435 protein-coding genes, 2 tRNA genes, 5 pseudogenes and 4 riboswitches (1 of these 446 cut by a window edge) are annotated in these 455,422 nt (G+C 61.2%); of the genes and pseudogenes, 233 read left to right on the top strand and 209 right to left on the bottom strand.

What is annotated here, in order from left to right:
- Positions 1-233: response regulator (locus FHT79_RS31930; protein ID WP_210304750.1), on the top strand; the 233-nt coding region annotated here is incomplete at its 5' end.
- Positions 234-583: 350 nt separating this feature from the next.
- Here the strand turns inward: FHT79_RS31930 and FHT79_RS32080 are convergent.
- Positions 584-763, bottom strand: a complete 180-nt coding sequence (locus FHT79_RS32080) for a hypothetical protein (protein WP_246713967.1) — start codon at positions 761-763, stop codon at positions 584-586.
- A 430-nt stretch (positions 764-1,193) separates the two neighbouring features.
- Between FHT79_RS32080 and FHT79_RS09985 the strand changes: the two genes are divergently transcribed.
- The 4 genes from FHT79_RS09985 (at position 1,194) to FHT79_RS10000 (ending at position 3,016) form a co-directional block, all read left to right on the top strand.
- Positions 1,194-1,568: a helicase-related protein gene (locus tag FHT79_RS09985; RefSeq protein ID WP_183903329.1), complete on the top strand. Its 375-nt coding sequence runs from the start codon at positions 1,194-1,196 to the stop codon at positions 1,566-1,568.
- Positions 1,569-2,297: 729 nt separating this feature from the next.
- Positions 2,298-2,531, top strand: a complete 234-nt coding sequence (locus FHT79_RS09990) for a DUF2171 domain-containing protein (protein WP_097594267.1) — start codon at positions 2,298-2,300, stop codon at positions 2,529-2,531.
- A 53-nt stretch (positions 2,532-2,584) separates the two neighbouring features.
- A complete protein-coding gene (locus tag FHT79_RS09995; protein ID WP_097594268.1) occupies positions 2,585-2,794 on the top strand; it encodes a DUF2945 domain-containing protein in 210 nt (69 codons plus the stop codon).
- A 36-nt stretch (positions 2,795-2,830) separates the two neighbouring features.
- Positions 2,831-3,016 carry a DUF3008 family protein gene (locus tag FHT79_RS10000; RefSeq protein WP_028756545.1) on the top strand — a complete coding sequence of 62 codons (186 nt, stop codon included), beginning with the start codon at positions 2,831-2,833 and terminating at the stop codon, positions 3,014-3,016.
- A gap of 13 nt (positions 3,017-3,029) precedes the next feature.
- Here the strand turns inward: FHT79_RS10000 and FHT79_RS10005 are convergent, their stop codons facing one another.
- On the bottom strand, positions 3,030-3,749 hold the full coding sequence (locus FHT79_RS10005) for an MgtC/SapB family protein (protein WP_097594269.1): 720 nt from the start codon (positions 3,747-3,749) through the stop codon (positions 3,030-3,032).
- 245 nt (positions 3,750-3,994) lie between these two features.
- Between FHT79_RS10005 and greA the strand changes: the two genes are divergently transcribed.
- Both greA and FHT79_RS10015 read left to right on the top strand, forming a co-directional pair.
- Positions 3,995-4,477 carry a transcription elongation factor GreA gene (greA, locus tag FHT79_RS10010; RefSeq protein WP_097594270.1) on the top strand — a complete coding sequence of 161 codons (483 nt, stop codon included), beginning with the start codon at positions 3,995-3,997 and terminating at the stop codon, positions 4,475-4,477.
- A 93-nt stretch (positions 4,478-4,570) separates the two neighbouring features.
- Complete coding sequence (locus FHT79_RS10015; RefSeq protein ID WP_183903330.1) at positions 4,571-4,930, top strand: hypothetical protein; 360 nt, start codon at positions 4,571-4,573, stop codon at positions 4,928-4,930.
- A 39-nt stretch (positions 4,931-4,969) separates the two neighbouring features.
- Here FHT79_RS10015 and FHT79_RS10020 read toward each other — a convergent pair whose 3' ends face one another.
- Positions 4,970-5,863 carry a LysR family transcriptional regulator ArgP gene (locus tag FHT79_RS10020; RefSeq protein WP_183903331.1) on the bottom strand — a complete coding sequence of 298 codons (894 nt, stop codon included), beginning with the start codon at positions 5,861-5,863 and terminating at the stop codon, positions 4,970-4,972.
- A gap of 100 nt (positions 5,864-5,963) precedes the next feature.
- Between FHT79_RS10020 and FHT79_RS10025 the strand changes: the two genes are divergently transcribed.
- From FHT79_RS10025 to FHT79_RS10035, 3 genes are all read left to right on the top strand, one after another.
- Entirely contained in the window at positions 5,964-6,572 is a 609-nt protein-coding gene (locus tag FHT79_RS10025; RefSeq protein WP_183903332.1) for a LysE/ArgO family amino acid transporter, read from the top strand.
- 274 nt (positions 6,573-6,846) lie between these two features.
- Entirely contained in the window at positions 6,847-7,788 is a 942-nt protein-coding gene (locus FHT79_RS10030; protein WP_183903333.1) for a LysR family transcriptional regulator, read from the top strand.
- A gap of 99 nt (positions 7,789-7,887) precedes the next feature.
- Positions 7,888-8,043, top strand: coding sequence for a hypothetical protein (locus FHT79_RS10035; RefSeq protein WP_003560194.1), 156 nt, complete (start codon positions 7,888-7,890; stop codon positions 8,041-8,043).
- Positions 8,044-8,094: 51 nt separating this feature from the next.
- Here the strand turns inward: FHT79_RS10035 and FHT79_RS10040 are convergent, their stop codons facing one another.
- Positions 8,095-8,436, bottom strand: a complete 342-nt coding sequence (locus FHT79_RS10040) for a hypothetical protein (protein WP_063475079.1) — start codon at positions 8,434-8,436, stop codon at positions 8,095-8,097.
- Positions 8,437-8,467: 31 nt separating this feature from the next.
- Positions 8,468-9,469 carry a glycine betaine ABC transporter substrate-binding protein gene (locus FHT79_RS10045; protein ID WP_179869499.1) on the bottom strand — a complete coding sequence of 334 codons (1,002 nt, stop codon included), beginning with the start codon at positions 9,467-9,469 and terminating at the stop codon, positions 8,468-8,470.
- A 655-nt stretch (positions 9,470-10,124) separates the two neighbouring features.
- Between FHT79_RS10045 and FHT79_RS10050 the strand changes: the two genes are divergently transcribed.
- The 3 genes from FHT79_RS10050 (at position 10,125) to FHT79_RS10060 (ending at position 13,862) form a co-directional block, all read left to right on the top strand.
- A complete protein-coding gene (locus tag FHT79_RS10050) occupies positions 10,125-11,579 on the top strand; it encodes a cobyric acid synthase (protein ID WP_097594420.1) in 1,455 nt (484 codons plus the stop codon).
- Positions 11,580-11,701: 122 nt separating this feature from the next.
- A complete protein-coding gene (locus tag FHT79_RS10055; protein WP_047610293.1) occupies positions 11,702-12,472 on the top strand; it encodes an SDR family oxidoreductase in 771 nt (256 codons plus the stop codon).
- A gap of 133 nt (positions 12,473-12,605) precedes the next feature.
- On the top strand, positions 12,606-13,862 hold the full coding sequence (locus tag FHT79_RS10060) for an adenylate/guanylate cyclase domain-containing protein (RefSeq protein WP_047610291.1): 1,257 nt from the start codon (positions 12,606-12,608) through the stop codon (positions 13,860-13,862).
- Positions 13,863-13,890: 28 nt separating this feature from the next.
- Here the strand turns inward: FHT79_RS10060 and FHT79_RS10065 are convergent, their stop codons facing one another.
- Positions 13,891-15,681 (bottom strand): chloride channel protein, encoded by a 1,791-nt coding sequence (locus FHT79_RS10065; protein WP_028756557.1) that lies wholly within the window; start codon positions 15,679-15,681, stop codon positions 13,891-13,893.
- Between the two features lie 258 nt (positions 15,682-15,939).
- Positions 15,940-16,336: riboswitch (cobalamin riboswitch) on the top strand.
- A gap of 221 nt (positions 16,337-16,557) precedes the next feature.
- Between FHT79_RS10065 and cobU the strand changes: the two genes are divergently transcribed.
- Genes cobU through cobO form a run of 4 tightly spaced genes read left to right on the top strand, consistent with a single transcriptional unit; the run spans position 16,558 to position 22,621 of the window.
- Positions 16,558-17,067: a bifunctional adenosylcobinamide kinase/adenosylcobinamide-phosphate guanylyltransferase gene (gene cobU / locus FHT79_RS10070; RefSeq protein ID WP_097594275.1), complete on the top strand. Its 510-nt coding sequence runs from the start codon at positions 16,558-16,560 to the stop codon at positions 17,065-17,067.
- A 4-nt stretch (positions 17,068-17,071) separates the two neighbouring features.
- Positions 17,072-18,121, top strand: coding sequence for a cobalamin biosynthesis protein CobW (cobW, locus tag FHT79_RS10075; protein WP_097542355.1), 1,050 nt, complete (start codon positions 17,072-17,074; stop codon positions 18,119-18,121).
- A gap of 4 nt (positions 18,122-18,125) precedes the next feature.
- Positions 18,126-21,974, top strand: coding sequence for a cobaltochelatase subunit CobN (cobN, locus tag FHT79_RS10080; RefSeq protein WP_183903334.1), 3,849 nt, complete (start codon positions 18,126-18,128; stop codon positions 21,972-21,974).
- Complete coding sequence (gene cobO, locus FHT79_RS10085; protein WP_097594277.1) at positions 21,971-22,621, top strand: cob(I)yrinic acid a,c-diamide adenosyltransferase; 651 nt, start codon at positions 21,971-21,973, stop codon at positions 22,619-22,621. Before cobN ends, cobO begins: the two co-directional genes overlap by 4 nt.
- Before the next feature lie 5 nt (positions 22,622-22,626).
- On the opposite strand, the gene FHT79_RS10090 is transcribed toward cobO, so the two are convergent.
- The 3 genes from FHT79_RS10090 to FHT79_RS10100 all read right to left on the bottom strand — a co-directional run bounded on the left by FHT79_RS10090 (position 22,627) and on the right by FHT79_RS10100 (position 24,682).
- Entirely contained in the window at positions 22,627-23,421 is a 795-nt protein-coding gene (locus FHT79_RS10090) for a helix-turn-helix transcriptional regulator (protein ID WP_168333174.1), read from the bottom strand.
- Positions 23,421-23,786: a nuclear transport factor 2 family protein gene (locus tag FHT79_RS10095; protein WP_246713971.1), complete on the bottom strand. Its 366-nt coding sequence runs from the start codon at positions 23,784-23,786 to the stop codon at positions 23,421-23,423. Before FHT79_RS10095 ends, FHT79_RS10090 begins: the two co-directional genes overlap by 1 nt.
- 110 nt (positions 23,787-23,896) lie before the next feature.
- A complete protein-coding gene (locus FHT79_RS10100; protein ID WP_047611645.1) occupies positions 23,897-24,682 on the bottom strand; it encodes a TSUP family transporter in 786 nt (261 codons plus the stop codon).
- 101 nt (positions 24,683-24,783) lie between these two features.
- Here FHT79_RS10100 and FHT79_RS10105 point away from each other — a divergent pair, with 101 nt between their 5' ends.
- The 8 genes from FHT79_RS10105 to FHT79_RS10140 all read left to right on the top strand — a co-directional run bounded on the left by FHT79_RS10105 (position 24,784) and on the right by FHT79_RS10140 (position 31,418).
- A complete protein-coding gene (locus FHT79_RS10105) occupies positions 24,784-25,203 on the top strand; it encodes a cobalamin biosynthesis protein (RefSeq protein ID WP_097594279.1) in 420 nt (139 codons plus the stop codon).
- A gap of 71 nt (positions 25,204-25,274) precedes the next feature.
- The gene (locus tag FHT79_RS10110) at positions 25,275-26,228 is read left to right on the top strand and encodes a nucleoside hydrolase (protein ID WP_028756566.1); all 954 of its coding nucleotides are present in this window, start codon (positions 25,275-25,277) and stop codon (positions 26,226-26,228) included.
- A 190-nt stretch (positions 26,229-26,418) separates the two neighbouring features.
- Positions 26,419-27,258, top strand: coding sequence for a uroporphyrinogen-III C-methyltransferase (gene cobA, locus FHT79_RS10115; protein ID WP_028756567.1), 840 nt, complete (start codon positions 26,419-26,421; stop codon positions 27,256-27,258).
- Complete coding sequence (locus FHT79_RS10120) at positions 27,255-28,562, top strand: cobyrinate a,c-diamide synthase (protein WP_183903336.1); 1,308 nt, start codon at positions 27,255-27,257, stop codon at positions 28,560-28,562. The genes cobA and FHT79_RS10120 overlap by 4 nt, the downstream gene beginning before the upstream one ends.
- On the top strand, positions 28,559-29,581 hold the full coding sequence (cobD, locus tag FHT79_RS10125; RefSeq protein ID WP_183903337.1) for a threonine-phosphate decarboxylase CobD: 1,023 nt from the start codon (positions 28,559-28,561) through the stop codon (positions 29,579-29,581). Before FHT79_RS10120 ends, cobD begins: the two co-directional genes overlap by 4 nt.
- Positions 29,578-30,558 carry an adenosylcobinamide-phosphate synthase CbiB gene (gene cbiB, locus FHT79_RS10130; RefSeq protein WP_097594281.1) on the top strand — a complete coding sequence of 327 codons (981 nt, stop codon included), beginning with the start codon at positions 29,578-29,580 and terminating at the stop codon, positions 30,556-30,558. The genes cobD and cbiB overlap by 4 nt, the downstream gene beginning before the upstream one ends.
- An 81-nt stretch (positions 30,559-30,639) precedes the next feature.
- Positions 30,640-30,840 (top strand): hypothetical protein, encoded by a 201-nt coding sequence (locus FHT79_RS10135; protein WP_028756576.1) that lies wholly within the window; start codon positions 30,640-30,642, stop codon positions 30,838-30,840.
- A 149-nt stretch (positions 30,841-30,989) separates the two neighbouring features.
- Positions 30,990-31,418, top strand: a complete 429-nt coding sequence (locus FHT79_RS10140) for a L,D-transpeptidase (RefSeq protein ID WP_028756575.1) — start codon at positions 30,990-30,992, stop codon at positions 31,416-31,418.
- 40 nt (positions 31,419-31,458) lie between these two features.
- Here the strand turns inward: FHT79_RS10140 and FHT79_RS10145 are convergent, their stop codons facing one another.
- A complete protein-coding gene (locus FHT79_RS10145) occupies positions 31,459-32,181 on the bottom strand; it encodes a Crp/Fnr family transcriptional regulator (RefSeq protein ID WP_028756574.1) in 723 nt (240 codons plus the stop codon).
- A gap of 419 nt (positions 32,182-32,600) precedes the next feature.
- On the opposite strand from FHT79_RS10145, the gene FHT79_RS10150 reads away from it, so the two are divergent.
- From FHT79_RS10150 to FHT79_RS10180, 7 genes are all read left to right on the top strand, one after another.
- Positions 32,601-32,879: an acyl carrier protein gene (locus FHT79_RS10150; protein WP_003540486.1), complete on the top strand. Its 279-nt coding sequence runs from the start codon at positions 32,601-32,603 to the stop codon at positions 32,877-32,879.
- Between the two features lie 212 nt (positions 32,880-33,091).
- Positions 33,092-33,574, top strand: a complete 483-nt coding sequence (locus FHT79_RS10155) for a 3-hydroxyacyl-ACP dehydratase FabZ family protein (RefSeq protein WP_003564235.1) — start codon at positions 33,092-33,094, stop codon at positions 33,572-33,574.
- Positions 33,571-34,776, top strand: coding sequence for a beta-ketoacyl-ACP synthase (locus tag FHT79_RS10160; RefSeq protein ID WP_028756573.1), 1,206 nt, complete (start codon positions 33,571-33,573; stop codon positions 34,774-34,776). The genes FHT79_RS10155 and FHT79_RS10160 overlap by 4 nt, the downstream gene beginning before the upstream one ends.
- A gap of 11 nt (positions 34,777-34,787) precedes the next feature.
- Positions 34,788-36,074 (top strand): beta-ketoacyl-ACP synthase, encoded by a 1,287-nt coding sequence (locus FHT79_RS10165; RefSeq protein WP_063475073.1) that lies wholly within the window; start codon positions 34,788-34,790, stop codon positions 36,072-36,074.
- A gap of 55 nt (positions 36,075-36,129) precedes the next feature.
- On the top strand, positions 36,130-37,158 hold the full coding sequence (locus FHT79_RS10170; RefSeq protein ID WP_063475072.1) for a zinc-binding dehydrogenase: 1,029 nt from the start codon (positions 36,130-36,132) through the stop codon (positions 37,156-37,158).
- A 4-nt stretch (positions 37,159-37,162) separates the two neighbouring features.
- On the top strand, positions 37,163-38,098 hold the full coding sequence (locus FHT79_RS10175; protein WP_168333181.1) for a lipid A biosynthesis lauroyl acyltransferase: 936 nt from the start codon (positions 37,163-37,165) through the stop codon (positions 38,096-38,098).
- 245 nt (positions 38,099-38,343) lie between these two features.
- A complete protein-coding gene (locus FHT79_RS10180) occupies positions 38,344-39,060 on the top strand; it encodes a PAS domain-containing protein (protein ID WP_097594285.1) in 717 nt (238 codons plus the stop codon).
- Positions 39,061-39,104: 44 nt separating this feature from the next.
- Here FHT79_RS10180 and FHT79_RS10185 read toward each other — a convergent pair whose 3' ends face one another.
- From FHT79_RS10185 to FHT79_RS10195, 3 genes are all read right to left on the bottom strand, one after another.
- Complete coding sequence (locus FHT79_RS10185) at positions 39,105-39,464, bottom strand: VOC family protein (RefSeq protein WP_004669769.1); 360 nt, start codon at positions 39,462-39,464, stop codon at positions 39,105-39,107.
- Positions 39,465-39,863: a polyketide cyclase gene (locus tag FHT79_RS10190; RefSeq protein WP_097594287.1), complete on the bottom strand. Its 399-nt coding sequence runs from the start codon at positions 39,861-39,863 to the stop codon at positions 39,465-39,467.
- Positions 39,864-39,933: 70 nt separating this feature from the next.
- Positions 39,934-40,725 carry a helix-turn-helix domain-containing protein gene (locus FHT79_RS10195; protein ID WP_183903338.1) on the bottom strand — a complete coding sequence of 264 codons (792 nt, stop codon included), beginning with the start codon at positions 40,723-40,725 and terminating at the stop codon, positions 39,934-39,936.
- Positions 40,726-40,934: 209 nt separating this feature from the next.
- On the opposite strand from FHT79_RS10195, the gene gndA reads away from it, so the two are divergent.
- The 5 genes from gndA to FHT79_RS10220 all read left to right on the top strand — a co-directional run bounded on the left by gndA (position 40,935) and on the right by FHT79_RS10220 (position 45,089).
- Positions 40,935-42,386 carry an NADP-dependent phosphogluconate dehydrogenase gene (gene gndA, locus FHT79_RS10200; protein WP_183903339.1) on the top strand — a complete coding sequence of 484 codons (1,452 nt, stop codon included), beginning with the start codon at positions 40,935-40,937 and terminating at the stop codon, positions 42,384-42,386.
- Positions 42,387-42,539: 153 nt separating this feature from the next.
- Positions 42,540-43,298, top strand: a complete 759-nt coding sequence (locus FHT79_RS10205) for a carbon-nitrogen hydrolase family protein (RefSeq protein ID WP_168333183.1) — start codon at positions 42,540-42,542, stop codon at positions 43,296-43,298.
- A 12-nt stretch (positions 43,299-43,310) separates the two neighbouring features.
- Positions 43,311-43,805, top strand: a complete 495-nt coding sequence (locus FHT79_RS10210) for an N-acetyltransferase (protein WP_168333184.1) — start codon at positions 43,311-43,313, stop codon at positions 43,803-43,805.
- A 56-nt stretch (positions 43,806-43,861) separates the two neighbouring features.
- Positions 43,862-44,371, top strand: coding sequence for a GNAT family N-acetyltransferase (locus FHT79_RS10215; RefSeq protein ID WP_047610252.1), 510 nt, complete (start codon positions 43,862-43,864; stop codon positions 44,369-44,371).
- Between the two features lie 100 nt (positions 44,372-44,471).
- Positions 44,472-45,089: a class I SAM-dependent methyltransferase gene (locus FHT79_RS10220; RefSeq protein ID WP_168333185.1), complete on the top strand. Its 618-nt coding sequence runs from the start codon at positions 44,472-44,474 to the stop codon at positions 45,087-45,089.
- Between the two features lie 43 nt (positions 45,090-45,132).
- Here FHT79_RS10220 and FHT79_RS10225 read toward each other — a convergent pair whose 3' ends face one another.
- Genes FHT79_RS10225 through FHT79_RS10235 form a run of 3 tightly spaced genes read right to left on the bottom strand, consistent with a single transcriptional unit; the run spans position 45,133 to position 47,419 of the window.
- Positions 45,133-45,666: an AAA family ATPase gene (locus tag FHT79_RS10225; protein WP_168333186.1), complete on the bottom strand. Its 534-nt coding sequence runs from the start codon at positions 45,664-45,666 to the stop codon at positions 45,133-45,135.
- Between the two features lie 28 nt (positions 45,667-45,694).
- Positions 45,695-46,771: a D-alanine--D-alanine ligase family protein gene (locus FHT79_RS10230; protein WP_047610249.1), complete on the bottom strand. Its 1,077-nt coding sequence runs from the start codon at positions 46,769-46,771 to the stop codon at positions 45,695-45,697.
- Positions 46,772-46,804: 33 nt separating this feature from the next.
- On the bottom strand, positions 46,805-47,419 hold the full coding sequence (locus tag FHT79_RS10235) for a C39 family peptidase (RefSeq protein ID WP_183903542.1): 615 nt from the start codon (positions 47,417-47,419) through the stop codon (positions 46,805-46,807).
- Positions 47,420-47,595: 176 nt separating this feature from the next.
- Here FHT79_RS10235 and FHT79_RS10240 point away from each other — a divergent pair, with 176 nt between their 5' ends.
- A complete protein-coding gene (locus FHT79_RS10240; RefSeq protein ID WP_183903340.1) occupies positions 47,596-48,486 on the top strand; it encodes a LysR family transcriptional regulator in 891 nt (296 codons plus the stop codon).
- Positions 48,487-48,584: 98 nt separating this feature from the next.
- On the opposite strand, the gene FHT79_RS10245 is transcribed toward FHT79_RS10240, so the two are convergent.
- Positions 48,585-49,628: a LacI family transcriptional regulator gene (locus FHT79_RS10245; RefSeq protein ID WP_097594293.1), complete on the bottom strand. Its 1,044-nt coding sequence runs from the start codon at positions 49,626-49,628 to the stop codon at positions 48,585-48,587.
- Between the two features lie 453 nt (positions 49,629-50,081).
- Here FHT79_RS10245 and FHT79_RS10250 point away from each other — a divergent pair, with 453 nt between their 5' ends.
- The 12 genes from FHT79_RS10250 (at position 50,082) to FHT79_RS10305 (ending at position 64,949) form a co-directional block, all read left to right on the top strand.
- Positions 50,082-51,317, top strand: coding sequence for an ABC transporter substrate-binding protein (locus FHT79_RS10250; RefSeq protein WP_047610243.1), 1,236 nt, complete (start codon positions 50,082-50,084; stop codon positions 51,315-51,317).
- A gap of 182 nt (positions 51,318-51,499) precedes the next feature.
- Complete coding sequence (locus tag FHT79_RS10255; RefSeq protein ID WP_047610242.1) at positions 51,500-52,405, top strand: sugar ABC transporter permease; 906 nt, start codon at positions 51,500-51,502, stop codon at positions 52,403-52,405.
- The gene (locus tag FHT79_RS10260) at positions 52,398-53,342 is read left to right on the top strand and encodes a carbohydrate ABC transporter permease (protein WP_047611637.1); all 945 of its coding nucleotides are present in this window, start codon (positions 52,398-52,400) and stop codon (positions 53,340-53,342) included. Before FHT79_RS10255 ends, FHT79_RS10260 begins: the two co-directional genes overlap by 8 nt.
- Positions 53,343-53,346: 4 nt before the next feature.
- A complete protein-coding gene (locus FHT79_RS10265) occupies positions 53,347-54,438 on the top strand; it encodes an ABC transporter ATP-binding protein (RefSeq protein WP_174824474.1) in 1,092 nt (363 codons plus the stop codon).
- A 125-nt stretch (positions 54,439-54,563) separates the two neighbouring features.
- Entirely contained in the window at positions 54,564-57,026 is a 2,463-nt protein-coding gene (locus FHT79_RS10270) for a glycoside hydrolase family 2 protein (protein WP_097594294.1), read from the top strand.
- 37 nt (positions 57,027-57,063) lie between these two features.
- Positions 57,064-57,825: a sugar phosphate isomerase/epimerase gene (locus tag FHT79_RS10275; protein WP_063475051.1), complete on the top strand. Its 762-nt coding sequence runs from the start codon at positions 57,064-57,066 to the stop codon at positions 57,823-57,825.
- An 8-nt stretch (positions 57,826-57,833) separates the two neighbouring features.
- Positions 57,834-58,967, top strand: a complete 1,134-nt coding sequence (locus FHT79_RS10280) for a Gfo/Idh/MocA family oxidoreductase (RefSeq protein ID WP_063475050.1) — start codon at positions 57,834-57,836, stop codon at positions 58,965-58,967.
- A 128-nt stretch (positions 58,968-59,095) separates the two neighbouring features.
- The gene (gene mgrA / locus FHT79_RS10285) at positions 59,096-60,127 is read left to right on the top strand and encodes an L-glyceraldehyde 3-phosphate reductase (protein ID WP_183903341.1); all 1,032 of its coding nucleotides are present in this window, start codon (positions 59,096-59,098) and stop codon (positions 60,125-60,127) included.
- A gap of 98 nt (positions 60,128-60,225) precedes the next feature.
- The gene (locus FHT79_RS10290; protein ID WP_183903342.1) at positions 60,226-61,839 is read left to right on the top strand and encodes a glycoside hydrolase family 43 protein; all 1,614 of its coding nucleotides are present in this window, start codon (positions 60,226-60,228) and stop codon (positions 61,837-61,839) included.
- 576 nt (positions 61,840-62,415) lie between these two features.
- Positions 62,416-63,342, top strand: a complete 927-nt coding sequence (locus FHT79_RS10295) for an ABC transporter ATP-binding protein (RefSeq protein WP_097594296.1) — start codon at positions 62,416-62,418, stop codon at positions 63,340-63,342.
- Positions 63,339-64,100, top strand: a complete 762-nt coding sequence (locus FHT79_RS10300) for an ABC transporter permease (protein ID WP_047610230.1) — start codon at positions 63,339-63,341, stop codon at positions 64,098-64,100. The genes FHT79_RS10295 and FHT79_RS10300 overlap by 4 nt, the downstream gene beginning before the upstream one ends.
- Before the next feature lie 111 nt (positions 64,101-64,211).
- A complete protein-coding gene (locus FHT79_RS10305; RefSeq protein ID WP_097594297.1) occupies positions 64,212-64,949 on the top strand; it encodes an SDR family oxidoreductase in 738 nt (245 codons plus the stop codon).
- Here the strand turns inward: FHT79_RS10305 and FHT79_RS10310 are convergent.
- Complete coding sequence (locus FHT79_RS10310; protein ID WP_097594298.1) at positions 64,912-65,835, bottom strand: LysR family transcriptional regulator; 924 nt, start codon at positions 65,833-65,835, stop codon at positions 64,912-64,914. The genes FHT79_RS10305 and FHT79_RS10310 overlap by 38 nt on opposite strands.
- A gap of 126 nt (positions 65,836-65,961) precedes the next feature.
- Positions 65,962-66,399, bottom strand: a complete 438-nt coding sequence (locus FHT79_RS10315; RefSeq protein ID WP_097594299.1) for an EamA family transporter — start codon at positions 66,397-66,399, stop codon at positions 65,962-65,964.
- A gap of 490 nt (positions 66,400-66,889) precedes the next feature.
- Between FHT79_RS10315 and FHT79_RS10320 the strand changes: the two genes are divergently transcribed.
- Positions 66,890-68,143, top strand: a complete 1,254-nt coding sequence (locus FHT79_RS10320) for an MFS transporter (protein ID WP_097594300.1) — start codon at positions 66,890-66,892, stop codon at positions 68,141-68,143.
- A gap of 11 nt (positions 68,144-68,154) precedes the next feature.
- On the opposite strand, the gene FHT79_RS10325 is transcribed toward FHT79_RS10320, so the two are convergent.
- Genes FHT79_RS10325 through FHT79_RS10335 form a run of 3 tightly spaced genes read right to left on the bottom strand, consistent with a single transcriptional unit; the run spans position 68,155 to position 69,872 of the window.
- Positions 68,155-68,856, bottom strand: coding sequence for a TIGR02281 family clan AA aspartic protease (locus tag FHT79_RS10325; RefSeq protein ID WP_047610219.1), 702 nt, complete (start codon positions 68,854-68,856; stop codon positions 68,155-68,157).
- On the bottom strand, positions 68,853-69,071 hold the full coding sequence (locus tag FHT79_RS10330; protein ID WP_047610217.1) for a DUF1289 domain-containing protein: 219 nt from the start codon (positions 69,069-69,071) through the stop codon (positions 68,853-68,855). The genes FHT79_RS10325 and FHT79_RS10330 overlap by 4 nt, the downstream gene beginning before the upstream one ends.
- An 18-nt stretch (positions 69,072-69,089) precedes the next feature.
- Positions 69,090-69,872: an adenosylcobinamide-GDP ribazoletransferase gene (locus FHT79_RS10335; protein WP_047610214.1), complete on the bottom strand. Its 783-nt coding sequence runs from the start codon at positions 69,870-69,872 to the stop codon at positions 69,090-69,092.
- Between the two features lie 155 nt (positions 69,873-70,027).
- Here FHT79_RS10335 and cobT point away from each other — a divergent pair, with 155 nt between their 5' ends.
- The gene (cobT, locus tag FHT79_RS10340) at positions 70,028-71,044 is read left to right on the top strand and encodes a nicotinate-nucleotide--dimethylbenzimidazole phosphoribosyltransferase (protein ID WP_047610212.1); all 1,017 of its coding nucleotides are present in this window, start codon (positions 70,028-70,030) and stop codon (positions 71,042-71,044) included.
- 159 nt (positions 71,045-71,203) lie between these two features.
- On the top strand, positions 71,204-71,587 hold the full coding sequence (locus FHT79_RS10345) for a diacylglycerol kinase (protein ID WP_097594301.1): 384 nt from the start codon (positions 71,204-71,206) through the stop codon (positions 71,585-71,587).
- A gap of 1 nt (position 71,588) precedes the next feature.
- Here the strand turns inward: FHT79_RS10345 and FHT79_RS10350 are convergent, their stop codons facing one another.
- Positions 71,589-73,124: a HAMP domain-containing sensor histidine kinase gene (locus tag FHT79_RS10350; protein ID WP_063475041.1), complete on the bottom strand. Its 1,536-nt coding sequence runs from the start codon at positions 73,122-73,124 to the stop codon at positions 71,589-71,591.
- Between the two features lie 106 nt (positions 73,125-73,230).
- Between FHT79_RS10350 and FHT79_RS10355 the strand changes: the two genes are divergently transcribed.
- From FHT79_RS10355 to FHT79_RS10375, 5 genes are all read left to right on the top strand, one after another.
- Positions 73,231-73,788 carry a thermonuclease family protein gene (locus tag FHT79_RS10355; RefSeq protein WP_097594302.1) on the top strand — a complete coding sequence of 186 codons (558 nt, stop codon included), beginning with the start codon at positions 73,231-73,233 and terminating at the stop codon, positions 73,786-73,788.
- Positions 73,789-73,792: 4 nt separating this feature from the next.
- The gene (locus FHT79_RS10360; RefSeq protein WP_047610204.1) at positions 73,793-74,425 is read left to right on the top strand and encodes a uracil-DNA glycosylase family protein; all 633 of its coding nucleotides are present in this window, start codon (positions 73,793-73,795) and stop codon (positions 74,423-74,425) included.
- Between the two features lie 69 nt (positions 74,426-74,494).
- Positions 74,495-74,983 (top strand): Lrp/AsnC family transcriptional regulator, encoded by a 489-nt coding sequence (locus FHT79_RS10365; protein ID WP_004678404.1) that lies wholly within the window; start codon positions 74,495-74,497, stop codon positions 74,981-74,983.
- Positions 74,984-75,713: 730 nt separating this feature from the next.
- On the top strand, positions 75,714-76,736 hold the full coding sequence (locus FHT79_RS10370) for a porin (RefSeq protein ID WP_047610200.1): 1,023 nt from the start codon (positions 75,714-75,716) through the stop codon (positions 76,734-76,736).
- A gap of 450 nt (positions 76,737-77,186) precedes the next feature.
- Entirely contained in the window at positions 77,187-78,083 is an 897-nt protein-coding gene (locus FHT79_RS10375; protein WP_047610198.1) for a LysR substrate-binding domain-containing protein, read from the top strand.
- A 35-nt stretch (positions 78,084-78,118) separates the two neighbouring features.
- Here FHT79_RS10375 and FHT79_RS10380 read toward each other — a convergent pair whose 3' ends face one another.
- Both FHT79_RS10380 and FHT79_RS10385 read right to left on the bottom strand, forming a co-directional pair.
- The gene (locus FHT79_RS10380) at positions 78,119-78,802 is read right to left on the bottom strand and encodes a DNA alkylation repair protein (RefSeq protein WP_097594303.1); all 684 of its coding nucleotides are present in this window, start codon (positions 78,800-78,802) and stop codon (positions 78,119-78,121) included.
- Positions 78,799-79,668: an NAD(P)-dependent oxidoreductase gene (locus FHT79_RS10385; protein WP_047610195.1), complete on the bottom strand. Its 870-nt coding sequence runs from the start codon at positions 79,666-79,668 to the stop codon at positions 78,799-78,801. Before FHT79_RS10385 ends, FHT79_RS10380 begins: the two co-directional genes overlap by 4 nt.
- A gap of 162 nt (positions 79,669-79,830) precedes the next feature.
- Between FHT79_RS10385 and FHT79_RS10390 the strand changes: the two genes are divergently transcribed.
- The 10 genes from FHT79_RS10390 (at position 79,831) to FHT79_RS10435 (ending at position 86,888) form a co-directional block, all read left to right on the top strand.
- Positions 79,831-80,208, top strand: coding sequence for a hypothetical protein (locus FHT79_RS10390; protein ID WP_047610193.1), 378 nt, complete (start codon positions 79,831-79,833; stop codon positions 80,206-80,208).
- Between the two features lie 188 nt (positions 80,209-80,396).
- Positions 80,397-81,362, top strand: coding sequence for an aliphatic sulfonate ABC transporter substrate-binding protein (locus tag FHT79_RS10395; RefSeq protein ID WP_097594304.1), 966 nt, complete (start codon positions 80,397-80,399; stop codon positions 81,360-81,362).
- Between the two features lie 362 nt (positions 81,363-81,724).
- Positions 81,725-82,900 carry an FMNH2-dependent alkanesulfonate monooxygenase gene (ssuD, locus tag FHT79_RS10400; protein WP_047610189.1) on the top strand — a complete coding sequence of 392 codons (1,176 nt, stop codon included), beginning with the start codon at positions 81,725-81,727 and terminating at the stop codon, positions 82,898-82,900.
- Positions 82,901-82,985: 85 nt separating this feature from the next.
- Positions 82,986-83,822, top strand: coding sequence for an ABC transporter permease subunit (locus FHT79_RS10405; protein WP_047610188.1), 837 nt, complete (start codon positions 82,986-82,988; stop codon positions 83,820-83,822).
- A 10-nt stretch (positions 83,823-83,832) separates the two neighbouring features.
- Positions 83,833-84,657: an ATP-binding cassette domain-containing protein gene (locus FHT79_RS10410; RefSeq protein ID WP_168333200.1), complete on the top strand. Its 825-nt coding sequence runs from the start codon at positions 83,833-83,835 to the stop codon at positions 84,655-84,657.
- Between the two features lie 247 nt (positions 84,658-84,904).
- Positions 84,905-85,228, top strand: a complete 324-nt coding sequence (locus FHT79_RS10415; protein WP_047610184.1) for a metalloregulator ArsR/SmtB family transcription factor — start codon at positions 84,905-84,907, stop codon at positions 85,226-85,228.
- Positions 85,225-85,635 carry an SRPBCC domain-containing protein gene (locus tag FHT79_RS10420; RefSeq protein WP_183903343.1) on the top strand — a complete coding sequence of 137 codons (411 nt, stop codon included), beginning with the start codon at positions 85,225-85,227 and terminating at the stop codon, positions 85,633-85,635. The genes FHT79_RS10415 and FHT79_RS10420 overlap by 4 nt, the downstream gene beginning before the upstream one ends.
- Positions 85,636-85,694: 59 nt before the next feature.
- On the top strand, positions 85,695-85,916 hold the full coding sequence (locus FHT79_RS10425; RefSeq protein WP_047610181.1) for a hypothetical protein: 222 nt from the start codon (positions 85,695-85,697) through the stop codon (positions 85,914-85,916).
- A gap of 11 nt (positions 85,917-85,927) precedes the next feature.
- On the top strand, positions 85,928-86,398 hold the full coding sequence (locus FHT79_RS10430; protein WP_168333202.1) for a DUF1801 domain-containing protein: 471 nt from the start codon (positions 85,928-85,930) through the stop codon (positions 86,396-86,398).
- 34 nt (positions 86,399-86,432) lie between these two features.
- Complete coding sequence (locus FHT79_RS10435; RefSeq protein ID WP_063475037.1) at positions 86,433-86,888, top strand: DUF1801 domain-containing protein; 456 nt, start codon at positions 86,433-86,435, stop codon at positions 86,886-86,888.
- Positions 86,889-86,909: 21 nt separating this feature from the next.
- Here the strand turns inward: FHT79_RS10435 and FHT79_RS10440 are convergent, their stop codons facing one another.
- The 4 genes from FHT79_RS10440 to FHT79_RS10455 all read right to left on the bottom strand — a co-directional run bounded on the left by FHT79_RS10440 (position 86,910) and on the right by FHT79_RS10455 (position 89,328).
- Complete coding sequence (locus FHT79_RS10440) at positions 86,910-87,386, bottom strand: SRPBCC family protein (protein WP_168333203.1); 477 nt, start codon at positions 87,384-87,386, stop codon at positions 86,910-86,912.
- A complete protein-coding gene (locus FHT79_RS10445; protein WP_168333204.1) occupies positions 87,383-87,724 on the bottom strand; it encodes a metalloregulator ArsR/SmtB family transcription factor in 342 nt (113 codons plus the stop codon). Before FHT79_RS10445 ends, FHT79_RS10440 begins: the two co-directional genes overlap by 4 nt.
- Positions 87,721-88,407, bottom strand: coding sequence for a glutathione S-transferase family protein (locus tag FHT79_RS10450; protein WP_183903344.1), 687 nt, complete (start codon positions 88,405-88,407; stop codon positions 87,721-87,723). Before FHT79_RS10450 ends, FHT79_RS10445 begins: the two co-directional genes overlap by 4 nt.
- A 102-nt stretch (positions 88,408-88,509) precedes the next feature.
- Complete coding sequence (locus FHT79_RS10455) at positions 88,510-89,328, bottom strand: methyltransferase domain-containing protein (RefSeq protein WP_047610172.1); 819 nt, start codon at positions 89,326-89,328, stop codon at positions 88,510-88,512.
- Positions 89,329-89,443: 115 nt separating this feature from the next.
- Between FHT79_RS10455 and FHT79_RS10460 the strand changes: the two genes are divergently transcribed.
- On the top strand, positions 89,444-90,166 hold the full coding sequence (locus tag FHT79_RS10460; protein ID WP_063475036.1) for a DUF2270 domain-containing protein: 723 nt from the start codon (positions 89,444-89,446) through the stop codon (positions 90,164-90,166).
- 60 nt (positions 90,167-90,226) lie between these two features.
- Here FHT79_RS10460 and FHT79_RS10465 read toward each other — a convergent pair whose 3' ends face one another.
- The 4 genes from FHT79_RS10465 to FHT79_RS10480 form a co-directional block, all read right to left on the bottom strand.
- Positions 90,227-90,493 carry an usg protein gene (locus tag FHT79_RS10465; RefSeq protein WP_018242327.1) on the bottom strand — a complete coding sequence of 89 codons (267 nt, stop codon included), beginning with the start codon at positions 90,491-90,493 and terminating at the stop codon, positions 90,227-90,229.
- Positions 90,494-90,713: 220 nt separating this feature from the next.
- Positions 90,714-91,544 carry an ABC transporter permease gene (locus tag FHT79_RS10470; RefSeq protein ID WP_063475034.1) on the bottom strand — a complete coding sequence of 277 codons (831 nt, stop codon included), beginning with the start codon at positions 91,542-91,544 and terminating at the stop codon, positions 90,714-90,716.
- Positions 91,541-92,347, bottom strand: a complete 807-nt coding sequence (locus tag FHT79_RS10475; protein ID WP_047610168.1) for an ABC transporter permease — start codon at positions 92,345-92,347, stop codon at positions 91,541-91,543. Before FHT79_RS10475 ends, FHT79_RS10470 begins: the two co-directional genes overlap by 4 nt.
- A gap of 113 nt (positions 92,348-92,460) precedes the next feature.
- Entirely contained in the window at positions 92,461-93,234 is a 774-nt protein-coding gene (locus FHT79_RS10480; RefSeq protein WP_047610166.1) for a transporter substrate-binding domain-containing protein, read from the bottom strand.
- Positions 93,235-93,565: 331 nt separating this feature from the next.
- Here FHT79_RS10480 and FHT79_RS10485 point away from each other — a divergent pair, with 331 nt between their 5' ends.
- A complete protein-coding gene (locus FHT79_RS10485) occupies positions 93,566-95,758 on the top strand; it encodes an OmpA family protein (RefSeq protein ID WP_183903345.1) in 2,193 nt (730 codons plus the stop codon).
- Positions 95,759-95,939: 181 nt separating this feature from the next.
- On the opposite strand, the gene ugpC is transcribed toward FHT79_RS10485, so the two are convergent.
- The 11 genes from ugpC to FHT79_RS10540 all read right to left on the bottom strand — a co-directional run bounded on the left by ugpC (position 95,940) and on the right by FHT79_RS10540 (position 109,365).
- Positions 95,940-97,028, bottom strand: a complete 1,089-nt coding sequence (gene ugpC / locus FHT79_RS10490) for a sn-glycerol-3-phosphate ABC transporter ATP-binding protein UgpC (RefSeq protein ID WP_028758821.1) — start codon at positions 97,026-97,028, stop codon at positions 95,940-95,942.
- Positions 97,029-97,145: 117 nt separating this feature from the next.
- Positions 97,146-98,600: an extracellular solute-binding protein gene (locus FHT79_RS10495; RefSeq protein WP_028758822.1), complete on the bottom strand. Its 1,455-nt coding sequence runs from the start codon at positions 98,598-98,600 to the stop codon at positions 97,146-97,148.
- 44 nt (positions 98,601-98,644) lie between these two features.
- Positions 98,645-99,673, bottom strand: coding sequence for a carbohydrate ABC transporter permease (locus FHT79_RS10500; RefSeq protein ID WP_018480741.1), 1,029 nt, complete (start codon positions 99,671-99,673; stop codon positions 98,645-98,647).
- Positions 99,670-100,545 (bottom strand): sugar ABC transporter permease, encoded by an 876-nt coding sequence (locus FHT79_RS10505; RefSeq protein ID WP_028758823.1) that lies wholly within the window; start codon positions 100,543-100,545, stop codon positions 99,670-99,672. Before FHT79_RS10505 ends, FHT79_RS10500 begins: the two co-directional genes overlap by 4 nt.
- A complete protein-coding gene (gene rbsK, locus FHT79_RS10510) occupies positions 100,542-101,474 on the bottom strand; it encodes a ribokinase (RefSeq protein ID WP_028758824.1) in 933 nt (310 codons plus the stop codon). Before rbsK ends, FHT79_RS10505 begins: the two co-directional genes overlap by 4 nt.
- 12 nt (positions 101,475-101,486) lie before the next feature.
- The gene (locus FHT79_RS10515) at positions 101,487-101,942 is read right to left on the bottom strand and encodes an RbsD/FucU family protein (protein WP_028758825.1); all 456 of its coding nucleotides are present in this window, start codon (positions 101,940-101,942) and stop codon (positions 101,487-101,489) included.
- Positions 101,943-102,097: 155 nt separating this feature from the next.
- Entirely contained in the window at positions 102,098-104,485 is a 2,388-nt protein-coding gene (locus tag FHT79_RS10520; protein WP_183903346.1) for an aldehyde dehydrogenase family protein, read from the bottom strand.
- Positions 104,486-104,490: 5 nt separating this feature from the next.
- A complete protein-coding gene (gene deoC, locus FHT79_RS10525; RefSeq protein WP_183903347.1) occupies positions 104,491-105,504 on the bottom strand; it encodes a deoxyribose-phosphate aldolase in 1,014 nt (337 codons plus the stop codon).
- Positions 105,505-105,683: 179 nt separating this feature from the next.
- A complete protein-coding gene (locus FHT79_RS10530; RefSeq protein ID WP_028758701.1) occupies positions 105,684-106,406 on the bottom strand; it encodes a DeoR family transcriptional regulator in 723 nt (240 codons plus the stop codon).
- Between the two features lie 369 nt (positions 106,407-106,775).
- Positions 106,776-107,534, bottom strand: a complete 759-nt coding sequence (locus FHT79_RS10535; RefSeq protein WP_028758700.1) for an alpha/beta hydrolase — start codon at positions 107,532-107,534, stop codon at positions 106,776-106,778.
- A gap of 55 nt (positions 107,535-107,589) precedes the next feature.
- Positions 107,590-109,365 (bottom strand): cytochrome c biogenesis protein DipZ, encoded by a 1,776-nt coding sequence (locus tag FHT79_RS10540; RefSeq protein WP_183903348.1) that lies wholly within the window; start codon positions 109,363-109,365, stop codon positions 107,590-107,592.
- 357 nt (positions 109,366-109,722) lie between these two features.
- On the opposite strand from FHT79_RS10540, the gene FHT79_RS10545 reads away from it, so the two are divergent.
- From FHT79_RS10545 to maiA, 6 genes are all read left to right on the top strand, one after another.
- Complete coding sequence (locus FHT79_RS10545) at positions 109,723-110,769, top strand: alpha/beta hydrolase (protein ID WP_028758698.1); 1,047 nt, start codon at positions 109,723-109,725, stop codon at positions 110,767-110,769.
- 123 nt (positions 110,770-110,892) lie between these two features.
- On the top strand, positions 110,893-111,633 hold the full coding sequence (locus tag FHT79_RS10550; RefSeq protein ID WP_028758697.1) for a response regulator: 741 nt from the start codon (positions 110,893-110,895) through the stop codon (positions 111,631-111,633).
- Entirely contained in the window at positions 111,630-112,952 is a 1,323-nt protein-coding gene (locus FHT79_RS10555; RefSeq protein ID WP_028758696.1) for a HAMP domain-containing sensor histidine kinase, read from the top strand. The genes FHT79_RS10550 and FHT79_RS10555 overlap by 4 nt, the downstream gene beginning before the upstream one ends.
- A gap of 191 nt (positions 112,953-113,143) precedes the next feature.
- Positions 113,144-113,560, top strand: coding sequence for an organic hydroperoxide resistance protein (locus tag FHT79_RS10560; protein ID WP_028758695.1), 417 nt, complete (start codon positions 113,144-113,146; stop codon positions 113,558-113,560).
- Between the two features lie 102 nt (positions 113,561-113,662).
- On the top strand, positions 113,663-113,824 hold the full coding sequence (locus FHT79_RS10565) for a hypothetical protein (RefSeq protein ID WP_164735947.1): 162 nt from the start codon (positions 113,663-113,665) through the stop codon (positions 113,822-113,824).
- Positions 113,825-113,843: 19 nt separating this feature from the next.
- The gene (gene maiA / locus FHT79_RS10570; protein WP_028758694.1) at positions 113,844-114,479 is read left to right on the top strand and encodes a maleylacetoacetate isomerase; all 636 of its coding nucleotides are present in this window, start codon (positions 113,844-113,846) and stop codon (positions 114,477-114,479) included.
- Positions 114,480-114,542: 63 nt separating this feature from the next.
- Here maiA and FHT79_RS10575 read toward each other — a convergent pair whose 3' ends face one another.
- Positions 114,543-115,532, bottom strand: coding sequence for an aldo/keto reductase (locus FHT79_RS10575; RefSeq protein ID WP_028758693.1), 990 nt, complete (start codon positions 115,530-115,532; stop codon positions 114,543-114,545).
- Positions 115,533-115,546: 14 nt separating this feature from the next.
- On the bottom strand, positions 115,547-115,942 hold the full coding sequence (locus FHT79_RS10580; RefSeq protein ID WP_028758692.1) for a cupin domain-containing protein: 396 nt from the start codon (positions 115,940-115,942) through the stop codon (positions 115,547-115,549).
- A 133-nt stretch (positions 115,943-116,075) separates the two neighbouring features.
- Here FHT79_RS10580 and FHT79_RS10585 point away from each other — a divergent pair, with 133 nt between their 5' ends.
- The 3 genes from FHT79_RS10585 (at position 116,076) to FHT79_RS10595 (ending at position 120,774) form a co-directional block, all read left to right on the top strand.
- A complete protein-coding gene (locus tag FHT79_RS10585) occupies positions 116,076-116,969 on the top strand; it encodes a LysR family transcriptional regulator (RefSeq protein ID WP_028758691.1) in 894 nt (297 codons plus the stop codon).
- A gap of 153 nt (positions 116,970-117,122) precedes the next feature.
- Positions 117,123-118,634 (top strand): ATPase domain-containing protein, encoded by a 1,512-nt coding sequence (locus tag FHT79_RS10590; protein WP_047610133.1) that lies wholly within the window; start codon positions 117,123-117,125, stop codon positions 118,632-118,634.
- Positions 118,609-120,774 carry a hybrid sensor histidine kinase/response regulator gene (locus tag FHT79_RS10595; protein WP_183903349.1) on the top strand — a complete coding sequence of 722 codons (2,166 nt, stop codon included), beginning with the start codon at positions 118,609-118,611 and terminating at the stop codon, positions 120,772-120,774. Before FHT79_RS10590 ends, FHT79_RS10595 begins: the two co-directional genes overlap by 26 nt.
- On the opposite strand, the gene mobB is transcribed toward FHT79_RS10595, so the two are convergent.
- The 3 genes from mobB to FHT79_RS10610 are packed head-to-tail and all read right to left on the bottom strand — an operon-like array spanning position 120,706 to position 122,803.
- A complete protein-coding gene (gene mobB / locus FHT79_RS10600) occupies positions 120,706-121,227 on the bottom strand; it encodes a molybdopterin-guanine dinucleotide biosynthesis protein B (RefSeq protein ID WP_097594325.1) in 522 nt (173 codons plus the stop codon). The two genes, FHT79_RS10595 and mobB, sit on opposite strands and share 69 nt — an antisense overlap.
- Complete coding sequence (gene mobA / locus FHT79_RS10605) at positions 121,224-121,853, bottom strand: molybdenum cofactor guanylyltransferase MobA (RefSeq protein ID WP_183903350.1); 630 nt, start codon at positions 121,851-121,853, stop codon at positions 121,224-121,226. Before mobA ends, mobB begins: the two co-directional genes overlap by 4 nt.
- A 41-nt stretch (positions 121,854-121,894) precedes the next feature.
- Positions 121,895-122,803, bottom strand: coding sequence for a DMT family transporter (locus FHT79_RS10610; RefSeq protein WP_063475016.1), 909 nt, complete (start codon positions 122,801-122,803; stop codon positions 121,895-121,897).
- A gap of 329 nt (positions 122,804-123,132) precedes the next feature.
- On the opposite strand from FHT79_RS10610, the gene FHT79_RS10615 reads away from it, so the two are divergent.
- Positions 123,133-123,900 carry an SDR family oxidoreductase gene (locus FHT79_RS10615; RefSeq protein ID WP_183903351.1) on the top strand — a complete coding sequence of 256 codons (768 nt, stop codon included), beginning with the start codon at positions 123,133-123,135 and terminating at the stop codon, positions 123,898-123,900.
- Positions 123,901-123,997: 97 nt separating this feature from the next.
- Here FHT79_RS10615 and FHT79_RS10620 read toward each other — a convergent pair whose 3' ends face one another.
- From FHT79_RS10620 to FHT79_RS10645, 6 genes are all read right to left on the bottom strand, one after another.
- Positions 123,998-124,780 carry a glucose 1-dehydrogenase gene (locus tag FHT79_RS10620; RefSeq protein ID WP_183903352.1) on the bottom strand — a complete coding sequence of 261 codons (783 nt, stop codon included), beginning with the start codon at positions 124,778-124,780 and terminating at the stop codon, positions 123,998-124,000.
- Positions 124,781-124,853: 73 nt separating this feature from the next.
- Positions 124,854-124,979, bottom strand: a complete 126-nt coding sequence (locus tag FHT79_RS32370) for a hypothetical protein (RefSeq protein ID WP_281414613.1) — start codon at positions 124,977-124,979, stop codon at positions 124,854-124,856.
- Between the two features lie 89 nt (positions 124,980-125,068).
- Entirely contained in the window at positions 125,069-125,857 is a 789-nt protein-coding gene (locus tag FHT79_RS10630) for an SDR family oxidoreductase (protein WP_047610123.1), read from the bottom strand.
- A gap of 78 nt (positions 125,858-125,935) precedes the next feature.
- On the bottom strand, positions 125,936-127,414 hold the full coding sequence (locus FHT79_RS10635; protein WP_183903353.1) for a sugar ABC transporter ATP-binding protein: 1,479 nt from the start codon (positions 127,412-127,414) through the stop codon (positions 125,936-125,938).
- 28 nt (positions 127,415-127,442) lie between these two features.
- On the bottom strand, positions 127,443-128,372 hold the full coding sequence (locus FHT79_RS10640; protein ID WP_003579719.1) for a sugar ABC transporter substrate-binding protein: 930 nt from the start codon (positions 128,370-128,372) through the stop codon (positions 127,443-127,445).
- A gap of 116 nt (positions 128,373-128,488) precedes the next feature.
- Positions 128,489-129,469: an ABC transporter permease gene (locus FHT79_RS10645; RefSeq protein ID WP_168333216.1), complete on the bottom strand. Its 981-nt coding sequence runs from the start codon at positions 129,467-129,469 to the stop codon at positions 128,489-128,491.
- A 205-nt stretch (positions 129,470-129,674) separates the two neighbouring features.
- Here FHT79_RS10645 and FHT79_RS10650 point away from each other — a divergent pair, with 205 nt between their 5' ends.
- From FHT79_RS10650 to FHT79_RS10665, 4 genes are all read left to right on the top strand, one after another.
- Positions 129,675-130,484, top strand: a complete 810-nt coding sequence (locus tag FHT79_RS10650) for a transketolase (RefSeq protein ID WP_047611614.1) — start codon at positions 129,675-129,677, stop codon at positions 130,482-130,484.
- Positions 130,484-131,440, top strand: a complete 957-nt coding sequence (locus FHT79_RS10655) for a transketolase family protein (RefSeq protein WP_047610117.1) — start codon at positions 130,484-130,486, stop codon at positions 131,438-131,440. Before FHT79_RS10650 ends, FHT79_RS10655 begins: the two co-directional genes overlap by 1 nt.
- Before the next feature lie 69 nt (positions 131,441-131,509).
- Complete coding sequence (locus tag FHT79_RS10660) at positions 131,510-132,976, top strand: FGGY-family carbohydrate kinase (protein ID WP_183903354.1); 1,467 nt, start codon at positions 131,510-131,512, stop codon at positions 132,974-132,976.
- A 21-nt stretch (positions 132,977-132,997) separates the two neighbouring features.
- On the top strand, positions 132,998-133,948 hold the full coding sequence (locus tag FHT79_RS10665) for a sugar-binding transcriptional regulator (RefSeq protein WP_047610113.1): 951 nt from the start codon (positions 132,998-133,000) through the stop codon (positions 133,946-133,948).
- Between the two features lie 266 nt (positions 133,949-134,214).
- Here the strand turns inward: FHT79_RS10665 and moaA are convergent, their stop codons facing one another.
- Positions 134,215-135,261, bottom strand: coding sequence for a GTP 3',8-cyclase MoaA (moaA, locus tag FHT79_RS10670; RefSeq protein WP_183903355.1), 1,047 nt, complete (start codon positions 135,259-135,261; stop codon positions 134,215-134,217).
- A 136-nt stretch (positions 135,262-135,397) separates the two neighbouring features.
- Here moaA and FHT79_RS10675 point away from each other — a divergent pair, with 136 nt between their 5' ends.
- Positions 135,398-135,772, top strand: coding sequence for a DUF971 domain-containing protein (locus FHT79_RS10675; RefSeq protein ID WP_047611612.1), 375 nt, complete (start codon positions 135,398-135,400; stop codon positions 135,770-135,772).
- A 53-nt stretch (positions 135,773-135,825) separates the two neighbouring features.
- Positions 135,826-137,016, top strand: a complete 1,191-nt coding sequence (locus FHT79_RS10680; protein WP_028759205.1) for a low temperature requirement protein A — start codon at positions 135,826-135,828, stop codon at positions 137,014-137,016.
- A 108-nt stretch (positions 137,017-137,124) separates the two neighbouring features.
- Here the strand turns inward: FHT79_RS10680 and FHT79_RS10685 are convergent, their stop codons facing one another.
- Positions 137,125-137,592 (bottom strand): MarR family transcriptional regulator, encoded by a 468-nt coding sequence (locus FHT79_RS10685; RefSeq protein ID WP_028759204.1) that lies wholly within the window; start codon positions 137,590-137,592, stop codon positions 137,125-137,127.
- A 47-nt stretch (positions 137,593-137,639) separates the two neighbouring features.
- Here FHT79_RS10685 and FHT79_RS10690 point away from each other — a divergent pair, with 47 nt between their 5' ends.
- Entirely contained in the window at positions 137,640-138,620 is a 981-nt protein-coding gene (locus FHT79_RS10690) for an alpha/beta fold hydrolase (protein ID WP_168333218.1), read from the top strand.
- Between the two features lie 37 nt (positions 138,621-138,657).
- Complete coding sequence (locus tag FHT79_RS10695; protein ID WP_028758848.1) at positions 138,658-139,269, top strand: pyridoxamine 5'-phosphate oxidase family protein; 612 nt, start codon at positions 138,658-138,660, stop codon at positions 139,267-139,269.
- A 49-nt stretch (positions 139,270-139,318) separates the two neighbouring features.
- On the opposite strand, the gene FHT79_RS10700 is transcribed toward FHT79_RS10695, so the two are convergent.
- Complete coding sequence (locus FHT79_RS10700) at positions 139,319-140,386, bottom strand: GGDEF domain-containing protein (RefSeq protein ID WP_028758849.1); 1,068 nt, start codon at positions 140,384-140,386, stop codon at positions 139,319-139,321.
- Between the two features lie 347 nt (positions 140,387-140,733).
- On the opposite strand from FHT79_RS10700, the gene FHT79_RS10705 reads away from it, so the two are divergent.
- Positions 140,734-140,940 carry a hypothetical protein gene (locus tag FHT79_RS10705; protein WP_028758850.1) on the top strand — a complete coding sequence of 69 codons (207 nt, stop codon included), beginning with the start codon at positions 140,734-140,736 and terminating at the stop codon, positions 140,938-140,940.
- A 26-nt stretch (positions 140,941-140,966) separates the two neighbouring features.
- On the opposite strand, the gene FHT79_RS10710 is transcribed toward FHT79_RS10705, so the two are convergent.
- A complete protein-coding gene (locus tag FHT79_RS10710; protein WP_097594338.1) occupies positions 140,967-142,574 on the bottom strand; it encodes a fumarate hydratase in 1,608 nt (535 codons plus the stop codon).
- A gap of 246 nt (positions 142,575-142,820) precedes the next feature.
- Here FHT79_RS10710 and FHT79_RS10715 point away from each other — a divergent pair, with 246 nt between their 5' ends.
- Entirely contained in the window at positions 142,821-143,648 is an 828-nt protein-coding gene (locus FHT79_RS10715) for a VCBS domain-containing protein (protein ID WP_028758852.1), read from the top strand.
- A 186-nt stretch (positions 143,649-143,834) separates the two neighbouring features.
- Here FHT79_RS10715 and fumC read toward each other — a convergent pair whose 3' ends face one another.
- Positions 143,835-145,226, bottom strand: coding sequence for a class II fumarate hydratase (gene fumC / locus FHT79_RS10720; protein WP_097594339.1), 1,392 nt, complete (start codon positions 145,224-145,226; stop codon positions 143,835-143,837).
- Positions 145,227-145,317: 91 nt separating this feature from the next.
- Here fumC and FHT79_RS10725 point away from each other — a divergent pair, with 91 nt between their 5' ends.
- Both FHT79_RS10725 and FHT79_RS10730 read left to right on the top strand, forming a co-directional pair.
- On the top strand, positions 145,318-145,554 hold the full coding sequence (locus FHT79_RS10725) for a hypothetical protein (protein WP_125853729.1): 237 nt from the start codon (positions 145,318-145,320) through the stop codon (positions 145,552-145,554).
- Between the two features lie 73 nt (positions 145,555-145,627).
- Entirely contained in the window at positions 145,628-147,538 is a 1,911-nt protein-coding gene (locus tag FHT79_RS10730) for a L,D-transpeptidase family protein (RefSeq protein ID WP_097594340.1), read from the top strand.
- 143 nt (positions 147,539-147,681) lie between these two features.
- Here the strand turns inward: FHT79_RS10730 and FHT79_RS10735 are convergent, their stop codons facing one another.
- Positions 147,682-148,398, bottom strand: a complete 717-nt coding sequence (locus FHT79_RS10735) for an HAD family hydrolase (protein ID WP_179874657.1) — start codon at positions 148,396-148,398, stop codon at positions 147,682-147,684.
- Positions 148,399-148,644: 246 nt separating this feature from the next.
- Here FHT79_RS10735 and rpiA point away from each other — a divergent pair, with 246 nt between their 5' ends.
- The 3 genes from rpiA to FHT79_RS10750 all read left to right on the top strand — a co-directional run bounded on the left by rpiA (position 148,645) and on the right by FHT79_RS10750 (position 150,302).
- Complete coding sequence (gene rpiA / locus FHT79_RS10740) at positions 148,645-149,343, top strand: ribose-5-phosphate isomerase RpiA (protein WP_028758547.1); 699 nt, start codon at positions 148,645-148,647, stop codon at positions 149,341-149,343.
- A gap of 15 nt (positions 149,344-149,358) precedes the next feature.
- Positions 149,359-149,922 carry a DUF2059 domain-containing protein gene (locus FHT79_RS10745; RefSeq protein WP_028758548.1) on the top strand — a complete coding sequence of 188 codons (564 nt, stop codon included), beginning with the start codon at positions 149,359-149,361 and terminating at the stop codon, positions 149,920-149,922.
- A gap of 95 nt (positions 149,923-150,017) precedes the next feature.
- Positions 150,018-150,302 (top strand): acylphosphatase, encoded by a 285-nt coding sequence (locus FHT79_RS10750; protein ID WP_028758549.1) that lies wholly within the window; start codon positions 150,018-150,020, stop codon positions 150,300-150,302.
- 34 nt (positions 150,303-150,336) lie between these two features.
- Here the strand turns inward: FHT79_RS10750 and FHT79_RS10755 are convergent, their stop codons facing one another.
- On the bottom strand, positions 150,337-150,555 hold the full coding sequence (locus tag FHT79_RS10755; RefSeq protein WP_028758550.1) for a hypothetical protein: 219 nt from the start codon (positions 150,553-150,555) through the stop codon (positions 150,337-150,339).
- A gap of 248 nt (positions 150,556-150,803) precedes the next feature.
- Between FHT79_RS10755 and gor the strand changes: the two genes are divergently transcribed.
- On the top strand, positions 150,804-152,192 hold the full coding sequence (gor, locus tag FHT79_RS10760; RefSeq protein WP_028758551.1) for a glutathione-disulfide reductase: 1,389 nt from the start codon (positions 150,804-150,806) through the stop codon (positions 152,190-152,192).
- A gap of 67 nt (positions 152,193-152,259) precedes the next feature.
- Here gor and FHT79_RS10765 read toward each other — a convergent pair whose 3' ends face one another.
- Positions 152,260-153,543, bottom strand: a complete 1,284-nt coding sequence (locus FHT79_RS10765; protein ID WP_028758552.1) for a pilus assembly protein TadG-related protein — start codon at positions 153,541-153,543, stop codon at positions 152,260-152,262.
- Positions 153,544-153,760: 217 nt separating this feature from the next.
- Between FHT79_RS10765 and FHT79_RS10770 the strand changes: the two genes are divergently transcribed.
- Positions 153,761-155,134, top strand: a complete 1,374-nt coding sequence (locus tag FHT79_RS10770) for a 3-deoxy-7-phosphoheptulonate synthase class II (protein ID WP_028758553.1) — start codon at positions 153,761-153,763, stop codon at positions 155,132-155,134.
- Between the two features lie 74 nt (positions 155,135-155,208).
- On the opposite strand, the gene FHT79_RS10775 is transcribed toward FHT79_RS10770, so the two are convergent.
- Entirely contained in the window at positions 155,209-157,047 is a 1,839-nt protein-coding gene (locus FHT79_RS10775) for an ABC transporter ATP-binding protein (RefSeq protein WP_028758554.1), read from the bottom strand.
- Between the two features lie 293 nt (positions 157,048-157,340).
- On the opposite strand from FHT79_RS10775, the gene FHT79_RS10780 reads away from it, so the two are divergent.
- Complete coding sequence (locus FHT79_RS10780; RefSeq protein WP_028758556.1) at positions 157,341-157,763, top strand: GFA family protein; 423 nt, start codon at positions 157,341-157,343, stop codon at positions 157,761-157,763.
- Positions 157,764-157,864: 101 nt separating this feature from the next.
- Entirely contained in the window at positions 157,865-158,512 is a 648-nt protein-coding gene (locus FHT79_RS10785) for a VOC family protein (RefSeq protein ID WP_028758557.1), read from the top strand.
- A gap of 22 nt (positions 158,513-158,534) precedes the next feature.
- On the opposite strand, the gene FHT79_RS10790 is transcribed toward FHT79_RS10785, so the two are convergent.
- Positions 158,535-159,065: a DUF1003 domain-containing protein gene (locus FHT79_RS10790; protein ID WP_028758558.1), complete on the bottom strand. Its 531-nt coding sequence runs from the start codon at positions 159,063-159,065 to the stop codon at positions 158,535-158,537.
- A 192-nt stretch (positions 159,066-159,257) separates the two neighbouring features.
- On the opposite strand from FHT79_RS10790, the gene FHT79_RS10795 reads away from it, so the two are divergent.
- A complete protein-coding gene (locus FHT79_RS10795) occupies positions 159,258-160,937 on the top strand; it encodes an NAD+ synthase (RefSeq protein ID WP_028758559.1) in 1,680 nt (559 codons plus the stop codon).
- Here FHT79_RS10795 and FHT79_RS32375 read toward each other — a convergent pair.
- Positions 160,924-161,055 carry a hypothetical protein gene (locus tag FHT79_RS32375; protein ID WP_281414614.1) on the bottom strand — a complete coding sequence of 44 codons (132 nt, stop codon included), beginning with the start codon at positions 161,053-161,055 and terminating at the stop codon, positions 160,924-160,926. The two genes, FHT79_RS10795 and FHT79_RS32375, sit on opposite strands and share 14 nt — an antisense overlap.
- Between FHT79_RS32375 and FHT79_RS10800 the strand changes: the two genes are divergently transcribed.
- Positions 161,054-161,881 (top strand): TolB family protein, encoded by an 828-nt coding sequence (locus tag FHT79_RS10800; protein ID WP_028758560.1) that lies wholly within the window; start codon positions 161,054-161,056, stop codon positions 161,879-161,881. The genes FHT79_RS32375 and FHT79_RS10800 overlap by 2 nt on opposite strands.
- On the opposite strand, the gene FHT79_RS10805 is transcribed toward FHT79_RS10800, so the two are convergent.
- From FHT79_RS10805 to FHT79_RS10820, 4 genes are all read right to left on the bottom strand, one after another.
- Complete coding sequence (locus FHT79_RS10805; RefSeq protein ID WP_028758561.1) at positions 161,878-162,942, bottom strand: 3-deoxy-7-phosphoheptulonate synthase; 1,065 nt, start codon at positions 162,940-162,942, stop codon at positions 161,878-161,880. The genes FHT79_RS10800 and FHT79_RS10805 overlap by 4 nt on opposite strands.
- Before the next feature lie 326 nt (positions 162,943-163,268).
- Entirely contained in the window at positions 163,269-163,850 is a 582-nt protein-coding gene (locus FHT79_RS10810) for a hypothetical protein (protein ID WP_028758678.1), read from the bottom strand.
- Positions 163,851-163,910: 60 nt separating this feature from the next.
- The gene (locus FHT79_RS10815; RefSeq protein WP_028758679.1) at positions 163,911-165,785 is read right to left on the bottom strand and encodes a methyl-accepting chemotaxis protein; all 1,875 of its coding nucleotides are present in this window, start codon (positions 165,783-165,785) and stop codon (positions 163,911-163,913) included.
- Between the two features lie 231 nt (positions 165,786-166,016).
- A complete protein-coding gene (locus FHT79_RS10820; RefSeq protein ID WP_097594342.1) occupies positions 166,017-167,420 on the bottom strand; it encodes an MFS transporter in 1,404 nt (467 codons plus the stop codon).
- Between the two features lie 196 nt (positions 167,421-167,616).
- A riboswitch (cobalamin riboswitch) is annotated at positions 167,617-167,805 on the top strand.
- Between the two features lie 40 nt (positions 167,806-167,845).
- Between FHT79_RS10820 and bluB the strand changes: the two genes are divergently transcribed.
- A complete protein-coding gene (gene bluB / locus FHT79_RS10825; RefSeq protein WP_028758681.1) occupies positions 167,846-168,535 on the top strand; it encodes a 5,6-dimethylbenzimidazole synthase in 690 nt (229 codons plus the stop codon).
- Between the two features lie 3 nt (positions 168,536-168,538).
- Here bluB and FHT79_RS10830 read toward each other — a convergent pair whose 3' ends face one another.
- Positions 168,539-169,630 carry a DUF2865 domain-containing protein gene (locus FHT79_RS10830; RefSeq protein ID WP_028758682.1) on the bottom strand — a complete coding sequence of 364 codons (1,092 nt, stop codon included), beginning with the start codon at positions 169,628-169,630 and terminating at the stop codon, positions 168,539-168,541.
- Positions 169,631-169,968: 338 nt separating this feature from the next.
- Between FHT79_RS10830 and FHT79_RS10835 the strand changes: the two genes are divergently transcribed.
- The gene (locus FHT79_RS10835) at positions 169,969-170,505 is read left to right on the top strand and encodes a ribonuclease H (RefSeq protein ID WP_028758683.1); all 537 of its coding nucleotides are present in this window, start codon (positions 169,969-169,971) and stop codon (positions 170,503-170,505) included.
- A gap of 66 nt (positions 170,506-170,571) precedes the next feature.
- On the opposite strand, the gene FHT79_RS10840 is transcribed toward FHT79_RS10835, so the two are convergent.
- On the bottom strand, positions 170,572-172,884 hold the full coding sequence (locus FHT79_RS10840) for an NADP-dependent malic enzyme (RefSeq protein ID WP_028758684.1): 2,313 nt from the start codon (positions 172,882-172,884) through the stop codon (positions 170,572-170,574).
- A gap of 221 nt (positions 172,885-173,105) precedes the next feature.
- Between FHT79_RS10840 and FHT79_RS10845 the strand changes: the two genes are divergently transcribed.
- Positions 173,106-174,545, top strand: coding sequence for an FAD-binding oxidoreductase (locus FHT79_RS10845; protein WP_028758685.1), 1,440 nt, complete (start codon positions 173,106-173,108; stop codon positions 174,543-174,545).
- Positions 174,546-174,664: 119 nt separating this feature from the next.
- Here FHT79_RS10845 and FHT79_RS10850 read toward each other — a convergent pair whose 3' ends face one another.
- A complete protein-coding gene (locus FHT79_RS10850) occupies positions 174,665-175,225 on the bottom strand; it encodes a TetR/AcrR family transcriptional regulator (RefSeq protein WP_028758686.1) in 561 nt (186 codons plus the stop codon).
- A gap of 232 nt (positions 175,226-175,457) precedes the next feature.
- Between FHT79_RS10850 and FHT79_RS10855 the strand changes: the two genes are divergently transcribed.
- Entirely contained in the window at positions 175,458-176,636 is a 1,179-nt protein-coding gene (locus FHT79_RS10855) for an efflux RND transporter periplasmic adaptor subunit (RefSeq protein WP_183903356.1), read from the top strand.
- Positions 176,637-176,641: 5 nt separating this feature from the next.
- On the top strand, positions 176,642-179,794 hold the full coding sequence (locus FHT79_RS10860) for an efflux RND transporter permease subunit (RefSeq protein ID WP_183903357.1): 3,153 nt from the start codon (positions 176,642-176,644) through the stop codon (positions 179,792-179,794).
- Positions 179,795-179,889: 95 nt separating this feature from the next.
- Here the strand turns inward: FHT79_RS10860 and FHT79_RS10865 are convergent, their stop codons facing one another.
- Positions 179,890-180,639, bottom strand: a complete 750-nt coding sequence (locus tag FHT79_RS10865; protein ID WP_097594344.1) for a phosphoglycerate mutase family protein — start codon at positions 180,637-180,639, stop codon at positions 179,890-179,892.
- Positions 180,640-180,902: 263 nt separating this feature from the next.
- Between FHT79_RS10865 and FHT79_RS10870 the strand changes: the two genes are divergently transcribed.
- Positions 180,903-181,715, top strand: a complete 813-nt coding sequence (locus FHT79_RS10870) for a UDP-2,3-diacylglucosamine diphosphatase (protein ID WP_097594346.1) — start codon at positions 180,903-180,905, stop codon at positions 181,713-181,715.
- Positions 181,716-181,894: 179 nt separating this feature from the next.
- Positions 181,895-183,115, top strand: a complete 1,221-nt coding sequence (locus FHT79_RS10875) for an MFS transporter (protein WP_097594347.1) — start codon at positions 181,895-181,897, stop codon at positions 183,113-183,115.
- Here FHT79_RS10875 and dgcA read toward each other — a convergent pair.
- Positions 183,067-184,050, bottom strand: coding sequence for an N-acetyl-D-Glu racemase DgcA (dgcA, locus tag FHT79_RS10880; protein ID WP_097594348.1), 984 nt, complete (start codon positions 184,048-184,050; stop codon positions 183,067-183,069). The two genes, FHT79_RS10875 and dgcA, sit on opposite strands and share 49 nt — an antisense overlap.
- Positions 184,051-184,152: 102 nt before the next feature.
- Here dgcA and FHT79_RS10885 point away from each other — a divergent pair, with 102 nt between their 5' ends.
- The 5 genes from FHT79_RS10885 (at position 184,153) to FHT79_RS10905 (ending at position 189,581) form a co-directional block, all read left to right on the top strand.
- Positions 184,153-185,322, top strand: coding sequence for an MlaE family lipid ABC transporter permease subunit (locus tag FHT79_RS10885; RefSeq protein WP_179874661.1), 1,170 nt, complete (start codon positions 184,153-184,155; stop codon positions 185,320-185,322).
- 1 nt (position 185,323) lies between these two features.
- On the top strand, positions 185,324-186,163 hold the full coding sequence (locus FHT79_RS10890; RefSeq protein WP_047610063.1) for an ABC transporter ATP-binding protein: 840 nt from the start codon (positions 185,324-185,326) through the stop codon (positions 186,161-186,163).
- Positions 186,164-186,172: 9 nt separating this feature from the next.
- Positions 186,173-187,543: an MlaD family protein gene (locus FHT79_RS10895; RefSeq protein ID WP_097594350.1), complete on the top strand. Its 1,371-nt coding sequence runs from the start codon at positions 186,173-186,175 to the stop codon at positions 187,541-187,543.
- 25 nt (positions 187,544-187,568) lie between these two features.
- Entirely contained in the window at positions 187,569-188,180 is a 612-nt protein-coding gene (locus FHT79_RS10900) for an ABC-type transport auxiliary lipoprotein family protein (RefSeq protein WP_097594351.1), read from the top strand.
- A gap of 147 nt (positions 188,181-188,327) precedes the next feature.
- Positions 188,328-189,581 (top strand): sensor domain-containing diguanylate cyclase, encoded by a 1,254-nt coding sequence (locus tag FHT79_RS10905; protein WP_097594431.1) that lies wholly within the window; start codon positions 188,328-188,330, stop codon positions 189,579-189,581.
- A gap of 24 nt (positions 189,582-189,605) precedes the next feature.
- On the opposite strand, the gene FHT79_RS10910 is transcribed toward FHT79_RS10905, so the two are convergent.
- Positions 189,606-190,481, bottom strand: coding sequence for a D-alanyl-D-alanine carboxypeptidase family protein (locus FHT79_RS10910; RefSeq protein WP_097594352.1), 876 nt, complete (start codon positions 190,479-190,481; stop codon positions 189,606-189,608).
- A 371-nt stretch (positions 190,482-190,852) separates the two neighbouring features.
- Between FHT79_RS10910 and FHT79_RS10915 the strand changes: the two genes are divergently transcribed.
- Positions 190,853-191,602, top strand: a complete 750-nt coding sequence (locus FHT79_RS10915) for an aminoacyl--tRNA ligase-related protein (RefSeq protein WP_097594353.1) — start codon at positions 190,853-190,855, stop codon at positions 191,600-191,602.
- Positions 191,603-191,674: 72 nt separating this feature from the next.
- On the opposite strand, the gene FHT79_RS10920 is transcribed toward FHT79_RS10915, so the two are convergent.
- A complete protein-coding gene (locus FHT79_RS10920) occupies positions 191,675-198,520 on the bottom strand; it encodes a hypothetical protein (RefSeq protein ID WP_183903358.1) in 6,846 nt (2,281 codons plus the stop codon).
- Between the two features lie 462 nt (positions 198,521-198,982).
- Between FHT79_RS10920 and FHT79_RS10925 the strand changes: the two genes are divergently transcribed.
- Complete coding sequence (locus tag FHT79_RS10925) at positions 198,983-199,366, top strand: Hpt domain-containing protein (RefSeq protein ID WP_080759826.1); 384 nt, start codon at positions 198,983-198,985, stop codon at positions 199,364-199,366.
- 264 nt (positions 199,367-199,630) lie between these two features.
- Entirely contained in the window at positions 199,631-199,951 is a 321-nt protein-coding gene (locus FHT79_RS10930; RefSeq protein ID WP_047610054.1) for a 2Fe-2S iron-sulfur cluster-binding protein, read from the top strand.
- A gap of 327 nt (positions 199,952-200,278) precedes the next feature.
- Here the strand turns inward: FHT79_RS10930 and FHT79_RS10935 are convergent, their stop codons facing one another.
- Positions 200,279-200,905 carry a DUF922 domain-containing protein gene (locus tag FHT79_RS10935; RefSeq protein WP_047610052.1) on the bottom strand — a complete coding sequence of 209 codons (627 nt, stop codon included), beginning with the start codon at positions 200,903-200,905 and terminating at the stop codon, positions 200,279-200,281.
- Between the two features lie 101 nt (positions 200,906-201,006).
- Between FHT79_RS10935 and folP the strand changes: the two genes are divergently transcribed.
- From folP to folK, 3 genes are read left to right on the top strand one after another with little or no spacing between them, the layout of a single operon-like run.
- Complete coding sequence (gene folP / locus FHT79_RS10940) at positions 201,007-201,876, top strand: dihydropteroate synthase (protein WP_063473357.1); 870 nt, start codon at positions 201,007-201,009, stop codon at positions 201,874-201,876.
- On the top strand, positions 201,873-202,238 hold the full coding sequence (folB, locus tag FHT79_RS10945) for a dihydroneopterin aldolase (protein ID WP_027667693.1): 366 nt from the start codon (positions 201,873-201,875) through the stop codon (positions 202,236-202,238). The genes folP and folB overlap by 4 nt, the downstream gene beginning before the upstream one ends.
- Positions 202,231-202,749 (top strand): 2-amino-4-hydroxy-6-hydroxymethyldihydropteridine diphosphokinase, encoded by a 519-nt coding sequence (gene folK / locus FHT79_RS10950; protein WP_097594355.1) that lies wholly within the window; start codon positions 202,231-202,233, stop codon positions 202,747-202,749. Before folB ends, folK begins: the two co-directional genes overlap by 8 nt.
- 66 nt (positions 202,750-202,815) lie before the next feature.
- Here folK and FHT79_RS10955 read toward each other — a convergent pair whose 3' ends face one another.
- From FHT79_RS10955 to FHT79_RS10970, 4 genes are all read right to left on the bottom strand, one after another.
- The gene (locus FHT79_RS10955) at positions 202,816-203,367 is read right to left on the bottom strand and encodes a hypothetical protein (protein ID WP_027667695.1); all 552 of its coding nucleotides are present in this window, start codon (positions 203,365-203,367) and stop codon (positions 202,816-202,818) included.
- A gap of 210 nt (positions 203,368-203,577) precedes the next feature.
- Positions 203,578-204,657, bottom strand: coding sequence for a TIGR01620 family protein (locus tag FHT79_RS10960; protein WP_097594356.1), 1,080 nt, complete (start codon positions 204,655-204,657; stop codon positions 203,578-203,580).
- Positions 204,654-206,129, bottom strand: coding sequence for a YcjX family protein (locus tag FHT79_RS10965; protein ID WP_183903359.1), 1,476 nt, complete (start codon positions 206,127-206,129; stop codon positions 204,654-204,656). Before FHT79_RS10965 ends, FHT79_RS10960 begins: the two co-directional genes overlap by 4 nt.
- 78 nt (positions 206,130-206,207) lie before the next feature.
- Complete coding sequence (locus FHT79_RS10970; protein ID WP_028758084.1) at positions 206,208-206,702, bottom strand: histidine phosphatase family protein; 495 nt, start codon at positions 206,700-206,702, stop codon at positions 206,208-206,210.
- A 277-nt stretch (positions 206,703-206,979) separates the two neighbouring features.
- On the opposite strand from FHT79_RS10970, the gene dksA reads away from it, so the two are divergent.
- Positions 206,980-207,399: an RNA polymerase-binding protein DksA gene (dksA, locus tag FHT79_RS10975; RefSeq protein ID WP_017964517.1), complete on the top strand. Its 420-nt coding sequence runs from the start codon at positions 206,980-206,982 to the stop codon at positions 207,397-207,399.
- A gap of 110 nt (positions 207,400-207,509) precedes the next feature.
- Here the strand turns inward: dksA and FHT79_RS10980 are convergent, their stop codons facing one another.
- Positions 207,510-208,145 (bottom strand): DUF1062 domain-containing protein, encoded by a 636-nt coding sequence (locus FHT79_RS10980; RefSeq protein WP_028758083.1) that lies wholly within the window; start codon positions 208,143-208,145, stop codon positions 207,510-207,512.
- Positions 208,146-208,533: 388 nt separating this feature from the next.
- A complete protein-coding gene (locus tag FHT79_RS10985) occupies positions 208,534-209,598 on the bottom strand; it encodes a flagellar biosynthetic protein FliO (protein ID WP_097594358.1) in 1,065 nt (354 codons plus the stop codon).
- A gap of 301 nt (positions 209,599-209,899) precedes the next feature.
- On the opposite strand from FHT79_RS10985, the gene FHT79_RS10990 reads away from it, so the two are divergent.
- Positions 209,900-212,503, top strand: coding sequence for a PAS domain-containing sensor histidine kinase (locus tag FHT79_RS10990; RefSeq protein WP_183903360.1), 2,604 nt, complete (start codon positions 209,900-209,902; stop codon positions 212,501-212,503).
- A gap of 132 nt (positions 212,504-212,635) precedes the next feature.
- Here FHT79_RS10990 and FHT79_RS10995 read toward each other — a convergent pair whose 3' ends face one another.
- Together FHT79_RS10995 and FHT79_RS11000 are read right to left on the bottom strand one after the other, a co-directional pair.
- Complete coding sequence (locus FHT79_RS10995; protein ID WP_047610035.1) at positions 212,636-213,568, bottom strand: pseudouridine-5'-phosphate glycosidase; 933 nt, start codon at positions 213,566-213,568, stop codon at positions 212,636-212,638.
- Between the two features lie 88 nt (positions 213,569-213,656).
- Positions 213,657-214,601: a carbohydrate kinase family protein gene (locus tag FHT79_RS11000; protein WP_028758079.1), complete on the bottom strand. Its 945-nt coding sequence runs from the start codon at positions 214,599-214,601 to the stop codon at positions 213,657-213,659.
- A 229-nt stretch (positions 214,602-214,830) separates the two neighbouring features.
- Here FHT79_RS11000 and recA point away from each other — a divergent pair, with 229 nt between their 5' ends.
- Both recA and alaS read left to right on the top strand, forming a co-directional pair.
- The gene (recA, locus tag FHT79_RS11005) at positions 214,831-215,925 is read left to right on the top strand and encodes a recombinase RecA (RefSeq protein WP_003540131.1); all 1,095 of its coding nucleotides are present in this window, start codon (positions 214,831-214,833) and stop codon (positions 215,923-215,925) included.
- A gap of 154 nt (positions 215,926-216,079) precedes the next feature.
- Positions 216,080-218,734, top strand: coding sequence for an alanine--tRNA ligase (alaS, locus tag FHT79_RS11010; protein ID WP_168333244.1), 2,655 nt, complete (start codon positions 216,080-216,082; stop codon positions 218,732-218,734).
- 88 nt (positions 218,735-218,822) lie between these two features.
- Here the strand turns inward: alaS and FHT79_RS11015 are convergent, their stop codons facing one another.
- Complete coding sequence (locus FHT79_RS11015) at positions 218,823-219,455, bottom strand: LysE family translocator (protein ID WP_168333245.1); 633 nt, start codon at positions 219,453-219,455, stop codon at positions 218,823-218,825.
- A 127-nt stretch (positions 219,456-219,582) separates the two neighbouring features.
- On the opposite strand from FHT79_RS11015, the gene FHT79_RS11020 reads away from it, so the two are divergent.
- The gene (locus FHT79_RS11020) at positions 219,583-220,434 is read left to right on the top strand and encodes an AraC family transcriptional regulator (RefSeq protein ID WP_097594432.1); all 852 of its coding nucleotides are present in this window, start codon (positions 219,583-219,585) and stop codon (positions 220,432-220,434) included.
- A 51-nt stretch (positions 220,435-220,485) separates the two neighbouring features.
- Here FHT79_RS11020 and FHT79_RS11025 read toward each other — a convergent pair whose 3' ends face one another.
- The 3 genes from FHT79_RS11025 to FHT79_RS11035 all read right to left on the bottom strand — a co-directional run bounded on the left by FHT79_RS11025 (position 220,486) and on the right by FHT79_RS11035 (position 222,928).
- Positions 220,486-221,112 (bottom strand): glutathione S-transferase family protein, encoded by a 627-nt coding sequence (locus FHT79_RS11025; protein ID WP_028756196.1) that lies wholly within the window; start codon positions 221,110-221,112, stop codon positions 220,486-220,488.
- Between the two features lie 88 nt (positions 221,113-221,200).
- Positions 221,201-221,647, bottom strand: coding sequence for a GNAT family N-acetyltransferase (locus FHT79_RS11030; protein WP_047611588.1), 447 nt, complete (start codon positions 221,645-221,647; stop codon positions 221,201-221,203).
- 69 nt (positions 221,648-221,716) lie between these two features.
- Positions 221,717-222,928: an NADP-dependent isocitrate dehydrogenase gene (locus tag FHT79_RS11035; RefSeq protein WP_028756198.1), complete on the bottom strand. Its 1,212-nt coding sequence runs from the start codon at positions 222,926-222,928 to the stop codon at positions 221,717-221,719.
- 187 nt (positions 222,929-223,115) lie between these two features.
- Here FHT79_RS11035 and FHT79_RS11040 point away from each other — a divergent pair, with 187 nt between their 5' ends.
- The 10 genes from FHT79_RS11040 to FHT79_RS11085 all read left to right on the top strand — a co-directional run bounded on the left by FHT79_RS11040 (position 223,116) and on the right by FHT79_RS11085 (position 233,656).
- The gene (locus FHT79_RS11040; protein ID WP_168332980.1) at positions 223,116-223,643 is read left to right on the top strand and encodes a hypothetical protein; all 528 of its coding nucleotides are present in this window, start codon (positions 223,116-223,118) and stop codon (positions 223,641-223,643) included.
- A 119-nt stretch (positions 223,644-223,762) separates the two neighbouring features.
- Entirely contained in the window at positions 223,763-225,802 is a 2,040-nt protein-coding gene (locus tag FHT79_RS11045) for an FUSC family protein (protein ID WP_168332981.1), read from the top strand.
- A gap of 4 nt (positions 225,803-225,806) precedes the next feature.
- Positions 225,807-226,637 (top strand): RNA methyltransferase, encoded by an 831-nt coding sequence (locus FHT79_RS11050; RefSeq protein WP_028756200.1) that lies wholly within the window; start codon positions 225,807-225,809, stop codon positions 226,635-226,637.
- The gene (murI, locus tag FHT79_RS11055) at positions 226,618-227,418 is read left to right on the top strand and encodes a glutamate racemase (protein ID WP_028756201.1); all 801 of its coding nucleotides are present in this window, start codon (positions 226,618-226,620) and stop codon (positions 227,416-227,418) included. Before FHT79_RS11050 ends, murI begins: the two co-directional genes overlap by 20 nt.
- 179 nt (positions 227,419-227,597) lie before the next feature.
- Positions 227,598-229,112: an ATP-binding protein gene (locus FHT79_RS11060; protein WP_183903361.1), complete on the top strand. Its 1,515-nt coding sequence runs from the start codon at positions 227,598-227,600 to the stop codon at positions 229,110-229,112.
- A 224-nt stretch (positions 229,113-229,336) separates the two neighbouring features.
- Complete coding sequence (rpsD, locus tag FHT79_RS11065; protein WP_004676212.1) at positions 229,337-229,954, top strand: 30S ribosomal protein S4; 618 nt, start codon at positions 229,337-229,339, stop codon at positions 229,952-229,954.
- Between the two features lie 102 nt (positions 229,955-230,056).
- On the top strand, positions 230,057-230,986 hold the full coding sequence (locus tag FHT79_RS11070) for a glutaminase (RefSeq protein WP_168332983.1): 930 nt from the start codon (positions 230,057-230,059) through the stop codon (positions 230,984-230,986).
- 60 nt (positions 230,987-231,046) lie between these two features.
- A complete protein-coding gene (ttcA, locus tag FHT79_RS11075; protein ID WP_168332984.1) occupies positions 231,047-231,916 on the top strand; it encodes a tRNA 2-thiocytidine(32) synthetase TtcA in 870 nt (289 codons plus the stop codon).
- A 46-nt stretch (positions 231,917-231,962) separates the two neighbouring features.
- A complete protein-coding gene (locus FHT79_RS11080; RefSeq protein WP_168332985.1) occupies positions 231,963-232,790 on the top strand; it encodes an inositol monophosphatase in 828 nt (275 codons plus the stop codon).
- 41 nt (positions 232,791-232,831) lie between these two features.
- Positions 232,832-233,656: an inositol monophosphatase family protein gene (locus FHT79_RS11085; RefSeq protein WP_183903362.1), complete on the top strand. Its 825-nt coding sequence runs from the start codon at positions 232,832-232,834 to the stop codon at positions 233,654-233,656.
- 22 nt (positions 233,657-233,678) lie between these two features.
- Here the strand turns inward: FHT79_RS11085 and FHT79_RS11090 are convergent, their stop codons facing one another.
- The 7 genes from FHT79_RS11090 to FHT79_RS11120 all read right to left on the bottom strand — a co-directional run bounded on the left by FHT79_RS11090 (position 233,679) and on the right by FHT79_RS11120 (position 239,418).
- The gene (locus FHT79_RS11090) at positions 233,679-234,152 is read right to left on the bottom strand and encodes a GNAT family N-acetyltransferase (protein WP_183903363.1); all 474 of its coding nucleotides are present in this window, start codon (positions 234,150-234,152) and stop codon (positions 233,679-233,681) included.
- Between the two features lie 74 nt (positions 234,153-234,226).
- Positions 234,227-235,066, bottom strand: a complete 840-nt coding sequence (locus FHT79_RS11095; protein ID WP_183903364.1) for an acyl-CoA thioester hydrolase/BAAT C-terminal domain-containing protein — start codon at positions 235,064-235,066, stop codon at positions 234,227-234,229.
- 101 nt (positions 235,067-235,167) lie between these two features.
- Positions 235,168-236,448, bottom strand: a complete 1,281-nt coding sequence (locus FHT79_RS11100) for a multidrug effflux MFS transporter (protein ID WP_168332988.1) — start codon at positions 236,446-236,448, stop codon at positions 235,168-235,170.
- A 35-nt stretch (positions 236,449-236,483) separates the two neighbouring features.
- Positions 236,484-237,689, bottom strand: a complete 1,206-nt coding sequence (locus FHT79_RS11105; protein ID WP_097594370.1) for a multidrug effflux MFS transporter — start codon at positions 237,687-237,689, stop codon at positions 236,484-236,486.
- 137 nt (positions 237,690-237,826) lie between these two features.
- Positions 237,827-238,162 carry a Grx4 family monothiol glutaredoxin gene (gene grxD / locus FHT79_RS11110; protein WP_097594371.1) on the bottom strand — a complete coding sequence of 112 codons (336 nt, stop codon included), beginning with the start codon at positions 238,160-238,162 and terminating at the stop codon, positions 237,827-237,829.
- A 144-nt stretch (positions 238,163-238,306) separates the two neighbouring features.
- Positions 238,307-239,128 carry a c-type cytochrome gene (locus tag FHT79_RS11115; protein ID WP_097594372.1) on the bottom strand — a complete coding sequence of 274 codons (822 nt, stop codon included), beginning with the start codon at positions 239,126-239,128 and terminating at the stop codon, positions 238,307-238,309.
- A gap of 59 nt (positions 239,129-239,187) precedes the next feature.
- Positions 239,188-239,418, bottom strand: coding sequence for a hypothetical protein (locus FHT79_RS11120; RefSeq protein ID WP_168332990.1), 231 nt, complete (start codon positions 239,416-239,418; stop codon positions 239,188-239,190).
- Positions 239,419-239,583: 165 nt separating this feature from the next.
- Between FHT79_RS11120 and FHT79_RS11125 the strand changes: the two genes are divergently transcribed.
- Positions 239,584-240,774: a hypothetical protein gene (locus tag FHT79_RS11125; protein WP_183903365.1), complete on the top strand. Its 1,191-nt coding sequence runs from the start codon at positions 239,584-239,586 to the stop codon at positions 240,772-240,774.
- A 35-nt stretch (positions 240,775-240,809) separates the two neighbouring features.
- Here the strand turns inward: FHT79_RS11125 and FHT79_RS11130 are convergent, their stop codons facing one another.
- The 4 genes from FHT79_RS11130 to FHT79_RS11145 all read right to left on the bottom strand — a co-directional run bounded on the left by FHT79_RS11130 (position 240,810) and on the right by FHT79_RS11145 (position 245,532).
- Positions 240,810-241,043, bottom strand: a complete 234-nt coding sequence (locus tag FHT79_RS11130) for a BolA family transcriptional regulator (RefSeq protein ID WP_003579540.1) — start codon at positions 241,041-241,043, stop codon at positions 240,810-240,812.
- Between the two features lie 19 nt (positions 241,044-241,062).
- Positions 241,063-243,294: a phosphoribosylformylglycinamidine synthase subunit PurL gene (gene purL / locus FHT79_RS11135; protein ID WP_028758061.1), complete on the bottom strand. Its 2,232-nt coding sequence runs from the start codon at positions 243,292-243,294 to the stop codon at positions 241,063-241,065.
- 121 nt (positions 243,295-243,415) lie between these two features.
- Positions 243,416-243,991 carry an acyloxyacyl hydrolase gene (locus tag FHT79_RS11140; RefSeq protein WP_028758060.1) on the bottom strand — a complete coding sequence of 192 codons (576 nt, stop codon included), beginning with the start codon at positions 243,989-243,991 and terminating at the stop codon, positions 243,416-243,418.
- Positions 243,992-244,113: 122 nt separating this feature from the next.
- A complete protein-coding gene (locus FHT79_RS11145; protein ID WP_028758059.1) occupies positions 244,114-245,532 on the bottom strand; it encodes a PLP-dependent aminotransferase family protein in 1,419 nt (472 codons plus the stop codon).
- An 81-nt stretch (positions 245,533-245,613) separates the two neighbouring features.
- Here FHT79_RS11145 and FHT79_RS11150 point away from each other — a divergent pair, with 81 nt between their 5' ends.
- Positions 245,614-245,871, top strand: a complete 258-nt coding sequence (locus FHT79_RS11150; protein ID WP_028758058.1) for a DUF1127 domain-containing protein — start codon at positions 245,614-245,616, stop codon at positions 245,869-245,871.
- Positions 245,872-245,916: 45 nt separating this feature from the next.
- On the opposite strand, the gene FHT79_RS11155 is transcribed toward FHT79_RS11150, so the two are convergent.
- The 7 genes from FHT79_RS11155 to FHT79_RS11185 form a co-directional block, all read right to left on the bottom strand.
- Positions 245,917-246,309: a hypothetical protein gene (locus FHT79_RS11155; protein WP_028758057.1), complete on the bottom strand. Its 393-nt coding sequence runs from the start codon at positions 246,307-246,309 to the stop codon at positions 245,917-245,919.
- Positions 246,310-246,393: 84 nt separating this feature from the next.
- Entirely contained in the window at positions 246,394-247,065 is a 672-nt protein-coding gene (purQ, locus tag FHT79_RS11160; RefSeq protein WP_028758346.1) for a phosphoribosylformylglycinamidine synthase subunit PurQ, read from the bottom strand.
- The gene (locus FHT79_RS11165) at positions 247,062-247,616 is read right to left on the bottom strand and encodes an RNA 2'-phosphotransferase (protein WP_028758347.1); all 555 of its coding nucleotides are present in this window, start codon (positions 247,614-247,616) and stop codon (positions 247,062-247,064) included. The genes purQ and FHT79_RS11165 overlap by 4 nt, the downstream gene beginning before the upstream one ends.
- 44 nt (positions 247,617-247,660) lie before the next feature.
- Entirely contained in the window at positions 247,661-247,903 is a 243-nt protein-coding gene (purS, locus tag FHT79_RS11170) for a phosphoribosylformylglycinamidine synthase subunit PurS (RefSeq protein WP_012757626.1), read from the bottom strand.
- Positions 247,904-247,918: 15 nt separating this feature from the next.
- Positions 247,919-248,683: a phosphoribosylaminoimidazolesuccinocarboxamide synthase gene (gene purC / locus FHT79_RS11175; protein WP_003568927.1), complete on the bottom strand. Its 765-nt coding sequence runs from the start codon at positions 248,681-248,683 to the stop codon at positions 247,919-247,921.
- 250 nt (positions 248,684-248,933) lie between these two features.
- Entirely contained in the window at positions 248,934-251,231 is a 2,298-nt protein-coding gene (locus tag FHT79_RS11180; protein ID WP_028758348.1) for an EAL domain-containing protein, read from the bottom strand.
- 92 nt (positions 251,232-251,323) lie between these two features.
- A complete protein-coding gene (locus tag FHT79_RS11185) occupies positions 251,324-251,881 on the bottom strand; it encodes an alpha/beta hydrolase (protein WP_028758349.1) in 558 nt (185 codons plus the stop codon).
- A gap of 175 nt (positions 251,882-252,056) precedes the next feature.
- Between FHT79_RS11185 and FHT79_RS11190 the strand changes: the two genes are divergently transcribed.
- Both FHT79_RS11190 and FHT79_RS11195 read left to right on the top strand, forming a co-directional pair.
- Positions 252,057-252,863 carry a DUF2189 domain-containing protein gene (locus FHT79_RS11190; RefSeq protein ID WP_028758350.1) on the top strand — a complete coding sequence of 269 codons (807 nt, stop codon included), beginning with the start codon at positions 252,057-252,059 and terminating at the stop codon, positions 252,861-252,863.
- 129 nt (positions 252,864-252,992) lie between these two features.
- On the top strand, positions 252,993-253,472 hold the full coding sequence (locus FHT79_RS11195) for a low affinity iron permease family protein (protein WP_168333061.1): 480 nt from the start codon (positions 252,993-252,995) through the stop codon (positions 253,470-253,472).
- 90 nt (positions 253,473-253,562) lie between these two features.
- On the opposite strand, the gene purB is transcribed toward FHT79_RS11195, so the two are convergent.
- The 5 genes from purB to FHT79_RS11220 form a co-directional block, all read right to left on the bottom strand.
- Complete coding sequence (gene purB, locus FHT79_RS11200) at positions 253,563-254,870, bottom strand: adenylosuccinate lyase (RefSeq protein WP_028758352.1); 1,308 nt, start codon at positions 254,868-254,870, stop codon at positions 253,563-253,565.
- Between the two features lie 69 nt (positions 254,871-254,939).
- Positions 254,940-255,425, bottom strand: a complete 486-nt coding sequence (locus tag FHT79_RS11205) for a hypothetical protein (RefSeq protein ID WP_088930350.1) — start codon at positions 255,423-255,425, stop codon at positions 254,940-254,942.
- 32 nt (positions 255,426-255,457) lie between these two features.
- A complete protein-coding gene (locus tag FHT79_RS11210; RefSeq protein WP_028758354.1) occupies positions 255,458-256,183 on the bottom strand; it encodes a DUF2259 domain-containing protein in 726 nt (241 codons plus the stop codon).
- Complete coding sequence (rpe, locus tag FHT79_RS11215; protein ID WP_028758355.1) at positions 256,180-256,857, bottom strand: ribulose-phosphate 3-epimerase; 678 nt, start codon at positions 256,855-256,857, stop codon at positions 256,180-256,182. Before rpe ends, FHT79_RS11210 begins: the two co-directional genes overlap by 4 nt.
- 66 nt (positions 256,858-256,923) lie before the next feature.
- Positions 256,924-258,006 (bottom strand): ABC transporter substrate-binding protein, encoded by a 1,083-nt coding sequence (locus FHT79_RS11220; RefSeq protein ID WP_028758356.1) that lies wholly within the window; start codon positions 258,004-258,006, stop codon positions 256,924-256,926.
- 180 nt (positions 258,007-258,186) lie between these two features.
- Between FHT79_RS11220 and FHT79_RS11225 the strand changes: the two genes are divergently transcribed.
- Both FHT79_RS11225 and FHT79_RS11230 read left to right on the top strand, forming a co-directional pair.
- A complete protein-coding gene (locus FHT79_RS11225) occupies positions 258,187-258,681 on the top strand; it encodes a flavin reductase (protein ID WP_028758357.1) in 495 nt (164 codons plus the stop codon).
- A 37-nt stretch (positions 258,682-258,718) separates the two neighbouring features.
- The gene (locus tag FHT79_RS11230) at positions 258,719-259,036 is read left to right on the top strand and encodes a TfoX/Sxy family protein (protein WP_028758358.1); all 318 of its coding nucleotides are present in this window, start codon (positions 258,719-258,721) and stop codon (positions 259,034-259,036) included.
- On the opposite strand, the gene FHT79_RS11235 is transcribed toward FHT79_RS11230, so the two are convergent.
- The 5 genes from FHT79_RS11235 to FHT79_RS11255 all read right to left on the bottom strand — a co-directional run bounded on the left by FHT79_RS11235 (position 259,037) and on the right by FHT79_RS11255 (position 263,866).
- The gene (locus FHT79_RS11235) at positions 259,037-259,459 is read right to left on the bottom strand and encodes an NUDIX domain-containing protein (protein ID WP_028758359.1); all 423 of its coding nucleotides are present in this window, start codon (positions 259,457-259,459) and stop codon (positions 259,037-259,039) included.
- A gap of 8 nt (positions 259,460-259,467) precedes the next feature.
- Positions 259,468-260,985 carry a DEAD/DEAH box helicase gene (locus FHT79_RS11240; RefSeq protein WP_028758360.1) on the bottom strand — a complete coding sequence of 506 codons (1,518 nt, stop codon included), beginning with the start codon at positions 260,983-260,985 and terminating at the stop codon, positions 259,468-259,470.
- 157 nt (positions 260,986-261,142) lie between these two features.
- Positions 261,143-262,462: a peptidoglycan DD-metalloendopeptidase family protein gene (locus tag FHT79_RS11245; protein WP_028758361.1), complete on the bottom strand. Its 1,320-nt coding sequence runs from the start codon at positions 262,460-262,462 to the stop codon at positions 261,143-261,145.
- Between the two features lie 106 nt (positions 262,463-262,568).
- Complete coding sequence (locus FHT79_RS11250; RefSeq protein ID WP_028758362.1) at positions 262,569-263,396, bottom strand: ferritin-like domain-containing protein; 828 nt, start codon at positions 263,394-263,396, stop codon at positions 262,569-262,571.
- Positions 263,393-263,866, bottom strand: a complete 474-nt coding sequence (locus FHT79_RS11255) for a peroxiredoxin (protein WP_028758363.1) — start codon at positions 263,864-263,866, stop codon at positions 263,393-263,395. Before FHT79_RS11255 ends, FHT79_RS11250 begins: the two co-directional genes overlap by 4 nt.
- Before the next feature lie 124 nt (positions 263,867-263,990).
- Between FHT79_RS11255 and FHT79_RS11260 the strand changes: the two genes are divergently transcribed.
- On the top strand, positions 263,991-267,389 hold the full coding sequence (locus FHT79_RS11260) for a DUF3971 domain-containing protein (protein WP_028758364.1): 3,399 nt from the start codon (positions 263,991-263,993) through the stop codon (positions 267,387-267,389).
- A 218-nt stretch (positions 267,390-267,607) separates the two neighbouring features.
- Positions 267,608-267,892: a hypothetical protein gene (locus tag FHT79_RS11265; RefSeq protein ID WP_028758365.1), complete on the top strand. Its 285-nt coding sequence runs from the start codon at positions 267,608-267,610 to the stop codon at positions 267,890-267,892.
- A 139-nt stretch (positions 267,893-268,031) separates the two neighbouring features.
- On the opposite strand, the gene tyrS is transcribed toward FHT79_RS11265, so the two are convergent.
- Positions 268,032-269,288 carry a tyrosine--tRNA ligase gene (gene tyrS / locus FHT79_RS11270; RefSeq protein ID WP_028758366.1) on the bottom strand — a complete coding sequence of 419 codons (1,257 nt, stop codon included), beginning with the start codon at positions 269,286-269,288 and terminating at the stop codon, positions 268,032-268,034.
- Between the two features lie 131 nt (positions 269,289-269,419).
- Between tyrS and FHT79_RS11275 the strand changes: the two genes are divergently transcribed.
- Together FHT79_RS11275 and FHT79_RS11280 are read left to right on the top strand one after the other, a co-directional pair.
- On the top strand, positions 269,420-270,538 hold the full coding sequence (locus tag FHT79_RS11275) for an anhydro-N-acetylmuramic acid kinase (protein ID WP_097594393.1): 1,119 nt from the start codon (positions 269,420-269,422) through the stop codon (positions 270,536-270,538).
- Positions 270,535-271,062 (top strand): GNAT family N-acetyltransferase, encoded by a 528-nt coding sequence (locus tag FHT79_RS11280; RefSeq protein ID WP_028759177.1) that lies wholly within the window; start codon positions 270,535-270,537, stop codon positions 271,060-271,062. Before FHT79_RS11275 ends, FHT79_RS11280 begins: the two co-directional genes overlap by 4 nt.
- 1 nt (position 271,063) lies before the next feature.
- Here FHT79_RS11280 and FHT79_RS11285 read toward each other — a convergent pair whose 3' ends face one another.
- Together FHT79_RS11285 and FHT79_RS11290 are read right to left on the bottom strand one after the other, a co-directional pair.
- Positions 271,064-272,242 (bottom strand): acyltransferase, encoded by a 1,179-nt coding sequence (locus FHT79_RS11285; RefSeq protein WP_168333003.1) that lies wholly within the window; start codon positions 272,240-272,242, stop codon positions 271,064-271,066.
- 144 nt (positions 272,243-272,386) lie between these two features.
- Complete coding sequence (locus tag FHT79_RS11290) at positions 272,387-273,064, bottom strand: alpha/beta hydrolase (RefSeq protein WP_003559715.1); 678 nt, start codon at positions 273,062-273,064, stop codon at positions 272,387-272,389.
- A 218-nt stretch (positions 273,065-273,282) separates the two neighbouring features.
- Here FHT79_RS11290 and FHT79_RS11295 point away from each other — a divergent pair, with 218 nt between their 5' ends.
- From FHT79_RS11295 to sufA, 7 genes are all read left to right on the top strand, one after another.
- Positions 273,283-274,449 carry a cysteine desulfurase family protein gene (locus FHT79_RS11295; RefSeq protein ID WP_097594395.1) on the top strand — a complete coding sequence of 389 codons (1,167 nt, stop codon included), beginning with the start codon at positions 273,283-273,285 and terminating at the stop codon, positions 274,447-274,449.
- Between the two features lie 168 nt (positions 274,450-274,617).
- Positions 274,618-276,087, top strand: a complete 1,470-nt coding sequence (gene sufB, locus FHT79_RS11300) for a Fe-S cluster assembly protein SufB (RefSeq protein ID WP_047609963.1) — start codon at positions 274,618-274,620, stop codon at positions 276,085-276,087.
- Positions 276,088-276,276: 189 nt separating this feature from the next.
- A complete protein-coding gene (gene sufC / locus FHT79_RS11305) occupies positions 276,277-277,032 on the top strand; it encodes a Fe-S cluster assembly ATPase SufC (RefSeq protein WP_018445225.1) in 756 nt (251 codons plus the stop codon).
- Between the two features lie 24 nt (positions 277,033-277,056).
- A complete protein-coding gene (gene sufD / locus FHT79_RS11310; protein WP_028757742.1) occupies positions 277,057-278,331 on the top strand; it encodes a Fe-S cluster assembly protein SufD in 1,275 nt (424 codons plus the stop codon).
- A 12-nt stretch (positions 278,332-278,343) separates the two neighbouring features.
- Complete coding sequence (locus FHT79_RS11315) at positions 278,344-279,585, top strand: cysteine desulfurase (protein WP_097594396.1); 1,242 nt, start codon at positions 278,344-278,346, stop codon at positions 279,583-279,585.
- Between the two features lie 12 nt (positions 279,586-279,597).
- Positions 279,598-279,978: an SUF system Fe-S cluster assembly protein gene (locus FHT79_RS11320; RefSeq protein WP_016554095.1), complete on the top strand. Its 381-nt coding sequence runs from the start codon at positions 279,598-279,600 to the stop codon at positions 279,976-279,978.
- 96 nt (positions 279,979-280,074) lie between these two features.
- A complete protein-coding gene (gene sufA / locus FHT79_RS11325) occupies positions 280,075-280,467 on the top strand; it encodes a Fe-S cluster assembly scaffold SufA (RefSeq protein ID WP_097594397.1) in 393 nt (130 codons plus the stop codon).
- Between the two features lie 56 nt (positions 280,468-280,523).
- Here sufA and FHT79_RS11330 read toward each other — a convergent pair whose 3' ends face one another.
- From FHT79_RS11330 to FHT79_RS11340, 3 genes are all read right to left on the bottom strand, one after another.
- Entirely contained in the window at positions 280,524-280,829 is a 306-nt protein-coding gene (locus FHT79_RS11330; RefSeq protein WP_028757740.1) for a flagellar basal body protein, read from the bottom strand.
- 167 nt (positions 280,830-280,996) lie between these two features.
- On the bottom strand, positions 280,997-282,043 hold the full coding sequence (locus FHT79_RS11335) for a GH25 family lysozyme (RefSeq protein WP_168333004.1): 1,047 nt from the start codon (positions 282,041-282,043) through the stop codon (positions 280,997-280,999).
- A gap of 176 nt (positions 282,044-282,219) precedes the next feature.
- Positions 282,220-282,843, bottom strand: coding sequence for a TetR/AcrR family transcriptional regulator (locus tag FHT79_RS11340; protein ID WP_097594399.1), 624 nt, complete (start codon positions 282,841-282,843; stop codon positions 282,220-282,222).
- Positions 282,844-282,938: 95 nt separating this feature from the next.
- On the opposite strand from FHT79_RS11340, the gene FHT79_RS11345 reads away from it, so the two are divergent.
- Positions 282,939-283,907 (top strand): SDR family NAD(P)-dependent oxidoreductase, encoded by a 969-nt coding sequence (locus tag FHT79_RS11345; protein ID WP_097594436.1) that lies wholly within the window; start codon positions 282,939-282,941, stop codon positions 283,905-283,907.
- A 143-nt stretch (positions 283,908-284,050) separates the two neighbouring features.
- Here the strand turns inward: FHT79_RS11345 and FHT79_RS11350 are convergent, their stop codons facing one another.
- The 4 genes from FHT79_RS11350 to gcvT all read right to left on the bottom strand — a co-directional run bounded on the left by FHT79_RS11350 (position 284,051) and on the right by gcvT (position 288,814).
- Positions 284,051-284,296, bottom strand: a complete 246-nt coding sequence (locus FHT79_RS11350; RefSeq protein ID WP_047609943.1) for a DUF982 domain-containing protein — start codon at positions 284,294-284,296, stop codon at positions 284,051-284,053.
- A 131-nt stretch (positions 284,297-284,427) separates the two neighbouring features.
- Entirely contained in the window at positions 284,428-287,292 is a 2,865-nt protein-coding gene (gcvP, locus tag FHT79_RS11355) for an aminomethyl-transferring glycine dehydrogenase (protein ID WP_063475244.1), read from the bottom strand.
- On the bottom strand, positions 287,292-287,654 hold the full coding sequence (gene gcvH, locus FHT79_RS11360; RefSeq protein ID WP_047609939.1) for a glycine cleavage system protein GcvH: 363 nt from the start codon (positions 287,652-287,654) through the stop codon (positions 287,292-287,294). The genes gcvP and gcvH overlap by 1 nt, the downstream gene beginning before the upstream one ends.
- 23 nt (positions 287,655-287,677) lie before the next feature.
- Positions 287,678-288,814 carry a glycine cleavage system aminomethyltransferase GcvT gene (gene gcvT, locus FHT79_RS11365; protein ID WP_097594400.1) on the bottom strand — a complete coding sequence of 379 codons (1,137 nt, stop codon included), beginning with the start codon at positions 288,812-288,814 and terminating at the stop codon, positions 287,678-287,680.
- A 76-nt stretch (positions 288,815-288,890) separates the two neighbouring features.
- Positions 288,891-288,972, bottom strand: a riboswitch (glycine riboswitch).
- Between the two features lie 3 nt (positions 288,973-288,975).
- Positions 288,976-289,064: riboswitch (glycine riboswitch) on the bottom strand.
- A 158-nt stretch (positions 289,065-289,222) separates the two neighbouring features.
- Here gcvT and FHT79_RS11370 point away from each other — a divergent pair.
- Together FHT79_RS11370 and FHT79_RS11375 are read left to right on the top strand one after the other, a co-directional pair.
- Positions 289,223-289,603, top strand: coding sequence for a hypothetical protein (locus FHT79_RS11370; RefSeq protein WP_097594401.1), 381 nt, complete (start codon positions 289,223-289,225; stop codon positions 289,601-289,603).
- Between the two features lie 72 nt (positions 289,604-289,675).
- Positions 289,676-290,701, top strand: a complete 1,026-nt coding sequence (locus FHT79_RS11375; protein ID WP_183903366.1) for a DUF1775 domain-containing protein — start codon at positions 289,676-289,678, stop codon at positions 290,699-290,701.
- 78 nt (positions 290,702-290,779) lie between these two features.
- On the opposite strand, the gene FHT79_RS11380 is transcribed toward FHT79_RS11375, so the two are convergent.
- Complete coding sequence (locus FHT79_RS11380; protein WP_063475248.1) at positions 290,780-291,046, bottom strand: hypothetical protein; 267 nt, start codon at positions 291,044-291,046, stop codon at positions 290,780-290,782.
- 121 nt (positions 291,047-291,167) lie between these two features.
- Here FHT79_RS11380 and crcB point away from each other — a divergent pair, with 121 nt between their 5' ends.
- From crcB to FHT79_RS11415, 7 genes are all read left to right on the top strand, one after another.
- The gene (gene crcB, locus FHT79_RS11385) at positions 291,168-291,545 is read left to right on the top strand and encodes a fluoride efflux transporter CrcB (RefSeq protein ID WP_168333007.1); all 378 of its coding nucleotides are present in this window, start codon (positions 291,168-291,170) and stop codon (positions 291,543-291,545) included.
- A 94-nt stretch (positions 291,546-291,639) separates the two neighbouring features.
- Positions 291,640-292,632: an RluA family pseudouridine synthase gene (locus FHT79_RS11390; protein WP_097594405.1), complete on the top strand. Its 993-nt coding sequence runs from the start codon at positions 291,640-291,642 to the stop codon at positions 292,630-292,632.
- Positions 292,629-293,282, top strand: a complete 654-nt coding sequence (locus FHT79_RS11395; protein WP_168333008.1) for an HAD-IA family hydrolase — start codon at positions 292,629-292,631, stop codon at positions 293,280-293,282. Before FHT79_RS11390 ends, FHT79_RS11395 begins: the two co-directional genes overlap by 4 nt.
- A gap of 9 nt (positions 293,283-293,291) precedes the next feature.
- Entirely contained in the window at positions 293,292-294,077 is a 786-nt protein-coding gene (locus tag FHT79_RS11400) for an ATP12 family chaperone protein (RefSeq protein ID WP_168333009.1), read from the top strand.
- A gap of 67 nt (positions 294,078-294,144) precedes the next feature.
- On the top strand, positions 294,145-294,603 hold the full coding sequence (locus FHT79_RS11405; protein ID WP_097594408.1) for a hypothetical protein: 459 nt from the start codon (positions 294,145-294,147) through the stop codon (positions 294,601-294,603).
- 47 nt (positions 294,604-294,650) lie between these two features.
- Complete coding sequence (locus FHT79_RS11410) at positions 294,651-296,183, top strand: acyl-CoA carboxylase subunit beta (protein ID WP_047609916.1); 1,533 nt, start codon at positions 294,651-294,653, stop codon at positions 296,181-296,183.
- 138 nt (positions 296,184-296,321) lie between these two features.
- Positions 296,322-296,714 (top strand): DoxX family protein, encoded by a 393-nt coding sequence (locus FHT79_RS11415; protein WP_047609914.1) that lies wholly within the window; start codon positions 296,322-296,324, stop codon positions 296,712-296,714.
- A 42-nt stretch (positions 296,715-296,756) separates the two neighbouring features.
- Here FHT79_RS11415 and sugE read toward each other — a convergent pair whose 3' ends face one another.
- From sugE to FHT79_RS11455, 8 genes are all read right to left on the bottom strand, one after another.
- Complete coding sequence (gene sugE, locus FHT79_RS11420; protein ID WP_047609912.1) at positions 296,757-297,071, bottom strand: quaternary ammonium compound efflux SMR transporter SugE; 315 nt, start codon at positions 297,069-297,071, stop codon at positions 296,757-296,759.
- A 178-nt stretch (positions 297,072-297,249) separates the two neighbouring features.
- Entirely contained in the window at positions 297,250-297,717 is a 468-nt protein-coding gene (locus tag FHT79_RS11425; RefSeq protein WP_047609910.1) for a YaiI/YqxD family protein, read from the bottom strand.
- 10 nt (positions 297,718-297,727) lie between these two features.
- A complete protein-coding gene (locus tag FHT79_RS11430) occupies positions 297,728-298,201 on the bottom strand; it encodes a GNAT family N-acetyltransferase (protein ID WP_097594409.1) in 474 nt (157 codons plus the stop codon).
- On the bottom strand, positions 298,201-299,328 hold the full coding sequence (locus FHT79_RS11435) for an S-(hydroxymethyl)glutathione dehydrogenase/class III alcohol dehydrogenase (protein ID WP_183903367.1): 1,128 nt from the start codon (positions 299,326-299,328) through the stop codon (positions 298,201-298,203). The genes FHT79_RS11430 and FHT79_RS11435 overlap by 1 nt, the downstream gene beginning before the upstream one ends.
- Before the next feature lie 114 nt (positions 299,329-299,442).
- A complete protein-coding gene (locus FHT79_RS11440) occupies positions 299,443-301,452 on the bottom strand; it encodes an acetyl/propionyl/methylcrotonyl-CoA carboxylase subunit alpha (protein ID WP_097594437.1) in 2,010 nt (669 codons plus the stop codon).
- A 75-nt stretch (positions 301,453-301,527) separates the two neighbouring features.
- Positions 301,528-302,232: a hypothetical protein gene (locus tag FHT79_RS11445; RefSeq protein ID WP_063473925.1), complete on the bottom strand. Its 705-nt coding sequence runs from the start codon at positions 302,230-302,232 to the stop codon at positions 301,528-301,530.
- Positions 302,233-302,329: 97 nt separating this feature from the next.
- Positions 302,330-303,280, bottom strand: a complete 951-nt coding sequence (locus tag FHT79_RS11450) for a DMT family transporter (protein WP_179874665.1) — start codon at positions 303,278-303,280, stop codon at positions 302,330-302,332.
- A 97-nt stretch (positions 303,281-303,377) separates the two neighbouring features.
- Positions 303,378-303,462: transfer RNA gene (locus FHT79_RS11455), tRNA-Leu, on the bottom strand.
- A gap of 182 nt (positions 303,463-303,644) precedes the next feature.
- Between FHT79_RS11455 and lipB the strand changes: the two genes are divergently transcribed.
- Together lipB and FHT79_RS11465 are read left to right on the top strand one after the other, a co-directional pair.
- Entirely contained in the window at positions 303,645-304,364 is a 720-nt protein-coding gene (gene lipB / locus FHT79_RS11460; RefSeq protein ID WP_047615320.1) for a lipoyl(octanoyl) transferase LipB, read from the top strand.
- A gap of 250 nt (positions 304,365-304,614) precedes the next feature.
- Positions 304,615-305,259: an isoprenylcysteine carboxylmethyltransferase family protein gene (locus FHT79_RS11465; protein ID WP_047615318.1), complete on the top strand. Its 645-nt coding sequence runs from the start codon at positions 304,615-304,617 to the stop codon at positions 305,257-305,259.
- A gap of 60 nt (positions 305,260-305,319) precedes the next feature.
- Here FHT79_RS11465 and FHT79_RS11470 read toward each other — a convergent pair whose 3' ends face one another.
- The 3 genes from FHT79_RS11470 to FHT79_RS11480 all read right to left on the bottom strand — a co-directional run bounded on the left by FHT79_RS11470 (position 305,320) and on the right by FHT79_RS11480 (position 307,081).
- On the bottom strand, positions 305,320-305,685 hold the full coding sequence (locus tag FHT79_RS11470; protein WP_047615317.1) for a hypothetical protein: 366 nt from the start codon (positions 305,683-305,685) through the stop codon (positions 305,320-305,322).
- Positions 305,686-305,995: 310 nt separating this feature from the next.
- On the bottom strand, positions 305,996-306,505 hold the full coding sequence (locus FHT79_RS11475; protein ID WP_097594439.1) for a BON domain-containing protein: 510 nt from the start codon (positions 306,503-306,505) through the stop codon (positions 305,996-305,998).
- Positions 306,506-306,586: 81 nt separating this feature from the next.
- Positions 306,587-307,081: a peptide deformylase gene (locus FHT79_RS11480; RefSeq protein ID WP_097594440.1), complete on the bottom strand. Its 495-nt coding sequence runs from the start codon at positions 307,079-307,081 to the stop codon at positions 306,587-306,589.
- Between the two features lie 254 nt (positions 307,082-307,335).
- On the opposite strand from FHT79_RS11480, the gene mgtE reads away from it, so the two are divergent.
- The gene (gene mgtE / locus FHT79_RS11485; protein WP_047615313.1) at positions 307,336-308,751 is read left to right on the top strand and encodes a magnesium transporter; all 1,416 of its coding nucleotides are present in this window, start codon (positions 307,336-307,338) and stop codon (positions 308,749-308,751) included.
- Positions 308,752-308,814: 63 nt separating this feature from the next.
- Entirely contained in the window at positions 308,815-309,207 is a 393-nt protein-coding gene (locus tag FHT79_RS11490) for a MerR family DNA-binding transcriptional regulator (RefSeq protein ID WP_018242133.1), read from the top strand.
- A 24-nt stretch (positions 309,208-309,231) separates the two neighbouring features.
- Here the strand turns inward: FHT79_RS11490 and FHT79_RS11495 are convergent, their stop codons facing one another.
- Together FHT79_RS11495 and FHT79_RS11500 are read right to left on the bottom strand one after the other, a co-directional pair.
- Positions 309,232-310,221 (bottom strand): DUF1624 domain-containing protein, encoded by a 990-nt coding sequence (locus FHT79_RS11495; RefSeq protein WP_097594441.1) that lies wholly within the window; start codon positions 310,219-310,221, stop codon positions 309,232-309,234.
- Positions 310,221-310,985 carry a DUF599 domain-containing protein gene (locus FHT79_RS11500; protein ID WP_063473974.1) on the bottom strand — a complete coding sequence of 255 codons (765 nt, stop codon included), beginning with the start codon at positions 310,983-310,985 and terminating at the stop codon, positions 310,221-310,223. The genes FHT79_RS11495 and FHT79_RS11500 overlap by 1 nt, the downstream gene beginning before the upstream one ends.
- Positions 310,986-311,291: 306 nt before the next feature.
- Here FHT79_RS11500 and FHT79_RS11505 point away from each other — a divergent pair, with 306 nt between their 5' ends.
- Positions 311,292-312,455, top strand: coding sequence for an acyltransferase (locus FHT79_RS11505; protein ID WP_097594442.1), 1,164 nt, complete (start codon positions 311,292-311,294; stop codon positions 312,453-312,455).
- A gap of 3 nt (positions 312,456-312,458) precedes the next feature.
- On the opposite strand, the gene FHT79_RS11510 is transcribed toward FHT79_RS11505, so the two are convergent.
- Positions 312,459-312,896 (bottom strand): VOC family protein, encoded by a 438-nt coding sequence (locus FHT79_RS11510; RefSeq protein WP_097594443.1) that lies wholly within the window; start codon positions 312,894-312,896, stop codon positions 312,459-312,461.
- A 299-nt stretch (positions 312,897-313,195) separates the two neighbouring features.
- Here FHT79_RS11510 and FHT79_RS11515 point away from each other — a divergent pair, with 299 nt between their 5' ends.
- Positions 313,196-314,599, top strand: coding sequence for an L-serine ammonia-lyase (locus tag FHT79_RS11515; RefSeq protein WP_097594444.1), 1,404 nt, complete (start codon positions 313,196-313,198; stop codon positions 314,597-314,599).
- 60 nt (positions 314,600-314,659) lie between these two features.
- Entirely contained in the window at positions 314,660-315,097 is a 438-nt protein-coding gene (locus FHT79_RS11520) for a DUF1489 family protein (RefSeq protein ID WP_048338719.1), read from the top strand.
- Positions 315,098-315,177: 80 nt separating this feature from the next.
- Here FHT79_RS11520 and FHT79_RS11525 read toward each other — a convergent pair whose 3' ends face one another.
- The 7 genes from FHT79_RS11525 to FHT79_RS11555 all read right to left on the bottom strand — a co-directional run bounded on the left by FHT79_RS11525 (position 315,178) and on the right by FHT79_RS11555 (position 322,007).
- A complete protein-coding gene (locus FHT79_RS11525) occupies positions 315,178-315,453 on the bottom strand; it encodes a hypothetical protein (RefSeq protein ID WP_047615302.1) in 276 nt (91 codons plus the stop codon).
- A gap of 113 nt (positions 315,454-315,566) precedes the next feature.
- A complete protein-coding gene (locus FHT79_RS11530) occupies positions 315,567-317,168 on the bottom strand; it encodes a D-alanyl-D-alanine carboxypeptidase (protein ID WP_097594672.1) in 1,602 nt (533 codons plus the stop codon).
- Positions 317,169-317,305: 137 nt separating this feature from the next.
- On the bottom strand, positions 317,306-318,091 hold the full coding sequence (locus FHT79_RS11535; RefSeq protein WP_097594445.1) for a hypothetical protein: 786 nt from the start codon (positions 318,089-318,091) through the stop codon (positions 317,306-317,308).
- A 203-nt stretch (positions 318,092-318,294) separates the two neighbouring features.
- On the bottom strand, positions 318,295-318,900 hold the full coding sequence (locus tag FHT79_RS11540; RefSeq protein ID WP_047615296.1) for a transglutaminase-like cysteine peptidase: 606 nt from the start codon (positions 318,898-318,900) through the stop codon (positions 318,295-318,297).
- Between the two features lie 375 nt (positions 318,901-319,275).
- A complete protein-coding gene (pip, locus tag FHT79_RS11545; RefSeq protein WP_097594446.1) occupies positions 319,276-320,250 on the bottom strand; it encodes a prolyl aminopeptidase in 975 nt (324 codons plus the stop codon).
- Positions 320,251-320,624: 374 nt separating this feature from the next.
- Positions 320,625-321,236, bottom strand: coding sequence for a PilZ domain-containing protein (locus FHT79_RS11550; RefSeq protein WP_047615292.1), 612 nt, complete (start codon positions 321,234-321,236; stop codon positions 320,625-320,627).
- 123 nt (positions 321,237-321,359) lie between these two features.
- Complete coding sequence (locus FHT79_RS11555) at positions 321,360-322,007, bottom strand: PAS domain-containing protein (protein ID WP_183903368.1); 648 nt, start codon at positions 322,005-322,007, stop codon at positions 321,360-321,362.
- 263 nt (positions 322,008-322,270) lie between these two features.
- On the opposite strand from FHT79_RS11555, the gene FHT79_RS11560 reads away from it, so the two are divergent.
- Together FHT79_RS11560 and FHT79_RS11565 are read left to right on the top strand one after the other, a co-directional pair.
- Positions 322,271-323,062: a rhomboid family intramembrane serine protease gene (locus FHT79_RS11560; RefSeq protein ID WP_097594447.1), complete on the top strand. Its 792-nt coding sequence runs from the start codon at positions 322,271-322,273 to the stop codon at positions 323,060-323,062.
- A gap of 91 nt (positions 323,063-323,153) precedes the next feature.
- Positions 323,154-323,588 (top strand): CBS domain-containing protein, encoded by a 435-nt coding sequence (locus FHT79_RS11565; protein ID WP_011652090.1) that lies wholly within the window; start codon positions 323,154-323,156, stop codon positions 323,586-323,588.
- A gap of 67 nt (positions 323,589-323,655) precedes the next feature.
- Here the strand turns inward: FHT79_RS11565 and FHT79_RS11570 are convergent, their stop codons facing one another.
- The 3 genes from FHT79_RS11570 to folE all read right to left on the bottom strand — a co-directional run bounded on the left by FHT79_RS11570 (position 323,656) and on the right by folE (position 325,828).
- Positions 323,656-324,618 carry a patatin-like phospholipase family protein gene (locus FHT79_RS11570; RefSeq protein WP_047615287.1) on the bottom strand — a complete coding sequence of 321 codons (963 nt, stop codon included), beginning with the start codon at positions 324,616-324,618 and terminating at the stop codon, positions 323,656-323,658.
- Between the two features lie 117 nt (positions 324,619-324,735).
- Positions 324,736-325,188, bottom strand: coding sequence for a phosphoribosyl-AMP cyclohydrolase (gene hisI / locus FHT79_RS11575; RefSeq protein ID WP_047615285.1), 453 nt, complete (start codon positions 325,186-325,188; stop codon positions 324,736-324,738).
- A 25-nt stretch (positions 325,189-325,213) separates the two neighbouring features.
- Positions 325,214-325,828: a GTP cyclohydrolase I FolE gene (gene folE / locus FHT79_RS11580; protein ID WP_097594448.1), complete on the bottom strand. Its 615-nt coding sequence runs from the start codon at positions 325,826-325,828 to the stop codon at positions 325,214-325,216.
- Positions 325,829-326,137: 309 nt separating this feature from the next.
- On the opposite strand from folE, the gene FHT79_RS11585 reads away from it, so the two are divergent.
- The 5 genes from FHT79_RS11585 (at position 326,138) to thrS (ending at position 330,071) form a co-directional block, all read left to right on the top strand.
- A complete protein-coding gene (locus tag FHT79_RS11585; RefSeq protein WP_097594449.1) occupies positions 326,138-326,584 on the top strand; it encodes an iron-sulfur cluster assembly scaffold protein in 447 nt (148 codons plus the stop codon).
- Between the two features lie 5 nt (positions 326,585-326,589).
- Positions 326,590-326,994, top strand: coding sequence for a membrane protein insertion efficiency factor YidD (gene yidD / locus FHT79_RS11590; RefSeq protein ID WP_097594450.1), 405 nt, complete (start codon positions 326,590-326,592; stop codon positions 326,992-326,994).
- A gap of 5 nt (positions 326,995-326,999) precedes the next feature.
- Positions 327,000-327,419: a DUF2267 domain-containing protein gene (locus tag FHT79_RS11595; RefSeq protein WP_097594673.1), complete on the top strand. Its 420-nt coding sequence runs from the start codon at positions 327,000-327,002 to the stop codon at positions 327,417-327,419.
- A complete protein-coding gene (locus tag FHT79_RS11600) occupies positions 327,416-327,943 on the top strand; it encodes a DUF1697 domain-containing protein (RefSeq protein ID WP_047615277.1) in 528 nt (175 codons plus the stop codon). The genes FHT79_RS11595 and FHT79_RS11600 overlap by 4 nt, the downstream gene beginning before the upstream one ends.
- Before the next feature lie 121 nt (positions 327,944-328,064).
- Positions 328,065-330,071 (top strand): threonine--tRNA ligase, encoded by a 2,007-nt coding sequence (gene thrS, locus FHT79_RS11605; protein WP_097594451.1) that lies wholly within the window; start codon positions 328,065-328,067, stop codon positions 330,069-330,071.
- Between the two features lie 142 nt (positions 330,072-330,213).
- Here the strand turns inward: thrS and FHT79_RS11610 are convergent, their stop codons facing one another.
- A complete protein-coding gene (locus tag FHT79_RS11610) occupies positions 330,214-331,311 on the bottom strand; it encodes a hypothetical protein (RefSeq protein ID WP_097594452.1) in 1,098 nt (365 codons plus the stop codon).
- Between the two features lie 113 nt (positions 331,312-331,424).
- On the opposite strand from FHT79_RS11610, the gene FHT79_RS11615 reads away from it, so the two are divergent.
- From FHT79_RS11615 to FHT79_RS11625, 3 genes are all read left to right on the top strand, one after another.
- Positions 331,425-332,009 carry a nitroreductase gene (locus tag FHT79_RS11615; RefSeq protein WP_047615274.1) on the top strand — a complete coding sequence of 195 codons (585 nt, stop codon included), beginning with the start codon at positions 331,425-331,427 and terminating at the stop codon, positions 332,007-332,009.
- Positions 332,009-332,626, top strand: a complete 618-nt coding sequence (locus FHT79_RS11620; RefSeq protein WP_097594453.1) for a flavin reductase family protein — start codon at positions 332,009-332,011, stop codon at positions 332,624-332,626. Before FHT79_RS11615 ends, FHT79_RS11620 begins: the two co-directional genes overlap by 1 nt.
- Positions 332,627-332,725: 99 nt before the next feature.
- Positions 332,726-333,868, top strand: coding sequence for a DUF2336 domain-containing protein (locus FHT79_RS11625; protein ID WP_047615270.1), 1,143 nt, complete (start codon positions 332,726-332,728; stop codon positions 333,866-333,868).
- Positions 333,869-333,966: 98 nt separating this feature from the next.
- Here FHT79_RS11625 and FHT79_RS11630 read toward each other — a convergent pair whose 3' ends face one another.
- Positions 333,967-334,377 (bottom strand): hypothetical protein, encoded by a 411-nt coding sequence (locus FHT79_RS11630; protein ID WP_047615269.1) that lies wholly within the window; start codon positions 334,375-334,377, stop codon positions 333,967-333,969.
- Between the two features lie 128 nt (positions 334,378-334,505).
- On the opposite strand from FHT79_RS11630, the gene FHT79_RS11635 reads away from it, so the two are divergent.
- The 3 genes and pseudogenes from FHT79_RS11635 (at position 334,506) to FHT79_RS11645 (ending at position 337,915) form a co-directional block, all read left to right on the top strand.
- The gene (locus FHT79_RS11635; protein ID WP_097594454.1) at positions 334,506-334,964 is read left to right on the top strand and encodes a GNAT family N-acetyltransferase; all 459 of its coding nucleotides are present in this window, start codon (positions 334,506-334,508) and stop codon (positions 334,962-334,964) included.
- 88 nt (positions 334,965-335,052) lie between these two features.
- Positions 335,053-335,169 (top strand): annotated as a pseudogene (locus tag FHT79_RS11640) (IS5/IS1182 family transposase); the annotation flags it as partial.
- Positions 335,170-335,665: 496 nt separating this feature from the next.
- Positions 335,666-337,915, top strand: coding sequence for a right-handed parallel beta-helix repeat-containing protein (locus tag FHT79_RS11645; RefSeq protein ID WP_097594455.1), 2,250 nt, complete (start codon positions 335,666-335,668; stop codon positions 337,913-337,915).
- 201 nt (positions 337,916-338,116) lie between these two features.
- Here FHT79_RS11645 and FHT79_RS32085 read toward each other — a convergent pair whose 3' ends face one another.
- The 4 genes and pseudogenes from FHT79_RS32085 to FHT79_RS11660 all read right to left on the bottom strand — a co-directional run bounded on the left by FHT79_RS32085 (position 338,117) and on the right by FHT79_RS11660 (position 341,545).
- Positions 338,117-338,209 carry an ATP-binding protein gene (locus FHT79_RS32085; protein WP_342588694.1) on the bottom strand — a complete coding sequence of 31 codons (93 nt, stop codon included), beginning with the start codon at positions 338,207-338,209 and terminating at the stop codon, positions 338,117-338,119.
- 54 nt (positions 338,210-338,263) lie between these two features.
- Positions 338,264-338,993: pseudogene (locus FHT79_RS11650) on the bottom strand (IS5 family transposase).
- Between the two features lie 78 nt (positions 338,994-339,071).
- On the bottom strand, positions 339,072-340,289 hold the full coding sequence (locus FHT79_RS11655) for an AI-2E family transporter (protein WP_097594456.1): 1,218 nt from the start codon (positions 340,287-340,289) through the stop codon (positions 339,072-339,074).
- Between the two features lie 119 nt (positions 340,290-340,408).
- On the bottom strand, positions 340,409-341,545 hold the full coding sequence (locus tag FHT79_RS11660) for an esterase-like activity of phytase family protein (RefSeq protein WP_097594457.1): 1,137 nt from the start codon (positions 341,543-341,545) through the stop codon (positions 340,409-340,411).
- A gap of 80 nt (positions 341,546-341,625) precedes the next feature.
- Between FHT79_RS11660 and FHT79_RS11665 the strand changes: the two genes are divergently transcribed.
- Both FHT79_RS11665 and FHT79_RS11670 read left to right on the top strand, forming a co-directional pair.
- Entirely contained in the window at positions 341,626-341,892 is a 267-nt protein-coding gene (locus FHT79_RS11665; protein ID WP_183903369.1) for a hypothetical protein, read from the top strand.
- A 216-nt stretch (positions 341,893-342,108) separates the two neighbouring features.
- Positions 342,109-343,275 (top strand): acyltransferase, encoded by a 1,167-nt coding sequence (locus FHT79_RS11670; RefSeq protein WP_097594458.1) that lies wholly within the window; start codon positions 342,109-342,111, stop codon positions 343,273-343,275.
- A 468-nt stretch (positions 343,276-343,743) separates the two neighbouring features.
- Here the strand turns inward: FHT79_RS11670 and FHT79_RS11675 are convergent, their stop codons facing one another.
- The 8 genes from FHT79_RS11675 to FHT79_RS11710 form a co-directional block, all read right to left on the bottom strand.
- Positions 343,744-345,363, bottom strand: coding sequence for a TniQ family protein (locus tag FHT79_RS11675; RefSeq protein ID WP_183903370.1), 1,620 nt, complete (start codon positions 345,361-345,363; stop codon positions 343,744-343,746).
- Positions 345,360-346,505 carry an AAA family ATPase gene (locus FHT79_RS11680; RefSeq protein ID WP_183903371.1) on the bottom strand — a complete coding sequence of 382 codons (1,146 nt, stop codon included), beginning with the start codon at positions 346,503-346,505 and terminating at the stop codon, positions 345,360-345,362. The genes FHT79_RS11675 and FHT79_RS11680 overlap by 4 nt, the downstream gene beginning before the upstream one ends.
- Positions 346,506-346,515: 10 nt before the next feature.
- Positions 346,516-348,963, bottom strand: a complete 2,448-nt coding sequence (locus FHT79_RS11685; RefSeq protein WP_183903372.1) for a Mu transposase C-terminal domain-containing protein — start codon at positions 348,961-348,963, stop codon at positions 346,516-346,518.
- The gene (locus FHT79_RS11690; RefSeq protein WP_183903373.1) at positions 348,855-349,712 is read right to left on the bottom strand and encodes a hypothetical protein; all 858 of its coding nucleotides are present in this window, start codon (positions 349,710-349,712) and stop codon (positions 348,855-348,857) included. The genes FHT79_RS11685 and FHT79_RS11690 overlap by 109 nt, the downstream gene beginning before the upstream one ends.
- 83 nt (positions 349,713-349,795) lie before the next feature.
- Entirely contained in the window at positions 349,796-350,077 is a 282-nt protein-coding gene (locus FHT79_RS11695; RefSeq protein ID WP_183903374.1) for a hypothetical protein, read from the bottom strand.
- A 26-nt stretch (positions 350,078-350,103) separates the two neighbouring features.
- A complete protein-coding gene (locus FHT79_RS11700) occupies positions 350,104-350,460 on the bottom strand; it encodes a hypothetical protein (protein WP_127431637.1) in 357 nt (118 codons plus the stop codon).
- A 145-nt stretch (positions 350,461-350,605) separates the two neighbouring features.
- Positions 350,606-350,920 (bottom strand): hypothetical protein, encoded by a 315-nt coding sequence (locus FHT79_RS11705; protein WP_183903375.1) that lies wholly within the window; start codon positions 350,918-350,920, stop codon positions 350,606-350,608.
- An 11-nt stretch (positions 350,921-350,931) separates the two neighbouring features.
- Positions 350,932-351,336, bottom strand: coding sequence for a hypothetical protein (locus FHT79_RS11710; RefSeq protein WP_183903376.1), 405 nt, complete (start codon positions 351,334-351,336; stop codon positions 350,932-350,934).
- Positions 351,337-351,892: 556 nt separating this feature from the next.
- Between FHT79_RS11710 and FHT79_RS11715 the strand changes: the two genes are divergently transcribed.
- Complete coding sequence (locus FHT79_RS11715; protein ID WP_183903377.1) at positions 351,893-352,609, top strand: hypothetical protein; 717 nt, start codon at positions 351,893-351,895, stop codon at positions 352,607-352,609.
- On the opposite strand, the gene FHT79_RS11720 is transcribed toward FHT79_RS11715, so the two are convergent.
- Entirely contained in the window at positions 352,590-354,851 is a 2,262-nt protein-coding gene (locus tag FHT79_RS11720) for a DNA cytosine methyltransferase (RefSeq protein WP_183903378.1), read from the bottom strand. The genes FHT79_RS11715 and FHT79_RS11720 overlap by 20 nt on opposite strands.
- Before the next feature lie 523 nt (positions 354,852-355,374).
- Here FHT79_RS11720 and FHT79_RS11725 point away from each other — a divergent pair.
- Positions 355,375-356,412, top strand: coding sequence for a hypothetical protein (locus tag FHT79_RS11725; RefSeq protein ID WP_183903379.1), 1,038 nt, complete (start codon positions 355,375-355,377; stop codon positions 356,410-356,412).
- 418 nt (positions 356,413-356,830) lie between these two features.
- Here the strand turns inward: FHT79_RS11725 and dcm are convergent, their stop codons facing one another.
- A complete protein-coding gene (dcm, locus tag FHT79_RS11730; RefSeq protein WP_183903380.1) occupies positions 356,831-358,741 on the bottom strand; it encodes a DNA (cytosine-5-)-methyltransferase in 1,911 nt (636 codons plus the stop codon).
- A gap of 365 nt (positions 358,742-359,106) precedes the next feature.
- Here dcm and FHT79_RS11735 point away from each other — a divergent pair, with 365 nt between their 5' ends.
- A complete protein-coding gene (locus FHT79_RS11735) occupies positions 359,107-359,307 on the top strand; it encodes a hypothetical protein (RefSeq protein ID WP_127431630.1) in 201 nt (66 codons plus the stop codon).
- Positions 359,308-359,317: 10 nt separating this feature from the next.
- Here the strand turns inward: FHT79_RS11735 and FHT79_RS11740 are convergent, their stop codons facing one another.
- Positions 359,318-359,932: a type II toxin-antitoxin system VapC family toxin gene (locus tag FHT79_RS11740; protein ID WP_183903381.1), complete on the bottom strand. Its 615-nt coding sequence runs from the start codon at positions 359,930-359,932 to the stop codon at positions 359,318-359,320.
- A gap of 99 nt (positions 359,933-360,031) precedes the next feature.
- Here FHT79_RS11740 and FHT79_RS11745 point away from each other — a divergent pair, with 99 nt between their 5' ends.
- From FHT79_RS11745 to FHT79_RS11760, 3 genes are all read left to right on the top strand, one after another.
- On the top strand, positions 360,032-360,235 hold the full coding sequence (locus FHT79_RS11745) for a hypothetical protein (RefSeq protein WP_183903382.1): 204 nt from the start codon (positions 360,032-360,034) through the stop codon (positions 360,233-360,235).
- Between the two features lie 343 nt (positions 360,236-360,578).
- The gene (locus tag FHT79_RS11755) at positions 360,579-361,196 is read left to right on the top strand and encodes a hypothetical protein (RefSeq protein WP_183903384.1); all 618 of its coding nucleotides are present in this window, start codon (positions 360,579-360,581) and stop codon (positions 361,194-361,196) included.
- 10 nt (positions 361,197-361,206) lie between these two features.
- The gene (locus FHT79_RS11760; RefSeq protein WP_183903385.1) at positions 361,207-363,069 is read left to right on the top strand and encodes an AAA family ATPase; all 1,863 of its coding nucleotides are present in this window, start codon (positions 361,207-361,209) and stop codon (positions 363,067-363,069) included.
- 406 nt (positions 363,070-363,475) lie between these two features.
- Here FHT79_RS11760 and FHT79_RS11765 read toward each other — a convergent pair whose 3' ends face one another.
- The 3 genes from FHT79_RS11765 to FHT79_RS11775 all read right to left on the bottom strand — a co-directional run bounded on the left by FHT79_RS11765 (position 363,476) and on the right by FHT79_RS11775 (position 368,487).
- Positions 363,476-364,102: a VTT domain-containing protein gene (locus FHT79_RS11765; protein ID WP_183903386.1), complete on the bottom strand. Its 627-nt coding sequence runs from the start codon at positions 364,100-364,102 to the stop codon at positions 363,476-363,478.
- A gap of 195 nt (positions 364,103-364,297) precedes the next feature.
- On the bottom strand, positions 364,298-367,453 hold the full coding sequence (locus FHT79_RS11770) for an efflux RND transporter permease subunit (protein WP_183903387.1): 3,156 nt from the start codon (positions 367,451-367,453) through the stop codon (positions 364,298-364,300).
- Entirely contained in the window at positions 367,453-368,487 is a 1,035-nt protein-coding gene (locus tag FHT79_RS11775) for an efflux RND transporter periplasmic adaptor subunit (protein WP_183903543.1), read from the bottom strand. Before FHT79_RS11775 ends, FHT79_RS11770 begins: the two co-directional genes overlap by 1 nt.
- Positions 368,488-368,774: 287 nt before the next feature.
- On the opposite strand from FHT79_RS11775, the gene FHT79_RS11780 reads away from it, so the two are divergent.
- Positions 368,775-369,398: an SDR family oxidoreductase gene (locus tag FHT79_RS11780; protein WP_183903388.1), complete on the top strand. Its 624-nt coding sequence runs from the start codon at positions 368,775-368,777 to the stop codon at positions 369,396-369,398.
- A 167-nt stretch (positions 369,399-369,565) separates the two neighbouring features.
- Here the strand turns inward: FHT79_RS11780 and FHT79_RS11785 are convergent, their stop codons facing one another.
- From FHT79_RS11785 to FHT79_RS11795, 3 genes and pseudogenes are all read right to left on the bottom strand, one after another.
- On the bottom strand, positions 369,566-370,204 hold the full coding sequence (locus FHT79_RS11785; RefSeq protein ID WP_183903389.1) for an FAD-dependent oxidoreductase: 639 nt from the start codon (positions 370,202-370,204) through the stop codon (positions 369,566-369,568).
- On the bottom strand, positions 370,201-371,133 hold the full coding sequence (locus FHT79_RS11790; protein WP_348649670.1) for an SDR family NAD(P)-dependent oxidoreductase: 933 nt from the start codon (positions 371,131-371,133) through the stop codon (positions 370,201-370,203). The genes FHT79_RS11785 and FHT79_RS11790 overlap by 4 nt, the downstream gene beginning before the upstream one ends.
- 118 nt (positions 371,134-371,251) lie before the next feature.
- Positions 371,252-372,174, bottom strand: a pseudogene (locus FHT79_RS11795) (efflux RND transporter periplasmic adaptor subunit); the annotation flags it as partial.
- Between the two features lie 159 nt (positions 372,175-372,333).
- Between FHT79_RS11795 and FHT79_RS11800 the strand changes: the two are divergent.
- The 7 genes from FHT79_RS11800 to FHT79_RS31940 all read left to right on the top strand — a co-directional run bounded on the left by FHT79_RS11800 (position 372,334) and on the right by FHT79_RS31940 (position 378,291).
- A complete protein-coding gene (locus FHT79_RS11800; protein ID WP_183903391.1) occupies positions 372,334-373,020 on the top strand; it encodes a response regulator in 687 nt (228 codons plus the stop codon).
- A gap of 2 nt (positions 373,021-373,022) precedes the next feature.
- Positions 373,023-374,297: an ATP-binding protein gene (locus FHT79_RS11805; RefSeq protein ID WP_183903392.1), complete on the top strand. Its 1,275-nt coding sequence runs from the start codon at positions 373,023-373,025 to the stop codon at positions 374,295-374,297.
- Between the two features lie 201 nt (positions 374,298-374,498).
- Positions 374,499-375,380, top strand: coding sequence for a DUF3313 domain-containing protein (locus tag FHT79_RS11810; RefSeq protein ID WP_183903393.1), 882 nt, complete (start codon positions 374,499-374,501; stop codon positions 375,378-375,380).
- 44 nt (positions 375,381-375,424) lie between these two features.
- The gene (locus FHT79_RS11815) at positions 375,425-375,793 is read left to right on the top strand and encodes a hypothetical protein (protein WP_183903394.1); all 369 of its coding nucleotides are present in this window, start codon (positions 375,425-375,427) and stop codon (positions 375,791-375,793) included.
- Between the two features lie 162 nt (positions 375,794-375,955).
- Entirely contained in the window at positions 375,956-376,969 is a 1,014-nt protein-coding gene (locus FHT79_RS11820; RefSeq protein WP_183903395.1) for an MBL fold metallo-hydrolase, read from the top strand.
- A gap of 117 nt (positions 376,970-377,086) precedes the next feature.
- The gene (locus FHT79_RS31935; RefSeq protein WP_210304756.1) at positions 377,087-377,797 is read left to right on the top strand and encodes a hypothetical protein; all 711 of its coding nucleotides are present in this window, start codon (positions 377,087-377,089) and stop codon (positions 377,795-377,797) included.
- Positions 377,788-378,291 carry a hypothetical protein gene (locus tag FHT79_RS31940; protein ID WP_210304757.1) on the top strand — a complete coding sequence of 168 codons (504 nt, stop codon included), beginning with the start codon at positions 377,788-377,790 and terminating at the stop codon, positions 378,289-378,291. Before FHT79_RS31935 ends, FHT79_RS31940 begins: the two co-directional genes overlap by 10 nt.
- 214 nt (positions 378,292-378,505) lie before the next feature.
- Here FHT79_RS31940 and FHT79_RS11830 read toward each other — a convergent pair whose 3' ends face one another.
- Complete coding sequence (locus FHT79_RS11830) at positions 378,506-379,435, bottom strand: NADP-dependent oxidoreductase (RefSeq protein ID WP_183903396.1); 930 nt, start codon at positions 379,433-379,435, stop codon at positions 378,506-378,508.
- A gap of 208 nt (positions 379,436-379,643) precedes the next feature.
- Between FHT79_RS11830 and FHT79_RS11835 the strand changes: the two genes are divergently transcribed.
- Entirely contained in the window at positions 379,644-380,219 is a 576-nt protein-coding gene (locus tag FHT79_RS11835; protein WP_183903397.1) for a PadR family transcriptional regulator, read from the top strand.
- Positions 380,220-380,357: 138 nt separating this feature from the next.
- Here FHT79_RS11835 and FHT79_RS11840 read toward each other — a convergent pair whose 3' ends face one another.
- A complete protein-coding gene (locus FHT79_RS11840) occupies positions 380,358-381,347 on the bottom strand; it encodes an aldo/keto reductase (protein WP_246713975.1) in 990 nt (329 codons plus the stop codon).
- A 256-nt stretch (positions 381,348-381,603) separates the two neighbouring features.
- On the opposite strand from FHT79_RS11840, the gene FHT79_RS11845 reads away from it, so the two are divergent.
- Entirely contained in the window at positions 381,604-382,065 is a 462-nt protein-coding gene (locus FHT79_RS11845) for a thermonuclease family protein (RefSeq protein ID WP_246714010.1), read from the top strand.
- 57 nt (positions 382,066-382,122) lie between these two features.
- Here the strand turns inward: FHT79_RS11845 and FHT79_RS11850 are convergent, their stop codons facing one another.
- Complete coding sequence (locus tag FHT79_RS11850) at positions 382,123-382,893, bottom strand: SOS response-associated peptidase (RefSeq protein ID WP_183903399.1); 771 nt, start codon at positions 382,891-382,893, stop codon at positions 382,123-382,125.
- 612 nt (positions 382,894-383,505) lie between these two features.
- On the opposite strand from FHT79_RS11850, the gene FHT79_RS32090 reads away from it, so the two are divergent.
- The 3 genes from FHT79_RS32090 to FHT79_RS11865 are packed head-to-tail and all read left to right on the top strand — an operon-like array spanning position 383,506 to position 388,953.
- Positions 383,506-384,258, top strand: coding sequence for an ImuA family protein (locus FHT79_RS32090; protein ID WP_246713976.1), 753 nt, complete (start codon positions 383,506-383,508; stop codon positions 384,256-384,258).
- A complete protein-coding gene (locus FHT79_RS11860) occupies positions 384,179-385,690 on the top strand; it encodes a DNA polymerase Y family protein (protein ID WP_183903401.1) in 1,512 nt (503 codons plus the stop codon). Before FHT79_RS32090 ends, FHT79_RS11860 begins: the two co-directional genes overlap by 80 nt.
- Positions 385,687-388,953, top strand: coding sequence for an error-prone DNA polymerase (locus tag FHT79_RS11865; RefSeq protein WP_183903402.1), 3,267 nt, complete (start codon positions 385,687-385,689; stop codon positions 388,951-388,953). The genes FHT79_RS11860 and FHT79_RS11865 overlap by 4 nt, the downstream gene beginning before the upstream one ends.
- Before the next feature lie 118 nt (positions 388,954-389,071).
- Here the strand turns inward: FHT79_RS11865 and FHT79_RS11870 are convergent, their stop codons facing one another.
- From FHT79_RS11870 to FHT79_RS11875, 3 genes are all read right to left on the bottom strand, one after another.
- Positions 389,072-389,617, bottom strand: a complete 546-nt coding sequence (locus tag FHT79_RS11870; RefSeq protein ID WP_246714017.1) for a hypothetical protein — start codon at positions 389,615-389,617, stop codon at positions 389,072-389,074.
- Positions 389,523-389,879 carry a class I SAM-dependent methyltransferase gene (locus tag FHT79_RS32095; protein ID WP_246713978.1) on the bottom strand — a complete coding sequence of 119 codons (357 nt, stop codon included), beginning with the start codon at positions 389,877-389,879 and terminating at the stop codon, positions 389,523-389,525. The genes FHT79_RS11870 and FHT79_RS32095 overlap by 95 nt, the downstream gene beginning before the upstream one ends.
- Before the next feature lie 192 nt (positions 389,880-390,071).
- Entirely contained in the window at positions 390,072-390,713 is a 642-nt protein-coding gene (locus FHT79_RS11875) for a hypothetical protein (protein ID WP_183903403.1), read from the bottom strand.
- A gap of 189 nt (positions 390,714-390,902) precedes the next feature.
- On the opposite strand from FHT79_RS11875, the gene FHT79_RS11880 reads away from it, so the two are divergent.
- The gene (locus FHT79_RS11880) at positions 390,903-391,085 is read left to right on the top strand and encodes a hypothetical protein (protein ID WP_183903404.1); all 183 of its coding nucleotides are present in this window, start codon (positions 390,903-390,905) and stop codon (positions 391,083-391,085) included.
- A gap of 68 nt (positions 391,086-391,153) precedes the next feature.
- On the opposite strand, the gene FHT79_RS11885 is transcribed toward FHT79_RS11880, so the two are convergent.
- From FHT79_RS11885 to FHT79_RS11895, 3 genes are read right to left on the bottom strand one after another with little or no spacing between them, the layout of a single operon-like run.
- Positions 391,154-391,417 (bottom strand): hypothetical protein, encoded by a 264-nt coding sequence (locus tag FHT79_RS11885; protein WP_183903405.1) that lies wholly within the window; start codon positions 391,415-391,417, stop codon positions 391,154-391,156.
- 4 nt (positions 391,418-391,421) lie between these two features.
- Positions 391,422-392,231 carry a Ku protein gene (locus FHT79_RS11890; protein WP_183903406.1) on the bottom strand — a complete coding sequence of 270 codons (810 nt, stop codon included), beginning with the start codon at positions 392,229-392,231 and terminating at the stop codon, positions 391,422-391,424.
- Between the two features lie 15 nt (positions 392,232-392,246).
- Positions 392,247-393,164 carry a Ku protein gene (locus FHT79_RS11895; RefSeq protein WP_183903545.1) on the bottom strand — a complete coding sequence of 306 codons (918 nt, stop codon included), beginning with the start codon at positions 393,162-393,164 and terminating at the stop codon, positions 392,247-392,249.
- 280 nt (positions 393,165-393,444) lie between these two features.
- Here FHT79_RS11895 and FHT79_RS11900 point away from each other — a divergent pair, with 280 nt between their 5' ends.
- A complete protein-coding gene (locus FHT79_RS11900; protein ID WP_183903407.1) occupies positions 393,445-393,621 on the top strand; it encodes a DUF3606 domain-containing protein in 177 nt (58 codons plus the stop codon).
- Positions 393,622-393,704: 83 nt separating this feature from the next.
- Here the strand turns inward: FHT79_RS11900 and FHT79_RS32100 are convergent, their stop codons facing one another.
- From FHT79_RS32100 to FHT79_RS11915, 3 genes are all read right to left on the bottom strand, one after another.
- Positions 393,705-394,544 (bottom strand): hypothetical protein, encoded by an 840-nt coding sequence (locus FHT79_RS32100; RefSeq protein ID WP_246713980.1) that lies wholly within the window; start codon positions 394,542-394,544, stop codon positions 393,705-393,707.
- Between the two features lie 41 nt (positions 394,545-394,585).
- Positions 394,586-395,584 (bottom strand): hypothetical protein, encoded by a 999-nt coding sequence (locus FHT79_RS11910; protein WP_183903408.1) that lies wholly within the window; start codon positions 395,582-395,584, stop codon positions 394,586-394,588.
- Positions 395,585-395,992: 408 nt separating this feature from the next.
- Entirely contained in the window at positions 395,993-396,616 is a 624-nt protein-coding gene (locus FHT79_RS11915) for a hypothetical protein (protein ID WP_183903409.1), read from the bottom strand.
- A gap of 318 nt (positions 396,617-396,934) precedes the next feature.
- Here FHT79_RS11915 and FHT79_RS11920 point away from each other — a divergent pair, with 318 nt between their 5' ends.
- The 10 genes and pseudogenes from FHT79_RS11920 to FHT79_RS32110 form a co-directional block, all read left to right on the top strand.
- Positions 396,935-397,135 (top strand): dehydrogenase, encoded by a 201-nt coding sequence (locus FHT79_RS11920; RefSeq protein ID WP_183903410.1) that lies wholly within the window; start codon positions 396,935-396,937, stop codon positions 397,133-397,135.
- Positions 397,132-397,464, top strand: coding sequence for a hypothetical protein (locus FHT79_RS11925; RefSeq protein WP_183903411.1), 333 nt, complete (start codon positions 397,132-397,134; stop codon positions 397,462-397,464). Before FHT79_RS11920 ends, FHT79_RS11925 begins: the two co-directional genes overlap by 4 nt.
- Positions 397,465-397,601: 137 nt before the next feature.
- Positions 397,602-398,888, top strand: coding sequence for a trypsin-like peptidase domain-containing protein (locus FHT79_RS11930; RefSeq protein ID WP_183903412.1), 1,287 nt, complete (start codon positions 397,602-397,604; stop codon positions 398,886-398,888).
- 529 nt (positions 398,889-399,417) lie between these two features.
- On the top strand, positions 399,418-400,206 hold the full coding sequence (locus FHT79_RS11935; protein WP_246713982.1) for a DUF429 domain-containing protein: 789 nt from the start codon (positions 399,418-399,420) through the stop codon (positions 400,204-400,206).
- A gap of 123 nt (positions 400,207-400,329) precedes the next feature.
- A complete protein-coding gene (locus tag FHT79_RS11940; protein WP_130805071.1) occupies positions 400,330-400,551 on the top strand; it encodes a hypothetical protein in 222 nt (73 codons plus the stop codon).
- 8 nt (positions 400,552-400,559) lie between these two features.
- The gene (locus tag FHT79_RS11945; protein ID WP_183903413.1) at positions 400,560-402,407 is read left to right on the top strand and encodes a hypothetical protein; all 1,848 of its coding nucleotides are present in this window, start codon (positions 400,560-400,562) and stop codon (positions 402,405-402,407) included.
- Between the two features lie 206 nt (positions 402,408-402,613).
- Positions 402,614-408,178 (top strand): DUF3320 domain-containing protein, encoded by a 5,565-nt coding sequence (locus tag FHT79_RS11950; RefSeq protein ID WP_183903414.1) that lies wholly within the window; start codon positions 402,614-402,616, stop codon positions 408,176-408,178.
- Positions 408,179-408,628: 450 nt separating this feature from the next.
- Positions 408,629-409,843, top strand: a complete 1,215-nt coding sequence (locus FHT79_RS32380; protein WP_183903415.1) for an AAA family ATPase — start codon at positions 408,629-408,631, stop codon at positions 409,841-409,843.
- 16 nt (positions 409,844-409,859) lie between these two features.
- Positions 409,860-410,921 carry an AAA family ATPase gene (locus FHT79_RS32385; protein WP_348649673.1) on the top strand — a complete coding sequence of 354 codons (1,062 nt, stop codon included), beginning with the start codon at positions 409,860-409,862 and terminating at the stop codon, positions 410,919-410,921.
- A gap of 337 nt (positions 410,922-411,258) precedes the next feature.
- Positions 411,259-411,411, top strand: a pseudogene (locus tag FHT79_RS32110) (LysR family transcriptional regulator); the annotation flags it as partial.
- Positions 411,412-411,455: 44 nt separating this feature from the next.
- Here FHT79_RS32110 and FHT79_RS11965 read toward each other — a convergent pair.
- The gene (locus tag FHT79_RS11965) at positions 411,456-412,736 is read right to left on the bottom strand and encodes a Shedu anti-phage system protein SduA domain-containing protein (protein WP_183903416.1); all 1,281 of its coding nucleotides are present in this window, start codon (positions 412,734-412,736) and stop codon (positions 411,456-411,458) included.
- Positions 412,737-413,570: 834 nt separating this feature from the next.
- Between FHT79_RS11965 and FHT79_RS11970 the strand changes: the two genes are divergently transcribed.
- Complete coding sequence (locus FHT79_RS11970) at positions 413,571-414,194, top strand: hypothetical protein (RefSeq protein ID WP_183903417.1); 624 nt, start codon at positions 413,571-413,573, stop codon at positions 414,192-414,194.
- Positions 414,191-416,128 carry a caspase family protein gene (locus FHT79_RS11975; protein WP_183903418.1) on the top strand — a complete coding sequence of 646 codons (1,938 nt, stop codon included), beginning with the start codon at positions 414,191-414,193 and terminating at the stop codon, positions 416,126-416,128. The genes FHT79_RS11970 and FHT79_RS11975 overlap by 4 nt, the downstream gene beginning before the upstream one ends.
- 456 nt (positions 416,129-416,584) lie before the next feature.
- Here the strand turns inward: FHT79_RS11975 and FHT79_RS11980 are convergent, their stop codons facing one another.
- The 4 genes from FHT79_RS11980 to parE all read right to left on the bottom strand — a co-directional run bounded on the left by FHT79_RS11980 (position 416,585) and on the right by parE (position 422,441).
- Positions 416,585-417,235: a hypothetical protein gene (locus tag FHT79_RS11980; RefSeq protein ID WP_183903419.1), complete on the bottom strand. Its 651-nt coding sequence runs from the start codon at positions 417,233-417,235 to the stop codon at positions 416,585-416,587.
- 8 nt (positions 417,236-417,243) lie between these two features.
- Entirely contained in the window at positions 417,244-417,687 is a 444-nt protein-coding gene (locus FHT79_RS32115) for a hypothetical protein (RefSeq protein ID WP_246713984.1), read from the bottom strand.
- The gene (locus FHT79_RS11985) at positions 417,684-420,182 is read right to left on the bottom strand and encodes a DEAD/DEAH box helicase (protein ID WP_246714012.1); all 2,499 of its coding nucleotides are present in this window, start codon (positions 420,180-420,182) and stop codon (positions 417,684-417,686) included. The genes FHT79_RS32115 and FHT79_RS11985 overlap by 4 nt, the downstream gene beginning before the upstream one ends.
- Before the next feature lie 141 nt (positions 420,183-420,323).
- Positions 420,324-422,441 (bottom strand): DNA topoisomerase IV subunit B, encoded by a 2,118-nt coding sequence (gene parE, locus FHT79_RS11990; RefSeq protein WP_183903420.1) that lies wholly within the window; start codon positions 422,439-422,441, stop codon positions 420,324-420,326.
- 208 nt (positions 422,442-422,649) lie between these two features.
- On the opposite strand from parE, the gene FHT79_RS11995 reads away from it, so the two are divergent.
- From FHT79_RS11995 to FHT79_RS12010, 4 genes are all read left to right on the top strand, one after another.
- Positions 422,650-423,546 carry a phospholipase gene (locus FHT79_RS11995; RefSeq protein WP_097594460.1) on the top strand — a complete coding sequence of 299 codons (897 nt, stop codon included), beginning with the start codon at positions 422,650-422,652 and terminating at the stop codon, positions 423,544-423,546.
- A gap of 126 nt (positions 423,547-423,672) precedes the next feature.
- Positions 423,673-424,443 (top strand): triose-phosphate isomerase, encoded by a 771-nt coding sequence (tpiA, locus tag FHT79_RS12000; protein ID WP_048338709.1) that lies wholly within the window; start codon positions 423,673-423,675, stop codon positions 424,441-424,443.
- A 139-nt stretch (positions 424,444-424,582) separates the two neighbouring features.
- Positions 424,583-425,086 carry a preprotein translocase subunit SecG gene (secG, locus tag FHT79_RS12005; RefSeq protein WP_097594461.1) on the top strand — a complete coding sequence of 168 codons (504 nt, stop codon included), beginning with the start codon at positions 424,583-424,585 and terminating at the stop codon, positions 425,084-425,086.
- A gap of 143 nt (positions 425,087-425,229) precedes the next feature.
- A complete protein-coding gene (locus FHT79_RS12010; RefSeq protein ID WP_047615254.1) occupies positions 425,230-426,858 on the top strand; it encodes a CTP synthase in 1,629 nt (542 codons plus the stop codon).
- A 70-nt stretch (positions 426,859-426,928) separates the two neighbouring features.
- On the opposite strand, the gene FHT79_RS12015 is transcribed toward FHT79_RS12010, so the two are convergent.
- Positions 426,929-428,017: a citrate synthase/methylcitrate synthase gene (locus tag FHT79_RS12015; protein WP_097594462.1), complete on the bottom strand. Its 1,089-nt coding sequence runs from the start codon at positions 428,015-428,017 to the stop codon at positions 426,929-426,931.
- An 84-nt stretch (positions 428,018-428,101) separates the two neighbouring features.
- Here FHT79_RS12015 and FHT79_RS12020 point away from each other — a divergent pair, with 84 nt between their 5' ends.
- The 6 genes from FHT79_RS12020 to FHT79_RS12045 all read left to right on the top strand — a co-directional run bounded on the left by FHT79_RS12020 (position 428,102) and on the right by FHT79_RS12045 (position 435,065).
- Positions 428,102-429,247 (top strand): citrate synthase, encoded by a 1,146-nt coding sequence (locus FHT79_RS12020; RefSeq protein ID WP_097594463.1) that lies wholly within the window; start codon positions 428,102-428,104, stop codon positions 429,245-429,247.
- A gap of 125 nt (positions 429,248-429,372) precedes the next feature.
- Positions 429,373-429,891 (top strand): FecR domain-containing protein, encoded by a 519-nt coding sequence (locus tag FHT79_RS12025; protein WP_097594464.1) that lies wholly within the window; start codon positions 429,373-429,375, stop codon positions 429,889-429,891.
- A gap of 5 nt (positions 429,892-429,896) precedes the next feature.
- Positions 429,897-431,753, top strand: a complete 1,857-nt coding sequence (locus FHT79_RS12030) for an adenylate/guanylate cyclase domain-containing protein (RefSeq protein WP_097594465.1) — start codon at positions 429,897-429,899, stop codon at positions 431,751-431,753.
- Between the two features lie 99 nt (positions 431,754-431,852).
- Positions 431,853-433,820: a DEAD/DEAH box helicase gene (locus FHT79_RS12035; protein ID WP_097594466.1), complete on the top strand. Its 1,968-nt coding sequence runs from the start codon at positions 431,853-431,855 to the stop codon at positions 433,818-433,820.
- Between the two features lie 122 nt (positions 433,821-433,942).
- Positions 433,943-434,377, top strand: coding sequence for a GNAT family N-acetyltransferase (locus FHT79_RS12040; RefSeq protein WP_097594467.1), 435 nt, complete (start codon positions 433,943-433,945; stop codon positions 434,375-434,377).
- Positions 434,378-434,405: 28 nt separating this feature from the next.
- The gene (locus tag FHT79_RS12045; RefSeq protein WP_183903421.1) at positions 434,406-435,065 is read left to right on the top strand and encodes a 50S ribosomal protein L11 methyltransferase; all 660 of its coding nucleotides are present in this window, start codon (positions 434,406-434,408) and stop codon (positions 435,063-435,065) included.
- A 15-nt stretch (positions 435,066-435,080) separates the two neighbouring features.
- On the opposite strand, the gene glp is transcribed toward FHT79_RS12045, so the two are convergent.
- The 5 genes from glp to FHT79_RS12070 are packed head-to-tail and all read right to left on the bottom strand — an operon-like array spanning position 435,081 to position 440,539.
- The gene (glp, locus tag FHT79_RS12050; protein ID WP_097594469.1) at positions 435,081-436,304 is read right to left on the bottom strand and encodes a gephyrin-like molybdotransferase Glp; all 1,224 of its coding nucleotides are present in this window, start codon (positions 436,302-436,304) and stop codon (positions 435,081-435,083) included.
- Positions 436,301-436,798, bottom strand: coding sequence for a cyclic pyranopterin monophosphate synthase MoaC (gene moaC, locus FHT79_RS12055; RefSeq protein WP_097594470.1), 498 nt, complete (start codon positions 436,796-436,798; stop codon positions 436,301-436,303). The genes glp and moaC overlap by 4 nt, the downstream gene beginning before the upstream one ends.
- Position 436,799: 1 nt before the next feature.
- Positions 436,800-437,612 (bottom strand): indole-3-glycerol phosphate synthase TrpC, encoded by an 813-nt coding sequence (gene trpC / locus FHT79_RS12060; protein WP_097594471.1) that lies wholly within the window; start codon positions 437,610-437,612, stop codon positions 436,800-436,802.
- A 9-nt stretch (positions 437,613-437,621) separates the two neighbouring features.
- Complete coding sequence (gene trpD, locus FHT79_RS12065; protein WP_097594472.1) at positions 437,622-438,638, bottom strand: anthranilate phosphoribosyltransferase; 1,017 nt, start codon at positions 438,636-438,638, stop codon at positions 437,622-437,624.
- A gap of 8 nt (positions 438,639-438,646) precedes the next feature.
- Complete coding sequence (locus FHT79_RS12070) at positions 438,647-440,539, bottom strand: peptidylprolyl isomerase (RefSeq protein ID WP_183903422.1); 1,893 nt, start codon at positions 440,537-440,539, stop codon at positions 438,647-438,649.
- Between the two features lie 219 nt (positions 440,540-440,758).
- Here FHT79_RS12070 and FHT79_RS12075 point away from each other — a divergent pair, with 219 nt between their 5' ends.
- Positions 440,759-441,040 carry a hypothetical protein gene (locus FHT79_RS12075; RefSeq protein ID WP_003539806.1) on the top strand — a complete coding sequence of 94 codons (282 nt, stop codon included), beginning with the start codon at positions 440,759-440,761 and terminating at the stop codon, positions 441,038-441,040.
- A gap of 90 nt (positions 441,041-441,130) precedes the next feature.
- Here FHT79_RS12075 and FHT79_RS12080 read toward each other — a convergent pair whose 3' ends face one another.
- Entirely contained in the window at positions 441,131-441,385 is a 255-nt protein-coding gene (locus FHT79_RS12080) for a GlsB/YeaQ/YmgE family stress response membrane protein (protein WP_047615234.1), read from the bottom strand.
- 713 nt (positions 441,386-442,098) lie between these two features.
- Between FHT79_RS12080 and FHT79_RS12085 the strand changes: the two genes are divergently transcribed.
- From FHT79_RS12085 to FHT79_RS12095, 3 genes are all read left to right on the top strand, one after another.
- A complete protein-coding gene (locus FHT79_RS12085) occupies positions 442,099-442,254 on the top strand; it encodes a hypothetical protein (protein WP_017964370.1) in 156 nt (51 codons plus the stop codon).
- 495 nt (positions 442,255-442,749) lie between these two features.
- A complete protein-coding gene (locus tag FHT79_RS12090; RefSeq protein WP_028759137.1) occupies positions 442,750-443,622 on the top strand; it encodes a transglutaminase family protein in 873 nt (290 codons plus the stop codon).
- Positions 443,623-443,794: 172 nt separating this feature from the next.
- Complete coding sequence (locus FHT79_RS12095; RefSeq protein WP_028759138.1) at positions 443,795-444,622, top strand: transglutaminase family protein; 828 nt, start codon at positions 443,795-443,797, stop codon at positions 444,620-444,622.
- Between the two features lie 18 nt (positions 444,623-444,640).
- Here FHT79_RS12095 and FHT79_RS12100 read toward each other — a convergent pair whose 3' ends face one another.
- Positions 444,641-444,865, bottom strand: coding sequence for an alkylphosphonate utilization protein (locus FHT79_RS12100; RefSeq protein WP_003559525.1), 225 nt, complete (start codon positions 444,863-444,865; stop codon positions 444,641-444,643).
- Positions 444,866-444,937: 72 nt separating this feature from the next.
- The gene (locus FHT79_RS12105) at positions 444,938-445,831 is read right to left on the bottom strand and encodes a LysR family transcriptional regulator (protein WP_097594474.1); all 894 of its coding nucleotides are present in this window, start codon (positions 445,829-445,831) and stop codon (positions 444,938-444,940) included.
- A gap of 138 nt (positions 445,832-445,969) precedes the next feature.
- On the opposite strand from FHT79_RS12105, the gene FHT79_RS12110 reads away from it, so the two are divergent.
- The gene (locus FHT79_RS12110) at positions 445,970-447,397 is read left to right on the top strand and encodes an MFS transporter (RefSeq protein ID WP_097594475.1); all 1,428 of its coding nucleotides are present in this window, start codon (positions 445,970-445,972) and stop codon (positions 447,395-447,397) included.
- A gap of 609 nt (positions 447,398-448,006) precedes the next feature.
- On the opposite strand, the gene FHT79_RS12115 is transcribed toward FHT79_RS12110, so the two are convergent.
- The 3 genes from FHT79_RS12115 to FHT79_RS12125 all read right to left on the bottom strand — a co-directional run bounded on the left by FHT79_RS12115 (position 448,007) and on the right by FHT79_RS12125 (position 449,933).
- Positions 448,007-448,195 carry a hypothetical protein gene (locus tag FHT79_RS12115; protein ID WP_028758518.1) on the bottom strand — a complete coding sequence of 63 codons (189 nt, stop codon included), beginning with the start codon at positions 448,193-448,195 and terminating at the stop codon, positions 448,007-448,009.
- A 274-nt stretch (positions 448,196-448,469) separates the two neighbouring features.
- Positions 448,470-448,559 (bottom strand) — tRNA-Ser (locus FHT79_RS12120).
- 198 nt (positions 448,560-448,757) lie between these two features.
- Positions 448,758-449,933, bottom strand: a complete 1,176-nt coding sequence (locus tag FHT79_RS12125; RefSeq protein ID WP_097594477.1) for a GGDEF domain-containing protein — start codon at positions 449,931-449,933, stop codon at positions 448,758-448,760.
- 215 nt (positions 449,934-450,148) lie between these two features.
- Between FHT79_RS12125 and FHT79_RS12130 the strand changes: the two genes are divergently transcribed.
- Positions 450,149-450,475 (top strand): GYD domain-containing protein, encoded by a 327-nt coding sequence (locus tag FHT79_RS12130; RefSeq protein ID WP_028758516.1) that lies wholly within the window; start codon positions 450,149-450,151, stop codon positions 450,473-450,475.
- 93 nt (positions 450,476-450,568) lie between these two features.
- On the opposite strand, the gene FHT79_RS12135 is transcribed toward FHT79_RS12130, so the two are convergent.
- On the bottom strand, positions 450,569-451,420 hold the full coding sequence (locus tag FHT79_RS12135; protein WP_028758515.1) for a glycine betaine ABC transporter substrate-binding protein: 852 nt from the start codon (positions 451,418-451,420) through the stop codon (positions 450,569-450,571).
- A 275-nt stretch (positions 451,421-451,695) separates the two neighbouring features.
- Positions 451,696-453,736: pseudogene (locus FHT79_RS12140) on the bottom strand (NADH:flavin oxidoreductase).
- Positions 453,737-454,005: 269 nt separating this feature from the next.
- Here FHT79_RS12140 and FHT79_RS12145 point away from each other — a divergent pair.
- Entirely contained in the window at positions 454,006-454,968 is a 963-nt protein-coding gene (locus tag FHT79_RS12145; RefSeq protein ID WP_028758514.1) for a LysR substrate-binding domain-containing protein, read from the top strand.
- 86 nt (positions 454,969-455,054) lie between these two features.
- Here FHT79_RS12145 and FHT79_RS12150 read toward each other — a convergent pair whose 3' ends face one another.
- Both FHT79_RS12150 and FHT79_RS12155 read right to left on the bottom strand, forming a co-directional pair.
- A complete protein-coding gene (locus FHT79_RS12150; protein ID WP_028758513.1) occupies positions 455,055-455,258 on the bottom strand; it encodes a hypothetical protein in 204 nt (67 codons plus the stop codon).
- Positions 455,259-455,367: 109 nt separating this feature from the next.
- Positions 455,368-455,422, bottom strand: the 3' portion of a protein-coding gene (locus FHT79_RS12155; protein ID WP_028758512.1) for a hypothetical protein. It continues 458 nt past the right edge of the window; the window shows 55 of its 513 coding nt (coding positions 459-513); its start codon lies off the right edge, out of view — the gene reads right to left on this strand; it ends in the stop codon at positions 455,368-455,370.

A 455,422-nucleotide genomic window follows, 5' to 3' on the forward strand; every position in this document is an offset into this window, starting at 1 on the left:
CCCCGCCGCTCACCGCGTTGGAGGGAAGGTCACATGGCTCAATTCTCAATGGAAATTATGCGCCTAACCGGCTCAGTTCTGCGTGGAAACCAACAATCACGGCTCTCGAAGAGGGTGCAGTGGAAGTAGACGCGGTGCAAGCGGGATGCATCGCCTATCTGCATAAGCCGTTTCCAGGTGCCTTGCTGATCAACGCCGTTAACAAGGCACTGGTGGCTTCCACGTTCGATTGAAATGGCAAATATGAGCCTTCCCTAAAGAACAATGGCGCCCCCAGCTTTCTTCGATCGAACCGTCGCTGGAAGAAGTTCGGCCGCGATATCCACAAATCGGAAAGGACGAGACCACGCACGCCGAATCGGCCGGCACGGGCGGCCCCGAAGATGTCCTATTGGCATGCGACCGACTCCGTCGAAGCGCCTACGCTGGCGGCACCCCTTGGGAGCTCTTGCACGCGGATATTACGGCCGCCTTGTGTAGGTTGAAGATCGCGAATGCATCGAGGACGATTTTACCGGTCGCCTCGCAGTTGCCGATCGATGCATGGCGTCCGGCATTGTCGCGAGTGCGGTTTCCGAAGGAGCTATGGCCGGCACAGCAGCGCATAGGCCAGGTTGGGCTGCTGCACGGATGCAGCGCAGTCATTCAGATGCCCACCAGCGCTGGAAAGACGCGAGCGACCGAGCTGATCATACGCAGCGCCTTTCTCGCGCAGCGCACGGACCTCGCCGTTGTCGTCGCCCCGTTCCGGTCCCTGTGCCATGATATCCCATCCGATTTGACCGTCGCGTTTTCCGGCCGAAACGTCTCGGTGAGCGAGGCGACGGATTCGTTTCAGAGCGATCTTGTCCTAGCCGAATTCATCGGAAAGAAGTCCGTCCTCGTCATAACGCCCGAGAGGCTTCTCTGTCTGTTGCGCAGATCTCCGGAGTTCGCTGAGCAGATTAAGCTAACGACCCCGACGACACGGAGTTCTGGGTCCCGAGGGTCATCGAGAGAACCAATCTGAATCTACGGCCACGCGAGCGGACCCCGAGGATCTTTCCCGAAAATACAGGAACGGACATCGGGCTCTACCTCGGGCTGTTCGTGGTGCCGAACGGCAGTGTCGCCGTGTTCTGCGGAAAGAAGGATACCGCCGCGATCTTTGCAAGAGACTGGTCGAGATCGTGGAGCGAGGTCTGGCGGTCCCATTGCCCGTCGAGGTTTCAGACCAGGCGGAGATCGGCAAGATCGCGCGTCTTTTCGAGCATCAGCTTGGCTCCGCGACGCCTGCCACAAGGGCCGCGGCGGTGGGCGTTCTAGCTCACCATGCAAATGTCCAGCATGGAATCGGACTGTCGATCGAGCACGCCATGAAGGAGGGCCTCGCGCGCTTCGTCGTTTGTACCTCGACCTTGGCGCAGGGCGTGAATTTTCCTATCAAGTACCTGATCATCACGGGCATATATCAGGGTCGCGACCGCATGCTCGTCCGCGACTTCCACAATCTCATGGGACGGGCGGGCCGGGCCGGAATGCGGTCATCGAGGGTCCGGAAATCCTCCGCAGAATACCGCTTTCCATAGTGGAGGCGGGCTACCGAACGCGGCTCCAAGTTGCTGGCTTCTCTACTGTTGCAAAGGCCGGCCTTCTGCTGCCACCGTTCACGCCTCAATCTATCGCCGCATTCCAAAAGGATTTCGAGCTCAGCAATCTGTGGACCGCGCGATATCTACCCGAGAAGCGAAAGCGAATGACGCCTGAAATGTTACGCTCTCTCACCGACGCCGGCATTGCGCCCTTCACTCTCACCAACAATGGGACTGCCGTCTGGCGCCGCGCTGAACTGGAAAGGCATTTCGGATCAGACCTCGTGCCATCCTCAGGTGAGGCGGCACGTGCCGGCCCAGGTGAATGACCGCCGCTCTCTAGAGCGGGGAAGGCACCGACGTATGGCCAGATGTGGGGGATACCTCTTTATTTCGTTCCTTACCTATTCAGCGACAGCTCGCAGACGCATGCCGTTTCTGACTTTGTGAGCCAGCGAGAGGAGCATGGACGTAGACCATGGAAGCTTCTTGTGACTCCTTTCCGAGCGGTCGGGCTGGGAGATCGTCCGTAGCCTAGCAAGGAAAGATTCTCTTTAGAGGCCGGTGACCAGTGAAAAATCAACGGGGTCGTCGATTCTCTTTAATGTGGGTTCGTCAACATCGGGCCCGACGAGCATAATTCGGTGCGCGACCGGATGCCTCGGAACCAAGTTTGCTCCACCTCGTTGCCAGTTCGTAGCTGACAATGATGCAAAGGAGGAAACGATGATTTCCGCAGATCAGATCCGTGAGCATATGGAAGTGCGGGCTGCCGACGGCACCCATGTCGGCACAGTTGATCACCTCGACGGCCCGACACGCATCAAGCTGACGAAGCTCGATTCGGAAGACGGCAAGCACCACCTGATCCCGATCGATTGGGTCGACCACATCGATGCACACGTCCATCTGTCGAAGAACGCCAGGGATGTCCGGATGCAATGGGCCACCATCAACTGAGAGCCCATCGGCTGCGGCTTGCGGGCCGCAGCCTCTTTGAAACAGGAGCCGCCATGCCGAAGCAATTGAAGAAGGGCGACGAGGTAAGCTGGAATACCAGCCAGGGAAAGACCGAGGGCAGGGTGGTCAAAAAGCAGAGCGGTCCGACGACGATCAAAGGCCACAGGGTGAAGGCATCGAAGGCCGAACCGCAATATATCGTCGAGAGCGACAAGTCGGGAAAACGCGCCGCACACAAGCCTGACGAACTCCGGAAGCTTTGAACCGGCGGTCGCTCGTTTGAGCAATAGGAGATCGATATGCCAGCCAAATCGAAGGCCCAGCAGAAGGCGGCAGGCGCCGCACTCTCGGCCAAGCGTGGCGAGACGCCGAAGAGCGAACTCAAAGGCGCCTCGAAACAGATGGTCGAATCCATGAGCGAAAAACAGCTGGAGGAGTTCGCCTCAACCAAGAGGAAGGGCAAGCCCGAGCACGTCTCCAAATGAGGGAATGCGAGGTTTAGTTCGTCGTCGACTGCATCGAGAAATCCGCGACGTCGTGCGCCTTTGACAGGGCATTCACGATCTCGCGGGCAGATGTGTCATGGTCTTTTGCCATCCATCTTAGTTCGAATGTCACGCCGGCGCGTCCATCGGTGGTCCGTGCAAAGGAAACGAACAGAGCACGGCATGCGAGAGGTTTCAGCGCTTCCGACAGTTCGGGGATATCGGCATCGGCGCTGCGGATGAGAAGCGTTGCCTTGCGTTCGCAGCGCAGCCACGTATCCAGACGCTTCAATGGCGACAGGACGATGAAGGCGAGCGCGGTCGCCACCATCCCGGTCAGGATCTGGCCGCCGCCGAAACAGAGGCCGACCACCGTCATGAACCACAAGGTCGCCGCCGTGGTGACGCCGGTCATCATATCGCCGCGCCTGAGGATCGCTCCGCCGCCGATAAAGCCCACGCCCGTCAGCACGCCGAGGGGAAAGCGCAGCACGTCCATCTGGGTGAAGGAGCCAGGCGTTTTTCCGTATACCGAGAGAAGAAGGTTTGCCTGGACCATCGCCAGGCAGGCGGCAAGCGCCACCAGGATCGTGGTCCTGAAGCCCGCCGCGTGACCGCCGCGCTCTCGGTCGAGGCCGATCAGGCCGCCGGCAACCACCGTCAGCGCGATACGCGTGCCGATATCCCACCAGTTCGGCGTCAGCGGCATCGCATCCGTCAGGAACGCAGGCATGTGTTGGTCCAGACTTTGTCGTGGCGCTCTGGCTGCTCGCGGGGCTTTTGCCCTTCCTCAGCCGTGCACCGGTCTAAACGCCATGCGGGGCAGGACGTTCCCAAGGCTCCCAAGCTAGTGGCGGCTGATGAGCCAAGATTGGCGGTTCGTCTGCAGTCGGTGTATGTAGGGTGCCGACAAACAGATGGGGCATTCGCCCCGCCAGCGATAAAGCGCGCGCACTGCGCCTAAAACGGAGTTCGAGATTGGCCGTCGCCTTCACCAAGGAAGAGAGTTTCGAAACCGCTTCGGAAACCCTGCTGCCCGACCGTCCGATTTCGCCGCACCCCAACCTTGTCACGGAGGCGGGGCTGAAGGCTTTGGAACTGCAATTCCAGCAGGCCCGCGAAGCTTATGATGCTGCGAGCACGATCGAAGACGTGAACGAGCGGCGGCGGCAGACGGCCAATCCCTTGCGTGATCTTCGCTACTTAGCGGCAAGACTTCGCACCGCCCAGATCATGCCTTACCCTACGTCAATCGACGCCGTCGCCTTCGGCACCACGGTGACTTTCCGCCGTGATGACGGGCGCGTGCAGACCTATCGGATCGTCGGGGAGGATGAAGCCGATCCCAAGGCCGGATCGATTTCCTACGTCTCGCCGGTGGCGCGGCTTTTGATGGGCAAGGCTGTCGGCGATGCGGCGGAGGCGGGCGGCCAGGAATTGGAGATCATCGCCATCGCATAAGAGCGCGATATTTATTTCGGTACTATTCGGTACTTTATTTATCGAACCTTTACCCTCCCTGGCTAGAACGGTGACATTCCATCATCGAAAGTCATGCTCATGGTCAGCGCAATTTCCAGTTCCGCATCCACAATTTTGAGTTCCGTCGCTTCAACCTCGTCTTCGAGTTCGTCGGATCAGCTTGCCACTCTCGAGGCCCAGCTTGCCGAAAAGAAGGCAGACCTGGAGCAGACGCAGGACGAGCAAGAGAAGGCCACCATCCAAAAATCCATCGATACGCTGGAAGCCAAGATCGCCGAGCTCGAAGCGAGCGAAAGCAGCCAATCTCAGTCGTCTGCCGCATCGAAGCCCGCCGATGAAGCTTCTGGAGAATTCTCCGGCGAAAGCGCGCGCATCGGCACGAAGAATTTTGACGAGACCAGCGAGTTCGGCAGCCGCACGGCTTACGTCTGACAAAGCGCACTCGGTCCTGCTGTATCTTTAAGTGATGCATCAAAGACGGCGCTTGGCCACCGTGACGACTTCACGCGTCAGATCCGCCAAGCGGTCGGCGGCGAGGCGGTTTATCTGCCAGTAGAGCGGGACATCGAGCGGCGTGTCGGGCACCAGTTCGACCAGCCGTCCGGATGCGAGATGCTCGTGGGTCAGTTGGGTCGGGTTCATTCCCCAGCACATGCCCGAAAGACTCGCCTCGACGAAGCTCTGCGGCGACGGCAGCCAGTGGGTGGGATAGTCGAGATCGCGTCCGAACGTTCGCCTGATCCAGCTGCTTTGGAGCCTGTCCTTCTGATTGAAGGTCAGCGCCGGAGCGTTGCGTATCGCCTCCGATGTCACGCCCTGCGGAAAGTGGCGCGCGACGAATTCGGGGGTTGCCGTGGCGTGGTAGCGCAGAAACCCAAGGGCAAAACGCCGGCATCCGCGAACCGGCTTTTCCAGGCTGGTGACGGCGGCGATCACCCGCCCGCGCTGCAGCCATTCGGCGGTATGATCCTGATCGTCAACGGCGATGTTCAGCAGATAGGAAGAGCTTTTGGCGAAATTCGACATGGCCTCGACGAACCATGTCCCGAGGCTGTCAGCATTTGTGGCGATTTGAAGCGTGACCCTTTGGCTGGGCTCGTCGGGATCGACGAGAGCCGGCAGCTGCCCGAAGAGTTCGGCTTCGAGCATGCCGACATTCTCCATATGGCGACAGAGCCATTCTCCCTTTTCCGTTGCCGTGCACGGTGTGCCTCTGACGATGAGGACGACGCCGAGACGCTCTTCCAGCTGCTTCACGCGCTGCGAAATGGCCGAAGGCGTCACGTTCAGGACGGCCGCCGCTCTTTCGAAGCTGCCTGTCTGGACAATGGTTGCGACGGCGCGCAGCGCGGGATAATCGAGCATGGATTAGTTTCACTTAATCGGAGTTAGTTGGATTAATTAGCCTAACTCTCGTAATCGCGGTAGCGCAACCCTACCGAATTAACGGGCGTTGGCCGAAGCGATGAATTTTTCGATCTATGTAACCGGCCTGATGATGGGTCTCAGCCTGATTGTCGCCATCGGCGCGCAGAACGCTTTCATCCTCCGCCAGGGCTTGCGCAACGAACATGTCTTCGCCGTCTGCCTCGCATGCGCTGTCTCCGATGCGGCGCTGATCGTGCTTGGGGTGACCAGCCTGCAGCAAATCGCCAGGTTCATGCCCTGGCTCGATCCCGTCATGCGCTATGGCGGAGCCGCATTTCTGTTTTGGTACGGGGCGAGAAGCCTCTATTCGGCCTTGCGGTCGTCCGCGGCTTTGACGACCGGGGAGGCCAAAACATCGAGTTTTGGGCAGACGCTTGCGACCTGCCTCGCGCTCACCTGGCTCAATCCGCATGTCTATCTCGATACGGTCGTGCTGCTCGGCACGATATCGACACGTTACCCGGGGCAGCAGACTTCGTTTGCTGCCGGCGCGGTGACGGGTTCCTTCCTGTTCTTCTTTTCGCTCGGATATGGCGCAACATGGTTGCGGCCGATCTTCTCGAAGCCCTCGTCCTGGCGGATGCTGGAAACGCTCGTCGCTTTCACGATGTGGGTGATCGCCTTCAAGCTGCTGGGCGGCATGTGACCGCCGTTCGATCGTCGATCATCCACTTCGGTGGCCGAGGCAAGGGTGCTCAATTCCATTTCGCGCTGGCAATCCGCCAGCAGATGCGACGGAAAACGCTTTAACTGCCGGATCGCATATTCATGGTTCGCATCCCTGCGCCTCTGCGACTTGAATGCGGAAAGGGCCTGTACGATATTCCAGGTGCTTGCTTGCGTCATGTCCGGCCTCCTTTGCTGGCATCATTGCTGCCGACACTGAAGATATCCGGTCGATTGACTTTCAATCAAACAAAATGATATGCGGTTATAAATCAGAAAAATTGAAAGATGTGACGATGAGCATTCCCTTTCGCCGTCCCATTCCGCTGCTTGACAACGATGTGCTGCGGACCTTCGTGGCCATCGCCGAGACAGGCAATTTTTCGACCGCCGCGGAAGCGGTCTTCCGCACGCCATCGGCAGTGTCGATGCAAATCAAGAAGCTCGAGGAACAGCTTGGTGCGACGCTATTTTTGCGCGACGCCCGCTCGGTATCGCTGACGCGCCACGGCGAGATGTTGCTGTCCTACGCCCGCAACATCCTGGCGCTGTCGAACGAGGCGGTGTCGCGCTTCATCATGCCGGAGCTCAGCGGCGTCGTGCGGCTCGGCGCGCCGGAAGATATCGGCGAACGGCTGCTGCCGAGCATCCTGAAGAGTTTCGCCGAGAGCTATCCCGGCATCATGGTCGACGTGACGATCGACATGAGCATCGGGCTGAAGAAGCGCATGGAGGAGCAACGGCTCGACCTGGCGTTGATCAACTGTGCGACGCGGCCGTTCCCGACCGGTGGCGAGGTGGTCTACCGCGAGAGGCTGGTCTGGGCCGGCGCCAGGTGTGGTTCGGCCCATCGCCGCGATCCCCTGCCGATCTCGATCTGGGAGGACGGTTGCATCTGGCGCCAGGAGGCACTGACCCAGCTCGAACGCAACAAGCGGCCCTATCGCGTCGCCTATCTCAGCGGCCACACGATGGCGCAGCGCGCCGCCGTGCTCTCCGATCTTGCCATCGCGCCGCTGCCGCTTTCCTATGTCAACGAGGACATGGCGCTTCTCGGCCCGAATGAAGGTCTGCCGGAACTGGGCGCCTTCGATATCCGCCTGCTGACCGCCTCACAGACGTCGGGGCCGATCGAGACGGTGGCCGACAGCATTCGCAGCGCCTTTGCCGAACGAGCAAAGGCAGTCGCCGCCTGAGGGCCTTTGAGCCAGTGAACCTTTTGGTTTGTCGTGCGTTATTGGCGCGGACGGCATTTTGTCGCCGTTCGGGGTTGATTTCAAACAAGGATATCCGAGATGACGACAACGGCCAAAATTGCCGCAGCTTTTATGGTTCTTCTTGCCCTTTCCTCCTGCGGCAACACGATCCGCGGCATAGGGAAAGATACGGCAAACACCGTGAACGCCACCCAGGATGCCGGCCGCTCGGTCGACCGCGCCGCGAAGAAGTAACGACCATTCAGATTGCTGCTGGGATCGCCAGATCAGGTGCTGACCGGGGAATCAAGTGTTGACCGGGGGATAAACCTTTTCCAGCCCGCCGGATCGGCTAAGGCCGGTCCGGAACGCCTGGTAGGCGGGATGCTGGCTGGAGCGGGCGGTTTCCGTCAGCCGGATCTGCAACCGGCCGGGCGCCTGAGTCCCGAGCCACATCCCAAGACTTTCGAGTTTCAAAGAGTTCAGGAAACGCGATCCGGCGGCAAGATCGAGATGGCGGCGCAGCCCGTCGAGCAGATTGTCGTCCTGGGCAGCGTTTTCCATGAGCAGCGCCAGGTATGACTTGTCGGCCTCCGACAGGGCGGCGAGCTTTTCCGCAACGGTATCGCGGTCGGGAAAGGGAATCATCGAATCGCCCGTGGTAATGGTGTTCTTACCGTTATAAACTTGCCTTGACCTTCTCGGCTACATCGGCCGGCACCCATTTCGTCCACAGACCCTCGTAATTGCGAAGGAAATAGATCGCGGCATCCTCGTTGCTTTCGCGGTTTTCGTCCTGCCAGGCAAGCACCTGATTGATCGTCTCATTGTCCCATTTGCGGGTCTTGAGATAGGTCGCGACAGGCCCCGCCCGGCTGGCGAAGGACCTGGTCATCAGCGTGAAGGCGCGTGAGACCGGGTAGGAATTGACTTCAGGTCTGGCGCAGCCGGCAACGGCGGTGCAGCGGTCCCATTCGTTTTTGTTGTGGCCGACACCGAAGCTCAGGCGCGTCATGTCGTATTTGCCGAGGATGGCAGTCGGCGCCCAGTAATAGCCTAGCCAGCCGACCTTGTTTTCGAAGGCATGCGCAATCGAGGCGTCGAGCCGCTCGGGGCTGCCGGTTTCGACGAGCTCGAAACCCTTCTTATCGGCGGCAAGCGCCTTAAACAGGTTGGCGGTGGATATCTGGCAACTCCAGTCGGCGGGGCAGTTGTAGACTGCGCCCTTCGACGGATCGTCCTCGGCGGGAAACAGTTCGGGATGTTTCAGCGCGTCCTCGACCGAGCGGATATCGGGGTGGGCGTCGGCGATGAATTTCGGGATCCACCAGCCCTCGACGGCACCGTCGGCCAGGATCTCGGCTCCCTGCACCAACCGGCCGCTGTTGACCGCCTGATCGAGCAGGGACCTCACCGAATTGATCCAGTATTCCGAGGCAATGTCGGGGGTGCTTTTTTCATTCATCGAGGCGAAGGTCGGCAGGGTGTCGCCGTCGACGATGGTGACGGAGCAGCCATATCCGTTTTCCAGGATGATCTTGTCGAAGCTTGCGGCAATGCCTGCCGAAGCCCATTTCATTTCGGCGATCGAAACGCTGCCGCATTCGGCGGCTTCGGCCGGCGCAACGGTGGAAAGAGCCGCGGCAAAGACGGCCGGAATCAGAAACGTCTTCATCGTCATTCCCCGAATTCTTCTCAGGCGGACGCGCAGCAGGCTCTGAAATCCACCGACAAATCTCTCCGGCACCCGAAGCGAAAATGTCTGCCGGGCGATGCCGTGCAGGCTTTTCCGGTTCATCGGCACCGTCCGTCCTTGCGGCTCCGGCAGCTCGTCGCAGGCCATGTTCAACAATGGCGTATTTGGATGAAGCCTACGCGTTCGCTCGGAGAAATCAACCGTCTTCTGCTCATGGTTGCGTGACTAAATGATTGAATTCGAAGAATTTATGACATCATCCCGAAAATGGCGCCCTCGGGCGAAATGCACGCTGTTCGCGATCGGCGGCGGATCTCCGGCAGAAATTTCGACGAGGATGTCAAAAAAGATCAAAATTAACATTTGCGTAAGCCTTCAATAACTCTCCGGTAAGAATGTGCCGTTATCAGTTGGGTCGTGGCGGCAATGACCGCCACTTCTCTGGTTCAGGTAGTGCGTACCGGAGAAAGCGAGCTTCGCCGTGTAAGGGTGAAGACGCCTGAGTTTTCGGCAAACCGCGCAGAGCCAAGGCCATGCGCGGTTTTCGCGTTTGCGGGCGGAGCTTGGCCCGGGCCAAATCTTGACCCGGGATTGCCGTCCATTGTAGGCCTCGCTGAACAGAAGACGGATGCGAGCCACCATGGCAAGAGCGATCATGCTGCAGGGAACCGGCTCGGATGTCGGCAAGACGGTGCTGGTCGCCGGCCTTTGCCGGCTGGCGGCCAATCGCGGTCTGGCCGTCCGGCCGTTCAAGCCGCAGAACATGTCGAACAATGCAGCGGTCGCCGATGACGGCGGCGAGATCGGCCGGGCGCAGTGGCTGCAGTCGCTGGCGGCGCGCACGCCATCCTCGGTGCACATGAACCCGGTGCTGCTCAAGCCGCAATCGGAAAACGGCAGCCAGATCATCGTGCAGGGCAGGGTGTTCGGACAGGCGAAGGGGCGCGATTACCAGCGACTGAAGCCGCAGCTGCTCGGCGCCGTGCTCGAGAGTTTCGAAAAAGTGGCTGCGGGCGCCGACCTCGTTATCGTCGAGGGTGCGGGGTCGCCGGCCGAGATCAATCTCAGGGCCGGCGATATCGCCAATATGGGCTTTGCGACGCGGGCCGGCGTGCCCGTCGTGCTCGTCGGCGATATCGACCGCGGCGGCGTTATCGCCTCGCTGGTCGGTACGCATGCGATCCTCGACGATGGCGACCGGGCGATGATTGCGGGCTATATCATCAACAAGTTCCGCGGCGACGTCTCACTGTTTGACGACGGCATCCGCGCCATCGAAGGCTTTACCGGCTGGCTGTGTTTCGGCGTGGTGCCGTGGCTGCCGGGTGCTTCGCGCCTGCCTGCCGAGGATTCTGTCGTGCTCGAACGTCTGGCGCGGGGGGAGGCTGGTGCGCTGAAGATCGCCGTGCCGGTGTTGCCGCGCATCGCCAATTTCGACGATCTCGACCCGCTGAGAACCGAGCCGGATGTCGAACTGGTCTTCGTGCGATCAGGCGAACGGCTGCCTGCCGATGCAGGCCTGGTCGTCCTTCCCGGCTCGAAATCGACCATATCGGATCTCGCCGACTTCAGGGCTCAAGGCTGGGACCGCGATCTCCAGGCGCATGTCAGGCGCGGCGGCCGGGTGATCGGCATTTGCGGCGGCTACCAGATGCTCGGCCGGACGGTGCACGATCCGCTTGGGCTCGAGGGCGGGACGGTCGAGACGTCGGGGCTTGGGCTTCTCGACGTCGAGACCGAGATGGCGCCGGAGAAAACTGTGCGCAACAGCCATGCCCGCTCGACCGAATACGACGCGCCGCTGGCCGGCTACCAGATCCATCTCGGCATCACCCGCGGCCCGGATTGTGATCGGCCTTCGGCGATTATCGACGGCACGCCCGACGGGGCGCTTTCGGCCGACGGCCGGATCATGGGCACCTATCTGCACGGCCTCTTCGGCAGCGACGCCTACCGCGCCCGGCTGCTTCAAAGCTTTGGGCTCTCGGGTGAGCGGAAGAATTATCGCGAGAGCGTCGACCAGGCGCTCGACGAGATCGCCGGGGATTTGGAACGTCACCTCGATGCGCGTTGGCTCGCCGGGCTGCTCGGTTAGGCCAGGATGTGTCCCGGGTGGGGCGGTCACACTGCCATCCGGTGTCGCCGTTCTGCTCTTGCCAAATTAGTTGACTGAGTCCATTAATTGTCGCGACGGACCCTTTGAGAACGACGAAAACCATGAGCATATTGGATAGATTTTCACTGGCAGGTCAGGTGGCGCTGGTGACCGGCGGCGGTCGTGGGCTGGGCTTCGAGATGGCGCGCGCCCTGGCCGATGCCGGCGCGCATGTCATCGTCAACGGACGCACGGCGGCGACGCTGGAAGGCGCGGTCAGGACCATCCGGGCTGCGGGTGGCACGGCGGAGGCCGCTGCATTCGACGTCGCCGACCGCGAGGCTCAGCGTGCTGTGATGGCCGATATCGACAAGACCCACGGCCGTCTCGATATTTTGATCAACAATGTCGGCGCCCGCGACCGACGGCCGCTGGCCGAATTCGACGATGATGCGATCTTGGAGTTGCTGCGCACCGATCTGGCGGCGGCGATGACGCTTTCGCGGGATGCTGCCGTGCTGATGAAACGGCGTAATCACGGCCGGCTGATCGCGGTGACCTCAATCAGCGGCCATGTCGTCATGCCCGGCGACTGCGTCTATCCGGCGGCCAAGCAGGGCCTGACCGGTCTGATGCGCGGCATGGCGGTCGAATTCGGCCCGCACGGCATCACCAGCAACGCGATTGCGCCCGGCTGGTTCGCCACCGAGACGAACGCGGCAATGGCTGCGAACGAGGAATTGATGCCCTTTGTGCGCCAGCGTATCCCGGTTCAGCGCTGGGGACGGCCGGACGAGATCGCCGGCGCGGCGCTTTTTCTGGCAAGCGCCGCCGCTTCCTTCGTCAACGGCCACGTACTGACGGTGGACGGCGGCATGACAGTCAGGATGTGAGATATCGGTAGGCGCTGCGGCACCATCTTTCACTTCTGCGGCACTCTCACAGCTCCTCGTCGGCAGGCGAATGACTGATTGTCGTTGCCGGAGACCACGGCTAGAAATATCTGCCTGACTCGACTATTGGTTGATGTGGCAACCCCGGTGGTCATCGCCGTCCATTTGCCCGATTTCCGACCATAATCTGCGTCGGTCATTTGGAGGTTCGGAAATTAACAATCATATTCAGTGGCTTATAGAACATGGAATCACAGCTGAGCATATTGGCGAGCTGATAGCCGGATTGTGCGATCGGCTGATCGCGGATGGCTTTCCGATCTGGCGGGGAAGCATCTCGATGCCGTCTATTCATCCCATGTATGGCGGCGTCTCGGCCAATTTCGTCCGTGGCGGTGCGACCACGATCGAGAATGCCGAATATGGCAGTGCGGCAGTGCTGAATTTCGAGAAGACGCCGATCTATTTTCTTTTGGGCCGCGGCGAAACATCAGGTCGATGGAACATCGCCAAGGGTGAGGGTGTCGATGACTACCCGCAGCTTGCAGAATTCGCGCATGCCGGCGGCACGGATCACCTGGTCAGCCTGCTGGAATTCCCGAAGGAGGCTGCGCTGCGTGGCGTCAGTCTGTCTCTCACAAGCGATAGGCCGGGCGGATTTTCTGATGATCAACTGGCGATCGTCGCGAAGCTCTTCCCAGCGCTGGGGCTGGCTTGTTATCGCATTGCGGCATCGAAAACCGCATCGGATATCCTTGCCGTCTATACAGGCGCCAAGACAAGTGCACGCATCCTTGCAGGCGATATTCAGAGGGGAAAGGGAGGGGCGATCAATGCTGCAATCCTGCTTGCGGACCTGAGAAACTTCACGGCGCTGACCGAGATCTATCAGCCGGGCGAAATCGCCGGGTTTCTGAATGAACATTTCGAGCTGATCGGCTGGCATGTCGAGGAAAATTCGGGCGAGATCCTCAAGTTCATGGGCGATAGCGTGCTGGCGATCTTTCCGACAGATGCTGAAGACCCGCAAAAGGCCTGCATGGCCGCACTGGCTTCCGCAAGGAATATTCTAGAAGCCAACAAGGTGCTGAATGGTCAGCGGAGGAATGATGGAGGTCCTGACATCGGCGTCGATGTCGTGCTGCATCTCGGCGAGGTCTTCTACGGAAATATCGGCGCACGCGGCAGGCTTGATTTCACGGTTATCGGCAGCGCCGTCAACGAGGCTTCGCGGCTTGAAAAACTCTGCGGCACGCTCGGACATCACCTTCTGATGTCGGAAAGCTTCGCCGTCACCTGTGCCGTCGCCAACGACTGTCTGGGATCTTTCGAATTGCGCGGGGTTTCGAAAGCGGTAAACGTGTTCAAGCTCGCCGACATGGTATCCTGAAACGACGATCCGGTCGGCGCGACGACGCTTAAATCTCGCCTGAGACCTCGCGGCGGCGGCGGTCGAGTTCCTCGCTGTAGCGGCGTAGCGTATAGCTTTCGCTGAGCTGGCCGATCACCTTGCGTTCGATCAGGTTGTTGACGACGGCGAGAGCTTCGCTTTCGCTCTTGTCGAAGATCGCCGCCGCCTGCCTGGCATTCATCTGCGGCTGCAGGAAATCGTTGCGGTAGTGGATGAAATCGGCAAGCGTCTTGCCCTCGTCCTGTGCGTCGGTCGGATTGGCGTAAATCTCCGGCACCAGCACGAGGCCCGCATATTTGTCGCTCTCCTCGACGAGGACGACGCGTTGGACCGAGCCGATCGGGAAGGCTTGCTTGAATTCTTCCAGGGAGATGCTCGCTTTTGCCGTCTTGACGTCGGCGCGCATCAGCTTGTCCACCGTCAGGTTGCGAATCCAGCCGACATCGTGGGCGCTGCGGATGCTTTCGCCGCGCAGGTGGAAACGCCATGTGGCGAAGGAATAGCCGAAGGTCGAGCGTACGACGAGGGACGAGGTGATGACGGCGGCGAGCACCAGCGCGGTGATCGGGAAATCGCCGGTGATTTCGAGCGCCAGGAACGTCATGGTCAGCGGTCCGCCGATAACGGCGACGGCAAGCGAGCTCATGCCGACCACGGCATAGATGACGGGGGTCAGCGTCGCATCGGCGAAATAGGGTCCGCAATAGGCAAAGAGCTTGCCGAGCAGGGCGCCCATGAACAACGAGGCGAAGAACAAGCCGCCCCTGAAGCCGGAGCCGATCGAGATCGCCGAGGCCAGGGATTTCAACAGGAAGAGACCGATCAGTGTCGGGATCGCCACCTCGCGGGAGAGGTTGAGATGCAGCGCGCCGTGGCCGGCCGAGAGCACCTGCGGCGAGATCATCGCCAAGAGCCCGACGATGACGCCACCGAGCGCCGGGCGGAAGGGTGGGGCGATCGAACTCTTGCGCGCCAGTTCCTCGACGAAGGAGACGCCCTGCATGATCAGGATACCGATGCCGGCGCAGAAGGCGCCGAGCAGCAGCGCCGGGATATAGTCGGCCGGCACGACCGAGCCGAAGCTGCCGATATCGATGGTGAAATCACCATCGGCAAGCAGCCTTGCGACAAGGGTGGAAATGAGAGCTGAGACGACGACGGGTGTCAGCGACACGATTGTATAGGTGCCGATGATCAGCTCGAAGGCATAGAAGGCGCCGGTCAGCGGCGCGTTGAAGGCTGCGGCGATGGCGCCCGCCGCGCCGCAGCCGACGAGGATGCGCAGGTCGGAGCGGCGAAGCTGCAGCTTCAGGCCGAATTTCGAGGCAAGGCCGGCGGCAAGCTGGGTATAGCCGGCCTCCAGTCCGACCGAGGCGCCGAACCCGTTGGAGATCAGGTTCTGGACGGCAACGATGATGCTGTCGGTCAAGGATAGACGGCCGCCATGCAGCGCATTGGCTTCGATCGGGTCGACCATCGGCTTCTTGCGCCGTTTCGCCAGCACCAGGAGCAACAGGCCGAGCAGGGCGCCGCCGATGACGGGCGCGGTGAGCAGCAGCATCTTGTTCTCGATCTCGGATGAGCTCAGCCGCTCGCTATCGGCGATGCCGAAGACCAGCTGATGCAGCTCGCTCGAGACGTAGCTCATACCGGTGACGGCGAGACCCGAGATGATGCCGACGACGGCGCCCGCCAGTGACAGGCCGACCTCGCTGCGGCGGGTCAGCGCCCGCAGGCGGCCCGGATCGAAGAAAACACGCAGCGCCCGGAAACGGCGCCGATCCAATTTCATAAGCATGGCTAGACAACTAGGCGGGGAGAGGCCCGGTCAAGGGCGGAGATGGTCGCGCAGTCCGCTTGCGACGCAATTGCGGCGAAAAGCCGGCGCCCGGGACAAATATTTATGACGTAAGCCTATGATAAATGACGATATTTTAGGTAGAGTAAGTCGTGTTGATAGGGTTGGGCCATCTGGTCGGAAGCTGACCGGCCGTCAAGGCCGGTTGACTTCACACCCCGGCTTGCCTAACCATCCCTCAACGGATGGTCGCCCGACCATCCTGACATAACGGATGGTTCCGGATCGGTGTTGCGCCCTTCCGGATGAAAAGGGAATGTGAAGGGGCGGACCCAAACCGGGCGCCTTCATCACAGCCGACCCCGCGACTGTAGAGCGGTCAGGGTCTTCCATCCGGCACCGAGCCTTTCCGGCCGGCGGCTTGCAATCATGCAAGCGGGCGGGATGGGCGATATGCCGGAAAAGCCACTGGAGATGCATGGTGATCAACCGGGGTCGGACGCCTCTAAATCTACGAATCGTCCACCTTTTCACCAATGCAGCCGGGAAGGCGAGGATGATCCGCCGGCACGATCAGGGCGACCGGTTTCCGGTCTGCCCCGATCGCGGCCGATAACCGCGAGCCAGGAGACCTGCCATTACGTGCCGGGCCAGAAGCCCACACCTGGGCACTACGCCCGTTGCCAGCACGGAGGTTGTCTTGGCTGAACGATTGAATTCAGCGCGGCCTGGTGCGGCGCTCGCGACGCCTCCAAGCAGCCCTGCAAGAGGAGTGCTTTCGGCCGCTTATGTCGAATACTCGGTCCCCCCAGCAGTCGAAAAAGGTGCACTCGGAACAAGCCACGGCTACGCACCCTCCCTGAGGAGCGTCTGAGCATGACCACCATCTTCATCCTCGGCGGCGCGCGCTCTGGCAAATCCCGCTTCGCCGAAGCTCTCGTCACCGCGACCGGCCTCGACCGCCACTACCTTGCCACCGGCCGGGCCTGGGACGAGGAGATGCAGGCGCGTATCACTCAGCACAAGGCCGACCGCGGTCCGTCCTGGACGACGCATGAGGAGCCGCTCGATCTCGTCGGCAAGCTTGGCGCCATCGACGGCGAAGGGCGCATCGTGCTGATCGACTGCCTGACGCTCTGGGTCACCAATCTGATGATGGAGGAGCGCGACATGCCGGCGGAATTTGCAGCGCTCGCCGATTTCCTGCCCGCCGCGAAGGCGCGGCTCGTTTTCGTTTCCAACGAGGTCGGCCTCGGCATCGTGCCTGACAATCGCATGGCGCGGGATTTCCGCGATCATGCCGGCCGGCTGCACCAATCGATCGCGGCGAAGGCCGCCGAAGTTTATTTCATCGCGGCAGGCCTGCCGCTGAAAATGAAGGGTTAAGTTCATGAACCAGCAGAAAATTCCCGCAACCGTCATCACCGGCTTCCTCGGCGCCGGTAAGACCACGATGATCCGCAACCTGCTCACCAATGCCGGCGGCAAGAAGATCGCGCTCATCATCAACGAATTCGGCGATCTCGGTGTCGACGGTGACGTGCTGAAGGGCTGCGGCGCGGAGAATTGCACCGAGGACGACATCATCGAACTCACCAATGGTTGCATCTGCTGCACTGTCGCCGACGATTTCATTCCGACGATGACGAAGCTGCTCGAGCGCGAACAGCGGCCCGACCACATCGTCATCGAAACCTCGGGCCTCGCCCTGCCGCAGCCGCTGGTCGCCGCTTTCAACTGGCCCGATATCCGCACGCAAGTGACCGTCGACGGCGTCATCACGGTGGTCGATAGCGCCGCCGTTGCCGCCGGCCGGTTCGCCGACGACCATGATGCCGTCGATGCGCGCCGCGCCGAGGATGAATCGCTCGATCACGAAAGCCCGATCGAGGAGCTGTTCGAGGATCAGCTCACCTGCGCCGATCTCATCGTGCTCAACAAGACCGACCTGATCGACGCGGCAGGTCTTATCAGGGTGCGCGACGAGGTTGCCTCCCGCACGGTGCGCAAGCCCGCGATCATCGAGGCGAAGAACGGCGAAGTCTCGGCCGGCATCCTGCTCGGCCTCGGTATCGGCACCGAGGACGATGTCGCCAATCGCAAGTCGCATCATGAGCTGGAGCATGAAGACGGCGCGCCGCACGACCACGACGAGTTCGACAGCTTCGTCGTCGATCTCGGACCCGTTGCCGATCCCGCCGGCTTCGTCGAGAAGCTGAAGACGATCATATCAACCCATGACGTGCTGCGCCTCAAGGGTTTCGTCGATATCGCTGGCAAGCCGATGCGCCTGCAGCTCCAGGCTGTCGGCAGCCGCATCGATCATTATTTCGACCGCGCCTGGGCTCCAGGCGAAAAACGCACGACGCGCCTCGTCGTCATCGGCCTGCACGAGATGGATCAGGACGCGGTGAGGACGGCAATCGAAGAGCTGGCATAAACCAATGCATCTGCTTCTGGCCCAGCAGGGAACGATCAGCGACGGCGAGGAGGCGATTGACCTCGGGCAGACGCCGGGCGAAATCCTGTTCCTGTCGGCTGCCGACAGCGAGCTTGCCGCGATCGCGGCCGCCCGTCGCGATCGCGGTGGGCAGCATTCGTTGCGGCTCGCCAGCCTGATGAGCCTCAAGCATCCGATGTCGGTCGATACCTATGTCGAGCGCACGGCGCGGCATGCCAAGCTGATTATCGTGCGGGCGCTCGGCGGCGCCAGCTATTTTCACTATGCGCTGGAAGCGCTGCATGCCGCAGCGTCCCGCGCCGGTGCATTGATCGCGGTGCTGCCGGGTGACGCGAAGCCGGATGCCGGGCTCGTCCCTTTCTCCAATGTTGATCTCGACGATCTCAATGCGCTGTGGGCCTATCTGATCGAGGGTGGCGATGCCAATGCGCGGGCCTTCCTCGACTATGCCGGGGCGATGCTGGCAGGCATGGAGAAGCCGGCGCCGGCGGTGCCACTGATGAAGGCCGGCATCTGGTGGCCGGGGCGAGGGTTGATCGGGGTTGAGGAGTGGCGGCGGGTTGTTGCGGAGGAGTCTTGGCGCGTGGCTGCCTCTTTGTCCGGCAGGACAGAGGGGGGTACCTCAAACTCGACGGAGAAGATGGGAATCGAACCCACACCTTCCCCCGTCGTCGCTATCAGCTTCTACCGCGCCCTCGTCCAAAGCGGCGAAACCGGGCCGATCGAGGCACTGGTCGAGGCGCTGGTCGCACTTGGCCTCCGGCCGTTGCCGGTCTTTGCCTATAGCCTCAAGGATCCCGTTTCGACAGGCATTCTCGGAAGCGTGTTTTCGGCACTGAAGCCCGATGTCGTCATCAACACGACTGGCTTTGCCGTCTCGGCACCGGGTGCGGATCGGCAGCCAACGGTGCTGGAGGCGAATGAGGCGATCGTACTGCAGGCTATCCTGTCGGCTTCTTCGAGGGAGGCGTGGGCGGCTTCCTCGCAAGGCCTGTCGGCGCGCGATCTCGGCATGAATGTGGCGCTCCCAGAGGTGGACGGCCGGGTGCTGGCGCGGGCTGTCTCCTTCAAGACGGCGGCGCGTTACGATGCGGCTGTCGAGACGAATATCGTCGCCAGCGAACCGGATGCCGGCCGGGTGCGCTATACGGCGGAGCTTGCCGCCAACTGGGCGCGGCTGCGGAGGGCTTGCGCCGGCGACCGGCGCATCGCGCTCGTTATGGCGAATTATCCGAATCGCGACGGTCGGCTCGGCAACGGCGTCGGCCTCGATACGCCGGCCGGCACCATCGAAGTGCTGAAGGCTATGCGGGCGGCGGGTTATCCGGTCGCCGACATTCCGGCCGACGGCGATGCGCTGATCCGCCATCTGATGGAAGGACCGACCAATTCCGGTCATGACGGTAAGATCATCCGAGAGACGCTTTCCCTGAGTCTCTACAACGGCTTCCTGGAATCTCTTCCCAATCAGATTCAGGATGAGGTGAGAGCCCGTTGGGGCGATCCCGAAGACGATCCGTATTTTCGCGGGGGCGCTTTCGCTCTGCCGTTTGCCCGGTTCGGCGGTGTGCTCGTCGGGATCCAGCCGGCGCGCGGCTACAATATCGATCCGAAGGAGAGCTATCATTCGCCGGATCTCGTGCCGCCGCACGGCTACCTCGCCTTCTACGCTTTCCTGCGCCGCGAATTCGCTGCCCATGCCGTCATCCACATGGGCAAACATGGCAATCTCGAATGGTTGCCGGGCAAGGCGCTGGCGCTGTCGGAAAGCTGCTATCCCGAGGCGATCCTCGGGCCGCTGCCGCATCTCTATCCCTTCATCGTCAACGATCCCGGCGAGGGCACGCAGGCCAAGCGCCGCAGCGCTGCCGTCATCATCGATCATCTGACGCCGCCTTTGACGCGGGCCGAGAGTTACGGGCCGCTGAAAGACCTGGAAGCGCTGGTCGACGAATATTATGAGGCCTCCGGCGGCGATCCCCGCCGCATCCGCCTGCTCAGCCGGCAGATTCTCGATCTCGTCGCCGATATCGGCCTCGACCGCGACGCCGGCATAACGAAGGGCGAAAGCGAGGGTGAGGCGCTGAAGAAGCTCGACGCCTATCTCTGCGACCTCAAGGAAATGCAGATCCGCGACGGGCTGCATGTGTTCGGCGTGTCGCCCGAGGGGCGGCTCTTGACCGATCTGACCGTGGCGCTGGCGCGGGTCCCGCGCGGGCTGGGTGAGGGCGGGGATGCGAGCCTGCAGCGGGCGATCGCGGCGGATGCTGGATTGAGCGGCGTCGTGCGGGGTGCCTCTATCTTCGACCCTCTCGATTGCGACATGGCCACTGCCTGGACCCGCCCGACGCCCGCAATCGTCGCCGATATTCTCGACGCCGCCTGGCGGACCAATGGAGACACCGTCGAGCGCATCGAACTGCTGGCCGCAAAATTCGTCTCCGGCGAGATGGACTGCCCGTCCCTCTGGTCTCAAACCAGATCGGTACTCTCCGAAATCGACACCCGCCTCAAGCCCTCCATCCTTGCCTGCGGCCCCGCCGAGATCGACGGGCTGCTTAAAGGGCTCGACGGCCGGTTCGTCGCGCCCGGGCCTTCCGGCGCGCCGACGCGCGGGCGGCCCGACGTGCTGCCGACCGGCCGCAATTTCTATTCGGTCGACAGTCGCGCCGTGCCGACGCCGGCGGCCTACGAGCTCGGTAAGAAGTCCGCAGAACTGCTGGTGCGCCGCTATGTGCAGGATCACGGCGAATGGCCTGTCTCCTTCGGGCTGACGGCCTGGGGCACGTCGAACATGCGCACCGGCGGTGACGACATCGCCCAGGCTTTGGCGCTGATCGGCGTCAGGCCGCTCTGGGACATGAGCTCGCGCCGTGTCACCGGCTATGAGATCATCCCGCCGGCGATGCTCGGACGGCCGCGTGTCGATGTGACGCTCCGCATCTCCGGCTTTTTCCGCGATGCCTTCCCCGAGCAGATCGCGCTGTTCGACAAGGCGATCCGCGCCGTCGGCGCGCTCGACGAGGACCAGGCGGACAATCCGATCGCAGCGCGCATGCGCGGCGAGGCGGCAAGGCTTGCCGCCGCCGGTCTGGACGAAGTCTCGGCAAAACGCCGGGCAGGCTACCGGGTCTTCGGTTCGAAGCCGGGTGCCTATGGCGCCGGCCTGCAGGCGCTGATCGATGAAAAGGGCTGGGAGCGGCGCGCCGATCTCGCCGAAGCCTATCTCGTCTGGGGCAGCTATGCCTATGGCGCCGGCGAGGAAGGCAAGGCCGAACGCGGCCTGTTCGAGGAGCGGCTGCGCTCGGTGCAGGCCGTCATTCAGAACCAGGACAATCGCGAGCACGACCTGCTCGACAGCGACGATTACTACCAGTTCGAGGGCGGCATGGCGGCGGCGGCCGAACAGCTCGCCGGCGCGCGTCCTTCGATCTATCATAACGACCATTCCAGGCCGGAAAAGCCGGTGATCCGTTCGCTCGAGGAGGAGATCGGCCGCGTCGTGCGCGGACGTGTCGTCAATCCGAAATGGATCGCAGGCGTCATGCGCCACGGCTATAAGGGGGCGGCCGAGATTGCCGCCACCGTCGATTATCTCTTCGCCTTTTCGGCGACGACGGGGGCGGTCGGCGCTCATCATTTCGAGGCGGTCTACCAGGCCTTCGTCGCCGATCCCGCCGTGCGCGATTTCATGATCGAGAAGAACCCGGCTGCATTCGACGAGATGAGGGGGCGGCTGCGCGAAGCCGTCGACCGCAGTCTTTGGACGCCGCGCAGCAATTCGGCCCAGTTCGACCTGGCCGCCAGACAACAGAATGAGGTGAACCAATGAGTGACGAAACCCCTGACAGCGAGATCGCAGAAGCCGGGACCGGCAAGGACGATGCACGCCACGCCGAGAAGATGGCGAAGAAGAAGGCGGCGCGCGACAAGATCATGGCGACCAAGACCGACGGCAAGGGCCTGATCATCGTCCATACCGGCAAGGGCAAGGGAAAATCGTCGGCCGCCTTTGGCATGATCTTCCGCCACATCGCCCACGGTAAGCCCTCGGCCGTCGTGCAGTTCATCAAGGGTGCGATGTGGACCGGCGAACGCGACCTGATCGAGAAGCATTTCTCCGATCTCTGCCAGTTCCACACGATGGGCGAGGGTTTTACCTGGGAAACGCAGGACCGCGCCCGCGATGTCGCGGCCGCCTCGGCCGCCTGGGAAAAGGCCAAGGAGCTGATCCGCGATGAAAGCAATTCCATGGTGCTGCTCGACGAGATCAACATCGCGCTGCGCTACGACTATCTCGACATCAACGAGGTCGTCGCCTTTCTGAAGACCGAGAAACCCGCGATGACGCATGTCGTGCTGACGGGGCGCAACGCCAAGGAGGAACTGATCGAGATCGCCGATCTGGTGACCGAGATGGAACTCGTCAAACATCCCTTCCGCTCCGGCATCAAGGGCCAGCCGGGCGTGGAGTTCTGAGACGGTCAGTTGAGCGCGAGGCTGCGCAGGATGGCCGCCGTTTCCTCATCCGCCGGAAAGAAAGATTCGACCGCGAGTTCCGACAAAGTGATGTCGACGGGCGTGCCGAAGACCGTCGTTGTCGAAATCAGGGAAAGCAAGCCGGCCTTGGTCGAAAGTTGAAGGGGAACGGCGATGCCGGCATAGTCGGTATGGACCTCGCCGGCAGTTTTAGGCGCTGGATAGGACAACAACTCCTTCAAAAGCTTGTCCAAGATTGGATCGCCCGAAGCCGAGAACTGTTGGCGCAGCCTGCTGATAAGGTGGGCGCGCCACTCGGAGAGGTTTTTGACATGGGGCGCCAATCCTTGTGGATGCAGACTGAGGCGCAGGACGTTGACAGGTGGCGAGAGCAAGGACTGATCGGCAACGCCTGAGAGCAACGGCGCGATGGCCGCATTGGCTGCGATGAGTGTCCAGTGGCGGTCGATGGCGATTGCTGGGAAGGGCTCGTGCCCTTTCAACACCATGTCGATGGCGCGACGGGCCGGTTCCAGTGCGGGATCATCCAACTTGCGTTCGGCAAAAACAGGAGCGAAACCCGCCGCGAGCAGCAGCGGGTTTCGATCGCGAAGCGGCACGTCGAGCCGTTCGGCAAGATGCAGCAGCATGTCGCGGCTTGGTGTCGAGCGCCCGCTCTCGATGAAGCTCAGATGCCGCTGCGAGATCTCCGCCTCCAGCGCGAGGTCGAGCTGGCTCATGCGGCGGCGCTGGCGCCATTCGCGCAGATGGTCTCCAAGGGAGCGGGCGGTCGGCGCCATCAGGCGGCTACCGGCAGCAAATCTATGAAACCGCGGACGGATTTCAGCTTGCCGCCATCGAGCTCGGCAAAATCCGTGCCCTTGATCAGCGCTTCGCCATTTTCCGGGCCGAGGCCCCAGGAGAAGCGCAGGTTGTCGCCGTAGCCATCGGCCGCGCCGATCAGTTCGAAGCGGAAGCCGGGGAAGCGGCTTTGCACCGCCTCGACCAGTGAATTGATCTGCTCATGGCCTTCGCCGCGCATCAGCGGATCGATATAGGTGGCGGCTTCGCTCCAGCTCTCGGCGATGAGAGCGCGGCGGCGAACAGCATCCGTCTCGTTCCAGACGGCGAGATAGCGCTCTGCGTTGTTGTTTGCGTCATTCATCAGGTCATCTCCTCTTGATCGCCCGTCAATTCCAGGCAGCCCGATCATGCGGGAAGGCGATGTACCGTATCAATTACGCCAGAGGTAATGAAGATGGTCGAGGGTGCGTGTCAGGCGCCGAGCCAGATGCGCAGCGGATTTGCCGGGTTGGCGAGCAGCTTCACCGCAAGGGCGATGCAGACGAAGACGAGCAGAGGCTTGATGAGCTTTGCGCCGATGCGCATGGCCAGCCGGGAACCCAGCTGCGCGCCGAGGAACTGGCAGATGCCCATCAACAGGCCGATCTTCCAGAGGATCGCGCCGAAGCTTGCGAAGACGATGAGCGCGCCGAAATTCGATCCGAGATTGAGAAGCTTGGTGTGGGCCGTCGCCTTCAGCACGCCGAAGCCGGCGAGTGTGACGAAGGCCAGCATGAAGAAGGAACCGGTGCCGGGGCCGAAGACGCCGTCATAGAGGCCGATGACCGGGACAAGCGTCAAGCCGAAGGCGAAGGGCGTGATGAGACGATGTTTGTCGAGGTCGTTAAGATTAGGCTTGACGGCAAAGAAGATCGCGATCGCCACCAGCAGCACCGGCATGATCGCCTCCAGCACCTCACCGGGCACGATCGTGGCGAGTGCGGCGCCGAGTGCGCCGCCCATGATGGCCATCAGCGCCATCGGCAATTGCTCACGCAGCTCCACATGGCCCTTGCGAGCATAAGCGATCGTGGCCGAGGCGGCGCCGAAGAGGGACTGCACCTTGTTGGTACCGAGGGTCTGGAGCGGCGGAATGCCGGCGATCAGCATGACGGGAACGGTGACGAGGCCGCCGCCGCCGGCAATGGAATCGACGAAACCGGCAAAAAAGGCAGCGATGCAGAGCAGCAGAAGCAGATGGAAGGCGATATCGGGCAAGGTGGTATTCCAGGCAGGGATTTCGGACGGCCTTGTTGCATTTGCCGCACCAAGCTGCAATGGCTGCGAGGACACGGGCAGGGCGCATTCGGCGGTTTTCCATGAGCGATATCTCTTTCGATAGGGCGAGGCGCCACGTGCTCGGCCTCGGTTGCGAGCGGGGGACGCTACCTGCCGAGATGCTGGCGCTTGCGATCGCAGCGCTCGACGCAGCCGGTATTGCTGCTGCGGAACTCGCAGCCATTGCCTCGATCGACAGCCGGAGACATGAGCCGGCAATCCTTGCCGTTGCCGCGCATTTTTCCGCGCCCGCCGTGTTTTTCGACGCGCCGCGGCTGGAAGAGGAGACGCCGCGGCTCAAGAATCCCTCCGCGAAGGTCTTTGCCCGCGTCGGCTGCCATGGGGTTGCCGAGGCAGCTGCGCTGGCGGCTGCGGGGCCGGATGCCGAGCTTGCCGTCGCCAAGATCAAATCTGCGCATGCGACGGCGGCAGTTGCCCGCAGCGGGTTGCAGAAAGCCTAGCCGACGTTATGGTGGCGCCAATTCGCGGCGCCGTCCGGCAGCTTCACGGGTTCACATCTAGAGGATATCTCATGCACAAGGTCATCTATGACACCGACCCTGGCGTCGACGACGCCATGGCGCTTCTTTTTCTGCACCGTCATGCCGAGATCGACCTTCTCGGCATTACCACGGTCTTCGGCAACGCTTCAGTCGAGACGACGACGCGCAATGCGCTCTTCCTCAAGCGCGAATGGAATATTGCGGCACCGGTTGCCAAGGGCGCCAGCGTCACCATCGATTCCTCGCGTGCGGAGCGGCCGTGGCCGGCCATGGTGCATGGCGACAACGGTCTCGGCGATATCGACGTGCCGGAAACGATCGACCTGCCGCTCGATGCGCGCCCGGCGCACCGCTTCATCATCGACACGGTGCGCGCCAACCCGGGTGAGGTCCGCCTCGTCGCCGTCGGCCGGATGACCAACCTGGCGCTGGCGCTGAAGGAAGACCCCGAGATTGCGACGCTGGTCAAGGACGTCGTTATCATGGGCGGCAATTTCTATGTGCCGGGCAATGTCTCGCCGGTCGCCGAGGCCAATATTCACGGTGATCCCGAGGCTGCCGACATCGTCATGACCGCGCCGTGGAAAGTGGCCGTCATCGGCCTCGACGTCACCGCGATCACCACGATGAGCCGCAGCTATCTCGGCGAGATGGCGGCTAGGGGTGATAAGGCTCTCAAGCAGCTCGACGCGCTCTCGCAGTCCTATATCGATTTTTATAAGCACGCGGTCGAAGACGGCATGATGGTGCATGACAGCTGCGCCGGCGTCTATGTCGTGGCACCGGAGCTGTTCTCGTCGATATCGGGTGCGGTGCGCGTCGTCTGTGGCGGCATCGCCGATGGCCAGACGATCGTCAAGCGGGACGGCCGGCATTTTCCGCCTAATGGAGACTGGGACGGACTGCCGAGCCAGATCGTCTGCACCGGCATCGAATCGGAGAAGGTCATCGACCTCATCCGCAACACGCTGCTTGCCGCCTGACGGTCGGGAAGGCCGGCTGCGCCGCGGCTGGCCTTCTTGATGATATTATAATCTATTCATATTGTTGAGCGGGTTTGTTGTGAAATCGAATCCGCCTCTTTGCGAAGTGAGTCATAGCAATCTCAGCAACTTCCAGTGAGGTGACGGGCGCGGCGTTGACCTTGCCCTTTGCGGGGCCTAGATCAACATGATGATCGATGCCGCATTCTCCCATCTTCCGGCTTTGGAGCCGGGCAGCGTCTGGCTCGTCGGCGCCGGTCCCGGCGATCCCGGGCTTTTGACGCTGCTTGCCGCCAAGGGGCTTTTCGAGGCCGACGTCATCGTGCACGACGCGCTGGTGAACGAGGAATGCCTGGCACTGGCGCGGCCGGAAACGCTGGTGGAATATGCCGGCAAACGCGGCGGCAAGCCTTCGGCGAAACAGCGCGACATTTCGCTGCGGCTGGTGGATCTGGCGCGCGCCGGCAAGCGCGTGCTGCGGCTGAAGGGCGGCGATCCCTTCGTCTTCGGCCGCGGCGGCGAGGAGGCATTGACGCTGGTCGAGCACAATATTCCCTTCCGCATCGTGCCCGGCGTCACCGCCGGCATCGGCGGGCTTGCCTATGCCGGCATTCCGGTGACACATCGCGATATCAACCATGCCGTGACCTTCCTCACCGGCCATGATTCCTCCGGTATCGTGCCTGACAGGATCGACTGGGAGGCGATCGGCCGGGGCTCGCCCGTCATCGTCATGTATATGGCGATGAAGCATATAGCCGAGATCAGCGCCAATCTCATCGCCGCCGGCCGGCTGCCGTCGGAACCCGTCGCCTTCGTCTGCAATGCCGCCACCGGCCGGCAGCAGGTGCTGGAAACGACGCTCGGAGAGGCGACCGAGGCTGTTGCCGCCTCCGGGCTGGAGCCGCCGGCGGTGGTCGTCGTCGGCGAGGTGGTGCGGCTCAGAGCCTCGCTCGATTGGCTCGGCGCGCTCGGCGGACGGCGCCTGCAACCCGATCCGTTCCGCCGGTCCGGCAAGGTGCAGGCATGAGCGGCCTCCTGATCGCAGCCCCTTCCTCCGGCGCCGGCAAGACGACGGTGACGCTCGGGCTGCTCAGAGCGCTTCGCCGCCGCGGCATCGCGGTCGCGCCCGGCAAGGCAGGTCCTGACTATATCGACCCCGCCTTCCATGCGGCGGCAAGCGGCACGCTCTGTCTGAATTTCGATTTCTGGGCGATGCGCCCTGAACTGATCTCGGCCAATGCGGCCCTGCATCGCTCCGGCGACCGCATCCTCGTCATCGAGGCAATGATGGGGCTTTTCGACGGAGCGGCCGACGGAAAGGGCACGGCGGCCGATCTTGCCGCCCAGCTCGGTCTTTCGGTGGTGCTCGTCGTCGATGCCTCGCGCATGTCGCAGTCGGTGGCGCCGCTGGTCGCCGGTTTTGCCGGTTTCCGCGCCGATGTCCGCGTTGCCGGCGTCATCCTCAACAAGGTCGGCAGCGAACGGCACGAGGCGATGCTGCGCCAGGCGCTCGAGGCTATCCGCATGCCCGTCATCGCCGTGATCGGCAGCGACAAGGCGCTTTCGCTGCCGGAGCGCCATCTCGGCCTCGTCCAGGCCGGCGAACATGCGAGCCTCGAAGATTTCATCGATCACGCGGCGGATGCGGTCTCCGAGGAATGCAATTTCGAATTCCTGCTGCGCATCGCCAGGCAGGGGCTCAACCGGCCGTCGGCCGCCAATATCGAGCGGCTGATGCCGCTGGGCGCCCGTATCGCGGTGGCGCGCGATGTCGCCTTTGCCTTTTCTTATGAGCACATGCTGCTCGGCTGGCGGCGCCGGGGTGCTGCGATCTCCTTCTTCTCGCCGCTTGCCGACGAGGCGCCGGCTGGCGATGCCGATGCGATTTATCTGCCGGGCGGTTATCCCGAGCTGCATGCCGGGCGGCTGGCCGCGGCGCCGAATTTTCGCGCCGGCATGCTCGATGCGGCGGCACGAGACATCAGGATCTACGGAGAGTGCGGCGGCTACATGGTGCTCGGCGACGGGCTGATCGACGCGGAAGGGCGCCGCCACGAAATGCTCGGCCTGCTGCCCGTCGTCACCAGCTATGCCAAGCGGCAACGCCATCTCGGCTATCGCCGTGTCATGCCGCTCGACGGCGCCTTCTTCGCGCGGACGATGACGGCGCATGAATTCCACTATTCCACCGTCGTCTCCGAGGGCGAGGGGAATCGGCTGTTTGCAACGCAGGATGCGCTCGGAACCGATCTGGGTGCTGCCGGCCTCCGGCGCGACCAGGTGGCGGGCTCCTACATGCATCTGATCGATCTGGCCGGAGCTGCCGCATGAGCGCACCGATCGCCCATGGCGGCGGCATCACCGCCGCTGCCGCGACCTTCGGCGGCAGGCCGGAAGACTGGCTCGATCTTTCCACCGGCATCAATCCATGCCCTGTCGCCTTGCCCGACATTCCGGCAAGGGCCTGGCATCGGCTGCCGGACCGGCATCTCGTCGATGAGGCAAGGCGCGCGGCGCGCGATCATTATGGCAGCGGCGAGATCCTGCCGCTGCCGGTGCCCGGCACGCAATCCGTGATCCAGTTGCTGCCGCGCCTCATCGCGGCGGGTAAGCCTGTTGGCGCCATGGACGACACGGTTGCCGTGGTATCGCCGACCTATGGGGAATATGCGCACGCCTTCGCTTCGGCCGGCTTTGCCGTCGACGCGGTCGATAATGTTGCCGCAATCGGGATCGAGCATCGGCTCGCGGTTGTGGTCAATCCGAACAATCCGGATGGGCTTATATGGTCGACGGAAACGCTGGTCGCACTGCACGACAGGATAAAAGCGGCAAATGGGCTGCTCGTCGTCGATGAGGCTTTCGGGGATATCGACCCGGCGCTGAGCCTGGCGGCTCGCGTGCAAGAACTTTCCAACCTCATCATCTTCCGCTCCTTCGGTAAGTTCTTCGGACTTGCGGGCCTGCGGCTCGGCTTTGCGATTGCGCGTAGCGATATTCTCGCGCGCTTCGAAGACTGGCTCGGCCCCTGGGCGGTTTCCGGCCCGGCGCTTTCGGTTGCAGCGTCGCTGCTGCGCTCGGATGTTACTTCGATCCGCAGCCGTATCGATGAACGTTGCGCCGGTCTGCATGCGGCGCTGATGGGAGCGGGATTACGGACGTCGGGGGGAACGGCGCTGTTTACCCTTGTCGCCGATGCGAGAGCCGGCGACATTTACACGCATCTCTGCCGCCATCATATTCTCGTCCGCAAGTTCGATTATGCGCCGGAGTGGCTGCGTTTCGGGCTGACGCCCGATGGGGCGGCGGACAGGCGGCTTATCGAAGCCCTTCAGAGATTTGAGCGATGACGATCGACGAAAACCTTCTCGTGCTGCTTCTGGCGCTGCTGCTCGACCGGATCCTCGGCGATCCGCAATGGCTGTGGTCGCGGGTGCCGCATCCCGTCGCCATCTTCGGCGCGGTGATTTCCTATGCCGACCAGCAGCTCAACCCATCAAGCCTGACAGGCTCGCAACGCCGGATGAACGGCGTCGCCGCCATCTTGGCGCTGCTTCTTCTGGCAGTGGCCGCAGGCTTGGTGTTCGACCGGTTCTTCGCGCTGTTCGGCCTTGCCGGCATCCTGCTGGAGACCGGGCTGGTGGCGATCTTCCTGGCGCAGAAGAGCCTTGCCGATCACGTCGCGGCCGTCGCTATTGCGCTGCGCGACGAAGGGCTTGCCGGTGGACGGGCCGCCGTTTCCCGCATCGTCGGGCGCGATCCCGAGACTTTGGACGAGCCGGCCGTCTGCCGCGCGGCGATCGAAAGCCTTGCCGAGAATTTCTCCGATGGCGTGGTGGCGCCGGCGCTCTGGTATGCCGTCTTCGGCCTGCCGGGACTGCTTGCCTACAAGATGCTGAACACGGCGGATTCGATGATCGGCCACAGGTCGGAAAAATACATCGATTTCGGCTGGGCGGCCGCCCGGCTCGACGATGTCGCCAACTGGCCGGCCGCCCGCCTCTCGATCCTGCTGATCGCCGCCGGCGCCTGGATCAGGCGCGGCACCAGTGCCAGCCGAGAAGCGGTTCGGGTGGCGATGCGCGACGGCGGCCTGCACCGCTCGCCGAATTCCGGCCGGCCGGAAGCGGCAATGGCAGGTGCGCTCAATGTCCAACTCGCCGGCCCTCGGGTCTATGGCGGCGTCATCGTGGCCGAGCCGATGATCAACAATCCCGGGCGCGATATGGCCACTGCGGCCGATGTCGAGGACGGCGTTTCGGTGTTCTATGCCAGCTGCATGGTGCTGACGGGTATCATCTTCGGGCTGTTCTTGTGTTTTCTCTAGGGTAGATCACGCCCGGTGGACATGGCCGCCGCAAAGGTTTATTCGAACCGCCTCATATCTTATCAGACCGGAAGCAGAGCGATGACAGTTCAGGTTGAGTTACCGTGCCCGAAGTGCAAGAGCACGAAGATGAAGTTCGAACGTCCCGAGATCCGGGAGACCGACATCATCACCTGTGCGGCCTGTGGGCATAATCTCGGCACAATGGCCTCGATCCGCGAGAAGATGAACAAGGCCTACCAACAGCTCAAGCAGCCTTCGGCGGCGCGCAAGCTCCAGTGAAGCAGAGGCCGGTGTCTTACTCCGGTAACTCCCGCCTTGGCTCGTTAGAGTTGTGATTACCATTCGGATTAAAGCAATATAATAAGTATTGCCGTAGTCTCTCTTCCGTGAGGGCGCAATGAAGTTGCGCGGGCCGAAGAGGGGTTATCATGAAGACGATTTTGGCGGCTGCGGCCGCAAGTTTATTGCTGCAGTTTTCTCCGGTTGCCGCTCAGGCCGCAACGCTGGTCGCCAATATCAGCATCGGCAAGCAGACGATGACCGTTACCGAGAACGGCTTCGTCAAATATCGCTGGAAGGTTTCGACCGCGCGCAACGGCTATGTCACGCCGACCGGTTCGTGGAGCGCCAAATGGCTGTCGCGCGATCACCGCTCCAGGAAATACGACAATGCGCCGATGCCCTTCGCCGTGTTTTTCAACGGCGGTTACGCCGTTCACGCCACCTTCGACCTGAAGCGGCTGGGCCGGCCGGCCTCGCATGGTTGCGTTCGCTTACATCCGGACAATGCTGCCCAGTTCTTCTCGCTGGCACGACAGGCCGGCCTTGCCAATACCCGTGTCATAATCACGCGCTGATCCCGGACCGGAAAGCCGAATGCGGCATTTGATCCCTTTTTTACGCGCTGGTCATGCTCTGCAGCTCATCCATATCGGGGACGACGATATGTCGAAAGTTCTCGATGTGAATGACGCCCCGCTTGCGCAGCTTGGTCATCTGGCGGCTGACGGTTTCGATCGTCATCCCGAGGAAATCGGCGATCTCGGCGCGCGATAGCGGCAGATCGAAGGCGGTGCTCGTGGCGGTCTGCGGTTCGGCATGTGTGGCGATAAGGTAAAGCAGGCTTGCGACTTTCTCGCCTGCGGTGCGCCGGCCGAGCGTCAGCATCCACTCGCGCGCGGCATCGAGCTCCTTCAGCGCCTGATCGTGCAAGCTGCGCTGCAGCTCTGGCGTCTCGGATATCATGCGGTCGAGCAGGTTACGGGGAAAGACGCAGATTTCGGCGTCGGTCGCAGCCTCAGCCGATAGCGTGCTTTCACGCACGAAAGGTCTGCCGACAAAATCGGGGGCGAATTGCAGCCCGACGATCTGCTGGCGCCCGTCCTGCATCACCTTGCAGAGCTTCACCACCCCGCGCATGATGTTCGAATAGAAAGAGCTTTCCGCCCCTTGGGCGATGATTTCGCAGCCGGCCTCGATCTTGCGGCGCAGAGAGTGGCGGTTGAGCTCTCTCAATTGACCACTCGACAGGGCGCCGCAGACGACGCCGTGCCGCGCCTGGCAGGAAGCGCAAGCGACAGGAGTGCTGGTCTCGAAAAGCTCACTGCGTGCAACATCCATGTCCTGATCCCTTTTGAAATCTTCGTATGGCCGGCAGGATTGGCGCGTCCGGCATGGCGCATGCCCGCGCATGCCCCCAGCGCGCCTTGAGGATTATCAATTTCGCCGGGATCGCTGTTTGATTTAGATCAAAGCATCCCCGCCCGCCGGTTTTGCCGGAAGTTGCGTTTGCCGCGATGCGAGGGCCGTTCGCGGGTTTGATTCGGACGGCTTTTTCGCCTTCCGGCTGGGCGGGCTTTCGGGTGCGGCATCGCCGCGCGCCTCGGCGCCCGTCCCGGGGACGGCAAAGACCGGCATTCCATTGCTGTTTAGGCAACACCCAACCGGCAAATTGCCGCAACGCCGGGACGAAAGCATTGGCTTTTGAAATGGATTTGCCTATGAGGAGGTTTAAATCGTCATTTCATGAGGTACAGCGCGTGACCGCTACATTCGATAAAGTTGCCGACATTATTGCAGAAACCAGCGAGATCGACCGCGCGACGATCACGCCGGAGAGCCATACGATCGACGACCTCGGTATCGACAGCCTCGATTTCCTCGACATCGTCTTTGCGATCGACAAGGAATTCGGCATCAAGATTCCGCTCGAAAAGTGGACGCAGGAAGTCAACGAAGGCAAGGTTTCCACCGAAGAATATTTCGTGCTGAAGAACCTCTGCGCCAAGATCGACGAGCTCAAAGCAGCCAAGGCCTGAGCGACATAAAAGTCTTTTTTGAACGCCCTGCCGCCGTGAATATGGCGGCCGGGCGGTTTCGTTCCTAACTAGTGCATGTCGCCCAAAAGCGTGCAGCGGTTTTGGGGCGACGACGTGCACAAAACAAAGACCTAAAGTGCGACCAGCTTCTATGCGACGCGCTTCAGGCGTCACCGGCGGGCGGATCTGGCCTGTCGGGCCGGAGGATCCGAATGCTGCTGGAATATTTCCAGATGATTGACCGCGTCGAAGCGGTGGACCTGAAGAAGGGCACGCTTAAGGCGCGATCCGTCGTGCCGGCCAAGAGCCCCGTTTTCGAAGGCCATTTTCCCGGAATGCCGCTGGTCCCCGGCGTGCTTCTGATCGAGACCATGGCGCAGGCCTCCGGCATGCTGGTGCTTGCCGTCACCGATTTTGCCGCCATGCCTTTCCTGATGACTGTCGACGGCGCCAAGATGCGCACCTTCGTCGAGCCGGAAGCGGTGCTCGACATCGAGGCGGTTCTGGAGCATGACGGTTCGGGTTTTGCGGTCACCAAGGCTAAAATCACCAGCGCCGGCAAGAAGGTCTGCGATGCGCAGCTGAAGCTTCGCACCATGCCGTTTTCCGAGGTGCCGCTCGGCGATATCGTGAAGAAACGTGCCGGCGAGATCGGGCTTCTCGAAGCGATCGCGGCGCAGGGAGTGATTGGATGAGCAAGGCTGCAAACGACGTCGTCATCACAGGCATCGGCATCGTCACCTGTCAGGGCGTCGGCAAGGATGCGCATATCGCGCTGCTTTCGGCCGGCACTACCCCGAAGGCGATCGTCGAGACCGAGAAGTTCAAGCCCTATCCGGTGCATCCGCTGCCCGAGATCGACTGGTCGCAGCAGATCGCCAAGCGCGGCGACCAGCGCCAGATGGAGAACTGGCAGCGCATCGGCGTTTTCGCTGCCGGCCTTGCGCTCGACGATGCCGGCTTCAAGGATGATATCGAGGCCTGCGGCGCCATGGACATGATCGTGGCGGCCGGCGGCGGCGAGCGTGACATCAATGTCGATACGCTGATCGTCGACGAAGCGCTGAAGCGCAACGACCGTGAGCTGCTGCTCAACGAAAAGCTGACGACGGAGCTCCGGCCGACGCTGTTCCTTGCCCAGCTTTCCAACCTGCTCGCCGGCAATATCTCGATCGTGCACAAGGTCACCGGCTCCTCGCGCACCTTCATGGGCGAGGAAGCGGCCGGCATATCAGCCGTCGAGACCGCCTTCTACCGCATCAAGTCAGGCGAATCCTCGCATGCGCTGGTTGGCGGCGCCTTCGCGGCCGAACGGCCCGATATGATCCTGCTCACCGAAGCGATCGGCGCGCATGCGCGCGGCGACTGGGTGCCGCTCTGGTCGCGGAGACCCAGCGACGGCGGCGGCATGATCACCGGTTCGGCCGGCGCCTTCCTGGTGCTCGAATCGCGCAAGCATGCCGAAGCCCGCGGTGCCCATATCTACGCCGTCATCGACGCGGTCGAGGGTGACCGCGGCAACCGCAATGCCGGCAATCTCGAGGTCCGGCTGGAGCGGCTCCTGGCACCGGCCGTCGGACTTGCCGCCGAGAGCACGGCGGTCTTTTCCGGCTCGACCGGTATGCACGATCTTGCCGCCCGTGAACGGGCGGTGCTCGAACATCATTTGCCCGACGTTGCGATCCGCGGCTTCGGCGGCGTCACCGGCCATACGATCGAGACGCAGTTCACGCTGGGGCTGGCGCTTGCAGCCCTTGCCGTCGATGGCAAGGCCAAGGTTCCGCCCTTCGATGCCGCTCATGAGGCGCCGATGCGGGCAGGCGCCACCGCCGCCGTCGTAACCACGGTCGGACATCAGCGCGGCGAAGGTGTTGCCGTTCTTTCCGCAGATGCGTGAGGAGTAAGGACATGACAGCTTCCGCTTACAGGGATCATCTCGGCCGTCCGATCGTGGCGGTGACCGGCATGGGCATCATCACCTCGCTCGGTCAGGGCCTCAGCGACAACTGGGCAGCGCTCTCGTCTGGCACGTCGGGTATCCACGAGATCAACCGTTTCCCGACCGAGGGCCTGTCGACTCGGATCGCCGGCACTGTCGATTTCATCGGCATCCCAGTGCCGAATGCTGTCGAGCGCTCCTATGCTTTTGCCCGCGAAACGACGATCGAGGCGCTTGCTAATGCCGGCCTTTCCGGCGATTTCAACGGCCCGCTGTTCCTCGCCGCCCCGCCGATCGAGCCGGAATGGAGCGCGCGTTTCGAGCTTGCCGACCGTTCACCGGCCTCCGACCATCCGGGCGATGCCTATGAGCGCTTCCTGACGGCGCTGCGCCAGCGCCCGGACCCGGCCTTTCACGAGGCGGCACTGTTCGGCGCGATTTCCGAACGCCTGGCAGACCGGTTCGGCACGCGCGGCCTTCCCGTGACGCTGTCGACCGCATGCGCTTCCGGCGTCACCGCCATCCAACTCGGCATCGAAGCGATCCGCCAGGGCCGCACGACGCGGGCGCTGACGGTTGCGACCGACGGATCGCTGAGCGCCGAAGCGCTGATCCGCTTCTCGCTGCTGTCTGCTCTTTCGACGCAGAACGATCCGCCGACCAAGGCCTCCAAGCCATTCAGCAAGGATCGCGACGGCTTCGTCATCGCCGAAGGTGCCGCGACGCTGGTGCTGGAATCGCTGGAAGCGGCGGTCGCCCGCGGCGCCAAGGTGCTCGGTATCATGAAGGGCGCCGGCGACAAGGCCGACAGCTTTCATCGCACCCGGTCGTCGCCGGATGGCGGCCCGGCAATCGCGACGATCCGCGCGGCGCTTGCCGATGCCGGCATCGACGAGAGCGACATCGGCTACATCAATGCCCACGGCACCTCGACGCCGGAGAACGACAAGATGGAATATGGGGCGATGTCGGCCGTCTTCGGCGAGCGGCTCGTCGGCATCCCGGTCTCGTCGAACAAGTCGATGATCGGCCATACGCTGACGGCAGCGGGTGCCGTCGAGGCGGTGTTCTCGTTGCAGACGATGCTGACCGGGACGCTGCCGCCGACGATCAACTACACCAACCCCGATCCGTCGATCGTTCTCGATGTCGTGCCGAACAAGAAGCGGGAAGCCCAGGTTTCAGCCGTGCTTTCCAACTCCTTCGGCTTCGGCGGGCAGAATGCCAGCCTTGTCATGGCGCTCGAACCGGCTTAAGCGGTTCCCGACAAATTTTTGAGAGAGATGACGCCTTCAGGCGAGGGATTTTGCCATGCGCGCTTTGCAACTGATCGACGACCGCAAGCTTGAGATCACCGATCTGCCGGAACCGGACGCACCTGGCGCCGGAGAGGTGACGTTGCGGGTCAAGGCGGTGGCGCTCAATCACATCGACGTCTGGGGCTGGCGCGGCATGGCCTTCGCCAAGCGCAAGATGCCGCTGGTCATCGGTGCGGAAGCTTCGGGCGTCGTGGAATCGATCGGGCCGGGCGTCGCCAACGTGCTGCCGGGCCAGCTCGTCTCGATCTACGGCGCGCGCACCTGCGGTCTCTGCCGCCCCTGCCGCGAGGGCCGCGACAATCTCTGCGAACATGTCTCGGGCGTGCACGGCTTCCATCTCGACGGCTTTGCGCAGGAGAAGGTCAACCTGCCGGCGCGCCTGCTGGTGCCGGCTCCTCCCGGTGTCGATGCGATCGGTGCAGCACTTGCGCCCGTCACCTTCGGCACGGTCGAGCACATGCTGTTCGACAATGCCAAGCTCGAGCCGGGCGAGACGATTCTCGTCCATGCCGGCGGTTCCGGCATCGGCACGGCGGCGATCCAGCTTGCCAAGAAGATCGGCTGCACCGTCATCACCACGGTCGGTTCCGACGACAAGATCGAGAAGGCCAAGGCGCTTGGCGCCGATCACGTCATCAACTACCGCACCGACCGCTTCGAGGGCGTGGTGCGCAAGCTCACCAAGAAGAAGGGTGTCGACGTCGTCTTCGAACATGTCGGCAAGGACACCTGGGCGGGCTCGATGCTCTGCATGAAGCGCGGCGGGCGGCTCGTCACCTGCGGCTCGACCTCGGGCGTTTCCACAGAGATGAACCTGATGATGCTGTTCCAGCAACAGCTGAAGCTTCTCGGCTCCTTCGGCTGCCGCATGGAGAACATGGCGGATGCGATGCAGAAGATGGGCCGCGGGCTCGTGCATCCCGTCATCGACACCGAAGTCAGCTTCAGCGATATCGACCGGGCGCTGGAGCGGATGGAATCGCGCCAGATCTTCGGCAAGATCATCCTGAAGATGGATTGACCGCGTGAAGCTCTTCATCACCCGGATCGTGCTGGCGCTCAGAAATTTCCAGCAATGGCTGGTGGCGCAGGTGATGTTCGGCTTCCTGAATTTCCTGAAGCTGTTTCCGGCCGATGGCGCGATCCGCTTCGCCGACAGGATGATGCGTCGCCTCGGCCGGCGCACCCGCCGCCACCGGCTGATGCTGACCAATCTGCGCAACGCCTTCCCCGAGAAGAGCGAGGCCGAGATCGAGGAGATCGCGCTCGACAGCTGGGGCAATATGGGCCGGCTGGCGGCCGAATACGTTTTCCTCGACCAACTGTTCGACTACGATCCCGAAAAGTTGGAGCCGGGCAGGGTAGAGGTGTCTGGCGTCCCGATCTTCCTCGACCTGCGCGACAATCCACGCCCCTTCATCGTCTTTACCGGCCATACCGCCAACTTTGAACTGCTGCCGGTGGCAGGGGCCGCCTTCGGGCTCACCGTGACCGTGCTTTTTCGGCCGCCGAACAATCCCTATGTCGCCAAGAAGGTGTTCGACTTCAGGAGTGCGCGCATGGGCAAGCTGGTGCCTTCGCATGCCGGTTCCTCCTTTGCGCTCGCCCGCCAGCTGGAAGCAGGCCAGGGGGTCGGCGTGCTCGTCGACCAGAAATTCCGTAAGGGGCTGAAAGGCACCTTCTTCGGGCGCGAGGTCAAGACCAATCCGCTGCTGCCGAAGCTGGTGCGCCAGTTCGACTGCGAGGTCTATCCGGCGCGCTGCATCCGGCTGCCGGGAAATCGCTACCGGCTGGAGATCGAACCGCGGCTGGACATGCCGCGCGACGCCAAGGGCAATCTCGACCTGCCGGCAGCCGCCCAGCTGCTCAACGACAAGGTGGAAAGCTGGGTACGGGAATACCCGGAACAGTGGCTCTGGTATCACGACCGCTGGCAGATCAAGCAGACGCTCGCGCCTTAAGACAGATTGATTTTAGGTGAGCCGGTCTAAAAAACGCTCACACTTTCGGCATCATGCTGCAAAAAGGTCCACCCTCAATTATCAGCGGTGAAAAGCGGCAGGTGCCCTCGGATTGAAACTGAGGGCACTTCATGTTACCCGTCACCACCAAGACGCGAATAAAGTCTACTGCAGGGCGCATTTGGGGAAGATGCAGCCTTAGCCGGTTTCGGACTCGTTCTTGGGACAATGGGAGTTGGAGCGTCTTGCTGGAGCTTTTTCGGGCCTTTTCCTTGCGTTGCGTTCAAATCGAGGAAGCCATCCGCTTGGGCGACGATCAGCGCGTCACGGCGCTCGACCGCCATGTCGAGCCGCTTGTTGAAGCGATTCTCGCCCACAAGGCGGTGAACCTGCTCGAAGTCTACATGCAACTGCAGTTTGTGACTCATCTGATCGGCCAGGACGCCGACGACAGCGCCAGTGTCACCGAGCACACGACGGTGCTTTCCTACCTGCTCGACCGTTATTTCGGGGCGCATGGGCCGGACTGGCGCACGCCTTCGCCGCGGGATGTGCGCATCGAACCGCCGGCGGCCTATGTGCCGGATACCGACAACGGCCAGTTCCTCAATGCCGCGATCTTGGAAAGCCTGCCGGACCGCGTGGCTGTGCTGACGAGGGATTATCGCTACCTCTATTCCAATCCGGCCAACAGCGCCCATCTCGATAGAAAGCCGATGGAACTCATTGGCCGCCACCTTTCCGAATTCATCGGTGAGGAACGGTTTGCCGAAGGCGCCAAGCACAAGCTCGATGCCTGCTTTGCCGGGGACCAGATCGACTATACCTATGAGCGCCCGGCCGGCAGTGTCGGATCGCGGCAGGTGCGCTGTCGCATGTCACCGCTGCGCGATGCGGGCGGCACGGTCATCGGTGCGCTGATCGTCATGGAAGATCACGATCGGCGGCGGCAGGCTGCCTAACCCGGCCGGCTGATTCAGGCGCGCCCTGGCCAATCAAGTTACCGTCAGGCAGTCGCCCAGACGGCGAGTTCGTAACCGTCGCGGTCGAGGAAGTGGAAGCGGCGGCCGCCGGGAAAATCGGTGATCGGGCGGCAGATCGTGCCGCCGGCCCTTTCCACTGAGGTCAGCACTTCTTCCAAGTCATTGGCATAGACGACAACAAGCGGGCCGCCCGGCCGCACGGGGCCGAAATCGGTGAAGCCGCCCTTCAGCCGGCCATCGTCGAACTCGCAGTAGTTCGGGCCGTAATCGGTGAAACGCCAGCCGAAGGCCGAGCCGTAAAAGGCTTTGGCGGCGGCGATGTCGGCGACGTTGAATTCGACATAATCGATGCGGCGGTCGTGGTTCTCTGACTTATCGGCCATCTATCTCTCCATCAGGGCTTTCAGCATGGCGAGATCCTTCTCGACATGGGCGGCATCGGCGGAAAACTGCGCGTCGGTCATGCCGGGCAGGCGCAGCACCGTGAACATGACCTCGCAGCCATCGCCGTTCGGCACGATGCGCAGGGCATTATAAACCCTGAGGCCGGATTCAATCGTCACCGTATGGTCGATCACGCCGAATTCATTGGCAGGTACGAAGCTCACCTTGACGGTGCCGAGAGGACCGTGGGCGATCCAGTCGGCGCCGTCGGGCTCGAAGCCGGTCGCAAGGCCGGAGGCCCAGAGCGGCATGTTCTCCGGCTTACCGGCAAAGTCGTAGACGTCGCGCCAGTCGCGCTCGATCGACTGGTGAATGATTTTCGCTGGCATTGTCGACATGGCTTGCAGGTCCTTGGCATTTGGTTTCGGCAGAATAACAAACCGGCCGGCAGCGTCTTGAACAAAACGGTCAGTCAGCTCTTTTGCGCATGCTGAGCTGGTCGACAATGACGGCGGGCGTCAGAGTCGAGAGCTCGCCGACCTCGCGCGTCATGTGGGGCTGGTCGGCAAAGCCCGCTTCGAGCGCCAGGCGGGCAAGCGGGATCGTGCCCGACCTGCGGCAGAGGTCGAGGAAACGCTGGAACCGGCGGATCCGTTTCAGCGTTTTTGCGCCGTAGCCGAAATGATGGTGGCAACGGCGGCGCAGCTGCCTTTCGCTCATGCCGAGCCGGTCGAGCAGGCCGGATACCGGGCGAGCACCGTCGGCGGTGGCGAAGATCACGCCGGCGTCCCGGGCGGGCTCCTCCTCACGGCGTGCGGCTTCTTCGAGCAGGCGGCTGAAGAGTGCCATAGCGGCCGAGGGATTGGGACAATCCCCAAGCCGCGCCTCGAATTCGGCCGTGTCCTCCCGGCCAATGTCACTCAGGGGTACCGAGCAGCCGACCAGGGCCGAGAGCGGTGTCCTCAGCCAGGGTGCCGCGGCGCCCGGTGCAAAACGTGCGCCGATGACGGTTGCGCCCGGCCGGATGATGGGAAAGGCTGCCGTCCTGTCGGGGCCGGCGACGATCAGCCGGCCGTCGATCCAGAGAAGGTCGCAATAGCCGTCCGGCACGATTGCCACCATTGCCGGCGGTCCGTCATGCAGCGCATGCGACCAGAGGCGGCTGAGATGACGCCGCAGCGCCGGCGGCGAGGCATGTTCGCGGTAGCGGCCGGCGCGGGCCGCCAGGAGAGCCGTATCTTTTCGTCTTCCCGATGCCAATGCGATATCTCCCGAGGCAATGATGATAACATGAGATAGGGCATTACGGGCAGGCCGCGCGAAAACTCGTCGCTTGCCGATCGGCCGGCCGCCGTCTGGGTTGTCGGACAAGTCAGCAGTGCAAGCTTCATTTCATTGGCTTTTGCGAACCGATTAGACCCTTGCGAGACTTGCCGTTTGGTTGAGACAGTGCCACAACACCGGTCCAAATGACACATCGGAGGTTTGTCGTGGAAAAGGCAGAAATCGGACTGATCGGCCTTGCGGTCATGGGCTCCAACCTGGCGCTCAACATCGCGGAGAAAGGCAATAAAATCGCGGTCTTCAACCGCACGCCGGAGAAAACCGACGAATTCTACGAGAGCGCCGGCGATCTGAAGAAGCAGATCATTCCCTGCAAGACCATCGAAGAATTCGTCGAGGCGATCCGGCCGCCGCGCCCGATCATCATCATGATCAAGGCGGGTGATGCCGTCGACCAGCAGATGGAAGCGCTGCGCCCGCATCTTTCCAAGGGCGACATCATGATCGATGCCGGCAACGCCAATTTCCGCGACACCGTCGCCCGCTTCGACCGCCTCAAGGATACCGATCTCACCTTCATCGGCATGGGTGTATCAGGCGGTGAAGAAGGTGCGCGTCACGGCCCGTCGATCATGGTCGGCGGCACCGAGGAATCCTGGAAGCGTGTCGAGAAGGTGCTGACCTCGATCGCCGCCCGCTACAATGACGAGCCCTGCGTCGCCTGGCTCGGCAATGACGGTGCGGGCCATTTCGTCAAGACCATCCATAACGGCATCGAATATGCCGACATGCAGATGATCGCCGAAATCTACGGCATCCTGCGCGACGGCCTCGGCAAGAGCGCCTCCGATATTTCCGGCATCTTCGGCGAATGGAACAAGGGCCGGCTGAACTCCTACCTGATCGAGATCTCCGAAAAGGTGCTTGCCGCCAACGACCCCGTCTCCGGCGGGCCGATGGTCGACATGATCCTCGACAAGGCCGGCCAGAAGGGCACCGGCAAGTGGTCGGCGATCGAGGCGCAGAACATGGGCATTCCGGCAACGGCGATCGAAGCCGCGGTCGCCGCCCGCAGTCTCTCCTCGATGAAATCGCAGCGCGAAGCCGCCGAAAAGATCTTCGGCACGCAGGCCGTATCCTTCCCGATCGCCTACGGCCCCGAGCTCAACAAGGATCTGGAACTGGCGCTGTTTGCCGCCAAGATCGGCGCCTATGCGCAGGGCTTCGCGGTGATGGCGGAAGCCTCGCGCGAGTTCAACTGGTCGCTGCCGATGCCGACGATCGCCCGTATTTGGCGCGCCGGCTGCATCATCCGCTCGCAGTTCCTCGACGAGATCACCTCGGCCTTCACCAAGGCGCCTGATGCCGCCAACCTCATCGTAACGCCCGCCTTCTCGGACATGGTCAAGGAATCGATCCCGGCGCTTCGCCGCGTCGTTGCGGCTGCGATTTCCGCCGGCCTGCCGGTGCCGGCGCTAACCTCGGCGCTCACCTATTTCGATGCTTACCGCCAGGGCAGGGGAACGGCGAACCTCATCCAGGCCCAGCGCGACTTCTTCGGCGCCCACGGCTTCGACCGCCTCGACGGCAAGGATTTCCACCACGGCCCCTGGGGCAGCGGTGCGTCGACCTTCTAAGGTCTGCCGAGAAGAGTTCGAGGAAAAGCCCGGCCGTCGCGCCGGGCTTTTTTGTGGTTGCCGCCCCGTGCTATCACCGGCAATCCGCTGTCTTGGCGCACCCGCACAAGCCTGACCGGGTAGGCCGCAAGACGTCCAAACGCGGAGATCAAGGTGAAGAGCATTCGGATAGCTGCCGCGCAGACGCCGGAATTTCGGGAGAATCTCGAGGCGGCACTGGATTATGCCTGCGGGGTCGCCGCTCGTGCCGAGGCTGAGGGTGTTGCCCTGCTGGTCTTTCCCGAAGGTTTTTTGCAGGGCTACCTGACCGATGAGGCATCGGCGCGGCGGGTTGCCCTCGATCTCGCGTCGCCCGAGTTTGCAGCGGTCCTGGATCGGCTGCCGAAGTCGGGACCGGTGCTAGTCACAGGGCTGATCGAGATCGATGACGAGCGATTGTTCAACACTGCCGTCGTCGTCGAGCGCGGCGTTCTCCTCGGCCGCTACCGGAAAACCCATTTGCTGCAGGGCGAACGGGCTTTCGAGGCTGGAAAGGACAGTCCACTCTTTGTGATCGGAGACCTGCGCTTCGGGATAAACATCTGCTGCGACACCAATTTTCCGGAAGCAGCCGGAACGATCGCCGCGTCCGGCGCATCCCTGATCCTATGCCTCTCCAACAACATGATGCCAAGGGACACGGCGGAAATATTCAAGGAGCGGCACAACGCGGTTCGCGGTGAAAGATGCCGTGAAACCGGCCTGTGGCTGATCTCGTCCGACGTGACGGGCGAGCGCGACGGGCGCATCGCCTGGGGGCCGACGGCGGTGCTGAACCCGGAAGGGCAGGTCGTAGCGCAGCTGCCGCTGGAGGAGCCCGGCTTGCTGGTCTTCGACTTTCCTTGCATAGAACCTTTGAGCTATCGCGATTGAGGATTGATAGAGATGCTTATCCGAGACGAAACGCCGGAGGATATCGACGCGATCCATGATCTGACCTGGACCGCATTCAAGCCGATGCCTTACAGCGATGGGACGGAAGCGGAGATTGTCCGAAGACTTCGCGAAAGCGGCGATCTAACGATATCGCTGGTCGCTGAAGAGGACGGTGATATCCTGGGGCATGTCGCATTTTCGCCGGTGACGATCGACGGCGCGCATGATGGCTGGTTCGGGTTGGGACCGATATCGGTCAAGCCGGAGAGACAGCGGCAGGGTATCGGCAAGGCGCTGATTACCAAGGGGCTCGAACTGCTGAACGCGATGGGTGCCAGCGGATGCGCGTTGATCGGCAATCCCGACATCTATGGCCGTGTCGGTTTCAGCAGCGATGGGCAACTGAAATATCTCGACCTCGATACGCGGCTCGTGCAGCGAATTGTTTTTCGCGGATCCCCGCCAGGCGGTACGTTGCAATTCGCCCCGGCATTTGAAGGCTAGAATAGTCCGTTCAACGGCCAAAACTCCAAAGCCAATCTGACAGAGAAGGCGACGACATGTCCGAAACGGGCGCGCTGACCATTCGAACCGAGCGTCTTAGGCTCCGCATGCCCGAGATCGACGATTTCGCCGCCTATGCGCAGCTGATGGCGTCGCCGCGATCGGTTGGAATGGGCGGGCCGTTCGGTCTGCGGGCGGCCTGGGGGATGTTCTGTCACGACGTCGCCCTGTGGCAGCTTTTCGGGCATGGAGCGCTGATGATCGAGCTTGGCGAAACCGGCGAATGCATCGGTCAGGTGGGGATCAATCACGGACCGCTCTTTCCCGAGAAGGAACTCGGCTGGTTCGTCTATGAGGAATATGAGGGCAAGGGCTATGCCACCGAAGCAGCCTCGGCGCTGCGCGACTGGGCCTTTGCGGCACTCAAGCTACTGTCGCTCGTCAGTTATATCGCTCCCGGCAATGCTGCTTCCGCTGCCGTTGCGGAGCGGCTGGGCGCGCGCCTCGATCTCACAGCACCCCGAGATGACCCTAAGGATCTGGTCTATCGTCACTTGGCGCCCTGAACGGAGAACATTGAGGCGCACTGCGACTGGTTGCCGACGTCTCAGTCCCTACATGTCGATCAGTTAGGATGTCGGGCTCCGCAAGAGATGGGGATATCGGATGACAAGCGCGAAACGGGAACACTGGGACGAGGTCTACCGCACGAAATCTGCCGACAGTGTCAGCTGGTATCAGTCGACGCCCGGGCCTTCCTTGCAGGCGCTTGACGAGCTGCAACTGCCGGTCACGGCCTCGCTGATCGATGTGGGCGGCGGCGCATCAAATCTTGTCGACCGTCTTATTGAGCGCGGCTGGTCTGATCTCACCATTCTCGACATCGCCGCCCCGGCGCTCGAGGTCGCCAAGGTGCGGCTGCAGGATAAAGCCGCCCGGATCGCCTGGGTGGTTGCCGACGTCACGGCATGGCAACCCGACCGCCATTACGATGTGTGGCATGACCGCGCCGTCTTTCACTTCCTGAGCGAGCCCGAGCAGCGGCTGGCCTATCGACGCGCGCTCGAAACCGGCACGGCGCCGGACAGTATCGTGATCATCGCGACCTTTGCGCCGGATGGGCCCGAACGATGCAGCGGCCTGCCGGTCCAGCGTTACGACGCGGAAGCGCTTGCGACCGAATTCTCGTCCGTGTTTGCGCTTCAGCGCGAGTGGCGCGAGGAGCACGCAACACCCGCTGGTGGCCGGCAGTCGTTCCAGTGGTGCGTCTTTCGCAGGCGCTGAGGGCTCTCCGAGATGGCGGCCGAGAGACACCCGACGACCTCTTCTATTGCTGCGAGAGGCAGTCAAGGATGAAATCCGCTCGGTGGGCGACCGCGATTTTCGGCAGTATGACGACCGCATAGCCGAGTGCTGGATAGATCGCGGCAAGCCGGTCACATTCGGCGACGGCCTCATGGAAGCCGTGGCGCCGCTCGGGGTCGGTCGTGTAAATTTCCGGCCATGGCGGCGTCAGAAAAACCGTCTCGTGATAGCGGTGTACGGCACTCAATTTTTCCAGGACCGGGTCTCCGGTCAGATGCTCAAGCGCTGCCGCCGCATCGATCAGCCCACGGTCGAAAAACGTCCAGCCGGTCTGCTCCCGCGCCGCCGTGTGGTCGGCGATCGCCATTGCGATGGCGCGGTGGGCGAAGGCCACCATGTCGACCCATGGCAGGGCCGCACCGCCGCCTTCTAGCTCCTGCTTCACGATCCGCCGGCCGGGCTCTTCGACGACGGCATGGCCGCGAGCGGCAAGTTCCGCAAGCAGCGTCGATTTTCCGCCGCCGGAACAGCCCGAAATCAGGACCGACCTGTTCAAGCTCAAGCTCCAGTATCAGATTGCTGTATCAGGCGGCCCGGCCGGCGCGCGCCAGTCCATGATCCACCAGCCGGTCGATGATCTCGGCGTAGCCGACGCCGCTTGCCGCCATCGCCTTGGAATACATGCTGATATCGGTGAAGCCGGGGATGGTGTTGATTTCATTGACGAGGAACCGCATGTCATCAATCAGGAAGAAGTCGACGCGGGCCATGCCGTCGCAGCCGACGGCCCGGAAGGCGCGGGCAGCCACGTCGCGCATGGCCGCCTCGACCTCTTGCGGCAGCTCGGCCGGGACTTTCAGCGCCGCGCCCTTCTCGTCGATATATTTGGCATCATAACTGTAAAAGCCGTGGCTTTCCGCCGGCACGATCTCTCCCGGCCGTGAGACGAAGAGTTCTCCTGCCGTATCCTCGAGCACGCTGAATTCGATCTCGCGGCCGCGCACGAATTCTTCGGCAAGCAGCGTACGATCATGACGGAAGCCTTCGGCAAGGGCGGGCGCGAATTCCTGGCTGGCATGGACCTTGGCGACGCCGACCGACGATCCTTGCCGCGCCGGCTTGATGAAGAGCGGCAGGCCGAGCTCGCCTTCGAGGGCTGCCAGCGACGGTGCAGCGCCCTCATGGATCGTCACCGCGCGCGCCACCGGCAGGCCCGCGGCCCTCAGCAGACGTTTGGCGATGTCCTTGTCGAGCGCCGCGGCGGAGCCGAGGATGCCGCAGCCGACAAGCGGAACGCGGGCCACCTCCGCTACGCCCTGGACTGAGCCGTCTTCGCCATGCGGGCCGTGCAGCACCGGAAACAGGATATCGATCCTTGCCAACTCATGCGGCGCGCCATGGGCCGGCATTGCCAGCATCCGGCCCCGTCCGCCCGGCACGAGGCAGATTTCCGTTCCTGACGAAGGTGTCGCCAGCGTGTCGCCCTCAAAACTGCTCAGCAGCCATTGTCCATCGCGGGTGATGAAGATCGGCACGGCGTCGTATTTCTCGGGCTTGAGCGCCCCCATGACATTGGTTGCCGACAGCACGGAAACCTCATGCTCGGCCGAGCGGCCGCCGAAGAGCACGGCAATGCGCAGCCTGTTTGGGGAAGGGGTCATCAAACCTCCGAAACGATCTGGTGTTGAAAAGGGTCAGGCACTGACCGAGATGCCACGATTGGCGAAGAAGTGGTCGAAGATGGGGAGCGGCAAGGTGACATCGGCCTGGCTTGCCGCGTCGTGGCCGGACGGGTTGTGGAATCGGATCGTCTCCTCGCTGGCTGCCGTCACCAGCACCAGATGCCCGCCCTTCGACGGTGGCTCGCGTTCCGGCCAGCGGATGCCCGAGTTCACCGATGCGATGAAAAAGCGCCGCTTCGACAGAAGCTCCGGAAGGGCCGATGTCTCGACGCCGGTCACCGTCTCCGCGCCAAGCCCGAAGTGTTCGGCGACGAATCGAACGAAGGGCGCGTAGATCAGCCCCTTGATCGAGGCATCGATCTCGTCGACGACATAACCGCCGTGGCGAGTGCAGGCGCGAGCAAGCTCGAGGGTCGGGTGGATCTCGCCGCGCGCGGCAAGAATCATCTTCAGGCAGGCCATGCCGCAGACATTGACTGCCCAGCGCGCATATTCCTCGATCGTCGCGGCCCCCGATTGATGCCAGAGCGGGTCGCCGAGCAGGGCCTGTGGTCCCTCGGCAAGCACCGGCAGCGTCATGCCGGGTGTTTCCCATTGGCTGAAATAGGGCACGCCACTCTGCTGCATCCGGTCGATATTCCCCGTGGTTCGTCTCATGGGATGGCTGGCAATCTTGGCTTTTTCGAGCCGATGCCCGCTTCCGAATCCGAGGGTAGGATGCGTTTTTCGTCAGGTCTACTTAATTAAAATAAGCATATAGGTTAGAAAATATGGCTGGTTGATACGATTGAAGGGAGCCGGATTTGGATTTTTTCCGATTGCGCACGCTTCGCGAGCTCTCACGCCGTGAGACGATGGCCGCGGTTGCCGATGCGCTCGGCATTTCGTCCTCGGCCGTTTCCCAGCAGATCGCCCAGTTGGAGGATGAAGTCGGCATTGCGCTGGTCGAGCGGCGTGGGCGAGGGGTGACGCTGACACCGGCCGGCCGGCGGCTGGTTGTGCATGCCGACCGGATATTCGCCGTTGTCGAGGAGGCCAAGACCGATATTGCCGAGCTGCAGAATATCGTCGCGGGCGATCTCAGGATCGCCGCTCAACCCTCGGCGGCGTCCTCCTTCATCCCGGCTGCGATGCGCCAACTGGCAAACGATCACCCGCATCTTGGCATGGTCATGACGACGATGGGACCTGCCGATGGGGTTGCAGCACTCAGATCCTGGCAGGCCGATATCGTCGTTGCCGACGACATATCCTTCGATCCCCATGCCTTGCAAGGCCCGTTCGATACGCTGTTCCTGTGCCGCGATCAGCTCTTCGTGCTGCTGCCCGCCGGCCACAGGCTGGAGAGCGAGCCCGTCATCGAACTCGGACAGTTGAGGGATGACCATTGGGCGCTCGACGTCGCTTCCAGCGCCTATTCCATGGCCATCCGCCAGGCCTGCCGCGATATCGGTTTCGAGCCTGTTATCAACGGCTTCAGCGACAGCTTCGAAGTGGTCTTCGCGCTTGTCGAGGCCGGCTGTTCGATTTCGGTGATGCCTGGACTGGCGCTTCGGGATTTCACCGAAGGCCTAACCGTCAAGCCGCTGACGCCAGCCGTCTACCGCAACATCTATGCGATCACGCGGCACGGCGAGGGGCGCAATCCGAAGATTGCAGCGGTGCTCGATGCGTTGGTGACGGCCGTCGCGTGACGCCGCGTCGCGGGGTGTCTTTCGAAGCGCCGGCCTTTGGCTTGCGCGTACAAGGATGCCGAGTGTCGGAGGATGCCGCGCTCCATCCGCTGCCCCACCTACCTCCCGCTCTCCGGCCAGGTCGGCTGACTGATGCTCTGCAGCAGCTCCGGTTCGACGCCGTCGATGCGGGCGATGACGGCTTTGGCCATTTCGCGGCCGGCTTGGCGCACGTCTTCCTGGGCAGTGATGATCTCGGGGCGGATCCAGTTGAGGATCGGCACCGATTGCTTGGAGACCATATCGAGGTCGCGGCCGAGCGCCTTGCCGGCGGCTTCGATGCCGGCATTGACGGCGATGGCTGCACTGCCGGCCGAACAGACGATGCCGTCCGGCGCATTGGCCGAGCGCATCATCACTTCGACGACGTCGCGGATGTCGGCGAGCGGGGCGTCGGTGTTGATGCGCAGCGGCACTTCCTCGGCGCCGTAATCGTGCAGGCCGGTCTGGAAGCCGATACGGATATGGGCGTAGTAGGTGAGCTTGCTCGGCGGCTGCAGCAGGGCGATGCGGCGCCGGCCGCGCTTGACGAGCTTTTCCACCGCCTGATGGGCGAAGGCCTCGTTGTCGAAATCGTGGAAAGGGTGCGCGAGACCCGCATCGGTGCGCCCATGCGTGGCAAAGGGCATGCCGCGTTCGCTTAGCAGCCTGACGCGCGGATCATCCGGTTCGATGCGCGAGATGATGACCCCGTCGGCCGAGCCGGTATCGAGGATATAACGCACCGGCAGCATCGGGTCCTTGCTGTGGGAATGCGGCGTGATGACGATATGATAGGGCGTGCCGGACAATACCTCGGAGATGCCGAAGACCATCTGGCTCGAGAAGCCCATGATCTCCTCGTCGATGCTGAGGACGAGGGCGATGACATTGGTCTTGCCGGTGCGTAGGCGCACACCCGCCCTGTTCGGCTGGTAACCCAGCTGGCGGGCGACCATGCGCACCCGCTCCTTGGTTTCCGCCCCAATGTCAGGCGCATCTTTCAGCGCGCGCGACACGGTGGTCACGCCAAGGCCGGTCATGAAGGCGATCGTCTTCAGCGTCGGGCGCTCACGCGCTGCGGGCGTCGATGCTGTTTGGCCGAAATTTCCCTTGTTTTCCATCCCTTAGGCCTGCCTCGCGCGAATTGGTGTCGCTTATAAAGGCTTTTTCCAGCGCCGTAAGCCCGCCGCCTGCCAAAATCGCACCTCCCCAAGGAATGCAATCTGTAACGATACAGTAGAAATGTCGAGTGCTTTTTCTTGTGTGCGCAGCAGCATTATAGCCACAGGTTGAATCGACGGTTTGTGGCTTGTTTTTCTGCAGTTGCGAAGGATGTAATGCGAGAGGTGAGAATGTGTGGTAAAATTTAGTGTTTTTTATCAATGGTATAAATCAACGACGCATATGCGAGAAAGCTTTGCTACAGATCGATCCATGGAATGCATCGGTTCGGTGGGAAACAGGCAGAAGTAGCAATTTGGATGTTCGCGGAAAAATTTGCAGGCGGGCAGTTGCGTGAGGAAATCGATTGATCTAAGTTTTTCCGGCAACGTTTCAGTGAGGGAGGAGAACTCATGAAAATCCGTATTATGGCAAGCCTGCTTGCCGCTTCGGTCGCGCTTCCGTACGGCGCCGCCAACGCCACCGATCTCGAAGTCACGCATTGGTGGACTTCGGGTGGTGAATCCGCTGCCGTCGCCGAACTGGCCAAGGCATTCGACGCCACCGGCAACCACTGGGTCGACGGCGCTATCGCCGGTTCCGGCGGCACGGCCCGTCCGATCATGATCAGCCGCATCACCGGCGGCGACCCGATGGGCGCCACCCAGTTCAACCATGGCCGCCAGGCCGAGGAACTCGTTCAGGCCGGTCTGATGCGCGATCTGACCGACGTGGCGACCGCCGAGCACTGGAAGGACATCGTTCGTCCGTCGAGCCTGCTCGATTCCTGCACCATCGACGGCAAGATCTACTGCGCTCCGGTCAACATCCACTCCTGGCAGTGGCTGTGGCTTTCGAATGCCGCCTTCAAGAAGGCCGGCGTCGAAGTTCCGAAGAACTGGGACGAGTTCGTTGCCGCCGCTCCGGCGCTCGAAAAGGCCGGCATCATTCCGCTCGCCGTCGGCGGTCAGCCGTGGCAGGCAACCGGCGCTTTCGACGTGCTGATGGTTGCGGTCGCGGGTAAGGATACCTTCAACAAGGTCTTCAAGGACAAGGATGCGGAAGTTGCCGCCGGTCCTGAAATCGCCAAGGTGTTCAAGGCAGCCGACGATGCACGGCGCATGGCCAAAGGCAGCAACGTCCAGGACTGGAACCAGGCGACCAACCTCGTCATCACCGGCAAGGCCGGGGGCCAGATCATGGGTGACTGGGCGCAGGGTGAATTCGCGCTTGCCGGTCAGAAGGCCGGTACCGACTATACCTGCCTGCCGGGCCTCGGCGTGAACGAGATCATCTCGACCGGTGGCGACGCCTTCTACTTCCCGCTGCTGAAGGATGAGGAAAAGTCCAAGGCTCAGGCTGTGCTTGCCAAGACCCTGCTCGATCCCAAGACCCAGGTTGCCTTCAACCTGAAGAAGGGCTCGCTGCCGGTTCGTGGCGACGTCGATCTCGCCGCCGCCAACGACTGCATGAAGAAGGGTCTCGACATTCTGGCCAAGGGCAACGTGATCCAAGGCACCGACCAGCTGCTTTCGGCAGACAGCCAGAAGCAGAAGGAAGATCTCTTCTCCGAATTCTTCGCCAACCCATCGATGACGCCGGAAGACGCTCAGAAGCGTTTCGCCGGGATCATCGCTTCTGCTGACTGATCAGCAGATTCGCTGCCTTGCGATCCGGCTCTTGGTGAGCCGGATCGTTCCGGGCGATCGGTGATGGTCCGGTCCGCAGCGAGGTTTCTCCGGTATCTTCAGCAGGTTTCGGAGGTGGGGACGACAGGTGGCGCTTTGCCGTTCTGTCACGGGTCGCAGTCGCGATTTGAGGAGAAGTGTTCATGACGGGTCAAGCGAAAGCAGGCCGGCCAAACAAGTTACTGCGCAATCTGAATGCAAAGATTGCGTCCATCCCGATGATCCTGACAGCGCTGGTGATCTTTGTCGGCGGCACGTTCTGGACGGTGTTTTATTCCTTCACCAATTCCAAGCTCCTTCCTCGGTTGAGCTTTGTCGGCATCGACCAGTACGAGCGCCTCTGGGCGGCACCCCGCTGGGTGACGGCGATCCAGAATCTGGCTGTCTATGGCATCCTCTCGCTGATCTTCAGCCTGGTCATCGGTTTCATGCTCGCCGCGCTGATGGACCAGAAGATCCGTTTCGAAAACACCTTCCGCACCATCTTCCTCTATCCCTTTGCGCTGTCCTTCATCGTGACGGGCCTCGTCTGGCAATGGGTTCTGAATCCCGATTTCGGCATTCAGGCGGTGGTGCGCTCGATCGGCTGGACGAGTTTCACCTTCAATCCGCTCTATACGCCTGAAATCGTCATCTACGGCATTCTGATCGCGGCGCTGTGGCAGGGAACGGGTCTCGTCATGTGCCTGATGCTTGCCGGCCTGCGTGGGATCGACGAGGACATCTGGAAAGCGGCGCGCGTGGACGGTATTCCGATGTGGAAGACCTATCTCTTCATCGTTATCCCGATGATGCGGCCGGTGTTCATCACGACGATCGTCATCATCGCCTCCGGCATCGTCAAGGTCTACGACCTTGTGGTCGCTCAGACGTCCGGCGGACCGGGTATTTCTTCGGAAGTGCCGGCGAAATATGTCTACGACTACATGTTCCAGGCGCAGAACCTGGGGCAGGGCTTTGCCGCCTCGACCATGATGCTCGTCACTGTCGCGATCATCATCGTTCCGTGGGCCTATCTGGAATTTGGTGGAGGGCGCAAGCGTGGCTAATATAGAAGCTCTCAACACCGTTGCTGCCGGCATCGACGCCGTTGCCCCGAAGCTTGGCGACGGCCCCAGCGGCCCGAGGCCGCGCCCGGCGCTGTCGGCGCGCAACATCATGCTCTACGGTACGCTGATCGTCGCAGCACTTTATTATCTGCTGCCGCTCTACGTGATGGTCGTGACGTCGCTGAAGGGCATGCCGGAAATCCGTCTCGGCAATATCTTCTCGCCGCCGATGGAGATCACCTTCGAGCCCTGGGTGAAGGCCTGGGCGCAGGCCTGCACCGGGCTCAATTGCGATGGCCTGTCGCGCGGCTTCTGGAATTCGGTGCGCATCACGGTGCCGTCGGTCATCATCTCGATCGCGATTGCCTCGGTGAATGGCTATGCGCTGGCCAACTGGCGCTTCCGGGGATCCGAGCTCTTCTTTTCGATCCTCATCATCGGGGCATTTATTCCCTATCAGGTGATGATCTATCCGATCGTCATTATCCTACGCGAAATCGGCATTTACGGCACGCTGAGCGGCCTCGTCATCGTGCATTCGATTTTCGGCATGCCGATTTTGACGCTGCTCTTCCGAAACTACTTCGTGTCGCTGCCGGAGGAACTGTTCAAGGCGGCGCGCGTCGACGGGGCCGGTTTCTGGCAAATCTTCCTGAAGATCATGCTGCCGATGTCGCTGCCGATCTTCGTCGTCGCGATGATCCTGCAGGTGACCGGCATCTGGAACGACTTCCTGTTCGGCGTGGTCTTCACCCGTCCGGATACCTATCCGATGACCGTGCAGCTGAACAACATCGTCAATTCCGTCCAGGGCGTGAAGGAATACAACGTCAACATGGCGGCAACGATCCTCACGGGTCTCGTGCCGCTCATCGTCTACTTCGTGTCGGGACGGCTTTTCGTCCGCGGCATCGCCGCCGGCGCAGTGAAGGGTTGATCTCATGAATATGAATGCAAGCGTCTCCATCAAGGATCTGTCCCTGAACTTCGGTGCGGTGAGCGTGCTGAAGGATCTCAACCTCGATATCAACGACGGCGAATTCCTCGTGCTGCTCGGCTCGTCCGGTTGCGGCAAGTCGACCTTGCTGAATTGCATCGCCGGCCTGCTCGACGCCTCGGAAGGGCAGATCTTCATCAAGGGCAAGAACGTTACCTGGGAAGAGCCGAAGGATCGCGGCATCGGCATGGTGTTCCAGTCCTATGCGCTCTATCCGCAGATGACCGTCGAGAAGAACCTTTCCTTCGGTCTTCGCGTCGCCAAGGTGCCACAAGCCGAGATCGACAAGCGCGTGGCGCGAGCCTCCGAAATCCTGCAGATCCAGCCGCTTTTGAAACGCAAGCCGGCCGAGCTTTCCGGCGGCCAGCGCCAGCGCGTGGCGATCGGCCGGGCGCTGGTGCGCGATGTCGACGTCTTCCTGTTTGACGAGCCGCTGTCCAACCTTGACGCCAAGCTCCGCTCGGAGCTGCGTGTCGAGATCAAGCGCCTGCACCAGTCGCTGAAGAACACGATGATCTACGTCACCCACGACCAGATCGAGGCGCTGACGCTTGCCGATCGCATCGCCATCATGAAGAGCGGCATCATCCAGCAGCTCGACGATCCGACGACGATCTACAACAGGCCGCGCAATCTCTTCGTTGCCGGCTTCATCGGCTCGCCTTCGATGAATTTCCTGCACGGCGAGCTGGTCAAGTCAGGCGACGGCATTGCCTTTTCTGCCAACGGCGTCATTTTCTCGCTCGCGGCTTACGACGCCAACGAGACGCTGCAGCCCGGCCGCAAGGTGGTGCTCGGCGTCCGTCCCGAACACATCAAGGTCAACGAGAATGCCGGCGGCGAAGAACATGACGCCACCGTCGATATCGAGGAGCCGATGGGCGCGGACAATCTGCTGTGGCTGAAACATGCCGGTCACACGATGTCGGTACGCGTCAACGGCGCGCGCCGCTTCAATGTCGGCGCCAAGGTGAAGCTCAGTTTCGACATGACGGTCGCCTCGGTCTTCGATGCGGAAACCGAGCTGCGTCTCTAGAGAACAATGCGGGCGGGGCCGAAATGGCGCCGCCCTATCTCCAATCGGCCGTCAGGCCAGCCAAATTCGGCCGCGGTCCGGCTTGTCCGGCGATCCCCAGGAGCGGTCCGATCGGGATACTACTAATGACATCCTTGCCGAAGAACGGTTTCAACATCGACCTTTCCGGTTCGTGGCAGCTTGCCTCCGTCGATGGCGAGATCCGCACTGCGATCATTCTGCCGGGCGACGTGCACACCGCGCTCCATCGCGCAAGCCTGATCCCCGATCCCTATTTCGGCCGCAACGAGGAAAAGGTGCAATGGGTCGCCGAGCGCGAATGGGCGGTCGAGCGCAGCTTCACGCTTCAGGAGGTCGAGGGCGACTGGTATCTCGATATCGATTATCTCGACACGGTCGCCAGCGTTCACGTCAACGGCTTCCTGGCGCTTGAGGCCGACAACAGTTTCCGCCGCTACCGGCCTGATGTTTCCAGCATGCTGAAAGCAGGCGACAACAGCATCCGCATCGTCTTTGCCTCCAGCGTCGCCGTCGCTGCTGCGCGGCAGAAGCAGCAGCCCTTCTACATTCCCTACAGCACCGGCAATTCGCCGATCCCCGACGGCAACATGCTGCGCAAGCCGCAATGCCATTTCGGCTGGGACTGGAACATCGCCATTGCGCCGCTCGGCCTTTACGGCACGATCGCGCTGAAAAAGCTCGAGACCGCGCGCATCGAGCATGTGGTCACCCGTCAGACCCACAACAATGACGGCTCGGTCGATCTCAAAGTGACGGCGACGTTGTTTTCCAAGGGGCCGAGCATTGCCCAGGTCTATTTCGAACTCGACGGCGAGCGCGTGCGCCTGGATGTCGGCGTCAACGGCGAGAGCCATGTCAACCACCTCTTCCATATCGACAATCCGCGCCTCTGGTGGCCTTCCGGCAGCGGCGAGCAGGCGCTCTACAGGCTGTCGGTCGAAACGTCGACGGATGAGGTGATAAAGCAGATCGGCCTTCGCACCGTCGAGCTGATCACCACGCCGGATGCATCAGGCAGTCGCTTCGCCTTCAAGGTCAACGGTCATGAGATCTTCTGCCGCGGCGCCAACTGGATCCCGGCCGACGCGCTGTTTTCGCTGTCTTCGCCTGAGAAGACCGAGGATCTGCTGCAATCGGCCAAAGCCGCCAACATGAACATGATCCGCGTCTGGGGCGGCGGCTTCTACGAGCAGGATCATTTCTATGATCTCTGCGACCGGCTGGGTCTCATGGTCTGGCAGGACTTCATGTTCGCCTGCAACCTCTATCCCTCGACCGAGGACTTCCTCGACAATGTGACGATCGAGGTCGATTACCAGGTGCGCCGGCTCTCCTCGCATCCGTCGGTCGTGCTCTGGTGCGGTGATAACGAGCTGGTGGGCGCACTCACCTGGTTCGAGGAATCCCGCAAGGATCGCGACCGCTATCTCGTCTCCTACGATCGCCTCAACCGCACCATCGAGCAAGCGGTGAAGAAGGCGCTGCCCGGCGCGCTCTGGTGGCCGTCGAGCCCGGCCTCCGGCTATCTCGATTTCGGCGATGCCTGGCATGCCGACGGATCCGGCGACATGCATTACTGGTCGGTCTGGCACGAGAACAAGTCGTTCGACAATTACCGTTCGGTGCGTCCGCGCTTCTGCTCGGAATTCGGCTTCCAGTCCTATACCTCGCTGCCCGTGATCAAGAGCTATGCCGAGGAGAAGGACATGAACGTCGCTTCTCCCGTGATGGAGCTGCACCAGAAGAATGCCGGCGGCAATGAGCGCATCGCCGGCACGATGTTCCGCTATTTCCGCTTTCCCAAGGATTTTCCGAACTTCGTCTATCTCTCCCAGATCCAGCAGGGACTCGCCATCAAGACGGCAGTGGAATACTGGCGGTCGCTCAAACCCCATTGCATGGGCACGATCTACTGGCAGCTCAATGACACCTGGCCGGTCGCCTCCTGGTCGAGCCTCGATTATGGCGGCCGCTGGAAGGCGATGCACTATCTCGTCAAGCGTTTCTTCCAGCCTGTCGCGGTCGCCGCCATTCCTTCCGACGACGGAAAGACGATCCGCTTCTCGCTGGTCAACGATACGCTTGCCGATGTCAGCATCGACCTTTCGATCTCGCTGCTGACGATGAAGGGCGAACGGCGGCACCTCAAGGACGTGCAGGCCATGTGCTCGCCGGATGCGGCGGTAACGGCCACGAGCATCGACGTCTCCGACATTCCCGACGGAACGCTGCTGGCCTGGCATTTCACCGCGTCGAACGGCACGGGCGGCGAGGGGCACTATGTCAACGGCACCTACAAGGCGCTGGAGCTGGAGCCCGCGGGGCTCACCGTCACCCACGAATATATCGAGGGGAATGGTTCGGTCGACATCAAGGTCACCGCTGGGGGACTTGCGCTCTTCGTGATGATCGAGACCGAGACGGACGGCAAATATTCCGACAACGCCTTCGACCTTGCGGCCGGCGAGAGCCGCCGCATCACCTTTACCCCGGCACGGCCGCTTGATCGCGGCGCGCTTCCGGCGTTCCGGCTCTACGACCTGCATTCCTGCCAGTCGGCGGATTGATCTTGCAAGAATGGGCACGAGGCCCAAGGAGAACATGATGACGAAACTCAGCTACCAGCTTTATAGCGCCCGCAACTTCCAGCCCTATTCTGTGATTTTCGAAAAGCTCGGCAAGGCGGGTTATGCCGAAGTCGAAGGCTTCGGCGGCATTTACGCCGATCTCGACGATGCCGGGCTGAACAGCCTTCGCGCCGACCTCGACAAGAATGGCCTGGTCATGGCGACCGGCCATTTCAGCCCAGACTTCCTGGAGAAGGACGTTCAGAAGTCGCTGAACATTGCCAAGATCCTCGGCATGGATTCGATCTATGCGCCGCATCTGGCAGCTGACCAGCGGCCGTCTGACGCCGCCGGCTGGGTCGCCTTCGGCAAGCGCCTGCAGGAAATGAGCAAACCCTACAAGGATGCCGGTTACGAATTCGGCTGGCACAATCATGACTTCGAATTCTTCAAGCTGCAGGACGGCTCGCGGCCGATCGAGCGCATCTTCGAAGGCGCACCCGATATTTCCTGGGAGGCCGATATCGCCTGGGTCATCCGCGGCGGCGCCGATCCTTTCGCCTGGGTCGAGAAGCTCGGACCGCGCATCACCGCCGTGCACGTCAAGGACATCGCGCCGGCGGGCGAAGCGACGGATGAGGACGGCTGGGCCGATGTCGGGCATGGCAAGGTCGAGTGGGCGAAGCTGATCACGGCGCTGCGTGCCACAAGGGCGAAACACTTCGTCGTAGAACATGACAACCCCAAGGATATCGACCGCAACATCAGCCGCTCGATTGCATCCTTTCAGACTTATTGAGGCACATCATGACCAGGGAACTTGGCGTCGGCATCATTGGATGCGGCAACATCTCCACCACCTACTTTTCACTGGCACCGCTCTTCAAGGGGCTGAAGGTGCTCGCCTGCGCCGATATCAACGTGCAGGCCGCCGAGGCGCGCGCCAAGGAATATGGCGTCAAGGCGCAGACGATCGACGCGCTTCTTGCCAATGACGAGATCGACGTCGTCGTCAACCTGACGATCCCGGATGCTCATTTCCGGGTGTCGAAGGCGATCCTCGAGGCTGGGAAACACGTCTATTCGGAAAAGCCGCTGGTGCTTTCGCTCGAAGAGGGCGAGGAGCTTCGCCGCATCGCCAAGGAGAAGAAGCTTGCCGTCGGCTGCGCGCCCGACACCTTCCTCGGCGGCGCCCACCAACTCGCCCGCAAGTTCATCGACGACGGCGGCATCGGCCGGGTGACTTCGGGCGCCTGCTACGTCATGAGCCCCGGCATGGAGATGTGGCATCCGAACCCGGATTTCTTCTTCCTGCCGGGCGGCGGCCCGATCCTTGATCTCGGCCCCTATTACATCGCCAATCTGATCAATCTGATCGGCCCGGTGAAACGCGTCGGCGGCATGACCTCGATGGCGTCGCCGACCCGCACGATCACCAGCGAGCCGCGCAACGGCGAGATCATCCCCGTCAAGACGCCGACGACGATCCAGGCGCTGCTCGAATTCGTCAACGGCGCCACGGTGACGCTGACCGCGAGCTGGGACGTGTGGTCTCACCGCCATGCCAATATGGAGCTCTACGGCACCGATGGCTCGCTCTACGTACCGGACCCGAACTTCTTCGGCGGCGTCGTCGAGGCCAGCGGCCGCGACAAGGACATCAAGCCGCTGGAGGCTTGGGAGCATCCGTTCGGCAAGATCAACCAGGAAAACCCGAACGGCGCGCGCGCCAACTACCGCACCGCCGGCCTTGCCGACATGGTGTCGGCGCTGATCGAAGGGCGCGATGCGCGCTGCTCGCTCGACCGCACGCTGCACGGCGTCGACGTCATGACCTCGATCCTGAAATCGGGCGAGGAGGGCCGTTTCATCGACCTGACGACAACCTGCACGCAGCCGGCCGCCCTCGGTATCGAAGAAGCGCAGGCGCTCTTGAAGTAGGTCTGCGAAGCTCTATCGTCGGCGCGGGCGATGAGCCCGCGCCTTTTTACTTCGGTCGTTTGTTACGCGCGATTCCTGGGAAAAAGGCTGCATGCTTTTCCAGGAATTGCTTTTAAAGGATTGGGATCATGAGCTGGCAACCAGCCGCAGACCGCTATTCGAAAATGAAATATAACCGCACGGGCCGTTCCGGCCTGAAGCTGCCGGCCGTCTCGCTCGGCCTCTGGCACAATTTCGGCGGCGACACGTCGCACGACCGCAAGATCGATATGTGCCGCACGGCCTTCGACCTCGGCATCACCCATTTCGACCTCGCCAACAATTACGGCCCGCCGCCCGGCAGCGCCGAGACCGCCTTCGGCGAGATCCTGCGCACCGAATTTGCCGGGCTTCGTGACGAGCTGATCATTTCGTCGAAGGCCGGCTATGACATGTGGCCCGGACCCTATGGCGAATGGGGCAGCCGAAAGTACCTGATCGCCTCCTGCGACCAGAGCCTGAAGCGCATGGGCCTCGACTATGTAGACATCTTCTATTCGCATCGCTTCGATCCGGAGACGCCGCTGGAAGAGACCTGCGGCGCGCTCGACCATATCGTCCGCTCCGGCCGGGCGCTCTATGTCGGCATTTCCTCCTATAATTCGCAGCGCTCGCGCGAAGCCGCAAAGATCCAGCAGGAGCTCGGCACGCCGTGCCTGATCCACCAGCCGAGCTATTCGATGCTCAATCGCTGGGTCGAAGACGACAAGCTGCTCGATACGCTGGATGAGGTCGGCATGGGTTCGATCGTCTTCTCGCCGCTTGCCCAGGGCATGCTGTCGACGAAATATCTCGGCGGCATTCCGGAAGACAGCCGCGCGGCGCAGAACCACTTCCTCAAGCGCGATTTCATCCGCCCTTCGATCATCGACAATATCCGCAAGCTCAACGGGATCGCCGAAAAGCGCGGCCAGACGCTGGCGCAGATGGCGATCGCCTGGGTGCTGCGCGGCGGCCGCGTGACCTCGGCGCTGATCGGCGCCAGCCGCTCCTCGCAGATCGTCGATTGCGTCAAGGCGCTCGACAATCTCGAATTCACCGTAGAGGAACTTGCCGAGATCGACGTCTACGCCCGCGAGGCCGACATCAACCTCTGGGCCAAGTCGGCCGAACGCGCATAAATCAAGCCGGGCCCGGGGAGGAAACTCTTCCGGGCTCTTTTCTGCTATGATCTGATGTACGTGCAGCAAATAGCACCGATGCTCGGAGGAGACCGTCCATGATCCGCAATCCCATCCTGCCGGGGTTCAACCCCGATCCGTCGATCTGCCGCGTCGGCGCGGATTATTACATCGCCACCTCGACCTTCGAATGGTATCCCGGCGTGCAGATCCACCATTCGCGCGACCTGGTGAACTGGACGCTGGTGCGCCGGCCGCTGGAACGCAGGTCGCAGCTCGACATGCGCGGCAATCCCGATAGCTGCGGCATCTGGGCGCCGTGTCTTTCCTATGCCGACGGGCAGTTCTGGCTTGTTTATACCGACGTCAAGCGCTTCGACGGCAGCTTCAAGGACGCGCCGAACTACATCGTCACCGCACCCTCGATCGAGGCCGAATGGTCCGACCCCGTCTATGTCAATTCCTCCGGCTTCGATCCCTCGCTGTTTCACGACGATGACGGCCGCAAGTGGTTCGTCAACATGCAGTGGAACCATCGCACCGAAAGCTACGGCGGCTCGCCGAAGTCACCGGCCTTCGACGGTATTCTGCTGCAGGAATGGGATCCGGCGACAAAGGCGTTGAAGGGGCCGATCAAGAACATCTTCGCCGGCAGCCCGCTCGGCCTCGTCGAAGGCCCGCATCTCTTCAAACGCAACGGCTGGTATTATCTGACGACCGCCGAGGGCGGCACCGGCTACGACCACGCCGTCACCATGGCGCGGTCCCGCGATATTGACGGACCCTATGAGATGCATCCGAACATGCATCTGATCACCTCCAAGGACCACCCGGGCGCGGTGCTGCAGCGGGCAGGGCACGGGCAGTATGTCGAGACGCCCGACGGCGAGGCCTACCACACCCATCTCTGCGGCCGGCCGTTGCCGCCGAAACGGCGATGCACACTGGGGCGAGAGACAAGCCTGCAGAAATGCGTCTGGCGCGACGATGACTGGCTTTATCTCGAAAATGGTACCAGCGTACCTGATGTCGATGTACCCGGTCTCTTCGGCGCGACGCCTGTGGAAAAGCCGATGCGCAGCGAATACAGCTTCGACGGCGGCACGCTGCCTGCCGATTTTCAGTGGCTGCGCACGCCCGAGCCCGAGCGCATCTTCAACCTGACGGATCGTCCCGGCCATTTGCGCCTGATTGCGCGCGAAAGCATCGGTTCCTGGTTCGAACAGTCGCTGATCGCCCGCCGGCAGGAACACCACAGTTTCCGCGCCGAGACCGTGATCGAGTTCTCGCCCGACACCTATCAGCAGGTGGCGGGGCTGACGCATTACTACAACCGGCACAAGTTCCACGCCGTTGCCGTGACGCTGCACGAAACACTCGGCCGCTGCGTGACGATCCTCTCCTGCAACGGCGACTACCCGAACGGACGGCTGAGTTTTCCCGCCGAAAGCGGCGTTTCGATTGCCGCCGAGGGCCGCGTCCAGCTCGCCATGGAAATCCGCGAGAACGACCTGCAGTTCTTCTGGCGGACCGAAGGCAAGGGCGCATGGCAGCCGATCGGCCCGGTCCTCGACGCCGGTGTGATTTCCGACGAGGGCGGACGCGGCGAACATGGCTCCTTCACCGGTGCATTCGCCGGCGTATTTGCCTTCGATACGTCAGGCCGGGCGAAGACTGCTGATTTCGACTGGTTTGTTTATGACGAGTTGTAAGGGCGAACGACGATAGGACCGAATGCGCCGATCGCCAGCGAGGGGCAACAACGGATAACCCACAAAAAGAAAGCCGGCGCAGGGCCGGCTTAAGACGAACACGGCTGGACAGGGGATACGGGCCGGTTCCAAGCGCTTCGTAACTGAACAATAACTTTCACTACATGCCGAGGCAGCCAAAAAGGGGCGCAACGAGAACGCCCGGAGACGGCTCCGCAAAGGGATGGGCGGCGGGGGCGGATGCCGGTGCTGGCCTCGGCTCTCTTATCGGGCATGAATATCACCGGATGATGACATCTGAGCCCGGCCGCTGCCTTTCTTTTCGCAAGGGGCGGTTCGTCGCGAAGCCCGATGCCGACTACCCCGCCCGCGCCAGCGGGCCGACTGCGCCAGCGGGCTTTCCGCGCCAGCGGATTGACAATGTCAGCGGGCGCCCTGTGTTAGTGGGCGCCTACGCTAGCGGGCCAACTATGTTAGCAGTGCGCGAATGCAGTGTTCAGCGCTTAAGGATGTTAAAGCGTTACAAAGGGACTATATAGCGGCCGAGTAACTTCCGAGAATCCTCAAGAGTTCCGCATGGCCCCCATCATTTCCGTTCAGAACCTCACCAAGACCTACGCCAATGGGTTCGAGGCCCTGAAGGGCATCAATCTCGACGTCGAAAAGGGTGAGATCCTGGCGCTGCTCGGGCCAAACGGCGCGGGCAAGACGACGCTGATCTCGATTATCTGCGGCATCGCCAATCCGAGCGGCGGCCGGGTGTTGGTCGCCGGCCACGACGTCGTGAAGGATTTTCGCGCCACCCGCGGAATGATCGGGCTGGTGCCGCAGGAACTGACCACCGATCAGTTCGAGACGGTGTTCAATACCGTCAGCTTTTCGCGCGGTCTGCACGGCAAGAAAGCCAATCCTGCTCATATCGAGAGAGTGCTGCGCGCACTCTCGCTCTGGGACAAGAAGGACAATATGCTGCGCCAGCTCTCCGGCGGCATGAAGCGGCGAGTGCTGATCGCCAAGGCTCTCTCGCATGAGCCGGATATTCTTTTCCTCGACGAGCCGACCGCCGGCGTCGACGTGACGCTGCGCAAGGACATGTGGCATGTCGTCGAAGAGCTTAGGGCCTCCGGCGTCACCATCATCCTGACCACGCATTATATCGAAGAGGCCGAGGAAATTGCCGACCGCGTCGGCGTCATCAACGGCGGCGAATTGCTGCTCGTCGAGGACAAGGCGGCGCTGATGGCCAAGCTCGGTCGTAAGCAACTCATCCTCGATCTCACCGAACCGCTCGACCGGCTGCCGGATTGTTTTGCCGGCAATGGATTGACGCTGGAGGCTGACGGCAGCCGGCTGACTTATGATTTCGACACTGACAACGAGCAGGAAAGTATCGCGGCACTGCTGACCCGACTCGGCGAGAACAATATCCATTTCAAGGATCTCTCGACGCGGCAAAGCTCGCTTGAGGACATCTTCGTGGCGCTGGTGGGAGCGGACAAATGAACGTCGAAGCCGTCAAATCGATCTATTTCTTCGAGATGGCGCGCACGCGCCGCACCCTGCTGCAGAGCGTCATCTCGCCCGTGATCTCGACATCTCTTTATTTCATCGTCTTCGGCGCCGCGGTCGGCTCGCGCATCCAGGAGGTGGAGGGCGTGTCCTACGGCGCCTTCATCACCCCCGGCCTGATCATGCTGACGTTGCTCGGCCAGTGCATCAGCAACGGCTCCTTCGGCATCTATTTCCCGAAATTCACCGGCACGATCTACGAGGTGCTTTCGGCGCCGGTGGCGATGACCGAGATTCTGCTCGGTTATGTCGGGGCGGCGGCGACCAAGGGAATGATTATCGGCTTCATTATCCTCCTGACCGCCAATCTTTTCGTCGACGTTAGGATCGAGCATCCCTTCATGATGATCCTGTTCTTCCTGCTGACGGCGATCACCTTCAGCCTGTTCGGCTTCATGATCGGCATCTGGGCCGGCAATTTCGAACAGCTGAACCTTATTCCCATGCTGGTCGTGCCGCCGCTCACCTTCCTCGGCGGCAGCTTCTATTCAGTCAGCATGCTGCCGCCTTTCTGGCAGGCGGTCAGCCACCTCAACCCGGTGCTCTATCTCGTCAGCGGTTTCCGCTGGAGCTTTTACGGGATCGCCGATGTCAATCCGGCGATCAGCCTGGCGATGATCACGGTCTTCCTGGGCATCTGCCTGGGAACGCTCGCCTGGATATTCAAGACGGGGTATCGGCTGCGCAACTGACCGTTTTCCTGAATAACATCATCGGATTTTCCGATGATGTTATCGATTTCTTCCGTTTTTCTTCCGCTTTGGCCTGGGGCATCTGCTGGTCAGCCAAGAAGGAGACGGCAGGTGACGGATATCAGGATCGAAGGCGCGAAGATCATTATTGTTGGCGGCAGTTCCGGCATGGGACTGGCGCTTGCTGCACGCCTACTTGAGGAGGGAGCGTCCGTGACGATCGCGGGACGTAGCGCCGACAGGCTTGCGGCGGCGCGGCGCGATCTCGGCGATCACCCTGGATTGGCGACGCTTGCCGTCGATATATCGCGGGAGGAAGAGGTCGCGGCGCTTTTCCGCAATAGCGATCCCGTTGACCATATCGTCAGCACCGCCGCTGACATCGAAGGCGCCTACCAGTTGCTGCCGTCGATCGAACTTACGGCGGCACAACGTGTGGTCGAGAGCAAGTTCTATGGGCCGTTACTGCTGGCGAAATACGGTGCGCCCCTCCTGCCTCCATCAGGATCGATTACTTATACATCGGGCGTTGCGGCCTATCGGCCGGCGGCGCGGGGATCGGTCGTCGCTGCCGTTAACGCTGCGCTCGAAGGCCTGGTCAGGGCGTTGGCGATCGAGCTGGCGCCGATCCGCGTCAACGCCGTGTCGCCGGGATGGGTGGACACGCCGATTTGGAGCTTGGTTGCTGGCGACGCCAAGCAGGCGACGCTTGAGGCCATGGCACAACGCCTGCCAGCCGGGCGTGTCGGCAGACCCGGGGATATTGCCGATGCGATCCGCTTCCTGATCGGCAACGGCTTCACCACAGGCACTATCCTGCACGTTGAAGGCGGACATCGGCTGGTTTGAGGGGCTGAAGGTTGTCGGACGCTGATGCCAGCAAGAGAGAAAGCGCCGGCGGCTGAATTCGCCGGCGGCGCCACACCATGATCAGCGAAGCGGCAGGTGGATTGCCCGGCCATGGCAGTTCGACGACGTCGTCGCGTGTTGCCGCATGGCCGAGCGCAAGGCGTGGCACAAGGCCGTAACCAGTGCCAGATGCAACGAGTCGGATGATCGTGGCGATGCTGTCGGCCTCAGTGACGATCGGTGGCGTGGCGATGCCGGCGTCGGCAAAGGCGGTCTCGAACAGGTGACGGTAGACGCAGCCGGTTTCGGTGGCGACGAAGGGCGCGTTCTTCAGTGCGGCGAGGCTTGCGGGTGGTCGGGCTTGCAAATCGCGGCCGGCAATCAGCACCAACTGTTCGCTGCAGATGCGGCGCGTCAAGAAGCGTTCGTCCTGATGCCCGCGATCGAAGGTGAAGGCGACATCGATCGAGCCCTGCTGCAACTGCGCAACCAATTCGCCGCTGCCGCCGACCTTGAGCTTGAGGCCGACGTCTGGGTTCTTCTTGCGAAAGAGTGACAGCCACGGCGCCAGCCTTTCGGCGGCGATGGTTTCGAGCGTACCCAAGGTGATGGACTGTCCAGCGCTGCCGGCTGCAGCACTGACGGCGGCCTTCGCCTCGTCGTTCAGCGCCAATATCTCTTCGGCATAGGCCTTGAGGACCGCGCCCGCCGGTGTCGGGACCACGCCCTGCCGCGAGCGGAGGAAGAGCTCTGCGCCCAATTCCTCTTCCAGCGCCTGTATCTGGTCGCTGAGGCTCGACTGAGCGAGATTGACCTCGGCGGCGGCGCGCGTCAGATTTTCGTGCCGGATCACCGCAAGGAATGTCTTCAATTGTCGCAGGTTCATGTTGGCTCCGTACGACGCGTGGAGGCGCCTTGACGCAGGATATCAACAAAGCAGAACGTGCTGCAATGCAGGTGCATTTGGCGACGAAGGCTTGTCTTTCCTGCTGCGTGTGGCCCCCGCTTCATCTCAGGCGCTGCTGACGAGCAGAGCGCCTGAGATGATCAGGAGGGTACCGGCGGCGAGCCTCATTATGTTGACCTCGGAGGCTTCACCGAGAATGACGGCGCCGATTGCCAGCGTCACCAGGACGTTGCAGCTCCAGATCGGAGCGAGTTTCGAAACCGGGACGCCATAAGCAAAAAGCGCAAAGCTGATGAGGCCGGTGCCGACGGCAAAGCAGGCGCCCGCGATGGCGGCAAAACCGAGACCCTCGGCGGTCCAGGGGGCAGGGCGCCAGATCAGCGCGGCGAGCAGACCGGCGAGCGCGCAGACAGCGCCGAAGGCGATCAGATAGATGGCGGAGCCGGTGGCTGATGTGGCGCTCTGTTTCTGGAAGATGGCAGTGATGCCCCAGAAGAAAGCCGGCAGAACGCCGCCGATGACGATCGGCCAAAGTGAATTCATCGCGAAGCTCCTGTCGCACCCATGGATTAAGGCCTCGCCCAAGGCGAAGGCCGGTCGAACATGCGGTGCCACCAGACTACAGCGCCGCGCGTCTTTCAGACGCGCAAAGGACGCTGTAGCACTTTGAATTGCTGCATAATTCCTGAAATCGATTCCGATTTCAGGAATTATGCAGGGGAAGTTTCTTTTGCTCTTTGTGGTCTTGTTGTTGCGCTTGAAGCTGACAGATCCGAACGCTGCCGTAAAGCCGCTCCGCCCGTCAAAAAGCGGCACATTGACGGAGTGCGAATGTCTCTCTAGCTGTAGCGGCCATGAAGATCGCAATGGTTCTTGTCGTGGTGATAGAGCGCATGGGCAGGATGGTGTAACCATCCGGCAAACAGCCCCATGCGCGGAAATCGAGCTCCTGACGGGGCTTTTTTTATGCCCTGAATTTGGGCTGCGCCTCGTCAGATTTCCCACGACATCTCGCTGACAAAACGGCAAGACCATGACTCGCGACAATGCTGTTCAGAACTCCAGCAGCCGCATGACCGACACGACGGTTGCGACATCGACCGCGGCGGCGCCCCGGCGCACGATCCTCCTCCTGCTCACGGCGCTCTCGGTATTGCCGGTGAACATATATCTGCCGGCGCTGCCGAACATCGCGGCCACGTTCCAAGCCGATTTCGCGCTCGTCAATCTGTCGGTTGCGGGCTATGCGATCGTCAACGCCCTGACGGAGATCGTCGCAGGCGCAATGTCGGATCGATATGGGCGCAGACCGGTCGCACTGGTCGCCGTCGCCATTTTCATCGTCGCCTCCGTCGGTTGCGCCTTTGCTCCAAATATCGGCATCTTCCTTCTGTTTCGCGCCATGCAAGCGTCCATCGCCGCATGTTTTTGTGTCGCCCTCGTCGTCATCAAGGAGACGGCGGGCGAAGGTCAGGCCGCCAACAGAATTGGTTACGCCGCCATGGGATGGGCAATTGCTCCCATGCTGGGTCCCACTTTCGGCGGAGCTTTGGACGAGTTGTTCGGATGGCGGTCGATTTTCGTCGCCCTTGCGCTGCTCGGGGCCGCCATCCTCGCGATCTCCATGCGCGAGCTCAAGGAGACCGCCGAACACAAATCGAGATCGAGAGGCAACCATCTCGCCTCCTATGGGCAGCTTCTGGGTTCGGCACGGTTCTGGGCCCATGCGCTGTGCATGGCCTGTTCGACGGGCACTCTCTATATTTTTCTTGGAGGAGCATCGTCGGCCGTTGGCGAGTCGCTCGGCGGATCAAGCGCAAAGCTCGGCTTCTACATGGGAATGGTCCCTGCGGGGTTCATTCTGGGCAGCTATCTCGCCGGCCGCTTCACCGGGAACTCGCCGGGCACAACCCTTGTCATTGCGCGCCTGGTGACGTGTATGGGTCTATTGTTTGGGCTTATCTTCTCGCTGTCGGGCGCCACCCACGTCCTTGCGTTCTTCGGACCCTGCATATTCATCGGCATCGGCAACGGATTGACCTTTCCCGCCGCCAATCTGGGTGTAATGTCCGTGCGCGCCAATCTCGCGGGCACCGCCGCGGGCCTTGCTGCCGCGATGTCGATTGGCGGCGGAGCACTCATCGCCTCGGTCGCCGGGCTGTTTCTCGGTGGGCCGGGCGCGGTTCACACGCTATTCGGCCTGTTGCTGATATCGGCTTCGCTCGCATTGTCGGCAGCGTTTTTTGCGGCACTCGTCGATCGGCGACGGGGTGGCAACGGATCGTGAGCGCCTCGGGTTCAATCGCGCATGCGCAGTTCATCGGTCTGCATCTGCAGGGAGCCCAGCGTTTCCAGGAAGCTCATGCCGAGCAGGCTCTGGTCGAGCCGGCCGTCCTCGGCGACGCTGGCTGCGACATTGTTGCGGACGATCGGGCCGATCGCCACCTGGTCGAGCGTGACGGGTGCTGCGCGGCCGCGGCCGTTGGCGGTCATGACGGTCATGGAATAGGTGAGGCCGGAGAGGTCGATGCCGATCCGCTCGGCATCTTCGCGCGACAGCGCCACCATGCTGGCGCCGGTGTCGACGAGCATCTGGATCGTCTGGCCGTTGACAGCGACATCGGCTTCGAAATGGCCGTTCAGCAGCTTGTGCAGGATGATCTCCTGGCCGCCCTCGCTTGTCGTGACGACGACGGCGTGGCCGGGAACGAGGCCGGCGAGCAGCCTGTTGCCGACGCCGAGCGCCTCCTGGCGATAGAGATAGACGGTCGCGAGCGCCAGGATGATGACCAGCCAGATCATCATCTGGCGCATCGTTTCGCCGACACTGCGCCGGCTGGCCCAGATGCCGGCCGACAGCATCAGCGCGATCGGCAACAGATAGACGACGCGGCCGAAGTCATCGCTCTGCAGGCCGAGGATATGGCCGCTGTCATTGTTGACGATCAACACGGCAAGGCCGATGCCGATCACGACGAGGAAGACGGTCAAACGGATCATAAAGGCCGCTCCGACCGACTGGCGAGGCTTGTTTCCATATGGTTTGGCACCGCGGCGATGCCTGCAAGCCTCGCCGGCAGCAGCGCCATGATCCGTCTTCGCTCGGCGTCGGAGTAGTTCATCCAGCTGCCGATCTCCTGAAGAGTCCGGCCGCAGCCGGCGCAAAATCCGGCGGAGGGCTCCATGGAGCAGACGTGAATGCAGGGTGTTTGCATGAGCGATATATCGGAGTTTCAAAGAGCGGTGGCAAGAGCGCAAAGGGTGGCGATCTCGCAAATTTGCTGGGTTGCGCCGAGCGTATCGCCGGTGTGGCCGGCAAGCTTGCGGCGGATGAAAACGGTGAAGGAAAGCCCTGCGATCCCGGTGGCGAGCAGGCTTGCGACCAGCGGCCTCAGGCCGAAGGCAGGCCAGATCAGAAGCGCTGCGACGAGGCCGGCTGCGGCGAGCGCAAACTGCATTGCCGCCTCGTCTGGCTGGCCGGTCGAGGCAGCCACGCCATCGGCCTTTGCCGGTGCCAGCCGCTGCCAGTGCCAGGTGATGGCGCCGCGGCTCAGTGCCGCGACGGCGAGAATGGCAAGGGCGGCAGCGAGCGGCGAGGAATGTCGGGCGATGGCGGCAAGCGCGGCTGCGCGGATCGCGAAAGACAGGATCAATGCTATCGCGCCATAGGTGCCGATCCGGCTGTCCTTCATGATGAGGAGGCTCTGCTCGCGGCTCTTGCCGCCGCCGATGCCATCGGCCGTATCGGCCAGGCCGTCCTCGTGCAGCGCACCGGTGACGAGAGCCTGGACGGAAAGCGCGATCAGAGCTGCCATCAGCGGGTCGGCCCTGAGCGCCAAAAGCAGGAGGAGGGCGAGCCCGGGGGCGAAGCCGATTACCAGGCCGGCGAAGGGAAAGGCGCGCACCAGCCGGCCGAGCCTGCCGTCATAGCCTTTGAACAGCGATTGCGGCATCGGAATGCGGCTGAGGAAGGCGACGGCGCGGGCGGTGTCGACCGCATGGTCCTTGATCTTCATTCTGCTTCGTTCTGCCGGAGGTTTCGGCTTATGGTCGCGGCGGCGCTTTTGGAGTTGTTCGCCTCGTCCGCCCGCTTTAAGAGAGTTGCCACCCGCAAGGAAGCTGATTTGCGTGGAAAAGACAAGAATACCGGATTCATAGGAAAACCGCACAGATGAGCGTTTCAGGCCTGCCGTTCGACGATTTCCGTACCCTGCTTCGTGACCTGCCGGGCCCGGATGCCCGCGCGCTGGTGGCGGCGCGCGAACGCGACGCGCAACTGACCAAGCCGCCGGGCGCGCTTGGACGGCTTGAGGAGATCGCCTTCTGGCTTGCCGCCTGGACGGGCCGCACACCTGCCGTCAACCGGCCGCTGGTGGCGATCTTTGCCGGCAATCACGGCGTCACCAGACAGGGCATCACGCCCTTTCCGCCCGCGGTGACGCAGCAGATGGTCGAGAATTTTGCCGCCGGGGGGGCTGCGATCAACCAGATCTGCGTCGCCTATGATCTCGGGCTGAAAGTCTTCGATCTGGCGCTCGATTATCCCACCGGAGACATCACCGAAGAGGCCGCACTTTCCGAGCGCGATTGCGCCGCGACCATGGCCTTCGGCATGGAGGCGATCGCCGGCGGCACGGACCTGCTCTGCATCGGCGAGATGGGGATCGGCAATACGACGATTGCGGCGGCGATTAATTATGCGCTTTACGGCGGTTCGGCACGCGACTGGGTGGGACCCGGCACCGGTTCGGAAGGCGAGATGCTGGAGCGCAAGATCGCGGCGGTGGAAAAGGCGGTGGCGTTGCATAGCGACCATCTCGATGATCCGCTGGAGATCATGCGCCGGCTCGGCGGCCGCGAGATCGCGGCGATGGCCGGCGCCATTCTTGCCGCCCGCATGGAGCGCATTCCCGTGCTGATCGACGGTTATGTCGCAACCGCGGCGGCAGCGATCCTGAAGGCCGCCAATCCGTCCGCACTCGATCATTGCCTGATCGGCCATGTCTCCGGCGAGCCAGGACATCTGCGCGCAATTGAGATGCTCGGCAAAACGCCGCTTCTGGCGCTTGGCATGCGGCTCGGCGAAGGCACCGGCGCGGCGCTCGCCGCCGGTATCGTCAAGGCGGCCGCCGCCTGCCATTCCGGCATGGCGACCTTCGCCCAGGCGGGTGTGACCAACAAGCATTGAGGCCGCGGCCGGTGCCGCCGATCCCGCGGTCGGTGCGGCCGATCCGCCCGCCTTTGCTTGCGCCGCCCAAGGGGATTCGGTATTTGCGTATTCGCTCATCGAAGGGGAGACGGCAAGCTTTCCCGGGTCTGTGACGCAACGGCAAGAGGAGAGGGTGTCTTGACGAAGCCTGCGGTGACGAAAGAGACCGGATTTCGGCATTTTTTCGCCGCGGCCAGCTACTCCTGGGCGGGCTTCCTGCGGGTGCTGAAAGAGGCGGCCTTCCGCCAGGAGCTTGGTTTCTTCGTCGTTTCGATCACAGCGCTGGCGCTCGTTGGTGCAAGTGTCGGCGAGATCGTCGTCGCGGTGCTTCTGTTTCTCGCACTCTTTTCGATGGAGGCGATGAATACCGCCGTCGAAGAGGTGATCGACCGGATTTCGCCGGAGATTTCCATCGTCGGCAAACATGCCAAGGATCTCGGCTCTTTCGCGGTAAGCTGCATGATCGCCGCCTGCTGCCTCTATCTCGGCTTCGTTCTCGGCAAGCGCCTATTCTTTAGCTGATTCAGGCAAAACTCTTGCGCTTGCGCGCGACGGCCTGGGCCTCCTCGACGGCTGGCAGGCTCTGAAGCACGCGTTTGGCGGGTAGGATGGCGATGACCTCGGTGCCCTCGCGCAGCTTCGATTTCAGCAGGAACTGTCCGTCATGCTTGGCAAGGATCGCCTGGACGATCGGCAGGCCGAGACCGGTACCCTGTTCGGCGCTCTTGATGGCAATCGAGCCCTGGCCGAAGGCCGACAGGACGACGGGGATCTCTTCTTCCGGAATGCCGGGGCCGTTGTCCTTGATCGAGATGTACTGACCGCCGCCGGCCGTCCAGCCGACCTTGACATGGATCTCGCCACCCTGCGGCGTGAATTTGACGGCATTGGAGAGAAGGTTGAGCACCACCTGGCGCATCGATTTTTCATCCGCCCAGATGGCCGGCAGCTGCCGCTCGAACTGGTCCGAAATGGCAATATTCTTCCCGCGGGCGCGCAACTGGACCATGCCGATGCAATCTTCGGTGATATCGAGAAGCGAGATCGCCTCCTCGCTCAGCTCGTATTTGCCGGCTTCGATGCGCGACAGGTCGAGAATCTCGTTGATCAGATCGAGCAGATGCTGGCCGGAGCGGTGGATATCGCCGGCATATTCCTTGTAGGTCGGATTGGCGAGCGGTCCCATGACTTCGGCCGACATCACCTCGGAGAATCCGAGGATGGCGTTGAGTGGGGTCCTCAGCTCGTGCGACATGGAGGCAAGGAAGCGGGACTTGGCGAGGTTCGCCTCTTCGGCGCGGCGGCGAGCCTCGTCCGACATCGATTTCGCCACCTCGAGCTCGGCGATCAGGTCGTCCTTTTCAGACTGGTAGGAGAGGATCCTGAGGTTCGACTTGAAGAGCCGGTCGCTGATATAGTTGAAGAAGACGAGAGTGGTGGTGAAGAGCCCCGTCAGGCTGATTTCGAGGAAGTCGCGCGACAGGCCGCTCTTGGCGGCGAGCGCCAGGACCGCCGGCGAGAAGGCGGCGAGCACGGCAGGCGTCAGCATGAAGTTCGACATCGCCGTGACGGAGAGCGCGATCAGCAGCGTGGCGCCCTTATAAAGAATGAAGCTCGACGGCTCGCAAGTGTCGCAGCCCTGCAGGGCGAAGACGGCCCAGCAGCAGCCGAGAAGGAACTGGCCGAGCAGCAGCATGCGGCGCCATTTGCGGGCGCTCTCGGGGGTGATTTCCTGCCGGCGCGCGCGCCGTGCGAGCAGGATATTGCCGGTGTGACAGGTGAGCGTCAGCAGTGCCCAGAAGAGCAATTGGGTGTTCTGGGTGAAATAGACGCCAAGCGCGGTGATGATGACAACAAACAGCGGCATGATCGTCGCGCCCTGCAGCATCGACGTCACATACATCTTGAGCACGTCACGGTCGAAGGAGGAATTGGACGCATGACCGGACTGAAGACGTTCGCGCGTTTGCCGCACGGCCTTGGAAACGGCCTTGTTGCGGTGGCTGCGCGACCTGTCGACGATGATCTTGTCGGTCGATGTGCTTACGCCGGTACTCATGTGCACGTTGAAACTTCATCCCAGGGTGGATAAGAGCTTAACCGGCAATTCTTAAGAAGATGTTTGCCATCTTTGCCAAGGATTTGTTTTTTAAGGAGGCAAAAGCGTGACACGGGGTCTGCGCCTGATTCGCGACGGCGTGACCGCTTTTGCCCTGCTGGTGCTCGTGGCGCTGATCGCCGCCAAGCTCAACGACGCAGCAAAGATCGAGCATATGGGTGCTTTCCACGCGGCCGACGGTGACAGTCTGACATTGGGAGCCGAACGTTTGCGCCTCGAAGGCATCGATGCGCCGGAACTCAATCAGAGCTGCCAGCGGGCAGGGAAGGCTTGGGCCTGCGGCCGGTCGGCGCGCGAGGCGCTGCAGGACATGATGCGGGCATCCGGAACGCTGTGCCAGGGCAGCCGGCGCGACCGCTACGACAGGCTGCTCGTCGTCTGCCGGAGCGAAGCGGACGGTGACATCAATGCCGCCATGGTGCGGCGGGGCATGGCCATCTCCTATGGCGGTTATGCTAAAGAAGAGGCCGAGGCGAAGGCTCGGAAGGCGGGCCTCTGGGCCGGGACCTTCGAGCGGCCGCGCGATGTGCGCGACCATGCGCGCCACAGTTCCGGTTTCGACGGCGTCCTGCGCTTCATCGGGCAGATTGCCGGATGGGAGTGAAGCCATGAACGATGAAGCCACGCTGGAGACGTTGCGGCGGGAGATCGCGTCCTGCCGAATCTGTCGTGACACGCCGGCGAAGGGGCCCGAATACCGGCTGCCGCACGAGCCGCGGCCGGTGGCGGTGATTTCGTCGAGCGCGCGCATCCTGATCGCCGGACAGGCGCCGGGACTTCGGGTGCATGAGAGCGGCCTGCCGTTCGACGATGCTTCCGGCGACCGGCTGCGGTCATGGCTCGGCGTTGACAGGGCAAGCTTCTACGACTGCGACCGATTCGCCATCGTTGGTATGGGCTTCTGTTTTCCTGGCTACGACGATAAGGGTGCCGATCTGCCGCCGCGGCGCGAATGCGCGCCGTTCTGGCGGCAAAGAGTGATCTCGGCCATGCCGCAGATCGAACTGGTGCTGGTCATCGGCCAATATGCGCAGGCCTGGCATATGACCGGTGAAAAGCGGGGCAATATGACCGAGACGGTGCGGGCGTGGCGTGACGGTCTTCTGTCCGGCCGATCGCCGACGGTGCTGCCGCTGCCCCATCCGAGCTGGCGTAACAGCGGGTGGCTGAAGCGCAATCCCTGGTTCGAGAAAGAATTGCTCCCGGTCTTGCAGGATCGGACGAAAAAGCTGCTTTCCTGAAACAAAATTCTTTTCGTCGCGCGGAATCGAGTTATACAAAGAAAATAATTCGAAAGGACTGTTGTGCGCATGGACCGCCTCGACCGAAAAATACTGCGTCTTCTGCAAGAAGATTCGACTCTTGCCGTTGCCGATCTCGCCAAGAAAGTGGGGCTCTCGACGACGCCATGCTGGCGGCGCATCCAGAAGATGGAAGAAGACGGCGTCATCAAGCGCCGAGTCGCCATCCTCGATCCGGAGAAGGTCAACACCAAGGTCACCGTCTTCGTGTCGATTCGCACTGCCACCCATTCGATCGAATGGTTGCGGCGCTTTTCCGAGGTGGTCGCCGAATTCCCCGAAGTGGTCGAATTCTACCGGATGAGCGGCGATGTCGACTATCTCCTGCGAGTCGTTGTGCCCGATATCGCCGCCTATGACGCCTTTTATAAGCGGATGATCGCCAAGATCGAGATTCGCGACGTCTCCTCGGCCTTCGCGATGGAGCAGATCAAGTATTCGACGCAACTGCCGCTCGACTACATGATTCTCGAGAATGCCAAGTCCAACGAGGATTGAGTCTCCCGGCGCGATCGCCGATCGCGTGGAAAGCGATAAGTTGCAACAAAGCGAGTCGTGCGGTCCGAGACCGCACGCGACATGCTTGATCGCACGCCGATTGCGGCCTGCTTGAGGCAGGCCCCGCCACATTTAAGTATACTCGCTCGGTAAGAGCTAAGAGTAAGACAATGTGGCTTCGGACTGCACAAAACCCCCAAAAATAGCAAAAAACGCCCAATTCGTGCTGGAATCCACAAAATATATATAGCCTGGTAAGGATTGCGGAGTTATTATCCATCTCATCAGTGGGCGTTATGTCATTATTTCGTCGCATTGGTATCGAATTCAGAACACCATGTTCTAAGCCGCTGCCTTGTATGTGTTCATTAGCCGGCGGTAGAGTTTATGCGCTTCACCAGTGTGTTCGACGGGGGTCGAACGGTGGAGAATTTGACAAATGGGGCGTAGCGTTTGCGGCTTGCGATGGAGGATTTCCGTCGCGGAGCCGTTTGGTGTGTTTTCTTCCTAGATAATTGAAATTGTTGTATAAAAATCACGTCCCCAGGGAAAGTTGCTCAACGGAACCCATCTGGCGTGTATCGAGAATTGCTTGATCAAGCCTTGTATGTGATGACGGTTTGGCGGTTCGATCGATCCGCACGCCGAGATGGCTGTTCAAACTGGGCCGGCTTCAAATCGACTACCCGATTGGAAGCCAGCCCCGATCGACAAAGGAATGGATTGGTAAATGAACATCAGAATGGTTTTGCTTGCATCAGCAGCAGCATTTGCTGCATCGACGCCGGTTCTTGCAGCTGACGCTATTGTTGCTGCTGAGCCGGAACCGGTTGAATATGTTCGCGTCTGCGACGCTTACGGCACCGGCTACTTCTACATCCCGGGCACCGAAACCTGCCTCAAGATCGAAGGCTACATCCGTTTCCAGGTCAACGTTGGCGAAGATGTCGGCGGCGATTCGGACTGGGATGCCGTCACCCGCGGTCAGGTTCAGTTCACGGCCAAGAGCGACACCGAGTATGGTCCGCTGACCGGCGTCATCGTCATGCAGTTCAATGCTGACAACGCCACCGATCAGGAAGCTATTCTCGACTCCGCTTACCTCGACGTCGCGGGCTTCCGCGCCGGTCTCTTCTACAGCTGGTGGGACGATGGTCTCTCCGGCGAAACCGACGACATCGGTTCGGTTGTAACGCTCCACAACTCCATCCGCTATCAGTATGAAAGCGGCACCTTCTACGCCGGCATCAGCGTCGACGAACTGGAAGATGGCGTTTACAAGGTTGGTGAAGAAGCCAACAACGTTGGCGTTGCTGTTGGTCTCGGCGGCACTGCCGGTGCGTTCAGCTACCAGATCACTGCCGGCTACGACGTCGACAATGAAGACGGTGCTGTCCGTGCAATGGGTACGGTTGACATCGGTCCCGGCACGCTCGGCCTCGCCGGCGTATACTCCACCGGCCCGAACTCCTACTACTCGACGGCTGAATGGGCTGTTGCTGCCGAATACGCAATCAAGGCAACCGACAAGCTCAAGATCACCCCGGCCGTTCAGTACTACGGCAACTACTTTGGCGGTTCCAAGGTTGTTCCGGATGACTTCGACGGTCTCGGCGATGCATGGAAGGTCGGTCTGACGGTTGATTACCAGATCGTCGACAACTTCTACGCCAAGGCTTCGGTTCAGTACCTCGATCCGGATGATGGCGACGACTCCACGACGGGCTACTTCCGTCTGCAGCGTTCGTTCTAATCCACTTGGTGGATGCTCCCGGTCTTCGGACCGGGAGCACTTAAATCAGTTTCTGATCCGAGTGACCTCCGATCAGCTACGGGGACGTGTCCGGTCTTCCCTGCCGGACCGTCCTTGCATTGTTTTTGGCGTGCAGTCTTCAACGCCGTCGATCACGATGGCCTTTCAGGTGAGCCGAACCGGCGCGTTGCGTATCGCAGGTCGGCATCCTGCCAGCCTTGTTTCCCGAGGCCCCCGTTTTTCCAATTTTTGAAATGAGCTGGTTCAGCCGATAGAAATACCGCACAGAACGGCTGTCGATTGCTGTCCTGCTCGGCGTTGGTTGGCTTTGCCGCAACATGTCGTGAAAAGAAAGTCCAATGCCGACAATGTGATCACAGCTTTTTTGGAGAGAGGGTACAACTTTTGCAGGGGCTGGCCTTCATTCCTACTCTCGGATAGCTTGTGCTTATGGATGATCTCAACGATTATTATTATTTCGCCGCTGTCGTCTCCAGCGGCGGTTTTGCTTCTGCAAGTCGCGATCTCAAGATACCGCGTTCGAAACTGAGCAGGCGGGTCAGCCGGCTTGAGGACGGTCTTGGCGCAAGGCTTATAGAACGCTCGACCCGTCACTTCCGGGTGACAGAGATCGGCCAAGCTTTCTACGAAAGATGCCAGACCATCCTGCAGGAGGCCGATCGCGCCAAATCGCTCGTCAGCGAGGCTCAGTCCGACCCGCAAGGTGTGGTGCGGATGGCCTGTCCGCTCGGTCTCGTCGACATTTCGGTCGGGGGGATCCTGCCCGAATTCCTGGAACGTTATCCAAAGATCAAGCTGCAGATCATCGGCTCCGACCGGCGCGCCGACCTCATCAACGAACGGATCGACCTTGAGGTGAGGGCGACCAACGAGCCGGAGACGCAGACGAGCCTGACGATGCGCAAGCTCGACCGTATCAGGCGTATCCTGGTGGCAAGTCCCGCGCTCGTCGAGCGTACCGGTAGCTTGAATGGTGTGGATGATCTCGCCGATCTGCCGACGTTGGCGATGACGTCATGGGTGTCGTTCCATACCTGGGAATTGATCGGTCCAAATGACGTCAAACGAGTGATTCGGCATCAGCCGCGGCTCACCTGCCGCAGCATGACAGCCATCCTCGACGCGGCCCGTGCCGGCCTCGGCTTCGGGCTTTTGCTCGAGAGTGCCTGCGAGGCCGATCTCCGGGCGGGCAAACTGGTGCGGGTGCTGCCGGAATGGCAGTCGGAGGAGAGCCAGTTCTACATCGTCTTCACGACCGCCAAGGGCATGCCGCCGGCAGTTCGCGTGCTAATCGATTTCCTGGTCGAGAAATCCAGGCAGCATTGACGAAGAGGCGCGGCACCTTGGAGCCGGCCTCTAACTTATCTCAGCCGCGCCAGCAGCTTTTCGCCGGCCAATTCCCGGACTGCATCCTTGCCGATCCAGCGGGCGGTTTTGTCTGAGCTCTCCGCCAGGGTCGTTGCGAGCGCCAGCGCCGGCGCATGGCAGGCGAGATTACGCTTGCCGATGCTGCGCAGCGCCCAATTCACCGCCTTGCGCACGAAGTTTCGTGGATCGTCGGAATGGACCTCGATCAGCGGCAACCAGGCAAGGATGGCCGCATCGGGCTCCTTCTTTCGATGGACGGCGGCACCTGATATCATGGCGAAGGCGGTGCGTCGGACGAATTCGCGCTCGTCGTCTGCGAAGTCCCGGACGAGGTCATCCAGCCGAGCCTCGACGAAGAGATCGGCGGCGCAATCGACGATTTCCCATGAGTCGAAATCATTGGCCCAATTTTGAGCCTCTTCCATCGTCAAGCGTTTCGGCTCGGCGGTGTAGAGGGCGAGCAGGCGGGCTTCGCGGATATCGCTTCGCCAGAGCTGCATCGCCCTGACGTGATCCTTCTTCGCCAGTCTGGCGACCGCCCTGATATCGGGATTGGAGATACCAAGGGCGCGGCCGGTGACGATACCAAAGCGCGCCATGGCGGCGACATTCTCCTCCGAGCGCAGCGTTTCGAGATGCGCGATCAATCCGGCCGCATCGGAGGAGGGGCCGATCATTTCTCGAGGCGGGCGAGCAGCGAGGATGTGTCCCAGCGATTGCCGCCCATCGCCTGAACGTCGCCATAAAACTGGTCGACGACGGCGGTGACAGGCAGCTTGGCGCCGTTGCGGCGAGCTTCAGTGAGAACGATGCCGAGATCCTTGCGCATCCAGTCGACCGCAAAGCCGAAATCATATTTGCCGGCGTTCATGGTCTTGTGGCGGTTTTCCATCTGCCAGGATCCGGCTGCGCCCTTGGAGATCACCTCGACGACCTTTTCGATATCGAGGCCGGCGCGCTTGCCGAAATGCAGCGCTTCGGCAAGCCCCTGGACGAGGCCGGCGATGCAAATCTGGTTGACCATCTTGGTCAGCTGGCCCGAGCCTGCCGGCCCCATCAGACCGACCATGCGGGCATAGGCGTCGATCACAGGCCTGGCGCGTTCGAAGACGGCTTCGTCGCCGCCGCACATGACGGTCAGGACGCCGTTTTCAGCGCCGGCCTGGCCGCCGGAGACGGGAGCATCGATGAAATCGACGCCTCGTTCCTTTGCCGCCGCATAAAGTTCGCGGGCGACCTCGGCGCTGGCGGTGGTATTGTCGATCAGCACCGAACCTGGCTTCATACCGTGCAAGGCGCCGTTCTCGCCCGATGTCACCGATCGGAGATCTTCGTCATTGCCGACGCAAACGAAGACGAAATCGGCCCCAGTGGCAGCTTCTGCCGGGGTAGGGGCGGATTTGCCGGAGAATTTCTCGGCCCAGGCGGCGGCTTTTTCGGCAGTGCGATTGTAGACGGTAACATCGTGGCCGCCCTTCGTCTTCAAATGGCCTGCCATGGGAAACCCCATGACGCCGAGACCGATGAACGCGACTTTAGCCATATGTCCTATCCTTTTCCTCAAGTGCAGGCTTGAGGATTAACCGAAACGGCGGGAGCAGAAAAGCCCGTGAAGATGGACTTGTTTCCGATTGGTGCATAGGAGGCTGGCCACCGTTCGGCCGAGCCCTAGATTGGGAAGAAGGCATTATGTTCCGAGGGTGACATGAGCGAAATTCCGACGATCAAGCCGCGGCGCAAAGGCCGCAGCGGAACGCAGGCGATGCTCATTCCATCGCAGCAGATGGTCGTAGAGCAGATTCGATCAGCGCCGGAAGGTGTGCTTACCGACATCGGCGTCCTCCGCCGCCGTCTCGCTGTCCAATACGGGGCGGATGCCTGTTGCCCGGTGACCGTGCAGCGGCATTTGCGTGCGATCGCCGAACTGTCCTTCGGTGCGCTGGAAAAGGACGAACCGGTTTCGACGCTCACGCCCTATTGGCGCATGGTCGATCCCGCAAGCCTGCTTGCCAAGCGCCTTGCCGGCGGCCCAACCTTCATCCGTGAGCGTCTGGCCGCCGAAGGCTGGGACGGGGTGGAATAGCAGCCGGCAAAGCGGACGCGCGAAAAAAATCCGCTTAACCGCGATATCCGGGCCGCAAAATTTCAGCAATGGCCGAATCTTGCAAATAAAATTGTCGATATAAATTATAGATTTCATCATCATGACACTCATCGCTGAAAGGTCGACCAGCCGAAAACAGGCTCGGCGCCATCAAAAAGGGGAAAGTCATGATTTCACGTCGACAAACTCTCGGGCTTTTCGCAGCAGCCGCGGCCACGGCAATCCTGCCAGCTGTCAGGCCGGCACGCGCTGCCGCCAGCGAGTTCCGTATCGGCTGGCAGAAGAACGGCGTGTTGGCGCTCGCCAAGCGTCGCAGCGCACTTGAGAAGCGGCTTGCCGATCGCGGCATTACCGTCAGCTGGTCGGAATTCACCTCCGGCCCGCCGCTGCTCGAAGCACTGGGCGCCGGCGCCCTCGATTTCGGCGCGACCGGCGATGTGCCGCCGCTCTTTGCCCAAGCGGCCGGCGGGCAGCTCTATTATGTCGGTCTCTACAAGGGTAGCCCGGCAGCCTCGGCCATCGTCGTGCGCAAGGATTCGCCGATCAAGACGCTTGAGGACCTCAAGGGTAAGAAGGTCGCCTTCAAGCGCGGCTCTAGCGCCCATAACGTAACCGTCAAGGTTTTGCGTAAGGCGGGCCTGAAGCCCGAAGATGTCGAGCAGCTCGACCTTTCGCCGCCGGATGCCGCCGCCGCCTTCAAGAATGGTAGCATCGATGCCTGGTCGATCTGGGATCCTTATCTGGCGATTGCCGAAGCCGATCCGGAGACGCGTATCCTGACGACCGCCGAAGGCATCGTCGACTCCTACAGTTTCTTCCTCGCCAACCGTGATTTCACCGACGCCAACGGGCAGGTGATCGTCGACGTGATCGACGAGCTTGCCAAGGTCGGCAAGTCGGCACAAAGCAATCTCGACGCGACGGTGAAGGAGCTTTCCGAGATCACCGGCGTGCCGGTTGAGGTGACGCGCGTGACATTGACGCGCAACGGCGCCGACCTCGGCAGCGTCTCGACCATCACCGATGCCGCTGCCGCCTATCAGCAGTCGCTCGCCGATGAGTTCTACGGGCTCGGCATCCTGCCGAAGAAGCTTACGACCGGTGATATCGTATGGCGTCCCAAGGCGAGCTGATTTTTCGCCGGGGGCCAAGTTTTTCGCGCGGCGACATGGAGTGGGCCTCCATGTCGCCGATCCGGAAAAATATTCTCCAAAACGGATTACAATAGCAAATTGATATTGTCGATCTAATTGGTGGTCTATGTCACTATTCTGGCGATCAGTGGGTGGGTGCCGGGAAGGTAGCCAGCCGATCGACAGGAATATTCAGATGCTCACGCACAGTCAGCCACCCGGCCTTCTCACGACCTGCGCCGCCACCGCGATCCTCCCAAGCATCCGTGCGGCGGCGCTGCGTAGGCAGACGGTTTGCGCTTGCCCGGGGGCCATCTCGACCGCGTGTTGATTTTCGAATTCGCAGCAAAGGACCGTCTTCCATGACCACCACCTCAAATCCCATCAATTTCCTCTGGTTCATCCCGACCTCAGGCGACGGCACCTATCTCGGCTCCTCCGAGCTCAACCGCGCGCCCGAGATCGGTTATCTCACGCAGATCGCCCAGGCCGTCGACCGGCTCGGCTATTCCGGCGTGCTGCTGCCGACTGGGGTTGCCTGCGAAGAATCCTTCGTGACGGCGGCAGCTCTTGCCGCCAAGACCGAGAAGCTGCAGTTCCTGGTGGCGATCCGCCCCGGCACGGCGTCTCCTGCCTACTATGCGCGTCTTGCGACGACGCTCGACCGCATCTCCAACGGCCGGCTGCTGCTCAACATCGTCGTCGGCGGCAGCCCGGCGGAGCTTGCCGGCGACGGCATCCATCTCGAGCATGACGAGCGCTATGCCCATGCCGAGGAGTTCTTCACCGTCTTCGAGGAATTGCTGGAAAAGGGAACGGCAAGCTTCGACGGCAAATACATCAAGGCGACCAATGCGCGCCTCGGCTTTCCTTCGGTGCAGAACCCGCGCCCGCCGCTTTATTTCGGCGGCTCGTCGGACGCCGGCATCGATTTCTCCGTCGGCCGTGTCGACAAATACCTGACCTGGGGCGAGCCGCCGGCGCAGGTAGCCGAAAAGGTCGCCAAGGTGCGCAAGGCCGCCGGCGAGCGCGGTCGCGAGGTGAGCTTCGGCATCCGCCTGCACTTCATCGTGCGCGAAACCGATGAGGAGGCATGGGAGGCGGCCGAACGGCTGATCCGCCATCTCGACGACGATACGATTCGCGAGGCGCAGGAGCGCTTCGTCCACGAGTCCGACTCGGTCGGCCAGAAACGCATGGCCGCCCTTCATGGCGGGCGCCGCGATAAACTCGAAGTCTCGCCGAACCTCTGGGCCGGCGTCGGCCTGGTGCGCGCTGGTGCAGGCACCGCGCTTGTGGGGTCACCGAAGACGGTGGCCGCGCGCCTTCGCGAATATCAGGAGATCGGAATCGATACGGTGATCGGTTCCGGCTATCCGCATCTCGAAGAGGCCTATCGCGTCGCCGAGCTGCTTTTCCCCGAACTCGGCATCACCCGCGAGCAGCAGCGCCTGGGCTTCAACAATGAGTTCGGGCGCAAGCAGGTTTTCGCCGGCGGCAGCCATGGCGGCAATCTGAAAGTCGTCTCCGGTTCCTGAGTTCGACGAAGACGCAGAGTGCGACACCGTCGCAAGCCGTCTACGGCTTGCGACGTCCTGTTCCCGAAAAGCGTGAGGACATTGCATGTCGACTTTCGATACTCCGTTCGTACGGTCTGTCGCTTCCGAAAAGGCCGCGAAGGCGGGTTTACGCCTGCCGTTGCCCGGCCTGGAGAAGCTGACGCCTTACCTGGTGCCGGTGGTGATCGTGGCCTTCTGGCAGCTTGCCTCCTCTGTCGGCTGGATCTCGTCGCGCATCATGCCGTCGCCGGCCGATGTCGGCCTCGCCTTCTGGTCGACGACGGTTTCCGGCCAGTTGCCGAACGACGTGCTGGTGAGCGCCGGCCGCGCCTTTGCCGGCCTTCTCGTCGGCGGCTCGATCGGTTTCCTGCTCGGCATTGCCAATGGCGTGTCGCGCATTTCCGAACAGCTGACCGATACAACACTGCAGATGCTGCGCACCATTCCGCACCTGGCGATGATCCCGCTCGTCATCCTGTGGTTCGGGATCGGCGAGGAATCGAAGCTCTTTTTGACCTCGCTCGGCGTGCTTTTCCCGGTTTATCTCAACACCTATCATGGAGTGCGCAATGTCGATCGCGACCTGATCGAGATGGGCAAGGTCTATGGCATGGGCAATTGGACGCTGTTCCGCAAGGTGATCTTTCCAGGCGCGCTGCCGTCGATCTTCGTCGGCTTGAGATATGCGCTGGGCATCATGTGGCTGACGCTGATCGTATCGGAATCGATCGCTGCATCGTCCGGCATCGGTCACATGGCCAACAATGCTCGCGAATTCATGATGACCGACGTCGTCGTGCTCGCCCTTGTCATCTATGCCGTGCTCGGCAAGCTTGCCGATGTCATCGCCCGGGCGCTGGAGAAGCGGACGCTCGCCTGGAACCCGGTCTATCAGAAATAGGAGAGACGCCATGACATCGATTGCGCATGAGCGTTTTCACGCTGCCGCCGACGAGCCGGCCTATGAATCTGCGGCGAAACGCATCGCCCCCGCGGGGGCGGCGGCGATCAGCCTGACGGGGCTTGAAAAGAGTTTTGGGACCAACCGCGTGTTGCGCAGCATCAACCTGCATATTCCGGCCGGCCAGTTCGTTGCCGTGATCGGCAAGAGCGGCTGCGGCAAGAGCACGCTGCTGCGCATCCTGATGGGCCTTGACGAGCCGAGCGCCGGCGAATTGCATTTCGAGGATGCCGAGGGCGCACAGGCGAGCCCGAATGCGCGCATCGTTTTCCAGGAGCCGCGGTTGCTGCCCTGGCTCAGCGTCGCCGACAATGTCGTGGTCGGGCTCGGTGACGGCATCGACCGACGGGCGGCGCTGAAGGCGACTGAGGCCGTGCTTGCCGAAGTCCAGCTTGGCGAGAAGACCGGCGAATGGCCGGCGCGGCTCTCCGGCGGTCAGCGGCAGCGTGTGGCGCTGGCACGGGCGCTGGTGAGCCGGCCGGGTGTGCTGGCGCTGGATGAGCCGCTCGGCGCGCTCGATGCGCTGACGCGGATCAGCATGCAGGAACTCATCAATCGCGTGTGGCGCGAACTCGGTTTCACCACTGTGCTCGTCACCCACGATGTCAGCGAAGCGGTGCATCTCGCCGATCGGGTCATCGTGCTCGACGAGGGGCGGATCGCGCTCGATCTTCCCATTCCCTATCCGCATCCGCGCCGGCATGGTAACCCCGACCTTGCCGAGCTCGAAGGCCGGCTGCTCGCCGCGATCCTGGGCACCGACGGCGGTCATTGATCCCAGCGCTGTTCGCAAAGCTGCATGATCTCGGCATAGGCGAGGCGTGTCGACGCGATCATGCATGACCGATGGCGAAATTGATAGGCGCATGGGTATGAGAAATCACTGTTCTCTGCCGAGGCATGCTGCTGCATGCGCGTAACTCACCAATAATGGCTCCCTCAAGTCGTCTTGCGCCAACTTGACTCACTCATACCTCTATGGCTATACGTATGACTCATAGCTATTGAGGTATGGATCGTAGATGTCGAACGCTCAGGACATGCTCTTCAGAACGCTCGCCGACCCGACCCGGAGGGCGCTTTTCGAGCGGCTGTGCCGTGAAGGAGAAAAGACGGTCGGAGCTCTGACGGCGCGGGCAGGGGTCTCGCAACCAGTCGTTTCAAAACATCTCGGAATCCTGAAGCAGGCCGGATTGGTGCGCGACCGCCACGAAGGTCGCCAGACGCATTATAGTGCCCAGCTCGGTGCGCTGGCGCCACTGGTCGACTGGACAAGTGAGATGGCGGGCTTCTGGCAAAGCCGTTTCGACGCGCTCGAAGATTTGCTGAAGAGGATGGATCAATGACCTATATATCGACCGAAACACGTTCCGTCGTGATCGAACGGGAGATGCATTTTCCCACGGACAAGATCTGGCGCGCGCTCACCCAGCCGCACCTGATCCAGGAGTGGCTGATGAAGAGTGACTTCAAACCGGTCGTCGACCACCGTTTCAACTTCAATGCCGATTGGGGCTCGGTCGACTGCCGGGTTCTGGAGGTCGAGCCGAACAAGACGCTCGCTTATAGCTGGGGCGCCTATGGCCTCGAAACCGTCGTCACCTGGACGCTCACGCCGACAGGCACGGGCACGCATCTGCGCATGGAACAGTCTGGTTTCCGGCCGGATCAGCGGCAGGCCTATGGAGGCGCCAGGAGCGGCTGGCCGCAGTTCTTCGAAAAGCTGGAGCAGGTTCTCGCGCGGACAGAGTGAGAGGCGCCCGCCCGGCAAGCAGCCCATCGTCAAGGCTCATTTCGAGGAGGAGGTCCCAATTGAACTGGAACAACTGGTTTCGGCAGATCCACCGATGGCTGTCCATTGCCTTTACGGTGGCGGTCATCGCCAATATCATCGCCATGGTGCGGGAGAAATCGTCCGTCTGGGTGGGCCTCTTGGCGCTGTTGCCGCTCACCTTGCTCCTGCTTACCGGTCTCTACTTGTTCGTGCTGCCATATGCCACCCGATGGCGCGGCGCGGGACGCAACGGCGGATAGGAGTGAAGGCGATGGCCGGCAAGACGTCCAAGACCGAAGCGAAGGTCACCAAGAAGGTAGCGGCCAAGCCGGCCACCGGGGAGCCAACGCTTCTCTCCGGCGGCAACCCTCAAATCGCCAAGGGTTACGGCGACGCTCCGGTGCAAGCCTATATCGCCGCCATGCCGGGCTGGAAAAGCGACGTCGGGCACCGCCTGGATGTGTTGATCACGCGCACGGTGCCCGGCGTATACAAGGCCGTCAAATGGAATTCGCCCCTTTACGGCATTGAAGGGCAGGGCTGGTTCCTCGGCGTTCATTGCTTCACGAAATACGTCAAGGTGGCTTTCTTCCGCGGCACGTCGCTGCATCCTCTGCCGCCCGGCCAATCCAAGCAGAAGGAAGTGCGCTACCTCGACATCCGCGAGAGCGACCAAATCGACGAAGCCCGGCTCGCCGCCTGGGTGGAGCAGGCCAGCCAATTGCCCGGCGAACGGATGTGAGCGGATGCCAGGCCGGCATCCAGCAACGACAACGATGAAGAAAGCGACAGCAGTCATGAAGAAGAGCGATTCCGGGGAAGGAAACGAGGGAGCCTCTCCCTCTCAGCTGATCGATGCGAGGATCGAGGAACTGCACGATTGGCGGGGCGAGATGCTTGCCCGCGTCCGCATGCTCATCCGGCAGGCCGAGCCCGCGGTGGTCGAGGAATGGAAGTGGAGAGGCGTTCCGGTGTGGGAGCGCGCCGGCATCATCTGCACCGGCGAGACCTATAAGAGCGTGGTGAAGCTGACCTTCGCCAAAGGCGCCTCGCTGGCGGATCCCTCAGGCCTCTTCAATTCCAGCCTTGACGGCAATGTCAGGCGCGCCATCGATTTTCATGAGGGCGACGAGATCGACGAGGAGGCGTTGAAGGCGCTCATTCGGAGTGCCGTCACACTCAACACTTCAACTCGCCCCGCCGGCTCGCGGAAGAAATCAAGCAACGCTTGACCCCTGGCAGATCGCCTGACGTCAATGAATCTGGCTTTCCTCGCGCTCGAGGAAGAGTTCCAGATTGTCGAGGCCGATTTCGGTGCCCTGGAGGCGGGCGCCGTTGTCGGCGTAGCCGTCGAGGAAGACCACCTGCTCTGTGAAGACCATTCTGGTGCCGCCGGGTTCGGCGTCGAAGGCGACGGTGGTCAACGAGGCGGAGATGCGGGTTTCACCGAGCTTCATTTCATAGGCATAGATGATGCGGGTATCGGGTACGATATCGATGTAATGGGCGTCATAGGCGTGCAGAAGGCCGTCGGTATCGGCGACGTGGTTTCTTTCCGTGCCGCCGGGGCGGAAATCGAGCCGGTAGTCGAGCGGCACCCAGTCACCATGGCAGGCAAACCATTGGCGCTTGGCCTCCGGCGCCGACCAGGCACGGAAGACGCGGGCAACCGGCGCTTTCAAATGGCGCTCGATGACGAGGGTGGCATGTTCGGCGGATCGTGTCGTCATTCGGGAAGGCCCTTTGTTTCATCGGCGAGAAATTGATCCAGCCTGTCGAAGGCGGTGGTCCAGCGGACCTTTCGCTGTTCCACCCAGCGTTCGACGGTGGCAAGCGCATCCTGCTGCAGGCGATAGGTTCGCACCCGGCCGGATTTTTCGGAGAGCACGAGGCCGCTCTCCTCCAGCACCTGCAGATGTTTCATCACCGTCGGCAAGGCAACCGCGAGCGGTGCGGCCAGTTCGGTAACGGAGGCCGGGCCGCGGCCGAGGCGATCGATCATGCCGCGGCGGCTGCGATCGGAAAGCGCATGGAACATACGGTCGAGATCCACCTGGCTTTCGATCATCCCGCCGTATCCTGGAAGCGGACCGGCAGCCTGTCTTTGTAGGGGTAGAACTTGAAGTAGGGGCGGGCCTCTTCCAGAACCCTTGCAAAGGACGGGCGCGCCAGCAGCCGATCATAATAGGCGCGAAGGTTCGGCTGTTCCTGAGTGAAGGGGATCAGCGTCTCGGCATAGAAGAGAGCAGGCGCTGCGGCGCAATCAGCCATGGTGAGGGCGTCGCCTGATATCCATTGCTTGTCGGCGAGTTGCTTTTCGATCATCGCATAGGCGGTGGCGAGCGTTGTCTTGGCGGCAGCTACCTCGATTTCGTCAGCCGCGCCCTCGGGCCGCCGGCGATTGCTGACGAGCGTCTGCATCGGCGCCTGGACATAATGGTCGAAGAAGCGGTCCCAGAGGCGGACCTGGAGCGCCCGGTCGATCTCTGGCGGCAGCAGGCGAACGGGGCCGGGATAATATTGCTCGAGATATTCGATGATGATCGATGTCTCGGGAATGGTGCTGTCGCGCGCCTCGTCCCGGAGCAGCGGCATCTTGCCTATCGGCCAGAAACGGAAAAGATCGGCGCGTGAGGTCTCATCGGAAAGGTCGACGATGCGATTTTCGAAGGGGGTGGCGTTTTCATAAAGCGCGATCAGCACTTTGTGGCAGAAGGAGGCGAGCGGATGCCCATAGAGCACGAGCGACATGCGGCAACCTTTCCTATCGTTGCGGTAAACTTTACCGATCGACTAACTATCAGGTTGCGACGTCTCAGGCAATAGATACTTCGCCAATCGTGCAAGTATCCGTCAGCCGATATAGCGAGCGATGACCAGATGGCCGGGTGTCGGCTGGCCGTCTTCCATACGCACGTTGATATCCGATATCTCGACGAGTTCGAAACCGGTGGCCGTCAGGCGTTCTCTTACATAGGCGTCGGCATGGGCGAAGCGCTGGTGCGGCCCGACCATGTAGGCGCGGCCGGCGAGGATTTCCTCGGGCAGGGTCTCCGAGGAGAAGATGAACAGGCCGCCCGGCGTCAGGTTCTCGGCGGCGCCGAAGAACAGCGGTTCGAGTGCGCCGAGATAGGGCAGCACGTCGGTGGCGGTGATGATGTCGAAGGCTTCCTCATCGTTGTCGTCGAGGAAATCCTCGACCTCGGCGACGAAGAGCGTCTCGTAAAGATCCTTCTCATGGGCGATCTCGACCATCTTCTCCGATAGATCGATGCCGGTCATGTCAGCGCAGAGATCGCGCAGTGCGCCGCCGGTGAGACCTGTGCCGCAGCCGAGATCGAGCAGTCGCTTGAACGGTCCGAGTTTCAGCGTCTGCAGTCGCTGGCGCACCAGCATCGGCACATGATAGCCGAGCTGCTCGACGAGCACGTCCTCGAAAACCTCGGCATGCTGGTCGAACAAGGTCTCGACATAGGCGTCGGGCGCCCTGACCGGCGTCTCGCCGCGGCCCATCGCGGCGATGCGCACGGCCGCACCGCCGTGATCGTCGGGATCGATTGCCAAGACTTCCTCATAGGCTGCAACGGCCGCGTCGACATCGCCGGCCTTTTCCAGCGCCAGCGCCCGGTTATAGGCCTCGCCAAGGGCTTCTTCGTCGATCTTCTTTGCCATAGCAGTCCATCGTCCTTTTGTTTCAAGCATGCGTCTAAGGCTGCTTTCGATGTTTTGCAATGGCGCGCTTGCGGGCGCAGAATGGCTGAAAAGAAGACGAAGGGAGGAACGAGCCATGAAAATGAAGGAAGACAGGACGTCATTGGTACGGGAAGGAGAGGGTGCACGGCCTTTGCTGCCAAGTACACCAGGCGAGGTTACGAACACGCTCATTCATTATTACCGCGGTGAACTCGGACGGATGACAAGTTGGCGCGACCGCATCGACCGAACCTCCAACTGGGCGATCACCGTGGTCGCAGCACTGCTTTCGGTGTCGCTGTCGACGCCGACTTCGCATCATGGAGTGCTGCTGTTCGGGATGATGCTGGTGACGCTGCTGCTGATGATCGAGGCGCGGCGTTACCGCTTCTTCGATATCTACCGTGCCCGCATTCGCCAGATCGAGCGCTGCTATTTCGCCGAGATTCTGGCGCCGGAGGCCGGGGCCGGCGGCGAATGGGCGATGGTGGTCGCCCGTAGCCTGCGCAAACCGCGCTTCCTGCTCAGCTATCAGGAGGCGATGCACCGCCGGCTCAAACGCAATTACGGCTGGATGTATTTCATCCTGTTGCTCGCCTGGTGCCTGAAGATCTCGACGCCGAAACTGCAGACGGAGGGCATGCCGGCGCTGCAGGCGCAGTCATGGGCCTATGTCATCGACAATGCCGTGCTCGGGCCGGTTCCCGGCCTTGCAGTCATTGCCATTGTCGTCGCCTTCTATCTCGGCATGCTCGCTTTCGCGCTTCGCCCGGATCGCGACGAAGGCGAATTCGGTCATGGCGAGGCGCATGTCTGACGCGGTCAGAACATGCCGCCCGAACCGCTCACACTTTTCGGCAGCCTGCTGCAGAGCCGATCAGTGCAGGATGAACTCGCCCTTCAGCGCCCGCCACTCGGTTGCCGAGATCAGCTTGCGGTGGATGTAGCGCACCGAATGCAGCGGCCCGTCGAGCTTCTCTTCCCAGAATTTCAGGAAGCCGCGCATTTCGGGAAAATCGGGGGCGAGATCGTAGTCCTGCCAGACATAGGTCTGCAGGATCGCCGGGTGGTCCGGCAGGTGGTAGAGGATCTGGGCGGTCGTAAGACCGTAGCCCTGCAATTGTTTTTCCATGTCCTTGTGCATCGCATTCCACTTCTTCTTGTTCCCACTCGCGCGCTTATTAGCGCTACGTGATATGGAAACATGCGAGTGGTTAATGAAATCTTTACAGATACTTCATAAAAGGACAATTTATTTTTTATATCAATGACTTGGCAGCATCATGCCGAGAGTGCTGCCAAGTCGGCTTTGTCTCATGCACGCGCTTATCCCAAAACTGCGACATGCGTTTCGGCGTCACGCATCAGCGCTTGAGATGCCGGGTCAGGCGGCGTTCGATCCAGGCCCAGAGATGGCGTAAGGCCTCGACGATGACGAGATAGAAGATCGCCGCCCAGAGATAGGTCTGGTAGTCGAAGGTGCGGGAGAAGGCGTAGCGAGTTTCGCCCATCAGGTCGAGGACGGTAATGATGGCGACGACCGCCGAGCCCTTGATCAGAAGGATGATCTCGTTGCCATAAGGGCGAAGCGCGACGATGAGAGCCTGTGGCAGGATGATTTTCCGGAAAGCGATGAACTTGTGGATTCCGAGTGCGGCGGCCGCCTCGTGCTGGCCATGCGACACGCTTTCGATCGCGCCGCGCAGAATTTCGGCCTGATAGGCCGCGGTATTGATGGTCATGGCAAACAGGCCGCAATACCAGGCATCGCGGAAGAACCACCAGATGCCGACGGCCTCAAGCTGCGGCCGGAATATGCCGAGGCCGTAATAGACCAGGAACAGTTGGGCAAGCAGCGGCGTGCCGCGGAAGAAATAGATGTAGCTGTAGGCCAGCGCATTCAGTACCCGGTTCTTCGACATGCGCGCCACGGCAAGCGGCAGCGACAGGATGGCGCCGCAGATGACGGAAATGAAAACGAGGCTCAGCGTTATCCAGAGACCATGGAGGTAGCGCGGACCGTAACGGGTGAATTTTTCCGGATCCCAGCCATTGACGACGGAAAAGACAAGAAGCGCTGCCAGCAGAGCCCAGACGGCGACGAAGATATAGCCGGCCATGCGCGCCGGCGTCATCGGTTTCATCACCTCGCGGGGCGCGGGCTGCGGTGGAATCAGCGTTTCGGCATAGCTCATCGACTGATCTCCGAACGCTTGGCCCAACGCTCGACATAGACGAGCAGGAAGGAGGAGAGGATGGCGAGCACCAGATAGAGGCAACAGGCCAGGCCATAGAAGAAGAAGGGTTCCTTGGTCACGCGCACGGCGACACTCGTCTGGCGGAGGATATCGGCAAGGCTGATGATCGAGACGTAGGAGGTGTCTTTCAGCAGCACCATCCAGAGGTTCGTCAGGCCCGGCAGCGCGATGCGCACGAGTTGCGGCAGGATGACCAGGCGCAGCGTGCGGCCGCGATGCAGGCCGAGCGAATCTCCCGCCTCATATTGTCCCTTGGGAATGGCGCGGAAGGCCGAGAGCAGCACCTCCGAACAGTAGGCGGAGAAGACGACCGAAAGCGCGATGACACCGGCGAGGAAGGCATTGATCTCGACGGGCGGCCCGTCATAGCCGACGAAGGTCAGCAGAGACTGGATGAGCATCTGCATGCCGTAATAGATGATGAAGAGCGTCAGAAGCTCCGGCAGGCCACGGAAGATCGTCGTGTAGATACCGGCCGCCAGCCGCAGCGACTTTTCCTCCGACTGCTGGCCGAGCGCTACCAGGAAGCCGATGACGAGGCCGATCGGCAGGGTGACGATCGCCACCGAAATCGTGACCTGCAGGCCAAGCGCGATCTCATCGCCCCAGCCGGTATCGCCACAGGCAAGAATCGTCGACTGACCCAACCAGGTAAAGATGCCAACGGGTCCGCATAGCGGATCGAAAATGTGCACAATCCAGCTCCAGAAGGAGCCGAGCGCGGAAAATAATCCGCCCATGCGTAAATTCCCCTCACGGCTTTTGCCGTTTTGATCTTGCCATCTTTGTCAAACAAAAATGGCGGAAGAGCAAGCCTTCCGCCATTACCTTCCTCGGCCAGATACCGAATTTCTTATTCGCCGTAAACGTCGAAGTCGAAGTACTTGTCCTGGATCTTCTTGTATTCACCGCTGGCGCGGATCGCGGCGATCGCCGTGTTCAGCTTTTCCTTGAGCGGATCGCCCTGACGGATGGCGATGCCTGCGCCGTTGCCGTTGATTTCCTTGTCGACCGGCAGCGTCGTCAGGATCTTGCAGCAGGCGCCGGCGTCGGACTTGACCCATTCGGAGAGAACGACGACGTCGTCGATGACGGCATCGACACGGCCACTGGCAACGTCCAGCTTGTATTCATCAGCCGTCGGGTAGAGCTTCAGCTCGGTGTCGGCGAGATGCTTCTCGGCATAGTTGGCGTGAGTCGTCGAGGTCTGCGCGCCGATCACCTTGCCCTTCAGGCCGGCGACATCCGCGATCGTCGAATCCTTCGGCACGGCGATTGCCGGCGGGGTGTTGTAGTACTTGTTGGAGAAGTCGACGAGCTTCAGACGCTCCGGTGTGATCGACATGGAGGAAACGATCATGTCGAACTTCTTGGCGTTGAGCGCCGGGATGATGCCATCCCAGTCGGTGCTGACGAAGGTACATTCCGCCTTCATCTCGGCGCAGAGCGCCTTGGCGATGTCGATGTCAAAACCCTGGATCGTGCCGCTGGCATCGACGAATTCGAAGGGCGGATAGGTCGAATCGGTGCCGATCACGTACTTCTCGCCATCGGCCATGGCCGAGCCGGCAAAAAGGGACATCGCCGCGATCGAGGCTGCCGCGAAAATACGGGTGGAGATATGCATGAGGATCCTCTCTGTTGGTAGCCGTCGCTCCTTTTTCTCTTGGGCTGACGGCCGCAGTTCAACGGTGCTGAGACCGCCTTGCGGCGATAATCAGACTTTTTTTCATGGAATTGCAACACAAATCCCATCGCAATTGGGCGGTGCAAATAGCGGGCGAGATGAACGTCGGCAGACTGCAACATTCACGCGAGGTTAATCCCGACCTCCCTAGAACCGGAACAAATCGGCGGCTCGGCGATTGCCATTCCGCCGTTTCGCCTCAATGCGAAGCTAGGGGCGGAACCAGGGCCTTGCGGCCTTCAAGAAGCTCAAACAGGATCGAGGAAACCCGATGGGCATGAAATCAAGATTGTTCGCGAGCGCGGCTTTTCCGCTGCTTTCTCTTTCGCTGGCGCTGCAGCCGGCATCGGCGATGGCGGCCGTACGCGACGTTGCGACGCAGGCCGCGGCCGTGCGGCAGGTCGAGCCGGGTAGCTTCGAGGTGGCGCAGGATGCGCCTTCCGAGGAGGAGTTGCTGAAGAAGAAAAAGCACAAGGAACAGGGGGAAGCCCCGGCCGAACAGGCGCCGGCCGCCGAGAAGCCGGCGCAGCAGGAAGCGCCCGCCGAAAAGCCGAAGGCCGAGCGGAAGGAAGCACCTGAACCCAAGGCAGAGCCGGAAGCGCCGAAGGCGGAGGCACCGAAGGAGGCGCCCGCGGAGCAGCCTGAAAGCAAGCCCGAGCGGAAAGCCAAACAGCAGGCCCAGCCCGAGGCAAAGCCGGAGGCCGCGCCGCAGCAGGAAGAGCAGCCGGTAACGCAGGAAAAGCCGAAGAAGCCGAAGAAGCAGGAGACGCAGCAGGCCGAGCCGGAGGCTCAGCCTCAGCCCGAACAGCAGCCGGCAACAAAGGAAGCTCAGCCGGAAACGGAACAGGCACAACCTGAAGTCAAGCCGGAAGGCGGCAAGCGGGAGAAGGGGCAGGATAAGGCCCAGGGCAAAGATAAAGGCAAGGGCAAGGCTGAGACTGCCGCTCCCGAGGCGGTGACACCGACCGAAGAACAGGCCAAGCCCGAAGCGAAGCCAGAGATGAAACCCGCAGCCGAGGCGCCTGCCAAGCAGAAGCCGACAAAGGGCGAGACTGCAACACCTGCAGAAAATGCCCCTGCGGCTAAGACGACCGAAGACAAGGCGGCAGCACCGGAAGCCGCGCCGGCCGAGAAGCCGAAGGACGGCACGGCGGCAAAGCCCGCCGGCGAGCAGCCCACCGGCGCCCCGCCGGCCGCGCCCGCGGCTGGCACTGCCCAGCCGCAGCCGGACGCCAACGGTGGCCAGCAGGTGGAGCAGGCTATTCCGGCACCGGAAAAGGTTTCGCCCGAGGAACTGGAGCGCCGCAAGAAGATCGCTGCAGATCCGGCCAAGAGCAATGAGACCGTCGTTCTGCCGGTCGAGAACGGCGCAGCCGTGCTCGACAGCGACAAGGATGCCGACCGCAGCAAGGGCCGCGAAGGCCGCCGCGACCGCGACCGGCAGCGCGCCGACAGCCAGGAAGTGAAGGTTCCGACCTCGGATGCCGATGCGCAGGCTGCCACCGGCGGCCAGGCGACGGCGCCGGTCAAGCTCGAGGCGGTGACTCGCGAGAAGGGCAGGAAGCTCGATGAGCGGCCGCAATTCGTCCGTCCCGACGGCGCGCGCTTCGACGACCGCGGCGACGACGACAGCCGGGTGATCATCCAGTACGACAACAGGACGATCGTGCGCGGCGACGACGACCGGCGCTTCCTGCGCGACGGCGAGCGGCCGAGCTACGAGGAGCTTTCAGGCGACCGCTACCGTGAGACGATCACGCGGCCGGAAGGCTACCGCATCGTGACGATCCGCAACCGCTACGGCGACATCATCCAGCGGTCGCGCGTCGACGCCCGTGGGCGCGAGGACGTGCTCTATTATTCGCAGGACCTCTATGACGATCCGGACCGCGACTATTTCGAGGATCCGGGCGCCGACCTGCCGCCGATGCGGCTGCGCGTACCGCTCAGCGACTACATCATCGACACGCGCAGCGACCCGAACCGGGACTATTACGAGTTCCTGAGCGAGCCGCCAGTCGAGCCTGTGGAACGCGTCTACTCGCTTGATGAGGTGAAGTATTCGGCCCGTATCCGCGACAAGGTGCGCCGCATCGACCTCGACACGATCACTTTCGCGACCGGTAGCGCCGAGATTCCGATGACCCAGGCGCGCACGTTGCGCAAGGTCGCCGACGCGATCAGCCAGGTGCTCCAGAAGGATCCGAGCGAGACCTTCCTGATCGAGGGGCATACCGATGCTGTTGGCTCAGACCAGAGCAACCTCCTCCTGTCCGACCAGCGGGCGGAATCGGTCGCCAACGTGCTCACCGACGTTTACGGCATCGCGCCGGAGAACCTCGCGACGCAGGGTTATGGTGAGCAGTATCTGAAGGTCAACACGTCGGGCCCCGAGCAGGAAAACCGCCGCGTCACCATTCGCCGCGTCACCCCGCTGGTCCGCCCAGTCGCGGCCAACAGGTAATGATGTTGCCCCTCTCCAGTTCCGGAGAGGGGCATTTCTCCTTTTGCGCGACGCGCTTTTGCGCGACGCGCTTTCGCGCCTATGCAGCGCTGCCAATGCCACGTATCTTTGAATTCATACCGAGCAGATCGCGATCTCCGCATGTCCTTTGATGGATCGCTGTATAGGGTCGCGGTGGTTCTTAGCCGACCGTGTCTCCGGTACTTTTAAGGAAGAAGTGCATTTTTTGGGGATCAATTGGAACGCTGATCCTGTCATCCGGGCCAACGCGCGAGGATGCGTCGATTTGGGCAGTAAAGGCTGCTGACCCGACCTTGCCGATCGCCAGTGTGTATGGACCGAGGGGCTCGATATCGGCGACATGGAGGCTCACAGTCGAAGCGTTTGGATCCCTGACGATCGTATGTTCCGGTCGGATTCCGAGAACCACGGACTGTCCCACTGCCGCCGAAAGGCGCTCGGCTCTTTGCGCAGGAATCGCAATGTCGACGTCACCCTCGGCTTGGAAGGCAATTCCACCGGAGGTTTGCACAAGTCGGCCCTCGATGAAATTCATGCTGGGCGAGCCGATGAAGGCAGCGACAAAGAGGTTCTTCGGGGATTCATATAGGGTGATCGGATCAGCGGCCTGCTCGATCCGCCCTTGATTCATAACCACGACCCGATCTGCCATCGTCATCGCCTCTACCTGATCGTGCGTAACGTAGACGATCGTGGTTTTAAGTCGGCGGTGTAAGAGCTTGATTTCTGTTCGCATTTCAATGCGCAATTTGGCGTCGAGGTTGGACAATGGTTCGTCGAACAGGAACACATCCGGCTGGCGGACAATCGCCCGGCCAATCGCCACACGTTGGCGTTGACCACCCGAAAGCGCGTTCGGCTTGCGTTTCAAATAGGCACCGAGATTGAGAATGCGCGCCGCATTTGCAACGGCGGCATCGATGTCCTGCTTCGGCGTTCCGCGCACCTTCATGCCGTAGCCGATGTTTTCGGCGACTGTCATATGCGGATAGAGCGCATAATTCTGAAACACCATCGAGCAATTGCGCAGACCCGGACGCAGCGCCGTAACATCGCGCTCGCCGATACGGATTTCCCCTGATGTCGTCTGTTCCAGCCCCGCGATCATCCGCAAGGTGGTTGTCTTCCCGCAGCCGGACGGCCCGACGAGAACCACGAATTCCTTGTCGGCAATTGCCAGATCGAGCGGAGGGATGACCTCAACGCTGCCAAAGGATTTGGTGACCTGATCCAAACGCACCTGGGACATGCTGTAACCTTTTCACGAGAATTCCATCGCCAGTTCTAAGCGGCGATCGTCTCCGTCTTCTTTCAACGATGCCTGATCCCATCCCGGCACTGCCGGGATGGGATGTTGCGGATGGGTTTATTTTGCAGGCAGGCCCATCGACGAACGATAGGCTGCCAGTTGCTTGTCGCGGCCAAACTCGTCCGTCAGCTTGTTCCATCCGGCAGCCACGGTATCCAGCGCCTGCTGCGGCGTCACTTCTCCTGCCAATGCCTTGGAAAGCTCGATCTCAAGAATTTCCGTATAGGAGAAATAGCCCGGCAGGCGCATGTCGAGCGCCGTGTTCTTGGCGGTTACCGCGTCCTTCTGGCTTCCAAGATATTCCTTTGCCTCACGCTCGGTGAATATCTTCGACCACAACGCCGTATTTGTCGTGTGCGATAGACGATAAGGATTGACGCCTGTGCCGCCGGTGATCGCCGCCTGACCGGAAACTGCCGGGCTCGTCAGGAACTGGATATAGTTCCAGGCCGCCTCCTGGTTCTTGGAAGACGACGGTACGGCTGCCTGCCAACCGCCGAAGGCCATGAAAGAGGTCTGGACGACGTGGTCGAACTTGTCCCACTTCTTGGTCTTGTAGTTCCAGATTTCGTCCGATCCCGGCAGTGATGCCGAGCCGACGCTACCGGCAACTTTCGACTGCTTCGGATCGGCGGCAATGACGCCGGTATCGCCCCAGCCGATCGACTCGGCGACCTGGCCTCCGGCAAAGGCCGCGTTCACTTCGCCGAACGAGAAGTTCAGCGCATTTGGCGGGGCCAGCTTCGACGCGCGAATATATTCCTCCAGACCGCGCACCCAGCCCGGATTGTTGACCTGCGCATCCATCGTGTCGGGATCGAAGAACATGCCGCCGGGATTGTCGGGATGGCTGGTGTATCCGGCGACGTGACTGAACAGGAACCAGAATTGCTGGCCACCACGGCGAAAGGCTTCCGCCGTGCCCCAGAGGCCCTTGTCCGGCTGCTGGAAGAACTCGGCGATGTCGAGATATTCCTTCCAGGTTTTCGGCGGCGCGAGATCATGACCATACTTTGCCTTGAAGGCGTTCTGGTTGTCGGCGTTCTCGAAAAGGTCGATGCGGTAGGTATAGGTATGCGCGTCACCATCCATGGTCTGTGACAGCACTTTGCCGTTCCAGACCATCAGTTGCTCGCGGTAAACCGGAGCGATGTCGTCCCAATCGGCACCCGATTGCATCGCCTTGGGCATTTCCGAGAGAAAATCGGTGAAGTCCGGCGCCCAGGCTGGTGCGAAGGCGACCACGTCGAACGTGTCTTCGCCCGAAGTCAGCGAGGTGACGATCTTGGGGTAGAGTTCCGACCACGGAAATTCCACCACATTCACCTTGCCGCAGGTCTTTTCCTCCCAGCCCTTGGCCGCGAGTTGCAGCGCAGAGGCGATATAAGGTCCCGTCTGCGTCGTGGCAGTCAGCGTGACACCGGTGTAGTCCGGTTCGCATGCGAGCGCGGATGTCGTGCCCGTTCCAGCAAGCAGTACCGCTGCCGTTGAACTCAGTAGTAATCTTCTCATGTTTTCCTCCCCGGAATTGAACAATGACTAGGGTTGTCGGACGGTCACTTTATTGCTCCCAAAAGCAGGCCGGACCGCATCAGCCTGCTCAAAATGCCCGCCATGACGACCATGGGTATGATCGCGACCAGGGCGGCTGCCGATATCGACCACCACTCGTCGCCGCGCTGGCTGTTTTGCCCTGCGACGAGAATGGGAAGGGTCTGCCATTTGGAACTGGTCAGGAAGAGCGCGAACAGGAACTCGTTCCAGACGAAGGCGAGGGTGATCATGAATGTCGCGATCAGGCCCGGCTTGGACATGGGCAGGACGATACCGAAGAAAATTCTCCACGAAGGCACATTGTCGACCATCGCCGCCTCTTCGACTTCAACCGGCAGTGCCGCAAAGAAATCGCGCATCAGCCAGATCACGATCGGCAGTGAGAAGGCGACATAGGCGAAGGTGAGGCCTGTATAGGTGTCGACCAGCTTGAACCCCAACTTGCCCATTTCCGTATACATCAGGAACAAGGCAAAGGCGGCGACGATCGGCGGAAACATGCGCTGGCTCACAAACCAGAAGACGATATCATCATTGCCGAGGAGTGGCCCCGGAAGCTTGATACGGCTGGAGCCGATGGCGAGCGCAAGCGCTGCAACAAAAGCAAAGATCAGCGATATAGCCTGCCCGTAGCCCAGCACATGGCGGCCGAGCAGATATCCGCCGAAGGCAACGACGACGAAAATCACGCCGGACAGCAGCTTGACCTCGAAGGTGAAGCGCACCAGCGCATAGGCTGCCATCGATCCGATGAAGGTGGCCAGCACCGATGCGGACAGCCCGACGATCGTCGAGGCGATGAAGGTGTTGTAGAACTGGCCGCGTGCGCCCGACAGAAGCTCGCTCCAGGCTGTCAGCGTCGGGTCGAAGTCGACAAATGGAATATAGGTCGGCCCGCCGACGACGCCGAGCGGCGACTTGAACGAGGTGATCGCGACCCAGTAAAGCGGAAAGAAGGTGAAGGCCAGCCAGAGCAGGCAGCCTGCAAGCGCCCACCAGCGGCCGGATCCCTTGAGGTCACGCACGCTCATTTGTGCTTCTCCAGATAGGGCTTCAGGATGGCGAGATAGACCAGCCCGATCACGGTGATGACGATCAGGAACAGGAAGGACAGGGCGGAAGTGTAGCCGAGGTTGAACTTCTTGAAGCCCTCCTGATACGCGAACAAGGTGAGCGTTTCCGTGGAAATGCCAGGCCCTCCGCCTGTCATGACGAACACCGTATCGATGATCTTGTAGCTTTCGATGAGGCGGATGAAGACCACAGCCACCGAAATCGGCAGCATCATCGGGAAGGTGATCCCCCAGAACTGCTGCCAGGGGCTGGCGTTTTCAAGCGCGGCGGCCTCGTAGACGTCCTCCGGCAGGGTTTGCAGCCCGGCAAGCAGCATCAGGATGACGAAGGGTGTCCACTGCCACACTTCGACGGAAATGATGGCTCCGATAGCCCATCTGGTCTGCGTCAGAAACGGCAGATTGGGAAAGCCGAAGGCGGTCATCAACTCGTTGAGCGGGCCCATCGTGGGATTGAGGATCTGGCGGGCGATGAGTGCAACGGCAACGGGCGCCACCAGCATCGGCACCAGGAAGCTCACCCGGAACAAACCTTCGCCGGGCACGCGACGGTTGAGCGCCAGCGCCACGGAAAAACCGATGACATATTGCAGCGTCACCGCGACAAAAGCGATGATCGTCGTCGTCCAGGCGACATTCCAGAAGCGCGGATTCTGAAGCAGTTCCATATAGTTGCCGAAGCCGACGAAATGCGCGGGGATCGGCGGCACCAGCCGCAGGCTCATGAAGCTGGTGGTCAGCGAATAGATCAGCGGAAAGATCGAGATCACCAGCACGATCAGCAGTGCCGGCCAGATGAAGACGTGCTTGATCGGATCGTTGCGGGTCATGCCGCGCCTCCTTGCCGGAGAAGCGCCTCGATTTCCTCGATCTTCGGCATTGCAGGCGCGGTACCCCGCCGCGTCACCGCGATACCGGCGGTCGCGCAGCCGAAACGCACGGCCTCGACCGGAGTAGCGCCCCGCGAGAGTGCCGCCGAGAAGCCACCGACAAATGCGTCGCCGGCGCCTGTGGTATCAATGACTGCTCCCGACGAGACGGCCGGAACATGAACCGATTGCCCCGCCGTATGATACAACACGCCGCGACCACCCAGCGTGATCAGCGCGGCTTTCACGCCCTTGGCAAGAAAGGCGTCGCCAGCCCGTCTGGCCTCGTCGAGCGTGTCGAGCGGAAAGCCGACGATAGCGGCTGCCTCGGTTTCGTTTGGCACGATATAGTCGCAGAGCGGATAGATCGTGTCCGGAAACGGCTCGGCCGGCGCTGGATTGAAAACTGTGGTCACGCCGGCCGCATGGGCGATTTCGAGGGCGCGCTGCGCCGCTTCGGCCGGTTGTTCGAGCTGGGTGACGAAAACCGCCGATTGCTCGATGGTTTCGCGTGCCGCCTCGACATCACCAACGCCGATGGTGCCCGCGGCACCTGGATAGACGATAATCGCATTGTCGCCGTTACCGTCATTGACGTAGATGAAGGCAGCGCCGGTCGGCATATCGTCCATCTGGACAACCTTCGGCGTCACGCCCGCTTCCGCATAGGTCTTCAGCGCCATATCGCCGAACGTGTCGCGGCCGATCTTCGAGATGAAGGAGACTGTTCCCCCGGCGCGGGCTGCGGCGACAGCCTGGTTGGATCCCTTGCCGCCCGGGCCCACTGCAAAACCGGTCCCGGTGATTGTCTCGCCAATGTTTGGCATGCGCTTGGCCAGATAGGCCGTATCGGCGACGAAAATCCCGAGGATCGAAACACCCACCTTCATTATCGTTTCCCTTCAAACGGCTTCCGGCGGAATCACGCCTTTGGTGAACAGGAAGCAGCCGTAGAAGCGGTTTTCGCCCGTGGTGATGACGCAATAAGCCTTTTTGGCTTCCTCATAGAAGGCGAAACGCTCGATGCCATACATCGGCGCCGGCTTGCCCTCGGCGCTGTCGATGACGGCCTGGACTTCCTGCTGCACTGGAGGGATCTCGTCCGGCGCGCCCATGATTTCCATTCGCCCGGCAGACGGCTGCAGCGGCGTATCCAGCGGCATCACCGAAAGAATAGCCTTGATGGCGCGGGCAGCGGACACATTGTCTATCCGCAACAGCTTGCCGAGCACCGTTTGCCGGGCAATCGAATCCGAAGGAAAATTGGTGTCGGAAACAACGACCGTGTCGCCATGCCCCATGGACCGGAGCGCGTGCAGCACATCCGCGTTCAGAGCCGGATCGATATTCTTCAGCATGGAAGTCCTCCCTTAATTGCACTATTTCGCGGCTCGTGCCGCGGAACAGACCCCACAATCGCAGCTCCGTTACAGCTCTGCGATTCCCTCAAATTCCGTTGTTCTCGCCTGCCGGTGCGGTTCTCCTCCCGCCCGGATGACCAGAGCTGGAGCCCTTATTCTCCGTAGGGGATCCAGATATTCTTCACATCCACAGCGCGGCGAAGGTATAGCGCGCCCTCGGCAGCGGCTCGGTCCATCCAGTCCGTCGCCTTGCCATTGTCTACGAAGGTCCGCTTGAGATTGCCCGAAGACAGCTTCTCCACCGTCGTCGACAATTCCGCGGAGCCGAAGGCCCACAACGCATCAACGTCATTGTGCGCGGCAAGGATCTTTGCCAGCTCCATCGCCGACCCGGTGACGATGTTGACGACACCGGCAGGCACATCCGATGTTTCCAGAACGGAATAGAAATCCGTCGCCGAAAGCGGGAAGGGCTCGCTCGGCACCGCGACGACACGATTGCCGGTGGCAATCAACGGCGCAACCAGACTGATAAAGCCGAGCAGCGGCGCTTCCGGCGGGCAAATGACGCCTACGACGCCGATGGCTTCCGGCATGGCCAGGGCAACGCCGCGAAGCGGCGGCTGGTGAATGCCGCCTTCATATTTGTCCGCCCAGGCTGCGTAGGTGAAGAGGCGCGAAATCGCGGCGTCGACCTCGGCATTTGCATTGGCTGCGGACGCTCCGGTCATCCCTGTTATCCGCGAGGCGAACTCATCGGCGCGACCATTGAGGTTTTCGGCGATGTAATAGAGGATCTGAGCGCGGTTATGCGTGGTGGCATTCGACCAGGCGGAGGCGGCCTGTGCGGCAACCACGGCATTGCGGATGTCCTTGCGGTTGCCCTCGCCGACCTCTCCGACCGCCTTGCCTTTGGGGGAGGCGATGACACGGGAATAATTGCCGTCCGGGCGCGCCTGCTTGCCGCCGATGAAGAGCTTTGCCGTCCGGTCGATGGTTGGCAGGGCAAAATCGCCGGCAACCGGCTTCACTTGCGAAAGTGCGGGCATTGCTGCGCGCGCCTTGCGACCGACCCAAGCCTTCGGCTTCAGATATTCGTAGCAACCTTCCCGTCCGCCTTCACGGCCGAACCCGGACTCGCGCTTGCCACCAAAACCGACGGCGGCGTCAAAAAGATTGGTGGCATTCACCCAGACCACGCCGGCTGCGAGCTTTGCCGCAACGTTCAGCGCCAAGCCGATCGTCTCGCTCCAGACACTGGCGGCGAGGCCGTAGCGGGTATGATTGGCAAGCTGGACGGCTTCTTCCGGTGTGCGGAAAGTCATGGAGACCGCAACCGGCCCGAAGATTTCCTCGGTCGCGACGATCGATGTCGGCTGCACGCCGCTGAGAAGCGTCGGCGGGTAGAAGCAGCCGCCTTTCGGCAGGTCGATCTTCGCCTGATGCAGCGTCGCGCCTTCTGAAACTCCCTTTTTCACCAGGGTTTCGATACGTGTCAATTGCACGGGTGCGATGATCGCACCCATATCGATGCACTTGTCCAAAGGCTGACCGACCCGCAATGTCTGCATGCGGCGCTTCAGCCGCTCATGGAAAAGATCGGCAATGCCTTCCTGGACCAGAAGCCGCGAACCCGCGCAGCAGACCTGCCCCTGGTTGAACCAGATCGCGTCGACCACGCCTTCCACGGCGCCGTCGATATCGGCGTCGTCAAAAACGACGAAAGGTGACTTGCCGCCGAGTTCCAGCGTCAATGATTTGCCGCTGCCTGCGGTACGCTCGCGAATAACGCGCCCGACTTCTGTCGATCCGGTAAAGGCAATTTTGTCGATATCCTCATGCCCGACGAGCAGCGCGCCGGTTTCGCCTTCTCCCGTCACGATATTGAGCACGCCCGCCGGAAGGCCCGCCGCAGATGCCAGTTCGGCAAAGAGAAGCGCCGTCAGCGACGTGAATTCGGCAGGTTTCAGGATAACGGTATTGCCGAGCGCCAAAGCTGGCGCCACTTTCCAGGCCAGCATCAGGAACGGGAAATTCCATGGGATGATCTGGCCGATGACGCCCACCGGCACATGGTCGGCGAATTCCGTGTCCTGGATTTGCGCCCATCCGGCGTGATGATAGAAATGACGGGCTGCCAGCGGCACGTCGAGATCGCGGGTTTCGCGGATCGGCTTGCCGTTGTCGATGGCCTCGACCACAGCAATCAGACGTGCATGGCGCTGGATCATCCGGGCAAGTGCATAGAGATGGCGCGCCCGCGCGTGGCCCGGCAATCGCGCCCATGACGCCTGCGCCTTGCGGGCCGCAGCAACCGCGTTGTCCACATCCGCCGCACCGCCGCTGGCGAGCTTCGCCAGGACCTTGCCGGTGGCTGGCTCGAACGTGTCGAAACTCTTGCCCGATACCGAGGGCACGAACGCGCCATTGATGAAGTGACCGAAACCGAAAGCGTGGCGCGCCAGCCAGTCGCGCGCTTCGATATCGGATTCAGGGGCAGGGCCGTAGGACATTTCGTCGAAATACTTGGCAACAGTCATCTGGATCATCCAATCGGGTGTCTGTTGAGGGCCGAATAGGCACCGGTGACATGATGCTCCAGCTGCCGTTCGATATCAGCAAGCAAGCTCGATGCACCGATGCGGAAGAGATCGGGCTCCAGCCATTCGCGCCCCAGTTCGTCCTTCATCAGGAACTGGTAGTTTAACACGTCCTTCGCCGCGGAAATGCCACCGGCCGGCTTGTAGCCGATCTTGATGCCGGTGCGCTCGTAATAGGCGCGGATCGCCCGCAGCATGGTCAATGTCACGGCCAGCGTCGCATTGACGCCTTCCTTGCCGGTCGAGGTCTTGATGAAATCGGCGCCCGCCATCATGCAGACCAGCGAGGCCCTGGCGACATTGCGCAGCGTCTTCAGGTCGCCGGTCGCCAGAATGGCCTTGACATGCGCATCACCGCAGGCGGCGCGGTATTCTTTCATTTCCTCGTAGAGTGCCGTCCAATTGCCGGTCAGCACATGCTCGCGGGTGATGACGATGTCGATTTCCTTGGCGCCATCGGCAACCGATGCCTCGATTTCCTTGACCTTGAGGTGGTGCGGGCTGAGGCCGGCGGGGAAACCGGTCGAAACCGCTGCGACCGGAATGCCGGAATCGCCGAGCGCCTCGACGGCTGTTGCAACAAAACGATGGTAGACGCAGATGGCGCCGGTCGTGATCGAACGGCCGCTCATGCCAAGCGAATCGAGAAGGTCGGCGCGCACCGGATTCATCGCCTTCGCGCACAACCGCTTGACGCGCTCGGGGGTATCGTCGCCGTTCAACGTCGTCAGATCGATGCAGGTAACCGCCTTCAGGAGCCAAGCCGCCTGTGCGTCTTTTTTGACGGTCCGGCGTCCGGGAAGCGAGGCTACGCGGCGCTCGGTGGCAGACAGGTTGACCCGAGCATCAAGAACCCACGACAGATCGAGTTCCATACCGGCATTGCGCGGCCGGTTATGGGTGCGCTCCGGCGATTGCGAGGGGGCGTTTGCCGCATTGTGAACAGCAACGGTTTCCAAATAGAATCCTCCCGGGCAGGGCGTGAAGATCCTGTTGCTATCAGTGCAGATGCGCGCAGCGGAAAGCGGTCTTCACAATCAACTCAAATGTTAGTTTTTTTTCATTGTTTGTGACAGTTGCATCACCTGGCTGTCGCGTCAAGTTAGATTTCGACAGGTGCAGAAAAAATGCGGATTTGTCAGTCGAAATCGCTCATGCCGTTTTCGGTAATGACCGCATCGAACGCCTTCATCTCGCTGAAAAAGGCTGGCTTCAGCTTGCCGATCTTGCTGCTGTCGGCGAGAAGAATATTCTTCCGTGCGCGGGACATCGCCTTTTTCTTGATCTCCGCTTCGTGGAAATGTGCGCATGTCGCGCCACGCCGGGCATCGATACCGGCTGCAGAAAGGAATGCCACGTTGATCACCAGCGAATCGAGCATTTCCAGCCCCGAGGCACCGGAAAAGCTTGCCGATGCGGGGTGATAGAGACCGCCGAGCATAACGAGGCGAACGTTGGGTTTTCGCGTCAGACGATCGGCGACGTTCAGCGCGTAACAGATCGCCGTTATATGAATCTTGTCTGGGAGAAGATCGACCAGATAGGGCAAGGTGGTGCCGCAATCGAAAAAAACGGTATCATCATCGTGAATGTAATCAATGGCTTGTGTGCAGATCTGCCGCTTTGCCGCGGCATGGCTGTCGGCTGCCCTGGAAATTTCATAGGCATCGTTCTCCGCTTCGACAGCCGGAACGATATGGCCGCCCAGGAACGCGAACTGGCCTGCATTGGCGCTGACATCACGCCGAACCGTCATTTCCGAGACGCCCAGGATCTCGGCAGCATTCTTGATGTGCAGAATGCGATGTTGTGAAAGGGCCTCGGATAAGACTGCGATGCGCCGGCCCCTGCGACTATCCATATCGCGTGTCTCCCTTATCGTTCACACTGGAATAGTGTTCTGACGAAAATTTAACAAGGACTGCCATTCCCGAGTCTCGTTCGGCCGTGGACCTGCGATTCGGCATTTGCGCCGAGACACAGTTTCTGCACCAGCCGGTTGCGCCCGACATGGCATATCGCTTCAATTTTATAGGGAACCTCCTCAAATTGAAATGAGAATTTGTGACTGATCTTCCATTTTTTGATGGAATAGTCACAAAACTGTATAAATGGCGCCGACTTGGCCGCGGGAGCGGGTCCCGGCCGGCAGGGCGCGCCTCCGGTCGGGCGGACGTCCGACCGGAGGCATCATCCTCGCGACTGCTTAGGAACATTTCCTGGCTGCGCGCTACTCGCCGGCTTGTCTTGCCGCCTTTTCGATCGCATCGGCGACCTTTTCCGCCTGGGAGGCGAAGACGGCGTGGCTGGCCTTGATTTCGGTCACTTCGCTGCCGGCGCGTTTTGCCATGTCACGCTCCAGATCGGGGTTGATGGAGCGATCCTCGGTGGCGACGATCGACCAGCTTTTTTTTGTTCGCCATGCCGGCTGGGTGATCTTGGCCGAGAAAGCCTGCTTCGAGGCGAAGACCTGCGACCTTGCCATGAAATCGGCTTCGGCTTGCGGAAGGTCTGCTGCGAAAGCCGCAGCGAAGGCGCCGGGATCGAGATAGAGATATTTGCCGTCCTTCGTTTCCTTGATATCCATGCTGCCGGCGGGCTTCGAGCTGGCGAGGCTGAGCAGGCTTTCGCCCTTGTCGGGCTGGAAGGCGGCGACATAGACGAGCCCGGCGACATTGGGATCATTGCCCGCTTCGGTGATAACCATGCCGCCATAGCTGTGGCCGACGAGCAGGCTTGGTCCTTGCTGCAAGTCGAGAACGCGCTTGGTCGCCGCGACATCGTCCTCGAGCGAGGTGATGGGCTGCTGGACGATGGTGACGTTGAAGCCGCGTTTTTCGAGAATGTCGGTCGCCCTACGCCATCCCGAGCCGTCGGCCAGCGCGCCGTGGACGATCACGATGTTTTTCACCTCGGCAGCCTCTGCCGCGAATGCGATGGCGGTGGTGGCAAATGCAAGCGCTGCGGTGAACATAAGACGTCTATTCATGACGATTACTCCTGTGGGTCAATGTTAAGGGTCGGGATATTGATGCGTCCCGGGTTCAGCCGAATGTGAAGGCGTAGGCTTGCACCCCGGGATCGAGGAAGCTGATTTCGAAATTGCGGGCGACGACCGGGCCGGACTGGCGGACAAGCTGGTAAAGCCTGGTCGCGGTCACTGTGCCGTTGCCGTCGGCATCGATGTCTGCACCGTGGTCAGGCCCCGGCGCCTTGCCGTCGATCTTCACCTGGAAGCGGATCGGCTTGCCACCGGCGCCAGGCCCGAGAACGAGATGCAGATCGCGGGCGCTGAAGCGATAAGTGATGCCGCCGCCCGGCTGATCAAGGGTCGCCTGATCCGGGCCGACGATCCAGGCTCCGGAGAGGCCCCATTCGTTGAGGCCCGGTTCGCCGATCGTATAATTTTGCGCCACGTCGGCCTGCAGCCCTTCCGCAGAGGCGAAGTTCGCCGCCTGTTCGTAGCCGAGATAGGTCTCGCCGGAGCGGATATTGCGGAGATCAGGGCTTGCTTCCACGCCCTTGGCATCCGGCGCGACCGGCGCGCTTGCCGTCGTCTGGCCGCCAGCCTCACGCAACAAGTCCTGAATGGCCTTTTCGGTCCTGTCGTAATTGCCTTCGCCGAAATGGTGGTAACGGATCTGGCCCTTGGCATCGATCAGATAGGCGGCAGGCCAGTAGCTGTTCTGGAAGGCGCGCCAGATTTTGTAATCATTGTCGATCGCAACGGGATAGCCGATCTTGAAATCGTCGATTGCGCTTTTGACGTTGTCGATCTTCTTCTCGAAGGCAAATTCCGGGGCGTGGACGCCGATCACCACGAGGCCCTGGTCCGCATATTTGTCCGCCCAGGCCCTGACATAGGGGATGGTTCGAATGCAGTTGATGCAGGAATAGGTCCAGAAGTCGACGAGAACCACTTTGCCCCGCAACTGCTCTGATGTCAGCGGCTTCGAGTTCAGCCATTCGACCGCGCCGTCGAGCGAAGGCGCGTCACCTTCGACGGGCAGATCGCTGCGGAAGGGCTTCTTCGTATCGGCGGCGGCGATCACCATGTCTTTGCTCGCCAGCTCGGAGGATGCGCCACTCAGCGGCTTTGCATGCAGCCTGTTGAGCACGGCCTGTTCCAGCGATGCGGTGCTGGCGTAGGAGAGCCGGGCGAGCAGGCTGGTATCGAGGCCGAGCGCGATGACGGCGACACCCGCCAGCACGGCAGCGCCGAGCCCTTGACGAATCCGGTCGCCGAGGCCGAGAGAGCGCTTCATGGCGGTGAATATCCTGCCGCCGACCAGCAGGGCGACGGCAAGGGACGTCGCAGCACCGGCGGCATAGGCGATCAGCAGGAAGGTCGTCTGCAGATTGGCGCCCTGCAAGGCCGCCCCCGTCAGAACGAGGCCGAGGATCGGTCCGGCGCAGGGGGCCCAGAGCAGACCGGTGGCGATGCCGAGAATGAGCGCGCTCTTTGCCGTCGGGGCGGCGCGTCCGCCGCCGCTGGCATTTAGCAGGTTGTTTCCAAGGTCGACGACCGGCCGGGCAAGCGTGCTTGCGAAGCGTGGTGAAAGCAGGCTCAGGCCAAAGAGCCCAAGCAGGACGATCGCGGCAAGGCGGCCATATTCATTGGCGCGAATGGCCCAGCTGCCGCCGACTGCGGCAAGCGTGGCAACCAGCGCGAATGTGGCGGCCATGCCCGCCAGCATGGGCAGCGTGCTCCTGACGAAGGGCTGTCCGGCACGGGCAAAGACGAAGGGGAGGATGGGGAGGATGCAGGGGCTGAGGATCGTCAGCACGCCTCCGAGATAGGCAATGATCAGAAGTGTCATCATCGTTTCCTTTGAAACCGATTGATCGGGCTCTGGACGGCGATGGGGCCCGAACCAGCAACGGCGGGGATATGGCCGGGCGGACGTATCCTCGATGTGTCCGGTTTCGCGGGGAAATGTACCGAATTATTGCGGTCGCGGCGGGCGATACAAAGCGATACAAACTGCCGCCCAGCGGTGGGCTGTGGCGAAAGCGCCGGGGCCGGCGCGAGGCTTTGCTCGGTCGGCGCGATTGTATCAGAATGTATCCCGGCGGCCGAAAGCTACATCCGCATGCAAAACCGACGGCTTGCGACATATGGGGGATACAAGCGCAACCTCATTTCAGCACCGTGATCCATTCGACAGGAGAGACCGATGTCAGAGCAAATCAATCATCACCGCCGCCGCTTCTTCGGCATGACGGCCGTCGCCCTTGCGGCGGTCGAGTTCGGCGTGGCCGGCAAGGCCGCCGCTCAATCAGCGTCCGCCGCATCCGTGCCTGACGTCAAGGTGGGAACCCACACGTCCTTCGAAGCGCTGAAGCAGGTGAAAGCCGGCGTGCTCGATATCGGTTATGCCGAGGCGGGGAAGGCGGACGGTCCTGTCGTGTTGCTGCTGCATGGCTGGCCCTATGACATCTATAGTTTCGTCGATGTCGCACCGCTGCTTGCCTCGGCAGGCTACAGGGTGATCGTGCCCTATCTGCGCGGTTACGGCACGACCCGCTTCCTGGACGACCAGACGCCGCGCAACGGCCAGCCGTCAGCGCTCGCCGCCGATATGATCGCGCTGCTCGATGCGCTCGATATCGAGAAGGCGGTCATTGCCGGCTATGACTGGGGCGGGCGGACCGCCAACATCATGGCGGCGCTCTGGCCGGAGCGTTGCAAGGCGATGGTCTCGGTGAGCGGCTACCTGATCGGCAGCCAGGAGGCCAACAAAAAGCCGCTGCCGCCGAAGGCCGAACTTGCCTGGTGGTATCAGTTCTATTTCGCCACCGAACGCGGCCGTCTGGGTTACGAGAGCAACACCCATGATTTCGCAAAGCTTATCTGGCAGACGGCTTCGCCGAAGTGGAACTTCGACGATGCGACATTCGGCAGATCGGCCGCCGCCTTCGACAACCCCGACCACGTCGCCATCGTCATTCACAATTATCGCTGGCGCCTGGGGCTTGTCGAAGGCGAAGCCAAGTACGATGCCTATGAACAGACGCTTGCGGGAGCGCCTGTCATTTCGGTGCCGACGATCACCATGGAGGGCGATGCAAACGGTGCACCGCATCCGGAGCCCTCCGCCTATGCCGGAAAGTTCTCTGGCAGATACGAGCATCGCACGATCGGCGGCGGCATCGGCCATAACCTGCCTCAGGAGGCGCCGCAGGCCTTCGCGCAGGCTGTCATAGACGTCGATCGCTTCTAAGCCGACGGTATCGTGCCGCAGGGCCTCGTTGCTCCGGCCGGCGGAATATGCGTAGGTCGCGTCAACCGCTTCGATATCGAGGCGGCGGGCGCGGCCGCCTTTACGGGTGAGGAACCGGGAAATATGGATCATGTCGATCACATCCTGATTGTCGATGACGATCGCGAAATCCGCGAGCTGGTCTCGGGCTATCTGCAGAAGAACGGTCTCAGGACGAGCGTTGCCGCCGACGGGCGCCAGATGCGCAGTTTTATCGAGGCCAATGCCGTCGACCTGATCGTGCTCGATGTTATGATGCCGGGCGACGATGGGCTGGTGCTGTGCCGCGAACTGCGTGCCGGTCGGCACAAGGCGATCCCGATCCTGATGCTGACGGCCCGCACCGATGAGATGGACCGGATCCTCGGCCTGGAGATGGGCGCCGACGATTATCTTGCCAAACCGTTTGCAGCGCGCGAGCTGCTCGCCCGCATCAAGGCGGTGCTGCGGCGGACGCGCATGCTGCCGCCCAATCTGCAGATCAGCGAGGCCGGACAGTTGCTGACCTTCGGCGACTGGCGGCTCGATACGGTCGCCCGGCATCTTCTCGACAAGGAGGGGACCGCGATTGCGCTTAGCGGCGCCGAATACCGTCTGCTTCGCGTCTTCATCGACCATCCGCAGCGGGTGCTCAATCGCGACCAGCTTCTGAGTCTGACACAGGGTCGCGACGCCGATCTCTTCGATCGCTCGATCGATCTCCTGGTCAGCCGGCTGCGTCAGCGGCTGGGCGACGACGCACGCGAGCCGACCTACATCAAGACGGTGCGCAGCGAAGGTTATGTGTTTTCAGTTCCGGTCGAAATCTCGGAGCTGCGCCAATGAAGTCGGTGGTCCCTTTGCGCTCGGGTTTGGCCTGGCCGAGCACGTTGCGCTCGCGGATATTTCTGATCCTGCTGATTGGCTTGGCTGTGGCCTACGGGCTGTCCTTCAGCGTTCTTTATATGGAGCGCTATATGTCGGCCAAGGCCGTGATGCTCGGCACGCTGGAAAACGACGTTGCAACGTCGATTGCCGTTCTCGACCGACTTCCGCCAGGCGAACGTGGCGATCTGCTGGACCGGCTGAGCCGCGGCAACTACCGCTTCGTGCTCGGACCCGGCCTTGCCGGCGTGCCTGACACGTCAAGCAAGGGCGCCGAGATATCAGGCAAGATCGAGGAGGCGATCGGGCACCGCTTTCCGATCCGTATCGAACGGATTCCTGGCGATGTGAACCGGTTGCAGGCGCATCTGACGCTCAGCGACGGAAGCCCGTTGACGATCGACGTCACGCCGAAGGGGGTCATGCCGATCGCCGCGTGGCTGCCCTATGTCTTCGTCATCCAGATGGCGCTGCTCATTCTTTGCACCTGGTTTGCGGTTCGTCAGGCGATCCGGCCGCTCGGCGCGCTTGCCGCCGCCGCCGATGCCCTCGATCCGAACAAGGATGGTCCGGCCTTGAGCGAGGCGGGCCCGAGCGAGGTCGCGCATGCGGCAAGGGCGTTCAACGCGATGCGGGAGAGGATTGCCCATTACCTCGAAGAGCGCGTCCAGATCCTGGCGGCAATCTCGCATGACCTGCAGACGCCGATCACCCGCATGCGGCTGCGCGCCGACATGGCGGAGGACTCGCCGGAGAAAGACAAGCTGGTGCATGATCTCGGCGAGATCCAGCGTCTCGTCCAGGACGGGATTGCCTATGCGCGCAGCGCGCATGGCGACGGCGAGAAGAACGCCCGCATCGATCTCGCCTCGTTCATCGACAGCATAGCCTATGACTATCAGGATACCGGAAAGGCCGTCACCGTCGTCGGGCTGGTTCACGGCGCCGCCTTCACCAAGCCGCATGCGCTTCGCCGAATCCTGTCGAACTTCATCGACAATGCGCTGAAGTTCGCCGGCGCTGCCGAGATCAGCGTCGAGCGCAGCGCCGAGAACGATATCGTCATCACAGTCATGGATCGCGGGCCGGGAATTCCGGACGATATGCTGGAAGCCGCCATGCAGCCTTTCTTCCGGTTGGAACAATCCCGCAACCGGGAGACCGGCGGCACCGGTCTCGGTCTTGCGATCGCCCAGCAGCTGACGGCCAAGATCGGCGGGTCGCTCCGGCTCTACAATCGCGCCGACGGCGGACTGGCGGCGGAAGTCACCATCCATTGACATCGGCAGCCGCCGCAAAATTTCGCGATGTTTGTATGTAAAGATGTCCTCGATATCGGATGCTACGTTTTGTGACATTTCGGGCGATTTTGGAAACATGGCGGATATATCCGTCGGTCAAAACACACTCCGTCAACCCGGCCGCGCAGTGCGGCCAGTCGCCTGAAGCGACGCAACACAAGGAGTGTTCCATGACAAAGATCGACAAGGTTCTCTATACCGGCAAGACCCATACGACGGGCGGGCGCGACGGCGCTTCGCACAGCGACGACGGCCAGCTGGATATCAAGCTTTCGCCTCCGGGCAGCAACCGGGCCGGCACCAATCCCGAACAGCTTTTCGCCGCCGGCTGGTCTGCCTGCTTCATCGGCGCGATCGGCTTTGCCGCGGCCAATCAAAAGGTCAGGCTCCCCGCCGATCTCGCCGTCGACACCGAGGTCGATTTGGGAACGGCCGATGGCGGCTATTTCCTGCAGGCCCGTCTCAAGGTCAGCCTGCCGGGGATCGAAGCGGATGTGGCAAGAGCGCTCATTGAAGAGGCGCACCAGACCTGCCCTTACTCGAAGGCCACGCGCGGCAATATCCATGTCGAATTGAGCGTTGCCTGACGAATGCATTGCCCGCCGAAGGCCATTGGCCGCGGCGGGCAAAGGACAGCAGCCGAAAGCAAACAGGACGAGGCCGACCGGGCCTCGTCGTTGGAGGATCTGATGAGATTGATGATCATCTGCATTCTGGGAGCGGCGGTCTTCGCCGCGCCCTGCATCTACGACGTAAGCTCGCAGGAGCCTTCGCCGCTTGCGGGCCTCGTGACGGCAGCATCCGCAGCGTCGTCTTCCGGGGCGCCGCGGCCGTTCCAACCCCTCTTTTAGGTCACCAGGGAGAAGACCCGTGAAGCTCTATCAGAATGAAATTTCCTCGGCGACGTCGAGAGTCCGTATCGCGCTCGCCCTCAAGGGATTGACGGCGGAAACACTGCCGGTGACCATCCTCGGCGAAAATGCCGAGAGCCGGCAGGCCGGATATCGCAGCGTCAATCCGCAAGGGCTGGTCCCGGCCTTGTTGACGGATAGCGGCGTCCTCATCACCCAGTCGCTGGCGATCGTCGAATATCTCGACGAGATTCAGCCCGAACCGGCGCTGCTGCCGGGAACGGCGGAGGACAGGGCGCTGGCGCGGTCGATCGCGCTTGCGATCGCCGCCGAGATCCATGCGCTGCTGCCGCCGCGGATCGGCCTGCATCTCGGCAAGACCTTCCAGGCGGAAGCCGATGCCGTTGCCGCCTGGAATCGTCATTGGGTCGGCGAGGGAATGGCCGCGATCGAGACGATGATCGCCGGCCGCAGGCAGGGGGCTTTCGCCGTTGGGGATCAGCCGTGTGTTGCCGATATCTTCCTTTTTCCGCAGGCGATCAGCGCCCGGCGTATGGGCTTCGATCTCGCCCAATGGCCAAATATCGCGGAGATTGTCGCTCGGCTGGAAGCGATACCGGCCTTCCAGGAGAACGCGCCGGCACCGAGACGATAATGCGATCGACGAAGAAGCGGCCGCAAATGACTGCGGTCGCTAATTTTCCATTGTTGGCGGCCCTCAGCGATTGACCCTTGCCTGCAGATGCGCGGGATAACGATCGCCTTCCACCTTGATGGTGGCGAGCGCGCTTTCGATGCTGCCAAGATCCTCGGCCGTCAGTTCGACCTCGGCGGCCTGAATGTTCTCCTCGAGACGATGCAGCTTGGTGGTGCCGGGGATCGGCACGATCCAGGGTTTTTGTGCCAGCAACCATGCCAGGGCGACCTGGGCGGCGGTTGCCTTCTTGTGGGCGGCGATGTCCGCGAGCAGATCGACGAGTGCCTGGTTGGCCTTGCGCGCTTCCTGGGAAAAGCGCGGCACGATGTTGCGGAAGTCCTTGCTGTCGAAGGTCGTCGTTTCGCTGATCGCGCCGGTGAGGAAGCCCTTGCCGAGCGGGCTGAAGGGCACGAAACCGATGCCGAGCTCTTCAAGCACCGGCAGGATTTCCTGCTCGGGTTCGCGCCACCACAGCGAATATTCACTCTGCAGTGCCGCCACCGGCTGGATCGCATGGGCGCGACGGATCGTCTGGGCGCCTGCTTCCGAGAGGCCGAAATGCCTGACCTTGCCCTCGGCGATCAGCGCCTTGACCGTGCCGGCCACATCTTCGATCGGGACATCGGGGTCGACACGATGCTGATAGAAGAGGTCGATGACATCGGTCTTCAAACGCTTCAGCGCCTGGTCAGCAACCGCGCGGATCTGTTCCGGCCGGCTGTTCATGCCGCTCTGGCCGCCATTGGCATCGAAGTTGAAACCGAATTTCGTGGCGATCACCACCTCGCTGCGGAAAGGCGCCAGGGCCTCTCCCAGAAGCTCTTCGTTCTTATAGGGGCCATAGGCCTCGGCCGTGTCGAAGAAGGTCACGCCGCGTTCGAACGCGCGGCGGATCAGCGCGATCGCCTCCGGAATTGCTGTCGCCGGGCCATAACCATAACTCAGCCCCATGCAGCCGAGACCGATGGCCGAGACTTGAAGCCCGCTCTTTCCGAGTTCACGTTTCTGCATTGCCGTTTCCTTTTCTAACCCTGGTACTGCGTGTCGGTGACATGCTCCATCCAGTCGACGACCTTGCCGTCGAGCTGTTCCTGGATGGCGATATGGGTCATCGCCGTGGTCGGCGATGCGCCGTGCCAATGACGTTCACCCGGGGCGAAGCTGACGACGTCGCCGGCGCGGATCTCCTCGATGGGGCCACCTTCGCGCTGCACACGACCGCAGCCCGATGTGACGATCAGCGTCTGGCCGAGCGGATGGGTGTGCCAAGCGGTGCGGGCGCCGGGCTCGAAGGTGACGCTGGCGCCAGCCGCGCGTGCGGGGCTGGTCACGGCAAACAGCGGGTCGACACGCACATTGCCGGTGAACCAGTCGGCCGGTCCCTTGGCCGAAGGCTGCGAACCGCTTCGCTTTATATCCATCCTTGTCTTCCTTTCGATGTCGGGCTTTCGATGTCGGGTGGACATGTCCACTCGCTTAACAAGGTATTTAGGGCGTGCGCCTGGTTGCGATTAGATGGTATAAACGGCAAGAACCCATGAGGATTTTTCATAAATGTCACGCCCTGCCGTCAACGATCTCATCGCTTTCCTCGCCGTTGCGCGTGCACAGAGCTTCACTAAGGCGGCGGGCAAGCTGGGTGTGTCGCAGTCGGCGCTCAGCCACACCATCCGCGGGCTCGAGGAGCGGCTTGGATTGCGATTGCTGACACGCACGACACGCAGCGTCTCGCCGACGGAGGCGGGTGAACGGCTGCTCGTCTCCATCGGACCACGGCTCGATGAGATCGAGAGCGAACTGGCTGCCTTGAGCGCGTTCCGGGAGAAGCCTGCGGGCACCATCCGCATCAATGCCGGAGAGCACGCGGCCGATGCCGTCCTTTGGCCCGCCCTGGAAAAGCTGCTGCCCGATTATCCCGATATCAATGTGGAGATCATCGTCGACTACGGCCTCACCGACATCGTCGCGGAGCGTTACGATGCCGGGGTGCGGCTCGGAGAGCAGGTGGCGAAGGACATGATCGCGGTGCGCATCGGCCCCGACATGCGCATGGCCGTGGTCGGCACTCCCGCCTATTTCACCACCAGGCCGAAGCCGCTGACGCCGCAGGATCTTACGGATCACAATTGCATCAATCTGCGTTTGCCGACCTATGGCGGCGTCTATGCATGGGAGTTCGAGAAGGACGGGCGCGAGCTCAGGGTTCGCGTCGAGGGCCAGTTGGTTTTCAACAATATAGCCCTGCGGCTGAGCGCCGTGCTGGCCGGTCTCGGGCTGGCCTACATGCCGGAGAACCTGGTCGAGGGGCATCTTGCCGATGGACGGCTGGTGCGGGTCCTCGAGGACTGGTGCCTGCCGTTTTCCGGCTACCATCTCTACTACCCAAGCCGTCGGCACACGTCACCGGCATTCGCCCTCGTCGTCGATGCGCTTCGCTATCGAGGATAGAGGCCCATCATTCGAGCTGCGCGAACCGGCAGATATCCGAGCCATGGAGACGTTCAATCGATCGGCTCTTGCCGGAAGCGAAGTCATGCCTGCAGCGATTTGACATTCCATCACTCGCCACTAATTCACACTTGATATTGAAGGAAACAGTGAATGAATACTGCGGCACCTGCCACGAAAGCCCGGACCGGTGTGTCCGGTTTGGACACAGTTCTGGCGGGAGGCCTTTCCACGGGCCACGTGTTTCTCCTGGAGGGAAATCCAGGAGCGGGCAAAACGACCATCGCGCTGCAGTTTCTGATCGAAGGTGCGCGGCTCGGCGAGCAGGGGCTCTACATCACCCTTTCAGAAACCGAGAGCGAACTCCGGGCCGGCGCCGCATCGCATGGCATGGTGATCGACGGCAATATCGAGGTCTTCGAGGTCGTTCCTCCGGAAAGCCTGTTGGATGCTGACCAGCAGCAGAGCCTGCTTTATTCATCGGACCTAGAACTTGGAGAGACGACAAAGGAAATCTTTGCCGCTTTCGAGAGGATCAAGCCACGTCGCGTGGTTCTCGACAGCCTGTCGGAGATAAGGCTGCTCGCGCAAAGCTCGCTGCGCTACCGCCGGCAGATCCTCGCGCTCAAACACTATTTTGCCCGACAGGGGGCGACAGTCCTTCTGCTCGACGATCTGACGTCCGACGTGCTCGACAAGACGGTGCACAGCGTCGTGCACGGTGTCATCCATCTTGAGGAACTGGCGCCGAACTACGGCTCCGAACGCCGACGTCTGAGGGTCATGAAATACCGCGGGCAGGCCTTCCGCGGCGGCTATCATGATTTCATCATCCAGACCGGTGGCGTGATCGTGTTCCCGCGTCTCGTCGCTGCCGAACACAGGTCGAGCTATGTCCGCGATCAGATTTCCTGTGATATTGCGGAGCTGGATCTTCTTCTCGGCGGCGGCCTCGAGCGGGGTTCCAGTACCCTGATCCTCGGTCCTGCCGGCACAGGCAAGAGCACCTTCTCGTTTCAATTCCTGATGGCGGCGGTGGCGCGCGGCGAGAAAGTGGCGGCCTTCATTTTCGACGAAGAGCTAGGCCTGCTCTTCACGCGGCTGAAAGCGCTCGGAATGGATCTCGAAGCCATGAGGGATGCGGGTCTTATCCACATCGAACAGCTCGATGCCGCCGAGCTGTCGCCGGGCGAATTTGCTGATCGCGTGCGCAAGTGCGTCGACAAGTCGGATGCGAAAACTGTCATCATCGACAGTATCAACGGTTATCAGGCTTCGATGCCGGATGAGAATTCGCTGATCCTTCATATGCATGAGCTGCTGCAGTATCTGAACAGGCAAGGCGCCAATACCTTCCTGACCGTTGCGCAGCACGGGCTGGTTGGCGACATGAAGGCTCCCGTCGACGTCACCTATCTCGCCGATACCGTCATTCTGCTGCGCTATTTCGAGGCTGCGGGTAAGGTGCGTCGGGCAGTCTCCGTGATCAAGAAGAGGACCGGCTTTCACGAGGATACCATCCGCGAGTACCGCATCGACGCTTCCGGCTTGAGATTCGGCGATCCTCTCATCGGGTTCCAGGGCGTGCTTCGCGGCGTTCCCGAATTTATCGCGCCCTTGGCGCCGCTCCTGTCGACCAATGGCGGGGATAGCGGCAATTCCTAATTCCAACAAACCGAAAGCATTGATCTACGCCCCCGCCGGTCGCGATGCCTGGGTGGCGAGATCGCTGGTCGATGAGGCCGGATTGACATCGATTGCCGCCGCCGACCTGTCTATGTTCGCGTCATCGCTCAGCGATGACATCGCGCTTGGTGTGCTGACGGAAGAGGCGGTTCGCTCGAGCGATCTCAAGCCGATCGCCGCCTGGGTCTCGGCCCAGCCGAGCTGGTCAGACCTGCCGTTCATCGTGCTCACCATACGTGGCGGCGGGCCTGAACGAAATCCGGCCGCTGCCAGGCTTTCCGAGGTTCTGGGCAATGTCACCTTCCTGGAAAGGCCGTTCCATGCGACCTCCTTCATCAGCGTTGCCCGGACCGCTTTGAAGGGGCGCCTGCGCCAATATGAAGCGCGCGCCCGGCTCGAGGCTCTCAGCGAAGGAGAACGACGGTTGCAGACGGCGCTCGCCGCCGGTCGTCTCGGGGCCTGGGAGCTGGAGCTGTCCTCGATGGCCTTGTTCGCCTCGGCGACCTGCAAAGCGGTCTTCGGTCGAGCGCCGGATGATGAGGTTACGCGTGACGATCTGATTGCGAGCATCCACCCCGACGACCGGGACATTGTGCTGGCACGCCTGCGCCGGACGATCGATACGGGACTCGACTATTCGATCGAGCACAGAACGATCTGGCCGGATGGATCACTGCATTGGACCGAGGTCCATGCGCAGCTCTACACCGACAGATATGGTTCCGCCAGAAAGCTCGTCGGGGTCTGCTCCGATACCACCGCCCGCAAGACCATCGAGGAAAATCTGCGACGGCTCAATGAAAACCTCGAGGAGCGCGTGAGGGAACGGACCAGGGAGGTTAACGCCGCCCACCAGACCCTGCTCGAGGAAGTCGCCCAGCGTGAAAGAGCCGAGGAGCAGCTTCGCCAATCGCAGAAGATGGAAGCGATCGGTCAGCTGACCGGCGGCGTCGCCCACGACTTCAACAACCTGCTGATGGTCGTTCTCGGAAATCTGGAGCTGCTCGGCAAGCACGCGGCCGGAGATGCCAAAGCGACGCGTCTGATCGACGGGGCGCTTCAGGGTGCGCGGCGCGGGGCGGCGCTGACGCAGCGGCTGCTGGCTTTTGCCAGGCAGCAGGATCTGCAGGTCAAGCCCGTCGATCTGACCGAGCTGGTCTCCGGCATGAACGACCTGTTGCGGCGCTCGGTCGGATCCTCGATCAGCATCGAAACCATGCTGCCGACGACCCTGCCGCCGGCGCTGGTCGATGCGAACCAGCTCGAATTGGCGCTGCTCAACCTTGCGGTCAACGCCCGTGATGCGATGCCGGATGGGGGGACGCTGTCTATTTCGCTGCGCCAGGAACAGGTTGGCGGCAATAACGGCGATCTCGGCGAGGGGACCTATCTGGTGTTGGCGGTGGCCGACAGCGGCACCGGCATGGACGCGGAGACGCTGAAGAAGGCGGTCGATCCGTTTTTCTCGACCAAGGAGATCGGAAAGGGCACGGGTCTCGGCTTGTCGATGATCCACGGGCTTGCGGTCCAACTCAACGGCGCACTTCTTCTGACAAGCGAGCTTGGGGTGGGGACAACAGCCGAATTGTGGCTCCCGGCCACCGAACGACGCCCAGAGCGGCCGGCCGAGGCGGAGCTGCCCGTCGCGCAAGCCGCATCCAGACTGAAGATCCTTCTGGTCGATGACGATGCCTTGATTGCGATGAGTTCGGTCGACATGCTTGAAGATCTCGGCCATGAGGTCATCGAAGCAAATTCAGGCTTGCAGGCGCTGGAGTTGATCAGGAGCGGTCAGCATTTCGACTTGATCATCACCGACTATTCGATGCCTGGTATGACCGGCGCACAGCTCGCTCAGGCCGCGCGGGACATTCATCCGGCGGTGCCGATCGTCCTGGCGACAGGTTACGCCGATCTTCCCGCCGGCACCGATATCGATCTTCCGAGATTGGGAAAGCCCTACAATCAGGCTCAACTTGCCAAGGAAATCGCCAAGGCGATGGCAGGCGAAACGGCTGCGACGCTCAGATCCGGCAGTGACGCAGCTGGCTTAGAGCCTCGCCTGTCCAAGGCCGACGATGTCAGCGATGAAATCGGCGATGGCGCCTGTGTCGTCTAGATCGAAGACCGGCAGGGTCGCATCCGTGACGGCGTGATCGGCGGCGATGGCGCAGATATGGGGATCGCTCGGCGCCAGCGGTTCACGATTGGCGGCCTCCAGGCGGCGGGCCTCGATCTTCGGGATCGGCTCGCGCTTGTAGCCTTCGATCAGCACGAGATCGCAGGGTGCGAGGCGGGCGAGGATTTCCTCGAACTCGGGTTCGGGGGCGCCGCGCAGTTCGTGCATGATTGCGTAGCGGGTGCCGGAGACGATGGTGACTTCATGGGCGCCGGCCTGGCGATGGCGATAACTGTCGGCTCCGACCTTGTCGATGTCGAAATCGTGATGGGCGTGCTTGATCGTCGAGATCCTGTAGCCGCGGCGGGTGAACTCCGTCACCAGCCGGACCGCGAGCCCCGTCTTGCCTGAATTCTTCCAGCCGGCGATGCCGAAGATTTTCGGTGCGGTCATGCGTGAAGGGCCTCCAGCCAGCGTTCCGCCTCGACGAGATCGTCAGGCGTATTGATGTTGAAGAAGGGATCGAGCAGGCTGGCGCGGGTCGGATGCAGCGGGAACGCCACTTCCGTAACGTCATGCCGCAACAGGAAGTCGCGCACGCGGCGCTTCTCGTAGGTGGCGATCCAGGCTTCGAGATCAGCGGCCAGCGTCACCGGCCAGAGGCCGAAGACGGGATGGCTGCGGCCCTCGGAGGCGGCAATGGCGATCTGCGACGGGCGTTCGATCGCTGCGGCCAGCCGGGCGACGAGATCGGCCGGGAAGAACGGGCAATCTACCGAGACGGTGACGACATGGCTGATCGAGGGAAGGCCGGCGGCATAGACCATGGCCGCATGGATGCCGGCCATCGGCCCGGCCTTGCCGGGAAAACGGTCGGAAACGACAGGCACATCCTCGGCGGCGGCATCGGCGTTGACGGCAACGAGCAAGGTCTGTTGCGAGAGGCGGGTCAGCGCATGGCGGAGCAGGCTCTCGGTCCCGAGCATCACGCCCGCCTTGTCGCGGCCCATGCGCTGCGAGCGGCCGCCGGCCAGCACGACGCCCGCTATGTCGGATCTGTCCAGCGAGAATTCAGCCATCATCCTTCCTCAGCCATCATTTGTCTCAGCCATCATTTGTCTCAGACTGGCGCGCGCGGGGCGGATTCCTGCGCGATCGGCGATACGCGGCGCTTGGCCTCACGATAGAACGTATAGAGGCCGGAGGCGATGACGATCGCAGCGCCGATAAGCGTCCAGCTATCAGGCACTTCGGCGAAGAAGAAGATGCCGAGCAGGGAGGAGAAGATCAGGCTGGTATAGCGGAACGGCGCCACGAAGGAGATTTCGCCGGTGCGCATGGCAAGGATGACCGACTGGTAGCCGACGAGCACCAGCACCGAGGCGAGCGCCAGATGCCCGAGCGCGGTGGCGCTGACCGGTTGCCAGCCGCCGAGCACCGGGATCAGCAGCGCGCCGAAGAAGGAGGCAGACATGGCGGTGATGACGGTTATCATCAGCGAGGGAATTTCCGGGCTGATGCTCCGGGTGGCGAGATCGCGGCCGGCCGTCGTCAGCACCGCAGCGACGCAGAGGACGGCGGCGGGGGTGAATCCATCGGGGCCGGGACGGATGATGATCATCACGCCAATGAGGCCGACGAGGATCGCCGACCAGCGCCGCCAGCCGACCGGCTCGCCGAAGAAGAGCGCCGCACCGAAGGTGACGACCAAAGGCAGCGACTGCAGGATCGCCGAGGCATTGGCGATCGGCATCATGCCGAGCGCGGTGATATAGGTCACGGCGGAGAGCGTCTCGCAGATGATCCTGAAGATGATCATCGGCTGCAGCATGATGCGCCAGGAGCGCAGCGCGCCCATTTTCCAGGCAATCAGATAGACGAGCAGGCTGGTGAAGAGGCCGCGCAGAAACATGATCTCGCCGGCGTTCATATAGGCGATCACCGATTTGGACAGAGCGTCGCTTGCAGAAAAGCCGGCCATCGCCATGGTCATATAGATGGCGCCCTCAGTATTGCGTGACCGCGGCATGAAGAGATTCCCGTTACCTGTGCGCCCCTTTTAGTCGCGAAGATGCATCAAGGGAATCGGATGAATGTCACACCAGGCATAAATCGATGATGCGGTGCACAATGGCGCTGACGTCAATGCAAGCGTGTGGACGGAAGTCCTGGCAAATCCCCGTTTTATAACGTGAATTCCGATATTTCCGATGCCGCAATCAAGGCGTCGATGGGGAATGCCATCGCGCCTGCCGGTTCACCCCATCGGCGTTTTTCTCTTCCTGCGCGGGAAACGGGTGGCTGTATCGCCTGATGTTTGAGCATCTCGGTTATCGCAACAATCCAGGAGAAACCGATATGACACTTCTCAACGACAAGATCGCCATCATCACCGGCGCAAGCTCCGGCATCGGCCGCGCGGCGGCGAAACTCTTTGCGCGGGAAGGCGCCAAGCTCGTGGTCACCGGCCGGCGACAGGACGCGCTTGATGCCGTCATCACCGAAATCGCGGCGAAGGGCGGACAGGCGGTCGCCATATCGGGCGATGTCAGGGACGAGGCGCTGCAGGCACGGCTCGTCGAGACGGCAGTCTCGCGTTTCGGCCGGCTCGACATCGCCTTCAACAATGCCGGCATCCTCGGCGAGATGGGACCGGTCGCCGGGCTATCGCTGGAGGGCTGGCGCGAGACGATCGAGACCAATCTGACGGCAGCCTTCCTCGGCGCCAAGCACCAGTCGGCGGCGATGGGAAAAAGCGGCGGATCGCTGATCTTCACCTCGACTTTCGTCGGCCACACCGTCGGCATGCCCGGCATGGCCGCTTATGCGGCGAGCAAGGCGGGACTGATCGGCTTCGTGCAGGTGCTCGCCGCCGAACTCGGCAGGCAGAAGATCCGCGTCAACGCCCTGCTGCCCGGCGGCACCGACACACCCGCCAGCATCACCAACGCACCGGACGCGACACCCGAGGTGCTCGCCTTCGTGGAGGGGCTGCATGCGCTGAAACGCATGGCGCAGCCCGAAGAGATCGCCAAAGCCGCGCTGTTCCTCGCCTCCGACATGTCGAGCTTCGTGACCGGCACGGCGATGCTAGCGGATGGCGGGGTGTCGATCAGCCGGACATAGGTGGGGCGAGGGGCGGGGATCGGCAGCGTATGAGGTCGAGCCACCCGCCCTCGAAGGACGGGGCTGGCCGCCATGGCACCATCGCCTCCGAGAGGGCTCAGGACATGATCAAACCACCGTCGACATTGATCGTCTGGCCGGTGATGTAGGCGGCGTCGTCGCTGGCGAGGAAGGTGACCAGGCCGGCGACGTCTTCTCCGGAGCCGGCCCGCTTCATCGGGATGCCCTCGACCCATTCCTTCATCAGCTCGCCGGGGGCGTAGTTGCCGAGCAGCTTACCCCAGGCCTGGTCGTTATAGGCCCACATATCGGTTTCGATGATGCCGGGACAGAAGGCGTTGACGGTGATCTTCTCGGTCGCGACTTCCTTGGCCAGGCTCTGGGTGATGCCGACGACGCCCATTTTCGAGGCTGCATAATGCGGGGTATAGATGAAGCCGTCGCGGGCCTGGCCGGAGGCGGTGTTGATGATGCGGCCGCCGCGCTTGTGCTTGCGCATTCTTGATATCGCCTCCTGGGCGCAGAGGAAGACGCCCTTGGTGTTGACCGCCATCACCTTGTCCCACTCGTTTTCGGTCAGATCCTCGACGCGGGCAATGGTGATGACGCCGGCATTTTGAATTGAAATGTCGACCGTATCGAAGGCGTGTTCGGCAGCGTCATAGAGAGCCTTCACGCTCGCCTTGTCCGTGACATCGCCCACGAAAGAGATCGCCTTGCCGCCTTCGGCTCTGATCTGCTCGGCGACCCCATGCACCGAATCTTCGTTTGCGGAGATGACGAGGTTGGCGCCTTCTTTCGCAAACCGCCTGGCGATCGCCGCTCCGATGCCGCGGCTACCCCCGGTAATGACGACAGTCTTTTGCTCAAAGCGTTTCATGCTCTTTCCTTCCCGGTATCCTGACATAAACAGCAAATCTAGGCGCGTTCTACCCTGCGATCATTATTGAAACTCAAGCGGCCGCCCGAGAGAATTTCGGCGAATTCAGGTGGTCTTGAGCGGCGATGGCGACGCCCAAGCCCTCCGCCCGTGCAATCGGCGTGAAGGGCGGGCAGACGACGATATTGCACGCCGTCATGCCCGTTGGTCCCCTCAGCGCCTCGATCTCAGCCAGGGAGGAAGCGAGACCGTTCATTTTCCAGCGGCGGCATTGCGCTTCTCATCGCATCACCAGCAGCAGAAACCGCCGTCGACGAGAAGATCGACGCCGGTCACGTAGCTGGCTGCATTCGACAGCAGGAACACCGCCGGACCCACCATCTCGTCGACCGTGGCCATACGCTGCATCGGCGTCTGCTCTTCAAAGAGCTTGGTCTGATGAACCATCTCGGGACGGGTATTCATGGGCGTTGCCGTGTATCCGGGGGAGATGGTGTTGACGCGGATGCCGCGGTCGACCCATTCCATCGCCATAGACTTCGACATATGGATCACGCCCGCCTTGGAGGCGTTATAATGCGCTTGGCTCAGCCCCCGGTTTACGATCACACCGGACATGGAAGCGATGTTGACGATGGAGCCGCGTCCATTCTTCAGCATGGCGCGGGCCTCCGCCTGGCAGGAAAGGAATACGCCTTTCAGGTTGATATCCATCAACGTCTGATACTGGTCCTCCTCCATCTCTTCCGCCGCGTTGGCGTTAGCAATGCCCGCAGCGTTGACTGCAAGCGTCAATGCTCCGAGATCCGCTTCGGTATGTGCGACTGCCTCTCCAAGGGACGATTTGCTCGTGACGTCAGCCGCGATCTGGATCGAACGGCGGCCGGCGGCGCGAATATATTCGGCCGTCCTGGCCAGTCCGTCGTCGGTTCGACGGTCGAGCAGCGCCACGTCGGCGCCGCATTGCGCAAGGCCGATGGCAATGCGCTGCCCAATGCCGCTCCCGGCTCCGGTAACGATGGCAACCTGGCCGCTGAGATCGAAAAGCTTCGGGGCGTTCAGAGTGATGTCGGACACCGCTCTTCCTTTCTCTGTCTGTTTTGTTTTCACGCAATTCCTGACGCAAAACCGCTGCACACTTTTGCTGGAATTGCTTTAGATGGTGGCTAGCTCCATGACCGAAACGTCATTCGCCTCGTCACGATTGAGAATGCCTGCCTGTTTGCCTTGAGCAAGCACGAGAATGCGATTGGACACTCCGAGAACCTCCTCGAGGTCCGAGCTTACGACGATGACCGCCACGCCCCGTTTGGCAAGATTGACGATGATGTCGTAGATGCCCGCTCGGGCGCCGACGTCGATGCCTCTCGTCGGTTCGTCGAGTACGACGACCTTCGGATCGCGCATCAGCCATTTCGCGATGACGACCTTCTGCTGGTTGCCGCCGGACAGGTCCGAGGCATATTGCTCAGCACGGCCTTTTACGCCGAACTTGGTGACTGCCTTCTCCGCAAACAAGCGCTTGACGTGCGGCGTAATCCAACGCCCGCCCAGCTTGTCGAGATTGGCGTAGATAATGTTCTCGCTGATCCGGTGCCCGACAACGAGACCTTGCTCCTTGCGGTCTTCCGGGACCATCACGATGCCCTTGGCGATCGCGTCCGCCGGATCGCGCAGCCTGAGTTCTTCGCCTTCCAGCTTGATCGAACCCGCACTGATTGGGTCCGCGCCTGAAATCGCGCGGACAAGTTCCGTGCGGCCGGCGCCGACCAATCCGGCGATCCCGAGAATTTCCCCGGCCCGCACTTCGAAGGTAACGTCACGGAACGAATTATCAGGCGAGCTCAGCCCGGACACCTGGAGTACCGGACGGTCTGTCGGAACCGGCAGGGTAGGGAACAAGCGGTCAAGCGGGCGTCCGACCATGCTCTCGACAATCGTTCGCACCGGGGTCGCGCTATCGGAGAATTCCTGCACTCGCTCGCCATCGCGAAGGACGACGATCCGGTCTGTTATTTTTTTGATCTCTTCCATGCGGTGGGAAATGTAGACAATGCCGACGCCCTCTGACCGAAGCTTTCTAACCTGTTCGAAGAGAGCCTCCGTCTCCGCGCCACCAAGGGCCGCGGTCGGTTCGTCCAGGATCAGGAGCTTTGCATTGAGAGCCAAGGCCTTGGCGATTTCGATGAGTTGTTGATTTGCAGTGGAAAGGCCGGCGACCTTCCGCGTTGCGGGTATGTGAAGGTTCAGGCGAGCGAGCTGCTCCTGGGCGCGGCGAACCATTTGGCCGCGGTCGACGACGCCGTTCTTCATCGGCCAGCGTCCGATGAAGACGTTTTCCGCGATCGACAGCTGCGGCAGCAGCTGCAGCTCCTGATGGATCAGGACAACGCCCTTGTCGATCGCTTCCCTCGGGGAGGCTGGGGCATAAGGCTGCCCCAGCCATGTCATTGATCCTTCGGACGGTGTGCGGGACCCGGCGATGATGCCGGATAGTGTCGACTTGCCCGCTCCGTTTTCACCGAGAAGTGCAACCACTTCACCGGGATAGACGTCCAAACTGACATTCTTCAGAACCTGCAGTGGCCCATACCACTTGGATATGCCCCTCAGGGAAAGAACTGGATCAGTCATGGCACACCTCCTCAAGACCTCGACTTCATTACGGATGGTTGGCAATGAAGCCGGCGACGTTTTCCTTGGTCGTCAGCGTGGCATCCAGGAGCTGGACCGGCGGCACCTTTTCTCCGGCGACAAGCTTGGCGGCGTTTTCAACCGCATCGCGGCCCATCTTCTGCGTCTGCTGGGTCGCAGTGACGTTGAAGACGCCCTTGCTGAGGGCTTCGAGAGCTGCGGTGTCGCCATCGAAGCCGCCAACCACGATCTTCTGGGACGGATTGGCGACCTTGATCGCCTGCGCGGCGCCAAGGGCGAGACCGTCGGCCTGGGCGAACACGATCGAAACGTCCGGATTGGCCTGCAGCATGTTCTGCATGATCTGGAAGCCTTCGTCCTGGCTCCAGATGTTCGAGAACTGCTCGGCGACAACCTTGACATCGGGGTATGCCTTGAGAGATTCAGCGCAGCCCTTCGAGCGATCGACTTCCGGCGTCGTGCCCTTCTGGCCGTGGATGATGACCATCTTGCCCTTGCCGCCGGCTTCCTTCAGGATGTAGTCGCAGACCGCCTTGGCAGACGCGACGGAATCCGTTGCAAGGAAGGTGTCGCCGGGTGCTCCCTCGGCGTTGCGGTCAACGTTCACGACCGGAATGCCAGCGCTTTTCGCGAGTTTGACCGGAACGGTCGCAGCGGCCGCACCTGCCGGAATGTAGATCAGCGCGTCGATTTTCTGGGTCAGGAGATCCTGGATCTGATTGACCTGCGTCGGCCCGTCGCCCTTTGCGTCGACGGTGATGACTTCGATGCCGCGCTTCTTGGCTTCGGCTTCGACCGATTGCTTGATCTGGTTGAAGAAGTTTGCCTGAAGGTTGGCAACGGCCAGGCCGAGCTTCTTCAGTTCCGCCGCGTGTACGGGGCCGAGCGTGAGGCCGAGCAGTGCAGCAGACGCGAGCATGGTGCGCGCAATTTTCATTGTATTTCCTCCGTTGTTTGATGGAACCCTCGGGTATGTCCTCCCCCTCGGGGTATTGATCCGCCCCAAACTCTTGGAACGGAATTCCGGGCCGCCGACGCGGCGGACCCCGTTCGTCAGGCGCGACGCCGACGAATGGTCTCCGCGCCGACCGCGAGTACGATGACGATGCCGATGATCACCTGCTGCAGGAACGGCGAAACGTTGAGAAGATTGAGCCCGTTGCGAAGGACGCCGATGATAAGAACACCGATAAGCGTTCCCCCGATACCGCCTGCGCCGCCCGAGAGCGAGGTCCCGCCGATGACGACCGCAGCGATGGTGTCCAACTCATAGCCCAGACCGCTGGACGGCTGGACGGAATCCAGCCTGGCCGCAAGTACGATGCCTGCGAGCCCCGCAAGGACTGAACTTACGACGTAGACGCCAATCGTCACGAGCGGGACGTTGATGCCCGCCAGCCGAGCGACTTCCGGATTTCCGCCCACCGCGTAGAGCATGCGGCCTTCGGACCGGAAGTGCAGGAAAAGCCAGGCCGCAAGAACAACCGCAAGCATGAGAAACACGGTGGCTGTCAACACGCCGAAATGGCGATCTATCGCCAGCATCATGAACCAGTCGGGGAAGCCCACGATCTGCTGGCCGTCCGTGATCATATTTGCGACGCCGCGAGCCGCCGACATCATCGCAAGAGTGGCAATAAACGCCGGAACCCTGAACTGCGTCACCAGAAGTCCGACGATCAGCCCCGAAATCCCCGAGGCGATCAGAGCAAAAACGATCCCGACCGGCAGCGGCAGGCCGGCGACATTCGCGGTCCAGCCCATGACCATCATCGCCAGAGCGAGTGCCGAGCCGACGGAGAGGTCGATGCCGCCGATCAGAATGACGAATGTCATTCCGACGGCCATGATTCCGAGAACAGTGATCTGATCGAGGATGTTGAGGCCGTTGCGAACCGAAAGAAACGTGTCGGTGCTGAAGCTCAGAAAGACGCAAAGCGCCAGCAGCCCCACGAGCGGCCCGGTGGCTCCCTTGAGCTTGCTCAACCAGGCGCCGGACGAAAGCCCGTTTTCATTGATATCGAGCGCCACCATTGTTCCTCCCTATGCCTAGGCTACCAGCTAGTTCATTCCAAGAATAAATATTCACTCATGCTGGAAAATTCATTAACAAGTTGCTTTCCTGCTGTCAACAGGGTTTATGGACTTCGGGCGGCCGGTGTGCCGCTTAAAGGGCTTGACTAATCGGCTTCTTGTGCAAGAATATTGATAAATGAATATTTATGCACATGAGGAATCCATGAATACGATAGAACTCGAGCGGGTCGCTCGCGAGATTCGATTGCGCGATCTCCAGGCGGTCTTTGAAGCGGGCGCCGGCCATATTGGCGGGGAAATGTCGGTCATCGACATTTTGACAGCCCTCTATTTTCGTGTGCTGAATGTTTGGCCCGATCAGCCGAAGCACCCCGACCGCGACAGGTTCGTTCTTTCGAAGGGGCATACTGCATGCGCTCTGTATGTGACGCTCGCAAAACGCGGCTTCATTCCGGAGGACGAGATATCCACCTTTCTGCAGCCGCATTCGAGGCTGAACGGACATCCAAATTGCAACAAGGTTCCGGGCGTCGAAACGAATACCGGGCCGCTCGGCCACGGTCTTCCTGTCGCAATAGGAATGGCGAAAGCTGCCAAGCTCTCGGGCGCGAAATATCACACCTACGTCGTCACCGGCGACGGTGAGATGCAGGAGGGCTCCAACTGGGAAGCGATCATGGCGGCCGCGCAGTTCAAGCTCGATAATTTGACGCTGGTCATCGACCACAACAGGTTCCAGCAGGGCGCCGCACTGGCGGAAACCAATGATCTCGCGCCGCTTCGACCGAAGCTTGAAGCTTTCGATTGGGAAGTCACCGAGATCGACGGCAACAATATGAGCGAAGTCGTTTCGGCCCTCGAACACCGGGGATCGAGACCGCATTGCATCGTGGCCCATACCAACAAGGGGCATGGAATCTCGTTCATGCAGGACCGGGTCGACTGGCACCACAAGGTGCCGAACAAGGAACAATACGAAATCGCATTGGCAGAATTGTCGGAGGCATTGTAATGAACGCGCCAATACACGCACCCAAGCTCTACGATTGCCGCGACGCATTCGCCTCTACGCTTGAGCGGCTGGCAGCCGAAAACGAAACGATCGTCGCCGTCTGCAACGACTCCGTCGGTTCCTCCAAGCTCGGCGGCTTCAAGGCGAAGTTTGGGGAGCGCCTCGTCAATGTCGGTATCGCCGAGCAGAACATGGTCGGAGTTGGAGCAGGCCTCGCCAACGGCGGACGCCTTCCGTTCGTCTGCGCCGCCGCTCCGTTTCTAACGGGACGGTCGCTGGAGCAAATCAAGGCCGATATTTCGTATTCGAACGCCAACGTCAAACTGGTCGGCATTTCTTCCGGGATGGCTTATGGCGAACTCGGCCCGACCCATCACTCGATCGAAGACTTCGCCTGGACGCGGGTTCTGCCTAATCTTCCGGTCATTGCGCCTTGTGACCGCATCGAAACAGCTGCTGCGGTGGAGTGGGCCGCGGCCTACAACGGCCCCTGTTTCCTGCGCCTGTCTCGCGTGGGTGTGCCGGATCTGCTCCCGGAGGGTCACAAGTTCGAACTTGGCAAGGCAAACCTCCTTCGCCAGGGTTCTGACGTCACCCTTATCGCAAACGGTACTTTGACTCATCGAATTCTGAAGGCTGCCGAGATCCTCGCAGAACGCGGCATCAACGCCAGGGTGCTCAACCTTGCAACGGTTCGTCCGATCGACGAGGACGCCATCATCGCTGCGGCGAAGGAAACCGGAGCGATCGTCACAGCCGAAGAGCATTCGATTTTTGGCGGTCTCGGGTCCGCGGTAGCAGAAGTGGTGGTCGACAATGCTCCGGTTCCGATGAAACGTCTCGGCGTTCCCGGCGTCTACGCTCCAACCGGTTCGGCGGAGTTTCTGCTCGACGAATTCGGGATGGCGCCGTCCGCGATCGCCGACGCCGCGCAGTCGCTGATCAGGCGCAAGTAACTGGGATCACGTGATCGGCCGGGACGCTTATTTGTCGTCCCGGCTGCCGTCTGATCCGAGGAGGATAGAATGCGGGCAATTCTGGCAATCGACCAGGGCACCACCAATTCGAAGGCAGTTGTCGTTTCCGAAAAGGGAGAAATTGTCGGCAGAGGTTCGGCTCCAGTCGGCATCGCCTATCCGAAGCCGGGCTGGGTCGAACAAGACCCACGCCGGCTCTACGCATCCGTCTGCGAGGCGATCGACGCCTGCCTGAAGGCCGCTCCCGACGTGGTTATCGAGGCCGTGGCAATTTCCAATCAGCGCGAGTCGGTCACGGCTTGGGACGCCGAAACGGGAGAGCCACTTGGACCGGTGGTGAGCTGGCAGTGCCGTCGAACGGCACAGGATTGCGAACGTCTCATTACCGAAGGCCACCTTGACCGCGTGCAGGTGCTGACAGGCCTGCCACTGGATCCGATGTTCCCGGGTTCGAAATTCCGATGGCTGCTCGACCGTATGCCGGCCGGGCGATCGGTGCGGCTGGGAACGATCGACAGTTGGCTGGTCCACTGCCTGACGGGTGGGCGCCGGCATGTCTGCGATGCTTCCAATGCCGCCAGGAGCCAGTTGTTCGATCTCCAGGAGCAGAGATGGAGCGAGGAACTGGGCGAGATTTTCGGCGTCGATATCGCATTCCTGCCCGAGGTGCTCGACAGTTCCGCCGAATTCGGCAGGACGCAAGGATTGCCAGGCGTGCCGGATGGAACGCCCATAATGGCCGCGATCGGAGACAGCCATGCTGCGCTGTTCGGTCATGGCGCATTCAAGCCGGGTGATGGCAAGGTAACCTTTGGAACCGGCTCTTCGGTGATGACGACGCTTGCGCGATTTATTCCCCCACGCAACGGCGTCACAACGACCGTCGCATGGCGTATCAAGGGAAAGCCGACTTTCGCTTTCGAAGGCAATATTCTCGTTTGCGCCGCCAGTCTTCCCTGGATGGCAGGCATTCTCGGCCTTTCGGACGTGGCGGCCCTTGTCGAACTTGCGGCAAGCGCCGAACCGGGCGGACCGGGCTTCGTGCCAGCATTCGTGGGATTGGGCGCGCCCTATTGGAACTCCGACGCCCGTGCCTTGTTCTCCCAGATCAATTTCAATACGACACGCGCGCAAATGGCGCGGTCGGTAACCGATTCGATCGCCTTCCAGGTGCACGACGTGATCGCAGCCATGCGAGCGCAAAGCGGCGGCGAGCTCGGGGCCCTCTATGTCGATGGCGGACCGAGCCAGAACCGGTTCCTGATGCAGTGTGTCTCGAACCTCATCGAACATCCCGTGATCCAATGTGAAGCACCCGAGGCGTCGGCTTTGGGAGCTGCATATCTCGCGGGTCTCTCACTTGGCTTGTGGAGCGATCTCCCTGTTATCGCAGAGCTGCCCCGCAGCTCACAGATCATTGACCCGGAACCCGTGGATCGAGCGGTGCTTCTGGATAGCTGGAATGATGCACTTGCCCGCTCGACGTCACGCATTACAACGGCTAATGATGAATAAAAATTCACTCCAGGATTAGCGATGACTCGCCTCAACGAACTCCGCCTCATCTCAAGGGTCGCCCAGATGTACCACTTGGAGGGACGGCGACAGGCGGAGATCGCACAGCACCTTCGCCTGTCGCAGGCGACGGTGTCGCGCATGCTCAAGCGCGCCGAGGCTGAAGATATTGTGCGAACCAGCGTGACACCCCCCGCTGGCACCTACAGTGAGCTCGAGGGCGCTCTTCGCGAGAAATATGATTTGCCGGAGGCGATTGTCGTCGAGTGCACGGAAGATCGGGACGGAGCCATCATGGCCCGTATCGGAGAGGCAGCGGCTCATCTCCTGGAGGTGACGCTTGCGCCAGGGGAGATCATCGGCGTTTCGAGTTGGAGCCAGACCATCTCCAAGATGGTCGAGAACATTCATCCCCTGAAGAGCGCTCAGGCGAAATACGTCGTCCAGACCCTTGGAGGCATGGGCGATCCTTCAGTGCAGACGCATGCGACGCAGCTTACCACGCGGCTTGCACGGCTGACTGGCGCTGAACCGAAACTGCTCCCTGTGCAGGGCGTTACGACGTCCAGAGAGGCAAAGCTCCTTATGCAGGCCGACCCGTTCGTCCGCGAGACGATGGATCTGTTCGGCAGCATAACGCTTGCGATCGTCGGAATCGGGGCAGTCGAACCGTCCGAACTTCTCGCACGGTCCGGCAACATCTTTTCGTCTCGCGAACTGTCCGATCTCGCGGAAGCGGGAGCCGTCGGCGACATCTCGCTTCGCTTCTTCGATAGAAACGGCAAGCCGGTCAAGACACCCCTTGATGATCGGGTCATAGGGCTTCCACTTGAGGATCTCGAACGGGTGGATCGGGTCATTGCTCTTGCCGGCGGGACCAAAAAGACGGACGCTATCGCCGGTGCGCTCCGCGTGGGCGTCATCGACATGCTTGTTACGGACAAGTTTACCGCGCAGCGATTGATCGACTGACAGGGCGGAGAGAAGCGCAGCGCCTGGTCGAGGTCGTGGATGGCGACCAGCATGATCATACCTTTGGTGCGGGCCAGACGGTGCCCGGATATCAACCCTTCCTCCCTCATTCCTGTGCTCGTCACAGGAATCCAGCCACGGCGCGTCGGCGCCGTGAATGACCCCCTACAGCAAGTGCGTTTTCCGCGCCCAAGGACTTGGGCGCACTGGATTCCTGTGACGAGCACAGGAATGAGGGCGGGTGGGGTGCGTACCACCCCTATTTTTCACCCACCGGTGACACTCATATGCCGGGCCACGGCCGGGCGGTTATGCGTGCGGTCGATGATGAAGTCGTGGCCTTTGGGTTTGCGGGTGATGGCCTCGTCGATGGCGGCGTGGAGGAGGGCGTCGTCTTCGGTGGCGCGGAGGGCCGCGCGCAGATCGGCGGCGTCGTTCTGGCCGAGGCACATATAGAGCGTACCGGTGCAGGTGAGGCGCACGCGGTTGCAGCTCTCGCAGAAATTATGGGTCATCGGCGTGATGAAGCCGAGGCGGCCGCCGGTTTCTTCGACCCGGACATAACGCGCCGGGCCGCCGGTCTGGTAGTCGATGTCGGCAAGGGTGAACTGGTCTTCGAGATCGGCGCGGAGTTTCGAAAGCGACAGATATTGATCGGTGCGGTCTTCTTCGATCTCGCCCATCGGCATGGTCTCGATGACGGTCAAATCCATGCCGCGGCCATGGGCGAAGCGCAGCAGCTCCGGCATCTCGGCATCGTTGAAATCCTTCAGCGCCACGGCGTTCAGCTTGATCTTCAACCCGGCCTTTTGAGCGGCGTCGATGCCTTCCATGACCTTGGCGAAATCGCCCCAGCGGGTGATCTTGCGGAACTTGTCGGGATCGAGCGTATCGAGCGAGACATTAATGCGGCGCACGCCGCAATCATAAAGCTCCTCGGCATGGCGGGAAAGCTGCGAACCGTTGGTCGTCAGCGTCAGCTCGTCCAGGCCGGAGCCGATCTTCTGGCCGAGCTGGCGCACCAGATACATGATGTTCTTGCGCACCAGGGGCTCGCCGCCGGTCAGCCTGATCTTGCTGACACCCTTGGCGATGAAGGCGGAACAGAGCCGGTCGAGCTCTTCCAGCGTCAGGAGATCCTTCTTCGGCAGGAAGGTCATATTCTCAGCCATGCAATAGGTGCAGCGGAAATCGCAGCGGTCGGTGACGGAGACGCGGAGATAGGTGACCGCCCGCCCGAAGGGGTCGATCATAGGGTGCGCACCTGCCACCAGCGGCGATGCATTGCCTATCGTTCCAACTCTAGTGTTCACCTGTATCTCCGTACTCCAGTCAATGTGGGCATATGCTATTGTCGCGTCAAGGGAAACAGGCCGCGTGCGCATGCCAATTTCAGCTTGCGCTGAAAAAGATCAGCGCCTACTCCTCGCATGAGAAGAGGACAAAATGATGAGCGATATCTGGCCAACGGAACTCCGCGTCTCGAAAGACCGGCAGCGGCTGGTGGTGACCTTCAACGACGGGCAGAGTTTCGACCTGTCGGCCGAGCTCCTGCGCGTGCTGTCGCCCTCGGCCGAGGTTCAGGGCCACGGGCCGGGGCAGAAGGTGACGGTATCAGGCAAACGCAATGTCGCGATCATCTCGATGATGCCGACCGGCAATTACGCAGTCCGCATCGGCTTCGACGACATGCACGATACCGGCATCTACACCTGGACCTATCTGCGCGAACTCGGCGAACGGGGCGCTGAGCTGTTTTCGGCCTACGAGGACGAGCTGAAGGAAAAGGGCATGAACCGCGACACGGCGGAAAAGCCGCGCTGACGGGCGCCGTTATCACTCTCAATCCACGCATAATTCCAGCCATCGGGGGCCATATGGCGAAGACGAACGGAAAGAACTGGCTGCGCGCCAAAGGGAGTGCTGCCGGCAGCAAGGTGACCTTCCTCGAACTGTTCTTCGACCTGGTCTTCGTCTTTTCGATCTCGCAGCTTTCGCATGCGCTCGCCGCCCACTACACGCCGCTCGGCGCCGCCGAGGCAGCGCTGATGACCTTCGCCGTCTGGTGGGTGTGGATCTTCACCGCCTGGGTGACGAACTGGCTCGATCCGGACAAGATGCCGGTGCGCGGCATGCTGGTGGCGCTGATGATGCTCGGTCTGCTGCTGTCTGCCTCGATTCCCGAGGCCTTCGGCGACAAGGGGCTGTTGTTTGCCGGCGCCTATGTGGCCATGCAGGTCGGGCGCTCGCTGTTCACGACCTATGCGATGACGCGCGTCGATCGCGCCAACACATTGAATTTCGTCCGCATCACCACCTGGCTGGTGGTTGCCGGGGTCTTCTGGATCGCCGGCGGGCTGCTCGAGCACGAGGCCCGGCTGATCGCCTGGGTGATCGCGCTTACGATCGAATATATCGGGCCGGCCGCGGGCTTTGCCGTGCCGGGGCTCGGCCGCTCGACGGCGCGGGATTGGGACGTTTCCGGTGCGCATATGGCCGAGCGCTGCGCGCTCTTCGTCATCATCTGCCTCGGCGAAGCGATTCTCGTTTCCGGACGCACCTTTTCGGAGCTGCCGTTTTCGGGGCTGACCAGCATTGTCTTCGTCACCGCCTTCATCGGCACGGTCGCCATGTGGTGGCTGTATTTCCGCTTCGGCCACGGCCGCGCCGCCCACCGCATCGAACATGAAGAGACGCCGGGCAGCTTGGCGCGGCAGGCCTTCACCTATGGGCATATTCCGATCCTTGCCGGCATCATCGTCCATGCGGTGGCCGTCGAGTTCATGTTCTCGCATCCGCATGAGACCGGCGATCTCGGCATCGCCGCGGCGGTGCTCGGCGGCTCCGGCCTGTTCCTGATCGGCAATCTCTGGTTCAAGGGCGCGACCAGCGGGCAGTTGCCGTTGTCGCATCTGGCCGGGCTGGTGCTTGTGATCCTGCTTGCCTTCGCAGCCCCCTTCATCGAGGTCTATTTGCTGGGCATTCTGGCGACGCTGGTGCTGATCATCGTTGCTGCCTGGGAGTACCGCTCGCTGGCCGGCACGACGGCAGCACCGACGCTGCATTGATCATCAAGCGCTCGCATCGAACTTGGTTCATGCGAGGCGCTTTAGGTCTTGGTTTTATGCATGTCGTCCTGCCAAAACCGCTGCACACTTCGGGCGACATGCATTCGTCTAATCGTCGTCGCGCAACTCTTTGAGCAGCATGGCGATGATGCGCTCCATCGAGGTGGCGGTCGCCATGCATTGCTCGATCGGCTCTTCCGAGAGCGTGCGCTCGATGAGATCGGTCTGGATCGCCATCGCTGCCTCAGTCAGCTTCCGGCCCTCCGGCGTCAAATGAAGGCGCAGCACGCGCTTGTCGCGCTCGTCGCCGCGTCGTTCGATCAGCCGGCGGTGTTCCATCTGCGGCAGCAGCATGCTCATGTTCGAGCGACCGACCAGCAGCTTGCGCGCCAGCTCCTGCTGCGAGATTCCTTCGAAACGATAGATGTTGACCAGGATATCGAGGTGCGGCGGCTTGATGTCGAGATCGGCAAGCGAGCGGGACAGCGTTTGCTGCATCAGCTGACAGGCACGCGCCACCGCGATCCAGCTGCGAAAACGCGGATGATCCCAGGGAAGGGATTGATTTTTGTTCATCGTTGTACTTTATTGTTCAGTGTTGAACAGTCTTTTGGAATCTCACTATGGCAAACTTTGCGCTTGACGTCACCCGCCTCGCGTTTTCGGCCCTTCAGGCAGTTTCGGCTGACCTGGCAGGCAGGGCGGCATTCCAGCTGTTCTGCCGGACGCCATCGCCAATCCCGAAGGGAGCCAAGGCGAAGATGGCGCATGCAGCGGGAGCGGCCCGGCTTGCCGGCGCCGAACACTTCACCCTCAAGCTTGCAGGCGGGCGAGGGGCGCATGCCTATCGGCTGAACGGCGGGGCGAGGGGCAAGCGCAAACGCTATCTGGTGACGCATGGCTGGGGATCGAGCGCCGCCTATATGGCAGAGCTCGTCTCGATGCTTGCGGCATCAGGCGCCGAGGTCGTGGCGCTCGATTTTCCCGGCCACGGCCGTTCGGGCGGACGGTTCCTGCATATGGGGCTGGCGGTCGAGACGATCGCGGCGGCGGAGGCGCGTTTCGGCGCCTTCGATGCCGCCATCGGTCATTCCTTCGGCGGTGCGGCGCTGATGGTGTCGGCGGCAGGCTTGCTGCCTGGCGTGGCGCCTCTAACCGGCGAGCGCCTAGCGCTGATCGGCGCGCCCAGCGAAATGGGCTGGTTGTTTACCGATTTCGGCGGGATGATCGGCCTTCGCCCGGCAGCGCAGGCGGCGCTGGGGAATGAGGTTTACCGTGTCACCGGACGGAGACTGGAGGATTTCGACGCCGGGGAGGCGGCCGGCGCGATCGGCCGGCCGGTGCTCGTCATCCATGCCGAGGATGACAAGGAGGTGTCGTCTCTCCATGCCAGGCGCTATGGCGCGGCCGGAAAGAGCGTCCGGCTTTACTGGGCGAACGGCTTCGGTCACCGGCGCATCATCGGCGCCGCGCCGGTTCTTGCGGCGATTGCGGCGTTTCTCGATGGCGATCGGGACGTGGGTGATGTGGCGGACGAAAGCATCAAAAAAGATGCAGAGATCATTCCGTTTTTTGAGCTTCCGGCAAGGCGTGCGGCATTGTAGCGTCCCGTCCTGATATCAAGCCGCGGCGGGACGCCTCATGAAAATCATCAGCAGCATCGAAGAGCTCAACACGATCTATGGCGCCGGGCTTTCGCCGGCCTCGGTCAGCAAGGTGACGAAGCAATTGACCCCGCTTTATCGGGAGATGATCGAGATCTCACCTTTCGCGGCGCTTGCGACTGTCGGCCCCGAGGGTCTCGACTGTTCGCCGCGCGGCGATCTCGGTGGCGTCGTGCGCGTCGTCGACGACGAGACGCTGCATCTGCCGGACTGGCGCGGCAACAACCGCGTCGATTCACTTTCCAACATCGTGCGCGATCCACGCCTGGCGCTGATGTTCCTGATTCCCGGCTCGAACACGACGATGCGCATCAACGGCCGCGGTGTCGTCTCCGACGATGAGACGCTGCTTTCGAGCTTCGAAATGGACGGCAAACACCCGCGCACCATCGTGGTGATTTCGATTGATGAGGTCTATTTCCAATGCGCGCGCGCCGTGATGCGGGCCGAGCTCTGGAATGGAGAGCACTTCGCCGATCCGGCGAAACTTCCGACGCCCGGGCAGATGCTGAAGGCGGCGGTCGGCGATTTCGATCAGGAAACCTACGACCGGGAATGGCCGAGGCGGGCGGCGAAGACGATGTGGTAAAACCGCCGTTACCTTATGGTGACAGCGTGCACACGGTGCGGAATTGCCGTCAGGTCTTATAGATCAGCCAGCTCTTGGTGAAATCCTTCTGCATGCCGTCCTGATAGAGGATGGTGCAGTTGCGGCCGGCATTCTTGGCGCCGTAAAGCGCGATGTCGGTCTTGCTGTAGAGTTCGCCGGCATCGTCGGCGCTTGAGGCCATGCAGATGCCGATCGAGACGGTGACCGGACCGTAATTCACCCGCGTGCGGGAATTCTTGAAGGGCGTCATCTCCAGGGTGCGGCGAATGCGCTCGGCGATTGCGATGACTTCCTCGGGCGTGTTGCCGTCGATGATGAGGGCGAATTCCTCGCCGCCGGTGCGGGCGACGAAGATGTCGCGGCGGACATTGCTGCGGATGACGGAGGCAACGGTGGCGAGCACCTTGTCACCGACCGGATGGCCGTAAGTGTCGTTGATCTTCTTGAAATTGTCGATGTCGCAAAGCAGCAGCGCAGTCACCGGCCGCATGCCCGGATTGTCGAAGACGGCGGCGAGGCGGTCGTCGAAGGCGCGGCGGTTGGAAAGGCGCGTCAGCGAGTCGGTGTTGGCGATGCGCTTGTATTCGTCGAGTTCCTTGCGGACCTGGTCCATTTCCTGCGAGCGCTGGACGACATCCTCAACGGTGCGTTCGCCATGCGCCATGGTGTCGCCGGTCGCCTGGCTCAGGAGATCGATGGCATTTTCGATCAGTTCGACGCTGGCATTGCTCTTGGACGTGATGCGCTTGTGGGTCTCGCCGAGCAGCCTGGTATAGCTTTCGAGCGAGTTCTGCTCCTGCCTGAGGATGCGCAACAGGCCGTCGAGTTCGCCAGCAAGACGCGTATGAGCGTCGTCGAAGATGCGGGCGGGACTGTGGGTAAAATGCTGCGCGCCGAGCGCATCGAGTTCGGCCTGGGTCACCTGGCTGCCGAGCGCTGCAAGTTCGCGGGTGAGCGCCGGGTTGGACCCGATATAGGCCTCATAGAAGAGTTCGTAATTGCGCGGTATCGGCGCAACGCCCATGGAGCGCATGGCATAGGTGATCTGACCCGCAACATCGGGAACCGGCACCTTGGGCGCGACAGCCGTATTCATCCGGCGAACTCCTCATATATTCAAAGGCAATATTCTGTTTGTTAGCTTAAATTTCTTGGGAAAAGATTAAAGCGATATATACCAAAGATTACATACGACAAATGCCCGATGGGTCAATACTTCGATCAGGCCTATGATTCTCCACGGAAAAACGTATCTTCGCCGGGACAATGCATACCCGCTGTGCGGGAGCGGTTTCTAAAAAACTTACAGTTCTTCTTTGCGTGGAATCGTATTCATCTTGTCGACAGTTGGTTTTGGCCGTTTCGTATTTTGGTCCCGGCATTTCGGGGTGACATTTTCTGGCAGTGGACGCGATCGCGACGCGCAGACCGGGACTTGAGATCATGGAATCGCGCCCTCATGTTTCTTTCGCAATTCTGACCTTCACCGCCGTCGCGGCTGGCGCCCTGCTGCTGGAGCACACCGGCTTCTTCGCCGGTGCTTTCCGCAGGGAAATACTGGCAAGGGTCGATGCCGGGGATGTGGTCAGTATCAGCGAGGCGGTGACGGCGCCGAACATCAGGGCATCGAATAAGACGTCGGCACGATAAAGCAGGCTGCAACGCAGCCCGCCCGGTCACCCCAAATTCAGTTCCTGGAAGAAATCGTTACCCTTGTCGTCGATGACGATGAAGGCGGGGAAGTCTTCGACTTCAATCTTCCAGACCGCTTCCATGCCGAGTTCGGGATATTCGAAGACTTCGACCTTGCGGATACAATCCTGGGCAAGACGGGCGGCGGGGCCGCCGATCGAGCCCAGGTAGAATCCGCCGTGTTTCTTGCAGGCCTCGCGCACGGCGCGCGACCGGTTGCCCTTGGCGAGCATCACCATCGAGCCGCCGAAAGACTGGAACTGGTCGACGTAACTATCCATCCGGCCGGCCGTCGTCGGGCCGAAGGAACCGGAGGCGTAGCCGGCGGGCGTCTTGGCCGGTCCGGCATAATAGACCGGGTGGTTCTTCAGGTAATCGGGCATGCCTTCGCCCTTTTCCAGCCGTTCGCGGATCTTGGCATGGGCGAGGTCGCGGGCAACGATGATGGTGCCGGTCAAGGACAGGCGCGTCTTGACGGGGTGCCGGGAGAGTTCGGCAAGGACCTCGGCCATCGGCCGGTTGAGATCGATGCGCACCGTCGATTCCGACAGTTTCGCCTCGTCGATCTCGGGCAGGTATTTCGACGGATCGCTTTCCAACTGCTCAATGAAGATGCCGTCGCGGGTGATGCGACCCTTGGCCTGGCGGTCGGCGGAACAGGAGACACCGAGCCCGATCGGCAGCGACGCGCCGTGGCGGGGCAGGCGGATGACACGCACGTCGTGACAGAAATACTTGCCGCCGAACTGGGCGCCGACGCCCATCTGCTGCGTCAGCTTATGGATTTCCTTCTCCATCTCGATGTCGCGGAAGGCATGGCCGCTCTCGGAACCTTCGGTCGGCAGCGCGTCGAGATAGCGGGTGGAGGCGAGCTTGACGGTTTTCAGGTTCATCTCGGCCGAGGTGCCGCCGATGACGATCGCCAGATGGTAGGGAGGACAGGCTGCCGTCCCTAACGTCAGGATCTTCTCCTTAAGGAAGTCGATCATCCGGTCATGCGTCAGCAGCGAGGGCGTGCCTTGGTAGAGAAAGGTCTTGTTGGCCGAGCCGCCGCCCTTGGCGACAAAGAGGAATTCATAGGCGTCGGTGCCTTCCTCATAAATGTCGATCTGGGCCGGGAGGTTATTCCTGGTATTCTTCTCCTCGAACATCTTGATGGGCGCGAGCTGCGAATATCGCAGGTTCTTCTTCTCGTAGGCATCCATGACGCCGCGGGCCAACGCTGCACTATCCCCGCCCTCGGTCCAGACCCTGCGGCCCTTCTTGCCCATGATGATCGCCGTGCCTGTATCCTGGCACATGGGCAGCACGCCGCCGGCGGCGATGTTGGCGTTCTTCAGGAGATCGTAGGCGACGAAACGATCATTATCGGTCGCCTCGGGATCGTCGAGAATCGCGGCGAGCTGCTTCAGGTGGCCGGGGCGCAGCAGGTGGTTGATATCGGCAAAGGCGGTTTCGGCCAGCAGGCGGATGCCTTCCGGCTCGACGGTCAGAATCTCCTGGCCCTTGAACGTATCGACCGAGACATGGTCGCCGCTGATCTTGCGGTAGGGGGTGGCATCCTTGCCGAGCGGGAAGAGATCGTCAGCCATCGAAGTGACCTTTCTGGTAGGGCGTCGCTAAATTGGAACCGGTCTAAATCCGCTGCAGGGCAAATGCAATCGGGATACGGTCGCAGTCCCGCCGGTCGAGGCCATGGTCGCATATGTTTTCGCTGCCGGCGCGTAACGAGGTGAAATAGCGAAAAAGGCACGAGCTTCCGTTAAAGACGACTCAAAGTTGCCTTCGGTTCGCAGCCAGTCCATATTCCCGGCCGCGTTAACTTGCTGGAGCTTCCGATGACGAATGCAAAGCCAACTGCTAACGACGACCTCCGCATTTTCTTCGAGCACGACTGGATCCGAGGGGACTTGCTCCCCAATGACAGCGATCCCGAGGGATCGACGCTTTATCTTCGCTTTTTCGACGGTGTGCGCGTCGACGCGAAACATGGGCTCGCACAGGAAACCATCATAAGAGGGGACTATGGAACCTTCACCGTGCGGCCGGACGGCCATTTCGAGTACGAGCTGGATTTTACGCTCGACGTGGTGAAGAACCTGCGGGCGCACGAACAACTGATCGAAGAAATCCGCTACAAGATCTCCGATGGCGCAGGCGGCACGGATGTCGGGGTTCTGACGCTCGCGATAGACGGCGTCAATGAAGAGGACAAATATCACGAAGTCCTGGATTTCGACGATATGGGCGTCACATCAAGGGCAGATAATTTCTTCCTCCCTGACTATCGGGGCTTTGCGCTCTCTGTGAACGGCAGTCATGAACTGACGCTTCTGAACGGTTATGTCTATGATACCATCCCGGGCGTCGACGCCATCACCGAGGATGGTTTCAGCGACACCGTTCTAGCCCCGGGTTCGGCGCCCGTCGTCTTGAAAATGCTCGATGGCGGTGAGTTCACCTTTCAGAGCGTTTCCATCGCCGAATTGTCGGCATCGCCCTTTCACCTGACGCTCACCGCGCTGAACGACGGCTTGATCGTCTATCAGCAGGAACTTGAGGTCACCGGCCCCAATCTCGAGGTCAATCTCGAAGACATCGAAGAAATCCGGTTCGACTTCATGGGCAATTCTGTCGTGATGGACAATTTTTCGCTGTTGGTTTGACGTTTCCCAGGTTTGCCGTGAGTTGCTCCCCCGGCAGGGCAGGCATGCGAATGCGGGGTTTTGTCCGCGTTGGCAGGAGATTTTCGGACGGCGCTCCACGCATCCTCACTCATTCTTGTGACATCGCTCGGGCAAAGCCCGAGGAAGGGAATGAGTGAGGGGAGCGGACAGGCCTTCTCAACCGTCCTACTTCGGCCCAATCATCGTTTCCGGCCGCACGATCGCGTCATACTCCTCCGATGTCACCAAGCCGCTCGCAAGTGCCTCTTCCTTCAGCGTCGTGCCGTTCTTGTGCGCCGTCTTGGCGATCTTGGCCGCCGCGTCGTAGCCGATCTTCGGGGCGAGTGCGGTCACCAGCATCAGCGAGCGTTCGAGGCCGGCCTTGATGTTGTCCTCGCGCGCCTCGATGCCGACGACACAATTGTCGGTGAAGGAGACGGCGGCGTCGGCGAGCAATTGCACCGACTGCAGGAAATTATAGGCCATCATCGGATTGTAGACGTTGAGCTCGAAATGGCCCTGGCTGTCGGCGAAGGTCAGCGCCGCGTTGTTGCCGAAGATATGAATGCAGACCTGGGTCAGCGCCTCGCACTGGGTCGGATTGACCTTGCCGGGCATGATCGAGGAACCGGGCTCGTTTTCCGGCAGTGCCAGCTCGCCAAGGCCGGCGCGCGGGCCGGAACCGAGCAGGCGGATGTCGTTGGCGATCTTGAAGAGAGCGGCAGCCGCCGCATTGATGGCGCCATGGGAAAAGACCATGCTGTCGTGCGAGGCGAGCGCCTCGAATTTGTTCGGCGCGGTGACGAAGGGCATGCCTGTGATGGCGGCGATCTCTTCGGCGACCTTTTCGGCAAAACCCACCGGCGCGTTGAGGCCGGTACCAACGGCAGTACCGCCCTGGGCCAGTTCGCAGAGGCCGGGCAGGGTCATTTCGATGCGCTTGATGGCGGAGCCGACCTGGGCGGCGTAACCCGAAAACTCCTGGCCGAGCGTCAGCGGCGTCGCGTCCTGGGTGTGGGTGCGTCCGATCTTGATGATGTGGCTGAATTCGGTGACCTTCATGTCGAGGGCGGCATGAAGGTGCTTGAGGGAGGGTAGCAGCTGGTGCGCAATCCGTTCGGCGCAGGCAATGTGCATCGCCGTCGGATAGGTGTCGTTCGACGACTGGCTCATATTGACGTGATCGTTCGGATGCACCGGCTTCTTGGAACCCATGACGCCGCCAAGCATTTCTATTGCGCGATTGGAGATCACTTCATTGGCATTCATATTGGACTGCGTGCCCGAACCGGTCTGCCAGACCACCAGCGGAAAATGCTCGTCGAGCTTGCCGTCGATCACTTCCTGGGCGGCATCGACAATGGCTTGGCCGAGGGCAGGATCGAGCTGGCCGAGCGACATGTTGGCGCGGGCGGCCGCCTGCTTGACGATGCCGAGTGCCCGCACGATCGACAGCGGCTGCTTTTCCCAGCCGATCTTGAAATTGCCGAGCGAACGCTCGGCCTGGGCGCCCCAATATCGGTCGGCGGCGACCTCGATCGGGCCAAAAGTATCGGTTTCGGTGCGGGTTGCGGTCATCGGCCTTGCCTTCCCTTTACATGCTGTTTTCGGGCATCTTCGAAAGATGAGGTCTTATAGGTTGGAAAGTCCGACAAGAAAACCGGATGCCGTGCGAAATATTGAAGATGACAGTCATGTTTGCGCGGGCTTTTCGGCGTGCCTTTTAGGCCACTTCGGAAATTTTATGCGTCCGGGCGTTTTTGCCCCACTGGTCTGTGGCCGAAAATTCGGTAAAAAATTAACTAATAATTTCATAATTTTGTGTGAACTGCTGCACGGCGCCGTGCAGGACCTCCGTCACACAAAATTGAGTCCGCCGGCGCTGGCGGCGCAGGCCGGTTTCTGATCAATGAGGCCCTACGCTGCTTGAGTTTCGCGGGATTTGATCTGAGAACAGCATGACCGGGACTGGAAGATATATGACGTTCGTTTTGAAAAGCGCGGCATCCGCATTGGCAATTTCCTGCGGCATGGCAGTGATGAGTGCCGCACCCGCGCATGCTTACACACTGATGGACATGCTGCGCGGCGACAGGCAGCGGAGCCAGAGCACCATCTTCATGGATCAGGCGCCCGGCCGACCGGTGCCGCGCGGCGCCGTCGGGGGCTCGCTCGGCGGGCTCGACCCGGAAGCGCCGCTGCCGAAGGTGAGCGGTCCGCGTTATTATACTTATAAAACCGAGACGCTGCAGTTCGTCGATACCGGCAAGTTCGCCGATCCCGTCGTCACCGGCGCGGTCGCCGATGTTTCGGCAAGCGGCGATGCCGGCGCCGAACCTGCGGTGCAGCGGCGTTTCCTGGCGCAGGCCAAGGTGCGCGCCAATGCCGACGTCGCAAAGGCGCTCGAAGCCTACTATGGCGACAGCCGCAATCCGCTCGTCTGGGTCGAAGGCAACCAGATCAACGACCGCGCGAAGGCGGCGATGACGGCACTTGCCGATGCGGCCTCCGTCGGTCTCGACCCTGCCGACTACGCCGTCCAGACGCCAGCGATCGACCCGGCCAATCCCGATCCCGCCTTCCGCGACCGGGCGCTGACGCAGTTCGAGCTAGAACTCTCCGCCAAGGTCCTTGCCTTCGTGCAGGACACGGAGCGCGGCCGCATCGATCCGAACAAGATCTCCGGCTATCACGACTTCCAGCGCAAGGTCGTCAACCTGACGCCGGTGCTGAAGCTTGCCCGCATGAGCCCCAATGTCGGTGCCTATATCGCCAACCGCTCTCCCGACAGTCCGCAGTTCCAGGCGTTGAAGACGGAGCTTGCAAAGCTTCGCGCCGCTGACGGCGGCAACGAGGAACAGATCGTCGTTTCGCTCGACAAGCTGCTGAGACCCGGCGACAGCTCGCCCGAGATCGCCAATATTGTCAAGGCGATCGGCAAGCACGGTTCCGAGACGCTGAGGACGGATCACGCGGCAACGCTTGCTGCTTACGCAGGCGGCATCGACTATTCGCCTGACATCGTTGCGCTGGTCGAGGATTTCCAGAAGGAGCGCGGCTTGAAGGCCGATGGCGTCATCGGCCAGGCGACGGTGCGCGCCATGACCGGCGGCGACACCAATGCCTCGAAGATCGACAAGCTGGTCGTCGCCATGGAGCAGGCGCGCTGGCTGCCGGAGGATCTCGGTTCCCGCTACGTCATGATCAACCAGCCGGCCTACATGGCCTACTACCACAATGACGGCAAGGAACAGCTGTCGATGCGCGTGGTGGTCGGCGGCAAGAACAACCAGACCTATTTCTTCGATGACGAGATCGAGACGGTGGAGTTCAACCCGTTCTGGGGCGTGCCGCAATCGATCATCATCAATGAGATGCTGCCGAAGCTGCGCTCGGATCCGAACTATCTCGACCAGCTCGGCTATGAGGTCGAGGTGAACGGCCATGCCGTCGCCTCATCCAGCGTCGACTGGTACGGCTCGACCGACAACGTCTCGGTGCGCCAGCCGCCGAGCAGCGACAATGCGCTCGGCGAACTGAAGATCCTGTTCCCGAACAGCCACGCGATCTACATGCACGACACGCCGTCGAAGAGCTTCTTCAAGCGCGATATGCGGGCTCTCAGCCACGGTTGCGTGCGCCTTGCCAATCCGCGTGCGATGGCGGCCGCCGTGCTCGGCACGACGGTTGACGACGTCGCCAAGCAGATCGCCAGTGGGCAGAACCATGCTGTGCGCGTGCCGCAGAGGATCCCGGTCTACGTCTCCTACTTCACCGCCTGGCCGAACAAGGACGGTGTGGTGGAATATTTCGACGACGTCTACGGCCGCGACGCCTATGTCGACAAGGCCTTCGACGCGACGACCAAGGCGCGTGGGGCGCAGATTTGACCTAGGTTTCTATCGGTATTTTGGCGGGCGGTCTTCGGGCCGCCCGTTTTGTTTTGGCGGTGAGCACGGAAACAAAGTCAAAGTAGAGAGGGCGTGCCGTGTTGCACTCCCCTCTGGAGGAATGGCGGAGGCGAGCGATCGCCTCAGACCGCAACCTTCGCCGCGAAATCGCGGATCAGCATCTCGACCAGTTCCGTCGTCAGCTCATCGAAATGGGTGATGATGTGGTCCGGTCCCAGCGTGTTCACCGGCACGTCGGAATAACCGAACGGCACGGCAATCGACGGAACGCCAGCGTTTCCGGCGACGGCGATGTCGTTGACGCTGTCGCCGATCATCACGGCGCGGGCGATGTCGCCGCCGGCCCGGTCGATGGTGCCGGTGAGGTGGCGGGCGTCGGGTTTGCGGTATTCGAAGGTGTCGCCGCCGGTGATGGCGTCGAAATATCGGGTGAGCTCAAGCTTGTCGAGGAGACCGAGCGCCAGGCTTTCCATCTTGTTGGTGCAGACGGCGAGTCGGTAACCCTGTGATTTGAGCCGGTCCATGGCGGCGACCAGGCCGGGATAGGGCTGAGTACGGCCGGGCATGTTGCCGGCATAATGGGCGACGAAGCGCTCGACCAGCGGCGGCAAAGCATCGCTTTCAAGCGGATGGCCGCGCAGCCGGCAGGCGCGCTCGATCATCACGCGCGCGCCATGACCGACGAGGTGGGTGAGATCGTCATAGCTGACGGGTTCGAGGTCGAGGGCTGCGATCGTATGGTTCAGACTCTCGACCAGATCCACATGGGTGTCGAGAAGTGTGCCGTCGAGATCGAAGACGACAAGCGCCGGGCGAGTGGGGGCAGGGGTCAAGGGCATGTCTCTTTGAGGGATGGATCGTCCTGAGATACAAAGGATCGTCCCGGGGAGCGACGGGGTCGCCCCGGGAACGACAGCTCGTTCCTGGGGTAGGCGATCGCGCGGCGGAAAGCAACGTCCTGCAATGGTCGGGAGGGCCGCAGGCATCTGTTTCGGCTTTTCATTTTCCGTGATGATTTTGACTTTCGTTTGCCAGGCGAGCCGTGTAAACAGCACATCCAACGCAATAATCGGAGCTGGCGGCGCATGGATGCCCGCGAAATGAAGATCAAGGCCGCCGAGGCCGCACTCGCTCATGTCGAAAGCGGGATGCGTCTCGGGATCGGCACCGGCAGCACGGCGGAGGAATTCGTTCGGTTGCTGGCAGAGAAGGTCGCTGGCGGCTTCAAAGTCGAAGGCGTTCCGACGTCGGAAAGGACCGCGCGGCTTTGCGTCGAACTCGGCGTACCGCTGAAGTCGCTTGACGAACTGCCGGCACTCGACCTGACGATCGATGGTGCCGACGAGGTCGATGCGGGGCTGAGACTGATCAAGGGCGGCGGCGGCGCGCTGCTGCGTGAAAAGATCGTCGCGGCCGCCTCCGAGCGAATGATCGTCATTGCCGACGAGAGCAAGCTGGTCGAGACGCTCGGCGCCTTCGCGCTGCCGATCGAGGTCAATCCGTTTGGGCTCGTCTCGACGCGGATCGCAATTGAGAAGGTCGCGGCCCGGCTTGGCCTTTCTGGTGAACTTAATCTGCGCCAGTCCGGTGACGGAGAGTTTACGACCGATGGCGGCCATCACATCATCGATGCATCTTTTGGCCGCATTCCTGATGCAGAGGCGCTTTCGAGCGAGCTGAATTCCATACCCGGCGTCGTTGAACACGGGCTCTTTATCAATATGGCGGCACTTGCGATCATTGCCGGTCCTGCGGGTGTGCGCACACTGCAGGCAAACAGATAACAGGAGCATATACTCATGATGAACATTGCAGGTCTTGGCCGTTTCGCCGCTGCGACCGTCGTTCTTTCCGGGCTTGCCTTCGGCTCTGCCGTCAAGGCGCAGGAGGTCTCCGAGGAGCAGCTGAAGGCGTCTCGCGCCGCGATCGACGCCATCGGCGCCACTGCCCAGTTCGACAACATCCTGCCTGGTCTCGCCGAGCGCCTGAAGGCCGGCCTGATCCAGGATTCGCCGAACTACCAGGACGTTATTTCCTCGACGGTCGACGCGCAGGCGCTGAAGCTGGCGCCGCGCCGTGGCGATCTGGAGAAGGAAGCAGCACTCACCTATGCCAAGACCTTTACCGTCGACGAGCTGAAGGCGATCGCCGATTTCTATAATTCCGACGTCGGCAAGAAGCTGCTGCGCGACGGCCCTGTCGCCTCGCGCGAGACGGCGAAGGCTGCCGACATCTGGGCGCAGGGCATTTCCCGCGATCTGGAAAAGCAGAGCAATGCCGAGCTTTCCAAGGTCATCAAGGCGCCGCCGCCGGCAACCGACAGCCCGGCCGCTCCGGCTCCCGCACCGGCAGCCCAGCAGTAAAGCCTGTCCCACCAAACTTGCGAAAGCCCGGCATCGTCCGGGCTTTTTTGCTATGATGCCGCAAATGCCGCCGGCGAGGTTTTAGGTGACTGCAGATGTCCGATCATGACAAGGCTGTCCGAGTGCGGATATCCGGCAAGGTCCAGGGTGTCGGTTTTCGCATGTGGACGCGCGATGAGGCGGTGCTCCTCGGTCTGACCGGCTGGGTACGCAATGAACAGGACGGGACCGTCGTCGCGTTGATCGCGGGACCGGATATCGCCATCGCGACAATGATCGAACGTCTCAGGCGGGGACCCGCGGGAGCGTCGGTTTCAGGCGTCGAAACGGAAGCAGCTAAACTCGAGACGACGCTGGCGGATTTCCGGATCACCCGCTGACAACGGCGATATCTGAAGAATACTCCCTGGCCGCTCAGCCCCAAGCATCCGAGTTCTTTGCCAGTTGCCACACACCCGTCTCATCCGGTTCCACGCGCTTGTTGCCGCGATAGAAGATCGGCAGCCCTGTTCTCTTGTCCATCGCGAACCGGCTTGGCGTAAATTTCTCATTCTCGTGGCCCTGGGTGGCGAGCCCGAGCGCTTCCTTGAATTTGCCGGCCTTGCACAGGTTGGCGAAGAGAGTCTGATCCATCTTTTGCTCCGGCATGCTTTCTATATCCCGTGGATTGCGTGCCAGCCCGAGGCGGCTGGGTCAACCGTAAACCGTGGCCGGGTCAACCGCAAACGGTGACGGGATCAACCGTAACGGTGACCGGATTGACCATTTGCCGCGAAGATTCGGCGATGGGAACGGGATGACGCAGGAGCGGGCTTTTGTTTTCGTGACGATCGCTCCTATATCAGGAACATCCTTCCTGCGATTCCCTCCCGGAGCTCCTCATGTCTTCCTACGACTACGACCTTTTCGTCATCGGCGGCGGTTCCGGAGGCGTGCGCGGCGCGCGTGTCGCTGCCTCGCTCGGCAAGAAAGTGGCGATCGCCGAGGAATACCGCTATGGCGGCACCTGCGTCATCCGCGGCTGCGTGCCGAAGAAGCTTTTCGTCTATGCCTCGCAGTTCCACGAGCATTTCGAGGATGCGGCGGGCTTCGGCTGGACGGTCGGCGAGAGCAGCTTCGACTGGAAGAAGCTGGTGGCGGCCAAGGATGTCGAAATCGCCCGGTTGGAAGGTCTCTACAAGAAGGGGCTCGCCGGCGCCAATGCCGAGATCCTGGAAACGCGCGCCGAACTCGTCGATGCCCATACGGTGCGGCTGCTGAAGACTGGACAGACGGTGACCGCAAAGACGATTGTGGTTGCCACCGGCGGACGGCCGAACCCGCATGCGGCCCTTCCCGGTCACGAGCTCTGCATCTCCTCCAACGAGGCCTTTCATCTCGAAGAACTGCCGAAATCGATCGTGATCGCTGGCGGCGGCTATATCGCCGTCGAATTCGCCAATATCTTCCATGGGCTTGGCGTCGAGACGACGCTGATCTATCGCGGTGCCGAGATCCTGTCACGCTTCGACGAGGATCTGAGACGCGGGCTGCACGAGGCAATGGTCGCCAAGGGCATCCGTATCCTCTGCCACGACATGCTGCAGAAGGTTTCGAAGGGTGAGGACGGCGGCCTCATTCTGGAGACACTGAACAGCGGCACGCTGCAGGCCGGCGTCGTGATGTTGGCGCTCGGGCGCGATCCGAATACGGAAGGCCTCGGTCTAGAGGCGGCCGGTGTCGCCGTCGACGAACGCGGCGCCGTTATCGTCGATGAATATTCCCGCACCAATGTCGAAAACATCTATGCGCTCGGTGATGTCACCAATCGGGTACAGCTGACGCCGGTGGCGATCCACGAAGCGATGTGCTTCATCGAAACCGAATACAAGAACAATCCGACCCGGCCGGACTACGAGCTGATCCCGACCGCCGTCTTCTCACAGCCGGAGATCGGCACCGTCGGTCTTTCGGAAGAGGAGGCGGGCAAACGTTATGGCGAACTCGAAGTCTATCGCGCCCAGTTCCGGCCGCTGAAGGCCACACTGTCCGGCCGGGCCGAGCGGATGATCATGAAGCTGATCGTCGATGCGGCGAGCCGCAAGGTCGTCGGCGCCCATATCCTCGGCCACGATGCCGGCGAAATGGCGCAGCTGCTCGGCATCACGCTGAAGGCTGGCTGCACCAAGGACGATTTCGACCGGACGATGGCTCTGCATCCGACGGCCGCCGAAGAGCTCGTCACCATGTATGCGCCGAGCTATCGGATCCGCGACGGCAAGCGGCTTTAGGCCGCGAGGGGCTTTAGCCCTGCATGTCGTCGACCCGGAGCCGCGGCTCACTTCCGGGCGGCATGGATTAGCTGGTGATGCGGGGAGCGCGGATGACCTTGAGGAAGAGCGCTTTCATCGCATCGGCGATACCTTGGGTCGGCGTCACCTCGAAATAGAGGCCGGGCGAGGCACATGCCTGCATCTTCGTCGGAATCTCGCTCTGGAAGGGACTGATCCATTTGTTGTACCAGTCGTTGGTCGGCAGCGGCAAATAGGTGGTGTAGAGCACGGCGATCTTGACGCCGCGATCCTTCAGCGGTTTGCAGAAGGAGGTGTCGATCGGTTCCTGACAGCGGCCGCCGGTGGTCTTCTTGGTGCATGTCGACGGCTTGTAGCTGTCGCCGACGCCATCGGAAACGAAGAAGAGGATCTTTTCAGGGCTGATATTCGACGTGCCGTCACCGGCCGGATCGATGATGGTATTCATCTGCGTCAGGGCGCTGTCGAAGCTGGTGAGCTGGTCCTGGTTGTAGTTCTGGTAGGGAATGGTCATCAGGTCGACGGCGTCGGTGTAATTCTTCACCTTCGTCAGATCGGAGGTTGGGCTGGAGATCGTCGTCAGCTTGGCGTCCTCAGCCTTGGTGCCGAATGTATAGACGCCCATGCGGAATTGGTCGCTGCTGACGCGTTCGGTCTTGGCCGTATCGGTCAGCGCCTGGGTTGCCTGGCGCACGACGTCGATGCGCATGGCGACGCCGAGGCTCTTGGCGATGGTGTAGTTGTTGGTGCTCTGGTCCATCTGATGGCAGGCGAAGGCGCAGCCTGTTTTAGCCTGCAGCTTGGAAACATCGGTCGCGGTGGCGCCGACGCCCATGGACGGCGTGTTGTCGAGCAGGATGTAGAAATCCATGAAAGCGGCGGTTTGATATTCCGCCGTCGCGGCGCCCGAGATGGTGATCGAGTCCCGACCGAGGATGCGCATGAAGGTGGTGGGCACGGTCGCGCTGAAGGAAACCTTCGAATTCAGCTTGTTGGCGGTCTTGGTGACGTCGATGCCGAGATCGACGTGAACGTCGGTCAGCTCCCCGGACATCTGGGACATGAAGATGTTGCGGGCATCGTCCTTGCCGAGCGAGATCGTGCCGTTGCCGCTCATCGTCATGGCGGCGGCGACCGCGCCGGATTTTTCGGCGATCGAACCGACGGCGGCGGCGTCGGCGGCGGCGAAAAGCTGTGTCCTCAGGCTGAGCGCGTGGGCGAAATCCACCGCCATGCCGGCAGCACCGAAGAGCGGCACCGCCAGCAGCGCCGTCATGATGCCGAAATTGCCCGAGCGGTCCGATATGAAACCGGGCGGAAGGATCGCCATGCCATGTCCCCGAATTGAAACTCTCACCGGTTCTACATGGAAAGTCTAAAATATGGGGAAATCGACATGGTGTATGCCGGTTTAACTGGAGAATGGCGGGCGGCGGCGGCGAGGCGACAACTGTCGGCGAATGGTCTTTGCAAGATTGACCTAAAGGTCTATAAGCCGCCGCATATTGAGGGCATCCTAAGGTATGGATGTGAGTGAGGTGAGTGAGATGGCAGACAATTGGACCCCGAGCAGCTGGCGGCAGAAACCGATCCTGCAGGTTCCCGAATATCCCGACGCAGCCGCTTTGGCGGCAACGGAAGCCACGCTCGCCAGCTATCCGCCGCTCGTCTTTGCCGGCGAGGCGCGCCGCCTGAAGAAGCATCTCGCCAATGTCGCCGAAGGCAACGGCTTCCTGCTGCAGGGCGGCGACTGCGCCGAGAGCTTCGCCGAACACGGCGCCGACAATATCCGCGACTTCTTCCGCGCTTTCCTGCAGATGGCCGTGGTGCTGACCTTCGGCGCGCAGCTGCCGGTCGTCAAGGTCGGCCGCATCGCCGGCCAGTTCGCCAAGCCGCGTTCGTCGAATGTCGAGAAGCAGGGCGACGTGACGCTGCCGGCCTATCGCGGCGACATCATCAACGGCATCGAGTTCACCGAGGAGTCGCGCATTCCGAATCCGGAACGCCAGGCCATGGCCTACCGGCAGTCGGCTGCGACGCTGAACCTTCTGCGCGCCTTCGCGATGGGCGGTTACGCCAATCTCGAAAACGTGCATCAGTGGATGCTCGGCTTCGTCAAGGACAGCCCGCAGGGCGAGCGCTACCGCAAGCTTGCCGACCGCATCAGCGAAACCATGGATTTCATGAAGGCGATCGGCATCACCTCGGAAAACCATCCGAGCCTGCGCGAGACCGATTTCTTCACCAGCCACGAGGCGCTGCTGCTCGGTTACGAGGAGGCGCTGACCCGCGTCGATTCCACCTCGGGCGACTGGTATGCAACGTCGGGCCACATGATCTGGATCGGTGACCGCACGCGCCAGGCCGACCATGCGCATGTCGAATATTGCCGCGGCATCAAGAACCCGATCGGTCTGAAATGCGGTCCGTCGCTGCAGGCCGACGATCTGTTGCAGCTGATCGATATTCTAAATCCGGCTAATGAAGCCGGGCGCCTGACGCTGATTTGCCGCTTCGGCCACGAAAAGGTTGCCGAGAGCCTGCCGAAGCTTATCCGCGCCGTCGAGCGCGAAGGCCGCAAGGTCGTCTGGTCCTGCGACCCGATGCACGGCAATACGATCACGCTCAACAACTACAAGACCCGGCCCTTCGAGCGGATCCTGTCGGAAGTCGAAAGCTTCTTCCAGATCCACCGCGCCGAAGGCTCGCATCCCGGCGGCATCCATGTCGAGATGACCGGGAAGGACGTGACCGAGTGCACCGGCGGCGCCCGCGCCGTCACGGCCGATGATCTGCAGGATCGCTACCACACCCATTGCGACCCGCGTCTCAACTCCGACCAGGCTCTCGAGCTCGCCTTCCTGCTTGCCGAGCGCATGAAGGGCGGCCGCGACGAGAAGCGCCTGGTTGCCAACGGCTGATATCAGCCCGAAACGGATGAAGAAAAGCCCGGCCGATGCCGGGCTTTTTTATTGCTGTGCTTAGGGATGGCGGCTCAGATGCTGGCCTGGATACTGTGCAGGCCGGCATAGACGCCGCCTTGCGCCATCAAGTCGTCATGGGTGCCCTGTTCGACGATGCCGTCAGCCGTCAGGACCAGGATGCGGTCAGCATGGCGGACGGTCGAAAGACGATGGGCGATGACCAGGGTGGTTCGACCATTTGCCAGGCTGAGCAGCGCCTGCTGCACCGCCCGTTCGCTCTCGTTGTCGAGCGCGCTGGTCGCCTCGTCGAAGATCAGTATCTCCGGATCTTTGAGGAAGGCGCGGGCGATGGTAATGCGCTGGCGCTGGCCGCCCGAGAGCTTGACGCCGCGTTGGCCGATATCGGTGTCGTAGCCTTGGGGCAGGGCCATGATGAAGTCGTGCGCATTGGCGGCGCGCGCCGCCGCCTCTAGTTCGGCGTCGGTGGCGTCGGGCCGGCCGTAACGCAGGTTTTCCGCCACGGTACCGGCAAAGAGGTAGACATCCTGCTGCACCACGCCGACATGGCGGCGGAGCGAGGCCAGCGTCACCTCGCGGATATCGGTGCCGTCGATGCGGATCGCCCCGGCCTCGACATCGTAGAAGCGTGGTATGAGCGCACAAAGCGTGCTCTTGCCGACCCCCGAGGGGCCGACCAGGGCAACGAACTCTCCGGGCGCGATGGTCAGCGACAGCCGTTCGAGGACGCGCGGACCATCGGACTCGTAGCCGAAGGCAACATCGGAAAAGCTGATCTCGCCCTTTGGCGCCGCCATTGGACGGGCGGCCGGCTGATCCGTGATATCGGGGGCGATCTCCAGGATCTCCATGGCCCTGATGAAGCCGGTGTAACCCTCCTGCCAGAGGCGTACGAAATTGGCGAGCCGCTGCACCGGATCGACCAGCACAGCGACGCAGAGCAGGAAGGTCAGCATATCGGGAACGGTCAGCTCCGCCGCCAAAATGCGCAGGCCGCCGACGATGATCACCAATATGGTAATGAGCTGGGCGAAGGTTTCGGTGCCGACCGAGAACCAGGCCTCGCTGCGGTAGCCTTCGGCGCGGCTTTGCAGGAAGCGCCGGTTCTGCTCGGCGAAGCGTTCGCGCTCCAGCGCCTCGTTGGCGAAGGACTGGACAACGCGGATGCCGGCGAGGGCATCCTCGACGCGCTCGTTGACGGCGGCGATCTGCCGTTTGCTGGCCTCGAGCGCGCGGTTCATGCGCCGGTTGAAATAGAGCGCATAGGCCACCGCCACCGGAGTGAGCAGCAGGATGATGCCTGCCAATGGCGGATCGATGAAGAACAACACCAGCATGGCCCCGCCATATTTGAGCACGGCGATGGAAAGATCCTCAGGACCATGGTGAAAGAGTTCGCCCAGCCACAGGCTATCATTGGTGATGCGGCTCATCAGCTGACCGGTGCGCTGGCGGTCGTAAAAGCTGAACGAGAGCTTCTGGCAATGCTCGAACAGTTCCTGCCGCACCGTGGCCTCGATGCGGGCGCCCATGACGTGGCCGCGATAGTCGACGAAGAAGATCGCAGCGATCTGGACCGCCAGAACCGCCAGCATGATGCCGCCCATCGCCAGGATCTGTGCGAAGGCCTGCGGTGCCTCGGGCAGAGCCAGAAGCCTGCTGGTGACGATGTTGGCGCAGAGCGGCAAGGCGACAGCGGTGCCGGCGACGAGGATGGCGCAAAGCAGATCCGCGAGCAGCAAAGGCAGATGCGGACGGTAGTAAGAGAGGAATTTGCGCATGCGCGACCAACGCCGGCCGCGGTCGGCGGCACTGGAATCGTCACGGAAAAGGTTCAGGAAGGAGTTATGGCGTCGCGAGCTTTTCCTCGCGCGAGAGAACGAAATATTCATGAAGCTGAATGTCCTTGTGGGGGATTTTTCCTTTCTGTTTGGACAGGGTCGCTCTCATGTCAGTCTCCCGGGGGTCGAGTGAATTGGACCTTAAGTATCGCCGACAACAGCCGCTGATTCAATGCCGGGATAGGATGCTGTTGGCGGATGTTGTCGACAAGCAACAGGTGTGCGAGCCGGCCGGCTGCGCGCAAGCCTACAATCTTCAAGATTTCTGATGATTTTGTTGAGCGGATTGGATTTGACGCCGACTGTGATTGGCGGCAACGTCCAGTCATAAACGGGGAGCGATCATGACCGACCGGCATACAGGCGGCTGCCTCTGCGGCGCCGTGCGATTTTCAACGACGGCGAGGCCAGGACCAGTCGTCGGCTGCCATTGCTCGCAGTGCCGCCGGCAGACGGGGCTGTATTATGCAGCCGTCAACCTGCCGCGTGCAGCTCTTTCGATCGAGGGCGATGCAGCAATCCGCTGGTACCGGTCGAGTGAAGAGGCGCAGCGCGGCTTCTGCTCGAATTGCGGCTCCGCATTGTTCTGGCAGGGTGACGAACGGGCGGAGATTTCGGTCATGGCAGGCGCCTTCGACGAACCGAGCGGCCTGACCTTCGGTTACCATATCTACTGCGCCGACAAGGGCGATTTCTACGAAATATCGGACGGCCTGCCGCAATATGCGGTGAATCCCCCATCGTCATCCTCGCCGGCCCGTGATTGACAAAGGTTGATCGCCGAGGCTAGGTTTACCGCGCTGCGTAGGGCGCTTCGTCGAATGTCGAAAGGGCAATGCCCGCCTACAATGTATCAACAGTTGCGCCCATGCCGAATCTCGAAAACCTCAAAAAGCAGGCCAAGCAGTATTTGCGATGGCACAGCGAAAGATACTATCCTGTTGCAGCCGAGATCAGAGCTGCGTTGCCGCGCTTCCGTCATCTCGATGACAGCCATGTGCTGGAGGCGCGCTTCAAGCTTAGCGACGCGCAGGACCTGATCGCACGTCAAATGGGTTTCGAGGGATGGCAGGCGCTCAAGACAGGAGCCGCAGCCATGACAGATCCGAAAAAACAGCCAGCACCACAAGCCATCCTGAGTTCGCTATCCGCGCAGTTGTTCGTCACCGATATCAAAGCGTCGTGCGAATTCTTCACCGGCAAACTCGGCTTCAGGGTCGACTTCGTCTATGGCGACCCGCCGTTTTACGGACAGGTCATCCGCGACAATGCTCAACTCGCTCTGAGGCTGGTATGCGAGCCCGTGTTCGTCGGCGATATCAGGCAACGGGAGCATCTGCTTTCAGCCTCGATCACCGTCGGTACATCAGACGAGATCAAGCGCCTGTTCCTGGATTTCCAGGCCGCAGGCGTATCCTTCCATCAGCCCCTCAGGAAGGAGCCGTGGGGCGCCAGAAACTTCATCGTGCTGGATCCGGACGGAAATCTCATCCTGTTTGCCGGTCCGGGCGGCTGATCATTGCGCAATAAGCGCTGCCTCAGCTTCTGGCGGAAAGTTCGGCGCTGAGGCGGGCCACATCCTCGCGCAGCGCCGTCAGCTCGGTCAGCACGCTCATATCGATCTTCTGGTGCAGGGAGAGCACTTCGAGCTCGGCCTTGAGATTGACCTCATAATCCTTGGCGGCCTCGAAGCGGTCGCGCTCGGCCTGCCGGTTCTGCGACATCATGATGATCGGCGCCTGGATGGCGGCGATCATCGACAGGATCAGATTCAGAAAAATGAAGGGGTATGGGTCGAAGGGATTCGCCACCAGACCGATGGTGTTCAACAGTGTCCAGACGGCGAGAAAGGCGAGGAAGGCGAGTATGAAGGACCACGAGCCGCCGACGCGGGCAATGCCATCGGCGATACGCTCGCCGAAGGATGACTCGGCGGATAGAGCGGCATTGACGTCGGTCGAGATGATCTTGCGCGCGTGCGTTTTCGCCAGCACGCGCTTTTCGATATCGCCGAGTTCATCGGCCGGTTTGTCGAAATGATGGTGCACGAAATTCGAAAGATTAGACATTGCCTGTTTCCGATGCCGGTTATCGATGCGGTCGCTTTCGGCGCCAGTATTCCGCTCCGGAGGCAAATTGCAATGCGTATCGGTGCCGCGCGGAGCCACGTGCGATCCGATCATAAAAATTTCGTCACTCCCAAGTGCCGCTTTCGGCGCGAACGTGTTGCGGTCGCGAAAGGCGCAGGCTAAATAAATGACATGACACAGGAAAACGCTCTTTCTGATATCTTCCGCATCGCCATCGGCCAGCTCAATCCAACGGTCGGCGACGTCGCAGCCAATCTCGCCAAAGCGCGTGAGGCGCGCGCCGATGCGGGCAGGGAGGGCGCGCATCTGCTCGTCCTGACCGAGCTTTTCATCTCCGGCTACCCGCCTGAAGATTTGGTGCTGAAGCCCGCCTTCATCCGCGCCTGCTGGAAAGCGGTCGAGAGCCTGGCGGCCGATACCGCCGATGGCGGGCCGGGCGTCCTCATCGGCTTTCCCCGGCAGGACGAGACCGGGCGTTACAATTCAGTCGCCGTGCTCGACGGCGGCAAGGTGATTGCGGTGCGCGACAAGATCGACCTGCCGAATTACGGCGAGTTCGACGAGAAACGCGTGTTCGACCAGGGCGCCATGCCGGGTCCGGTGAATTTCCGCGGCGTGCGCATCGGCATTCCAATCTGCGAGGATATCTGGGGCGATCTCGGCGTCTGCGAGACGCTGGCCGAAAGCGGGGCAGAGATCCTGCTGTCGCCGAACGGTTCGCCCTATTATCGCGGCAAGGTGGATATCCGTCACCAGGTGGTGCTGAAGCAGGTGATCGAGACCGGCCTGCCGCTGATCTATGCCGCCCAGCTCGGCGGCCAGGACGAGCTGGTTTTCGATGGAGCAAGCTTCGCCTTCAATGCCGACAAGTCGCTCGCCTTTCAGATGAGCCAGTTCGAAACCGCACTGGCGGTGACGACGTGGAAGCGCGGCGAAAGTGGTTGGCATTGCGCCGAAGGGCCGATGGCGCACATTCCCGAGCGCGAGGAGGCCGATTACCGCGCCTGCCTGCTCGGTTTTCGCGACTACGTCAACAAGAACGGCTTCAAGACCGTCGTGCTCGGCCTTTCCGGCGGCATCGATTCTGCGATCTGCGCGGCGCTTGCCGTCGATGCGCTGGGCGAAGAACGGGTGCGCACCGTCATGCTGCCCTATCGCTATACTTCCGAGGATTCGCTGAAGGATGCGGCCGACTGCGCCAGGGCGCTCGGCTGCCGCTACGATATCGTGCCGATCGAGCAGCCGGTGACGGGCTTCAGCAGCGCGCTCGCCAGCCTTTTCGAAGGCACGGACAGCGGCATCACCGAAGAGAACCTGCAGAGCCGGGCGCGCGGCGTCATCCTGATGGCGATCTCCAACAAATTCGGCTCGATGGTGGTGACGACTGGTAATAAGTCGGAAATGTCGGTCGGTTATGCGACACTCTACGGTGACATGAACGGCGGCTTCAACCCGATCAAGGACCTCTACAAGATGCAGGTCTATGCGCTTTCTCGCTGGCGCAACGAAAACGTGCCGCCGGGTGCGCTGGGACCGTCGGGCGAGGTGATTCCGCAGAATATCATCGACAAGGCGCCGTCGGCCGAACTGCGTCCTGATCAGAAAGACCAGGATTCGCTGCCGCCCTATCCCGTGCTCGACGATATTCTCGAATGCCTGGTGGAGAAGGAGATGGCGGTCGAAGAGATCGTCGCGCGCGGCCATGACGTGGCGACCGTCCACCGGGTCGAGCACTTGCTCTATCTCGCCGAATACAAGCGCCGGCAATCGGCGCCTGGCGTCAAGATCACCAAGAAGAATTTCGGCCGCGACCGGCGCTACCCCATCACCAATCGTTTCAGGGACCGCTGACGCAATCGGGACCGCTGACGCAATCGGGATCGCTGACGCAATCGAGATCGCTGGCGCAATCGAGATCGCTGGCGCAATCGAGATTGCTGACGTCACTACGTTTTTCGGGAGGAAACATGCGCAGCTCGGTTGAGATCTACAATGTCAGGACGGGCAGGGCCCGTGAGGTCTGGCAGACGGACAGACTGGTGGAGGCGCCGAACTTCTCGCCCGACGGTTCCTACCTGCTGCTGAACGGCGACGGACTGCTCTACCGGCTGCCGCTCGATGGCGGCGAAGTCACCAAGGTCGATACCGGCTTTGCCGTCAACTGCAACAATGATCATGGCATTTCGCCCGACGGCACCGAGATCGTCATCTCCGACAAGACCAAATTCAGCAAGTCGGCGATCTATATCCTGCCGATCGAAGGCGGCACTCCGCGGCTCGTCACGCAAAATCTACCATCCTACTGGCACGGCTGGTCGCCGGATGGTCGTCAGCTTGCCTATTGCGGCATCCGCGACGACGTCTTCGATATCTACACGATTTCCGTCGACGGTGGCGCCGAGACGCGGTTGACGCATGGTGAGGGCCGCAACGACGGACCGGACTATTCGGCCGATGGGCAATGGATCTATTTCAATTCCAGCCGTACCGGGCTGATGCAGATCTGGCGCATCCATCCCGATGGCACGGGTCTCCACCAGGTGACATCGGACAATCAGGGTAACTGGTTCGCCCATCCGTCGCCTAAGAACGACCAGGTGCTGATCCTGTCCTACGACCCTTCGGTGTTCGACCATCCGCGCGATCTCGATGTACGGCTGCGGCTGATGGACATGGATGGCGGCAATCTGAAGACGTTGTTCGAGCTTTTCGGCGGGCAGGGCACGATCAACGTGCCCTGCTGGTCTCCTGATGGCGAGGAATTCGCCTATGTCCGGTACTTTCCGGTAGGTTAGGCCGCCGCTGCCTTGCGACGATCGCGTCCCGATTTCGCCAGGTCTTCGAGCACCGCGACCGACATATCCCAATCGATGCAGCCATCGGTGATCGACTGACCGTAGACCAGCGGCTTGCCGGGCACGAGATCCTGGCGGCCTGCGACGAGGTTGCTTTCGATCATCATGCCCTTGATGTGGCGGTTTCCGGCAGCGATCTGTGCGGCGACGGATTTGACGACGCGCGGCTGGTTCATCGGATCCTTGCTGCTGTTGGCATGGCTGGCATCGATGAGGATGCGCGGGGCCACGCCGAGCTTGACGGCTTCGGCGGTGACAGCTTCGACGTCGGCCGCCTCATAGTTGGGCCGCTTGCCGCCGCGCAGGATGATGTGGCAGTCCTCATTGCCCGTCGTAGAAGCGATCGCTGCCTGTCCGTCCTTCGTCACGGCCGGGAAGTGGTGCGGTTGCGAGGCGGCGAGGATCGCGTCGAGCGCCACGCGCGCTCCGCCGTCGGTGCCGTTCTTGAAGCCGATCGGGCAGGAGAGGCCGGAGGCAAGCTGCCGGTGGATCTGGCTTTCGGTCGTGCGCGCGCCGATCGCGCCCCAGCTGACGAGGTCGGCGATGTATTGCGGCGTAATCGTGTCGAGGAATTCGACGCCGGCCGGAAGACCCATGGCATTGATATCGAGCAGCAGGCGTCGTGCAATCCTCAACCCTTCCTCGATGCGGTAGCTGCCGTCGAGGTGCGGGTCGTTTATCAGACCCTTCCAGCCGACGGTCGTACGGGGCTTTTCGAAATAGACGCGCATGACGATCTCGAGATCACCGGCAAAGCGCCGCCGCTGTTCTTCCAGCCGCGCGGCGTACTCCCTGGCGGCAACCGGGTCATGGATGGAGCAGGGGCCGATGACGGCGATCAGGCGATCATCCTCGCCCCGGAGAATCCTGTGGATGGCATCACGGTTGCTGGTCACGGTGTCGGTGACGGCAGCATCGCGGCGAATTTCCGCGAGGATATCGGTGGGTTTGGTGAGGGGCGTGATCTCGAGGATACGAAGATCATCAATGGCATCAGACACGGTATGGCTCCTGTTTGGTCATACCGTGCGGAACAAAAAAGCCGCCAGGTAGACTAGCGGCTGTTCGGGTTGTCGTCGCGTCGAATTCAGTTACGCATAGACCCGCATCCGCTGTGAGTAGCGGTACCAATAAAATCGCGAGGCGTTGACTGACGTGATCGACATGCGGCGTGTTTAGCGCCAAGGCCGCGCGTTGTCACGTAGATTTTTCTGCCTAAAACCTGCGTTCCTTGGGAGAGCAACTGGTCTTGCGGGAGCGACACGCACGGGAGGCAGGCAGCACGCCGCACTCGATCTCACTCGTGCGGCGTGCTGGGTCTTTGAGACTAGAGGGCGTCGACGTTCACGCCGACGGTGATGGCGCCGATCGGTGTTCCCTTGTCGTCTGAAATCGTCACGCTTGCCTGCGACTGCAGCGTCTGGGTCGATTCATCCTTTTCGATCTCATCGACGAAGACGGCATCCTTGCCGGCGCCGAAGGACTTCTGGAACTTGCCTTCGTCGCCCTGCCAGTAATCTGACGTGACGTCGCTCTGGCCGACATTCAGGCCCTTTGCATCCATGACGAAGATCTCGGTGATCTTGCCACCGGAGGCCTCCTTCTTCGCCTGAAGGAATTTCGACAGCGCATTGTTGAGCACGCCGTCGATCATCGAGTGGTCGGAACCATCGACTTCGGCGCGCCACTTCTTGTCGAGGGCGTCGATATCGGCTGCACTCAGGTTGGCGTTGGCGGCGTCCTGCGCCTTGACAGCCTCGATGATCGCGGGGTCGTTCAGCCAGGGCGTTACGTCGCTCTTCACGTAGTCGAAGATCGGGGCAAGCTTCGCATCCTCAGCCATGGATACGTCCATGGGCACGGCAAATGCGGTGCAGGCCAAAAGAAATGCGGGCACGAGTTTCTTCATAACTGTTTCCTTCCTGATTATAGGTTGCTGAGAACTAAGGCTTATCGGACGAAGGCGGCGTCAGAACTCTTCCCAGGCACCGGGAGCGGCGGCAACGGCGGCATTGCCTGCATGACGCTGCACGTAGGCTCGGGGTTCGGGACGAGATTGGCGGGCGGGTTGAACGGGTTTGGTCTGGCTGGCCGCGGCCGCGCCGACGACGAATCTGCCGGCCGAGTCCTGCAGTTGGCGTCCCTGCGACAGCAGTTCCTGGCAGGCCGCATTGGTTTCCTCGACCATTGCTGCGTTCTGTTGCGTCGCCTGATCCATCTGGTTGATCGCGCCATTGATTTCCTGCAGACCGGTCGCCTGTTCGCGATAGGACTGGACGATGGAGGCGATACTGTCGCTGATGCGGTTGATCTGCTCCTCGATCTTCAGGAGAGCGTCGCCGGTTTCGTTCACCAGCCCGACGCCTGCGGCAACCTCTTGGCCGGACACATTGATCAGGTTCTTGATTTCCTTGGCGGCATTTGCCGACCGCTGGGCGAGTTCACGCACCTCCTGCGCGACAACCGCAAAACCCTTACCGGCTTCGCCCGCACGCGCCGCCTCGACGCCGGCGTTCAGCGCCAGCAGGTTCGTCTGGAAGGCGATTTCGTCGATAACGCCGATAATGCGGCCGATCTGGCTCGACGAGGTCTGAATACGGTCCATCGCGCCGATGGCATCACGCACCACCGTCGCCGAGACGTGAGCGCTGCGCTTCGTCTCCTCGACCAGCTTCCCGGTATTTTCGGCGCGCTGCGACGATGTTCGGACGGTGGTGGTCATCTCATCCAATGCGGCAGCGGTCTGTTCCAATGATGCCGCCTGTTGCTCGGTCCGCTTGGCGAGTTGATCTGCGGAGGAGGCAAGCTCGCTCGAGCCGCCTTCAACCGCCACGGAGGCGGCCTTGATCTCCGTCAGTGCGGCGGCGACGGCCTCGACCATGTTGTTGAAATCCTGCCGCAACTTATCGAATTCCGGACCGAGATCGGCCAGGTGTACGGAGAAGTCGCCTGCGGCGAGCTTTTCCAATGCATTTGCGAGAGCGGTCATGACCAGCCGCTGCGTGTTGCTGGCCTCTTCCGTGAACAATGCGTTGCGCGCCCGTTCGGCATCGAGCGAAGCGCTCTGCTCGGCAGCGGCCTGCTCCCTTTCGACCTTCGCAATCGCCTCGTGGCGGAAAACTTCCAACGCACGCGCCAGGAAGCCGATCTCGTCGCCATTTTCCTTGTAGGTGACGGGAGAGGCCAGGTCGCCTTTCTGCAAGGCGCTGATCCGTTCGCTGATGATCCGGATGGGCCGGCCAACGAGGCTGCGCATGGCAAGAAGGAAGGCGATGACGGCCAATGCGGTGATCGCGGACTGCGTGAGCAGCGAAACGAGAACCTTCTGCTTGACTTCAGAAGCGATTTTTTCGACGGACCAGTTGGTGACGATATAACCGGTGACCTTGCCTGACTTATCCAGTGGAAGCGGTGCGGTGATCGTCACCACGCCGGCAGATAACCCGCCGTCATTGATGGTCGTCTTTTCCGGCTTTGCACTCAGGCCCTTCGCCAGATCGACCGCTGCGGGCAGACCGTTGATGCCGTCGCGTGTCCAGGTGTCGACGGCGACCGCCTCCGCATTGAATGCGGCAAACTGCACGAGATCGAGCGAGGGATCGTCGCGGTAGAGCGAATAAGCCTCTCGAACGGCATTCGCCTTGCCCCATTTCACGCCGCCCGCCGCCAGAGAGGCAAACTGCTCCGCATCCTTGGACCAGTTCGCCTTGGCGCCGTCGATCAGCGCTCGGGTTTCGTACATCCATGTGTAGGTAGCAAAGGCGGAAATGCCGCACAGATTGACGGCCACGATAATCGCCGCCAGCTTGGCTGTCAGAGGCATCGTTTTCAAAAATTGGAACATTCCGCGGGGGCCTAGAATTGCGGCTCAGTCGGACATGTTCCCGACCGGCGTATCAATACGGGCATCCACGCTGACGGTCACATCACGAGCGCTCATGCCCATGTCCTGATAGCGACCCAAAACGCGCAAACGCAGTGTGTATTTGATGTGTGAATAAATCATAAAGTAGAAAGGGATGCCGGAGCACACGCGTGTGATTTCGCTATCACGCCCGCTGGTGATCTGCCGCGATCAGCTGTTTTCCGCGATCGCCTCTTCGGGCTCCGTCTGCCGGTGTTTGCGGCGGCGCGTCGTCAGTTCCGCGCCGGCATCGCGCGGCAGCCGCAGGAAGGTGATGCAGGCGAGCGCCGAAATCGCCGAGACGCTGAAGAAGGCGACGTGGAAATCCGAGACCAGCAGCCGGCCGCCATGGAAGCTGCTCGAAATTTCGAGGATGCCGCCGGCGATCGCCACACCCATTGCCATGGAGATACGCTGGGCAACGGCATTGATCGCGGTTGCCTGGCTGCTGTCGGCGGCGTCGACATCGCCGAAGGCCATGGCGTTGACGCCCGAGAAAGCCATGGAGCGGAACAGGCCGCCGATCAGCAGGCAGGCCATGATCAGGAAAAGCGGGGTTTCGGCGGTGAACAGGCCGTTGATGCCGAGGAAGATCGCCGCCAGCAAGGTGGTGATTGATATGACGGTGCGGAAGCCGAAGGCATTGAAGGTGCGCGAGGCGGCGAATTTCGAGCCCATGGAGCCGAGTGCGCTGACGAAAGTGACCGAGCCCGATTGCAGCGGCGTCAGGCCGAAGCCGAGCTGCAGCATCAGCGGCATCAGGAAGGGCAGCGCGCCGAGCCCCATGCGGAAATTCGAGGCGCCGAGGATCGCCGCCCGGAACATCGGGTAGCGGAACATCTTCGGATCGAGAAGCGGATAGGGTGCGCGGCGGGCATGCAGGAGGTAGATGAGACCGGCAAGGATGCCGATCGCAACCGTGACATAACCGTAGATGACGGGCACGGCCGGCAGGCTGATCACCGAGACGCCGAAGACGAAGCCGGAGAAGCCGAGGCCGCACAGGAAGAAGCCCGGGAAATCCATCGGCCGCGGGCTGCGCGGCTCGACCGCCGGCAGGAAACGGGTGACGAGGATGATGCCGAGCACGCCGATCGGGACGTTGATCCAGAAGATCCAGTGCCAGGTGAGATAGGTGGTGAGGAAACCGCCGATCGGCGGACCCATGATCGGGCCGATCAAGGCGGGAATGGTGAGCCAGGCCATGGCGTCGACGAGTTCGTGGCGTGGCGTTCCCCGGACCAAAAGCAGGCGGCTGACCGGCGTCATCATCGAGCCGCCGGCGCCTTGGACCAGCCGTGAGATGACGAAGGCCGTGATCGAGTTGGAGAAAGCGCAGGCGACCGAGCCGATCATGAAGACGAAGATCGCCATGCGGAAGATGTTGCGCGCACCGAACCGATCGGACATCCAGCCGCTGATCGGGATGAAGATCGCCAGTGCCACGAGATAGCTGGTAACGGCGAGCTTCAGCGCGATCGGCGAGGTGCCGATATCGGCTGCGATCGCCGGCAGGCTGGTGGCGATCACGGTCGAATCCATCTGTTCCATGAACAGGGCGACCGCAAGGATCATGGGCGTGAGGCGGGGCACGGGCAACCGGGATGCTGCGAGGGACTGTATCGTCCATACGCCTTCGGTGGTGATAAGGCCATAGAAACTATGGATGAAGGAGCTTGTCGAGCCGCTTCAAACCGACGCGGGAGGGTGCGTGGCTCAACCTGGTTCCCGACTGCGACCTCGGGCCGGCTTGCCGTCGCCGCGCTTTCCTGAAATAGATGCGCCGTCAGGTGCCCGCCATCAACGCGGGAGAATCGGGAATCCGGTGCAAGGCCGGAACGTGCCCAACGCTGTAAGGCCGACGCTTGCCGCTTCATCTCGCCACTGGCTTCTCGCCGGGAAGGCTGCGGCAGACGGATGACGCCGAGTCAGAAGACCGGCCTGGCAAGATTGACCGATCCGCGCGGACGGCGGGCGGTTGCGTTGTTGGGGATTTGACGATGCGACCCTTTGATGAGGATGCCCTTTCGGCGGCGTCCGGTTTTTCCTTGGCCGAGCGCGAGGCCGTCTATCACGCGATCAAGACGCGGCGCGACGTTCGCAGCCAGTTCCTGCCCGATCCCTTGCCTGACGATGTCGTGGAGCGGCTGCTGACGGCCGCCCATCATGCGCCCTCCGTCGGCTTCATGCAGCCGTGGAATTTCATTCTGGTGAAAAGTGCCGCGGTCCGGGCGCGCGTCCAGGACGCCTTTGTGAAGGCCAATGAGGAGGCGGCGCTGATGTTTACCGGCGAGCGGCGGCAGGCATACCGCTCCCTCAAGCTCGAAGGCATCACGGAGGCACCGCTCGGCATATGCGTGACCTGCGACCCCACCCGCAGCGGCAGCGTGGTGCTGGGGCGCACCCACAATCCCAGGATGGATAGCTATTCCACAGTCTGCGCCATCCAGAATCTCTGGCTTGCGGCGCGGGCGGAAGGGGTCGGCATCGGCTGGGTCAGCATTTTTCGCGAAGGCGATCTGAAAAGCATTCTCGGCATACCCGAGCATATCGAGGTGGTCGCCTGGCTCTGTGCCGGTTTCGTCGATCGGCTTTATGACGAGCCGGAACTCTCCGTCAAAGGCTGGCGGCAGCGTCTGCCGCTCCAAGAGCTCGTCTTCCATGACGGGTGGGGACGCAACGACCCGTAGCAATCACTGCTGTTGAGGCTGCGGCCCCGGTGTTGCCGGATTGGCGAGGTCGATCGAGCCTTGATCACCGGCAAGAAATTGCGGGCCGACCTGGCGGACCTTGTTCTGCACGGGATCGTAGGGGCGCTCCGGGACGGATGGTTGCGGTGGGGCTGCGGCAGCATCCTTCGCCCTGGGATTGGTGCGGATGGTGGTGATCGAACCTTGTTGCGGCGGTTCGCTTGACGGCTGCTTGCCGCGCATCTCATCGTAGTAGGCGGTGAGATTGCAGGCGCAGGAGGACTTTTCCCCCGGCGTGCGGTTCTTGTAGGCAAAGGCGTTTTTCATGGCGCTGTAGGGCGTGCCCGTTGCGACCGAGATCATGTTCGAGGCTTCGGTGCTCGTCACGTCACGATAGAACAGCTCTGTCTCGATACCCGGGCACATCTTGGCGCACGTCTGGGCGTCGCGGCCGAAATCGACCGAAGTGGCGTTCGAGCTGATCGGGAAGAAGCCGCCGTCGCAGGTGCGCACACACATGGTGCTGACCGGCGAGAGCATTTCGGCCCGCGGCAGGCCGTAGCGCGGATCGACCTCTTCACCGCCGCCGAGCGGAATGAAGGTATCGGTGCGCATCGCCTGCTCCTCGATGCTCGGGGCGGGGTCGGCGGCGCTGCGATCGCTCGGGGCATAGAAGTTTTCGCTGTTGCAGCCATTGCGATCGAGCGCGGAGATCAGTTCACGGCGCGTCCCATCATCGCCGCTCTGGCCGGCCAGCTCGTTACGGCGGTCCTGGAGATATTGGATATTGTCGATCATGCGGCCTTCGGACTGCGAGAGTTCACCGCAATAATCGGCATTCTCGCCGCCGATCACGACCATGCTGCCCGAGGTGCAGCCATTGTTGCGCAGCTCGTTGCGAACCTTGCGCAGCTCGAGGTTCTGCTCGGCCATGGCGCTGGCATATTGGCGCGCTTCCCGGCCGTTGCTATTGCCGATCGATCGCGGCAGATCGGCGAGACGGCCGCGCAGGTCCTCGCAGACAGCGCTCGTCTGGGCGGCGGCCGGCGCTGCGAAGGCGAGGAGGAGGGCAAGAGACAAGTTTCGGCGTTTCACGGCGTCGTCCGGGGTGAGCAAAAAGTCGATCGGTCGATTGCGGCCTCGATCGCCGCGCATTGTCTCTTAAGGCGTTTCTCTTAATGAGCTTGGAGAAAATCCTAGCGCATTTTCGCGATCTTATCCAGCAGACGCGGGTAATCTTCCGTAAGGGGAGGTCGGGGCAGATTCATTGTCCATGATCCACATTGCCCTACAGTTCTCGGTCGGGGCGGGCACTGTTGCCGCCACCATCGTCAATGGTTGACACAACGCAGAGGTACAGTTCGAATGTCCGCTTCGGGGCGAGCAGGCAGTCGCAAATTGCGCTGGCGCAGCGAAGGCAAAAAGCGGAGAAAATGACGAGCATTTCCAACAAGCTTCACTTCCCTGCAACAACAGTCGGAATATCGGAAGGCCAACATGGCCTCCACCTCTTCGTCGACGGTTGCTACGAACCCGGCTCCGGGCATGGGGGTTGGGCTTTTGTCGCTTATCGCGATGCCGTGGAGATCGCCTCCGGCTTCGGCGGCGTCGAAGATTCCGCCAATAATTCGATGGAATTGGCCGCCGTCCTCGAGGCGGCAATATGGATCAATAGCCAAACGACAGGCGAAGCTGCGACCATCTGGTCGGATTCCGTCTACGTCGTCAAAGGCTGCAACAGCCGGCGGCATATCTGGAAGAACAATGGCTGGAAGAAAAGCAGCCCGAATGGCAATGGCCGAAGCCGAACGATCGCCAATGCGGAACTCTGGAAAGCGGTTGACCTTCAGCTGTCCCAGAACGGTCTGGTGGCAATTGCCTGGTGCAAAGGCCATTTCGGCATCGCCGGCAACGAACGTGCGGACGCGCTTGCGGATAGAGGGCGCCTTTCGTTACAAGGCGCCCGATAGCTGTTTCATATCAACCGGTTGCAGATGCCCAGGACAAGCCTGAGCATGACGAAATGAGGAGCCGGCTTAGGCCGGCTGCGATGCTTCGACGACGGCGAGTGCCGCCATGTTGACGACGCCGCGGGAGGTGACCGAAGGGGCAAGGATGTGTGCGGGCAGGGCCGTGCCGAGCAGGATCGGTCCGACATGCAGGCCGTCGGTCATCGACTTGACGACACCAAGCGTGATGTTGGCGGCATCGAGGTTCGGGAAGACCAGGAGGTTCGCTTCGTCGTGCAAGGTCGTGTCCGGCATGACGCGCTTGCGCAGCGCTTCGGTGATGGCGCTTTCGCCGTGCATTTCGCCGTCGACTTCGAGATCGGGAGCGGCGTCGCGCACGAGCTGCAGAGCGCTGCGCATTTTCGTGGCGCTTTCGGATTCGCGCGAGCCGAAGTTCGAATGCGAGACGAGGGCGGCGCGCGGGGTGATGCCGAAACGGCGGATTTCCTCGGCCGCCAGCACCGTCGCCTCGGCAACCTCCTCGGCGGTCGGATTGAAGGTGACGTAGGTGTCGGTGAAGAAGGTGGCGCCGCGCTGCGAGATCATCAGGCTGAGTGCGGAGAAATCACGGACATCCTTGCGCTTGCCGATGATCAGGCGGACATCGCGCAGGTGCTTCTCGTAGCGGCCTTCGAGGCCGCAGATCAGCGCATCGGCCTCACCGCGCCGCAGCGCCAGCGCGCCGATGACGGTGGTGTTGGTGCGCACGATGGTGCGGGCGGCTTCGGGAATGACGCCGCGGCGGCCGACGAGCGAGAAATAGAGATCGACATATTCACGGAAGCGCGGATCGTCTTCCGGGTTGATCACCTCGAAATCCTGCAGCGGCCGGATGCGCAGCCCGTAACGCTTGAGGCGCGTTTCGATGACCTGCGGGCGGCCGATGAGGATCGGTTCGGCGAGGCCTTCCTCGAGCAGCACCTGGGCGGCGCGCAGCACGCGTTCGTCCTCGCCTTCGGAGAAGATGACGCGCTTGCGCTCTGCAGCCTTGGCGGCGGTGAAGATCGGCTTCATGACGAAGCCGGAGCGGAAGACGAAGCGGTTCAGCTGGTCGAGATAGGCGTCGAAATCCTGGATCGGGCGACGCGCCACGCCGCTCAGTTCTGCTGCCTTGGCGACCGCAGGCGCGATGCGGAGGATGAGGCGCGGATCGAAGGGCGAGGGGATGAGGTAATCCGGACCGAAGACCGGGGTCTCACCGGAATAGGCACGGGCGGCGACGTCGGACGGCTCTTCGCGGGCAAGCGCGGCGATGGCGCGCACCGCCGCCATCTTCATTTCCTCATTGATCGTCTCGGCGCCGCAATCGAGCGCGCCGCGGAAGATATAGGGGAAGCAGAGGACGTTGTTGACCTGGTTGGCGAAATCCGAGCGGCCGGTGCAGATCATCGCATCGGGGCGGGCGGCGCGGGCGAGATCCGGCATGATCTCCGGCGTCGGGTTGGCGAGCGCCATGATCAGCGGCTTGTCGGCCATCTGCGCCAGCAGCTCCGGCTTCAGGACGCCGGCGGCGGAAAGGCCGAGGAAGACGTCGGCGCCGCCGATATTTTCGGCCAGCGTGCGCGTGTCGCTCTTCTGGGCATAGACGGATTTCCATTCGTCCATCAGCTCGGTGCGGCCCTCATAGACGAGGCCTTCGAGATCGTGGACCCAGATGTTTTCGCGCTTCGCCCCGAGAATGACAAGCAGGTTGAGGCAGGCAAGGGCGGCAGCACCCGCGCCGGAGGCGACGATCTTGATGTCGGCGATGTTCTTGCCGGCGAGTTCCAGCCCGTTCAGAATCGCGGCGGCGACGATGATCGCCGTGCCGTGCTGATCGTCGTGGAAGACGGGGATCTTCATCTTCTCGCGCAGGCGCCGCTCGACCTCGAAACATTCCGGCGCCTTGATATCTTCGAGGTTGATGCCGCCGAAGGTCGGCTCCAGCGAGGAGACGGTCGAGACCATCTGCTCGACGCTTGCTGCGTCGATCTCGATGTCGAAGACGTCGATGCCGGCGAATTTCTTGAAGAGTACGGCCTTGCCCTCCATAACCGGCTTGGAGGCGAGCGGACCGATATTGCCGAGGCCGAGCACGGCGGTGCCGTTGGAGATGACGGCGACGAGATTGGCGCGCGAGGTGTATTCGGCCGCCATTTCGGGATTGTCGCGGATGGCGAGGCAGGGGGCGGCAACACCCGGCGAATAGGCGAGCGCCAGGTCGCGCTGGTTGCCGAGTGGCTTGGTCGCCTGGATCTCCAACTTGCCCGGACGGGGATAGCGGTGGAAGAAAAGCGCCTGTTCGTCGAGATCGCCGCTCGTCAGGTTCTTTTCCGTCTTGGATTTATCCGGGTGATCCATTGCCGCCTCCGTGCACGTCTTTTGAGTTTTCCTCCATACATCAATCGGCTACGGGGGACAGTATGGAAATGGGGGATGGGAAAAGTTTTCGTGATGGGCGTGCCGTGGGGCCAAGCGGCGGCCTCCGTTAGCTAATCCTTTTGGAAAACTTGTTTGACGACCTCAACAGGCGCAGGATGCCGGCCGCGACGGTGCGGGGCGCCGGTCGCATGGAGGAAATCATGGACAATTTGAACCTGACGACTCTGCAAAGGGGTCAGACGATGGTCAATGACGTAGCCATCGATGCCTTTGCCGCCGGATTTCGCGGCAGTCTGCTGACCAGCAAGGATATGGATTACAACGATGCGCGGGCGATCTGGAATGCGATGATCGATCGCCGGCCCGGGCTTATCGCGCGCTGCGCTGGTGCAGCCGATGTCGTGCGGGCAGTGCGGTTTGCACGCGACAATAATCTGCTCGTTTCAGTGCGTGGCGGCGGGCACGGCATTGCCGGCAACGCCGTCTGCGAGGGCGGTATCGTCATCGACCTGTCGGCGATGAAGTCGGTGCGGATCGATCCTGAGACCAAGCGCGCCAGGATCGAGCCGGGGGCGACGCTTGCCGATGTCGACAAGGAAACGCTGGCCTTCGGGCTGGTACTGCCGACCGGGATCAATTCCACCACCGGCATCGCCGGCCTGACGCTCGGCGGCGGCTTCGGCTGGCTGACCCGCAAATTCGGGCTAACGCTCGACAATCTGCTTTCGGTCGATGTGGTGACGGCCGACGGTGAACTGGTCAAGGCGAGCGAGACTGAGAAACCTGACCTGTTCTGGGCGCTGCGCGGCGGCGGCGGCAATTTCGGCGTCGTCACCTCCTTCGAGTTCAAGCTCAACTCGCTCAATACAGAGGTTCTGGCCGGCCTCGTCGTGCATCCCTTCGCCGATGCGGAAAAGGTGCTTAAGGAGTACCGGCAGGCACTGGAAGAAGCACCCGACGAGCTGACCTGCTGGGTGGTGATGCGCCAGGCGCCGCCGCTGCCGTTCATTCCCACCGAATGGCACGGCAAGGAGATCGTGGTGCTCGCCATGTGCTATTGCGGAGACATTGCGGCGGGAGAGAAGGCTGCGGCGAGATTGCGCGCGATCGGAAAGCCGATTGCCGATGTCGTCGGCCCGGTGCCGTTCACCGGCTGGCAGCAGGCATTCGACCCGCTGCTGACGCCCGGTGCGCGCAATTACTGGAAGAGCCAGGATTTCGCCGCCCTATCGGATGCGGCAATCGACGTGCTGCTCAAGGCCGTGCGCAAGCTGCCCGGACCGGAATGCGAGATCTTCATCGGCCATGTCGGCGGTGCTGCCGGCCGCGTGCCCACAGAGGCCACCGCATTTCCGCAGCGCAGCTCGCATTTCGTCATGAATGTGCATGCCCGCTGGCGGGAAACGGGAATGGACGGAAATTGCGTCGGTTGGGCGCGGGAACTCTTCGAGGCAACCAAGCCGCATTCGGTCGGCACCGCCTATGTCAACTTCATGCCGGAGGACGAGACCGATCGGGTCGAAAGCGCTTACGGTGCCAATTACAGCCGCCTTGCCGAAATCAAGCGGCGTTACGATCCGAACAATCTGTTCCGGATGAACCAGAACGTCAAACCCACGGCGGCCGTACGGGCTGCCTGACGGGAATGGCGCGACATCAAGGCATTGAGCCTGCGCCGCGCGTTCGCTTTACGCGCGGCGGCAAAATGATCCGAGTGCTCGACGACTGATGTCCTCGGCCGGTGACAATCTGTTCCTTGTCAGCCTTTGGTGAGTTCGATCAATTGCTGCAACAGCGCCGTGTCGTCGGGAGCCGCCTGGTTGTCAGGCCTCAGAACATGGGTAAGCCATGCTCCGTCCGCCGCCAGGCGAACGATTTCGAGCCGCATTCCAGCGTCGGTTTCGGCGTGTTTGATGAGCCGGTCATTCATCCATTTATGCCAGAGCGACTTGGAGTAGGGGTCGGCAAGCACGGTCATGGTCTGCGCCGACCAAGGGCTGTTGTTGAGGGCGCGGTCGGCAAATAGCGTGCGGACATAGGCGCGGGTGAATGTGCCGTGGCCGCCCTTATCCCTTTCCAGTTCCTGGTCGATCTCGCGGTCGAGATTTTCCATCATGCCGTCGAATACGGCTTCTATGAGCGCCTGCTTATTGGGGAAGTGGTGAAACAGACCTCCCTTGGTCACGCCGGCTGCGCTGGCGACTGCCTGCAGGCTGACGGCGGCGAGACCATGTTCGAGCGCCAGCTTCGTGGCGCAATCGAGAAGAGCCTGCCGCACGACATCCGGCTGTTTCTTTCTGTTGCGAGGGCTATCTACCAATGCATGACCTGTGTTCGGGATAAGCTTCGCGTCGAGACGGTTCGAGAGGATCAGTATCACTCCCGGGATCGCCGGACCATGGGAACTTCAAGTATGAGAATGCTATCATACCGACCGGTAGGTATCTTGTAATGCGAAAAAAGATCGACTATCTGTCGGTTCACGAGGCCCGCCGAACGTCATGTCGGCGGGCTGTGCTTTTTTGGACCCCAGCGGACCATCAGGAAGGCTTATGAATATGCTTTTTCGTCCGAAATCATTAGGTTACGCGCTGACGCTGGCGCTGTTGCTCGGCGCCGGACTGCCGGCTCACGCACAGGAAGGCGGCGCGATGCCGCCTGCAGCCGTCAGCGTCCTGACGCTCAAGGCGCGTCCGGTTCCCGTTATCAGCGAATTGCCCGGCCGCATTGCCGCAACGCGCGTTTCGGAAGTGCGGGCTAGGGTTTCCGGCATCCTGCAGGAACGGGTGTTCGAGCAGGGCAGTCTCGTTCACCAGGGTGACGTGCTCTACCGGATCGATCCGGCGCTCTTCCGGGTCCGCGTGGCGAGTGCCGAGGCAAGCCTCGAGCGCGCCAAGGCGACGCAGTTGAATGCCCGCCAGCAATTGGAGCGCCAGAAGTCGCTGCGCGACCGCGATGTCGCAAGCGGTATCGAATATGATGCGGCCGCCGTCGCCCTTGCCCAGGCCGATGCCGATGTCGCGCTGGCGCAGGCAGCGCTCGACGAGGCGAAGATCAATCTCGGCTATACCGAAGTCCGGGCGCCGATCACTGGCATCATCGGCGGCGCGCTGGTGACGGAAGGCGCGCTGGTGACGGCCGACGCCGGGGATGCACTGGCGATGATCCAGCAGATCGACCCGGTCTATGCCGACTTCACGCAATCCTCCGGAGACCTGCTGGCGCTGACGCGGGCGGTCGAGAACGGCAGCCTGGCATCGACGGAAGCCGGGAAGGCCGATATCAAGCTCGTCTTCGACGACGGCACGGTCTATGGCGAAGCCGGAAAGCTGCTCTTCAGCAGCGCCAGCGTCGATGCAACGACGGGTCAGGTCACGCTCCGCGGTGAATTCCCCAATCCGAAGGGCGACCTGCTGCCGGGGCTTTATGTCCGTGTTCGCATCGAGCAGGCCGTCCGTGAGAAGGCAATCCTCATTCCGCAGCGCGCCGTCATCCGCACGGCCGATGGCAAGGCGCAGGTCTATGTCGTCCTGGAGGGAGACGCGGCGCAACCGCGCGATATCGAACTCGGTCAATCCTCCGGCAATGAATGGGTCGTCGAAAGCGGCCTGTCGTCGGGCGAACGCCTTGTCGTCGACGGTGTCCAGAAGCTGCAGCCGGGCGCAAAGGTCGCGCCGGAAGAATGGCGGGATGGCCAGCTCGCGTCCGGTGACGCCAAGAAGCCGGAGTAAACTCGATGGCACGTTTCTTTATCGATCGCCCGATCCTTGCCTGGGTCTTTGCGATCTTCATCTCCATCGCCGGCCTGATCGCGCTGCCCTTCCTGCCGGTCGCCCAATATCCGAAGGTCGCGCCGCCGCAACTCAGCATCACCACAAGCTATCCCGGCGCGTCGCCGCAAGATATCTATCAGGGCGTCACCCGCCAGATCGAGGAAGAGCTGAACGGGGTCGAGCATCTTTCCTATTTCGAGTCGACCTCCGATACATCGGGCGCGATGACGATCACTGCGACTTTTGCGGCAGGCACCGATATCGACCAGGCCTCGGTTGACGTTCAGAACGCCATCCGCCGTGTCGAGCCGCGGTTGCCGCAGTCGGTCAAGGATCAGGGCATCACGGTCGAGGAGGCGTCGTCCGGCTTCCTGATGTTCATCTCGCTGACCTCGACAGACGGCAAGACCGATGAGGTGGCGCTCGGCGATTATCTCAACCGGAACGTCATCGGCGAGCTGCGCCGTCTCGAAGGCGTCGGTCGCGCGCAGTTGTTTGCCTCGCAGCGGGCGATGCGTATCTGGATCGATCCCGACAAGATGGTCGGCCTCAATCTCGCCGCCTCTGACATCAGCGCGGCGATTTCGGCGCAGAATGCCCAGGTGGCGGCGGGCCAGATCGGCGCCGCACCCAATCCGATCTCGCAGGACCTGACGGCGACGGTGCTGGTCAAGGGACAGTTGACCGACACCAAGGAGTTCGGAGACATCGTGCTGCGCGCCAATGCCGACGGATCGAACGTCAGGCTGCGCGATGTCGCGCGCATCGAAGAGGGCAGCGAGAGCTACAGCTTTTCCACCCGCTTGAACGGACAGCCGAGTGCGGCGATCGCCATCCAGCTGTCGTCGACAGGCAATGCCGTCAATACCTCCAATCTGGTCAAGGCGAAGATGGAGGAGCTATCGCGCTTCTTCCCGGCGGGCGTCGAATATGCGGTTCCCTACGACACCAGCCCGTTCGTCTCGGCATCGATCGAGAAGGTGGCGCATACGCTCGCAGAAGCCGTCGCACTCGTCTTCGTCGTCATGCTCATCTTCCTGCAGAGCTTCCGCTACACCATCATTCCAACGCTCGTCGTGCCGGTCGCGCTGCTTGGGACGCTTGCTGTCATGTATGCCGCCGGCTTCTCGATCAACGTGCTGACGATGTTTGCGATGGTGCTGGCCATCGGCATTCTCGTCGACGACGCCATCGTGGTGGTGGAAAACGTCGAGCGGCTGATGGCGGTGGAAGGGCTGTCGCCAAAGGAGGCGACCAAGAAGGCGATGCGACAGATCACCGGCGCGATCCTCGGCATCACGCTGGTTCTTTCCTGCGTCTTCGTGCCGATGGCGTTCTTCCCGGGCTCGACCGGCATCATCTACCGCCAGTTCAGCCTGACCATGGTTGTCTCAATCCTGTTTTCGGCCTTCCTGGCGCTGTCGCTGACACCGGCGCTCTGCGCCACCTTCCTGAAACCGATCAAGGGCCATCATGAAAAGAAGGGCATGGCCGGCTGGTTCAACCGCAATTTCGACCGGCTGACCGGCCGCTACGCCCGCACCGTCGGGGGATTGGCCAAGCGCTCCTGGCGGGTCATGGCCGTCTATCTCGCGCTGGTCGTCGGCCTCGGCTATCTCTTCGTCAACCTGCCGAGCAGCTTCGTGCCGGATGAGGACCAGGGATTCCTGATCGTCGACGTGCAGGGACCGCCGGAGGCGAGCCGCAACCGCACCGTGGCTTCGCTCGAAAGCATCGAGGCGATCTTCAGGAAGGAACCGGCCGTTGCCAACGTCGTCGCGATCCAGGGCTTCAGCTTCTCCGGGCAGGGACCGAACGCCGCCCTGGTGTTCGTCACGCTCAAGGACTGGGCCGAACGCGGCGCCGGCAATTCGGTGCAGGAGATCTCCAACCGCGCCAATATGCAGCTGTTTGGGCTGAAGGATGCCACGTCCTTCGCGCTGTCGCCGCCGCCGATCGAAGGTTTCGGCACGACCAACGGCTTCACCTTCCGCCTTCAGGATCGTGGGGCGAAGGGCCAGGCGGCACTGACCGAGGCGGCGGGCATTCTGATCGGCAAGGCATCTGAGAATCCCGTCATCGCCGGTATCCGCCCGGAAGGCATGCCCGACTCGGCCCAACTCGTGCTGGTCATCGACCGCGAAAAGGCAAATACCTTCGGCGTCGCCTTCGCCGACATCAACAGCACGATCACCGCCAATCTCGGTTCGAGCTATGTCAACGACTTCCCGAATTCGGGCCGCATGCAGCGCGTCATCGTGCAGGCGCAGGACAAGAGCAGACTTCAGGCCGAAGACCTGATGAAGCTCAATGTCCGCAATGCGAGCGGCGGCATGGTGCCGCTGTCGTCCTTCGCCATCGCCGAATGGCAGAAGGGACCGGCGCAGATCGTCGGCTATAACGGCTACCCCGCCGTGCGCATTTCCGGCGCTCCGGCGCCGGGATATTCATCGGGCGCGGCGATTGCCGAAATGGAGCGGCTGGCCGCCGAACTTCCCGACGGCTTCGGCTTCGAATGGACCGGCCAGTCGCTGGAGGAGCTCAGATCCGGATCGCAGGCGCCGTTCCTGTTCGGCCTCAGCATTCTTTTCGTCTTCCTGCTGCTGTCGGGGCTTTACGAGAGCTGGTCGATCCCGCTGTCGGTGATGCTGGTCGTGCCGCTCGGCGTCATCGGCTGTGTGCTCGCGGTGATGAGCCGCGACATGTCCAACGACATCTACTTCAAGGTCGGCCTGATCGCGATCATCGGATTGTCGGCCAAGAACGCCATCTTGATCGTCGAATTCGCCAAGGACGGCTTTGCCGAGGGGAAATCGCTGATGGAGGCTGCGATCGAAGGCGCTCGTCTGCGCTTCCGGCCGATCATCATGACTTCGCTCGCCTTCACCTTGGGCGTGGTGCCGCTGGCGATCGCCACCGGGCCAAGCGCGGCCAGCCAGAATGCCATCGGCACCGGCGTGCTTGGTGGCATGATCTCGGCGACGGTGCTGGCGATCTTCTTCGTTCCCGTCTTCTTCGTCTTCGTGCTGCGTCTCCTGAGGACGAAACGGCCGGAGGCGATGAACGAGGAAGCGTCGACCGCGCAGGAGCCGGCAACCATGACGTCACCGAGCTGACGCGACGTCACCGCCTGAACCGACGAGTTGGCGGGTTGCCTTGCGCAACCCGCCACACACCTTCGCACCGGGCCGTTCATTTCTAGGCTGTGTTGCTAGCCGCCGAGCTTCGGCGTGATCGTCATGTCGGCGCCATACGCATCGCGCAGTTCGCCTTCCTGTCCCGGCTGCCGATCGACCGCCTGATGCAGCAGGATCGACTCGTATCCTTGCGAGCGCGTCCCCTCGATCAGGGTGATATCGGCGTTTCCGGGATTGTCGGAGCGCTCGAACCACTCGACGGGGCGGTGCAGGAAGTTCATTTCCACCGCCCGGTTGGTGACGCCATGGCCGACGATCACGACGTTGTGGTCGCTATTTTCGGCGTCGTGCATGACGGTCTGCAGGAACAGGCGCACCCGCTGGGCCACATCCGCCCGGCTCTCGCCATCCGGCGGCCGAGCGTAGAATTTGCCGCTGTTGCTGCGCAGCCTTGCCCATTTTTCGAACTCGTCGGGAAACTTCTGCTTCTGTTCGGCATGATCATAGATCTCGGTGAAGAGACCGAAATCCTGCTCGCGCAGCAGATAATCCTCCCTGATGTCACCGACGACGCTTTCCGGCAGGGCTGCAAGCAGCGCATCCTTGCTCTGCCGCGTCCTGAGAAAGGGCGAGTACCAGATGTGCAGCTTGCCGAAACCGGCGCTCGGCAACGCCGTGACATAGGAGGCGATCACGCTGCCTGCCTCCAGCGCCTGCCGATAGCCCCACTGCGTCAGCGGAACGTTATGATCGCCGAATTGGCGATAGGCCTGTTCATTGATGTTGCCGAGGGATTCGCCGTGGCGAACGAGAAAGATACGCATCAGCCATCCCGCATTGTCGGATATGAATCGCTGTCATCATGACCGCCCTGAATGCGCAGGGCAACATGGCTGGCGGGCCGCGCGGCGATGGACACTCTGCCAGCGCAGCGACGGGCATTCTGCCCGCGCGGCGCAGGCATTCTGCCAGCGGGGGATGAGCGGTTTGCAGCGCTTTTCCACATCTTGTCATCATCCTGAAACACGAGTCTGGTTTTGGAAGGTTAGATGAAAGATGGGGACATGAGCGGCAGCTCGTGAAAGACATGATGGAACCCAGATATTTCCGCACGCTCTTCATTTCCGATGTCCACCTCGGCTCGAAGGCCGCGAAGGCCGACTTCCTCTTGGATTTCCTGCGCCACCACGAAGCCGAAACAATCGTGCTCGTCGGCGACATCGTCGACGGCTGGCGTCTGAAGCGCAGCTGGTATTGGCCGCAGGTCTGCAATGACGTCGTTCAGAAACTGCTGCGCAAGGCGCGCAAGGGCACCCGCGTCGTCTATATTCCCGGCAATCACGACGAATTCCTGCGAGACTTCCCGGGCATGCATTTCGGTGGCATCGAGGTCGTCGAGCGCATGATGCATGACGGCGCCGACGGCAAGAAATACCTGATCCTGCACGGCGACGAATTCGACGTCGTCGTCCGCAACGCCCGGCTGCTCGCCTATCTCGGCGACTGGGCTTACGATACGGCGATCCGCATCAACATTCTCCTGGCGGCAGTGCGCCGCCGGCTCGGTATGCCCTACTGGTCGTTCTCGGCCTGGGCCAAGCTGCAGGTCAAGCATGCCGTCAACTTCATCGGTGAATTCGAGCGCGTCGTGGCCGAGGAAGCCCGCAAAAACGGCGCCGATGGCGTGATCTGCGGACATATCCATCATGCCATCATTCAGGACATGGACGGCATCCGCTACATCAACACCGGCGATTGGGTGGAAAGCTGCACGGCGGTCGCCGAGCACGAGGACGGTACGTTCGAACTGATCACCTGGCGGGCGCTCGCCAGCAGCGTGCCGGCGCTTGCCGCCATCGAAATGCATGACGAGGGCGAACTCGCCCCCCAAGCTGCCTGATTTTGGCGGCCTGATTTTTGTGCTGGCACATCCGTGCCCGCGCTCCCAAGAATTTAGCCGTTACCGTCAGGTGACAGGCCCTATTTATTTTCTAAAACGTTTCAGAACGGCTATTTCTCGCAATAGTCGCCTCCAGGGTGGCGTGTTAGGACAACGTCCAGTTTCCTTCAGGTCTGCCCATGATTCCCGCTCAACATTCCCCGACGGGTGAGGGAGCGCCGCCGCGCTTCCGGCTGCTCAGCGCGCTTTCCTATTGTGCGCCGCTGCTCGTCAACGGCATCGTTCTGCCGTTCTTTCCCGTCTGGCTCGCAACCCACAGCTTCAGCGATCACGAGATCGGCATCATCCTTGCCGTACCGATGGTGGTTCGCGTGCTGGTGGCGCCTGTCGTCGCCATGATCGCCGATCGCCTGAAGGAACGCGCCGACGTCTTGCTCTGGTCTGGCTGCCTGTCGCTGCTGACGGCGATTGCGCTCTTCTGGACGACGACCTTCTGGCCTGTGACGATCGTCTATGCGCTGCAGGGCGCCACCTTCGCGCCCTATGTGCCCGTCGTCGAATCGATCGTCATCTCGGGCGTGCGCCGTTGGGGGCTCGATTACGGATCGATGCGAGTGTGGGGCTCTATCGCCTTCATCGTCTCGACGTTGGTCGGTGGCCAGTTGATCAGCCGGTGGGGCGGCGAGATGGTGCTTGATATCATGGTGTTCGGCTTCATCATGACCGTCGTCATGGCGATCTTCTGTCCGCGCATCGGGCCGACGCGGCGGCGCGGCCAGCCGATCAACATTCCGGCCGCCACCGGCAGCGGGTTGCGCGAGCCGCATCTGCTGCTGCTTCTGATCGGCGTCGCCATCCAGCAGTCGAGCCACGCTGTGCTCAACGCTTTTTCCTCGATCTACTGGCATCAACTCGGCTTCTCCGGCACGCAGGTCGGCCTGCTCTGGAGCGCCGGCGTCGCTTCGGAGGTAACGGTGTTTTTCCTGTCGAAACGTCTCAACCGGCGCTTCAACGCCTGGACGCTGATCCGCTTCGGCTGCGCCGTCAGCGTCTGCCGCTGGATCCTGTTTCCGATGAATACGGGCTTTGTCGGTTTCTTTCTGCTGCAGTGTTTCCACGGCTTCACCTATGCCTTCGTGCATACCGGGGTGCAGCGGCGGATCATGGCGACGGTGCAGGAAACACAGGAATCATCGGCGCAGGGCGCCTATTTCTTCTATGTCGGCATGGCGATGGCGCTGATGACGTTGACGTCGGGTTATCTCTATTCCTGGCTCGGTGTCGTCAGTTATTACGTCATGGCGCTGGTCGCGCTCTCCGGCCTCGGCCTCGTCATCTCAGCCTATTATCTTCAGCCCCAGAGGGTGCTTTCCGGCGGAAAGACCAGGGAAGCGGCGTAGCGCAGGCCGGGCTCGCGGTCGCGTGCAAGCAGCAACGGACCATCGAGATCGACGAAATCGGCAGTCTGGGCGAGCAGCACGGCCGGCGCCATGGCAAGCGAGGTGCCGACCATGCAGCCGATCATGATGCCGAATCCAAGCCGTTCGGCCTCGGCCTTCGTTGCCAGGGCCTCCGTCAGGCCGCCGGTCTTGTCGAGCTTGATGTTGATCGCGTCGTAGCGGTCGGCGAGGCTTGCGAGATCGCCGGTGTGGTGGACGCTCTCGTCGGCGCAGACGAGGAGCGGGCGGCGGATTTCGGCAAGCATCCCATCGCGGCCAGCCGGCAGCGGCTGTTCGACGAGCGCCACCCCCGCTTGCGCCGCGATATTGAGGTGGCGTTCGAGCACCGCTTCCGGCCAGCCCTCATTGGCGTCAAGGATGATTTTGGAATCGGGTGCGGCCGCGCGGACGGCGCGGATGCGGCTTTCATCATCGCCGGTTCCGACCTTGACCTTGAGCAGTGCGCGGCCGGCATGTTCGCGCGCCTGGGCGGCCATCACCTCCGGCTCACCGAGCGAGATGGTGTAGGCGGTGGTGAGCGGCTTCAGATCGGCAAGGCCGAGACGGACGGCGACGCTTTCACCCGTTCGTTTCGCTTCCAGGTCCCAGAGAGCGCAATCGACGGCGTTGCGCGCAGCGCCCGGCGGCATCGCCGACAGCAGGTCGCTGCGCGAAATGCCTGCCTCGACCAGCGGACGCGCGGCCTCGATCTGGGCGAAAACGCTCTCCATGGTCTCGCCATAGCGGCGATAGGGCACGCATTCGCCAAGCCCCCGGGCACCGTCTTCGGCGAGTGTACAGGTGATGACATCGGCCTCGGTCTTGGCGCCGCGCGAGATGGTGAAAGTCCCGGCAATCGGAAAGGAATTCATCTGGATATCGAGGGTGCGCGGCATTATTGCTGTCCTGCGAGCATGGAAATTGCACGTTGCTTCTGTATATTGACGCGCCGGTCGTCGAACGGTCCGTTCGCGATTCGCGGCAAGTTGCTGTAAGCCTTGAAAGACATAAGTATCTTGAACGCCGAGAATCGCAACGCTGCCTCGCTTGACGTGGACGACCAGGCCGATGGTTCGGGGCAGCATGTGCGTCTGAGCGGCAATTGGCGCAGCGCCTATATTCATTTCGTGCTGCGCGACTTCGAAAAGCTCCTTCATCAGAAGGCCGGCGACCTGACTGTCGACCTCTCGCATATTTCGGATATCGATACCGCCGGAATCTGGCTGCTGTGCCGGCTGAAGAAGGAAGAGGAGGCGGCTGGACGGACGGTTCGCTTCGAAGGCACCAATCAGCATATCGACGAAATGCTGGCGATGTTTTCCGAGGAGCCGGCCAAACCCGAGCCGGAGCAGCAGGAGAAGGTCTCGCTCGTCGCGCGCATCTTCGCGCCCGTGGGCAAGATGACCTACGAGGTCTGGGACAATTTCGCCGCCGCCATGTATATCCTCGGCTCGGCGGTGCGTGGTGCGCAGATGAAATTCGGGCGCGGCAGCGGCGTTTCGCCGGCCTCGATCGTCAACCAGATCGACCATATGGGCGTTCGCGCCGTTCCGATCATCCTCCTGATGTCGTTTCTGATCGGGGCGATCATCGCCCAGCAGGGCGCCTTCCAGCTGCGCTACTTCGGCGCCGAGGTTTTCGTCGTCGATCTCGTCGGCATTCTGCAATTGCGCGAAATCGGCGTGCTTCTCACCTCGATCATGATCGCCGGCCGTTCGGGCAGCGCGATCACCGCCGAAATCGGCTCGATGAAGATGCGCGAAGAGATCGACGCGCTGAAGGTGATGGGGCTGAACCCGATCGGTGTGCTGATCTTCCCGCGGCTGGTGGCGCTGACCATCGCGCTGCCGCTTCTGACGGTGCTGGCGAATTTCGCGTCGCTCGCCGGTGCGGCTGCGGTCGCCTGGGGTTATTCCGGCATCACCTTCGCCAATTTCCTGGCGCGTCTGCACGAGGCGGTGACGCTGTCGACGGTGCTCTCAGGCATGATCAAGGCGCCGTTCATGGCACTCGTCATCGGCATTGTCGCCGCCGTCGAAGGGCTGAAGGTCGGCGGCAGCGCGGAATCGCTCGGCCAGCACGTAACGGCCGCGGTGGTGAAGGCGATTTTCGTCGTCATCCTGATGGACGGGTTATTTGCGATGTTCTATGCAGCGATCAACTTCTAGCATGGCGAGCCCCGTGAACGAGCAACCGATCGAAAGCGAAGGACAGGGCAGGGATGTCGTGCTCTCGGCGCGCGACGTCACCGTCGGCTTCGGCTCCAAAGTGGTGCTCGACAATCTGAATCTCGATATCTATCGCGGCGAGATTCTCGGATTCGTTGGCGCGTCGGGCACCGGCAAATCCGTGCTGATGCGCACCGTGCTCCGGCTGCTGCCGCGCCGCTCCGGCACAATCAAGATCCTTGGCCAGGATTTCGACGAACTCGACGAACCCCAGCGCAACGCGCTCGATATGCGGCTTGGCGTACTATTCCAGCAGGGTGCGCTGTTTTCGTCGCTGACGGTCAAGGAAAATATCCAGGTGCCGATGCGCGAATATCTCGATCTGCCGCGCTCGCTGATGGACGAATTGGCGCATCTGAAGATCCGTATGGTCGGGCTTGCTGCTGACGCCGCCGACAAATACCCGTCCGAACTCTCCGGCGGCATGATTAAGCGCGCCGCGCTTGCCCGCGCGCTGGCGCTCGATCCGGAACTCGTCTTCCTGGACGAACCGACCTCGGGTCTCGACCCGATCGGCGCTGCCGAATTCGATGAACTGATCGCCAACCTGCGCGATAGTCTGGGACTGACCGTATATATGGTAACGCATGACCTCGACAGCCTGTTTTCGGTCTGCGACCGTATTGCCGTGCTCGGAAAGAAGCGGGTAATGGTGGAAGGCACGATCGACGACATGCTGGCCTATGACGATCCGTGGGTGCAGGCCTATTTCAAGGGTAAGCGGGCGCGGTCGATCGTGCCGCAGGACAATGGCGTGCGGCACGGCAGCAGCGGGAAGTGACCGGATAAGATGGAAACCAAAGCCAATTACACGATTGTCGGTTTTTTCACGGTGCTGGTGATCGCGGCTGCCTTCGGCTTCGTCTACTGGATGGCGGAGTATGGCCGTGGCGGCCCGATGACGGAACTGATCGTTCGGATTCCAGGATCGGCGAACGGCCTTAGTGTCGGCTCGCCGGTGCGCTTCAACGGCATCCAGATCGGCTCGGTGCAGACACTGTCGATCGATGCCGACGATCCGCAATATTCGCTGGCCTTCACCCAGGTGCGCACCGATGCGCCGATCTACCCGTCCACCAAGGCCGCCCTTGAAATCCAGGGCTTGACCGGGGCCGCCTATATCGAACTCTCAGGCGGCCGCAAGGGCGAGGAAAGCATCCTCCAGCATGCGATCGACAATAACAAACGCGCCGTCATCGTCGCCGACCAGTCAAGCGTCACCAATCTTCTGGCGACCGCAGACAAGATCCTCGATCGCGCCAACGACGCGGTCGGCGAACTTCAGGGTTTCATCGAGGATTCGCGCGGGCCGCTGACCGAGACTTTTAAGAATGCCGAGACTTTCTCGGACGCGCTTGCCAAGAATTCCGGCAATATCGACTCCTTCCTGCAGAGCGTCGGCCAGCTTTCGGAGACGGTGAAGGCGGTTTCCGGCCGCGTCGACTCGACGCTCAAGGCCGTCGAAGAGCTGGTCAAGGCGGTCGATGCGCAGAAGATCGACAACATCGTTTCCAATGCGGAGAAGCTCACCGCCAATGTTGCCGATGCCTCGGGCGACCTCAAGGGTGCGATCCAGAAATTCGACCAGACTGCCACCACCTTCAACGATTTCGGCAAGCAGGCGCAGGCCACACTCGACCGCGTCGATACGCTCGTCGCCCAGATCGACCCGGCAAAGGTGAAGGGTTCCGTCGACGACATCGCGCAAGCGACCAAGGATGCGCGCACCGCCGTCGCCTCGATTCGCGATGTCGCCGATACGGTTTCAGCCCGCAAGAAAGACATCGACCAGACGATCCAGGACGTCTCGCAGCTTACCAACAAGCTGAATTCGGCTTCGACCCGCATCGACGGGATTCTCATCAAAGTCGATGCGCTGCTCGGAACCGACAATACGCAATCGCTGTTCACTGAGGCGCGCGATACGCTGGAATCCTTCAAGAAGGTGGCCGACAACCTGAATTCGCGCATCGGCCCGATCGCCGACAATCTGCAGAAATTTTCGAGCGGCGGCTTGCGCGACGTGCAGACTCTCGTCAACGACATGCGCGGAACCGTGAACAATCTGAACGATACGATCACCAACTTCGACCGCAATCCGCAGCGCCTGATCTTCGGCGGGGACACGGTCAAGCAATATGACGGCCGGACGCGGCGTTAACAGGGGAAGTCAGGGGTAGCCTAATATGGTCGCATCGCATCTGTTGTCGCGCCGTTCGTGGATCAAGGGAACGGTGATCGCGCTGCCGCTGACGGCGCTGATCCTTTCGGGGTGCGGCACCGCGGCCAAGAACGATACCTATGACCTGTCCGCGGCCGTCGACGGCGACGGGCCTGCGGCCAAATCCCGCCAGATCCTGATCGCCAGCCCGACGGCGCTGCGGGCGCTCGACAGCGAGCAGATCGTCATCCGTGTTTCGTCTTCGGAAATTCAGTATCTCTCGCGGGCGCAGTGGGGCGACAAGCTGCCGCGCATTGTACAGTCGAAGCTGGTGGAAGCTTTCGAGAACTCCGGCAAGCTCGGCGGCGTTGGCATGCCGGGGCAGGGGCTGGCGATCGACTACCAGGTCGTCACCGATATCCGCTCCTTCGAGATCGATGCGTCGAGCGGCAATCAGGCTGTGGTCGAAATCTCGGCCAAGATCCTCAACGACCGCAACGGCTCGGTGCGCGCCCAGAAGGTGTTCCGCGCCACGGCACCGGCCGGCGGCGACAATGTCGGCTTCGTCAAGGGTCTCGACCGCGCCTTCTCCAAGGTTGTCTCCGAGATCGTCAGCTGGACGCTGCGCTCAATCTGAGATGGCGGGTCGCGACCGCTGCGTCGACATCAAGGGTTGCTGATTCTGAAGAATATTTGGCCTCATGAGTTTGGGGTCGCCATCGTATTCAATTTCTTCATGAATTTGTGGAACGCATCATGTTATCGCTATCAGGAGGCATGCTGCATGGTGGTCGCACGCGTATTCGGAAAGTCGTCGTCGGAAGCGATTCAGCGCGAAAATGCTCGGTTGGCTGCGCTGCAGCAGCTCGACCTTCTCGATACGCCGAGGGACGAAGGCTTCGAGCGGATCGTACGCCTGATAAAGCAGATATTTTCCATCGACATCGGCATCGTATCCCTGATCGATGCGCATCGGCAGTGGTACAAGGCATGCTCCGGCCTTTCGGCCGACGAGGTATCGCTCGAAGACACGTTCTGCCGCTGCGTTGTGGACTGTGACGAGCCTGTTATCGTGCAGGATGCCACGAAGGATGCCCGCTTTTCGAAGCATCCTGCAGTGACAGGCGAAGACCATATCCGCTTTTATGCCGGCGTGCCGCTGAGAACAAAAGCCGGGCACTTGATCGGGACGGTATGCGCCATCGACCGTCGGCCAAGATCGTTCGGCAACCGAGAGCTCAGCATCCTCCAGGAGCTGGCGGGGGCGGCGATGGACCGCATCGAGCTCATGCAATCGGCCGCCACCGACAGCCTGACCGAGACGATGACACGGCGCGCCTTCAAGCAGGAAGCCGATCAGCTGATCTCGCTCGCTCTGCGGCATAAGCATGACCTCTCGTGCATCGTCTTCGATATCGATCATTTCAAGCAGGTGAACGATACGCATGGGCATGCCGCAGGCGACGAGGTTCTCAAGGCGGTCGCAGCGGTCTGCAGGACGGCGCTCCGAGCCGGTGATCTTTTCGGCCGTCTTGGAGGCGAGGAGTTTGGCGTTATCCTGCCGCATGTCGACCGGGAAGGTGCTGTCGCCGTCGCCGAGAAACTCAGAGCCGCCATCGCCTCTGAGATCATTCGCGGCGATCACGGCGCCCTGACCGTTACGGCCAGCTTCGGAACGTCGGCGCTTTCGATCGTCAGCAAGGAAATCGAGACCCTGCTGGCCCAAGCCGATGCCGCGATGTATCAAGCCAAGCACAGCGGACGGAATCGTTGCGTGTCGTGGAGTTCCATCCACGCCGATCACGCCATCGGCGCGCGACGGCGGGTGCTGAAGGCGGGTTCGATCCTGTTCAACGATCGACGCTCGACCATCGACTGCACCGTCAAGTCCATCGGTTCGGAGAGCGCCGGCATTTCGGTCTCCAATACGTCAGGCATTCCGCCGGAATTCATCCTTGCCATCAAAGGCGAAGGCTTCGAAACGAATTGCAGGGTGATCGCCCAAGACCGGCAACACCTGGAGGTGGCTTTCAGATAAGCCGTCAGCAAAAACCTGCCGGAGCTACTTCGTCGGTTGCGAATCCGTCATCGTCGCTCCCGGCTGGCTGCCGGGTGTCGTGGAAGCTGTGGTGGTCGATGACGCCGGCAGGGTGCTGTCCAGCAGGCTTGCCATCTTGTCGTCGCGCAGGCTCGCGGTCTTTTCGCCCATGACGACGCCGACCACGCGGCGGCCATCCTTCTGCGCCGACGTCACGACGTTATAGCCCGATGCGTCGGTATAGCCGGTCTTGATGCCGTCGACGCCGTCATAGCGATACATGAGGTTGTTATGGCCGCGCAGCTTCATGCCGCGGAACTGGAAGCCGCGCATGGAGAAGAGCTTGAACTCCTCGGGGAAGTCCCGCATCAGCGAAATTCCGAGTGTGGCCATGTCACGCGCCGTGGTGACCTGCTCCGGATCGGGAAGACCCGACGGATTCTTGAAGACAGTATCCTTCATGCCGAGCTGGCGTGCCTTATCGGTCATCGCCTCGGCGAAAGCCTGTTCGGAGCCGCCAAGCTGCTCGGCGATCGCCACCGCCGCATCATTGGCCGACAGCACGACGATTCCCTCGACCGCTTCGCGCAGCGTCACCTTGCGGCCGGCGCCGACGGCGAGCTTGAAAGGCTCCTTGCTCTCGGCATTTTCCGACATGGTGAGCTTCTGGTCCCAGTTGAGGCGCCCGTCATGCAGGGCCTCGAAGGCAAGATAGAGCGTCATCATCTTGGTCAGCGACGCCGGATAGTTCAGGTCGTCCTCATTGGAGCTTTCGAGGACCTGACCGGACTGCGCATCGACGACGAAGCTTGCCTGGCCCGCCTCAGCCAGAGTGAAAGCGCCCATCAGGAAAATGGAAGAGAGCGCGGTGGCAAGGAGCCGGGATGTCGTCTTGGTCATCAATATTGCTGTCTCTGTCGTTTCGATGATCGAGTGGGCCGTTGGCCTGAATGCAGCGGATTATAAAAGTTTGTGACGGAATGAAGGACGAGGGGCAATAAAAAAGGGTCATCCACAGCTGGTTCCTTTTGTCTCACCGTTTTCGGTTTTGACAAGGATGCGCCCGGCACGTAGAAAACTCGCCATGAGCATGAAGCCCGCGCTTTTCTCCCGTCATATCAGCACCTGCCTGCAGGTCGTGACGGTGCGCGCTTTTGGCGGACGAGGTCTTCGCGTCCTGCTGTGACGTCGGAGCGCTGCGGGCGTCCGGCGCGCTGCTGGACGTAAAGCCCCTCACCACGCCAATCAAGGTTGCCAGGGAGACAGGCACCGTGCTCAATCTTTATCATGTCAATTCGCTCGTCCATTGGGAGGAGCGTGAGATCCATCTGCGCGATCATATGATCGCCTTCTTCTCGCAAGAGGTCCGCAGTTTTCTCAGGTCGGTCAATCCGGCCTGGGATGTCAGGAGGGTCGAGGCGCCGGCGCTGATGCCGCAGGCGCTGGTGTCGAGCGCCTATTCGAACGCCGATATCTGGGTTCAGGAACAGCTCTCCGCCAGCGATGCCGCGCTGGTCCTGCGACCGGAAACCACGCCATCGACCTACATCTACATGCAGCACATTCTCGGCAATCATTCGAAGACGCGACTGCCGCTCTGCGTTTGGCAGGCCGGCAGATCCTATCGCCGCGAGCAGGAACAGCCGACGAAACACATGCGACTGAAGGAATTCTGGCAGCTCGAATTCCAATGCGCCTTCACGGCCGACAGTGGCAACGACTATCACGCCGCCTGCCTAGAACCGGTCCGCCGCATGATCGCATCGCTGATCCATCTGCCGACGCGGATGGTGCCCTCCGACCGGCTGCCGGCCTATTCCGAGGTGACGATGGATATCGAGGTCGACAATGGCGACAAGTGGATGGAGGTCTGCTCGATCTCGCGGCGCACGGATTTTCCGCAGCGCTACCGATCTGAGCCCAAGAAGGGAGCGGCGGTCGACCATGACGTTCTCGTGCTCGAGATCGCCATCGGCCTCGACCGCTGTATCCATAACTGGGACATAGCGGCCGATCGGTGAGGGCATTGTAAAACGAAAGCCGCCTGACACATGTTCAAGCGGCTTTCCTGTATCCGATTCAGATCAGCAAGTTCAGCTGAGCCTGCCTGCTGCATGGGCGAGCATGGTGTAGACCTTGCCGGTGTCCGAGGTAAGGTAGGATTGCGTCACCGTGCGGTTCGGGTCGGTGCGGGCGACGTCGGCGAGCAGCTTTTCGAAGTCACCGATGTAGCGGTCGACGGCGGTGCGGAATTCCGGTTCGCGGTCGTATTTGCGCTTGATCTCGTCGAAGGTCTGCTGGCCTTTCAGCGTGTAGAGGCGACGAGTGAAGACATCGCGCTCACCGCGCTGATAACGGCGCCAGAGATCGACCGAGGCGTCGTGATCGATGGCGCGGGCGATATCGACCGAGAGCGAGTTCAAGGATTCGACGACGTGGCGCGGATTGCGGCTGTCGTTGCTACGCGCGGCCGGCGCGGCAGTTTCCGCCGGGCGGGCAGGGGCGCGGGCAGACGCCTCGTCGGCGGCCTCCTCACGCGATGCGCCGCGCAGGAGATCGCTGATCCAGCCACCGCTTTCCGGACGGGCCGGTTCCTGGCGCCCCGATTCCTGGCGATCGGGAGCAGGTTGCGGGGCGGCGCGTTGGGGCGCAGCCGCCGGCGCAGACGGCGCGATCGTTCCACGCAGGCCCGTCGCTTCGATCGACGGGGGCGCTGCCGGCTGCGGCGGCTGGGCTGCGACCGGCTGGGCAGGACGCGGAGCCGGCTGCGCCTGCGCGAGCGTGCGGGCGACGGGCTGGGAGATCTCGAGCTGCTGGCTGGAGCGGCCGACGAGCTGAGAGATATCCTGCAGAGCCTTGATCTGCTCAGCCACGGCCCGGCGCATGGCCGAGGCGCTTTCCTTGGCTTCCTCGGGAAGATCGAAGGCGCCGCGCTTCAGTTCGGCGCGGGTGGCGTCGAGCTCGTTGCGGATGTCGGCGGCGGAGCGGCGGATATCTTCGGTGGCGCCGGAGAAACGGCCGACGGCATCATCGATCGCCTCGCGCAGTGCTTCCCGCATGTTCTGGGCGGCGCCGTCTGAGGCGCGGCCGGCTTCGCCGAGCATGCGCTCGACTTCCGACAGCGAGGCGGTGAGACCGCCGCGAATGCGATTGGAGAGATCGCCGGAACGCCGTTCGACATTGGCGAAGGTGCCGTCGATCGTCGTATTGGCCTCGTCGCCGGCGCGGGTGATCGCCTCGCGCATCGTCTCTGCCGCTTCCTGGGCGCGCTTCTCGGTTTCGCTAAGAATGCGGCCGATATCGGCGAAGGAAGACTGCACGCCCTGGCGCAGATTGCCGGTGACCTGGTTGGAGCGTTGCTCTGCCCGCTCAAACACGGTCTCGATCATGCTGCCGAGGCCCTGCATCGTCTTTTCGATCTCGGCGGAGCGCTGGACGAGGCCGACCGAGAGGGTCTGCAGAGCGCTCTCGCGCTCCTCGAGCGTCGAGGCGAGATTGGACTGGGCAGCGCCGAGCAGCTGCGAGGCCTGGGTCAGGACCTTGGAGTGTTCGTCGAAGCGGCCGATGATGCCGCCGACCTGTGACAGCGTCTGGCCCGAAATGTCGGAGAGGCGGTCGACCTTGCCTTCAAGAAGCCTGGTCGAGGCGGAGACCATTTCAGCGGCCTTGGTGGCGGAGTCGGCAAAGCGCGTGGTGGTGTCGCCGAGACGGCCGTCGACGTTGGCCAGTTGCTCGGCGGCGCGGTTCATCATCATCGCCATTGCCGCACTGCTTTCCGACATGCGCTGGACGAGGCCGTTGACGTTGCCGACCAGGCTGTTCTCGATGGCGCTGACGGCGTTGGCGACATTCTCGGTGCGGGCGGCAACGGCGCTGGCGAGCGCTTCGTTTTCGGCGCGCAGACGCTCGGCGCTGAGGTTGGCCGCAGCGGTGATGCGGGCGGCGGCCTGCTCGCCGGCATCGGTGTAGCGGTCGATGATCGGGCGAGCCGTTTCGTCGAGGATGCGCGTCAATTCGACAGAGCGGCCCGCCAGCATCGAGTTGAGATCGCGGGTGCGCTCGTCGAGCGTCGAGCGGATCGAGTTGCCGCGCGCTTCGAGCGCCTTGTCAATGTCGGAGAAGGTCGTATCGATCTCGCGGGCACGTTCCTCGAGATTGGTGCGGATGGCATTGCTGCGGGCTTCCAGCGCCCGATCGACATCCGCCATGGTGGCGGAAATCTCGCTGCCGGCCCCCGACAGCGTCGAGCGGATGGCATTGCCGCGCGTCTCCAGAGACTGGCCGGCATCCGACAACACCTTGGAGATGGCATTGACCTGCGTGCCGACGATGGTCTCGGCCTCGGAGACCTTGTTGACGATGGCATTGCCGGCTTCCGAGAAGGTCTGGGCCACGGCAGCGGCCTGGCTCGCCAGCCGGTTCTGAGCTTCGGCGACCCGGGTGACGATTTGCGACGAACGCTCATCCATGGTGCGGGTGAATTCGTCGCTTTTCGCATTGAGATCCTCGGCGAATTGCTGGCCGGTCTTGCCGAGCAGTTCGGTGGTTCTCGTCGCTTCGCCTTCCATTCCCTGGGCCGCGTCGGCAACCGCGCTGCGCAGTGTCGAGGCGAGACCGGCGGCCTTGCCTTCGATGGTGCGGTTGACGGCTTCGAGGCCGACGGTCAGCGCACGGTCCATGGTGGAGAGGCGCTCCTCGATCCGTTCGTTGCCGCGGTCGAGGGTTTCGCCAAGGCTTGCGGTGCGGCCGTCGATAGCGCCCGTCAGGCTCGTGGTGCGGCTGTCCAGCGTCTCGGCCAGATTGGCGGTGCGGCTGTCGATCGCCTGGGTGAGGTTTGCGGCACTGCCTTCGAGCGTCGCGGAAATGCGCCGAGTGGCGTCGTCGCTGAGCGCACCGAGACGGGAGACGCCGTCGGCGAGCACGCCGGACAGCTGGCCGCTGGCGGCTTCGACCTTTTCGGCAACGCCGCCGACGCCGTCGCGGATGCGGGTCTCGATCGCCGCAAGACCGGCTTCCACGCGCGATCCGGTTTCTTCAAAACGGCCGGTCAGGCTTTCGACCGACCGATCGAGATGGGCGGAGAAATCCTGGGTGGAGCTCGAAATGGCGTTCGCCGCCTCCTGGAAGCGGCCGGCGATCTGGCCGGCGCCGGCATGCATGCGATCTTCCAATGTCTGGGCGCCGGCATCGATCGCCTGGCGAATCGCGGCTTCACGGTCCTCCAGCGACATTTCGAGCATGCTGACGCTCGTCGCCACCGAGGTGCCGATGCTGGTCGCCTGTTCGGTCAGCGTATCGCTGATCAGCGCATGGGCCTGGCTCAGCGACAGGTCGATGGCATTGGCGCGGTCTTCGAGCGTCGTGCGGATGCGTTCATGGGCGGAGGCGAGCCCGCCCTCGATGCGCGCTGCGGCCTCGTCGGCGAGGCCTCCGAGCCGTGTATGGGCATCGGTCAGGCGACTTTCGATGCGGCCGGTCAAGCCGCCGACGAGATCCTCGAAGCGGGCGCCGCCGGCATCGAGAGCGCCGGAGAGGGCGGCGCTATGTTCGGAAAGCGCATTTTCGAGCCGCTGCTGATTGTCGGTATAGGCGGTGCGGATCGCATCGGTCTTGTCGGCGAAGGCGCCGGCGACGCGAGCCTCGGCACCGGAGACCGCTTCCATGATGGCATTGCTGCGGGCTTCGAGCGCACTGTCGAAGCGGCTCTGGTTATCGTCGAGCGAAATGGCGAGCGCCATCGTCTTTTCGTCGAGCGTATCGGTGAGCCGGTCGTGGGTTGCGGTTACAGCGCCGATGATTGCGGCGGTGCGGTGCCCCAAGGCTTCCTCGAGGCGGGCCTGGCCTTCGGTGAGCGAGGCGGCAATGGCGGCGGCCTTTTGGTCGAGCACACCGTTCAGGCCTTGATGCGTGCCGGAGACCGCATTGGTGATCGCGTCGGCGCCTGTTGTCAGCGTCTCCTCGAGACGGCTCTGGCTCTCGTTCAGCGAGATGGCAAGCGCCATCGCCCGATCGTCGAGTGTTTCCGACAGACGATCATGGGTGGCGGAGACCGCATTGAGGAAGGATTCCGAACGGCTCTCCAGCGTGTCCTGCAGGCGGCTCTGACCTTCGTTCAGGGAGGCAGCGAGCGCCGCAGACTTTTCGTCGAGCGTTTCCGAGAGACGGTCGTGCGTGCCGGACACAGCCTGGAGGAAGGCTTCGGAGCGCGCTTCCAGCGTGTCTTCGATCCGCGACTGGCTCTCATTGAGCGAGATGGCGAGCGTCATCGCCTTCTCATCCAGCGTTTCGGACAGGCGGTCATGGGTGCCGGAGACGGCGTTCAGCAAAGCTGCGGAGCGGGTTTCGAGCGTATTTTCGATACGGGCCTGGCTCTCGCTCAAGGATCTGGCGAGCGCCACCGCCTTTTCGTCGAGCGTCTCGGCAAGACGGTCGCGGGTGCCGGATACGGTGTTCAGCAGCGCTTCGGCGCGCGTTCCAAGCGCATCCTCGATGCGGGCATGGCGCTCATCGAGCGAGGTCGTCAGGGCGGCAGCCTTGCAGTCCAGCGTTTCAGAAAGCCGGTCATGGGTGCCGGAGACGGCGTTCAGCAGAGCCGCGGAACGGGTTTCGAGCGTATCCTCGATGCGGGCCTGGTTTTCATTGAGCGAAATGGCGAGCGCCATCGCCTTTTCATCGAGCGTCTCGGAGAGGCGGTCATGCGTGCCTGATACCGCTTTCACCAGCGCTTCGGAGCGGGTTTCGAGCGTATCTTCGATGCGGGCCTGGCTCTCATTCAGGGAGATGGCGAGTGCCATCGCCTTTTCGTCGAGCGTCTCGGCAAGACGGTCATGGGTGCCGGAGACGGCATTGAGGATGGCGTCGGAACGGGTTGCCAGCGCTTCCTCGAAGCGGCCGTGATGGGTGGTCAGCGCCTCCACAAGTGCGTCGCCGCGCTCAGCCATGACGCTGTCGATGCGGCCATGGGCCGTGCCGAGCGCCTCGGTGATCTCAGCCGCACGCGCCGCAAGCACGCCGCTCAGCTCCTCGGCGCGACCGCCGAAGGCAGCCGTCACCTGTTCGGTGCCGGCGGCAACGGCGCTCGTCAGCTCAGTCGTGGTGGTGCGCAGCGTGTCGCGCAGTTCGGCCGAGCGTGTCTGAAGATTGTTCTGCAGTTCGGAGGTGCCGGATGCAAGCGCCAGCGCGATTTCCGAAGTCGCATTCTGCAGCGACGAGGTCAGTTCGCCGGTGCGGCTGCTGAGCGCGGTGGTGATTTCCTCCGCCCGGCTGCCGAGCGTGCTTTCCAGCATCTCATGGCCGGTGGCGAGCGCGGTGGCGAGCGCCAGCGACTGGTCTGTTATCGACGAACCAAGCCGGTCGATACCGGAACTCAGGATGCCGTCGATTGAATCCGAGCCGCCGGTCAGCGTCTCGTTGATACGGACGAGGCTTTCCATCAGCTTGGTGTCGAGCGAGCCGGTGCGTTTGTCGAAGGCGCTGGTGAATTCTGCGACGCGCTCGTCGAAGGCGGTGGACAACTGGGCAACCGTCGTCTGCAGCCGTTCCTCGAAGAAACCGGAGCGTACGTCGAGGTCCATGACGGCGTCGTCGGCGGTGGTCTGCAGGCTCTGGCGGAAGCTTGCGCCCTTTTCGTCGAGGGCGCTGTTCAGCTTCGACAGAACGTCATCGAGCGTGCCGCCAATGGTGCGTTCGCCCGATGTCAGGCTCTCGTTGATCTCGCGGGTGCGGGCGATCAGGATCTCGTTGAGCTGGTGCGTGCGCTCGTTCAGGGCGGCATTCAGCTTCTCGGTGCTGCTGTCCATGGTCGAGGCGCGCGTCTCGAACTGGCTGAGCAGCCTTTCGCCATGGTCATTGAGATTGACGGAGAGCGCTTCGAGGCGATTGTCGAATTCGGTGGCGAGCGCAAAACCTGATGCGTTCAGTGTCTGCAGCAGGGTATCGGTCTTGGCGGCAAGCAGGCTGCCCATCGACTGCAGGGCGCTGTCCGACTTTTCCAGGATCGTCGCGGCGCGCGTATCGATCAGCGAAGCGAAGGCTTCGCCCGATGTGGCAAGCCGCACCGCGATCTCTTCGGTCGCAAGCGACAGTTCTTCCTTCAACTGGTCGTGGACACTGCCGATCGAGGTGCGGATGCGGTCGGCATGGTTGACGATCGCCTCGCGCTCGGAGCCGAGTTCGTGGACGAGGCCACGGACGCGCAACTCGTTGTCGGCATAGGAGCGTTCAAGGGCATTGACTTCGGAATGGACGAGCGTTTCCAGTTCGGACGCACGCGCGATCGTGCGCTCGATGCCTTCATTCATGGCCGAGACTTCACGGCGCACGGCCTGGCCGACGGTCATGATGCGCTCGGAGGCAATGGTTTCCGGCTCGGCCAGGCGCAATGCCACCTCTGCCATGGAGCGGGCGGCGTTGCGCATGTCCTGGGCGCGCGCGATCATGATGGCGAAGGCATAGAACATCATTACGGGAATGATGATGCCGACGAGGCCGGCGATGACGCCGGGCAGGGCGACGAGATCGGCGATAGAACGGATCTGCCAGATCTGCGGAGCATAAAGCAGCGACATCAGGCCGAGGCCGGCCATGACCCAAAGCACGGAGAACAGCGTGGCGGTGCGCACCGCCGAGCGGCTGGAGGCGCCGTCGAAGGATTTCAGGATCGAGGCAGGCGTGTTGCGGCTGGCATCGTTGGCGGGCGCGAAGGCCGGCCCCCTGGAAGCCTGCTCGCCGGCGGCACCGCGGCGGCTGCGCCGCTGCGCCTCTTCCTGGGCCTGCTGGTTACGCGCATTTACTGGATCAGACACATTAGCCTCCGGGGCCTGGGGCGCGTCGCCGCGGCGAGACGGTACGTTATCCTTGCTGAAGTCGATCTGGAGGGCCTCGTCCAATGCCTTGAACGCCTTGTCCTCAATCGACTCGTTATATTTGTTGTTCGCCATTCGGGTATGCCTCGTTACTGTCAGCCGGCCCAACCGCGCATCCCGGGCTTCCGCCTCACCCGGGGACAACTTTGCCGTTCCAGCCTTCCATCCCAACGACGGACGGATAAGCATGTCATTTCAGAGTAGATAGCCGCTTTTTCAAACGGAAGGTATCAAAACACTACCATTATCCACTCGCTCGGCAAAGGCGCGTACCATAAACCCGCTCCACCAGTATCGTAGTGACACATCTGGGCTCTTCACACAATTAATGAAGGCTTGAGATTTGCGGTCCGTTAACCCGTTGTTAACATCTTTGAATCCTGGGCAGCGCTTAAAAACCAATAATTTAGGGATATTTAACGGACGTTAACCATATGGCGAGATTTCCGCCCTGAATGTGCCGGAATTTAACGGGATGGCCACCCTCCTGACGCAGAACTGTTGCAACTGCGGACGACAGAGACGGGAGAATTGGCAATGGCAGCCCAGATGGCGGCATTGAACATCGTATTCGAGGCGCCGGATAATGCAAAGGGACCCTGTCCCTCGAAGGTCCGGCCGATCGACCTGGTCCATCTCGCAAAGCAGACGATGGGCGACAAGGCGCTGGAAATCGAAGTCCTTCAAATGTTTGCGCGCCAGGCCCGCGCATGCCTCCAGGATATTGCGAGCGGCGAAACCATCCGTATCGGCGCAGCCGCGCACCGGCTGAAGGGCGCGGCAAGCTCGGTCGGCGCATTCCGGGTGTCGCAGACGGCCGAAGCCGTCGAGGAAACCGGCGGCGATGCCGGCGCGACCGCAGCGCTCGGGGCTGCCGTCATCGATGCGGAGAATTTCATCCTGAAGCTCTGCCGCGGCTGATCTCCAAGTCGTTAGTTGATGCATATCATTGTCCCAAAACCGCCGCACAGTTTTGGGCGACATGCATTGAATCCCCTCCGAACGAAGACCCGTTGTTCCATTGCGGAACCGCGGGTCTTTTTGCGACGTCCCGAATGACGCTTTGAAGACGGCGGGCGAAGGCACGATCTGCGAGGCTATGGCGGATTTCCCCAATGTTGACTGTCGCGTCGAATTGTCGGAAGAAAAATCCGCCCACCCACCTGAAGACCGGAAATAGTCCCGATGCCAAAACTTACCATCGTCGCCTTCGACGGCACGCGCTTCGACCTCGACGTCGACCAAGGCTCCACCGTGATGGAGAACGCCGTGCGCAATTCGGTGCCCGGCATCGAGGCCGAATGCGGCGGCGCCTGCGCCTGCGCGACCTGTCATGTCTATGTCGATGAGGAGTGGACGGAGAAGGTCGGTCAGCCGGAAGCGATGGAAGAGGATATGCTCGACTTCGCCTTCGACGTGCGCCCGACTTCGCGGCTGTCCTGTCAGATCCGAATGAAGGCCATCTATGACGGGCTCGTGGTGCACGTGCCGGAACGCCAGGCCTGAGGCACATCCGCTTCAAACGTCGCCGAAACATCCGATATCAAAAAAGACGCCTCGCGCGCTGGAGCGAGCGAGGCGAGGCGGGCGCATTACCTTCGGATGAGGGAGGAACATCCGAGGCTTCGGAACGCGCCAGGAGAACCCAGCGATGAAAGTGCAGGTGCCGTACTTGGTGTCGTACCTGGACTTTCGAATGTGTTCATATTAACGCGTTCCGGTTGAGTCTGCCAGGATGAAAAATGACCATTCAATCGCTGGGGAGAGCGCAAGTTTCGCACAAGTTTCGTTGTGCAGCTAAGGTTTCCTGCTCGCAAGCTGATTGAAAAAGCCCTATTTTGCGCCGGTTCGACCGTTGATTCGATTATTCAGCAATCTCAGCATGCGCTTCTGGAAGTTGACCGCTTCGACCCTGTCGAATCGCGCCTGCTGCCGATCGTGCTCCTCTATACCGCGTGCTGATTCGTCGGAGACGAGTTCCTGCATGGCTTCGCAGCTGCGCTGCTGCGGCAGCGCGCGAATGGCGCGCTCCATGGCGCGGGCCTGATCGCGGGCGATCTCGGCATGCCGCTCCTCATGGCGTTTGATATCGCTCGACAGGGCGTCCCAGATCATCGACAGCTCCTTGCTGGCACCCTTGCGGCTGCTCCAGCGCGGCAGGATGATCTGGGTGTGGACCGTGACCTTGACGTTGCCGACGCGGCAGCGCCCGTTATCCTGGATATAGGTTGCCTCGCCGCCGAAGCGGATCTTCGTGGCGCCGGGATGGCGCGCCGAGGAGCCGCTCGCCGTCGGGCCGCGCCGGCTGAGTTCGCGGTCGAGTTCATCCGCGGTTTTGCCGCGAATGTCGAAATAGGAATAGCTTTTCGATGCGATCACTTCGGCTGCCACGGGGCTGCAGAGGGAAAGAGCAATGGAAAAGGCGATAGGGAAGACCATATAACGCACTGCAAGCGGCATTCTGAACGCAACCCGTGTTGAAATCGACCGGAGCTTGGGGCATAGCCACCACAAGCGCAATATCGGATGGCGCTTTTTTCGTCATCAATGGGATAAGTCTGGTGACAGGGCTGGAAGGCAGCATATGGCGTGTCGGCCATGGCCGGGAGATCGAACTTGGCCGTCGTTCGACGATCATGGCGATCATCAACGTGACGCCGGACTCCTTTTCCGACGGCGGACGTTTTGAAACCGTCGATGCCGCGGTCGAACAGGCGCTGCGGGCGGTGAGCGAGGGTGCCGGCATTGTCGACATCGGCGGCGAATCGACCCGGCCGAACGCAGCAGCCGTCAGTCCTTCCGAGGAGCAGGCGCGCGTATTGCCCGTCATCGAGGCATTGCGCGGGCGCACCCAGGCGCTGATCTCCATCGACACCTATCGCGCCGAGACGGCGCGGCTTGCCATCAGCGCCGGCGCCCATATCGTCAATGACGTCTTCGGGCTGCAGAAGGAGCCCGATATCGCCAATATTGCCGCAGTGACCGGAGCCGGGCTGTGCATCATGCATACCGGCCGCGACAGGGTAAAACTGACCGACGTGATTGCCGATCAGGTGCATTTCCTCGAACGCTCGCTTGCGATCGCCGCTGCATCCGGCGTCAACAGCGACCGGATCGTGCTCGATCCGGGCTTCGGCTTCGCCAAGGAGACGGCGGAGGAAAACCTGGAGCTGATGGCGCGGTTTTCCGAGCTTTCCCGCTTCGGTCTGCCGCTGCTCGCCGGCACGTCGCGCAAACGCTTCCTTGGTGCGGTGACGGGGCGTGAGGCGGCAGACAGGGATGTGGCGACGGCTGCGTCGAGCGCGCTGCTCAGGCTTCAAGGGGCTGCGGTTTTCCGCGTGCACAATGTCGCAATCAACAGGGATGCGCTTGATATCGCCGATGCTATGCTGAATGCACGCCAGGAATTCGAGAGGAAGCGGCCGACATGACCACCTACACGATCACGCTGCAGAACTGCGCCTTCTTTGCGCGCCACGGCGTGCATGACGAGGAGGAATTCCTCGGCCAACGTTTCTTCGTCGATGCCGAGCTCGATGTCGTCGCCGGCGAGGCGCTGGAAAGCGATTCGATCAACGATACCGTCAATTACGGCATTGCCTTCACCGTGATCGAGCAGATCGTCACCGGCAAGCGGCGCTACCTCATCGAGGCGCTGGCGCTCGATATCGCCAAGGGGCTCTGCGAGACATTCCCTCAGATCCGGCGGGCGAAGATTACGGTGCGCAAGCCGAACGCGCCGGTGCCGGGCGTACTCGATTTCGTGCAGGTGAGCGTTGAGCATTTTGCCTGAGGCCGCATTGCAATCCGCCACACTCGGTCTCGGCGGCAATATCGGCGATCCGGTGAAGGCGATGGCGGGCGCGCTGCAAAGGCTGGACGGACGCGACGACTGCCGGGTGACGGCGGTCTCGCGGCTCTATCGCACGCCGCCCTGGGGCAAGACGGATCAATCCTTCTTCTTCAATGCCTGCGCCGCCGTCAAGACCAGGCTGGAGCCCGAGGCTTTGCTCGATGTCTGCCTGTCGATCGAACGGGAGATGAAACGCGAGCGCATCGAGCGCTGGGGGCCGCGCACGCTCGATATCGACGTGCTGACCTATGGCGACGTCATCCAGGACGCACCGCGGCTGGAACTGCCGCATCCGCGCATGACCGATCGCGGTTTCGTGCTGATGCCGCTCGCCGATATCGCGCCGGGCCTTCTCGTCAGGGGTAGGGCGGTCAGTGACTGGCTTGATGATGCCGAGGTGACGGGCATCGAGATTGCGGACGAGAGCCGCGACTGGTGGCGGAGCGCCTGAAGCAGAAGCTGAAACGGAAAACGGCGGGAAACCCGCCGCTTCAGGAAAATCCGCTGTGCAGTTTCTCTACTGGATGGAGCCGACGGCCATCTCGTCGACCTGGCGGGTCAGCGTCAGGCCGATCACCGGGATCATCTGGCTTTCGACCTTGACCGAAACGGTGACGTTCATCGTCTTGTCGTCACGCACGCGGGCGATCATCGCACCGTTCAGCTTGGCGCGGTTGATGCCGACGACGACGGTATCCTCGGAGACGGCGCCGGAGACGACGTCAAGGCCCTTGCCGGCGGCGCCGTCCAGGAACTTGCCCTTGTAGGTCGAGCCCGACTGCGAGATGACGGCAGTCATCGGCTGTTTGAAGACGCCAACGCGGCAGGTGCCGTCGAGCTTGATGCCGGCGCTGCTGTCGCCTGTGGGTTCGCCGATCAGGTTGCAGGTGAATTTCGTGCCCTTGTACTTGCCGGCGACGATTTCGCCGGGGCCTTTCCAGGAGCCGGCGACCGAATCGAAGAAGGCCTTGTCACGGGTTGCAGCAGTGGCTGCCGGAGCGACATCTGCGACGGGAGACAATGCCGCGGCGGCCAGGCCGCATACGATGAGAAACTTGCGCGAATACATGGATTTTCCTTGGCAAACACCACTCACGAACTGGGTGCAAGTTTTGCCGAAGAATGGTTAATCCTTCCTTTCAATTGTGCCGAAATGCGCGGAAAGACAGGAGTTTCAGGCTCCGGAGATCTTAAAATACTGTCGCTAGAGCTCTGAATTCACTGAAATTTCTTCAACGTTACGCATGGGGAGGCGAAAGACGCGGAATCGCTGTGTCGCTCAAGGATTGTTGCCGCGCGGCGACATGGACGGGGTGAGATCGCCGATGAAATCACCGATTCCCGGCCGCTTCAGGGCCCGGAAGGCAAGCGGACGGCAGAGATCCATGGCCGCGATTCCGATGCGGGCGGTCATCAGGCCGTTGATCACACCCTCTCCCAGTCGGGCCGAGAGCCTGGAGGCCAGCCCGTGACCGAGCACCTGCTGGACGAGGCTGTCGCCGACGGCGATCGAGCCGGTGACGGCCAGATGCGCCAGCACGTCGCGCAGCAGGCGGAACATGCCCAGCGTGCCGGGCCGGCCGCCGTAAAGTTCGGCCATGGCGCGAATGAGGCGCACGGCCTCATAGAGCACGTAGAGAAGGTCGACCACAGCACGCGGGCTGACGGCGGTGACGATCGAGACGCGCTTGGAGGCATTGACGATCAGCGCGCGGGCCTTGCGGTCGAGGGGAGCAAGCAGTTCGCGTTCGGCGAGCGCAATCAGATGCGGGGGGTCGATGACCTCGCCCTCGGTCGCTTTCAGCGTTGCGCGGCCCTTCGATGTCTCGGGATTGGCGGAAAGCAGGGTGGTGAGGCGCGCCACGACGGCGCGCGCCTTCGCCGGCCGGGTTTCGAGAATCGCGGCGTCTGCTTCGGCCTTGATCGCCTGGACGGCAGCAAGACGCATCATGCCCACAGTTTCGCGGACGACCAGGGCAAGCACGGCGAGGATGCCGACGGCGAGCACGGCAAGGGCTGCATAACCCAGCCAGTCTGCGCGGGTGAAGAGATCGCGGATCAGGCTGTCGGTCCAGAGGCCAATGGCGAGAGACAGCAGGATGCCGAAGGCGCCGGCGGCAATCTTGCCGAAGGAGGTTCGACGTCTCCGCGGCGTGGCAACCGGAACTGCGCTCAGATCCTTGTCGGGATTGAGGAAGGGATCGTCCTCATCAGGCGTCACGATGATATGTTCGGAGAAACTTTCCGGCTTGCGCCGTTGCTCTGCCTGCCTGCCGTTGTCTCGCGGCTGGGTGACCTCGTCCTCATAGGTGAAGGCGGCGGGTGCGCGGCGCGGCGGATCGGACGGGGGCTTGCTCATGCGAGGCGGTCTCCGAACAGGAACTGCATGGCGCGGTCGAGGCGGATATGTGGCACCGACAGCTTGATGCCGCCGCCGGTTTCCTCAAGCTGCGGCGGGCGGAACCGGACGACGTTGACATCGTGCAGCTGCAGGCCTGTTACACCCGAGGCAATGCGGTCGAACAGGCTTTCCGGATCCTCCGGCAGGTCGCCGGGGAAGATCGCGGTCTTTCTCTGGCCGTCGAAGCGTTCGCCGGCAAGGGTTTCGCCGTCCATCGGCGTGCCGACGATGACAGGCAGCTCGTGTCCATCGCGCTTGACGGTCGCCTCGCGAGTGGCGCGGACGGAGGCAAGCGCCATGACGTCGATGCCGGCCCCCGCCATGCCGATGCGGTCGATGGCGCGATCCACCAGGCGGCGGGTCAGCGCATCGAGGCGGTCATGGCTTTCATGGTGGAGGTGATCGGCCTTGGTGGCGGCGACCAGCACGCGGTCGATGCGGCGTCCAAGCAGGGAGGAGAGCAGCGAATTGGTGCCGGGGCGGAAACAGGCGAGCACATCGGTCAGCGCGCGTTCCAGATCCTGTATGGCTTCGGGGCCGCGGTTCATCGCCTGCAGCGCATCGACCAGCACGATCTGGCGGTCGAGGCGGGCGAAATGCTCACGGAAGAAGGGTTTGACGACGACCGATTTGTAGGCCTCGTAGCGCCGCTCCATCATCGTCCACAGCGAGCCGCGCCCAGGACGTCCGTCCGGCAGCAGCGCCAACGGCGCGAAGGTCAATGCTGGCGACCCATCGAGGTCGCCGGGCAAGAGCAGGCGGCCGGGCGGCAGGGTGGAGAGCGAGCGTTCATCGGCCTTGCAGGCCTTGAGATAATCGGCGAAGGCGCTGGCGAGGTCGCGGGCGATCATCTCGTCGGCGCCGGCGTGGATATCGGCGGCGCGCGTCAGAGCCAGCCACTCACGCGACAGCTCCGAGCGGACGCCGGTTTCGGCGAGCGCGATGGTTTCCTCGCTGAAGGTGCGGTAATCCTTGCCGAGCAGCGGCAGGTCGAGCAGCCATTCGCCGGGATAATCGACGATATCGATCGACAGGCGGCCGGGGGAAAACAGCCGGTTCCAGCCGCTGGCGCTCTGGTAATCCAGCGTGATGCGCAGTTCCGATATGGCGCGGGTCGAATCCGGCCAGATGCGGTCCTTCACCAGCGCACGGATATGGTCCTCGTACTGGAAGCGCGGCACGGCATCGTCGGGTTGCGGCTCCAGCCGCACCGCCGAGACCCGGCCGGATTGCACCGGCTCGAACAGCGGCAGGCGGCCGCCATGCAGGAGATTGTGGACCAGCGAGGAGATGAAGACCGTCTTACCGGAGCGGGAGAGGCCGGTGACGCCGAGCCGCACGGTCGGATTGACAAGGCCGCTCGCCCGGTCGGCGAGATTGTCGAAGGCGATGCGGGCGTCATCGGCAAAGGATGTCAGGCGTGGCGGCAAGGCGCGATTCCGGTTGGTGACTGCCCCGCAATATAGGGAGGGCGCGCCGCCCGCAAAAGAAGAGCGGCGTGAAAGACTTCAGACGACCACGAAATCGGTGAGGCGCCAGACAGAGGCCGAAGCGTCAAAATCGACGACGGCAAGGCCTGCGGTTGGGAAGCCGCCGGGAAGGGCGCTTACCATCGCCTCATGGCCGATCAATGTCTCCAGCGCCTGCTCCATGGTCGGATTGTGGCCAACCAGCATGACGGCCGCCTCATCCTGTGCATCGACGATCTCGAGATAGGTATCGACCGTGGCATTGTAGAGCGCATCGACATAACGCACCTCGAGCGCGACGCCCATCGCCCGGTGGACGGCGCCTGACGTGTCACGGCAACGCAGCGCTGTCGAACTGATCAGGAGATCGGGACGATAACCCTTGTCGGCGGCCTTGTCGGCGATGATCTCGGCATCGCCAAAGCCCTTTTCGCTCAGCGGCCGGTCGAAATCGCGCTGTCCGGGTTCGGCCCAGCTGGCCTCGGCATGACGCAGGAGATAGATGCGGTTGGGCGGAGGCAGCGGTACGGTCATGGGCAAATCCAGGATCGGGCGGGGTCTTTTCAGTAGCGGTTGCGATTGGCCGCCGTCAATCGCCAGCCATGTCGCAACTGCCCGAAACGTGGCCGATAACACGGCGTTTTGAAGGCGAAGCAAAAAACGGCGGCCGGAATAACCATGACAAAATAGATCGTTAGCCGAAAATTGTAACAGATTTAAAAATCTGTTTACCTGTCGTATTTGGCTTGAATCGCGACTAGCGCTTGGGATATACACCCGGCCAGATGAGATGTTCTTCAGGAGAATCGCGTTGAGTGAGAAGATCGATCTTAGCAATTACGTTCCCTCGGAAGAGGAAGAGTTCATGAACGTAAACCAGCGTGCCTACTTCAGGGCTAAGCTGGTTGCATGGAGAAACGATATCCTTAGAGAAGCGCGCGAGACGCTCGACCATCTGGCCGAGGAAAGCGCAAACCATCCCGACCTCGCCGACCGGGCGTCGTCGGAAACGGACCGGGCGATCGAACTTCGCGCCCGTGACAGACAGAGAAAGCTGATTTCGAAGATCGACGCGGCACTGCAGCGCATCGAAGACGGTACCTACGGCTATTGCGAGGAAACCGGCGAACCGATCGGCCTGAAACGTCTCGACGCCCGCCCGATCGCGACACTGTCGATCGAGGCGCAGGAGCGTCACGAACGTCGCGAAAAAGTCTATCGCGACGAATAAGAGTTTTCATGCAGGCATGAGAGCAGAACAGGCGCCGCGATCCCGATCGCGGCGCCTTTTTCGATAGTCACGAAGGCCCGAGATCGAGCGTCCGCGACGGAGTTCCACTATTATAGCGGATCTCCTGCTGCCAGAGCTTTCCAAGATTGCTCTCGGTCGGCCTCCATGGCGAGGTCAATCACGACAAGGGTGCCATTCCTGATCCGCCGCCGCATGACGCCTGCTCGGTCAGGATCTGTCCGAACCATGCCTTGATCATGCAGAGCCTGCAGCCGCGAGCGTGACACTTTCAGTTCGGAGCCCAGCAGACGGTCGAGGCGTGTGCTCGTTGGAAACGGGACCATCAGTTCGATTGCCAATCTCGTCCAATTCGCCGTGTCGCTATGCATCTCTTTTTTGATGTCAAATTCGGCAAACTCGTCCACACGCTGTGACTTCTGCCGGAGAGCATCGAGGTTGAAGGTTTCTGCCCGGATCCAGCCGGGATCGTTGGATTGTAACGCGTCAAGGACTTGAGGATCGATGTCGCGAACATTGCGGCGCTCGAGGATTGGCCGGTTCCATGTTCTTTCACAGGTCAGGCATTTGTAGATAAGCCAGGCGTCGACCTTGCGACCGTTGGCGTTGAGCCGGATCTTGCCGCTGGGTTGGAAAGCTCTGAGGCCCCCGCATCCGCCGCAGGCCAACCAGGGCTGGGGAGCTGTCTTGGGAATAATGGTCCATCGGACCCGAAGCGTATTGCACATACCGTCTTGGTCTTCCGTTCGGAAGTCCACCAAGATGGTGCATGAGAAAACCCTTGCGGGCGCGGTGTGGCGATGTCGGGGGCGGCTGAAGAGCTGAGACAGCGGAGCTGCACATGGCACATTGTAACAATGCCAAACCGGTCTCTCGCCACCACCCGATGAACATGTTCGTATGCCGCCAGCGTGTCGCTTTGCGGCAGTACGGGTGAAACTGGAGTGAGACCGGTATTTACTTAGGCAAAGTGTTACCTCGAATGCACCAAAGCTCTTCGACTTCAGAGATAACAAATGATCGGCATCAAGGGGAGCCCCCGAGCCGTTCGCGAACTGAAAGTCGCAGCATTGCGGCTTTTATGCAACTTGGTGATGAAGGCCGGCGTGTCTGCCCTCATTTGTCGCGATTGACGCTCATCTCGCCGAAGATGCGGGCGACTTCCTTCTGCAGTTCCGTGTCGGCTCCGGTGATGGGAGCTAGCTCGGGATCGCGGCGCGGCAGGTTGCCCGGCTGCGGCGCGGCTTGGCGGGGTTCCTGGTTTGCCGGCGCCGGCACGATGCGCTCGGCGGTCAGATTGCTCGACATCTCCTCTTCCAGCACGCGCTGGAAATCATGACGGATCGCCGCTGCCGACTGCGCAGCCGCATCGTCCTCGGCCGTAACAGGCGCGGCGCGTGCTGCCGCCGGCACGTGCTGGACAGGCGGGGCGGAGACCTCGGGTTCGATGCGCTGCTGCGGCAGCACGCGCTGGTGGGCGGCATCGAGAATCTCGGCTGCACTCGCGGTATCATGGAACTGTGCGGGCTGCGCGGCTGGGGGAACGGCGGGACGCTCCGGCGGGCGCGGCTGGGGCGGAGCGGCGCGCAGAGGATTGTCGCGTTCGGCCGACAGTGGAGCTGTCACCGGCTCTGCCGGAAGCGGGCTCGTGACCACCGGCGGCGCAACGGCCGGCGGTTGGGCCGATGATTGGGCCGATGATTCCGGGCGCGAGCGCGGCTCTGGCGGGACCGGCGAGGAGAAAGAGGGCTCGGCGGCCGGCTCGACACGGGCAGCGACCGGCGGGCGCGGCGGAACGACCGGCGGCGTTTCCGGCCGCGCGACGGGTATCGGGCGCTGCTCGACGGGCTGCGGGCGGTTGACGCTTTCCGGTTGTTCGGTTGCCGCGGCGGGCAGGATGCGGCTTTCGATGACGATATCGCTCGGGCCGCCGATCATGATCAGGTGCTCGACGTCGTCGCGGCGCACCAGCACCAGCCGGCGGCGGGCATCGACGGCAGCGGCATCCAGCACCTGCAGGCGGGGCTGGCGGTTGCGGCCGCCGCGCACGAAAGGCGAGGGCGCCCGGCTGCGGATCACCCAGAGCACGAGGATGAGCAGGAGAAGCGCCAGACCGACGCCACCGGCTGCAAGCAGGAAACGACTGCCATACGCTCCGACAACATCATCCAACATAGTCACTTACTCCATTTCGCATTTCGGCACATATTGACGACTTTTCCGTTCCTTAGGCAAGGGCCGCCCATGCTGTCCAGTCACGGGAGAACGCGATTTCGTGTTCAGCTGCCTGGCGCCCAGCGACCTTGCGCAGGGGCGGCCGCTTTGGGCTTCAGGGGCAGATGGCGCTGTTGCCTGTGAATTCAAGCAGTCTTGCCGGTTGCCGGTGTTTTTGCCGACGCGGCAAATTGCTAAGAAGGAAAGAGTGCCTGATTCCCGCTTTGTGTTCGTGCTACGAAGCGGGAGGGGCTTATGTGAGGAATACATGACGAAACCGCGTCAGGCCGACGATTATAACGCACCGCTTGTGGATCGTGGGGGGCGTTCTGGCACGGTTTTGCGCATTCTGCTGCTGGCGCTCGTGCTGATTGCTGCCGCCGGGGGCTTCGTCTTCTTCAAGAAGTCGCTCGACAACGAGATCGTGCTCGGCGGTCTCGGCGTGCTCGCCATGGTCGGCATCTTCTTCCTGGTCTCCTCGGTCATCGGCTTCATCGAGGTGATGCCGCAGCGCCAGTCCGACAGCCTGGCGCGCGCCTTCCTCAACAGCCATCCCGACGGGACGCTGATCACCGACGAAAAGGGCCGGATCATCTATGCCAATGCCGCCTATGGCGCGCTGACCGGCGCGCGCAAGGCGACCGAGGTGCAGACGCTGGAAACGCTGCTGTCGCGTCACCGCGAATCCAACGAAGCGCTCTACAGGCTGGTCAATGGCCTGCGCGAAGGCAAGGAAGGCCGGGAGGAATTTCGGCTGCTGCGCGCCGTCGGGCCCGGCAGCAACAACTCCGGCGCGCATTGGTACCGGCTGAAGGCGCGGCTGCTGCAGCCGGAGGAGAATGGCGGCAGGCCGCTGCAGATCTGGCAGATCACCGACATCACCACCGAGCGCGACGACCAGGAGCGCTTCTTCAAGGAATTGCAGAACGCGATCGATTATCTCGACCATGCGCCGGCCGGCTTCTTTTCCGCCGGCAGGAAGGGCGAGATCTTCTACCTGAATGCGACGCTTGCCGAGTGGCTGAGCCTCGACCTCACCAAGTTCGTGCCGGGCTCGATGACGATCGGCGACGTCGTGGCGGGCGAGGGGCTGGCGCTGATCCAGTCGGTGCAGGCCGAACCGGGTCTGAAGAAGACCGTGACTCTCGACCTCGACCTGCGCAAGACCAACGGCCAGAGCCTGCCGGTGCAGATCATCCACAGCGTCACCTCGATGCGCGATGGCGCGCCCGGCGAAAGCCGGACGATCGTGCTGGCGCGTGAAAAGAGCGATGCCGGCGGCCAGTCGGCTTCGGCCGCCGCCATGCGCTTCACCCGTTTCTTCAACAACACGCCGATGGCGATCGCCTCGGTCGACGGCAACGGCCGCATTCTGCGGACCAACGCACCGTTCCTGAAGTTGTTCTCCGGCGTCGTCTCGCGCGACGATCTCGAAAAGGCGCCGCATCTCGAAACCATCGTGCAGGAGAGCGACCGGCCGCAGCTTGCGGAGGCGCTGGCGGCGGCCAAGGATCGGCAGGGCGATATCGCACCCATCGATACCCGGACGCCGACCGACGAGGCGCGCTATTTCCGCTTCTATGTCAACGCGGTCATCGACCAGAGCGACGAGGCGCCCGAGGAGGCAGCGATCGTCTATGCCGTCGAGGTGACCGAGCAGAAGGCGCTCGAAGCGCAGATGGCGCAGACGCAGAAGATGAATGCTGTGGGCACACTCGCCGGCGGCATCGCGCATGATTTCAACAACGTGCTGACGGCGATCCTGCTGTCCTCCGACCATCTGTTGCTGCAGGCGCGGCCGGCCGATGCCAGCTTCGCCGACCTGATGGAGATCAAGCGCAACGCCAACCGCGCCGCGGTGCTGGTGCGCCAGCTGCTCGCCTTCTCGCGCAAGCAGACGATGCGGCCCTCGGTGCTGAACCTCACCGATGTCGTCGGCGACCTGCGCATGCTGGTCGACCGGCTGCTCTCCGGCACCAACGTCAAGCTCGACGTGCAATATGGCCGCGACCTGTGGCCTGTCAAAACAGACCTTTCGCAGTTCGAGCAGGTGCTGATCAATCTCTGCGTCAATGCCCGCGACGCGATGCCCGAGGGCGGTACGCTGACGCTGCGCACCAAAAACCTGACCGCCGCCGAGGTCTCCGCCTTCAACTATTCCTACATGCCGGCCGAGGATATGGTGCTGATCGAGGTCGCCGATAACGGCACCGGTATCGCGCCTGAGATCATGGACAAGATCTTCGAACCCTTCTTCACCACCAAGGATGTCGGCAAGGGCACCGGTCTTGGCCTTGCCATGGTCTACGGCATCGTCAAGCAGTCGGGCGGTTACATCCAGCCGGAATCCGAAGTCGGCAAGGGCACGACCTTCCAGGTGTTCCTGCCGCGCCACATCCCTGAGCCGGTGGTCGCCGCCGAAGCAGGCTCGATCGACAGCGCCATCGCCGAGATCGGCGTGCGGCCCGAGGCGCCGGCGTCGCAGCAGCCGGAGGATCTGACGGGATCGGCGGTCATCCTGCTCGTCGAGGACGAGGAGGCGGTGCGCCGCGGCGGCAAGCGCATGCTGGAAACGCGCGGCTACACCGTGCACGAGGCGGGCTCGGGCGTCGAGGCGCTGAGCATCATGGAAGAACTCGACGGCAAGGTCGATATCGTCGTCTCCGACGTTGTCATGCCCGAAATGGATGGGCCGACGCTGCTGCGCGAGCTGCGCAAGACCTATCCCGACATGAAATTCATCTTCGTCTCCGGCTATGCCGAAGATGCCTTTGCCCGCAACCTGCCGCCGGATGCGAAATTCGGCTTCCTGCCGAAGCCCTTCTCGCTCAAGCAGCTCGCTGTTGTGGTGAAGGAAACGTTGGACGGGTGAGTGGGGTGCGCCCGAGAGAGGGCGTGCCACACATCGCCTCTATCACGGTTGTGCCGTGCCAGCCCCTCTGCCCGGCAGGCAGAGAGGCTTTTTCGGCACCATCTATCTGTCACGGCCATACCGACCTACCCGTCAATCCTCATTCCGCAGCGCCACCGCAATCTCGGCCGCAAGCCGCGCATTGTTCTCCACCAACGCAATATTGGTCTTCAGGCTCTGGCCGTCCGTCAGGTCGAAGATGGTCGAGAGCAGATAGGGCGTCACAGCCTTGCCGGTGATTTCGTCGCGCTCGGCGCTATCCAGCGCCCGCTCGATATAGATTTCCATCTCCTCGCGTGGGATTTCGTCGGCTTCCGGCACCGGATTGGCGACGAGCATGCCGCCGTCGACACCGAGCTGTTCGCGCACCGTCTGGAAATTGGCGATGGCGGCCGGGCTGTTCAGCGACAGCGGGCTTGATATGCCCGAGGAGCGCGACCAGAAGGCGGGAAATTCCTCGCTCTCATAGGTGACGACAGGCACGCCGCGGGTTTCCAGCACTTCCAGCGTCTTCGGAATGTCGAGAATCGCCTTGGCGCCGGCGCAGACGACGATGACGCCGGTTCGGGCGAGCTCCTCGAGGTCGGCTGATATATCGAAGCTTTCCTCGGCGCCGCGATGTACGCCGCCGATGCCGCCTGTGGCAAAGACGCGGATGCCGGCGCGCGCTGCCGCAATCATCGTCGCCGCGACCGTGGTGGCGCCGGTGCGGCGCTCGGCGATCGCGAAGGCGAGATCGGCGCGCGACACCTTCATCACCTCGGTCGCCTTGGCGAGCTGTTCCAATTCCGCGGCTTCAAGACCGATATGCAACGTGCCATGAATGACGGCGATCGTTGCCGGCACCGCTCCCTGTTCACGGATGATCGTCTCGACGCTGCGGGCCATCTCGATATTGCCGGGATAGGGCATGCCGTGGGTGATGATCGTCGATTCCAGCGCCACAAGCGGCGCGCCGCGCTGCTTGGCGCTGGCAACCTCCTTCGAATAGGCGATCGGCAGAAGAGGGGAGATGGGCTTGGTCATGGTCTTGTCCTGTGATCGACAGAACATGATGCCGAAAAGTGTGGGCGGTTTTCGGACGGCATCATGCTCAACTCTTTAATTAGTCGCTTCAATGCAGAATTCTGATTTTGGGAACAAGGGCAAGCGCCTCATTCAAAAGATCCGGCGTCAGATTTTCGTTGACGGCGTGCCGCGACTGCACGGTCAGCGTGGCGGCCGCGGTGCCGTGGCGGACGGCTTCCTCGAGCGGCAGGCCGAGCATCAAGGCGGCGAGCGTGCCGGCCGCAAGAGAATCGCCGGCACCCGTGACATCGGCGACGGTGTCGGCGATCGGCGGCTGCAGCGTCACGGCGCGGTCCCCGCAAAGCGCGACGAGTTCGCGCCGGCCGCGAGTGACGACGGCATTCCTGATGCCGATCTCGTTCAGCAATGGCGGCCAGCCGGCGGCGTCTTCCGGCTGCTCACCGGTCAGGGCGGCGGCCTCGGCCTCGTTCAGGAACAGGTAGTCGATATCCCCGATGCAGGGTTTCAGCCTGACGACCTTGGCCGGCGAGATGGCGATCGCCGCGACGGGCTTGGCCAGGGAATGCGCCTTGGCGACGATCGCGGCGATTGTCTCTTCCGGCAGGTTGGCATCGAAGAGGATGAAATCATGGGCGGCGAAAGCTTCCCGCACCCAGCGGATGGATAGACGCCGCGGCACGAAGAAACGGTAGAGATCCATGTCGGCGAGGGCGATCACCAGATTGCCGTCCTTCTCGATGATCGCCGTATAGCTCGGCGTCTTGCGGTCGAGGAAGACGAAAGGCCGGTCGTCGATGCCGGCGAAATCGGCGGCTTCGCCGACCAGTTCGCCGTTGGGATCGCCGCCGCGCGGCGAGATCATCGTCACCTGAAAACCGAGCCTTGCGAGATTGCGCGCCGCATTGAAGCCGCCGCCGCCGGGCTCCTCGAACCAGGTGCCGGGATTGCTGGCGCCAGGCGCTGTCTCGCCGGAGATGCGGCCGCGCCGATCGATATGGGCACCGCCGAGAACGAGAATCTTTCTTTTCATTTCAGGCACTCTCCTGATGCCCGACGTGCGAATCGATGGGATGGGTTTTTGTGCGCGGGTGCCGGCACTTTACATCTAAGTCGTTGCTTTTCATCGATAAAACAAATACAGAACACGGGCCGTTTTACCTTTTTCTTTCAATTGTTTGATCGCCTATTGCGAGAGTGGAACAAATAGGGTACAAACTCGACATTGCTTGGGCGGCTTCAATAACCTAAAGGTGGATCGGATGTCTCAGAATTCATTGCGGCTGGTAGAGGACAAATCAGTGGACAAAAGCAAGGCGCTTGAAGCGGCACTCTCACAGATAGAGCGGTCGTTCGGCAAGGGCTCGATTATGAAACTCGGCTCCAACGAGAATGTTGTCGAGATCGAGACGATCTCGACCGGCTCGCTTGGCCTCGATATCGCACTTGGTGTCGGCGGCCTGCCGAGGGGCCGCATCATCGAAATTTACGGACCGGAAAGCTCCGGTAAAACGACGCTTGCGCTGCAGACCATTGCCGAGGCGCAGAAAAAGGGCGGTATCTGCGCCTTCGTCGATGCCGAACATGCGCTCGATCCTGTCTATGCCCGCAAGCTTGGCGTCGATCTGCAGAACCTTCTGATCTCGCAGCCCGATACCGGCGAGCAGGCGCTTGAAATCACCGATACGCTGGTGCGCTCCGGCGCCGTCGACGTCCTCGTCGTCGACTCGGTCGCCGCACTGACGCCACGCGCCGAAATCGAAGGCGAGATGGGCGACAGCCTTCCCGGCCTGCAGGCGCGCCTGATGAGCCAGGCGCTGCGCAAACTCACCGCCTCGATCTCGAAGTCGAACACCATGGTGATCTTCATCAACCAGATCCGCATGAAGATCGGCGTCATGTTCGGTTCGCCGGAAACGACGACGGGCGGCAATGCGCTGAAATTTTATGCCTCCGTACGCCTCGACATCCGCCGCATCGGCGCGGTCAAGGAGCGCGAAGAGGTGATCGGCAACCAGACCCGCGTCAAGGTCGTCAAGAACAAGATGGCGCCACCCTTCAAGCAGGTCGAGTTCGACATCATGTATGGCGAGGGTGTTTCCAAGACCGGCGAGTTGGTTGATCTCGGCGTCAAGGCCGGCATCGTCGAGAAATCGGGCGCCTGGTTCTCCTATAACAGCCAGCGTCTCGGCCAAGGTCGTGAAAACGCCAAGACCTTCCTGCGCGACAATCCGGATCTCGCCCGCGAGATCGAGTTGTCGCTGCGCCAGAATGCCGGCCTGATCGCCGACCGCTTCCTGCAGAACGGCGGACCGGATCCCGATGACGGCGATGGCGATGCCACTGCGGAAATGTAATTTTCGCGCTTGAACTCATCAGTCAGTTCCAGCCGGCCGCATTCCTGATGAGAATGCGGCCGGTTTTGTTTGTCTGCTGGACAGTGGCGGAGGCGAACGTTAAAAGCCGATGGATTTGTATTTACCTGCCTCCGGCAGCATTGAAGGGCATAGCATGAGCGGCGTGAACGATATCCGGTCGACCTTCCTCGACTATTTCAAGAAGAACGGCCATGAGATTGTTCCGTCGAGCCCGCTCGTCCCGCGCAACGACCCGACGTTGATGTTCACCAATGCCGGCATGGTGCAGTTCAAGAATGTCTTCACCGGCCTGGAAAAGCGTCCTTATTCGACGGCGACGACCTCGCAGAAGTGCGTGCGCGCCGGCGGCAAGCACAACGACCTCGACAATGTCGGCTATACCGCGCGTCACCTGACCTTCTTCGAAATGCTCGGCAACTTCTCCTTCGGCGACTATTTCAAGGAGAATGCGATCGAGCTTGCCTGGAAGCTCGTGACCGAAGGTTTTGATCTGCCGAAGCATCGCCTGCTGGTAACCGTCTATTCCGAAGACGAAGAGGCAGCGACGCTGTGGAAGAAGATCGCCGGTTTCTCCGACGACAAGATCATCCGCATTCCGACCTCCGACAATTTCTGGCAGATGGGCGATACCGGCCCCTGCGGTCCGTGCTCGGAAATCTTCATCGACCAGGGCGAGAACGTCTGGGGCGGCCCTCCGGGCTCGCCGGAGGAAGATGGCGACCGGTTCCTGGAATTCTGGAACCTGGTCTTCATGCAGTTCGAACAGACGGAGCCCGGCGTTCGCAACCCGCTGCCGCGTCCGTCGATCGACACCGGCATGGGTCTGGAGCGCATGGCCTGCATTCTGCAGGGCGTTCAGAGCGTGTTCGACACCGATCTCTTCCGGACACTGATCGGCGCCATCGAGGATACGATGGGCCTCAAGGCGGAAGGCAGCGCCAGCCACCGCGTCATCGCCGACCACCTGCGCTCCTCGGCCTTCCTGATCGCCGACGGTGTGTTGCCGTCGAATGAGGGCCGCGGTTATGTCCTGCGCCGCATCATGCGCCGCGCCATGCGCCATGCGCAGTTGCTCGGCGCCAAGGAGCCGCTGATGTACAAGCTGCTGCCGACGCTGGTGCAGCAGATGGGCCGCGCCTATCCGGAGCTGGTGCGCGCCGAGGCGCTGATCTCGGAAACGCTGAAGCTCGAGGAAAACCGCTTCCGCAAGACGCTCGAACGTGGCCTGTCGCTTCTGTCGGACGCAACGACGGATCTTTCCAAGGGCGATATGCTGGATGGCGAGACCGCCTTCAAGCTCTACGACACCTACGGCTTCCCGCTCGATCTGACGCAGGATGCATTGCGTGCCCGAGAGATCGGCGTCGACATCTCCGGCTTCACCGATGCGATGCAGCGCCAGAAGGCCGAAGCCCGCTCGCACTGGGCCGGTTCCGGCGAAAAGGCGACCGAAACCGTGTGGTTCGAGCTCAAGGAAAAACACGGCGCGACCGAATTCCTGGGCTACGACACCGAAACGGCTGAAGGCGTCGTGCAGGCGATCGTCAAGGATGGCGCGGTTTCGACCGAGGCCAGGGCCGGCGACAAGGTGCAGATCGTCGTCAGCCAGACGCCGTTCTACGGCGAATCCGGCGGCCAGATGGGCGATACCGGGGTGATCTCGTCCGACCATGGCAAGATCGAGATTTCAGATACGCAGAAGAGGGGCGAAGGCCTGTTCGTGCATCTGGGTACTGTCATCGAAGGCGTGGTCAAGGATGGCGATGCTGTCGCGTTGACGGTCGATCATGCCCGCCGTTCGCGCCTGCGCGCCAATCACTCGGCAACCCACCTGTTGCATGAGGCGCTGCGCGAAGTGCTGGGCACTCATGTGGCACAGAAGGGTTCGCTGGTAGCACCCGAGCGCCTGCGTTTCGACGTTTCGCATCCGAAGCCGATGTCGGCCGAAGAGCTGAAAATCGTCGAGGATATGGCAAATGAGATCGTGCTGCAGAATTCGCCGGTCACCACGAGGCTGATGAGCGTCGACGATGCGATCGCCGAAGGTGCGATGGCGCTGTTCGGTGAGAAATACGGCGATGAAGTCCGCGTCGTGGCGATGGGCGAGGGTGTGCGCGGCGCCAAGGCCGGCAAGCCCTATTCGATCGAACTCTGCGGCGGCACGCATGTCGGAGCCACCGGCCAGATCGGCCTGATCCGCGTTCTCGGCGAAAGCGCCGTCGGCGCCGGCGTTCGCCGCATCGAGGCCGTCACCGGCGAATCGGCGCGCGAATATCTGGCCGAACAGGACGAGCGCGTGAAGACGCTTGCCGCCTCGCTGAAGGTTCAACCGTCAGACGTTCTCTCGCGCGTCGAAGCGCTGATCGACGAGCGCCGCAAGCTCGAAAAGGAACTGGCCGACGCCAAGCGCAAGCTCGCCATGGGCGGCGGGCAGGGCGGCTCGGCCGATTCCGTGCGCGAAGTCGCCGGCGTCAAGTTCCTCGGCAAGTCGATATCGGGCGTCGATCCCAAAGATCTGAAGGGGCTCGCCGATGACGGGAAGACCAGCATCGGCTCGGGCGTCGTGACGCTCATCGGCGTTTCCGAGGATGGCAAGGCAAGCGCGGTCGTTGCCGTGACGCCCGACCTCGTTGATCGCTTCAGCGCCGTTGATCTGGTGCGCGTCGCTTCTGCCGCGCTTGGCGGCAAGGGCGGCGGCGGCCGTCCGGACATGGCGCAAGCTGGCGGCCCTGATGGCGCCAAGGCCGACGAAGCCCTTGAGGCAGTTGCGTCGGCACTTGCAGGCTGACCATCAGCCTGACGGCGTTTGACATGTGGACCGGCTGCGAGATCTGGATTTCGCAGCCGGTTTTATTTTGCGCAGAAGCCTGCGGCGGTCAGTTTCGCGCTTGCAAAGCGAGGCGGCAGGCGAGCCCGGTAAAAACAGTCGCCAGCATATATTGCGGCATCTTCGGAAAGCGGCTGAGCGAGGCCAGCCGCGTGCGAATTTGGCTTCCGAGAATAATGACGGCTCCATTGACGACGAGGCCGATGCCGTTCAGCACGGTCGCAAGCACCAGCATCTGCATCGTGATCGAGCCGCTTTGCGCAGTCACGAATTGCGGAAAGAGGGCCATGACGAAGAGGGCCATTTTCGGATTGAGCAGATTGGTGGCGAGACCTGCAAAGAAGATGCGTCTGCCCGAAAGCCGACTCAATGTCGATGCTGGCGCAAAGGCGGTGACTTCCGAGCGGATTGTCTTATAGGCCAAATAGAGAAGATAGCAGCAGCCGGCCCAGCGCACTGCTTCATAGATAGCGGGCACCGTCACGAAGAGCTGAGAGAGCCCGAAAGCGGCGGCAAGGGCGTGGCAATAGGTGCCGAGCGCGATGCCGGCATAGGTCAGAAATCCGGCGGCGCGTCCCTGGCTGACACTGCGCGAGGCGATCAGCAGCATGTCGGGACCGGGCGTGGCTGTCAGCACCAGCGCTGCGGCGGCAAAAAGCATCAATGTTGAAAAATCCGGCATCAGTCATTCCTTTTGGGTTCGAGCCGGACTTCCGCCCTATGCCGGATTCGTCGAAAGCGCAAGTCAGCAGGATTTGTCAAATCGGGTTATGTTCTTCTTTGGCCGATCGATTTGCACGAGGTTTGACATGAACGGCGAAACGGCATGGGCACTTTATGAAAACCGTCTGCGACGGGTTTCGGCCTATATTCACGACCATTTGGACGAGGAGCTGGATATGGAGCGCCTTGCCGAAATCGCCTGCATGTCGAGCTATCACTGGCACAGGATCTACCGGGCGATTTACGGCGAGACGCTGGCGGCAACCGTCAAGCGGCTCAGGCTGCATCATGCGGCAGGCGAGATCGTCCGCACGGAACTTGCCGTCAGTGAAATAGCGAAGCGATCAGGCTATCCCAATCTCCAATCCTTCAATCGCATCTTCAAGTCGGTCTACGGCATGCCGCCGGCCCGCTACCGGAAAGAGGGAAGCCACACAGCCTATGAGCCCTCACCCAACGGAAAGACCAAAGCCATGTTAGACGTTACCATACGCGAGATCGGGCCGATCGAGCTGATCGGCGTTGCCCATACCGGTTCCTACATGCAGATCGACAAGGCCTTCGAGACACTGTTCGGCACGCTTTATGCCCGCGGCCTCGCCAAGCCCGACATGCGGATGATCGGCGTCTATCTCGATGATCCCGATATCGTGCCGGTGGAAAAGCTGCGCTCGATCGCCTGCGTCACCGGCGCTGAAGACGTGCCGGCCGATGCGCCGTTCGAGCGGCGCACGATCGACGGCGGCGATTATGCCGTGCTGCGCCACAAGGGTCCCTATGCCAATATGCCCAAGTCCTATCAATGGCTCTTTGCCGAATGGCTGCCGAAGTCCGGCCGGCAACTGAAGGACAGGCTCATGTTCGAGGAATATCTCAACAATCCGCGCGAGGTGCGGCCGACCGAGCTTCTGACGGACATTCACATGCCGCTTGTCTGACCGCTGATATCTCCGGGGCGGCGGTCTGGCCGCCGCCCCGGGTTCGACGTCTCAAGCGGCCTGCATCGTCTTGCCGGCTTCGTCGTCCAGCGCATTCGCGCGCTTGTAGGCCTCACGCCCGCTGATGCGGCCGAAATAATCGACGAAGGCCTGACGCTTCTCGATGCTGCCGAAACCGAGGCCCCAGCCGATATGCGAGCCGACATAGACGTCGGCGGCGGTGAAGCGTTCGCCGGCGACGTAGGTCGAGCCGGAGACCGCCATTTCGAGTGTATTCATGACGTCGCCGAAACCGCCGCAGCCGGCCATGCGCAGGCGATCCTTCGGAATTTCGAAGCCGAGCCCCTTCATCGTTACCGCCGATTCGAGCGGACCGGCGGCAAAGAACATCCAGCGGTAATAGCGGGCGCGCTCCTCCGGCGTCGGTGCCAGCGCCTTTTCGGGGAAGGTGTCGGCGAGATAGGCGCAGATCGCCGCGCATTCGGTGACGATGGTATCGCCGTGACGGATCGCCGGCACCTTGCCCATCGGATTGACCGCGAGATATTCGGGCGCCTTCATGGTTTCGCCGAAGGTCAGGAGTTCGGTGCGATAGGGCTGGCCGATCTCCTCCAGCATCCAGCGCGCGATGCGGCCGCGCGACATCGGGTTCGTATAGAATACCAGTTCTTCCGTCATGAGATCCTCCTCGTGCTGCCGTTATTCTGCGGTCTTGCCGTTCCCCGGAATCAATAGTGCGGCGAGGCCTTTGTGCAACCCCAGCCGCTTAAAGCGCCTTTCGGTACTGGATGAAACCCGAGCGCTCGGCGATCCTGTCATAGAGCCGCCGCGCCGTTGCATTGGTTTCATGCGTCATCCAATAGAGCCGGCCTGCGCCGTTTTGGCGGGCGAGGTCGGCGACGGCGTCGATCAGTGCGGCGCCGGTGCCGAGCCCGCGTTGGCTGTTTTCGACATAGAGATCCTGCAGATAGCAGGTCCATTGCGGCAGCCAGCAGGAGCGGTGAAAGATGGCATGGACGATGCCGACGAGACGGCCATCTTCATCAAAGGCGCCGAGCGCGTGCATCGGTTCGTCAGGATCGTGGAAGCGAGCCCAGGTGAGATCGGTGGTTTCGGGCGGAATGACCACCTCATAGAAGCGCTGATAGGCTTCCCATAAGGGTTCCCATGCGGCGCGGTCGGCGGGTTCAAGCGGTCGCAGGATGGCCGTCATCGGTTCATTCCCCAATTGAAAACGGCGGGGAAATCCCCGCCGTTTCGATCTTATCTCGGAAAGGCCGGCTTACGCCATGGCCTTCTGGAGGTTCTGGTCGATCTTGTCGAGGAAGGCGGTGGTGGACAGCCACGGCTGGTCGGGGCCGATCAAGAGCGCCAGATCCTTGGTCATGAAACCGGATTCGACGGTATCGACGCAGACCTTTTCGAGCGTTGCGGCAAAGCGGGCAAGCTCGGCATTGTCGTCGAGCTTGGCGCGATGCGCCAGGCCACGGGTCCAGGCAAAGATCGAGGCGATCGAGTTCGTCGAGGTTTCCTGGCCCTTCTGGTGCTGGCGATAGTGGCGGGTGACGGTGCCGTGAGCGGCTTCGGCTTCGACCGTCTTGCCATCGGGGGTCAGCAGCACCGAGGTCATCAGGCCGAGCGAACCGAAGCCCTGGGCGACGGTGTCGGACTGGACGTCGCCGTCATAGTTCTTGCAGGCCCAGACGTAGCCACCGGACCACTTCAGCGCCGAGGCGACCATGTCGTCGATCAGGCGGTGTTCGTAGGTGATGCCGGCTTCCTTGAACTGATCCTTGAACTCAGTCTCGAAGACTTCCTCGAAGATGTCCTTGAAGCGGCCGTCATAGGCCTTGAGAATGGTGTTCTTGGTGGAGAGATAGACCGGCCACTTGCGCATCAGGCCGTACATCATCGAAGCGCGGGCGAATTCGCGGATCGATTCGTCGAGATTGTACATGGCCATGGCGACGCCGGCGCCCGGTGCGTTGAAGACTTCCTTCTCGATGACGGTACCGTCCTCGCCGACGAACTTGATCGTCAGCTTGCCCTTGCCGGGGAATTTGAAGTCGGTGGCGCGGTACTGGTCGCCGAAAGCGTGGCGGCCGACGACGATCGGCTGCGTCCAGCCGGGAACCAGGCGCGGCACGTTGCGGCAAATGATCGGCTCGCGGAAGATGACGCCGCCGAGGATGTTGCGGATCGTGCCGTTCGGGCTCTTCCACATTTCCTTGAGGTTGAATTCCTTGACGCGGGCTTCATCCGGCGTGATCGTCGCGCACTTGATGCCGACGCCGTACTTCTTGATGGCGTTGGCGGCATCGACGGTCACCTGGTCATTGGTGGCGTCGCGGTTTTCGACGGACAGGTCGAAATAGTCGATGTCGAGATCGAGATACGGATGGATCAGCTTGTCCTTGATGAGTTGCCAGATGATGCGCGTCATTTCATCGCCGTCGAGATCGGCGACGGGATTGGCGACCTTGATCTTGTTCATGTATCTGCCTCGTTCGAGCTTGAAGGGGGACGGGGTCCCGGGTGGGTGATGTGATGAGGAGCGCTATAGCATTGTGAACCGGGAACGCAAAGCTGCAAGGGGTTCTGCAATGCGTTTTTGCTGCATTGCCAAGTGCCGGAATTCGGCTAGTGTCCGCCTTGATTTACCGCCCCTCGGATATTCGACCATGAAGACAATCGCTGTTGTTATCGCAAGCCTTATCGCCTTTTCCGGCATCGGCCATGCCGCCGATGTCACCGCCCCCGTGAAGGAGATCATGGACGCGACCAAGAGCAACTGGGCGGACAATAACAGCGACTGGACCGACATCTTCGACGCAAGCCGGCTCGACCATCTCTACAGCCGCGATTTCGTCGCGAGATACCAGGCGGCGGCGCAATTTCCCGCGGTCGACGACGACGGCATATCGCCGTTCGACTACGACGTCATCGTCAATGGCCAGGATGCCTGCCCGTTGCAGGATCTGACGATGGCGGCAGCACCTGTGGTCAACGGCACGGCCGAGGTGACGGTGCGCTTCCAGAAATCCGCCTGCTCGGATGCGTCCGATGCCAAGGACTATACGACCGTTCGTTTCGAAGTGGTCGAAGAAGACGGCAAACCGGTGATCGACGATATCGTCACCGAGAATATCGAAACGCAGGCCCGTGATTCCCTGAAGGCGACGATGGCGCTGATTGCCAAGGGCCAATAGACGCGCCACATTCGATCGATGCCGAAGGATTCGAGCCCGGCGAATGTTCCGATCGTTGCCGTGGTTTGATTTCCGCTCTTGCGGCGGTATCTGTCGATCCTTCTGCGGCATGAGGGGCTTTGCATTTGTTTTCCGGTTTTCAGTTCCGCGACTGGCTGCTTGCCAATGATCCGGCGCTTTCGCGCCTGCGCATGGCCTCGCGGGTGACGCTGACGATCATCTTCTCTTTTTTAATCCTTCTCGCCATCCATATGTTCATCCGACCATTGCCGACGGCGGCTTTCGGCCTCGGCATCGTGCTGTCGATCGAGGGTGGGGTGGCCGTTCGCGACAAGGGCAATACGCGCCAGCTGGTGACGCGGCTCTTCGGTTGCGTCGCAAGCCTTGGCGTCGTCGCCATCGCGGCGGGCCTCGAGGATCGCCGTTTATTCTCCGACCTCGTCTTCCTGGTGGTGATCGCGCTCGCATCGGCCGGGCGGGCGTTCGGGCCGCGCGGTTTTGCGATCGGCATGTTCGCTTTCACCTCCTATTTCATGGGCGCCTATTTCCGGCCTTCGCTGGCCGAGCTGCCTGATGTGGCGATCGGCCCCGTCGTCTCCGTGCTCGTCGGCCATCTGGTGAGAGCCGTGTTGTTGCCGGACGACTGGCGGCGCGACCTGCTCCGCTCGCTCGAAAGTGTGCGCGGCCGGATCAACCAGATCCTCTTCAAGCTCGCCGCCCTCGCCGGCGGCGCCGAGATCGGTGAAGCCGACCGGCAGGAACTGCGCCAGTTGGAAGACCGACTGAAGGAAGTGGTGCTGATGGCCGAAACCTTCATCCCGCGCCCGTCCGGCGGCGTTTTCGATGCCACCGCCGATCCGGCCGCAGAATTGGCGATCCGGCTCTTCGATGCGCATCTGGCCGCCGAGAGCGCAATCGTGCTGAGTTTCCAGAGCCCGCCGCCTTTTGCGCTCATCCATGCCGTAATCGAGGCCGATAGCACGGAACTTGCAAGATTTGCGGAGATGGCCGAAGCCATCAAGGACCAGCCGCGAGGCGAAACCGTGCGGGCGCTGCTCTGGCTCGGCGAGGCGCGGCAGCAGTTGACACAGGCGATCGGCGAGGGGCAGACCTCGGGATTCTCCGGCATCGACGCCGTCAAGGATACTGTGCTGCCTGAGAAGATCGACTTTTCCTTTGCCAATCCCCTGCTTCGCTCGGCGCTGCAGATCACGCTCGCCTCAGCGCTTGCCATGGCTTTTGGCCTGGCTCTCTCGCGCGAGCGCTGGTTCTGGGCGGTGCTTGCCGCCTTCCTCGTTTTCACCAACACCAATTCGCGCGGCGATACGGCGATGAAAGCGCTGTCGCGTTCGCTCGGCACCGTGTTCGGGATCGCCATCGGGCTTGTGCTGGCGACGCTGATATCGGGCGAGCCTGATATCGCCATTCCGATCGCCGCCGTCTGCATCTTTCTGGCCTTCTATTTCCTGCAGGTTTCCTATGCGACGATGACCTTCTTCATCTCGATCGTGCTCTGCCTGGTCTACGGCATGACCGGCGTGCTGACGCTCGATCTGTTGAAGCTGCGCATCGGCGAGACCATGATCGGGGCGGCGGCGGGAACGGCGGTCGCCTTCATCGTCTTCCCCACGCGCACGCGCGGGGCGCTCGATGCCGCACTTGCCCGTTGGTTCCAGGCGTTGCGCGAGCTGCTTGGCGCGATCGGCGAGGGCAAGAGCGGTTTCGACCTGATCCGGTTGTCGCAGAAGATCGATGGCTGCTACCGCGACGTGACGGTGGCGGCGCGGCCCCTCGGCTCGTCCTGGTCGGTGGTGACGCGCCCGGGCCAGATCCGCCAGACGCTGGCGATCTTCCTCTCCTGCACCTATTGGGCGCGTATCCTGGCGAAGAGTTATGACGCGCCGGCCGCTGACGACAATCTGAAGACGCTGATCGCGGCGGATCTGGCGCTGATCGACAATGCGGCCCGGCGCGGCTCGAGCTGTTTCCTCATCAAGCGCAAGGCGTCGCGGACAACTGGCCGGCACCTGCCGCTATCGCGCGAGGGCGCGAAACTTGGGCTCGAAATGATCGGTTCGGCGCTGGAAAGACTCTATCCCCCTGCAGACGTCTTGCCGTTTGCAGCGGGCGAGGCTATTGCGCGCTCGAAACAGGGATAGGACCATGGCAGGTACGAACAGCGAGCGTCAACTTCTGGCCGAAGGCCCGGCCATCATTCTGGTCGAGCCGCAGATGGGCGAGAATATCGGCATGGTGGCGCGCGCCATGGCGAATTTCGGCCTTGCCGAACTGCGCCTGGTCAATCCGCGCGATGGCTGGCCGAACGAAAAGGCGCTGGCGACCGCTTCCAAAGCCGATCACGTGATCGAGGCGACCAAGGTCTACGACACGCTGGAGCAGGCGGTTGCCGATCTTAATTTTGTCTATGCGACGACGGCGCGCGAGCGCGACGGCTACAAGCCGGTGCGCTCGCCCGTCATCGCCGCCGAGACACTTCGGGCGAGGTTCCGCGCCGGCGAGGGCACCGGCATCCTCTTCGGGCGCGAGCGCTGGGGGCTGACCAACGAGGAGGTGGCGCTTGCCGACGAAATCGTCACCTTTCCCGTCAATCCCGCCTTTGCCTCGCTGAACATTGCCCAGGCCGTGCTGCTGATGTCCTATGAATGGATGAAATCCGGCATGGAGGATCTCGGCGCCGTTCCGTTCCAGGCGATGGGGCAGACGCCTTCGACCAAGGAACAGCTTTTCGGCCTGTTCGACCAGCTGGAAGAGGCGCTCGATGCCCGCGGTTATTTCCATCCTGCCGGGAAAAAGCCGAAAATGGTCGACAATCTGCGCGCTGTCTTATCCCGCCGGGCTTTCACGGAGCAGGAAATCAGCGTGTTGCGCGGCGTCATCTCCTCCCTCGACCGCTTCTCGCGCAAGAGCCCGCGCGGAGGCCGGTTCCCGCCAGCGGCCAAGGAAACACCGCCCGATGACAGCGACGACGCGTGAGCTGAAACCTATTCTTCTCTTCGATTCCGGCATCGGCGGGCTGACCGTCTTGCGCGAAGCGCGCGTGCTGATGCCGGAACGCGGCTTCATCTATGTCGCCGACGATGCCGGTTTTCCCTATGGCGGCTGGGAGGAGCAGGCGCTGAAGGAGCGGATCATCGGGCTTTTCGGCAAACTGTTGGCGGATCACGATCCCGAAGTCTGCATCATCGCCTGCAACACAGCCTTCACGCTTGTTGGTGCCGATCTGCGCGCCGCCTTTCCGCAGATGACCTTCGTCGGCACCGTGCCGGCAATCAAGCCGGCGGCGGAGCGCACGCGGTCGGGCCTGGTCTCGGTGCTCGCCACTCCCGGCACGGTGAAGCGAGCCTATACGCGCGACCTCATCCAGTCCTTCGCCCAGCAATGCCACGTCCGCCTCGTCGGCTCGGAGAACCTTGCGCGCATGGCGGAGGCTTATATTCGTGGTGACGCCGTCTCCGACGAGGCCGTGCTTGGCGAAATCGACCAATGCTTCGTCGAGAAGGACGGTCGGAAAACCGATATCGTCGTGCTCGCCTGCACACATTATCCTTTCATGGCCAATCTCTTCCGCCGGCTTGCGCCCTGGCCGGTCGACTGGCTCGACCCCGCCGAGGCGATCGCGCGGCGCGCCCGCACGCTGGTGCCGCTGGTCGCCGATGCCGTACACCCGGACAATTTCGACTTCGCGGTCTTCACCTCCGGCCAACAGGATTTCGCCACGCGGCGGCTGATGCAGGGCTTCGGCTTGCGGGCGTAGCGCGGCGACGGGATGTAGGATCGCGGCGATGGATCCTCTTCTCGGGTGAGCCGGGAATTGTCCTGTGGGTTGGCGAAATCCGGTCCTGAAAGATAGCGCATTCTTTGATAGACGGGGCGATGCCGTTTCGGAAGAATGGCGCTTCGTTCATGTGAGTCTCTTCGCCGCGAGGATCAGCATTGCAGGTTGGCATCGATATGGGATTGGCGTCCGGCAGCCCGGCGACGCTCGATATCGAGGAGCTGCTGGCGACCCGTCTGCTCGTGCAGGGCAATTCCGGATCGGGCAAGTCGCATCTGCTGCGCCGCCTGCTCGAGCAATCGGCGCAATGGGTGCAGCAGGTCATCATCGATCCTGAAGGTGATTTCGTCACGCTCAGCGACAGGTTCGGCCATGTCGTCGTCGACGGTGAACGGACCGAGGCGGAATTGGCGGGCATTGCCAACCGTATCCGTCAGCATCGCGTTTCCTGTGTGCTGACGCTCGAAGGCCTCGATATCGAGCAGCAGATGCGCGCTGCCGCCGCCTTCCTCAATGGCATGTTCGATGCCGATCGCGAATATTGGTATCCGGTTCTCGTCGTCGTCGATGAGGCGCAGATGTTTGCGCCGTCGGTCGGCGGCGATGTCTCGGAAGATGCGCGCAAGATGTCACTTGGCGCGATGACCAACCTGATGTGCCGCGGACGCAAGCGTGGTCTTGCCGGCGTGATCGCGACGCAGCGGCTGGCCAAGCTCGCCAAGAACGTCGCCGCCGAGGCCTCGAACTTCCTGATGGGCCGCACCTTCCTCGATATCGACATGGCGCGCGCCGCCGACCTGCTCGGGATGGATCGGCGCCAGGCCGAGATGTTCCGCGACCTGAAGCGCGGCAATTTCGTCGCTCTCGGACCGGCGCTGTCGCGCCGGCCGCTGCCGATCCAGATCGGCGCGGTGGAGACTTCGGCGCGCTCGTCCAGCCCGAAGCTGATGCCGCTGCCGGATGCGCCTCAGGATGTCGAGGACCTGATCTTCACGCCCGATCCGGAAGAATTCCAGCGCCCGCCCATGCGCCGCGCTGCGCCGGCGCCGCGGCCGACGACCGACATTCTCGCCGAACTCTCGCGCTCGACGCCGGCAGCCTCGGCCGCATCTGCCGAGGCGAGGGCGAGCCAGGTGGAGGTCTCTGCCGAGGAGCGGGAGGAGCGCCTTGCTGGCGTGCTTGCCGAAATCCTCGACGATCCCACCTCCGGTTTCCGCACCGATTCGGTGCTTTACCAGGATTTTCTCGTGCGGCTGCGCATGCGCCGTGTGCCGGGACCGCCGATCGCCCTGCCGGATTTCCGCCGGCGCGTGGCGATCTCGCGCTCGGGCGTTGATGCGGAAACGGCCGCGAGCGATGCCTGGGCGACGGCGCTGTCGCTGTCGTCAGGCGTCACCGACGATCTGCAGGGTGTCTTCCTGATGCTCGCCAAGGCGGCCATCTGCGGCGAACCGTGCCCGTCGGACGCCCGGATCGCCCGCGCCTACGGCACCCATTCCGCCCGCCGCGCCCGCCGCCTGCTTGGCTATTTCGAGGAGCAGGGTATTGTCGTCGTGCACACGGATTTCTCTGGCAAGCGCATCGTCGCTTTTCCGGATATGAACTGCCAGACCGCACCTGGCGACGCCAACGCGCCTGATACAGGCGGCGACCAGCCGTTGGCGGCAGAATAGTGGCGCGTTCAGGCTGTGCCGCTGTTGACATTTTCATGACGGCCCTCTAAAGACCGCCGCAAGCACCGGGCAGCAATGCCCGGTGTTTCATTTGACATGTCCCGTGGATCGTTTCTGTTCGCTAACCGAAACATCCTGTCAGATCTCGGCAGAGATCAGAGGAGGGCGTGTTTCCTTCGTGCGGTTTGGTAACAAATCGTCATAAACCTTTGAAAGGAAATACGATGAGCAAGCGCGAATCGTCCAAGTACAAAATTGACCGCCGTATGGGCGAAAATATCTGGGGCCGTCCGAAGTCCCCGGTGAACCGCCGCGAATACGGCCCGGGCCAGCACGGCCAGCGCCGCAAGGGCAAGCTTTCGGACTTCGGTGTGCAGTTGCGCGCCAAGCAGAAGCTCAAGGGCTACTACGGCGACCTGCGCGAAAAGCAGTTCCGCGCGATCTTCGCCGAAGCTGACCGCCGCAAGGGCGACACCTCTGAAAACCTGATCGGCCTGTTGGAATCGCGTCTGGACGCCATCGTCTATCGCGCCAAGTTCGTCCCGACGGTTTTTGCTGCCCGTCAGTTTGTCAACCATGGCCATGTCACGGTCAACGGCGTTCGCGTCAACATCGGTTCCTACCGTTGCAAGGCCGGCGACGTCATCGAAGTTCGCGAAAAGTCGAAGCAGCTGGTGACCGTTCTGGAAGCCGTCAGCCTCGCAGAGCGCGACGTTCCCGACTATATCGAAGTCGATCACAACAAGATGGTCGCAACCTTCGGCCGTGTTCCGACGCTCAGCGACGTTCCGTTCCCGGTCGTCATGGAACCGCATCTGGTCGTCGAATTCTATTCGCGTTAATGCCTTCGTCTCGCAGTCGAAACCGATTGCGAGACAACCGCATGCGTCGATATACGGAAAGCCGCTCTTTCGAGCGGCTTTTTTGCGATCTGGAGAGAAGCGATGGCAGATTTGCAGGCGACCCTCGATAGCATCTACGCCGATATCCAGCCGCGGATCGGCGAGGGCAAGGTCGCGGACTATATTCCCGAACTCGCCAAGGTCGATCCGAAGCAGTTCGGCATGGCGATCGTCACCGTCGACGGCAGGGTTTATCGTGTCGGCGATGCCGATACCGCTTTTTCGATCCAGAGCATATCGAAGGTCTTCATGCTGACGCTGGCGCTCGGCAAGGTCGGCGAGGGGCTGTGGAAGCGGGTCGGGCGCGAGCCCTCGGGATCGGCTTTCAACTCGATCGTCCAGCTCGAGCACGAGAGCGGCATCCCGCGCAATCCCTTCATCAATGCCGGCGCGATCGCCGTCAGCGACGTCGTCATGGCCGGCCATGCGCCGCGCGAGGCGATCGGCGAGCTGCTGCGCTTCGTGCGTTATCTCGCCGATGACGAGTCGATCACCATCGACGACAAGGTGGCGCGCTCGGAGACGCAGACGGGATACCGCAATTTCGCGCTCGCCAATTTCATGCGCGCCTACCGCAATCTCGACCATCCCGTCGACCATGTGCTCGGCGTTTATTTCCATCAATGCGCGCTGTCGATGACTTGTGAGCAGCTCGCCCGCGCCGGGCTGTTCCTGGCGGCGCGCGGCAGCAATCCGACGACCGGCCATTCGGTGGTCTCGCCGAAGCGGGCGCGGCGCATCAATGCGCTGATGTTGACCTGCGGCCATTACGATGGCTCGGGTGACTTCGCCTATCATGTCGGCCTGCCCGGCAAGAGCGGTGTCGGCGGCGGCATCTTCGCTGTGGCGCCCGGCATTGCTTCGATCGCGGTGTGGTCACCGGGGCTGAACAAGGTCGGTAATTCGCAGCTCGGCGCCGCGGCGCTGGAAATGCTCGCGGCCCGCACCGGCTGGTCGGTTTTCGGCGATTGACGCTGTGTTGCCAGACGGGTTTCTGCTAGAGCAAGTGTGGAATTTCTGTAGGACGAAGCAATGAATATCGCAGCCAATATCGCCGATGAGTTGGAGAGTGGCGAGGCCGACACCGGCGGCCATGCGCTGTTTGCCGATGCGCCGCGTTCCGTCACCTTCAACAAGCTGCGCAAGCGCTTGCTGCGGCAGGTGCGCCAGGCCTTCGACGATTTCGACATGCTGAAGGGCCAGAAGCGCTGGCTGGTCGGCCTTTCCGGCGGCAAGGATTCCTACGGGCTGCTGGCCTTGCTGCTCGATCTCAAATGGCGCGGCTTGCTGCCGGTGGAGCTCATCGCCTGCAATCTCGATCAGGGACAGCCGAATTTCCCGAAGCACGTGCTGCCGGATTATCTGAAAAAGATCGGCGTTCGGCATCGGATCGAGTATCGCGATACCTATTCGATCGTGAAGGAGAAGGTGCCGGAAGGCGCCACCTACTGCTCACTCTGTTCGCGGCTGCGGCGCGGCAATCTCTACCGCGTCGCGCGGGAAGAGGGCTGCGATGCGCTGGTGCTCGGTCACCACCGCGAAGACATTCTCGAAACCTTCTTCATGAATTTCTTCCATGGCGGGCGGCTCGCCTCGATGCCGGCCAAGCTTCTGAACGACGAGGGCGACCTGATGGTGCTCCGGCCGCTTGCCTATGCTGCCGAGGAAGACCTCGCGAAATTCGCTGTCGCGATGCAGTTTCCGATCATCCCCTGCGATCTCTGCGGCTCGCAGGACGGGCTGCAGCGCAATGCGATGAAGGATATGCTCTCCGATATCGAACGGCGCATGCCGGGACGCAAGGACACGATGCTGCGGGCGCTTTCGCATGTGAACCCTTCACATCTGCTCGATCCGAAACTCTTCGACTTTTCCACCCTTGCTGTCACCGACCCGTCATGAATGGCCGGCTAAGCAGGCGGCTCATGTATGACGGACAGGATTTCGCATGACTATTTCTGACAAGGACATTCTCTTTCTCGGTGATTGCATCCGGGAGGCGGCGCGTGCCGAGATCATGCCGCGTTTCCGCAATCTCGGCGATGCCGATGTTTTGGAAAAGACTTCGGCAATCGATCTGGTGACACAGGCGGATCTGCTTGCCGAACACAGGATCACCGCGGCGCTAAGGGAGCGCTTTCCTCAAGCCCTCATCGTTGGCGAAGAGGCTTATGATGCCGATCGATCCGTCGTGCCGGCCCTTGCCGATGCCGAGCTTGCCTTCGTCATCGACCCTGTCGACGGGACGTTCAATTTTGCCGCCGGGCTTCCCGTCTTCGGGACGATGCTGGCGGTGACGGTCAGGGGCGAAACGGTCGCCGGCATCATTCACGATCCCGTTCTCGGCGACACCGTGACGGCGATCAAGGGTGCCGGCACGTTGCTGACGCGCCGGGACGGGCAGTCGACAAAGCTGAAGGTGGCCGAGCCTGCTAGCCTGAGCCAGATGGTCGGCGGCCTCTCATGGGGCCACATGGACGACCCGGATCGCGCGCGCATCTGCGCCAACATGGCGAAGATCCGGATGACCTTCTCCTTCAATTGCTCGGCCTACGAATATTGGATGGTCGCTTCCGGCAAAATGCACTTCATCGGCCATGCGAAGCTGATGCCCTGGGACCACCTGGCCGGCGTGCTCGCGCATCAGGAGGCCGGCGGCTATACGGCGAAATTCGACGGCACACCCTATCGCCCCGGTGAGACGACGGGCGGCATCATCTCCGCACCCGATCGGGAAAGCTGGCAGCTGATCCGACGTGAGATCGTCGGCATTTGATGTGGGGCCCTTCCCGAAAGGCCGGACCGAAAGGATTTGACATGACTTCGACCGTTGACGTGACCGTTCTTGCCGATCTACTGCGCCGCGCGGCGAAGGCGGAGATCCTGCCGCGCTTCCGCCGGCTCGGCCAGGGCGACGTGCGCGCGAAGAGCGAGGCGACCGATCTCGTCACCGAGGCGGATGAACAGGCCGAGCGGATGATCAAGGCGGAAGCTCAGCGGCTCTGGCCGAGTGCGCTGTTCCTCGGCGAGGAATCGGTCGCGGCCGAGCCTGATTTGCTCTACGGGCTCGAAGATGCCGGTCTCGCGATCGTCGTCGATCCGGTCGACGGTACGTTCAACTTCGCCTCCGGTATTCCGGCTTTCGGCGTCATGGCCTCTGTCGTCTCGGCCGGAGAGACGGTTGCCGGTATCATCTACGATCCGATGGGCGACGACTGGGTGATGGCGGAAAAGGGCGGCGGCGCCTGGCTGCGCCGGCCGGACGGCGAAGCGCAGCGGCTCGCGGTTGCAGAGCCGGTTGCGCTCGACCAGATGGTCGGCATGGCCTCGGCCGGCTACCTGCCGCAGGAGAAGCGGGCGGAGATTCTCGGCAATCTGGCCAAGGTGCGTTTCCTCACCAATTACCGCTGCGCGGCCCAAGAATACCGCACCTTTGCCGGCGGCCATGTGCATTACCTGATGTACAACAAGCTGATGCCCTGGGATCATCTTGCCGGCACGCTGATCTCGCAGGAGGCCGGTGCCTATGCGGCGCGCTTCGACGGCTCGCCCTACCAGCCGCATCACCTCGACGGCGGTCTGCTGATTGCGCCCGACAAGGCCTCGTGGAACGTGCTACGGCGTGAGGTTTTCACGGTCTGAAAAGCGGTCCGACTGCCGCCTGTTATCCGTAGAACTTTTCCATGAGAAAGTTTCCCAGGCTTTGCCCACGTTTCTCGACGATTTGCTTCGTTATGACGCGGAAGCCTTTTCGCGCAAAAAACGGCCGGGCAGTTCGGCTGGCTTCGGTATAAATTCGGCTGAACCCCAGTTTCAGAGCTTCGTCCTCGATCCTACTCAACAGCCGGCTTGCTATTCCAAGCCCTTGAAATTCGGGATGCACAAACATCATGTCCAGGCACCCGTCGCCGGTCAGGTCGGAAAACTCAACAGGCTGTCCGTCAAATTCTGCGATCCAGGCAGGCCTGCTTATCCTTCGCTCTGCCCATAGTCCGCGATCTTCCACCTTTGCCCAAGCCTGGATCTGTGCGGGTGAGTAGTCTTTCGACGAGACCTCTCGAATCGCACGCAGAAAAATTTCAATCGTCGCGTCCACGTCGCCGGGCGCGTAAGACCTGATCAGAATTCGGTCGTCCATAGAGGATGCCCTTCGCGCACTGCAGCACCAATCCGATGGCTTGAACCATCGATCAAATGACTACTGCTATCCCGTTATAGGGCAGCGAGAATGTACTCCCACGCCAGTCGTCCCAATTTGGCGTCGGCTGTCTCACTTCCACCGTGAGCACGCAGCGATGATCGGGGAGTCGTTTCACCCGGCAGCAAAATGCGATGGCCCGCATCTTCTCCCAACACAAGCTGGGTGAGTAGGCCCGAAGCTGCGCGCCGGCGAACAATTGCTGCGGCAAATTCGTCTGACGGCCAAAGCGCATCATCACCTCCTGCCACAAGCAGAATTTCGGCAGTTGTTTTCTCCAAAGGGATAGTTGCTAGTTCGATCTCAGACTCGTGCACTTGAAGACATCGTTCGAACAGGCCCCGGTAGGCAACGAGCCCGTCTCGGTATTCCTGCACCCATTCAGGGTCGGACGATACAAAGGGAAGCGGTGTCCCTCGCAACGTCCAGGATGAGCGTTCCGGCCAGCTGATGCCGTCAAGCCCCGGACCAATATTTCCCCATACGACCGAAGAAGGGCTCATTGCGATGACGGCGCTGATGCGTGGATCATGTACCGCCGTGAGCAGCGCGGCTTCGGCGCCTTTCGATGTCCCCACCAAGACGATACGTCTGCAGCCGAGCTCCATCAAATAATCGGTGGCGGCGAAGAAGATTTCCAGCGGCACCTCGCAAATACCTGGCACCTGGCCTTCGCCGCCGAACCACCGAAGCGCGATTACCGTTGCCCCTTGGCTGGCAAACAACCTGGCACGGGCCACATCGACCCGACCACTGGAGCCGCCGAGTACCACAACGCCAGTGGCGGTATTTGTTTTGGTTTGAAATATCCCACCCTGCAATGGCGGGGGGAGATGTTGATATTCTACATCCAAAACTGAGCTCCTTGTTCCAAGGGCATCCAGATTTAGGAACGTGCCGAGTTTGTTATTTAAATGCAATGCCGCCGGGACCGAACCACCCAGCAGCTCGCATTTCAAAAGTGGGCCGCACCCGGATCGAGCTGCAGGCTGTCGCCGGGGTGGGTGAAGAGCTTGCCGTTCTCCGCCCAAAGGGTGGCTGCGATCGTCACCGCGCCGAAGAGCGCGAAGCCGCCGAAGAGCGGCTGCACCGTGCCGTTGAACATCTGACCGACCAGGCCGCCGAGGATGGCGCCGAAGGTCGTCGAGACGAAACCGGTGATGGCGGTGGCCGTGCCCGCGAGATTGCCCATCGGCTCGAGGCTGATGGCGGTGAAATTGGTGGCGATCAGGGCAAACATCATCAGCACGATGGTGAAGATGCCGTAGGCGATGGCGAAATCCGGCTTGCCGGCCAGCGAATAGAAGAAGCCGACAGCCGACAGTGCCGTGAAAATCAGCAGGGCGGCGTGCGAGATGCGGCGCATGCCGAATTTGCGCACGAAGAAGCCGTTGGCGAAATTGGCGACGGCGATGCCGCCTGCGGTGGCCGCAAAGGCGATCGGCAACCAGTCGCCAAGGCCATAGACTTCACCGAAGACCTGCTGCACCGAGATCACATAGGCGCTGATGACGCCGGTGAACATGGTGAGGCCGATCATGTAGCCGCAGGTGATACGGTTCGTGAGCACGGTCTTGAAGCCATCCCCGACAGAGGCAACCGACAGCGGCAGCCGCTCTTCCGGCGGCAGCGATTCCTTCAACCGCAGAAGAGCCCAGACGAACAGGATGGCGGCGATGATGCCGAGCAGGATGAAGATCCAGTGCCAGTTGGCATAGCGGATGATGAGCTGGCCGACGGAGGGCGCAACGATCGGCACGATCATGAAGACGATCATGACATAAGACATGACGCGCGCCATTTCGCGGCCGCCGAAGCAGTCGCGGACGATGGCCATGGTGGTGATGCGCACGGCCGCACCGCCGATGCCCTGGACGAAACGCATGACGAGCAGCATTTCGAAACTGCCGGTCGCTGCGGCGGCAAACATTCCGACAATATAGCAGGCCAGGCCGCCGAGCAGGATGTTGCGGCGGCCGAACGTATCCGAAAGGCTGCCGAAGAATATCTGTGAGACGCCGAAGCCTAAGAAGAACACGCCGATGATCAGCTGCGCGTCGTTGGTATTGGTGACGCCGAGGGAATGGCCGATATTGGGCAATGCCGGCAGCATGCTGTCGATCGCCATGGCGACGCTGGCGGTCATGATGGCGATGGTGACGACGAATTCGCCAAAGCCCATGCCGATGCGGCGAGAGCCCTGGTTTTCCTGGTGCGGTTTATGCGGCGGCGTCATGTGGTGAAATCCCGGATGCGAATGAGGCCGGCCGTTCAGACGGCTGGGTTCTGCGATTGGAAGAGGCGGCCCTTCTCGGCGATCAGCACGAAGACCAGGCCGACGATCGACACGGCGAAATAACCGGCGACCATCGGCAGTGCCGTGCCGTCGAAGGCCTGGCCGATGCCGGCGCCGATGATGGCGCCGCCGACCGTACTCATGAAGCCGAGGACGGAGGAGGCGGTGCCGGCGACGTGGCCGAGCGGTTCCATGGCGAGCGAATTGAAGTTCGAGCCGATCCAGCCAAACTGGAACATGGCAAGGCCGAAGAAGGAGATGAACAGGGCAAACGGCATCGGCTCGGTGCTGGCCATCTGGACGATCAGCCAGATGGTGTTGATGGCAATGAAGCCGAGCAGCGATCCGTGCGACAGTCGGCGCATGCCGAGCTTGCCGACGAAGCGGGAATTGAAGAAGGACGACAAAGACATGAAGATCGCCACGCCGGCGAAGGCGAAGGGAAAATAGACGCCGAGATCGTAGATGCCGACATAGACCTGCTGGGCGGAATTGATGAAGCCGAACAGCGCGCCGAAGATGAAGGTGCTGGCGATGGTGTAGCAGAGCGCCACGCGATTGGTCAGCACCAGCTTGAAGGCGCCGAAGATCGAGCGGGCGGTAAAGGGGCGGACATTGCCGGGATGCAGGGTTTCCGGCAGACGGAGATAGGCCCAGACGGCGATAGCAGTCGCCATCGCGGCGATGAACAGGAAGATCAGGTGCCAGTTACCGAAGAACATGACGATCTGACCGGTGCCGGGCGCAATCACTGGCACGATCATGAAAACCATCATGATCAGCGACATGACTTCGGCCATCTGCCGGCCGCCATAGATATCGCGAACGATGGAGACGGTGATGACGCGGGTTGCGGCGGAGCCGACGCCCTGGATGAAGCGCAGGGCGAGCAAGCCAGCAAAGGACGGAACGAAGACGATACTGATGGCGGACAGGATATAGATGACGAGGCCGATCAGAAGCGGCGTGCGGCGGCCGAAACGGTCGGAGAGCGGACCGTAAAACAACTGGGCGCAGCCGAAGCCGAGCAGGTAGGTGGAGACGACGAACTGACGATGATTTTCGCTCTCGACGCCGAGGCTCGCGCCGATCTGCTGCAAGGCCGGCAGCATGATATCGATCGCCAGCGAATTGACGGCCATCAGGAAGGCAGCAAGCGCGATGAATTCTCGCTTGCCCATGGGCAGGCGGCCCGCGGACACGGCTTGTGATGAATCTGTCACAATGAAATTCCCATAAACAGGTCAAGGCGCTGCTAGCGGCAGCGCCTCGAACTCAAGAAACAGATTTGGAAACCGGGCGGACGTCCGGTGACCGGTCAGGCGGCGCCGCGCACGGTGATGCCGTTTTCCTGGAAGTGCTGCTGCAGCTCACCAGCCTGGAACATTTCCCGGACGATGTCACAGCCGCCGACGAATTCGCCCTTTATGTAAAGCTGCGGGATTGTCGGCCAGTTGGAGTATTCCTTGATGCCCTGGCGGATTTCCGAATCGGCGAGCACGTTGACGCCCTTGTAGTCGACGCCGATGTAATCGAGAATCTGCACGACCTGCCCGGAGAAACCGCACTGCGGAAACTGCGGCGTGCCCTTCATGAAGAGGACGACGTCGTTGCTCTTGATTTCGTTGTCGATGAATTCGTGAATGCCGCTCATAGGACCTGATCCTTTCAACAGGCGGGTTAAAGGCCCGCCGTTTCAATCGTTGCCTTTAGATAGCATGCGACGGCAGGAATTCCAGCCGCCCGAACCAAAAAAATACCAATTCGCGCAGGCCGTTGCCGGGTTGTTGCCGTCGCTTTACGGTCGATTGGCGAGATAGGTCTGAATCTGTTCGATTTCGACATCGGTGAAATGGCTGAAATCCCATTGGGAAACCTGTGTCATCACGCCGAGATCGCGGTTGCCGACACTCTTGCCGGTGCGCAGCAGCGTCCTGAAATCGGCAGCCGAATAGGATTGCGCCAGGGGCTTAAGCGCCGGCGCCAGGAAGGCTTCCGACTGCTTTGCCGTATCGAGATTATGACAGTGGCTGCAAGCGGTCCTGAAGGCGTATTCGCCGATATCGGCCGGACGCGTCGCGGCAGGGGTGCCCACGGCAGGCACCAGATCAGCCTCGAAGGGGATCTTGTGGAGCGCCAGGCCGATTCGCCCGAGCGGTCCCCATTGAGTCGTTCCGGCCACCGCATCGGGAAGCTGCTTCAAACTGCGCATCCACGCAATGATCGCCGCCATATCGTCATCGGTGATATTGGCGAAGTTGCTTGCCGGCATGATGAAGGCGCCGGTACCGTCCTTCTTGACGCCATGGCGGATGAGGCGCACGAGTTCGGCATCGCTGTACATGGGCACGAAGCGGGTCAGGTTCGGCGCGACGATGCGGCCGACGCCCGGCTCGTCGATGAGCACGTTGCCGGCATCGTGATGACAGCCGCCACACATCAGCGTGCGCGCGCGGCGTTCGGTTTCCTCGGCAGGCAGCGTCGTCTTGACGGTGAAATCGGCAACCGCGACGTCGTAGGTCCTGGAAAGGCGCATCTCCGACAGGGCGTAGACGCCGGCAGCCGCGATGAGACAGATCGCGACGACGGCCGCAAGAATGATTTTCAACATGCGCATCATCGGTTTATGCCCTCAAGAGCGCCGCTATTCGTCCGAAACCGCTCACATTTGATCGTGCCTTAGCTGCGTCGCTGGCGGCTGCGGCCAGCGGCGGTGCGGCGCTTGCTGACCTGTTTGCGGGCGGGCTTAGCCTTGGCCGAGGTCGTCTTGCGCGCAACCTTCGTCGTCGCGGCGGGTCGTGTCTTACGCCTCCTGCGCTTCGTCGTGACGCGGCCGGTGGTCTTTTTCAGGATCTCCTTCAGCACGCTGTCGACGACGCCTGATATCAATTCTTTGACTAGGTCGGCCACAAAACCCCTCCGTTCGTGATGGAAACGACATGGACGCTATTGAATTCCGGAAGAGTTCGGTTAGCAAGACGGCTTCGAGACCATAGCTGCTTTTTTGCCCCTAATCAGCGGCGCAGCAGCCGGATCGCAGCAACATGCCGGCCATTCGCCGGCCGGAAGAGTGGAATGAAACTGATCGAGAAGCGGATCGTCCTGCATTTTACGGGCTTCGAGCCGCTCGACGGCGTTGCCCATAGGGCACGCTACGAGCGTTCGGCCAGGCAGAGTGCCGCCGTTTGGGGCTATTCGCTTGAAACGGGTGCGCCGGAGGCGGGAAGTGATCCCCTCAGTTTCGTGGTCACGACGGGCGGACGGGATGCCGGCAAAGCGGCTGATGGGGAAGGGACCGGTTTCCCCGGCTGGCAGACGAAGAGCCGGATCCACATGGTCGATCACGATACGCTGGTAAGCAGGCTGCGCGGGGGCAACACGCTGACCCAGATTATGGCAGGTTTCCGAAGCTGCGCCGAGATCATGCTCGAAGGCGGGATGCGGGGATATTTTCGCCACGCCTGGCGCTTCGGTCTGTTCTTCCTCTTCCCGTTCCTGCTGACCGCGCTCGCGATCGCGCTGACGGCGCAGATCGCCATCATGCCCTATGGTCTCGGCTTTTCGCCGTGGCACATGCTCTGGAGCGGACCGCTGGCGCTTTGTTTCTTCATCTTCGCCTTCCTGCCGTTTTCCGAACGTTTCCATACGCTGCATCTCTTCGCCGATTGGGTAATGGCCGTGGCGCTCGGCCGCATGGACCGGACAGATTTCAACGACTGGCTGGAAGACCGGGCCGCTGCCGTGCGCAAGGCGCTTGACGAAGAGGCGGACGAATATGTGATCTCCTCGCACAGCATGGGATCGAGTGTTGCCGCCCATGTCATCGGCATATTGCTGGAACGGGAGCCGGAGATCTTCAAAGGCAAGCGGGTGGTGTTTGCCACACTCGGCAGCGCCATCCTGCAATGCGCGCTGCTATCGTCGGCGACGCAGCTGCGCGCCCGCGTCGGGTTGATCGCGCGCTGTCCCGAGATTTCCTGGCTCGACGTGCAGTGCCTGACGGATTCGATCAATTTCTACAAGGTGCCGGTCGTCGCCGTTTCCGGCCATGCGGATGCACCTCCGGCGAAGATGATCCTGATCCGCGTCAAGCAGATGCTGACGCCCGAGCACTATCGCAAGATCCGCAAGGACCAGCTGCGCGTCCACCGGCAATATGTGCTGGGGCCTGATCTGCAGGCGTCCTTCGATTTCACGCTTTTGACATCGGGGCCAATGCCGGCCTCGGTCTTTGCCGATCCCGACGAAAAGAGAATGCCCGGCTGAGGGCCGGGCACCGTTTATCCGGATCGCGTCGGGCTCTATTCCGGTGCGGAGGTCTGCAGCGCCAACGCGTGCAGTATGCCGCCCATATTGCCCTTCAGCGCCTCGTAGACCATCTGGTGCTGCTGCACGCGGCTCTTGCCGCGAAAGGCTTCGGCGACGACTTCGGCGGCGTAATGATCGCCGTCGCCCGCCAGATCGCGGATCGTCACCTTGGCACCGGGAATCCCAGCCTTGATCATGTCTTCGATATCGCCGGGTTTCATGGCCATGATCGTTACTCCTTGCGCATCATTCCGCAGCCAGTTCGCCGCGGCCTTCCATGAAATCAGGGAACCACGATTCATGGGCATCGCGCAATTGCTGAATCGGCAGCGAGATGAGATCGCCGACGATGAGCGCCGTTCCTCCGACCGTGCCGAGACGGCGGAAGGGGACGCCGGCGCCTTCGGCATTGGCGCAAACGAAATTTGCGACGTCCGCAGGCACTGTCAGCACGTAGCGCGCCTGATCCTCGCCGAAGAGCAGCGCATGCGGCGCGCCCTTGGCTTCACCGAGATCGATGACGAGACCCTTGCCTGAGGCCATCGCCATTTCGGCGAGCGCCACGGCAAGACCGCCGGAAGAAATGTCGTGGCAGGCGGTCGCCTGGCCGTTGCGGATGACGGAGCGGACGAAATCGCCATTGCGGCGCTCGGCGAACAGATCCACCTCCGGCGCCGGACCTTCGCGGCTGGCAAGCACGTCTCTGACATAGACGGACTGGCCGAGATGGCTGCCGTCGACGCCGATCATGATCACCTTGTCGCCGTCGTTGGCGGTGCCGATGCGGGCCATCTGGCTCCAATCCGGCAACAGGCCGACGCCTGCGATCGTCGGGGTGGGCAGGATGGCGACGCCGTTGGTCTCGTTGTAGAGCGAGACGTTGCCGGAGACGATCGGGAAATCGAGTGCACGGCAGGCTTCGCCGATGCCCTTCACTGCCTCGACGAACTGGCCCATGATCTCGGGCTTTTCAGGATTGCCGAAATTGAGATTGTCGGTGGCGGCGAGCGGCTCGGCGCCTGTCGCGGTGATGTTGCGCCAGCATTCGGCGACCGCCTGCTTGCCGCCTTCGAAGGGATCGGCTTCGACATAACGCGGGGTGACGTCGGAGGAGAAGGCGAGCGCCTTGCTCGGATGGCCGTCGACGCGCACGACGCCGGCATCGCCGCCCGGAAGCTGCAGCGAATTGCCCTGGATGAGCGTGTCATATTGTTCATACACCCAGCGGCGGCTCGACTGGTTGGCGGAACCGACGAGCTGCAGCAGCGCCTGGCCGTAATCCTGAGGTGCCGCGACGAGATTGGCGGGCAGGGGAGCCTGCTTGCCGGATTCGCGCCAGGGGCGATCATATTCCGGCGCCTGGTCGCCGAGATCCTTGATCGGCAGGTTGGCGACTTCCTCACCCTGGTGCATGACGCGGAAGCGCAGGTCGTCGGTTGTCTTGCCGACGATGGCGAAATCGAGGCCCCACTTGACGAAGATCGCCTTGGCTTCCTCTTCCTTCTCCGGCTGCAGCACCATGAGCATGCGCTCCTGGCTTTCCGACAGCATCATTTCGTAGGCCGTCATCCTTTCTTCGCGAACCGGCACCTTGTCGAGCTCGAGCAGGATGCCGAGATCGCCCTTGGCGCCCATTTCGACGGCCGAGCAGGTGAGGCCGGCCGCACCCATGTCCTGGATGGCGATGACGGCGCCGGTCTTCATCAATTCCAGGCAGGCTTCCAGCAGGCACTTTTCGGTGAAGGGGTCGCCGACCTGAACGGTCGGGCGCTTCTCCTCGATCGATTCGTCGAATTCGGCCGAGGCCATCGTCGCGCCGCCGACGCCGTCGCGGCCGGTCTTGGCGCCGAGATAGACGACAGGCAAGCCGACGCCCTTGGCTTCAGACAGGAAGATGGCGTTGGATTTCGCAATGCCGGCGGCAAAGGCGTTGACGAGGATGTTGCCGTTGTAGCGGGCGTCGAACTCAACTTCACCGCCAACCGTCGGAACGCCGAAGGAATTGCCGTAGCCGCCGACGCCGGAGACGACGCCGGAGACGAGATGACGGGTCTTGGGATGATCCGGCTCGCCGAAGCGCAACGCGTTCATCGCGGCGATCGGGCGTGCCCCCATGGTGAAGACATCACGCAGGATGCCGCCGACGCCGGTCGCCGCACCTTGATAAGGCTCGATATAGGAGGGGTGGTTGTGGCTCTCCATCTTGAAGACGACGCAATCGCCGTCATCGATGTCGACGACGCCGGCGTTTTCGCCCGGACCCTGGATGACGCGCGGCCCCTTGGTCGGCAGCGTGCGCAGCCATTTCTTCGAGGATTTGTAGGAGCAGTGCTCGTTCCACATGGCCGAGAAGATGCCGAGCTCGGTGAAGGTCGGTTCGCGGCCGATCAGATCCAGAATACGCTGGTACTCGTCCGGCTTCAGGCCATGGCCTGCAATGAGTTCCGGCGTGATCGGGATGGTGTTTGGAATGGTCATGAGCGGAAAGTCCCTGGCGCGTTTTGCGCTGTCTTTAGCTTATGTAGCGGCCGCGCGCGACAGAAAAAAGCCCACCGTCAACAGAGGGCGGGCAGGCTTTCTTCACAAAGGCGGCAACCACTCAGAACTTATAGCCGATCTGCAGGCCGGCGCGGGTCATGCCGTCGTTCGGGCCGTCGCAGAGATTGGCATGCGAGGAGTGGGCAATCTGGGCCATCACGTTCCAATTGCGGGTGAAACGGTAGCCGGCGCCCAGATATTCGTGGAAGAGGACGCGACAGCCGAGTTCCGGACCGTCACTGTCGCCCTCGAGATCGCCGGTATGGATGACGCCGCCGAATCCGGCTTCGGTAAAGAGCTTTTCGTTGAAATCGACCGTCCAGGTGAAGCCGGTGAAGAATTGGGTGGCCTCGCCTGACGTGCCGATCGACGTGCTGAGATGGATACGGGGATGCAGCAGCTGTTGCCAGCCGACCGCCGCGTCGTAGCCGAAGGGATCGAAGAGAGCGGTAATCTCCGGAAAGACGCCGTCTTCCCTGGAATGGCCCGATTGTACCGAGGTCGAGACGCCGAAGCGCAATTCATCGAATATCTGCTCGCCGGCCGTTGCCGAGCCCGCAACCGAGAGGGCGGTTACCGCTGTCACTGATGCCATGCCCAAAAAACGCAACGCGATCCTGCCGAAATCGAGCCTCATTTGCTGTCCTTTGATTCGCGTCAGACGGGAACAACAAAGAGGTAACATGGAGGTCGAGTCGCTAAAGCACCTCGAAGAAGCTTCGGCGTTTTTTCCGATTTATGGCGTCTATTTGCAACACGTCATATTTCACCGTCATAGGCGGAGCCGCCATTTTCCAGCAGGCGGCGCAGGATCATCAAGCCCGAAATGAGTTCCTGCCCTGTCTTCGGCGAGGAAAAACCGATGCGGACGCGGTGATAGGTTTTCTCGCCGCGGGCTGCTTTGAACTCATCCTCGTCGTCGACGAGCACGCCGTCGCGATAGGCGGCGTTCTTGAAGGTGCCGGACATCCAGGGTTCCGGCAGTTTCAGCCAGAGGAACGGCGCATGCGGGTGCGATTCGAAATCGAAGCCCTGCAACTGCTCGCGGACGAGCCGGACACGCCGGGAGAGTTCCTCGACACTTGCCTTGCGGATTTCGTGCGCCGTGCCGCTTTCGACGAGACGTGCGCAGGTCTCCGCCAGGATGAAGGGCAGGCCGCCGGTGATCATTCTGTGCGTCACCTTGATGCGCTGGGCAAAATGCGGCGGGCAGGCGACCCAGCCGCCGCGCACACCGGCGGCGACCGATTTCGACAGGCCGTTGACAAGAAAGGTGCGATCGGGCGCAATCGAGGCGAGCAGTGGCGTGTCGTCATCGGCCATGCCGCCGTAGAGATCGTCCTCGATCAGCCAGACGCCGTGCTTCCGAGCGATCGCAGCGATTGCCATCCGCCGCTCATAGGGCATGATCGCCAGCGTCGGATTGTGGACGGTCGGCATCAGGAAGGCGATCTTCGGATGCTGCTGCTGACAGAGCCGCTCGAAATCCTCGGGAATCACGCCGAGTTCATCGGAATCGACCGTCAGCGTGCGCCTGCCGAGCAGGCGAGCACTGCGGCTGACCTGCGTGTAGGTGAGGTCCTCGAAGACGATCTTGTCGCCCGGCGCCGAGACGGCCGAGATCACTGATATCGCCGCCGCATGGGCGCCGAGCGTCGGCACGACATTCTCGACCTCTGGCGTCCAGCCGCTGCGGGCAAGCCAGAGGCGGCCGGCCTCGAACCAGTTGCGCGGGAAACTCCGGGAATAGGAGGAAATTTCGGACAGATGCTGTTCGCCGATCTCGGCGAGGATGCCCGCTATGACCTTGCCCTGACCGAGATCGGGCGCGGCCGTCGTGTCAAAACGGATCTTGTTGGCAGGTGCATCCTGGACGCGGGTGCCGCCGAGCGAGACGGTCAGCGGATCGATCTGCTCGCCGGGCGGCGTTTCGGAGCGGTTCAGTACATAGGTGCCGCGCCCCACTTCGCCGGCGACCAGGCCCCGCTCATGCACCAGCGCATAGGCGCGGCCGATCGTGCCGATTGTCACGCCGATATCATAGGCAAGATTGCGCTGCGGCGGCAGCTTGCTGCCGGCGGGCAGGGCGCCGCTTGATATTGCGGATTCAATGCTGTCGGCGAGCCGGAGATAGACCGGCCCGGAACCGCGGGAAATATCGGGAAGCCAATTTGTCATGGTGACAATTGTATATATTGGCACATTGTATCGGTCAAGCGTATGAGTCAATTCCAACGACAAGCCGTGAGGATTCCTGGAATGTCTGCCTTACCCGAGATCAAAATGCCGATTGTACCGATTGTCTCCTATGAGGACAGGAGACAGATCATTCTCCCCGACGTGCCCGCTGAGGCGACGACGCGGCTCGGCCGGATCTGGGCGGCCACTCTTCTCTGGCATCAGAAGCGGGAAGGCCGGCGTGCGCTGAGAAACCTGACGGCGAACGAGCTCAAGGATATCGGCGTGTCGCAGTCCGATGCGGCGCGCGAAGTCAGCAAGTCGTTCTTCTGGGACTGAAGATGCTTTCCGAACGGATCATGCTTTCGGAACTGAACGGGGCGATCAGCTGCAGGCCTTGTTGCCTGCCGACCAGCGATTGACGTCGGCGGCGATGCGGCCGGCGACCGGCTCCTGCATCATCGGCCCGAAGGCCTGGAGACGCGAGGGGCTTCCCTCAGCCTGCACGACGAGCAGCGGCCGGCTTTCCGGGCTGCCCTTGTGGACGACCAGGATGCGCGGCCGGCCGGAAAAGGAATTGAGTTCCGGTGCGAGCTTATAGGCGGCAAAAGCCGGATCGCCCGACTTGAACCAGCAGGCATTGGCGCCGAGCGCCACGCGTTCCATCGTCGGCAGCGCGCCACGGTTCGGGCCTGTCGTCGGTGCCGGCGTCTGGCAGGCTGCGACCATGGCTGCGAGAGCGGTCAACAGGGCGGCGTTTGCGAGGCGAGGGCGCATCAATCTTGCTCCAGATCCGGACGGAAGGATTTTCGGGTGCATGCAGTTGCCCAAAACCGCTACGCGCGGGGCAACGTGCAGGTCTCAGGCGGCGATGACGTCGAGCGCCGAAGCAAAGAGGCCGCGGCCGTCCGAACCGCCATGGGCGGCTTCGATCAGGTTCTCTGGATGCGGCATCATGCCGAGCACGTTGCCCTTTTCGTTCATCACTGCGGCGATATCGTTGATCGAGCCGTTCGGATTGGTGCCCTCGGCATAACGGAATACCACCTGGCCATTGCCTTCGATCGCAGCCAGCGTCGCTTCGTCGGCGAAATAATTGCCGTCATGATGGGCGACCGGGCAGCGGATGACTTGGCCCTGCGCATAAGCGCGGGTGAAATCCGTCTCGGCATTGACGACTTCGAGCTTGATTTCGCGGCAGACGAATTTCAGCGAGGAATTGCGCATCAGCGCGCCGGGCAGCAGGCCGGCCTCGACGAGGATCTGGAAGCCGTTGCAGACGCCGAGCACCTTCACGCCCTTCGCAGCCTTGTCGATGATTGCCTGCATGACCGGCATGCGGGCAGCGATCGCGCCGCAGCGCAGGTAATCGCCATAAGAAAAGCCGCCGGGGATGACGATCAGGTCGACATCGGGGATCTCGGTTTCCGTCTGCCAGATCGTCACCGGCTGCTGGCCGGAGATTTTGGCCAAGGCTGCGATCATGTCGCGGTCGCGGTTGAGGCCCGGAAGTTGAACGACAGCTGATTTCATGGGGTCCCTGCGTCTGGCGAAAGATATTGAACTGGAACGCTTTCGGCGAGCCATACTCCATTGTCGGAGACAAAGAAAGAATGACCCTCTGAAAACATGCGGGCCGCGTCGACACGCAGGATGATGTATTCACCCTTGCGGCGCCTTGCGACGATTTTAGCCGTGTCGACATCTGCTGAGAGATGAACGTGGTGTCGCTGCATCTTCTTCAAGCCTTCGCGCTCGATCGACTGCCAGTTCGTCAGAGACGTGCCGTGAAATAGAGCGGCAGGCGGTTCAACCGGGTTCAATGCGAGATCGACGTCGACGCTATGACCCTGGTTTGCGCGAATTCTATTATCGGCGAGGGCGAAGCGCTTCTTCGGATTGTTTTCGACAATCTCGATAATATCGGCGCGGGAAACGTCGAATTTCGACGCCAACGCTTTTTCGAGCGCATCGAACGACACCCAACCCTCGCCATCAAGCGTCAAACCCGCGGCATCAGGCGCATGACGCAAAACATAGCTCATATATTTCGAGACTTCCGTCTCCAGCTTTGCTTTCATCATGACGCCAAATCCTCAAGGTCCGCCGGAAGACGGGTCTGTGATCGTCAGTCGATCGCGATTGCGTAGTTCTCGATCACCGTATTGGCGAGCAGCTTTTCGCACATTGCCTTGAGGTCGGCCTCGGCCTTGCCCTTGTCGGCGCCTTCCAGTTCCAGGTCGAAGACCTTGCCCTGTCTTACATGGCCGACGCCCGAGAAGCCGAGGGCGCCAAGCGCACCCTCGATAGCCTTGCCCTGCGGATCGAGAACGCCGTTTTTCAGCGTGACGGTGACACGAGCCTTGATCACTTTGTCTTTCCTGCCTTACTTGACGAGAACCGGGCCGGTGCCGCGCACAGGCTCGTTTTCATTGATGATGCCGAGACGGCGCGCAACTTCGGAATAGGCTTCGAGCAATCCGCCGAGGTCGCGGCGGAAACGATCCTTGTCCATCTTCTCGTGGGTCTCGATATCCCAGAGCCGGCAGCTGTCCGGCGAGATCTCGTCGGCGAGAATGATGCGCATCAGATCGCCTTCGAAGAGGCGGCCGCATTCGATCTTGAAGTCGACGAGCTGGATGCCGACGCCGAGGAACAGGCCGGTCATGAAGTCGTTGACCCGGATGGCAAGCGCCATGATGTCGTCGAGCTCGGCAGGATTGGCCCAGCCGAAGGCAGTGATGTGCTCTTCGGAGACCATCGGATCGTCGAGCGCGTCGGACTTGTAATAGAATTCGATGATCGAGCGCGGCAGCACGACGCCTTCGTCGATGCCGAGGCGCTTGGCGAGAGAACCGGCGGCGACGTTGCGCACGACGATCTCCAGCGGGATCATCTCCACTTCCTTGATCAGCTGCTCGCGCATGTTGAGCCGGCGGATGAAATGGGTGGGGATGCCGATCTTGTTCAGATGGCTGAAGATATATTCGGAAATGCGGTTGTTGAGGACGCCTTTGCCATCGATGACTTCGTGTTTCTTCTTGTTGAAGGCAGTGGCATCGTCTTTGAAGAACTGGATCAAAGTGCCCGGTTCCGGGCCTTCATACAGAATCTTTGCCTTGCCCTCGTAGATACGGCGGCGACGGTTCATCGTGGTCATTCTCTGTTGTTGGCGCTCTTGGGATAGCGCGAGTGGATCGATCTCGTGGCGTCCCCTTAAAGGAAAAGAGAGGGTTTCACAATCCGCCTGTCGCTCCTTCCATGGTTTCCGAATTTCCTGGCCCCGGTTTCCGATTTTACGGAATACCGCCAAGAGAATCGAATGAATTCGCAAGACGAGTCTAGCGCCTTTTCCTCTACGGTGGAATGAAGGCGAAATGGCGGGCCGCTTATGCAGGTGTTTATTTGGCGGCTCTGCTGCGCAGCGCGCGGCGAAGCTCAGTCTGCAAGGCGCGAGCGGCGATTTGCCCGTGGCGCCAGCTTCCGGCGCGGATGAAGGAGGGGATCTGCATGGCCGGCATCGGCCGGGCGAGCGCGTAGCCCTGCAGCGTGTCGCAGTCGAGTTCCTCGAGGATGCGGATGTGATCCGCCGTCTCGACGCCCTCGGCGATGACCAGGATATCAAGCGAGCGGCCGATATCGATGATCGAGCCGACGAGTTTGCGCTGCTCGGCCGATTGCGGCAGCATGCGGATCAGTTCGCGGTCGATCTTCAGCGTCTTGGGGCTTAGGCGCAACAGGCTGACGATCGAGGCATGGCCGGTGCCGAAATCGTCGATCTGGATGTCGATGCCGAGCTTGCGCAGCTTTTTCAGGTTGGCGGCTACCCCCTCGTCGCAATCGTCGAGCGAGATCGATTCCAGCAGTTCGAAGGAGATGGTGCCGGGCTCGATCTTCAGAGCGCGGAGCTTTTTGCCGAGATCGGGATCGGCGAGCCGCCTTGCGGAGACGTTGACCGATATCTTCGGAATCGACAACCCGTCCTTGATCCAGGCGCTGCGATCGGCCAGCGCGCGTTCCAGGATCAGCGCGTCGATGGTCGAGACGACGTCGAGATCCTCGGCGATATCGAGGAAGCGGTCGGGCGTCAGCAGCCCGTGCACCGGGTGCTGCCAGCGCGCTAGTGTTTCGACGCCGGTGACATCGAGCGTGCGGGCATCGAACTGCAGCTGATAGAAGGGCACGAATTCATTGCGTTCGAGGCCGATCAGTATCTCGTCGGCGAGGTGCTTGGCGGAGATGGTGTCGCGGCGGTCAGACGCCGAGAAGAATTCGAAACGGTTGCGGCCCAGGCCCTTGGCCCGATAGAGCGCGATATCGGCGTCGAGCAGCATCTGCTTGGCGTCGAGCGTCGGCCCGCTGTCGACGGTGATGCCGATGCTGGCGCCGAAACGGCAGTCGTGCCCTTCATATCTGACGGGTTTGCGCAATTCGCGGATGACACGTTCGGCAAGGCCGGCGATCTTCTTCGATGCTGGATCGACGGCGCAGAGGATGACAAACTCGTCGCCGCCGATGCGGGCGACGAAATCGGCGGTTCGGACGGAATTCCTCAGCACGTTTGCGGCATGCTGCAGCATGGCGTCGCCGGCCCGGTGGCCGAGCGTGTCGTTGATCTGCTTGAAGCGGTCGAGATCGATATGCAGGATCGCCAGTGCAAGGTCCTTGGCCCGGCATTCGGCCGAGCGCTCGCCCAGCATCTTGTCGAGGTAGCGGCGGTTCGGCAGGCCTGTAAGGTAATCGTGCAGCGCCAGATGCTCGATGCTCTCCTTGGCGGCTTCGAGCTCGCGGTTGCGCGCTTCCGCCAGATCCTTGGCGCGCTGCAGCTCGTTGCGGAGCGCGGCCTCTTCGGTAACATCCCAGTTGGCGCCGATCAGTTTGCGGTTGCCATTGCCGTCGATGAAGAAGGCCGAGCGGGCGCGGATGACGCGTTCGGCGCCGTCGCCGCGGATGATGCGGTATTCCTGCTGGAAATCACTTCCGCTTTCGACGCTGCGGTCGGACAAGCCAAGCACGCGTTCCCGGTCGTCGGGATGCAGGCTTTTCGCCCAGGCGTCGCCGCCGATCTGACGCGGGGCGCCCTGCAGACCGTAAATGGCAATGAGGCGCTCGTCCCATTCGACGGTATCATGTTCGATATCGGCTTCGAAGACGCCGATGCGGGAAACCTCCAGCGCCAGATCGAGCCGGCGCGACAAACGCGCCAGCGTCTCCTCGGCCTGCTTGCGGGCGGTGATATCGGTATCCGTGCCGACGATGCGCGTCGGCACGCCGCTCTCGTCCCATTCCACGCAGGCACCGCGGCACTCGATCCAGATCCAGTGGCCGTCCCTGTGGCGCTCGCGATATTCGAAGATCTGGTAGTTGGGATCGCCGGCGTTCTGCCGGTCGATGGCATGGATGACGAAATCGCGATCGTCGGGATGAACGAGCTGCAGCCAGGCGTCGTAATCGCCGGCGGCTTCCTCGTCGGGCGCCATGCCGCGCATGGTTTTCCACGTCTGCGAGTAATATTTCCGGTCGAGACGGTAGTTGTGATCCCATACGCCAAGGCCCGAGCCGACGAGCGCGTGGTTCCAGCGGCTTTCCCGCTCCGCCAGGTCGGAATCGTCGGCCGCCCCATTGCCTAAGCCTGCCTCAGCCGCTGCGGCTTCGCCATGCGGATCATCAGCCTCTGGAAGGGCTTTCTTCACGGGCATTCTCGCTTATTTCACCTCGGTGCAGTCTGCTGTCATTCCATTAAGAAAGACTTAGAAAGCACTTGCTCAACAAGCGAGAAGGCGGGTTTTCCTCACTCAGCGGAGAGCCGGCTGAGGAACTGGGCAAAGACCATGGTGCCTTCGGGCCAGGGACCGTGACCGGAATCGGCATTGATGTGACCGGACTCGCCGGCATCGACGAGGAAGGAGCCCCAGCTGCTGGCGATATCGTCGGCATGGTCGTAACTGCCGAACGGGTCGTTGCGGCTGGCGACCGTGATCGACGGGAAGGGCAGCGGATCGCGCGGATAGGGGCCGAAGGTCATCAGATGCTTCGGGCGGATGTCGGGATTGGCGACATCGGGCGGAGCAACGAGGAACGCGCCCGCCACCCGGTTGCGGAAATGCGGGATGGCGTGGATCACCGAGGGCACGCCCAGCGAATGGGCGACGAGAATGACCGGGCGGGTCGAGGCGTTCACCTCCTCGGCGATGCGGGCGATCCAGTCCTCGCGGACCGGCTTCGTCCATTCGACCTGTTCGACACGGCGCGCCGTGCTGAGCTTTGCCTCCCAGCGGCTCTGCCAGTGGCTCGGGCCCGAGTTGGTGTAGCCGGGGATGATGAGGATATCTGCGTCTGAGGCTTTCATAGTGCCGCCGATGTGAGAAAGCTTGGCCGAGATGTCAAGAGGGGATGCCAAGGGAGAGAGCGACAGGGCGGCTGAAACTTGTTATATTGCTCGAGTGCCGGTTGCGGATTTCGTGTCGGCTTGCCCGCCGATGCTGTCCGCCGCCGATCAGGTCTCGGCTGAGGAGGAGAAAGCCATGGCGGCATTTCATGTCATGACGGGTTCAAGTGAAAACTTTGTGCGCCCCGTCGTCAATCGCATCAGTATCGCCGACGTCTTCGACGCGCTGAAGCGCGGGTACGATGATTTCATGGAGAAACCGTCCCACTATGTGTTCCTATGCCTGATGTACCCGATCGCCGGCGTCTTCCTGACGCTGTGGACCTCGGGCGCCAACCTTTTGCCGATGGTCTTCCCTCTGATGGCGGGTTTCGCGCTGATCGGCCCGATCGCGGCGATCGGCCTCTACGAAATCAGCCGCCGGCGCGAGGCCGGTCTTGACACGTCCTGGACGCACGCGCTCGAGGTGCGCCATTCGCCGGCTCTGCCGTCGATCGTGGCGGTCGGGCTGATGCTCTGCGCTTTCTTTGTCGTCTGGCTGGTGACGGCGCAGACGCTCTACAGCAATCTGCTCGGTGAAGTGTTCCCGCGCAGCATGGCGGATTTCTTCCGCCAGGTCTTCGGCACGTCCCAGGGCATGCAGCTGATCATCTGGGGCAATCTCATCGGCTTCGTCTTCGCGCTCGTCGTGCTGGCGATGACCGTCATCACTTTTCCGCTGCTGCTCGACCGCGATGTCGGGGCGGTGGCCGCCGTCACGGCGTCGATCCGCGCGATGGTTCTCAATCCGGTGCCGGTGCTGCTCTGGGGCCTGATCGTCGCCGCACTGCTCGTGATCGGCACGATCCCGGTCTTTGCCGGGCTTGCGCTGGTTATCCCGATCCTCGGCCATGCGACCTGGCATCTCTATCGCAAGCTGATTGCGCGGGAAGCCGCCGCGTAACCAAGCCTCGCCCCCAGGGAATTCTGGAATACCTGGGGAACCTCAAACCTGCCTCGGAGTTTTTTGCCAGAGCATGATGTCGTCGAGACCATGCTCTGGAGACGTCGAGGGAGGATTTCAGAGGTGGCGATAAAGCATCTGTTTGCCCGCTTCGCAACCAAGACATCGGAATGGGCGGGCAAGCCCGTTATCTTCATCCTGGCGCTCATCGCCGTTATCATCTGGGCCTGCCTTGGCCCGTTCTTCGATTATTCGGAAACCTGGCAGCTGGTGATCAATACCGGCACGACGATCATCACCTTCCTGATGGTCTTCGTATTGCAGAACGCCCAGACGCGCGACACGCGGGCGATCCAGGCCAAACTCAACGAAATCATCCTGACGAGCCACGCCGAGAACCGTTTCATCGGTATCGAGAACCTCGACGAGGAGGAGCTGAAGCGCCTCGACGAGTTGGTCGCCAAGGCCGCCAAGGGCAGGGGTGAGACGGAGGTTTGCAGGACAGAGGAGGCGGCGAAAGCGGCACCTTTGAAAAAGGCCGCGGCGCGCAAGCGCCCTGTTGCCGCCAAAGGAAACAAGCAGAAACAACGGCCGCTTGAGAAAAGCTAAACCATCATCCGATCTGCCATCGCAGGAAGACAAAGGCAGAAATAAAGCGGCGCCCGCAAGGGCGCCGCCATATCGTTGATTGCAGATCGCTCAGGCGTTGCCGAAGACGCGACGGAAGATCGTATCCACATGCTTGGTATGATAGCCAAGGTCGAACTTCTCCCGAATATCCTCTTCGGAAAGGGCGGCACGGACCTCGGCATCAGCAAGCAGTTCTTCCAGAAAATCCTTGCCCTGTTCCCAGACCTTCATGGCGTTGCGCTGTACCAGGCGGTAGGCGTCCTCGCGGGAGGTGCCGGCCTGGGTCAGCGCCAGGAGGACGCGCTGGGAGTGGACGAGGCCCCGGAACTTGTTGAGGTTCTTTTCCATATTTTCCGGATAGACCAGCAGCTTTTCGATGACGCCGGCGAGACGCGAGAGGGCGAAATCGAGCGTCACGGTCGCATCCGGACCGATCATGCGTTCGACCGAGGAGTGGGAGATATCGCGCTCGTGCCAGAGGGCGACGTTTTCCATCGCCGGCATGGCATAGGAGCGGACCATGCGGGCAAGGCCGGTCAGGTTTTCGGTCAGCACCGGATTGCGCTTGTGCGGCATGGCCGAAGAGCCCTTCTGGCCGGGCGAGAAATATTCCTCGGCTTCCAGCACTTCGGTGCGCTGCAGGTGACGGATCTCGGTCGCCAGCCGCTCGATCGACGAGGCGACGACGCCGAGGGTGGCGAAATACATGGCGTGGCGGTCACGCGGGATGACCTGCGTCGAGACCGGCTCGGCCTTGAGGCCGAGCGCCTCGGCGACATGTTCCTCGACGCGCGGATCGATATTGGCGAAGGTGCCGACGGCGCCCGAGATGGCGCAGGTCGCGACTTCTTCGCGGGCGGCGACGAGGCGCTGGCGGCAGCGCTCGAATTCGGCATAGGCGAGCGCCAGCTTGACGCCGAAGGTGGTGGGCTCGGCATGAATGCCGTGCGAACGGCCGATGGTGACGGTGTCCTTGTGTTCGAAGGCGCGGGTTTTCAGCGCTTCGAGCAGGCGATCGAGATCGGCGATGAGGATGTCGGTGGCGCGGACCAGCTGGACGTTGAAGCAGGTATCGAGCACGTCGGACGAGGTCATACCCTGGTGGACGAAACGCGCATCCGGGCCGACGATTTCGGCAAGATGGGTGAGGAAGGCGATGACGTCATGCTTGGTAACGGCCTCGATCTCGTCGATGCGGGCAACGTCGAAGGTGGCGGCGCCACCTTTTTCCCAGATTGTCTTAGCCGCGGATTTCGGGATGACGCCCAGTTCGGCCAGCGCGTCGCAAGCATGCGCCTCGATCTCGAACCAGATGCGGAACTTGGTTTCGGGAGACCAGATGGCGACCATTTCGGGCCGGGAATAACGCGGGATCATGGGCTGCTGCCTTCACTTCAAGAGATTTGTTCAAAGTTGGAGCCCCTGTAGCAAAGACGGGCGGCAATCTCAACGCATGCGTTTGGCAAGATGATAGCTGCTGACGACAAGGCAGACGAGACCAAGCGGCAGGAAAAGACGCAGGCCGATCACCAGGAACTGGTAGACAGCGCTGATACTGGTGAAGACGAACTGGAAAGCCCAGATGATGCTGCCGAAGGGGGCGTGCCAGCGCGAATAAAAGATCCGGTATTCCATGGCGAAGAGGAAGGCGGTCATCGCAATCGTCGCTGCTGTCAGCGTCACGAAAAAAGCGGCAAAACGTGCTTCCGGCGGCCTGTCATAGGCAAGGAAGCGGGCGACCGGTAGGGCGAAGGGCCAGGCGAGCAGGCCGCCGAGGAAATAGAGTGTGGCGACCTCGGCAAGGCGGCTCGTCTCCAGGCCGTTGCGCAGGTAAAGGCCGAGCATGGCGGCGGCGAGCATCTGCATGCCCCAAAGCAGCGCGCCGGCAATCAGATCAGGGTAGGGCGGCCGCGCAGCTCTTAGACGATCCATCCTCGGGCGATCCGTCCTGGGGCGATCCATGCTCAGGGATGAACCGGAACGGCGATCCAGCGTCCGTTCCTCTCGGCATCGAAGGCGAGGATGAGGGCGATGTGAACCTGATTTCCGGTTTCCGGCTGATAGACCATCGCACCGCCGATCCGGTATTCGACCGAACATACCCGTTCGGCCGGAACGGCGGTGGCCTGGCGTGCCGCCTGGCGGTTCGGAGCGCCCTCCTTCTCAATCATCTGCAGGCTGAAGCCAAGCACCCGCTTGTCGATCGAAGCGCACTCCTTCGGCGTCGGCACCGGCATCTCGCCGAGCGAGAGCGTATAGGGCGATTTTGGCGGACCGTCGGTCGCAAGCGTCGTGTAACGGATCGTCTTCGAAGGAGAACCGAGTTCGGTCGGCGGATTGAAGGCGGCGATCAGGCCGGGATTGGTCAGGAGATCGTATTTGTCCATCTCGCCGCGTGCCGCCGTCAGGTTCTGCCGCCGCGCCTTGGAAAGATTGGCGTCCTTATCGGTCAGTTCGGTGCGAAACGGCGTGCCCTCGAGATACTGGCCGCTGCCGGTATTGACGAAATAGGTGTTGGAGTAGGGGACGCGGCCCTCCTCCTTGATGCCGAATTCCTGAAATCCGAAGACCTTGCCGTCGGCGGAAAAGCCGATCGGCTGGATATTGGCAATGTCTCCGGCAAGTGACATGCCGGGCAGGCCGGCAAGTGCGGCGGCGAGCACCCCGCCAATGATGAGACGCTTCTTCATGTTCGTGCCCCTTCGGCTGCCTGACGCAGATCGGCGATGGTCCGACGGTAAGCCTCGACCGTATCGCCCTTGAAAATTGCCGAGCCGGCGACGAGGACGTTGCCGCCCGCCCGGGCAATTGCCGGCGCCGTTTCCACAGTCACGCCGCCGTCGACCTCGAGTTCGATCGGCCGATCACCGATCAGTGACTTCGCCGCCGCGATCTTGGTCGCCATCGCCGGAATGAACTTCTGTCCGCCGAAGCCGGGATTGACCGACATGATCAGGATGAGGTCGACATCGTCGAGCACGTTCTCGATGGCGCTGAGCGGTGTCGCCGGATTGATCGTCACGCCGACCTTCTTGCCGAGATTGCGGATGGTTTGCAGCGAGCGGTGCAGATGCGGTCCGGCTTCGGCATGGACAGTGATCCGATCGCAGCCGGCCTTGGCGAAGGCTTCGAGATAATCGTCGACCGGCGAGATCATCAGGTGGCAGTCGAAGGTGGCTGATGTGTAGGAGCGCAGCGACTTGATGACATCAGGGCCGAAGGAGATGTTCGGCACGAAATGCCCGTCCATCACGTCGAGATGAATCCAGTCGGCGCCGGCGGCCGTTACGTCGCGCACCTCCTCGCCGAGCCTGGCGAAATCCGCCGCGAGGATCGAGGGGGCGATGCGAATGGGCAGCGTCATCAAATCTTACTCCATATGGGTCGCCATTTGACTGCGGCGCCCTGATTCAAGGCTGGCGCGCGCCGCTCATTGCGTTGGCGCGGCGGGTGGAAAAAAGCCGTTGCCCCGCCATTCGAGCAGGCGGTAGGGGTTTTGCGAAAGCTCATGCGCGCCGGTGAAGGCCATAGTGCCGATCGGCGTCTGGAATGTCGTGCCGAGAAGCATCTCCTGGAGGGGTTTGTTCGCTACAGCGGCGGCTTCCGCAGCCTGGCCGGCAATCAGTGCCGCGGCCAGCGACGGCAGGACATAACCTTCCGGCTCGATGCCTTTGGCGCGCAAAGCGTCGGCTGCAGCTGCGCTTTCCGGCCGAACGGTATATTCGGGCAGGGCAACGGCGCGCACGCCTGTAATCAGCGGCAGCGGCTGGTCGGCGGCGCGCATGGCATCGCCGCCAAGGATGGACAGCGGGATGTTCTCCGCCTTGGCGTCGCGGGCGATGACGGCAACGTCGTTGCGGTCGCCGCCGATGAAGACCCTGGTGGCGCCGGCCCGTTTCAGGCGGCGCACGAGAGCAATCTGCTGTTCCTGTCCCGGCCGATAGGTGTCGGTAAAGACCGGCTTCAGGCCGTTCTGCTCCAGCGCGTTGCGCACTGCTTCCGTCAGTTCTCGGCCATGGATGGTGCCGTCTTCGATCAGGGCGATCGGATCGGCGGCCCAGTCCTTCAGGATGACTTCGATGATCTTTGCCGCCTCGGCGCCGTCGGCAGGCGCTGCCCGGAAGAGCGGCCAGCCGTTCTTCAGCGCATCCTCCATCAGGATGCGGGAGCGCACGGAGACGGTGATCGCGGGAATGTTGGCGTCCTTCAGCTTCGGCAGTGCGCCTTCCAGCGTCTCGCTGCAGAGAAAGCCGATCGCGACCTCCACCTTGGCATTGATCAGCGCGTCGGCAATTGCTGCGCCGCTATTCTCTTCGCAGGTCTCGTTAATGGCGACCAGAGTATTGCCTGATTGTTGAATCTCGAAACCGGCGCCGGCGGCAATCTGGGCGCCGAGGAGGGCGAGCGTGCCGTTCTGAGGGGCGACGACGCCGATCGTCACGCCTGCCGCATGGCTCGGCACGGCCGCTCCCAGCAGCGTCAGAAAGGCTGCTATGCCACGCAGGTTGATCATGAAAGGCGAAGATCCCTAGCCGTCGTCCATGCCCTTTTATCCGCAAGGCCGCGATCGTCAAAGAAAAACAAGCGCAACGCAGCGCTTTTCACCGGTCCTATTGTAGAAAAGGTAACCGATGCTCGCCATATTGGCGCGATAACAAGTCGATCAATGCAAAAGCGCGCACGGGAGAAGCAGGTGTTGAACAGGCAGCATATCGACCCTGGCCTTTATCGCGATGCCATGAGCCGTTATGCCGGCCATGTGCAGCTCGTGACGACGGCGATGGGCGAGTTGCGCCGCGGCGTCACCATCACCGCCGCCTGCTCGGTCTCGGATAATCCGGCCTCGGTGCTGATCTGCCTCAACAACACCAACCCGAAGAACGACATCTTTTTCAGGAGCGGCATCTTCGCGCTGAATACGCTCGGCGCCCATCATCAGGGCGTCGCCGATGCCTTTTCCGGACGCACGGCGCTTGCCGATGACGACCGTTTCGCCAGCGCCCGTTTTGAGATGCTCGTCACCGGCGCGCCCGTCCTGGCCGACGCGCTTGCCGCCTTCGATTGCCGGGTGACCGACATCAAGGAAATGCCGACGCACAATGTCATCTTCGGCGAAGTCGCGGCCGTCCGCTTCAGCGAAAAACACCCGGCGCTCATCTATATGGACCGGGATTATCACGCGCTGTAATGAGAGCGCCGTGGCCGAGATTTCGAGGGAATAGAGAATGGACAATGCCGGGATCGAGGAAATGTTTCAGGGGCTCGGCCCGGTCACGGTCAAGCGCATGTTCGGCGGCAAGGGCATCTATCACCTTGGGCGCATCATCGCGCTCGAAGTGCGGGACGAGATGCTGCTGAAGGCCGATGACAAGAGCGCCCCGGAATTTGCCGCTGCCGGCGCCACGCAGTGGAGCTATGAAGGCAAGAAGGGCAAGCCGGTGAAGATGCCCTACTGGTCGATCCCCGACGAGGCCTATGACGATCCCGATCTGATGGCGAAATGGGTGCGGCTAGCCTATGAGGCGTCGCTTCGCGCCGAATGACTAGCTGCGTTCGGCAATCGGCAAAGCCGCTATCGCCGCCTTGGTGAAGGCCGACAGCGGCTCGGGCAAGTCCGTCAGCGGAAACCAGCCGAAATCCGAAAGCTTGTCCGGTTCGGTCAATTGTGGTTCGCCTTCGATGTCACGGGCGAGATAGAGAACTGAAATCCAGTGCTGGCGATCGGCATCGATGATCTGCTCGGTCATGCCGATTCGTTCGATGCGCCCGATCGTCAGGCCGGTTTCTTCTTCGGCCTCGCGGCGCGCGGCTTCCTCGGCCGGCTCCATGTGATCGACCTTGCCGCCGACAATGTTCCAATAGCCGGCTTCAGGTGGGCGCATACGTTTGTAGAGAAGGATCCTGGCGTCGCGCAGAATCACCAGCCCGACGCCGAGACCCGGAAAATCGATACCGGGTCTGGCCATGGCAATGCTCAGACCTTGGCGCTGCCGGCGATCAGCATGAAAGCGGGGATATCGTCGCCGAAACCGATCGGGGTCGGGCCGTCGTCGTGGTCGCGATGGCGGCGGCGGTCGCGGCTGTCATCATTTGCCGGATAAGGCCGATTGTTGCGCGCGTTGTTCTGCGGCTTCTGCTCTGCTTTGCGCTCGTTCTTCACGATGTCGGCCTTTACTGGTGCTGCCTGGATCACTTGGACGTCATTATCCTGTATGTCGTTGTCAGATTTATGACTCGCGGCGCCACGACTGCCGCGGCCGCGGCCGCGATCCTTTTCGCCTCGATCGTCCCGACCGCCACGCTCGCGGCTGTTGCGGCGCGGGCGTTCGCTGTCCTTGCCTTCTTCCGCCGGCGGCAGGGAATTCAGGTCACCGTTCTGCCATTCGACCTTTTCGCCGATCAGCTTCTCGATGGCGTCGACGAATTTGGTGTCGCGCTTGGTGACCAGGGTGAAGGCGGCACCCGAGCGGCCGGCACGGCCGGTGCGGCCGATGCGGTGGACGTAATCCTCGGAGTGAATCGGCACATCGAAATTGAAGACGTGGCTGACATCGGGAATGTCGAGGCCGCGGGCTGCAACGTCGGAGGCAACCAGCAGCTGGAGATTGCCGTCACGGAAGCTCTGCAGCATCATCGTGCGGGAGCGCTGGTCCATATCGCCATGCAGGGCGCCGACGGAGAAACCGTGGCGCTCGAGCGACCGGAAGAGATCGGCGACATCCTTCTTGCGGTTGCAGAAGATGATGGCGTTCTTCAGCTCTGTCTGGGCACGGACGAGTTCGCGCAGAACCGAGCGCTTTTCGTAATCCTTGCTGTGGGAGGCGACGAAGCGCTGCGTCACGGTCTTTGCGGCGGAAGCCGGCTTTGCGACCTCGATGCGCTCGGGATTCTGCAGGAACCGGTCGGCGAGCTTCTGGATTTCCGGCGGCATGGTCGCCGAGAAGAACAGGGTCTGACGGGTGAACGGGATCATCTTGGCGATGCGCTCGATATCCGGGATGAAACCCATGTCGAGCATGCGGTCGGCCTCGTCGATGACGAGGATCTCGACGCCGCTCATCAAGAGCTTGCCGCGCTCGAAATGGTCGAGCAGGCGGCCGGGCGTGCAGATCAGCACGTCGGCGCCGCGCTCGAGCTTGCGGTCCTGGTCCTCGAAAGAAACGCCGCCGATCAGCAGGGCGACGTTGAGGCGGTGGTTCTTGCCGTATTTCTCGAAATTCTCGGCGACCTGGGCGGCGAGTTCGCGCGTCGGCTCGAGGATCAGCGTGCGGGGCATGCGGGCGCGGGCGCGGCCTTTTTCCAGAAGCGACAGCATCGGCAGAACGAAGGATGCCGTCTTGCCGGTGCCTGTCTGCGCGATGCCGCAAATATCGCGGCGCTCGAGCGCAAAGGGAATGGCTCCCGCCTGAATGGGCGTGGGGATCGTGTAGCCCGCGTCGGCAACAGCGGATAGCACTTTTTGGCTCAAGCCAAGGTCAGCAAATGTCGTCAAAGGGAAAACTGTTTCCGTTCCGGTTCGGCCGAGCTCTGAACGAGTCGGCGGGATTGCATGCCGCAATGCAGCGCGACATAGCCCCGAATGGCCGGCAAGTCAAGAATTAGAGAGGCAGCACCCCGTGCAGAGTGAAGCGATGGTTACCGGGCGGGTATTACTTGATATAGGTGGCGAGTTTAAGGCCGGCATTCATGAAATATACTGGATCGACCGCGTGGCCGTCCTGGCGCACTTCATAATGCAGGTGTGTGCCTGTCGAGCGGCCGGTGCTGCCGGCAAGACCGATGACATCGTTGCGGTCAACCGTGTCGCCGACCTTGACCAGCACCTCCGACATATGCCCGTAGCGCGTCGAGATGCCGTTGCCATGATCGACCTCGACCATGTTGCCGTAGCCGCCGGTCCAGCCGGCTGAAATCACTTTGCCAGGCGCCGTCGGGCGGATCCTTTCGCCCGGCGAAAAGCGGAAGTCTATGCCGGAATGAAGCGCGAGGCGGCCAAGGAAGGGGTCACGGCGATTGCCGAAGGGGCTGGTCACTTCCTTACCGACGGCGGGATTGCGGAAGGGCAGGGATTCGGCGGTGCTGCGCACGGCTTCGAGCCGGGTCAGCGCGCCGTCGAGGGCGACCAGCGAATTGTTGAAGTCGTCGTTGCTTTCAGGCTCGACATAGGGGCCGCCGACGGCATCGGCATCGTCTTTCCTGGCAGCGGTCTCGGGCATCGGGATCTTGAAGCGGGTCAGCACGGTCTCGATGGCGTTGGCGGCACTGCCGGCATCGCTCGTCAGCTGTTCGACCCGGCTGCGCTGGTCCTGTTCGACATCCTTCAGCGACAGCGTCACCTTGGAGAAGATCCGGTCGGCGCGGTCGCCGACCGTCTCAGCGGTCGGCACATAGGCAAGCGTCGAATTGTCGGGCGTCGCATCGGCAGGCGCGCCGCTCGCCAATTGTTTTTCGATCGCCTCGATGCCTCCACCGTTAAGCGAAGCGCGCTTGTCCTTGATATCGGGAGCATAGGACTGAACGGGCGAAGACGGCGCGGGCAGGGCACCGTCCTTTTCCGTCAGCCCGGAGCTTTCGGCCCGGTCGAGCAGATTGTCGAGCTTGCCGTGGCGTGAGGTCAGCGCCATCTGCTGCTCCATCAGCTTGTCGACCTTGTCCTCGACCACCTGCTGGTCGAGAAGCTGGCGGGAGGTGATGCGGTCAACCTGAGCGCGAAGGGCGGCGATCCGGTCTTCATAGTCGTGCTGCATGCGGGCCTGGCGCGCCATGGTGGCGCCGATCAGGTCGTCGCGCAGCACGAGATAGGAGGTGGCGAGAAGATAGCCGATCGAGAACACGCCGATGAAGCAGAAGGCAAGGGCTGCCATCCACGGCCGGACCGTCATGTGGCGGACATTGTCGCCGCTTGCCAGGATGAGGATATGTTCCTGCGCCCGCCTGCCGAATACCCGGTGCTGATGTCCGCTGTTCACGCAGGCTCTCCCGATTGATGCTCTACGCCTCTTTCGGAAAATTAGACACGTTTATGGTTAATGAATGCTTTCATTGCCGTCGTACCCGGCAGAAATACTAGGCATTTCAAGCGTGGCTGATCGATGCCAGCGCGCGGTAGAAGGACGGCGTCAGCCCCGCCTCGGCACGGGCGAGATCATTGAAGGGCGGCTTCAGCGGTCCGCGGAAATTGGCGCGTACCAGTTCCTGGAAGGCTTTTGCCGGGTCGCGCTTTTCCCGCGCGCAGAGGAAGCGGAACCATTTGGCGCCGATGGCGACGTGGCCTTTCTCGTCGTTGTAGATGACGTCGAGCACCGCCGCACTTTCGAGATCGCCGGTTTCGCGCATCTTCGCCTGCAGCGACGGCGTGACGTCGAGGCCGCGGGCTTCAAGAATCAGCGGCACGACGGCGAGCCTTGCCGTCAGATCGTTGCGCGTCGAATGGGCAGCCTGCCAGAGCCCGTCATGGGCGGGGAGATCGCCGTAATCGGCGCCGAGATCGTTGAGTCTGGCGCGCACCATGCGAAAATGCTTCGCCTCCTCGAAAGCGACTTGCATCCAGCCGTCGAAGAAGGAGTTCGGCACCTGCTCTGTCGCGAATCGCGCGACGATATCGAGCGCCAGATCGACGGCGTTGAGTTCGATATGGGCGATGGCATGCAGCAGGGCGATCCGCCCTTTGAGCGTATGCAGCGAGCGCTTCTTCACCTGGGTCGGCGGCGTCAGCTCCGGCCTGTCGGGACGACCGGGCCTGTCCGGCAGGGCGGCATCGAGCGGCGAGCGCAGCGACACCCGGCGGGCGAACCAGCGGGTGGCGCTTTCCTGCGCAAGAGCCGTCTTGCGGTCGAGATCGGCGGAAGAGATCGCATCGATGGCGCCACCGCGCAGCGAGGTTATGGCCAGATGCCCCGTCACGCGGCGAGATTCCGCACGGCCTCGAGCACGGTTTCGGCATGCCCCTGCACCCTTACCTTCTGCCAGATGGTGGCGATGATGCCGTCCTTGCGGATGAGAAAGGTGGTGCGTTCGACGCCCATGAAATTGCGGCCATACATGCTCTTTTCTCTCCAGACGCCATAGGCCTGCAGCGTCGTCTTTTCCTCGTCCGAGGCGAGCGCAACCGAAAGACGGTGCTTCTTGACGAACTTGTCATGGCAGGCGGCCGAATCGGGAGACATGCCGATGACGGCGGCGCCCGCCGCATCAAACTCGGCTGCTAAGGCCGTGAAAGCCAATGATTCGGCGGTGCAGCCGGTCGTATCGTCCTTGGGATAGAAGAACAGCACGAGCGGCCTGCCGTGGAATTCGGCCAGCGAGACGCGGCCGCCGCCGTCGCGGGGAAGGTTGAAATCGGGGGCCGTGGCGCCGATGCCGGGAACCGCCATTGGGAAAACCTTTCTTTTGCCGGGTTTGTGGATGACACTTTCTCTCCCCGAATTATATAGTGGATGGAAACCCGTCCAGCATGGCCGGGTTCAATTCTTCACTAAAGGGAGAGCCCGAGGGCGCATGTCAGCCATCCGCGGCGAAAAGGTCACGTTTCGCAAGAAGGATATCGTTGCGCTGGACCGCTTGCCGTCCGCCCAGGCCGAGGATCCGATCATCGTCCATTGCCCGCCGCCGCGTTCGCCGATGCGCCGCACGGCGAAGCTGACCTGCGGATTCGTGGGACTGATCCTTGTTATTCTGGCCGGCATCGTTTTCACCGTCGAGAGCGGCATGTTCGACAAACCGCTGTCGCAGCAGGCGCAGGCGGCGCTGAACGGCGTGGCCGGACCGCGCTACCGCGCCGAGGTCGGCTCCACCGTCATCCGCTTCACCTCGGGCTTACGTCTGGCGCTGGAAGCGCGCAACGTCAACATGATCGACCAGGAGAGTGGCCAGCATCTGTCGACGACGGGTTCGGTGCGTCTGGGGCTGGATCCGCTGCAGCTCTTCCGCGGCCGCATCGCCGTCACGGACATCGAGGCTGACGATATCGCGCTCGATACCGCGCTTCTGCCTTCCGGCAATCCCGTCAAGCTCGACGATCTGCGCATCGACGCCATGCCGGCGGCGATGGAGAGGATTTTCTCGCAGTTCGACATGTTCGACAGTATTGCCACACGCGGCTCGACGAATTCGGTGCGCATTTCCGGCATCGACATCAAGCTTGCCGATACCGCTAACGGTCCGCTGTCGCTCGTCGTCGACAATCTCGTCTTTGCCCATGCCGGCCCGTCCTCGCTGCAATTGACCGGCGAGGTGGCGCTCAACGGCGAGGTGGCGGAACTCGACGTGCTGGCCGAGAAGGAAGACGGTCACGTTTCGAAGGTGGTGGCGACGCTGAAGCATGCCGACCTCACGCCGTTCGCGCTGAAACGCAACGATCAGGGTGTGATACGGCAGGGGCTTAGCGCCTTTGTCGACATGACGGTGTCGGCCACCAGGGCGCGCGATGGCGCGCAGCCGGCGCTTGCGGCAACGGTCGATATCGATCCCGGCCTGATCTATGCGGACGGTGATCCGCAGGAGCTGTCGGGCGGGCAAATCAACCTCGTTTATGATTTCGCCAAGCAGACGATCGAGATTGCCCGGTCCAACGCCCGGTTCGGCGCGACCACGCTGCCGATCAACGGCGCGCTGATCGATCTCGACAAGCTCGACCCGCAGGCCGGCAAGGGCTTCGGCATCGACCTGCTGGTCAGCGGCGGCACGGCGGCCCCCGGCGGTTCCGGCGAGCCGCCTGTTGCCTTCGATATCCAGGCGACCGGGCGGTACATGGTCGCCGGCCGGGAATTCCGGTTTCCCAACATGACCGTTTCCAGCCCGCTCGGCGCGCTCTACGGATCGCTTGATATCAAGCTCGGTGACAAATCGCCGGAGATCAGCTTCGCCGGCCAGTCGTCGCAGCTGCAGACGACGGCGATCAAGCAGCTCTGGCCGTTCTGGATGGCGCCCAAGGTGCGCAACTGGGTGCACGGCAATCTCTTCGGCGGCACCGTCACCGACGCTTCCATTTCCGTTTTCATTCCCTTCGGCCGGCTGGACGAGGCAGCCGGCGGCAAGGGATTGAAGCTCGACGCCAACCAGATCCGCATCGGTTTCGACATCGCGGGGGCTCGGATGAACGTCGCCGGCGACATTCCGCCGATCCGCGACACGTCGGCACATTTCGACCTGACCGGCCCCGTCGCGACGATCGCGATCAAAAGCGGCACGTCCTATTTCCCATCCGGCCGGTCCGTCGGTCTCGGGCAGGGGACATTCGTCATACCATCCGCCTATGACAAGCCGCTGATGGCAGATATCGATCTCGCGGTGTCCGGCGCGGCGGACGCGGTCGGCGAGCTTCTGACCTACAGGCCGATCCGGGTGCTGCAGCGCGCCGGCTTTACGCCCGACGATTTCAAGGGCCGGATCGAGGCGAATGTGAAGGCGCATTTCGGCCTGCTCTCCTCGCAGAACCCGCCGCCGGCCGAATGGGCGGCGGCCATGAAGCTCAGCGATATTGATCTCGCCAAGCCATTTTCCGGCCGTACCATCACCAATCTCGACGGCACGCTGAACGGCAATCCGAAACAGATCACGCTCGATGCCAAGGCCCAGATCGACGGCGTTCCGGCCGATATCGATCTTACCGAACCGGTTGAGGCATCCGACAGTGCGTTGCGGCAGCGGGTGATCACCGCGACGCTTTCCGAGGACCAGCGCAACAAGCTGATACCCGGCCTTTCGGGCATCATCGGCGGCAGCGTGAAGATGGTGCTGACGCGGATCGACAACGACCGGCAGGACGTCCAGCTCGACCTCACCAAATCGCTGCTCGAATTGCCTTGGATCGGCTGGTCGAAGGGCAGCGGCATTGCCGCCACAGCCGAATTTGAAACCTCCGGCCCGGCCGACAACACTCAGATCAAGAACTTCCGGCTGAAAGGCGACGGTTTCGGCGCCAACGGATCGCTCAATATCGGCAAGGGTGGGCTGACCTCGGCCGATTTCGACAGTGTCAAGCTTTCCTCGCTCGACGATTTCGCTCTCTCGGTGAAGCGCAGCAAAGGCAATTTCGACGTCTCGGTCTCCGGCGACAGCGCCGATGCGCGGCCTGTTATCGCGCGGTTGAAATCGGGCTCGGACGGCGATGGCGACGGGGATGCCGGCGACACCAGCGTATCGGTGCGCGCCCGGCTGAAAAACGTCATCGGCTTCAACGACGAGAAGGTCGGCAATTTCCAGGCGCAGATATCACTGCGCGGCGACAAGCTGCAGACGCTCAACTTTTCCGCCGTCACGGACAGCGGCGAGGCCGTGGTCAGCCAGATGAAGGACGGCGGCGTCATCAACATCACCAGCGGCGATGCCGGCGCGGTATCGCGTTTCGCCGATCTCTACCAGCACATGCAGGGAGGGTTGCTCAATCTGGCGATCCGGCTGGGGGCAGAGGGCGGCTGGGACGGCTCGCTCGATGTGCGCCGCTTCTCGATCGTCAACGAACAACGCTTGCGCTCGATCGTCTCGACGCCTGTCGGAAGTGAACAGCGCAGCCTCAACGAGGCGGTCAAGCGCGACATCGATACCTCGTCGCAGCGCTTCCAGCGTGGCTTTGCCCGCGTCGTTTCACGCAATGGCATGGTCGGCATCGAGAACGGCGTGCTGCGCGGCGACCAGATCGGCGCGACCTTCCAGGGCGTCGTGCGCGACCGCAAGGGCAATATGGACATGACCGGCACCTTCATGCCGGCCTACGGCCTCAACCGCCTCTTTGCCGAGCTGCCGCTGATCGGCGTCATCCTCGGAAATGGCAGCGACCGCGGCCTGATCGGCATCACCTTCAAACTGACGGGCAAGTTCGACCAACCGAACCTGCAGATCAATCCGCTGTCGATTATCGCGCCTGGCGTCTTCCGGCAGATCTTCGAGTTCCAGTGAGGCTGTGAAGGCCGGACGGCAGAGGTCGTGGCGAGAACGCCTAAATTCCTTTCCGCCTGAGTAGGATCGGCAAAACGCGCAAGCATCGACCCGATCAGAATCGATCCGAAGCCCGGTGTCGAAACGAGCGAACGACGCTTGGCCTGCTATTTTAGGGAAATTTGATGTAAGCTGCGTCTCCGGCCTTGGCAACGGCCGTTGCGATGTCGGAGGATGCCATGCAGTGCGCTCGGACAGTCTCTTTCGTATCGGTCGCGGTGATCGCCGCTGCGGTCGGCGGCCATGCTGCATATCCCGCTGAAAAGAGCGAGCGACTGAAGCCGCCGGAGCTCATCCGGTCGGCCCATGTGCTGACGGTTCCTCTCGACGCGATGATGACGCCGCCTGTCTTCTCGATCAGCTGGTGGTCGCGCGTCAAACCTGCTTCAGACGTCAATCCGCCAAGCTATGTGTTTCGAGAGGCCGAACGGACGGATGCGCCATCCCGGCCGGGAGTCGAGTGACCGTATGCGGTAGTGCCGCGAAAACTCTCGGTACGCGCGGCTCTATCGTCAACTTCGCAAATGCCTCGACACGCCGTCAGCGAAATCGAAAAAGCCGGCGCGGAGGCCGGCTTTCATATCTGTTCGGAATTGAGGCCGCTTACGCCGCGCGGCGGATCAGGATGTGCTTCTTCTTGCCGAGCGAGAGCTTGATGACGCCGTCGGTGGTGATTTCGCCGCTGCCGATCAGGCGGCGTTCGTCGCTGACTGCCTCGTCGTTGATGCGGACAGCGCCGCCCTGGACGTGGCGGCGGGCTTCGCCGTTCGAGCCGGCGAGGCCGGCGCGGACCATCAGCGAGAGCAGGCCGATGCCGCTATCGAGTTCGCCGGCCGGGATATCGACCGAAGGCAGGTTTTCCGAAAGACCGCCTTCCTCGAAGGTCTTGCGCGCCGTTTCGGCTGCCTGTTCGGCGGCTTCGCGGCCGTGCAGGATCGCCGTGACCTCGGTCGCAAGGATCTTCTTGACCTCGTTGATCTCCGAACCGCCGAGTGCCGAGAGGCGGGCGATTTCATCCATCGGCAGCGTCGTGTAGAGCTTCAGGAAGCGCGAGACGTCGGCGTCCTCGGTGTTACGCCAGTACTGCCAGAAATCATAGGCCGAGAGCATGTCGGCGTTCAGCCAGACAGCGCCCGTCGCCGACTTGCCCATTTTGGCGCCCGACGATGTCGTCAGCAGCGGCGAGGTCAGCGCATAGAGCTGCGGTGTCCCCATACGGTGACCGAGGTCGATGCCGTTGACGATATTGCCCCATTGGTCGGAACCACCCATTTGCAGGCGGCAATCGTAGCGCTTGGCGAGCTCGACGAAGTCGTAGGCCTGGAGGATCATGTAGTTGAATTCCAGGAAGGACAGGGACTGTTCGCGGTCGAGACGCGTCTTCACGCTGTCGAAGGACAGCATGCGGTTGACCGAGAAGTGCTTGCCGACATCACGCAGGAATTCGAGGTAGTTCAGCGAGCGCAGCCATTCGGCATTGTTGATCATCAGCGCGTCCTTCGGACCGTCGCCGTAGTTCAGATAGTTGGAGAAGACGCGCTTGATCGAGGCGATGTTGCCTTCGATCGTGTCCACGGTCATGAGCTGGCGCGCTTCTTCCTTGAAGGAGGGATCGCCGACCATGCCGGTGCCGCCGCCCATCAGCGAGATGGCGCGATGACCGGTCTTCTGCATCCAGTGCAACATCATGATCTGGATCAGCGAGCCGGCGTGCAGGCTGGGCGCCGTCGGATCGAAGCCGATATAAGCCGTCACGGTTTCCTTGGCGAACATGTCGTCGAGGCCGCGCTCATCAGAGATCTGATGAATGAAGCCGCGCTCTTTCAGCGTGCGGAGGAAATCGGACTTGAACTCGGACATGGCCTTCGTCTCTTGATATCTGCGCTCGCCCATGCGGGTCTCGCGCAAGTTCGTTGTTGTTGATCTGTCGCGGCGCGTTTAGCACTGTTTTTATCAAAGTGCATCCGGGAATCGCATGGGAGGCAAGCCTCATGGATGTCATCAGGACTGCGATCGGTCTGATGAGCGGCACGTCGATGGACGGAATCGATGTCGCGCTGCTCAGGACCGACGGCCGCGGCTTCATCGAGCACGGGCCGTTCATGGGCGTGCCCTATGACGCCGATTTTCGCGGCCGGCTGAAACGGGCGCTGGAACTGGCGCGTCCGCTCAGCGACAGGAGCGAACGGCCCGCTGAGCTTCGCGACATCGAGCTGGAACTGACCTTACGGCATGCAATTGCCGTTACGGCATTCCTGGAGCGTTTCGGGCTTTCTGCCGATGCCGTCGATGTTCTCGGCTTTCATGGCCAGACAGTACTGCATCGCCCTGACGAAGGATTGACGATCCAGATCGGTGACGGTCCGGAACTGGTGCGCCGAACCGGCATTCCGGTGGTGTACGACATGCGCGCCAACGACATGGTTCATGGCGGGCAGGGCGCGCCGCTGGTGCCTGCCTATCACGCCGCACTTGCGGGAAAATTCCAGCAGGCTGGACAGGCGGTGTGCTTCGTCAATATCGGCGGCATCTCCAATTTGACCTTTATCGGCACGGATGGCCGGATATCGGCCTTCGACAGTGGGCCGGGCAATACGCTGATCGACCAGTGGGTGGAGATGCAGACCGGCAGAACCTATGATCCCGGCGGCGAAATCGGGGGGCGCGGCAAGGTCGTGGCCGCTCTCGCGGAACGTTATCTGCAAAGCCCGTTCTTCCGCGGCAATCTTCGCCGTTCGCTCGACCGCGGCGATTTCGCGCCGCTTCGGCCCGAGGAAGCGAGCCTTGAAGACGGCGCCCGCACGCTCGCCCATGTCGCCGCCGCCTCGATCATCAAATCTGCCGGCTTTCTGCCCGAGAGCCCATCGATCTATATCGTCTGCGGCGGCGGGCGGCTGAACGCCACCGTGATGGCGGAGTTTTCCGCCATGGCCGGAAGGCTGGGCGCGAGGGTGTTGAGCGCCGAGGAGGCAGGCTTTGACGGTGATGCGATGGAAGCCGAGGCCTGGGCCTATCTCGCCGTCCGCTCGCTGGACGGGCTGCCGTTGACGTTTCCCGGCACGACGGGCGTCAGCGCCCCCGTCAGCGGCGGGGTGCTGGCGACGCCATGAGAGAGCAGAGCGTCATATTGAGCACGCCGCGGCTCAGCTTCGTCATGTGGGACGAAGGCGATGCGCCCCTCGTGCAGCAACTGCATTCGACGATGGCGACGACCCGATATCTGTCCGGCAACGGGCCATGGAGTCTCGAAAAGGCTGAGGAGCGGCTGCGGGGCTGGTTCGAGGAGCAGGCGCGCCACGGCACGACGAAATACAAGATCCTCGACGAGGACGGCCGGTTTATCGGTCGCGCGGGGATTTCGAAGTTCAGGAACGAGCAATTCGAACTTGGCTATTCCCTGCGCGAGGAGGTGTGGGGCAAGGGCCTGGCGACCGAGGCGGCAGGTGCGTTGGCCGACTGGTTCTTCGAAAGGCAGCTTGCGCAGCGCCTCATCGCCTTCACGCATCCCGATAACATCGCCTCGCAGCGTGTGCTGAGGAAAATCGGCATGCGTGAACGCGTGCCGATCCTGATCGATGGAGTGCTTGACCCAGCTTTTGAACTCACCGCCGATATGCGGCCGGCAAAGTCCTGATTTAACTCTTTACGGCAACCGGGGGCCGGACGTGGGATTCGCGCCCAGCCTGATTGCCATCCTCGACGCCCCTGACCTGGGCGATGAACGAGAACTTCTTGCGAAGGCCAAGGATCGGCTTCTCGATGAAATGCCAGGACAGCACCGCCACGGCGAGGGCCGAGGGCAGGCCGACGAGATAGAGCGCCAGCGCACCATATTTCGGGTAGAGAAAGACGGACGGAAACGAGCTGATCCAGATCTGCAAAAACGGGTCATGATAGAGATAGACGCCGTAGGAATAGTCGCCCTTCCTGAAAAAGGCCGGAATGGGCACCTCCGACAGGCCGATAAAGACGGTGATATAAACGAGAGAGGTGATGACCAGGGGCCGGTTCATCACCGACTCCGTCGCCTGGCTGTCCAGGGTGAGAATGGCGACAAGGCAAACCAGGCAGGCGGCGGCGAACAGCCAGCGGGAATGCGGAATGACCGCTTTGAACTGAAAGACGACGATGCCCATCATGAAGGCCGTTATCAGCTGGGAGCCTCGGCTCATGAACAGGAAGCGAGCGATCGGCTTGATCGAGCCTGGCAGCAGATAGGGCATCTTCTGCACGACAAGGCCGATGACGATATAGGCGATCGTCACCGCAAGCAGCTTGTAGCGCGTCTTGACGATGGCGGTGATCATCAGGAACGACATGATGATGTAGCAGAAGATCTCCCAGGGAACCGTCCAGAGCGCGCCATTGACACGTTGGCTCGGATTGTCCTGGAAAACGCCCGGCAGCTCGTAATGGATCCACCCGACGATATTCAGAAAGTATTTGAAAAACCGCGGATCGGTAAAATATTCGGCGTGATAGACGATCGTGACGAGCGGCCCGATGATCAGCGAACAAACGACGATATCGACGGCAAGCGCCGGGACGATACGCAAGCTTCGGTTGATCAGGAAATTTCTGAGGCTCAGGCGTTGGGCGCTGCCGGCGATCAGAAATCCGCTCAGCGCGAAGAACATCGGAACAAGAGCGTATTCCGTGAACCAGAATACCGACCCCCTGATGAAGTCATTGTTCCTGGTTAACAAAAAGGAATGGGTCAATACGATGGAAAAGGCGAGCCCTATTCGAAGAAAATCGAACCCCGGACCGATTCCCCTATACTTATCCAGGACTTCCCCGAACGACTTGGTCATTGCGGACCTCGCTTTTGTTAGGATCGCGAGGACCCTACCGCACTGCAACATACATTGCAACACGATAGGTGATCTGTTCTGACACGTTCGGTCCGGGGGTGTTCCGGACCGTCACGGCATCGATGAGGCCGAGATTTTGTGGTGTCAGCGAATCCGCTTGGCGGCCGGTTCCGGCACCAGTTCGCCGTTGAGGCGGCGGTCGAGATAGTCTTCGCATTCGCCCATCAGGGTTTCCACCTGGCCGTTGAAGAAGTGGTTGGCGTTGGCAACGGTGCGGTGGGTGATGAGGATGCCCTTCTGGGTCTTCAGCTTCTCCACAAGGCCATTGACATCCTTTTCCGGCGCTACCTTGTCGGCCTCGCCATTGATGATCAGGCCGGAAGAGGGGCAGGGCGCCAGGAAGGAGAAGTCGTAGGTGTTCGGCTGCGGCGCGATCGACATGAAGCCTTCGATCTCCGGCCGGCGCATCAGCAGCTGCATGCCGATCCAGGAGCCGAAGGAATAACCGGCGACCCAACAGGTCTTGGAATCGGGATGCAGGCTCTGCACCCAGTCGAGCGCCGAGGCGGCATCCGAAAGTTCGCCGGCGCCGTGGTCGAATTCGCCCTGGCTGCGGCCGATGCCCCGGAAATTGAAGCGCAGCGTCGTGAACCCGCGCTTCTGGAACATGTAGAAGAGCTGATAGACGATCTGATTGTTCATTGTGCCGCCGAACTGCGGATGCGGATGCAGAATCAGGGCGATGGGCGCGCTTTTTTCCTTGGAGGGCTGGTAGCGGCCTTCAAGACGGCCGGCTGGGCCGTTGAAAATTACTTCGGGCATTGGTACTCCGGGTTTTATTTCGCGTTCGCGCTGCGTTGGACGACAACATTGACTTGACTAGTGTTGTCAGCTTTTCTAAAACGCAGTTTAGAACAATTCGAAACTTGCATGGCGATCCACGCATCGTGGAATGTGTCATAAGGCAAGCCCGGCGGAAATTTCAAGAAAAATGAACCGCGGCCGCTGAAGCAAGCTCGTCAAGCGCAGGACTGAAGATCATGGCGCCGCCACGCCTTTATCTCGACTGGAATGCCACAGCGCCGCTGCACCCCGCAGCACGCGAGGCGATCATGCGCGCCATCGACATTTTCGGCAATCCAAATTCCGTGCACGGCGAAGGCCGCGCCGCCCGCGCTGCAATCGAGGGCGCACGGCGCAAAGTGGCGGCACTTGCCGGCACCGATGCCGGAAATGTGGTTTTTACCAGCGGCGCGACCGAGGCCGCCAATCTGGTGCTGACACCGGATTTCCGCATGGGCCGCACGCCGCTGCGGCTCGGCCGGCTTTATTTTTCGGCGATCGAGCACCCGGCGGTGCGCGAAGGCGGCCGCTTCGCCAGGGAGGCGATGACGGAGATCCCGGTGACGGAAGCCGGCATCGTCGATCTCGATGCGCTCGGCACCCTGCTCGATGCTCATGACAAGGCTGCCGGCCTGCCGATGGTCGCCATCATGCTCGTCAACAACGAGACGGGCATCGTCCAGCCTGTGGAGGCAGCGGCAAAGATCGTGCATGCCCATGGTGGGCTCTTGGTCGTCGACGCCGTTCAAGCCGCCGGTCGCCTCGCGCTCGACATCAATCGGATCGGCGCCGATTTCATGATCGTCTCCTCGCATAAGATCGGGGGACCGAAGGGTGCCGGCGCGCTCATTGCGCGCGGTGAGGCGCTGATGCCGCGGCCGCTGATCCAGGGCGGCGGGCAGGAGCGGGGTCACCGCTCGGGGACACAGAATTCACTGGCGCTGATCGGCTTCGGCGCGGCGGCGGAAGCTGCGGCCGAGGAGCTCGATGGGCGCAATGCGGCGATCGGCGCGTTGCGAGAGCGGCTGGAAGCCGGCATGCGTCGGGCGGCAGCCGATGTAATGATCCACGGCGAGGGCGGCGAACGTGTCGCCAACACGATCTTCTTCACCCTGCCGGGGCTGAAGGCCGAGACCGGGCAGATCGCCTTCGATCTCGAAGGCGTTGCCCTTTCCGCAGGCTCGGCCTGCTCATCCGGTCGGCTTGGCGAAAGCCATGTGCTGACGGCGATGGGACGTGACGCCAAGCTCGGGGCATTGCGCATCTCGCTCGGCTTTTCGACAACGGAAGACGATGTCGACAGGGCGATTGCGGCTTTCGCGAAGATTGCCTGCCGGCGAAGGTCGGCGGGTGAGGCGGCATAAGCCGCATCATAAACTTGCGGAAACGCAAATTTCCGCTTGCCAATCGGGCTGAAAAGTCCCTTTTGGCCTCTTACATCAGGGTAAGGCATTTGCCCGACATCAGGGCAGGACAATTGCCCGAACGCTACAAGCTGCCGGACCTTGTATCCGGCGAGATTGGAGAATGAAATGGCTGCGGTGCAGGAAACAATCGACCAGGTCCGCCTGATCGATGTGGACCAGTACAAATACGGTTTCGAGACCGTCATCGAGATGGACAAAGCGCCGAAAGGCCTGTCCGAGGACATCATTCGCTTCATTTCGGCCAAGAAGCAGGAGCCGGAGTGGATGCTGGAATGGCGCCTTGAAGCCTATCGGCGCTGGCTGACGCTGGAAGAGCCGACCTGGGCGCGCGTCAATTATCCGAAGATCGATTTCAACGACATCTATTACTACGCCGCGCCGAAGAGCACGCCGGGTCCGAAGTCGCTCGACGAGGTCGATCCGGAGCTGTTGAAGGTCTACGAGAAGCTCGGCATTCCGCTGCGCGAGCAGGAGATCCTTGCCGGTGTCGAGAAGCCGAAGATCGCCGTCGATGCCGTTTTCGACAGCGTTTCGGTCGTCACCACCTTCAAGGCAGAGCTGAAGAAGGCCGGCGTGATTTTCATGTCGATCTCCGAAGCCATCCGCGAGCATCCGGAACTGGTGCAGAAATATCTCGGCTCCGTGGTGCCGACGAGCGATAACTATTATGCGACGCTGAATTCGGCTGTTTTCACCGACGGCTCCTTCGTGTTCATTCCGAAGGGCGTTCGCTGCCCGATGGAGCTTTCCACCTATTTCCGCATCAACGAGAAGGGCACCGGCCAGTTCGAGCGCACCCTGATCATCGCGGAAGAAGGCGCCTACGTCTCCTATCTCGAAGGCTGCACGGCGCCGCAGCGCGACGAAAACCAGCTGCATGCCGCAGTGGTCGAGCTGGTTGCGCTCGACGATGCCGAGATCAAGTATTCCACCGTCCAGAACTGGTATCCCGGTGACAAGGAAGGCAAGGGCGGCATCTACAACTTCGTCACCAAGCGCGGCGATTGCCGTGGCGACCGCTCGAAGATTTCATGGACGCAGGTCGAAACCGGCTCGGCGATCACCTGGAAATATCCGTCCTGCATCCTGCGCGGCGACGACAGCCGCGGAGAATTTTACTCGATCGCCGTGTCCAACGGCCATCAGCAGATCGACAGCGGCACCAAGATGATCCATCTCGGCAAGAACACGTCGAGCCGCATCGTCTCCAAGGGCATCGCCGCCGGCGTGTCCAACAACACCTATCGCGGCCAGGTCTCGGCTCACCGCAAGGCGTCGAACGCACGCAACTTCACCCAGTGCGATTCGCTGCTGATCGGCGACAAGTGCGGCGCTCATACCGTGCCCTACATCGAGGCGAAGAATTCGACGGCGCAGTTCGAACATGAAGCCACGACGTCGAAGATCTCCGAGGACCAGCTGTTCTACTGCCTGCAGCGCGGTATTCCGACAGAAGCGGCGATCGCACTGATCGTCAACGGCTTCGTCAAGGAAGTCCTGCAGGAACTGCCGATGGAATTCGCCGTCGAGGCGCAGAAGCTGATCAGCATCTCGCTCGAGGGCTCGGTGGGCTAAACAGGTCTCCGTCATCCTCGGGCTTGTCCCGAGGATCTGCGCACCTATGCGGAAGGTCGCGCCGGAACATTAGGACGATTACAATTTAAAGCTTAGATCCTCGGGACAAGCCCTAGGATGACGATTGAGGCCGATGAGAACGGTCAATTGGGCGGCACTTGAACCCGCTTTATGGACAGGAAAAACGAAATGCTTGAAATCAGAAACCTCCATGCCCGTATCGCCGAAGACGGCACCGAGATCATCCGTGGCCTGAACCTGACGGTGAAGGCCGGCGAAGTTGCCGCGATCATGGGGCCGAACGGCTCCGGCAAATCGACACTCTCCTATGTGCTGTCCGGCCGCAGCGACTACGAAGTGACTGAGGGCGACATTCTTTATAATGGCGAGAGCATCCTCGAGCTCGATCCGGCCGAGCGCGCCGCCAAGGGCATCTTCCTTGCCTTTCAGTATCCGGTCGAAATCCCCGGTGTCGCCACCATGCAGTTCTTGAAGGTGGCGATGAACGAGCAGCGCAAGGCGCGCGGCGAGGACGAGCTTACGACGCCGGATTTCATGCGCCGCGTCAAGGATGCCGCCGGCAAGCTGCAGATCAATACCGAGATGCTGAAGCGGCCGCTGAATGTCGGCTTTTCCGGCGGCGAGAAGAAGCGCGCCGAGATCCTGCAGATGGCGCTGCTCGAACCGAAGCTCTGCGTGCTCGACGAAACCGATTCCGGCCTCGATATCGACGCGCTGAAGATCGTCGCCGACGGCGTCAACGCGCTGCGTTCGCCGGATCGCGCCGTCGTGGTCATCACCCATTACCAGCGCCTGCTCGACTATATCGTGCCCGATACCGTCCACGTGCTCTATAAGGGCCAGGTGATCAAGTCGGGCGACAAGACGCTGGCGCATGAGCTGGAAGCCAATGGCTATGCCGACATCATCGGCACGGCGGCCTGAGTTCGGGTGGAAAGGACGACGTCCATGAACATGCAGACGACGAGCCGCCTGACAGCGGCCGAAGCGGCACTGATCGAGGCCTTCAACCAGCAGATCGGTGAGCTGCCCGGCAATGGCGCGGTGACGGCGCTGCGCGACCGGCTTCTCGACGACCTGAAGAAGGCCGGCCTGCCGACGCGCCGCATCGAGGCCTGGCATTATACCGACCTCAAGAATCTTCTGCGCACCGTTCCGCCACAGGCAGGTGATGCGGGCTCCGAAGCTTTGGAGCCGCTCGTTGCCGATGCCACGGTGCTGGCGGTGATCCAGGGCCATTCCAACCAGAAGGCTGCCGCCGACGGTCTTGGCATTTCGACCTATTCCGGCCATCTGCTCGATGGCTCCGCCGCAGGCGGGCTCGATGCGCTCGGCAACGACGACGCCGTCGGCCGCATCAATGGCAGCTTCGTGCGCGACGGCTATGTCGTCGACGTGCCTGCCGGCACCGAGCTTGAAGCTCCGCTCGAAATCCAGTTCATCCATGCCGGCGGGCAAGCGCATACGCGCCTTCCCGTGGCCTTCGGCGCCGGCGTCAAGGCGACCGTCATCGAGCGTCACCTTGCGGCGACAAATGATGCGGCGCTGGTCTCCCATGTCAGCGACATTACGGTCGGCGAGGGAACGGAGCTGACCTGGATCATCCTGCAGCAGCAGGGAGCCGACGATACGCATCTTGGGCAGATCCGCATCGATCTCGGCGCTGACGCCAAGCTTCGGCTGTTCGTCATCAATGCCGGCGGCAAGCTGGTGCGCCAGGAACTGCATATCAAGGTGACGGGCGAGGGCGCCGATCTGACGCTGCGCGGCATCAACCTGCTGGGCGCTGACAGCCATACCGACGTGACGATGGTGCTCGGCCACGATGTGCCGAACACCGGTTCGACCGAGGTGATCCGCAACGTCGTCTTCGACCGCGCCAAGGGCGTGTTCCAGGGCATGATCCGGGTGGCGCCCGATGCGCAGAAGACCGATGCCAAGATGGCCTGCAACACGCTGCTGATGTCCGACGATGCCGAATTCTCGGTCAAGCCCGAGCTTGAGATCTTTGCCGACGACGTGCAGTGCGGCCATGGCGCGACGGTGACCGATATCGACGCCAATCACCTCTATTACCTGATGGCGCGTGGTATTCCGGAGAAGATGGCGCGGGCGATGCTGGTCAACGCCTTCGTCGCCGAAATCGTCGAGGAACTGGAAGACGAGGCCCTGGTCGAGGCGCTGGAAAGCGTGATTTCGGCCTGGCTCGAAAAGCACGCCTGATCGGATATATTGATGGACAAGATAGTGCCGGCCACTGAGTACGACGTCGAAGCCATCCGCCGGGATTTTCCGATCCTGGCGGAGAAGGTGCACGGCAAGCCGCTGGTCTATCTCGATAACGGCGCGTCGGCACAGAAGCCGCAGGTGGTGATCGACGCCATCTCGCATGCCTATTCGCATGAATATGCCAATGTGCATCGCGGCCTGCACTATCTCTCGAATGCCGCGACGGACGCCTATGAGGCCGCGCGCGAAAAAGTCCGCCGCTTCCTCAATGCGCCTTCGGTTGATGACATCGTCTTCACCAAGAATTCGACGGAAGCGATCAACACCGTCGCCTATGGCTGGGGCATGCCCAAGATTGGCGAAGGCGACGAGATCGTCCTCACGATCATGGAGCACCATTCCAACATCGTGCCCTGGCACTTCATCCGCGAGCGGCAGGGCGCCAAACTCGTCTGGGTGCCCGTCGACGACGAGGGCGCCTTCCATATCGAGGATTTCGAAAAGAGCCTGACGGAGCGCACCAAGCTCGTCGCCATCACCCACATGTCGAATGCGCTCGGCACGATCGTTCCCGTCAAGGAAGTCTGCCGGATCGCGCATGAGCGCGGCATCCCGGTGCTGATCGATGGCAGCCAGGGCGCCGTGCATCTGCCGGTCGACGTGCAGGATATCGATTGCGACTGGTACGTCATGACCGGCCACAAGCTCTACGGCCCATCCGGCATCGGCGTGCTTTACGGCAAGAAGGAACGGCTGCAGGAGATGCGTCCGTTCCAGGGTGGCGGCGAGATGATCTTTGAAGTCGCCGAGGACGTCGTCACCTATAATGACCCGCCGCATCGCTTCGAGGCCGGCACACCGCCGATCGTGCAGGCGATCGGGCTCGGTTACGCGCTCGACTATATGGAGAAGATCGGCCGCGAGGCTATCGCCCGGCATGAGGCCGATCTTGCGGCCTATGCTGTCGAGCGGCTGAAATCGGTCAATTCGCTGCGGGTCTTCGGGACGGCGCCCGATAAGGGGAGTATCTTTTCTTTCGAGCTTGCCGGAATCCATGCCCATGACGTCTCGATGGTGATCGACCGGCAGGGTGTTGCGGTCAGGGCCGGCACTCATTGCGCCATGCCGCTCTTGAAACGCTTCGGCGTTACATCCACATGCCGTGCATCTTTCGGCATGTATAATACCCGTGCCGAGGTCGATACCCTGGCCGATGCGCTGGAATATGCGCGCAAGTTCTTTGCTTGAGGAGTGTCCGTGATGAGCCTGGACGAAAGCGAACAGAAGATCGACGTGCGCGAAGGCATCGTGCATTCCAGCATTCCGGCCGATGAACTGGCGCGGCTGAGTGACGACGTCATCAGCGCCCTGAAGACCGTCTACGATCCCGAAATTCCGGCCGACATCTTCGAACTCGGTCTGATCTACAAGATCGATATCGAAGACGACCGGATGGTGAAGATCATGATGACGCTGACAGCGCCCGGCTGCCCGGTGGCCGGCGAGATGCCAGGCTGGGTCGAGAACGCCGTCGGCGCCGTCGAGGGCGTATCGGGCGTCGAGGTCGAAATGACCTTCGATCCGCCGTGGACGCCGGACCGCATGTCCGAAGAGGCGCAGGTCGCCGTCGGCTGGTACTGATACGGTGCCGTGGTATTGATCCGTTTACCTCGGACGACTACATTTGAGTCACGATGCGCCGGATCTTGACCCCGGTTGCGGAAGGAGAATAAGCCGATGGGCTTTGCAATCATGAGCATGACGGACGGGGCTGCGGCCCGTGTCAAGTCGATCGTCGAGAACTCGGGACCGGCCGCCAAAGGCATTCGCGTCGGCATCAAGAAGGGCGGCTGCGCCGGGATGGAGTATACCATCGACCTGGTGACCGAGCCCAATGCCAAGGACGACCTGATCGAGCGCGATGGTGCAAAAGTCTGGGTCGAGCCGTCGGCGGCTCTTTATTTGCTCGGCACCGAAATGGGCTTCGAGACGACGACGCTGCGCTCGGGCTTCACCTTCACAAATCCGAACCAGACGTCGGCCTGCGGCTGCGGCGAATCCGTCGAGCTGAAGCCTGCCGATCTCGCGGCCCTTGCCGCCCAGCGCCAGGCCGAGCCGGCGCATTCCTGATGGCCTTCAGGCCGACGGAAAATTCTCCGCCAGCAACTCCATGAAATCGGGCGTGCTCAGTCGCGCTTGATGCTCATCAGCATTTCCCACATATCGGCGCCGGTCTCGAAGACCACGGCGTTTGCCTTGTAGCTCTGCTCGGCTTCAACAAGGCCGGTCAATTCGGTGGCGGGATCGACATCCGACGCCGTCGGGCTGACGACGGCCTGGACACCGCCTGCTTCAACGGAGGTGAGGCTGGTGTTCAGCCTGGCATAGTCCGGCGTGCTGCTGTTTGCGATGTTGTTGGCAATCGCGCCGACCCGCGTCGTCTGCGCCCGCATTCCCGAAAGAGCAGTGCTCGTCATGCCCGATATGCTCATCAGCCGTTTCCCCAGAACTGGATGAAATTCTTGTACACGCGAGGATTTAGAGAATGCTGAAGGCGTTGCGTTAGCAAAGACCTACAGTTGAGTGCGTCTTGCCATTCATCTGTTCCGGATTGGCACGGAACGATGTTGGAAAGGCGCGGAAATCATGGACAGCTTGGCTATCGCGACGCCACCCAGTCGTGCCAGTCGCTTTCATTGCCGTTGAAGACGTTCAGGTCGATCTTGCCGTCGACGCCATCGGAAAGGCCGGAGCCGGAATACTGCCAGAAGAGCCACTTGCGGCCCGGATAGACCTTGGAGGGGTGAGCGGCCACCGAGCGCAGCCAGAAGGGATAGTCGAGCATTTGGCCCTTCAGGTTATCCCGGTAGAAGTCCGGCGCGGTGTAGATGATTGGACGCTGGCCGTAATGGCGCTCCAGCTTGTCCATGAAGACCTGCATCTTTTCCCGGACACGTTCAGGCGAGATGCGCCTCTTGCAGCTCGATTCGCCGTTCCATTCGACGTCGATCACAGGCGGAAGAGCGTTGGCTTCCTTTGGTACGTTGCGGATGAACCAGTCGGCCTGCTCGCCGGCTGTCCGGCACCAATAGAAGAAGTGATAGGCGCCGTGTTTCAGCCCGGCTTCCTTGGCCCGGCGCCAGTTCTTCTTGAACATCGGATCGAGGTGATCGCCACCGTCTGTCGCCTTGATGTAGACGAAGTTCGCGCCTTGCCTGCGCAGCGTCTCCCAATCGATCTCGCCCTGCCAGCGCGACACGTCGACGCCGTGCACGGCAAGCTTTCTCGGCGAGGTGGAACCGAAGTTGATCGGCTTGGCATCGCGGAACCGGTGGCCGTAAATTTGGCCGCGTGAGGGCGGCCTCGCGCCGAGATCGGGCATCGCATTGCCCGCGGGATTGCTCGGCATCAGCATGGCGACCGGTTTTTCCGTCGGCATCGGCATGCCGACCGGCCTGTCTGCGGGGACGAGCGCCTGCGGCTCCGGAACCTGCCCCGTCCAGCTCAATGCCTCCTGCGGCGAGCTTGCCTGCGGAGCAGGATCGCCCACGGCTGCAGCCGGTATCGGGCCGCTCGGCTGGGTAATGGCATTGGTCGTTTCGCGCGACGGTACAGGGGTGAGCACATCTTCGGCCCCAGAACTTGCGGCGCATCCCGACAGAATCAGGGCGGCGAGGAGGATTGCTGGCACAGCCGATGGACGCATAAGAACCTGCACGCAAAACAAGGGATCGACGATGATCCATGTTGATGGAAGCCGCCTTTATGAATTGCTAACAGAGACTTGCTAAGAAAGGTTAAATTTGATCCTTGTGCATCAGAAGCATCCAGCCGCTCCCAACCTATGGGAGGGGCCTTTAACCACTGCGACTTGGCTCCCTCTCAGCGACTGGCTCTCATCCCCGCAATCAGAATATCGATGAGTTGTCTTGCTGCCTCCCGCCAGGCGGGGCCGCAGCTGATGCTTGCGCCGCCCGCCAGCGCGCGCAGGATATCGAGCGGGTCCATCGCCAGGCGGATTTCGCCGGTGGCGACTGCGCGATCCACCAGCAGATTGACGGCGCCTATGATCAAGTCGGCCGAATCGGCATAGAGCTCGGAGGTGCCGCCGACCAAAGAATCCAGCACCTCCGACATGCCGTGTTTCGTTACGACATAATCGACGAACTGCACCAGCCACAGACGAAGCGCTTCGACAGGCGGATGTGTCTCGGCAAGGCTTTTGGCGGCAGCGGCAAGCTGCGTCGTCTCGTTGCGGTAGATGGCGGCAACCAATGCATCGCGCGTCGGGAAATGGCGATAAAGTGTGCCGATGCCGACGCCGGCGATGCGCGCAATTTCTTCCAGGCTGGCGTTGGAACCCTTGTCGGCAAAGACGGTCTTTGCCGTTTCCATCAGCAGAAGACGGTTGCGTTCGGCATCCGCACGCGGCTTTCGGACGGTGGGTCCGTCACTTTTTTCAGCCATTTCCGAGAAGTCCCCTTGATAAACGGAGGCGCCCTCCATATTTATCTGGAGGCATCCTCCTTTTATTCCATTAGAGGCCGGCGGGCAATGGTCCACCAGCCCGGAGCGGTGCGTCCATGATCAAGGAGATAATCATGAGTGGACTTTTTGGCGCGACATCGACCACCGATGAGGTGCTCGCCGGCGTCGATCTCAACGGCAAGCGTGTTCTGGTGACGGGTGTTTCGGCCGGTCTCGGCGTGGAAACCGCACGTGTCCTGGCAGTCCATGGAGCGCAGGTGGTGGGTACGGCCCGTGACCTTGCAAAGGCAAGGGCGGCAACGGAAGTCGTGCGCGCCGGTGCAGCCAATGGCGGCAGTCTTGACATCGTCGAGCTCGATCTTGCTTCTCTGGCAAGCGTGCGGGCCTGCGCCGATGCGCTCATCGCGGATGGCCGCCCCTTCGATGTCGTCATTGCCAATGCCGGCGTGATGGCTGCTCCCTTCGGCCGCACCGCCGATGGTTTCGAAACGCAGTTCGGCACCAATCATCTCGGTCATTTTGTGCTGGTCAATCGCATCGCATCGCTCGTCAAATCGGGCGGCCGTGTGGTGATCGTCGCGTCCTCGGCCCATCGCATGGCTCCTTTCAGCCTCGACGACCTCAATTTCGAGAGCAAGACCTATGAGCCCTGGGCGGCCTATGCCCAGTCGAAAACCGCAAATATCCTGTTCGCGGTGGAGCTCGACCGGCGCCTCGAGAAGCGCGGTATCCGTGCGACGGCACTGCATCCCGGCGGCATCCAGACCGAGCTCGACCGTCATGTCGGCGCCGGCGCGATCGAAGGCATGATGGCTGAGATCAACGCAGCACTCGCCGCCGAGGGCAAACCGCCCTTCCAGCGGAAGACGATCCCGCAAGGTGCCGCGACCTCAGTCTGGGCAGGTTTCGTCGCTCCGGCAGACGCGGTCGGCGGCAGATATTGCGAAAATTGCCACGTCTCCGAAGTAACGGATGCGGAAATCAGCCCGATTTCCGAAGGCGTGCGCAGCTACGCGCTCGATCCCGCGACGGCCAAGGCATTGTGGGCCAAGAGCGAGGACATGGTCGGCGAGCGCTTCTAAGCGGCAAACCGCACATTTTGGCACTGACGGAGCGCAGGGGAACCGGGAACGGGTGCCCCTGCCGAGGTATTGAAGCTGGACCGGCTGCAAACCGGTCCACCTCTCTTACGTTGAGCCTACGCGGGGCGTCGTGTCTCCGCCGTTCAGGTCTTGATATCGAGGCCAGCTTCGACCGCGGCGGCGATGAATGCTTTGCGTGCATCCTCGCCGGTGCGCTTGCCCTTGATGACGTCGGCGCAGATCAGCAGCGCCTGGTCGAGTGCGGCACCGTCCTCGGTCGGCCAATCCTCGATCATTGCCCAGGAGGCGGCCTGGGTGGTATCGATGCTCGTGTATTTGCCGGACTCTTCGAGGGCGACGAGCACGGGTTTCGACCATGGCGCCTGCATTCTTGCTTCGCTTTGATCCTGGGGCATGGAATGACCTTCCTTCGCACATTTCTATCAGAATGAGGAAAGCCCCTCCCATGATGGAAGGGGCTTGGATTGCTCGGCTTTCGCTACGGCGTCAGGTGTGACCGTTATTCGGCCGCCTCTGCGTAGCTTTCCACCGGCGGGCAGGTGCAGATCAGGTTGCGGTCGCCATAGACGTTGTCGACGCGGTTGACCGGGGACCAATATTTGTCGACGCGGAAGGCGCCGGGCGGGAAGCAGGCCTGTTCCCGGCTGTAGGGACGGTCCCATTCGCCGACGAGGTCTTCGACCGTGTGCGGGGCGTTCTTCAGCGGGTTGTTGGTCTTGTCCATGCGGCCATCCTCGATGGCGCGGGCTTCCTCGCGGATCGCCAGCATCGCCTCGCAGAAACGGTCGAGCTCGGCCTTGGTCTCGCTTTCCGTCGGCTCGATCATCAGCGTGCCGGCGACCGGCCAGCTCATGGTCGGCGCGTGGAAGCCGCAGTCGATCAGGCGCTTGGCGACATCGTCGACGGTGACGCCTGAGCTATCGACCAGCGGGCGTGTGTCGATGATACATTCATGCGCGACCCGGCCGGTCTTCGACTTGTAGAGCACGTCATAGGCGCCCTTCAGCCGGGTGGCGATATAGTTGGCGTTGAGGATCGCCACCTTGGTCGCCTGGGTCAGGCCTTCACCGCCCATCATCAGGCAATAGCTCCAGGAGATCGGCAGGATCGAGGCGGAGCCGAAGGCGGCGGCCGAGACCGCACCCGAACGGCCGTCGGTTTCGGGATGGCCGGGCAGGTAGGGGGCCAGATGCGCCTTGACTCCGATCGGGCCCATGCCGGGTCCGCCGCCGCCATGCGGAATGCAGAAGGTCTTGTGCAGGTTGAGATGCGAAACGTCGGAGCCGATGTCACCGGGGCGGGACAGGCCGACCATGGCGTTCATGTTGGCGCCGTCGAGATAGACCTGGCCGCCATGCTCATGCACCAGATCGCAGATTTCCCTGACGGTTTCCTCGAAGACGCCGTGCGTCGAGGGATAGGTGATCATGCAGCAGGAGAGATTTGCCGCATGCTGCTCAGCCTTGGCGCGGAAATCGTCGAGATCGATATCGCCATTCTCGCGGACCTTGACGACGACAACCTTCATGCCGACCATCTGGGCCGAGGCCGGGTTGGTGCCATGCGCCGAGGTCGGGATCAAGCAGACGTCACGATGGCCGTCGCCATTGGCGATATGATAGTTGCGGATCGTCAGCAGGCCGGCATATTCGCCCTGCGCGCCGGAATTCGGCTGCATCGAGAAGGCGTCGTAGCCGGTGACGGCGCAGAGCTTTTCGATCAGGTCGTCGATCATCTCGCGGTAACCGAGCGCCTGGTCGGCCGGCACAAAAGGATGGATATCGGAAAATTCCGGCCAGGTGATCGGCAGCATTTCCGCCGTCGCATTGAGCTTCATCGTGCAGGAGCCGAGCGGGATCATCGAGCGGTCGAGCGCCAGATCCCGGTCGGAGAGCCGGCGGATGTAACGCGTCATCTCGCTTTCGGCGCGGTTCATGTGGAAGATCGGATGGGTGAGGTAGTCGCTGGTCCGAAGCAGGCCCTTCGGCAGGCGATAGGAAGGCTCGAAATCGGCAATGGTGAAATTGCCGCCGAAGGCGCGCCACACGGCTTCCAGCGTCGCAGGGCGGGTGCGCTCGTCGAGGCTCATGCCGATCCGGGTTTCGCCGACCTTGCGCAGATTGACGCCTTCGGCAACGGCGGCGCGCAGGATCAGGCCCTGCATGTGGCCGACATCGACGGTGATCGTGTCGAAGAAGGTGTCGGGTTCCACCTTATAGCCGAGCTTTTCCAGGCCCTTGGCCATCAGCACGGCTTTCTGGTGCACCTGCTGGGCGATCGCCTTGATGCCCTTCGGGCCGTGGAAGACGGCATACATCGAGGCCATGACGGCGAGCAGCACCTGGGCGGTGCAGATATTCGACGTTGCCTTCTCGCGGCGGATATGCTGCTCGCGGGTCTGCAGCGACAGGCGATAGGCACGGTTGCCACGGGCATCGACGGAAACGCCGACGAGACGGCCGGGCATGGAGCGCTTGATGGCATCCTTGACCGACATATAGGCCGCATGCGGGCCGCCATAGCCGACCGGGACGCCGAAGCGCTGCGAGGAACCGATGGCGATATCGGCGCCCATTTCGCCGGGCGATTTCAGCAGCGTCAGCGCCAGGATATCGGCGGCGACGATAGCGATGGCGCCGGTCTGGTGCAGGCGCGCGATCAGGCCGGTAAAATCATGCACGTGACCATGCGTGCCCGGATACTGGAAGATCGCCCCGAAGACATCGACGGGGTCGAGATCGGTGAAGGGATTGCCGACGATGACGCTCCAGCCGAGTGGCTCGGCGCGGGTGCGGATGAGGGCGATGGTCTGCGGATGGCAGTCTGCATCGACGAAGAAGGCTTTTGCCTTCGACTTGGCGACGCGCTCGGCGATCGCCATGCCTTCGGCGGCGGCGGTCGCCTCGTCGAGCAGCGAGGCGTTGGCGACGTCGAGGCCGGTCAAGTCGCAGATCATCGTCTGGTAGTTGAGCAGCGCTTCCAGGCGGCCCTGGCTGATCTCCGGCTGGTAAGGCGTATAGGCCGTATACCAGGCCGGGTTCTCCAGGATGTTGCGCTGGATGACAGGCGGCGTGATCGTACCGTAGTAACCCTGGCCGATCAGCGAGACCAGCACCTTGTTCTTGTTGGCGGTCTCGCGCAGCTTGTCGAGCGCCTCACGCTCCGTCATCGGCGCGCCCCAGACGAGCGGCGCCTTCTGGCGGATCGAGGGCGGCAGTGTCGCGTCGATCAGGCCGTCGAGGCTGTTATAGCCGATCACCTTCAGCATGTCGGTCATCTCAGCCGGCGAGGGGCCGATATGGCGGCGATTGGCGAAATCGTAGGGCTGATAGTCGGTAAACTGGAATTCCGTCGGCGTCGTCATTACGCAGTGAGCTCCTTGTAGGCCGCCTCATCGAGCAGGCCATCGGCGTCCGCAGGATTTGCAAGCTTCAGCTTGAAGAACCAGCCGGCGCCCTGAGGATCGGAATTGACCAATGACGGATCGGCAACGATGGCCGGATTGACCTCGGTGATCTCGCCATCAAGCGGACAATAGACGTCGGAAGCAGCCTTGACGGATTCAACGGTCGCGGCATTGCCGTTCTTGGAGAAGGTCGCGCCGACTTCCGGCAGTTCGACGAAAACCAGGTCGCCGAGCTGATCGACGGCATAGTTGGTGATGCCGACCGTCGCAACGCCGCCTTCGATCTTCAGCCATTCGTGTTCTTCGGTAAATTTCAGCATTGTTCGTCCTCTCTGGAAAAGGTTTAGCGTTTGTAGGTCGGTGTGACGAAGGGCAGGGCGCTGACGGTGATCGGCAGATATTTGCCGCGCACCTCGGCATAGACGAGTGTGCCCGCCGCAGCATGAGAGATCGGCACGTAGCCCATGGCGACGGGGGCTTCGACGCTGGGGCCGAAGCCGCCCGAGGTGACTTCGCCGATTTCTACCTTGCCCTCGGCATCGGCATAGAGCTTGGCATGGCCGCGCACCGGGGCCTTGCCTTCCGGCTTCAGGCCGACGCGGCGGCGCGCGGCGCCGTTTTCAAGTTCGGAAAGGATGCGGCCGGAGCCGGGGAAGCCGCCGGCGCGTGCACCACCGCCGCGCCTTGCCTTCTGCATGGCCCATTCCAGCGCCGCCTCGACCGGTGAGGTGGTCGTGTCGATATCATTGCCGTAGAGGCAGAGGCCGGCTTCCAGGCGCAGCGAATCGCGGGCACCGAGCCCGATTGCCTGGACGTCGGGATGTTCGAGCAACCGCATGGTGACATCCTCGGCCTTGTCTGATGGAATCGAGATTTCAAAGCCGTCCTCGCCGCTATAGCCGGAGCGCGAGACAAGACAGGAAACGTCGTGCAGGCGGCAGTGGCGCACATCCATGAATTTCATCGCCGCGACGTCGGCCCAGAGCTCGGCGAGAACCTCGACGGCACGCGGTCCCTGCAGCGCGATCAGAGCACGATTGAGAAGGGTGATATCGCATTGGTCGCCGATATGGGTCTGCAGATGGGCGAGGTCGGCTTCCTTGCACGACGCGTTGACGACGACGAAAAGATGATCGTCGAGATGGGTGATCATCAGGTCGTCGAGAATGCAGCCGGTGTCGTCGGTGAAGAAGCCATAGCGCTGACGGCCCTCGGCAAGGCCCAGTATGTCAACCGGCACCAGGCTTTCGAGCGCCAGCGCGGCATCTTCGTAGCTGCCCGATTTCGCCTTCACGATCACCTGGCCCATATGGGAGACGTCGAAGAGGCCGGCTTCGGTGCGGGTATGAAGATGTTCCTTCATGACACCTGCAGGATATTGCACCGGCATGTCATAGCCAGCGAACGGCACCATGCGGGCGCCGAGCGAAAGATGCAGGGCATGCAGCGGGGTTTTCTTCAGGGCAGCAGTATCGTCCAAAAGACGCCTCCGGGGTTTGCGCCTTCTCAGGAAGGCGCGGGCTCAAATCTGAAGGCGCGGTTGCGCACTTCTCTCCTGAGCCCCCTCTGTCCTGAGTGCCTGAGATTGTTATCCCTTCGGCGAGCGTTTCGAGAACGCTTCTCTCCAGAGTTCCGTCTGCCCCTTGCTGGTCCTTTTGCCTGAGAGTTTCCGGGGCGGTTGCTCCTTCGGCACCGGTGGCGAAAGCACCGGATTCTCCCAACAAGGTTGGCGCAATTATCCGGCGGGTGCAGCGCTTGGCAAGGGGCAAATGTCGTGACCGGGCAAATTTTTGTCGTCTTATTCCAACCAAGCCCTAATCTGCGGCAAATCTGCTTTTGCATTCGGCGGGGAAACCGGCTATCGCGACATGCTGTTGAAGGGGATCTCATGCGGCAGACCGGACTGAAAGCGACGCTCTTCCTGCGCATGCTTTGCGCATTGAGCTTGGTTTTGCTCGGCCTTGCCCATCAGGCGCCGCAGGCTGCCGCCGCCGAGGGCTACGATGCCGCGGCCTATGTGCTGCCCGACGGCACCTTCGCCTCGCTCTGCGTCACCATAAAGGACGCCGACGGCAAGACCCTTACCTTCAAACCGAATTGTGAAGCTTGCCGGCTGTCGGCCTCGGTCATCCTGCCGACGCCGGATGCGGCCTCCTGGCTCGAGCGCAAGCTCGGCTCGCTGATCAACGCGCCGGTCGAAATCTCTGTCGTTGTCGGCGCAGGCGCCGTCAGCCGGGCGAATTCCCGCGCGCCCCCCATCCTCGCCTGATCTGTTATCGTAACCATGATCAGTAATGCCGGCCCACTTGAGAGAAGTCCGCGGCCGGCGAGGAGATATCCGATGAAAACTTTCAAAAAAATTGGCAAGACATTCGGGCTTGCCGCCATTCTTTCCGCCACCGCTTTTGCCGGCGCCGAGGCGCATGTGACCTTCCTCGACAAGCAGGCAAAGCAGGACAGCACCATTCTCGCCACATTGCAGCTGCCGCACGGCTGCGACGGCAAGGCGACCACGGAAGTGCGGGTCAAGCTGCCGGAAGGTTTCGTCTTCGCCAAGCCGCAGCCGAAGGCCGGCTGGGAGCTCGAGGTGATCAAGGGCGATTATCAGAAGACCTACGACAATCACGGCGACAAGGTGAAATCAGGCGCGATCGAGATCCGCTGGAAGAACGGCAATCTCTCCGACGATTTCTATGACACCTTCGTGATCCAGGGTAAGGTTTCGGGCGTCGAAGCCGGCACCTCGCTCGCCTTTCCGGTGACGCAGATGTGTGGCGATACCGTCGCGGCCTGGGATCAGGTGGCGAAGGAGGGCGACGACGCGCATGGGCTGAAAAGCCCGGCGCCGCTCCTGAAGGTCGTCGCCGGCGAAGGTCACGGCCACGATCATGACGACATGGCCGGCATGGACATGACCGGTAAAACCAGCATGGACATGTCCGGTATTGCGGGCTTGGGTGCTGCGGCGCCCGCCGGCGAAACGGTCAAGGCCGGCGATCTCGAAATCTCCGGCGGCTTCGCCAAGGCGATGCTGCCCGGCCAGCCGGTCGGCGGCGGTTTCTTTACGGTGAAGAACAACGGCCAGACGGATGATCGACTGGTGTCGGTGAGCTCGCCTGCATCAGGCGAGGTTCAGATCCACGAGATGGAGACCAAGGACAATGTCATGCGGATGCGCCAGCTGAAGGACGGCATCGCCATCGCTGCCGGCGAGACGGTCAAGCTCGAGCCCGGCAACCTGCATCTGATGTTCCGGAAGGTGAAGACGCCGTTCAAGCAGGGCGACACGGTGCCGGTGACGCTGACCTTCGAAAAGGCCGGCAAGGTCGATCTGGTGTTGCAGGTATTGTCGGCCCAGGGCAAGTAAGGACCACGATTGTGAAGACAGAAAAGCCCGCGGTTGCGATTGCAGCCGCGGGCTTTTCGTTCGGGGAAGGCGGATGCCTCAGAAATCTTCGTAGGATCGCAGCGCCTGTTTCAGGCCAGCCTGCGGTTGGCGATTGCCTTTGGCCATCAGGTCGAGCGCCACCTCCGTCGACTGGATGATGCTGGAAGGCTCGTCGACCTCGTCGGTGCTATCAGCCTTCAACTGCCGGTCGGCAAGGCGCCGTGCATCGCGCGCCGCCGTGCTCGTCGCGACACGCTGCGGGATGCGCAGCGATTCGAAGGCAACGGCGGCGGTGTTGGCCGATATCGACAGCAACTGGGTCATGCCATCACCGTATCGGCATGATCTTGGCGCCATCATAAGAAAATCATTGGCATTTTACAAAATGGTAAGAATTCATAGGGGTTCGGTTAGAATCACTTTCGCAACGCGGTAAATCCGGCTCATGATCCAGGCTCTTCTCGTCGCCGTCGGCGGCGCCATCGGTTCCCTCCTCAGATATTATGTCGGCCAGTGGGCGCTGAGACTCATGGGGCCAGGCTTTCCCTGGGGCACGCTCACCGTCAATGTCGTCGGCTGCTTCGTCATCGGCGTCTTCGCCGAGCTGATTGCGCGGAAGTTCAACGCCTCGGTGGAACTGCGCCTGCTGCTGATCACCGGCTTCCTTGGCGGCTTCACCACCTTCTCGGCTTTCTCGCTCGATGCCATCTCATTGTTCGAGCGTGGTGAGGCTGTTGCCGGCGGCGTCTACATCGTTGCGAGCGTCGGGCTTTCGATGGCGGCCGTCATCGCGGGCCTTGCCGTCATGCGCGCTTTGGCCTGATTTCTTTTCCGGTTTCCGTTTTGCGTGAAAATGCTCTAAAGGCAGCGGCAAGAACGCCGGCTCGGCCCGCGCAGCAATTTCCGAAAGATTTTTCATGGCTGGCATAGAACATATCAAGGTTGAACCCGACGAAGCCGGCATGCGGCTCGATCGCTGGTTCAAGGTGCACTTTCCGGGGCTCGGCTTCGGTCCGCTGCAGAAGCTGCTGCGCTCCGGCCAGGTGCGCGTCGACGGCGGACGTGTCAAATCGGATGCACGCGTGCAGCCCGGCCAGACGGTGCGCGTGCCGCCGCTCGATGTCGATGCCAAGCTGAAATCCGGACCGATCGCCGGCAAGGATCTCAAGCATTCGACCGATTTCGAACTGCTGTCGCGCATGGTGCTGCATGAGGACGACAAGGTGATCGTGCTCAACAAGCCCTCCGGTCTTGCGGTGCAGGGCGGCTCCGGCGTCGCCAGGCACATCGACCAGATGCTCGAAGCCTGGACCAGCCCGAAAGGCGAGAAGCCGCGGCTCGTTCATCGCCTCGACCGCGACACGTCTGGTGTTCTCGTGATCGCCCGTACGCGCGGCGCCGCGCAGAAGCTGACGGCGGCCTTCCGCGAGCGCGACACCAAGAAGACCTATTGGTCGCTGGTCAAGGGCGTGCCGCGCAAGCATGAGGACAAGATCTCGACCTGGCTGGTCAAGGAGCCGACTGCCGACGGCGACCGCATGCGGATCGCCAAACACGGCGAAGACGGCGCGGATCATGCCGTCTCCTTCTATCGTGTGCTCGAAACCGCCGCCCAGAACCTCGCCTGGCTGGAGATGGAACCCTATACCGGCCGGACCCATCAGCTGCGCGTTCACGCCCTGCATATCGGCCACCCGATCATCGGCGATCCGAAATATTTCGACGACGATCCGAACTGGGATTTTCCTGGCGGCGTTCAGAAGCGTCTGCATCTGCATGCCCGCCACATCGACATTCCGCACCCCTCCGGCGGGCGGCTGCGCGTCAGCGCGCCGCTGCCGCCGCACATGGTCCAGACCTGGAACCTTCTCGGCTTCGATCTCTCCAGTGCCGAAAGGGACGACGAATGAAACTGGCGCTTTTCGATTGTGATGGCACGCTGGTCGATAGCGCCGGTCTGATTCACGAAACCATGCGCCGGACCTTCGATAAGTTCGGCAAACCGGAACCGCGATTTGACGACACCAAGGCGATTATCGGCCTGTCCCTCGATATTGCGATCGCCCGCATGCAGGGCAGGCCGCATGTGGAACAGGAAGACATCGATATGACGGCGCATTACAAATCGCTGTTTTCGATCGTGCGTCAGGATCTTGATTACAAGGAGCCGCTGTTTCCCGGCATTCGCGAGATGATCAACGCGATCAGCGGGCGCGAGGACCTGCTGATCGGCGCGGTGACGGGCAAATCCAGGCGTGGGCTGAAGCTGGTGATGGAGACGCATGGCTTCGACGAGCATTTCATCGTCGCACGGACCGCTGACGATTGCCCCTCCAAGCCGCATCCGGCCATGGTGACGGAATGCTGCGATGAAACCGGCATGAATGCTGCCGACACCATTGTCATCGGCGATGCCGTTTACGATATGCAGATGGCAAAGGCTGCCGGCGCCAAGGCGATCGGTGTTGCCTGGGGCTATGCCAGCGTGGATGAGCTGATCGCCAACGGCGCTGATGCGATCGCCTACCATCCGAACGAGATATTGCGTCATTTTTCCTGAGGTGAGCCCATGCGCGATCTGCTGAACGACCTTTCCGAAGGCCTGAGCCATCCCGATCCCATCCGCCGCGCGCAGATCCAGATGAAGAAGCCGCTGCCGAAGCGTTTCTATACCGACGTCTCCATTGCCGAGCACGAGGGCGGTTTTGCGATCACGCTCGACGGCAAGATGGTGCGCACGCCGGCGCGGCAGGTTCTGGCCGTTCCGACAGAGGTGCTGGCGCGGCTTGTCGCGGCCGAATGGCAGGCGCAGGGCGAGGAAATCAATCCGGTGAGCATGCCAGTGACACGGCTCGTCAACACCGCGCTCGACGGCATTACCGCCAATGCGCAGGCGATTTTCGAGGATATCCTGCGTTTTTCCTCCAGCGACCTGCTCTGCTATCGCGCCGATGGGCCGGAATTGCTGGTCGAACGGCAGGCGGAGCGCTGGGACCCCGTCATCGACTGGGCGGCAAACGATCTCGGCGCTCGCTTCATCCTTGTCGAAGGGGTAATGCCGCAGGAGCAGCCGCGCGAGGCGACTGCCGCCTTCGCCGTCACGCTCGCCAGATATGACAGCGCGATGGCGCTTGCAGCACTCCACACGGTCACCACGCTCACAGGTTCGGCGATCCTGGCGCTCGCCTTCGCCGAGGGCCGGGTGACGATGGAGGAGGCCTGGTCGCTTGCCCATCTCGACGAGGACTGGACGATCGAGCATTGGGGCAGCGACGAGGAAGCTGAGGAGCGGCGGGCCAAGCGCTTTGCCGAGTTCAAGGCGGCGACGGATGTTTTTTTCGCCCTAAGCGCCTGAAACATATTGCCTTCCCAGGGATTATGGCGAAATCTGCGACTCCAACGGGGTGGTGCGGGATTTTGCAATGAATTGGCTGAGGTCGTGTTTTTGCCGGGCCGCATTCGTCTGTATCGCGCTCACGGCCTGCGTCAGTCTCTCGGCCACGAAGCCGGAGACGCCGGTCTATGATGTGCGCAGCGCCGTCGTTCTCTCCGGCCCGAACATGCCGGCCGAGCTGCTTTCCGGCATCAACGACCGCGTCAACGCCGCGATCAACGCCACGGTGCGCGACACGGTGCTGCCGCGGGTGGTGCTGACGATCCGGGTGGTGTCCGTCGAAAAGGGCCTCGGCTTTCAGAAGGACCGCAACGTCGCCAAGATCAGCATCGACGCCGCCTCGGTCGAGGACGGCTCGGTCATCGCCGTCAGCGCCTTCGACGTGACCAGCATCGCTGCCGATCCCAAGCTTGCCGACGAGATCCTGGCCGAGGACGTTGCAGCAAGGATACGCTCGGTTTTCTCGCTCAGCGGCCGCAGCCGCTAGGACAAATCTACCGCCGGATTGCCGCCCGCAGCGGCGAGGGAGATCGCATGAAGGAAATTCTCGAAGAGCTGGAACGGCGCCGCGACATCGCCCGTCTCGGCGGTGGCAAAGCCCGCATCGACGCCCAGCACAAGCGTGGCAAACTGACGGCGCGCGAGCGCATCGACCTTTTCCTCGACGAGGGCTCCTTCGAGGAGTTCGACATGTTCGTCGAACATCGCTCCACCGATTTCGGCATGGACAAGAGCCGTGTTGCCGGCGACGGCGTCGTCACCGGCTGGGGGACGGTCAACGGCCGCACGGTGTTCGTCTTCGCCAAGGACTTCACCGTCTTCGGCGGTTCGCTGTCGGAAGCGCATGCCGAGAAGATCATGAAGGTACAAGACATGGCGCTGAAGAACCGCGCGCCGATCGTCGGCATCTACGATGCGGGCGGCGCCCGTATCCAGGAGGGCGTGGCGGCCCTCGGCGGTTATGCCGAGGTGTTCCAGCGCAATGTGCTGGCTTCCGGCGTCATCCCGCAGATCTCCGTCATCATGGGGCCTTGCGCCGGCGGCGACGTCTATTCGCCTGCGATGACCGATTTCATCTTCATGGTGCGCGATACCTCCTACATGTTCGTCACCGGTCCGGATGTGGTGAAAACCGTGACCAACGAGACAGTGACAGCCGAAGAACTCGGCGGCGCCGTCGTCCATACGGTGCGCTCGTCGATTGCCGACGGCGCCTATGACAATGATGTCGAAACGCTGTTGCAGGTGCGCCGGCTGATCGATTTCCTGCCGCTGTCGAATACCGCGCCGCTGCCGGAGATCGAATGTTACCAGTCGGTGACAGAAATCGACGCCTCTCTCGACACGCTGGTGCCGGCGAGCGCCAACAAGCCTTACGATATCAAGGAACTGATCCGGAAGGTGGCGGACGAGGGGGATTTCTTCGAGATCCAGGCGAGTTTTGCCGGCAACATCGTCTGCGGTTTCGGCCGCGTCGAAGGCTCCACCGTCGGCTTCGTCGCCAACCAGCCGATGGTGCTGGCCGGGGTGCTCGACAGCGACGCCTCGCGCAAGGCGGCCCGTTTCGTGCGCTTTTGCGACTGCTTCAATATTCCGATCGTCACGTTTGTCGACGTGCCGGGCTTCCTGCCGGGCACGGCGCAGGAATATGGCGGCCTCATCAAGCACGGCGCCAAGCTGCTCTTCGCTTACGCCGAGGCAACGGTGCCGAAGCTCACCGTCATCACCCGCAAAGCCTTCGGGGGTGCCTATGACGTGATGGCGTCGAAGCATCTGCGCGGCGACTTGAACTATGCCTGGCCAACGGCGCAGATCGCCGTGATGGGCGCCAAGGGCGCGGTCGAGATCATTTTCCGCAAGGATATCGCCGATCCCGAGAAGATCGCCGCACATACGAAAATGTACGAGGATCGGTTCCTCTCGCCCTTCGTCGCCGCCGAGCGCGGTTATGTCGACGAGGTGATCATGCCGCATTCGACCCGCCGGCGGCTGGCGCGCGGCCTGAAGATGCTGCGCAACAAGGATCTCGCCAATCCGTGGAAGAAACACGACAACATTCCGCTTTAACGTTTCCGCCGAATAAAGCTGCGCGATCGGGTGTTTACCCGCTGTCGAAAATGTGAACGGCCGTCAGTGATCCGTGTGTTCAATCGCTGACGAGGACGGGCTAACGCTCGGCTGTAATTGTTTTAATGGAGAGGTTTAATGTCAAGTTTCGAGCGTCTTTCTGCCTATCGCCCCTACGGGCTGGCCGCTCTCAGAATCATCACCGCACTGCTGTTCATCGAACACGGCACGATGAAGCTTTTCGGCTTCCCGGCTTCGCAGATGTCCGGCTCGCTGCCGCCGCTGATGCTTTTCGCGGCTCTTCTCGAGCTTATCGGCGGTATCCTCATTCTCATTGGCCTGCTGACGCGCCCTGTCGCTTTCCTGCTCGCCGGCGAAATGGCGGTCGCCTATTTCATGGCGCATGCGCCGAGCAGCTTCTTCCCGGCCGTCAACCAGGGCGACGCCGCGATCCTGTTCTGCTTCGTCTTCCTCTACCTGTTCTTCTCCGGTCCCGGCGCTCTTGCCGTCGACAACCGCAAGACAGTCTGAACCATAGCTGAGGGACGTCGCCGACGCCCCTCAGCCTCAATCTCAGGCAGTGAGCTTGAGGCCGGCGATACCGCCGACGATCAGCATGATGCAGGCAAGACGGGAGACACTTGCCTCATCGCCAAGCAGCCAGATGCCAAGCAGTACGGTGCCAACCGTGCCGATGCCGGTCCACACCGCGTAGGCGGTGCCGATCGGCAGGTGCTTTACCGCCAGGCCGAGCAGCACGATGCTGATCACCATGGATATGACGGTCAGCGTCGTCGGCAACGGCCGCGTGAAACCCTCGGTATATTTAAGACCGATCGCCCAGCCACATTCGAAAAGACCGGCGAGAAAAAGCAGAAACCAAGCCATACGACTCTCCTTGTTCAAGAGCGAGGCCGTCCCCGCGACGGTTGCATCCCGAGGGATGCCGCAGTCGTCTGCGATGGGGCGTATATGCGTGAGGAGACGGCTTACTTCAAGGTAGGAATCGGCATGGCTGCCATGCCACCCGTTTCTTGCTGACTTGTTTTGCTGGTTTGGGATGCGATCAGCCTTGGCCGCCAGCTTGCGCGGAAAGGCTCTTGGCGCGGCGGCAGAGGCGGTCGAAGGTTTCGAGGAAGCGTGACCGGTCTTTCGGGCTGAAGGCGGCGTTATAGCCCTTGCTCTCGCCGGTTTCACGCAAATGCGCGCCGAGATCGCGCATGGCGCTTGCCATGCCGATATTGGTTTCGTCGAAGACGCGCCCGGTCGGGCCGCTGACGAAGGCGCCGGTCGCGACACAGCGCACGGCGAGCGGTACATCGGCGGTGACGACGACATCGCCCGCACCGGCGCGTTCGGCGATCCAGTTGTCGGCGGCGTCGAAGGCATTGGAGACGATGACGTTGTGGATCATCGGATCGCGCGAAGGGCGCAGGCCGGAATTGGCGACGAAGGTCACTTCGAGGCCGTGACGTTCGGCCACCTTGAGGATTTCCGGTTTTACCGGGCAGGCATCGGCGTCGACATAGATCATGGCTATATCCTCATGCCGGCTGAATGGCCGGCTGTCTGATCATATCGATATGGGGAATGCCGTCTTCCAGATATTCCTGCGATATCCCGACAAAGCCGAAGGATTCGTAGAAACGGCGTAGATGGGCCTGCGCCGACAAGGCGATCGGATTTGCCGGGTAAAGCCGCTCACAGGCGGTGATCGCTTCGCGCATCAATGCATCGCCCAGCCGCTTGCCGCGATGGGCAGGCGAGACGACGACGCGGCCGATCGTTGATGGATCCCGCGGCTCATACGGTTTCAGGATTCGCGCCGCGCCCAGGAGCTCAGCGTCCTCCAGAAGGCGCAAATGCAGAGCATCGATATCCTTGCCGTCGAGTTCCGGATACGGGCAGTTCTGCTCGACGACAAAAACATCGACGCGCATTCTCATGAGGTCGAAGAGCTCCCGGGCGGGGAGCTCTTCGAGCTTCTTGAGATCGACCCTGTAGTTGGCTGCAGTCATCAGTACACGACCACGCCGCGGATGGACTTGCCCGCATGCATCAGCTCGAAGCCCTTGTTGATGTCTTCGAGCGGCATGGTGTGGGTGATCATCGGATCGATCTGGATCTTGCCCTGCATGTACCAGTCGACGATCTTCGGCACGTCGGTGCGCCCGCGGGCGCCGCCGAAGGCGGTGCCCATCCAGTTGCGGCCGGTGACCAGCTGGAACGGCCGGGTGGAGATCTCCTGGCCGGCGCCGGCCACGCCGATGATGATGGACTTGCCCCAGCCGCGATGGCTGGCTTCCAGCGCCTGGCGCATCACCTTGGTGTTGCCGGTGCAGTCGAAGGTATAGTCGGCGCCGCCGATCAGGTCGCCGTTGCGTTTGGTCAAGTTGACGAGATAGGGCACGATGTCGTCACCGACCTCCTTCGGATTGACGAAGTGGGTCATGCCGAACTTTTCGCCCCATTCCTTGCGATCACTGTTGATATCGACACCGATGATCATGTCGGCGCCGGCAAGCTTCAGGCCCTGCAGCACGTTGAGACCGATGCCGCCGAGACCGAAGACGATCGCCGTCGAGCCGATCTCCACCTTGGCGGTGTTGATGACCGCGCCGATGCCGGTGGTGACGCCGCAGCCGATGTAGCAGATCTTGTCGAAGGGGGCGTCGGGATTGACCTTGGCAAGGGCGATCTCCGGCAACACGGTGAAGTTCGAAAAGGTCGAGCAGCCCATATAGTGGTGGATCTTGTCCTTGCCGATCGAGAAGCGCGAGGTGCCATCCGGCATCAGCCCCTGGCCCTGGGTTGATCGAATCGAGGTGCAGAGATTGGTCTTGCGGGACAGGCAGGAATAGCATTCGCGGCATTCCGGCGTGTAGAGCGGAATGACGTGGTCGCCCTTCTTGACCGAGGTGACGCCCGGACCGACATCGACGACGATGCCGGCGCCCTCATGGCCGAGGATGGCCGGAAACAGGCCTTCCGGATCGGCGCCCGACAAAGTGAAATCATCGGTGTGGCAGATGCCCGTCGCCTTGACCTCGACCAGCACTTCGCCGGCCTTCGGCCCTTCCAGCTGCACGGTCATCACTTCGAGCGGTTTTCCGGCCTGAACGGCAACGGCGGCGCGAACGTCCATCTTCATATCTCCCTGCTGATTTTGTTGCTTCCCAGCTGATTTATTGGGCTCGAGCTTGGCATGGTCGACGAACTCGGCTCAAGCAAAAACACCCGGCCGCCCGGTCTTTCCCTTTCAGGCGAATTCCATGATCACGGCATCGACGGCCAGGCTTTCGCCGGCTGCAGCATTGACCTTGGAGACGACGAGATCGCGGTCGGCGCGCAGCACGTTTTCCATCTTCATCGCCTCGACGATCGCAAGCGTCTCACCGGCCTTGACCTCCTGGCCCTCGGCAACGGCGATGGCGATGACGAGGCCGGGCATCGGGCAGAGCAGGAGCTTGGAGGTATCGGGCGGCAGCTTCACCGGCATCAGCCTGTCGAGTTCGGCATGACGTGGCGAAAACACCTTGGCCCTCACCGAAAGCCCCTGCCAGTCGATGCGCAACCCGTTGAGAACGGGACGGACCTGCGCGATGATGTCGCGACCGCCGACCTTGCCGCTCCACACAGGGTCTCCCGGTCTCCAGTCGGTGACAACACTCCGGCTCTCGCCCTCGATCGCCATGTCCATATCGAAAGGGATGGTGACGAGGCCGTCGAGCAATCTTGCGGCGACGTGGTTGTCGCCGATTTTGACCACCCAGTGCTCGCGCAGCGCGCCCGATGCAGCGCGCAGGCGATCGGCGAAACGTTCGCGGCGGTTCGCCTCGATCAGCGATGCGGAAAGCGCGATGGCGGCAAGCACGGCCTCCTCCTGCGGCTCCGGTTTCATCGGTGCGAAACCATCGGGATATTCCTCGGCGATGAAGCCCGTGGAAAGCCGGCCCTCGCGCCAGCGCGGATGTTTCATCAGCGCCGCCAGGAACGGAACATTATGTTCGATGCCGTCGACGACGAAGCCGTCGAGCGCCCGGGCCATGGCCTCGATCGCCTCGAGCCGCGTCGGCGCCCAGGTGCAGAGCTTGGCGATCATCGGATCGTAATACATCGAGATCTCCGCACCCTCGAAGACGCCGGTATCGTTGCGGATGACGACATTGCCGGTCCTGCCTTCCGCCGGCGGGCGGTAGCGCGTCAGGCGGCCGATCGAGGGCAGGAAATTGCGGTAGGGATCTTCGGCATAGAGCCGGCTCTCGATCGCCCAGCCGTCGAGCCTGACATCTCCTTGAGCAAAGGGAAGGGGCTCGCCCGCTGCGACACGGATCATCTGCTCGACGAGATCGATGCCGGTGACGAGCTCGGTCACCGGGTGCTCGACCTGCAGACGGGTGTTCATTTCCAGGAAATAGAAATTGCGGTCGCGGTCGACGATGAACTCGACGGTGCCGGCGCTCTGGTAGTCGACGGCTTTCGCCAAGGCCACCGATTGTTCACCCATCGCCTTGCGGGTTTTTTCGTCGAGGAAAGGCGAGGGCGCCTCTTCCGCGACCTTCTGGTTGCGCCGTTGGATCGAGCATTCGCGTTCGCCGAGGTAGACGACGTTGCCATGTGCATCGGCCAGGACCTGGATCTCGATATGGCGCGGCTCAACGACGAATTTCTCGATGAAGACACGGTCGTCGCCGAATGAGTTCTTCGCCTCCGAGCGGGCGCGCTCGAAGCCATCGTGCACCTCCGCCTCGTTCCAGGCAATACGCATGCCCTTGCCGCCGCCGCCAGCCGAAGCCTTGATCATGACGGGATAGCCGATCCCGGCTGATATCACTTCCGCATGGGCGGCATCCTCGATGATGCCGAGATGGCCGGGCACGGTGGAGACTCCGGCGGCGTTGGCGAATTTCTTCGATTCGATCTTGTCGCCCATCGCCATGATCGCCTTCGGCTTCGGGCCGATGAAGACGATTCCCTGCTTTTCCAGCTCAGCGCAGAAGGAGGCGCGTTCGGAGAGGAAGCCGTAGCCGGGATGCACCGCCTCGGCGCCAGTCGCCTTGCAGGCAGCGATGATCTTTTCGGCAACCAGATAACTTTCCGACGCGGCGGCCGGGCCGATATGCACGGCCTCGTCGGCCATCTCGACATGCAGCGCGTCCCGATCCGCATCCGAATAGACCGCGACGGTTTGAATGCCCATGCGGCGCGCAGTCTTGATCACGCGGCAGGCGATTTCGCCGCGATTCGCGATCAGGATTTTCTTGAACATCGAGACTCCACCCAGAAATGCATCCCGGAGTTTTACGCACAAAACACCGGAACGCACAATCAGGCTTGCGGAGGGTCAGGCGACGGCTGCTTCCGAGACGGGTTCTTCGTCGACGATGCGCAGCCAGCGGCTGCGCCGCGGCTCGGCATATTCGCGCAGCTTGACGGCGGCCATGATCCCCGCCCAATGCGGATGATTGGCGCCGGCCAGTGTTGCCTGCTCGATCTGCTGGAGCACGCCGTATTCGACCGGCGAGACCGGGATGATGCCGCCTTCGGCGACGCTTCTGAAGATGCGCATCGCGAAATCGACGTCCTGGCGGGTAATGCCCCGGCGGTCGACGGCACGCGACAGCTTGTAGCCACCGATATTGTCGGTGATCGCCAGTCGGAGCTGATCGAGGGCGAGCGCTCTCAATTCACCCGGGACATCGGCCGAGATCTCCATGACATGGAGAATGAGCTCGAGTTCCAGCGCCGAGTTGACGACACCATCGGTCGTGAACATGCGCATGATCCAGGCGACGTTGATTTCATCAAGCGAGCCTTGCGGATAGGTATAATGGACGATGAAACCGGCGAGCTGTTCGACGAAGAAAGCGTTCCACGCGGCACATTTTTCAGGGCAGGAATTATTGAGCGCCAACATCGCCACGACATCGTCGGATGTCCGAATGCCATGCGGAAAAGCATGTTTGCGCAACAGTATAATATCTTCGGCCGTCAGCCGATGCTTGCCGGCCACGACACAGGCCGGAAAAGCGAGACGAAATTCGCTCATGTTTTAACTCCAGGCTTCATCATGAAACCGGAAACTGTTTTATCGTCTGCGAATTGACGATCCCTCAAGAAGCGGAGTTAACCCGATATTCCCGGGGTCAGGAGGATTTTAACGATTGCGCCTGCAACCGCTCGCGCCAGATGATGAAGAGGCCCGATGCAACGATGATAAAGATGCCGATCCATTTGGAAAAGCTCGGGAAATCGTTGAACAGCGCATAGCCGAGAACGGTCGCCGAGATGATCTCGAAGTATTGGAACGGCGCAAGCAGCGACAGCGGCGCGAGCCGGAAAGCCCGGACCACCAGCATATGCGCATATCCGGAGATCGTGCCGAGGGCGAGCAACAGGACAAGGCCGAGACCGGAGGAGGGCAGAGAGACGGTAAAATCGGCATTGCCGGAACTGCTGCCGACGAGAAGGGCGGCGGCCATGAACACCGTTCCGCCGATTCCGGCCATCGTCTGCATGGTCAGCGGCGAATCGGCCTCGCCGATGGCGCGGTTGAGGAAGAGATAGAGCGAGAACAGAAAGGCGCAGGCGACCGGCAGCAGCGCCTTCAGGCCGAAAATCTCGTAGCTTGGCTGAATGACGATCATCGCGCCGCCGAATCCGACGACGATCGCTATCCAGCGCCGCCAGCCGACCTTCTCTCCGAGAAACAGCGCCGACAGGGCGGCCAGCATGAAAGGCTCGACGAAATAGATGGCGAAGACATCGGCAAGCGGCATGTATTTGACGGCGACGAAGAACAGCAGGCTCGCGCCCCCATGCAGCGCACCGCGCAGCAGGTTCATCCACGGCCGCTGGGCCGAAAGCGCCTTGAGCCCGAAAAGGGCGAAAAGAATCGGCAGGGTGCAGGCGATCTGGAAGAAGAATCGATAGAAGGTCACCTGACCCGGCGACATCGCCTCGAAGGTCGCCATGTATTTGGCGATCGCATCCATAGTCGGCAGGATGAGCATGGCGCCGGACATGATGGCCATGCCCTGCAGGGAATTTTGATGGGGCTCTGACATGGCTGCTGATTCTTGCGAGGATGACGCCATCAATCACGGCAAAGCCGGGCGATCAAGCCAGGCAGCCGCAAATAGCTTCGAGGTGATGTCGAAATCGTCGCTTAGAAAGCGTTCCCCTGAAGGGAAATGGTGCGGTCGAGAAGACTCGAACTTCCACGGGTTGCCCCACAGCGACCTCAACGCTGCGCGTCTACCAATTCCGCCACGACCGCATCGTGGTAGGTGCCGATTTGCGTCGGCGGGGCAGCATGTAGCAAAAGCATCTGGGGTGCACAAGGGCGATATGACAGTTTTTTTGAAAACCGCTCACAGCATTTGAATTGGCCCCGAAACGGGTCCATATAGCTGTCCTGCCGCCCCTTTTTTGCAGGCATTTCGGGGAGAGCGGCAAGGAATGGCCATGCTTCGCACCGATCTCGAATTCTCAATGCTTCCCCAACCCGGCACCCGCCCGGTGCGCTGGCGCATCGCCGATGGCCTCGTTGCCTATGAGGAGGCGGTGGCGACGATGGAGCGCGAGGTGGCGGTGATATCAGACGGCGGAGACGAGCTCGTCTGGCTCGTCGAACATCCGCCGCTCTATACTGCCGGCACCAGCGCCAATGCGAGCGATCTCGTCCAGCCGGACCGTTTTCCGGTCTTTGCGACGGGGCGTGGCGGTGAATATACCTATCATGGACCCGGCCAGCGCGTCGCCTATGTCATGCTCGACCTGAAAAGGCGGCGCCAGGACGTGCGCGCCTTCGTCGCCGCCCTTGAGGATGTCGTCATCCGCACGCTCGACATGATGAATGTTCGTGGCGAGAGACGTGAAGATCGCGTCGGCGTCTGGGTGCGTCGGCCGGAAAAGCCATTGCTGGCGGACGGGACGATGGCCGAGGACAAGATCGCCGCCCTCGGCATAAGGCTGCGCAAATGGGTGACCTTCCACGGACTGTCGCTTAACGTCGATCCGGATCTCGATCATTTCGGCGGGATCGTGCCCTGCGGGATATCAGCCTATGGCGTGACCAGTCTCGTCGATCTTGGCTTGCCCGTGATGATGGCCGATGTCGATATCCGGCTGCGCACCGCCTTCGAGTCGGTTTTCGGCGAAACGACGGGCGAGAACTGACTCAGCATGACGGCGACTTGTCCGGGGCAATTTGCATTTTTCCGCGGATCAATGCGTCGCGCGACATGGTAGACGCGCAGTTCTTGAGCGCCCATTTCCCTTCGGACGACGTCCCCTGGCGCATTTTAGGGTCAGGATCAGCAAATCAAATCGCTGCACTGCGAGATGTGGGTGAAGGTCTTAACCTATAATTAGCGGTGTCAAATATATAGGACATCACAACGCTGTGGATGTGGAAGTCTTGCGGACAATGAAAAAAAACTCAGCGGCAAGCTGGTCGATCTTCGATGTGTATTTCGTTCTCGATATTGTCGAGAAGGTCCTCATCGGGTATTTTTTCGTCGCGATCGTCATGCGTGTCCTGCCGCAGATGCAGGATAACCGGGCGATCATCGATTTCCTGCTGATCGTTTCGGAGGGCGCTGCGGCCTTCCTGATCCTGACACGCCGACCGACGAGAAATGCGTCGCTGCGCCTTTTTGACTGGACGGTCACCGCCATCGGCACGCTCTTCCCGCTGCTCGTCTCACCCTCCGCGACCACGCCTCTCGCGCCGCTCGCACTCTGCGGGACGGTGATGGCACTCGGTTTCATCCTGCAGATATCGGCAAAGCTGACATTGCGGCGAAGCTTTGGCTTGGTGCCGGCCAATCGTGGCGTCAAGATCGGTGGACCCTACAAGATTATCCGCCATCCGATGTATGCGGGCTATCTGATGACGCATATCGGCTTCTTCCTGGCCCATCCGAGCTTTTGGAATTTTGCCATCTATGCGACCGCCCTTGCCGCGCAGTGTTTCCGCCTTCTGGCGGAAGAGCGCCTGCTCAAACAGGATCCTGCTTACGAGGCCTTCATGGGCAGAACCCGTTACCGGCTCGTTCCATTCCTATTCTGAAACGACAGACAAATAGATCGAAAAAGAAAGGGCCGATTTCCGGCCCTTTCTTTTATCGGATCAATGCGTTGCCCGGCATGCTTCGGTGCGGGATGCGCCGCTGTCGGCACCCTTGGTGTGGGAGCCCTTGGGGCCAATCATGCTGTGGCACGGAGGCAGGGGGGCGATGCTCGCCGTTGCGGTTTTGTCGACGGCAGGGGTCGCCATGGCGCTCGGGGCGAAACCGTCGCTGTCATTGGTGTAGTCGCTGGAATAGGCCGGGGCCTTGCGGCTGCTGTAATGGACCGGGGCCGGCTTCGACACCGGGCTCGGTGCAAAACCGTCGCTGTCATTGGTGTAGTCGTCGGAATAGGTCGGCTGGGCGAAGGCAGCGCCTGCAAGGCTGACGGCGAACAGGGACGCGGCAAGGGCAAATTTGATGCGCATGGGTCTATCTCCTCAATCTGCTGTTGAATTCCACAACATAAACTAACCCTCGGCACGCACGAGTTCGCGCCCCAATTCAGGCAATTTTGTGAAAAGATGGCGACGTAGCCGCGACCTTTTGTCCAAATGAAATCACAGTGTTGTCAACGAAATTGACGTTCTCGTTACGCAAGCCGCCTAAGCAAAATAACAAAATACGGCACTCACAAAAATGGATCGGCCTGCAATCTTAAATTGTTAACTTTTGGTAATGTAGGCGGAGGGGTGGGGAGGCCTTGGCGCCTCCCGCTTATGATCGGTATGTTGGGTGTCAGTCCTCGTTCGGAATATGCGCGTCGACGCCGGTCAGCTGCAGTTTATTGCGGACATGATGGACGCCATCGACCGAAAGCGCGGCGAGTTCGACCTTGCGGGCGATGCCGATCGTCTCTACCGAGCCTTCCAGGGTGACGACGTGGCCGTCGGCGTGAACCTCGATGCTGTCGATGTCGACTTCAGGAATGTTTTCGAGATTGTCGTTGACCCGCGCTTCGAGGTCGTCGCTTTCATCGCGGTCGATGGTATCGGCGCGCAGCGAATCCTTCAGGCGATTCTCGTTACCGTCCTCGTCCGTGCCATCGACCCGGAAGCCCTTGTTGGGATCGCTGTCAAAATTGGCTGCGGTCTCGCCATAGGGGCGGTTGGCGGGGTCGGCGCCGGTGCCGTCGGCATAGGGCCAGCCGGCGTCGAGATTGCGTTCCTCGAGGTCGCGATAATCTTCTTCGCGGGAAAGCTCAGGCTTTTCCCGGGAGAACTGGGTCTTGTCACCGATCCTTTCCATTGCAGTCGCTCCATGTTTTTTGCCGGGTTCCTTTGCTGGAAACGCCGGCATCAGCGAATGGTTCGGTGTGGAGGGGATTTGTCAGGCCGACGTTTTTTCCCATTTCTTCACGAGACGCTCGCGTTTCAGCCGCGAGAGGCGCTGCAGCCAGAAAATGCCGTCGAGCTGGTCGACCTCGTGCTGGATGCAGATGGCGAGGAAATCTTCGGCGGCGTCCTCGTGCATGGCGCCTTCTGCATCCTGATAGCGGAATCGGATCGCTCGCGGGCGCGTGACCTCGTCGGTCGCGCCGGGCATGGAGACGCTGCCTTCGGCATGGCTCATCGTCTCCTTCGAAAACCAGGTGATCTCCGGATTGACATAGAGACGTACGCCGTCGGCCCTGTCGAGCTCCAGCACGGTCACGCGGCTGAAGACGCCGATATGGGCGGCGGTGATGCCGACGCCGGGCGCGGCCCGCATGGTCGCCAGCAGGTCGTCGGCAAGTGCCGTGAGTGAGGAATCGAAGGCCGTCACCGGCGCGCAGGCTGTCTTCAGACCCGGATGCGGATAACGCAGAATCGGACGGATGGGCATGGGGCTGGCTTCCTCTTGGACGGGCTCTGCTTGGACGGGTGAGGAAACTATCGCCGGCCGCAGGCATTGTCATCACGAAGCACGGTTTGCCGCTTTACGACGCGGATGCTTTGGGCTAGCAGGGGCCAAGAATTCCGGCTGCGGGAGCCTCGCGCGGGATTCGCTTATCCGCTTGTTGACAATGTGTTTTCGGCCGACATTTGCGAATGCGGCACGGCAGTCGTTGAAATTCAAACCAGGTGCGAGGGCGGCAGATGACGACCACCGACGGGGAAGACCGCATTCGCAGGCGTCCTGACGGCGAGGAAGCCGATATCTACGACGAGGACGGCAATGTCCGCAGCGATTTCCTGGCGCTCGTCGGCGCCGCAATCGCCGACCGCGACACGCTGTTCCTGCGCCAGAACGTTGCCCGCCTACATGAATCCGAGATAGGCGACCTGCTGGAAGCCATCCAGCCGGATCAGCGCCTGGCGCTGGTGCGCCTGCTCGGCGACGATTTCGACATGACGGCGCTGACCGAGGTTGACGAGGTGATCCGCCGCGAGATCGTCGACCAGATGCCGAACGAGCAGATCGCCGCTGCGATCGGCGAGCTCGATTCGGACGATGCCGTCTACATTCTCGAAGATCTCGACAAGGAAGACCGGGAAGAAATCCTTGCCCAGCTGCCGTTCACCGAGCGGGTGCGGTTGCGCCGGGCGCTCGACTATCCCGAAAGCTCGGCCGGGCGCCGCATGCAGACGGAATTCGTCGCGGTGCCGCCGTTCTGGACGGTGGGACAGACGATCGATTACATGCGCGACGAGGAGGATCTGCCCTATTCCTTCTCGCAGATCTTCGTCATCGATCCGACCTTCAAGCTGCTCGGCGCCGTCGATCTCGATCAGATCCTGCGCACCAAGCGGCAGACGAAGATCGAGCAGATCATGCGCGAGACCAACCATCCGGTCCCTGCCGAGATGGACCAGGAGGAGGCTGCTCAGCTTTTCGAGCAGTACGACCTTCTCTCGGCCGCCGTGGTCGACGAGAACGGCCGACTGGTCGGCGTGCTGACCATCGATGACGTCGTCGACGTCATCCACGAGGAGGCCGACGAGGACATCAAGCGCCTCGGCGGCGTCGGCGACGAAGAGCTATCCGACAATGTGCTCTCGACGGCACGTTCGCGCTTCCTGTGGCTTTTAATCAACCTCGGTACGGCGATGCTTTCGGCAAGCGTCATCGGTCTGTTCGACGCCTCGATCGAGAAGATGATCGCGCTCGCCGTGCTGATGCCGATCGTCGCCTCGATGGGCGGCAATGCCGGCACGCAGACGATGACGGTGACGGTGCGCGCGCTCGCCACTCGCGATCTCGACATCTACAATGCCGGCCGCATCATCCGCAGAGAGGCGGGCGTCGGCATCCTGAACGGAATCGTCTTCGCAACGATCATGGGCGCGATCGCAGGCACCTGGTTCCACGACTACCAGCTTGGCGGCGTGATTGCGGCGGCGATGATCATCAATCTGATAGCGGCAGCCCTTGCCGGCATCCTGCTGCCCCTGCTGCTCGACAAGGTGGGGGCCGACCCGGCGATCGCCTCTTCCGTCTTCGTCACGACGGTGACGGACTGTACCGGCTTTTTCGCCTTTCTCGGTATCGCCACCTGGTGGTTCGGTATCTGAACCGCCAAAAATTGACTATTACGTAAAAGTCAATATTATCGTCTGTCCGACGACGGGGAACACATGCCGGTGAACAAGTTTTATAGCATAACGGAACTGACGCGCGAATTCGGGGTCTCGACGCGCACGCTCCGCTTCTACGAGGACGAGGGACTGATCCATCCGGAGCGGCGTGGGCGCACCCGCCTGTTCCGGCAAGCCGACCGGCGGCTCATCGCAGAAATTCTCCGCGGCCGGCGCATCGGTTTCACCATCGCCGAAATCCGCGAGATCATCCAGGTTTACAAGGAGCCGCCGGGCGAACTCGGCCAGCTGAAGCTCCTGATGAAGCGCGTCGATGAGAAGCGTGACGACCTGCGCCAGAAGCGCAAGGATATCGACGACACGCTGGCGGAACTCGACGCTATCGAAGAGACCTGCCTCGGCCGCCTGGCCGAAATCGGCGTCACCACCTGATCACGCGCGGTATTGTCGGCGAATTCATTCCGCCTCGGCGCTGCATTCTGCGGCAATTGTCTGGACCCGCTCGTCGTTCTGTATATCGATCGCGCCCGCCTGAAGCGGCGTGAACAGGGCCTGCGCCTGCAATTTCTCCAGCGTGCACTGGCAGAAGCTGCGGCAGAGAGCTTCGCCCTGCTGCATGACGCAGGAGGCGTTGCATTGCCTTAGGTAAGTCGCAACCGGATCAGGCGCCTGCGGTGGGACGACGAGGGAAAGCCCATAGGCGATACCGATCAATACCGGCTGGTGGATGAGGTAAAAGGCAAGGCTGTGGCGGCCAAGCCTTGCCGGCCACCAGGAACCGGTGCCGATGGCGGCAAGCCGGTGCAGCAGTCTGGTTCTGATGGCGATCGAGGCAATAGTTAAACCAGCGAAGAAGGGCGTTGCCCAGGGAAACAGCGGCACGTAGTCGTTGGATCGTTCCGGCATCACCGCAAGGCCGATCCAGGCGAGATATCGGGGATCGAAGAAGGACGAGCGAAGCAGGCCGGGTGGACCGAAATTATCGGTGATCCAGGCGGCAAAGAGCGCGAGCGTGGCGATAAGGCTGAAGGCAAGCGGCAGTCTCAAAAAAACAACGCCGATGAGCGTGAGCACCGCGATACAATGCAGGATGCCGAAATAGATCCACTCGTCCGGCATCGCGATGCGCGTGGCAATCGAGATTGCCGCGGCTGCCGCGGCGATCATGCCGAAGCGCTTCCAGAAGGAGGGCCAGCGAATCTCGGGCTTGCTCGAGAGCACCAGGCTGATGCCGACGATGAAGAGAAAGGTCGTGGCGATCGCCCGGGCATAGATCTTCAGCCAGCCGGTCTCGGCCGTGCCCGGCGCGAGATAGCCCATGAACTCCATATCCCAGCTGAAATGGTAGCTCGCCATGGCGATCAGCGCGACGCCGCGCGCCGTATCCAATAGACCGATGCGCGGCGGTTTTGTCACCACATCGGTTTCCGTTGCCGGCAATGTCATCAAAGTCCCTCGGGCAAATCACGTCCGCCGCTTGACGGCTTGTCGCGGCGAATAGCAGAAAGGTTGAGATTTGATGGCGGGCCGGCATCCATGATCGCCAGTCGCGCCTCCGAGAAGAACTGCCGCCGCGCCAGCACGAAGATGACGATCGCCGTGGTCAGCATGAAGACATAAGGGTTGATGAACCAGCCGAGATAGCCGATCGACAGGAAGATCGCCCGGAGGCCCTCGTTGAAATTACTGCCGGCAATGACGTTCATGCGGATGACGCGTTCGGCGGCCCGCTCGGCGGCGATGACGTCGCGCTCGGTGTCGCGCATCATTGGGATCGAGCCGAACAGGATGGTGCAGTAGTTGAACAGCCGGTAGGACCAGCCGAATTTGAAGAAGGCGTAGCCGAAAAGCGCAGCCAGCCCGCCGACCTTCATCTCGAAAACGGCGTGGCCGCCATGAAAGACGAAAGGCAGGTCGGCGAAGACGGCGTCGACCTTCTCGGTCGCGCCGAGCAAGGCAAAGCAACTGCCGATCGCGAAGATCGAGGTGGATGCGAAGAAGGCGGTGCCGTTCTGCAAGCCGGCCATGATCTGCGTGTCGATCATCTTCAGGTCGCGGCGCAGCGAATTGTAGATCCATTCCCGGCGCCGTTCGGTCATCGCATGGGTCAGGCTGGTGCGTCCGAAGAAGGTGCGGCCGTGCAGCAGCCAGGAATAGCCCATCCAGACGCAGGCAAAGAAGGCCAAAGCGATATAATCCGCCGTCGTCATCAGTGATTCAGTCTCCGCATGAACGCGGCCACTATGCCGCAAGTCGGATTGTGCCGCATGGCCGAGTTCGGCGGCTATACGCGGGCTTTTGGCCATGCGGCACTTCGGCATAATAGAGCCGTCGGGAAACGACAAGGCTTAGTGGACAACCGACCGGCATCTTCCGGAGGGAGCGCGCTGAAATCCGTGTTATCAACGAGCTTGCGTGGCAACCGGCAGACGAGAGCGCACCGCGTTAACCGCTTGTAAAGTTGTCGTGGCCAATTGTTCAGGACTGAACCTGAACAGCTGATTCAAAAGTGACCCATGAGCCGGCCGGATTACATCCCGAGTCTCGATGGCCTGCGCGGTGTCGCTGCGCTTCTGGTCGTTGGAGCCCATATTGGCTTTATCTTTCCAATCACAGCTCCGCATCTCGTGTCGATGGGCGACGAAGCTGTCGGTTTGTTTTTTGCTCTTAGCGGCTTCCTGATGGCTCATCTCTACGGCTCACGGCCGGTCACGAGAGAAAACGTGTTGGATTTTCTTGTGAGCCGCTTTGCCCGCATCTACCCGGTCTATCTGGCGGCCGTCGTTCTGGTAGCGATGCTGTCGAGGGTGCAAAATCTGGATTTTGTTCAGCCGATCGCGGGCGGCGCGGATTTTGTGCGCCATGTCTTTCTTCTCGGCTCCAGTGGTGTTTTCTGGTCGATACCACCTGAGATCCAATTCTATCTGCTCTTTCCCGTCCTGTGGCTTTGCTTGGCCCAGCCGCAACGCTTTAGCGGCATGATTGTGGGCCTGACCGTGGTCGTCGTCGTGGACGGACTGGTTGAATTGCCAGGCCCGGGAATATTGCTCGTCTCCAAGCTCCCTTATTTTCTTTTCGGCGCACTTGCCGGAATGACACATTCCTACTGGAGCAGTTGGATTCCCTCGACCCTCACGGGAATTTCAACGCTTTTCCTTCTGGCGGTGTTTTTCACGTACAGGCATATCTTCCCGGGCTTTTCCCCTGAATTCTGGAGCCTGCAAAGCGCGGTGGCTGCAGCCGTCATCGTCGGGCTCGTCGCTCGACAACCCCCGATCGCTGCAGATGTCCTGGCAGCTGCACCAGTACGGTTTCTGGGGAAGATCAGCTTTTCACTTTACCTTTTCCATGTCCCCATAATGTTCCTGGCGCGTCTGACTTTTGATGCGTCGGTACCCGAACCGGCGCTCATCGTGGCGACGCTTTTCGTAGCGGTAGCCGGGGCATGGTTCATCCACGAGACGATCGAGGCTCCCGGTCGTCGGCTGCTGGTCAGGCTATGGCAGAATAATCGCACGCGCATGGTTCCGCACGAAACTTCGGCCGATCAAATGGATCGCGCGATCGTCAACCTGCAAGAGATCGAAAAGCGCCTGCTGCACGGCGCTATGCCCGAACCCCAGGATGGGGCCGACGGCACGGTCATTCAGGATAGTCGCGACGAGAAGCTTCGCGCATAGCGCTCAGTCGAGCTCTTGGGCGAGTCCGATGAGAAGCCCTCCAAGCCCGCGGATGTAGCAGAGCCGATACGCGTCTTTATACTGCACGACTTCGCCCACGAGTTGCGCGCCGCGCCTGCGGAGCCTTTCAAGCGTCTCGTCGATATCATCGACCGTGAACATGACGCGAAGGTAGCCCAGAGCGTTCACCGGGGCATTGCGGTGATCCGCGACAGTGGGTGGCGTGAGGAAGCGGGAGAGTTCGAGCCGGCTGTGACCGTCCGGCGTGCGCATCATGGCAATCTCGACGCGCTGATCGCCCAGTCCAGTGACACGTCCGGCCCATTCTCCTTCGATCGTGGTCCGCCCTTCGAGCTCGAGACCGAGCTCGCCAAAGAAATCAATCGCCTCTCCGAGGTCGTCGACGACGATTCCTACGTTGTCCATCCGTTTGAGCGCCATGCGTTCAATCTACAATGTGTCGTCTCGTCTAACAACGGACAAGTTGTGCAAACCTTCCCATTTGAAATGCTATAGTGACTGACAAGGCGGACCGCTTGGTTTGGCGCATAACCCCGAAAATCGGATTCGATTTTCGGAAAGGATTATGCGCAAACTCAAAGTGCTAGAGCGTCCCATTGGACGCGGGACGCTCTCGTGTGCACCGAATGTCGCACCGGCTCCATGCGATGTCGGTGTGCCGCGCGGATTTTAAACCGGCCCCGCTTAAGCTTGCATCCTTGTATTCAGAAGGCGCACCTATGTTTCTCTCGGTATTCGATGTCTTCAAGATCGGTGTCGGGCCGTCGAGTTCGCACACGATGGGTCCGATGTCGGCGGCCAACCGGTTTCTCGACCTGATCCTGTCGAGTGAATGGCCGCGCCCGTCGTCGGGCGCACAGGTCGCAGCCATCAAGGTCAGCCTGCACGGCTCGCTCGCCCATACCGGTATCGGCCACGGCACGGGCAGGGCGGTCATTCTCGGGCTGATGGGCGAGGCGCCCGACAGCGTCGATCCTGACAAAATGGACGGCATCATCGATACTGTGGAGCGGACCGGCCGCATCACGCCGGCGGGCCATCCCGCCTATCAGTTCCAGCCGAAGACCGACCTGATCTTCGACAAGAAACAGCCGTTGCCCGGCCACGCCAACGGCATGATCTTCTCGGCCTATGACAGGGATGGCCGGCTGCTCCTCAAGCGCATCTATTATTCGGTCGGCGGCGGCTTCGTCGTCACCGACACCGAGCTCGAACAGATGCGGGCGAAGAAGAATGCGGCCGGCGGAACCCGCGTCCCCTATCCCTTCGCCACCGCCAAGCAGATGCTTGAGATGGCGGAGCGCTCCGGACTGTCGATCGCGCAGATGAAGCGGGCGAACGAAGAAAGCCAGCGTAGCCGCGAGGAGCTCGATCAGGGCCTCGACCGCATCTGGGAAGCGATGCGCTCCTGCATCGAGCGCGGCCTCAAGGTCGAGGGCATCATGCCCGGCGGCCTCAACGTCAAGCGTCGCGCCCGCCGGATTCACGACAAGCTCGAGGAGGAGTGGCGCAGCAACCGCGTCAACCCGCTGCTCGCTAACGACTGGCTCAGCGTCTATGCGATGGCCGTCAACGAGGAGAATGCAGCCGGCGGGCGCGTCGTCACGGCGCCGACCAACGGGGCGGCCGGTGTCATTCCGGCGACGATCCGCTATTACGAACATTTCCACGAGGACTGGGATCAGGACGGTATTCGCGACTACCTGCTGACGGCGGCTGCCATCGGCGGCATCATCAAGCACAATGCGTCGATTTCGGGCGCCGAGGTCGGCTGTCAGGGCGAGGTCGGGTCGGCGGCGGCGATGGCGGCGGCGGGCCTTGCCGCGGTCATGGGCGGTACGCCGGAGCAGATCGAGAATGCCGCCGAGATCGCGCTCGAACACCATCTCGGCATGACCTGCGATCCGATCGCGGGCCTGGTGCAGGTTCCCTGTATCGAGCGCAACGCGCTCGGCGCGGTCAAGGCGGTCACCGCGGCATCACTTGCCGTCAAGGGCGACGGCCAGCATTTCGTGCCGCTCGATGCCTGTATCGAGACGATGCGCCAGACCGGCCACGACATGAGCGAGAAATACAAGGAAACATCGACCGGGGGACTCGCCGTCAATGTCGTCGAATGCTGAGTTTGTGGACGCTGGAAGCTTGCTCTTGACGCTCGCTGCCAAAAGGATTTCAACGGCAGCATGGCATTGCATCTCATCAAACTCTGTGTCGGCGCCGACTCGATAGACGATCTGCGCGAATGGGTGGCGGAACGCGCGCTGCGCGCCATCACCGCCGGCCTCGAGCCGCATTCGGTGCATACGACGCGCATGGTGCCGAAACGCATGGAGGAGCTGCTTGACGGCGGTTCGCTCTATTGGGTGATCAAAGGGCAGGTGCAGGCACGGCAGAAGCTGCTCGGCATCGAGACCTTCACGGACGGCGAGGGGATTTCGCGCTGCCGCCTGGTGCTCGGCCCGGAGGTCATCGAAACGGCGGTGCAGCCGAAGCGTCCCTTCCAGGGCTGGCGTTATTACACTGAGGACGACGTGCCGCGCGACCTGACAAGCCTTGGCGCCGGCATTGCCGAAATGCCCGCGGATCTTCGCCGCGAGCTTACGGAACTTGGCCTGCTGTAAGCCCGTAAATCAGAAACAATTTCCGAACGATCTATGCGTGTGGCAGCCGTCCGATCGGAGACGCTGCCACTCTCCGCAATTCAGCGCAGGCGCAACTGCACCGGCGCGCTGCCGTCCGGCGAGGTCACATGCAGGTGGATCCGGGCTTCGGGCTGGGAATAGCGCCAGGCGCGCGCGCCATGGCAAAGCAGCAGATTAATGAGATCCCGGGTCTTCGGAGATTTCGCCTTCGGCCGCTGCAGGCCGATCTCGGCCAGGCGCAAAGCCGCCTCGTGCAGCGGATGCAGAGATGAGCGCCCTTTGGTCGCCGTGCGGCGGTCTGAAGGCACTCCCGGAAAATTCTCATTGATCGCCATTGTTTTCCCCGTACGCAATACTGATCGAGTTCAAGAATTGTGGCCGGAAACGCAAACACCGATTCCGGCCGTTACCGATGCCGCCGGCCATCTTGCAGGCAGCATCGAATAGCTCATTGGGCAGCCGCCCAGCACTTGATGCCGGCCTTCTTCAAGGCCTTGCAGGCGTTGACCGCATCGCGCTGGTCGTCGAAGCCACCAAAGCGGGCACGGTAAAGCTGGTCACCTCCAGCGGCGTAGGCGACTGCGAAAGGCTTTGCCGAGGCCAGTGCCTTGCCGCCCTTGCTCTTGGCGCTTTCCAGAAGGTCCATGGCCATCTGCCGGCTCGGCGAGACGCCGACCTGCACGACCCAGCCGGTCGGGCCGTTGCTGATTGAAGCAGCACGAGTCGGGGAGGGAGTGGTCGAAGCGGTCGTGACGTTATCGACAGTGGTATCGCCCTGTTCCGGCGCCATGGAGGCGGGCGCCGGCGTCGGTACCATGACCGAGGCCTGCTGCTTGAAGGTCATGGTCTTGACCTTGGTCGGCGCCGGCATCGGCTGTGCTACCAGCGGATTGTCGGATTTCGACTGAGCGGTCTCGGCATAAGCGACTTCGGTCTCGGCGACCTGATAGCGGGCATCCGGCATCGGCCCCTTATGCGGCAGGCTGAGATCGGCAGCGGCGGCAGAGACCGGCGGCTGCGCTGCGGTGATCGTCTTTGCGACCTGCTGTTGGGCCATTTGCGGCTGAGCTTTCTGCTGGGCCTTCTGCGGCTGGACCGGAGCAGGTGTTTCGATCATCGCCGGGGCAGGGGCTGCCTGGGCGATCAGCGCCGACGATCCACCGCGGCTCGATGCCTTCGGCAGGTAGGTGGCGATCAGATTGCGCATCTGGGCATCGCGGGCAGGCGTCGAGGCGCCGCCGAGCACAACACCGACGATCGATTTGCCGTCGACCTGCACCGAGCTCACCAGGTTGAAGCCGGCAGCGCGGGTGTAACCGGTCTTGATGCCGTCGACACCGCGCACCGAACCGACGAGGCGGTTGTGGCTGCGAATCGTGCGGCTGCCGAACTTGAAGGCGCGGGTGGAGAAATAGCCGTAATATTGCGGGAAATGCTGACGAAGGGCGATGCCGAGGCGGGCCTGATCGCGGGCCGTCGTCATCTGCGCCGTATTCGGCAGGCCGTTGGCGTTGCGATAGGTGGTGCGGGTCATGCCGAGCGCATGTGCCTTGGCGGTCATCAGTTGGGCGAAGCGATCCTCACTGCCGCCGCCGAGCATTTCGCCGAGTGCGGTTGCGGCATCATTGGCCGACAGCGTGACGAGGCCGAGAATGCCCTGCTCGACGGTGATCGTGCCGCCGGCGCGCACGCCGAGCTTGGTCGGCGCCTGGGCTGCCGCATGGGCGGAGAAGGGAACCGGTGTATCAAGACGGATGCGACCCTGCTCCAGCGCCTCGAAGGTCATGTAGAGGGTCATCATCTTGGTCAGGGAGGCGGGGTATTGCAGCCGGTCGGCATTCTCGCTGTAGAGAACGTTGCCGGTCTTGGCGTCGACGACGATGCCCGCATATTTCGGATTCGCCGCTTCCGCGTCGGCATTCACCGAATCGACCAGGACGATCGTGACAGCCACCGAAAGGATCGCCAGCAGCTTTGCGAAAAAGCTGCCGGATCGGGACGATGATACGGAGGAGACTGACCTTGACACTATTCCACTCTTCGCTTGCATTTTCAGATATTTGGCATTTCGGATATTCGGGCAGGAACCGCACACCTCCCGCCGCACAGCTCGTCTTTCAAAATTACCGGTTGGGCGTTACCAATCCGTTTATGATGAATCGTTTATTTCGCTGTCCGGGGGGCATTTTAGGGACCTGTCGCAGAACGGTTCACAAGACGCGCGTCCACAAAGGTGCGGATAGCGGCATCAATATGTTCCCACTCGTCGAGATGGCTGCTCGAGAAACGGTAGAGAACGCTGAGATCCCTGCCGACCTTGATATCGCGCTGACAATCTCCGCTCGCCGCCTTGTCCGGGGCTGAAGGTAAAATGCAGCGCACGACGTAGTCCGGCCCGCCCTTGAGGGGCGCCGTCAGCAACACTTCGTCACCGTAACCGGCATCGGCGCGAAGACGATGCAGCGTCAGTCCGTCGCGGAAGGGCTCGGCCGGTCCTTCGAGCAGATGCGAATAGATCGGCTCCAGCCGCCCCGACATGTCGCGCGACATGGTGCTCTGTGTGATCTGCAGGAAGATCAGGCCGGAGGATTGAGCGACATCGTCGAATCGAAGGTGATTTTCCTTGCCGTAACCCTGCATTTCGGGCCAGGCGAGGTAGAGATCGACGCGCTCGGCAGCGCCCTCATGCCTTTGACTGGGGAAGCGGATGGCATTTTCCCGGAATTTGACGGTGTCGCGGCCGATTGCCAGCATGATTTCAGCCGTGCTGTCGGTGTTGCCGGCGAGCGAGATATGCCTGCCGAACCAACGGCCGCCGATGCTGATGGCAATAGTCAGGGCCGCCAGAATGGCGATCACCGCCATCGTGCGGAAGAGAAACCCCATGGAAAGAAGCGGTTGCTCGTCGGTTGCGCTGTGCGCGGCATGGCTCATGGTGGTTCTTCGCGTTTCGGTCCGCCGCAGGAAGAACATGAGCCGCCGGTACCGATGATGAATCTCATCGGTATGATCGGATCGATATGGTTAACAATTTGCTAAGGGGCTGAAGGCAAGCCTTAAAAAAGGGGCGAGCCGTTCCCGGGACAGCGGGAACGGCTCTTGGGCGCCGGTCGGGGACGGGATGCGGGGACTGACCGGGCCGCAGACTGCAGCCGACATGGCCGGCAGGCTTGTTCTTACTTGACGCTACCGACCGCAACAGCGCGGCCGTCCTGAAGCTTCGACCAGCGGGCCGGATCGTCGGCGGACTGGCGCTTCAGATAGGTGTATTCGGTATCCGACCACAGCAGCACCTTGTTGCGCATGTTGTCGAGGATGAAGTCGCCGTGATCGGTGCGGACCGTCAGCACGGCATGGCCTTCGCCATTCGGCTGCAGCACGACTGTTATCAGCGTATCGGACGGCGAGAAGCCGTCGTCGATCAGCATCTTGCGCTTCAGCAGCGCATAGTCCTCGCAGTCGCCGACGGTGGTTGGATAGGCCCAACGCTCTTCGACACCGTAGATCTGCTCATCCGTCATCGGTTGGATCGTCGAATTGACGGCGTAGTTGACCTTGAGAATTTCCTTCCAGCGATCCTCGGTGAGGATGGCCGGTCCGGCATCGCCGCCGACTTCGACACATTCCTTTGGATTCGCCTTGCAGAATTCATAGTGTCCGATCGGCGGGCTGGCATTGCCCGCCAGGGCCATGCTGGCGGGCATCGCCTGTCCCGAACCCGCCATTGCCATGGTGATGGCACCGGCCAGAAGGCCGCCTTTCAGGATATTTGCAGTTGTCATTGCCGTCTCCCCGTAAGTTAGGGTGACAATGGCACAGACGTTTTTACCTCACGCAAAATTACGCAATAGAATTAAAGGCTTAGTTGATTCAAATGCCAATAAAACTTGGCTAAAAACAGATTCGAATGCGCATAAAATTCGAAGCGGATTTGTCGCGAAATCGATTAAAATTGTAATTCACGCAACAAGGCTTTCACCCGCGAAAAGGTTGCGTTGCCGTCCTCAAGTTAAGGATTTTCGTTGAGCCGGATAATTTCCGATGGGCGGCTGGCGATCTCAGGCGGGGTGCGACCGGCCGGAAAGGTCGCCGGAATGGACCGATTCGGTCGGTTCAAAAGCGGAATATCGCTCAGACCCCTGATGCCGGCGGGAAAATTATTTTTGCTGGATATCGCGAAATCGATCGGTAGCTGCGACGATCGCCGCGCTCATGTCGGGATTTGCGATGGAATGGGCAGCACGCGGAAGGACGCTGAGCTCGCTTTGCGGCCACGCGCGGGCGAGTTCCCAGGCAGTGACAAGCGGCGCTTCGATGTCGAACCTTCCCTGCAGCAGGATACCGGGAATGCCGGCAAGCCGCGTGGCGTTCTTCAGCAGTTCGCCGTCCTCCAGCCAGGCGCCATTGCTGAAGTAATGAGTGATGATGCGGGCGCGCGTCAGCAGATAGGCGGGATCAGCCCAGCGGTGCGGCAGGCCTTGGGGATCAGCAAGCAGGATCGAGGCCGCTTCCCAATCATGCCAGTCGCGCGCCGCCTTGAGGCGGGTCTCCGGGTCCGGATCATTGAGGAGACGATGATAGGCGGCAACCATGTCCTCATCTCGACCCGGCACCCCTGGGGGAATGGCCTGACGGAAACGGTGCCATTCTTGCGGAAAGAGCGGCGCCATGCCGCGAGAGAGCCAGTCGATTTCCGAACGGCGGGTGGTGGTCACGCCTGACAGGACGATCGTTGCGACCCGCTCCGGATGGGTTTCGGCATAGGCGAGCGCCAGCGTCGAACCCCAGGAATTGCCGAAAAGCAGCCAGGTGTCGATGCCGAGACAGGCGCGCAGCCGCTCGATGTCGGCTACGAGATGCCAGGTGGTGTTAAGGGAGAGATCGGTTTCGGGATCGGCAGCACTCGGCAGGCTGCGGCCGCAATTGCGCTGATCGAACAGAATGATTCGGTAGGCACCGGGATCGAAATAGCGCCGCGCCGTGGTCGAGCAGCCGGAGCCCGGTCCGCCATGCAGCACCAGCGCCGGCTGGCCCGCCGGATTGCCGCAGGCCTCCCAGTAGACCAGATTGCCGTCACCCGTATCGAGCCGACCATGATCATAGGGTTCGATTTCCGAATAGAGAGCTGACATCGGTGTCCCTGCGGTCGAAGCCGACCTTATCCATCATATCGCTGACAAAGGGAAGATGGGCGAGGGCGGGGCATTGCCGGACGCAAATTACTGCACAATCCTGGGCGACCTCATCGGGCGCCGATCGGTGTCGCAGCTTGTTCCACTCATAATATTATCTACCGACTGGATGGAACGACTTGCGACAGGAATAGGCGCTTGCGTTCCAAAGCCGGGTTTGTTGCCACTTGCAAAGCTCTTGCCATGAGGTGCAGGCTTTTCAACACGACCTGACCGGGTGCGCGCCGGATCCGGCAATCGCGTTCGATGGAAGCCCGTCAAGAATTGCACCCGCCACAGAACCCTCGGCAGGGCAGCCTCATTTTCAGCCATTGTTACAGGAATTCGCGCAGCGTCTCGCGGGACTGGATCGACAGGAATTCGATCGCCACGCCTTCGACGAAATGACGCACAACGCGGCCGCGCATGTTGCCGAGGCGCACCGCCGTCCCGATTGAGGGACGCATCTCGACGTCGACGGCAGCACCCGACAGCGAAAGGTCCATGATGCGGCAGGAATAACGCGTGCCGTCTTCGAGCGTCAGCTCGGTCTTCGTGTCGCGCGGCGTCAGGCGGTCGTGGCGGCGATCTTCCGGCAGGCCGAGTTCATGTTTGTTGGCGAGCCAGGTGAGCTGGGCCGCGAGCTTCTCGCGCTTCCGGTCGGTGGCGTTGATCGACATGGTGAAGCCGCGGCCATCGAGCGTCTGGACATAACCTTCGACGCGTCCGAGATGATCGATATACGCGACGACGCGTTCGTTGGCGCGCGGCCGCCCGGAGCAGGTGACATACATGTCGCCGGGCGACATGTCGATCACCATGCATTCGAACTCCTCGTAGTTCGCAAGCATCAGCCGGCCCTGCATGTTGATGGGCACACGCTGAAAAACGCCCTGTTCAGGGCGCGGCGCAGGTCGTTGCGTCTGAGCTGGCTGGAACGAGTGCATCAAAGGGCTTCTTCATCAAATCTGAGAGTCCGATCATTACCCGCAATCCATTAACAGAAGGTTGTTCCGTCTCGTCCCGACATAGCCGAAAACGAGTATGCCCGATGTCCCGAAACGAAACCCTCAGCGCGCCTCCGCACTCATCAGCAGCTGCGACACCATGCGGCGCATGACCTGTCCGAAACGGGCGCTTCTGCCGGCGACAATCTCGTTGATGGGGCGCAGTTCGACGGGTGCTGCCTTGCCGAACTTTCCGGGCAGCAGACGGCTGCGGTCGAGCGCCAGGAATTCGAGCGGTACGATCTCCAGCCAGCTCGCAGCCGCACTCGGGGCAATGGCGCCGAGCAACCGATCACAGGCGCCGTTCGGTGAGCGCAGCGGCATCATGATAATCTCGAAGGAGGCCTGATGGCCGACGGTGCTGTAGCCGGTGGCATTGAACAGGGCGGGCATGGCATGGTCCATGACGCCCATCGCCGTGCGTTCGATATCGGCGTGCTGGCCATGGGCCCAGAGCGATGAAAAACGTTCGCCGCGCAGATCATGGCCAAAGAGATCGCAGATGCGGGTGCCAGCGAGCCGGAAACCAATATCTCCGCCCTCGCGCGCCTCCAGGATGAAGAGACTTTGCAGCAGATGCGGGACGGCGGAGGGTTCGACCTCTGATTTCAGCGGCGCATCGGCAGTGCCGCGGATACGGTTCCAGTAGTCAAAAATTTCGATGGTCGTTTGCACACGCATTTCACACCAACCTGTCCCATTCCGGATCATTTTCGGGCACTCATTGCCCCTACAGGCTCTACCTTGCGGATTTCATGCCAAACCGCGGCGGTTAAGGTTAAGAAAGGGTTTCGGTTGAGGTGCTGCGCCAGTCGTGCCACTGTCCCGCATCGCTTCGACTTTCGAAGTTCAGCACAACCTGCCCGGGCCGAGGTCTTTTCCTCGAACTCCCGACACGCCGTCCGGCACTTCGGACGGCTTTTTTTTTGACAGTCGCTCCTGTATGGCTGTGGCCTCAACGAGGCGATACGCAGATGAATGAGCAGACGGCCGAGCCGAACGAGGCGCCCGAACCTTCCAAGGTCCAGCCGCCGGCACGGCCAGCGCGCGAACCGGTCTTCAACCTTCCGCCGGCACTGTTCTTCAGCCTTTGCCTGCTGGCCGCCATCTACGCGGTGCAGGAGCTCTTGCTCTCCGACGATGCGCTGAACTGGCTGTTCTTCACCTTCGGCTTCGTTCCCGCCCGCTATGTGATTCCGCTGTCGCAGCAGGGGCCGGAGCTGTTCTGGACGCCAGTCACCTATTCGCTGCTGCACGGCAGCGTTCAGCATATCGTCTTCAACGCGTTCTGGCTGATGGCCTTCGGCGCGCCCGTGGTGCGCCGTATCGGGACGCTGCGTTTCGTACTCTTCTGGCTCTTTTCCTCCGTCGCATCCGCTGCCCTGCACGCGGTCCTGAACTGGGGGGACGTGTCGCTTTTGATCGGCGCGTCAGGGGTAATCTCCGGGCTGATGGGCGCTGCCTGCCGATTCGCCTTTCCAGCCGAACGACGGCCGATGCTGCCGGCGCATCTCAATGCCCGGCTTTCCATCTTCGAGGCGCTGAAGAGCCGCACCGTCATCATCTTCATGCTGCTCTGGCTGGTCGGTAACGCCCTGATCGCCGTCGGAATCCCGCTCGTCGGCGACAGCGATCAGGCGATTGCCTGGGACGCGCATATTGGCGGCTTCGTCTTCGGCTTCTTCCTGTTTTCGCTGTTCGACCGGGCGCCGCGCCCGCCTGTGGTGGAACCTGCGGGCACCGAGAAGGATGTGTTGCAATCCTGAGCCGGGCAGTGCACGATTGCCTTATCCGCGCTGGGGGGAGAAACCGCCGCGGATGCCTGTGACAAGTGTTTCACGGACATAGGAGGTTCGAATGACCAGTTCAGTCAAAGCAATCCTCGACCTGAAGGGCAGGGACGTCGTCACTGCCGGGCCGAACACCACCGTCGCCGAGGCGGCGGCCATCCTCAGCAAGAAGAAGATCGGCGCGATCGTCGTCGTCGGCATGGAAAACCGGATTTCGGGCATGTTCACCGAGCGCGATCTCGTGCATGCGATCGCCAAGCACGGCAAGGAAGGCCTCGATCACTCGCTCGCCCAGGTCATGACCGCAAAGGTCTACCGCTGCCATGAGGAGACGACCGTCAACGAGCTGATGGAGCTGATGACCAGCCGCCGTTTCCGTCACGTGCCGGTGGAAAGCAACGGCAAGCTTGCCGGCATCATCTCTATCGGCGACGTGGTGAAATCGCGCATCGCCGAAGTCGAGCGTGAGGCCGAGGAAATCAAGGCCTATATCGCCGGCTGAGGTTTCTGCCGGCCGTGCCTGATTGATGTCGCCGTTCCAAACGCCACACGCTTTCGGACGGCATGCATCAGGGCTGGCTAGCGTAGACTTCCTGCATGCGCTTGATCTCGGGGAGCCGGGCTCTGGCTTCCTCGTAGCCGCGTTCGATCGCCTCACCGGCCCGGTGGAATTCGGAAAGGCCGATATAGCTGAGGCGCGGCTGCAGCGAAATATCCGGCGGGTCGCCGGCAAGACGGGCGCGGGCGATCCTATCCTGGATGATGTTGAAGGCCTGCACCATGACGCCGGTCATGCCGAGACGCGCATAGGGCGCCTCTTCCTGCTTCTGCACTTCCTGCGGCGAGAGGCTGGCATTGTGCCGGACGACGGCCGAGCGGCCGTAGAGATCGTAATTGAGATTGACGGCGACGACGAGCGGCTGCTCGTAGGCACGGCAGACGGAGACGGGGACGGGATTGACCAGCGCCCCGTCGACCAGCGTGCGGTGATTGCTGCGCACCGGCTCGAAGATGCCGGGCAGGGCATAGGAGGCGCGCAGCGCTGTAATCAGCGACCCATTGGCAATCCAGACCTCATGGCCGGTATTGACCTCGGCCGCGACCGCGACGAAGGGCCGATCGAGATCCTCGACATTCAGGCCTTCGAGATGTTCCTGCATGCGCTTGGTCAGCCGCATGCCGCCGAAAAGGCCGCTGCCGCCGATGGTGAGATCGAGGAGACTTGCAATCCGGCGCATGGTCAGCGAACGCGCGAAACTTTCGAGTTCATCGAGTTTGCCGGCGAGATAGCAGCCGCCGACCAGCGCGCCGATCGAGGTGCCGGCAATCATACCTATTTCGACCTTTGCCTCGTCGAGCGCGCGCAGCACGCCGATATGGGCCCAGCCGCGGGCCGCGCCGCCGCCGAGCGCCAAGGCGATCTTGATTTTCTTGACAGGCGCGGGAGGCGGGATCGTCTCCAGCGTCGTGGACATTCCGGAACCAGGACCTTCGCCTTCAGAGCTTTGACGATGCAGACTCCAGCTCAGCATGGCGCTCTCCCCTCCCAGCAGAACACTTGGTTTCCGATAGTGTGCCCGATCAGTTTCCAAATGGTATATAGAAGCGGTTTCTGGCGCAATAAGGAGCAAATGCCGGAGAAATTCGGGCTATTTTCCGTAGACATCGTGTGGATCGAAATGAATCTCGTCGTCGACGATATCCAGCATCGGCTTTCCGTCTCGAAGCGTGATCGTGCGGTAGAAGCAGGAGCGGCGGCCGGTGTGACAGGTGGCGTCGTGGCCGGCGACCTCGACCTTCAGCCAGATGGCGTCCTGATCGCAATCGGTGCGTATTTCCTTCACCGTCTGGAGATTGCCCGAGGTCTCGCCCTTCTTCCAGATCTTGCCGCGCGAACGGCTGAAATAATGGGCCGTGCCGGTCTGGATGGTCAGCGCCAGCGCCTGGGCATTCATATGCGCCACCATCAGCAGTTCGCCGTCCCTGGCGTCGGTGACGATCGCGGTGATCAGGCCGCGGTCGTCGAAACGCGGCGTGAAATCGCCGGCGTCTTCCAACGCCGACTTGTCCCCGGATGGTTGATTGAAGATCAGTTGACTCATCGCGGCCCTCCTGAGGGAGCCGGTATCAGCGGCTCCGCACCATGGTCATGAAACGGGCCTGATCGGCCGGCTCGGTCTTGAACGTTCCCGTAAACGTGGTCGTCAACGTGGTCGAGCCCTGCTTCTGAACGCCGCGCATCGCCATGCACATATGTTCGGCCTCGATCATCACGGCAACACCGCGCGGATTCAGCGTATCGTCGATGGCCCTGGCGATCTGCGCGGTCATCGTTTCCTGCGTCTGCAGGCGGCGGCCAAAGATCTCGACGACACGGGCAATCTTCGACAGACCGAGCACACGCCCGTCCGGCATATAGGCGACATGGGCCTTGCCGATGATCGGCACCATGTGGTGTTCGCAGTGCGAGAAGAAGGGAATGTCTTTGACGAGGACCATGTCATCGTAACCGGCGACCTCCTCGAAGGTGCGGCCGAGCACGTCTTCCGCCGCCATGTCGTAACCGGAAAAAAGCTCGCGATACGACTTGACGACGCGGGCCGGCGTTTCGAGCAGGCCTTCGCGCGTCGGGTCGTCACCGGCCCAGCGCAGCAGAACGCGAACGGCTTCCTCGGCCTCCTGCTGGGAAGGGCGATCGGAGTCCCGGTTCGTCTGCGGAAAGTTCTTTACGATGGCGTCCATGAACAATGGTCTCCTGGCCCGCACCGCGGGCCCATCTGTCGGAATCGCCACTGGTCAATCCCATGCGGGAATTCATGCACCTTTGGCAGGCTCCGGGGCTTTCAGGGCGGATTCAACGCCCGTCCGGCACGGTTTCCCAATCAAACTTACAAGAGGCCATTGCATTTTCATGGCCTTCGAACGACATACATATAGGAAGACGGCCATTATATGTAAGTATCCTCGGACGACACGGTGTGTTTTTTGTTTCAATAACAATAACACCCGCAAAGAGGCCGATCCGCAGCGATTTTGGAGCGGAAATCCAGCATGGATGACATCTACAACAGCAAGATTCTCGAATTCGCAGGCAATATTCCGTTGACCGGCACGTTGGCGGATGCCGATGCGACCGCCCAGGCCCATTCCAAGCTCTGCGGCTCGAAGGTGCGGATCTGGCTGAAGATGGATGGCGATACCGTCACCGGTTTTGCCCATGACGTAAAGGCCTGCGCACTCGGCCAGGCCTCGTCCTCGATCATGGCCCGCCACGTGGTCGGCGCCACATCGGGCGAACTGCGCCAGGCACGCCTGGACATGCTTGCCATGCTGAAGGCCGATGGAGCGGGGCCGCAGGGACGGTTCGAAGATATGCGTTATCTTCAGCCGGTGCGTGACTACAAGGCTCGCCATGCTTCGACGATGCTGACCTTCGATGCCGTTGTCGATGCGATCGGGCAGATCGAGGCGAAACGGGCGGAAGTTGTCGAGGCGTAGCTGACATGTGCGAATTCTGCGTCCGGCAGGCTGATGATGAGGACGACGGCGGTGCCGCCGGTTCCGACAAGCCGCGTGAAAAAGCCGCACGTATGTCCCGCAACTATAACGGCCCGTTCCGCAAGACCCCCGACCGCTTGCTCGGCATGGGGCTTATCCGCCTCTATCAGCTGACGCTTTCCGGCTTTGTCGGCAATTCCTGTCGCCACATCCCGACCTGCTCCGAATATGGCTACGAGTCGATCGCCCGCCATGGCCTGTGGGCTGGCGGCTGGATGACGCTGTTTCGCGTCGGCCGCTGCGGCCCGGGCGGCACCAGCGGCCTCGACCAGGTGCCGGAGAGGCTCGGCGACCGCTTCCGCTGGTGGACCCCCTGGCGTTATCTCGCTCTCGGACGCAAGAGAGGGTGAGCGCCATGACGATGCCCGGTGAATACAGGCGTGCATCGGAGGATTTCGACAGCTATCTTGATGATGTGAGAGCCGATGCGCTGATCGACAGCCGCAATGTGGTCTACACGATGACCCAAGGGGTATTTCAGACGTTCCGCTGCCGCCTCGATGTCGCAGACGCACTCCGGTTCGCCGATGTGCTGCCGCCGGTGCTGCGCGCAATCTTCGTCTCCGACTGGAACCCGCATGACGCCACACGGTCCTTTGAGGATCGTGTCGCGATGACGCGGGAGGCGCAGTCACTGCGCGGTGACCATAATTTTGCCCCCGACACTGCCATCCGAGACGTGGCAATGGCTGTGCGAAAACATGTCGACGTCGCCGCATTCGACAGAGTGCTGAAGACATTGCCCGACGGCGCAGAGGAGTTCTGGCGGCCATGAGCACCTTCATCGCCCTGCTGCACAGCATTGTCCTGACGCCCGATCGCCGCGTTATCATGCAGGATTTGCGCGCACTTGCCGAAGAGCTCGGCTATCGCGAGCCGCGCACGCTGGTTTCCACTGGCAATCTCGTCTTCGAGGCCGACGATATGCGGCCGCACGAACTTGAAGTCGCCCTCGAAGAGGGTTTTGAAGAAAAGTTCGGCAAACATGTTGATATCATCGTGCGCAGCGACTGCACCTGGATGGCGCTTTGCAGCACCAATCCCTTCAAGGACGGTAATGGTGACCAGGTCATCGTTCGGGTAATGCGCCTGCCGGTCGACCCGAAGAAGGTGGAAGCGCTGAAACCGCTGCTGACCGAGGGACAACGCATCGCCGTCGTCGGCGGCGATCTCTGGATCGATTTCGCCGGTAAGCCGAGCCAATCCAAGCTGCTTTCGGCGCTGACGACCAAGCGGCTCGGCGTCGGTACGATGCGCAACTGGAACACGGTGTGCGGCCTGACTGAAATGATCATCTAGGCCGGCTTCTTCTTTACTCACGTAGGAAATCTGAGTATCAGGCGGCAGCGTATCCGAGGACGGAGGCGCTGCCGTTACAACCACCCGCATTCGTTGGCGGGACTGGACAAGGAGAATTTCGATGTCCCAAGCTATTTCCCTGACATTTCCCGATGGTTCCGTGCGCAGCTTCGATGCTGGCGCAACCGGCCGGGATGTCGCTGAATCCATTTCCAAATCGCTCGCCAAGAAGGCGGTCGCCGTCGCAATCGACGGCACCGTGCGCGACCTTTCCGATCCCGTCACGACGGGCAGGATCGAGATCATCACCCGCAACGACGACCGCGCGCTGGAGCTCATCCGCCACGACGCGGCGCACGTCATGGCCGAAGCGGTGCAGGAGCTCTGGCCCGGCACCCAGGTGACGATCGGCCCGGTCATCGAAAACGGCTTCTATTACGACTTCGCCAAGAACGAGCCCTTCACGCCCGACGATCTGCCGAAGATCGAAAAGAAGATGAAGGAGATCATCGCCCGCAACGCCGCCTTCACCAAGCAGGTCTGGTCGCGCGAGAAGGCCAAACAGGTCTTCGCCGACAAGGGCGAGCAATACAAGGTCGAGCTCGTCGACGCGATTCCGGCAGGACAGGATCTCAAGATCTATTACCAGGGCGACTGGTTCGACCTCTGCCGTGGCCCGCATATGGCCTCGACCGGCCAGATTGGCAACGCCTTCAAGCTCTTGAAGGTGGCCGGCGCCTATTGGCGCGGCGACAGCAACAATCCGATGCTGAGCCGCATCTACGGCACGGCTTTCGCCGAGCAGTCGGAACTCGACAACTACCTGCATATGCTTGCCGAAGCCGAAAAGCGCGACCACCGCAAGCTCGGCCGGGAAATGGACCTGTTCCATTTCCAGGAGGAAGGCCCGGGTGTCGTATTCTGGCACGGCAAGGGCTGGCGCATTTTCCAGTCGCTGGTCTCCTATATGCGTCGCCGGCTTGCCGTCGATTATGAAGAAGTCAACGCACCACAGGTGCTCGACACAGCGCTCTGGGAAACCTCGGGGCACTGGGGCTGGTATCAGGAAAACATGTTCGCTGTGAAATCGGCGCATGCGATGACGCATCCCGAAGACAAGGAGGCGGATAACCGCGTCTTTGCGCTAAAGCCGATGAACTGCCCCGGCCATGTGCAGATCTTCAAGCATGGCTTGAAGTCCTATCGCGAATTGCCGATCCGTCTCGCCGAATTCGGCCTGGTGCATCGCTACGAGCCTTCGGGCGCGCTGCATGGGCTGATGCGCGTGCGTGGCTTTACGCAGGACGACGCGCACATCTTCTGCACCGACGAGCAGATGGCTGCCGAATGCCTTAAGATCAACGACCTGATCCTGTCGGTCTATGAAGACTTCGGTTTCAAGGAAATCGTCGTCAAGCTTTCTACCCGTCCGGAAAAGCGTGTCGGCTCCGACGCGCTCTGGGATCGTGCGGAAGCCGTCATGACCGATGTGCTGAAGACGATCGAGGCTCAGTCCGAAGGTCGCATCAAGACCGGCATCCTGCCGGGCGAGGGCGCTTTCTATGGGCCGAAGTTCGAATATACGCTGAAGGACGCGATTGGCCGTGAATGGCAGTGCGGCACGACACAGGTCGATTTCAACCTGCCGGAACGCTTCGGGGCCTTCTACATCGACAGCAATTCCGAAAAGACGCAGCCGGTGATGATCCATCGCGCCATCTGCGGCTCGATGGAACGCTTCCTAGGCATCCTGATCGAGAACTTCGCCGGCCATCTGCCGCTCTGGGTATCGCCGCTGCAGGTGGTGGTCGCAACGATCACTTCGGAAGCCGATGCCTATGGCCTCGAAGTGGCCGAGGCGTTGCGCGATGCCGGTCTCAACGTCGAGACCGATTTCCGCAACGAGAAGATCAACTACAAGATCCGCGAGCATTCGGTCACCAAGGTTCCTGTCATCATCGTCTGCGGCAGGAAGGAGGCCGAGGAGCGCACGGTCAACATCCGCCGCCTCGGCAGCCAGGACCAGGTTTCGATGGGGCTCGATGCCGCCGTCGAAAACCTTGCTCTTGAGGCGACACCGCCCGACGTCCGTCGCAAGGCCGAAGCACGGAAAGCCAAGGCGGCCTGAAGATAGCGAATTACGACAGCGCCGGGCTCTGGCCCGGCGCAGTCGGAAATCTGATATAAAGCCGCACTCTGTCGATCATGCTGCCCGCCGAAGCGCGGCCTTGCCCAAAGGTCTCGGCTGAGCCAAGCCGATCGAGGTTAAATCAATCGAGGCTGGTGTCGTCGCCGCCTTGCGGCGCGAGTTGCTCGTAGGAGGGCAGCGGCGCCACCGGAGCCGGCTGGACGCCCGGCGGCGGCGGTGTGCCAACCGGCACCTGTTGCACTGTGCGAGCCGCGCTCGCCGGCGACTGCGGCTGCTGGTCCTTCATCAGAACCTCGACATCGGTATTCCGGCCGGCGACGACGGTGAAATCGCGCTGGTAGATTTTGTCCTTGTTGCGGGCGACGGCGGAATAGCCGCCTTCGGCGAGAACCATGGTCGGGAAGGCGCTGACGCTTTCGCCGACGCTGTCGCCGGCGGCCGTCAGGATCGACCAGGCCGTATCGGCGATTGCCTCGCCGCCGGCATCGGAGACAAGCTTGAAGGTGACCTGCGCGGCGCGATGCTGGATCGTCGCCTCGGTCAGCTTGCCGGCCTCGACCTGGATGTCGGCGCGGATCACGGCGTTGACGTTGCCGTATTCGGAAACGATGTGATAGGTGCCGGCATTGAGGCGGACGATGGTATTCGGCGAGACATCGGCAACGACGAGGCCACGCTCGCCATCGTCGCGCACTTCCGAGGAATAGATCGAGAAGCTCAACTGGTCGGGGCGGATGCGGGCATCGGTGCCGGAGACGGCATTGAGCAGCAGGCCGCCGGCATCGAGCACCATCACCTGCTTGTCGACATCGCCTTCAGCCGGCACGGTCAGCTTTTTGGTGACGCCGGCGCGGCCAAAGGAAACGTTGACGAAATAATCGCCGGGGGCGAGCTGGAAGGCGGCGGGTCCGCCCTTGGCGCTGGCGATCAGCGGCAGTTTGCCGTCGGTTCCGGCGATCGGGCTGAAGACGTACCAGGAGAGGCCTTCCTCCACCGGCGCGCCGTCCGCCGTCAGCTTCGCCTCCATCGGGACGTCACGCAGTTTGACCCCTTCAGGCGTATTGCCGGGCGCGATGAAGGCATCGAGCTTCGGCATCTTCGGCGTCGATTCAAGCTGTTTGAATTCCTTGAAGGCATCCTGAGCGCCGGCGCCCAAGGGCGTCAGTATCATCAGGGCAATGGCAAGGCCGATGCGTGCAAAAGGCGAAATGCCAAACATCTGTTTCGTGAACCGATTGACTTCTGAAATCGCAAAGGCCACTTCAAGACCAACGCGATGGCAAATTCAAGACCCACCCTTTGCAGCAGCATTAAAATGAGAGTTTCTCCCGCATGAAATCCGATATCAAGCTGATTGATTACCTCGCCGTGCGCCGCTCCATCCCCGCTTTCCAGATGTGTGAACCAGGCCCTGAGAAGGCCGAGATCGAGGAGATCCTGCGGCTTGCCTCGCGGGTTCCCGATCATGGCAAGATCGCGCCCTGGCGCTTCATCGTCTATCGCGGAGAGCAGCGCGCCCGTCTCGGTGAGGAGCTTCTGACCTTGGCGCTCAAGGCAAAGCCCGACCTTTCCGAGGAGATGATCCAGGTCGAGCGCAGCCGTTTCACCCGCGCGCCCGTGGTCGTCGCCGTCGTCAGCAAGGCGGGGCCGCATATCAAGATCCCGGAATGGGAGCAGTTGATGTCGGCCGGTGCGCTTTGCCTCAACGTCATCCTCGCCGCCAATGCCAGTGGTTATGTCGCCAATTGGCTGACGGAGTGGTTCGCCTATGACCAGCGCGCTTATCCGCTGCTCGGCGTCGGTCCGGATGAAAAGGTGGCGGGCTTCATCCATATCGGCTCGACCACATTTCCAGCCATCGAGCGGCCGCGGCCGGAGCTTGCCGATACCGTGACCTGGGTCGGTGGAGAAGACTGATGTTCTACGCCACCGACGGGAACCGGCACGGGCTCGCGCATGATCCGTTCAAGGCGATCGTGTCGCCGCGTCCGATCGGTTGGATCGGCAGCAAGGGCAGGGACGGTTCGATCAATCTCGCGCCCTATTCCTTCTTCAATGCCGTTGCCGACCGGCCGAAGCTAGTGATGTTTTCTTCCGCCGGGCGTAAACACAGCCAGCGCAATGCCGCCGAGACCGGCGTCTTCACCTGCAATTTCGTCAGCCGCGATCTTGCCGAGAAGATGAACCTCTCCTCTGCGGCACTGCCCTACGGCAACAGTGAATTCGACTTCGCTGGTCTGACGCCGAAGCAGGCCGAACTGATCAATGCGCCCTATGTCGGTGAGGCCTTCGCGGTGCTCGAATGCAGGGTTACCGAGATCATCGAGCCGAAGACGCTGTCGGGTGAACCGTCCGAAAACGTCCTTGTCTTCGGCGAAGTGGTCGGCATCCACATCGACGAGGCGATCGTCAGGGACGGCCGCCTCGACATGTCGATCGCGCGCCCTGTCGCCCGCATGGGCTATATGGATTACAGCGAGGGCAGCGATGTTTTCGAGATGGTCCGCCCGCAATTGCCGCCGATTGATGGCTAATCAAGGCATGTAAAGGCTTAAGAAACATGGTGAACCAATCTTAAACCTTTTGCCGCTACCGTCGCAGCATTGAATGAAGCGCGAGGGAATCGCGTTCAAGTGCTGGGGCGTCGCGTGATCGTAGAAGCTTTCCTTCGTTGGATCGAAACGGCCAAGACGGGTGACCGGGCCCGGGCCGCAAACGCGCTCGGGCGAGCCTATCTGCAGTCCGAGATGTCTGCGGATGAGCGGGCGGCGGCTGAGATGGCGATGACCTTTCTGCTCGACGATCCGTCGCCGCGCGTGCGGCTGGCGCTTGCCGAGGCGATCGCCTGGTCGCCCGATGCGCCGCGCAGCCTGATCCTTTCTCTTGCCGAGGACCAGCCCGAAGTCGCCTGCCACGCAGTGACCTGTTCGCCGCTTTTGAACGATGCCGATCTCGTCGATCTCGCCGCCCGCGGCAATGGCGCCACCCGCATGCTGATCGCCGCCAGAGCGCATGTGACGCGCCCGGTTTCCGCCGCGCTTGCCGAGGTTGGTGACGAGGAAGAACTGCTGTGCCTGCTCGAGAATGACGGCGCGGTGATCTCCAGCCTTTCGTTGAAACGCATCGCCGAACGGCTCGGCGACTGCTGCGATATCCGCAACCTGCTTCTCGACCGCAGCGATCTTCCGGCCGATGCCCGCCAGCTGCTGACCCAACATGTCAGCAATGCGCTGGTCGGGCTACCGCTGGCGCAGGCGGCTATCGGCCTGCAGCGGCTCCAGCGCATCAGCCGCGAGGCGACCGAGGCTGCCATCGTTTCGATCGCCGGCGATATCGCGCCGCGCGAAATACCCGATCTCGTCCAGCATCTGCGACTCAACGGCCGGCTGACGCCATCCTTCCTGATGCATGCGCTCTGCGCCGGAAAGGTCGACTTCTTCGCCGGCGCGATCGTCGATCTCACAGGCTGCAGCGAGCGCCGGGTGCGCTCGATCCTGGCAACCGGGCGCATGCATGCGGTGCGCGCGCTCTACGAGTCCGCCGGCCTGCCGAGAGATATTAGTGTCATCTTCGTCGAGGCGACGATGCTGTGGCGCGACGCCGCCAGAAAAGCGCCGGGCAGCGTGCTCGGCAATGTCTGCGGCCGTCTTCTGGAAAAGTTCCGCCATCACGACGCGCATGGCGCGATCGGTGAGCTGCTGGACATGGTGGAAAAACTCCACGTCACCGAACAGCGACAATCCGCCCGTGTTTATGCGGCGCTCGCTGCGGCCTAAAGCGCGTCGCGATCTTCAAATTCGCTTGCCGGACTTCAGGTCTTTGTTTCCGCCCGTCTTTTGGCGCAAAACCGCTGCACAGTTTTGCGCGACATGCTCTAATCGGCGAGCCGTGTCACCACCCAGGAATAGCTGGTGGAGACAAAATGCACCGGCTTGGTGAGCGTGTCCTTGACGCTCTTGCCGGAAGGCAGATGGTCGCGCACCTGCTGGGCAATATTATCGGCAAAACCAAGCAGTCCCTGCGGACGCTGTTCTGTCGCTTCAACAACAGCCGGCGGAGCGGGCGCCGGTTTCGGCGGCTCGGCGGCGGCAACGGTCTTCGGGGCCTCGCACACCGCGATTACCGAGGGATAATTGACATTCACATAGGTCTTCAGCCGGCGCTCGGCTTCGGCATCGCAGGCGGCAACGGTTTCCCAGCGTTTATCGACCGTCGCGAGATAATTGCACTGGCTGATGGAATCATCGCAGCCGAGAATGGTCATCGCGATCAGCACCGCTTGCATATTCTGCTTCCTTGACTATTGAGCATGTCATCGTCTTAGACGGCGCAATTCCAACCGAATGAAGGCAGCGGGATTAACTCTTTGTCATGTCGGCAAAAATTGTGTCCCAGTGCCAGCAGGGAGTCAGCATGTCCGTCACCATCGCCCTGGAGCCGCCGCGTCAGGCGGGTGTCATCCGGCTTCTCGATCTTTCCGATGCCTATGCGCAATCGCTCTATCCCCCTGAAAGCAACCATCTGGTCGACCTCTCGTTGCTGGAGAAACCTTCGGTGAGCTTCCTCGTCGCACGCAGCGACGATGTGATCGTCGGCTGCTGCGCGCTGGTCGAGGCCGGCGACGGCACGGCTGAGATCAAGCGCATGTTCGTCGATCCAGAGGCGAGGGGGCTGAGGATCGCCAGCGGACTGATGAATGCGCTGGAAGCGATCGCCGGGGAAATGCAGCTGACGGCGATCCGGCTCGAAACCGGCATCTACCAGCCCGAGGCGATCAGCCTCTACCGCAAATACGGATATCGGGAGATCGAGCCTTTCGGCGCTTACCTGCCGGATCCGCTCAGCCTGTTCATGGAAAAGCGGCTGGGATGATCGCCCGCTAGGGCGGGTGACGATTTAACAGTCAGGGATTCCCAGGCTGGAGCAAATCAGATTCCACACCGACTTTTGCAGGTCGGTGATGGATTGCGACGCACTTCGAGATGATCGATGGGAGCGTATCAGCGGCTTTGTGCCCGGTCGAACCAAAGGCAAGCGCGGTTCCCGCACGGACAATCGAGCATTTTTGGAGGGGGTATGAGCGATGTGTGCGGGAGCAATTCGCGGCCGAATCTGGTCGCTCACCTGCGCAATCGGTTTGGTCGAATCTGCCACGGTAGCCCCCATTTTCATCTCGATTAGTACCAATCTTTGGGGAAAAGCTGCCCAAAATAGCTAAATTCAGAAAAAAATTTCGATTCCGCCTTCGACGGCAGGAATCCAGTCACGCCCACTAGCTTTTTCTAATGTTTTCAATGGACGCATTTCGCTATAGTTGCAGAAAGAATAATTCGCGGTACGCGAGACATATATTTTGCCACATTTTGGGCGACTCGAAATTCACCAAATATTTCAAACCGTAACTTCGGATCGATTTGGATAATGTGGCAGCAATATGGCTATACTTCTCAAGCACTTACTGTCGCGTTGCTGTTGCGCCCTCCAAAACGTCGCCCTATAACCTCCCGCCGTAACGCCTGATTAACTAAAAATAGTAACCGGCAAAGACAACGCTAAGGTTGAGGAACAAGAACATGACGACATACTACGTAGCGACGACCGGCAGCGGCGGTAACGGCAGTGCCTCGTCTCCTTTTCGCACGATCAGCGAGGCAATGGCGGCAAACCTTAAACCCGGCGACGAGGTCGTGGTGAAGCCGGGGACCTACAACGAGAGCATCAACATCGACAAGGACGGCTCGGCGGCTGGCGACATCACGCTGCGCTCGGAAGTGCCTGGCGCAGCACTGATCCGTCCGCCCTCGGGCTCGTACACCGGGATCAGCGTCAACGCCAACTACGTGACAATCGACGGCTTCGACATCAAGGGCGGCAACGGCGACGGCATCGAAGCGAACAACGTCCATCACGTCTCAATTCTCAACAACAAGGTCCACGATAGCGGGGAGTCGGGCATTCAGTTCAACTATTCTGACTTCGTCAAGATCGTAGGGAACGAGACCTACAATAACGCGTCGTCGGGCTGGTACTCGGGCATCTCGATCTACGAGAACCGGAACATCACCGGCGATACCTCGACGACCGGCTACCGGAATATCGTGCAGAACAACATCTCGCACGACAACGTCACGAAGTCGGGTGCGCACACCGATGGCAACGGCATCATCATCGACGATTTCCAGAGCACGCAGGCGAGCGGTCATCCGAACTACACGTTTAAGACCCTGGTCGACAACAACCTGGTCTATGAGAACGGCGGCAAAGGCATCCAGGTTGCCTGGAGCGACTCCGTCACGGTGCAAAACAACACCGCATACCACAACAATCAGGACCCGCTGAACGACGGCACCTGGCGCGGCGAACTCAGCAACGCGCAGTCGAGCAACAACACCTGGGTCAACAACATCGCCGTAGCGGACCCATCGGTGAACAAGAACAACACTGCGGTCGATAACACGTCGTACGGCGGCTACACCAACGCCAACACCGTCTGGGCCAACAACATCACGTACAACGGCACGGCCGGCCAGTCCTCGGTCAGGACCGACGGCGGCAACGCGATGCCGAGCACGGCGAACGGCAATAAGCTCGGCGTCGACCCGAAATTCCTGGGGGCAGCGAGCGGCGACTTCCACCTCGGCTCCGGCTCGTCGGCGATCGACGGCGGAACCAACAAGTACGGCGTCGGCTCGGTCGATCTGGACGGCCACGCTCGCGTCGTTGGAACTGTCGATATGGGTGCCTATGAATCAGGCTCCAGCTCGACACCGGGAACGCCAACCACGCCGACGAATCCGACGACGCCAACTACACCGACGAACCCGACCACGCCAACCACGCCAACTACGCCGACGACAAAGGAATTCGTCGGCACCAACGGCAACGACATCCTGCCACACACCGGTCAGTCCAACGGCGGCAACGAAACCTTCAAGGGTCTCGGCGGCAGTGACCTGTTGAAGGGCGGCGCCGGCGCGGACGTGCTCGACGGCGGCAGCGGCAACGACACGGCCAGCTATGCGGGCTCCACCGCGGTCAACGTCAACCTGGCGACTAAGGCCGCATCGGGTGGGCAAGCCACCGGGGACAAGATCGCCGGCATCGAAAACTTGACTGGCTCCAGCTACAACGACGTGCTGACCGGCGGCAATGGCGGCAGCAACGTTCTCAATGGCGGGGCCGGCGCGGACAAGCTCAGCGGCGGCGCCGGCGGGGACGTCCTCAATGGTGGTGCCGACAGCGACACGGCCGGCTATGCGGGCTCCGGCGGGGTCAACGTCAACTTGGCGACTGGGGCCGCATCGGGCGGCGATGCCGCCGGTGACAAGTTCGTCAGCATCGAAAACTTGACTGGCTCCAGCTACAACGACGTGCTGACCGGCAATAGCGGCAGCAACGTTCTCGATGGCGGGGCCGGCGCGGACAAGCTCAGCGGCGGCGCCGGCACGGACGTCCTCATCGGTGGTGCCGGAAAGGACATCATGACCGGCGGTATCAGCTCGGATACGTTTGTCTTCAAAACAGCGGCGGAAGCCGGGTCCGGGTCGACCCGCGACGTCATCACCGACTTCCAGCACGGCGTCGATAAGATCGATCTCCTTGCGATCGATGCGAATGGCTCTGCACAGGGCAATGGAGCCTTCCATTTCCTGGCGCAGGAGGGTGCCTCTTTCGACCACAAGGCCGGCGCGCTCACTTGGCACTATGAAGACAAAGCTGATGCTACCGTTGTCCAGGGCGACCTGAACGGCGACGGTGTTCAGGACTTGCAGGTTCAGCTGCATGGCCACGTCCAGCTGGGGGCAGGCGATTTTCTCCTGTAACCATGTCAGTTGTGGCGATCGTTCGATCGCCACAACAATCGCGCTAGCGATCTGAAAATATGTCAACGGCAGAGTAATAACCAGCCACGCGACGCGCAAAAGTCGGTTACTCGGCGCGCGGATGAGTCCACCGGGAGGGCGTAGCCCGAGCGGGGTTCCCATCCGCGCGCTGCGATTTTTCTAGGGGTGTCAACCGGCCTTTCAGGCGCGGCTTTGCGTGAGGCGATAGCTGTCGCCGTTCATCTCGAGCGTGTTGACGTGGTGGGTAATGCGGTCCAGCAGAGCGCCGGTCAGGCCGCTCGGGTCCCAAGGTCTCGGTCCATTGGTCGAACGGAAGGTTGCTGGTGATCAAGGTGGCAGCCGTTCGTGGTGTTGCGAGATCAGTTCGAACAATAATTCCGCACCGGGCCATACTGCGATTGCGGCGAGCTTGACGAACCTCATGAAGTTGACGAGCAGCTTGTCGTATCGGGTTGCGACGCGTCGAAGTCGTATGGGATGGGGTGACAGCTTCGGCATCCAGATTGCTGATGACTTGGCGCAATGCATTAGAATCATAGGCTTTATCGGCGAGAACGCGGCCAGCTTGGAGTCCTTCGAGCAGGGCTGAGGCCTGGGTGACATCGGCGCGCTGGCCGGGAGTGAGGATGATCCTGAGGGGCAGCCCTCTGCCATCGGTGGCCATGTGGACTTGGTGGTCAGTCCTCCTTGGGAGCGTCCCAAAGCCTGGTCCCCTTTTTGGCCACCATCCTTTCCGGTGGCCCCCTGCTGGTGGGCGCGCACCAGCGAAGAATCGAGGGCGACATAGTCGTTGTCGGGATCCTGGACGAGATGATCGAACGCCGTCTCCCAGACGCCCGCCTTGGCCCACCGGTGAAGCGCTTGTGGACTGTCTTGTACTTGCCGTAGCGCTCAGGCAGGTCATGCCAATGGGCTCCAGACCGCAACACCCACAAAACCGCGTTCACAAACAAAAGGTAATCGGCCCGAATCGGCTAGGATCTCTGGGCTTGCCCGGCAAAAGATCGCAGATACGACGCCAGTGAGATGCCGTCGCTTGGCCATCTGAAGTCTCCAAATCAATCAATCCGGAGACCTATGCATCACACATGAAGCCTGACGTGAATCCTGAATGTCGATTGGACCTACGGCAGGTTCAGCCTTCGGCAACGCGCGGGATCGTTTTCGACGAGCCGGGGATTCCCGGCGGGGCCTGTTCGTCGATGAGGAGCTGCGGTCCCGTCTCGCTCTTGTCGGCATTGCGGGCCTCGTGGATCCATTCGCGCCAGATGGCGACGATCAGCGCCATCAGCACCGGGCCGATGAAGAGGCCGAGGAAACCCATTGTCTTGACGCCGCCGATGAGGCCGAAGAAGGTCGGCAGGAAAGGCAGCTTGATCGGACCGCCGACGAGCTTCGGCCGCAGCGTCTTGTCGACGATGAAGAGCTCGACCGTACCCCAGACGAAAAGACCGATGCCTGCGACATGCGAGCCGCTGGCCAGCAGATAGACGGAGACCAGCGTGAAGGAGAGCGGCGCGCCGCCCGGTATCAGCGCCATCACGCCCGTCAACACGCCGAGGGTGACCGGCGACGGCACGCCGGCGATCCAATAGGCGAGCCCGAGCACGATGCCTTCGCCGATCGCGATCAGCGTCATGCCCATGACGGTGGAGCTGATCGTCGCCGGCACGACCCGGGAAATGCGTTCCCAGCGGTTCGGCAGGATTCGCTCGCCCAGCATGTCGATCTGCTTGGAGAAGGAAAAGCCGTCGCGATAGACGAAGAACAGCGCGATCAACATGAAGAGCAGCGTCAGAAGCAGATGGAAGGCGCCGCCACCAGCCGCAAGCACGGCACGATAGATATTGCCGATATTGGCGCCGCTGACCGCCTGAATGACCTCACCCAGGGCGCCGGGACTGCCGATATATTTGGTCCAGGCTTCATCGAGATAGGCGCCGGCCAAAGGCAGCGCGACGATCCAGTCCGGTGTCGGGGCGCCGGCGCGGTTAGCGTGGATCGCCCAGGTGACCCAGGTGCGCACTTCGCCCGTTGTATAAGTGACCGCAAGCCCGATCGGGATGACCAGGAAGGTGATGATCATGATGATGGCGATGGTGGCGGCGATCGTCGTGTTGCCGCCGACGCGGGCAAGAAGCTTGCGGTAGAGTGGCCAGCTGGCAAAGCCGATGACGAGGGCTGCGAGCACCGGCACGAGGAAGCCGTAGAAGAAATAAACGCCGGCGGCGACGATCAGAACCAGCAGCCAGCGCGCCGCCGAGATGGAGGGAATCAGCGGCGTGCGTGTTTGCGCCGACGATCCGAGCCATCGCGGTTCATGATTGTTTTTCTGACGGTCGAATACACCCACGCGCGCCTCTTCTTATTCTTGTACTCTGGTTATGGGCCATGATCCCGACGGTTTCAAGGTCCGCAACGTGAAAGCGTATACAAAGCGTCGCTATTCGACCCACAGAATCGAACGTCTTACTACTGCGGACGGCGCAAGACCTTGAAGGCGTAGAATTGCGTCTTTTGGCTGGGCGAGAAATTATTGTCGGAGCCGAGAATGAGGACGTCGGCGCCGTCCTTGGCCTTGCCGAGCGACATGGTCTCGATATTGTCGGGAACAAGGCCGATCGCCCTCAGATCAAGGACCTGGCTCTTGCGGGCAGGGACGACGCGCTGGTCGTTTTTGGCAAGCGATGCGATGGCCGATACATCGGTGGCATCGGCCAGATCCATCATCATGATCTTGATGGTGTTGCCGAAGCCCTGGGCATAGCCGCGCTCGACGGCGAGCAGCCGATGATCGTCGAGGGCAAGCATCTCGGACATGCCGTTGTCATTGCCGCCTTCGGCCTTTGTGGCGGCCTGCGGGATCGGCGAGACGGGGTAGACGTACTGAGCCTTCGGCTCACCGGTGGCGCCGTCGTAACGGATGATGCGCGACAGGCTGCCCGACGTCAGTGAGGGGTTCGGGCCGTCCTGGTAGAGGGCAGCTTCGACGCCGACGAAAACATCGCCCGAGGGCGCGACTGCGAGATCCTCGAAGGCGAGGTTGTCGCGGATGCCGGTCGACTTGTCGGCGGTCGGCGCAAAGCCCTCCGGCAGCTTGAATTCGCGGACGAAGGAACCGTCCGGCGAAGCGACGCGGACGAAGGGTCCAAGCAACGCCTTGCCGTCGCCTTCGCTGCCCCAATAGATGCCGTCCTTGCCGAGGCGGATCGATTCCGGATCGACGCTCCTTGAGGCGAAGGCCTCGCCGTTTTTGTCCTTCAACGTGACTTGCTTGACGACCGAAACGCTCTTGAGACCCGATGCGTCGACATCGACGTCGAGTTCATAGAAGCGGGCAGGGCCTCTTTCCGAGCGGTCGTCGCTGATGGCGATGTAGTGGCCGGTGGCGGCATCGAAATCGAGACCTGATATGCCGCCGAATTCGACGCCGTTTTCCATATGGCCCGTGGGGATGACAAATTCGCCGAGATAGGAAAGCGAAATGCCGGCGGCGCAATCGCCGAAGGGGCAGGCAGTCTCGACGGTGGCGCCGATCTCGGTGGCGCTGACGGTGACGGTGCTGGACAGGAAAACGAAAGCGGCAGCCGCGAGAAAACGCTTGGTCATGACAATTATCCGGCAAGGGGTGTGACAACGGTTCGAAACGGTGCCGCCGCTCCCCCAAGGGAAGCCGCGCCGACCGCTTCATGCGCCGGTTGTTTGACGGAGTTGTTACGGTTCTTCGTCAGTTCCGTGAAATCGTCGATGCTAAAATGCGGTGCGCCGAACCGTTTTCACCCGCACCCAAGCGCATTCAGCGCTTTCGATCTAGAGTGCATTTTTATCACATTGTTTCTCCTAATGCGGGAAAAACAGGAATTACCTTGCAATTGCAAATTCAATTTGTAGTCTTCTTTTTGAGGTCATCGGCGCTGAATTGCAACTTCAAAGATGATATTTATGAGCCAACGTGAGAGACCAGCGAGGCGGCAGATCAACGCTCGGGTCTCAGCAACTCTGACGTGCGAGCCGAGATTTCCGACGGTAGATGGCAGAGGTTTGGCGAGGTCACGCCTGTACCCGGCATGCCGGTCGAAGCTTTCATACAGGCCAGTGAGCGGACTGCTGGCCTATCTGACGAAACCGTTCATGGATCAGGTCGCACGGGCGTTCAAGGAAGATTGAGAAAGATGCGGCGCTTTGATCAAAGACCAGGGGAAGAAAGGCTCCTGACCACTGCCGACGCATTAGCCCGTTCCGTATTCCCTGCGGCTGCGCGTCCCGGTCCGAGCGATACGCAGGATCTAGGTGACGGTGCAGGTCAAGCGAAAGACCGCTTTATCTTTCTGGATGAGCTTCGAGGACTGGCTGCGCTATCAGTGGTTCTCTTGCATGCCAGCCAGCTTTTCAGCTTTCGGCTCAACTCCCACCCCTCCTTGGCCGTGGATTTCTTCTTTTGCCTGAGCGGCTTCGTTCTCGCAAATGGATACGACCAAAGGCTAAAGGCGGGTGCTCTGGGGAGCAGGGCATTCTTGCTGAAGCGCGTGGTACGGCTTTACCCCATGATGGTGGTTGGCGTCGCCTTGGGCGTCCTCGCGTCGCAATTTGCTTTGACGCCCAATATTGCTCTCGACGAGGTCTCGATTCTTGCTGTCGGCGCATTATTCCTATTGCCCCTGGGGCTCTTGGTAGGGCAGGAGGCCTTCGCGATCAACAACCCACTCTGGTCCATCTGCTTTGAAATGGTCGCTAGCGTGGTTTACGGCTCAGTCGCTCACCGTCGGATATATTTTTGGCAAGAGATAGCGGTCTTCGCGTTGTTGGCCGCAGCGCTTTTCCAAGTTGTCATGTTCGAGGGTGCTATCGGGCCGGTTGGTTTTGCGAACTGGCGAGCATTCTTCGAAGGCTTTGTCAGGGTCGGCTTTTCGTTTCTTGCCGGCGTCTTGATCTTCCGCTGGAATATCCATCGTCGCGTCGGGGCTGTTCCACCTCAGATCCCGCTTTTCGTCCTGATCGCCGTGCTATTTTTCCCCTTTGCCGTCCCGAGTGACGTCTACGATTTCACTTGCATCGCGGTCATAATTCCGATCGTGGTCACGCTAGCTTCAGCAGTACCGCAGGGCGCGGAGCGGCCGTTCGCTGTCTATCTCGGGCAGTTGTCTTATCCCCTGTATGTCGTCCATCTGCCTGTTATTCAGTTCGGCGATCATTTCCAATACCTCACCGATGGCTTCATTCCATTGCCGGTCACGGTGAGCGGGACGCTCCTGGTCGCTGTCGGGGTGGCACATTTTCTGCACGGTTGCTTCGATGCGCCCCTTCGCGCGTACTTGGGCCGCAAGTTTCTCTTGAAGTAGTTTAATTGCTCTCAAGCCGGTCATTGCTTTTTGGACACGGCTCGGTCCCATGAGCGCGATTATTGAAGCAAACTAGCTGGCAGGTATCGCCCTGCTCTAGTGAGAAATCTATCGAAGTACTGGCCAACGCACCTGCAACCTATTGAAATTCGGCATGCTGGTCCCGAAAACGCATCGATTTCCGGCCAGCCAAGAACCTAAAAATGGCCAACAAATTCGGCCAAAAGAAAAGCCGGGCAAAAATGCCCGGCTCGAATTCTTAGAGGAGGTTCTCTGTGGACAGCACGTCGCGTCGATAGAAGGGCATTTCCCCGGCTGTGAACGATGGCGGCAAGCCAGCGTGGTCAAGTCTCCTCATGGTCGATGAACGAACTCGGTGCTTCCGGCGAGCCGATTCAACGAACAGTTTTTCGCGTATGAAAGTCTCGAGTTCTTCCGGCTCGGTTGCCTATTGAGGCTGCCGTTCTGTTAGTTTCGGCGATTGAAGGCCTTGATCCGCCCATCCTCAATGAGCGAATACGCTCCGTTCTTCGCCAATCGGGTCATCTGCGCCAGCTCGTAAACTCCCACGCCGCCGCGATGTTCACGCACTATCAGAGGCCGCATTTCGTTCGGGTCGACTCGGAGCGCTGCCAGTCCGATATGACTTTCGTCCCAGGCAACTTTTGAGAGTTTTCCAGACCGGATCAAATCAACTGCCTCGACGAACGTGCATCGACAACGCTTGATCGAAGTCCGTAAATCGTGGAGCCCACTCATGTCGGGGCAATTGACTGCAGATCTTAGGCTTTCGAGCAGCGAGGTAACGTTCTCGAACAGGTATCGAGGAATGAATCTGCTGCCAACTCGCGGTCTTACTTCGCCGGATGATTTCAAAAGTCCACCATTGATTAGCAGTCGGCACTGTTTGCGGGTGACCCCAAGCTTGGCAATGACCTCTTTCTGATTGAGTGTTGTCGCCATTACCCTCACGATGCGATCGACGGCTTGAGCTTCAATGAGTTTTCTGCCCCCACTGCTCGAGTCACTGGGGAGCAATCCTGCATCTAGCAGGAGCTTGTTAAGGCGCTCGAACGGAATGCCGTGCGTTTTTGAGGCCGAGTGGATGGTGTGATATCTCCGGGTACTGATTGGCCCGAAGAACTCATCGCCTGGAGCGAGCGCCAGGTTGTCTATCGCAACGTCTCGAACGATATCTCGGATGGGGTCGAAAGCAGCCTCGGTCGTCTTGTGGGCAAGGGTATAATGAAGTCGACCGAAGATGGATCGCTTGCCGCGAGAACTAGCGCCGCGATGAAATTCATCCACCTGAGACTCCAGATATTGCCGGAATGCAGGTTCTCCTCCTTCAAGAAGATCGTATCCTGCACCACTGCTCGCGGACCATTCCCGGTTGCCGAACCCCGATGAGCGGAACAGGTTTCCGTGCAACAGAGATGCGCCCACGATTTCGCAAAGGCGGATGGCAACGAACAGCGGCAGGGAGTCGAGCCAATCGGCACCGGACTTGACGCCTTTCATCCTCTTCTCGACATACGTCTGAAGATTATCCGGTTTTGCGGCTTCGGCCGAAGCAATGTACTCGGGAATCTTGGGGTATTCCGCCGCGAGGTTGGCAGCAAAGTCGTGCTGAAATGGCGATCTCGCGAGCTCGGCACTGGATACCAGGTGCACGCCGTGCCGCCTGCAGGTGCGAATAGCGGACACATGCCAGTGTAGGCGTCCGTATGCTCGAAAACCTCGTCGACCTCCGCAGAGACTTTCGTCCTCGTTCACGCAGAAAGGACAAAAGCGAAACCGGAGCCGTTGAATTTCATGTCGGCTGAGCTGTTGCCCGGAGAGTTGATAGATGGACTTGTCTCCGACGATGACGCCCGGAGAAAGTAATGACCTCGGCATATCCAGGACTGCGGCGAAGGTCTCCAGATCCTTCTCCCGTCCCGCAACGAGCCCGTGGAACTGCAGTTGGAGGTGGAAGGCGAAAGCGCGGGCGCTCTCGTAACCACATGCCGCCGCAAGGCGTGAAAAATAGCTGGCGACGGTTTCGTCGCCAGCGTGGAAGGGAAGCAATTCGGCAAGCCTGCTCATTGGGGCCGAACTCCATACCTTGTTGCGGTCTTTCCCTTGGATTTCAGCCGTTCGGCCTCCCAAGCACGATCGTCGTCGCGGAGCAGGGCGGTTACGGGGTCGAGTTCCTCCCAGTTGTCAGCGGTGAAGACGTTCTTGCTTGGCCTGCAGCCGGAGAAGGAGGCGTAGGTCTTCACGAAATCGTCGATCGTGACATAGTCGCGGTCCGCGTAGATTGCCAACTCGACGGCGGCCCTGATCATCTGGACGACGGAGCCGAATTCGGCATCACAGGCGTGCATCAGTCGCCTGAGGAACATTCCCTTGTCCTTGCGTCGCTTCTTGCCCTCTTCCTCGTCAGAATCCTCACGAGCGTCGTCCCCAAGCTTGATCCGGATTTCCATGCGAGCATGCTCCTGCACGATCGTCTCCAGAACACTTTTGACAAGATCGGTTGTACCGTCCGCGTCAAGGGTGTCGAAGGGAACAACAGTGCGCCGATTGTAGAGCTGCTTGCGGGCGAGAAAGCTTGCCAGCGGCGACACGCCGGCGAGGATCAATCTCACGGGCCAATCCGGCATCTGCGTCAGCGACTTGAACGCGTCGCCGATGACGGTCGCTTCGCGGACAGAGGCAGTCTCGATGGCGTTCTGAGCCTCGTCGATGAAGACCCACATGACCTTGTGGACCTTCAACAGGCGCCGGAACAGCAGCCAGGCCTGGTTCTCCTTGATGCCCCCCGGAGGGGCGTGACCGAGCGCTTCTAGGCAGGCAATAGCGAGGAGACGAGGAGTGCAAGGCGACGGGGCATCGACGATGATGACGGGATGGATCATCACCCCGTCGTCGTCTTTGTAGGACTGCATCGCCGGAATGCTACGGATATGCTTCATCAGCGCCGTGGTCTTTCCGGCACCGGAGCGTCCGGTGACGGCGACGATCCTACGCTTGTCTGGTCTTCCGGTGATAGGGGTGAGAACGCTTGCGACCGAGGCCATGAGAGCGGCTCGCAGGGGCACGTCACGATCTAGGGTGAGGTACTCGTCGTAGAGTTCCGCGATCCGGTCTGCGATGGCGGCTCGGTTGTCGCCGATCAGGCCGCGAACATGGTCGATGGCTGCCTGACTACGCTTTCTATCGAAGTCTTTTTCGAACTGGTCCATGGTGTACTCCCTAGTTGTCGAAGATGTTGGAGGTGATGCGGCGAACGACGGTCGTCTCGTTATCGACGCGTTCCAGCGGCTTGGCTGCGGACGCTTCGGCCTGCACTTTCGGCATGGTTCCGATTTCCGGGCGCGATCCGGTATTGGCCTCCTCTCGGACGGCCTTCGCGGACTTCTTGGCCTTGGCGTAGATCACCGGCTGGATCGCGAGGGCGGCGAAGAGCTCATTGGACGGATGCCATTCGCCATCAGGGACGAATTCGCCCTCAAACGGCTTTTCGACGACGTCAAAGGTCCGATCCATGCTCTGCTCGAAGCGTTGGTAGTCCTCCTCGGCAAGGACGGGGCTGAGCAGACCGGACTCGAGGCGAGCCATTTCCGCCTGGTTTTTGAGCCAGAGGAAGGTTGCCTGGAGTGTGCCGCGAGAGACCTTGGCGTTTTCCGTATTGAACAGGCGCAGCTTTTCGGTCGCAGCGAGCCACTGCCAGATGCTGACGCCTTCCAGTTCCTTGTGGACACAAGGGACCTCGATCCAGCCGTCCTCTGCCCAGACCGATGCCGAACCAAGGTTGTGGTTGTTGATGCGGGCGACGACCGGCGTCTTTCCTACCTTGCGGCGGATCTTCTGAAGCTGCTTGCTCTGGAAGTACAGTCCGGCAGCCCTGAGACCCTTTTTCGAGATGGTGCGCTTGATGTAGGTGCCGAAGAGGTGGGTGCGGATAGCTCCGGTCGGACCTGGCATCACACCGTAATCCCGGCTGAGTTCGAGCCAGCGGTTCAACGGCGTCGCACCGTTGAGCTCGCTGTGGGGTGCGTTGTGATATCCGTCGACAGCCCAGCGGAGCATGCACTCGGCAACCTGATCCGCGATCATGTCAGCCTCGGCTTCGGAGTCGTAGTCGCCCTTTTCGCTGGACGAACTCCAGGTGCGTCCGTTGAAGTAGTTGAACATCTGATGGCCGAAGGTTCCGAACCAGCGCTCGATGAAGCCGCGCCAGGGCGCTTCCCCCGCGGGGGGAAGGAAGAGGTCGCTACCCATGTCGTTGACCGCGATGCGAAATGGACGGTGGGCGAAATAGGCTGCGCTGTCCACCGCGATGGTTTCCATGGTGCCGCCCTGGACCCACGCCGTGGAGCATCCGAGACGTCTCGCGATGTCGGTCTTTTCCCGTGTCGCCATCTCCAGGACCGCCATCGCCGACTTCATCGAGGGCGGACGTGAACTGACGTAGAGGGCGGCCAGGCTTCGGCTGGCAACGTCGATCCCGGCAGAGATCCAAAGACGGATTCGCTTCACCTTGGCGCGGTCAGCCTTGGACATGGTCTTCCAGACGCCCATCTTTGCAAGAATCGTGTGCAGGTCGGTCTCGTGGTCGTCGACCTCCATGCGCTCACCCGCGCGGATGACATCGATGCCGCCGTGTTCCGGCTGCCACTTTCGTTTGGCAGCATCCTTGCCATCGTGAGCAAGGTCCCGCTTCATCTCAGGAAGTTCCGCGTAACGATTGCGCAGAGTGCTTTCGCACGGAATCCGGAGCTGGTCGTCGGCACCCCTGATTTTGTTTTCGGCTTCCATGACGGTGACCATATCGGCATGGATCCTTGCGAGGTCGGGATCGGTACGCGAGCAGGCGGCGGCGATCGCAGCGTTGAGGTGAATGAGCTCGTCCCCCGTGAAGTACTCCTGGCGTTCGTCACGGTACTGGTTTCGGAGGAAGACGGGATCGAAGTCGTTCTCCTCCATCTTCTGCATCCAGGTCTTCAATGTGGACGGGGTCGGTTCGACGAGGGTGACGGTCTTCTCCTTTGTCCGGTAAGTCGCCTTCGGCGAGCTCGCCAATTGTTGGGCACGCCACTTCAGAGAAATGAGCGGGATCACCCGCAGAAGGGAATCGCGAGACTTGCTGACGCGAGGCGGAAGGGGCATCCCATCGATGCGCGCAAGCCTGCACTTCTCCCTGTAGTCAGCCCGCATCTCGTAGAAGGACCGAACGAAGTATTCTCTTTTGAGGACCGTTTCCTGATCGCTCGGGTTCAGACCGCTGAGTTTGTCTGCGCCTTTCAGCCGGGCGCGCGCCTTCGTTTCGGCGTAGAAGTCCTTCTCGACCGTCATCGGATTGCCCGGACGGTTGAGTGCCTCCGTGAGTTCGGCCTGGCTGAAGGTCACTGTCGCCTGGGTCTCGTCCATGCGCTGGAGCGCGGCGCCGTTGCGGTCGCAGTACAGGACACAATAGTCGATGCCGCGATCGCGAACGCGGGCCTTGACGGGAAGGCGGTTAAACACCGGCAGCACGGCGCCGTGCTGGAGCGAGAGGAGGGCGGGAAGGTTGGTTTCCATGCTATTTCCTTTCAGGCTGCGTTGTGGTTGAAGGCGACGAAGGGGGCATCCACGAGCTTGATGTCGGGACGGGCGGGCAGAAGGATTTCGTCGTGGATCAGGCACCAGACCGCGTTCCAAGCGGCCGCGGAGTCGTCGAAGATGCTGGTCAGTGTCCTGAGCGACACGGTTCCGTGGAACTTCGACGCGTGGTTCGCCAGGCGGGCATTGTCGTTGGCGGCCAATCCCTTGAGCGCACGTAGGATGCTCTTTGCGTTCCACCCGCGGTCGTTCGTGATCTCGCGTTCGGTCAGGATGATCGCCTCGTCGGCGAAGCCCGCGAGCGAGCCGGAGTTGATCCGCTCGATCGTGTGACGGAGGTCGTCCTTGTCGAGCTGCCAGGATGGTCGCACACCGACGACGATCCGGTAGCCGTTGCCCGTCATCGTCACCCGGTAGTCGACGGTGTGTTGCTTGTCACCGTCGTCGCGGGGGACGATGATGGCTTCGGGCTGATCCTCGACCTTGGCGACGTGCTTGGAGGCACAGAGCATGTAGCCGAGGTTCATCTCGTATGTACTGGCGTAGGTAATTGCCGATCGTGTCTTCGGGTTGGTAATTGTGCCGCGGGAATGGCCCTTCGTTCTGGCCGGGTACCATCGGCTGGGTGTCGGCTCCTCGGTCGGCATCCATAGCCATGGGAGGCTGACGAGGTCGGCATAGTTCTCGTCCTCATCGTGAACGTCGATCGGGAAGGGCCGGATCCGTCCCGAGATAAGCGGATTATCCGGCTTGAGGAAGACAGTCTCGGAAGGAAGCGGGATCTGGGTCCGGTCGTGGCCGGACTCCAGCTCTTTCATGAAGCGGATAAGTTGTCTGACGCGGGTCATTGAAGGCTCCGTAGAACGCAGGATCCCGTCCCGGCGTGCATTCGCCGGGCGGAAGTCCAGTTGATGGGGGTATTTCGATGGCTCTAGCGACGGCGCTGCGGTATCGTCCGAAGGCTCACGTATCCGGTGATGCAGCGGGTGCCCGGGTCGACGACGGCAACGAGACGCGGCGTCATGCGCTTGAAATGGCGGCGCTGCTGGCGCGTGAGGGCGGCCCACAGCCCCGTCGTCCGGAGAAGGAGGGCGAAGTCGAACTGGACTTCCGCGAGTCCCGAGGGGAGGGTCTGAAGAACAGTGGAGTCACTGAAGGTGCGCTTGTTGTTCGTCTTCACGGCAGCGGGCGACAATGTGGTCTTCACGGTCATGGTCATCTCCTGTTCCATCATCTCGTTCACCGGCTCTTGCTCGCCCAGCGCCACCCGGCAGTGAGGTCGAGTAGGTTCAGCTTGGGGCCGCGTGAGACCGCCATCGCTCCGTAGCCGTAGGGATGGGAGCAGCGGTTCGGGAAGCTGACTTTGTTGAAGCGGCGAACTACCTCGCGGAACTGGGAGAAGGTGCAAGCACGGAGGCCGCGCTTCGCGCACTCGTCCTTCATCGCCAGATACTGGCGGGAAAGCGTCTCCCACCCTCCGGTACGAAGACACGGGCGGGCGAACTGCGCGTAGAGCGACGTCTCCTGCGGCGTTGCGTGCGACAGGGAGGCGACGGTCGGGAGCGGGGGTGGGGTGGTGTGGTCTGCAGTGTTCATCTCGGTCTCTACTCGGTGACGTTTGGACGTGCGCCATCCATCCCCCCGAAACACGGGGCGGCAGGCATGGCTGAGATTTCGGGTGCGCAGCTCGCGGCGGGGGCTAGATCAAGGCGGACCGCGAGCCGGTTCTGTCTTCACAAGTTCAGGCATCGAAAGGCTCCGATCCGGCGTCGAGCAGTGCGAGAAACGTGCGATAGTCGACGATCTTCAGCTCGTGGGCGCCGACCGCGCGAAGCTCCGCGTTCATCGCTGTGATCAGCTCCGCCATGTCGCTCCAGATCTGCGCCTCGGTGCCAGGGAACTCCTGGGCCATACAGAATGCTTCCTCGAGTGCGGCGCATTCATACTGGTGATACTTGCCGGGGCGGTTCGAAAAGCCGGGGACGATCTCACGCTCGGGCATCTGCCACGAAGCGCTGGCTTCGCTCAGAAGTTGGACGAAGGGCATGTAGTCCATTGCAGATCTCCTTAGCTGTGAGGCAGGGTGGGGGTGGCAGCGGCGATGTCGTCGATGATCTGCCCGGCGTCATCGACGATGTCCCAGAGACCGATGCCGCGGCCGTAGCGCATGTGGTCGACATAGTCGGCCGGCAGGGTCAGCACGAGGCGGCGGAAGTATTCGTATGAGGGGCAGTTCAAGGCGATCCCCGTTAGGTTTCCGTCATGATCGAGCATCGCGCCCAGCATCTGGTAAAGGCTCCGGATGGATGGGCGGCGGGGATCCGCATAGGCGAGGGCCGCACAGCGATGCAGCTTCAACTCGTCTTCAGAGAAACGCCCTTTCGAACTCGCCTGGAGCCAATCACGGAGACGGTTCTGGTGGTCGGGCTGGATCTTCTCGGAATGCGGACGCAGGTGTTCGTTCTGCTGCATGGTGCAGCTCCTTTGCTGATGAATGAAATCGCTTTGGTGGGGTGGACTTAGGGGGCGGTGGGGGCGGTGTGTGTCATCGATAGCTCCGTCTTCTCCCGATCGTGTAGACGGGATTCAGCCGGCCCACAGGACCCAAAGCGATTATCTGCTGGCGGAATGTTTTTGACAAAGCAAGCACCCGATCCATCGGGCGGCCAGGGGTTGGCTGGTAGATTCGACACGCGCCGATTCTCTGAGGCAGCTCTGCTGTCTCGACCAGACCGGGGCGGGCTACCTGCTTACTTTATCGCGATGCCGCTGTGGGCCGCGAATATTCGCATGCACATGATGGATCTCCTGAGCATGACCCATGGCGAAAGCGCCTATAGTTAACGCTTAGTTTGCGTCCCTTGTCCATCGATATATTTCAACCGGTGGGTGTTGACGTCGGATGGGACGGCGCCGTTTACTCGACGCCCGCGCGTGCCCAGGAGGCAGCTTGAAAAATCCAACGCGACGCCCGGTTGTGCCGTGCGTGGTGTCCAGAGATCCTCTCTCCATGTCGAAGGAGGATTTGATGGAACCGATTTTCATGAGAAAGCGCATGGCCCAGATCAGGAAGCATCTGGGATCGGTCATGGAGACGATGGGGCTGGAAGCTCTGTGTGTAGATGAAGGGTGGCGCTATGTCGTCGACTTCCAGACCGATCGGAGCTTCTCGCCGATCTCGTTGGAGTTCACTCACAAGCGCCACACCGACGAGCCCAGACCCGCTTGGTCTGAGGTTCGAATCCTACACGGCGACTACCGCAAGAAGAAGCTGGGCAGCACCGGCTGGGTGCACATGCGCCGGTGGAAGGAAAGGGTTCTTCCGATCGAGGGTGAAGTCGGCGCCGAGGTCAACGTCGAAGAGATGTTCGCGGCGATCGCGCGTAAGATCCGCTTCAGCAAGCTCGTCACCTTCGAGCGGGAGCCGATGAAGGTGTCCAGCGAGGATCTTGCCGACATCTTCTGGGCGATCAACGGGCGGATACCCGATCTCGCGGTCATGCGGGTGGATGGCGAGGATTTTCCCGGCGAGGAGGAAATGCAGTACGAAGCCCTCACGTTCATGGCTCACGAAGGAAGGCGGGTACATCTGTGTCTCCGTCCGGGAAGCGCGCGCGGCCCGATCTTCGCCGACGGCGAAGAGATCGCCCGCGTATACACGGACGATCTTAGACAGGTTGCTGAATATGCGGTAAGTTTAAGCACCGGGATTGATGTCGGCAAACTTACACCGAAGCCCTGCTGAATCGACCACGCCTTCCGGGATTCCGTCGGGAAACAGGACGATCAATTAGGGCGTGGTCCTCCGTTGCCCGGCGCTCCTGCTCCCACTGGATCCTGTGCAGGGTTTTGACTAGGTTCGTACGCCTCATGTGGTTCGGCTCCACCTCCTTGAGAAGGCTTCGGAACTTGGCCTGTCGCTTCTTTGCGTTCGGCTCCTTGGCAATGTCGGCTTCGCCGCGGAGCAGGATTTCAATCTGGGTCCATGTATGTGCGCTTTCTCTTCCGCCGTTCAGTCGTAGAGACCCTGTGCCAATCTGCTTCTCATTGACGATCGGCGGGACCAGCGCCGCATCGAGGTCGAATGTCACTCCCGCAAGCGCGGAGTAGATCTGCAGCCCCACGGCTTTCGCAAGGACTGGAGGCATAGCATCAGCGATCATGTCGATGTTGCCGCCGCCGATAGCCTTGAAGGCCCAGCGGTCCGGAAATCCCTGGGCTCGCGCAGCGATCTCCTGGGTCATCCTCGGAAGAAAGTAGTCATTCTCTTTCTGGAAATCTTCGACTCTGGGCGGCGTTACCGCGAATTCCGAGCGGTCGAAGCCTTCGGTTATTTCCGCTCTTGAATCCTTCTGACGGGCTCCACGAGACTCCTTCCATTCCCGCGAAATCGTCGCAATACGTGACTCTAGTGTGCGCGACCGCCAGCGGTAGGCCCAATTATTATAGTGCCACTGCGGTGTATCGCGTTGGATTGAATGCTTCAGATCGGCTGGGGTCTCGTGCCGGATGACGAGATCTTCGAGAGTTTCCCGAACATACCTGTCGATTGGGTTCCGGAGGACCGGCGGGAGGAACGTACCCGGTTCATCCTGACGAATGCCAACTAGAACGATGCGCTCGTCGTTCCGTGGGAGGCCATATAGCTTCATATCGAGACGATAAGATTCGACGGTGTAGCCCAGGTCGATCAGGTTGGCCTTGAACTCCGCGAGGTAGGAAACATGAGACTCGAAGGAGAATCCCCGAGCACTCTCGATCATGAAGGCACGAGGCTGAACCACTCGAACCGCGCGGATGAGCTCCGGCACGAGGTCGTCTTCATTCCCCCGCTTGTCCTTGTTGGACTGCCGCGACAGCATGTTGGAGGAAATGCCTCCCGCCAGCAGGTCGACGCCATGATGTCGAGCGAGCTCGGCGTCCGGCACCGTCCTTAAGTCGGCGCAGCGGACCGGCCAAGTCGGCCAGTTGGCCTTCAGCGTATTCGCGCGCTTCCGGACCCTCTCGTACAGGGCAACATGCTCGAAACCTGCGGACATCAGCCCGAGCGCCTGGCCGCCTGCGCCCGCTCCGAGCTCGAGGACACGGAGGTTGCGGGGCGGACGAGACAGGAGACATGATGGCTCTGTTTCAGGAGGCGACTGCGTGCAGATGTAGTCGAGGGCGTCGATTATCTCCCACGAGAAAACGTCGTCCGCGGCGACGTCGAACGCAAAGCCGCCGCTGTGGCCAAAGCATCCTGAGGACAAACGTTCCAGGGCGTGGCGGGACTGTGCCAGCGCCAACGCGTTCGAATTCATGGGTTCGAAAGTTTCAGGCGTGTCAACCAAACCCAGGACGCGTTGGAAAAGGTGAAGAACCGAGGCAGCCTTCGCGGTGATTTCCGCGTGGGTCTCGAAATAGCCCGCCCGTTGGGTTTCCATTTCGAATCCTTGTTGCGGCGCGCCAGGTCCGAAATAATTTGCAAAATCTGCAACGGCCTTGCGCAAGTCGGTGGCCTGGCTTTCCAGTTCGCCAAGCAAGGCACGCACATTTCGAGCTGCCAAGGATTCGATTGCGGCCGACCGTGCGGCCAGCGCAGTCTGTGCTGCTCCCGTTTCGATCCATCTGCGGTGAGTTTCAAGATGCTTCATTTTGGCCTCTCCGACCGGAAGGCCCGCCTTGATGGCACGTATGGCCTCCGCCCGATCAGGGTCCGATGCTGAAAAAAGCACCCGAAAGGTCTCGGCGGAGACGCCGCGCTCAAGAAGATCGGGATTGTCCTCGATAAGCTCTCCGATGGCCTTAAAGAGGCGGGCATCCTCGGGTGTGATGCCGGCCTGCACCATCAGCAATGCCTCAGCGACGTCGGCGGTCGTTTCCGTCCGGATGCGTTTCACGACCTTCGCCGCCTTGACCAGCAGCTTCGATAACCGCTCCATGGTGCGCTTCAGCGTATCGACGGCGTCGACAAGTTTCTCTTCGTCCAGAAATGTTTTCTGAGTCATGATGATCCCCTTCTGACGGGACCGGTAACATCGGAACGTTGCTGCCTGGAGAAGACAGACATTAAAATTGCAGCGAACCTGGGCGATGGAGAGACGCGACTTTAAGATTGGGAAGACAGACAGACGCGCTTACGCACAACGGGTGCCCCGCACCTTGACCAACATGCTTAAGGCGTTTCGATGATTACAACGTGATGATGGGACGGCTGCTTTGCGCCCGAAACGAGACCTTCTCAAAACCAGACGCTTCGAAACCACGCGCCGCGGAAGCTTCTCACTAAGGGTGGCCCGTCTGCAACAAGGCTTCCTTACTGCTGGGGGAACTCTGTCCGCGTTGCTAAGGCGCTTAATAAAATGATCGAGAGGAGGATAGGTCGGAAAGTCGCTTTGGCGTTTGCATGGACGTTATCGAGTCGGTGTGCATATAGCGACCGCCTGATGCAAACCATCCCCCTGCCGAGTTGCAGAATGGTGCCCACGCCTGCATGATCAGTTGCTGCCCAAGGTGAGGCCGGTTTGTGCAATGACGGAAACAGAAAGCATATCCGACTGGATTGCGGCCGGAGGTATGCCTCCCTACTGGGTGCTTTGCGCGAACGTCGTCGCGTTGCTGGCTGTTCTCTACATGGTGCCGTCTAGCCTTGCCCGGCCATTGCGGATAGCACTGATCGAAAGCGATGCAGCAAGGGTCATCGCCGGTTTCGCCGCGGCGATAGGATTCGTCGTGATCGTGGCCACCGCTTGGCAAATATGGATTGACCTCAATGACCGCCGCGAAGAGCGTGTCGATCGTGCATGGAATCGTCTGTTGCGGCCGGTCGGAGGCAACACCGGCAAGGATGCAGCGCTCAATTACCTGTTTGCCCAGGGTGAAGCGCTGCAGGAACTAGACATATCCTGCAAGGTGATAGGAGCTTGGAATTCGGCAGGCAGCTATTGCGAGGGAACCCCGCTGTTCGCCCGGGTCGAACTCCGCGGTCGAGGACATCTGCTGAAACCTATGGGCTTCAAACCGACCTGGCAGGGTAGGCCAATACTCCGTGACATCAAGACCGAAGGCAGTAGATTTGGCGTGCTGCGCTTGAGCAAAGTCGAAATGTGGGCCGACCTCGAAGATACCGAGGTCGACGAATTTATTGTCGAAGACTCTTATCTCTGGGCGAGAACGCGAAAACTCGTGACGCGCCATTGCCGTATCGTCGACAGCCATGTCCAACTTGGCATTGAGTTTTTGAAAGAGCACTACTGCGAGGTAAGCTCTTCCACCTTCCCCAGGTCATCACTCCTCATGCTGCAGTCGCGACTGACCGGCGAACCCCAGCCCTGGGCGATGGCTAACCGGCCGCCCTTCGTGGTCGACGATGTCCCGGATGGCGACAGCGTGATCGTTCCTTGGCCCGATGAGTTTCTCGAACATGTATTGCTGTGCGATCCGAAGGGCCTCTCGCCCGTCGTGCTCGACGTGCGCACCATTTGCGATCGCATGAGCATCGAAGACGCCAAGGCGGTATATCCCGAAGCCTACAGCCAGCGGTATCAGGTTCCGCGAGAATTCCGGTGACGCTTTGGCTTGCGAGAAAGCCACGCCGGGAAGGTTGCTATAATAATCAGATGGCGAGAACGCGGGACGTTCACAGGTGAACTCGGCCTTCTGCACCAATCGCACTGATGTTCGGGCTAACCGCGCTCGTGACTTCGATATTTGTTCCGGCAGCCGCTCTGCTTGAGTGCGCACAAGGGCAGACCCACGCAATGGCAATTATATGGGTCGCTCGGAGCCCCTAGACCCATCGGGTTGAATGTCCGCTATACTTCGTAGCCACCATGAGCTGTCAGTCCGCTTCCGGCCCCAAATCGGTCTCTCCGATGCCGAGCCGACAACTGCTTTTTGCTCAAAGTGGTCGTTCATCAAGCCGACGCAGTTTCTAACTTGCGCCGACAGTACAGCCGCGCGAGGTTTAGAGAAACGGTAGGCGCCTTCACGTAGCCGTAGATACAAGAGGTTCAGCGACCACGCCTTCGAACTGCAGCGGCGGCGGCACCAAATGGATCCGACGGCTCTCCTCCGGCCACAACATCGCTTCCCAGTCCCAGCTAACCTCCTCGATCGAGGAGAAGATTGCCAAGCCAACCGCCTGCGCCAGCCTGGGAGGGACTGCATTACCAATCTGGTCTGCAACGGCTTGCTTGCCCCCGACGAAACTCCAATCGTCCTCGAAATCCTGGAGCCGGGCACGCATGCGAGCGGTGAGGGCGGGCATGAACCCAGGTTTCGAAGCCTGCTCGTCGGTCGGGGCCAGGTCTGGCAGACCCGCAATATCGACGCACTTTGCGCCCCAGCGTGCCGCCTCTTTCGCTCGTGGAAGGCCTCGCCTGGTTACAATCGTGGAGGCGAGTGCACCTCGTGCGACGACATTGCCTTGGCGGTCGAAGACTGGTTGCTCACGTCTGTCACGCGCCCATTCACGCGCGCCCGTCCAACCGTTCGCGGCCATCAGATCCATCAGCGCATCGCCTAAGTTAAGGCGGCGGCCTGCGAACTTTGGCGGCATGCGAAACGCGCCCGTCACATCCTTTCGAAGGCCTACGAGCAGCACTCGATTTCGCTCCTGGGCTATACCGTAGTTTTCAGTCTTGATCCTGTGAATCTCGACATTATAGCCGCACTCACGGTATCCGCGAAGAATTTCGGCCACGTGATCAGCGTGTCGAGCATGCAATAGTCCATCGACGTTTTCGAAGAGAAATGCCCGAGGACGAATTTCGGAAACGACCCTGACAGTTTCAGGGAGCAGATCCCTGGGATCATCTTTACCCAGACTATATCCGTCGGACGAGTAGGGCTGGCATGGAGGGCCCCCAGCCACGAGGTCGATGTCCATCTCTTGATACGGTCGGAAGTCGATATCCCGGATGTCGCTCTCGACAACGTTCCAGTTGGGCCGGTTCAGCCTAAGCGTTGCGGCGGCATTTTTGTCATGTTCGACCAACGCGACATGATCGAACCCCGCTCTGTGCAATCCAATCGCCATGCCGCCGGCACCAGCACATATTTCGATTGCCTTCAGCCGATGATGGGCGGGCGGTCCCTGCCGGAGAGCACGGCGCTCCGGCTTGTAGGCTTCGGGCGAGCGTCCCGTGAAAGTTTGAAGAGCGACAAGACCCGGATGGCGAAGCGCTCTGTTCCTCGGCATGGCGAGGGTTCCGTCTTCGAGGTTTTTCAGCGTCTCGTATGCGAGGGCCATTTCATGCGCGGATGTGCCCGGTTTCGTCTGATCCACCGTCCCGTGACGAGTTCCGAACAAGGATTCGAATGCTCGCCGGATCTGTGCCGCGCCCTGACGGACGTCATCCGAAACCATCTTCTCGGGATCACGCTCGTTTATCAATCCTTCGGAGAATGCGTAAAGGACTTCCTGGAAGCGTGTGACGGCGTCGGCCGTATTCCTGCGTGCCGCGGCTGCGAGCTTTTTTCCATTCCGCGCTGCCAGCACCTGGCCCGGCGTAAGGGCAGCTTCCTGGAGACGCTGGCGAATGCGAGATATCTCGGTGGTATCTATCCGGGCGCCGATCTCCATTCGCTCGAGGACTTCCTTGCGGGTGGCCGGGTCGGCGGAGACCAAAGCTTTCACCACGGGAAAAGACACTCTGGAACTCTCGAGCAGTTGCTCGTTGCCCTTCAGCGTGGTTTGGAAGCGCACATAGGTCGACAGCTCGGATGCCGGCATATTGCAGGTGACGCGCAAGAACTCACGGGCTTCGCGTTCTGTCGTCGCACTAGCGAGCTTTTCGACTTCTGCAGCCATCTCCAGGATTCGTGTCACCATCTGCTTTTGCAGCGCGATGATCCGCTTCTTCGCTGCTGCCAGTGCTTCTGCCTTAGAATTCATTGTGTCCCATACCGCTGTATTCGACGCCTGGGTGTGTCGTAGCGGCACAGGTCTTAAAAGCCCGGGAAAGGATTCATTCAAATACGAGCGACACGATAATTCAGGCGCATCGTGCGTTTCGACTACGACCGCGCCGGCATTGGAGCCCTCATTTCGAGCGGATACCTCTGCACGGGCTTGGGCCTGAACGCTCCATCGGCGGCACCGTCAGTGGCAATGCCGCCAGCAACGTGCTCATCTGCTCCATGATTCCCCTCGCGCTCATTGCAGGACGCCCTTCAGGCAAGCGGCCAAACGGGTTAATATGGCGCATGTCCCAAGTGGGTGACATCTCCGCGATGGCGATGTCGGAATCGGAGATTGGCATGCCACATGGCGAAAAGAACGACGACGGCGAAGGCAGCGTGATCGGTCCGATCGGGGAAATGTCGGCTGACAACGAAACGGTTGGCGATGCGCTGTCAAAGGTTGGGTTCGAGCCGGCCAAGGTCGGCCGCAAGATCGTAACCCAGGGGAAACGACGGGAAAGTCTGAAACGGTGGGCTTCCCGGAAACCGGACCAGTAGAGCTGCGGCGCTACCGCGAACCGTTTGCAGGTTCGAACGAAGCGATGATCGGTGGGTTCGAAAGCTTGGGCAAAGCCCTCTCGTGCGGGTCGGGCTCGTCCGGATCGAAATACGGCAGCGGTACCTGGAAGACGGGGTCGACGAACCATCGCGCCTTCATCGGATGATGCAAGCCGGGCAGGGGAAAGAGTTCGTGGATCCGAAGGAAGTCATCGACGTTTGCCGTGAGGATCGGCATCCGGTGGACGATAGCCACCGCTGATATCGCCAGGTCGTGGCCAAGCCTGTTGCTCTTCTGGTTCCGCTGCACGGTCCAAAGATGCCTAAGCCGCGGGACCGACGTCATTTCGGCATATTTGCTCGCAACCGCCGCGGTCATCTCTGGAAAGGGAAAATCCATCTTCACGACGTCATTGGCCCAGTTGGCGATCCGTAGGGCGCTTTCTGGGTCATCCCGGACTTTGAGGTGGGCTCCGCGCATCAACTCTGTTATCACAGGGTAGCAGAGCGCCAGACGATGGATGCCGATGCGCAGCAGCCAAGGGCGAAGCCCGGGCGGCGCCTTCTGTCGGCCCATCAGGCTGACGATGTCGGTATCCATCAAAAGCAGCGGTTCTGCTTGCACGGTAGATTCCTGTGGTCAGGGTTTGAGTTCTTCAAAAATTCCGAGGCACTCTCCAATTCGATGTTACAATCCCCGGGCTGAAGTTCGCGAGGGGGCCCGATGACGCAAAGTTCCGACTGGCAGAGACAAGAGGCCGAGGCCCGCATCCGTGAGGTCTTGGATGCAGCAAAGGCGCGGGGTACCCAGAGAGTCATCGATGCTGACGGCAGATTCCTGGTGACCTTCGAGCCTGTGAAGAAAACCCTGGAAGAGCTGTTCGCACAGCCCGGCCCGCTGTCTGACGACGACGATCTCAATCTCTGATCATGTTTTCTGCTGGTATTGGAACGTAACCGGCGACGGGGCGACCAACAAGACGGTAAGTGCGCTAATTAATGGCGCTACGCCTATGCCACTGATCGGCTTCAAGATAAATTTCGCGAGGTTGTCTTGAAACCCACAACTTCCCTCGTTTGCACCCCCTGCCACGCAGAACATCGAGCGTTCGGTGAAACAAATCTCTGTTTTGCCGGCTTGACGAGTAAATTTTCGTTCACTAATTGTTCTGGACATGAGCAACATCTTTGCACCGACCTTTCGAATAGGCTGACGGATTCCGGGACCGATCCCGACGCCGCCCAGATTACCGTTCGTTGGAGTGCAGGTCATGAAGACCGGATCCGCTCATGCAGCAGGCGATGAAGCTTGCGATTCTCCCAACTACCGCCCGTATTTCCCTTTTGTGACGCTCAAGTGCGTCGGGCGACCTGTTTTCCGATCCCGCGAGGCGCGCAATTACGCCTGCCTGCTTGACCTCGATCCCAGCGTGGTGTCGTGGCGGTGCCTTACCTACGCGCTTGCGGACAACCATGGTCCCAAGCGCTATTACGTCGACTTTTTCGTGGAGAAAGTCGATGAACATCTTCTTGTCGAGGTGTGCGATCGTGACCCGGGAAACACTGAGTGGATCAGAATTCTGGCCGAGCAATTCGAATGCAGATATCAGGCGGTGCTGATGTCCGCCATCCGAAGTCAACCTCGGCTTCAGAATGCGAAGGATCTCCTGCGATACGCTGGCTACGAAGCAGCCCTCGGCGACCGGATCCGGATCCTTGCAGCCCTCGACGAGCTTGGGTCCTTGACACTTGCTGAATGCCTATCGGCCGTCCGCGACGGCCGACCGATGCAGACGGTGGCGGCGATGATCCTCACGGGACACATTGAAGTCGAACTCGATGAAGAACTGCTCGGGCCTGATACCACGGTCCGGCGCGCCAGCCGATAGGGAGCGTTCCATGAGAACTGTACCCCTGTCTGAGCGCGCTTCGACGCTCGAAGTGCAAACCTATGCCTTCGCCGTCCGCAGCGCCCTTCGCCGCGGCCGGGTGTTCCTGCCGGAGAACCGCCTGGTCGGGCTGCGGCTTCCACCGGGTGGCGACATGGACGCGTACAAGGATGCGGCCGAGACCATCCTGAAGTCTGCTGGTCTTGAAAAGTACACGATTTCGATGGTCATCGTCACATCCGGTCCTGGAGAGGCCGACGCTAGGGATGCCATTCAACTATCAAGATACAAAGCGGCCCTAATCGTCCTCATTCAGGACGGCGCGGACATTCCTTCCGAGCTGATGGTCGCCCTCGACCGCATCATTGATGTCGCCGCAGTGAACGCGAGACATCTGGTCGCTGCTGCGAAGTCGATCGCAATGAACATTCCGCTCGAAATCGCACGAAGACTTGCAGCTTTCCCGGCCAGCATGCTGTTCCTCGCACTGCGACCGGGACGGCCCCTTGATACCGTGCTTGAGAAGCTGGAATCGGCCGCGCTCGTACACAAGCAGATCCCTAAGCTGCCATCATGGGAACCTCGCATCGACGACTTGGAGGGATATGGGAAGGCAAAGGAATGGGCACTCGATCTCGTCACCGACCTGAGTGACTGGCGGGACGGGAGGATTACCTGGTCGGATGTGGCCTCGGGTATCCTATTGAGTGGGCCTCCGGGGACCGGAAAAACAATGTTCGCTGAAGCAGTCGCGCGGTCCTGTGGTGCGAATTTCATCCCCGCCTCGAGCGCGGTCTGGCAATCAAAGGGTCATCTCGGCGACATGCTGGCTGCCATGCGTCGCTCGTTCGAGAAAGCGGCAAAAACGCCGCCGACGGTGCTGCTGATCGACGAGATCGACTCGATCGGTGACCGGACGAAGTTCAGGGGACACAACACCGATTACAGCATCCAGGTAGTCAACGCACTTCTGGAGCTGCTGGACGGTTCGGGAGGCCGCGAGGGGGTGATCGTGGTCGCCGCGACGAACTACCCTGAACAGGTGGATCCAGCCCTGCGCCGGCCCGGTCGCCTCGACAGGCATGTCGCCATCGAACTGCCGGACGAGGACACGCGGGCGAAAATCATTGCGATGCATCTTGGCGATGGCGCGAGCCCGGACGAACTGAAGACACTCGCGGCTGCGACTGTCGGTCGCTCTGGCGCTCAGCTCAGGCAGTTGGTCGGCGACGCAAAACGAAGAGCGCGCCGACAGGCTAGGGATGTCCGGCCTGCCGACCTGATCGCAATGATTCCGCCTATGAGGCACCTAACGGAACAGGAGCGGCGGATCGCCAGTACTCACGAGGCCGGTCACGCAGTGGTCGGCATCGAACTTGGCGTCGCGACCGTCGACGGGATCGTCGTTTTGCCACAGGTCATGAGAAGCGATGGAGTTCAGGGCTATGTCCAGTGGCGGAGAGAACGATCGCTATTTAGGGGCAGGAAATCCTACCGCTCCGAATTGGCAATGCTATTGGGCGGCCTCGCGTCCGAAAGGGTCATCCTCGGTGAATCGTTTGATGGCTCTGGTGGCGGAGCTGACTCGGATCTGCATCGCGCGACCAACCTTGCAACGATCATGGCGGTTTCGCTTGGGATGGGCGGCGTGATTTCTTACACCCATGCGTCATCATCAGAGGAGCTTGCGGAACTTCGGCGCGAGGATCCGGAATTGCGGCTGCGGGTAGAGCGGCTTCTGTCGGACTCGCTCGACCGAGCCTGCGAAATCATCAGGCGCCGCCGGGATGAGGTGGAGCGCATTATTCAAATTCTTTGCGAACGAGAGGTTGTCACAGGCGACGAGCTGCGGGCTATGGGTCTAGGAGGTTAAATCGGGCGTGCTGCCGTTCCTCCTCATTCGGTTTCGATGATCGTTCAGCCGAATTCGGCCGCAGAACAGAGCCCTGAGACGCTCTGATCGAGCATGAGCGCGGGCTGGCGCTGGAGTTCCGAGCAATTGAAACTATCTGTGCCGCGCGACGCGGTCCGCGATGGGCCACTCCCGTAGCGTCTTCGGGATTCGCTGGTCTTGGTACCTGCATCCAACGTATGATCTGGCATAGATGGTCTATGCAAACAGGAGCACTTTGATGGATTCCGATGGACCAATTGTCACACTCCTTTCACTCGCCTCCTAGGCATCCGCCATCCGATCGTATCGGCCGCAACGCGGCGAGGATCGGCAAGGAATGAGCGGACGAAGCGAAGATGGTCGGCCAGCAGACTGTAGCTGAAGCTCATCGCGCCCGGACCTTCCATCGCCAGCTCCAGAAGGCGAGCCCTTCTGCGATGACAAGTGCGATCGCGGTCTTGAGTGCGAGAATCGGTGCGTTCGCATCCGTGTCGACGAGCGCGAAGGCATATCCCACGCCTATAAAAAGCCCGTTCCACAATGCAGCTCCCAAGGCGGTCGCGCCTGCAAACTGCCAGAATCTGATATGCAACAATCCCGATATGCCCGGCGAGATAAGCCGAACGGTGGGGATCAATTGTGCGAGAAACGCGATCGACCGCTGGTTGGAACGCAATCGGTCCTCCCACAGCCGATACTTCTCGGGCGAAATCCCGATCAGACGCGCTGCACCTTCGATAAAACGGCGGGAGCGGCGTTCGCCGACGGCTCGGCCAAGCAAATACAAGGACAAGCAGCCTAGAGTGCTGCCGACCAGGCTCAAAGCCAGGGCGGCAGGCAGGGAGAAACTTCCATCAGCCGCCGCCACGCCTATTACGACGAGCACTGCATACGACGGGAGCACTGGTACGAAGCGCTCCAAGAATGTCGCGATCATCGGTGTCATGACGCCAAAAGCAGCAATGAGAGGTATCAGCGCGGCGAGTGGATCTGAGGTGAGTAGGTCAGGCATAGCGCCTCCCAATCGGTGGGTAGGCTGCTGTATAGAGGCAGGACGCGCAGGCGGCATCATGCCGCCTGCTGGGGGAAAACGTCCCGCGGCCTTCTTCCACGATGGGGGCTTGGAAGTCGACCGAAGAGGTTGCAATGAAAGGCGCGACAGTTCGCCGTCGCGTGATTGTCTGCCTGATAACCAGCCGAACGGAATTCATCTCTGACCTTGCCCCCGAGTCGAATGGAGAGGCTTGAAGGCGATCGCCACGCGATCGTTGGATGTCTCCGGCTTTTCGTCCGCGGTCTCCCGGGCGAACCCGAGGCGGCGCAGCGACCGCTTGAGGAGCTGTTCCAGATCGTCGACCAAGGTGAAGATGACGGGGATGACGATGAGGCTTAGGAAAGTCGACATCATCAAGCCGCCGATCACCACAATGGCCATCGGTTGACGAAAGCTTGAATCACCGCCCATTAGGCTGAGCGCTGCTGGCAGCATCCCCGAAGCCATGGCGATGGTGGTCATGACAATCGGCCGCGCGCGCTTGTGGCAGGCATCAATGAGAGCGTCGAATCTGGACATGCCTTGCTGGCGCGACATAATCCCATATTCGATCAGCAGGATTGAGTTCTTCGTCACCACACCCATGAGCATCAGCAGCCCGATGACGGCCGGCATCGAGAAGCTTGTTCCGGTGACGACAAGCGGCAGCAGCGCACCGCCGAGCGAGAGCGGGAGGGCCATCAGAAGGGTGAGCGGCTGGAGGAAGTCGTGGAAGAGGAGGACGAGGACCGCGTAGATGCAGAACACACCAATCGCCATTGCCAGCGCGAAGCTCTGGAACAGCTCCGAACTGCGCTGAAGTTCGCCCTGTGAGACAAGGGTGACGCCCGTCGGCAGGTGTTGGAGCGCCGGCAGTGCCTGTGCCTCACGGTTGACATCACCAAGGATGCGACCGTTGAGCTCGACTGAGAGGGTGACATTGCGCATCCGATCGATACGATCGATTTGCGAGGGGCTGCCGCCGATCCGGATATCAGCAATTGATCCGAGATCAACACTGCCGTTGGTTCCAGCCACCCGCATGTTCTTGATGTCGTCGAGCTTTGTCCGTGTCTCGGGGCTGAACCGAACGACGATAGGAACCTGGCGCTGCGGCAGGTTGAGCTTCGGCAAGGCAGAGGAATATTCCCCGTTCGTGGCCACGCGCACCGCTTCGGAGATCGCGCTTGACGTTACCCCGAGGGCCGCCGCACGCGCAAAGTCGGGTGCGATCTGGATTTCGGGCGCCTGCCTCGCGGCGGTAGATGTGACCGCGCCGATGCCTTGGAGCGTGCGAAGCTGTTCCTCCAGGGCCGTGCTCGCAGTCTCAAGTGCGTTTGCATCGTCGCTTGCTAGCGCGATCTCCAGCTTTGTTCCATTAGCGCCGTTGCCGACCTCCACACGCAGGCCGGGGAGAGTCGAGAGGGCCTGCCGGATGTCGTTTTCAATCTCTGACTGCTTTCGATTACGCTCATCGATGGGTTTGAGAACGACAACGATAGTCGCGGAGCCGAGATCGCTCGAGGTGGTGACGTTGGGCCCGCCGCCGTTCGAAGACGCGACCCCCACCGAAGAAAAGACACGCGTGACGTCCTTGAGCTTGCCGACGATATCGGAGGCCTGGCTGGTGGCGGCGTCCGTCTGCTCGATGGTGGCACCCGGCTGCATGGTCAGCGTGATCTGGGTTCGCGCGTCGTCGGAAGCGGGCAGGAACCCCGATTTGAGGAAGGGAATGGTTGCCAGCGAAAGCGCAACGACGATGGCGGTGAGGGCCACCGTAGTTTTCCTGTGTGTCAGGGCTGCCCTCGCAACGGCCATGTAGGCGCGCATGATGCGCCCATCCTTCTCGTCCGCGGGATGAGCCTTCATGAAATAGGCAGCCATCATCGGCGTCAGGAGGCGCGCTACCACGAGCGAGGCAAGGACTGCAACGGCGGCGGTGATGCCGAACTGGCGGAACACGAGGCCGGGTATTCCGCTCATGAACGCCGTCGGCAGGAATACGGCGACGAGCGTGAAGGTGGTTGCGATGACCGCAAGCCCGATCTCGTTGGCGGCTTCCATTGCGGCGTCGATCGGCCGCTTGCCCATCCGCAGGTGGCGAGCGATGTTCTCGATCTCGACGATGGCGTCATCCACGAGGATGCCGACCACCAGCGACAACGCGAGCAGCGTGACGATGTTCAGGCTGAATCCGGCAAGATACATCACCAGGAAGGTGGGTATAACAGAAAGGGGCAGCGCAACGGCCGACAGGATCGTTGCACGCCAGTCCCGGAGGAAGAACCAGACGACGATGATGGCCAGGATCGCGCCTTCGTACAGCATGCTCATTGAAGTTTCGTAATTGCCGATGATCCGGCCGATCGTGCTGTAGGCCTCGTCGATCTGAACATTGGGATGGCCCGCCGCGAATTGCTTGATCGCCGCGTCAACATCCGCGGCGACGCCGCTGTCCGAAAAGCCGTTCGAACGCTTGATCTCGACCGCGATCACCCGTTGGCCATCGAGATAGGCAATCGAGGACCGCTCGGCGAAGCTGTCCGTGACAGACGCGATGTCGTCGAGGCGAACCTGCTGGCCGTTTGCCATGGGGATCTTGAGCCCCTTCAATGCCTCGACCGATGGCAGGGCGCCGAGCGTGCGCAAGGTCTGACGGGTGCCGCCGATTTCTCCGAGGCCGCCTGACGTATCCGCCTGCACGGCCTTTAGTTGCGACGATACGGTGGCCGCGGTGACGCCAAGTGATGCCATCGTCGAAGGATCGAGGTCGACGTGAACCTCACGATCAATTCCGCCGATGCGGTTGACCTGCCCGACACCGGGCACCGACAGCAGCGCTTTGGTCAGATCATTGTCGACGAACCAGGAAAGTTCAGTCTCGTTGAGAGCGGTAGAGCGGATGGCATAGGTGACGAGAGCGGTGCTCTGTACCGTGACCTTCGTGACGCTCGGCGTCTCCATCTGAGGCGGTAGATCGCCATTGGCACTGTCGACGGCGTTCCGGACCTCGTTCAAGGCCGTTTCGCTGTCTTTCTCGAGCTTGAAGGCAACCTTGATGGACACCGTACCGTCGGTGATCGTCGTCGTGACGTGGTCGAGATAGCTGAGCGCGGCAAAACTATCCTCAAGGGGACGGGCGACCTCGGTTTCGAGCTGCGCCGGTGCTGCGCCATCGAGCGTCGCGGTGACGCTGATGGTCGGGAGGTCCATATCGGGAAAGTTCTGGATCGGCAGTTGCCTGAAGGCCAAAAGACCCCCCACGGCAAGCATGACAAACAGCAGGATCGCGGGAACGGGGTTGCGGATCGAGAAAGCGGAAAAGTTCATCAGTCGTTCTCCGCAACTTTCACAAGAGCGTTGTCCGACAGGAACGCGCCACCTGCGGTGACGACCTTGGAGGACTGGTCGATGCCGGAGACGATCTCCACTTCGGTGTCGTTACGGCGGCCCGTTTCGACGCGTATCCGTCGCACACGCTGATCCGCGCCGGCCGTGAAGAGGTAGCTGATGCCGTCCCGGAACACGATCGCAGTCTCGGGAACGGTCAGGGCCGGGGTGGTCCTGAGTTCTATGGTGCCTGTGACATAAAGACCAACGCGCGGGCGTACGTCCGCGGGAAGCGTGACATAGACGATCGCCCGGCTGGTATCTGTACTCACTGAAGGCGCGACAAGCCTCACCTTGCCCCGAATTGGGAGATCGCCAGGTTCGTTGATCTCGACGTCCAGTCCTTCGGTAATTCGTGGAAGATAGCGTGCCGAAACTTCGGCTTGCCACTCGACCCTTTGCTGGCGAACCATGCGGAACAGCTCGGTGCCGGCGGAAACAACGGCGCCGAGGTCTGCGGAACGCGAAGTAATGATGCCATCGTCGACGGCGGTGATTGCTGTCTGCGCAAGCCTGATTCTTTCGCTATCGAGCGCCGCCTCCTCGGACGCCAGACTTGCCGTTGCCGTCTGCTCGTCGGCCAGATATTCGACGATCTTTTCGTCGGAAAGCGCACCTGAAGGGCGGAGCTGCCGTGCCCGGTCGGCATTGGCCTTTGCTTTCGAAAGACTTGCCTTGGCAGTCTCGACGGCGGCCTCCTGCTTGCGAAGATCGGCGAGAACGCTCTCCTGTGAGAGCCGCACGAGCGTCTGTCCCTTGGTGACCACAGCGCCGACATCGACCAGAACATCGGTTATGCGCAGGCCGCTGATTTCAGAGGCGATGATCGCTTCCTGCCAGGGTTTAAGCCACCCGCTTGCCGGAACGGTCTCGGGCCAGTCCCGCTGCACCGGCGTCGTCAGGGAAACGGTGAGAGCAGGTGCGGGGGCTTGTTCTGCCGCGACATTGCGAAATGGAGACAGGAACGCCACCATAACGAGCGCGGTGGCGAGTGTCACGAATGGCTTTTCCAACGGTCCAATCCTTGCAGTTCCGGCTGAGGGGCGGGGCGGTGCCCACGCGACCGATGCCGCCATGCCTATCAATAGCCCGCTGAACGTTAAGTACGGTCAAGTTAGTGTTAAGCTAGGTAAAGTTGGATGGAGCGCTCACGTTTGTCCTGTAATACAGCCGGCATGGACGCCAGGCGACATGAAGGGAAGTGATCAAGAATCCGAACTCGCCGCCGGAGCCCGACCTTTCAAGCTTAAGGAGATGCTCCATGAAGATCGCAATCATTGGCGCAACGCGCGGCATTGGTTTGGCCACTGCTAAAGCGGCGCTGAAAGACGGCCACGAGGTCACTGCGCTCGCCCGTGAGCCAAGCCGCATGCCGATTAAGCACTCCCGGTTGCGGATCCTACAGGGAGATGCCCAGGAAGCCAACGCGATCACGGGACTCGTGACGGGACAAGACGTCGTCTGCGATTGCCTGGGAACCGCGAATGTAACGCGAACAATAACCATGTTCTCCCGCTGCGCCGAAAACCTTTCGAAAGCTCTTGAGCGGGAACAATTGCTCATCGCCGTCACGGGTATGGGAACCGGCGATAGCAAAGGACACGGGACATGGTTGTACGACCATTTATTCCTGCCGATTGTCCTTCGCAGGATTTACGCCGACAAGGATCGCCAGGAACGCATTATCAAGAACAATATCGCTCGCTGGATCATTGTCCGGCCCGGTTTCTTGACCAATGGTCCGTATATGGGGCGCTATAGGGCGCTGACCGATTTGCAGGGCATCCATGGTGGCAGAATTGCACGCGCCGACGTCGCCGGCTTCATGCTCAACCAAGCCAAGTCGCCTCAATTCATCGGTCAAACGCCTCTGTTGATTTACTGAGGTGTCCGGGGAGTGCAGCCCCGGCTGACGACCGCCGGGCAACACCGGCGCTTGGGCGTGGCGAGGGAGGGCTGCTCCTGCAAGCAGACCGAAGCTAGCCTTCAGTGCTCGACATAATGCTTTCTTCAATCGGTGGTGATTTCCCGCACCTTCTTGCCGATCTACGCCTATTTGTAGCTTTCTATTCTAACTTTCTCTTTCTCAATGCCGCACCCATTAAGGGTTTCAACGACAGATGCGATGAGCCTTCTCGATCCGCACACGTAGAAAATCGCATCATCGCCATAACCTCCCCCTACCTTCTTGACGGTGTCCACGAATGTCTCCGGACGGACCGCGAGATAGTCGGATACAAGCGGCTCCAACTCCTTTCGATAGAGGAAATCGCCCCGTTGGACTTGAACCAGCGCCGTCTGATGGTTCCCTGCTTTGTGCGCCTCCAGAATCATCGAGCGGAATGGGGTCATCCCCACGCCGCCCGCTATGAAAACCAAATTTCCGGTTCGGTGTTCGGGCAATTTGACGTGCGCGCCTGTGCCAAACAAACTGATTGTATCGTCGGGCTGTAGCGCGCTCATCTTTTTCTTGAATTTGCTATTTGATCCCAGATGCATGCTGAACATGAGCTCTGGATCTCCCGGGGCTGAGGCGAAGGACATCTCGCGAACCGAGCCAAGAAAGTCGAGCGGACCACCAACCCTCAAATGGGTGTACTGTCCCGCTCTGTAGTTGACGCCGGGTGCATCGAAGAAAAACGAGAAAACGTCGTCGTACTCGTGTACTTTTTTCGTAAAGGTAATCTTCATTGGGTCGGGGCCTGATCATCGAATCCAACCATAACTGCGCTTTCGCGCCACAACTGTTCCCGAGCCTCTCGGCTTCGCGCCAGTTGGGATGGATCGGGAAAGGTCGGCTTGCCCTTGACAAGCGAGACGTAGATCCGGCCCGGCGGCGGGATGACCGCCCCGAGAGCGATCTCGGCCAGCGCTTCGCCTGAGCGTTCGGGCGTACCGATGACGTATTCAGGACGGAAAAGGCCGACCACTCGGAAGACAGTATGCATGAGGAGCATGACGACAGCGCGCATGGCGCGGGGGCTGTCGCGGCCCAGCGACGTGCCACCGGTAAGGCCGGGGCTGAAGGCGATCACCGCGAGCTTACGGGCCCTGACCTCTTCCCTGGCAGCGAAGGATTGTGCGGTCAGCAAATTGCACAGCTTGGAAGCTGCATACGCGCGTATGCCCATGCCAAAGCCGCTCTTGTCGGGATGCGCCAGGGCCTGGGGATCGAGAGCCTTGGGAGCGATTGGCGTAACGGCGGGATCGTGCGTTTCGCTAGTGGTGATCACCAGACGGCCTTGATCGGCCATTTGCGGCAGCAGGAGTCGAGCCAGCAGGTAGTGGGCGAGGTGATTGACCGCGAAGGTCAGTTCGTAGCCTTCGACACTCCTGCCTTCGTTCGTCGAGGCCTGCATGCCGGCATTGAGAACCAATATGTCGATGCGGCCACTTTCGAGCCGCGATGTGACAGCCTCAGAAAATTGGCGGACGCTCGTGAGAGATGCGAGATCGAGAGGAATGACCTTCACGCCGGGAGGTACAGCTCGTCCGCTTCCACGGGCACCGACGATGACCCGTGTACCTGGCTGAGCGGCGATCTTCTGAAGCGCATGTAAGCCGAGTCCGGCCGTGACTCCGGTCATGACAACAATACGCTGGGATTTGGCTTGGTTCACGTCGAATATTCCGTTTTTGTAGGTGTGGGGTTTGGCGGATCGGGATCGAGTCCAGCTCCGGCATGACGAACGCGTCGCGACAATGGATTCGCATGATGGGTTCGCGCCGGACGCGGTCACTTATCCGGTCCCCGAACACGGTCGCGGTTTGGAAAACGCTGGGGCTGGTGTCGCCTGAAGTTCAATTTTGCCCGTCACGTACAGTCCGGTACGTGGATGGACGCCGGCCGGAAAGGCGACATAAACGATCGCTCGGCTCGTATCGGCGCTGACCGAAGGGCCGACAAGCCTGACCTTGCCTTGGATCCGCTGATCATCGGGGCCTTTGACCACGACGTTCGACCCTTCCGAAATTCGTGGAAGGTAATCTGCCGGAACCTCTGCCTGCCATTCGACACGCTGCTGGCGCACCATGCGGAACAGCTCGGCGCCGGCGGAGACGACGGCACCGAGCTCGGCAGACCGCGAAATTATCAGACCGTCGTCGGCTGCGGTGATGGTCGTCTGCTCGAGCTTGACCCTGTCGTTATCGAAGTCGGCCTTTGCGGCTTTAAGGCTGACAACCGCCGTCTGTTCCGCGGCCACGTATTGCGCGATGTCCTCGGCGGAGCCCGCACCTGAAGGACCTAGTTGCCGCACCTGGTCGACATTTCCTCTTGCCTTCGACAGGTTCGCTTTTGCCGTCGCAATGGCCGCTTCGTGTTTCTGAAGGTCTGCAAGTACGCTCTCCTGCGAAAGCCGCACGAGCGTCTGCCCTTTCGCAACCACGGAGCCGACATCAACCAGGACCTCGGTGATGCGAAGGCCGCCCGTCTCGGAGGCGACAATCGCCTCTTGCCAGGGCTTGAGCCATCCTTCCGCCAAGAGGGTTTCGGGACAATCCTGCTGCGACGGCGCCGTCAGGGACACAGCGAGCGGCGGCGCGGCGGAGTGTTCCATAATGAAGTTGCGGAACGCGAAGAGAAGTGCGGCCGCAACGAATGCAGCGGCGAATGTCATGGACGGCTTTCTCAACGATGCTTTCCTTGGAATATTCGGCATCGGCGCGGACCTGTGCCGCCACGCGGGCGATGCCATAATGCCTATCAGTAGCCGTCTGAATGTTAAGTGCGGTCAAGTTAGTGTTAAGCTAGGTAAAGTTGGGTGGAGAGTTCCCATTCGTGCTGTATGACGGCGGATGCGAACAACGGAACCACACGAATGAACAAGGTTCTCCTCATCGACGACGATGTCGAGCTGACGACTCTTCTGCAGGAATATCTGGCGGAGGAAGGATATGATGTAGTGACTGACACGGATGGCCGAGCCGCGATTGCGGCTGCCGCCGGCAATAAGGTCGACATCATCGTGCTCGACATCATGATGCCCCGGATGAACGGGATCGAGGTCCTGCAGAGAATCCGGAAATTGAGCCAAATCCCGGTGCTGATGCTGACGGCCAGGGGCGATGACATCGACCGGATTTCGGGCCTGAACCTCGGCGCCGACGACTATGTTCCAAAGCCTTGTTCACCGGGCGAACTTGCGGCGCGCGTGCGTGCGATTCTGCGTCGAGCGGGCCAGCCAGCGGCCGGTTCGGCGACCGATACGCTGAGGACGGGACAGCTCGTGATACATCCGGGTAGTCGAACCGCCGAATGGCGCGGAGAACCTTTGGAGCTGACCGGCACCGAGTTCAGGCTGCTCGAAATTCTCGCGCGCAGCGGGGGGCAGCTTTTATCGAAGCAGGATATTTCGAAACTGGCCTTCGGAAAGCCACTCACCCCGTTCGATCGCCGCATCGACGTTCATATCAGCAGCGTGCGTCAGAAGCTGGGGCTCAGAGAGGATGGGCAATCTTGGATCCGGTCCGTTCGCGGCCAAGGCTATCAACTTTTGGTGGATTGACCATGCCCCGGCTTTTTTGGAAGTTCTTCAGGGTCATCTGGCTGACCATGGCGCTCTCTGTCGCAGCTATTGTCCTTGTCCTGAAGCTGCTGCAGGCGGTTCCCTTCGCCTGGGAGGTCGAGGAGGCGCGGCGGACGTTCGTAGTCAATCTGACTGAGAGCATTCTGGTTCAGGATGGGGAAGACGCGGCCACGCATTTCGTGCGCACAAGCGAGAGGACGCGGCCACTCGGCCTGGCCATCTCGAAAGTCGCGGACGCGGGACCTTGCACCGCGGGAGACAGACAGAATGGCAGGCTCGTCCTCAAGGATGGGGTTTGCTATCGAATATCTCTATCGGCTCCAACCAGCTTCACTCTTAAGAATCTTGTTCCGTTGATGCCGTGGCTTGCGATACTGATTTCGAGCACGCTGTCAGCGATCGCGCTCGCCCGATATCTCATTCGTCCGGTCGTTCACCTGCGTGACGGCCTGAGCGCGCTTGCCCATGGCCGTTTCGACGTTCGTATCGGAGACAAGATGGCCGGCCGAAAGGACGAGGTCACCGCACTCGCGCACGACTTCGATTCCACGGCAGCGAGACTGCAGGAGCTTCAGGAGGCGCAGCAAAGGCTTTTCCACGACGTCTCCCATGAACTGCGCTCGCCCTTGTCTCGTCTGCAAGCCGCTGTGGGCGTCCTGCGGCAAACACCGGCGAAACTGGGTGGCATGTTGGATCGCATGGATAGGGAGGTTGAACGCCTTGACCTGTTGGTGGGCGAAGTTCTGACCCTTGCCAGGCTGACAGCCGGATCCAGCAGCTCGCTGAAAGTGCAGTCGCTCGATGTCATCGACCTTCTGAACGAGATCCTCGGCGATGCCGCGTTCGAAGCCCAGGCACGAGGAGTTTCGATCACCACCAGTGTCGACGGCGTCTTCCTGGCGGAGGTGGAGGGGGAGCTGATCTACAGAGCCCTTGAAAACGTCGTTCGCAACGCCGTCAAGTATACGGCGGAGCATTCACGCATAACCGTGTCCTGTGCTTCGACGGCCGAACGCCTGACGATCCTCGTCGCGGATCAGGGGCCGGGAGTGAGACGGGACGAACTTGAGCGGATCTTCCAGCCGTTCTCCCGTGGCAACGACGCCGCCCCGCGAGGTGGATACGGTCTGGGCCTTGCGATCACCAGACAGGCGATCGAGCGTCATGGCGGGCGGGTATATGCATCACTGCCGGCCGCCGGCGGTCTGGCCATCACCCTCGAAATTCCCCGGAAGTCGACGAAACACGGTTCCTAGTGCGGCCAAGGCTGAGCCCGAGCTGATCAATCGACGCGCCCGAAAGAGGCATCGAAGTGCCCGTCATCTCAGGGCTGCGCAGACGCGTTTGAACCCCACGAAGACTGCCTTCACATTTTACCTAACTTTACAGTGCCTTTACCGCGGTTAACGCTGGCATTGCTAAAGCTGAGTCAAGACAACGGCTCAGAGATCTCACAAATGGACTTTGCCTTCCAACGACCTGGAACACGATTGCCGACAATTCTCTGCTTGATGCTGACATTGTCGCTCTCGTCGTGTGCCAACTTGCCACTGCAGCAAAGAGGGACGCTTGGCTCCTACGCTGGTATGGCCCCATCGGGTGGCACGCTCACAAAGGCAAAGCTAAGGGTTGATCCGCCACCCGTTCTCGCCGCGAAGACGGTACGCATCGTCCCGACGTCGGCGAACGTCGGCGGCACCAGTGCTTTCGATCCCAAAGATCTGGCGCTCGTCACAAACGCCATCGACCGCACCCTCTGTACCGGTCTTAGTGACCGCTTCAGGATTGTCGCTTCGGACGAGCCGGCTGATCTCACGGTCCATGCGACCGTCACCGACATCGTCGCTACCAACAGGACGGCGGCGGCGACCTCTACCGTCACATCCTTAGGCGCGTCGGTTGCACTCCCGGTGCCAATCCCGCGGATACCTCTCGGTCTTGGCGGCTTATCAGTGGAAGCAGAAGCGATTGGCCAGGACGGATCGCAGAAGGCGGCGATGCTCTGGTCGCGTGGAGCAAACGTGCTGACGACACCACGGTATTCCAACGTGGGGGATGCCTACTCGCTGTCTTCAGCATTCGGCACCGACTTCAGCCGGATGCTGGTCAAGGGCAAAGACCCGTTCAAAGGAATGCCTGCGATGCCCTCGGTGCAGAGTGTCAGGGTCTCGCTTGGCGGCGCTCCGAAATACGGCGCCTGCAAGGCCTTCGGGTCCGCCCCCGGCATCACGGGTGCGGTCGCCGGCCAGCTTGGTCTGCCGCCGGCTTGGAGCGACAAGGGCGCGCGCCGCGGGCCGCCAACAACAACAGTAAACCCATCCACCACGACGCGGTCGTGACGCAGTGATGACCGCATTTCAATCAAGGAAGAAAGGACGTCCAAATGAAGACACATGTTAAGATCGCAACGGCGGCGGTCTCAATTTTCGCCGCGAGCACAACGTTTGCCGCGCAGGGGCAGGGTTATCTGCCGCCGCAGAAGGCAGCCGCGATTCTCGCCGATGGCGCTCCTTGGTCGGCCGACGCGCCGAATGGCAGGTCCTTCAAACTCACCCTCAACAAAGACGGCACTGGTAGCATTAAAGGACCTCTAATGTTTGCACTATCCGTCAACTGGAAGGTCAAAGGCGACACCATGTGCCTCAACACCACGATGATGTCGAAGTGCCTGCGGTACCGCGAGATTCCTGGCGGACTTCAAGGCTGGAACGACGATCAACCCGATTTGAAGCTCAGCCGCCCGGCAAATTAGACCCGTGATGGCATCAGGCTGGTACCGTTGCGAACACGTCCCGCCCGATTCTCGCGGGTAGGGCTGAATGCATCCAACAAGGACTCCGGCTGACAGCCCGAAGAAGATGTCGCCGCCTGCGTGGGGCGACATCGAAAATCCCCTATCTTCTGAGATCCAATCATGACCAAACGGAACCGCTATGTCACCTTTCCGCCGACCGAGAACTTCGACGGGGTGCGTTTCGCCAATCCGGGGCATCCGGGAACGGATCGCTCGGTGCGGGACCTTTTTCGCTGGCAGAGGGAGCGCCGAGTACCGTGGCCCAAACGGGTGGACATCGTAAGGGCTGTACCAGAACGCCGTGTTTCCGAGCTGCGCGCCACCATGGTCGGGCACGCAACCGTATTGATTCAGGCGGCGGGGCTCAATGTTTTGACCGATCCCGTCTGGTCTGAGCGGGCAGGGCCGTATGGGTATATCGGCCGAAGTCGGACCACTGCGCCCGGCATCGCGTTCGCGGACCTACCTCCAATCGATGTGGTCCTGCTCTCCCACAATCACTATGACCATCTTGACCTGCCGACTTTGAAACGGCTGCACGAGCGCGATGCTCCTATGATCATCACACCGTTGGGCAACGAGACCATCATCCGCCGGGCTGTCCCCCGTGCCAGGATTGCCACGGGCAATTGGGGCACCCGCTTCCACCTGCCCAACGGCGCCGTCGTGGACATCGTGCCCGCCAATCACTGGTCGGCTCGCGGGATCGGCGACCGCCGCATGGCCTTGTGGGGCGGCTTCATGCTGAGGACCAATGCAGGACTCGTCTACTTCGCCGGCGACACCGGATATGGCACTGGTGCAATCTTCAAGGCCATGCGCGCGACCCATGGCCGACCTGATCTCGCCCTGATCCCGATCGGGGCCTATGCGCCTCGCTGGTTCATGGCGGCTCAGCATGTCGACCCGAAGGAAGCCGTGTTGATCATGCGCTCGCTGGACGCGCGCAAGGCTCTCGGTATCCACTGGGGCACGTTTCGGCTGACCGACGAGCCCTGGGATGAGCCGCCCCGGCTGCTTGCCGAAGCTCTTGCGTCGCATGGCATGAACCGAACCTGCTTCGAGGCTTTCCGACCTGGACAAGTTGTGGATGTCGATCCGCGACAGGATTCGGATGCCGGATCCCCCGACTGACCGATCGTCATGTATTAATGGGCGCTCTTCGTGGGCACCCGGTGCCGATCATGCTGCTGCAAGCCAAGTGCGCCTCGTCCCTTGGCCCGCGTTCCTCTGTGGAGAAGGAAATCAAATATGTCAGACGCGCAAAACACCGTTCATTGGACATCCACGAAGTTCAGCGAGACACTGATGATGGATGCTCTGCTGAAACACATCCTTGGGCTCATGCAATATGGCATGTCTGACCTCGGCGAAGTTTTTGAAGTCATCGGGCAGTTGAAGCCAAACGACGAAGAGCGCTGGATCAATGCATGGAGCGCAGTAGCACTCCGTCTCCAAAACTTGGCCGAAATGGCCGATCGCACAGATAAACGGCTGACGGCCTCTTCGACATATCTCCGCGCAGCGACCTACTGGCGCGCCTCGCTGATGTACTTCAGTCATCCTGAAGATTTGCGTATTGGCGAGTACGCACGTGCCAGTTCGAGGTGCTACCAGCGATATCTTGAGCTTTCTGGCTACCCGGGAAGGTATGTGGGGATCCCGTATGAGGACACATTCCTATCGGGATATTTCTTCAAATCTCCTGTTGCTGCAGAAAGCGCTCCGTTACTCATAATCACGCCGGGTCGCGATACCTGGGCTGACGATACAGTCTGGGTTTACGATGCTGCCCTGCGGCGTGGAATACATTGCCTGATCTATGATGGTCCAGGCCAGGGTCTGGCATTGAGGCTCAACAATCTTTATTTCCGACCCGACTGGGAGAACGTCAACCTGTCGTCGATTTCGCACTTGAAATTCCCGGAGTCGATCCGTCGAGGATTGGTCTTATGGGCTTGAGTTTCGGCGCGTTCCTTTCCGTGCGAGCCGCTGCCTTCGAAAAGCGCCTCAAGGTATGCATCGCCGACCCCGGATCCCTGAGTTGGGCAGAGGGTATTCTCAACCACTTCCCAGCCCCCATCCGTCAGGTGCTCGTCGGAGACGGTCCTGACGTCCTTCGGGAGGCATTTACCTGGACCGCTCAGCACACGTCGCTGAAGTGGCTCGTCAGAGATTATGCCTGGAAGCACGGGGTACGGGAGCAGGACGTGTTCAAAGCTCTCCTGGCCTATGACAACACACCCGTAATTGATCAAATCGAATGCGAAACGCTAGTCATGGACGGCACGGAGGAAATGGCAAGGGGCCAGGCGAAAAGGCTCTTCGATGCTCTCAAATGTCCGAAGCACTACATCCTGTTTGACGCGGATTCGACAGCACAAGCTCATTGCCAGATCGGAGCCTATTCCACGGCTTCTGCAACCTTGTTCGACTGGCTCGAGGGGCGCCTCTGAGATCACGGCCTTGGATCGAAGCCGCCGTCGCAGGTTCCTGATCAAGGTCGCCGAACGGGCCGGGTAATCGGCGATGCCGATAATCTCTTCGACCGGATCGAGAGACTGAAGGTGTTCCTTTCGTCGATTCCCCGAGTGTCAGGCCGGGGAGTCGACGAAGGAACGGAAGTTCAGCATCCCTCATGCTGCATGATGCTTGCTTGACTCTCTTGCCTCACAAACTCAAGACGACCTTGCCCGGAATTCGGGTACCGGATTCAATCGCTGTGATCGCGGATACTGCATCGGCAAACGGCACTACGAGGCCAACAGTTGGCCGCAACACGCCATCACTCGCGAGGTCCGCGATCGCTGAAAGACGCTTGATGCCCATGGTCGCGAACGCGAGCTTGTAACGTCGGGAGAGCATGCCACGCGCTACTCTTCGGAGGGTCGGATTGATGTCGACGAAAACGCCGCCCTTCTTCAGCATTGAGAGTCCGTGGCCTACATCCAACGTCCCAAGTGTGTCGAATACGGCGTCGAACTTGCCCTTCTGAGCCTGCAGTCGTCTATCGGTGTAGGAGAAGACGGAATCCACGCCGGCTGCTTTCGCGGTTTCCAAAGAAGCAGTCCCGCATGCGCCGCTGACTTTCACGCCACGAGCGAGCGCCAACTGCACGGCAGACGCCCCCACGGCACCAGTGCAACCGTTGATGAAGAGATGCGATCCCTGCGAGGTTTTGGCTTTGTCGAAAATAGCGGCCCATGCGGTCATCACTGGAATGGGCAGGCACGCAGCCTCCGGGAAAGAAAGGGACGCGGGTTTTTTCGCCACCAAATGAGAATCCAGGACAACTTCTTCCGCGAACGCACCAGATTCCTTGAAGTCCATCGTTCCGAAAACTTCATCATCTACGTTGATGTCCCTCACATCACTGCCGACAGCGGCAACAACGCCAGCGAAATCTGTTCCCATACCTTTAGGAAACTTGCGGTTGATGAACAGTTTCATCGCGCCCTGGCGAAGCTTCCAGTCAAAGGGGTTTATCGCTGCGGCACTTACGACGACACGCACTTGCTTCGGGCCAAGCTGAGGCAGCTTGGATTCGCCGATATACATCCTCGTGGGTCCGCCGTAGCGGTCATATTGCACTCTTTTCATATTTGGTCTCGTTCTCGATCCGAAATTCTTGCCGTTCGTAGCGTTGCTCCCATCCGGCAGCCGTTCCCTCAAGGGATGAGAGAGCGCTGCATTGCCTAAACTCGCCGTAGCTGATTTACCCGCACATGGAGTTTCATCGAGCTTGAATGTAGTGCCAACGCATGCATACTCATAGCAGAATACTCTCACGAGAGCAATAGGAGGCGTTATGTCATCGATCAGGCTTTTCATTCTGTCGTCCTTCGCCGAGCTTGGCCCGATGCATGGTCATCGCCTGAGGCAGGAGGCCGAACGCAAGCGCGTGCCGTTTTGGACAGACATACCGGTGGGCGCGGTTTACGGTGCGATGAACCGTCTTGCCGCTGAGGGTCTGTTGCGCGAAGCAGGACGCGAGCAGGAGGGTAATCGCCCCACCAGGCAACTCTACGAAATCACCGAGGACGGAAGACACGCATTGGCGCGTCTTCGGCACGACGGCCTGACTGAAATCTGGTTTAAGTATGATCCGTTCGACCTTGCGCTTACTCGTGTGGATCCAGCGAAGCTCGATGAACTTCCGGCGCTATTGGCGGACCGGCTTGCAAGGATGAAGGCGCAGCTCGAAGAGAGGCGGCGTATGATCGAGCAAGCGCTACCGTTTATCGGAGTGGCCGAGGAGTGGGCGGTTCGTCACACAGCGCACCGGATGGAAGCGGAGGTCCACTATCTTACCGATCTCATCACGGCGCTCCCAAACCTCATTGCCGACGAGAGGAATCCTCGGCCGCGACAGGAAAAGCCCTAGAGGAGAGCCGCTCGCCACGATCTTCTAACAGCGATCTCGATGGTCAATTGGAAATACCCCATACGCAGCATTTTCTGCGAAGCAAGCAGTGTGGCCACCGGCCACACGACCCGCTAGTCAGAGATAACACCTCATGGGTCAGGCGAGCTCGGCTAGGTCTTCCTGTGTTAAGACGATGTCGCCGGCGGCCGTGTTTTCTTCTAGGTGGGCAATCGATCCCGTTCCCGGAATTGCGATCGCCACCGGGGAAAGCGCCAGAAGCCAGGCCAAGGCGATCTGGTTGCTGGTTGCTCCGTGTCGACTCGCAATCGTGGCTAGGCGCCCATTGTCGATGTTCGCCATTCCTCCACCGAGAGGGAAGAAGGGGCTGAATGCGATATTCTCGTCCTGGCAAATGGCCAACAGTGCGGTGTCTCCGCGCTTGGCAATGTGAAAGTTGTTCTGCACTGCCACGACCGGTGCGATCGCGCGCGCTTCGGCAAGGTGGTCACTGTCGATATTGCTGAGGCCCAGGTGACGGATCAGGCCCTCCTCGCGCAGCGCCGCGAGCGCCTCGAAACGTTCGGCAAGGGACTCGCCATGGGGCGGAGCCATTTCACCGATTCGGAGATAGGCCAGATCGAGCCGATCCAGGCCGAGGTCCTCGAGGTTCTCCTCAATCAGGCGGCGCATATCAGCGCCTGTCGCTGTCCGATGCCTGTCGTCTGAATCGAAAACATGCCCTACTTTGGTCGCGATCACGAGGTCTGAGGGGTAGGGATATAGCGCCTCATGTATCAAGCGATTCGCGCGAACAGTTTTGTCGCCGCTATGATAGAAGGCTGCCGTATCAACAAGGTTAATTCCCAGCCCGACCGCCCGCCGCAGGACTGCGCGACCCGTCTCGGGATCTCTCGCAGGGCCCCGAAATCCGTTGGCAGAAAGACGCATAGCGCCGAACGCAACCCGGTTGACGGGCATGTCTCCACCAATGAGAAATTCCCTTGTTTTTCTTGATGACATAACGTGCGCTCCAGGATTTCGGCAACCTTCAGCCCACTCGCGGATATCGATTGGCCAGGCATCCGGGGCAATGCCGCTTCCCTCCAATCTCGGTCCGGAAGCAAGGTTGATGCCCGCAATACCCATACAGGATTACTCTCGTGTGATCAATCCGATCCTTGACCTACTAGGCTTAACCTGCGACACCAATCGCCGTCGTGGTGGAGCGCCTCGTCCGAATCCTTGCGGACGATAGACCGTCGCAATGACGATCTACATGTAAATGGGAGTGGGATTGGCCACGAACAGGATGGTCACCGCGAGCGGCGACGAAGCTATATTGGTGTGACGCATGCCCGAACGTCTTGGTATACTGCTTCTCCTTCTGATCGCATGGGGATCGATGTCAATTCCGGCGGAAGCCGAGCAACTGCTTGGCCGCGCGTCGGTTATCGATGGCGACACCATCGAGATCGCCGCCCGGCGGATCAGGCTGAATGGCGTAGATGCGCCGGAGAGTTGGCAGGTATGCCAGGACTCCGTCAGGAAGCCCTACCGTTGTGGCAAGGAAGCGGCTTTCGCCTTAGATGACTTCCTGGCGAAATCGCGCCCGACCCGTTGTCAGGCGCGGAACACGGACAGATATCGCCGCGTCGTTGCCGACTGCGTCAGAGCGGACGGGACCAGCGTGAATTCGTGGATGGTCCGACAGGGTTGGGCGGTCGACTGGGTGCGATATTCGAAAGGCGCTTTCAGAGCGGATCAGATTGCTGCCGAATCCGCACATGCCGGCATCTGGCGGGGGACGTTCGAACTTCCATGTAAAGCAAGGGCGTCGCGATCAAAGCGAAAGGCAGCCTGCTGAGGCACTGACTCCGCTTCCGAAGCGTCGCAGTCTCACGAAACGAGGTCGACAGGCTGGCTAAAGAAAGTTCGCCTGCAATGTCTCGCCTTCCGTGGAGACGACGCTGGAGCCGTACGCTTCACGAGACGTAATCATTATCGCGTCGTTCGCCGCCGGGCGCGCAAGGTGCCGTGCGTCTTCCCATGGTGCGGACAGCCAGATATCCGTCTCCTCCTTGGTAAGCAGCAGCACGGGCATCGCCTTTTCATGGATCGGCCTGACGACATCGTTCGGGTCGGTAGTCAGGAATCCATAGAGGTCGTCAGTTGTCAGCCCGTCTTTGACTTTGCGGACGCTCTTCCACTGCGGTACGTGGATTCCGGCAAAAAACATGAGCGGTTTGCTTTCGTCTCGGCCGAACCATGCGTTCGGAATTTTGCCGCCGGGTTCTTGGCTGGCGGGATCAGGCTCCGCAAACGACGTCACCGGGACGATGCACCTGTGCCCCACGTCGAACCACCGCTTCCAGTGCGGCAGATCGAGCTTCCGTACGTTGGTGACGCCTCGGTCTGGCTCCATCCGGATGAGTTCGCCGAGGTCGACCGCTTCGCCCTTTGCCCTCCGCTTGGCCGCGCGTTCCTCGGCTGCCTTTTTCTGAACGAACAGGGGGGAGGGCAGGCCCCATCGACCGTGGACGAGCAGCTTGCGGCCATCGGGCGTGTTTCGAACGATTGGACCCATCTGATCCGGGTTCATCTGGTAGGCAGGCATCAGGTTGATCATGCTCTCGGCGTCGATCGCCCATTTCCTGACCCAGTCCTTTTCTTCCATGCGATAGAGATTGCACACGTCAGCCACTCCGCGGTCGTTCCGGATGGCAACGTAGCCGGCCCGTCGATGACTGCCAACTGCGCCTCCAGCGAAATCTTGAAACTAGATGCCCCGACCTCCATCTCGTCTTCTATTGGAGGTTACGATGCCAAAACGTCCAGAACACGTGGTGGCAATTCCGACTGCTGAGATCATAGCTCCGCCGCGGTTTTCCTGCCGGGGAGCAGTCGTGTGTGATTGCTGTCGCCAATCGAGGAGGAAGGACGAATTCGATGAAGATGCATTCGGCATCTGCGCCGAATGTCTTGGATCCGACGCCGTCCTGATTGATCTCATAGCTCGGTTTCAGGAAAGCTAGCGAGCAGCTTCGCCGTTGGCTGCGGGTTGGGAGACTTGCGGGGGACACAACTCCCTTTCCCCATATTTTTTAAAAAGCGCCGCTGACTTACACGCTTTGCCTACGTTTCTGATTCGTCGAGAGAATCTTAGGTTTCACTGAAATTGTGAGACGATATTCCTATTTCGGCCCATCTTGACGTCGCCTTCGCAAAGGAACATACGGAGAACATCTGCATTAACACGGCATGAAGCCGTCCCTTTTCATCGCGATTTCGGAAGGATTCGCAAACGATGTCGGCTGCCCGCGAGCAAGTCCTCGCTGACCTGCGCGAACGCATCGCTGCTCTTAGCGGCGGCACAGCGAAGCGAGTGGGTTGCCTGTCCTTCGGTGTGCCCGAGATCGACGCCGTGCTCCCGGGAGGTGGCCTCGCTTACGGCGCACTGCATGAATTCGCGGGAGGCGGCTCGGGAACCGTGGACGGTTCCGCCGCAGCCCTCTTCGCTGCAGGAGTAGCGGCTCGCACGAAGGGACAGATCGTCTGGTGCCTCACGAGACCCGACCTTTTTATGCCAGCGCTGGCGCAGGCGGGTCTTCATCCGAAGCGGGTCGTATTCGTCGAAGGCGACAAGGAGGAGGACGTACTCGCGAGCATGGAGGAATGTCTTTCCTACGGAGGTCTGGGTGCGGTCGTTGGGGAACTCGTTCGCCTCCCGATGACGGCTTCGCGTCGTCTGCAGCTCGCGCCGGAGAAGACTGGCACGATGGCGGTCGCGGTAAGACGCTGGCGGCGACAAACGGAGGCGAATGATTTCGGCCAACCGACCGCGTCGACGACGAGATGGCGGGTCAGTGTGCTGCCGTCAGAGGATCTCCCGGTTCCCGGCGTGGGAAGGGCAAGGTGGCTGCTTGAATTGATGAGATCGCGTGCGGGCGAGTGTGCTGAGTTTGAAATTGGAGCCTGCGATGACAAGGGTCGTATCCATCTATCTCCCGGATCTGGCGACCGATCGAATACGTCGCGCCGATCCCTCTATTCCGCCTGAGCAGGCAATCGCGGTCATCGCGAAGTCCGGCTCCAAGCGCTGGGTTGCCGCGGCGGATGATGCCGCGAGGAAGGTCGGAGTGCGGACAGGGATGGCTGCGGCGAAGGCTCAGGCGATGTTCCGCAACCTGATGCTGGTCGATGCGGATCCTGCCGCCGATGCTGCTGCGCTTGAACGAATTGCGCTGTGGGCGCTGACCGTCTACTCCCCGATCGTCGCCGTTGATGGCATCGATGGCATCGTCATGGACACGGAGGGCGCCGACCACCTGCAGGGTGGGGAGGAGCCAATGCTCAGCCGCGTCGCCAATCAGTGCCGCGCGAAGGGGCTGACTGCTCGTGTCGCCGTGGCGGATACCTGGGGAGCGGCTCACGCCTGCGCCCGTGCGATCAACCGCGAGACTGTCAACGTACCCCGTGGCGAGACTGCCAGGGTGGTCGAGCGGCTTCCGATCTCATTGCTCCGACTCCCGGAGAAGATCGTCAGCGATCTGCGGACGCTTGGCTTCCGAGCGATCGGCGAGCTTGCGAACACGGCCCGCGCTCCACTCGCGCTTCGATTTGGCCCGGAGATCGGGCGGCGGCTCGACCAGATGTTTGGCCGCCTTTCCGAACCCATCGATCCCATTCGCGATCCTGAACAGGTGGAGGTCTCCCGAGCTTTTGCAGAGCCGATCGGAGCGGCTGAGACCATCAACAAGTATGTCGGACATCTTGTCGTCCAGCTCGTCGCAGAACTGCAGAAGAAGGATCTCGGTGTCCGCCGCACCGATCTCGTTGTCGAGAAGGTCGACGGCACCCGACAGGCGATCCGTGCCGGCACCGCCAAGCCCGCGCGCGATGTCGCATGGCTGACGAAGCTGTTCAGGGATCGCACCGAGAAGATCGAGCCGGGCTTCGGTATTGAGAGGCTGACGCTCATTGCCATTCTTTCGGAGCCGCTTGAGGAGGAGCAGAAATCGTCTTCGCTGGTCGACGAGAATATGACCGACATCACCCCGCTGATCGACATACTGGGCAACCGCGGCCAGCGGGTCTACCGGGTCGCACCCTTGGCATCGGATGTCCCGGAACGCAGCGTCGCCCGGGTAGCTCCAGCGGCTGCCGACATCGAGGAGAGCTGGAGTCATCATTGGCGGAGACCCGTCCGGCTGCTCGACCGCCCGGACCAAATCACCGCCATTGCCCTTCTGCCCGACCATCCGCCCCGGAGCATCACGTGGCGGGGCAAGACGCACAAGGTGAAGCGCGCCGATGGCCCGGAGCGCGTGTTCGGAGAATGGTGGAGGCGCGACAGCGAGCTCGACGCCGTCCGCGATTATTTTGTTATCGAGAACGAGCTTGGCGAGCGCTATTGGGTGTTCCGCTCCGGCGACGGCATCGATCCAGAGACTGGTTCCCACAAGTGGTTCATTCACGGGATCTTCGCATGAAGTACGCCGAGCTCCAGGTCACGACCCATTTCAGCTTCCTTCGGGGAGCAAGCAGCGCCGATGAGTTGTTCGCGACCGCCAAGGAGCTCGGGATTGATGCCCTAGGGGTCGTCGACCGCAACAGCCTCGCAGGGATCGTGCGCGCCCTGGAAGCGTCGCGGGCAACAGGCGTCCGACTTGTAGTCGGGTGTCGGTTGGATTTGCAGGACGGGATGTCGATCCTCGTCTTCCCGACGAACAGGGCGGCGTACTCGCGACTGACGCGCCTCATCACGCTCGGCAAGGATAGAGGCGGGAAGAATAACTGCATCCTTCACCTCGATGACGTTGGCCTGTACGCGCACGGCCTCATCGGGATCCTGGTGCCGGATCTCCCGGACGAGACCTGTGCAGTCCAGCTCAGGAAGATGTCGGAGATCTTCGGCAATCGGGCCTACGTCTCGCTCGCGCTCCGCCGCCGGCCAAACGATCAATTGCGTCTGCATGAGATTTCGAACCTCGCCTCGAAGTTCAAGGTTCGCACCGTCGTAACCAATGACGTGTTGTTTCACGAACCCGGCCGCCGCCAGCTCCAGGACGTGGTCACCTGCATCCGCAACAACACGACAATTGACGAGGTAGGATTCGAGCGCGAACGGCATGCCGACCGCTATCTGAAGCCGCCGGAGGAGATGGAACGCCTGTTCCCGCGCTACCCGGAAGCGCTTGCCCGCACCACAGAGATCGTCGAACGCTGCAAGTTCTCCCTTGAGGAACTGACCTATCAGTACCCGGAGGAAGCTATTGTCCCGGGCATGGACGCCCAGCAGTCGCTCGAACACTACGTCCGCGAATGCATTCCGAAGCGATATCCGGAAGGCCTGCCGCAGAAGGTGTTGCGCGCCGTTCGACACGAGCTCGACCTGATCAAGGAGATGAAATACGCGCCGTATTTCCTGACGGTCTTCAGCATCGTGAAATTCGCCCGCTCCCAGGGCATCCTTTGTCAGGGGCGGGGATCGGCCGCCAACAGCGCCATCTGCTACATCCTAGGGATCACGAGTATCGACCCGGAAACGAACGACCTGCTGTTCGAGCGCTTCGTCTCGAGGGAGCGAGACGAGCCGCCTGACATCGACGTGGACTTCGAGCACGAGCGTCGCGAGCAGGTCATACAGTGGATCTACAAGACCTACGGAAAGGACAAGGCCGCCCTCTGCTCGACGGTGACCCGCTACCGGGCAAAGGGCGCGATCAGGGATGTCGGCAAAGCCCTCGGCTTGCCCGAGGACGTAATCAAGGCTCTGTCATCCGGCATGTGGTCGTGGTCGGAAGAACTGCCTGATCGGAACATCAGGGAACTCAATCTCAATCCCAACGACCGTCGCCTGGCGCTGACGCTGAAGCTTGCTCGGCAGCTCATGGGTGCCCCCCGCCATCTTGGGCAGCACCCCGGCGGTTTCGTCCTCACCCATGACCGACTAGACAACCTCGTTCCCATTGAACCCGCCACGATGAAGGATCGACAGATCATCGAGTGGGATAAGGACGACGTGGAGGCGCTCAAGTTCATGAAGGTGGACGTGCTCGCGCTCGGGATGCTGACGTGCATGAACAAGGCATTCGAATTAATCCGCGAGCACAAGGATGAGGATCTCGACCTTGCGACGATCCCGCAGGAGGACCCGGCGACCTATGCGATGATCCAAAAAGCCGACACCCTTGGCACCTTCCAGATCGAGAGCCGGGCGCAGATGTCCATGCTGCCGCGCCTGAAGCCTCAGACCTTCTATGACCTCGTCATCCAGGTCGCGATTGTCCGGCCTGGCCCGATACAAGGAAATATGGTGCATCCCTATCTTCGTCGGCGCGAGGGCAAGGAGAAGCCTGAATATCCGACACCGGAACTGGAAGAGGTTCTCGGGCGAACGCTAGGGGTCCCGCTTTTTCAGGAATCCGCGATGAAGGTCGCAATGGTCTGCGCCGGCTTCACGGGTGGCGAGGCCGACCAGCTCCGTAAGTCGATGGCCACCTTCAAGTTCACAGGCGGGGTGAGCCGCTTCAAGGACAAGCTCGTTTCCGGGATGATCAAAAACGGCTACTCGGCCGAGTTCGCCGAGCGTACATTCAGCCAGCTCGAAGGATTCGGTTCCTACGGTTTTCCGGAAAGCCACGCAGCTTCCTTCGCGCTCATCGCCTACGCGTCAAACTATATCAAACGCCACTACCCGGATGCGTTCTGCGCCGCGCTCCTGAACTCGCAGCCGATGGGTTTCTATGCGCCGGCGCAAATCGTAGGCGACGCGAGGAACCACGGTGTCGAAATTCGCCCCGTGTGCATCAATCATTCGCGCTGGGACTGCACGCTCGAGCGCATCGGCGATGGCGACCATCATGCCGTCCGGCTGGGCATGCGGATGGTCAAGGGACTGGCGGTCGCCGATGCGGCGCGGATCGTGGCGGCCCGCATGAACCGAGCGTTCGAAAGTGTCGATGATGTCTGGCGGCGGTCGAGCGTGCCCATTGAATCTTTGAACCAGCTCGCGGAGGCGGACGCGTTCCTGCCATCAATGAAGCTTCAGCGGCGCGAGGCAATCTGGGCCATCAAAGCGCTCCGTGACGAGCCCCTGCCGCTGTTTGCTGCCGCTGCCGAGCGCGAGGCAAGGGTGATCCCCGAACAACAGGAGCCGGAAGTCAATCTACGGCAGATGACCGAAGGGCACAACGTTGTCCAAGACTACAGCCACGTCGGCCTAACCCTACGCGAGCATCCGATCACGTTCCTTCGCCGCGACCTGCAGCAACGAAACATCGTCACCTGCTCAGAGGCCATGAACGCGCCGGATGGTCGCTGGTTGATGACGGCGGGACTCGTCCTGGTGAGACAGATGCCAGGATCGGCAAAAGGGGTCATGTTCATCACCATCGAGGACGAGACGGGGCCTGCAAACTTGGTGGTGTGGCCTTCCCTGTTCGAAAGGCGCCGCCGCATCGTGCTGGGATCATCCATGATGGCCATCAATGGCCGGATTCAGCGAGAAGGGGATGTCGTGCACCTCGTCGCGCACCAGTTCTTCGACCTCTCTGGCGACCTGTCGGGGTTGGCCGACCGCGACAGCGAATTCAAGTTGCCGACGGGCAGGGGAGACGAGTTCGCGCATGGCTCGCCGGGCAGTCCAGATTCACGGGACAGGCCGAAGCCAGTGCCGCAGCATCCGCGAGATATCTTTGTCAGAGATCTGCATATCGACACGCTGAAGGTGAAGGGCAGGAATTTCCATTAGGCAGCTTGGCGCACTGCCCGAACTCGGGCCGTCTGCGGCCTGGCAGCTTTCGGCTGCCGAGGAGCGATCGTGCCGCTTACACCGGGCCGGCGCAGGCCCCAATGCGTGCTCTCCAGTGTCAAGCTGGGACCAAGCCACGCACGATACGGAACATCATAGGAAATGACCGGGGTCCATCGGGCAATCCAACCAGATACCCAGCACGAACATGCTGTTCGATCGAACCGCGGGCGTCGTCAGAAAGTGCCATCAATGTGCTTGTGGTGCTGCCTGGGCCGGCGGTGAAGGTGGCCCAATAGTCCGCGAAGGACGCATACTCGCAATCCACGACAATAGGAATCTCAGTCACGTCAACGAGGCCGATCTTCCGCCACAACGTCGCCTGACCATCCGGCCAGAAGAGCTGGCGCCCCGCCCGCATGGATCTCAGCCTTGCGAAGTCGGTCTCAAGCACGGCGCCGGTGTTAATGACGAGGTCGAAGGCGGGCATGCCACCAAAGAACTGAGTAACAGCGGACGCGACCACGCCGCCTGGACGGGTCACGCGCTTCATCTCGGCAACTACCTGTTCAATTTCCGGGATAACGTCCAAGGCCAAGGGTGGAAACTGCAGCATCGAAAGAATTGGCGTCGAACCGCAGTTGCCGAACATCGCCATGTTCATATGCGATATTGGGGTGGGATCGTCGACGACGAGCTCCTTCCAGGTATCCCTCCGATACGTCAACACCGATCACATGCGCTCCCGCCTCGGCCAGTGCTTTCGACAACACTCCCGTCCCACATGCTACATCGAGCACGCGATCGCCCCGAGCAACATTGGCACGGCTGAGAAATGGGCTTGCCAGATGTTCGCTCCAGCGCCCTATGAATGTCTCGTAGACGTCGGGATCAGCCCAATTATATCGTAGTTCTGCTGTTTCCATGGCTCGCCATCCTCCCTCCGCCAAGAATGGACCGTCACACGGCCATTCAGGTCGCGCGTATCGCCGTCACACCAGCTCCTAACAGCATCGTTCTGCTTTCCGAGCACACCATATCGCAACGTGGGTGGCAATCAACGTTCCTTACCAAGTACGGTACCCAGCGGTCATTCGCCGAGGCGGCGACCATCAATCCTACCGCAGCAGGCCTTCGCTCCCGAACTCTTCCCAGCCGCTCAACCCGGTTGCAGCATCGTCAGCGATCAAATCAGCCGCTTTGACGTTCTCCTTTCTCTTCAGCGAACGCGTCAGCTTCGCCTGGTACGCGGCACGCCTCCGGTTTTCTGCCTTCGCCGCGGCGTCTTCCTCGCGCCATTCCTCCACGGCCCCGCGATCGAGCAGGTCTTCGACAACCCGGGGATCGAATACGTGGAAGGTGATCCGCCGCGCTCGGCCCTGAAGCCTGACGGTTCGAGTTCCAGCGCTTGGGAGACGGCCGTCCTCCAACCACCGCTTCCTCTCAGAAGCCGTAATCCCCAGAATGTCCTCAATCTCGCGAGGGATGATGGGAAGGCCTGAGATGTCCCGGAGCGCGTCGGACACCATCGACGAGGTCGCGCGGAACGCAGTCTTGGAAATCTCTGGCATGACGAGGGTAAGCCCGCTCGACTGCATATCCAGCGACTTCCTGACTGCGGGAGGCAGGCGAGACCGGATTTCCTGCAGGATTCCCTTCACCCTTACAGCCGATCCGAGCGTCGCCTCCACCGGAAGTGACCACTCCCTGATCAGCTCGGGATCATCGCCTTCCTTCGTTTTCGTCTTCGTCCGGGGCATAGGCGAGCAGATGGGATTGGAAGGAGCCCGCTTCAATGGGCTGCCGGTTGGCGAACTCCAAGTAATCTGGAGATGAACTCCGGCACCTCTGATCGGACATTTCTTTGTTGACGTCCCCCACGATTGCGAACCACCATCAATTGCCGGTTCATTGCCAGAGCACACAAATGCAACCATGAAAGGATTCACATGTTCGAAGGTCTGGACTCCAAAGAGTTGCAACGACGCGAGAATGAAATTTTCTTCAAGGCGATGGAGCGGAAGTGGACTCTCAACGCCGCCGGTGTCTCGCCATCGGAGGACAAGCTTTTTTGCCTATGGAAATGGCAGTTGAGCGAGATCGAAGCCGCTAAGGCCAACGCATCGAGCTGAATGCTGTGTGACCACAGCGGTTCTTCGCAGCCCGCGAAATGCGATTGGAAGAGGGGCGGGCGGAGTGATCAGTGCCGAGTATCGAGAAGGGGCAGCTCGTCGTCGAAATTCCCGTTGCTCGCGGCATCGTAGGTGTTCACGCTTCGACCACCGCCCCGGGTGCCGAACGCAGTTAACTGCACCATGATGGCGCGTGCGCGTTCGACCGCAGCCTCCTCATCGATGTAGGCGGCCGCGGCTACATGAACGGTAACCGCATCGCCATCGTCTCCAAGGAAGTCGACGCGCCAGCCTCCGTTCTCGTGGGCAACTTTGGTGTTCGTCAGATGCATGAGATCATCCTGCCTTCCGACCTTTGAGATCGGCTTCGAGGCTCTTCCGGAGAGCGTCCATGATGTTGACGACGTTTGACGAGGGGGCGATCCCAGACGCCTTGCCCTTGACCGCCTTCTTCGGCTTCAGCGCCTTCCTCTTTTCGTCGATGAGCTTGAGCAAACTGGTCTGGATCGGATCGCTGGCCATCTCCGGCGACCAGTGAGCCGACTTCCGCTTGATGAGCTTCTCGACGAGAGGGACGAGGTCGGGATCCGCATCTTCGTCGATATCCTCGAAGTACGAATCCTCTGGCCGCACCTCGTCGCCGAACCGCAGGCTCCAAAGAACAATTCCTTCGTCGCGGGGTTCCAGGATGACGGCGCGTTCGCGGCGACCCATCACCAGTTTCGAGACGCCGAATACCTGGTCCGCCTTCATGGCATCACGGATGACGGCGAATGCCTCGTTGCCAACCGGGTCGTCAGGCATAAGGTAATGGGGCTTCTCGAGATAGGTCCACTCGATGGAGTCCGCCGGCACGAACTTCTCGATGTCGATCGTCTTCACGGTGTCCAGCGCGACCCGGTCGAGATCATCTTCGGTCAGGATGACATAGTCATTCTCGCCACGCGCGTAACCCTTGGCCTCGTTTTCGTCCTTGACCGGCTTCCCAGTCACGGAGTCGACATACCGCGAAACCACGCGGTTCCCGGTCGCCTTATTCAGCGTATGGAAGCGAACCTTCTCGGATTCCGACGTCGCCGGTGTCATCGCAACGGGGCATGTGACGAGCGACAGCTTCAGATACCCTTTCCAATAATAGGGAGCCATAGCCGCGATCTCCTGTTAGCTTGCTTTGCGACGCGGAGCAGCTCCGGAAGAGGCGGCTTTCGAGGCCACTCCGCGCGCAGCGCGCTCCCGACCATTGCCTTTGTTGGCATTGGCGGCAGTGCGTTTCGGTTTGTTGCCTCCGGCCGCGCCAGCCTTGAGAAGCCCGGCACTCTCGCGAAGGGCGGCCAGCAGATCGTTCGGTTTCGAGACCTCGACCTTCCTCGGCCTCGGAAGCGCTTTGCCTTCCAGCTTCGCCTTCACGAGCTCCGCCAGGGCGGCTTCGTACCGGTCGTCGAATGTCGCCGGATCGAACTCTCCTCTCTTCGTCGAAATGATGTGCTTCGCAAGGTCGAGCATCTCGCCTTCGATATTCAGCTTCGGCATCTCCTCGAAAGCCTTTTTCGAGGATCGGACTTCGTAGTCGTAGTTGAGCGTGGTGGCGATCAAGCCCCTGCCGTGCGGGCGTATGAGCACCGTCCGGACTCGCCGGAAGAGAACGGCACGCGCAATTGCGGCGACCTTGGACCTCTTCATGGCCTCGTGGAGGGCAACGAAGGCGTCAGCGTTCATCTTGTCCGGTGTGAGGTAGTATGGCTTGTCGAAATAGATGTCGTCGATCTCGCTGCAGGGGATGAACGCCTGCACTTCAAGCGTTTTGTTGCTTTCCGGAATCGTCGCGGCCACTTCCTCGGGGTCGATGATGATGTATTGGCCGTCGTCGATCTCGAAGCCTTTCGTCTGGGCCTCGCGATCTACGCGCTCTTCGGTCTCGCTGTCGATGAAGACGCGATTGACCCGGTTGCCTGTCTTCGCGTTGATGGTGTTGAATGTGATGCGCTCGGACGTGGTGGCGGCTGTGTAGAGCGCCACGCCACAGCTTACCTCCCCAAACCGTAAGAAGCCCTTCCACTGCGCGCGATGTCCCGATGCCATGGACGCACCCTCCGAATCACTGAGTCGCGACTCAAAGACGTGCGAAGGTGATTCGTTCCGACTCGAACGAATCATTTTCAATGGCTTACGGAATCTTCTTTTCAGGCAGCGATTTGTCTCGCTGGCCGGTTGCAATGGTGGCCGTTTCGTAAGGGCGGTGGTAGCAAAAACCAGCGGGACCGCTCAGTTCGCTGCCACCGGCAGCTTCCATCTTTTCCAGGGAACTACCGGAATCCCTGTGAGTTTCTTCTGCGATTCATAAACGCAAAGGAGAAACTCAGTGGCACAGTCATCCCGCGGACGCGCTCTGGATCGTGCAAAGGTCGCAGCAGGGCAGGACCACGAGGTCAGGTACGAAGCGAAGAAGGAAGGTGTCTCGAAGGACTCCGTCAAAAAGGCGGTCAAGAGCGCCGGTAACTCCCGAAAGAAAGTGGAAGCCAAAATCAGCCGTCACTAACGGCCACAAGTTCACTTTGCACTACTCAACGGCCACGGGCGTGAACGCAGGGCCTCGGCCCTCTGTGCACCGACCACTTCGGATCAGATCGGGCTGAACTCGATGAACTCGCACTGCATGTGGTCCGATCTCGACTTCTTCCAGTCGTAGACATATTCGCCCTGATCGACCGCCGAGCAACTCAACCCGGGCAACACGGTGCCCGATGGATTGGTGGCAGCTTTCCTGGCAACGTACCGCCAGAACAGACCGGAGGTATCGGACTGATCCTTCTCGAACCGAGAAAGCTGGACTACCCCACACTGTCCTTCTGGCTGCGAAGACACCACCCACGCACCGCTATTGCCGAAGTCAGAGACCCAGACGAATTCCTGCGCGAATGGGTTTGAACTGACTTGGCACGTTCGAAGATCCTTTTCGTGGCCGGCCATTGTGATCTTCAGATAGTTCTCCTCGGTCGGATGATCGCACATGCTGGCAAGAGCGCGAAACGTGTCGAGCACGCTCGGGTTCGCTTTGGCGTCTTCCTGCAGACGTATCATGCCCTCCTTGAACTTCGCAGCATCCGTCGCGATGCTAGGATTGCGGATGAGGGCGGCATCAATGGAAATCTGACCGGTGGCCATGCCGAGCCACGCGCCCACCATGTTGCACTCCTTGGGGTCTGAGAATTCCTTCACAGCATCCGGATAGTTCTTGCGTGCTTCCTCGAGCCTCTTTTCCAGATCGGCGGCCTTCGCCTTCTTGCGAACGGCTGTCTGGATGAACTCGCACCGGAGCCGCTGCTGGCCCTGCTGGAGGGAGCAAGTATAGGTCAGCGAGGAATCTTCCTGCTGATTATAGAGCATGCCAGTGGTGGGATAGTCGGCGGCCAGGGTGCTCGAAGCAACGAGGCCAAACAACCAGGCAATCAGCGTTCTCATGTTAGTTCCCCCAATTCTAACGTATCCTGAAAGCTCGTGGTTCAGTTTCCAGCACCAAGAATATTGGAAACAGCACCTTCTTTCTCATTGTCGTCTTTTACATGCGTTGCGATCTTTGACTTGATCCCGTCGACCATTGTTTGAAGTTCCGGCCTGATGGCGAGGGCCGCGGCGTGCTCGGCAGGCATGTCGACAAACAGACGCATTGCGGTCAGTCGTGTAGCTACACTGTCGAAAATCGTTCCTGGGCGAAGGATCTCGTACATAGCGGTTGCCGACCATCGTGACGGATCTGCGTTTTCGACGTCGATGAGGCATCGGTATGTCATGCCGTCCGGCGGGACCATCCCGCTGAGCTCGTCCCGTGAGTGGCGGTAGCACAGGACATCCCACATGACTCTGTGCTCGGCCTGGCCGTACTCACCGTACATATCTTCCGACCATTGGAAGTCGAGCATGCCGGGGGATCCTTCCCTGTCGTAGCCGTATTTGTTGCGAGCTTTGATGGACTGATACAGAGCCGTATCGAAATCCTTCTCCTTCAGATCGACGCCATCGCATCTCTCGACCATTAATGGCTTGTCGCTCCCCATGATGTTGCCAAAGAGCTTGGCCTCGCGCAGTTCGCGGCTGTCGCATCGGTCGAAGCTGAGCTTGATCCTTACGAGGCGATCCTCGTAAGCATACGCCTCGACGGTCGCCTCTCGTCCGATCGTGCACCGGATCGAAGTCAGCTTGCTCGAGTGAAATGCCCGCTCTTCATCGTAGTCGCTCGCCGGGTCTGGTTTCCCGCCGATGGAAATGAAGCCTGGACCCGGAGTATCGACGGGATCGAAGAGGTTGTCGGATAGGGTGGTGTCCTTGTTGATCCACCTTACAGGAACAGTAAAACCCCGCGAAGCGCAGCGGCTGGCCTGTCCCAGTGCGGCCTGCAGGGCAGATGTAGATTTACCAAGTTGAGCTGACCAATCGAATGCTTGAGCTACCACTACTGTCGGCATGAATGCCAACAGCGCTACTGCTGCAATTGCAGACCGCATACCCGTCCTCGCCATTAAACCCTGAGATTGTGTAGCCAATTGGGTTGGCATCAACAAGGTGGATCGAGATGGCGGCAGCGCCGGAACGACTGTCCGCGATATCGCCCGTGGGTTCAATGTCCATCCCGGACAGTCGCCAGAGAAGTGCAACGCCTGGGGAAGTATGCCGGCACCCTCTGGCTGAGAATATTCTGGTTCGCCCGACCAGGTCGAAGGTGAGGGCTCGAAGAATTCATCGACTAGGCCGCCGTACTCCGAACAGAAGCCGCGTTGAAGTGAATTTCGCCGGTGACAACGGCTAGATAAAGTTCAACTAAATTGGGAGAGTACCCGCGCGAGTGTAAGATTTCCCGAACGCCTACCGTATCAATGCGTATCAATCCGGTTTCAATTTCGCACAGAATGTCCTCATGCGCCGGAATCAGATGGAGTTCGTTCGTTGAACAAATATCTTCGATTGAGTTCATCATTGATCTCCAATTCACCGCTCCATGTGCTGAACGCTTCAAGTAGTTTGAATGCGAGATCTCTCGGCCGCAAGGCGTTGGGGCGACCACCTGGAATGTTCGCCAACGCGGGCAACAGTTGTGGGCTACCGCTGGTCAAAAACGGCTCGAATAAGCGTATTAATTCTGCGGGGTATTGTCCTTCAATGTCAGCTAGCCGCGACTTAATGCTGGACAGATTCTGATACCACCAATCCTGCGTAGGTGTGAAGCCTAGCACCAACCAAGCGAACCGGCCTTCTTGCGCAGCGACCAATTTCAGTTTGTCGAACTGAAGCTTCTCAGCAGCCATGTAGAGAGCTTGCGTCAGGCGTCTGGTATTGCCGCGTCCTCTCAGCGATCCCAACACGAAGACGTCATCGATCTCCACAGCATTGCTGGAAAAATTCAGTTTAACCTTGGCATTCGCGGGTCCATGAAAATCTATCCGATCCTTGCTGGTCGGGCTTTTGTCGATGAAATCGAACGTCAGCTCGGGGAAGGATTTGCACACCTGCTGAGCGAATTTCGACGTGACTGTCCGCACGACTGACCCCTTGGGAAACTGCCAAAGCATTGGCATACACGCGGTTGATTAAGCACGTGTTCCACTAACGCCGACTATCGTGGATCGAGGGATGGTCCGCGTCGCCAGACTTGTCCAGGTCTCTGACCTGGCGATAGCTTGGGTAGCTCGGCTACAAGGCGACCCCTGAAGGATCCCGGGGCACCGGTGCTTGCGGCGACTCGGTCAGGTCGCTACCGTGAAGGTGCTCCCGCCATCGTGCGTCGTTGCAATGAGCTGCCCTTGCGCTCAGCGACCCTCCCTGGAGCATGTTTCTCTGGAATATACGAGGAACTGACGATGCTCGCTCAACGAGACAACATTGCCGACATAAATCCCGTGGACGCAGCGATGGCATGGCACGGAGGCGACCCGCGAGCCACCATCGAAGCCCTTCTTCAAGATCGTATCCGGCTTCAGGAGCAGCTCGCCATCGCGAAGGCCTGCATGGGAAAAGGATATACCCGCGGATGGATGCCTGGCGCCGAATTCGAGCAATGATGGTTTACACGCCAGACAGCAGTGTCCCATCATTCGTCGCCGAGCTTATAAGGGCCGCGAACGAGATCGAACGGGTGACGCCTTCGGAAGTTCGGAAACTGCTGTTTCGCGCGATAACGACAGTGAGCGATCTCCGGGAGCAGGTCGGAATCCCCGGGAGTGGGACCGGACACGACGCGATAGTCGGCCTCAACGCGGTTGCAGATCACATAGAGCGACAACCTAACGAGAGGATGTCGGCAGCGCTCCTGGAGGCTGCCGATCTCGTTCGAACCCTATGGGTTGTCCTCGACAGCGGCGTCGAGATCACGACGACTTTCAGGAATTAGGCCCCTACTCGTTCTGAAAGGCGGGCAATTCGGACCCAGCCCACACGAGACCCCGCCGACCATTAAGCAAAGTTGCAAGATCAGGTTGAAATCGACACCTCGAAGGCTCTACTTTCCGACGGGTCTGGGGAGCTCGCATGTCTGTCACTTGCCGCGTAATCATCGCCGCTGGCCTATCGATGGCCGTCGCTTCGCAATCCTTTGCCGACGAACCCACCTCCTCGGGAACAGGGTTTGCGGTCACAGCGGACGGATGGATTCTGACCAATGCCCATGTGGTGCAGGATTGCGGACACATCGAGGTGAAGGGAAGGGGCGATGCCGCGGATCCCCGCATCGATGAGACCAATGATTTGGCGGTGGTGAAGATCACGGCCGGCGAGCCACTAAAGCCGCTGGCATTCCGAAAGTCTGCAACGAGGCTCGGCGAGGACATCGTTGCTTTGGGATACCCTCTGGCGACGCTGCTCGCGGATTCTGTGAAGATCACCACGGGCAACGTGAACGCACTCGCGGGGATCCGCAACGACACCAGATACATCCAGATCTCGACACCAATCCAGCCAGGCAACTCAGGTGGTCCTGTTGTGGACCGCAACGGATTCCTTCTTGGGATCACGAGCGCGACATTGTCCAAGAAGACCGCAGACGATATCGGTATTACTGCTCAGAACGTGAATTTCGCGATCCGCGCGTCAGTTGCCGAGTTGTTCCTGCAGTCTCAGAGTCTCCTTGCTCAAGCCGCTGATACAACTGAGAATGCGACAGCCTTGTCGACAGCCGATATTGCTGATCGCGTCACGCCGTCGGTCTTCCAGATCTTATGCTATCCCAAGGCCGACGCGCGCGTAGCCTTCACCCCTGAGACGCCGAATTCTCTCCAGACCCAGCCTCCGGCAAACTCTGTCAACCTGCCCGCTGCCGATGCGGCTACCGCTCAAGCGTCGCTCGAAGTTCCTCGGGCTCGGAGTGGCTTCGTGCGTCATCCCAAGGGAATAGCGCCGATCAAATCTGCGGCCGACGGAGATGCGAAGACGATCGGAGAGGCGCCAAACGGAAGTCCCGTGGAGGTCACCGAACTACTAAGCGACTGGTATCGCGTCACCGTCGGAGGATTCAGTGGGTATATGCACTATTCGTGGGTGCGAGTGAACGAATTCGAGGAACCTGCTGGTGACGGACGCTTCGTGCAGGTCAAATCTTTCCGGGCACTCGAAGACGCCCGCTCGTTCATCAAGGCCTCCTCGGTTCCGCTCGCGGCACATCTGGCAGCGAACGGCTGGATCGCCGTGACACTGCATGACGTCTATGGCGAGCAGGAAGCGAAGGACCTGTCAAATGCCCTCAAAACCCACGGGCTCATCGCGAAGGATGCCATGGTGACTTTCGGAAATACCTACGTCAGGAAGGTCTGCTGCGATTGACATCAATGAGAGGACTGACGAGGTGCGAGTGGGTGTGCCACATGGTTCGCGACATCGATGAGGTCCGCCGGACACTGAGCTGGACGAGGTCGCGAGCGTCCCCGATCACTCCTTCGCCTCCGAGAGGTGTTGAAGTGGAGGGCGCGTTGAAGGGAGCTTGCGGCACGAGCTTGTTTTTGGGCGCCGCAGCCATCTTTCTATCGATAGCAATGGCGGCACAAGCTGCGAACACTCCCTGCAGTGGCAGGAAGGGCGGTATCGCAGGATGTCAGGGTGACACCTTCATTTGCAATGATGGGTCGGTCTCCGCGAGCAAGCGATCATGCTCAGCGTACATGCGAGGCGCCGTTGGCCTTCTGGGTGGCAGCACATCACACATGTCTCCCGCCGTCGGCGCGGATTGTTCCTGTCGATCCGGAGCATATTGCACAGGTTCGAGGGGAGGTCGGTATTGCATGACCGACGGAGGGCAGAAGAGCTACCTGCGAAAGTGATTGTGCGTTTTGGCCGAAGTGAGGAGGAGCTGAGGTTGAGAGCGGTTCTGGGAATCGACGCCGCTTGGACGGAGCACGAACCGAGCGGGGTGGCCTTGATTGTCGATCTTGGCTCCGGCTGGCGGCTCGTCGAAGCGGCCAGCTCCTACACTGCCTTCGTCTCTCACAAAGATGCTGATCCTATTGTTCGCCATCGAGGCTCGCTTCCGGACGCGCAGTCATTGCTCGCGGCAGCGCACGGAAAACTCGGCGGGACTGTCGACTTGGTTGCGATCGACATGCCTCTGTCATTGACCCCAATAATCGGCCGCCGCGCGTCGGACAACTTGATCTCCTCTGAATACGGCGCCAGGCATGCGAGCACGCACACGCCCAGCGTTACGCGCCCGGGAAAGCTTAGTGATGAGCTCAGGGTCAGGTTCGAAGCTGCCGGATATCCGCTCGCAGTATCCGACCCGAGCGGCCAGGCGCTGCTCGAGGTCTATCCGCATCCCGCCCTGATCGAATTGGCTTCGGCCGATCGCCGGCTGCCGTACAAGCATTCCAAAAGCCGCAAGTACTGGCCGGGCGAAGGCCCTGCTGCCCGGAGGGAAAACCTACTCGAGACCTGGAGGCGAATCCTCACGCTGCTGGATGCTAGAATCCAAGGCGTGGGGGATGCCTTGTCGCTACCGGCTTCGGATGCACGTGGTTTCGAAATGAAGGCATTCGAGGATGCGCTCGATGCCGTCGTCTGCGCCTGGGTTGGAGCCTGTGTCATGGATGGACGGGCGAGGGCATATGGGGACGGGGCGTCGGCGATCTGGGTGCCCCTGCCTGATTGAGACCAGCGACTATCCTTCGCTCAATGAATATTGAGCCGAAATTCACAAAATCTGCAATCCGAATTGTTGACAATCTCATTCGGCCATTTCAGTTTTTACGCGACATGAAAAATCGTGAGAAAAATGGATAGTAAGCGCGAGAAATTCGTAAAATTGGCAGAGGGCAGGACGCAAGCTGCTCTCGATGCCATCCGCAAGATCGGCAACCTTTCAAACCGTCGGGCCTACGAGTTCGATGACGGGGATGTGAAAAAGATCGTCAAGGCACTCCGGGACGCCGCGTCTGAACTCGAACGCAAGTTCGGAACCTCCGGCGCGTCCGAGAAGGACGTTTTCAAACTGTAGGATTCAGAATGAGCTATGAGCGCCTGACGATCGAAGATGATAGGTTCCTGATCAATCGGATGATCGGACAGGCTCCGCGTCACACCGTGGTCCGGGAGTTCTTCATGAACGCCCAAGAGAGCGCTTCGCTTGCTCCGGACGGGCGGCGTATTGTCCGCATTTATCCCACGCTCATCGACGGCGTCCGAAAACTCACATTCTGGAATACCGGACCCGGCATGAGTGCGACCGAACTAAGGACGGCGACGAATATATCGGCTTCCATCAACAAGCAGATGTCGCTGAAGGGCAATTTCGGGATCGGGGCGAAGGTGTCCGGCCTCACAGTTTCTCCTGCTGGCATACGCTACCGCTCGTGCAAGAACGGTCTCGTCCACCAGGTCACGATCGGATACGACGACGAAGCAGAGACGTTCGTCCGGTTCACCTATGACATCGAAGGAAGACAGGAAGCCGTCTTCGATGTCGGCTATACGCTGCGCCACACTATGGACCTGTCCTCCGACTGGACCGAGGTCGTCCTCATCGGTGAAGACGACGACCATGACACGGTATCGGAACCCGTCGGGAAGGGGATCAGAGTCGATCGGAGCTACGTCGCCACGCAAATCTTCCGGCGTTTCGCAGAGTTCCGCCCCGGCGTGAAGGTTGTAATCGACGTGTCGATGACGAAAGGCGGCGGCAAGGACGAGACGGGAAGGACAAGGACTCTCAAAACGTTACAGGAGGTTGTTCCAGCACTTCCGAAAGCGGAATTCGTGCCGTGCCCCGAAACCGGGCTCAGTATCCAATACATCCACGATCCAAAGCACCAGAGTTACAGCCATTCAATCAGCGCCTTGAATAACCCTACGACGTCTTCGACGACGTTCTGCGCTCTCGTGCATAAGGGAGAGCGCTACGACTTCCGCACTGGCAAGAAATGGTCTGCGGTAGCGCCAAACTACGGAATTCCCTTCGGCTCGACCGTTCTTACCGTCGAGATCTATCTTCCCGACGACGACGCGCTCCCCAACCAATACCGCGATGCGCTCATGACGGTCGATGAGCGGAATCCCATTTCCACGGACGACTACGCGGGCAGGGTGCGTGAGCTCATGCCTGAATGGGTGAAGGATGTGATCCGCGAAGCTCACCCGCCGCGCGACGAAAACCTCGATGATCTTCAGAAGGATCTTCAGAAACTTCTGGACGAATTCCGTCTTCCGACGACCACGTACGTCAAGTCGCTGAAAGCTCCGGATCGCACGGACGATAGTGATCTCGGCCTCGATGAAGCACGGTCGGCAGCCGTTGAATCCATCGATGACGAAGAGGATCGATTCCTGCGCGGCGAAAGGAACGGCGGGCAGCGCGCGACAGAGAAGAAAGTTCGCAAGGCGCCCGAGGGAGCCAAGCTCTCGAGGGAGGCGCAGGCCCTGGAGAGAGCGCCGACCATCGAAATCCTGGATGACCCGACAGAGATCGACGAAAAGCAAATGAAGGGGCGAGCCGGACGCTACTACAAGGATGCCCAGACCTTGTTCATTAACGGCCTCTATTCCGCAGTCGAGCGCATGACGGCGGAGCTCGAAGTCTTTTTCGCTGGTCAGTTGGAAGCCGAGGAATTGAGGAGGATCATTCTAAGGGCGGCGCAGCGTTCGATGGCTTTCCGCGTAGGCAAAGCGACCTGTTTCGCGATCAGCAAACGGCTTGTCGAAGGATGGTCGCTCGAGGACCTTGATCGGGCTACCTCGCCGGAATCGCTTTCTCTCGCTGCCGACGACTATCGGCAGAGTATGATGGCCGCGCGGAAATGGATTAGTGCCGAACTCAAGATCCAGGGTCTCGCCCCGGAAGAGATTGAGGCGGTCTGAATGAAATCATGACCTCGGATTCATGCACTTGCCTTGCTGCTCGGGCCATTGGCACGAAATCAACGCCTATGTCCGCATTGGGGCACCGATCCAATCTACGCGACCATTCGGTAGTCACTAAATAATCGCCCAAGTTGCTTTCTCGCTACTGGACCATCGACCCAACTTTATGCATCAGTTGCACCCATGGGGAATGAGGTGAATTCATGCAAGCTGGCAATACACATGCAGCGGAAAGTTCCGAGCAATCGATCTTCGTCAGCAACCTCTCAGTAGAGGCAAAGATTGAACGAGCACGAACAGAGCTGCTCGACCTATCAGCAAGAAACAGACTCCTGAACGTTCCCCGATTCTCCAAAAGCGCCAAGACGATCGACATCGTGGACGAGAAATCAGCCGAGATCTTTCGGGTGCTCGTCACTGAAGGCAAGTCCATGACTTTTTTGGCTGGAGCCAAGGGAAGGGATCCGAAGGACGGCGAGGACGCCGAAGACCTGATTGAGCTTGCGCTGCCCGATGACGACGACCGCGATGAGAGCGGCCGTCTGACACGGCATTCGGATACTAAGCTTCAAACCAAGATGACCCCGAATGCGCTTCAGAAGCGGTTGCTGGATCTCTACTTCGATGCCCGCACTCTGGAAGAAGAGCAAGGTGTCAACATCCTATTCCTCGGGCTCGGCACGCTAAAGTGGATCGACCCCCAGAACGCGGAAAACATCCGTTATGCGCCCCTCGTTCTCGTACCAGTCTCGCTTATGCGCGGCAGCGCGGCTGAACGCTTTAAACTGAAGGCGCGTCCTGAGGACTTTGCATCCAACCTGTCGTTGGAGGCGTTTCTCGACCGGGTTCACAAGATTCGGATGCCTGACTTCGAGGCAACCGACGAATTCTCCTTCGAGTCCTACGCGAGTCAGGTGGCAGCGGCTGTGTCCGTGAAGCCGGACTGGTCCGTCCAGCCGGATGACATCGTTCTCGGCTTTTTCAGCTTCGCGAAATTCCTTATGTACCGCGATCTCGACCCGACACTTTGGCCGGCGGACGGGAAATTCACCGAGCGTCCTCTGATCACCGGGCTTGTGTCGAATGGTTTCGAACGCGGCGACGCTATTCTCGATGATGATACGAAGATTGACCTACATATCTCCCCCAGGGAGATGACGCACATCGTCGATGCAGACAGTTCGCAAGCGGTGGCTATCCACGAGGTCCGCCGCGGGCGCGACCTTGTTATCCAGGGGCCACCCGGCACGGGAAAGTCGCAGACGATCGCGAACATCATTGCCGCAGCGGTCGCGGACGGGAAAACAGTCCTGTTCATGGCCGAGAAGATGGCCGCTCTCGAGGTCGTAAAGCGACGCCTTGATCAGGCAAACGTTGGCGACGCGTGCCTCGAACTTCACTCCAGCAAAGCGAACAAACGTGCGCTTCTCGCCGAACTGCAGCACGTATGGGAGCTGGGTGCCCCCAAAGGCGAGGCCGCCGAGGCCCACGACCGCCGTCTGCTGGAAACAAGAGATAGCCTGAATGCGCATCCGGATCGGATGCACCAGATTTACCATCCCTACGACCTCACGCCCTACCAGGTGATCGGTCACCTGACGCGCCTGCGTAGGATGGGCCTGCAGCCATCGGATATCGAACTTCCAGCGGCTGTGGGTTGGAGCCCGGGGGCAAAGGATCAAATAGTCACCATCCTTTCTGAACTGGCGCAGCGAATTGACGATATCGGTCTGCCTTCGAAACATGCCTGGCATGGTGTCGGCCTTACAGGCATTACCCCCCTCGACCTCGAGAGACTTACGACACGCTTGACCGATGCTTCCGGGTCGTTGGCTGACCTCGGGAACTCGATGAGGGATGTGACAGACGCCCTCCAGCGCGAGCCTGCGGATTCCATCACGTCCTTCGAGGAAGTTCGGGTGCTGGCAGAGCGTCTCGCGACATGCCCTCCCGACATATCGTCTGAAGCTTTGGCCAATTCGGCATGGGAGACCTCTCCGCAGCAGATCGCCAGTGTCATCCGTGACGGAGCGGAGTTCCTTCGCCTGTCCGAGCAAGTGCGCGCTCGGTTTAACGACGCTGCGTGGGGAGCGGAGACATCGCCTCTCGTGACCACGCTCCGGCGGCTGCCTGCCACGTTTTCTCAATCAGGCCATCAGACCATCGAGCAGCTCGACACCTTGTTGCCGAGGTTCCTGAACGCCGCGGGATCGCTCAAGCAGATGCTCGGTGTGAACGCGTCCGCGACTCTTGGGTCCATCGGCAGGCTGTTGACCATCGGCGAGAGAGTGGCTGACGCACCCGATGCTAGCCCTGACGCATTCGTCGCGGCAATCTGGGAACGTGGCCTGGATCAAGCCAGTGATCTCGCTGAGGCCGTGTCGACGTATCGCCAGATGAAAGCGGAACTGACTGGCAAGGTAAGTGACCAAGCCTGGGACATGGATCTGACGGCTGCGCGAACGGCTGTGGCCGTCCATGGCCAGCGTGTCCTCAAGTTCCTGAGTGGCGATTGGCGGAGGTCCAAGGCTCTTCTGCGCACTGTCATGTCGGAAACCAACCCAAGCGAAATGGTCCGGCTGCTCGATCTCTTGCACAAGGGCAAAGCGGCGCGCGCGGCGATCAAGGACGGCGATAGCCTGGGCCGCGGTGCGTTCGGCGCCGACTGGCGGGGCGAAAAGTCCGATCCTCAACCGCTCGAGAACCTCGTACTGTGGATGCGCAGCCTTCGCGGGGTAGGGGCCGAAGCAAGGCAAATCGCCAGCAGATTGACAGACAAGGGATCGGTGGCGACACGGTGCGAGCAAGTGAGAGCGCTGCTCGAGGATACCCGGAAGCTGATGTTCTCGCTTTGGAGTGACCTCGGCGACGGCACGCCCCAGCTCTTCCAAGCTGCCGCTGGACCGGACGAGGCTGTGCTGACGCAGGCTTCAGCCGTGCTCAAGGAAATCGCGACGGCCGACCGTGCGATCGCGGCGTTGACGAACGCTGTTCCCGAGAACAACGCCGCCCGGATAGCGGCACTCGAGCTTCTTGCAGCCGCGCAGGCCCGCAAGAGCGCAGTCGAGAACTCCGGTGAGCTAGGGGTTGCGGCATTCGCCAACCTTTGGAAGGGCGCGGCCTCCGACTGGATGAAGCTTGCTGCCGTCTTCGACTGGCTGTCACGCAATGGTGATGTTCGACTACTGGCCTCCCGGGTAACCGACAGATCCGATATCGCGACCAAAGCACAGGATGCGGCATCGCACGGCGAACGGTTTGCCGCCGAGTTCGAAGTCATTCTGAAATTCCTGCAAGCGGATATTGCCGCGCTCTTCGGGGCGAGCAATGTCGCCCAGGCCTCACTCACGTCGATCGGCGAAAGGCTCTCCCGCTGGATCGAGAGCGACGAGCAGCTTTCGAAGTATGCTGCCTACAACGGACGCGCCAACGACGCCCGAAATCTCGGCATCGGTCTGGTCGTCGAACGCCTTCAGGACGGCCGGGTCGCTACAGCCGATGTCATCCCGTACTTTGAGATGGCTTTTTACGAGGCGATATTGCGCCATCAGCATTCGCAGGATCCAGATCTCGCGAGATTCGACGGCGAAGTCCACAGCAGGCTGGTTGGCGAATTCGCATCGCTCGACCGGAACCGCATGCGGATTTCGCGACTTGAAGTCGTGAAGGCACATCACAGGAACATCCCGGCGGTCAGCGGCCTCGGTCCTGTCGGGATCCTTCGAGGAGAAATGGCCCGGCGCCGTAACCACATGCCAATCCGGCAACTCATGCAGAAGGCTTCGCTCGCCATTCAGGCATTGAAGCCAGTCTTCATGATGAGCCCGCTGTCGATCGCCCAGTTCCTGCCGCCTGGTGTCTTGGAATTCGACTTGCTCGTGATGGACGAAGCCAGTCAGATTCAGCCCGTGGATGCGCTGGGTGCGGTCGCTCGCGCAAAGCAGGTCGTGGTCGTCGGCGACGAGAGACAGCTACCACCGACGAAATTTTTCTCGAAGATGACCTCCGGAACGTCGGATGACGATGACGACGGCGGCGCGCAGGTCTCCGATATCGAGAGCATTCTTGGTCTCTTCTCTGCCCGCGGTCTACCTGAGAAGATGCTTCGCTGGCATTACCGCAGCCGCCACCAGTCACTCATTGCGGTCTCCAATACCCAGTTCTACGACAGCAAGTTGTTCATCGTTCCCAGTCCTTACACCAAGGAAGCCGGGATGGGACTGCGGTTCAACCACATTCCAGGCGGGACGTTCGAAGACGGAGTGAACAAGGTGGAGGCGAAGGCGGTTGCCGAAGCCATCATCCGGCATGCGCTTAACTCACCCGGCCTTTCCCTGGGCGTCGCGGCTTTCTCGATCAAGCAACGGCGGGAGATCCAGGACCAGCTCGAACTTCTACGGCGGCTGAACCCGCAGACGGAAGAGTTCTTCCATTCGCATCCTCACGAACCGTTCTTCATCAAGAACCTGGAAAACGTGCAGGGCGACGAGCGTGATGTCATTCTGATCTCGGTAGCATACGCCAAGGGGCCAGGTGGCGCGCCAATGAGCATGCGCTTCGGACCGCTGGGCGCCGAAGGCGGGGAACGCCGCCTCAACGTCCTGATTAGCCGCGCAAAACGCCGCTGCGAAGTCTATGCCTCAATCACAGACGATGACATTGATCTTGAGCGCGGCAAGGGGAAGGGCGTCTTCGCTTTCAAGCTGTTCCTGCACTACGCGCGAACCGGACGTCTGTCGATGAGCCAGCGCACTGATCGCCAGATGGACAGCGTCTTTGAAGAACAGATCATGGCAGCTCTTCAGGAGAGGGGATATCAGGTTCATCCGCAGGTCGGGATCGCAGGGTTCTTCATCGATCTCGCCGTTGCCGACGAAGCGGTCCCCGGTCGTTATCTGCTTGGTATCGAGTGCGATGGTGCCGAATACCATTCGTCCCGCTCCGCGCGCGATCGCGATCGGCTGCGTCAGTCGGTGCTCGAAGATCACGGGTGGACGATCCACCGGATCTGGAGCACTGACTGGTTTCAGCGCCCGAAGGCTGAACTCGACCGTCTCATAGCGGCAATCGAACAGGCGAAGACCAACGCGTTGTCCGGCGACCATGTTGCGCAGGCGGCGGCGCGGGCGGTTCCGGTCGAAGTCGTCACGATCGAACGAGCGGACGTCACCGAGATCGGTCTTCAGCAAGTCTCCTTCGAGAGCACGACCCCGCTCTATGAGGAAGCGTCGCTCACACCGAACTTCACAACCGAGCTTCATGAAGCGCCGCTTGGAGTACTTGTTGGTCTGATCAAGCAGACGGTGGAGGTAGAGGGCCCGATCCATAGGGACGAGGTGATCACGCGCATCCGGACAGCGTGGGGGCTGCAGCGTGCTGGCAACCGGATCGATTCACATGTCGGCAACGCCATCAATACGGCAGTCAACGCGGCGCACGTCTACAGATCCGGTGACTTCCTGCTTTGGCCTGGCGCCGAAATCCGCGTTCGGGACCGAACCGCTGTCGCGTCGCCGAGCCTGCGCCGGATTGAGATGATCCCGCCGATGGAAATTGATCAGGGCCTTACGTCCCTCATTGCCACGAGCCTGGGCGCCACCGAGAACGAGGCTGTCAACGCCGTCGCGCGCGGCCTCGGATTCAAGGCGACCAGTAGCCAGTTGCGTGACGTGATCGTCGCTCGGATCGAGGCGCTGAAGTCCGATGGAGAACTCGCGGTCCGAGATGGCATGCTGGTCTCCGGAAATGCCTCGGCGCCTGCCCAGTGACGAAGTCATTTATTCGGACTGCCACTAGCGGCGAACACGTACATCTGCTCCGTAGAAGCTGTTTTCCCGCGGCGCTGGCGATCGTGATGATCTCGGCGGGCGGGTTGGAAGCCGCGAACGCGCCGTGCAGCGGTTCGAAAGGTGGCATTGCTGGTTGCCAGGGTGACACTTTCATCTGCAATGATGGATCGGTCAGCGCGAGCAAGAGGTCGTGCTCAGCCTACATGGGAGGAGCTGTCGGGCTCCTCGGCGGTTCGGAAGGGCAGATGTCGCCCACCGTCAGTGGCGAATGTTCCTGCCGCTCGGGCGCGTACTGCACAGGTCCGCGAGGGGGACGCTATTGCAGGACCGATAGCGGATCGAAGAGCTATCTGCGGAAGTGAGCGACAATCGGGACATGACCAGGTCGCGGAGTTGAAACATTTTCCAAATTGGTACGGGGAGGAGGGAATGCTCGAAGAAGTTTGTATAGCCAAGGTCGCGACATATCCAGATGCAGGGCAGCGGTTGCATGGGCTTAGACCGATCAATTTCATCTTTGGTACAAACGGCTCTGGCAAGACTACGATTTCACGAGTCCTTGCCGACACCGCTTCCTATCCAACGTGCAGCACCATCTGGGATCGCGGCAGAAGTGTCGAGACGCTGGTCTACAACAGTGATTTCGTCGAACGGAACTTCACCGAGCGCTTGCGCGGTATCTTCACGCTTGGCGAGTTGGAAGCAGGAAAGCTGCAACAGATCGAGGAAGCGCGTCAGAAGGTTTCCGGCTATCTGGACCAAATCGACAAGCTGAAGCTCACTCTTGGTACAGCGAGCGATGGAACCGGAAAGCTGGGGGATCTCAAGCGTCTTCGGGCAGCCTTCGAGGAGCGTTGTTGGCAGATCAAGTCTGAGCACGATGGAGAATTCAAGCGCGCGTTCGAAGGTGTGAGAAACGCGAAGGAGAAGTTCTGCGACCGGGTGCTTGACGAAGCAGCGACCAACGCCTCCAACCTCCGCGCTCTGGACGACTTGCGCAGCAAAGCCTCATCCATTTTCGCGGATGGAGCCGCCAGAATCGCACCGCTCGCCAGTTTCGACAGTGGCAGGCTCATCTCCTTCGAAAGCGACCCAATCTTGGAGAAGAGGGTTGTCGGCAAGGAAGACATAGAACTCGCGCCACTTATCCGCCGTCTGGGAAACAGCGACTGGGTACGGGCGGGACTTCATTTCGTTGAGGGAGCGGAGATGCCCTGTCCGTTCTGCCAGAAGACGATGGAAGCCGAGCTCCTTCAGAAGCTGAACGATCTCTTCGACGAGACTTACATTGCCGATACAGAGTCCATCGACAGCCTTCGCGACACCTATGCGACGCGGGCGCAGGCGATCCTTGAAACGTCGGAGGCAGCACTGAATTCCGGATCCTTCATTGACGTGGACGCGCTTCGGCCCCTCGTCGACCGGCTAAGGGCAATCATTGGCCTCAACCAAACTCACCTCGAACGGAAGCGAAGAGAGCCAAGTTCACGTGTGAAGTTGGAGCCCGCCGGGGAAGCTGCCCGTGCGGTAGCAGAGATCATCGGGCAAGCCAACGCCGAAATATCCCGGCACAACAGCCTGGTCGAGAATCTCATTGCCGAACGCGCCACCCTGAGCTCTGGAAATATGGCGCTATATCTGTGATGCTAACAAATCGGCGATTGATGAGTTCGTTTCCAACAAAGCCAACTTGGACAAGGCGATCGAAGGCATATCGAATGGATTGAAGACTAAGGCTACGGATTTAGCTTTGGCAGAAAAAGCGCTGGCCGACCTCGAAGCGAGCGTAACGAGCGTCCAACCCACTGTGATCGAAATCAACGGGATCCTTGCGTCGTTCGGCTTCACAAGCTTCCGGCTTGCTACCGCCGGAGAAAGGAACGAATCCTATGCGATCGTCAGAGACGACGGATCGAATGCTCGGAGCACGTTGAGCGAGGGAGAGCGAAGCTTCATCTCGTTTCTATATTTCTACCATCTGATACGTGGAAACATGACCGCTACTGGCGTCAGCGGCGACCGGATAGTGGTATTTGATGATCCGGTTTCCAGTCTCGACAGTGACGTCCTATTTATCGTCAGTGCGCTCATAAAGCGGGTGCTGGCCGAGGCGTGTTCCGGAACAGGCAGGATCAAGCAGGTATTTGTCCTGACCCACAACATCTACTTCCATAAGGAGGTCACTTTCGACCCCGATCGGAAGGCTGAAAAGCGTTCGCACGAGACGTTCTGGATTGTCCGGAAAACAAAAGATGGAAGTGCTATCCTTGGATATCCTAGCAATCCTATTCGCACATCGTACGAATTGCTTTGGGAAGAGGTTCGGAATCCCAATCGTCCAGCTCTCACGATACAGAACGTGCTGCGTCGGATCCTGGAACACTACTTCACAATCTTGGGCAACATGGACAAGGACTCGATCATTGCCAAATTCGATGGCCGCGATCAGCAGATATGCGCATCGCTGTTCTCCTGGACCAACGACGGGTCGCACAATTTCAGCGACGAGCTTTATGTCAGCCTCGACGAGACAACCGTCGATAAATACCTCTCAGTCTTCAGGCGGATTTTCTACGCGACTGGGCATGGCGCGCACTACGAGATGATGCTCGGGCCTGTGCCTGCAACCGAGAACGAAATACCCGCTGAAACGGTTGCGATTGCGACGGAAATGCTGGAGGCGTCTGGCGTGCTGCCGGTTGCACATGGGGATCCACCTTGAGATCGGTCCTCGGCATCGACGCCGCATGGACAGCGCGGGAACCGAGCGGCGTTTCGCTCATACACGAAGTCGGGGACGGCTGGCGGGTGGTGGAGACGCTTCCCCATATGCCGCGTTCCTGCGGGAGGGCAGAGACGCCGATCCCATCGTTCGTCATCGTGGATCCGCGCCGGACGCGGCATCATTGATCGCTGCCGCAAACGAGAAACTCGGCGGAAGAATTGACCTTGTCGCCGTGGACATACCTCTGTCTCTTACCCCGACCGTCGAGCGAAGAGCGTCGGACAAGATGATCTCGTCGGTGCATGGCGCGCGACATGCAAACAGCCATAGTCCAAGTGCAACGCGTCCGGGCATCGACGCCACAGTCTCTCTTTGCGTGTCGGATCATTTGCCTCTGTCAGAGCCCGCTCTAGCCGCTAGGGCAGTCTTGCTTGAGATCGTTGCCAACATGACCGCGAGCAAGCATGTGGGAATCCTCGCGGCCTAAGGCTCTTCGTGAGAACCGCCTTTGGCAGTGACGGCAGAGTGGGATCAAATCAAGAGGCTTTTGCAAGCAAGATTGAACAAACTGTCGAACGTCAAAATCTCGCAATTCACCTCAGAGTGCAGCCGTCTGGCTTGGAGTGGATCGACCTGCGGCTTGTTTCCGATGATCCCGATCAGACGCGGGCGATATGACTCGATGCCGTATCTCTGTTTGACCCTCTCTCGGCACCGCGGATCTTCAAAATACGCGCTGTATTCCCGCAACTGGGCACAAAGATCGGCGACGTCGTGCGTGAAGCGCATGCGGTCTTGCCCGCCCGCGTACAGCTCTACCTGAGGAAGTTTGATGTCGATGATATCCCAGAAGTCGCCTGTGGTGGGCAGTGCCATGAAATCTGGCCTCAGATTTGAAGCGTTATCCCGTTCGAGCACCACCTGCGCCGAGATTTGCCTATATCCAAGAAACTTGAGGAACTTGTCGTTTCGCTCAAAGAATTTCTGAAAGTGACGTTCCTGTACGTTCGGATCGGAGATCATGTTACTGAACTGCTGCAGTTCGGGCTGGAACAGCTTCTGGGTTTGCGTGGCCGCAATAGACGGCTTGAACGGCAATGCTCCCAAATTTGTATCAACATTGAAGATAGCATTGCTATGGAACGCCGATACATCCGCGGAGCCGTTGTTGAAAAAGAGACCCAATTGCACCGTAGAAGACTGCCTTCCCAACTCGGTGAACAGGCGTTTCAAATACCGAGGCCCGACGATTGCAGGACTTGCGATGTTATCGAAGACGTATTTGGAATTTTGCGCCGTCGTAGCAAAGTGCATTCGAAACTGATCGAAATTGCCAAAAATGTCTTTGATGGCAGGATCTTGGCTCGCGTAGAACCATTCCTCTTCTGTCGGCGGTGCCCGGCCTGCCATCTCTACAATTTTTTGGACTTCATCCTGCAGATTATAAAGCAGGATTTCATCTTCGGTGCGGAGGTGTGCCATTGAAACCTGGGTAAAACTCCAACTGCGGGCATTCTTGATAACCGCGACCTCTCCAAGGCGCCGCGGCCAGTTCTCGATGATTCCCTTCTGACTTTCATCGGCGACAACCAGGGCCCCTGCGTCCTTCCAGTGCTCTACAAACTCCCACACATCAGACGTCACATCATCCAGATCCTGGAGATCCAGTATCGGTCGATATTGTTTATTGAGGGGCTCGAAGGATTGGATGAGCTGTTCAACAATCCCGTCCATCAGCATGCCCGACGGCTTATGAACCTTGAAGATCGCGTATTTGTCTTCAACTGCGATTGAAATATTGTCGTCAACCATAACTGCCCGATGCGCCAAAAATGAACTGCACGGAACTTGGCATGCAATCCTCGCGAGAGCGTTAAGAGGAGAGGTTGATTCTTTGCTTCGGCAGAGAAGACACTGAAATCGCGTCGAACACCCCCACTCTTCACCATCTTCACCGTCGCTTTCACACGATGCCCGGGCACACCCTCCACGCCATAGCGGAGGCCTGCTTCCGCAATCGAATGCGGTCGGATAGGCACTCGTCTCGCAGGCTAGAAGCCTCGCGGCGAAGCTTCTTCGAGGCAAGAAGCGCTGGCAATTCATTTGCGCTCGCGAGCTTTTTCAAGTGAAGTTCCAGCTTCGACTGAAAGCCTGCAGACGCCGCTGCGCTTCGTTTGCGAGCCGCTGCCTTGACCGCGCTTGTGACTTTCCATCAGAACGTGGAAGGGCGTCAACTTCGCCGCGTGAAGTCGCTTCCGGATCGCGGAAGGAATGAATCCTTGCTATCCCGGTCGATGGCACGACGCGGTTTGCGCCGGTGACGCAAGCCAAGGATACTTCTTATTGCGGCGCTCGTTGCGCGAGGCGGCCCTGCGTTGAGGAAGATGTTCGAAGAACTGTTAGATATGGCTGTCCGCCAGTTGGAGCACGAGAAGATATCGCACTTGGCTGAAGACTGCCCAGCGCGACATGAGCATGGCGGATCAGGTGGGCATAGATCTGATGAGAGCGAAGAAGCTCAAGCGGTATGGCTCCGACTACACTTCCTCACACTTGGCCGAGCTGAGAGAAACGACATACCGTTGCCTGGCGTGGTCGCCGTGGTTAAATGCGCAGTGACAACATATGCAACCACGAGTCGGCAAAGTGCCCCCTTTCAAGTATCGCAGCCGCATCAGGGAATTCAACGAGGCGTTCACCAGACAAGTCGCTGCCGAGCTACAGAAGCGGCGCGATGAACTCATCTCGCCCAGGAATGCCCAGAAATTTTCGCATGGCCGAATGTGGAAGACAAAGCCGACTGAGCACGGCGATGAGGCGGGTGAGATGCAGGCGCATTCCTTCGAACTCCTGTCGCGCTTCGATGATGTAGTCAACCACAACCTTGCAAAGTTCGTGGAGGCGAGAACAAGGATGGTCGAGGGGCTGATGGCGCAATTCCAGGCCTCGCTCTATCAAACTATCAGCCAGTCCACCGAGAAGTCGGGAAACACAGTCGTCATGGGTCCGGACAGGTCTCCGGCCGAGGCTTTCCTAGCCGCCTTGGAGATGATCGAATTTGGAATTGATGAGAACGGAGAAGTTAGTCTTCCTCAATTTCACATGGGTCGGGAAGGCTTTGAAAAGACCATGGCCGATCTCGAGGCGCAGGGGCCGGAGTTCACTGAGCGAGTCGACAAGGTGAAGGCCGAGAAGTCCGAACGCGCTAGGGAGCGAGAAAAGGAGCGACTTGCGAAATTCCCTCCGGCCTGGGAAGGGGATTCTCATTGAGAGTGCTGATCGCCATCGGTTGCGACTCCTATAACAATCCACCCCTCCAGCCACTTTCCGGAGCGGAAAACGACGCCGCTACAATCTTCGGACACCTCGTCACGGACGAATGGGGTGAATACGACAAGGCGCAGTCGAAGCTGCTGCTGTCGCCAACCATGGCGACACTTCGATCCACTGTCGAAGACGCACTCTTCTCCAGCCAGCCGATCGAAGAACTGACGCTCTTCTTTGCCGGACACGGCGGCGTGAAGGACAACACCTATTTTCTCTGCCTGAAGGATACAGACATTGGCAGGATGTCGCTGAACGCCCTGTCAATGACGCAGTTGTTCGCGTGGATAACCGAGGCGAAAATCCATCACACCAATCTGATCGTCGACGCCTGCCACGCAGGCGGTGTCGTCCATGACATAGGTGTCCTCCTGAACCCGCACGTGATTGGCAAGGCCGGATCCCTGGCCATTTCGATCCTGGCCGCATCGGGTTCCGACGAGTATGCGGGAGAGTCGGGCGGAGCGGGGCATTGCACGAGCGCGCTCATGGCGTGCCTGAAGGGAGAGACGCTGGTGCAGACGACGCGCCCATCTCTCGAGCTTGTCGAGGTGGGGCAAGTCGTTTCGAGGACAATGCAGGGGACGGGTCAGTCACCGGTCTGCTGGGGGATCAATCTTTTCGGCATCTCTCAACTCGCTAAGAACCCGCGCTTCTCTGGAGGCAGCGCGCACATCAGCGAGACCTTCCTGGGCTTGGCTTCGGACGGTGCTGGAAACGAGCACATCCGGGCAGCGTCGGATGTAATCTGGGAGCAGTACCTCTCGCTCACGAGGGATTTCGACCCCGAGCGGTTTCTGGATGTCGTCCAACCAGTCTGCAAAAAACTGGAGGCAGAACCCGCAGTCGCGGCCGCATTCGTTTTGGGTCTCTCTACAACCTTTGGCGCTCGCATCGCGGAAACGGGCGATCGGTTTGATGTTGCTCGACTTCAGTCGGCGTGCGCGGTTGCGCTTCTGCCGATGTCGGCGTCCAGCACCGACTGCGCCAATACCATCATGCAACTGTCCAACGAGGTCTTAGAGTCGATCGGCAAGGGGGCAGACCAACTCTTGGCCGAGTTCAATGAGAGCACTTACGCGCTGCTCTCCAAGGACGGCGGCATTGCGGACTTCTACTTTCTCCCGCTGCGCCTCATGAGCATCCTGGGTTGGCTCGGCGCCGCTGTCCAAATTCAGACCATCTCCGGTGCAAACGAGGCGACGATCGCTCCGAAGGCGGCCGATCTCGTGCGGCTGATAATGACGCACTATGGCAATTCGATCGTTCCAGTGTCCGACGAGATGGCTGCCTTCTACGTGTCGTTCGCTGCGGGAGCCGACGTCTTGGATTGCCGGGAAGAGTTGGAAGCGATTTCCGGCCTTCTAATCAGGGCGTTGCATCAACGCGGCGGACGAATCGCTGATCCGAGGCTGAGCGGTGAGGATGCGCTGCGATTTCTCACTGCCGTGACCGAGGGACGCTACGATGACTTCCGAGACATTCTGGCGAACCCGACGACGCTGTTGCCTGCATTGCTTCTGGTTATGGATCAGTGCGGGCTGTCCGATATCGCCGACGGTGCGATGAGGGGATTCGATCACACCAACATCAACATCTTCATCCCGGACGATTTCACCACGTTTGGAGCGGCCCTCATTGAGGAAGGAACGAACTTCTCGCTGAATATCGGGCACACAGTCTTCCGCGTCAGTGAACTCGTGGCTGAATGGTCGAAGATCGAAGAGAGACTGAATGCCGACGCAACACTAGCCTCTCCACCGATCCGGATTGCCAGTATTCTCGCTTCCCTCCTGCGTCCGGATCGTGTCGCTTGGTTCCTTATCGCCGGAAAGCAATCAACAGGATCGGCCAGCAGCCAGGAATTAGTTCAGCCATGATCCGACCGAAACTGGGGGAAACCAATATGCATCCTTGCGAGTCAGGCCATGCCTACCTACGTTTTCCGTGAGGTGCTTCAGGCCCGCCTCACGACACGCTCTGATCGAAGGTGATTTTCGATGTCCGGTAATGACAGCAATTATGGGAGCAGAAGCTCGACACCCCGTACGACGACCCCAGCACAGCCGGAAAGGTCGCCGGGCGAGACTTCAGCGCAACCTTTGACCACTGGCGAAGGCGACCGCCCGCCACCGCCAAGACGCTAGGCGCCTGGTAACGTGTAGAGAGAGGGAAGACACATGTCCGGAAACGGAAACGACTACAGTCAGAAGAGTGCAACCCCAAGAACTACTCATGTCCAGCCGCAGACGACAGGTGGACATGGTGGCCAGCAGGGTTCGGTGCAACCTGCCACGACGGGCTCGGGCGACAGGCCGCCGCCACCGCGCCGCTGATCATTTCTTCCAGCCAATATCGATCTGCTTGATTTCGGCCCTCGGGATGTACGTGATGATGTTCTCGCCCGTCGTTGTTAGCTGATCGCAGTCGCGGCTGTCTCCGTCAGCGCCATGGATCGCGGTCACATAGAGGGCGATCCCGTCATCGTTCAGGATGACTGGCTTCGTAGGGATGCCCGCCTGTTCGGGCAATTTAAGCCAGCTCTCGAGAATCTTGCCGCCAGTGAGATGCACCTGGATAAAGCTCCATCTCGTATCCGCCGAAAGAACGGATCTGAACGCCGATGTCTCGTGATCATCGTGGTAGATCTTCAGGCGTGACATCAACGCCTTCACCCACTTTTCGAGATACTTGCGCCACAAGAGTGCGAAGCCGACGGATCCAACGATGGCGAGCACGCTGATGATGGCAACGCTCTTGTAGTCGGTATCCACCACCGCCGTCGGCGCCCAGTATCCCAGTTTCATCACGAGGCGCGCGACAATGTACGAAAACACCCGCCCGAGCGTGCCGAAGACCAGCACTTGAAGGAGGAAGTCTTCGGTCTTGTGCTCGACCTTCTTGGTCGCCGTCGTGAGCTTGTAGCCCAGGTAGCCTGCCACGAGGACGATCTGGATTTCAAATGGTAGTTTCAGGAGTTCGTTCATTTGATCCCTTACGCCACGAACTGAGGGATGGCGGGCAGGGGTGTAGCTGCCGCCTTCGACTTGCGTTCTGCCGCCGATTGGGCAGCCTTACGGACGATGGAGAGCTTCTCGTCATCCTGATCGAGGACACGGAGAATATCAGCGTCCGACGCACTTTCGATAGCCGCTACAACTTCAAGCCGGGCTTCGACCAGCGCGCAATACTCCCCGCGCGTGAGGTTCCCTCCGGCCTCCCGCGCGAGATCGACCACTGTGCCGGGCACGCCGTAGGTCAATCGCACCGCGAGCTTCTGAACACGCTCCGACAGGTCGAGCTGGGGATGAAGAATCTCGGCCACCCTTGCGGCAACACCGATCAAATCGGCAGCACGTGACGACACGATACGGATCGGACCAGCCGACCCGCCGAACGCACCACCATGCTGGCCCATCGTGACCTCGATGTCGCTCATTGCATCGGAAAATTGACCTCATCCAGCTCAACGGTGTTCTGCACCACGGTGAGAAGTACGGGATCGGTGATTTGCGATGGAGGGAGGCTGGCAAGCGCGCCCACAAGCCGCACGACCGATGCAACTTCGGTAGCGCTTTCTCCAGCAAGTCGTCCCAGAGGAGCGAGCGCGTAGAGACCGTCAGCTCTCTTCTCGATCAGCCGGTGTCGTTCGAGGTTTTCAAGCGCGCGCATCAGATCTTCATGCGACCAACGCCATCCGTCCTGCTTCCGTCCGGCGAGAAACGCGCCGAAGCTGCTTTCGAGGAACGATACTATGTCTTCGCTCGATACGCCTGACGCTGCGGAACGAGGGAGTGCGACAAGGACGCGAACAATGAGAGACCTCGGATCGGTCCCGTTGGAGATGAAACGCGAGGTCAAGTCTTCGGGTTTCCCTACGACGTAACGGCGCCAGAGATAATCCTCCTCTCGTGGGTTGATTGCCATCAGGTAGGATGTACCCATGTCAGCATAACCCAAGCGGCCCGCGCGGCCGACCAGGTTCTTGTACTCGGCAACAGTGTAGGGCACGGGAACTGGCCCCGGATGCTCCAACCCAGCAATGATCACGCTATTGGCGGGTGTGTTCACGCCCATGGCAAGCGTGGTCGTTGCGGAAATGACCTGAAGCCCGGATCCCTCCCGTCGGAATTCCTCTTCAATGACCTGGCGCTCGGCAGGCTGAAGGTCGGCATTGTGGAAGGCAACGCCATGCTGAAGATCGGCAATCAGATCGATATGCGCCTGCGATGGGTCGAGCCGCGGCATGCGTCTCGCCGCCTCGTCTGCCGCCGGTAGCCTGAGGTGGGCTGCCAGGTAGTTGCCGACGTTGCGGGACTCGCTCTTCGTTTCACGGAAGACGATGACATGCTCGCCCGATGCCGTCAGTTTTCTGAGAAGCGGGATGATCCAGTCCTGAGCCGTTTCTTTCATTCCCATCCGGACGACCGCGCCGTGCTCGATCTTTTCGGCACCGTCGGCAGGATCAATATACCGGAAGGACCCATCGTATCTCAGAACGCCCTCGCGCAAAGGGACAGGGCGTTCGATGCGACGAAGCAGCCTGCCACCGAGCCACGTCTCCAAGCCGCCGGTATCGCCAATCACGGCAGAGAGGGCGATTATCTGCGGTTCGATGCCTTCGCGTCTGCGCATCCTGATCAGGGTCAGGATGAACTCGAGGTTGGCGCCACGCGACTGGTCGGCAATCATCTGGACTTCGTCGACCACGATTGTACCCGCCTGAGCCAGGATGTGAGGGTAGGCCAACGCTAGAGCCGCGAACTTTTCGTAGGTGAGCAGGGCGATGTCGTACTTGCCGCGGATCAACGGCGACACATCGTCAGTTTCGCCGGTAGCCTCCAGGATACGGAGACCGAACCCGCCGTAGACCTTTTCGAAATGACGGCGCTTGTCAGCTACGAGCGCCTTCAGCGGGAGAAGGAAGATCGCACGTTTCCGTTCCACGACCTGGCGGAGCGCAGCCAGCTCGCCAACCATGGTCTTGCCGGACGAGGTGGGAGCGGAGACGAGGAGGTGCTCCCCATCAAGGATCCCGTATTCGTTGATTGCCTCAACCTGGAGGTCATTCAGTGAGGGGATCGCTTGTCCCCATGCAGTGACGATCTCGGCGGGGAAGCCATGATCAGCGAGGCTGCCGATATCCGAGGTGACGGCTGCCGGGCGAGCAGATGGAAAGGCAGCCTGGAAGCGCGCACCTGGGGTGAAGACGGGCCAGCTAATGCCGCCGTCGATCTGACCGCGCATTGCAGGGTTTTGGCTCTTGCCGATGCTTTGGGCGGCGGCCTTCACCCTTGCGGTCACGTAGTCCAGCATCTGGAAGACGGAAAGCCTTCCTCCCTCGACGATTTCTGCCGGTCCCCGCAGCGCCTCCAGAAGGTAGTAGGTAAGGAGCCCGTGGCCATGGCTCGAAAACTCCCAGGCCTCTTCCGATGCCGCGGATGCGGTGAAGATCAAGCGGCCATTGCCAGCCAGCTTCTGAAGCCGAACCTCGGTGGAGGCGAAGCTGCGGGGGATGGCCGGTACCTGAAGAACCTTGGCACCGAGGCCGCCCGAGAAGCAGCAATCCAGAAACAAGATCACGCGGCGTGCCGGTATCTTCGAGAACCATTCTTGAAGCCGGTTAAGCGGCAGGGACGTGGCCTCGATGTTATTGAAGCCGGTATCGTGGACGATCAGTTCGTGGGTCTCCGAACCGTGGCCGGAGAAGGCCATCACGACGGTGTCCTCAGGATCGCACTGGGAGAGCGTTTCGAGCTCGGCTTCGATCCGAGAGAGGGTCGCATTCTGATCTGTCAGGAGAACGGTAGAGCCGGCGAGGGTATCGGCGAAGAGAGCTTCGAGCGCGGTCGCGTCGCGAGCAGCGCACGACAAATCACGGATATCGGGCGACTGATAGCGGTCGACACCAACAAACAAACCCCTGAAAGCCATCGCATTCACCCTTTGTTCCTGAAGGCCTTTTCCGGACACTTTTCAGCGCCCGGAAATAGTCAAATGTGGTGTTGGCCAGTTTTAGCTTCCAAAATGGCCAGTTCTAACGCCTTTTGGCCAATACTTGGTTCGGTTTCTCATCTAGATATCGAGATTCTCCGCGAAGGCCGCGCGCTCCTGGATGAAGCGGAAGCGGGCTTCCGGTTTTGTGCCCATCAGATCGTCGACGGCGCTGCGGGTGCCTTCGAAATCCACCTCGTCGATCAGCACCTTGAGCAGGGTGCGCTTGGACGGGTCCATGGTGGTTTCCTTGAGCTGGGCGGGCATCATCTCGCCGAGACCTTTGAAGCGGCTGATCTCGACCTTGGCCTTGCCCTTGAATTCCGTCTGCATCAGCTCGGCACGATGGTTGTCGTCGCGGGCATAGGCGGATTTCGAGCCTTGGGTGATCTTGTAAAGGGGCGGCACGGCGAGGAAGAGGTGGCCGCCGCGCACCAGTTCCGGCATCTCCTGATAGAAGAAGGTGATGAGCAGCGAGGCGATATGGGCGCCGTCGACGTCGGCATCGGTCATGACGATGATGCGCTCGTAGCGCAGGTCTTCGTCGCGGTATTTCGAGCGCGTGCCGCAGCCGAGCGCCTGGATGAGATCGGCGAGCTGCTGGTTGGCGCCGAGTTTTTCGCGACCGGCGCTGGCCACGTTGAGGATCTTGCCGCGCAACGGCAGAATGGCCTGGTTGGCCCGGTTGCGCGCCTGCTTGGCCGAACCGCCTGCCGAGTCACCCTCGACGATGAAGAGTTCGGCACCCTCGGCGGTGTTCTGCGAGCAGTCGGCGAGCTTGCCGGGCAGCCGCAATTTGCGCACCGCCGTCTTGCGGTTAACTTCCTTTTCCTTGCGGCGGCGCAGGCGCTCCTCGGCGCGCTCGATCACCCAGTCGAGCAGCTTGGCCGACTCGTTCGGATTGTCGGCAAGGTAATGGTCGAAGGGATCGCGCAGCGCATTCTCGACGATGCGCTGGGCCTCGACGGTCGCGAGCTTGTCCTTGGTCTGGCCAACGAATTCCGGCTCGCGGATGAAGACCGACAGCATGCCGACGGCCGAAATCATCACGTCGTCGGTGGTGATCTGGGCGGCGCGCTTGTTCTGCGTCAGCTCGGCATAGGCCTTCAGGCCCTTGGTCAGCGCGATGCGCAGGCCGGCCTCATGCGTGCCGCCTTCGGGAGTCGGGATGGTGTTGCAATAGGAATGCACCTGCGGATCGCCGCCATACCAGGTGATCGCCCATTCCATCGAGCCGTGGCCGCTGACCTTCTCGGTCTTGCCGGCGAAGATCTCGCGGGTGACGGTGAACTCCTTGCCCATCGTCGCCTGCAGGTAATCCTTCAGGCCGCCGGGGAAGTGGAAGACGGCCTTGTCGGGCACTTCGGAGCCTTCGGGCAGCACGCCCGGCTCGCAGCTCCAGCGGATTTCGACGCCGCCGAACAGATAGGCCTTCGAACGCGCCATGCGGAAAACGCGGGCGGCATCGAACTTCATGTGATCCCCAAAGATCTGGGGATCGGGATGGAAGCGCACGCGGGTGCCGCGGCGATTGTGGACGTCGCCCAGCTCTTCGAGCCCCCCCTGCGGCAGGCCGCGGGAGAAACGCTGGCGGTAGAGCTTGCGGTTACGCGCCACTTCGACCTCGAGGTCGTCGGAAAGCGCGTTGACGACGGAGACGCCGACGCCGTGCAGGCCGCCCGAGGTCTCATAGGCCTTGCCGTCGAATTTGCCGCCGGCATGCAGCTTGGTCATGATGACTTCGAGCGTCGACTTGCCCGGCACCTGCGGATGGTTCTCGACCGGGATGCCGCGGCCGTTGTCGGAGACGGTGAGATAACCCTCGAGATCAAGATAGACCTCGATGAAATTGGCGTGGCCGGCGACCGCCTCGTCCATCGCATTGTCGATGACTTCGGCAAACAGGTGGTGCAGCGCCTTTTCATCTGTGCCGCCGATATACATGCCCGGGCGCATGCGCACCGGCTCGAGGCCTTCGAGGACGCGGATCGACGAGGCACCGTATTCATCCGAGTTGGAGGCGGCGGGCGCCGGACGCGCTGACGCCCCGCCAGCAGAGGGCGCTCCGGCGGTTGAAGGTGCAGCGACGGCGGGCGCAGCAATTACCGACGGCCGCTCGGCCAGAGCGGCAGGCTTCTGCGCCTCCTCGCGTTTTTCAGAGAGGGGCATTCCGGAAAAAAGGTCGTTGCTATCGTCCATGGAGCCGTTCAGATCTTCATCCTGTCTTAGGTCTGGCATTCCCGTCGACCCAAAATCACCGCATTTCATGCCACGTTTGCGAATCAGGCAGATTTTGCCAGAAAGCACCTCTATACGCGACACCGCCTGACTTGGCGGGTTTTTCCCAAATGATTTGCGTTGCCGGGCGCGGAATGGCAAGCGGCGGCAGGCTTCAGGAACCATCCGAATGCGAATGTCCACAAGTCATTGCACCATCATCACCGCAATTGCGGCGTTTTTCTTGTCCGTAGCCGTCCTCTCCGCCGTCGGCGCGCAGGCAGCCGATGCGCTGCCGCCCTTCAAGGACGATCTGTTTTCGAAGCAGACCGTGCTGCAGACGGGTGATGACGGCGCCTTCGAGGTCCTCGACTATGACGAGATGCGCGATATCAACGGCCGCGACCAGATCCCGCAAAAGCGGGTGCAGCAGAAATATGTGGCGCTCGGCATCCGCAAGGCCCAAGCCGACGAGACGCTGTCTCTCGATGGCGTCATGCTCGATGTCACGAGGGTGGGACCGGCCGGGAATGCCGCCTTCACGGTGATCTTCATCCATGGCCGCGACGGCGACCGGCGACTCGGGGCCAACGACTACAGCTTCGGCGGCAATTTCAATCGGCTGAAGAACCTGGTCGCCGGCAATGGCGGCGTTTATTATTCGCCGACGGTCAGGAGTTTCGACAGCAGCGGCGTTGCCGTAATTGCCGGCCTGATCCGTTATGCCGGCGCGCAATCGCCCGGCCGGCCGATCATCCTTTCCTGCGCCTCGATGGGCAGCCAGGTCTGCTGGGGCATTGCGCGCGACGCTGACAGCGTCAAGCGGCTGAAAGGCATGCTTGTCATGAGCGGGGTCACTGACCCTGATTTCACCAGGAGCGCCTTCTACAAGGCGAAGCTGCCGCTGTGGTTTGCCCATGGCAGCCGCGATCCGGTCTACGCCGCCGCCAACCAGCAGGCGCTGTTCGAAAACCTGCACAAGGCGAAATATCCGACGCGCTTCACACTGTTTCAGACCGGCAATCACGGGACGCCGATCCGGATGATCGACTGGCGTAGGGTGTTGAATTGGATTCTTGCCAGTTAGCGGCTGGTTTTCGGCAGAAATATACGCGGGACCGCTGAGATTCCCCTTACGTCAAGGGCATGATGCTTTTCTTTGCCGCGCGCTTTTGATATTGCCCAAGGCATAAGCAGATTTTGGAAGGCTGGCATGACACCTGACGTGCGCCCGCTTGTGGCGGGAAACTGGAAAATGAATGGCATGCGTGCCTCCCTGGATCAGATCAAGGCGATCGCCGAGGGCGTTCGTTCGCCGCTGGCCGACAAGGTCGAAGCGCTGATCTGCCCGCCGACCACGCTGCTCTATGTGGCAACGGCGCTCTGCACCGACAGCCCGCTGGCGATCGGCGCTCAGGACTGCCATCAGAAGCCATCCGGCGCCCATACCGGCGACATTTCGGCCGAGATGATTGCCGATTGTTTCGGCACCTATGTCATCGTCGGCCATTCCGAGCGGCGTACCGACCATGCCGAGACGGATCATCTGGTCCGTGCCAAGGCGGAAGCCGCCTTCGCCGCGGAGCTGACGGCGATCATCTGCATTGGCGAGACGGCGGATGAACGCCGGACCGGCCAGGCGCTCGATGTCATCAAACGCCAGCTCTCCGGCTCGGTTCCGGACGCCGCCACCGCCGAGAACACCGTCATCGCTTACGAGCCGATCTGGGCGATCGGCACCGGCGTGACGCCGACATCAGGCGATGTCGAGAAGGCGCACGCCTTCATGCGGGCAGAGCTTGTGGCCCGCTTCGGCGATGAAGGCCGCAAGATGCGTCTGCTCTATGGCGGCTCGGTCAAGCCGGCCAATGCAGGGGAGCTGATGGGCATCGCCAATGTCGACGGCGCGCTGATCGGCGGGGCGAGCTTGAAAGCGGCAGACTTCCTCGCCATCTACCGGGCGTATGAGGCGCTGCTCGCCTGAGGCATTGTTTATTCCTGGGTTTATTCGTTTATTCCAGGGCGTATTCCGGGCCGAAGGGCTTGGAATAGATCAAAGCCTCATGTAAAGAGCCGCCAGAATTCTTAACTTTGTCCGTCTCCAGGCGGGCAGGACTGGACCCATGCAGACAGTATTGATTGTCATCCATCTCATGATCGTGCTCGCCCTCGTCGGCGTCGTGCTCATCCAGCGCTCGGAAGGCGGCGGCCTCGGCATCGGCGGCGGTTCGGGCTTCATGTCGGCCCGCGGCACGGCTAATGCGCTGACGCGCACGACCGCGATCCTTGCGACCCTGTTCTTCCTGACTTCGCTCGGCCTCGGCATTCTGACGCGTTACGAAGGCCGCCCGAGCGACATTCTCGACCGCATTCCGGCAACAAGCGGCCAGGGCAACGGCATTCTCGATTCGCTCGGTGGCGGCGCACAGGCTCCGGCAAGTCAGCCGGCCGGCAACGGCGTTCCGAGCAGCGGGGCTGCGACGCCCGCACCGCAGGCTCCCGCCGCTCAAGCTCCCGTAACTGGCGCTCCGGCGACTCAGGCCCCGGCAGCTACCGCACCTGCAACGACTACCCCGGCAGTTCCGGCCGCGCCGGCTCAGCCCTCCGGTGTCCCGACGGGACAATAAACCGGTCTTCGACATAAACCGCCGGCAGGCCCTCGGGTCTGCCGGTTTTCTTTTGTTCAGATTCCCGCGTCACGCTCCGAAAGTTCTGGAAAAGAATTTTTGGGCTGGTGGAATCGTTTTTGAAAAGGTATCCGGTGAATCCCATGGCGCGATACGTATTCATCACTGGCGGCGTGGTTTCCTCTCTCGGAAAAGGAATTGCGGCCGCGGCTCTCGGAGCGTTGCTGCAGGCCCGTGGATATCGGGTCCGGCTTCGCAAGCTCGATCCCTATCTGAACGTGGACCCGGGCACGATGAGCCCGACCCAGCACGGCGAGGTCTTCGTCACCGACGACGGCGCGGAAACCGATCTCGACCTCGGTCACTACGAACGCTTCACGGGGCGTTCGGCGACCAAGACCGACAACATCACCACCGGCCGCATCTACAAGAACATCATCGACAAGGAACGGCGCGGCGACTATCTCGGCGCGACGGTGCAGGTCATCCCGCACGTCACCAACGAGATCAAGGATTTCGTTGTCGAGGGCAATGACGACTACGACTTCGTCATCTGCGAGATCGGCGGCACGGTCGGCGATATCGAGGCGATGCCGTTCATGGAGGCGATCCGCCAGCTCGGCAACGACCTGCCGCGCGGCACCGCTGTCTATGTCCACCTGACGCTCATGCCCTATATTCCGGCGGCCGGCGAGCTCAAGACCAAGCCGACCCAGCATTCGGTGAAGGAACTGCAGGCGCTCGGCATTCATCCCGATATCCTGCTGGTGCGCGCCGACCGCGAAATTCCGGAGGCAGAGCGCCGCAAGCTGTCGCTGTTCTGCAACGTGCGTCCGTCCGCCGTCATCCAGGCGCTCGACGTCGCCAACATCTATGACGTGCCGATGGCCTACCACCGGGAAGGTCTCGACGACGAAGTGCTCGCCGCATTCGGCATCGAGCCGGCGCCGAAGCCGCGCCTCGACCAGTGGGAAGAGGTCTGCAACCGGATCCGCACGCCGGAAGGCGAGGTAACGATCGCGATCGTCGGCAAATATACCGGCCTCAAGGATGCCTATAAGTCGCTGATCGAGGCGCTGCATCACGGTGGCATCGCCAATCGCGTCAAGGTCAAGCTCGAATGGATCGAATCCGAGGTCTTCGAAAAGGAAGATCCGGCGCCTTATCTCGAAAAGGTGCACGGCATCCTGGTGCCGGGCGGCTTCGGTGAGCGCGGTTCGGAAGGCAAGATCCATGCGGCCCGCTTTGCCCGCGAGCGCAAGGTGCCGTATTTCGGCATCTGCTTCGGCATGCAGATGGCGGTGATCGAGGCGGCGCGCAATCTTGCCGATGTGCCGGCCGCATCCTCGACGGAATTCGGCCCGACGAAAGAGCCGGTGGTCGGCCTGATGACCGAATGGATCAAGGGCAACGAGCTGCAGAAGCGGACAGCGGCCGGCGATCTCGGCGGCACGATGCGCCTTGGCGCCTACAAGGCGGCGCTGAAGAAGGGCACGAAGATCTCGGAGATTTATGGCTCGACCGATATTTCCGAGCGTCATCGCCATCGCTATGAGGTCAATATCGACTACAAGGACCGGCTGGAGAACTGCGGCCTCGTCTTCTCCGGCATGTCGCCGGATGGCGTGCTGCCGGAGACGATCGAATATCCCGATCATCCCTGGTTCATCGGCGTGCAGTATCACCCGGAACTGAAGAGCCGGCCGCTCGACCCGCATCCGCTGTTTGCCAGCTTCATCGAAGCGGCGACGGAACAGAGCCGTCTCGTCTGATGAAAGTCGCACCAGATCGCGCGGTTAGGCGCGATCTGGATTAGGTCCGGATGCTCTGCCGGATCAACCTTCAAGCCGCGGCCGGCAACGGCCCGATATAGACAGAACGCGGGCGAATCAACCGGCCGTCGAGCGCCTGTTCACGCGCATGCGCCAGCCAGCCGACGGTGCGGCCGATCGCAAAGACGCCGGTGAAGGCTTGACGCGGAAAGCCGAGGGCTTCGAGCAGCAGCGCGGTATAGAACTCGACATTAACGTCGAGCGGCCGGTTTGGCTTGCGCGCCTTGAGGATCGACAATGCAGCAGCCTCCACCGCTTCCGCCAGCGCGCTGCGAGCCCTGTTGACCTGTCCGGTTGATATCAGCGGCTTCAGTGCGCCCTTCAGCGCATCGGCACGCGGATCGCGGACACGATAGATGCGGTGGCCGAAGCCCATCAGCCGTTCGCCGCGGTCGAGCGCTTCGCCGAGCCACGGGTAAGCGTTTTCCGCCGTTCCGATTGCATCCAGCATGTCGAGCACGGGACCGGGCGCGCCGCCATGCAGTGGTCCTTTCAGTGCGCTCAGTGCTGCGAGCACGGACGAGGTGAGTCCGGCCTGTGTCGAGGCGATGACGCGCGATGCGAAGGTCGAGGCGTTGAGGCCATGGTCTGATATCGTCACGAAATAGGCGTCGAGTGCCGCCGTCTGCTCTCTGCTCGGCAATTTTCCGGTCAGCATGCGCAGGATATCGGCCGCCTGCGGCAGCGAAGCGTCGGGCGCGATCGGTTTTTTGCCGCGCTGCATGCGCAGAACCGCCGGAAGGAAGACTGCGGGCGCCGCCAGAAGGCTGAGCGCGGTATCGAAATCCTCGCCGTCGGGCAGCCGGGCGATCAGCGCCCGCATCGCATCGACCGGAGGCAGGGCGAGCAGTGCGGCATCGGCAGCCTTGATATGGTCGAACACCCCGGTTCGCGCTTTGGCGAGCCAGCCGCGCAATTCGGCTTCATCGAAGCTTCGTTCCATCAGCCCGTCGAGCAACAGGGCGGCGACGCCTTCATAGGTACCGTCTGCGACCAGATGATCCAGCGATACGCCACGGATGATCAGCCGTCCCGCTTCGCCATCGACATCCGAGAGCTGCGTTTCGGCGGCGATGACATCTTCCAAGCCATTCGTCATGTTGTTTTCTCCTTTACGCCACGGATGATCCGACCTAGTCTCATTGACGTCAATCTTGATGTAAATGATCAATATGAGGTTCCGATGTCGTGGCTGACCGCCGAGGAGGCGCTGCAGGCGCTGAAGACCAAGCCGCAGACGCTCTACGCCAATGTCAGCCGCGGGCGCATCCACGCCAAGCCCGATCCCTCCGATCCGCGCCGCAGCCTTTACCAGGCCAGCGACGTGCAGAGGCTTGCCGAACGCCATGCCGGCCGCCGCAAGGCCGAAACGGTTGCGGTCGAGACGATAAGGTGGGGCGATCCGGTTCTCCCCTCGGCAATCTCGACCATCACAGGCGGACGGCTTTTCTATCGCGGCCGGGATGCGGCCGATTTCGCTGCCGTCGCGACGCTGGAGCAGACGGCAGCACTGCTCTGGAACGGCGCGGAAGCCTTCCTCTCCGGGAGCAGAACCGGAAATACCTCTCCGTCGCTTCAAGCGGCCTTCCGGGCGTTGGCAGGGCGGGTGACATCCGATCTGCCGTCGCTCGGCCGCTCACAGGCCGCACTTCGCCGTGAAGCAGGCGGGGTTCTCTGTACCCTCGCCGATGCGCTGGCCCCGGGGCCGTCGGAGCACCCGTTGCATCTGCGGCTTGCTGCCAGCTGGCGGCGGCCGGATGCTGCCGATTGCCTGCGCCGCGCGCTGGTGCTGATGGCCGATCATGAACTCAACGCCTCCACCTTCGCGGCGCGGGTCACGGCATCGGCGGGTGCTGCCCTTTCCGCCGCCGTGCTTTCGGGACTGGCGACGCTGACAGGACCGCTGCATGGGGCCGCCTGGCAGGGCGTCGACGCCTTGATCGAGGCAGCAGCAGCCCTTGGGGCGGAGCAGGCGATCCGCCGCACGCTTGCCCAGGGCAATCGCCTGTCGGCCTTCGGTCATCCGCTCTATCCCGATGGCGACATCAGGGCTCTGGCGCTGCTGCCGCACTTTCCCCTGCCGCCGCAGTTTGCCGCGGTTCGGGAAACCGGCGAGGAGATGGTCGGCGAGAGGGTCAATGTCGATTTCGCGCTTGCTGCGATGGCAGCCGCCTTCGATCTCCCGAGGGAAGCGCCGATCATCATTTTCTCGCTTGCCCGTTCCGCCGGCTGGCTTGCGCATGCGATGGAACAGATCGACAGCGGCGAATTGATCCGGCCGCGGGCGCGTTATGTCGGACCGGCACCTGAAACGGACCGCAGAACTTAAGAATTCCGCCGCTTCGCTTTTTTGCCTAGGGAAATATCCGAATTCGGCTATCATGCCGCACATGGAAGAAGACGGTTGGCGGGGCGCTTTCGAAAAACTGTCCCGCGCGGTCAAGGGGACTTTCCATGAATAGGACGCTTCGTAGCCTGCTTGCCGCCGCACTCGCTGTCGGCCTCATTCCGCATGGGGCGGCCGTTGGGCAGTCTGCCGGCTGCACGGTCTCGCGTGATGCCGGCGCCCGCCAGGTGCTCAGTTGTCCAGGTGGTGTCACGGTAACGGCAGAGGCCGGCGCGGCCTACAGCCTCGTCGACCGCAACCGCGACGGCAGCCCTGATTCGGCGGCGTTGCGCCGCAAGGCGATCCTCGTCGATGTCGACAGCACGCAGCATGCCGGCGGCTTCCAGGTCGTGACGCCGCAGGCGATCGCCGCCGTGCGCGGCACCCAATGGGCTGTCGATGTCGCGGGCGGCAAGACCTCGGTGCTGGTCGTCAAAGGCAGCGTCGCGGTTCGTCGGCCGGCCGGCGAGCCGGTGGTGCTGTCGCCGGGTGAGGGCGTCGATGTCAGCGGCGGAACCGAACCCCTCGTCGTGCGTCGCTGGCCGGCGCCGCGCGCCGCCGCCCTTCTTGCCCGCCTTGGCCAATAAATCCTATGAACCACCGCCTGCAGACTGTGATCGCGCTGCTGCTCGCCGGTCTTTGGGCGGCAGCACTCGGCTATACCAATCTTAATGCCGGAAGCGGCATTCTCGACCGGATGGAGGCCTCGCTTGCCGATATCCGCAGCGTCATCGTCGGGGCGAAGACACCGCCTCCTGTTGTCTCGATCGTTGCGATCGACGACCGCACCGCCGGGGCGCATGGTTATCCCCTAAATCGGGCGACGCTTGCGCGCCTCATCGAGGCGATCACCGCGCTGAAGCCGAAAGCCGTGGCCATCGATATTCTGCTGGTCGATCCGGGGCCGGAGGAGGGCGATGCGGCACTGACCTCAGCCCTTCGCCAGGGACCGAGTGTGATTGCGGCTGCGGCCACCTTTGCGCAGAGCCGGCAGCGCGTGAGCGATACCGCCGACGATCCGCTTGCCGCCATCCCTGAGGCAAACCAGCTTCTCCTGCCGCTTCCCCGTTTCGCCGAGGCAGCCGCAGTCGGCATCGTCAATGTCGCAACCGACCAGACCGGCACGCCGCGCTTCATTCCGCTGATTTCGCGTACCGCAGAGCGGCTGGATCCGGCTTTTCCGCTGCGTGTCGCTTCAGTGGCACTCGGCGTCAATCCCACCATCGAACCCGACGCCATCATGCTCGGAAAGCTGCGCATTCCCACCGATATCGGCCAGCGGTTGCCGGTGACCTTCTACGGCGGGCACGGCAGAATCGCCACCTTCAGCGCCGCCGATGCATTGGATGGCAAGCTTTCGGCGGATGCGATCGCCGGCCGCATCGTCGTCATCGGTTCGACGGTCACCGGTGGCGGCGACGTCTTTCCGACGCCGTTCGATCCCGTCATGCCAGGTGTCGAGGTAATGTCGACGGCGATTACCCATCTCGTCACCGGCGACGGCATGGTGCGCGACCACAGGATAAGGCTGATCGATGCCGCCACCGCCATCGGTCTGACGGTCGTGCTCGTTTCGCTGGTCGCCTGGCGCCGCAGTGCGGCAGGCTATGTCATCATCGTGCTGACGCTCATCGTCTGGGCGATGCTCAATCTGTCGGCCTATGCGCATGGCTACTGGCTGAGTGCGGCGCTACCGATCGCCGCAGCGCTGCCGCCGGCGCTGATCTTCGGCGCGGCCGAACTCTGGCGCGACCGTGGCCGCGCCCGCCATTATGCCGAACAGAGCGCGCTCCTGCAGCGCATCGAGGCGCCCGGCCTCGGCGAGTGGCTGGCGCGCGATCCGAATTTCCTCGCCACGCCGGTGCGCCAGAACGCCGCCGTCATCTTCATCGATCTCTCGGGCTTTACCGGCCTCAGCGAAACCGTCGGACCGGTGGCGGTGAGCAAGGTGCTGAGCGGCTTCTTCGAACTGATCGACGAGGAGGCGCGCGCCCATGGCGGCGCCATCACCAGCTTCATGGGCGACGGGGCGATGATCCTGTTCGGCCTGCCGGAACCCTCCGATGACGATGCCGCCCGGGCTGCTGCCTGCGCGGTGAGCCTGTGTGAGCGCACGCGGGCCTGGCTTCAAGCGCATGCGGGCTTCGCCCAGAAGAAGATCGGCTTCAAGGTCGGCGCCCATTGCGGGCCGATCGTCGCCTCGCGTCTCGGTACCGGCGACCGGCAGCAGATCACCGCGGCAGGCGACACCATCAATGTCGGCAGCCGCCTGATGGAAGTGGCCGCCCGCCATGGCGTCGAGCTGGCGTTGAGCGCCGAAATCGTCCGCGCGGCAGGCCCCGACAGCATGCTTGCGCAGTCCGGCCGGATGGAGGGACCGCTGGAAACGACGCTGCGCGGCCGGGCGAGCCACATCGACGCGTGGCTGTGGCGTAGCCGCACGCTTTGACAATCGCCGCGGGAGCGGTTAGGAACGGCGCAAATACCCCGCCGGCTGGCTCCGGCCATGGCGCAGTCACGCGCCTGACAGCTCCGAAAGATCGAACCCATGACAGAATTCAACGGCGTCGTCCCGGCGATCGCCAAGGCGTTGCAGAAGCGCGGTTACGCCGAACTCACCCCGGTGCAAAAGGCGATGCTCGATCCGGCGCTCGCCGCTTCCGATGCGCTGGTCTCGGCCCAGACCGGTTCCGGCAAGACTGTCGCCTTCGGCCTGGCGCTGGCGCCGACGCTGCTCGAAGGCCGAGAGCGCTTCGGCAATGCCGGCGCGCCGCTCGCCCTCGTCATCGCCCCGACGCGCGAGCTTGCCCTGCAGGTGAAGCGTGAGCTCGAATGGCTCTACGAAATGACCGGCGCGGTGATATCAAGCTGCGTCGGCGGCATGGACATCCGCAGCGAGCGTCGCTCGCTCGAGCGCGGCGCCCATATCGTCGTCGGCACGCCCGGCCGGCTCTGCGACCATATCCGCCGCAGGGCGCTCGATATGTCTGAGCTGAAGGCTGCCGTGCTCGACGAGGCCGACGAGATGCTCGATCTCGGCTTCCGCGAGGACCTGGAATTCATTCTCGATTCGGCGCCGGACGAACGCCGCACTTTGATGTTTTCGGCAACGGTGCCGGCGGCGATCGCCAAGCTTGCCAAGAGCTACCAGCGCGATGCCGTGCGCATCAGCACCGCGGCCGAGGAAAAGCAGCATGTCGACATCGAATATCGCGCGCTCATGGTGGCGCCCAGCGACCGCGAGAACGCGATCATCAACGTGCTGCGCTATTATGAGGCGACCAACGCCATCGTCTTCTGCTCGACGCGCGCTGCCGTCAACCATCTGACTGCGCGGTTCAACAACCGCAATTTCGCCGTGGTGGCGCTTTCCGGTGAGCTGACGCAGAACGAGCGCAGCCATGCGCTGCAGGCGATGCGCGACGGACGTGCCCGCGTCTGCATCGCGACCGACGTCGCCGCCCGCGGCATCGACCTTCCGGGTCTCGATCTCGTCATCCATGCCGACCTGCCGACCAATCCGGAAACGCTGCTGCACCGCAGCGGCCGCACCGGCCGGGCCGGGCGCAAAGGCATCAGCGCCATGATCGTGCCGCTGAACGCACGTCGCAAGGCCGAGCGCCTGCTCGAAAATGCCGGAATCTCGGCTGCATGGGCGCGCCCGCCTTCGGCCGAGGAGGTGAGCGAGCGCGACGACGAACGTCTGCTTGCCGACCCGATCTTCAACGAAACACCGCAGGAGGAAGAGCAGGGGCTGGTGCAGCAGCTTCTCGCCAGCCACGGCGCCGAAAAGCTTGCCGCCGCCTTCCTGCGTCTATACCGCACCAATCATTCGGCGCCGGAGGATCTCATCGAGGTTACCGTGCAGGACGAGCGCAGCCGCAAGCGCCGCGACAATGCCGAGCCGTACGAGCCGGCGCAGAAGGGACCGCGCGAGGATTTCGGCGCCAGCGTCTGGTTCTCCATCTCGGTCGGGCGCAAGCAGAATGCCGAGCCGCGCTGGCTGATCCCGATGCTCTGCCGCAACGGCAATGTGACGAAGCGCGAGATCGGCGCGATCAAGATGCAGCCCGAGGAAACCTTCGTGGAGATCGCCGCGGCGAGCGCCGAAAGCTTCCAGGCCGCGATCGGACCGAACAAGGCGCTCGAACGCGGCATCCGCGTGACCCGGCTTTCGGGCACACCGGATTTCAGCCGGGCGCCGTCGCCGAAGCCCTATGCCGGCAAGCCATCCCGTGACGAGCGCCCGGACGATTCGTTCCGCGGCGAGCGCCCGAAGAACAAGTTCGGCAAGGGTCCGGGCGGCGGATATGCTGCGGCTGACAATGCCGGCGGGGAAAGACGGGACAGCAAGCCCTGGAGCAAAAAGCCGGGCAAGCCTGCTTTCGATGGACCCAAATCCGACAAGCCGAAATTCGACAAACCGAAATTCGAAGGCGCCAGATCTGAGGCCCCCAGATATGAGGGCAAGGGCGGCGGACCGAAGGCCAAATTTTCAAAAAAGAAGCCCGGCTGATTTTGCTGCTACAGCGCGGCGCGTCTTTTCAGGCGCGCAAAGGACGCTATAGCAGTTTGAATCGCGGGAACCCTTCGCCAGTCCGGGCGGGGGGCCCTAGGTCATATTCCTCGGGGAGCCATGTGATGGTGGAAACAGCGATCCTCAGCGTACCGGTCTTCAGTACGCTCTGCAACGAAGCCTTCCGGCTGCGGCGTGCAGTCTTCGTACATGAGCAGAAGGTTCCCGAAGCCGAGGAATTCGATGCCGGCGATTTCACCGCCCACCATCTCGTCGCCGTCACGGCAGGCGAGGTGTCCGGCACGCTGCGGCTCATCTACGCCGAGGAACATGTGAAGATCGGCCGCGTTGCGGTTGCCGGGTCATGGCGCGGCCGCGGCATTGCCGCCGCGATGATCGGGCGGGCGATGGAACTGCATCGCGATGCGCGCGACAACCGCTTCTATCTCACGGCACAGGCCGATAAACTGCCGCTCTACCAGCGTTTCGGCTTCGTCTCCTATGGCGAGGAATTCCTCGACGGCGGCATGCCGCATCTTGCCATGAAGAATTATTGAGCTTCAGCGCCGGCAGGAGTGGACGACGATGAAACGCGCCAGCCAGCCGCAACCCGACCCAGCCGCCTTCATCCAGGCCAATCTGCCGATATCGCCGGTTCCCTCCATCCCCGAAATTCTGCTTCACCAGGCCGGCCCTGCAAGCGGGCTCTGGCGGCTTGCCGGCCGGGGAGAGACCGATCCAGCGCCCTACTGGGCCTATCCCTGGGCCGGCGGCGCCGTGCTTGCCCGCCATCTGATCGACCGGCCGGAAATCGTTGCAGGCCGCCGCGTCCTCGATCTCGGCGCCGGCTCCGGGCTCGTCGCCATCGCGGCGGCGAAGGCCGGAGCTGCCGCGGTCACGGCGGTCGATGTCGATGCCAATGCCATTGCCGCGATCGGCCTGAACGCGGTGATCAATGGGGTCGCTATTGCGATCATCGCCGCCGATATGATGGACGAGCCGCCGCCGGAGGAGACTGATCTGCTTGTGGTCGGTGACCTGTTATACGATCCTTCGCTTGCCTTGCGAGTGATGGCCTTCCTGCGGCGCTGCCAATCGAGTGGCATTGACGTGCTCATCGGCGATCCCGAACGCGCTCACCTGCCACAGGGACAGCTCAAGCGAATCGCGACCCATGCCGTTGCGGATTTCGGCGCAGGCACCGGGGGCAAAGCGGTGCAGGCGGGTGTCTTTTCGCTCTCCTAATAGCTGGAGATGCAGCTAAACTAGAAGATCCGGCCGCAACTGCATGACCGGGCAGGGAGCTCCGGCCGGCAATTCCCCCGCATGTGGCGGGCGTATGATGAGGCAGTCGGCCTGCGCAAACACTTTCATCATTGAGGAATCCTGTTTGCCGAAGGGCTCGGCCAGCCAGTTTCCGGCAGCGGATTTCGAAAGCCTCGCCCTGATATAGTCCTGTCGGTGATCATTGGCGCGCAGTGTGACGGCCGCCTCCACCGTCGTCTCGCGCTGCACCGGCGGCAGGGAGGCGAGCTTGCGGATCAGCGGTTCGAGAAACAGCAAAGAACAGACGAGACTCGAGACCGGATTGCCGGGCAGGCCGAGCACATGCGTTTCACCGAATCTGCCGACCATCAGCGGTTTGCCGGGACGCATGGCGATGCGCCAGAAATCGAGCTGCATACCGGCCTCAACAAGCGTCGCCTGCACCAGATCATGGTCGCCGACCGACGCGCCGCCGAGCGTGACGATGACATCGACCTTGGCGTCCCGCGCCGTGTCGATCGCCGCGGTGATCCTGGCCTTATCGTCAGGCACGATGCCGAGGTCGAGCACATCGGCGCCGGCTTTGCGGGCAAGGGCTGCAATACCAAACGTATTGGAGGCGATGATCTGCGAAGGGCCGGGCGTGCTTCCGGGCGGCAGCAACTCGTCGCCGGTTGCCAGGATGGCGATCAGCGGACGCTTGAAAATCTCGACCTCAGGCCGGTTCATGCCGGCAGCGACCGTCAGCCGCGAGAAATCGAGCACCGTGCCGGCAGAAAGCACAGGTTCGCCTTCGACGAAATCCTGGCCGCGGGGACGCACGTGCTGGCCCTGTCGCACAGGGAAATTGGTTCGGATGCCGCCTTCGATCTTTTCCGCATCCTCCTGCAGCAGGACGCTGTCGGCGCCCGGCGGGACAGGCGCGCCAGTGAAGATACGGACGGCCTCTCCCTTGCCGACGCTTGCCTCGAAGCCGTGGCCGGCGGAAGACGTACCGATGACCCTCAGCACGGCGCCCGGCTCCGGCGCGTCTTCACGGCGCAACGCATAGCCATCCATAGCGGAGGCATTGAAGGGCGGCTGAGTGAGGCCGGCCGTGAGATCGACGGCCAGAACGCGGCCCTCAGCCTCGGCAAGCGGCAGCGTCTCGGATGCCGCGACGGGTCTTGCGCGAGAAAGCAAGCGGTTGAGGGCCTCGGCGACCGGTAGAAGGTTCATCTTGCCTCCGGATGACGGAAATCACCGGATTTTCCGCCGGACTTTTCCAGGAGCCGGATGCCGCCGATCTCCATTGCTTTATCGGCGGCCTTGGCCATGTCGTAGATCGTCAGACAAGCGATCGAGACCGCGGTCAGCGCCTCCATCTCCACGCCGGTCTTACCGGTGAGCTTGGCGATTGCCGTGACGCGCAGGCCGGGCAAGGCGGCATCTTCCTCGATCTCGACCGTGACCTTCGTCAGCATCAGCGGATGGCAGAGCGGGATGAGATCGGCGGTGCGTTTTGCCGCCATGATGCCGGCAAGGCGCGCGGTGCCGATCACGTCGCCCTTCTTGGCATTGCCTTGGCGGATGAGAGCGAGGGTTTGCGGCGTCATCTTCACATGGCCCTCGGCGGTGGCGATGCGCACCGTTTCGGCCTTGTCGGAGACATCGACCATATGCGCCTCGCCGGAGGCATCGATATGGGTCAGACCAGGCTTTCCGCCACTCATATCATTCGGCCGCGATGGCGGCTTCGCCAAAGAGCAGCGCGCGGGTCGCGGCCGCCACGTCGTCCTTGCGCATCAGGCTTTCGCCGACGAGGAAGGTGTTGATGCCGCTGGCGGCCAGCCTTTTGCAATCGGCATGGGTGAAGACGCCGCTTTCGCCGACCAGCAGCCGGTCGTCCGGCACCATCGGGGCAAGCGCCTCACTGACGGTCAGGCTGACCTCGAAGGTGCGGAGATTGCGATTGTTGATGCCGATAAGCGGCGAAGAGAGCTTCAGCGCCCGCTCCATCTCCTCGGCGTCGTGGACCTCGACCAGAACGTCCATGCCGAGGCCGAAGGCTTCGTCCTGCAGGCGCTCGGCTTCATCATCCGACAGCGACGCCATGATCAGCAAGATGCAGTCGGCGCCCCAGGCGCGGGCCTCGTGCACCTGATAGGTCTCGAACATGAAATCCTTGCGCAGCGCCGGCAGCGCGCAGGCCGCGCGTGCGGCCGTCAGAAATTCCGGCGCGCCCTGGAAGCTCGGCCTGTCGGTCAGGACGGACAGGCAGGCGGCACCGCCGGCCTCATAGGCGCTCGCCAGCGACGGCGGATCGAAATCCGGGCGGATGAGACCCTTCGAGGGGCTCGCCTTCTTGATCTCGGCGATGAGGCCGAAATTGCCGGCATCACGCTTGGCCACGAGCGCCTTGTGAAAACCGCGCGGGGCAGACTGGCCGGCCTGCATCGCCTTCAAGTCGGCGAGCGACACCGTCGCCTTTGCGGCGGCAATCTCTTCACGCTTGTAGAGTTCGATCTTCTTCAGGATATCGGTCATCGGGCAATCCTAGTCGATATCGTTGGAAACGGCGATGAGTTTGTCGAGGGCGAGCGCGGTGGCGCCGCTATCCAGCGACTGCGCGGCAAGCGTCATGCCGTCGCGGATCGTTCCGGCCTTGCCCGCGATGACCAGTGAGGCGGCGGCATTGGCGAGCGAGACATCGCGATAGGCATTCTTGGCGCCGCCGAGCACCTCGCGAAGCGCTGCGGCGTTGGCAACGCCGTCACCGCCCTTGATGTCGGCGAGCACGCAAGGGTTGACGCCGAAATCGGCGGGCGACAGCTCGAAGGTGCGGATCTTGCCGTCCTCGAGCGCCGCGACTTGTGTGACGCCGGTGGTGGTGATCTCGTCGAGGCCGTCGCCATGGACCACCCAGACGCATTCGGAGCCGAGATCGCGCATGACTTCGGCGAGCGGCACCAGCCATTGCGGTGAGAAGACGCCGAGCAGCTGGCGTCGGACGCCGGCCGGATTGGAGAGCGGGCCAAGCAGGTTGAAGATCGTGCGCGTGCCGAGTTCGACCCGGGAGGGGCCGACATGGCGCATGGCGGAATGATGCATCTGCGCGAACATGAAGCCGACGCCGGCCTCCGTGATGCAGCGGGAGATGATCTCGGGGCTGACATCGAGCTTGACGCCGAGTGCGGCCAGATTGTCGGCCGCGCCCGATTTCGAACTCAGCGCCCGGTTGCCGTGCTTGGCGACGGGGACACCGGCGCCGGCGACGATCAGCGCCGCCAGCGTCGAGATATTGTAGGTGCCGCTGGCATCGCCGCCGGTGCCGACAATATCGATCGCATCGGCCGGCGCCTCGACGGCCAGCATTTTCGCGCGCATCGCGGTAACGGCGCCGACGATCTCGTCGACGGTTTCGCCGCGCACGCGCAGCGCCATCAGGAAGCCGCCGATCTGCGAGGGCGTCGCCTGGCCCGACATCAGGATGTCGAAGGCGGCGCGAGCCTCGTCACGCGTCAGCGGCTCGCGGCTTGCGGCCTTGGCTAGGAACGGCTTCAGATCGGTCATAAGGCCTCCTAGCGGACTGTCGCCTGTTCGGCGAGCTTCTGGTTGATCTCAGCGCCGTATTGCGTCTGCAGCAGGTTGACCATCTGATCGAGGATGTCGTCGCCGGCGGCATTGGCCATGGCGGTGATCTGGGCATCGCGGTTGTTTAGGACGTCGCCGGTCGGTTCACTGTTGACCTCGGTGACCTTCATCAGGATCTGCGTCGAGGGATCGGCGCCGACGGCACTCGCGACCGTATCGACCGGGCCGGAGAAGGCGGCGGTGACGCCGGCGCGGCCGAGCACCGGATCGTCGGTGGAGCGGGTGACACCGCTCTTGCTTTCGACGGCGATGCCGAGCGGCGTTGCGATATCGGCAAGTGCCGTGCCCTTCGCCGCCTCGGCCTTCAATGCGTCGGCCTTCTTGGCGAGCTCGGCCTTCTGCTGTTCGGCGGTCCAGTCCTCGACGGCCTTTTCGCGCACCTCGGCGATCGGGCGATCGCGGTCCGGCGTGATTTCAAGGACGTTGAACCAGACATAGCCGTCATTGCCCATCGGCAGCGGCGGTGCATCGACGCCGACCTCGGTCTTGAAGGCTTCGCCGAGCAGCTGCTGCTTGGCCGGGAGATCCTTGACCTCTTTGCCTTCCTTGTCGGCGCCGGTCATGTCGACGGCATCGACGGTGACGGCCTGGAGCTTCAGCTGGCCAGCGATATCCTCGAGCGTGGAACCTCCGGCGCGCAGATCCTCAATGCGGTCATGAACGTTGATCACCTCCTGAGAGGCGTTGGAAAGCGCCAGCTGCTTGCGGATATCTTCCTTCACCTCGTCGAAATTCTTCGCCGTTTCGGGCTTGATGTTGGTGATGCGCAGGATGACCGGGCCGAAAGAGCCGTCGACCACAGGCGTCGTGCCGCCATCGCGCGAAACGGCGAAGGCCGCAGTGGCAACGGCCTGATCGGGAACCTTGTCCTTGGTGAATTCGCCGAGCAGCACGTCGCTTGCCGTCTTGCCCTGGTCGGAGACCAGCTGATCGAAGCTGGTGCCGCTCTTCAGCGCCGTTTCGGCAGCGGCGGCAAGATCCTTGCTGGCGAAGGTCAGCTGTTCAATGGTGCGGCTTTCCGGTGTGCGATAGCTATCCTTGCTCTTGTCGAAGGCTTCGTGGATCTGATCGTCGGTGACGGTCGCGGCGTCGGCGATATCGGCGGGCTGCAGCTTGAGATAAATGAGCTTGCGGTACTCAGGCGCCCGGTAGCGCTGTTTGACACCCTCGAACCACGCCGCCAGCACGTCGTCGGCGGGCGCCTTGATCGGCTCGATATTGGCGTTGGTGAGCAGGAGGTAATCGACGCTGCGGCTTTCGGCGCCATAGAGCTTCAGGGCGTCGACCAGCGTCTTCGGCGCGGTGAAGCCGTTCGAGATGGCATCGACGACCTGGCTGCGGACGGCTACCTTGCTGCGTTCCTTGATGTAGTCGTCCTGGCGGATGTTGGCATTGCGCAGGCGCGAGACGAAGAGTTCACGGTCGAACTGGCCGTTGACGGCCTTGAAAGCCGGATCGTCGGCGATCAGCTGGGCGAGGCGATCCTCCGACAGGCCGAGGTTCATGTCTTCGGCGAGCTGATCGAGCGAGGCGCCGGCGACGAGCTGGGCAAGCACTTGCTGCTCGATGCCGAAGGCGCGGGCCTGCTCGGGGGTGAGGCGCATGCCGAACTGCTGGCTGAGGCTTGCCACCTGGCGCTGATAGGCGAGGTGGAATTCGTTGACGTCCACATGCTGATCGCCGACGGTCACGACCGTGGTGCTGTTGCTGCCCGTTATCAGCGACCGGGAGACGCCCCAGATGCCAAAGGACGCGACCAACAGAAGCATCAGCAGCTTGGCGACCCAGGTCTGAGCGGCTCTTCTCAGGATATCGAACATAGAAACGCAAACCTCGCAGTATCATTGAGCCGCGCGCGGGCGGACATTCGACGTTCCTTAAAACAAACCCGACAGGAAATGAAGGGTTTGTCGTGCGAAAAGCTGCGTAGGGCGGCGGCTGCGCAGCAGCGGCATTGCGGCGAACAAAAGATCGGTTGGGGCGGAACTTTTCGGGCCGCCATTTCGTTGAAGCGGCATCCCATGAAACAGGAGCAGACCATGGCAGAATTGAAAACCGCTTCCGCCGAATCCACCGCCGCGCGTGTCAAGGCTGATATCGCAGCAGACGATCTGTCGGCGCAGGTCGCAGCCCTTCGCAACGATCTCTCCCGGCTGACGGAAAGCGTGGTCGCGCTGGGGCAGGGCGCGAAATCGGCGGTGACGGACGAGGCTTCGGTAATGACCGAACGGCTGCGCGACAAGGTGCGCGAAGAACCGCTCGTGGCACTCGCGGTGACGGCAGGCATTGCCTATGTGTTCGGCCTGCTCAGCCGCCGCTGAACGGGAATTCAGAGGTCAAGAAAAAGCCGGACGTCATCAACGCCCGGCTTTCGATATGTCTAACGCGCAGATTGAGGCCAGCGGCCGGGGTCAGCGGCGGATGAGACGGCCGATGAAAATCAGGATGCAGGCACCGATAAAACCGGTGATCAGATAGCCCAGCCAACCGGCAAGCGGCTGGATATGCAACAGACCCAGGATCCAGTTGGCGACGATGGCGCCGACGATGCCGAGCAATATGTTCATGAGCAAGCCCATGTTGCTGCTCATGACCTTTTCCGCCAGCCATCCGGCGATACCGCCGATGATGATGGCTGCAATCCAACCCACGCCTGCGTTTTCCATGGTTATCTCCCTCCTGGCAAAACGAGTCACAGAATGCACGAAACGAGAGGAAGTTCCACTCCCAGTTACCGAGATTGCTTGCGGGTTCAGCAACTTATGTGACTCACGGCTGCAGCACAGTGACCGGGGAGTTCAGCACGTAGGCGGCTATCTGAAACAGCAGGCCTGATATGGCGAGAATTGCGAATCCCAAAGGCATGATGAGACTTTTCGTAAACATCTTTCCTCTCCCCTATGCTTAAAGCATAAGCTGAAGCGGACGACACGCAAGATTATTACTAATAAATAGTTAAGTGCTGCATTTGAGTAAAACTTAAGATGTCAAAATGACACAACCTGTACTATTGCGACACGGATTGATAAATACTCGAATAGCTGGCGACGAGTCGTGCGATATATGACTTGTGAATGTTTTTCTTGCTTTGAAAAGACTGCGCTCAAACTCGCGATGACAAACAATGTCTCCAGGGGAGTACACTTGAATATTTTACGGCGTTTTGGGATTAACCCAACCTGTCGGCCGTTCGCTCCGTTGGAAATACGAAGGATTAATTCCGTGCCGGGGCGAAATTTGTTTCCAGACGCAAATGAAGCCGTTCCGGTGATGGACGGAGTTCAGAATAACTTCGCCGTCATGCCAGCCCCGACGGATTGATTTTGCTACGAAGCGCATCATTTTATACAGAAGCCATTCGATCCGGGGGAAACACTCGATGTCAAAAGCTGCAATCGCCATCGCCTGCATCTGCCTGCTCACCCTTTCCGGCTGCGGCAATACCGCATACGGGCTGAAGAAGGATGGACAGGAAGCGAGCCACGCAATGGACGACGCGACCCATCGGGTGCTTTCGGCCGGCGCCAAGAAGTGATGCGTATTAATCGCTAAAAAAGCCCGCCTGGGGTGAGGCGGGCTTCAAATAACAGGGAGAATGGACGGATGGAAGCCGTCTCGTCTAATAAAGCATTTCCTTAAGCGTATGGCTTTACGTCATTCGACGTAGCCGCGACCGGCAACGATCCGATGCGACCATGACTCGGAATCGAATCAGAGATATCACGATCGAATCAGAAGTTGCCCCAGTTCTGGGCGCGGGCACGGGCGCGAATAATCCGGTATTCGCGACCGCCATAGAGCGAGCCGATTGTCAGCAGAAGTGTCAGAACGTCCCAGATGATATGCATGTTATCCTCTTAGGTTGGACGGCTCTGCCGTCGATCGGTGAAGGTATAATAGCAATCTTTCGAATGTGCTTATATGACAAGAAATCGGGATAAGCGGAAAAGCGAGCAGGGCGCTCCCGCAGAGGAGAGGCGGCGTCACCGCCTTGGAGCAGCAAGGTGAACAGATTACCGGACGGCGGCCGATGACGATTTTTTCCGTCCGCCACATAACGTCCTATCGTTACGTCAGGGCGGTCGATTTCGGCGAGCATCGCCTGATGTTCCGGCCGCGCGACAGTTTCGACCAGCGGCTGATCGAAGCGTCGTTGACGACCTATCCCGAGGAAAGTCATGTCCGCTGGATCCACGATGTTTTCGGCAATTGCGTGGCGCTCATCGATATTTCGAGGCCGGCGTCCGAGCTTCGCTTCGAAACCTGGATCACCCTCGATCATACGCCCCAGGTCGCCCTGGATCTCAAGGTCGACGAGGCGGCCCTGATTTATCCATTCTCCTACGACAAGGAGGAGATTGCCGATCTGACGCCGGCCATGCAGCGCCATTATCCGGATCCGAACGACGAGGTCGGACGCTGGGCACGGCAGTTCGTGCGCCAGGGGCGTCCGACGGAAACCGGGCATCTGCTGATGACGCTCTGTTACGCCATTCGGGAAAGCTTCGTCTATCAGCGCCGGATGGAACACGGAACACAGACCCCGGTGCAGACCTTGCAGCTTCGCTCCGGCACCTGCCGGGATTTCGCGCTTTTGATGATGGAGGCCGCCCGCGTCCTTGGGCTCGCGGCGCGCTTCGTCACGGGCTATGTCTATGTTCCCGACCGGGACGGTTCCACGGTGCTCGGCGGCGGTTCCACCCATGCATGGTGCCAGATCTATCTCCCCGGCGCCGGCTGGGCGGAGTTCGATCCGACCAACGGGATCGTCGGCAACCGCGATCTCATTCGTGTCGCGGTTGCCCGCGATCCGCGCCAGGCAGTCCCGTTGAGCGGCAGCTATGATGGCGACGGGGCGGATTTCGACAGCATGACGGTGCAGGTCAACGTCACCACGAGATAATCTCGATTCTCTCCGAGGTAATCCGGATTACCTCCGAGATAATCTTCCGGGGCAATCTCGGATCACCACCAAGTCTCTGTATGGTGACAGTTGTCCCTTGCGGGAACCGGGTAGCGCGATCAACGTTCCATACTCACCTCCGCACATGCGGAGCCGCGATAGGGAAGCCACAATGAAGATACGCGCCGGGTTTCATCTGGGCTACGAATGCACGCAACCGACGCCGATGCTGCTCGTCCTCAACATCCATCCCTCTCGGCGCGCCGATCTGCTGAGTGAGCAGGTTCTGACATTCGACCGGCCGATCGAGGCCTGGGAATATACCGACGGGTTCGGCAATGCCTGCAGCCGGATCGTCGCCCCGCCGGGACTGACGACCATTTCCACCGAATTCGAGATCTACGACAGCGGGCAACCCGATATTGTTCCCGATGATGCGGTCCAGCACGCGATCAATGACCTGCCGGACGATGTGCTGGTTTTCCTGCTCGGCAGCCGCTATTGCGACACCGACAGGCTGGCAGATTTTGCCTGGGCAACCTTCTCGTCGACGTCGCTCGGCTGGACGCGCGTCCAGGCAATCTGCGATTTCGTCCACGACCATATCACCTTCGATTACCAGAAGGCCGACCTCCTGCGCACCGCCCATGGCGGCTTCACCGATAAGGCGGGCGTGTGCCGTGACTTTGCCCATCTCGCCATCGCGCTGTGCCGGTGCATGAATATCCCGGCCCGATATTGCACCGGCTATCTCGGCGATATCGGCGTGCCGATCGATCCCAACCCGATGGATTTCAGCGCCTGGTTCGAAGTCTTTCTCGGCGGCCACTGGCATACGGTCGACGCCCGCCACAATACGCCGCGCATCGGCAGAATATTGATGGGAACCGGCCGCGACGCTACGGATGTCGCGATGTCGACGGCCTTCGGGCCGGCAACGCTTTCCCGTTTCGAGGTGATCACCGAGGAAGTGCCGCAGGAAGCACCCAGGAACGATTGATGGTGGGCGACGGAGATCCTATGCCTTCTTCAAAAACTCGGTTTTCAACACGAGACCTTTGACCTGCTTGGTGCTGCATTCGATCTCACCGGGATTGTCGGTGAGGCGAATGCCCTTGACCAGCGTTCCGCGCTTCAGCGTCTCCGAAGTTCCTTTGACCTTGAGGTCCTTGATCAGCGTTACGGAATCGCCGTCGTGAAGCTGGCTTCCGTTGCTGTCTTTTACGATAATGTCGTCAGCCATGATGTCCTCGCTTGTTGATGCGAGACGGGAAATCACGGCGACATGGCATAGTCAACCTTAGGCGGCCTTCAATCACGTATCCGCGCAGACATCCCGGACACACTCGCGCAGCCAGCGATGGGCGGGATCGGCATCCATCCTGGGGTGCCAAAGCAAGGAAATCGTGATCTCAGGCGTCGGAACGGGCAGGGGAAAACTATGCATCCCCGCGCGCAGCGATTCCGTGTGACGCTCGGGCACGCTGGCGATCAGATCGGAGGTTCGGGCGAGCGCCAGCGCCGTGGAAAAGCCGCCGACGATCGTGGCGACCTGCCTGTCCAACCCGAGCGCATTCAGGGCTTCATCGATCGGCCCCTTGTCGAGCCCGCGCCTGGAGACAATGATGTGCCGGCCGGCCGCGTAACGGGGAGGCGTGATCTCGCCTTCGCTGAGCGGATGGCCCCTGCGCACCACGCCGATGAAACGGTCCCGGAACAAGGCCTGCGCCCGCACCTCCGGACTGGTCGTATCGCCGACGACGCCGGTTTCGAGATCGACGGTACCGTCGCGTAGCGGGGTGCTGTCCTTATCCGGCTTCTGCATGAAGCGCAGCCGGACGCCTGGCGCTTCCCGGCTGAGGCGGGCGATGAGATCGGGACCGAAATTCTCGGCGAAGCCTTCGCTGCTGCGCAGTGTAAACGTCCGGACCAAGCTTTGAAGGTCGAGCGCCTCCAAGGGCCGCAGCACCGCCTGCGCCTCCTCGACGACCCGACCGACCCGCTCGCGCAGTTCCAGCGCCCGTGGCGTGGGAACGAGGCCGCGGCCGGCGCGCACCAGCAGCGGATCGCCCGTCGTCTCCCGCAATCGGGCCAGCGCCCGACTCATCGCCGACGGGCTCAGCCGCAGCCTGCGGGCGGCGCGCGCAACGCTGCCTTCTGCAAGCAGGACGTTCAGGGTGACGAGCAGGTTGAGATCGGGTGTCGACATGCATCCGATATAACATGGTTTCATCATGATGTGGCGTCAGACGCATGAATGAAATGCATATCGTGCGCCTTCCGCCACGCCACGCAGCGGACTAGCTTTTCATCGGCTCCTTTCGAGCCCGCGGAAAAGGAGGCCATTGTGAAACCAGTCATTGCAGAGCGAGGCGAGGCGGTCGCCGAACAGATACCCTCCGTCCGCTGGGCGCTTGCCAGCCTTTCCCTATCCATGCTGCTGCCATCGCTCGGCACCAGCATCGCCAATGTCGGTCTGCCGACTTTGGCGCAGGCATTCGACGCCACTTTCCAGGATGTCCAGTGGATCGTGCTCGCTTATCTGCTCGCCATCACCACCCTGATCGTCAGCGTCGGACGGCTCGGCGACATCACCGGCCGCCGCCGGCTGCTGCTCATCGGCATCCTGCTCTTCACGCTGGCCTCAATCCTCTGCGGCCTGGCGCCGACACTCTGGCTGATGATTGCCGCGCGTGCGGTGCAGGGCCTGGGCGCCGCCATCATGATGGCGCTGACCATGGCCTTCGTCAGCGAAACGGTGCCGAAGGCGAAGACCGGAAGCGCCATGGGGCTGCTCGGAACCATGTCGGCGATCGGCACCGCTCTTGGGCCTTCGTTTGGCGGGTTCCTGATCGCCGGGCTCGGCTGGCCGGCAATCTTCCTCGTCAACGTGCCGCTCGGCGTGCTGACCTTCGTTCTCGTCCATCGCTATCTGCCCGCCGATCTCAGCAAGGGGAAGGCGAATCGGACCAGCTTCGATACGGTGGGCACGCTGGTGCTTGCCCTGACGCTGTCAGCCTATGCGTTGGCGATGACGATCGGGCGCGGCAGTTTTGGTCCGCTGAACATTGCCCTGCTGCTCACGGCCGTCTTCGGCGCCGGCTTGTTCGTGTTCACCGAGGCGAGAACGGCATCGCCGCTGGTCCGCTTGGCGGTGTTCCGCAACCCGGTGCTCAGCGCCAGCTTGGCGATGAACCTGCTCGTTGCGACGGTGATGATGGCGACGCTGGTGGTCGCGCCGTTCTACCTCTCCCACGCGCTCGGGCTCGATCAAACTCTCGTTGGGCTCGTCATGTCGATCGGCCCTGTCATCTCCATCTTGAGCGGAATCCCGGCCGGCCGCCTGGTCGATCGTCTGGACGCATCATTCGTGGTTATCGCCGGGCTCGTCGCCATGGCGGCGGGCTCCGTCGCCGTGGCCGTGCTTCCCGGCGTTACAGGCTATATCGCTGCCATCGCCATGCTGACGCCAGGCTATCAACTGTTCCAGGCGGCCAACAACACCACCGTCATGGCCGACATCAACCCCGACCAGCGCGGCGTCATCTCCGGCGTGCTCAATCTGTCGCGCAATCTCGGACTGATCACCGGCGCTTCCGTCATGGGCGCCGTCTTCGCTTTCTCTTCGGGAGCGCACGATATTGCGGCGGCGCATCCCGACGCGGTTCACTCAGGGATGCGGATCACCTTCGCCGTCGCGGCAGCGCTGATTGTCGTTGCGCTCGCCATTGCGACCGGGACTTGCCGGTGCCGCCGAGCGCTCGGGGAGAGTTAGCCCGACCCTCATCGGCCGCCGAGCGAAACTCAGACCAAGGTCCGACCTGTCCCGGACTTCATGCCGATACCAAAGCTTCGGTCGCTGCAATAGGTTTTGCGGACTTTGGTGGAGTTTGCGGAGCTATTGCTGTGACCAAGATCATTGTTGCGGGGATGATACTTATGCCAGTAATCTTCTGGGGTTCTGTTGGCGTCCTGATATACTCGCATCTCTCGTGAGGGCACTCACCAGAGCAATTCCAGGATCTGTGGCTCCTCGTAGAGGATCAAGCTGCTCGGACGCCGGGGGGCCTGATCGTGAAGGAATGTCTGATGAAAATTATGGCGGAGAATGCCGCTCAGCTGGAAGGTTGAACCAAGCCAAACTCACTTCAAGGCTGCAGCGAGAACGTCTTTGCGACGCCGGCTCAGAGGACGGCCACGTGATCTCGTGGCAGCGACGTGACGTCAATCTGCCGCCCGACCCCATTCTTAAGTTAATGGCAGTCGCGTCCTGCTGCAGCCTGTATATCATCTCATCGTCAACGCAAAGGAGCAGGCGTAAGACTCACCAAGATCGACGAAGGTGTGATGATCAGTGCGACCACGGCAACGCGCAGCTGCCCGCCTAACGTATGGCGAAGTAAAGCTGCGCTTCATATTGTTCATCCGGCGTCGGCATACGGGTTTCAACCAATGGAAATTTCGCGCCGCGCCGTCGCATGACTATGCCGCCAAGGTTTCCTTTTTCTTCGGAAGGGAAAGGCGCCCATTCAGTCGAGCAACTCATCCAGGAAAGCCATGCAAAAAGCTTCAAGCGAATTATCTCCAAATGACTTTGGGCAGTTTCGCTGACTTGTTCGCAAGTGAATATCCCAGCAATGTCGAGATGATTGAAATCGCGCCAAAAGACAATCGTGATTTTTTGGGAGATTGCCCGCGAGCGTCAGGGCGAGCAGAATCATTGGGGCAACAGTAAAACGGAGGCCTGCGATACCGCGCCGATGCTACTGAGATGGCACCCTACCGTTAAGATAAGGGCGCAGTTCCCAAGCGGAAATCGGAAATTATATAACAAAATCAATATTAAATGGCGGAAGAGGTGGGATTCGAACCCACGGTACGGTTTCCCGCACGCCGGTTTTCAAGACCGGTTCCTTAAACCACTCGGACACTCTTCCATCTGATTGAAAAGGTTAAGAAATCGACATTTCGTTGATTTCCAGCAACCGGTCATTGCTGCCGATTTGCGACCCAATCATTCGATGGCTGGCTTTTTAGCAGCTTTGATCGCAGCGTCAACGTGCTCTGCAGCATTTGCCGGCATCTCCGCTATGATGGGCAAATAGCTCGGGAGAGTACCGACCTTCAACCGTTCTTCAGCCTGCGCGAGCCTGTGCCATTTCCGGCGCAAGGAAGCTGCTGGTCAACCCGGCACTGCTAAACAATTCAACTCTGTTACGACCGTTGTTTTTGGCAATGTAGAGCGCCTGATCTGCACGTTTCTGGACGTCTTGGTCGGTCAGACCCGCTTCCCAAAGTGCCACGCCTGCGCTGACGGAAGGGGTGACCTGATTTCCTTCGAAGACAAGGCTGACGGCGCTTACCGCCTCGCGTATCCGCTCAGCGAGCGCAAAAGCGGAAGATTGCGTTTGGCCGCGAAGAAAGAGGCTGAACTCCTCGCCGCCCAGCCGGCCGAACACGCAGGAAGGGGGGACATTCTGTGCAATTGTCCGAGCAACATTTATGAGAACGACATCGCCTTTGTCGTGCCCGTACATATCGTTCACACGCTTGAAAAAGTCTATATCGATCAGGACGAAGGCGTCTCCGGGGCCGAGGCTTTTCGGAAGCGAATTGAAGAAATGCTGCCGATTGGGAATGCCGGTCAGCATATCGGTATTTGCAAGTCTGGTAAGCTTCTCTTCGGCTCTCTCCTGCACGAGCACGAGCACAAACAGCGCCACCGCGAAATGACAGATGATCAGCAAAAAGAATGCGTAGCGCGGAGGAAGGGGCGCATCGTTCGGAAAGACGAAGCCGACGACCACCAAAACGGAGAGAGACGTCGCCACCCATATGGATGCGGAAAGACCGAGCCGCGCGGTAAGGCGCTCGTGGAAGAAGTCGCGGGCGATCACGAAACCTGACAAGGCAAGCAGGACGGCGGCGCTGCCGTTGAACACCGATGCTCTCAATCCGTTGTTCAAATACCATGGCGTTATCACCGCACTCAGCGTCAGGACGACGGGCAGGAGTAACGGCCACCAGTCTCGTAGAGAGTTTTGACGCCGGCTGAGGCCGAAAAGCCCAACCGCCATGAGCCCATAACCATTGGCGCCGAGTGAAAAACTCCAGAACGTCCTGGCATCGTCGGACATATGAAGGCTCTCATCCAAACCAGCGAGCGTTGAGGCGATCGCAAGCAAAGAGAAACTGCCGGCAAGTACGCCAAGCCCTGGCGTCGCTCCGGAGCGCCATCTCACGTAAAAGAAGCAGATTGCTCCGACGATGAAGGAAGACTTGTGTAGAAGAAGAACAGTCGCAAGATCCATTGCCGGAACCCGATATGAGATGAGAAGCGGGCTCCGAATAACGGCTAAAATCTACTTTTCAATGAACGCGGAGTGACCTTTAGACGTCAGTATTCGCGGTGCTTCCGGAGACTGGCGATAGGAAGCGTTGAGCGGCCTGTTCCTCCCGCTGGAAATGACTCGCCTTCGCCCCGGCTTGAGCGTTTACTGTGCTATTCTGGCGGAGGACACACACCATGGCCATGTATCTCACGCGCTTCAGCTACACGCCCGAGACATGGGCGCGCATGATCGAAAACCCCGAGGATCGCCGGGAGGCGGCACGCAGCTATATTGAATCCGTAGGCGGAAAGCTCCACGGGTTCTGGTACGCCTTCGGCGAGCACGATGGTTGGAATCTTTGGGAGGCGCCTGACAACGTCGCGATGGCGGCGGTCGCACTGGCTATCGGCGCAGGCGGCGCGCTCAGCGCGATGGAGACCACTGTCCTCCTCAGCGTCGAGGATACGATCGAAGCGTTGGAAAAGGCGAAGTCGGTTCGATATCGTCCACCGGCAGCGTAATAAGCAGGGGCCTAATGCCAGCGAGCTCTCCGCGGCTCTCCGCGTAAAGTCTGAGCCGGGCCGCCGATTGCTCGGTGGCCCGGCCGTTAAGCGTTACTTCGACTTGATGTTTTCCCAGCGCTTCAAGAGGTCGGCATGGGTGTCGGTCCAGCCCTTAACCGCCTCGTCCATTGTCTTGCCGTCGGCGACCGCGCCGGCGATCGCGGTGATATCTGCGAGCGGGAGATATACGCTGGCGATGACTTCGCGCGCATGCGGGTTCTCGGTGGAGAAGCCGCTCTTGGCTATCCAGTTGTAGGTCTGCGCCAGCGGGAATATCGCCTTCGGATCCTTCAGAAACTTGACCGGGTACTTCTGTATCATCCACGACGGCTCCCAGAGCGTCACAGCAATCCATTCCTTTCGGTCGATGGCCGACTTCAATTCAGCCGTCATCGCAGCCGTGCTGCCTTCGACAAGCTGTAGCTTGAGGTCGTAGGCTTTGACCGAGTTGGTGGCATCGCGCATCAGGCCTGAACCCGGTTCGATACCGACGATCTTGCCGCTGAACTTGTCGGCGTTACCGTTCAACTGCTCCATGGAGTCGATCGGCACATAATTCGGAACCGCAATAGCCTGGTACAGGCCAAACGAAACCGGCGATATCTTCTCCAGCTTCTTCTTGTTCTTGTCCCAATAGTCCTGTGCGACGTAGTCGGTCAGCGAGGCGAGAATCTGGATATCGCCCTTGCTGAGAGCGGCATAGGCGATGCCCCATTCGGAGAACGACACGACCTTGACGGTGTAGCCGGAATCTTCCAGCGCCTTCTTGGTGACACCGCTGATCGCTCCCAGATCTTCCCACTGCATCGTGCCAATGGTGATGGTCTTTTCTTCCGCGTGCGCGGGCAGCATGGTCATTCCGAACATGGCCGCGGCACAAAGCATTTTCCACAACTTCATCATTTTTTGCTCCTAGTTTTCGTTCCCCTTTTCATGAAACACCAGCGGTCGGCCTGGCCTTCATGATTGCGCGGCGAGGGGTCATCCCTGCGCGCAATTCCTGCAATCAGATCACCGAGTCCCGCTCGTAGCCATCATGGCCACGACCTTGTAGACGGCGAGGCCCACATCTTTCGGGACTTCAGGCATGCCTTGACTTGCGTACGCCTTTAAGATCGATCCCTGAAGGACTGGCCGAAATCGAACTGATTGGCGGGAATTCAACCCTACGGCCTTGATCAAACCGCGGCCATGAATCGATGCGCGTCGTATATGGCCGCGTGGATGTTCCTGCTTGCGACCGCATCGCCAATCCGAAACAGCTGAAACTTGCCACCGGGATTATTGGCAACAACTTGCGGCTTGCCCGCTATCAAAGCCCGGTAATCGATTTCGCCTTGGTTCCGGGAGAGCGGCTTGAGCGAGAAATAGAGTTCGTCCATCGGCTTCGTCCCGCTTTCGACGACAACCTGGTCCACCTCTTTTTCGACCCGGACCTTGGAATACTCGTCGAAAAGTATGACTGCGATCCTGTTGCCGCGACGTTCGAGGCGCTCGATGCGCAGGTTCAGGGTGATCTTTGCGCCGGCTTTGTTGAGGGCACGGAAATAGGCGGGGTAGCTCGTTGCCCCGATGTCCGGCGCAAGGGTTCGTGCAGGCGTGACAACTTCAAGATTCGAGCCCGCGTCGGCCAGAAACTCAGCGATCGTCATGGCGGGGTGCGAGCCGTTGTCGTCGTAGACCAGCACATTTTTCGCGGGCTGAACGCTTCCGCCGAGGATGTCCCAACTGGTCGTCGCAAGCTCCTGTCCTTCTTCAAGACAGTCAAAATTAGGCAGTCCGCCCGTGGCAACGACGACGACGTCGGGTTCTTCCGCCACAACGTCACTCTCATCGACGAAGCGATTGTAGTGGAATTCGACGCCGAGGCGCTCGCATTCAGACAAGCGCCAGTCCACGATCCCAAGGATTTCGCGACGGCGTTTCAGTGCCGCGGTTATTAGAATTTGTCCGCCTGCTTTGGATCCAGCCTCAAAAACCGTGACCTTGTGGCCCCCGCTCGGCCGCGACCCGTGCAGCCTCAAGACCGCCCGGTCCCGCTCCGACGACCACAATCTTATGCATTGGCCCGTTGGTCTTCCTGATCACATGCGCGAGGCTGCCCTCCCGACCAGTCGCCGCATTGTGCACGCACGTGGCGTTGCCAGCGGGGTAGATGGAATCGATGCAGAACCCCATGCCGACACAGGGGCGAATTTGATCCTCCTTCCCTTCGATCACCTTGCGGATAATGTGAGGATCGGCAAGGTGCGCGCGTGTCATGGCGACCATATCAAGCTTGCCGCTCGCAATCGCGTGTCGCGCGGTAGCCACATCCTGAATTCTTGCCGCATGAAAGGTCGGTATCTTCACATTCTGACGAACCTCTCCGGCGAAATCGAGATGGGGAGCAGATGCGGTTCCCATGTTCGGAATCACATGACTCAAGGCCTCGTCTTCTGAGACGTGGCCGCGAATGACGTTGACGAAATCGATCAATCCGCCGGCCTTCAATCGACGGGCAATCTCCACCCCTTCGTCTCGCGAGAGCCCTTTATCCCAAACCTCATCGCAGACCATGCGGACGCCGACAATGAATTCGTGACCGATGCGCTTACGGATGGCGGTTAGAATATCGTTCACCAGGCGCATCCGGTTCTCGAGCGAGCCGCCGTATTCATCCTCCCGCTTATTTGTTGCCGGAGACCAAAAATGCGCGATGAGATGCGAGGCGCATTCGAGCTCGATACCGTCAAGCCCTGCCGCTTTGATCCGCTCCGCACTGTCGGCATAGGCTGTGATCACGCGCTCGAAGTCCCAATCCTCCATCGCCTTGGGATAGGCGCGATGCGCGGGTTCCTGGATGTGGGACGCATCGATTATCGGCAGCCAATCGCCTTTGTTCCAGTTGGTTCGGCTTCCAAGGTGAGTGATTTGAATCATCACGGCAGCGCCGTGGTCGTGAACGTCGTCAGCAAGCTCTCGAAGCCACTTCACGGACTCGTCTTTGTGGAGCTGGATATTGCCGAACGCCTGGGGACTGTCGATGTCGACGACGGACGAACCGCCGATCATCGTCATTGCTATCCCGCCTTTGGCTTTTTCCGAATGGTAGAGACGATAGCGCTCCTTCGGGAGTCCGTCCTCAGTATATCCCGGCTCGTGCGCCGTCGACATCATCCTGTTTCGGAGTGTCAAATACTTGAGTTGGAAAGGCTGGAGCAATGGATCGTTTGACATCTCAATTGTTCCCGTGACGGCCTATTGTCGTTGTCGCCTGTTCTCCCGACGTCGGGTTCTGGCGGGTGAACGACAATGTCCGGCGAGGGCGTGAGGCCGCAAGGGCAAATAAATTCATGGAAGTATGAGGCAGGATCGATCAAGACCTTCGAGGTCGGATCGGCCGGCAGGTGAGCGGGTGATCGTCCTCCAGGCTTGTTGACCACGCGAACGATAAGGTGTTTCGCTTCTTGCCGGTGCGCAGTCTTGCACCGTGTGACGGAGATTCCGTGCGCTGCAATTTTTCGAACGGCGAAGAACTCGAAACCATGAGTCATGATAGTCAGTCGTTACGACGGTCAATTCCCTCCCTCCACAGCCTGATCCTGTTCGAGGCTGCGGCGAGGTATCTGAACTTTTCGAAAGCCGCCACGGAATTGTCCATCACTCAGCCTGCGGTCAGCCACGGGATCAGACAACTCGAGTCGTCTCTCGGCCACGCGCTTTTTGTCCGGGAAAGGCGGGCGCTAAGCCTGACAACGCAAGGCCAACGCCTCTATTCGGCGGTATCGGGGGGATTTGCGTCGATCGCCGAAACGCTTGACGATATCGCCGGCATGCCTCGCCGAGACACCCTCGTCATCAGCGCCTCGACGGTGATGGCGACAGAGTGGCTGATGCCGCTGCTGCCGGAATTTCGCCAAGTCCATCCCGACTTGATGATTGACCTGAGATGCCTGGACCGCGATCCAGCGATGACGACGAGCAACATCGATGTTCATATTCGGCTCGGCGATGGAAACTGGCCGGATTGTGATGCCATTCCGCTGTGGAACGAGGAAATATTGCCTGTTTGCAGCCCGGTTTATCAGGCGAAGAGCAAGCCTCTGTCACTTGCCAGCGATATACTGTGCCATCGGCTTATACACTACGTTGACCCGTATCGCTTCAGGATCGGTTGGGCCGACTGGTTGCGGGCTACAGGCGTCGGCGCTCCGCCGACCTTGCCGACATCGCTGCAGGTCAACGATTCCCTTGTCGCGATGAAGGCTGCTGAAAATGGCGAAGGCATCGCGCTCGGTTGGCGACCTCTCATTGATCGTCCCCTTCGAGAAAACCGCCTCGTCATTGCTCTTGACCGCACCCTGAAGACAGGGAGGCGTTTCTATGCGGTAACGCCAAGTGCCCCGAACCGCAGAAAGGTCGCCCTGATTTTCAGAGACTGGCTGGCGAACCGTTTTGAAGGTCTTTGAGGCGCGCGTGTCGTTCCCGCCCTTGGCGTGATTCCGGTGGGGATGCTGCGCATAGACGCAATTCCAACGGCTTTGGGAAGTGGCAGCTAGCCCCCATCGGATCCAAGGCCCTTCGGACCGTTGAGCTGGTTCATATCCTCGCAAAGAGACCGAACCGCCTCCATCGTCACGGCAAGTGCCGACATCAGGATCGAGATGTCGTTGTCTTTATCTGGCTGGGAAAGCGCGCGAGATCGAGCGTGCAACTGTTGGCTGACCGTGTCGAGCTGCAGAATGGTTTCATTATTCATGGTGATCCTCCAAAGGTCTAAACCTTCAAAGCTCCCGGCGGGCATTTCGTTCCATACAGCCACGAAGCGTCAAATACGCAATCCGCCATATGGCAATTGGTGACGTGCCTTAGCCGTTCGGTTTGCGCAAGGGCGGAAGCCGCATGTAGTAGGAGTCCAGGGGG

This window comes from Rhizobium sp. BK212 (assembly GCF_014197475.1).
Lineage (GTDB): Bacteria > Pseudomonadota > Alphaproteobacteria > Rhizobiales > Rhizobiaceae > Rhizobium > Rhizobium anhuiense.

Bases quoted from the DNA above. Each gene is read 5' to 3' on its own strand.
- FHT79_RS32080 (WP_246713967.1), bottom strand. From the start codon at position 763: ATGGCACAGGGACCGGAACGGGGCGACGACAACGGCGAGGTCCGTGCG.
- FHT79_RS09990 (WP_097594267.1), top strand. From the start codon at position 2,298: ATGATTTCCGCAGATCAGATCCGTGAGCATATGGAAGTGCGGGCTGCC.
- FHT79_RS09995 (WP_097594268.1), top strand. From the start codon at position 2,585: ATGCCGAAGCAATTGAAGAAGGGCGACGAGGTAAGCTGGAATACCAGC.
- FHT79_RS10000 (WP_028756545.1), top strand. From the start codon at position 2,831: ATGCCAGCCAAATCGAAGGCCCAGCAGAAGGCGGCAGGCGCCGCACTC.
- FHT79_RS10005 (WP_097594269.1), bottom strand. From the start codon at position 3,749: ATGCCTGCGTTCCTGACGGATGCGATGCCGCTGACGCCGAACTGGTGG.
- FHT79_RS10015 (WP_183903330.1), top strand. From the start codon at position 4,571: ATGCTCATGGTCAGCGCAATTTCCAGTTCCGCATCCACAATTTTGAGT.
- FHT79_RS10020 (WP_183903331.1), bottom strand. From the start codon at position 5,863: ATGCTCGATTATCCCGCGCTGCGCGCCGTCGCAACCATTGTCCAGACA.
- FHT79_RS10025 (WP_183903332.1), top strand. From the start codon at position 5,964: ATGAATTTTTCGATCTATGTAACCGGCCTGATGATGGGTCTCAGCCTG.
- FHT79_RS10030 (WP_183903333.1), top strand. From the start codon at position 6,847: ATGATATGCGGTTATAAATCAGAAAAATTGAAAGATGTGACGATGAGC.
- FHT79_RS10035 (WP_003560194.1), top strand. From the start codon at position 7,888: ATGACGACAACGGCCAAAATTGCCGCAGCTTTTATGGTTCTTCTTGCC.
- FHT79_RS10040 (WP_063475079.1), bottom strand. From the start codon at position 8,436: ATGATTCCCTTTCCCGACCGCGATACCGTTGCGGAAAAGCTCGCCGCC.
- FHT79_RS10045 (WP_179869499.1), bottom strand. From the start codon at position 9,469: ATGACGATGAAGACGTTTCTGATTCCGGCCGTCTTTGCCGCGGCTCTT.
- FHT79_RS10050 (WP_097594420.1), top strand. From the start codon at position 10,125: ATGGCAAGAGCGATCATGCTGCAGGGAACCGGCTCGGATGTCGGCAAG.
- FHT79_RS10055 (WP_047610293.1), top strand. From the start codon at position 11,702: ATGAGCATATTGGATAGATTTTCACTGGCAGGTCAGGTGGCGCTGGTG.
- FHT79_RS10060 (WP_047610291.1), top strand. From the start codon at position 12,606: ATGTGGCAACCCCGGTGGTCATCGCCGTCCATTTGCCCGATTTCCGAC.
- FHT79_RS10065 (WP_028756557.1), bottom strand. From the start codon at position 15,681: ATGCTTATGAAATTGGATCGGCGCCGTTTCCGGGCGCTGCGTGTTTTC.
- cobU (WP_097594275.1), top strand. From the start codon at position 16,558: ATGACCACCATCTTCATCCTCGGCGGCGCGCGCTCTGGCAAATCCCGC.
- cobW (WP_097542355.1), top strand. From the start codon at position 17,072: ATGAACCAGCAGAAAATTCCCGCAACCGTCATCACCGGCTTCCTCGGC.
- cobN (WP_183903334.1), top strand. From the start codon at position 18,126: ATGCATCTGCTTCTGGCCCAGCAGGGAACGATCAGCGACGGCGAGGAG.
- cobO (WP_097594277.1), top strand. From the start codon at position 21,971: ATGAGTGACGAAACCCCTGACAGCGAGATCGCAGAAGCCGGGACCGGC.
- FHT79_RS10090 (WP_168333174.1), bottom strand. From the start codon at position 23,421: ATGGCGCCGACCGCCCGCTCCCTTGGAGACCATCTGCGCGAATGGCGC.
- FHT79_RS10095 (WP_246713971.1), bottom strand. From the start codon at position 23,786: ATGAATGACGCAAACAACAACGCAGAGCGCTATCTCGCCGTCTGGAAC.
- FHT79_RS10105 (WP_097594279.1), top strand. From the start codon at position 24,784: ATGAGCGATATCTCTTTCGATAGGGCGAGGCGCCACGTGCTCGGCCTC.
- FHT79_RS10110 (WP_028756566.1), top strand. From the start codon at position 25,275: ATGCACAAGGTCATCTATGACACCGACCCTGGCGTCGACGACGCCATG.
- cobA (WP_028756567.1), top strand. From the start codon at position 26,419: ATGATCGATGCCGCATTCTCCCATCTTCCGGCTTTGGAGCCGGGCAGC.
- FHT79_RS10120 (WP_183903336.1), top strand. From the start codon at position 27,255: ATGAGCGGCCTCCTGATCGCAGCCCCTTCCTCCGGCGCCGGCAAGACG.
- cobD (WP_183903337.1), top strand. From the start codon at position 28,559: ATGAGCGCACCGATCGCCCATGGCGGCGGCATCACCGCCGCTGCCGCG.
- cbiB (WP_097594281.1), top strand. From the start codon at position 29,578: ATGACGATCGACGAAAACCTTCTCGTGCTGCTTCTGGCGCTGCTGCTC.
- FHT79_RS10135 (WP_028756576.1), top strand. From the start codon at position 30,640: ATGACAGTTCAGGTTGAGTTACCGTGCCCGAAGTGCAAGAGCACGAAG.
- FHT79_RS10140 (WP_028756575.1), top strand. From the start codon at position 30,990: ATGAAGACGATTTTGGCGGCTGCGGCCGCAAGTTTATTGCTGCAGTTT.
- FHT79_RS10145 (WP_028756574.1), bottom strand. From the start codon at position 32,181: ATGGATGTTGCACGCAGTGAGCTTTTCGAGACCAGCACTCCTGTCGCT.
- FHT79_RS10155 (WP_003564235.1), top strand. From the start codon at position 33,092: ATGCTGCTGGAATATTTCCAGATGATTGACCGCGTCGAAGCGGTGGAC.
- FHT79_RS10160 (WP_028756573.1), top strand. From the start codon at position 33,571: ATGAGCAAGGCTGCAAACGACGTCGTCATCACAGGCATCGGCATCGTC.
- FHT79_RS10165 (WP_063475073.1), top strand. From the start codon at position 34,788: ATGACAGCTTCCGCTTACAGGGATCATCTCGGCCGTCCGATCGTGGCG.
- FHT79_RS10170 (WP_063475072.1), top strand. From the start codon at position 36,130: ATGCGCGCTTTGCAACTGATCGACGACCGCAAGCTTGAGATCACCGAT.
- FHT79_RS10185 (WP_004669769.1), bottom strand. From the start codon at position 39,464: ATGGCCGATAAGTCAGAGAACCACGACCGCCGCATCGATTATGTCGAA.
- FHT79_RS10190 (WP_097594287.1), bottom strand. From the start codon at position 39,863: ATGTCGACAATGCCAGCGAAAATCATTCACCAGTCGATCGAGCGCGAC.
- gndA (WP_183903339.1), top strand. From the start codon at position 40,935: ATGACACATCGGAGGTTTGTCGTGGAAAAGGCAGAAATCGGACTGATC.
- FHT79_RS10210 (WP_168333184.1), top strand. From the start codon at position 43,311: ATGCTTATCCGAGACGAAACGCCGGAGGATATCGACGCGATCCATGAT.
- FHT79_RS10215 (WP_047610252.1), top strand. From the start codon at position 43,862: ATGTCCGAAACGGGCGCGCTGACCATTCGAACCGAGCGTCTTAGGCTC.
- FHT79_RS10220 (WP_168333185.1), top strand. From the start codon at position 44,472: ATGACAAGCGCGAAACGGGAACACTGGGACGAGGTCTACCGCACGAAA.
- FHT79_RS10230 (WP_047610249.1), bottom strand. From the start codon at position 46,771: ATGACCCCTTCCCCAAACAGGCTGCGCATTGCCGTGCTCTTCGGCGGC.
- FHT79_RS10235 (WP_183903542.1), bottom strand. From the start codon at position 47,419: ATGCAGCAGAGTGGCGTGCCCTATTTCAGCCAATGGGAAACACCCGGC.
- FHT79_RS10245 (WP_097594293.1), bottom strand. From the start codon at position 49,628: ATGGAAAACAAGGGAAATTTCGGCCAAACAGCATCGACGCCCGCAGCG.
- FHT79_RS10250 (WP_047610243.1), top strand. From the start codon at position 50,082: ATGAAAATCCGTATTATGGCAAGCCTGCTTGCCGCTTCGGTCGCGCTT.
- FHT79_RS10255 (WP_047610242.1), top strand. From the start codon at position 51,500: ATGACGGGTCAAGCGAAAGCAGGCCGGCCAAACAAGTTACTGCGCAAT.
- FHT79_RS10265 (WP_174824474.1), top strand. From the start codon at position 53,347: ATGAATATGAATGCAAGCGTCTCCATCAAGGATCTGTCCCTGAACTTC.
- FHT79_RS10270 (WP_097594294.1), top strand. From the start codon at position 54,564: ATGACATCCTTGCCGAAGAACGGTTTCAACATCGACCTTTCCGGTTCG.
- FHT79_RS10275 (WP_063475051.1), top strand. From the start codon at position 57,064: ATGACGAAACTCAGCTACCAGCTTTATAGCGCCCGCAACTTCCAGCCC.
- FHT79_RS10280 (WP_063475050.1), top strand. From the start codon at position 57,834: ATGACCAGGGAACTTGGCGTCGGCATCATTGGATGCGGCAACATCTCC.
- mgrA (WP_183903341.1), top strand. From the start codon at position 59,096: ATGAGCTGGCAACCAGCCGCAGACCGCTATTCGAAAATGAAATATAAC.
- FHT79_RS10290 (WP_183903342.1), top strand. From the start codon at position 60,226: ATGATCCGCAATCCCATCCTGCCGGGGTTCAACCCCGATCCGTCGATC.
- FHT79_RS10295 (WP_097594296.1), top strand. From the start codon at position 62,416: ATGGCCCCCATCATTTCCGTTCAGAACCTCACCAAGACCTACGCCAAT.
- FHT79_RS10300 (WP_047610230.1), top strand. From the start codon at position 63,339: ATGAACGTCGAAGCCGTCAAATCGATCTATTTCTTCGAGATGGCGCGC.
- FHT79_RS10310 (WP_097594298.1), bottom strand. From the start codon at position 65,835: ATGAACCTGCGACAATTGAAGACATTCCTTGCGGTGATCCGGCACGAA.
- FHT79_RS10315 (WP_097594299.1), bottom strand. From the start codon at position 66,399: ATGAATTCACTTTGGCCGATCGTCATCGGCGGCGTTCTGCCGGCTTTC.
- FHT79_RS10320 (WP_097594300.1), top strand. From the start codon at position 66,890: ATGACTCGCGACAATGCTGTTCAGAACTCCAGCAGCCGCATGACCGAC.
- FHT79_RS10325 (WP_047610219.1), bottom strand. From the start codon at position 68,856: ATGATCCGTTTGACCGTCTTCCTCGTCGTGATCGGCATCGGCCTTGCC.
- FHT79_RS10330 (WP_047610217.1), bottom strand. From the start codon at position 69,071: ATGCAAACACCCTGCATTCACGTCTGCTCCATGGAGCCCTCCGCCGGA.
- FHT79_RS10335 (WP_047610214.1), bottom strand. From the start codon at position 69,872: ATGAAGATCAAGGACCATGCGGTCGACACCGCCCGCGCCGTCGCCTTC.
- cobT (WP_047610212.1), top strand. From the start codon at position 70,028: ATGAGCGTTTCAGGCCTGCCGTTCGACGATTTCCGTACCCTGCTTCGT.
- FHT79_RS10350 (WP_063475041.1), bottom strand. From the start codon at position 73,124: ATGAGTACCGGCGTAAGCACATCGACCGACAAGATCATCGTCGACAGG.
- FHT79_RS10360 (WP_047610204.1), top strand. From the start codon at position 73,793: ATGAACGATGAAGCCACGCTGGAGACGTTGCGGCGGGAGATCGCGTCC.
- FHT79_RS10365 (WP_004678404.1), top strand. From the start codon at position 74,495: ATGGACCGCCTCGACCGAAAAATACTGCGTCTTCTGCAAGAAGATTCG.
- FHT79_RS10370 (WP_047610200.1), top strand. From the start codon at position 75,714: ATGAACATCAGAATGGTTTTGCTTGCATCAGCAGCAGCATTTGCTGCA.
- FHT79_RS10375 (WP_047610198.1), top strand. From the start codon at position 77,187: ATGGATGATCTCAACGATTATTATTATTTCGCCGCTGTCGTCTCCAGC.
- FHT79_RS10380 (WP_097594303.1), bottom strand. From the start codon at position 78,802: ATGATCGGCCCCTCCTCCGATGCGGCCGGATTGATCGCGCATCTCGAA.
- FHT79_RS10385 (WP_047610195.1), bottom strand. From the start codon at position 79,668: ATGGCTAAAGTCGCGTTCATCGGTCTCGGCGTCATGGGGTTTCCCATG.
- FHT79_RS10390 (WP_047610193.1), top strand. From the start codon at position 79,831: ATGAGCGAAATTCCGACGATCAAGCCGCGGCGCAAAGGCCGCAGCGGA.
- FHT79_RS10395 (WP_097594304.1), top strand. From the start codon at position 80,397: ATGATTTCACGTCGACAAACTCTCGGGCTTTTCGCAGCAGCCGCGGCC.
- ssuD (WP_047610189.1), top strand. From the start codon at position 81,725: ATGACCACCACCTCAAATCCCATCAATTTCCTCTGGTTCATCCCGACC.
- FHT79_RS10405 (WP_047610188.1), top strand. From the start codon at position 82,986: ATGTCGACTTTCGATACTCCGTTCGTACGGTCTGTCGCTTCCGAAAAG.
- FHT79_RS10410 (WP_168333200.1), top strand. From the start codon at position 83,833: ATGACATCGATTGCGCATGAGCGTTTTCACGCTGCCGCCGACGAGCCG.
- FHT79_RS10415 (WP_047610184.1), top strand. From the start codon at position 84,905: ATGTCGAACGCTCAGGACATGCTCTTCAGAACGCTCGCCGACCCGACC.
- FHT79_RS10420 (WP_183903343.1), top strand. From the start codon at position 85,225: ATGACCTATATATCGACCGAAACACGTTCCGTCGTGATCGAACGGGAG.
- FHT79_RS10430 (WP_168333202.1), top strand. From the start codon at position 85,928: ATGGCCGGCAAGACGTCCAAGACCGAAGCGAAGGTCACCAAGAAGGTA.
- FHT79_RS10435 (WP_063475037.1), top strand. From the start codon at position 86,433: ATGAAGAAAGCGACAGCAGTCATGAAGAAGAGCGATTCCGGGGAAGGA.
- FHT79_RS10440 (WP_168333203.1), bottom strand. From the start codon at position 87,386: ATGACGACACGATCCGCCGAACATGCCACCCTCGTCATCGAGCGCCAT.
- FHT79_RS10445 (WP_168333204.1), bottom strand. From the start codon at position 87,724: ATGATCGAAAGCCAGGTGGATCTCGACCGTATGTTCCATGCGCTTTCC.
- FHT79_RS10450 (WP_183903344.1), bottom strand. From the start codon at position 88,407: ATGTCGCTCGTGCTCTATGGGCATCCGCTCGCCTCCTTCTGCCACAAA.
- FHT79_RS10455 (WP_047610172.1), bottom strand. From the start codon at position 89,328: ATGGCAAAGAAGATCGACGAAGAAGCCCTTGGCGAGGCCTATAACCGG.
- FHT79_RS10460 (WP_063475036.1), top strand. From the start codon at position 89,444: ATGAAAATGAAGGAAGACAGGACGTCATTGGTACGGGAAGGAGAGGGT.
- FHT79_RS10465 (WP_018242327.1), bottom strand. From the start codon at position 90,493: ATGCACAAGGACATGGAAAAACAATTGCAGGGCTACGGTCTTACGACC.
- FHT79_RS10470 (WP_063475034.1), bottom strand. From the start codon at position 91,544: ATGAGCTATGCCGAAACGCTGATTCCACCGCAGCCCGCGCCCCGCGAG.
- FHT79_RS10475 (WP_047610168.1), bottom strand. From the start codon at position 92,347: ATGGGCGGATTATTTTCCGCGCTCGGCTCCTTCTGGAGCTGGATTGTG.
- FHT79_RS10480 (WP_047610166.1), bottom strand. From the start codon at position 93,234: ATGCATATCTCCACCCGTATTTTCGCGGCAGCCTCGATCGCGGCGATG.
- FHT79_RS10485 (WP_183903345.1), top strand. From the start codon at position 93,566: ATGGGCATGAAATCAAGATTGTTCGCGAGCGCGGCTTTTCCGCTGCTT.
- ugpC (WP_028758821.1), bottom strand. From the start codon at position 97,028: ATGTCCCAGGTGCGTTTGGATCAGGTCACCAAATCCTTTGGCAGCGTT.
- FHT79_RS10495 (WP_028758822.1), bottom strand. From the start codon at position 98,600: ATGAGAAGATTACTACTGAGTTCAACGGCAGCGGTACTGCTTGCTGGA.
- FHT79_RS10500 (WP_018480741.1), bottom strand. From the start codon at position 99,673: ATGAGCGTGCGTGACCTCAAGGGATCCGGCCGCTGGTGGGCGCTTGCA.
- FHT79_RS10505 (WP_028758823.1), bottom strand. From the start codon at position 100,545: ATGACCCGCAACGATCCGATCAAGCACGTCTTCATCTGGCCGGCACTG.
- rbsK (WP_028758824.1), bottom strand. From the start codon at position 101,474: ATGAAGGTGGGTGTTTCGATCCTCGGGATTTTCGTCGCCGATACGGCC.
- FHT79_RS10515 (WP_028758825.1), bottom strand. From the start codon at position 101,942: ATGCTGAAGAATATCGATCCGGCTCTGAACGCGGATGTGCTGCACGCG.
- FHT79_RS10520 (WP_183903346.1), bottom strand. From the start codon at position 104,485: ATGACTGTTGCCAAGTATTTCGACGAAATGTCCTACGGCCCTGCCCCT.
- FHT79_RS10530 (WP_028758701.1), bottom strand. From the start codon at position 106,406: ATGGATAGTCGCAGGGGCCGGCGCATCGCAGTCTTATCCGAGGCCCTT.
- FHT79_RS10535 (WP_028758700.1), bottom strand. From the start codon at position 107,534: ATGAATAGACGTCTTATGTTCACCGCAGCGCTTGCATTTGCCACCACC.
- FHT79_RS10540 (WP_183903348.1), bottom strand. From the start codon at position 109,365: ATGACACTTCTGATCATTGCCTATCTCGGAGGCGTGCTGACGATCCTC.
- FHT79_RS10545 (WP_028758698.1), top strand. From the start codon at position 109,723: ATGTCAGAGCAAATCAATCATCACCGCCGCCGCTTCTTCGGCATGACG.
- FHT79_RS10550 (WP_028758697.1), top strand. From the start codon at position 110,893: ATGGATCATGTCGATCACATCCTGATTGTCGATGACGATCGCGAAATC.
- FHT79_RS10555 (WP_028758696.1), top strand. From the start codon at position 111,630: ATGAAGTCGGTGGTCCCTTTGCGCTCGGGTTTGGCCTGGCCGAGCACG.
- FHT79_RS10560 (WP_028758695.1), top strand. From the start codon at position 113,144: ATGACAAAGATCGACAAGGTTCTCTATACCGGCAAGACCCATACGACG.
- FHT79_RS10565 (WP_164735947.1), top strand. From the start codon at position 113,663: ATGAGATTGATGATCATCTGCATTCTGGGAGCGGCGGTCTTCGCCGCG.
- FHT79_RS10575 (WP_028758693.1), bottom strand. From the start codon at position 115,532: ATGCAGAAACGTGAACTCGGAAAGAGCGGGCTTCAAGTCTCGGCCATC.
- FHT79_RS10580 (WP_028758692.1), bottom strand. From the start codon at position 115,942: ATGGATATAAAGCGAAGCGGTTCGCAGCCTTCGGCCAAGGGACCGGCC.
- FHT79_RS10585 (WP_028758691.1), top strand. From the start codon at position 116,076: ATGTCACGCCCTGCCGTCAACGATCTCATCGCTTTCCTCGCCGTTGCG.
- FHT79_RS10590 (WP_047610133.1), top strand. From the start codon at position 117,123: ATGAATACTGCGGCACCTGCCACGAAAGCCCGGACCGGTGTGTCCGGT.
- FHT79_RS10595 (WP_183903349.1), top strand. From the start codon at position 118,609: ATGGCGGGGATAGCGGCAATTCCTAATTCCAACAAACCGAAAGCATTG.
- mobB (WP_097594325.1), bottom strand. From the start codon at position 121,227: ATGACCGCACCGAAAATCTTCGGCATCGCCGGCTGGAAGAATTCAGGC.
- mobA (WP_183903350.1), bottom strand. From the start codon at position 121,853: ATGGCTGAATTCTCGCTGGACAGATCCGACATAGCGGGCGTCGTGCTG.
- FHT79_RS10610 (WP_063475016.1), bottom strand. From the start codon at position 122,803: ATGCCGCGGTCACGCAATACTGAGGGCGCCATCTATATGACCATGGCG.
- FHT79_RS10615 (WP_183903351.1), top strand. From the start codon at position 123,133: ATGACACTTCTCAACGACAAGATCGCCATCATCACCGGCGCAAGCTCC.
- FHT79_RS10620 (WP_183903352.1), bottom strand. From the start codon at position 124,780: ATGAAACGCTTTGAGCAAAAGACTGTCGTCATTACCGGGGGTAGCCGC.
- FHT79_RS32370 (WP_281414613.1), bottom strand. From the start codon at position 124,979: ATGACGGCGTGCAATATCGTCGTCTGCCCGCCCTTCACGCCGATTGCA.
- FHT79_RS10635 (WP_183903353.1), bottom strand. From the start codon at position 127,414: ATGACTGATCCAGTTCTTTCCCTGAGGGGCATATCCAAGTGGTATGGG.
- FHT79_RS10640 (WP_003579719.1), bottom strand. From the start codon at position 128,372: ATGAAAATTGCGCGCACCATGCTCGCGTCTGCTGCACTGCTCGGCCTC.
- FHT79_RS10645 (WP_168333216.1), bottom strand. From the start codon at position 129,469: ATGGTGGCGCTCGATATCAATGAAAACGGGCTTTCGTCCGGCGCCTGG.
- FHT79_RS10650 (WP_047611614.1), top strand. From the start codon at position 129,675: ATGAATACGATAGAACTCGAGCGGGTCGCTCGCGAGATTCGATTGCGC.
- FHT79_RS10655 (WP_047610117.1), top strand. From the start codon at position 130,484: ATGAACGCGCCAATACACGCACCCAAGCTCTACGATTGCCGCGACGCA.
- FHT79_RS10660 (WP_183903354.1), top strand. From the start codon at position 131,510: ATGCGGGCAATTCTGGCAATCGACCAGGGCACCACCAATTCGAAGGCA.
- FHT79_RS10665 (WP_047610113.1), top strand. From the start codon at position 132,998: ATGACTCGCCTCAACGAACTCCGCCTCATCTCAAGGGTCGCCCAGATG.
- FHT79_RS10675 (WP_047611612.1), top strand. From the start codon at position 135,398: ATGAGCGATATCTGGCCAACGGAACTCCGCGTCTCGAAAGACCGGCAG.
- FHT79_RS10680 (WP_028759205.1), top strand. From the start codon at position 135,826: ATGGCGAAGACGAACGGAAAGAACTGGCTGCGCGCCAAAGGGAGTGCT.
- FHT79_RS10685 (WP_028759204.1), bottom strand. From the start codon at position 137,592: ATGAACAAAAATCAATCCCTTCCCTGGGATCATCCGCGTTTTCGCAGC.
- FHT79_RS10690 (WP_168333218.1), top strand. From the start codon at position 137,640: ATGGCAAACTTTGCGCTTGACGTCACCCGCCTCGCGTTTTCGGCCCTT.
- FHT79_RS10695 (WP_028758848.1), top strand. From the start codon at position 138,658: ATGAAAATCATCAGCAGCATCGAAGAGCTCAACACGATCTATGGCGCC.
- FHT79_RS10700 (WP_028758849.1), bottom strand. From the start codon at position 140,386: ATGAATACGGCTGTCGCGCCCAAGGTGCCGGTTCCCGATGTTGCGGGT.
- FHT79_RS10705 (WP_028758850.1), top strand. From the start codon at position 140,734: ATGGAATCGCGCCCTCATGTTTCTTTCGCAATTCTGACCTTCACCGCC.
- FHT79_RS10710 (WP_097594338.1), bottom strand. From the start codon at position 142,574: ATGGCTGACGATCTCTTCCCGCTCGGCAAGGATGCCACCCCCTACCGC.
- FHT79_RS10715 (WP_028758852.1), top strand. From the start codon at position 142,821: ATGACGAATGCAAAGCCAACTGCTAACGACGACCTCCGCATTTTCTTC.
- fumC (WP_097594339.1), bottom strand. From the start codon at position 145,226: ATGACCGCAACCCGCACCGAAACCGATACTTTTGGCCCGATCGAGGTC.
- FHT79_RS10730 (WP_097594340.1), top strand. From the start codon at position 145,628: ATGACGTTCGTTTTGAAAAGCGCGGCATCCGCATTGGCAATTTCCTGC.
- FHT79_RS10735 (WP_179874657.1), bottom strand. From the start codon at position 148,398: ATGCCCTTGACCCCTGCCCCCACTCGCCCGGCGCTTGTCGTCTTCGAT.
- rpiA (WP_028758547.1), top strand. From the start codon at position 148,645: ATGGATGCCCGCGAAATGAAGATCAAGGCCGCCGAGGCCGCACTCGCT.
- FHT79_RS10745 (WP_028758548.1), top strand. From the start codon at position 149,359: ATGATGAACATTGCAGGTCTTGGCCGTTTCGCCGCTGCGACCGTCGTT.
- FHT79_RS10750 (WP_028758549.1), top strand. From the start codon at position 150,018: ATGTCCGATCATGACAAGGCTGTCCGAGTGCGGATATCCGGCAAGGTC.
- FHT79_RS10755 (WP_028758550.1), bottom strand. From the start codon at position 150,555: ATGGATCAGACTCTCTTCGCCAACCTGTGCAAGGCCGGCAAATTCAAG.
- gor (WP_028758551.1), top strand. From the start codon at position 150,804: ATGTCTTCCTACGACTACGACCTTTTCGTCATCGGCGGCGGTTCCGGA.
- FHT79_RS10765 (WP_028758552.1), bottom strand. From the start codon at position 153,543: ATGGCGATCCTTCCGCCCGGTTTCATATCGGACCGCTCGGGCAATTTC.
- FHT79_RS10770 (WP_028758553.1), top strand. From the start codon at position 153,761: ATGGCAGACAATTGGACCCCGAGCAGCTGGCGGCAGAAACCGATCCTG.
- FHT79_RS10775 (WP_028758554.1), bottom strand. From the start codon at position 157,047: ATGAATATTTCGTTCTCTCGCGCGAGGAAAAGCTCGCGACGCCATAAC.
- FHT79_RS10780 (WP_028758556.1), top strand. From the start codon at position 157,341: ATGACCGACCGGCATACAGGCGGCTGCCTCTGCGGCGCCGTGCGATTT.
- FHT79_RS10785 (WP_028758557.1), top strand. From the start codon at position 157,865: ATGCCGAATCTCGAAAACCTCAAAAAGCAGGCCAAGCAGTATTTGCGA.
- FHT79_RS10790 (WP_028758558.1), bottom strand. From the start codon at position 159,065: ATGTCTAATCTTTCGAATTTCGTGCACCATCATTTCGACAAACCGGCC.
- FHT79_RS10795 (WP_028758559.1), top strand. From the start codon at position 159,258: ATGACACAGGAAAACGCTCTTTCTGATATCTTCCGCATCGCCATCGGC.
- FHT79_RS10800 (WP_028758560.1), top strand. From the start codon at position 161,054: ATGCGCAGCTCGGTTGAGATCTACAATGTCAGGACGGGCAGGGCCCGT.
- FHT79_RS32375 (WP_281414614.1), bottom strand. From the start codon at position 161,055: ATGTTTCCTCCCGAAAAACGTAGTGACGTCAGCAATCTCGATTGCGCC.
- FHT79_RS10810 (WP_028758678.1), bottom strand. From the start codon at position 163,850: ATGAAGAAACTCGTGCCCGCATTTCTTTTGGCCTGCACCGCATTTGCC.
- FHT79_RS10815 (WP_028758679.1), bottom strand. From the start codon at position 165,785: ATGTTCCAATTTTTGAAAACGATGCCTCTGACAGCCAAGCTGGCGGCG.
- FHT79_RS10820 (WP_097594342.1), bottom strand. From the start codon at position 167,420: ATGATCCTTGCGGTCGCCCTGTTCATGGAACAGATGGATTCGACCGTG.
- bluB (WP_028758681.1), top strand. From the start codon at position 167,846: ATGCGACCCTTTGATGAGGATGCCCTTTCGGCGGCGTCCGGTTTTTCC.
- FHT79_RS10835 (WP_028758683.1), top strand. From the start codon at position 169,969: ATGACGAGCATTTCCAACAAGCTTCACTTCCCTGCAACAACAGTCGGA.
- FHT79_RS10840 (WP_028758684.1), bottom strand. From the start codon at position 172,884: ATGGATCACCCGGATAAATCCAAGACGGAAAAGAACCTGACGAGCGGC.
- FHT79_RS10845 (WP_028758685.1), top strand. From the start codon at position 173,106: ATGGACAATTTGAACCTGACGACTCTGCAAAGGGGTCAGACGATGGTC.
- FHT79_RS10855 (WP_183903356.1), top strand. From the start codon at position 175,458: ATGAATATGCTTTTTCGTCCGAAATCATTAGGTTACGCGCTGACGCTG.
- FHT79_RS10860 (WP_183903357.1), top strand. From the start codon at position 176,642: ATGGCACGTTTCTTTATCGATCGCCCGATCCTTGCCTGGGTCTTTGCG.
- FHT79_RS10865 (WP_097594344.1), bottom strand. From the start codon at position 180,639: ATGCGTATCTTTCTCGTTCGCCACGGCGAATCCCTCGGCAACATCAAT.
- FHT79_RS10870 (WP_097594346.1), top strand. From the start codon at position 180,903: ATGATGGAACCCAGATATTTCCGCACGCTCTTCATTTCCGATGTCCAC.
- FHT79_RS10875 (WP_097594347.1), top strand. From the start codon at position 181,895: ATGATTCCCGCTCAACATTCCCCGACGGGTGAGGGAGCGCCGCCGCGC.
- dgcA (WP_097594348.1), bottom strand. From the start codon at position 184,050: ATGCCGCGCACCCTCGATATCCAGATGAATTCCTTTCCGATTGCCGGG.
- FHT79_RS10890 (WP_047610063.1), top strand. From the start codon at position 185,324: ATGGCGAGCCCCGTGAACGAGCAACCGATCGAAAGCGAAGGACAGGGC.
- FHT79_RS10895 (WP_097594350.1), top strand. From the start codon at position 186,173: ATGGAAACCAAAGCCAATTACACGATTGTCGGTTTTTTCACGGTGCTG.
- FHT79_RS10900 (WP_097594351.1), top strand. From the start codon at position 187,569: ATGGTCGCATCGCATCTGTTGTCGCGCCGTTCGTGGATCAAGGGAACG.
- FHT79_RS10905 (WP_097594431.1), top strand. From the start codon at position 188,328: ATGGTGGTCGCACGCGTATTCGGAAAGTCGTCGTCGGAAGCGATTCAG.
- FHT79_RS10910 (WP_097594352.1), bottom strand. From the start codon at position 190,481: ATGACCAAGACGACATCCCGGCTCCTTGCCACCGCGCTCTCTTCCATT.
- FHT79_RS10920 (WP_183903358.1), bottom strand. From the start codon at position 198,520: ATGGCGAACAACAAATATAACGAGTCGATTGAGGACAAGGCGTTCAAG.
- FHT79_RS10925 (WP_080759826.1), top strand. From the start codon at position 198,983: ATGGCAGCCCAGATGGCGGCATTGAACATCGTATTCGAGGCGCCGGAT.
- FHT79_RS10930 (WP_047610054.1), top strand. From the start codon at position 199,631: ATGCCAAAACTTACCATCGTCGCCTTCGACGGCACGCGCTTCGACCTC.
- FHT79_RS10935 (WP_047610052.1), bottom strand. From the start codon at position 200,905: ATGCCGCTTGCAGTGCGTTATATGGTCTTCCCTATCGCCTTTTCCATT.
- folB (WP_027667693.1), top strand. From the start codon at position 201,873: ATGACCACCTACACGATCACGCTGCAGAACTGCGCCTTCTTTGCGCGC.
- FHT79_RS10955 (WP_027667695.1), bottom strand. From the start codon at position 203,367: ATGTATTCGCGCAAGTTTCTCATCGTATGCGGCCTGGCCGCCGCGGCA.
- FHT79_RS10960 (WP_097594356.1), bottom strand. From the start codon at position 204,657: ATGAGCAAGCCCCCGTCCGATCCGCCGCGCCGCGCACCCGCCGCCTTC.
- FHT79_RS10970 (WP_028758084.1), bottom strand. From the start codon at position 206,702: ATGACCGTACCGCTGCCTCCGCCCAACCGCATCTATCTCCTGCGTCAT.
- FHT79_RS10980 (WP_028758083.1), bottom strand. From the start codon at position 208,145: ATGTGCAATACGCTTCGGGTCCGATGGACCATTATTCCCAAGACAGCT.
- FHT79_RS10990 (WP_183903360.1), top strand. From the start codon at position 209,900: ATGACGAAACCGCGTCAGGCCGACGATTATAACGCACCGCTTGTGGAT.
- FHT79_RS10995 (WP_047610035.1), bottom strand. From the start codon at position 213,568: ATGACCAAGCCCATCTCCCCTCTTCTGCCGATCGCCTATTCGAAGGAG.
- FHT79_RS11000 (WP_028758079.1), bottom strand. From the start codon at position 214,601: ATGAAAAGAAAGATTCTCGTTCTCGGCGGTGCCCATATCGATCGGCGC.
- recA (WP_003540131.1), top strand. From the start codon at position 214,831: ATGTCTCAGAATTCATTGCGGCTGGTAGAGGACAAATCAGTGGACAAA.
- alaS (WP_168333244.1), top strand. From the start codon at position 216,080: ATGAGCGGCGTGAACGATATCCGGTCGACCTTCCTCGACTATTTCAAG.
- FHT79_RS11015 (WP_168333245.1), bottom strand. From the start codon at position 219,455: ATGCCGGATTTTTCAACATTGATGCTTTTTGCCGCCGCAGCGCTGGTG.
- FHT79_RS11020 (WP_097594432.1), top strand. From the start codon at position 219,583: ATGAACGGCGAAACGGCATGGGCACTTTATGAAAACCGTCTGCGACGG.
- FHT79_RS11025 (WP_028756196.1), bottom strand. From the start codon at position 221,112: ATGACGGAAGAACTGGTATTCTATACGAACCCGATGTCGCGCGGCCGC.
- FHT79_RS11030 (WP_047611588.1), bottom strand. From the start codon at position 221,647: ATGACGGCCATCCTGCGACCGCTTGAACCCGCCGACCGCGCCGCATGG.
- FHT79_RS11035 (WP_028756198.1), bottom strand. From the start codon at position 222,928: ATGAACAAGATCAAGGTCGCCAATCCCGTCGCCGATCTCGACGGCGAT.
- FHT79_RS11040 (WP_168332980.1), top strand. From the start codon at position 223,116: ATGAAGACAATCGCTGTTGTTATCGCAAGCCTTATCGCCTTTTCCGGC.
- FHT79_RS11050 (WP_028756200.1), top strand. From the start codon at position 225,807: ATGGCAGGTACGAACAGCGAGCGTCAACTTCTGGCCGAAGGCCCGGCC.
- murI (WP_028756201.1), top strand. From the start codon at position 226,618: ATGACAGCGACGACGCGTGAGCTGAAACCTATTCTTCTCTTCGATTCC.
- rpsD (WP_004676212.1), top strand. From the start codon at position 229,337: ATGAGCAAGCGCGAATCGTCCAAGTACAAAATTGACCGCCGTATGGGC.
- FHT79_RS11070 (WP_168332983.1), top strand. From the start codon at position 230,057: ATGGCAGATTTGCAGGCGACCCTCGATAGCATCTACGCCGATATCCAG.
- ttcA (WP_168332984.1), top strand. From the start codon at position 231,047: ATGAATATCGCAGCCAATATCGCCGATGAGTTGGAGAGTGGCGAGGCC.
- FHT79_RS11080 (WP_168332985.1), top strand. From the start codon at position 231,963: ATGACTATTTCTGACAAGGACATTCTCTTTCTCGGTGATTGCATCCGG.
- FHT79_RS11085 (WP_183903362.1), top strand. From the start codon at position 232,832: ATGACTTCGACCGTTGACGTGACCGTTCTTGCCGATCTACTGCGCCGC.
- FHT79_RS11090 (WP_183903363.1), bottom strand. From the start codon at position 234,152: ATGGACGACCGAATTCTGATCAGGTCTTACGCGCCCGGCGACGTGGAC.
- FHT79_RS11100 (WP_168332988.1), bottom strand. From the start codon at position 236,448: ATGACGCCGCCGCATAAACCGCACCAGGAAAACCAGGGCTCTCGCCGC.
- FHT79_RS11105 (WP_097594370.1), bottom strand. From the start codon at position 237,689: ATGGGCAAGCGAGAATTCATCGCGCTTGCTGCCTTCCTGATGGCCGTC.
- grxD (WP_097594371.1), bottom strand. From the start codon at position 238,162: ATGAGCGGCATTCACGAATTCATCGACAACGAAATCAAGAGCAACGAC.
- FHT79_RS11115 (WP_097594372.1), bottom strand. From the start codon at position 239,128: ATGATGCGCATGTTGAAAATCATTCTTGCGGCCGTCGTCGCGATCTGT.
- FHT79_RS11125 (WP_183903365.1), top strand. From the start codon at position 239,584: ATGAAACTGATCGAGAAGCGGATCGTCCTGCATTTTACGGGCTTCGAG.
- FHT79_RS11130 (WP_003579540.1), bottom strand. From the start codon at position 241,043: ATGGCCATGAAACCCGGCGATATCGAAGACATGATCAAGGCTGGGATT.
- purL (WP_028758061.1), bottom strand. From the start codon at position 243,294: ATGACCATTCCAAACACCATCCCGATCACGCCGGAACTCATTGCAGGC.
- FHT79_RS11140 (WP_028758060.1), bottom strand. From the start codon at position 243,991: ATGAGGCTCGATTTCGGCAGGATCGCGTTGCGTTTTTTGGGCATGGCA.
- FHT79_RS11145 (WP_028758059.1), bottom strand. From the start codon at position 245,532: ATGACAAATTGGCTTCCCGATATTTCCCGCGGTTCCGGGCCGGTCTAT.
- FHT79_RS11150 (WP_028758058.1), top strand. From the start codon at position 245,614: ATGTCTGCCTTACCCGAGATCAAAATGCCGATTGTACCGATTGTCTCC.
- FHT79_RS11155 (WP_028758057.1), bottom strand. From the start codon at position 246,309: ATGCGCCCTCGCCTCGCAAACGCCGCCCTGTTGACCGCTCTCGCAGCC.
- purQ (WP_028758346.1), bottom strand. From the start codon at position 247,065: ATGAAATCAGCTGTCGTTCAACTTCCGGGCCTCAACCGCGACCGCGAC.
- FHT79_RS11165 (WP_028758347.1), bottom strand. From the start codon at position 247,616: ATGATGAAAGCAAAGCTGGAGACGGAAGTCTCGAAATATATGAGCTAT.
- purC (WP_003568927.1), bottom strand. From the start codon at position 248,683: ATGAACCGTCGCCGCCGTATCTACGAGGGCAAGGCAAAGATTCTGTAT.
- FHT79_RS11180 (WP_028758348.1), bottom strand. From the start codon at position 251,231: ATGCCCGTGAAGAAAGCCCTTCCAGAGGCTGATGATCCGCATGGCGAA.
- FHT79_RS11185 (WP_028758349.1), bottom strand. From the start codon at position 251,881: ATGAAAGCCTCAGACGCAGATATCCTCATCATCCCCGGCTACACCAAC.
- FHT79_RS11190 (WP_028758350.1), top strand. From the start codon at position 252,057: ATGGCGGCATTTCATGTCATGACGGGTTCAAGTGAAAACTTTGTGCGC.
- purB (WP_028758352.1), bottom strand. From the start codon at position 254,870: ATGATCCCGCGTTATTCCCGGCCCGAAATGGTCGCCATCTGGTCTCCC.
- FHT79_RS11205 (WP_088930350.1), bottom strand. From the start codon at position 255,425: ATGGATCGTCTAAGAGCTGCGCGGCCGCCCTACCCTGATCTGATTGCC.
- FHT79_RS11210 (WP_028758354.1), bottom strand. From the start codon at position 256,183: ATGAAGAAGCGTCTCATCATTGGCGGGGTGCTCGCCGCCGCACTTGCC.
- rpe (WP_028758355.1), bottom strand. From the start codon at position 256,857: ATGACGCTGCCCATTCGCATCGCCCCCTCGATCCTCGCGGCGGATTTC.
- FHT79_RS11220 (WP_028758356.1), bottom strand. From the start codon at position 258,006: ATGATCAACCTGCGTGGCATAGCAGCCTTTCTGACGCTGCTGGGAGCG.
- FHT79_RS11230 (WP_028758358.1), top strand. From the start codon at position 258,719: ATGGACAATGCCGGGATCGAGGAAATGTTTCAGGGGCTCGGCCCGGTC.
- FHT79_RS11235 (WP_028758359.1), bottom strand. From the start codon at position 259,459: ATGGCCAGACCCGGTATCGATTTTCCGGGTCTCGGCGTCGGGCTGGTG.
- FHT79_RS11255 (WP_028758363.1), bottom strand. From the start codon at position 263,866: ATGGCGGTTCCCGGCATCGGCGCCACGGCCCCCGATTTCAACCTTCCC.
- FHT79_RS11260 (WP_028758364.1), top strand. From the start codon at position 263,991: ATGTCAGCCATCCGCGGCGAAAAGGTCACGTTTCGCAAGAAGGATATC.
- FHT79_RS11265 (WP_028758365.1), top strand. From the start codon at position 267,608: ATGCAGTGCGCTCGGACAGTCTCTTTCGTATCGGTCGCGGTGATCGCC.
- tyrS (WP_028758366.1), bottom strand. From the start codon at position 269,288: ATGTCCGAGTTCAAGTCCGATTTCCTCCGCACGCTGAAAGAGCGCGGC.
- FHT79_RS11275 (WP_097594393.1), top strand. From the start codon at position 269,420: ATGGATGTCATCAGGACTGCGATCGGTCTGATGAGCGGCACGTCGATG.
- FHT79_RS11280 (WP_028759177.1), top strand. From the start codon at position 270,535: ATGAGAGAGCAGAGCGTCATATTGAGCACGCCGCGGCTCAGCTTCGTC.
- FHT79_RS11285 (WP_168333003.1), bottom strand. From the start codon at position 272,242: ATGACCAAGTCGTTCGGGGAAGTCCTGGATAAGTATAGGGGAATCGGT.
- FHT79_RS11290 (WP_003559715.1), bottom strand. From the start codon at position 273,064: ATGCCCGAAGTAATTTTCAACGGCCCAGCCGGCCGTCTTGAAGGCCGC.
- FHT79_RS11295 (WP_097594395.1), top strand. From the start codon at position 273,283: ATGGCGCCGCCACGCCTTTATCTCGACTGGAATGCCACAGCGCCGCTG.
- sufB (WP_047609963.1), top strand. From the start codon at position 274,618: ATGGCTGCGGTGCAGGAAACAATCGACCAGGTCCGCCTGATCGATGTG.
- sufC (WP_018445225.1), top strand. From the start codon at position 276,277: ATGCTTGAAATCAGAAACCTCCATGCCCGTATCGCCGAAGACGGCACC.
- sufD (WP_028757742.1), top strand. From the start codon at position 277,057: ATGAACATGCAGACGACGAGCCGCCTGACAGCGGCCGAAGCGGCACTG.
- FHT79_RS11315 (WP_097594396.1), top strand. From the start codon at position 278,344: ATGGACAAGATAGTGCCGGCCACTGAGTACGACGTCGAAGCCATCCGC.
- FHT79_RS11320 (WP_016554095.1), top strand. From the start codon at position 279,598: ATGAGCCTGGACGAAAGCGAACAGAAGATCGACGTGCGCGAAGGCATC.
- sufA (WP_097594397.1), top strand. From the start codon at position 280,075: ATGGGCTTTGCAATCATGAGCATGACGGACGGGGCTGCGGCCCGTGTC.
- FHT79_RS11330 (WP_028757740.1), bottom strand. From the start codon at position 280,829: ATGAGCATATCGGGCATGACGAGCACTGCTCTTTCGGGAATGCGGGCG.
- FHT79_RS11335 (WP_168333004.1), bottom strand. From the start codon at position 282,043: ATGCGTCCATCGGCTGTGCCAGCAATCCTCCTCGCCGCCCTGATTCTG.
- FHT79_RS11340 (WP_097594399.1), bottom strand. From the start codon at position 282,843: ATGGAGGGCGCCTCCGTTTATCAAGGGGACTTCTCGGAAATGGCTGAA.
- FHT79_RS11345 (WP_097594436.1), top strand. From the start codon at position 282,939: ATGAGTGGACTTTTTGGCGCGACATCGACCACCGATGAGGTGCTCGCC.
- FHT79_RS11350 (WP_047609943.1), bottom strand. From the start codon at position 284,296: ATGCAGGCGCCATGGTCGAAACCCGTGCTCGTCGCCCTCGAAGAGTCC.
- gcvP (WP_063475244.1), bottom strand. From the start codon at position 287,292: ATGACGACGCCGACGGAATTCCAGTTTACCGACTATCAGCCCTACGAT.
- gcvH (WP_047609939.1), bottom strand. From the start codon at position 287,654: ATGCTGAAATTTACCGAAGAACACGAATGGCTGAAGATCGAAGGCGGC.
- FHT79_RS11370 (WP_097594401.1), top strand. From the start codon at position 289,223: ATGCGGCAGACCGGACTGAAAGCGACGCTCTTCCTGCGCATGCTTTGC.
- FHT79_RS11375 (WP_183903366.1), top strand. From the start codon at position 289,676: ATGAAAACTTTCAAAAAAATTGGCAAGACATTCGGGCTTGCCGCCATT.
- FHT79_RS11380 (WP_063475248.1), bottom strand. From the start codon at position 291,046: ATGACCCAGTTGCTGTCGATATCGGCCAACACCGCCGCCGTTGCCTTC.
- crcB (WP_168333007.1), top strand. From the start codon at position 291,168: ATGATCCAGGCTCTTCTCGTCGCCGTCGGCGGCGCCATCGGTTCCCTC.
- FHT79_RS11390 (WP_097594405.1), top strand. From the start codon at position 291,640: ATGGCTGGCATAGAACATATCAAGGTTGAACCCGACGAAGCCGGCATG.
- FHT79_RS11395 (WP_168333008.1), top strand. From the start codon at position 292,629: ATGAAACTGGCGCTTTTCGATTGTGATGGCACGCTGGTCGATAGCGCC.
- FHT79_RS11400 (WP_168333009.1), top strand. From the start codon at position 293,292: ATGCGCGATCTGCTGAACGACCTTTCCGAAGGCCTGAGCCATCCCGAT.
- FHT79_RS11405 (WP_097594408.1), top strand. From the start codon at position 294,145: ATGAATTGGCTGAGGTCGTGTTTTTGCCGGGCCGCATTCGTCTGTATC.
- FHT79_RS11410 (WP_047609916.1), top strand. From the start codon at position 294,651: ATGAAGGAAATTCTCGAAGAGCTGGAACGGCGCCGCGACATCGCCCGT.
- FHT79_RS11415 (WP_047609914.1), top strand. From the start codon at position 296,322: ATGTCAAGTTTCGAGCGTCTTTCTGCCTATCGCCCCTACGGGCTGGCC.
- sugE (WP_047609912.1), bottom strand. From the start codon at position 297,071: ATGGCTTGGTTTCTGCTTTTTCTCGCCGGTCTTTTCGAATGTGGCTGG.
- FHT79_RS11425 (WP_047609910.1), bottom strand. From the start codon at position 297,717: ATGATCTATGTCGACGCCGATGCCTGCCCGGTAAAACCGGAAATCCTC.
- FHT79_RS11430 (WP_097594409.1), bottom strand. From the start codon at position 298,201: ATGACTGCAGCCAACTACAGGGTCGATCTCAAGAAGCTCGAAGAGCTC.
- FHT79_RS11435 (WP_183903367.1), bottom strand. From the start codon at position 299,328: ATGGACGTTCGCGCCGCCGTTGCCGTTCAGGCCGGAAAACCGCTCGAA.
- FHT79_RS11440 (WP_097594437.1), bottom strand. From the start codon at position 301,452: ATGTTCAAGAAAATCCTGATCGCGAATCGCGGCGAAATCGCCTGCCGC.
- FHT79_RS11445 (WP_063473925.1), bottom strand. From the start codon at position 302,232: ATGAGCGAATTTCGTCTCGCTTTTCCGGCCTGTGTCGTGGCCGGCAAG.
- FHT79_RS11450 (WP_179874665.1), bottom strand. From the start codon at position 303,280: ATGGCGTCATCCTCGCAAGAATCAGCAGCCATGTCAGAGCCCCATCAA.
- lipB (WP_047615320.1), top strand. From the start codon at position 303,645: ATGGCCATGCTTCGCACCGATCTCGAATTCTCAATGCTTCCCCAACCC.
- FHT79_RS11465 (WP_047615318.1), top strand. From the start codon at position 304,615: ATGAAAAAAAACTCAGCGGCAAGCTGGTCGATCTTCGATGTGTATTTC.
- FHT79_RS11470 (WP_047615317.1), bottom strand. From the start codon at position 305,685: ATGCGCATCAAATTTGCCCTTGCCGCGTCCCTGTTCGCCGTCAGCCTT.
- FHT79_RS11475 (WP_097594439.1), bottom strand. From the start codon at position 306,505: ATGGAAAGGATCGGTGACAAGACCCAGTTCTCCCGGGAAAAGCCTGAG.
- FHT79_RS11480 (WP_097594440.1), bottom strand. From the start codon at position 307,081: ATGCCCATCCGTCCGATTCTGCGTTATCCGCATCCGGGTCTGAAGACA.
- mgtE (WP_047615313.1), top strand. From the start codon at position 307,336: ATGACGACCACCGACGGGGAAGACCGCATTCGCAGGCGTCCTGACGGC.
- FHT79_RS11490 (WP_018242133.1), top strand. From the start codon at position 308,815: ATGCCGGTGAACAAGTTTTATAGCATAACGGAACTGACGCGCGAATTC.
- FHT79_RS11495 (WP_097594441.1), bottom strand. From the start codon at position 310,221: ATGACATTGCCGGCAACGGAAACCGATGTGGTGACAAAACCGCCGCGC.
- FHT79_RS11500 (WP_063473974.1), bottom strand. From the start codon at position 310,985: ATGACGACGGCGGATTATATCGCTTTGGCCTTCTTTGCCTGCGTCTGG.
- FHT79_RS11505 (WP_097594442.1), top strand. From the start codon at position 311,292: ATGAGCCGGCCGGATTACATCCCGAGTCTCGATGGCCTGCGCGGTGTC.
- FHT79_RS11510 (WP_097594443.1), bottom strand. From the start codon at position 312,896: ATGGCGCTCAAACGGATGGACAACGTAGGAATCGTCGTCGACGACCTC.
- FHT79_RS11515 (WP_097594444.1), top strand. From the start codon at position 313,196: ATGTTTCTCTCGGTATTCGATGTCTTCAAGATCGGTGTCGGGCCGTCG.
- FHT79_RS11520 (WP_048338719.1), top strand. From the start codon at position 314,660: ATGGCATTGCATCTCATCAAACTCTGTGTCGGCGCCGACTCGATAGAC.
- FHT79_RS11525 (WP_047615302.1), bottom strand. From the start codon at position 315,453: ATGGCGATCAATGAGAATTTTCCGGGAGTGCCTTCAGACCGCCGCACG.
- FHT79_RS11530 (WP_097594672.1), bottom strand. From the start codon at position 317,168: ATGCAAGCGAAGAGTGGAATAGTGTCAAGGTCAGTCTCCTCCGTATCA.
- FHT79_RS11535 (WP_097594445.1), bottom strand. From the start codon at position 318,091: ATGTTCTTCCTGCGGCGGACCGAAACGCGAAGAACCACCATGAGCCAT.
- FHT79_RS11540 (WP_047615296.1), bottom strand. From the start codon at position 318,900: ATGACAACTGCAAATATCCTGAAAGGCGGCCTTCTGGCCGGTGCCATC.
- pip (WP_097594446.1), bottom strand. From the start codon at position 320,250: ATGTCAGCTCTCTATTCGGAAATCGAACCCTATGATCATGGTCGGCTC.
- FHT79_RS11550 (WP_047615292.1), bottom strand. From the start codon at position 321,236: ATGCACTCGTTCCAGCCAGCTCAGACGCAACGACCTGCGCCGCGCCCT.
- FHT79_RS11555 (WP_183903368.1), bottom strand. From the start codon at position 322,007: ATGATCCGGAATGGGACAGGTTGGTGTGAAATGCGTGTGCAAACGACC.
- FHT79_RS11560 (WP_097594447.1), top strand. From the start codon at position 322,271: ATGAATGAGCAGACGGCCGAGCCGAACGAGGCGCCCGAACCTTCCAAG.
- FHT79_RS11565 (WP_011652090.1), top strand. From the start codon at position 323,154: ATGACCAGTTCAGTCAAAGCAATCCTCGACCTGAAGGGCAGGGACGTC.
- FHT79_RS11570 (WP_047615287.1), bottom strand. From the start codon at position 324,618: ATGCTGAGCTGGAGTCTGCATCGTCAAAGCTCTGAAGGCGAAGGTCCT.
- hisI (WP_047615285.1), bottom strand. From the start codon at position 325,188: ATGAGTCAACTGATCTTCAATCAACCATCCGGGGACAAGTCGGCGTTG.
- folE (WP_097594448.1), bottom strand. From the start codon at position 325,828: ATGGACGCCATCGTAAAGAACTTTCCGCAGACGAACCGGGACTCCGAT.
- FHT79_RS11585 (WP_097594449.1), top strand. From the start codon at position 326,138: ATGGATGACATCTACAACAGCAAGATTCTCGAATTCGCAGGCAATATT.
- yidD (WP_097594450.1), top strand. From the start codon at position 326,590: ATGTGCGAATTCTGCGTCCGGCAGGCTGATGATGAGGACGACGGCGGT.
- FHT79_RS11595 (WP_097594673.1), top strand. From the start codon at position 327,000: ATGACGATGCCCGGTGAATACAGGCGTGCATCGGAGGATTTCGACAGC.
- FHT79_RS11600 (WP_047615277.1), top strand. From the start codon at position 327,416: ATGAGCACCTTCATCGCCCTGCTGCACAGCATTGTCCTGACGCCCGAT.
- thrS (WP_097594451.1), top strand. From the start codon at position 328,065: ATGTCCCAAGCTATTTCCCTGACATTTCCCGATGGTTCCGTGCGCAGC.
- FHT79_RS11610 (WP_097594452.1), bottom strand. From the start codon at position 331,311: ATGTTTGGCATTTCGCCTTTTGCACGCATCGGCCTTGCCATTGCCCTG.
- FHT79_RS11615 (WP_047615274.1), top strand. From the start codon at position 331,425: ATGAAATCCGATATCAAGCTGATTGATTACCTCGCCGTGCGCCGCTCC.
- FHT79_RS11620 (WP_097594453.1), top strand. From the start codon at position 332,009: ATGTTCTACGCCACCGACGGGAACCGGCACGGGCTCGCGCATGATCCG.
- FHT79_RS11630 (WP_047615269.1), bottom strand. From the start codon at position 334,377: ATGCAAGCGGTGCTGATCGCGATGACCATTCTCGGCTGCGATGATTCC.
- FHT79_RS11635 (WP_097594454.1), top strand. From the start codon at position 334,506: ATGTCCGTCACCATCGCCCTGGAGCCGCCGCGTCAGGCGGGTGTCATC.
- FHT79_RS11645 (WP_097594455.1), top strand. From the start codon at position 335,666: ATGACGACATACTACGTAGCGACGACCGGCAGCGGCGGTAACGGCAGT.
- FHT79_RS11660 (WP_097594457.1), bottom strand. From the start codon at position 341,545: ATGACCAAGCGTTTTCTCGCGGCTGCCGCTTTCGTTTTCCTGTCCAGC.
- FHT79_RS11665 (WP_183903369.1), top strand. From the start codon at position 341,626: ATGCGCCGGTTGTTTGACGGAGTTGTTACGGTTCTTCGTCAGTTCCGT.
- FHT79_RS11670 (WP_097594458.1), top strand. From the start codon at position 342,109: ATGCGGCGCTTTGATCAAAGACCAGGGGAAGAAAGGCTCCTGACCACT.
- FHT79_RS11675 (WP_183903370.1), bottom strand. From the start codon at position 345,363: ATGAGCAGGCTTGCCGAATTGCTTCCCTTCCACGCTGGCGACGAAACC.
- FHT79_RS11680 (WP_183903371.1), bottom strand. From the start codon at position 346,505: ATGGACCAGTTCGAAAAAGACTTCGATAGAAAGCGTAGTCAGGCAGCC.
- FHT79_RS11690 (WP_183903373.1), bottom strand. From the start codon at position 349,712: ATGACCCGCGTCAGACAACTTATCCGCTTCATGAAAGAGCTGGAGTCC.
- FHT79_RS11695 (WP_183903374.1), bottom strand. From the start codon at position 350,077: ATGACCGTGAAGACCACATTGTCGCCCGCTGCCGTGAAGACGAACAAC.
- FHT79_RS11700 (WP_127431637.1), bottom strand. From the start codon at position 350,460: ATGAACACTGCAGACCACACCACCCCACCCCCGCTCCCGACCGTCGCC.
- FHT79_RS11705 (WP_183903375.1), bottom strand. From the start codon at position 350,920: ATGGACTACATGCCCTTCGTCCAACTTCTGAGCGAAGCCAGCGCTTCG.
- FHT79_RS11710 (WP_183903376.1), bottom strand. From the start codon at position 351,336: ATGCAGCAGAACGAACACCTGCGTCCGCATTCCGAGAAGATCCAGCCC.
- FHT79_RS11715 (WP_183903377.1), top strand. From the start codon at position 351,893: ATGGAACCGATTTTCATGAGAAAGCGCATGGCCCAGATCAGGAAGCAT.
- FHT79_RS11720 (WP_183903378.1), bottom strand. From the start codon at position 354,851: ATGACTCAGAAAACATTTCTGGACGAAGAGAAACTTGTCGACGCCGTC.
- FHT79_RS11725 (WP_183903379.1), top strand. From the start codon at position 355,375: ATGACGGAAACAGAAAGCATATCCGACTGGATTGCGGCCGGAGGTATG.
- dcm (WP_183903380.1), bottom strand. From the start codon at position 358,741: ATGAATTCTAAGGCAGAAGCACTGGCAGCAGCGAAGAAGCGGATCATC.
- FHT79_RS11735 (WP_127431630.1), top strand. From the start codon at position 359,107: ATGCCACATGGCGAAAAGAACGACGACGGCGAAGGCAGCGTGATCGGT.
- FHT79_RS11745 (WP_183903382.1), top strand. From the start codon at position 360,032: ATGACGCAAAGTTCCGACTGGCAGAGACAAGAGGCCGAGGCCCGCATC.
- FHT79_RS11755 (WP_183903384.1), top strand. From the start codon at position 360,579: ATGAAGACCGGATCCGCTCATGCAGCAGGCGATGAAGCTTGCGATTCT.
- FHT79_RS11760 (WP_183903385.1), top strand. From the start codon at position 361,207: ATGAGAACTGTACCCCTGTCTGAGCGCGCTTCGACGCTCGAAGTGCAA.
- FHT79_RS11765 (WP_183903386.1), bottom strand. From the start codon at position 364,102: ATGCCTGACCTACTCACCTCAGATCCACTCGCCGCGCTGATACCTCTC.
- FHT79_RS11770 (WP_183903387.1), bottom strand. From the start codon at position 367,453: ATGAACTTTTCCGCTTTCTCGATCCGCAACCCCGTTCCCGCGATCCTG.
- FHT79_RS11775 (WP_183903543.1), bottom strand. From the start codon at position 368,487: ATGGTGGCGTTCCTGTCTCCATTTCGCAATGTCGCGGCAGAACAAGCC.
- FHT79_RS11780 (WP_183903388.1), top strand. From the start codon at position 368,775: ATGAAGATCGCAATCATTGGCGCAACGCGCGGCATTGGTTTGGCCACT.
- FHT79_RS11785 (WP_183903389.1), bottom strand. From the start codon at position 370,204: ATGAAGATTACCTTTACGAAAAAAGTACACGAGTACGACGACGTTTTC.
- FHT79_RS11800 (WP_183903391.1), top strand. From the start codon at position 372,334: ATGAACAAGGTTCTCCTCATCGACGACGATGTCGAGCTGACGACTCTT.
- FHT79_RS11805 (WP_183903392.1), top strand. From the start codon at position 373,023: ATGCCCCGGCTTTTTTGGAAGTTCTTCAGGGTCATCTGGCTGACCATG.
- FHT79_RS11810 (WP_183903393.1), top strand. From the start codon at position 374,499: ATGGACTTTGCCTTCCAACGACCTGGAACACGATTGCCGACAATTCTC.
- FHT79_RS11815 (WP_183903394.1), top strand. From the start codon at position 375,425: ATGAAGACACATGTTAAGATCGCAACGGCGGCGGTCTCAATTTTCGCC.
- FHT79_RS11820 (WP_183903395.1), top strand. From the start codon at position 375,956: ATGACCAAACGGAACCGCTATGTCACCTTTCCGCCGACCGAGAACTTC.
- FHT79_RS31935 (WP_210304756.1), top strand. From the start codon at position 377,087: ATGTCAGACGCGCAAAACACCGTTCATTGGACATCCACGAAGTTCAGC.
- FHT79_RS31940 (WP_210304757.1), top strand. From the start codon at position 377,788: ATGGGCTTGAGTTTCGGCGCGTTCCTTTCCGTGCGAGCCGCTGCCTTC.
- FHT79_RS11830 (WP_183903396.1), bottom strand. From the start codon at position 379,435: ATGAAAAGAGTGCAATATGACCGCTACGGCGGACCCACGAGGATGTAT.
- FHT79_RS11835 (WP_183903397.1), top strand. From the start codon at position 379,644: ATGTCATCGATCAGGCTTTTCATTCTGTCGTCCTTCGCCGAGCTTGGC.
- FHT79_RS11840 (WP_246713975.1), bottom strand. From the start codon at position 381,347: ATGGGTATTGCGGGCATCAACCTTGCTTCCGGACCGAGATTGGAGGGA.
- FHT79_RS11845 (WP_246714010.1), top strand. From the start codon at position 381,604: ATGTCAATTCCGGCGGAAGCCGAGCAACTGCTTGGCCGCGCGTCGGTT.
- FHT79_RS32090 (WP_246713976.1), top strand. From the start codon at position 383,506: ATGTCGGCTGCCCGCGAGCAAGTCCTCGCTGACCTGCGCGAACGCATC.
- FHT79_RS11860 (WP_183903401.1), top strand. From the start codon at position 384,179: ATGACAAGGGTCGTATCCATCTATCTCCCGGATCTGGCGACCGATCGA.
- FHT79_RS11865 (WP_183903402.1), top strand. From the start codon at position 385,687: ATGAAGTACGCCGAGCTCCAGGTCACGACCCATTTCAGCTTCCTTCGG.
- FHT79_RS11870 (WP_246714017.1), bottom strand. From the start codon at position 389,617: ATGAACATGGCGATGTTCGGCAACTGCGGTTCGACGCCAATTCTTTCG.
- FHT79_RS32095 (WP_246713978.1), bottom strand. From the start codon at position 389,879: ATGGAAACAGCAGAACTACGATATAATTGGGCTGATCCCGACGTCTAC.
- FHT79_RS11875 (WP_183903403.1), bottom strand. From the start codon at position 390,713: ATGCCCCGGACGAAGACGAAAACGAAGGAAGGCGATGATCCCGAGCTG.
- FHT79_RS11880 (WP_183903404.1), top strand. From the start codon at position 390,903: ATGTTCGAAGGTCTGGACTCCAAAGAGTTGCAACGACGCGAGAATGAA.
- FHT79_RS11885 (WP_183903405.1), bottom strand. From the start codon at position 391,417: ATGCATCTGACGAACACCAAAGTTGCCCACGAGAACGGAGGCTGGCGC.
- FHT79_RS11890 (WP_183903406.1), bottom strand. From the start codon at position 392,231: ATGGCTCCCTATTATTGGAAAGGGTATCTGAAGCTGTCGCTCGTCACA.
- FHT79_RS11895 (WP_183903545.1), bottom strand. From the start codon at position 393,164: ATGGCATCGGGACATCGCGCGCAGTGGAAGGGCTTCTTACGGTTTGGG.
- FHT79_RS32100 (WP_246713980.1), bottom strand. From the start codon at position 394,544: ATGAGAACGCTGATTGCCTGGTTGTTTGGCCTCGTTGCTTCGAGCACC.
- FHT79_RS11910 (WP_183903408.1), bottom strand. From the start codon at position 395,584: ATGCGGTCTGCAATTGCAGCAGTAGCGCTGTTGGCATTCATGCCGACA.
- FHT79_RS11920 (WP_183903410.1), top strand. From the start codon at position 396,935: ATGCTCGCTCAACGAGACAACATTGCCGACATAAATCCCGTGGACGCA.
- FHT79_RS11925 (WP_183903411.1), top strand. From the start codon at position 397,132: ATGATGGTTTACACGCCAGACAGCAGTGTCCCATCATTCGTCGCCGAG.
- FHT79_RS11930 (WP_183903412.1), top strand. From the start codon at position 397,602: ATGTCTGTCACTTGCCGCGTAATCATCGCCGCTGGCCTATCGATGGCC.
- FHT79_RS11940 (WP_130805071.1), top strand. From the start codon at position 400,330: ATGGATAGTAAGCGCGAGAAATTCGTAAAATTGGCAGAGGGCAGGACG.
- FHT79_RS11945 (WP_183903413.1), top strand. From the start codon at position 400,560: ATGAGCTATGAGCGCCTGACGATCGAAGATGATAGGTTCCTGATCAAT.
- FHT79_RS11950 (WP_183903414.1), top strand. From the start codon at position 402,614: ATGCAAGCTGGCAATACACATGCAGCGGAAAGTTCCGAGCAATCGATC.
- FHT79_RS32380 (WP_183903415.1), top strand. From the start codon at position 408,629: ATGCTCGAAGAAGTTTGTATAGCCAAGGTCGCGACATATCCAGATGCA.
- FHT79_RS11965 (WP_183903416.1), bottom strand. From the start codon at position 412,736: ATGGTTGACGACAATATTTCAATCGCAGTTGAAGACAAATACGCGATC.
- FHT79_RS11980 (WP_183903419.1), bottom strand. From the start codon at position 417,235: ATGAACGAACTCCTGAAACTACCATTTGAAATCCAGATCGTCCTCGTG.
- FHT79_RS32115 (WP_246713984.1), bottom strand. From the start codon at position 417,687: ATGAGCGACATCGAGGTCACGATGGGCCAGCATGGTGGTGCGTTCGGC.
- FHT79_RS11985 (WP_246714012.1), bottom strand. From the start codon at position 420,182: ATGGCTTTCAGGGGTTTGTTTGTTGGTGTCGACCGCTATCAGTCGCCC.
- parE (WP_183903420.1), bottom strand. From the start codon at position 422,441: ATGGACGATAGCAACGACCTTTTTTCCGGAATGCCCCTCTCTGAAAAA.
- FHT79_RS11995 (WP_097594460.1), top strand. From the start codon at position 422,650: ATGCGAATGTCCACAAGTCATTGCACCATCATCACCGCAATTGCGGCG.
- tpiA (WP_048338709.1), top strand. From the start codon at position 423,673: ATGACACCTGACGTGCGCCCGCTTGTGGCGGGAAACTGGAAAATGAAT.
- secG (WP_097594461.1), top strand. From the start codon at position 424,583: ATGCAGACAGTATTGATTGTCATCCATCTCATGATCGTGCTCGCCCTC.
- FHT79_RS12010 (WP_047615254.1), top strand. From the start codon at position 425,230: ATGGCGCGATACGTATTCATCACTGGCGGCGTGGTTTCCTCTCTCGGA.
- FHT79_RS12015 (WP_097594462.1), bottom strand. From the start codon at position 428,017: ATGACGAATGGCTTGGAAGATGTCATCGCCGCCGAAACGCAGCTCTCG.
- FHT79_RS12020 (WP_097594463.1), top strand. From the start codon at position 428,102: ATGTCGTGGCTGACCGCCGAGGAGGCGCTGCAGGCGCTGAAGACCAAG.
- FHT79_RS12025 (WP_097594464.1), top strand. From the start codon at position 429,373: ATGAATAGGACGCTTCGTAGCCTGCTTGCCGCCGCACTCGCTGTCGGC.
- FHT79_RS12030 (WP_097594465.1), top strand. From the start codon at position 429,897: ATGAACCACCGCCTGCAGACTGTGATCGCGCTGCTGCTCGCCGGTCTT.
- FHT79_RS12035 (WP_097594466.1), top strand. From the start codon at position 431,853: ATGACAGAATTCAACGGCGTCGTCCCGGCGATCGCCAAGGCGTTGCAG.
- FHT79_RS12045 (WP_183903421.1), top strand. From the start codon at position 434,406: ATGAAACGCGCCAGCCAGCCGCAACCCGACCCAGCCGCCTTCATCCAG.
- glp (WP_097594469.1), bottom strand. From the start codon at position 436,304: ATGAACCTTCTACCGGTCGCCGAGGCCCTCAACCGCTTGCTTTCTCGC.
- moaC (WP_097594470.1), bottom strand. From the start codon at position 436,798: ATGAGTGGCGGAAAGCCTGGTCTGACCCATATCGATGCCTCCGGCGAG.
- trpC (WP_097594471.1), bottom strand. From the start codon at position 437,612: ATGACCGATATCCTGAAGAAGATCGAACTCTACAAGCGTGAAGAGATT.
- trpD (WP_097594472.1), bottom strand. From the start codon at position 438,638: ATGACCGATCTGAAGCCGTTCCTAGCCAAGGCCGCAAGCCGCGAGCCG.
- FHT79_RS12070 (WP_183903422.1), bottom strand. From the start codon at position 440,539: ATGTTCGATATCCTGAGAAGAGCCGCTCAGACCTGGGTCGCCAAGCTG.
- FHT79_RS12075 (WP_003539806.1), top strand. From the start codon at position 440,759: ATGGCAGAATTGAAAACCGCTTCCGCCGAATCCACCGCCGCGCGTGTC.
- FHT79_RS12080 (WP_047615234.1), bottom strand. From the start codon at position 441,385: ATGGAAAACGCAGGCGTGGGTTGGATTGCAGCCATCATCATCGGCGGT.
- FHT79_RS12085 (WP_017964370.1), top strand. From the start codon at position 442,099: ATGTCAAAAGCTGCAATCGCCATCGCCTGCATCTGCCTGCTCACCCTT.
- FHT79_RS12090 (WP_028759137.1), top strand. From the start codon at position 442,750: ATGACGATTTTTTCCGTCCGCCACATAACGTCCTATCGTTACGTCAGG.
- FHT79_RS12095 (WP_028759138.1), top strand. From the start codon at position 443,795: ATGAAGATACGCGCCGGGTTTCATCTGGGCTACGAATGCACGCAACCG.
- FHT79_RS12100 (WP_003559525.1), bottom strand. From the start codon at position 444,865: ATGGCTGACGACATTATCGTAAAAGACAGCAACGGAAGCCAGCTTCAC.
- FHT79_RS12105 (WP_097594474.1), bottom strand. From the start codon at position 445,831: ATGTCGACACCCGATCTCAACCTGCTCGTCACCCTGAACGTCCTGCTT.
- FHT79_RS12125 (WP_097594477.1), bottom strand. From the start codon at position 449,933: ATGGATCTTGCGACTGTTCTTCTTCTACACAAGTCTTCCTTCATCGTC.
- FHT79_RS12130 (WP_028758516.1), top strand. From the start codon at position 450,149: ATGGCCATGTATCTCACGCGCTTCAGCTACACGCCCGAGACATGGGCG.
- FHT79_RS12135 (WP_028758515.1), bottom strand. From the start codon at position 451,420: ATGATGAAGTTGTGGAAAATGCTTTGTGCCGCGGCCATGTTCGGAATG.
- FHT79_RS12150 (WP_028758513.1), bottom strand. From the start codon at position 455,258: ATGAATAATGAAACCATTCTGCAGCTCGACACGGTCAGCCAACAGTTG.